Origin of the sequence: Pedobacter ginsengisoli (assembly GCF_002736205.1) — a bacterium.
GTDB classification, from domain to species: Bacteria; Bacteroidota; Bacteroidia; order Sphingobacteriales; family Sphingobacteriaceae; genus Pedobacter; species Pedobacter ginsengisoli_A.
Genome location: NZ_CP024091.1, coordinates 576,715 through 1,038,087, shown reverse-complemented (window position 1 = coordinate 1,038,087; position 461,373 = coordinate 576,715). Strand labels below are relative to the sequence as shown.

Sequence of the window (461,373 nt, the reverse complement as noted above, 5' to 3'; positions counted from 1 at the left end):
TCTTGCGATCCATATTAACATAAATACCGGGAATTTCCAAAGCCATCAACATTCCGTTTGTTTCTGTCCATGAGTTGCGCGTATTTATAAAATTACCAATACTTCCCTTTCCTTCGGCATCACTAAGCTGAATTCGTTCCATAGAAGAGCCGATCAGGTTATTGGTAGTTAAATGTCCTGGCATATTTACGGCTTCGGCATGTGCATGCTGAATATCTCTTATCAAATCTGCATAAAGCAGGTTACCTGTAGCCCTAAATAGCTTAAAAACATAATCGCCGGAAGCGGTACAAATACCAGGAGCAGCATGCTTATTTTGGATACTTGCCCAAATGGCACCGGCCATATTGCTTTTCAGCTTTCCAATTTCACTATTTGCAGGAAATATCGGGTCGTAAGAAAATGTCCATGTAGCACCTAATGCAGCCTGAACTTCTGCCCTATTTAACCATTCTTTTTGCCCGGTATAGTAATACAAAGCCATTAATGATTCTAAAAATCCATAAGTCGATTCGGCATCTGCATCTTGAGAGATATCACCACAATGGCCACCTGTTAATCCCTGCTTTTCAACATCGCGATGGTAATAAAATTTAGCCGCATCCTGAGCAACTTTCATCCATTCCTTATTGTGGAAATAATCAGAAGCCATAGCTAAACCTGCCGGAACAATAGCACCTGCAGTTGAATTGTATACGGCTATTTCGCCCGTTTCTGGAACAATATACTGACCAAACTCACCATCCTTATTCCAGGTACGTGCAAAAGCAGCAGCAAGCTTTTTAGCTGCATTTTCCCATTCCGGCTTAACACTTTTGCCATAACCCTGAGCTTTTATTAGCTTTATATGTTTCATGAGCCATAGCAATGCATCGGCATTTTTCCTCACCATTGCCTGAACCGGCTTAAAATCAGGCGACATCTTTTCAGGGATAATTTCGCCACTGGCTCTAATTCCTCCATAAAAATACCCACTTTTTCCCTGCAATTTGTTTACCACAAAATCCAATTCGGCAAAAACCCTATCACGCTCCTTTTTATCATTAAGGGCTAACATTGGATAGGTATTCATCATACCGCTAACCCATCCAAGCTGAAAATCCTTATTATTTTCAGGTCTGTAAAAAGACCCTGCCGGAACCTCAACAAAGTTTCCCCTGCATATATCTGTAGCTACCTCAAACAGTTTACTCATGGGTAATATGTTACGAGGATTGTTTAGACCAGAAAGGTCCTTGCGAACCTGCATAAATTTCTTTAAAAGATCGGGAATGCTTGATGCATTAAAAACGTAAACCTTAAAACCAAGTGCGACCTCATCACCAAACTTCCAGTCGGGGGCTTTATCACCACTCAAATGAAAATCACCAAAGCCTGTTGCCAATTTACGAACTGCAGGGGCCGAAATACTGAAAGAACAGCTGTCTTTTGCTGCATTCTCAACAATGGTTAATCCACTGCTTCCCAATTTGGTCATTTGCTCAGTAAGTACAATAAACCCTTTTTGTTCCTTTTTTGAGAAAAAACACATAGCTGGTGTTGCCGCATTTCCAGTTTGCAGCTCAATAAGAGAGGCTTTCCCCTCTTCAATAGAAAGTCGGGGATTATTAGATATAGTAAGTGGCACCGAAGGATTGTAATACATATCCTTTGGATATTGCGGACTATAACTGTTTCCGATTGCCCTGTACCGATTTCCATTATAAACTGAAGCAGGTACCAGCACATAATTTTCTGAATTCCATTTACTAAAATCAAAGGAAACTGAAACGGCTGAAGCTTTTGCAATACCACTGTTCAGGCGAAATGATGTAGAAACATCCATAACTTCAGGATGCCCCAAAACCGAAGAGGCTTTAAACTGCATGCTCCAATTGCCTGTTTTTGTTTGCAATGATTCTTTGTTAAATATTTGTTCAGATAATAAAGTTGTTCCATTAAATTCCTTTACCGACAACCTTAATGAACCGTTTATATCTTTTAATAATTTATTAAGGGATTCGACCGGTTGCTGTGCTAATGACACCATCCCGTTGCTTAAGCAAAGAAAGCCAATCAAAGTCACTTTTAAATTCTTCATTCCCATAGTTTATCTTCCAAGTTTAATGTAAAGATTAAATTATAGGTGGCTTAATACCACCCATAATTTGACTATTAGTAATGTTTTTTTTGCATACACTAGCTTTTTAAAAGAAATAAAAAAGCCTTTAAACATTATGTTTTAAAGGCTTTCCAAACTAAATAAAGATAAGCCATTCAGAAACCTTTACTATTATCAATTGTTTTTATATACCATCTAAGTTCGCCCGAAATTCGTTTAATTAAACCTTTAACAAAATGAAAACGTTTAAAATGATTTCAATTTCGCTCTTAGGATTATTTCTAGCTCTAAGTGCAAATGTGCGTGCACAAGACCCGATAACAGCAGCTCCAAATGTTTACAAAAAGGTTATCCTAGACAATGACAAAGTGCGGGTTATGCAGGTTGAATTCGCTCCGGGGGATGTCGCCCCATGGCATAGCCATCCTGATCATTTCGCTTATGCCTTAACAGATGGAAAACTGGAGATCACAGACAAAGACAAATCGCCTGTAGTTGCAGAAATTAAAGCAGGAGAAGCCCTTTTTCTGAATGCAACAACTCACATGGCTAAAAATATCGGAGAGACTACACTTAAGATGATTGTAACTGAATTAAAAGCAACCAAAAAGAATTAATTTATAAAGAAAAGTAAGATATTAATGCCCCTTTTGGGGCATTAATATCTTATCCGATACGATTTTGACTAGCCCACCAATTCAATCAAGATCCCTTCCTTGCAAAATAATTCTGAATTAACGAGCCAATAAATCCAAATATTAATCCATTCAACACAGATGCAATCACTACCACTCCTGGTGCCAATTCATCTGATGGGGAAATATTTTTAAGGAAAACAATTTTAAACACCAAAAGGAAAACTACTGCCCCGAAAACAAATCCAAAAAATCTACCCATTTTATTTTTCATAGCTAACAATGATTAAAACTTCTTAAATTAAAGATAATCACATTACTTTGAAATTCAAAGTGCTTTTAAAATAATATAGCAGAATTTATTTTCTACCTCTTAATGCCCACTATGCTCTTCACTGTTTTTTAATTTCGACAACAGATCATAAGTACCCGTTAAAACAACCTTTACTTTTGGATTCATTCCTTCTGGCAATTCTATCTGTATATATCCACCATCACTAATGCCAGTAATAACTTCTACGATTTCGAAATGATAAGACGGTACTTCCTCTTTTCCCGCAGCTTTGGCAATAAAAATGTACTTCTTATTCTGAAAATCCACAACTGCGCTGACCGGTAAGGCCAACGTCTGAGTAGTACCAGTTTCGATCAATGCTTTTAAATAGGTACCTGGAATAAAGCTTTTACTTTCTTTCGCTATAGCATGAACGGTAACTGTCTTGTCAGGTTTGATTTCTCCTCCAACCAGCTGTACTACAGCAAGCTGTTCGTTTGAATCATTTGTCATGGTAAAACGGACACGCTGACCGGCTTTCACTTTAGCCGCATCCTTTTCAAATACATTCAATTCCACATGAAGATTCGCACTATTAACGATTTCAAACATTACATCATTTGGATTGACAAACTTGCCTGTATTTACGTTCACCTTAGTTACATACCCACTAATTGGGGCATAGATATTTATTTGACTGCGGATAGTACCAGCCGTTAAGGTACCCGGACTGATATTGATTAGTTGCAGACGTTGTTTAAGCGCATTTTCTCTGGCAAGAATGATCTGGTACTGAGATTTAGCCTGCTGCAACGTTTTTTGGGAGTTCACATTCTGACTTGCCAAAGTCTGCTGTCTTTTGTATTCCGTCTCGGTTAATTCCAGTTGACTTTTACTTTCCAGGTAATCCTGCTGTAACTGTACATACTCCTGATTCTGAAGCACTGCAATAATCTGCCCCTTACTTACTTTACTCCCCTGTAAAAGTGGTGTTGATTTAACAATACCACCCATTTGGGTGGTAATGCTAACCAAGTTTTGCGGTGGAACATCAATATAGCCGTTAACTTTTAATAAACCACTAAGTCCTTTCATTTCAGGGGAACCCAAAGTCACCCCTATTGCGTTGTATTGAGACTGGGTGATCTCAACAGAATTCTCATTTTCTTCATGAGCTTCTTCTGTAGATACTGCCCCCTTTATTTCTGCTTCTTTTTTACCTCCGCCACAGGACATAATCAAGGTGGCCAGTATTAGTACTAAGGTGATACGCATAATATTTTGAATTGTTGTTTTCATTTCTGTGTTGATTATAAACCCATTAGGTATTGAAGAGTGTAAACTGATTGATTATATTGGTTTATCGCCTGTAAGTAGTTAAAGCGGATCTCCGAATAAGTACGTAAACCTTGCAAGTATTCTACATAACCAATTTCACCGTTTTTAAAAGCGATCTGCGACTGCTTCAAAATCAGGTTTACATTGGGTAAAGCACTCTTTTTATAGTATTCTATACTTCTTGCATTTTTTTGCAAATCCTGATATGCCTGTTTATACTGTCCCTCAAGATTGGTTTCAAACAAGCTAAATTGGCTTTTAGCCACTTGCTTCTCTATTTTTGCAGCTTTTATGCGTGATGAAAAAGCTTTAAAGAAAATTGGCAAAGAGATCCCGGCCTGAACGCCTTGAAATCTTTTACTTCCGCTAAAATACTGATCAGTGCCATTCACACTTTGTGTCCCAATAATCGACTGGTTAAAATAGCCAACCGTAAAATCAGGTCCTGAACGGGCCTTTTCTAATCCCAGTGCTTTATCCGCTATAACAATTTGCTGTCTTTGCAAAGCCAGCAATGGATTTGCTGAAATTGCGCTGTCCGTAACGAGGTTTTTATATTCCTCCTGTTTGAATTGATCTTTCGCTATCTCAATAGTCTGCTGAGAGTTGAGTAGTCTTTGCAACTCCGCGGTATAGGCCAAAATGTCTGAGCGGTTCTTGCTCATCTGGTTCAACACCTCATTGTATTGTGTTTCAGCGGTGGTACTTTCCAGCAGGTTAGTCTCACCTGCTTTGTAGCGTAATGATGCGGCCTTTACGAAATTACTGTATACCGAATCCTGGCTTTTATACAGATCCTCTAAGGCCACATAATAAGCCAATTGAGTATACGCACTTTTCACCTGATAAGTCAATTCCTTTTCGGTTATAGCTAAATTTATTTCAGCACTTTTAATCTTTGCATCGTAAAGCCCTCGCTGATTTTTAAATACACCAGGATTGGGAATACTCTGAGAAACACTAAAATTATTATCCTTTCGTATACTGTTAAACTGGCCATACTGGACATCAAAATTAGTTTTCCCCAAATCGGTTGAACTCCCTTTTAAGGCCTGTTGCTGGCTAATTTGTAATTCCGACGATTTTATAGCCTGATTATTCTTTATTGCCAGATCAATAGCCTGATTCATTGTTAAAGGTTCGCCTGGTGTTTGTGCTTTAGCAACAGGGCTAAAAAATATCATACTGGCGATGATAATCGTTGCGGCAGTTGCAGGAACCGGCTTTGTTTTGCCTTTCCAGCTTTCAAAATAAGTATATAACACGGGCAACACAATTAGTGTAAGAATGGTTGAAGTAAGTAGTCCACCAATTACTACTGTGGCAAGTGGTTTTTGTACCTCTGCCCCTGCTGCTGTTGATATAGCCATTGGCAAAAAGCCAAGAGATGCTACGGTTGCCGTCATTAGTACTGGTCTCAATCTAATTTCAGTACCTTTAAGCACAATCTCATTCAGGGTGTACTTCCCCAGCTTTTTAAGCCTGTTAAATTCAGTAATCAACACAATCCCATTCAATACTGCTACCCCAAATAGGGCTATAAATCCGACCCCGGCAGAGATACTAAAAGGCATACCCCTAAGCAGCAATGCAAAAATACCACCGATGGCAGCCATAGGAATAGCCGAAAAAATAAGTAACGATTGTTTAACTGATCCAAAAGAAAAATACAGTAATAACAAAATCAGCAGCAATGCCACCGGAACTGCAACAGATAGTCTTTTTGTTGCCTCTTTCAGGTTTTCAAACTGCCCGCCATAGGTAATAAAATACCCGGCAGGCAATTTGATCTTTTGATTGATTTTTTGCTCGATCTCCGTAACCACACTCTGGATATCCCTTCCGCGTACGTTTAACCCAACTATAATCCTTCGTTTGGTATCCTCACGCTGGATCTGGTTGGGTCCGATCTTAAATTCCACGTCGGCTAGTTGATCTAAGGGAACCTGAATTCCGTTAGGAGCTGTCACATATACATTTTTCACATCATCGATACCCTGACGGTTTTGCTGCGACAAACGCACCACCATATCATATCTCTGCTCCCCTTCATAAACCATTCCGGCCGATTGACCTGCAAAAGCTGTATTTAAAGCCTGGTTAACAGTTCCTACACTTAAACCATATTGGGCAATTCGATCTCGATTGATCTTAACTACAATCTGAGGCAGTCCTTCGGCCTGCTCTAAGTATAAATCTTTCGCACCTTCAACCCCAGAAACTATTTTCCCTATTTGCTGAGAGATAGAAGTAAGTGTTTCCAGATCATCGCCAAAAATCTTAATCCCGATATCCTGCCTTACGCCAGATATCAGCTCGTTAGAGCGCAATTGGATAGGCTGAGAGAAACCAAAGCTTACTCCTGGCACTTCTTTCAATGCATTACTCATTAGCTCTGTTAATTCTTCCCGGGTATTAGCACTGGTCCATTCTTTCTTGTCCTTTAATATGATGGTAAGGTCACATGCCTCCATCGGCATTGGGTCTGTTGGAATTTCAGCAGCGCCTATCTTTCCGATTACCTCTTTTACTTCAGGAAACTTCTTTACCAGAATAGAAGATGCCTGGTTTACTTTATCAATAGTTTGAGACAAGGAACTTCCTGTCAGCAACCTGGTTTCTACTGCAAAATCGCCTTCCTCTAAGTTTGGAATAAATTCTCCACCCATACGTGTAAATACAAATACACTGATCACCAATAATACTATTGCAGAGGCAACAACAATAATTCTTCTGTTAAGTGCTGCTTTGATCATTGGATAATATTTTCGTTGGAAAAAATCCATCATACGATCAGAAAAATTCTTTTTGTGGACCACTTTTTTACTCAACAACAGGGAGGATACCATCGGTACGTAGGTTAGCGACAGAATAAATGCACCAAGAATAGCGAAAGAAACTGTCTGCGCCATTGGCACGAACATTTTACCTTCAACACCTACCAGCGCAAGAATTGGGAGATAAACTATCAGAATAATAATTTGTCCAAAGGCAGCAGCACTCATCATTCTTACCGCAGATTTCTCAACCTGCTCATCCATTTCTACCTGGGTATAAGCCCTCCCAAGTTTGTTGCCCGCCAAAATATGCATAGTGGCTTCCACAATGATTACGGCTCCATCCACAATCAAACCAAAGTCAATTGCACCCAGACTCATCAGGTTTCCCGATACCCCAAAAAGGTTCATTAGCGAAATTGCAAAAAGCATTGCCAGTGGAATCACTGATGCAACGACTAGCCCGGCACGGAAATTACCCAAGAAAAGCACTAACACGAAAATAACAATCAGCGCCCCCTCAATCAGGTTTTTAGCAACAGTTCCCATTGCCCGGTCAACCAATCCACTTCGGTCCAGGAAGGGTTCTATTGTGACACCCTCAGGCAGTGTCTTGCTTATACGCTCAATTTTTGATTTAACTTGTTGAACAACATTCTTCGCATTAGCTCCTTTAAGCATCATTACAATTCCACCAACAGCCTCTCCTTGTGCCGTAGATGTTGCTCGTGTTAATGCGCCATAACGGATAGAGCTGCCAATCTGCACAGTTGCAATGTCTCTTATGGATACAGGGATCCCATTATCATTATTTTTAACAACAATCTTGTTGATGTCATCCAAATTCCCAACCAAGCCTTCACTTCTGATAAAATAGGCATTTGGCTTTTTATCAATATAGGCACCACCTGTATTCTGGTTATTCTGTTCCAGAGCCTCAAAAACATCACTGATGCTTAAGTTAAAGCTTCTTAATTTATCTGGATCTAAGGCAATCTCATATTGCTTTAACAATCCTCCAAAACTGTTAACCTCGGCAATGCCAGGAGTACCCAACAATTGCTTACGAACAATCCAGTCTTGAATAGTCCTCAGTTCACGAGCATTATATTTTTTCTCAAAACCCGGCTTGGCATGTATCACATACTGGTAAATCTCTCCCAAACCCGTCGATATCGGCGATATTTCGGAATTTCCCAGGTTACCTGGGATATTATTCCGGGCCTCTGCAAGTTTCTCATTTACCTGTTGACGGGCCCAGTAAATATCCACTTTATCGTGAAAAACAATGGTAACTACTGATAAACCGAATCTTGAAATGGACCTAACCTGTTCAATTTCGGGTATTGTAGACATGGTCTGTTCAACCGGATAGGATATTAAACGTTCTACCTCCTGGGTGGCAAGAGAAGGACTTAGCGTGATAACCTGAACCTGATTATTAGTGATATCTGGAACGGCATCTATTGGTAATTGTCTGAGGGAATAAACTCCCCAGGCTATCAGTGCCAACGTAAACAAGCCAACAACCAGCTTATTATTGATGGAAAACTGAATAATTTTCTTCAGCATTGAATTAAAATTATGTTAGAAAAAAAACTGATTAAAGCATAGCAAATCCATTCCAGAAGAAACGGACTAAGCCTGATGCATCGGAATTTTAACTAACTAACTTTGGGGGTTGCCAAACAGCGATAGAAGCAGAAGCCACACTCCCGGAATAAAGGTCGGTGTATTTCTTTTCCAGGATGATAGAAATGGTGTGCTGAACTAATTGGTGTTTTACAACGGTTGGGCTGCTGCAACAAGCACAAGCACAGAATGGAGAGCAAGAATCTTTAACGCCGGAGTGTTCATTATTAGAATGGGCCTCAACAGAAATAACCGGATCTGCACCTTCTTTACTGGCATGCACATCTTTACATGGCGTAAAACTCACGACAAGAATGACTAAAGATATGATCCAGCTTGTTATTTTCACAAAAACATTTTTGGCAAATGTATAAAAAATTGTTTCAGGTTTATGGATAAAATGTAACTCTTCCCGTTGTAATATCGTGATTAGCTCCAACTATACTGATCTGATTGTTTTCAAGCATTTCTTTAAGAATCGGACTGCGTTCAGTAATCGATTTAACTGAACGGTTAACATTTATTGCAGATACCTTTTCAACAAACTCTCCATTCTGAGAATTGCGGTTCTCCTTTGTTGTATGCTCATCATCAACTGCGGGTCTAATTTTTGTAAGTAAAGAAGTCAGGTTGCCCATCTCAACATGATCACATGCACCTTTAATTGCCCCGCATCTGGTATGGCCTAACACGACAATAATTTTTGCTCCGGCAAGCTTACAACCAAACTCCATACTTCCTAAAATGTCTTCATTTATAATATTTCCGGCAATTCTGACACTGAAAATATCACCCAAACCTTGGTCAAAAATTAATTCTGCAGATGTGCGACTATCAATACAGCTCAAAATTATGGCAAAAGGATGTTGACCATCTGAAGTTTCATTCGCTTGCTGCAGAAGATTACGGTTAATTTTTAAGTTACTAACAAATCGTTTATTCCCTTCTTCCAATAAATTTAGGGCCATTGCCGGAGTTATGGCTTCCTGATCTTCTTTCGTTAATGTCTTCATACCAATGTTTTTTCGTGGTGCAATGTAAGGAAAAAACAAAAAAATATCGATTATTCACTGTTAAACTGATTTTATTGGCTCAAAGGATCGTCTTTATATTTTTATTTAGATTTATTACAATTAAATGCTTTTACTTACTTTCGGCAAAAAATAAATACAATGATTAAAAATTTACTAGTGCCGCTCTCTTTTCTGCTGATTTTCTTTTCTCAAACCCACGGGCAGAACATTAAAATTCACGGCTTAGTTACCGATAAAAACTCTGGAATCCCATTTGTAACCATCGAAGCAAATAAATCGTTAAAAACCCAAACCGATACTAAGGGGCATTTTACATTATTTGTAGACGCCGGAAAACCTGTAGTATTAAAAACATTAGCAGTAGGATATAAAAGTTTAAATATAGAACTAGGGGCTTTACAACGTGATACAACCTTAAACTGGGTTTTGGAACAAGAAAATAACACATTGGAAAATGTAATAATATCTGCAACCCGTAAACCAGAAAATATACGTAACATAGCTGCATCAGTAAGCATTGTTTCAAAAAAGAAGCTCGAATCTGAAATGACTATTAACCCTGATTTAAGTACAATACTCGCAAATCAGGTTCCTGGATTTGCCCCAACCGCGCAAACAGGAAATAACGTAGGGCAAAACCTTCGTGGACGGCCTATGCTGGTTATGGTAGATGGGGTAAGCCAATCTTCGCCATTAAGAAATGCAGAGGTAGACCTCCGCTCTATCGATCCTTCTGTTTTGCAACGAATAGAAGTTGTAAAAGGTGCCACAGCAATTTATGGAAACGGAGCAGCAGGCGGATTAATTAACTATATTACACTTATACCAGATACTGCTGCAAAATTTGCCGGAAAAACATCTGTAAACTTAAATGGATCACTAATTAACCCAAAAAACTCTGGCGGCGGGCGCATCAATCAAATGTTTTACGGCAAGGTCGGAAAAATAGATTACGTTGCTAGTGGAACTTATGAACAAACCGGTGAATATAAAGATGCTAAAGGCGATGTAGTTGGACCAAACTATAGTTTAGGAGAGACTGACAGCTACAATGCATTTTTCAAAATTGGCTACCAGCCAACTAAAAACCAACGTTTACAACTTATGTATAATATGTACAGCAGTCTGCAAAACAGTAATTTCACCTTAGTAAATGGTAATCTTGCTACTGGCCAAAAGGCTACAGGAATTTTAGGTAAGCCATTAGGTATACCAACCGGAGTTGATTACAATCACAACATTCACCTATCTTATAAAATAGATAGTATATTATTGAACACCAGTTTAACTTTTGATACTTACTTTGAAAAACGCAAAGATGTATTTTATGTTTCATTAGGCCGCTTTGATGGTGGCGATGGACAATCACTAGCTACAAATGATAAAAAAGGTGCCCGCATATTTTTAGAAACCCCTGTTCTGCAAACTTCAGCTTTAAAGGCAACATTAGCTTATGGTGCAGATTTTTTAAAGGATAAAACGGCACAGCCTTTAGTTGATGGCCGAACCTGGGTACCCGAAATGGATATGACCAACCTTGCTCCGTTCGCACAAGCAAGTATAACAACATTAAAAGACCTGATATTTACCACCGGATTACGTTTGGAACACGTAAATATTAATGTAAATGACTACAAAACCTTGCGCACCACAAATGCTACAGGAGGAACATTAACTCCGTCATTTGATGTTACCGGAGGTAAATTAAAGTACAAGACTTATCTATATAATGCCGCATTAAAGTACAATCATTTTGAATTGTTCAGCCCCTTTATCAGCTTCTCACAAGGTTTTTCAGTAATGGACATTGGCCTTGCATTGCGTGAAGCTAAAGTGAACAGCATTGACAAGATTAACACTGATGCAGTAAAAGTAAATAATTATGAGGCAGGCTTTCAAAGCACTTATCAGAACCTAACTTTTCTTGCCTCTGTATACAAAAGCACATCTAAACTCGGTATTGAAGTTGTGTACGATGCAGCCACAGGATTATTTAACACCGCTAGAAGCCCGGAAGAGATATACGGATTTGAACTCGCCGCCAATTATAAAATGATGCCTTCATTAGAATTTGGTGCCAGCTATAGTTATACTGAAGGTAAACGTGACATTGATAACAATGGCAAATTTGATGACGGTGTAGATAAATATATGAATGGCCGCCGAATTTCAGCTCCCAAAATTACCGGAACCGTTACTTATAGCCCTTTATCCGTATTAGACCTGACTCTTAATTACACTGGAATAGGATCGCGCAATCGCTTTGAAAAAAACTCGGCCGGTGTTTACAACGGTAATGAAGGAGCAGTTAAGGCCTACAACCTTTTCAGTTTTGCAGGTAGCTACAGAGCTAATAAAAACACCAACATTACATTAGGTGTGGAAAATCTATTTAATCAGGACTATTTTCCAGCCAGGGCACAATGGTTTATGCAGCCAGGTTTTTATTCGAAAGGCAGAGGAACATCAATTAATCTGGGATTATCTGTAAGCTACTAGGTAAATACCAGAATTTAAGATATAAGAAACAATTGGGGGGCATCTAGCAAATAGATGGCCCCTAATTGTTCTTCCTCAATTCTCGTCCTTCTCTAAAAGCATTTTAAATCCACCAGCAAATTGCGCCAACTTCTGAATTATACCTGGATCCAATAATTGGCCCTGACTGTCAAATTTGCTTTTAATTCCATTTATTAATAATTGGGCATCTTCATTCATCTTTGCTCCAAGGGTATTTAAGATCAACTTTAGTTGCTCATGCCCCTGCACCCCATTAGCCGAAGCAGTTATAATACCCACTGGCTTATCCATAAATATGGTGGTTGCCACACACCACTCCAGTAAATTTTTAAGCCTTGCTGGTATACTAAAGATGTATTCAGGAGTGCAGAATACCACTCCTTTTGCTATTTCTATTTTAGAAAGAATGTCAGCAATCTCAACCGGAACAGGATCAATCATTGCAGGATCAAAATGTGGCAGGGTATGCAAATCCTCTAGAATCATGAAATCATAATCTTCAGCAGTTTGCCTGCAAAAAACATCCATCAGGTTTTTATTAGACGACCCAATACTTGCACTCCCGATTATCACTAGTACCATTACTTTATTTTCTCTTATAACCGATAAGATCAAAGCTAATTAAAAGCTGGTACTTTCCTTTCAGTTTTCATTTGATATAATAACCAATCATATTTTTAAGTTAATCTGGCAAAACAAAATTGCTAAATTTGGCCTGGCATGAGTATCAATGCTTATAAAAGCAGAACATTTAATAACATACAAATAAAAAATTAAAACAAATGGAAGAGAACGATTTTGTTTCGATATGGTTAGAAGAAAGTGGGAACCCGGCAATTGAGGAATTAACTAAGGTGAACGGAGAGGTTGCCGATAAAACAGCAAAGTTCTTATTAGAAAAAGGACTCACTTCAGTTGATCTTTCCGCTATACTTGACATCAATCACGACGAAATTGCCAGATGGATGAATGGCAGGCATGCATTTAGTATAAAAAAACTAAAAGAGATGACAAATATGATGGCAGATCATAATATGAAACAACAAGACATCTTCTAAAATTGTTGGCACTTTTATAAGTAAAAAAGAGAATATCTGATTCATTAATGAATCAGATATTATTTGTAAATTTAAGTACTTAATTTTAACTGCCGATTTCATAAATTTCTGCCAATCAACCACCTTAAATCCTAGAAGGTATTTGAACCATCAACACTACATTACTATCATTAAAATTGGAGACCAGAGACCATTATAAACGGGGCGCTACCGAAAAGCCAAACGAGTAGGAATAATACAGTTAAATATTTCAATATGCCTAAATATGTAATTGAACGGGAAATTCCCGGGGCTGGAAAATTAACCACAGACCAATTGAAAGCCATTTCGCAAACCTCTTGTGGAGTACTAAACAAGATGGGACCGCAAATACAATGGGTAAACAGTTATGTAACCGATGATAAAATCTATTGTATTTACAATGCACCAAATGAAGAAATGATTAAAGAACACGCTGAGAAGGGTGGATTCCCGGCAAACTCTATAAACAAAGTTTCTACAGTTATAGATCCAATAACTGCTGAATAACAAAAAAAACAAAAAGGCTGTAATTTATACAGCCTTTTTGTTAATAAATCCCCCAAAATCCAAAATTATTACCGAGGTTAAACGCTTTACTATGAAACTATTAATAAAAACAACATGCTATTTACTAATTCTAACTTTCCATTTCGGATGTAAAAAAAATACACCGAAAGAAAATTACGATAAAAATACAACTGCATGTGGGGTTAAAGACCCTATCCAGAACCTTCCATGGCTTAACGCTGAATTCAAATTGTTAGCAGGTGGACCTACTGTTAATGGAATTATTTTATACAAATATGAGGGTAATGAAGTTATTGAAATACAAAATTCTTTATTTAGCTCCACTAATCAACATCAATATCTTTGTGATGGGACTAAACTCAATATAGGTGAAACACCAGCCTTTACTAAATTTAAAGAGGAACGTAAATTAATTGTCGTTTTGTACGGAACAAATATTTGGAAGTAAATAAACCATAACTTTTCCTTTGCATTCGCACTTTTATTCTCATGACACCCAATACATCAAAATACCTATCCGAAGTCATAAACAGACTAATCGAGAAAAAACCTTATGATAAAGTATCCGGGCATAAAAATCTTAAAAGCTATATCGGCACAAAATATGAAATTATTGGACTGACAGTACCCATGCAACGTTCAATATTTAAAACTGGCTATACCTTTAGTACATTATCGGTTCAGGATCAGCTTCCGCTTTGGGATGCTATTTGGAAAAGCACTGATCTTTATGAAGTTCTAAGTCAATGCATCTACTTTATTGAAAAAAATTGGCAGAAGCTAGACGTGAAAGAAGTTTGGATAACCATAAAATCTTGGGTAAAAAAGATAGACAACTGGGCCCATTCCGATGGATTATCTGACATCTATGCACATTTAATGGAAAAGATGCCAGAGGAAATATACAGCCAGTATCAAAGTTGGAACAAATCAGACAACCCTTGGGAACGGAGACAATCATTGGTAGGGATGCTCCTTTACAGTAAAAAGCGTAAGACCCTCCTACCTGCGATTAAGTTATTGAATATGGTTGAGCCCCTGATTCAAGATAAAGATTACTTTGTTCAAAAAGGTCTGGGATGGGCACTTAGAGAAATTGGAAATATTTATCCTGAAGAAACTATGGCTTTTTTGCATAAAAACTGCATAAATCTTCATCCCGTGGCATTTACTACTGCAATAGAAAAAATTAACCCTGAACTTAAAAACACCTTAAAACTTCAACGAAAAGAAAAAAGAAGTTTGCCTAAAATTTAAGGGCTTTTCTCTCCATTTATTGTAAACTATTTACAAAAGCCTGTCATCATTTTTATGAGACAGGCTTTCCAAATTTTTTATGTTATTATACTAATCAATTTCCGGCACCAACTGTGGGAAATAGTTTAGTTACGTCTCTAAAATCACTACCTGTATTACTATACCAATCAGTATAGAGTGATCCACCACTAGTTGCCCAATTGGAAAACTTCAAATACGAGTCTAAAATGCCGATTTTCTCATATGGATACCGGAACGTTGCAACGGGGATTTCAATACCCCAAGGCAGTTTGCTTTTAGTACTATAATAAGCTCCCTTTAAGGAATTATCAGCACTTGTACCAAACAAAGATTTGTTGACAAGTTTCGTTGGATTCTTTCCATATAAGTGGGTTTCATAACCTCTAATTGCATCCTTTGTACCGTTAAAAATAAAGGGGTTAAATGCACTTACACCCAAGGCTGGGAAATTTGGCCCATTGGTTAAGTCAAAACTAAAAGTAAAGGTTTTAATTGGCGAAAGTGACTGATTAGGCATAGTATTCCATAATACTTGCTGATCCCGCGCATTATTAAACAAAATTACAACTAAGCTATCTTGACCATCTTCTGGACTTACCCCATCTGATGCCTTGAAGTTCGTTGCCATGCCTTTTGGCAAGGGAAACTGCACACCTGCTCCGTTTTTATAACTAGCCCCACTTGCAATTAAATTCCATTTTCCCTCAATCCGTACGGCAACATTTTTTGCGTTCGTAACAACCAAATGCTTATAGGTTAAAACAACATCATTCAAATCATAATCTCCAAGCAATGGCCAGCTATCTTCGAAAGCAATAGTTGATCCTCCATTATGATAATTAACAGAAAAATTATTGAATGCCTTCGTTTTGTCGTTTGGATAATCATCCTCTTCATCAATGATACCGTCTCCGTCTGTGTCAGGCTTTAGCTCCACGGGTGCAACGCCATTGCCAATTGTATTGCAATCATCTTTAACGATATATGCACCACAACCTTTAATAGCACCATCACTAAAGTGCTTTTTATTATTTTGATTTACTTCCAGATCTCTTGTACCGCAATATTGTAAAGCACCTTTGAAATAACCACTATTATTTACAACATTATCACCAACAGTGCCTGTCGTTTTAAATAAAGACACTGCCGGGCCCCGACCATAAACCACACCATTCATATTAGACATATTAAGCGTTTGATGCATTGCACCATCAATCAGGTTAATCGTGCCCCCGCTATTTACATAAGTGTCGCCTTTAACAAGAACAAGCTTATAGTTATTGAACGTACTAGTGTTAACTGTTAGAACGTTATTCACAGTAAAACTGCAATAATTGTCAAGTTTACTGCCACTATTAAATGTAGCACTATTAAAAGTGATGTTGCCTGTATTGGTTATTACACCATTGATACCAGGATTCTGGGCTTGAATAACCATCGCGGAACGATTTGTAAGTTCTGAACCAGAATTTAAGTTAAAGTTGCTCCCCGAAAACGTTGCCTCTCCGTTATTAATCAAGCTTCCATTGCTGGAAAGATTCCCTGCAAGAAGCTTACCGCTGTTGGAGAAAATTTCGCCACTTTTAATATTTAAATCCCTATTGAATTTAACTGTAGTTTCTTTGGAAATAAATACCTTTATACCTGTGTGATTAAAGTTATCACCAAAAGTTATCGTTTTTCCAGGTGCATTTATCTTTAGCGTACCTCCGTTATTCGCTTCAACATTAATAGTAAGGTCAACCGTTGAAGTAAAACAATAGACATCTGTGCTGGTGTTGAGTTTGATGGTTGAAGCAGATGTTTTAATTCCGCATTCAGGTTCAACTTCCGTACTCATCAAAGACTTGTCTGCCGTCAGCAAACTTAAATTATTATACTTGTTCACGGAACTTAGGGCAGCAGATACTTTTGTTGAGGTTAAAGTTAGCTTTTCCATAACAGAAGACCCATCTGGTGAAGTCTTCACAACATAGGCTTCATTAATTGTTGAGGGAATAGACAGGGTCGCAATGAACGGATCAGCATATGTTGCAGATCCTTTTGCGATTGCAATCGGATTGGTTGCCGGATCGGCAAGGTAAATTGCTACAATATGACTTTTGTTTTGAAACCGCGTGTCGGTAATACTAATGTTGAAATTAACATCTCTGGTGCTCTGCCAAGTGAAACCGGCAGGTATCACCAAATCGGTTAATTTTGTAATGACAGGTTCCTTTTTAGTGTTGTCTTTCGAACATGATGCGGCTAAAATGGTAAGTCCTAAGCTAAGGATGAGTAGTTTTTTATTCATAGAATCTATTAAATAGTTCAGCAAAAAAATTGACTTTGAGTTACTTAAACGCAAAAATAAGTTAAAATTGTGATTGTTTATTAAAGTTGAGAAAAAATGAGATGGTCTCATTTTGGTTTCCCCTTTTATTGATATTATTTGATATGCCCTTGAACAAAAAAGGCCTTAAATCATAGATTTAAGGCCTTTCAACTAGAACTGTTAGTTCTAGTTGTCGTCCTGTCGGGACAATTTTCGAACTATTTTCTGGAAGATCTAAGGAAATTGGTCTCCGAAAATGATGATTATTTACTTTTTTAAAACTTCATTTTTGAATGAAATATAATACATTAAAGCTTAAAATAGATACTAATGAATGATTTTTCATTCATAACGAAAGCAGGTTACAGTAATATACTCAAATCTCACTAACAATTTCCTTCATTTAGCCCATTTAAGCATTTGTCAAATTAAATAGTCATACTATCGTTTTACTTTTTAAGCTCCAAAGTAAGGCTATAGTATGACATAATTTCTTAGTTTATGCCTTATCTAATTTTAGATATCATAAAACTTCAACTGAATACCTTCAGCTGTTTTCCATTCCAAAGGACCGCTTGCTGATCTGGCAAGTGTCGCAGCGGCAGCCCGAGATGGTGATGTGAATACATAATCTTTTGTAAGCAGATAAAATGCTCCTTCAGTTTTCAAAGTTCCATCACTTAGCATTTTTTGCCTTTCAACATGAATACCATCAGCTAAAGAAGGTTGTTCTTGGATCATAAACAAGGAATCTTTATAAACAATAAAGCCTTCTGTAGATGGGCTTCCTTTGCTATCAGCTCCTGCTCCATTTCGACAATAAAATAGTTGATTTTGTACTTCTTTATCTTCAATAGTTTCATCCAAAGCTTCAAACAACTTGTGTCCTAAAGTGGCTGTAAGGACTTTTATATGTGCCAAAAATTCTTCTAACTCTGCCTGCTCCGCTTCTGATAATTCAGATCGGGTTGGGATATTTTGATTGATGGAATATCTGCTGGCTTTTATGGCCAATTCATGTAACCTATTCTCCAAATATTTCACACTGGCTTTGTTCAAGTATTTGTCTTTACTGCCAAAAAAGATAACTTCATTCCAAAAATCTTTTTCGGAAATTTGTTGAAACAAACGATTGGCAATCACCTCGGCTTCACCAATATAAGCAGCATCTTCGTTATTTTCTCCCTTACCTATCAGAATATAAACACCAGGCTTTTGAAACTCGGGACGGTTACTATATTCTTTGATTTTGATACGAGGTACTTTAACGCCTATTCCCGTCCAGTTACTGAGTTCTGCAGTTGTAAGGCCATTAGTGGTTCCGTCTACTAAAAATAATCGTATGGTTTTTCCGAAGATGTTCATCATGTTAGCAAGTATATTATAATTGTATTATTCCTAATTCTTTTAAGATATCATATTTAAACTTGCTAAAAGGGCGCTTATGAAAATCAGAAGAATCTAATTCTACACCGAATACTAGTCTATATATTTCATTATCTGTAAGATTTGCGTCAGGAAAGGACTCTTTAAGGTTTTTAAGATAATTTTCTGAATAAGTTTGTTTAATAGTCAATAAATCTTTAAGCTCAGGTTGATGCGAATTATACATTTCCTCTATATAAAAATCTTTAAGTGTCCTATTTATTCTACCTTCCAAATCAGGATCATTATTGACTCCCGTTAATTCTACTTTTAATGAATCAATAGAAGCTATATGCGTATAACTAAACATTACTGAATCAAGAATGTCATCTTCATATGGATGAATATACTCTGACAAACTAAATTGCTTCCTTCCCTTTACTGAGCTGTTGCAAATAGAACAACTAGGAATTAAATTATAAAACGATAAAGCTAACAATGGGTATTTCTCTTGTGGGAACCAGTGGTCAAATTGAGGACGAATAAGCTTCCCTATTTTCCCATTAACTTCTGTCTTAAATTGAGAAACAATGAAGCTTCTATTGCAATAGACACAAGAACGGATATTTAAATAAGTTGCAAGGTGGTATGCGCTATAATAGCTTGTTGGTTCATTGGCAACAAACCATCCTTTATATGCAATAATGTTATTCAAAGTTAAAATCGTACCCTTTATTAAAGACTTAAAAGTCTTTTCATCTTCTTTTAACTTTTTATCATCTTTATTAATAATATCAAACCAATCTTGGTATTGAAAACCAGGATAAATGTGGTTCCAAAATTCTTCATCAATAGATTGTATATCAGCAGGAGAACCACAAATTAACATTTCCAGAAAGATATCATCATTTAAAAATGAAAGAACTTTTTCAGGAATATTTTTTATGGATTCAATTTTCCCACTACAAATACTACACTTAGAATTTCCACAAGATCTACTTACTCCCAAATGATCTTTAGCATCTATTTTTTTCCATATCAAACATTTTACATTTTTAAAATGTTCTTCCATAGCGAATCTAATATCAGGCTTTGTTTTATCTAAATACAGCATACTCCTATCCCTTTATTACAGTATAATTAAGCTTTTTAGCGAGTTCTAAGAATTCCTGTTCTTTAACTTTTTCATCAGATACTGGAAAAGCCTCATTGTACATTGCTAATAATTTATGCCTTAATATCGGTTCCCCGATTACTTTTATAGTAGAGATACAATCATTCAGGTTTAGATGAAATTTTCTGGAAATAAGTTTTTCTAAACTTTCGACTGTCAATTCTTCATGGCTTATGTAATCACTATCGTTATTCTCATTAGGCAGCTCGGGAAGAAAGATATGAATTTCAGATTCTAACTTTTTTCTTTGGTCTCTCAATTGATTGTTTGCTTGCTCTGAATCACCAGCTTTCTGATTTAGCTGCTTCAACTTAGAAACAAGTTTGTGTATAGTAAGAAACCGTATTATCTCGTTAATTTTATTTTTTGAAAACTCTCCCATAAAACCATTCTCAAGGAAGAAATCATTTGCCAGTAAGTCGTGAATATTAGCTCCAAAAGTTTGCTCTCCACTATCGATTGGAATGGCTCTTTTTGTTTCACTATCAATGTCCAATCTTAGGATATTGGAAGATGGAATATCTGATAGAATAAAAGGTGAGTGGGTAATAAATAGAATGTTGATATTGTGAATATTATCATCTAACTGAAGAGTTGAAATTCTGTACAACAAATTACTTATATATGTTCTTTGCATTTCGGGATGAAAGTACAATTCAACCTCGTCGAATACTATGTTAATGTTATTATATTTGAACGTATCCTTTTCATACATAACTGAGGCAATATTGTATATATGATAGGCAATGGTATTAATGGAAAACACCTGTTGTTTTTCGCCCGAGCTCAGTTCGTTAAAAGTGCCACCGTGATTAAAAACTATATTAGTTTTAAAGAATGCAGGTGGTACAAGTTCTATCGTACGTAAATTTGTTTCTTCCTTAATTTCTCTGATTTTTCTCGATAAAAACAAAATTTCATCATCTTTTCCCGGGTTATAAATACCATATTTCAAATAATTAACGGCCTGTCTTAATTTAAACGTAATGTGGCTGGTTTCTTCAGATAGTTTACTAAGATATAATTGAAGTTGAGTTTTGTCGGAAGAAATCCAATGAGGCAAATTTTTGAATTTCTTGAATTTAGGATATTTATTCGCTATCTCTACTATTTTAAGATAAACATACTCCTTAGCTTGTTTTAAAAAATCTGATTCTAAATTTATCTCAAAGCCTATATTATTAATTACCTTATTAATATGTTTTTGATGCAATTGCTTATATAACTGTCTATATTTCTTTTTTTTACGACTTATTTTTTCTTCATCATACTCAAGTATAAATCTAACAGGGACTGAATCTGAAACTAGCTCAGGTATTTTATTAAGTTCAAAATTAATTAGGTCGGGTTCCAAGATATTGGATAACATTCTTGATTTTGCCAATCCTTCTTCATTATTTACATCGATATTACCATTATTCCTGAGGGGGTTTAAAACAATAGGTGTCTGATAACTATCATTTTTGTGAAATAGGGGATATATCCAATTGCCTAAAACATTTGTGTTAAGTGCATAGAGAGAATAATTCACTACAATAGAATAGCAGAAACTTTCAATATCAAATGTTTCAAAAATGCCTTTTCCTTCGTTCTTTTTAGTCGTTATATTGTAGGTGTTATCATCATCCCTAAGCTCATATTCGAAAACTTCTATAGAGTCTCCAACAGAAATTTTATACAGTTTATCTAATCTGACAAAAAGATCAGCAAAAACCTCTTCGTTGATAAGCTTTTCTGTAGACTTTATCTTTTTTAAAAAGGCAATTTTATTGATTACTAGATACAAAAAATCTGCTATTGTGCTTTTACCCGATCCATTTTTCCCAACTATTGCAGAAACTGAAATATTTAAATCTCCAATACTATATAGATTTAGATCTTCATCTGGTTTATATACAATTTCATCGTCACTTTCTTTATTAAATCGATACGAATGGTAAAATTGATAAAGCTCTCCTTCGGTAAGATTTTTTAAATGTTTTTGTTTCGAATTTTCTCCTTGAATATTTTTTCTCGGACGCAAAGCAATAATCTGAAATCCTTTTATACGCTCTCTTTGTTTACGTTTTGCAATTGTTTCTAAAGCTTCAACTGCGGAAGCTGGTTCTATTTTCGAAATAATTGATATTGTACTACCACTTAAAATTTCTCCCGTATACGAACTATTAGAATATAGATAGGCATCTCTAACGATATTTCTAAAAGCATCCTCATTATTATATTGTTCCCCATTAAAAGTTAGCTTTTGCGTACACAATTCAAAATATTCTTTATATGTACGCGGCCTACTATCTATAATATTAAAAGATTTAAGAAAATCAACAGTGTTTCGATCCAGTGGCAGGAACTCATACGAATTGATCCAATACAAAAACATGGTAAAAGATGCGATATCAATCCCCCTCAAATCTTTCAATGATAAAAAATGTTTTTGCTTTAATCCCTTTATACCATTTTCCATGATCTCGTCGAACATGGTCCATATTTGATTCTGAGCTTGCCAACCCCTATATTGAATGATCTGGGTAATGATTGGAGAAGGACAGCCATCAAATGAAGTACTATCGTCTACACGTTTGTCAGATTGAAACTCTTCTAAAAGTGAATTAATAACATTAATTCGTCTATCTCCAATTTTGGGATAATTAAATGTAGCAAATATCTGTATAGGATCTAAACCCCATTCAGATATTCTGGATAGTCGATCACGAAATAAGCGTCCTTCATTTATCTCCGAAAATCTTGTTTCTTTGAGTCTGTTATAAAGCTCTTTTGCAGGATTCTCTTGACTTTCTTTATATGTCTTAAATAATAACTCAGCGATTAACCTATAAGCCTCGTACCAGTTGTTTAAAATGGGGCTATCTACCATAATTTCTAATTAAGATTACTTTTCCCTTTAGCCTTCTTAATCAACTGTCCAAAACCTTTTGGTTCCATTTCGTTTTCTTTTAACCATTGTAGACCTGCAAAAAGTTGTTCTTCTTTGTACTGTAATTTTCGATCACTCCATTGATAAAAATCTTCGATCAGTTCAATTTCTGTTACCGGCTTGCCTTCGATAATACGATTGTTCCATACAGCGTATAGTGTCGCAATGATTTCTGCTTCCGCTTCTGAGGTGTGATACAATAGTTCAAATAACTTATTCAACCGCTCTTGCGCAGGAGCAAAATATCCCTGGTAATAACCTTCGATTTTTTCTTGCTTTTCTAAGGCTACAAACTTCTTATCCTGATAATCAAACCATTTTTGTTTATTGAAATCCGTATAAATAGTATGCATAAACTTATTATCGTATGGACCTGCCGCTTGGTAATAATAGTTTAGGTTTAGATCAGCTTCAATAATATGCTCTGCAAGAAACTGTATCTTTTGAAACTTGATATCTGTAAAATTTGGATCGTACTTAAATTCAGATACAATTTTGCCAGCCAGTACCTGCTTGGCAAATCCTTTTTTGTTTACAGGAATGTTTAGCTGCGTGTCGTTTATATAAGCAACTATTGGCTCCGCTGCTACCGATAAATTTTCTTCCTTTGGCTTATATTCACTGTTAACCTTTACCTGCCCATTCATTAACATTGGTAAAAGCCAATCACGGAGCTGAGTGAGTTCATGATTTTCACGTTCATTAATAGATGTTTTTTCAATTATTGGTATATAAAACTCACAAAATTTATTTTGAAAATTTTCTGGTGGTACCAATAAGTTCACATCTGATAGTTGGCTACGATTTAATTCTACTTGTCCTGTTGAGCCATTTGCAAAGCTTTCTATTTCTGCTTGTTTAGTTAAAAGAGAATAACCAAAAAACACAGTATTGATCTTTTCTGCTATAGCCCTTACTATCGTAACATGTGAATCGACAGTGACATCTTCCTCATTAAGCCAACGAACTAATGCTACTCTTCCTAAAGTACCTACACCTGTAGAATTAACTAAAACATCATATTTTTCAACTAATCTACTAGAAGAGCGTTTAGCTTCACTATCATGTCTTCGCTGAAATTCGTATAACACGCGATGTCCTCTAATACACTTTTGATTAAGAACTGGTATTCCACCTTTTCCTTCTATATATTTTGGCGATATTCCTCTTGACAGAAATGATGTCAATGCTCCTAACTTATTCACTTCCCATCCCTCAGGAATTTCCCTTTTCAACACTTCATTATAGATCATTTTACCACCTGAAGATTTATATGGGTTGCCTTCTTCATTAGGAAAATCAAATTGCACAAACCAATAATCATATAGGGTTTTGGCCATTTGTTCCAGTTCGGTATTGATTTTATTATTGAGTTCTATTTTATCATCTAATGAGGACAAAATGGTTGCTATTTTTTGCTGGTCTGAAATGTTGTGTATAAACATTTCAAGATTTTTAAAATTTGTTGTTGCTTGGGCTAACGCTGGAACTCCAACATGATTTTTAAAAGATAATAATTTCCCTTGACCATATTCACTTTTCATTAAATACGAAAAGTAAATAGCATTTATTTTTTCATTAAATCTAACTCTAAATTGACTTTGTGATATGACATATCTTTCGAATTTTGAGTTCTTTGGAATAAAAGATACCTGTCCTAATGTACCACGGTGCGTTATAACAATATCCCCTCTTTTGGCATTTGCTTTCCCTAAGGAATCTGCCTTTTCTCTACTAACAAAATTGAAAGAGTCCTCAACTAGCTTATGATTACTTAAATTAGATCCATTTAATACAGGTATTCCACTTGATTTGAAATTATCTACTTTAATATTAGAACCAAAAGGTCCCATTGAAATTTCATCAATAAAATTAGTAAGCTTAATCTCTTTCATATCTAACCCCCTTTAACTGTTTCTGAATTTCATTATCCAAGCGATTTCCTTCAACAAATAAACTACTTAATCGTTCTTCAAAACCTTTCATTTTTTCTTGGAATTCATCAGCTGTAATGTCTATATATTCGATTTTCACTTCAAAATACTGTCCGGCAGAAAAAGAGTAGTTCTTTTCTTTGATCTGCTTTTTGGTTACAATTACTGAGAGATCCTCTATTGCTTTTTTGTTGTTAAAAGTTTCTACAATGCGAGCTTCTTCTTCACGCGTTAATACGGTGCGCTGGTTTTTACCTTCTTTTACTGTTTCGCCCAATTTACTAGCATCCATTAGCACAATATGTTCACCATCGGCTTTTTTATCTATAAATATTACCGACACATTGGTGCCTGTACTGGCGAAAATATTACTTGGCATGCTCACTACACCCCGCAGCCAACCTTTATCGATCAACCGTTCGCGTATTTTCTTTTCGATACCGCTTTGCGCAGTAATAAACCCAGTGGGTACAACAATAGCTGCTTTCCCATTATCATTTAGACTGTGCATAATATGCTGTATAAACAGCAAATAGATAGCCATAGACTCTTTTTTTGCTTTTGGCACATTGGGAATACCTGCAAAAAAACGTTCTTTAAAACTATCTTTCTCTAAATCATCTCTAAAATCTGAAAAATCGAGCTTAAAAGGCGGATTGGATACGATATAGTCGAATTTTTGCTTATCCAAGTAATAAGGCTGCGCAATGGTATTGGTTTTTATTACATTGGGAATGCTGTGCGTCAGATTGTTCAAAATCAAATTCAATCGCAACATGGTACTCGATTTTTGCGAAATATCTTCAGAATAAATGGTACACTTATCTTCCCCAATTTTATGAGCTAACGACATCAATAAGGAACCCGATCCCACACTAGGGTCATAACATTTTGCCTGCTTTACAGGCTCGGGAACCAGAATATTAGCAATAATCCGTGCTACCGCGTTAGGGGTATAATATTCGGCATATTTACCTCCAGAATCAGAGTTGTAGTCTTTAATCAGATATTCAAAAATATCTTTAAAGAAATCATATTTTTCTTCAAAATAATCTTCGAAACTTTCCTCAAAACTAAATTCAAATAATTTATTAATTAAAGCCTTACAGAAAGCATCCCGTTGTGAGGCATCTGAAATAAACTGACTTAACTCATCAAACAATTTATCCTTAGCACCCAAATAAGATTTGATAGAAAATATACCTGCATTTTGTGTACCGATATCTCTTAGCGTATCATCGAATGTTTTGGCAAAATCGTCACTGTTTTGAATGTTATGCAGATGGGATATTAATTGATCCTTCCTCAATTGCGGTACATTTTCATCCAGCAAATCCATCAATAGTTCGGGATCAGCATCTTTGCCCAGCTTTTGCTGTTGTTTTTTTACTTCGTAATGGAATTTATCATTTAAAAATTTATACAAAAATACTTGTGAAATAATCTTGAATTCGTTTCCGTCGTTACCCAAACCATAGTTGGCACAAACACTTTTTAGGTTATCTATGAGCTGTTTGGTTTTGGTGGTATATGTTATATCTAGTGTCATTTCTTATAATCTGTTATCATAAAGTTGAAAGTATTCTTTCCCGATAAGCGTACTGATATTTTGTCGCATTTCGGTATCTAAGCCTATTTTTTCGTCTACTACAAATTTTTGAGCAACCAGTCTAATTAAATAGCGTTCGAATAAGGCTTCATTGTTTAAATAATCTTCTTGTCCTTCAAGTCGATCATCTACTTCGTTTTTTACCAGCATCAATGCCCGATGCAATTGCATTTCTTTGGCATTAAGCTTCCCTTTTTCTGTCAGGCGCTTGTGAATGCGGACATATTTTTCATCGTTGCTGTATTTGGCTTTGAGCAACGCATTTTTGCGATTTAGCTCTTTAGCCTCATCATATATTTTACGCAGCAAAGGTAAGTTTTCTACCATTTCGGCCTGCGTAGTTTCGGTTAGATTTTTTTTCTTGAAAATACGTTCCAACTCTTCCCTTAGGTTTACAAAAACGGGATCGTTCTGGTCAAAATTACTTTGTAGGGCTTCACGTGTTTTACGAAGCTGGTCTTTCAATTCGTCTGCCAGTTTCAATTCTTCTTCGCCTACTTTAATAAATTGAAAGATGATGTCTTCCAATGCTGCATTCAATAGGTTGTGTGATGTTTCGGCATGGCCGATATTTTCAATAAAATTGAGATTGTCCAGTCGGTTTTGCGCTTCTATTAATAAACGGTTCAGCACTTCGAAATCTACCAACTCACCAAGTTCATCTAAGCCTTGTAATGCAATCAGATTTTTTAATTCTTTGGCAGTTCTTAAGGCTTTTACCAATTGCAACAATTCCTTTTTATCAGAGAGCTGGCTGATTTGCTGCGAAAATAGTTCGCGGTTCTCGGTATCGTAATGAAAAAGTGTTTCTTTGATATTTTCTATCTCGGCTCTGATTTCTGTTTCCGACTTGAACAGATTGGAGTACATGTCCATTTCATCACCAAGCTGATCCTGCAACTCTTTAAAATACAATTGATTTGTTCGGTCAAAAGCTTTGGAAATATCGGCAAAATCTACTACGTAGCCATATTGATAGGTTTTATACGGTCGATTCACCCGTGTCAGCGTCTGCAATAAATTGTGATCTTGAATAACACGAGCCAGATAGAGTTTTTTCAAACGTTTGGCATCAAAGCCAGTCAATAGCATGTTGTATACAAAAAGGATATCTACTTTTCCGCCTTTATATGCTTTAATAAGATTCTTGCGAATTGCTTTATCATTTTCGTCATGTAAAATCAAAGCTGCCGTCAGTTCCCTCTTTTTACGTTTACCATAAGGAGCAGATGGCTCTGCCGCCATAGGTAGTTTATCTGCGTTTGTTTCTTGTTCTCCATATTGTTCTTCAAACAACTGGAACAACATTTTTGCCTGTTTGGATGAATCACACACCACCATTCCTCCTAAAGATTCATCCTGCCAATAATCTCTGAATTCATTTAGGTCTTTGGTTATATAATCCAGTAAGCCCTGAGCAAATGGTTTTTCAGCATATACATCTGATGCTTTGATATCGCCTTTTAACAGCTTTATTTGTTCCATTACTTCCTTCATTTCCATCTTAAAGCTGCCTTCAATTTCTTCACGAATCAAACGCAAGGTGTAGCCATCTGCAATGGAGCGGTTGTAATAATATTTATGTATATAACTTCCGAAGAGCAATTTGGAATCATATTCTTTGGCAACTTCTCTTAATAACGGTGTACCGGTTAAAGCAATAATTACCGCATTTCTATCCGAATTAATAAGGTTGGCCAGGTAATTACCTTTTGGATTGTAACTTCTATGCGCCTCATCCAGAAAATAAACACGCTGGGTATTGATATCATAATCTGGCAGTTTAATAACGGTGGCATCTTCGCTGAATTTCTGAATATTAACTACTGTAATTTCAGGTTGTCCGCTATCATTATGAATAGCGCCAACTACTTGCAGATCGTTAATAAATTCTTGACGTGAATTTACTTGGTTTACTTTAAGTCCACGATTAGCAAACTCCGCAGAAGATTGAATTAATAAATCTATTCTATCTACAATAAAATAGAACTTCGGAATGATATTTTTCTTTTGGTAATAATCGGTAAGATGTTTGACATTGAAAAAAGCCAAAGCCGTTTTTCCAGAACCCTGTGTATGCCAAATGATCCCTTTGCGTTTGTTGTCATCCAGCTTGCTGGCAATGGCCTTAGTAGCAAAAAGCTGCGGATAGCGCATGATATGTTTTTGCAAACCGCTTTCTTCCTCTACATAAGCAATGGCATAACGTAGTATAAAAGCCAATCGTTCTTTGCTGAATAAAGAGGTGAGGATACGGTGCGTAGGTGTTTGCGGTACTTTATTGACCTTAAACTCGGGACTATGCTTGATTACCAATAAATTATTGTCTTTTAGAAGTGCATTCTCCTCAAGCTCTGAAACTGTGTCCAGTTTTTGTTTTACCGGAAAATCTTCGTCCTCACGGAAATAGTTAAAATGCAGATCTGCATAAGCAGCTGTGGCATAGAAAGCACCAAAAACCGGTTCCACTATACCATCTTCATATTCCATATTATTGGAAAACACCATCAATTGGGTAATATTCGCAAAGCGCCTAAAGTGTTTGTTTTTGAAGCGACTATTAATACGGCTTCTTTCTGCAAGTACACCTTCCTTGTTATGGGGTTTTTTAACTTCCACAAAAGCCAGAGGCATTCCGTTGATCAGAATTGTAATATCTGGTCTGAATTCTTCATCCCCATTTTTTGCCGTAAGTTCAGCCGTAACGTGAAAGCTATTATTATTGAAATTTTTAAAATCTATCAGTTTGATACCAGAAGAAGCGGTAAGTCTTTGGTAAAATCTTCTTCCCAAGTCTTCATAATCCAATTCCAGACTGATTTCATCTAATAAACGTAAGATCTCTTCTTGGGACACCTCCGAATTAATTCGCATGAGGCTTTCCACAAAAATATCTTCGAAGATATTGGTATCTTCTCTGCGATTTTGTAGGGAAATAGGAATATATTGATAGCCTAACTTCATTAAGTGAAGCAGCGCCGGGATTTTAACTCTTGAGTTTTCGTTGAATGCCATTATGTGATAGCAATATATTTATTAAAAATAATTTGGGTTTCTTCAATTTAAATTAGAATATCGATAGAAAGATCTGTTTCTATTTTTTAGCATTATTAATATTATCTATTAGAAATTTTCAGTAACTCTTGTTTGCTTATATTAAGACGTAATTTCCATTCCGATACAAACTCACCTTTTTCAGTACCCTGAGGATTCAGTAAATTGTATTTAGCATTCACTTCTTTTTTAGCGAAATCTATAAAAGATATTAAGTCAGTTCGACCGAAAAACGCGACTAAAAAGCCGATTCGCTTTGTTACAGCAATATTTTTCACAGCTTTACAATAAGTAATTAATTTATCTGCCTCCATATTGGCATTTTTAACAACCCTAATAAGTTCTGTGTAACCACTCGAATACTGTGGCTGATCAAAACAATCTACAATTGTCTTCTCTATATCAGTAACAGGAAATCGAAGGTTTCCGTAGCCATCCCAGGTTATCCCGGTCTTTTTATAATCTGCTACTTTTACAAACTTATAATCAGTCCCAAAGATATTTTTATCATTTTTTTTACGAGTGGTTTGGACAAACACAGTATTAGAAACTTGTTCTGTTAATCCATGAACGTTAAGTGCAGACCAATAAGCAATAGTTCCTTCTTCGGTTATAAATGTTCCGATTACCAATACATTCCGAAAATTAGGACGACAAAACTTACCTTTCTCCACCCTCGTCAACAATTGCTTATGAACCAAATTTTCTAATACCTCATTCAGGTTTTCAAATTTCTGATTGATTTGATTTTCGATCTCGGAAAACTTAAATCGCTGAATTTCACTCTCATCCAACAGCTTTAGAAACTCAATTTGAGTCTTACCTAGATTTTCAGAAATGTATACACTGTCTGCCATTTTTACCTTTCATGGAATGTAAAGCCTCAAATAATAGGTCTTATTGTTCTTTGATTGGTAAAGATAGCTCTTTTTTTGAATTTTAGAGCTGGTGTTTTATTTCATACCCGTAAATTAATCAACTGCACCTTTTACTAGTAGTAGTATCTTTTCTTGCAGGTAATCCCCATGCGACATTGCATTCTCCAGCTATCGAAAGTCAAGGTTTTATTTGTTCTTAATAAGATAAAAACGGGCTTCCAATCTTACCGAGATTGATTTTAAAAACAATTATGTTTCTAAGGCACCCTTTTCCTTCGATGATTATAAGGGCATTTATATAGAAATAAGTCGTTTTAATTAAAAATGTAAATTATTTTAATATGTTACACGCTATCATCTACATCAGAGTCAGCACAGACGAACAAGCACAAAAAGGGTACTCTCAGCGTAGCCAAGAAGAAAAATTAAATAAATATTGTAAAGACAATCATGTTGAAATTGTCCAGACCGTATTTGAAGACCATTCAGCAAAAAACTTCGAACGGCCGGCATGGACTACCATGATGAAACAATTAAATATCAATAAATCTAATAGACCGCAACTTATTCTATTTACTCGTTGGGATCGATTTAGCAGGAATACAGCAAATGCTTATTACATGATCACGCAGCTACAAAAGCTCGGTATTGAACCTCAGGCTACAGATCAACCTTTGGATATGTCAGTACCTGGAAACAAAGTATTACTGGCGATGTATATCGTCACAGCAGAAGTTGAGAATGACCGAAGATCTTTAAATATTAAGCAAGGTATAAACAAAGCCAAAAAGGAAGGACGATATATGGGGCGAGCACCTATAGGTTATCTCAATATATCGTTACCAGACGGAACAAAAACAATCATTCCCCGTGAGCCAGAGGCAACATTAATCAAAAAGGTATTTGAAGGATTCGATGAAAATGTGTCCGTTCGCTCTTACTATAAAACAGCTCTCAATACAGGGTTAAAATGTAGTCTAAATGCTTTCTTCAATATACTTCAAAATCCAGTTTACTGCGGTAAAATAAGAGTTCCTTCTTTAGATGGAAAAACTATAGTAGAAGTTCCTGGTATCCATAATCCTTTAATTTCGACAGAACTTTTTGATGAAGTACAATCAAGAATTAAACGACGCGACAAAAAGTACATTAAACAAAGTGCGAATAGTGAGCTTATGTTTAGAGGAATACTAAGTTGTCCTCTTTGTTCAAAAAAAATGACTGGAAGTGGTTCAAAAGGAAGGGCTAAAAAGTACTTTTATTATCATTGTTCTTCTTCTTGTGGTTATCGAGTAAGGGCAGATCAAGTAAATGAAAACTTATTATCAGGGATTTGTTTGCTAAAACCAAATGTGGAATATACTCCAATTTTTGAAGATCTTATCAGAAAGATTTACGGCAAATTGTACGAACAAAAATCTATTGACAAAACCAATATCAATAGAGCATTACATAAAATGATGGAACGAGTTGCTAATGCAAGGGAGCTTTTAGTAAAAGGTACAATTGACGAAGAAGATTACCATTCAATAAAATCAGACTGCGAAAATAGAATTGGCATCTTAGGCACACAACTCAATGATGCTTATAAACTTGATGTAAAGCAGAAGCAGAGTTTAAAAAAGATTACGAAATGTTTCTTAAAGCCCGCTTTTATTTTTCGTGGCACAGACAATTCCATAGAATTAAAAGTTGCTTCGTTGTTCTTAAATAAAGATTTTGTATATAGCGATCCCGACTTTACAAGTCACTTGAAAGATGAGGTTAGGATCGTTTATGGATCTCAGTGCTCAAATACGAAAGAGAATTTTGAAGAAGCAGACATTATCAAAAATATTAGCAAAGAACAACAAGAGTTAATCTCGAATATTATAAAAATTGAATTGAACAAAGGGAATAAAATATCAACTCAAAATGCCACCAAGGTTTTATCCTTCCTGTTAAAACTTGCAGAAATTTGTATTTCTATCAAAATCAAGATCGGTTAAAAAAAGAAAATATTTAAAAGCGTGAACCTGGTTCGAATCCTGTCAACATATTTCAATATTCTCAACTTTTAATTCAAAAATAGTTAAAACATACATTTGCAACTAAAGAAAATCTCAACAGGAATCCTCCCTATGGTAATAAAAAGGCACTTAAATAAAAAATGGCACCACTTGTCTTTAAGTGGCGCCATTTGGCTTTTTTGTCGGGATGGCAGGATTCGAACCTACGACCTCCACATCCCAAATGTGGCGCGATACCGGGCTACGCTACATCCCGAACTTTGGTATCTTCTTTTTTAATGGTCATTATTAAACTACTCTTCCAAGTAGCTTTGTCGGGGTGGCAGGATTCGAACCTACGACCTCCACATCCCAAATGTGGCGCGATACCGGGCTACGCTACACCCCGAACTGGTATCTTCTTTTCCCTTTTTCGAAGGGATTGCAAAGTAACAACTTTATTTTTATAAAAGCCAACTTTACGTTGTTTATTTTCAGCCTTATCAACCGAGGCTGCAAAGATAGAAATAATTCAATTGCATGCAAATAATTAAGCGCTATTTAAAATTAAAAAATATGCTTTCATAGCCTAAGAACAGCGTTTTAACTCTATATCAACTACTTAAAAATATAAAATATTTATTTTTTTTGAGGCCACCTAAATGCATCCTACCCTCAAAGCCACCAAGAACAACAAAATTACATCTCAAAAAACATCGGTTCTTCACAAGATTAGTGTTTCTTCACACCTTCTTCACACATCCTTCACACCAAATACACAAACAGGTACCTTTTTGTGAAGGATGTGTGTAGAATGTGCGAACTATGTGTGGAAATGGTATAGTGAATTACTACTTTATAACTATAGTTAGATAAAGGAAAATGACTACAAAAAGAAAGCGGGAATAAACCAGATTGGCCACTCCCGCTTAAATTAACGCTCTCACGCCAAATATACGACTGTAAATTGAATTATCTAATTATTTTTTAAAAAAAATACACCTTAACCCTCTTGCTATAAGGTTTTGTTCGAGTTTTCAACAGATACGTTATACAATTCATACCAGTCCTGATGATCAAGCTCTATAGTAAAGGCATTTACTGCATTCCTTATTCTTTGTTCGTTTGTAGTACCAATTAGCGGCAAGGCGCCCAATTTAACCAGCCACGCTACTGCTAATGATTCTATATGAACGTTATATTTTACACTCAGCTCTTCCAGCTTTTCGCGTACTTTAATAGCCTGTTTATCTGTCCCCACAGCAATTCTGCCTTCTGCAAGAGGTGCATATGCCAACGGACGCATATAACGTTGCTTTATATAATCAATCTGTCCGTTATCCAATGCCTGCATATTCAAAAGATTCAGCTCAATATGATTGGTTACTATTGGCTTTGTTAAATAAGAAGCCAATAACTGGTGCTGAAAAACAGAGAAATTTGCCACACCAATATTCTTGATCTTACCTGATTCCTTTAGTCGTTCCAGAGTCAATGCAGTCTCTTCAAGATTAGATATAGGATCAAGTTTATCTAATAAAAAAATATCGATATAATCGGTTCTTAAATTTTTTAGTGACTGCTCTACACTTGCAATGATATGGGCTGCTGAGGTGTTATAATGCCTAACCCTTACATCAGGATTCTGTGAGCTTGGAAGTCTTAATCCACACTTACTAAATAAAACAACCTCTTCTCTTTTAAAAGCACCTTCACTTAGTAGCTCTCCAAATAATTGCTCACATTTTTCTGAACCCTGGCTATCACCGTGCTCAAATGTGTTAATACCAAGCTCCATACACAAATGAAAAATCTTCTTTAAAGTTGCATCAGCATCTTTAACATCATCCCATCTGTAAAAACCGTAAACCGCAGGCGACACTTTCGGCCCTGCATCTCCCATATAAATCTTTTGCATATTATCTTTCTATAATTCAAATCTAAGCATTACTGCAATCTATATAAATTTTAGTCAAAAAATACTTACATTTTTTATTCTATAAACAAAGGAACGTAGCCCGCACTAAATGTATTAACTACAGATTTCGGAGTAAGCACTGATAACTTTTCTTTTGGAAATGGCTTGGCGGCCTCGTAGCCTTCTGCTGACCACCGATACATCATTCCATTCTTTATTAAATAAGGCTCACTTTTAAATATAACAAACGTACCAATAGGTAACACTTCAGGAAATTCCATGAAAGTTATCTTTTTACAATCCTGATCAATCCTCTCCCTTTGAAGAACATCATCTATAAATTTTATTGGTGTTTTTGCATTAAATCCATATTCATGATTCCCCTTTAACCAGAATCTTTTAAATGCACTTGCTTCAGGCCTGCGACACTCAAAGCATGGCCTATGCCCTGCTGCGAAAGAAGTTGCCTCATCAAGAAAAAACAACTCAGTGTACTGTCCCACAGCCATAACCGGTCTTCTTCTACCTTTAAATTCAAGCACACAGGTTATCCAGGCAGTAAGTTTAAAAGGGCGGCGGATTTCCTGTTTTTCGTTATGCAGTAAACCCCTGTTCCCCATTAATGTACCCCGTGCCGAAGTTCTGATAATATTACCAAATGGATCAACTCTGTTCTGTAACATTCTGCCAGTTTTTAATACCCCTGTAATTTAATAAATATCATTTCAAAATCGGTTTATAAAGTTCACAACAGTTTACTAAATTGTGCCGGCAATAAACTATTGCATCTATAGAATGGAAACAAAAATCTTGATTATTCCCGGTCTTGGAGGATCCGGAGAGAACCATTGGCAAACCTATTGGTCAAAGAATTTTAACAAAGCCATCAGGATTGAACAGGAAAATTGGGATGAGCCTGAATTAAAAAAATGGTTAAAAAAACTAAATGAAGCTATAGAGAAGCTACGGGAACCGGTTATTTTGGTTGCTCATAGCTTGGCGGTTTCGTTGGTGCTCCATTGGGCAGTTAAGTATAATAACCACAACATTAAAGGAGCATTACTTGTAGCACCTGCTGATGTTGATTCTGCAGAATATACACCAGATGTTGTAAGGGGGTTCGCACCTATTCCATTATCCAAACTCACCTTCCCGTCTATAGTAGTAACAAGCATTAACGACCCTTATATAAGTTTAAATAGGGCCAAATATTTTGCAGAGCAATGGGGTAGTGAATTTATAAATATCGGTGAAAAAGGGCACATAAATTCCGACTCAAATCTGGGAATGTGGGAAGAAGGACAGATGATTTTGCAGAAATTGAATGGCTCTAATGAATAAGTAACACAATTAGGATTCAGCCGGAATTGAGGATAACTGGCGGGCATGAAAAAACTACAACAGATTATATTAACTCTTGGTTTCTTAATAGTACTAACGGGTAGCGCCAGAGCCACCTGGTGAACATTAAGAAAAAGGTTTGACAGTTGGAAAATTAAACAGAAAAACTAACTTATTATTCCTGAATTGCCATTTGTTTTGGATCTGCATTAAAGTCAGGTGCCAATGCATTTTCTGTTAACTGGCGCTGACTTTCTTTAAATTCATTTCTGGCTTTACTTGCTGTTTTATGGTCGCCAGTATGGTTCCAACCCGGTGGCATAAATATGTATAGAATTTTATTTTTAAGCCCGGGAGCTTTGTAAACATCCTTTATTAAACAGGCAAACTCTCCAAAATAGCTATCCAAAAAACTATTGGGTTTCATTTCTCTTGTAATACCATATTCAATGTGAAGGTTCTTTTCTTCGGGTTGATATGTGCCAAAAACACGATCCCAGATATTCAACAGATTACAAAAGTTTGTATCCATATATAATGGATTTTTAGCATGGTGTACCCTGTGGTGTGAAGGGGTTAAAATGTATTTATACAAAAAGCCCAATTTGCCATCCTTCATCAATTGCTCACCTATATGTATAAAACCTCCATAAAAGCCATCAATAAACATAATTACGAACAACATAGGTGGATTAACGCCTAGTAAAATACATACTGTAGTCCTGATTACATCAGCATATGGGCCTTCCAGAAAAAAGTGAGCATAGGACACTGATAGGTTCATTGCCTGCGGTGCATGATGGGTTGAATGTAAACACCAAAACAAGCGAACCTTATGCCCCAGATAATGATAAATAAAATGCCCAAATTCCCAGACAATATAACCGTAAATAAACCAGTACCAGGTAAAAGTTGTTTTAAAGATGGCGTATTTCTCGAACAGTCCTATACAAAATACAATTGCTGCTATTGAGATAAATCGGCCAACAAAGGCATTAAAGACATACGAAAAGAATGAGATTTTATAATCAATAGCCTTAAATTTCCTTAGTATTAAGGCTGCCAGTATCTCTATTACTAAAACTATTGGAAAAAGGGGGCCAATAATGGAGATAAAACCATCGTAGGTTAAAAACGAGCTATAATCACCAGAGTTAACAATCCTGATAAAATTCCCCAGGCCGAAAAAGCCAATAACCCAATCATAAATTGTTTGAAAAAAATCCATCATAATATTTTGAGCTTTTTGTGGTTTAATTTGGTTTAAGCTTTCTTATATTGTACATACATATATACGGACATTTTTTAAAACCACCATACAAAAACACAAAAAACTCAAAAATATTACTGAAAGTCAAATAAACATACGGTAACTCATTTAACTATGTTTATACATTATAAGCTATTTTAAAAGGTTGCACTTATTTTTTCTCCTTTTGCCAGGTTTACCTCATAAATATCACCTGTTTTATTTACATTTTTAACACTCCATTTCGGTTCTCTGCCATTAAAGTTATCCTTAATTCTAACCTTACCCTTTTTAGCTGCTGTAATGCTAAAACTAACCGTCTGATTGTTTTTACGAATTGCAGAAACCTTGTAGCCTCCCTCAGCTCTTAAATCATTAAAAGAAGCATTGGCCCATTTCTGTGGTACAGCAGGGAAAATACGGATAACTCCGGTATTTATTTTACCGGGATCAGCACTCCAGCTCTGCAGCAACATTTCATGAACAGCTTGCGAAGCCAGAAAGTTACCCTCCAAAGTAAATGGCCTGTAGGTAAAACTAGAAAAACCACTTTTCGTTTGATCACCGTTAACATGAAATCCATTGCGCAACACAAATGCTTTAACAAAAATATCGAGGTTCTTAACCGCTTCTTCCGCATCGCCTACTCTTGCTCTTAAACAGCTCATCCACGAAAAACTATACCCACACCACTGGCTTGTACCCAATTTATCCCAGCTTTGTAAACTCGCATCTATTACTTTTGTTGCTTTTTCGCCATTCTCTGGGGTAATTAAGTTGAAAGGATACAGCCCTATGATATTAGATAAGTGACGGTGGCTGCTCTTCAACTCATTGTTGGCATCCAATAATAATGTACCGTCATCTTTAGTATGAAATTCGCCTAATGCAGCAGCGGCATCAGCCCATTTATTTATTTCATAGTTTTTATCGCAAGCCTCGGCCATTTCCTTTAAAGAAAGAAATAACATTTTTAAACTCATCAGGTCATAATTACTATTGGGTTCAAGCCATGCTTTAGGGCTATTATCAAAAATCTCGGGCGAAGAAGAAAGTGGTAATCTTAAAATTCCTTTATCATCTTTTTTCAACAAACCCAACATGCACTCTCCTACTTCAGAGCTCCATGGATAAGCCTTTTCCCTTAAAAATTTATCGTCGGCACTATACATCCAATGAAGGTAAAATAAGTGTGCACTCCAGGCGCTCATAGCCGGCGACATGCTATATTGCCCCCAACCTCCTAGTGGCTGTCCGCTATACGACATTACGCCCGGGCAGGCCAAACCTTTAGTACCATAAAAATCTTTGGCAAATGCACGAAAAGAGTCGCGACGATCCCAGAGGTAATTGATATAAGATGCGCCCTCATCAAAACGACCAGATTCCTGATAAGCCATATAAGTCATCTGGGTATTCAGGTCATTATGATAGTCGCCTTTCCATGGTGGTAGTGAGCCATTATCTGCGGTCCAAACTCCTTGCAACGGCATTGGTGGTGCATTTAAGCGAGATGCGGCACCATAAAAATATTGAACCAGGTTATATTGTTTTTGAACAGCTGTATCCGGTACGCTTACGCTAGATTTTTGCCAAAATGCGTTCCACCATTGTTTATGAGGCTTCAGCACAGCATCATATCCTTTTGCTAAAGCAGCAGAACAACGTTTCTCGGCCAGGGCCAGTAAATCTCCAGAATCTGTTGTCGAAGTAATGGTGATAGCTAATAAAGTTTCCTTTCCGGTTGCTTTGGTTTCTACATACACGCAATACTTTAACCCTTCTGCAGCCTCCTGTATATACCATTGTGCATTGCCTTTTTTACCTTTAACAGCATCAGGGTAACCAAGCTTACTTACAGAGCCTCCACTGCTTGGCCCACCTTGTCCGTCAGTATTTTTACGATACACATCCGACGTACTTAACAGATCAACAGCATCCGGTATAGCCCCTTTTACAGAAAGCACAGCTACAGGTTCGCTTGCACTGTACAAAGCTTTCACTACAGCTCCCGATTTAAAATAAGCCAAGCCTTCGGCAGTAGCCAGCTTCAGCTCAAATCCCTGAACCAACTGCCCCTGTGGCAATTTAATTTCAACACGACCTGCCGGTAACTTTGTTGGGCTTACACCATTGTAAGGACCATCCCACCAGCCATTTACTATAGCATACTTCTTCTGAGCTACCATTTCCGCTCCTTTCTGATAAGTATACTTTTTCCACCACTCCTTTTCTCCATGAGTACGTTCATCCCACAAATCACCCCTATCAAGCGACAATCTAAGCGTATTATTTTCTCCCCACAGTAAGCCACCCATCAAGCCATTTCCTAATGGAATTGCCTCATCCCAGGTGGTTATGGGTGCTTTTAATGATAGATTGAAATGGGCATCGGGTAAACCAGATGTTTGCGCCAATGCCATAGCAGCACAACCAAGATTTAATACCAGTAAGATAATTTTGAAAGGTTTCATTTGTATGTGGGTTACTGTTTATACTAAAACCTCTAAACTATTAACTAACAACTCAAAATACAATGGATAATTCAGTGAATTAAATGAATTATTACATTTTTACTACCTTTGTACATACATATATTTAAAACCATAAACTCATGAAATTTTATCTGGCTTATCTATTGGCCATTACCTTTCTTGTTAGCTCCTGTTCATCAAGAAAACAGACCGAAGAGCATCAACTTGCCAAGACCATCCTGGCCGATACTTCCTTAAAAAAAGTAGACAGCATGGCCAGAGCCGCAATAAAAGAAGGATTTAATGCAGGAAGCGGTTACTCACAAATTTGGGCCCGCGATATGAACACGTTTATTGAAACTGCCCTTGAAGAGACCTCTAAAGAAGAAGTAAAAGGAGCTATACTGATCTTTTTTGCCCTTCAGCAAAAAAATGACGAAATGATAGATGGTTATGTTTTAAAAAAGGACTTTACGTGGAATGATGATACCCCATACTATTCAGATAATGACACTAAACATGTGGGCTTCAAAAATACTGTAGAAACAGATCAGGAAACCTCACTAATACAACTTGTAGGAAAGTATGTAAAGAAAACAGGCGACACCAGTATTTTGGCCGAAAAAATTGGCGGTATAACTGTACTAACCCGAATGGAGCGCATGATTCAGTACTTACTTAAGGAGAAATACAACAGAAGCTATGGCTTGCTTTATGGAGCAATGACTGCCGATTGGGGTGATGTACAACCTAACGATGATTTTGGCTGCGACTGGAATAACCTATCTAACGAGGCTATTGATGTTTACGATAATGCCATGCTCATTATTGCACTGAATTATCTGCAGGAAATGACCACTGATAAGAATCAGAAAGCCAATTGGGCAGAATTACAGAAATCTGTTAAGGCCAACATAAGAAAGCATCTGTGGGATGAAAAAAGAAAAAAATTCATTCCTCATATTTATCCGGGAAAATCTCCAATTCCTGCAGGATTTGATGAGAATAGCATCCATTATCATGGTGGCACTGCGGTAGCTATTGAAGCAGGCTTGCTATCAAAAGATGAAATTGCAATAGTTAATAAACAAATGGTCGAAAACGTAAAACTTTCGGGTATGCCAAGCATTGGCCTTACTATTTACCCTACTTATCCCGACGGTCTTTTCCGTGGAGGTATGTCTAAACCATACATCTATCAAAACGGCGGAGACTGGACCTGGTTTGGCGGAAGGATGATTCAGCAGCTAATTGCTAATGGCTTTGTTAAAGAAGCTTATGAGGAGGTTCGCCCTATGATTGATCTTGTTATTAAACATCATGGTTTCTATGAATGGTATGGAAAGGGCGGGGTGCCGAGTGGGTCAGGCAAATTCAAGGGCTCAGCAGGTGTGCTAAGTAAATCTATTTCCGAATTTAATAACTGGGCAAAAGAGCAACAATAAATGAGGCCGTATCATTAATCAAACGATGATACGGCTTCCTTTTTTGTTTATTGTGAGATCCGTTCTGAGTATTTCCTTAGTATACCTTTTTTCTTTGAATATTTCTTGATGCGTACAAAAAACAGCTCTCTTAAGCTGCTTTTTTCCTTATGTTTTGTGCAATTGCCAATAATCCCCATTCTATTTCTACTTTTTGCTTACCTCTGAGCATGAATCGGCGGAACCCGTGGTTCTGTTTGATATTGGCAAAAACAGGTTCTACATCATGACATCGTTTCTTTCTGTGACTGATGCCTCGCTCTGTATTGAGTAGCTGATGTGCTTTTTGCTTATGTCTCTGCAGATTTTCATTGATTTCTATCAAGCGGTCGTCTTTGGATTTGTGGCAAGCACCGTTTAGTGGGTAATTGTTGCAATTTTTGGCTTGATATCGCCTGACTTGCTGCTGGAACCCGCTTGTGGTACGTTTTTTAACTATTCCCACAAATTCCATGCTTTGTCCCATTGGGCAGATGTAAGCATCTTTTTGTTCATGATAAAAAAGCTGATTTGCAGCAAAAGGATATTTTTGATTATAGTGTACATTTTGTTGTTTATCAAACATGTTAAACTTAACGAAAGACTCCACCTGTTTTTGCTCCAACAGGGCATAATTCTCTTCTGATCCATAACCGGCGTCAGCAGTAAGGGTCTTTGGGGGACGATTGAAACTATTTTCATGTTGCTCCAGGTGTGATTTTAAAGTTAAGGTGTCTGTAGGATTGGAGTGAATGGTGTAGTTGACAATAAACTGGTTTGAAGTGGATATCTGCACATTATAAGCGGGTTTGAGCTGTCCGTTACGCATATGATCTTCTTTCATTCTCATAAAAGTAGCATCCGGATCGCTCTTGCTGTAGCTATTGCGCTGGGCGAGTATTTCTTCCTGATGCTTATACTTGGCGATAGCTTCGGGATAGTTTTTAGTGAGGTAATGGAGCTTTGCTTTGGTCTTTTTATCAACCTGATCATTGTTAGCCAGTACTTCATTGAGTTTATCAACCGCTGCCTGGATGCTTTCCGGACTTACTATTTTGGCTGTAGGCGGTTCAGGTAATAAATCTTCTACCGTAGCCACACTCTGGGCGTAGTTCCAGATTTCATCCAACTGCTTTTGCATCTTCGCTTTATTGGTCTGAATGGATTTTTTCCAGACAAAAGTGTACTTGTTGGCATTGGCCTCAATTTTGGTTCCATCGGTATAAACTTCATCAATACTTAGTAGTCCTTCTTCGGCCAGATATTTAACCACTTCCTCAAATACACTGCGCAGGGCATGTTTTAAGCGGACACCCCGAAATCGGTTGATCGTATTGTGATCCGGTTTACTCATGCCGCTCAACCACATGAAAGGAACATTTTCCCGGCAAGCTATGGCCAGCTTTCTACTGGAATACGTATTGGTCACATAGCCGTAGACCAAAACTTTTAAAAGTAATATCGGATGATAATTGGACGCACCTCTGATGTGGTAAGCATTCAACAAAGGTTCTACATTGATCACATTAATAATCTTGTCGACAAGTCTTACAGTATGATCTGCTGGAATCAACTCATCGAAAGTAGGCGGAAACGCCATGAGCTAATGTTGATAATAGGGCTTAAAAACGGGTTTCTTATTGGCCATATTCACTACTGATTTATATCATAAATATATGAAAATCAATAAGTTAAACCAAATTTAATACTAAAAAAAAACTTAAATTATTAATAATCAAGACTATAGAAATACTGGTAAACGTAAAAGAGCCCGTATCACGATTTATGATACGGGCTCATTTAATTCATAAAGCTAGTTTACGGAGAATTTAATATCAGATTTTATATCTGCCTTTTGCATATCCTGTAACTTAACTATCGGCAATTCTTCAGTTCCAAAATCGTTATTATTGATAATTACTTTTGTATCTGCCGTCAATAAGATTGCAGGTCTTTTTTCGCCCGCCTTTAGAAAGTTAGTTTTAATAATTTTATTATTCACAAATGTTAATCCGCTTGTACTTCTGGCAGATAAAATTGGATAGTCATAAACCTTAAACGTATTATTTTCTATCCGGATGTTTTTATGAACATAGTATTTGGGTGCCGGCTTGTGGTTTTGCGGATTAATATTGATCACATAATTATTGGGTGATGAATTGTATCCGCATTCTATAAACTGATTGTTTCTGATTGTAACATCAGTAACCGGACCCGATTCGAACCAACCTTCAGCATCATTTTCAATTAAAATTGCATGCATGCCTGTGCGGTAATAAACATTGTTTTCTATTAAAACTTTACGACGTGTTGTGATTAATGTACCGCGAGAAATGGTACCTTCGAACCTCGAGTTCTTTATAGTTACCGATGGCGTCCATGTTACATTTTCAAGTGCGTCGCCAACCTTTAGTTCTGCAGAAAAAGGCTTTTCCATTTCAACCAGCATCTCTCTTTCAGCTATCAGTTTAGCTGTTTTAACTACACCTTGCTCAAAAATCTGCAACGAAGCAGAATGAAGATAAGCTACTGAATCTTTAGCGTTAAATGCTTCAAAACCATATGTCTGATGATGTTTAAATTTCAATTTTAAAGATGTTGGCGATACAATTTCACTTACAATTAAGTGTGTACCGTGAACATTTACCGGGTCATCATGCATACCGTTGAATCTGCAATTATTGATAGTAATCTGTCCCTTGCATCCCGAAAAGTGCATCCCATCTGCAGAGGAAGCTATAACCCTTCCACTACCTTTTTCAGGTTCCACATAAACACTATCATACGTCAGGTTCTCAGAAAATTGAGAAACGACACCAAGACCATGCATTGAATTCATATGAACATTTTGCAACCTGATATTTTTAGATCGATAGTTGAATGCCCCAACATAATCACGGTAACGGTCTCTAATGGTTAAAACCTCTCCAGGCTTAGCTTTAAACTTTGAAAAATCACCAGAAAACTTTACCTGAAGTGGCCCAAGTATTTCTGCTTTGCTTTTCATAAATGGATCCCAAGAGCTATAGAGTAAAATTCCCTGATCAGGGCGCACCAATACAGCATGGTAGTTTTTTGTAATCCACTTTTCACCATACCATTCCAATTGTCCATTTATGATGGCAAACTTAGAATCAGGATGAATATTAGCCACCACCGAAGTCTCATTTATTTCCTTGATGGTCATTTCTGACATACCGGGGCGTTCATAATTGACAGACAGGTTGCGGATAGCAATGTTATTACTACCATCCAGCACCCAGGTAATCATTTTACCATGAAATATAAAAACCGAACCGTTACCTTCAACGGTAACATTACTCATTCCTTTCAAAAATAGTCCTACTTTTTGCTTCTTTACAGGAACTTCTACTTCAGATGATGTATTCGAGATGTAATAATTGGTTTCGCTTGCCTGATCTGGCCAGAAATCATACCTACCTTTAGGAAAGTTCAATACAGATTCAGATTGACCTTTGGCAGCTTCAATAGCTTTTTTAACTCCCTCAGTTGCATCAGCAAAACTATTTGGTACTACGCCAAACCTGGTAACCTCAATAGTTTGTGCATTTAAATTCAAACTGCCACATAAAAGCAGGCTTACTAAAATTCTTTTCATTTGGTTATAGTTAAAATCGCTTGATATTGAGCTACTGCATTAATTGCTTTAAACATAGTACCTTTTTCGTTTATTTCCTTTACCAATTCCGGTGCAACACCTGTAATACTGATATTCCAGTCCTGAAGTTTAAGTTCAATATCCCCTCCTTCCATAAATCTGTGAAGCCCAATATGCCACGTAGTTCCATTATAAAGATTATCTGTGATATGTTTTCCGTTTTGAAACAACAGCGCACTTCCGCCAAGATAATCAACCTTTAAGATCAAACTAGCTACATTAGACGGCAAAGTTTTTGGCAACTGGATTATTGCATTTTGTTTTTCAGGATAAGTAATTATTAGTTTAGGTGTGTAAGGAGTAGTTTTAGTGGCATAACTATCAAAAACAGTAGCCTGTTCGTTGTTAGATTTAAGACCAGCAATAGCATTCAAACCTTTTGGATATACCTGAACATTGAAGTTTTCATTCCCTGCTTGCTGAAGTATAATTCTATTTTTTTCTATCATTAAATCTGCATCAGAAATTATTAATGCTTCCTGCCCTTTTAGCTTTAAACGCCATGAGTTTTCTGCTTGTTTTCGATTAAGAAACACAAGTAATATTGTATTTCCTTCTTTGTCTTTTATTTCAAGATTTTTGCTATTTCCTGCACTCAGCTGTACATTATCACCTAATTTCTCGGCTTTCCATCCTTCAAAGGTTTTAGTAGTAATACTTGAAACATCAAAGGCCAATTGTGGGTTAACTCCTGGTAGCTCCTGAAAGAATATTGTTGTTTTTTTCCCATTTACCAATCTGGCCAAAGGCTGCGCAGTAACATATTTAATTAATGCAGTACCAGCTTTCAAATTAAAAGGCAGGATTGCTGTAGTTTGCCCTTTTAATAATACCGATGGAAATGTGATGGTTTCCTGATCAAGCTTTACTTTTACTGTTGCATTTTTATCTGGCATATTTACACGTACCTGAGTATTTCCCATAAAAAGGAAACCACTTCCGTTATTTGCGCGGACAATATATCTCAGATTAGTAGTATCTAATTCATTACGAACCGGGTTCTCAGATTCAAACACCTGCATAGCAGCAAGGTCAGTACCGAAGTCGTTAATAAACAAGTGCTGCACTTTCAAATACCTATACGAAGGCCTTAACAATCCAAATTCATCCAAAGGAGCCTGAAAATCGTAACTATAAGGGTGGCCAGGTTCTTCTAAACCTGGGGTTTGTGTTCCTCCATGAAACATGTAGTAGCCCATAAGGTTCATTCCACGTCCAACCTGATTTTGCACATGAGACTCTATTACTTCTGGCTGTGCTATAAAACGGTTATTAAAGGTCATCTGGCTTCCAGCGCCCTGTTCGCACATCCCTTTCGGATACATGTTCACATCATAAAACACTTTACCCAAAGCATCATTCATGATCCATTGGTCATTTCCATATAAAAAGTCTTTCGTTGGTTTGCCACCTGCTCTCTCCCAACCACGGTAGGCATAGGCACCTTGCAAAGGAATTACTTCCATTTTCTTATCGTCGAACACAGTATTGGCTGTGATACTCCAAAATACAGGTGTAATATTGGCTTCTAGAGCCATTTCTTTCAATTTAGAGATATGTCCGTTTTGTCCGGAGGCATACTCATTTTCAAGTTGAGTCCCAATAATTGGACCACCATCTTTAAAATATAATCCTTTGGTCTGCATTCCTATTTGATGATATAGTTTAGCTGATTCTGCAAGGTATTCAGGATCATTACTTCTATGTCCTTTCATTTTTTGTATCCAGTCGGGAAAACCACCATTTAGTTGCTCTCCATGACTCCAGGGACCAATACGTAGCCAGACCAACATATTATGACGGGCACACAGTTCTATAAATTTCCTGATGTCGCGGTTATTCTTCCAGTCCCATACACCTTTAGAAATCTCATGTTCATTCCAAAAAACATAAGTGGCTACAATAGAAAGTCCGCCACTTTTCATTTTAAGGATCTCATTCTCCCATTCCTGCTCAGGCACACGGTTGTAATGAAGTTCTCCCATTACCGGAAACCACGGTTTACCATTTTTTTCAAAATATTTGTTATTTGCAGATAAGGTGATCCCAGCAGGACTTTTACCTTTCATGGGCAATGCAGTTCTTTGCGGAGTAGTCTTTACTCTGGCATCAATCTCATAAACCTGAGCTTTTGCCAGGTAAGTAAAGCACATACAAAGTGTAATTAATTTTAATTTAAACATGTTTGTGTGGTTTATTTCTTCTTATTAATAATCAGCAGATATCCTTTAATCGGATCTACTTTAATAGTATCATTTAATCCTAAATTCTTTGCCGGTTGAAAATTCTCGATTGCAGGACATAAGATCCTATCTTCAGGTTTCCAACCTATTTTTTTCCAGTCTATATTCAACTTAATTTCGGTAATATCTTTATTCCAGCTGGCTATCGCAATCAGGATTTTGTCTTCCTTTAGGTATGCCGTTGCCAATACACCAGGATCAGAGGTATGAACTGGCGTTTCTTTTTGCCAATAGCCTATCATTTTAGCATCGGCAATTCCAAAAGCATCCCATACTTTCCAGATCTCTCGTGGATCGCAATTTACCCCTTCGGTAAACCATGGGTAACGGACGGTCATTCCATATACCATTCCTCTCCACGGATTTCCACCGGCATGCAACATATCACCCATCAATCCATAAGGAATTCCGGAAACTTCAACAAGCCAGTTTTCCGGAAGCATCTTATCATACTGAAAACTCTCCCCAAACCATAGTTTATTTATATAAGGGAAAAATTCCATATACTGCGTTGCAGGTCCCTTAGAAAAGCCTGTATTCGAATGAAGGTCAATAACACAACCTGGCTTTACCATATCCATTACCTTTCTTACCCGCTTTAATAAGTCGCGGTCAAAAGAAACATCATCAAGATAAAGTCCATCCATATCTGTTTTTTTGATCATCCACTTTAAACCCTCTACATAGTAATTGTACCATCTGGATTCGCCACTGGTTAAAATAGCTGCGTCACAGGCTTCAGTTCCGTTAATTGGTGTAAACCATTGGGCATTATAGTTAGATCCTAAATGCTCCCTAAGCCATGTATATCCACCTCCATTTCCATCTGCCAGTATCTCATTACTTAAACTCCTCAAAGCCCATAGCTCAGTTGCCTGATTACTTAACTCACGTATAGTATAGTAGATTTTGGTTTTTACCCCTCTTTTATGCCAGGTAGAAACAAATCGTTTAATGCTATCCACACTCCCGAAAGGATAGTTTATATAAGGATTTATTTGATTTGCATGATGTACATTAATGATTTTAACTCCTGATTCTAAAATATCTTTAGGAGGTTCTGGGTGACTCCCATCATGGTAGTAACGGTTTGCAAACTGTCCTTTGGTGTCCAATGGTTTTACCGGCGTAATAAGCATAGCAAATTCAAATTCCAGCGCCTCGCCTTTCTTTATAGATCTAGGACCGCAATAGGTACGTGTATTCAATACATTACCATCTGCCGCAATATTAAATCCACCAAGATTGTTGTTATACCATGCTTTAGGTGGTGCCGGATGGTATAGATTTAATAGTGGCCCGCTGTATGAAGATCCCCTAAGCTCACAAAATAATCCGGCTTCTACATCTCCAAGCCAAAAAGAGTCCTGAGGGCCTTTCCACTTCCAATCATAATCACCCGGACATTTGGATCCTGGCAATCCCATCCCCATAAAATATTTTGCAAGCTCCTGCTTTACAGGAATCTGCAAATTGATGTCGTCTAACTTTGTATCCTGCAAAGGATTTACACTAATTTTATAACGCAGATAACCATCAGCTTCCATGCTGGCCTTACATACCAGTTTCAATTTATCATTGAAAGATATACTTTCCCATGAAACCTTACCTGCTTCTCTTGTTGCGTACTTAAAATCATGGCTACTAAAAGCCAGCAGCTGATTATTGACCAAAATATTAAATGCCAATGGTGCTGCAAGTAATGGATTGCCATTTGCAACAATGGAAGCTGGTAATCCATCCTTTTTTAAGACTACCTCTGCACTTGAAGCAGTGATTTTCTGATCTTGAACTTTAAGGTTTTGATAAGGTTTAACCACATCATCATTAATTCCAAGCTTAGAATTTAACCACCTTAATCTTGAATGCCGCCAGGTTTCATCGTCGCCGCGGTTTGCTAAAACATCTTTTGTTACGTTTATTTTTACTCTGATTATTGAGGCAGATGCATTTTCGGGTTTAACCCTGACCTGGAATTCTTTTAAACCAGGCTTTGCATCCAGTGGTATATCCAATCCGATCCAAAAAGGCTGTACTTTTCCTTTTTTTACATCGACGATTTTAGTAAAGAAATCACCCTTTGTACTATATCCCTCTGTATTAAAACATGTAGCAGGAAAAGGTGAATTAATATATTCTATTTTAACATTTTTTAAATTCTGCTTGCCAGCAAAAACACCTAATTGAAACACATAATATTCATTACGCTGTGCAGTTCCGGCAAACAATGCCGAGGTACCTTTACTAATCCATTTATAAGGGATATCATCAAACATTTTAATTGGAAATTTCCGGTCTTCCGGAAACACCAGATAGCTCGCAGCTGACTTTTTAATCAGCCTTTCTACCTCCACTTGTTTTGCCACAACCTCCATTGGAAAGAAACTATCGAAAGCGGTACGAGCCTGGATTTCCAAAACTTTCGCCTGAACTAGCTTAGTTTTATCAGAAGTTAACTCGTTTTTAGTCAACCACTCATTATTTGGCGCTTTTTCTCTTTTTAAATAATCACCAGAAAACCCACCTATATTCTTACTCCCGCTCCAGGCATAATAGTAAACATAATATTTACCTGCACCATTTAAGGGCTGAAAAACAAACTGCCCCTCTTCGCGGGTAATATTGATTCTGTAAATGTTGTCTATTTTATTACCTTTTTCATCTGTAATAACAATGGCTTTCTGATCGGCATCCCAATCCTTTCTTCGCCATTCAATTTTAACTTCAGCGGCATCAACATTTTGTCCCACTAGAATTACTGCCCTGTGGTTACCTAATACATCGGGCCATAATTGTTTTGAAACAGAATGGGAGATTTCCTGGGCATATAGCGAAATACTAAAAAAAATGTTTAAAAAAAATATAGATATAAGTTTCATTTGTGTGTGTGGTTCTAGAAACCATATATTGTTTTAAAAGAAACGGCATTGCTATAGCAATGCCGTTATTTATTAGAAAGCGTAACTTAGGGATTAAATGCTGTTACATTAATTGTCCACGTTCTAGCAGCACCATTTGCCGCCGTGACAATGTATTTCAAAGGCTTTGTTGCATCAGTAGGGTCTCCCAATTTTGGTGTTCCGGGTACCGGTGTAATGGAGGCTGCAGTAGAGATATTCAGATAGAGCCAAAGTTTACTCTGACTTACTTTTGCTTTTTCGGCATCGGTAAATTGACCATTTGCTGCTGGTACTGTTATCTGCACATTGATCGTACTATTTACCTTATCAATCTGTTGAGCTATGGTTAATTTCTGATAGGCAACCAGTGGTTGATCATATTGTGTTGAGGTACCGTTAAAGCGGTGCTCAACATTTACAAGTGTAATTTCATTGGTATCAAATAGTGGATAATCAGTCAGCCCCTTTTTTAAACAAGAGGAAAATAAACCCAATGATAAGACCATCATCAGGAAGGCTATGTGTTTTATTTTTAGTTTCATGATTTATTTTTTAAGGTTACCATCCTGGGTTTTGTGGACCAAATTTGGTATTGTTATCAATCTGGTCTTGGTCTATTGGGAAAAGATATCTTCTGGATGGATCAAACTTTCTATTGTTATACTGGTTGTTAAATGGTCCGGTCACAATCGAGAAAGATTTACCATCTTTCGATAAGTCCATTACGCGGATTGGCTCGGTTAACTCTCTTATCGTACCATTTGATGCCAGCCCATCGTTGGCGCTACCACCAAACCTACCCCAGCGTAATAAACTGAAATAGCGATCATTTTCTTCAGCTAGCTCTACCCTTCTTTCTATCTTATAGTCTTTCCAGGCATCGGCTGTTGTTCCCGCCATAGATGCCGGAAGTTTACCATGCGTAGTTCTGGTCTTATTCAAATTTAAAACGGCATTGGCTACATCTCCTTTTAGCAAATAGGCCTCTGCTAAATTCAAGTATACCCTTCCTAATCGCATGCCAATCCAATGGTAATCTGTATTAACACTGTTTAAAAAGCTTGGTGTGATATTGGTATAGAGACCCTTGCGCCAATACATATTACTTAAGCTAGTTTCATATCCTCCGCCATTAATGGTACCCAAAAACCTACCCGAATTACCTTTTAAACTTGTTCTAAATAATTCACCATAAAATGTACTATTATCGCTAATAATTGAAGCTTTCCAGCGGGCATCTCTGTTCTCGTTGGTCAATGTCAACATTGTTTCAGTACTACCTGGTTTAATACGCCCCATTTTCACCACTATATCATTATTCAGCTTGGCAGTTTTATCATCAGGGAAACCTGATTTAGCAAAAGGTGCTATTACATTTACGGTCTCGTCTATAGCATTAAGGTATTGTGAAGTTTGATTCCATGGCACTACCTTACTTGGATCAGCTTTATCAACCGTCAGGTAATCGTCCGTAAAGTTTTGAGTAGGAAAATTCTCTGGCCAAACCTCAAAAGGAACTGGTTTATTAAACAGAGGTGAGCCACCAAATTGTGTAATGGTTTCGGGTTTGATGTTAGGTAACTGATGCTGCATTGGCGTGCTTGATAGAGAAGTATTAATGGCTTTTCTATAAATAGCAAAAATGATCTCGTTAGATGTGTTTTTGGTTTCATTAAACATCCCCTCATAGTCAGTTTCTAATGCATATCCACTATTGATTACCAATTGCGCATTGGTAATAATTTTATCGAGCAATGGATCATTTGATGCAACGTTCGGTGCTGCCGGATAGTTTTTGTAAGCTAACGCTTGTAGGCAAACTTCTGTTAAAAAAGCTGCTGCTACATATTTGTTGGTTCTACCTGCCACCTTGGTGGTTGGTAAATCAGCAACGGCATCTTCCAAATCTTTAATAATGTAGTTATAGCTTTCTGTAGGATTTGCAGTACTAGGTAATTTCAGGTCGTCATTTTCTGTTAATACTTTATCTATCCAAACAATACGACCGGTTTTTCTGGCAATATTAAAGTAAGACATGGCCCTTAAAAACTTAGCTTCAGCAACCAATGCTTTTTTATCCGGATCTGAAATACCTGCAGATTCAGTTACGTTTTTGATGATTACATTGCAACGACGTACAGATCCCCAATTGTTAAAGCCATAATCGTCTCTATTAGTTAAAGTCTCTGTAAAAACCGGCAAAGCGCTACTTGCACCGCCATAAGCCCCTACAATATTAGCGGTATAGGTATCTTCTGCACCTTTTAAGCCACACGTGTAGGCGCCCATAATACCATCGTAGGTACCGAAAACAAAGGTTTCTGCATTGGCTTTGGAACTCCAAACCACCTCCGGACTAATTAAACTTAAAGGATCTGCATCCAAAACTTTTTTACATGAGCCTAATACCAGCAAACCAGCAAAAACTCCTATTATTAATATATTTTTCTTCATGATTTTAATAATTTAATTAGAAACCAACATTTAAACCCAGTGCAAAAGTTCGCTGAATTGGGTAATTGTAATTATTGGTATCTGACTCCGGATCAATAAAATATTTCTGGCTTTTTGCCGACGTCAACAAGTTGGTGCCCGATACAAATAATCTCAAGCTTTGAAATGGTAATTTTTTAAATGCGCCTTCTTTAAAATCATAACCTAGTTGCACATATTTTAAACGCACATATTTGGATTTTACCAGCCAGAAGTCACTTCCTCTGGAATTATTACCTCCATTAACCGCATCTGAGCTAATTGCTCTTGGGAAAATCGCGTCCCTATTATCTGGTCGCCAATAATCAGATTGAAAATCATAAACGAGCATATTTTGTCCGCTTACCCCCTGAATTACATCTCCAATATAGCGATCTCTATTACCGGAACCTTGCACTACCGCACTAAAAGAGAGACCTTTGTATGCCATATCAAGCGTAACACCATAGTTAGTTCGTGGAATTGTATTAGTACCTATTCTTCTAAAATCGTCTCCGTTAATTTGTCCATCACCATTTAAATCCTGGTACCTTAAATCTCCAGCACCAACATTTAATGAAGTGATGCGACGAGCTCCTGTTAACAAGTCACTATTGTCGGTGTAAAATCCAGAATTCAAATAACCAGTTTGCAAAAAGCTACCATCGGTATTTGTTGCTCTGGTGTAAGGGTTTTTCAGTGTAGCATCATCATCTGAGGCAGAACGTTCTGTTAACGAATTAAATCGAGTAAAATTAATGCCAACTTTATAAGTCAAATCGCCAATATTACTAGCCCAGTTTATGTTAAAATCGAAACCTTCAGTACGTGTCGCTCCTTCAACAAAATTAATTTGAGGCAACCCTATACCTAAGGTTTGGGAGAAACGAGGATCGCCTGTTACAAATCCCGTTCTACGAGTATAAAAGTAATCGAAAACGGCGTTTAACCTATTGTTTAAAGTTCCAATTTCCAACGCTAAATCTCTATTGCCAATAGTTTGCCATGAGTAAGTATTACTAGGTAAACTTCCAGGCTCTGATGTACCTTGAACCACGTTTCCGTCAATTACGTAAGCCTGGGCATTAATACCATAAGAAGGTACATATCCAAATGCACCAACTCCTGTTTTGTCACCCAATACACCATAAGATCCTCTTAGTTTTAGAAAATCTACAATGTGCTTTTCTTTTAGCGATTTCATAAATGGCTCATCAGAAATGATATAATTTCCAGAAACAGCATAAAAAGTACCCCATTGCTTACCTGGTACAAAAAGATAGTCACCATCTCTTCTGATAGACCCTTCTACGCTATATCTGGATTTGTAGGTATAAGTTAGCCTACCCAACAATGCAGCCCTGGCGGCTTCACTTTCGCCACCACCCACTGTTTGGTTTAAAGATGGACCAGCTACCAATTGATCAAAAATAATCTGGTAACCTACCCTACTTCCATTTACTGAAGATGCTTCATCTTGCTGGCGTTCTGCAACTCCGGTAAAATCAATACTGTGGTCTCCAAAAGTCTTATTGTAAAGCACATAGCCCTGTAACGTTGTTGTACTTCCTTGCCCTTGAGACACACTTAAACTAGGCGGATTGCCAAATATTGGAACGGTACTGTTTAAGTTATAAGCTGGTGCCAGATAATTCCAACTTTTACCTACGTTATTGTAGGTAGTGTAAGTTCCATTGAATTTAAATCTCAAACCATCTAAAAAGTGTGCGGCATATTCTAAACCCAAATTGGTATTTAAAATCTTAGCATAACCTTTATTATATCCAGATTTCGGGTCTAACTCCCTTACCGGATTATCTGACTGGGTAGTTGGTAAACCAAATTCGTTAACAGCCAATTGCTCTGGTGTTCTATTTTGAATATGGCTATATATATTACCATAACTTGAACTAGGCTGAGCGTTGCTTTCTATGAAACCATCTAACCCTGCAGTTACCTTTAGGTTTATTTTTTCAAATTCACTAGTAGTATTTAAACGATAGGTAGTTCGTTTGTTGTAGTTATTATCGGTTCTTAAAATACTTCCTTGGTCATAGTATGATAAACCGGCATAGTAAGTTAACTTTTTAGTACCTGAAGTTACCGATAGGTCGTGCCTCATTTCAGGTGCGTAGTTTTTCATTGTTAAGGCTTGCCAATCCGTATTTGGAAAATTGAAAGGATCTGAACCAGTACGTAACTTCTCTAATTCAGCATCAGATCTAAACGGATTTCGGCCTTCGAATGCATATAACTTATTTTTTGCAAGCGCTTGCTCATAAGAATTTATTTTATCGGGAAATAAGGTGGGCTGAGAAAATATTTGATTGTAGGCGTAATTTATTTTGGTCACCCCTTCTTTACCCCTTTTGGTAGTAACCAAAACGACCCCATTTGCTCCCTGATTACCATATAATGCCGTAGCACCGGCATCTTTTAAAATCGAGTAGCTTTCAATATCATTCGGGTTCAGATTTGAAAAGTCATTAGCTGAACGTACAATGTTATCAATTACAAAAATTGGACTTTGACCACGAATTAAGATACTACTTTTAGTACCTGGTGCACCGTTACTTGCGGTAACAATTACCCCAGGTAGCCGACCGGCAACGGCATCATTAATAGACTGCACAGGCAAGGGTGCTACATTGGTCATATCCAGCGTACTGATCGCATTGGTCGTTTTCCTACGGGTAGTGGTACCATAGGCCTGTACTACCACTTCATCCAAACTATTGTCACTTTGTTTCAGAACTACATCAATTGTTTTATTGCTTCCAGAATTAGTTCCCAATGGTATTTCTGTGCTGCCATAACCAACTAAAGAAAACACAAGAACTGCATTTTCTGGTACGTTTAGAGCATATTTTCCATTTGAATCTGTAGAGGTACCCTTCCTTGTACCCTTTGCAATTACTGTAACACCTGGTAAAGCTACCCCTGCTGTGTCTTTTACAACCCCAGTTACCGTAATGTCATTTGTTATACTTCCTTGATTTGAAATAGCAATTAAACCACTATTCAAAATACTAAAACTAAGTTTTGTATCCTTTAAAATTAATCTTAAAACATCGGTTACAAGCAGATTTTTAGCCTCAACTGTTACATTTCTTGTTACAGGTGAAAAAGTTGAGCTATACACAAAACGATACTTACTTTGTTTCTCTATCGTTTTTAATACTTTTTCAATACTCATGTTTTTCACATCAAGTGAAATCTTTTCCTGAGAAAAAACGCTTGCTGATACATGGAGGCAAGTCAGCAACACCAGCAGAAAGGTGAGTTTCATTATTCTAATGAATTTGGAAAACGGCCTTATTCTCAGCCATTTTTGGTGGAAGTAATAATTAATCATATTTTTGTTTTTTGGTTTAGCGATTTTTTGACAGCACATTGTTTGCGCAGTAACTGTCATTAATAATTAATCAAAAAATTTAGGGCGGTGGCTTCAACACCGTCCTTTTTATTTTGATATAGTGATGGTCTTTTCTTTTATCTCATAGTTAAATTCTCCCGTTCTTTTAAATGCATTTAATACTTCTATTATACTTTCATTTGTAAATGTGCCTGTAAATTTATAGTCCTTAATTTTCTCAGATTTAAATATGATTTGTATATCAAACCATCTTTCCAGCATAGTCTTTATATCACTAAATTTCTGATCATATATTTCGAGATCATTTTTAGTCCATGCAGTTTCAACTATAGCAGTATCGCGGACTTCCTGATATTTTTTAATAACAATATCCTGAACACCTGATACATCAATTTTAGATCCCAGCATATCATTTTTTATGATTACAACTTTTTGACTAGGCCTAACAGTAATCGTTTTATTATGATATTTTTTGGGCTGCATGCTAATTATACCCCGTATCAGCGTGGTTTCGGCGGTCTTATCATCAGGATAAACTTTTACATTAAATGCTGTACCTAATACATTAATATCAAACTGATCTGTGTGAACTTTAAATGGCTTGTCGGCTTTATGAGCTACATCAAAATAAGCCTCACCAGTAAGCTCTACTTCTCTAGTTTTATCATTAAAGCCATTTTTTAATGACAGAGAACTGAGTGAGTTTAACCAAACTATAGTTCCATCACCTAAAGTAATTTGTTTTTTCTGGCCTTTTCTAGTTTCAAACTTAACCAGGGGTAGCACATCGTTATTTACCTGACCACTGTGATTGTAAAATAAAACTATTGATGCACTTACTATGATCAGAACAGCTGCCACTGATAACCAACGAATAATTGGGTTAAGCTTACGGATGTTACTCTCTGCTGGCTCGGCCTCCTCTTTCAGTCGGGCATATAAAACATCGTGGATTTCGGTTTTATTGCCCATTTCAGGAGTCCACTCATAATCATCAAGAACATAGTCATCCTTAAAATTCTCTAAGAATTCTCTTTCTTCTTGTGAGCAATTTCCTGCCTTATACTTTTCGTAGAGTGCTATAAACTCATGTTTGGACATACATTAATATTTGGTATCACTTATATAGAGCCAAATATTGCGCAGTACACACATAAAAAAAATTTATTTTATTTTGCAAAACTATTAGCTAACTATGCAAAGGCTATTTAGCAAAAAATAACCTAATTTTACACGGGATATTCTGTATGACAAAAGATCAACCTTCCGATTCTGAATTATGGAAGCAGATACAACTAGATAACAACCGGGCATTTGAGTTGTTATTTAGCAGGTATTGGTCTGCTGTTTATACTACATCCTTTACTTATTTAAAAGATGAGGAAGCCTGTACGGAACTTGTACACGATATATTCTTAAACATATGGCGTAACAGGCATGGCTTAGAAATATCTTCTTTTAAAAACTACCTTACCATGGCATCCAGGTACCAAGTTTATAAACTGGTAAAAAAAGGAAAAGCAAGCCCCATTACATTTGTTGAGGAATATGATGCACTTCCCAACTCAGGCTATGCAATGAACCTGGGAGAAGAAAAAATCACTTATCAGGAAATGGAAAGTAGCATTGAAGGGGTTTTAGAGAAATTGCCAAAAAAATGCCGTGAAATATTTATGCTCAGTAGGTTCGACAACCTATCAAATCAGGAAATTGCCGAAAAATTGGGTATTTCAAAACGCACAGTAGAGAATCAAATTACTATAGCGCTAAAACTACTTAGACTTTCTATCAGGGTAGTTATCTATTCCATTATATTTTTCAATATCTGACTGACTAAGCATTTTTATATGCGGCCCTGCGTGCAGCGCTATTACACGAGGCACGAAAAGCAAGCATCTCCTGTGCAGCTTTAACGTTCTGATCTTGCCCTTTCCAGATATCCAGAGCCGGTTGTTGAATCGCTCTCGAAAAAGAGAATGTTAAAGGCCACGGCATTAATTGCCCAAATCGCAGATGCATCATATTTAAGCGTTTTGAAGCCAGTTCATATGGTTGGCCACCAGATAAAAATGCAACACCTCCAACCGCAGCAGGCACCACCCTCAGGAAACAGGAAATTGTTGCCTCAGCAACTGCCTCCACATCATTTTGCACCTTACATTCCAAACTAGGCACAACCATATTTGGCTTTAAAATCATCCCTTCCAGGCAAACACGTTGCTCATATAGTTCATTAAAAACCTCTTTCAAAACAAGCGATGTTACTTCTTCACATTTCCCTAATGTATGTTCACCATCCATTAGCACTTCTGGCTCAATAATAGGTACCAATCCTACTTCCTGACAAAGTGCTGCATAACGTGCCAAGGTAACCGCATTAACCTTAATGCAAGCCTTTGTAGGAATCCCCTCATCTATTTTAATTACTGCCCGCCACTTTGCAAAACGGATACCGAGTGAATAATAAACCTCTAAACGGTTACGTAAACCATCAAGTCCTTCTGTAATCTTCTCGCCCAGAAAACCAGCCAGGGCTACTGCACCCTCATCTACTTTTATACCGGCAATAATTCCCTTATGTTCCAGTAATGACAAAAACGACACCCCATCTTCCGTTTTTTGATAAACAGTTTCATCAAATAATATGGCACCGCTAATGCTTTCCTCCAAAAGTGGTGTTGTTACAATCAATTGCCTGTATTTTCTTCTAAATTCTTCCGTCTCTGGTATTCCAAGAGCTTTAAATCTTTTGTTACAAGTAGCCAGACTTTCATCCATTGCCAATAAACCTTTATCATCGGCCATCAGTCTCTGCGCGATATTTTTTAGTCCGTGTATGTCCATAATGTTTAACAAAAGATATATCCTCAATAACAATTGTACTCTCTCTATAGTTTCGGCTAACAATAGAAATTTAATATATGAAGTTGTATACGGTTTAAAAGGATAATGCTACCTAAAAGAAAGGTATAGTAAGGAAACACCTTGTCGCGGTAAAAGCACTTCCAAATTAGCAGTTCCATTTTTAGTTTTAAGTATCAAAGGCTTTTCCAGCAGGGCCAGTTGCCCAGCCTTTTCAAGCTGTTTGATTTGTGCAGCTGTAGGACTTACAGGGGAACCCATTTTTTTCCAGACTTCGTACGAATTGCTATGCTCATCATCAATACGATAATGCTTCAGTTCAATTGTCCTTGAAGGCAGCCCCTTAAGCTGAATGTTAACTTTTTCAGCCTTACCCTTTTCGTCAGCATCATGATAGTTCCACACCATCACCGCGGCAGATTTATTATCTTTTGATGCCAATGCGCCAACATCTGTCTGCACACCTCTAATACCTGTGGCTAAAATACTATCAAGCGCATACATCCTGTTTGCATTAACCTCAACTAAATTCCCTCCCATCATTCCAAACATTCTGAACACATTCAACACTGGCTTGTCCACACCATTAGTCGCCAAGTCTCTGAAACCATAAAACCATGGCTGGTTTTCAAATTCAAATGCCCAGGTAACCGCACCAATCAGGTTAGATTTTAGCAAACGGGCCAATTCATATTTACGGGCAAAAGATGCTGCGGTATAGCTGGAATACATGGTTCCGTTACGATAAGCATTTTGAGGATCTGTAGCCATACCACACGCTGCACATCCTTCCGGGTCTGATTCTCCGATCACTATCGGGAGATGCTTTAACTGTGGATAGGCTGCGATGACTTTTAAATTATCATTAATGTTGCGAAGCTGGCTTCTGATTCCCATAACCACCCTTCCGTCTTCTAACTTAGGCGATCCCTTGGCATGAAATAAAAGAATATCAAGCGGAGATCCTGTTTTTCCGGTTACATAATTGGTTCCGAACAGACAATGTTTTATAAAAGCATCCTGAAATTTCATTGCTCCTCCGGTAATATCAGTACCTCCTATCCTGGCCGTAGGCAAAGCTCTTTTTACTGCATCAGCAGAATAATCATATAGTTTAAAAAATTCTTGCTGCGTTCCTCTCCAGTATTGTGAGTCTGGTTCATTCCAAAGCTCCCAGTACCAGCTTTCTACTTCTTCTTTCCCATAACGCTCAACACTGTGTTTTACCCATTGATAAATAAGCTCTGCCCATTTATTGTAATCTTTAGGAGGATATGCCCAGCCAGTGAAAATATCACTATACTTATCTCCTGGTTTCCAGTTATGCTTATAAGGTACGGGCTTACTGGATAGTGCCTCGGGCATAAAGCCAATCTGTGCCAGCGGCTTCATACCTCTTTTAATATAAGTATCAAAAATACTGTCAATAATAGACCAGTTGTAAATCGGATTTCCCTCAGCATCTTCAGTATAAGCATTGGTCGATCCCCATTTTAATGCCGCTACTCCATCGCCAGTTACCAATAAACTATGTGCCCTTACAAACACTGGTACCCGACTTGCCGATGCAATTTCGGTTAGCAATTTCTTACCATCCTTCATGTAGGTATAATTAGGCTCATCATATCCAAACCAGGCCCACAATGGTTTCATTGGTTCTATTGATTCTGAGAAATTAACGGTAATACTTGCCGATTCATTTTTATTGGTTTGCGCATAAATAAGGCTGTTTAACCCAAGTAGCAGGATAAAGGCTTTAATACATTTTTTTAATAGCATATGCTTTTGTTTATACGATATTATCTTTTAAACAATTATTGGGATTGCCCAAATTAAATATATAGCTTTTTTCTCTTTAGAGGCAAGTATAAGACACACGCCCTTCTTTCTATAACAAAGCTTACTTATCCGGTAAACTTTCTTTAAGTGAGAAAAACAAAGTTCCAAAACCTGCATTATCTGCACCAAAACCTGCTCCCTCGGGCCTTAATTTATCTGCCGCTGCCTTTGTATATTTATACTGTTCTGGCCCTATTCCTTTTACACGAAAGGCATAGTGATTATATATCTGTTCAAAGATTGAGCGGAGATTGCCCCTGCCATTGGTAGAGATTGTGGATGCCGGGAACCTGCCGCTAATATCAACATAAGGCTCAAAAGAGACTTCTTCTCCTAAGTTATATTGGGCGGTATATTCAAACCCCTTTAACAACCGATTCTCCGAAAATTTATACATATCTAATCCCTGGTTCCATCCAATTTCACACATCTCAGCAAGGTGACCAATTCCTAACATACTGTGGGGTTGATCGCGGCCACTTTCCTGTCCCTGCCCTGCCTCATTAACAATGTAATGCAAAAGGCTCCCATTTCCAGGGCCTTTATAATAGAAATCTACAGCCTTATCAAACATCGCATGGTCATCGTTAAAAACTGCAATTGACATCATGCCTTTCATACAGGCTAAATCCCAGTTTCCATGGGCCCAAAGCGCAAAGTATTGGATAGGAGGATAAAATACATTACGGAACATATCCTGACACTTCTTAATTTCGGCTGACGACCATTTAGGATATGTAGAACGCATAATTTCGGCAGCACTGGCCATCTTAAAAACATTCAAACCTGCTCCAAGCTCTACATCGGTTCCATCGAATATTTTAAAGGTATCAGACCAGGCGTTTATAATCCCCACAGTAGCTTCTGCATGAGCTTCATCTCCGGTAATCGTCCACATTATTGCATTTTGATATGCAGCACATACATCTTTTTCAAGATTAGTTATATTTTTCCCCGCCCCGGTCAAAAGGCTTCTTTCTACATGGGCCGATGCGTTAGGCTTCCAGGTGACGCTGGAATAAGGACTTTGTTTAAATTTTTCGTAACCACTCTTCCAGGGTTCAATCCCTTTGGCCACCATATCCTTCATTCTTTGCAAGTCGGCAGAGGAATGCAGCAGGCCCGGATGCGTAAAAGGTGCCGGATGATAAGCTTTCGGTTTTTCCAATTTTAGTACCTGTCCATTACTCATTAATGAAAGCATCACTAAAAAAGTGCAAATAAAAATTCTGGCAAATAAAAATCTGATCATTGTATGTTGTTATTTTTTTAGTAATGAAAATGAATTAGGCAATTGTGGATTTCCGTTTGGATACTCGAGGTACTGCTTGCTTAAAGTAAAAAAGCCAATGAATTCTGCATTGAATTCCGGATGTGTTTTACCATGAACCTTCAGGTTAGTTTTAATATTTGCACCATTGGCAGTGTGTGTTAAATGGAAACCGGCATCTTCAACAAACGTGTTGTAGTCTACCTTGCAACCGGTACAGCTTTGAATATCCAGCTTTTGTTTTACAAAAGTATTTCCAAACCAACGGTGGTCTATATCAAGCGAAGGGATAGTTTGTTTGATGACTAAAGTATGTGGCAGGTAATTACTTGTAGCAACCGATTTACCAGGCCTGCGTTCATTGGTAAAACTACAGTTATAAAACAGGTTTTTGATAAAAACATTTGCCTCGCTGGCAAGCATTTTAACTCCTGATTTTCCGGCCTCGTCCCCCGAAGCAAGCACATTATTATCAACCAGCGCCGGCCCATGACTATCAAATAGATATATCACATCAGCCTGGACATCAGAAATTATATTTTCGCTTATCCGCGCTGCCTGAAACAATGGCCCCAGATAAATACCATAACTCTGGTTACCCTTAACTTGTCTGATTAAGTTTCCTTTTATTACTGCATCTATGGCTATGGCCAGTCTGATACCGGCAGATTCTGCACCTGTATATGACCCTTCTGTATTGATCTTTTCGATAAGGTTTCCTTTTATCAAACTGGAAGTACCTCCTGCTAAACCAAAAATCCCGGCCTGACCGCAGTTTAAAATATGGTTATTACGAATAATATGATGACCAACTTTTTCGATTTCTTTATAATCGCTAAACTCTGGATTTCTTGGGCTGGCTTCGGGATAAGTTTTACCGATAGTACCAATTGAAATGCCCACCCCAGTGCAATTATCAATAGTGCAATTTTGGATGGTCCAATGTGTTCCGCTTCCCGTTTCAATTGCTCCTCCCTGTTTCCCATAGATGCTTGCAATGGGGCTCAACACTTGATTAACATTAATTCCATCAATAGTAATGTAATTCACATTTCCAGAAGCTGAAATTCCGAATGGTCTTACAGGGATTTCTGCAAGCACTTGGTTAGGATTATGTTTACCAAAATTTGCTTTGATCAGAATCTTCCCCGCATCCTTTTCTGATATCCAGCTTAATACTGTTTCATTTACTTGTTTGGGGCTATCTTTCTGCTGCATTTTTACATTATTGTAAAAGATAATGCCTTTAAATGATGAAGTATCTATGTGCAGTTCCCAAATGCCATCTTTTTTCTTGATCCAGTTTTTAACCTGTTCAGACCCTCTAATACTTACTGTTTCGCCTTTGGCTGCTTTTATAGTGATCCTTTGATGCTCAGATGCGCCACCGCTATTTAAAATCACAAGTTCTCTGTAAATGCCTTTGCGGACAATCACCTGATCTCCCGGTTTTGCTTTCAGGACAGCATTGTTTATGGTCAATAGAGGTTGTGTAATGGAACCATTGGCAGCATCATTTCCAGATTTAGAAACATAGATGATATTCCCGGGTGCTGATTCCGTTTGAAAATAAGCATTCACCAAAAAAGATTGGACAAAACAAAGACTAAAAAACAAGACAATTTTTTTCATTTAAACTTTAATTATAATGGTATGACAGCATAAAGCAATTTTTATACTCACTAGCTCACTCGCAATGCTGAAATGTGCCCTTATGTTACTCCGACCCTGGCAGACTTAAAGCTAACAAACAACAATTTACCTACAAAACATACTGATGAAATCTGGTAGTAAAGAGTATTGAATTGAAAGTGCTGCGTCTATAAATAAACCAATATAAACCGAGCATATGAAAAGGATTCCTTAGTACAGAAAATACTATCTGTTAATTAATCACACCGCAGCTATTTAGAATAGTAGAGCGGTCTTTTTATTTTTTCAATTAAAGAACCAAATAAATTTATGAAACTTCACTTACAAAATTCAATTCAATGGAGTAAGATTGCGAAAGTTGGATTTGGTCAGATGATTTTGTTTTCGTCACTGATCAATCTAGCCTATTCTAAATCCTCCAACACTCATAACATTCCTGATCGCTTTTCGGATCTCCATTATGCTGATATACATAGCGTATTGGTTAATTCCGCAAAGTTTGACCAGGTAATATCGGGTACTGTAACCGATGCTAAAGGAGAGCCGCTGCCAGGGGTGTCTGTTAAAGTTAAAGGTACCAACCTGGGGGCTGTAACAGATAAAAGCGGAAAGTATAAGCTTACCGTGCCAAATAACACAAGTATTCTGGTTTTTAGCTTCATTGGCTTTGAAACGCGGGAACTGGCAGTTAATAACAAAGAGGTTATTAATGTTACGTTAAAAGATTCGAATGATGTACTGGAGGAGTTAGTAGTTGTTGGCTATGGCAAGCAAAAGAAAGCAACTCTTACAGGTGCGGTGGAAACTATTGACCGTAAAGTTTTTGAAGACCGTGCAGTAACTAATGTGGGCCTGGCATTGCAAGGGCAATCGCCAGGACTGTTGGTTACCCGTAGTTCGCCACGACCGGGTAACGAAGGCTTAGCATTCAGGATTCGTGGAAACTCTTCTGTGAATGGTAGCGACCCATTGATTATTGTGGATGGTGTACCTGTTCTCAATTCCTATTCTTTTCAGAATATGAATAGCGATGATATTGAGAGCATTTCTGTTTTGAAAGATGGGGCCGCGGCAATTTATGGTTCTCGGGCTTCAAATGGTGTGATCCTGGTAACCACCAAGAAAGGAAAGGGCAAATTAAAAGTAGACTACAATGGCAATGCCCGTTTTAATACCAACGGTATTACCAGCTATTCGCCATCTATGCAGCAATATGCTTCAATCTGGTTAGCCGCAAATGAACAAGAAACCACACCTAATTACTGGGTTTGGGGAAATAAAGACAACTTACTGAAAATGCAGCAAGGAGTTGAGGGCAGATATGATCTTTTTGGAACAGATTATTACATTTTTAATGCTAACCGATTGGATGAGATGTTTGCCAGGCGCTATTCGCAGCAGCATAATTTAAGTATTTCTAAAGGTACAGACACATCAGGATATCGCCTTTCTGTAGGTTATGCGAACAATAAAGGGAATTTAGCTACTGCTTATGACGGGCAGAAACAATACAACCTTCGCTTTAGCAACAATTATAAGCTATCTGAAAAATTTAAGATTGAATCTAATGTTAGTTTAATCAATGCAAATACCAGTACCCCCTCTGTTGGGCTAGATAATACACTTTATGCTTTTGACATGCCGTTTTATCCGGCTAAAAATCCCTATGGGCAATGGTTTGCCACATTTAATGGAATTGATGGCGGTGCTAACAGAAATGCGGCAGCCATGACTGCTGCAGGTGGGCGGGAAAATAGAAATTCACTTACCGGACGGGTAGATCTGACTGCCACCTATCAGATTTTTAAGGATCTTGCTTTAGAGGGTCTGGCATCTTTACAGAATGAAAGATTTAATTCAGAAAGATATGTATTACCAGTACAGCTGTACAACTGGTATGGTACGCCTACCGGAATCGGTTTAAATACCGGGGGTACAAATAATACTTACAATACCAATGCCTGGCAAGGACTTTATCAATATTACTCGGCATTGTTACGTTACGAAAAAACAATCAATGGCGTCCACAATATATCGGCAATGGCAGGCCTCAATGCAGAGAAGAACAGTTCGCAGTTTTTGTCTGGTACCCGTGTGGGTTTTGCAGACCAGGGCGTTTATGATATCAGTTTGGCCGGTTTAGAAACTCAAACAAACAACGGGGACAAAACACAAATTGGCAGGTACTCTTACCTGACAAGATTGAACTATAATTATGGAGAAAAATATTTATTGGAACTAGTAGGCAGAAGAGATGGTAACTCCAGATTTGCCTCAGGATATAAGTTTAAAAATTTCGGATCTGCCCAACTTGGCTGGATATTTACTAAAGAAAATTTTCTGACAGGCATTACTCCTGTTCTTAACTTCGGTAAAATAAGAGCTTCTTACGGGGTTACAGGAAATGAAGCATCTGGCCTGGGTGCTTTTGATTACCTATCTACCATCAATATTGGATCTACTGTTTTGGGCTCGCCAGCTTCACCACAGTCATCAAGCAGTTTAAACAACAATGGTTTAATTAGCTATACGCGTACATGGGAAAAAGTTGAGCAAAAAAACCTGGGTATTGACCTGGAATTTTTTGATAGTCGCTTAACTACCAGCTTTGATGTTTTCGAGAAAAACAATATTGGAATGTTAATCAATGTAAACTATCCTTCTGTACTGGGTGGCACTGCTCCTAAAACCAATAGTGGTAAATTCAATACTAAAGGCTGGGAGTTTATTATAGGCTGGAAAGATACAAAAGGTGACTTTAGCTATAATATGGCCTTTAACATCGGTGATACAAAAACTATGGTATCCGGAGTAGAGGGTGCTGATAGTTACGGGGCAGGGAGAAATGGAATTGTAAACGGGCGTCCATGGCAATCCTGGTTTGTATACAAAACAGATGGTTACTTTAAAAACCAGGCAGAAGTTGATGCCTATTATGCGGCCTATGGAACCAGTACCAATCTGGCCAATATGCCAAAAAACAATCAGGCTGTTGCTTTGCGTCCTGGCGATACAAAGCGAGTTGATGTTGCAGGAACAGGCAATATTACCAATATAGGCGACGCAAAAAGTTCTTTAGTATATGCCGGTGATGGCACTCCACATTTTAATTTTGGTTTCAATTTGGGCGGTTCATGGAAAGGTTTCGACTTGAATACCTTTTTCCAAGGTCAGCTAAAACAGAACATCATGCGGGGTGGTTATATGGCTTATCCGTTTGCTGCACTATTTACAAATCAAAACCCCTCATACCTTGGACAAACATGGACAGAAGGCCATCAGGATGCTTTATTTCCCCGTTTAACTGTTAATCCAACCAGAGCGTCATGGAACTATTCCAATAACGATTTTATGTTACAAAATAACCGCTACATCCGCTTAAAAACACTGGTTGTAGGGTATACTTTACCTCAAAGAATGACAGAGAAGATAAAATTAGCGAAAGTAAGGTTCTACTTCTCAGGAAATGACTTGTGGGAAAAAACCTCTATAAAAGATGGTTTTGACCCGGAAATGGGCGAGGCATCGATAAACAGTGGCTATCCGTTTGCAAGGACGTGGTCGTTCGGATTAAACGTTGGATTTTAATAACCAGTAATGATTAAAACAATGAAAAAGATATTCAATTATATAACTATAGGGGTGCTTGGTTTAAGTGTTTCTGCATGCCAGAAAGATTTTATAGACCTTACTCCCACTGCACAATTTACAGATGCAGTTTATTTTAAAAAGGCCGCCGATTTTAAAGCATATGCGACCGCCTTTTATGGGCGGCTTCAGGGATGGAGTTTTAGCAATATGGACAACAGCTCAGACCTGTCTGCAAATAGCAATGGGAACGGTTTTGACATAGGTTATGGTACCATCGCAGTTGGAAGTACTAACTGGGATTATTCAGGGATTAGAAGCTGTAATACTTTGCTTGAAAAAGCAAGTACCTATACAAATCCAGGAGAAATAAGTCAGTATGTAGGCGAAGCTTACTTCTTTAGGGCTTATACTTATTTTGGTTTGCTAAAAACTTTCGGCGGCGTACCTATTGTAACAACTGTAATGGATGTGAACTCACCAGACCTATTTGCCAAGCGCAATAGCCGATACCAGGTGGTGGCACAAATTTTAACAGATTTAGATGAGGCCATTGCAAAATTGCCTATTGAACAAAACTTAACTGCCACAGATAAAGGAAGGGCAAGCAAATGGGCAGCAAAGGCTTTAAAGGCCCAGGTATTATTGCATGAAGCTACATGGGAAAAATATGTAGGTCAAACTCCTGACGGGGATGGCACAAGTAAAGGAGCCGGCACCGCCGGATACGAAGCCGCTAATGTAAATAAGTATTTAACAGATGCTGTTGCACAATGCCAAGATATCATGAATAATGGAGGCTATGAGTTGTGGAACAAAAATGCCGATTCAAAAATGGCAAACCTAAGTTCATGGTATTTATTTAACCTTGAGGATGCGGGATCTAATCCGGGTGGATATGATAAAACTAGTAATAAAGAGTTTATACTATATCAAACCTATGATTATACTTACAAGCAGTCAAGAATAAACATTAGCTGGACATCCTGGCAGTTATATCCAAGCCGCAAATTTTTGGACATGGCAGTGTGTACAGACGGATTACCTCCAACTAAATCGCCTTTGTTTCTGGGCTACCATACTGCAGATTCTGAATTTCAAAATAGAGACAGGCGTTTATTGAATTACTTATATGGTTCTATGACAGCACCTACCTCTGTTACGCTCGATTTTGGAAGTCTGGGTTCAAGTGGTTATGGCAACAGCAAATATGCAGTTTACGGCTACGGTTCAAGAAGGATTGACCTTACCGAATCAGCCAATTGGCCAATTATTCGTTTAGCAGAAATTTACCTGATTTACGCAGAAGCATTAATTGAATTAAATGGCAACATTACCGATGCACAACTGGATGCTTCTATTAATAAATTAAGAGATCGCGGAGGAGTAGCACGTTTAACAAATGCATTGGCTGGAACAAACGGGCTGGATATGAAAGAAGAAATAAGAAGAGAAAGAGCTGTTGAGTTATATCGTGAAGGCAAGCGTTTTGATGATTTAAAACGCTGGGGCATTCTGGAAGCATCTTTAAACACTTCTCGTTTAGGGAGAGTTGTAGGTGATGCAAGTTATGCTACACCATTTAAGGATGCTTCTGGTCAGCCAACTTCGCTTTATAAAGCTACGACGTATGTGTGGGGAGAAGAGGTAGTGCAAACACCAAAAGGTATGCTAAAAAGTGTAGTTGTTTCTAGCTCAGTAAACCACTCTGTTGCAGCAAAACATTATTTATATCCAATACCATTAAGCCAAATCATTTTAAATAAGAATTTGCTTCAAAACCCTGGCTATAACTAGTTATAGAACAGACAACCTAATTGGATTATCATCAGATATTTAGAAATTATGAAAACATTACAAGTTTATAATATATTGAGTTGGTTAGGCATTCTCTCCTTCTTTGCGATTTTGTTCACCTCCTGTGAAAAAGGTCCTAGCTTCAGAGAATTTAATTACCCTGAACTAACTGTAAATGATTTTTCTCCGAGCGCGGGACGCCCGGGATATCAAATCACCATTAACGGGACTAATTTTGGAGATGTTAAAAGAGCTGTTACTGTTTATTTTAATGGTGTGGCAGCTACCCAGGACGACATTGTTAGTGTTACTGATAAGCAGATTGTAGTGACTGTTCCTAAAAATGCTACCAGTGGAAAGATAAAGGTTAAGGTGTGGCAATTTACCAAAGAAATATCGGGGGATTTTGCCTTTATACCCGGAGGTGAAATCAGTAATATCTCTCCTGGATTTGGCCTGGAAGGTTCTGTAGTTACCATATTAGGCAAGAACTTTGGGATTATCCCGAGCGACATCAAAGTTACTTTCGGTGGAGTTAATGCTGAGGTAACCTCAGTAACAGATACAAAGATAGAAGTAAAAGTACCTAAGGATGGTGTTACGGGCTTAATTAAACTTTACGTAGGCCTACAGGAAATTGAAGGTATTTATTTCTTAGTAGGTGAAGAAAAATTAGCTGGTACCATAATAGGAACTCCAGGGTCATGGAGCAACAATCCGGCTACAACAGTTGCAGCTGCTTTTGATGGAAATATAGCAACCTTTGTTGATGGTGCTGTTGCATCAGGATATGTTGGTCTGGATTTAGGATTAGCTAAAGCGAAACTGAACAGGATGCGTTATTATCCAAGAACCGGAAATGCGGCCAGAATGAATGGCGCCCGGGTGTATGGAACAAATGATCCGGATAAAGTTGGAACTACAAACGGCGACCTTTTATTTACCATCACAACAGCCCCTATTTATGATTGGAATGTAGCAACCATAAACAGTACAACCAGTTACCGCTACTTATACGTGTATTTTGCTACCGGAAACCTGAATGTAAGTGAGCTAGAGTTTTATGGCGTAAAAGACAACTAAAATTTAAAATGATGTGCTCTGGCTTGTCTATATCAAATCAGAGCACATCTTCATATCCGATCAGCTATTAAGCCTGCAATTATTCCTATTAATTTAAAATCGTAATTATGAAACTATTTAGTACTGTTCTTCTGCTTTTTGCGGGATCGATCTTCCTTTTAAATTGTAGTAAGAAAAACTCCGTTCTTAAAACACCAGATCCAATAACTCCTCCGAATGGGAATGTTTTATCTATCGATACATTGGCACCCGGCATGGCTATGAAACATGTGGGGGGATTACACACCGCGGCCGATTTTACAAGAATAAAAACAAAGCTGAATGACAATGCGCAGCCATGGGTTTCAGGATATAATAAACTTCTTGCAAACTCACATGCACAGTTAACTTACACACCAAATCCCCCAGCAAAGCTGGTTCGTGGTGGCGGAAGTGCAGAGGAGCCAGATCCTGATAATTATTCAAGAGCATTTAATGACGTTGCGGCGGCTTATCAACTGGCATTAAGGTGGAAAATTTCAGGTGATAATGCATATGCCCAAAAATCTATTCAAATATTGAATGCCTGGTCAAGTACCTGCAAACGCATAAGCGGCGATTCAAACGCTCAATTGGCAGCTGGTATTTATGGTTATCAATTTGCAGTAGTGGGCGAATTAATGAGGGATTATAGCAATTGGCAACCTCAGGATTTTAAAGCATATCAAAAATGGATGGTTGATGTTTTTTATCCTATAAACAAAGATTTCCTGAATAGACATAACGGTACCTGCGATTCCCACTATTGGGCAAACTGGGATTTGTGTAACCTTGCCTCTATTATGGCTATAGGTATACTAACAGATAACCGGCCAATGTATAATTATACCATTAACTATCTGCAAAGAGGCAATGGTAATGGCAATTGGTTTAAAGCAATTAATTATGTGTTTGATGGAGAGAATGCAGGTTTGGCACAGTTGCAGGAAAGTGGACGCGATCAGGGACATGCTACATTAGTAATTGCATTGATGAGTACCATCAGTCAACTGGCATGGAACCAGGGCGATGATTTTTATGGTCTGGATAATAATCGTTTCCTTAAAGCCTGTGAATACACTGCTAAATACAATGTAGCCAGATTAGAAGTTCCTTTTCACGAATACACCCGTTTGTGGGCAGCAAATTGTGCCCAGTCGGAGATACATAAGGTAGTAAGCGACAATAGCCGGGGCACTACCCGCCCTATGTGGTCTGCTCCTTATTTTCATTATACAAAAATAAAACAAGTTGCTGAGCCTGCAACCCGTTATATTGCTATGGGTGTACAAACAACTTTATCTGAAGGAGGTGGAGGTGATTATGGACCAAACAGCGGAGGCTTTGATCAGCTAGGGTTCGGAACATTAATGTACACTTTACCATGATACATTTTTAGTTAAAATAAAATAGGGGCCGTATTTATGATACAGCCCCTATTTTATTTTAACGCCTAATCCAGAACGTATTTATAACAGGATTTGCAGTTTGTAATTTAGGTTCATTACTGTTCCCATACTGCCAGGCCACAACAGTAACTTTTACAGGAAAACGACTCCCGGGAGGAACTTTAAGAAGATTCAGACGATCACCCACAATTTCAGCAGGTCCATCTTGCACGTAGAAAGAAACAGGCACGTTAGCATCTGAACTGGCGTTAAGCTTAATGCCTTTTTCATTTTCACGCTGATCCGGAATAGCTGAAAAGGTAAGCTGCTGTACCCTACCCGCAGTATTTAAAGGAGGAACAAGCATTTGGGCCTGCTGCACGGCTGGTTTATACCGTTCATCGCCTGGATGAATGGCAGCAAACCACAGCTCGTAACTGTGTGGATTTTGCCAGAATCCGGATTGAGGCTGAATACGAAAAGTAGAATCATTAAGTTTGATCATAGGACCGGTAATGTGCTGGATTGTTATCGAACCAGCATTTTTCACATGGCCAATGTGCTCACCTGCAGGGGCTTCAGCCCAAATAGCTGGCCGGGGGCTTCCTCCTGGTATGGTATCATAAAAAGCTGCTCCCAACTTAAAGGTTATCCCATCGGCTAAAGGTTCAAATTTAAGGTTAACCTGCTGATGTGTATTTCTTTGTCCTACCATTTTTCCATTTTGCACATAGCCAATTAGCTGAACTTTTTTATTTCGGTGCCTGGCCTGATAGTTCAAAGTTGCCTTTGCCAATTCCTCATCAAAATACCAGAAAGCTTGTGCCGGATCCCCGTTGTAACGGCCCACTGGTGCCGCCTCTGCCCTGGGAACCTCATCTTTCCTCCACTTATATACCAGCCAACCAGTATTAGTTGGATCTATTGGTCTTAGCCCCAACTGGTTTGCACCTTTAGGTAAGCGGTATTGCATTACTTTCTTTATATAGAGGGCAATATATTTACCCTTTTCAGTGCTACCTGCAAAATGTCCTTCAGCAGGACTTGCCAGCATGCTTAAGGGCATTAGCGGATGTGCCGTTTTTTGTTTTAACCCTTCTATTGCCACATTTTCTGCGTCCTCATACTCTCCCATAGTTTCAAGACAAGGAATAAAATCGATATTTCTGGTTCCCCAAATATCCGGGGCAAAAACCGGATGGCGGAAGTAAGGCCATTGGCCACTCACTGAAATTGCTGCAAGTGCCCTTTCAGGATTCCAAGCTGCCATATAGTATGGAGCACTTGCTGCTGCTGAATGTCCCATGCCAATAAATGGTGCATCCCGTAATTCTTTATAACCAGATACCTCTGCAAGATCATTCATAACGCCACTAAAGATGGTTCCGGCACCCTGATTAAAATTAAAAAAAAGATCATATGCAGGGCTAATCCAAACCTGGGCAATTCCGAGTTTGCCCATAGCCTTTCTGAACTCAGGATCCTCCAGGATCGAATGTTCTTCCATATTATTCTGTGCAAAAATAAAGGCTTTTACCCTTTTGCAATCTGGCGGAATCCATAAATAGGCCCTACACGGTTTATCATTCTTAATGGTTTTTACCGCTACCGACCATTGCCACACTGCCCCTTTTACTGAAATTGAAAGCGCACCAAAAAAAAGGATAAGCAGTAGTATGAACTTAGTTTTCATCATTTATATTTCTAAAAAATATCGACAAGAAGGGGAAATTACGAAATAGCATTGCTAAATACTATTTCGTAATTTCTCTGATCCAAATGGCCTGCCCTCCCGAAGGAATTAAATCTGTTTCAATTATTGTTTTATGATCCACCGATTTCCTGGTTACCCTTACTTTGGTAGATGTGGCAACCGAAGGATCATCTGAATAAATACTGGCGATGTACTTTTTATCCTTTGATAAAAAGTTTAAAGGTATTTTAAGCTTACGTGCATCATTATTGGTAAGGGTTCCAATAAACCAATCCTTTGCTTTTCGTCTGGCAGTGGTAATATATTTACCCGGTGTTCCATCCAATACCCTGGTTTCATCCCACGTTGTCGGAATTTTATCCCAGAACTCCAGCTCAGGTTCATCTTTAGAATAAGCTGGCAGATCATACCAGTATAAAGTTTGTAACGGGCTGTAATATACCGCTGCCATAGCCAGCTGATGAGCATGACTTGTTTTGATCCGTGGGTCATAATAGCAGATGGTATAATCTGCTGCTCCGGCTATATATCTGGTAAAAGGCATAATGGTATTGCTGGTGGCATCAGGCATTTCCTCATTACCTCTAATTCCCTCCGAAGTTAACAGATTTGGCCAGGTACGCTGTTCTCCTGTAGGTCGCCAATCATCATGGATGTTCACCATAATTTGCGACTCCGCAGCCTGTTGAATGGCTTTTTGCACCCAGGTAGTCCAGCGGTGAGACCCAACTTGTACAAAACCAAATTTTACACCTTTTACACCCCATTTCTTATAAACCTTAAATAAACTATCTGATTGGCTGTACAAGGCCTGTAAATTTACATACAGCCAAACCCCAACTCCCCGTTCCTTTCCGTATTTGATGATATCGGGAAGATCAAAATCCGGGATGGCCACCTTTGTGGCATCAGATTTAAAAGTAAATGAGGGGCCATACCATTTCCAATCGAAAAGGATATACTGAAGATTATGTTTTACTGCAAAATCAATATTAGCCTTTGCATCAGCAGTGGTCTGGGTCATCACCCTAATAATCTTACCCGGTTTTACCCAGCTTTCATCCTTAATCATGGATGGAGTATTCAGGTTGAGCACCAAATGGTTGTTCTGGATCAGGTCTCCCGCTTTTTCTGCTACCATTATAACCCTCCATGGGGTACCAAAAGGTGAGATCAGATCGGCAGGCGTGTACATAGAGGTTAGAATGGTATTGGATTTTACAGCACTCAATTTAAACTTTGTACGGGCATAATCAACCATCTGTGCCTCTGCAAGGCAGGCATATAACCCACCTGGCAACTCCAGGGTCAAAGGTCGTTCTCCTTCATCCTTCCAATTCTTTAAAGGCAACAACTTATATGGTGCCTGTGCCCACGAGGCATGCCAGGCATTAGTGCCTTCGGGCAATGAAAACTCTGTATTTTCAGACACGATCCGATAATAAGTTCCCTTCTCATTTTCCGGGAAGAAATACCTGAATGCAGCACCCTCATTATAAGCCCGTATCTCAATATTCATCGGGTAAATAGGATTATCCTCCTTTACCGCCTGTATAGTAATAGCTTGATAATGATCTCTGATCTGGGAACTTTCTCCGGTTATGGGCGCCCACACGGTATCTTTAGTACTGCGAACAATCCCAGTTATCTTCAGGTTTTCAAACCATTTCTCATGGCGATCTACCTTTAAAGCCATTGCCTGCTCACTCAAATGATTATCTAGCTGTAAATCTAATAGAGATTCCAGCACAACAGGTCTCCCTTTAAAATTTACCGTGTAATACATACCACAGGTACTGTCGGTTAACTGCTTCTGATAAAACGTTATTAAGATATTTCTATCAGGAGAATACAATTGTTGAAGGGAGCCTGAAACCAATTGCTGCGCCCTGGCGGAACTAAAGAAACCAAACAGAGCAACAGTAATGGTTAAGAGCGGTTTTAATTTTCTAAGCTGCATAAATATTGGATAGTACACACGTTTCACGTAAAATCTGAACTGCTCGGTAAACCTGGTTAACTACAGATTGGTACCTTATTCCTGTAATTGCTGCAATCTGGTTATAATTGAGATCCTGATAGAAACGCATATGAATTACCTCACGCTGTTTTAGTGGCAGATTATTAATTGCCCCTATCATCGCCTCCTTTAATTCCACATCCTGCTCCCTTGAAATAATAGCATCTTCATTTGAAAATTCGAATTCTGCAATTGGCATCGCATCAAGCTTTGCTGCTTTCAACTGAGATCTTCTGATATGGTCTAATAAAATACAGCGTGTTGAACGGTAAAAGTAAGCCCTTACATTCGTGATCTCTCCTATCTTCACTCTATTTTCCCAGAACTTAATAAAGAGTTCCTGCAGCAGATCATCAACCACATCCGTATCCTGAATCATTGTAATCGCATACCTGAATAGGTCTGGATAAAGTGCTTTATGTAGTAAGGCAAAAGATTTTTGCTCGCCATTTCTGGTACGATCCCATAGCACCTTCAAATTGTGAACTTTGTTCATAAGAATTAAATATTTGGTTACTGCAATGTTTAGTTTGAAGCAAGCCTGCGAAGAAATATTTTCAGCTCAAAACTTGCCGTAAATTGCAGTTACGAAGATGGTTTGGGATAAAAAAAAGGAAGGGTACAAAATCGTAATTAAGGAGTGTATTTTCGCCAGATGACGTTTTTAAGCCTCTAATCTTTGAATTTATAACGTTTATTAAAGGATTTGCGATGCTTTTTTATAAAGTCTGACGGATTGGAATGAAACAATTTATAAAATTGTTTACTGAAATATTTGGCATCATTAAACCCGGTCTGAAAAGCTGCCTCATTTACATTACAATCTGTATTGATCATAATTCTGGCAGCAGTGCGCAAACGGATGAAACGGATAAAGGCGCTTACTGATTGTCCGGAAATAGATTTTACGCGCTTGTATAAATTGGAATGGCTCATTCCAATCTCGTCTGCAAGAGCCTTAATTCCGAAGTCGGCATCATTTAAATGTTGCTCAACAATGATGATGCACCTTTCTAAAAATTCCTTATAGGCTTCTGATATGATCAGGTTATTTGACTGAAGTGTTATCTCGTTATAAAAATAACGTTGCAGGTTATTTCTGTTTTTTAAAAGATTGGCCACACGGGCCACCAGGTATTCTTTTTCAAATGGCTTACTAATATAATCATCAGCACCGCCCTCCATACTTTTTAATTTTATATCTGCAGAAGCACTTGCAGTAAGCAATATGACTGGAATATAAGATAACGCAGAATCATTTTTTATCTTTTCACATAACTCAATTCCATCAATACCCTGCATTCTGAAATCGGTAATAATCAGGTCCGGCAATTTCTCAGTAGCCAGCTTCAGTCCCTCAGTTCCATTTTCTGCTTCATAAAGCAGGTAATCTGATTTAAAAATACTTTTAATATAGGTTCTGATATCTGCTTCATCATCAACAATTAAAATGCTTTTTCTATCGCTGATCAACTCCTCATCTATCTCTTTGCCAGCATTCAGTTCATCAGAAAATGGCGGTACTTCGTCCAGCATCTCATTAAATAAAAGGGATTTATCCTGAGTATCCGGATTAACAATGGCTTCTGAAAAATGAGACTGCCCCTTTAATAAGGTAAGATAAAACGATGTTCCAACACCCAATTTACTGGTGTAACTTAGTTGTCCATTGTGCAAGTCAGTGAATTGTTTGGCTAAAAACAGGCCAATTCCAAACCCCGGTTTACCGGAATCATCTTTTCTAACGGCCTGATAAAACCGATCAAACAGCTGGTCTCCTGCATCAGCAGGAACACCAGAACCAGTATCTTCAACTTTAACCAGCACATCATTGACAGTTTCAGTAACCTCTATAGACACCTTTCCACCAGAAGGGGTATATTTTAGCGCATTTGATATCAGGTTAAACAAAACAATCTCAAGTTTCCCCCGATCTGCGTAAATCTCCAGTGCTTCATTTTTAAAGACCAGTTCATACAGAATCTGCCTTGAAGCTGCCTGCTGGGTAAAGCACAGGTATACTTCCCTGCATAGATCATAAAAGTTCAATTTCGAAATCCGGATATGATCAAATCCTGCATCGGCCTTTCTAAAAAGCAAAAGCTGATCAATCAGACTCAACATCCTTCTGGCATTCCTGTGAATAAAACCAAGTTCTTCAATATCTTCAGAGGATCGATTTCCTGATTTCTCTATAAGATCTTTAACCGGATTGATAATCAGGCTTAACGGAGTCCTGAACTCATGAGAAATATTTGTAAAAAAAGACAGCCTTTTTTCATTCAGTTCTTTTTCCTTTTCATTAATAACACGTTCTTTTTCATGTTCAAGGCGTTCTTTTTCATATTCAGCCTTTTTTTGCTGGGCGCTCAAATTAGCAATTTTAACCTCATAGGTAAGTTTGGTTTGTCTGGCCTGGTAAAGGAAATACAAGTAAACCAGTGCAGCAACCAGGCTAAAGTAAATAAGATACGCCCACCAGGTTCTGTACCATGGTGGCAGTACAATAATTTTTAAACTGATTTGCTTACTGTTCCAAATTCCCTCTACATTGGTATTCTTTACCCTAAAAACATAGCTCCCCTCATTCATATGGGTATAAGTAGCAGTACGCGAATTCCCTGCTTTATTCCAGTCCCTGTCCCATCCATCCATGTAGTAAGCATAAGAAACTTTATTAGCGGCTGAGTATTCCAGTGCTGTAAATTCAAAAGAAAACACAGCCTTATCATAAGGAACCTTCAGCTCTACAATCTGACCATCCTTATTTCCTTTTATAAAAGAAGGATACTGCTCTACCGGTACATTATCAATATCTAAGCCTGTTAACAACAGATTAGGCGAATTATTTACCGGTATTATACTTGCCGGCCGAAAAATATTAAACCCTTTTATACCTCCAAAAACCATTTCGCCTGATTTCAGTTTAAGACTTGAATTGATCTGAAACTGATTGCTCTGAAGGCCATCGCTCTGGTAAAAGTTTGTAAACTCCTTTTGTGCTATATTGAATTTAGAAATCCCATTATAAGTACTCATCCACAAATTACCTTTCTCATCATCCAGCAGGGTTAGTACTGAATTGTTGCATAGTCCGTTTTCTGTAGTATAACGGGCCTTAATTTTACCGGCTTTGCGATCAAAGAGCAAAAGCCCCCCTCCTTCAGTACCAATCCAGAAATTACTTTTAGCATCCTCATAAATTACCCGAACAGTATAACCGATGTTAAAGAATTGATGCTTTTTACCAGCTTTATCAATTTTTACCAGTTGGCTCAGATTCCCTCCCCAAAAAGTTCCTTTTACATCTTCCTGTAGCACAAACAGATCGGTAAGGCGGGTATCAAAAAGCTCAAATTTATTTTCTGCACGATTGAGTCTGTACAACGCACCTAATAAACTACCGCGACGTAAAGTAGATGCCCATAAGGTATGGGCGCCATCTTCATACAAATTGAATACAACTTTACTTTCTATTCCGGTTTGAGGATTAATGCACTTATAGCGTTCAAAAGTTTGGGTTGATCTGTTATATCGGTTTAATCCGTCAGCAAAAGTCCCTATCCATATTTCTCCTTTATAATCAGAAACAATGGTTGTAATAAAATTTCCGGATATTGATTTTGGATTTCCCGGGATATTTCTATGCTGAACAAATGAATTTGTTTTTCTGTTCCAGATATTCAGTCCTGAGTTTTCTGTACCAATCCATAATTGATTGCCTCCATCATCATAAAAGGCCGTTACGCCATCTTTTGTTAGCGAATTTTGGTTTCCTGGTTCATTGGCAACTGTCTGGAATTTCTTTTTATTAGGATCAATGATGCTCACCCCAATAAAGGAAGTACCAATCCATTTCCTCGAATCCTTATCGATATAAATGGAATAAATCATCCCTCCATCAAGACCATCTTTATGATCAGCCGTTTTCAAAAATTCTATTTGAGAACTGGAATTATTATAGAGGTATATCCTGCCAGATCCGCTTCCAATCCAAAGGTTTTTTGAAGGATCAAGCTTAAGTGCAGATATGGTACTAGTTAATGATACACTCCCCGCAGCAAACATTTGCTCTGCACTATTGTCCAATATATTATACCTAAATAGCCCTGAATTTGTTCCAATCCAGATGGAGTTACCATCAACTTCCATACAAACTGCCATGCTGAGCGCAGCATAAACCATTTTCAGTTTTCCAGAATGCTCATCAAGCATACACAACCCAAGGTTTTGAACAAATACCCAAAGCCTGCCTTTCTGATCGGTTTTTAAAGTTTGAACCCCATACTCCCTGGTTTCTTTCCCATTTACAACCAAAGGAATCTGGTCGGCAATAAATTTTCCGGCTTTACAAGAAAGCAAACCAAGACCTTCAGATCCAATAAAAACATTTCCATCCGGGGTTGTCTTAATATCCTTAATCACCTCCCGTATGGTATCTGTACCTTTGGCAGAGTGATAAGCTACAGTATTGAATTTTCCTGATAGCTCATCGTAAACACTAATTCCCTGACGTGTTCCAATCCACAAATAATTCCTAGAATCGCCGGTAACTACATGAATGATGTTATGTACCAAAGAATGTGGATCATTCAGTTTGTTTCTGAATACTTTAAACCCATATCCGTCATACCTGTTCAAGCCATCTCTGGTGCCAAACCACATAAAACCCTTGTGGTCCTGATAAATCGTACGCACCAGATTATTGGACAAGCCATTCTCTATTCCCAAATAACCTGCAGGAGGAAAATCGGTTGCCTTTAGCCTTGTTAGGCTAAAAATAAAAAGCAATAAAATAAGCGATATCCTCACCCCCTATACAGTTTACTTAAAAATCTTTTATTCCAAGGCTTCCGCAAGGCCTAAACCTTTTTGAAGTCTTTGCAGCCTCAGCAAGGCTTCAAGATAATAATAATCTGCATAAATAATAGAAGCATCTACTTCAGATCCTTTGGGTTTATGTCCAGTTGAATGCAAGAGAAAAGCACTATTCTTTTCACCGCTCCGGTACGCCGAAGAAGATAAAGACCGGATCATCTTTCCGGCCTTTTCGCGATAATTTAGTGCCTTTTTTTTATCCTTTACTAAGGTAGAGAGCTCCAGCAATGCAGAAGAAACAACAGCCGCAGCTGATGCATCTCTAGGCGCTTTTGGAATTGCAGGATCATTAAAATCCCAATAAGGAACCAGATCAACCGGTAACCGCTGCAGGTAAACATCAGTTACCTTTTGGGCGAAATCCAGAAATTCAGTATCGCCCGTTTCGCGGTAGCACATAGTATATCCATAAATAGCCCAGGCCTGTCCGCGTGCCCACATAGAATCATCCGCATAACCCTGATGGGTTACCCCTTTTATTTTCATGCCCGTTTCACGATCATAAACTACTGCATGATAAGAAGTATAATCCGGCCGAAAATGATTCTTAAGGGTTACTTTGGCATGGGAAACAGCAATTTCATATAAGTTTTTACTTCCGCCATTTTTCGATGCCCAAAACAGCAACTCCAGGTTAATCATGTTGTCGATAATGGTATTGTGCTGAGGCCATTCCATATTGGGTACCGACCGTGGCCATGAAAGTATGGTTCCTACTTTGGGGTTAAACAAAGTAGCCAGCGTATCTGCCGCGGCCAGTAACACTTCCTTATATTCAGGATTACCGGTTAGCCGGTAACCGTTGCCATAGCTATTAAAAATCTGAAAACCCAGATCATGATCCTCTGCCTTATGCAAGGATAAAGGTTTTAGTGCTCTGCTGGCCTCATCAGCAAGTGCTTTAAATTTCGCGTCCTTAGTACCTTCATAAGCATACCAGAGTATTCCAGGCCAAAAACCACTGCACCAATCCTGATAACTAATAAACTGCCATTGCTGCTGACCGGAAAGAATGCTTCTTGGTATATTTTTTACACCATCAGCAGGAAGCTGACCGAGGGTTTTATTGATTTGTGAAGCGCAATACGCAATTGATTTGCGACTGTTTACCTGCCCATAGCCAATCTTGCAACCAAGAACAACTACTGCTGTAAAAAAAAGAGTCCTGAAAGTATTTATTGTCGCCATATATTAATGACACTTAAATTTATCAGTTATACTCAAAAAAAAATAAATTTTGTTTATTGCGTGGTCACTTGCTCTTACCATAATGCCCAGTAATTGTCCGTCCGAATTAAATTATCGTCATTATTTTTATTAGCTGAACCAACGGAATCGGAAACCACATTGGGTATTCCATTAATCCTGTTCGATATTTTTTGCCAGTGTTCCTTTATTTTTTGTGAAGAAGCTACTTCCACACTAAGAGAAATGCCCTCTTCTTTCTCACAATCATCTTTTTTTGGTTTCCTTTTCTTCATACAATTAAGACAGAAAGAAACTGACCCTATACTCTTAAAATCACAATTAAATTTAATAAATGTTAAAACAAGCCCTACAGTACTATTGGAAATCAAACCAAAGCTTTCCTGATACCTTCGAACTCACAGAAATGTTTTTTTGACTTTGAGGACCCATTGAATCCGCCTGCTTAAATTTATTCCCTATTGGAGCTATTGCATTTAAAAACCCTAAGTTCCCTTCAGGAAACGGTGGATTTACATGAGAGATAAATGTTGTATGTGCCTTATCTGGTTTAAGCATTTGCAGAAACAGTTCTGATTTATCAGTAAATACTTTAAATGTAGAATTTCCGGCTTCTACCTCTGCCCAATACAAATTCGCATGATAGCCCTTAAATTCAGGATAAATAAAAGTTTCGCCCGTTATTGTGTTATTGTAACTCTTTTCCCAAACACTTGTGCTCACTCCTTTTAACCTGTTTTTCCAGGTCCTGTAAGGACCATCACCCAGCCAGCGCATGCCAGTTACCTTAGATTCATCAATATTAAACGTTATCCCATAAAAATTGGCAGCTCCGGTCTGCGTATAATCATATTCCAGACATACCGGTTTTCCTAAAACAAATACCCATCTGGCATTTAAAGTTGATTCACCTGTATATGAGCTTTCCACAATAATTCCTCCATCGGCTGTTTTTGTATGCTTAAAGCTCTGCAACGATTGGTTTACACCGGCAAGCACAGGGCCGTTACCAAAAGAAACTATGCCTTTACTATTCTCAACCGTTTTTAAATAACCTGTTTGAGTATCAAAAGTATAAGTTACGCCGTTTTGCGTTACAACATATGCATTCTCTTTTTCCGAATCACTGATTTTACTTTTCTCTTTATCAATAGCCATCAGATTCTGCTGTGCGATCTGAGTAGTAGTTTTAATTGGCCACATCCAACTATAAATTTCCCTTCCCTGCTTGTTTGTGGCAGTAAAACGCAAGGCATCTGCATCCTTCCAATTTGAAGTGAGCTCTAGTTTAAAACTACCAGTCTTGCCAGGAGCAAGAGCTACTGACAGCTTACCTGATGAGATTTGAGTAAATCCATCTTTCTTTTCGGTTGCCAATGGGAACTTAACCAACTGCCAGCTAAACTTACAATCAGACAAATTGGTATACAAATAGGTATTTTCTAACTCAACAACCACATTTTGTGAACCGAAATCAGGCTTTTTTACCTGCACCGGACTCCAAACTTCTTTGATGGTATAAAAACTCCCCTCTTTTTCTCGATGGGGGCCAACAATGCCATCGGCTCCGTGGTTTCCATCCGTATCTATACTGTCCCTTTTATCCTTTCTAACCACCCCCTCATCTGTCAAAGCCCACAGAAAACCACCTGCATGCCTTGGATTTTGGCGGATAAGTTTCCAGTTATCATCTAAACTTGCACCATGGCCTCCATCGTACAAACCATGGATCATTTCGGTATGCAACAGGATATCCTGTTTTTTTGCCGCATTTTCAATGTAGCTGTATTCAGGATAGTGTTTGGTATCTATGTTGTTAAAATTACTCCAGGGATGAATTACTACCCTTTTTTGAGGATCATAAAACGCATAATCATTATCCAGGTCAAAATTAAATCCTCCCTCATTTCCATTTGCCCAAAACACAACGCTCGGATGGTTTACATCGCGAATAATCAATTCTTTAACCAGCTTTCGGCCAACAGGGGTGCCATAATGTTGTTGCCAACCAGTTAGCTCGTCAACTACAAATAACCCTAAGGAATCGCAAAGATCTAAAAACTCAGCATCAGGAGGGTAATGCGACATACGAACACCGTTCATGTTCATATCTTTCATTAGCATAATATCCTCAAGATGAATTTTTCTACTCAGTGTTCTGCCGCTTTCAGGCCAGAAACTGTGACGATCTACTCCTTTTATTAGAATCTTTGTTCCGTTTACGTAAATCCCATCCGACTTCCTCACCTCTACAGTTCTAAATCCAAAACGTTGATTTAACACGTTTACAGTGCGGCCATTTCTTAGAATACTTATCTCAGCATTGTAAAGATTCGGGAATTCAGGGTTCCAAAGTGCAGGCTTACTAAACTTACCTGTTAATCTAACAGAATCAGCAGGTTTGGCTATGTTGTAATTTATTGGCGTGCCAAATACAACTCCCTTTAATGTTTTTAAGCGTACCGACACCTTATCGCCCGACTTTATATTCCCAGTAAACACATCAACGCCAAAATCCCCATTAGCCCTGGCATCAATTGCAACACGGTCTATAAATGTTTTAGGCATTATTCTAAGATAAACGGGTCTAAAAACACCTCCAAACACCCAGAAATCACCTTCTCTTTCAGCATCGTTTACAGTTGGGTCAGCACTTTGCTTGCTTACTGTTATTTCCAGTAAATTTTCAGCATCAAATTTTAACAGCTTACTTACCGAATAATTGAACCGATAAAAGCTACCCTGATGTATGGCACCAGCTAGCTGACCATTAATTTTGACTTCAGCATCAGTCATTACCCCTTCAAATACAAGCTGAATCTCTTTATCAGACCAGCTTTTATCTGCTTTAAAATTATAGCGATACAACCCCTGCTCCTCCCACTTTTTCTTATCATGGCCATAATTATAGCCGCCAAATCCTTGAAGTTCCCACTGCGATGGAACGGGTATTTTTGTCCATTTCCCACTATTCATTCCCTGGGTACAAAAAAAGTCCCAGTTAATGGTATGATCTTTATCAGTTCCAGATAAGTAAACAAGCTTGGTCTGCTGAGCTATAGCTTCGGTAGAGACAAGGCCTAAAAAACACAAAGCGGAGAAAATAATTCGTTTCATACTGGTAAGATAATAGAGGATGGCGTTAAATAAAGAAATGTAATGCCCTTTTTACTCAATTAACTAATAATTTTTCATATAATTACCAACATAACACACTGATAATATAACAGTTAAACAAACCACAGTCAATACCTAATTTGTTCTTTATTTTGAACAAACCTTGCTATTCTTTTGCTTGAGCAAAAGAATAGCAAAACAATAGCAAAAGGAAAGCAAAAGAATAGCAAAAGAAATTATAGACTTAAGCCCCACTTTTTATTGGGCCTGTCACTTAAAGTAATTTCAATAAGCCCTCCCTCTTTTAGCTTTTCATAGCTAAGAAAATTTTTAGCATACGCTTTCTTGTTCCACCGTATAGCTGAAATATAGCCTGAGTCTTTAGACTGTTTATGCGTGGTGATGGTTAGTTTTTTTGAATTTGGAAGAGTAATGGTAATCTTATCAAATAAGGGAGCAGTTAGCAAATAATTATTTGAAACGGGATCTACCGGATAAAAGCCAAGGGATGCAAATACATACCATGCCGACATTTGGCCGGCATCGTCATTACCGCTCAACCCTCCAGGCCCGTCGCTATATTCATTTGCCAGAATTTCTTTTACCCTAAGCTGGGTTTTCCACGGAGCAGCGGTATAATTATATAGAAAGGGAATCTGGTGACCCGGTTCATTTCCATGCCAATACTCCCCACCATTAAAAAGTGTATCTAAAGATTGTTCAAGTTTGGCCCTGCCTCCCATTAATGCTGCTAGTCCCGGAACATCATGTGGCACATAAAAAGTATACTGCCCCGGTGTACCTTCGGTAATGTATGGTTCTTTGGCATTTCCTTTAAAAGGTTCATACCAGCTTTTATTAATATACCTGCCCCGCACCATGTTCACCTTTGGATCAAAAACATTGCGGTAATTTTTACTTCTCTTTATTAATTCGGTATAATCTGCGGTTTTATTCAATCCTTTTGCCACCATAGCCAAAGCATAATCATCATAAGCATATTCTAAAGTTCTGCTTACCTGCTCCTTTTTATGAAAGGCATCAGGAACACCATCTTCCATTGGGATGTAACCATATTTCAGGTAGGTATCTAATGCTCTTCGTCCTTTTCCCTTTATATAATCTGCTTTTGATGGGCTCTCGAAGGCATTTTGGCGCATCAGTCGGTAAGCTTCATTCACATCATAGTTACGGATCCCTTTTGTATATGCAGAGGCAATAAAGGCTGTTCCATGATCACCAATCATTGCTGCTGTATAGCTGTTCCAGCATGGAAAAATAGGCAGCCAGCCTCCCTGGCTCCCTTTCAGGATCATAGATTGAACTGCATCATTAATCAGTTCAGGTTTCAGGAGTTCAAATAAGGGCAATTGGGCACGGTAAATATCCCACATTGAAAAATCATCATAGTAATTGCCTTTTGATAGTTTTTCTAACTGATAGTTTCCTGAAAATCGAGGGTAAGTACCATCAACGTCATTAAATAATCGTGGGTGCTGCATGCTGTGATAAAATGCAGTATAAAATATACGTTTATCTTTAAGGATCGGCGTTTCTACTTTTATCTGGCTCAAGGCCTGTTGCCAAATTTGTTTGTTTTTGGCTGTCAGAGCTGAAAAATCCCAATTTGTGATCTCATGCTCCAGATTTTTCCGGGCTCCTTCTAAATTACTGAAAGAAGTACCTACCCTAATTCTTAGTATGTCTCCTTTGTTTACCTTAAAACCCAGGTAGGTCCCAATATCTTTTTGGTTAGCAATAGAATCCGTATTAAATATTCCGGTTGAGCTGAATGTTCCATGATTGGTTATGGCCTTTTCAACTTTCAGATAAAAGAAACCATTAAAGCCCGCAGGTTCGCCCCAGCCCTGATAAATGCGGTGAACTGGGTTGTAACCCCATACTATACCGTTTTCTTTATCAACCTTAACAAACCCTTTTCCCTGATCACTATTTGGCATAATCAGCAGATAGAGGCTATCTGCGCGATGCGCTGTAAACTGCATCATCGATGAACGAAGTGTTGCAGTAAACTCTACATCAAGTTGGTAGCCCGGCAAGTTCACTTTATAGTAATTTGGGGCCGTGATCTCGTCTTTATGTGAGAAAGAAGCTCCGTATGCTTCTGGCTTTGTCTTTAAACCACCCATAATGGGCATAACGGTAAAACTACCATAATCCTGTGTACAGGAGCCACTTAGCCAGTGGGTAGCCCTGATGCCTGTAAGCACACTGTCTTTATAAAGATATGGAGGAAGACATTTTGTTTCTGATTTGCGTGTTTCGGGACTGAACTGTGTCATCCCAAAAGGTAGGCCCACAGCCGGAATAGTATTGGCATTGAGCTCGGTTCCGCTACCGTGCTTTAAAGCAGCACTGGTTGTGCTGGCAGCAGTACCTGCCAGGGGCTGTACATATTGCACAACATCCTGTGCTTTTGTGGATAAACCAAGGCCAAGTAGAAAAATAAGGGAGATGTTTCTCATTGCTTTTTTATTGCTTCGACTTTTGAAGGAAATGCAGATTCTCCGCCCAAGTTAATTGTTTTTAAATCAACAACGCTATTACTTTCCAATATATGGGCAAAATAAGCTGGTCTGTTTTTACCCCATGTTGCACTGCAATTCCTTATGGTAACCTTACCGGCCTTATCAAGATAAAAGGCTGATGTTTTGGCTTTTAAAAGACCTTCAACATTGCTTGGGCGACGATCGTAAACCCCTCCAGGGAGTTCAGTTGTTTTGTTAATGAATACATCAACTCCATCAAAAACAACTCCTGATACTTTATCTGGTGATTCGGCCCCTACATAAATACCATTCTCGCTTACACACTTAATGTTATTAAAATAAATATCTGTTACTGCTCCCACTTTCCCTTCAGTTTGCCCTTTAGGAAAACGCCAGCCGGCATCTTTATTATTTCCTTTTGCCCTTGGATAGGCTGTTACATAAATGGGCTCGGCCTTGCCCCACCAAACATCAGAAAACAAGTGCGAATCAATAATTATATTCGAAAACACTACATTAGAAACTGTTCCTTCATCACGGTTCTGTATGCCAATTCCTCTGTTACTTTTACTGATGATACAGTTACTTATTAGCACATTATTTATACTATCCATGTTTTCTGAACCTATTTTAATTGCGCATGAACGAGAGCTCATGGTACAATTGCTAACGGTAATATTTTCGCAAGCACCAAACTCTTCATATTCGCGTCTGTTTTTTAAACAGATACAATCGTCTCCAGATTCTATATAACAATTGCTAATCCGCACATTTTTACTGTGATCAAGATCAATCCCATCGCTGTTTCTAACTTTTAAACTGTTCAAGAGGGTAATATTGTCTATTACAACGTCGTCACAGCCAATTAAATGAACTGTCCAATATGCAGAGTTTTGAATGGTAACGTTAGTTATACGGATATTTTTGCCACCAATAATGGTTAGAATATGAGGCCTTGGGTCAATGATATTAAAGGGCTTTAATACATACGAATCTTCAAGTTCGGCTCCCATAAAAGAGATTCCGTTACCATCAATTGTTCCGGTTCCACTAATAGATACATTTACGAGCTTTTCGCCGCCAATCCATATGGTTCCTTCGCCTTTATTTTCACGAAAAGCACTTTCAGTATAGACTTTCTCATCGGGGTTGGCCAATATTTTAGCATTGCTTTCGATATAAAATTCTACAAAGGATTTAAGTTTAAATGGACCCGCCAGATAGATTTTCCCTGAAGGTATAACTACCCTTCCGCCACCAGCAGCAGAACAGGCATCAATTGCTTTTTGAATTGCGAAGGCATCGTCTGTTTGGCCATCGCCAACTGCGCCGTAGATAGTAATATCGTATTCTTTAACAATATTATTTGGGTTAATGGCCATTGAAATTAACGGCACAAAACATATCAAAAGGATAGTTAAAATAAGTTTACAGGGGATTATTTTACTCATAGTTTTCCAGGTATATGATTGTAAGTAATAAGCAGAATCGTCATCCTGAAATAAATTCAGGATGACGAAAAGCTTTAATTATATCCCGGATTTTGTACCAGTTTGGGATTGAGTACTCTTGCACTAGCTGGTATTGGCATCAAACGTCTTCGTACATCATTGTCTGTTTTAAAGCCCCATGCTCCTTCATACTTTCCAAAGCGGATCATGTCATTACGGTGCCAGCACTCCCAGGCAAACTCCCTGCAACGTTCTTTATATAGGTCTTCCAGCGTAACTGAGGTCCAGGCAGCAGTGGTAGTACGTACTGCACGCAGCTGATTTACCAGTGATAAAGCGGTCTGGCCCTGTGTAGGAGTTGCTCCGCGCAATATGGCTTCTGCTTTCATCAATAAAATATCAGAATACCTGAACATTGGAAAATCATTATTTTGATTCCTGTTTGATGAAGTACTGTCGCAATAGAATTTATTGTTACGATAGCCCATGTTCCAGGCGATTTCATCATTACCTGCATCGAATGGTCTTGAGGCATCACGTAAAGTTACATTTGGTGTAATGTCTACCTGATAAGTGATTGGAGTTGCACCATCAGATCCTGAATAGAATTGATCGTATCCTTTCTTTGTGGTAGATACATTTACAGGTGCTCCAGAAAACAAGAATTGTGGTCCTTTAATCCATTGCGAATTTCGCTTGTCATTAGGGTCATTAAAATTTGCATAGTATTCAGGTAGCGTACTCATAGGTGCACTTGGCGTATGTTTCAAGCTGAACTTTGCTTGTAACGAACGAGGCAACGAATACCTTGCAAAGAAGAGATAGCCATTTGAGAAGCCCGGATCAAAGGGTAAAGCGAAAATAAACTCTTTAATTTGAGGTCCATTATCTATAAAGAACATCTTTTTATAGTCTGATTCTAAAGCGAATGGACTTCCCGTTGCTGTAATAATGGCATCGCACTGTGCTACAGCATCATTATAGCGTTGTGTTCCGGTGTATACTTCAGCATTCAGGTACATCTTAGCCAATATTGCATTAGCAGTGTATTTAGTAGGGCGACCATAAGTTGCAGCTCCTACAACTGAACTCAGATTAGGTAAAACTTCCTTAAGCTCGGCCTCAATGAAGTTAAAAACCTCTGTTCTGGATTTTGTTTCCGGAGGTGTAGTTTCACCAAAAGTTGTAACGATGGGGATATTGCCCCATAGATCCATCATCATGAAAAAGGCCAATGCACGTGTGGCTCTAACTTCTGCTAAAGCTGTAGTTTTAGCGGCAGATTCCGGTGCATCTTTAAGTAAGAACAAACTTTGGTTGGCCTTGCTGATTACACTTGACAACCATCCCCAGCCACTGCTCACGTGGCCATTATCAGGATCCCAGGTATGTTTATGGTGTTGTTCATACCGGCCACCATCATACCAGTTACCTCCTCTTGCAGGCATAATAGATTCATCGGTACTTAACGATTGCATGAAAAAATAATCGGTGGTAATGCCCTGACGTAACTGTACATACACCTGTCCGGTTAATTGTATAAAATGTTGATCTGTTTGAGGAAAGGTTTCAGGAGTTAACTGGGTTTTTACCTCCAGATCCAGTTTATGGCACGACGTTAGTATTGTTAGAGATAAAATTACTCCGGTTGCTATGTTTATAAGGTTTTTCATCTTCTTCTTTTTAATTAAATGATACATTTAAACCGAACAGGAATGTTCTTGTTTTTGGATAAAAGTTATTGGTGTCTACACCTGGCGCAAGGCCACCCTGATTAATCTCTGGGTCAATACCTTTATATCCGGTAATCACAAATAAATTGTTGGCAGTAGTGTATAGGCGCAACGAACTAACCCCGGGAATAATGTTTTTCTTAAAGGTGTAGCCTAAAGTTGCATTGTCCAATCGCAGGTAGCTGCCATTCTCCAAAAAGCGAGAAGAATACTTATAAGAGTTGAAATCTGCGGTCGACTCATTTTCTACTTCAACAGGTATGTTGGTAAATTGAGCTGTGTTTGGACGGAAGAGATCGGCCCTGGTTACATTCATGATCTTGTTACCTAATACCGCTCTTACGAAAACACTCAGGTCAAAGTTTTTATAGTTTACCGAGTTTGTCCATCCAATTAAAGCCTTAGGTTGTGCATTACCAATTACGTAATAATCAGTTTTATTTAGCAAGCCCTGTGTTTTGATATTTCCGGCTGCATCATAATATTGAGAAACTCCGTTGGCATCTTTACCTGCATATTTAAAGGTAAAGAATGTTCCAATTGGCTGCCCTGGAGATAGAATCTGTAATGTTGCACCGCTTTGTCCACCACCGTCAGGTTGAAAAATCAGCCTATCGTCGATTTTAAACTGGCTGTCTGAAAGTGTAAGTACTTTGTTAACGTTGTGGGCAAGGTTAATTCCTGTAGTCCATGTGAAATTGTCATTACTTACCGGTGTACCATTCAGCACAATCTCGACCCCTCTATTGCTTAATTTACCTACGTTAGCTGTTAGCTGACCTGAAGGATAAAGGTTCTGATCAACATCAAAACCAATGATCAGGTCTGTAGTTCTTTTATCATAAAAATCTACTGAACCGCCCAATCTTCCTTTAAAGATGCTGAAGTCCATACCAATGTTTGCGGTAGCTGTTTTTTCCCAACGCAAATTTGGGTTCTCATTTTGAATAGCACCATAAGCACCTTCTCTAGGAGATCCGTTGTAATAAAACTGTCCAACTGCGCCATAGATCAATTTTGTAGTCAATGGTGCAAAGCCCAACGAGTTTCCGGCAATACCATAACTTCCACGTAGTTTCAACGTGCTGATCAGGCTTTGATTTTTCAAGAAATTTTCCTGGTCAATATTCCAGCCGGCACCTACAGAAGGAAAGTAACCCCATTTCTGATTGTTACCAAAAACATTTGAACCATCTCTACGAATAGATCCCTGCAACAGGTATTTATTTTTATAGTTATAGTTTACCCTTGCAAAGTCAGAAATTAATAGAATTTCCTGATAAAGGTATTCAGGACCGTAGTTTACACGAAAATCGGTAATTGCATAAGGGTTACCCAAGCTCAGGTTGTAATAACCTACCTGATTGATAGGAAAGTTTGTTGAGGAAGTTTGTAACCCATCGTTGTTCAGCGATTGCTGATAAGAATATCCAACTACTGCATTGATATCGTGATCACCAAACTTTTTGTTCCAGGTTAGGTAAGTTTCTACGATCTTATTGGTATTCTGGTAAGCGTTTCTTAAGGCTAAACCATCTTTACCCACCAGTGAAACAAAGGAAGGATTTGCCGGAGGATCGGGCGTGTTCCTTACGTTATTATATCTGGATGTATAAATGCTATTGTAAAAGGCGCCATATACAGTTTGGGTGTTCTGATAGGAAGCAGCAACATCATATGAGAAACCAAAAGGCAATTTAAGGTTTGCAGTAAAGGTTCCTAATATATTTTTAGTTTTCAGGTTCTCTGTTGCGTTCTCCAGCATAGATACCGGATTGTAATAACTGGTCTGAATCAGGTTATCAAAATAAGATCCATCAGGATTTTTTACCGGCGATGTAGGCAGGTAAGTAAGCATCTGAGAAAGTACTGTATTACGATAAGGTACCAGATCGGCATCGCTAATTGAATTGCTCAGGTTCAATCCGATTTTTAATTTGTCATTCAGGGCTTTTTGTTCAAGACCTATACGACCAATAAAACGGCCCAAATCACTTGTTCTTACAATACCTTGTTGCTTGAAATAGTTAATACTAGCATTATAAGTAGTTTTATCCGTACCACCGCTAAGCGAAAGGTTATGGTTTTGAGATATTGCATCCTTACGTTGTACTTCATTTTGCCAGTTGGTGTTGGCACCCTGATCATTGGCTGGTGTTAGTGCGGAGTTGTTTCTGGCCAGAAAAGCTTTCAGTTGCTCAGAGTTCATCATCTCGTACTGGTTGGATACATTCTCGAGACCAAAATAAGTACTGTAAGCCAATTGGGTTTGCCCTGCACTACCTCGTTTTGTAGTTACCATGATTACTCCGTTTGCAGCTCTGTTACCGTAAATGGCAGCAGCAGCAGCATCCTTCAAAACGTCTATCGAGGCAATGTCATCCGGTGCAAGCAATGAAATATCTGCTCCCGGAACGCCGTCTATAACGAATAATGGCGACTGTGCACCTTCGCGTAAGGTAGAAGCTCCACGCATTACAATAGCGGCATTACGGTTTGGATCGCCACTGCGGCTGATGTTCAGTCCCGGTACCTTACCTTGCAACATTTGTCCCACATCACTAATTGCTCCTTTATTCAGCTCATCACCTTTAACGGAAGATATGGAGCTGATTAAAGCTTTTCTGGAACTTTTACCATAACCAACTACAACAACTTCGCTTAATGACTTATCTTCTGGCTTAAGCTGAACATTTATAGGCTGGGTACCGTTAACAGGTGTTTCGTAAGTAATGTAGCCAATGTATTTAAAAACTAAAATGTCGTTTGCATTATCAACTGATAATTTAAACTTTCCATCTATATCTGTAATGGTTCCATTTTTTGTTCCTTTAACAGTAACACTGACACCAATTAATGGCAAATTGGTCTCATCTACAACCTTACCTGTTACCGTAATGGCTTTTGAACTGGCCCCTTGTGGTTTTGTATCCAATCGTTCGCCATCGATCAGAATAATTTTGTTTTTGTATACCTGATAGTGTATAGCGTACTTGCTTAAAAGCTTATCTAACACAGTTTTAAGTTCAGTATTATCAAACTGCATGGATATTTTATTGCTGGAATGAATAACATCCTGGTTATAAATAAACTGAACCTTATTGGCCGCTGCCAGAGTCCTCAAAACTTCTGTCAGTGTTTTATCCACTACGGTTAAACTTATTTTCTTATTCAATGCCTCCTGGGCCAGAGTAGGCTTTGAATAAGTGATACCGGTGAACAGTATCAGTACCAATATTTGACTAAGTGTAATTCTCATGATTTTGCACCAGAAAAGCTTATGATGTAAATAAAATTTCATAATTTTAGAAGGTTGTATTTGAAAAAATATAATTAATTGAAGCCCCTTCACCAATTTTATTGATGTCACAAAAGGGGTCTTAAAAGCAAGGTACAGGAGTGTTCGAGCACTCTTGTACTTACTAAAAAAGCTTATGGGATCATGTTTGTAAAATCTTTTTCATACAGGTTGGTTTGAAGGTTTATTTATTGGTTATTTGGTTAATTCTTTTTGGTTAAAACAATGGTATCATCATTAATGTGATATTCCAGATTTAATGAAGTTTTAAGCACTTCCAATACATCCGGCAAATTCAGATCGGTCAAATCTGCATTCATCACTACTTTGTTTAACTCCTCATCCTTTACTTTTATGGTGGCCTTAAATTCTGAGCTGAGTACTTGCACTATTTCTGACAGTTTTTTATCATTAAATGACAGATCAACGTGGTTCCAGATAGTAAGGGACGACATATCTGTTTGTTTGTTTTTATAAAGTGCATCTTTTTTCTTCTTAAAAACAATGCTTTCTTTAGGCAGCAGAAACACTTCATCGGCTGTTTTAACATCGTTTTTGCCAACAATTTTTTTACTTACAGAAACTTTACCTGTTACTACTATTACACTTGCCGAAGCACTATTTATATGATCTGAAATTCTAAAACTAGTGCCCCACACCTTGGTAATAATGTGATTGCTATTGATTATAAATGGCCTGTCAGGATTTTTAGTGATCTCAAAGAAGCACTCCCCTTCCATAACCACATCTCTTGAATTCTTTTTAAACTCCAATGGATAAGTTAAACTAGCCTGAGGACTTAAATAAACAACACTTTGATCTGGTAGTACTCTTTTAACAATAAAATCGGTCCTGTTTACCAAATGAATTTGCTGGCTGGCCACCTGATCTTGTTTATTCCACAATTGTTCTCTGTTAAAAAAAAGAACGGCAACAGACAACACCAAAATTACTGCCGCAGCATATTTAAGCCACTTTGCAGCAATTTTTGGTGTTGATTTTAATGGTACAACAGGGATGTTTGCTTCATCAGAAGATGCTATTATATTTAAAAAGATCTTGTCTTTTAGTAGTTTTTGATTTTCTTCGGATAAACCCTGAACAAGGTTAGGACTGTCCTGATATTGATCATACCAATGATTTACCATTGAAACCTCTTCGGGCGTGCAATTGCCATTGATATAATTTTCCAATAATTTGGAAAGCTGTAAATTGTCCATACTTCGTTAAACTCTATTGGTTATTTATAGCATGTCGTATAACAACAGCATAACCCTTGCTAGAAATTTAACTTATTTTAAAAAAAATAATAAAATGGGCATAAGGTCGGCAATCGTTGTTCTTAAGCTATGTAGTGCTTTTGTTAGATGGCCTTCTACAGTCTTTTCAGAGATATTCAGCTCAGTTGCAATTTCTTTATTTGTTTTAAACTCGATTCTGCTTAATTGATAAACAGAGCGGCATTTATCAGGCAGTTTAGCAATCATCATATCAATGTGCTTTTTCAAATCGTTAAGAAAAACATATTCTTCTGTAGAATTATCAAGTTTTATATGAGCGTGTTCGGAGCTGATAAAACTCTCCCTTACGGCGTGTTTTCTATAATGATCTATCACATTGTACCTAACAGCGGTATACAGATAATTACCCAGCCCGGTTGTAAATACAAGCGAAGCCCTGTTTGTCCAGAGTTTTGTAAAAACATCCTGTACAATTTCTTCGCAAGTTTCGGTGTTTCTAACCCTTTTATAGGCTGCATTAAGTAATCTATCCCAATACCGATCGTAAATTTCTTTAAAAATCTCGGGGCCAGCTTGTTTTAACAACAAGGCTAGTTCTTCATCAGTATGTTTTGAATAGTTCCCCATTATTAAATCGGCCTGTAAGGCATTAGGTGGCCTGAACAGCTGCTAAAAGTAACTAAAAAAATACAATTATTGCCGAGTAAAATTTATGGTCTTTTCTGTAAAAAACTTAAAGCACGTATTCATTATTAATTGGCTTTACAGGCTCGGGTATATTGGTTTCGCCAAGCATTTCTAAAAGATTGATCTCTATAGTACGGGTAATTTGATTTAATGGAACTGCTGCCGAATTATTATCGAAAGGGTTCATGAGGCTCATCCCATTGATCTGAGTTGATACGTACACAAAACCTACCAGCCATCCTAAAAATATAGACCATACACCTGCAAAGGCACTTATAACCAGTGTAAGCGACACCACAAAAAGCCATATAAAGGCTTTAGTAAAATAAATATAGGCGGTTGGATATATAGTGTTTTTAATACGCTCAGTCATGCCCATCGCATCGCAAAGTTTAACCAGTAATTGGTTCATTTCAATAAAGCGAAAACTATCAATCATCCCCTCTTTTTCCAATTGTTGCAGTGCCTTGGACTGTTGCATCAGAATGGCATTGGCTATATTACCCTGCAATTTGATTTCCTCCTTTTCATGAGGTTCAAGATATTGGCTGTAGGTTTCATCAACAGCGTCTCTTAATCTGGCTTTCAGTGCATATAAAAATGCAATTTGGCGGTACACCAGTCTCTTTTTTACAATAGCATATTGCAGATCATCGGCTTTGCCCTGCGAAACATAGCTGATTATACTCCTTGCCCATGATCGGGAATCGTTTACAAGTGATCCCCATATTTTTCGGGCTTCCCACCAGCGGTCGTAAGCCTGATTGTTATTAAAACCCACAAAAAAAGCAATGGCTGTACCTAAAACTGTAGGAATTATAGAGGGAATTTCAAAGTGATGCCTGATTAAAACCGTCCGCACCAGGTAGGCTGCTATACAGGAGATAATCATAATGATATCTACCTGCCATGTATTTCTAAGAATCCGGCTTAATCTAATGTTTGGTTCTATCAGCATTTTATTCTTTTTTAGTTTTTTACAATGGTAGTATTCTTAACATTTCTGTCTTAGAAATAAGAACCAAATTAGTAAAAAGATGAGGGTTTATACAATGTTTAAACAATGCAAATACAATTATTATACATTGCTTATTCAATTGAGAATTGCCTAAATGATGCTAAAAAACGGCATTGCCAACTTCCGGATCATTTTTATTTCACTTTTCGTAAAAAATAAAACCAAATGAGTATCAAACAAATAAGTGCTTTTCATGATAAATGGCCATAAAAAACAAATAATTCATCACTGAATAAAATGAACAAGTTGCTAAACTTTAGTAGATTTAATACGAAAACAGCAATTAACCTTACAAAAGGGGAAACAATATCTGGGCCTATGATACCTAAAGCCAATAACCAATTCCGAATTTCTTTAGATCATTTTGATAGCGAACCCTTTTTTGAAGTTTCTCAGGATCTAATGTGTATTGCGGGGTTTGATGGCTATTTTAAAAGAATCAATCCGGCGGTTTCTAAACTTTTAGGATATACCAACGAGGAGTTGTTTTCGAGACCGATTAATAGTTTTGTTTATGAGGAGGACAAGAATATTACAGAAGAACTTAGAAAAAACCTCAGAAAAAACCTTCCGCTCTTAAATTTCGAAAACCGCTATCAGACTAAAAAGGGTGAAATTGTTTGGTTATCATGGACTTCAATTCCTGTTCCAGAATCGGAACTTGTTTATGCAATTGCCAAGAATGTAACCCACAAAAAGAAACTTGAGGAGGAACGGAACAAACTTTTAATTAGCCTTTCGAAGATTAATGAAGAACTGCAGCACTTAACTCATATGGCCTCGCACGATTTAAGAGCTCCTGTAAACAATTTGCTTGCTATATTTAGCCTTTTAGATACTTCGACCATTCAGGATAAAGAGACCAAAAACCTGGTAAATATATTACACTCTACAACAGAAGGGCTTAAGGTTACTTTAAACTATTATCTGGACGCAGCCAGCGAGAAAAAAAGCGTACATGTACCTACTGAGGATCTGAATCTTCATCAGTCTCTGAAAGGAGTATTTCAATCGATAAATTCGCTGATACTTGGCTCCAGAGCTATTATTAATATTGATTTTTCGGAGTTTGAAACCATAAACTTTAACAGGGTTTACATGGATAGTATATTCCTTAACCTGATCACAAACTCAATAAAATATGCAAAGCCAGACTCGCACCCTGATATTTCTATCGCTACCAGAAAAACAAATGGTGTACATCAATTGATTTTTACTGATCAGGGCCAGGGCTTTGATATGGAAAAGGTTAAACACAAAATATTTGGTTTGCACCAAACATTTCACAATCATACAGAAAGTAAAGGTATTGGCCTTTATCTGGTGTACAATCATATTAATAGCTTGGGTGGGCATATTGATGTAGAAAGCAAGGTTAATGAGGGTGTAAAATTTGTGCTAACATTTAAGGATTAATTAGGGTATAAAAAAATCAACCCAATTGATCAGGATAGCTCGAGTAACGCTTTTCCTGATCAATTGGGTGAGTGTACAAATTGTATGGTCTAAGATCGCAACAACTTATTTTCCCTGGTTTTTCTTTTCAGTAATCTCCGTTCTGATTTCCTGGGCAAGGCCTTTAATTTCCTGTAAAGCTTTGCGCACTCTTGTACCCGCAGCACTGTTACCCGCATTATAAAATTTTTCTACATCTGTTTCTACTGAGGCCACTACCTCTTTTAATTTCGCGAACTTGCTCATAGTGTTTTAAGTTAATTATTGTTATTTATTTAGTTTCTGGCATTGGATAGCTATTATTATTCTTCCAATAATGTAAACATAGAAGAATAATAATAAAGTCAGTACGGTAAAGCAACGTTCCATGCTGTGAAGCACAAACATTAATACTCATTTTAATTTATATTTGGTTTTTAAGGCTATCCTTTCAGATAGCCTTAATTTTTGCCCTATAAAAAAACCCGCCATTAATGACGGGTTTTCTAATAAGCTTAATTTATTGCTGTTTATTACCTGGTGCAATCAGCTGTCCAGGTAGCTCCATTATTTGAAACTAACACTTTTAAGGTACTGGCATTAATTGAAATACCAGTTACTCCACTTCCCACGCTGACATAGTTATTGTCGCTGGATTTTTCAAACTTCACTCCCTTTATATCAGGAATATTATTGCCAAAGAAAAAATTGTAAGTCTCTCCGACTTTACTCACTGTAACCTTCCCTTCCGAACTGGTTATTGTGTTGTCATCTTTTTGATAAGAAATAGATCCTCTATAGGTCCCCACAAAGAAGTCTTTGTCTGCCGGATCTGTGTCTTTCTTACAGGCGATCATAACCGTCGTAGCAATTAAAAGTAGACTGAAAATTCTCATTGTCTTTTTCATAATTTGATGTTTTGATGTAACATAGCTATTACAAAGGCCATGCCAACAGGTGCATTATAGCTTAAGAAAAAGGTATGGAACGATCATAAAATGGCAAAAATTCAAATAAAAAATAATGGCTTTAAGCTATAGAAAAAGGGCTATTCCAATGAGAATAGCCCTTTTTCTATAGCTTACTAAATAACAATCTTAGAAAGAATAGCGTAATGTAGCGCCATAAGTTCTTGGATCGCCAAGTACACCGGCATATAAGCCAGAGTTACCAGCAGCAGCCTGCAATTGTTCAAAGTAGTGGGTGTTTCCTATGTTTCTGCTCCAGCCAAAAATGGATATTTTATCTGATTTGAATCCAATTCTTGCATTTATAAGTGTGTATCCTTCAACATTTAACACTTTTGATGGAGTTGGATTTGAAGAGTATTCTGAACGGTAGCTCACATCACCGGCAATAAAGAACCTGCCATCTCTTGAGCCTACTCTACCGGGGGCACTAAATTCAGCACCTCCTGAGGTATTCCATTTAGAAATACCAGGCAATCTGCCTCCTGAAGCATCTTTAAATGCAACCTGCGTAGCTGTACCATTAACAAGCTCAGTATGACCAGTTTCTTCTAAAGGAAGTGGAGCATTGGTAAATTTTTTATATTTACCATCCAGATAGGCTACAGCGGCATTTATGCTTAAGAAACGTTCTAATTGATAGCTTCCGTCAATTTCAATACCTTTTACATTTACTTTTTCTGCATTTGCAAGGTAACCTCTGTTTACTCCTAGCTGTGGAGATTGTACATTGGTTTGATAATCTTTAATATCTGTATTAAAAGCTGTAACGTTTACAATTGAACCTTTAACAGGCTTTGTTTTTAAGCCAAATTCATAATGCTGAACATATTCTGGTTTTACTACCGCAAGAGACAAATCGGCTGTTCCGTTACTTGTAGTTGGCAAACCTCCTACGTTTACACCAACAGGTTTATAGGCGGTAGAGAAAGTTCCGTACACATTTAACTTAGTGGTTGGACGGTATGATAAGGTAATGTTACCAGATAAGTTATTGTTATCGGTACTGGTATTGAATTGTTGATTGGCATAAACAGCAGCTTTAAGGGCAAGTAAGGCAGCATCAGTAGTTTGAAGGCCTCCGTAGGTTGTTCTGTCGTAATCAACATCTTTTTTATCGTAAGTGAACCTTAAACCAGGTAAAACATGCAAATGTTCAACAAACTCCCAATCGGCCTGCGCAAAAATTGCAGTACTTAATGATTTGATGGTTGAATTGGTTTTGATGCCAAAACCATCTAACAAACCAGGTGTGGTATAACCTGCCTGAGCACCAGTTGCAGATGTTTGTACAAATCTCCATTGATCTTTACCTACCTCTTCGGTCTGAGATAAACCTTTCAAATTTTGAGCAAGTGCAAATACACCGATCACGCCACTTACTTTCTCAGAGATATTACCGGCATATCTAACTTCTTGCGAATATTGATCATGACGTGAGTTACCTTGTGATTTGGTTAATGCAGACACTTCAGAGAAGTCCCTGTCGTTTGTAGGATCCCAGTTCCAGAACCTCCATGCAGTAGTAGATGTAAGTGTTCCGTTTCCTATTTTATAATCTACGTTTAAAGAGATACCTCCAATTGACTGGTCTTGTTTCCAAGGTGTATTAGTATTGATCTTTCTTGAAAAAGGATCTATTTTAGGTTGTTCGTATCCTAAATCGGAGATAATTTTGGCGTACTGACGGTATGCACTTCTCTCTGTAGTAGTTACACCTGCAATTACCAATGGATAACCTGCCGGATGCTGAATGCTCACATCGCTGCTTAACAATATCTGTAGTTTATCTGAAGGAGTAAAATATAGCTGACCTTTAAACCCAAGGTTATTTTGACCGCTGTATCTGCGCTCTTCGCTGGTATTCCAGATCGTACCATCTCTCTGAGTACCCGAGATGGCTAATTTTGCGGCAAGGTTTTTAGCTACTGCTCCCGAAACCGATGTTTTTGCCTGCATGAAGTTATAGTTTCCAACATTAAGTTCAACTTTTGCAGTTGGAACCTGCGTAGGTTTTGTAGTAGTGATGTTAAAGGCACCTGCGGTTGTGTTTTTACCAAACAAGGTACCTTGAGGGCCACGAAGGATTTCTATCTGTTCAATATCAAGAAAATCTGTAGAAGTTGCAGCCGGACGAGCCTGATAAACCCCATCAACATAAAAACCTACTCCGGGATCAATACCATCGTTGGTTAACCCAAATGTAGAGCCTAAGCCTCTGATGTTAAGTGTAGTGTTCCTTGCATTTGAGGCATATAACTGAACAGATGGAACCAGCTCTTTTAAACGGTTAACGTTAAAAGCTCCTGCATTTTCTGCGGCCTGGCCACCAATAACTGAAATTGCAATAGGCACGTCCTGTAAAACCTCAGAGCGTCTTCTTGAAGTTACTACAATTTCGTCTAGCTGAGCATTTTCAACAAGGGTTAATTCTAAAGGAGTATCCTGAAATTTCAAAACCTGAAAATCCTGAGCTTTATAGCCAACTGAGCTAACTTGAATATAGAATGGTGGCTCTTGCTCTGTAGTAATGCTGAATTCGCCTTTATCATTAGCAAATGTGGTAATCTTAGTACCCCTGATAAGCACAGTTGCATTTGGTACCGGAGTGCCACTTGCACTCTTTATAATTCCCGTTACTTTGTTTTGGGCAAAAGCAACTCCTGCCGAAAGTATTAATGAAAAGAGAATAAGTAAACTTTTTTTCATGATTTTATTATTAAATGATTGTTTGGTTATGAGGATTAACATATTGGTATTGCCAGCTAAAAAAATTGCAAAGCAATGCCAGCTGGATGTTTTTTTGACATCCCTAATTATTATTATTTAAAATTTACAGGTGTTAGTTTTAGCTGTGATTACAGCACACTGAATCAGCAACAACAACAACAGTCTAAAAGGAAATGCATTCCTTTTGCAGATGTTTTTCTTTTCATTTTTATAAAATGTAAATCTGTTTTCATTTGATTGCAGGGTATAAAACCGTTATTTAATTCTGCAAATATAATACTATTTCTAAAAGAAACAATTAAATCTATGGAATTAGTAGTTTATTTTTTAAATGCAACCATTTGCTCTAAATATTGTTGTATTTACATACCTCCTATTTACAGTTATGAAGCCAGTACAACAAAAACAACTTAGACCTAAACAACGCCAGCGCAATCAGCCGGGAAGGGAAACTGCTATGAAACCTAATCCTTTGTTTGAGCCAAAGGAGCCTACCTATAAACTAAAGGGTAAAGTTGCATTAATTTCTGGCATCTGACGATGCAAGCTACATGACAGGCCAAATCCTCCACCCTAATGGAGGTGAAATTATCAACGGCTGATATTACCTCTATTTCTTAACCATTTTGCTGTTTAGAAATTCCCAATCGTTGATGTGGGAATTTTGATGTTCTTTAATTTGTATAAGTTTAAACTTTGCTATTATTTCGGGATGTTGTGCTGAAACATCGGTAGTTTCTGCGAAATCATCTTTAAGATTGAACAGCATCCAAGGGCTGTCAATATTTTTGCGCACATTTAATCTCAGGCCTTTCCAGTTCCCCATGCGTATTGCTACCTGCCCTCCGTTTTCTGGATATTCGAAATAAATATATTCTCTTGGTTTCTGAGCTTTTATGTTACCAAGCAAAGTTGGCAATAAGGAAATACCGTCTGTATTATTAGCCTTTCCTCCTGAAATTTCGGCAAAAGTTGCCATCATATCAAATTGAACAGAAATAAGATCACTAACGCTATTGGCCTTAATTTTTCCTGGCCAGCGGGCGATAAAAGGTTCACGAATCCCCCCTTCAAACAGATCCATTTTAAATCCTCGTAAGCCGGCCAAACTATTAAAATATTTTGCCTGAACCCCGCCATTAAAAGTTGCACCGTTATCGCTCGAAAACATAATAATGGTATTATTATCAAGCCCCAAAGCTTTAACTTTATCTATAATAACCCCAATCTGATGATCCAGGTAAGTAATCATTGCCGCGTAGGTTGATAAGGGGTATTTTGAGGGGTTGTAGCCCTGTTGTCCGTAATAAGGATGTTCACCTGGGAACTTACCTATATACTGGTTTACATATTCGGTTGGTGCCTGTAATCCTACATGTGGAATAGTAAAGGGTATATACAGAAAGAATGGTTTATTTTTGTGATCGTCAATAAACTTCAGACTCTTTTCCGTAAATTTTGCTCCTGCATAGTCTTTTCCTATAAAATTATCATAATCTGCATCTTTAGCCTTAGCTGAATCAATGTTCTTATGCATAAAGACATATGGGTTATTCAGCATATCTTTTTTCCCATTTTCCCAAAGATGTGTAGGATAATGGTTATGAGCCTGTTTCTGGTCCAAAAAGCCATACACATAATCAAATCCCTGCTTATTAGGGTCGCCGGTATTAAAAGGCATCCCTAAGCCCCATTTACCAATAATACCGGTACTATAGCCAACTGATTTAAGCATTTTTGGAAGGGTAAATATACCTTCAGGCAATGGCATCTGGCCCCCTTCGTTCTCATCGGTAAAATCGCCCATCTCATAATTCCCACGGATATAAGAATGGCCACCATGCTTTCCGGTCATAAGCATACAGCGAGCCGGGGCGCATACAGGGGTTGAGGTATAATGCTGGGTAAATTTTATCCCTTCTTTAGCCATCCTATCTAAATTAGGTGTTTTAATTTGCTTTTGCCCATAGGGGCCTATCTCTCCATACCCCATATCATCGGCATAAATGTAAATGATATTAGGCTTTTTTGGATTCTGTTGAGCTACAGCTGTAAGATTTGTAAATAGCAGAAAAGCAATTATTTTAATAAGATTGTGGTTCGACATCTGAAAGGTGTTTATATACCAGGTTTGGTCAACGCAAATTAAGGAATTATAGATAAATTTTGTTTCAAAAAAACACTGACTTAGCAAACTAAGTCAGTGTTTTTTTGTGGGAGGAGGTTATTGCCACCCGGGATTTTGTTTAATATCAGGATTAATTACCATCTGATCTGTCGGTATTGGCGACAGGTAATCTCTTAATACATTAAACTTATATCCAGTGCTTAATGATGCCTGGTTTTTAAACAATTCGATATAACCATTTTCGTCTACGGGATAAGAAGAAAGATTTGCAGCCGGAACTACACCAATCCACTGGCTTAGCATTGCGCCTTTTGGTTTCCAACCTACAATTAATTCATCTGCAGCAGCCCAACGATAGATGTCATCTCTGCGATAGCCCTCGCAAGCCAGCTCTATTCTACGCTCTCTTCTAACTTCGTTAATAACTGGCCCCAGTGCAGGAAATTCCCATTTAGGATCGCTCGTAATTGCACCGATGTTTAAATTAGGCATTCCTACTCTACTTCTTAACTTGTTAATTGTAATATCAACATCGGTTTGTGTTAGTGTTCCTAATTCCGCTTTTGCTTCAGCATTAATTAATAATGCTTCAGCAAAACGAAAGATAATATATCCTGTTGTACCTCTATCCTGTTGCTGATTAAAATCAGGATTATGACCTTTATATACCTGGTATCCTGTGGCTGGTTTTGTTTCATTTGCCGCAGTAAATGAAGGAACTTCAAAAAGTGTGGTAGCAGCTCCATTAGGTCTGTTATTAGTTAGTATGTGGTTACCATCATTAACGTAAATGGTTTGTACCATTCTCGGATCACGGTTCTTAACTACATTTTGAAGTGTAGCATCTCCCTGGTATAAAGCATTTCCGGTAATAGGTTTTCCATCAGTACACAAATAATAGTCGACCAGATTTTTGGTAAGTCCACGTCCTGCGCCCGAGCCTGTATATCTATGCCAATAATGACCTCCATTGGTATTTAAATCATATTGTCTCCACAGCATGACTTCAGTATTTGCGCTATAATTTGTCTGATTAAAGAGTTTCCAATAGCCATCGGTTCCTGGTGTTGCCACAAGTGCATACCCACCTGAATTTGCGATCAAATCACCCGATACTGAGGCTGCTTTCTGAAGGAACTTACTTCCGTCAGACCCTGTAACTCCAAACGAAGTATTAGCATGGTATTTTTCCCAGGTACCTTCAAAAAGGGCAATTCTGGCCTGAAGCAATTGTGCTATCTGCTTATTTACCCTTGAAGCCTGAGCTGCACCCTTTGAAGGTAAATATTGAACAGCTTTATCCAGGTCGTTCATAATGGAATCAACTATTACCGCTCTTGATAATCTTGGTGCCTTAAGTTCTCCAGATGTAATATCTAATGGCTTATTAACCCAAGGCACATCACCAAACTGCTTTATCTTACTAAAGTAAAACCAGGCCCGAAAGAACAAAGCTTCTCCTACGTAAGTTTTCTTATTATCCCAGCTTGCATTTACTTTATTATAATTTATCATAAAGTAATTAATGTTCCTTAGGGTATTCCAATCTCCATATGCCCAGCCTCCACCAGAACTTGGCACTATTCGCGTACCGTTCATTGTACCATTAACAGACATGGTGATCATATTGTCGCTACCATCATCTGCATCTAATCCATATGGGCCTATAGTTCCAAATGATCCAATTGTAGATGGAAATGCGGTATAAAAATTATTAACATAAAGTTGCAGATCATTTGATGTTTTCCAGAACTCCGCTTCACTGATACTTGTTTCGGGGGTTCTGTCTAAAAAATCCTTTTTACAGGCAGATAAAAATATCATTGCTGTAAGGACCAATAAATATATTCTATTTTGCATAATCGTATATTTTAACAAAGCTGAATTTCTAAAATGTAACATTTACTCCTGCTGAGTAGCTTCTTTGTAAAGGGTAAACTTTTCCACCCGACATGGTAAGCTCAGGATCCAGGGCTTCAGTGAATTTGGTAATTGTAGCCAAATTGTCTACACTGAAATAAAAGCGAACCTTATTTAACTTAATTCTCTCTACAAGATTCTTTTTAAGTGTATAACCCAACTGAACGTTTTTAACTCTTAGGTATGCTGCATTTTGTAGATAACGGGTCTGAACTTGTGTATTTTTACCATTCTCTCCACTCATATAATACTTAGGATAATAGCCATTAGGTGTTGATGGTGTCCAACGGTCTAAATGAGTGGTAAATAATGAGCTTTGCCACTCATCTCCTACAATTCCCCAAAAATAATTACTTGTTATTGATGCATCACGTTTACCAACACCCTGCACAAAAACCTGCATATCAAAACCTTTCCAGCTAGCATCTGCATTGATACCATAGCTGTATCTTGGAGTACTGTTTCCAATAACTTTACGATCACCGGGATCAGCTAGAGTAGATGCCCCTGGTCCGATTTTGCCATCACCGTTAAGATCAGCGTAACGTACATCACCAGGTGTCCATTGGGCAGTAGATATCAAAGATTGAGAAGGAGCCGCTGCTATTTCCTCGGCAGTTTGGAACAAACCAACAGTTGAATAACCCCAGATTTCGCCCATATCTAAGCCTTGATAGTAAGTACTTAAAAGGCCTGTTGGATTTGGATAACGAGTTACTTTTGCCCCGTAGTCACTTAACATTGTTCTTAAACCGTAACTAACTTCCCCGATCCTGTCTCTCCAGGTTAGTGATAATTCCCAGCCTTTTGTTTTAATGGCTGAATTATTTACAGTTGGAGGATTTGTTCCCAAAAGAGCTGGCAGAGCAGCCGATGGACCCGCAAAATCTGTAGCTTTTCTAATGTACCAATCAAATGAAGCATTTAACTTATTATTAAAGAAAGCTGCATCCACGCCAAAATTTAAGGTTGAACTGGTAATCCAGGTTAATTGATCATTTACCAAACCCGGTAAGCTTACTGATGCCTGCTGGGTTCCTCCAAATAGCCAGCTTGTACTGGTTGCTCGTGCCGTACCTAAACTTGGATAAAATGGATAATAATTAAGATCAAGAAAAACCTGATCGCCAAGTTCACCGTAAGATCCACGGAACTTTAAACTGTTAACATACTTTTTAACCGGTTCAAAAAATGACTCTTTATCTACGTTCCACCCCACAGATACTCCTGGATAAAGTTTCCAGCGGACATCTTCTAAAAACCTTGAGGTTCCATCATATCGTGCATTAAATTCCAGTAAATACTTTTCCTTATAGTTGTAATTGATTCTTCCGAAGGCACCTTGCGAGCTTAATTTACGCACAAGATCAGATAATGATGGTGTTGTTCCGTAGGCCGTAGAAAGTGAAGGAATATTATCTGAATAAAGATTACTGTTACTTGCAGAATAAGCCTGAAATCCGGTATAGTCACTTACATAACCTCCTAGTATACTAAAATAATGGTCATCAAATTGTTTCTCGTATTGGGAGAAAACGTTGACTACTTCGTGTTGATTTCTTTCATTATATCTAGAGAACGAATTTGGTGTTGTACCACCAACAGTTGTCTGGGAACCATCAGGTAAGAAGGCATATAGCGTTTTTAAATGAGATGTTTGATCATAGTACTGAGCATCAAATGTATAATTTGCTGTTGCTGTCCAACCTTTGGCTAATTTAAAATTAAACTCGCCACTAAGTAAACCCTGATCAGTGATTTGATTATTCCTGCCACCTTCTTCATGAAGTAAAATATTGCTGGCATTAGAAAAGCGCCCATTGGGATCACGAACTGGAACTGTTGGAAACTTGCGTGCAATCTGATGCATGTAGGCCTGATCTCCTCCTCCGGTTTGTCCGGCATAAAGATTTGGAGAATTAAACAGTTGTCGTGAGAATGTACCTCTTAAATTGAAAGTAAGCCAATTGGTTACATCAGAACTTATATTAGCTCTTAAATTATAACGTTTATACTTATCGTCGCCATAGTTATACATACCACCACGGCTATTGTATCCAGCTCCAATAAAATAAGTTGAAGAGGTTGAACCTCCATTTACACTTACGTTATGTTGCTGACTATAAGCGCGATCTTTATAATAAACCTTAAACCAGTCGTTATTTGCATTGCCTGAATTCCAGGTAAAGTATTCGTTTCTAGTTGGATCTGGATTTTGAATAGTTTCTGTAGTTAATATCCCAGCCTGATAATCCTTAATTCTTTGGATAGTAGGTGCATCAAAAAATGCCGCTCTCTGTGCATTTGCAAAAGCCTCATTATAAATGTTTGCAAAATCCAGAGAATTTACCATTTTAGGTAAGTTAATTACCTCAGCCATAGAAACATTGTTATTATAAGAAATGGTTGGAGCTTTATCTTTACTGCCTTTTTTTGTTACTATTAAAATTACTCCATAAGGCGCACTTGATCCATAGATTGCTGCTGAGGCAGCATCTTTTAAAACACTTATACTTTCTACATCGTCAGGATTGATACTATTAATATCTCCTCCTTGAATCCCATCAACAACAATTAATGGACTACCTGCATTATTAAAGCCGGTATACCCCCTGATATTTAAATTCTGGGTAGAATTAGGAGCACCTCCCATTGTATTCTGTGTGATGTTAAGGTTGGCTACCTGACCCTGAAGTGCCTGACTTAGCCTGGCAACTGGTCTGTCCTGTAAATCCTTGCCACTAATTTGGGCAATAGCTCCGGTTAATCTTGTTTTTTTCTGACTTCCATAAGCTACTACTACTACATCATCCAGGTTAGTAGTGATGGCAACAAGTTTGATTACCATATTACTAGAATTAACTGAAACTTCTTGAGTATTATATCCCAAAAAAGAAACCAGGATTATACTTCCCTGATTAACGCCTGTTAACGTAAATGAGCCGTCAGCGCTTGTAACAACTCCACTTGTTCCGCCTTTTACTTTTACAGTTGCCCCCGGTAATGGGGCACCATTTTCATCAACTACTTTTCCTTTGAGATCGATTAAATTTTTGAAGCTTAGTGGAGTATTCCATAAAGGTTTTTCTTTTGCAAGAATAACGAGCATTTTATCTTCAATTGCGTACGTTAAATCCTGGTTTTTCAGGCACTCGTCTAGCACATCATTAAGGCTTGCATTCCTGAAATCTACATCTAATGTAGGAAGATTTTTGACTTTTTTGGCCGACCAGACAATACTATAGCCTGTCTGTTTGTTAATTTCATTTAACACCTGCTTTAATGAAGCATTCTTTTTTTGATAGGTAATTCTTTGCGCAAACCCTACCGCACTAACCTGCATAATGGTAGCGATAAGTAGGACAACTGTTAACTTCATGACTACAAGGAATTTATTGACGTAGCCCGGAGGCATACAAAAATTTTTAGTATAATTTTTATACATTTGATTGTTCTGTTAATTCGAAAAGTACCAGCGGTCGAAGGCTTTGAGCACTTTAAGAAACATGTAAGAAAATAATTGATTTCAATTGTTTTGTGAATATCGGAACACTGATCAGGGGCAGTAGGATGCTCCTGATCTTATTCTAATACCCGATGGTTCATGGGTCTCTTTCTTTCATACTTTAGGTTTGTTTAGTTTGTTTGTATTTGGTTAATTAATAGGAAGGTTTCTGGTTCTGGTGTTATCTTTTGACACCTGATTTCTGTTTTTTTATGACTATGATTTTCTTGTCTTTCACAACGAAATCAACCTCATGAGTAAGTTCAAGAATTCTCAATACTTTAGAAACATTAGCAAAGCGATTGGCTACAACTCCAAATTCTAGTGTTTTAAGATCTGGGTCTTCAAATTCTACTTCTACATCGTACCATCTGGCTACCTTTTTCATAATGGCATCCAACGGCTCTTCATCAAATCTAAAGTAGCCGTTCTTCCAGGCCATTACATTTTCTATGTCAGCTGAAACGACACTTATTTTATTATTAACGTTAATTGCCTGCTGACTTGGTTTTAGCAAAGTCCCATTAACATCAACACTTCCTTCAATTAGGGTAGTTACCGGAGTATTGTCATCATTGTAAGCATTAATGTTAAAATGAGTTCCGTAAACTGTTACAGTTTGCTGATCGGAAACTACTTTAAACACCTTATTTTTATCTTTGGCTACCTCGAAATATCCTTCGCCACTAAGTACTACTCTTCTCTCTGACTTACTGAAAGTTGTAGGAAATTTTAGTGAAGAAGCGGCATTTAACCAAACTTTTGTTCCATCGGGCAAATTGATCTCGTATTGCCCACCCCGCGGGGTGCTGATAGTATTGTACTCTACTTGATGCCCTTCCTTATTATTTGAAATTGCTTTATAAACCAATTGACCATCTTTACTTTTAGTTATAACCACCCCCATTTGCTGGGCCAATTGTCCATTCTTTAAATCAGATAAAGATAATACTTTTCCATTAGCCAAAGTGAGCACAGCTTTATTTCCTCCGGGAAGAACATCGTCATTTACGAATGCATTTACTACCTGTTGCGGATGTTTATTTTGGTTCTGCCAATAAAACAGGAAGCCGGTTAGGCATGCACCAATTAACAAACTGGCTGCGACTAATCTTGGCCAAATACTAACCGTCTTTTTTATATGAATCTGATTTTGAATCTTGTTGAATATTCTTGATTTATGGGTTTCCTCATCACTTGCAAATGTATCTGGGATTTCAAGTTCCGCCTCCTGACCTTCATTATACCATTTGGCAAACTTAACCTCTTCATCAGCATTGATTGTTCCATCAATCCATTTAGCTGCCAATTCCTGATATTCGAGTTGCTCTTTAGAATTATTCATCTAGGGTAAGGGTTTATAATAGGATGTCCCTTATGAAAGATAAATCCCTCAAAAAAAATAAAATATTTTTAGGAGTTAGAGTAAACTGATCAGAAAATGGCTTAATCCTGCCCTAAGTGTTTTCATAGCCCTGCCCAAACGAGCCTCTACAGTTTTTTCTGAGATATTTAGAGCAGTTGCGATCTGCTTTTGAGACATCCCCTTATCACGACTCATTTTATAAACTATCTGACACTTATCTGGTAAATCGGCCACCAGTTTTTCAAGGCGTTTCTTTAGTTCCAGAAAGTTAAGCCAATCAGCTGTAGAATCGTCTACCAACATCTGACTGTCCAAACTATTTACATACTTTTGTTGATTATACTGCTTATCCAGCATTTTAATTACCCTGTATTTTACAGAAACGGCTAAGTACGCACTGAGTGTAGAAGTGACATAAAGATTTGTCCTCCGATTCCAAAGGGCCACAAAAATATTTTGCACCACCTCTTCCGCATCCTCTAATGCTTTAAGCTTATGACTTGCGATAGTAAATAACCTCTTCCAATAACGATTATAAATTTCCGTAAATGCCAAATGATCCTCTTCACGTAGCAATGATAATAGTTGAGAGTCGCTAAAACTAGAATAATCTTTCATGAATCGCCCCCTCTTTATTTGCGTTACTTCCTTAACAAAGCTATTTTAAGTATGTAAAATATCCATTACAATTATACACAAAAATATCAAAATCAAAAAAATCACAAATTGTTGCAAACAATTTAAAGGCTATAAAGAATTTCGCATTAAAACCCTTCTATAAAGGGTTTTGATTTACTAAATGGTACAAATTCTACCCGGTAAGGTGTATTGGCACACATCATACTCCATAGTACATCACCATTTTTATTAGTAAGTAACACCTGATTTTGCTTAGAAACACATGTTAATACAGCATTTTTATTAATCATGTAGGCACTCCCCATTCTATCCGTAAAGATTCCTTCGGGTAATGGCACACACAATTTTAATGATACTTGTTTGGTTAATCCATTTAGTTCAAAGGCCAGTATCTGCGAACGTTTTTTACTGGTTCCATTATCAAATAGCATGAGGTTATTTTGATAATTTATATGTACGGCATGTCCCTGATCAAACTCAGCACCTTTAGGTAATATAAAATCACCTCCTTTTCCGAACTTCCACATTACTTTTTTATTCAGAGCGTTAACTTTCCAAATCTGGCCATTGTTATAAAAGGAGATAATGTAATTCCCATCGGTATCAATAAACAAGCTATTGGCATGCATCCAGTCTTTTGCTTCTTTAATTATATTCTTTTCTTTTAATGGATCTAGTGCATCAAATACACTCCAGCTCCATATTCTTTTCCCATACTTATCCAGCACTAAAATCCCATCTCCTTTTACTGTATCTGCCTTATTTCCCCCAACTGCACTTAAATCGATAATTCTTTCAGCGGCACTTAATGTTACGTATTGTTTTTTCGAATTAATTAATATTTCGTGATGGATTGTCTGTTTAAAGTCTTTCTCTCCCTTTTTTAAATGAAAAATTGTATCGCCTGCTAAAGATAATTCCAGAATTTCGTTCCCATAACTTGTAGGATAATTCATCGGAGCTAGAATTGAAAGAATAGTCTTGTTTTGTGTAAAATGAGCCACTTTAACTCCTGTATTTTTAAATCTTTGATACCACCTTAGGTCGCCTTGATAATCTAACATACCTATAAACCCAGGCGTTTCTCTATTATAAACCAGCATAGTACCCTTTTTAAATTCAATTGGCAGCTCCTGTTGGATTTTAGCACCTGCATGATACAGGCCTAGTAATTGATCGGGAATATCTTTTGTTTTAAAAGAATATTCATCAGATTGAAACCTTACGCCTGCACTTCCTGATACAATACGATATTGATAAATCGAATTAAATTTCAAATTGGTAAGTACTATTTTGAACTTGGTTTTTTGAATTGAAACAGGCGTTGTAAATATTTTATCTTTCTGGCCATTTATCCAGTACTCTATGTAGACATCTTCAGGTTTAGCACAAGAAAATTGAACTCCAACTCTCAATGAATTCCCATCTACTGTTTCGTCTAACGAAATGTTATTGAAAGTGCTAAATGCATCTTCAGAACATGCATTAACACACAGTGCAGTTATCACTATTCCAATAGCAAATATTCTTAAGCGGTTTATTTTTGAAAACATTTATAAAAATTATAGATATGCTTGTTTAGGAGTAACCCATTTTAAGGGTATCTAGAAAAGAAGATGACCTTACCTTTCCAGATACCTCCTTATTTTATAACAACTACCTCCACAAAGGATTTTGTTCAATTTTGTTATTAGTTTGCAATTCAGCTGTTGGAATAGGAAAAATATAATTCCTTGGCTGTAAATATTGCGCACCTTGCTTGTTTGTTTCTGTAAAGTGAACCTTTAGCTGAGCAGGTGTGTACCAACGTTTTAAATCTTGCCATCTGTTTTGTTCAAAAAACATTTCTAACAATTTTTGATGGCTAAGTTCACTCATTACACTGGTTAAGTCCGGTAGATTTGACCCTGTTTTTTCTGGCAATCCGGCTCTTACTCTAATACGGTTAATGTCGGCAATAGCTTTTGCTAAATCTCCATTTTGGGCAGCAGCTTCAGCATGCATAAGTAATACTTCTGCATAACGCATAATCACATTGTTGGCAGTTGAAGGGGTTGCTGACCAATAATTATCAGCGCTCTCTTTCCCGCTCCAGCCATTTGTAAATTTATTTATTAAGAACTGGTTATTGCCCGATACATCTAATAACGATTTAGGATCGATTTTGGAGATATTAGCTTGTGCAGATGCCCAAAGATCTTCAAAAGTTTTTGATCCGCCGTACCATTTCACATCTGGTTCGCCAAAGTTTGAGTGTTTCCATGATAATGTATAGTACATTCTTTTATCAAATTTAGTGTCCGAACCGGCAGGTCTTTTTTCTAACATAAATTGATCTATAAGGTAATTGGTTGGCACATATTTAAACCATCCACCTCCTGCAGGAGGACCAATTAGCTGAGGCAAATAATTATACATAGGGGAGTTTGCACCTTCTACACCCCAAGGCCCATACGGGTCGCCAAATGGACCATACACCCATTGAAAAACAGCTTCCTTGTTAAACTCATTTTTATCAGTGAAATTTTCAGAGAAATCTGTTATTAAATCATAAGCGTATGGGGCAGAATTTAGCAATTCAAAAGTTGCCTGTGCTTTTTGATAATCTTTGATGTACAGATAAGCTTTACCTAAATAAGCAATAGCAGCACCACTTGTTGCTCTCCCTAAATCAGCAGAAGGCCTTGTAGGAGGCAACCCACTTTTAGCATCAGTAAAATCTGAAATTGCCTGTGCGTAAACTTCCGTTACAGGTTTGCTCGGCATGAATTGATCATCGGCAGTTTTTGCCGGCGCAATAATAAGTGGCACATCTCCGAAATTAGATGCTAATGTAAAGTAACAAAGTCCACGCAGAAATTTCGTTTCGGCGATATATGACTTTTTTAAGTCGTCACTAACCTCTACCTTTTCTGCATTAGCCAACACCAGGTTAGCGCGATATATAGATTTGTAAAGTGCCGAAAAGGTAGAAGATGCATCTGAATTTGTAGCTTCATTTGTAAATAAAGCTATATTAGTAGTAGCAGCTTCTCCGCCCGGAAATGTAAGCACATCATCTCCCAATGAATTTATATTCTGAATGCCAGTAAATGCCCCCCAATAGCCATATAGAGGCTGCCTTAATAAACTATAAACAGAAGCTACTGCCGACTTCAAATCAGCCTCAGTTTTCCAGAATTGTTCTTCAGTAATTTTATTCGGATTTGTTGTTTTAAGAAAATCCTTTTTACAACCATATATCATTAACAAAGCGAGCGGAAGCGCCACTGCTATTGTTTTAATTATATTTTTATTCATAATTTCTTTAATTATTCAGTTAAAAAGATACGTTTAAGCCCAGAGAGACAATTCGTTGCAATGGATATGCTCCGCTATCGAAACCCCTTCTAAGTGGATTACCATCGTTTCCTAAATCCGGATTATATCCTTTGTATTTTGAAAAAGTGAATAAATTTTGACCTGAAAGATATGCCCTTATCTTACCAACATTTAAATGTTTCGCAATATCTTCAGCTACTGTATATCCTAGCTCAAGCCTCTTTACCCTAACATAAGCGCCATTTTCTAACCAACGATCACTATTTCCACGGGAATTTAAATTTACATCTGCCAATGTGAATCTTGGAAAACTTGAACTGCTGTTTTCTGGAGTCCAGGCATTTAAAACAGACGTAGATAAATTGGTATAAGCTGTCATTTGCTCTGTCCAGATTCTACCACCATTATAAATTTTATTTCCAAAAACACCTTGCACCAATAAATTTAAATCAAAGTTTCTCCATGCAAGTGTACCCGCTAATCCTGTTTCAAATGTTGGGATTGGACTTCCGCTATATTGCTGATCATTGTTATCAATTTTACCATTATTGTCGAAATCAACAAATTTTATGTCACCAGGTGAAGCATTAGGCTGTATTTTTTGGCCGTTTGAACCTTTATATCCGTCAATCTCTGCCTGTGTTTTAAATATGCCGTCTGTCTTAATTAAAAAGAAACTTCCTATTGGATTTCCAACCTTAGCGCGTTCCAGATCACCAAATTCCTGATTGCCACTTCCTATAGTAATGGCGGTCATTCTATTTCGCATAGTTGTCATATTCCAGCCTATTTTATAAGAAAAGTCACCTGCCGCATCTGAATAATCCAAAGCTAGCTCTATACCTTTGTTATTAATTGTACCGGCATTAACTGTTGGTGTACCGCTAATCCCAGTACTAAGAGGTATTGGAACTGCAAGTAATACGCCTCGAGCTGTTTTATTAAACCAGTCGAATACGAGTGACATTTTTCCGTTAAGAAATGTGGCATCAAGACCTGCATCAACCGATTTTGATTCTTCCCATCTTAAATTTCGTGGAGAAGCAGTTCCACTAGGAATAGACCCCACTATCACACCTCCATTTGTAGCAAAGTTTAAGTTATTACTAATTCCATTAATTGTAGAGTAGTTTGGTATCTGATCATTTCCCAGCAAACCAACGCTACCTCTGATTTTTAATGAATTCATGAAGGCCGAAATTCCTGAATTACCATAAAACTTTTCATTGCTGATATTCCAACCTGCGGATACGGCTGGAAATACACCATAATAATAACCTTCACCAAACTTAGAAGATCCGTCTCTACGGATTGATCCGCTGATCATGTACCTAGAGTCGTAAGAATAAGAAACCCTTCCAATAAGAGACTCTCTTCTGACATCTCCTAAATCTCCTCCAACTGATTGGTTGGATTTTTCAGAACCAAAAGAATAAATTCCATTTGGGAGGTTATTTCCATTTGCATTAAAAGAGTTACTCGTATCCTTTTGGGCGGTAAAACCGGCAAGCACTGAGATATTATGTAATCCAAGCTTTTTATCATAGCTAAGGGTATGCTCTAGTAACCATGAACTAGAAACTCCGCTGCTCTGACTTAGTCTTGGTTTGGCAAGTATTACGTTGCCATCATTATATGCATAGTCATAATTGTTACCAAAGCCTCTATTTTCTGATATCGCACCATTAATTTTATACTTCAATTGATCAATCAATCTAACTTCCGCAAACACATCAGCAGTTACCGAACTATTGTTATTTCTATAATCGCTAGAATTCAAAATAGCCACGGGATTTGAAAGATTTTTCATACCTGAGTTTACTCCTCCCCAACCGCCTGGCAGGTTTGCAGGATTATAAACAGGAACAGTTGGAGGTACAATTAATGCACTTAATATATTACTATGAGATTGATCTCCTCCCGGAGGCAATGTGCGTTCACGAGTTTTATTGTAAATGAACGTTTGTCCAATTCTAACCCTGCCTTTTTCATATAATGATTTCGCTCTAAAATTAGCGCTGTTGAAATCGGTTTTTATGATTGTACCTTTTTGATTCAAATAGCTTCCCGACAAGCTATATTGAAAATGTTCTGATCCTCCAGTAACATCTGCATTCGCTTTGTAGATTGGGGCATTCCTAAAAATCTCATCCTGCCAGTTGGTATTTGTTCCATTATAAGCAGGAAAATTTCCTCCTACAGAATTTAATAATTTGGTCCATTGCTCACCATTGAGCACGTCCATTCGCTTAGCAATAGACTGACTACTGTAAACTGCATTAAATTGAACTTTAGGCTCTGTATTCTTTCTGCCCAATTTTGTAGTCACTAAGATTACTCCGCCTGCAGCCCTGGATCCGTAAATACTGGCTGCCGCAGCATCTTTTAACACCTCAATATTCTGGATATCAGCAGGATTAAGTCCATCCATACTACCAAAAGGCATTCCATCAATAACAACCAAAGGGCCATTTGCACCTAGAGTTCCGGTGCCACGAATTGTAATGTTTGATTTTGAACCCGGAGCACCTGTACTTGATTCAATTGATACACCGGCAACACGGCCCTGAAGCGCATCTGTTACATTGTTAGAAGCATTTGCACTCAGTTCATTTACATTTACTGATGCGATTGAACTTGTAATTTCTGTTTTACGTTTGGTTCCATAGCCAATTACAACTACTTCAGTTAAATCGCGCAATTGAGGTTTAAGGCGGATATTCATAAGGGTACCTTCCTGAACCTTTATGCGGATAACTTCGTACCCTACATAGGAAATCAATAAAATAGCATCTTTATCAGGAACTTCCAATTGAAATTCGCCATTGGTATTGGTGGTAGCAGCTACCTCTGTACCTTCTACTTTTACAGAAGCTCCCGTAAGAGACATTCCATTTTCGTCAGTTACTTTACCTTTTATGGATATTTTTTGTCCAATTTGCTGAGATAATGAAAGCAAAGTTCTTGTTTTAATTACTACGGTTTTTTCCACAATAGAATAAACAAGTGGCTGGTTTACAAAACACTGATTAAGAGCATCTTCAATAGATACATCCTTAACATTAATATTTACAAGATTTGCCTTTCTGATTAAATCGCTATTACCAATAAAGTAATAATTGGTTTGGCTTCTGATTTTCCTGATAACGGTTTCCAACGAAGCGTTTTTTTCGCTCAAGGATATCTTCTGTGCTTTGGTAGTAGCACTAACCTGGAGTAAGCATGTTACTAATATGAGAATGGTTAGCCTCATTATACGTAGTATTTGTCCAGAATTTGAAGCAATGAGCTTACATCTGAATTGATCGTAAAATTTCATACATTTGGTTTGTTTTGGTTGCACAACGCAATTCTTTACTCTTTTAACAGAGAAAAGTCTACGTCGATAAATTGATTAGTTGTTTAGCTGAATTTTATCATGGCATATCCAAACATTGGTCAGGGGTGTTCCAGCATCCCTGACTTTGTTTAAACTACCGTTAGTTCTGTAACTATTATGGCATAACGATAATTTTCCTCCCTTCTATTTTAAAGTGAACATTTCCAGTTGATTCTAACACTTTTAATAAGGATGATATATTTTTTGATCGTTCTACGACACCTAAAAAGGATAGATTTCCTTGCTGACCTTGAAATTCGTAATCAATGTCGTACCATCTGGATACCCTTTGCATAATGCTTTCCAGCTTTTCATCATTAAATACGAAATAACCATTTTTCCATGCAATAGCTTCTTCTATACTAACCGGTAATACTTTAATGGCAGCAACATTCCTATTAATCTGAGCCTGTTCGCCGGGTTTAATTACTTTTTGATTGGCCTGAGCTATCACCTTAACTGATCCTTCCAGTAAAGTTGTTTTAGTAACTTTTTCATCATCATAGCTACTGATATTAAAATGTGTACCCAATACCTCTACTTCCTGATTTTGAGTATGCACTATAAATGGCATTTGCTTGTTTTTGGCTACTTCAAAATAGGCCTCGCCAGTAAGCTCAACCAATCGTGTTTTTCCTTTAAAAGAAGCAGGGAATTTGAGTGAAGATGCAGCATTTAACCAAACATGGGTGCCATCGGCTAGTATTACCTGATACTGCCCCCCTCTAGGCGTGCTTATGGTATTAAATATTTCTTTGCCCGTTATGGCACCTGCATTTCCAGCCAATGAAGTCATGTTATAAACAAGGATTCCATTTCCGGCTTTTGTTATTGAACCACCGGCCTGGTTTGCCAGTTGTTTAATTGTTGAATCGGTTAGTACTACGCGTTTTCCATCTGGTAATGTAAGAACAGCCTTATTACCTCCCGGCAAAATATCAGCCTCTATCCTAGCTGTATTTGTTTTAAGAGAAGATGATAAATGCTCGGCTTTAAAGAAAAGCAATCCTGCAGTTAGCATCACCAGAAGAACTGCCGCGGCAGCTATCCATATTCGGTAGTTAGTATTTTTTGATTGGCCTTGTATTTTTGTTTGAATACCTAACCACATTTCCCGTTCAATATCTTCAGTCCACTTATTTTTCTTCCCTATGCTGTCTAACGAAATTAAAAGATCATCTTCCAACTGGTCGTCATAACGACCGGTTTTTACCATTCCTAGTAATTCTCGCCATTCTTCCTCAGAAATAACATCTTCCTTGAAGTATTGTAAAAGGATATGGAAACGGGTTCTATTCATTCTTGTAATCGGATTTTAACTAAAGACGATTACTAAAACAAAATGGCCCAATGAAAAGAAAAAAATAATTACATAAATAAAACAGCTTTAACTCAATACTTTGGATTTGCCTTTATCATAAAAGACAGCCAGAAAGGTTAGAACTCCCAGAAGAATCACATATTTGAACCGGATATTAACCTCGTAAAATTCGCGTCCTGAATTTGGATTAATCAGGGTAAGAACCAGGTATGCGGCACCAAAAGTGACTCCAAATATTAAAATAATGGTTAGCGCAAACCACATGTCTTGTTTTCGATAGGTTTCCCTTTGCACTTTATTTGTCACCTTGGCGGCAAAGTTTTGGGGCAATCCTGATTCCTGCCCGGAATTTAAGGCTTGAAACAATTGTTTATAAATTAGAAGGTCATTATTTTCAAATGACTGAGGAGAATCATTATTTATGCCTTTTTCAAACATCTCCTGTATTCTATGATCATCTGATTCTTTCATATTTCTTCTTTTTTAAGATCTTTTTCAATTTTGTTTTTTAATAGCTTCCTTGCCCTAAACAGATAGCTTTTAACTGTTCCTTCCGGGATTCCTGTAATCTCTTCAATTTCAGCACAGGAGAATTCATTTAAATGATATAATGTTAGCACAGTGCGGTATTGAAGTGGCATTTTCTGAATGAGATCATTAAGATAATTCACAGTATCTTTTTTAATCATGGTATGCTCAGGATTTTCATCAGTAAAATAATATTGATCAATATCTTCAGTATACTCTGACAACCGTTCCTGTTTACTAAACTTAATGTGATTGATGGCAGTGAGATAAGCAATTCGTGCTATCCAGGTAGATAGCTTTGATTTAAACTCAAATCTGTAAAGGTTCTTATGGATTTTAATAAATACTTCCTGGCAAATATCTTCTTTATCCTGCTGGTCATGCACCAGTCTATTGATCACAAAGAAGACCAACCTTTCATATTGTCTTACAAGTAATTCAAAAGCCTTAAAGTCTTTATTTAATATCCTGGTTATAATATCCTTTTCATTAAACATACTTAATAGTCAATCAATACGGGTTGTCGGTTGCAAAAAAATCAAAGTATATCCAGATTATTTTTTATGTGTTAGATAATAATACAAAAATCCAAAGATTAATAAGCACTAAAAAAAGATTCAATAAATTAATTTAAAATAACTGCAACCAGTTGTCTTTTTTTGTTGACTACTGGGTAAATCATTTAAATTAGAGATCATGAAACAGTTAATGCCATTTATAATCATCATCATATTTTTTGTAATAATTGGAATTTTTATCATTACACTTTACAAGTATAGATTAAAAAGAAGAATCATTGATTCGGGTCCTTTAGACGAAACCGGTTTGAAATTTTTAACGCAGTTATCCAAAGATAATGAACTGCTTAAATGGGCAATTATTCTAATGTCGGCGGGGATTGGTTTAATTGCTTTGGAATTTATACCATACAATGCAGAAGAGTCGCCATTACCATATGGAGTAGAAATGATCTTTATTGCCGGAGGGTTTTTAGTTTATCACCTAATAATTCGCAATCAAAAAGATAAATAAGCCACTCTCCTAGAAATTTAATCCAGTCGTTTAAAAGTAATTGATTTTAAAGTGCAAAAGCCTTTAAACGACTCACTATGCCCAAAAATTTGAAATTCCTAAAATTCATTACCAATAGAATCATGAAATTAACCATCAAAATAACGTTATTACTTATTATTTCAATAGTTCAAACCAACTTATTACTTGCACAGAATACACCAGACGAATACCAGATTAAAGGATTGATCGTCGATTCTGCAAGTCATGGTTATTTGCCCTTTGCAACTGTTAGGATCAAAACCAAAACGGGGACCGTCATTAAAGCTATAGCCTCTGACAAAGACGGAAAATTTACCATTAATGCGTCTGGCCCTCTAAACTATCAGCTTTCCTTTCTTGTTCTGGGTTATTACTCAAAAACAATTTCATTGGATTTGTCTAAAAAAGAAACGAAAGAGATTGATCTTGGTACTATTTATCTAGCAGAACAGCTTAAAACACTAAATAATGTGGTCATCACCGGGGAAAGACCAATGATCAGCCAAAAGGCCGACCGGATCATTTACGATTTGAAAGCCGATCCTGAAAGCAAGGTGAATAGTGTGTTAGATATGGCACCTAAAATCCCATATATTACTCTGGATGGGCAGAATAACATTCTTCTCAAAGGGAATTCAAGCTTTAAAGTTTTGATTAATGGCAGGCCTTCTGCAAGCTTAGAAGGTAATCTGACTGCAATACTGAAAAGTATGCCTGCATCTACTATAGAAAAAATAGAGGTGATTACAATTCCTCCCTCAAAATATGATGGAGAGGGATTGGCTGGAATCATCAACATCATTGTTAGTAAAAAGATTAGTGATGGATATAATGGTTCTCTTAATATAAATGAGAGCCTTCCGGCTGGAGGGCCAGGTGCCGGTGGATCGGTTACTGTAAAAAATGGAAACTTTGCAATTTCGGCTTTTGGAGGTGCAAACCTGAACAACAACCCGCAAACCACTTATAAAGGTAACAGGCTAAGTTATGGCAATGCAATAAACAGACTTTTACAAAAGGGCCTTCAAAAATCTGACAACAAAACAGGATATTTTGGTACTGAATTAAGTTACAGTATTGATTCATTAAATTTACTATCCGGTCAGTTCAACCTCAATGGAGGGAGATCTTCAGGCTTCATATCTCAGTCTTCAGAACTAAGTAGTGGAGCTGAACTTTTGCAAGGGTATGACCTGTTAAATTACAATAAAGGAAAAAATTATGGGGTTGATGCTGCAATTAACTACCAGATCGGTTCTAAAAAAATAAAGGATCAACTTTTAACCTTTTCTTATCAATATTCAAACAATGCGGCTAAACGTAATGGAGATATTGACCTATCAAATTTAATTAATTATGATCAAAAGGATTACAAGCAGTATGATCATCAGCAATTCCATGAAAATACTTTTCAATTGGATTTTACAACTACTGTGAAGAGAGTTAATATTGAAGCCGGGCTTAAATCCATATTACGATCCAGCAGTAGTGATTTTGATTACAATACTTTTAATGATTTGAATGGTCAATTTGAATCGGATCCCGAATTTTCTAACAGATATACCAATTCTCAGAACGTTTTTAGTGCATATAATTCATATCGGTATGCTTTAAAAGCATGGAGTATTATTGCCGGAATACGCGTTGAGCAAACGGTAATAAGAGGAGATTTTGTAAATGATGCTACAGTAGCTAATCAGAATTATTTTAATGCATTTCCCTCAATAGCAATTAATAAGAATTTTAAAGATCAGAGTAGTTTGAGCTTTGGCTTCTCCCAGCGCATCAGAAGGCCAAGTATAAAGAGATTAAACCCTTATATAGACCGTTCCAATCCACTTTTTGAATCGACAGGTAATCCTAATCTCCGACCAGTACTGCTAAATGATATTCAGGCTAACTATGGTAATAACAAAAAGCTTTCGATAAATGTAGGATTGAACTACTCATTCATGAATAATCTGGATTTACAGGTGGTGAATTTTGATCCGATTACCCAAATCACAAGAACTACTTATGAAAATACTGGTGAGTCTAGTAGTCTTGGAGCTAATCTGTCCATTTCATATCCGATCAGCAATACTTATAAGGTTGGACTGAATGGAAATGCGATGTATTTATGGCTGGCAGGAAATCCTGATGGGATTAGTGTAACTAACGATTTGTTGATGTATTCTCTTTCTATTTCGAATTCATTTGACTTGAATCAGGGCTGGCGTTTAAATGCTACTTTGAATGGAATGAGTAATAGCCCTACCGGTTTACAAGGTACAACTAATGGCTACGTTAGTACAAGTTTTAGCATAAGTAAGGAGTTAATTACTAATAAACTATCATTAGGTGCGCGTTTTAATAATCCATTTGTTAAGTATAGGAATAACAATTCTACAAGTTTCGGCAAGGAATTTAGCCAGTCCTATACCTCAAGAGATTATTTTCAAAACTGTGCTTTTAGTTTAAACTATAATTTTGGAAGACTAAAAGGAGGTGTAAATAAAACCAGAAGAAACATAACGAACAATGATATTGCGAACTAATAATTTACCGCACCTGCATCCTTTAAAAACAATGATGAAATTAGCGAAAAAAAATAGTTGAAATAACAACAAAAGGAACTGTTACTATGGTATAAATATGTGATTTGAGATAACCGCGCACACTTTTGCGGCCCAACTCCAAATGCCTTTTTACTGTTAATTTAGAGATGTTCATTTTTACAGCAACTTCAGCATAGCTAAGTTCATGTTCATTAACTAAAAGCCATGCCTCCCTCTGTTGAGGGGGCAATTGCTGAAGTGCATTCATTAGCAATTTATCGTATTCAATTTGCTCTATCCTTTCATCTATGCTATTTACAGGATAATTTTCTCTCGATGTTAACTCCGCAAAAAAAGCCGTTTCTATAGTTACCTTTTTAAAATGATCAAGGGTTAAATTCCTGGCAATAATAAAAAGGTAATCTTTCAAACTTCTTACATCCTTTAGTTTTTTACGATTGTTCCAAAATTTGATATAAACCTGTTGCACCAGCTCAATAGCAGTGTGTTCATTTTTTACATAAGCCATTACAGCATTATAAATATTCTTATTGGTTTTATGGTATATTTGGTTAAAAGCTTGCTCATTACCAACTGCTACTTGCGCTAACAATAAATTGTCTTCATCAGCATTTTGCTTACCCGGTTGGAACATATACAATTAAGCCCTAAGTTTATTTGGAGAAATAATATTTCAATATAATTATTTTAATCTACTGTTCAATTGCACATCTTGAAATACAAAATATATAATTTCAAAAAAAAATTATTTCCGCATACTTATATTTTTTTACAAGTGGCTCATCATATTTCTACATCCCTTTAATACCTGTCTTCGATGAATGAGTATTCAAGAGATTTGACATCTGACTTATTTAACAATATTTACATAGCCAGGAAATAGATAAAGATTAAACAATAGGCAATTCCAAACTACTCCTAATTTGACTATTATCAATGCTTTTTTTGCAATAACAATCTTTTCTCTAAACCTTTAACAATGGAGTATTATGAAGATTTGATCATTTATTATTTATAACTTTAATATAAAATGGAAACAAAAGGTCTGCTTTTTATCCCTGACATTAGCGGTTTCACTCGATTTGTAACTGAATCAGAGATTAACCACAGCCGCATGATTATACAGGAATTACTTGAATTGCTTATTAATGCAAATCAAATAGGGCTTGAAGTTTCTGAAATAGAGGGTGATGCAATTCTTTTTTACAAATTCGGAGAACCTCCGGAACTTGAAGTATTGTATAAACAGGTAGAAAAAATGTTTTGCTTGTTTCATAAAAGTCTAATGTCTTACGACCGAAGGAAGTATTGTCAATGTAATGCCTGTACTTCTGCCGCGAATCTTTCATTGAAGGTAATTACCCATTATGGTGAATTTACAGGATATAACGTAAAGAATTTTAGCAAACTGATTGGCAAAGATGTTATTGTTGCTCATCAGCTTTTAAAGAACGATATAAAGCAGCATGAATATTGGTTGGTTACCAATGGTCTTTTGCAGGATAATGCTCCGGCTGATTTTAAAGAATGGATGAACTGGAATGACAGCATGAAGCAAACGGAAACCGGAGAGATTTACTTTCATTATACACAACTAAGCCAATTAAAAAATGAAATAGCAGATGACCCTTTACCTCCTTTAAACCTTTCAGGAAAAAAGAAAATATGCACTGTTTCAAAAACATATGAAACTGACATTATCACACTATTTCATGCCTCTGGTGCGTTTGAGTATCGCCACCTCTGGTGGGACGGTGTAAAAAAGGTGGAAGGACTTCAGCACTTTTTACCGCGGGTAGGTATGAAAAGTACATGGACATTAAACAATGGAGAGACCCTTTACTATTCAAATAGCTACTCTTATACTGATGATAGAATTGAATTTAGTGAGATGAATGATAAAGGTGATCAGATCATATACTTTACCCTGATAAAGGTAGCTCCTAACGAAACAAATCTTACCATAGACATTTATAAAACCAGTAACTGGATAACAAATCTTATTTCAAAATTATCAAATCAAAAGGAACAGGGGCCTATTCTTCAAAAATCACTTGAAAAAATAGTTCCCCTGTTAAAAGATATTCATCTATAATATTGCGAATACCCAAGAAGGCAGACTAAAATTTATGGTTATTTAACCTGATCCAAAATTGGCTTATCAAGACTGGTAAGGGATCGCTGATCAGTTTTGATCAAATCGAGTACAACTATTTGATTCTTCCCTTTTTTCAGCCATTCTGCTGGCAGATAAATTGTTTGCTGAGGGCCAATACTCCAATACTTTCCAAGATTATGGCCATTTACCCATACCACACCTTTGCCCCATTTTCGCATATCCAGGTAGGTATCCTGCACATTATTAAGTTCAAATTCTGCATACTTCAACATAGGGCCTTCCTGTCTGAAAACATTAGTATCAGTCTTTTTAACCGGTTGTTTATCAAAAGGCAACGAAAACATTTCCCATGACTTTAAGACTGTACCTGCTAAACTAACCTTGCCAGTAATCCCTTTTTTGTTTTGAAGTAAAAATGGCCCGAAATTAATTCTCCCCATATTTTCTACTAATATATCAAGGGTAACTTTACCCTTAGGCAAATCTATCATAAGGCTATCCTGATTCAACCTTCTGTCCAGAATGCCATGTCTTTTACCATTAATATAGACCAACCCATAATCCCTTAAGCCATCTATTTTAAGTATCCCTGACTTTCCTTCATTTATAACTGTGCGATAAAGTACATATCCGTAAGCCTGATTCAGATCTTCGAATGTTAGGGGCTGAATACTTTGCTTCGATTTTTCCAGGTAATCATAAATACTACTTTCGGCAGAAAAATGAATAGTCTCTAGTGCTACAGCTGGCTTTGAGGCAGGAACAGCCGGTAACTTGGTACCTACAGGCAGGTGCTTTTCAATAACTGCCCTGAATTTCATAAATTTATCGGTTGCATTACCTGCTTCGTCAAGTGGTGCATCGTAATCATAACTACTGATCTGAGGCTCATAAGGTACACTATCACGATAATTAGCGCCATTCATAAATGCGCGTGTACTGCCTCCATGAAACATGTACATATTGATGGAAATACCTGCACCTAACACTGAATCGAGTTTACCGGTATACTGTTCAGCCGGAACTTTGTGGTGCGGTGTGCCCCACCAATCAAACCATGCCGGATACCATTCAGCTATAAAAAACGGACCTTTACCATTATTTAATTCCCTGATTACCTTTTTAACTATTGCCGGATTGTCTTGTCCATTAATAGCCGGAAGTGTTCCGGGAAGGAAACCGTTTTTGATATCTTTTTGTGGATCACATGTATACAGTAATCCATCAAACCCAGCATCAATAAACATCTCGCGATTAATCTTCAGATATTCCTTATCTGCGCCATAAGAGCCGTATTCATTTTCAATCTGTACCATGAGCACATTACCTCCATGGTTAACCTGCAATGGAGCAAGTTGCTTACCCACCTCGTGAATGTATTTCCTGTACTCTTCCAGGTATTGTTTTTCCTGGCTCCTCACTTTCATACCCTGTTCATTTTGAAGCCAATATGGATACCCTCCAAATTCCCATTCTGCACATACATATGGGCTAGGTCGTAATATTACCCACAGCCCTTCTTGCTGTGCGATCTTTACAAATTCAGCGATATCATTGTTCCCTGAGAAATCAAAAACATTCTTTTCGGGTTCGTGGACATTCCAGAACACATAAGTTCCAATGGTATTAAGTCCCATGGCCCTTGCCATTTTCATCCGATCCCTCCATGCCTCTCTGGGTACACGAGGATAATGTATTTCACCAGATACAATCTGAAAAGGTTTTCCATCGAGTAAGAAGTCGTTATCAGCAAGTTCAAAAGTATGTGCTATCTTATTTTTACTGCAACCGCATAGTAGTATCAATACTGCTGACAAGCAGATTAAATTCAATATTTTCATGTAGAATATTTTATAAAAATGGGTGATTTGCAAAATGCCGGAAAACACTATTTGTTTCCCGGCGTTTGCAAATTCTGCTAGTAGTTCGGATTTTGTTGCAATTGATTACCTGAGGCAAGAATTTCGGCCCGCGGAATTGGTAACCAGTAATGTTTGGTTTCAAATTTACGTCCATCAAGTGCTATTTTAGGTGTAAAAGTGAAAGTTCCATCGCTATTTTTAGTGATGATCACACCACGTGAAGGTTGATTTTCGGTTACATCTGCTATTTTCCACCTTCTAACATCATAGAAACGATGTTCTTCAAACGCAAGTTCTATCTGACGTTCATGTCTGATGGCGGTACGCATATCAGTCTGGTTCATTCCGGTTGCAAGATCCGGCATGTTTACACTAGCCCTTGACCTTATCATATTGATAGCCTGGCGAGCCGAGAAGGTTGATCCGGCAGGTACAACATCAGGGCCATACGCTTCATTTGCAGCTTCGGCAAAATTGAGCAGAACTTCTGCATATCTGATATAAATCCATGGCTGGAAACCTGCATTACCCCATGGATTTTGCAAAGGATAGGCATCATTCATGAATTTTTTAAGATAATAACCGGTTTTTGTAGTATTCCAGTTGTCATTACCATCTCTACTATCCTTTCCACCAGGAATAAATGTTTCTATGTTACGCTCTCGGTATGCTGCACCATTATATAAAATGGTTGCTTTAAAACGCGGATCGCGGTTCTCATAAGGTTTAGCAGAATTGTACAATGGGTTACTGTCATTTGCAGGTTGCCCATTGGTTAGGTAATAAGCATCTACCAGGTTCTGTGTTGGCGTATTTCCTGCCCAACCGCCATAGCCATTTGGTCCGTTAGCGATTTCCAGGTGAGTGTGATTGGCATTTTTGGTATAAACACGTTCAAATATGGCTTCATTACTTTCGTTAATAAGGAACATATTACCATAACCTCCCTGATAGATTCCATACTTGTTCAGGCTAATCACCTGCTGTGCAGCAGTTACAGCAGTTTGCCAGGTACCTGCAGCTTCATACAAAGGACTGGCAGCATATAGTAATAATCTAGATTTAAGTGCCAATGCAGCGCCTTTTGTAGCCCTACCCAACAGCCAATTATTGTCATTGTTTAATGGCAGTTTGGCCGCAGCATCATCAAGCTGTGCTGCTACATAATCAATCCCCTCTTTAATGGTTGCACGTTTAAACAGTGCAGGATCCTGAAGGTTATCTGTTAAACCGAGTACCTGATCTCCTACAAGCACTACCTTTCCATAGTTACGGATCAGATCCTGATAACGAAATGCCCTGATAAACTTTAACTCGCCTTCGAGTCTGGTTTTACGTGCTACACTCATTTGTATGGTAGTAAGCACCTTGAGGGCATAATTACACTCACGAATACCACGATAACTTCTGCCCCATAATACGCCCAGAGCTCCCAGGTTTTCAGGAGCTAACTGACCCCTTTGTACCAACCAGGTATTGTCATCATTATTATATATGGACTCGTCAGTTAATGAACTCCACATGCTATATTCAAAGCCACGTCCAAATCCAGGATTTGTTCCGTCTGCTTCTTTATCTTGTAGCCTTGTTCCAATGTAGCTATTGGTTACAAAAGCCTCAAATACTGCGGTATCTGTTTCCAAAGTATTTGTTGGGATCCGGTCTGTTGCTGTAACATCCAGAAAATCCTTTTTACATGAACTCAGTGCCAGTACACCGCTTACTAAAATAAAAACTGGTATGCTATATTTGTACTTCATTTTTACAAGATTTAAAATTTAACGTTTGCACCTAAGTTGATGATCCTTTGTTGCGGATAAAACTGTCCACTTTCACTACTTCCTTCAGGATCATAATCTTTTACTTTAGTGATCGTGAATAAGTTAAAAGCACTTGCAAATATCCTCACTCCCGAGACCTTGATCTTTGATAAAAAATCTCCTTTCAGGTTGTAAGCAAGCTCTACATTTTTAAGACGCAGGAATGAAGAATTATTCAACCAGAAATTATTTTTATAGGCACCTCCACTAATTGCATTACCTGCACGTTCGGTCACTCTTGGAAAAGATCCATTTGGATTAGAAGGGCTAAATCTATTGTCGGCCCAACTACTATAAAAATTACCTATACTACCTGATTCAGGCAATACATATTGGCTTACCCTTGCCTGTCCGGCAAACAATACCGACAAATCGAAATTTTTATAAGAGGCATTAAAGTTAAAGCCATAAGTAATCTGAGGAATGTTACCATATTTTGCCATGCTCATATCATCTGCGTTTAGCACACCATCACGATTATAATCTTCATAGATCAGGTCACCTATTTTTGCTCCTGAAACATGAGGATTGTTATCCAGATCAGCCTGCGTGCGGAAAATACCTATGGCATTATACAACAGATAGCTGTTCAATGGTCTGCCAGTCTTCTTTTGATAATCCAGGGTTCCAGATGCTTCATCAATAAAGATGACCTCGCTTTTAGCATAAGTCATATTACCTGAAACACCCCAATTAAATTCATTCCCTCGGTGTGTATAACCCAATGTACCCTCAAAACCTTCACTGTTTACTTTACCGATATTTTCGGAAGGAACCAGAGGATTATAATTTGAACTACCATCATTAAAAGGATTCACTATACCTGACGATCCAGGAAGAGATGCATTACGCGCTGCAAGGATATCAGACCTTTTTTGCTTAAAATAGATCGCCTCGAATGTGAAATTCTTCAGGAATGTTGCATTAATTCCTATATCCAGTTTTTTTGACACTTCCCAGGTAATATTCGGATTAGCAAGTTTTGATAAACCAACTCCTGGTTGAATAGTTGCAGCCCCACCAGGTGCTTGCGCCACGAAGCCATTACCTACTAAAGTGTAATTGTCGTAATACTGGAATGCATTTACATTATCATTACCCAATGAGCCATAAGAAGCTCTTAACTTCAGTTCGTCGAAAAATTTCACATTATCACCGAACCATTTTTCTTTATTGATGCGCCATCCCGCAGAAACTGATGGAAAAGTACCCCATTGTTTGCCAGGTGCAAAGATGGATGACCCATCACGACGCAGCTGACCTTCAAATAGATATTTACTGTCATAAGTGTATGCCAATTTACTGATTATACTCTGACGGGTATAATTTGAACTGTAACCAGAGTTAAGAAAATCTGTTGATGCAGTTCCTCCCTGAGAAAGCTCAGGCAATTGGTTTGACAGATAATTAAAACGATCAGCATCAAAAAATTCAAGGTTATTTTTACTTTGTTCATACCCCACAAAGGCATTAATTTCATGTAAACCAAAGCTACGCTCAAAATTTAGTTTAATGTTAGAAGTAATCAATGACTCACGTTTCTGAGACTCCTTTAGAGTAGCCTTATTGTTGTTTCCTCCATAGGTTCCTGAAGTGTACGTATTGTTCGATGCTTGATATTCATACAATAAATAAGGTTTATTAAAGGTTTTGACAAACACATTTGATTTGTCTACCGAGAAAAATCCATCAGCCGAAAGACCTTCAATACCAGGTATCTGATAACTACCTCTTAAAATGGCGTTAATCACCTGTGTAGGATTATTGCTGGTACCACCCAGATCTGTTACCAATACCGCAGGGTTTGAACCTTCTATTCCTCTTGTTGGCAATCCATTTGGATAAAATGCAGCTACAATAGGTTTAGAGCGGTAAAGTGATCTAAAAAGATCATTGGCTCCGGTTATCGGAAATTTACGGTTCTCTTCTCGGCCGGCAATTGATAATCCTACTTTTAAACGCTTACTTACATTTGCATCAATGTTTGACCTGAAATTGTATTGTTTATAGTTGGTAACTCCATTTTTATAAATCCCGTCCTGATCGATCATACCAAGAGACATGTAATATTTTACATCATCGGTTCCCCCGTTTACAGACAAGCTGTGCTGATTTTGCAAAGCTGATTTCTTAAGCACAGTTTTGGCCCAGTCTGTATTTGGGTAAAGAATCGGATCAGAACCATCTCTGAATTTCTGAATTTGCTCTTCTGAATAGGATTGGTTTAAACCACCGGATTCGCTTGCGTAATAATTAATCTCATTCATAATCTGTGCATACGTTGCTGCATCAGCAAGTTTTGGCAAACGAGTTGGCGAACTGAAACCCTGATTAAAGCTATAGCTTATTGTAGGCTTACCTGTTTTACCTTTTTTTGTAGTTACCAGGATAACTCCATTGGCAGCGCGGTTACCATAGATGGCTGCCGAAGCATCCTTCAGCACCGACACACTTTCAATGTCATTAGGATCGAGACGTTCTAACCCTCCAATTTGTCCGGGAACACCATCTACTACTACAAGCACTGCATTGCTGCCAGTTGTAGCCTGTCCACGGATGGTGATGCTAGAGCCATCATATCCCGGTTCTCCTCCTCTGTTATTGATTACCACACCAGAAAATCTTCCTGCCAGGGCATTGGATAGGTTGGGTTGCGGACTTTTAACCAAATCAGTTCCTTTTACCTGCGAGATAGATCCGGTTACCGTTTCTTTCTTTTGAGTACCATAGCCAACAACAATCAGTTCATTCAAAGAAGTCTGATCGGGAGTTAAATTAATATCTAATACAGTTTTTCCGCCAACAGGCAATTCTACTTTTGTATAGCCAATATAAGTGAATACTAAAGTAGCATTATCGGGAGCATTTATACTGTACTTACCTTGTTCATCTGTTATAGATCCCGTGGTTGTACCTTTCACAATTACACTTACTCCAGGTAAAGGTTTGCCCGTTTCATCGTGCACCGTTCCTGTAATCACAGCTTGCTTAACATTAAATACTGAGGATTTTACTATCAGCGCTGATGCTGGTGTCGACTGCGCCGAAAGCAGTACTGTGTTTATTACTGTTGCAACAAGCACTTTTTTTGTCATCGGCCAAAACGGAGAATATACGTTTCGTATAGTTTTTCTCATATCGATTTATATTTGGTTTTGAAATAATCCTGTTGCCCGTTCCGTTAAACCAAAGGATTTATGTTGTGCGCACAGCATGAATGCCTTTGTCATCAGTTAAGTCAACAGGGCTAAATTCGACGGATTTAAAGAGAATTAAAGGGGGTAAACAGCCAATATTAGAGGGGTAAAAATTCAATTCGCTGTAAAACCAACTACTTTTTTACCACATCTTTGTTCAGGGTAATATTATTTGAAAAATTTTTGCGGTATTTCTTAATGTAGTCGGAAGGATTCATATTGAACAATTTATTAAACTGCTCCCTGAAATATTTAATATCATTCATCCCAACCATAAACATGGTCTCTGAAATGGTATTATCTGTATTAATAAATATTTCAGCTGCTTTCCGCAAGCGTATAAAGCGAATAAAACTGTTAGATGATCTTCCGGAAATAGATTTGATTTTGTTAAACAGGTTAGAACGAGACATACCAATCTCATCAGCCAGAATCTGGATACTAAAGTTTGGATCAGTGATGTGTTTCTCTACAATCCTAATGCAATCTTGAAGAAAATCTCTGTATTCTGCAGAGATCCTGAAATTATTTGGGTTCAATGTAACCTCATTATAGAAATATTGCTGAAGACTGCTCTTGCTCTTTAGAATGCCCGCAACTCTGGCAACCAGTAAATCCTTATCAAAAGGTTTACTTATGTAGTCATCGGCACCGATCTCGATGCCCTTCAATTTAATTTCAGGCGATGAACTGGCAGTAAGTAACACTATTGGAATATGGCACAGGGATGCATCCTCCTTAACCAGACTACAAATTTCAATTCCACTAATTCCTTGCATCATAACATCACTGATGATGAAATCAGGAAGAAATTCCCTAATCATTCTCATCCCTTCCTCCCCACTTGCAGCAACATACAAGTGATACTGGACTTTGAAAACCTCAACCAGATAATCCCTTATCGATTTATTGTCGTCTATAATAATAAGCGATTTCTTTTCTAAAGCAAGGGCCCGGTCATATTCCTCAACAGTAGTCTTTTCGTTCCGATTAACCAAACTTTCTTCATCTTCAGCAAGCTCCATCAGTAGCAGAGAACTTGCATCAGAACCAGGCAAAATCTGATCTGTATCAAGATGACTTTTTCCCTTCAATAAGGTAATAAAAAAGCTCGTACCCTTATTTTGGGAACTTTTATAACTAATCGTACCACCATGAATCTCTACAAAATTTTTCACAAGGTATAATCCAATGCCAAAACCTGTTCTTAAAGAATTGTTGTGATCAGGCTCCTGATAAAACCTACTGTAAATTTTCTGACCCGAATTTTCGGGAATACCAGAGCCACTATCTTTAACCTGAATATTTACTGTTCCTAATGTTTCAGATACCTCCAGAGAAACATATCCTTCATCTGGTGTAAATTTTATCGCATTTGAAAGCAGGTTAAATATGGCAATTTCTAACTTTTCGCGGTCTGCGTAAATTTGTATATGGTCCTGCGAAGAGAGAAATTCATAGTTTATCTTTCTTGAGCGGGCCTGATGGGAAAAACAGAGGTATACTTCCTTACACAAGTTAACAATATCCAAATCTGCAGCTTTCAGCTTGTCTGCCTGGGTATCAGCTTTCCTGAAAAGCAATAACTGATCAACAAGGCTAAGCAATCTTTTTGCATTCCGATACACGATGTTAAGATTACTGGTATCTACATTTTTATCATCATGATAAAGCAATTCTTTAATTGGATTGATAATTAAAGTAAGCGGTGTCCTGAATTCATGAGAAATATTGGTAAAAAAAGAAAGTTTTTTCTCGTTTAGTTCTTTCTCTTTTTCACTTTCTATATTGGCTACCTTTATCTTATATTTCAAATCCTCCTGTTTATTCCTATACAAGATATATCCATAAATGGCCAAACAAAATACCAATGCATAAAGAAGATACGCCCACCAGGTCCAGTACCAGGGCGGATTAATATGAATTACCAGGACTCGCCCTTTGTTGTTCCATACACCATCATTATTTGATGCCCTTATCCAAAGTTTATAAGTTCCCGGGTTTAAATTTGTATAAGTTGCCTTGCGTTGTGTACCTACATAATTCCATTTCTTATCAAACCCTATTAATATATAGGCATATTTATTTTTTTCGGGATATATATAATTTAAGCCAACAAATTCAAAAGAGAAAACACTTTGCTCATAGTTCAGGGTTAACTCCTTTAAAACATTCAGATTTTCTTTTAATGGCCCATTGGCACTTGGAAAAACAGATTTATTGAACAACTGAAAATCAGTAAAATATACTGCCGGAATAGTTTTATTCGAATAAATAGCCAAAGGATCGAATTTGATTATCCCCTTATTTCCGGTAAGAAATATGTTTTGACCATTGTTCAGCATAACTGTATTCACAGAAACCCCATCTGCCTCATCAAAATTCCTAACCGATATATGCTTAGGATCAAACGTTGATATTCCACTTTCAGTGGTTACCCAAATATTTCCTTTAATATCTTCAGTAATGTCTTTAAATACATTATTGAAAAAACCATCCTTTTTCGAATAAACTACAAAGCGCTGATCTTTAGCTATGTATTTATTTAGCCCGTCTGGGGTTGTAATCCAGATGTTATCATTGGAATCCTGATAGAGATTTCTGATGATGTTACTGCTGATTCCGGCACCTGAGTGTTCTGCAGATCTGATAACCCGGAAACGCTCCGACTTTCTGTCGAAAATATTCACACCCCCACCATATGTTCCTATCCAAATATTGCCTTTTTTATCCTTTAACAACGAATACAAATGGTTATTACTTAAGGAATACTTATCATTCTTTTTGTTAAAATAGTGCTTAAAAGTATTACTGTGACTATTATAAACTTTCAGTCCGGCATCTGTTGCCAGGTAATAAATGCCTGGATCAACTTCAAGGATGTCCCGAAAAACATCTTCGTTAAAAAGGCTCCCTAAAGATGAGCGATGATTATGGTGAACAAATAGATTACGTTCCTTATCATAACTATCAAATCCATTTTCGGTCAAAATCCATAAAATCCCCTTGCTGTCAAAATAAAGTTTACTAATATCATTGCTCTTTAAACCATTTGTTTGCGCACTTTTTTTAATTCCAGATAGCTTTCCTGATTTATAATTTAGCGTAAACAGGCCCTTATTAGTTCCAATCCAGAGTATGGAATCTTTACTTACCACGCTATTGACCTCGTAATTCTCCAGTTCAAGTTCTGTCAAATCAAACTTATATTGCTGTCGATCAATCTTCAAAACACCATTTCTGGCATTAATCCAAATTATCCCGTTATGATCCATATAACAATTCCCGAAAGGGTAATTTGCTACATCTTTAATGGGTTCCCAACTATAATTCTCAGTATTCAACCAATAGAAGCCATTATTCCCTCCAACAATAAGTCTATTCTTTTGTACAGGCAAAATGCTGTAGACACCTGTATTAGTTTTATCTGGTACTTGAACTGGTGTAAAATTGCTTTTTCCCGGATCAAACTTAAACAGCCCATTCCAATAAGTACCAACCCAGATTACCCCATTCTCATCATATGCAAGTGACCAAATGTCATTTGGGTTCTTAAGTCCGGGTAATTGTGTCTGTTGAAAATTAATAAAACGCGCTGTCCTCTTATCAAACCTATTTAATCCGCCACTCCAGTTTCCAAGCCACAGGCTTCCATGTTTGTCTTCAACAATGGCATTAACAGATTTCCCAACCATGGCACCTGGTACACCTTGATTTGGCTGATAGGTAGTAAAGGATTTGGTTTGTTCCAGAAATCTATTAAAACCATCATCTGTTCCAATCCATACAGTTCCCTCACGATCACAAAGCAATGACCATATTTTATTATTGCTTATAGATGAGACAACCTTTTCATCATGATAAAAGTTCTGAAACTTTTCAGTAAGTGGATCCAGTAAATTTAAGCCATCCATTGTCCCAACCCATAATTTACCCTGATGGTCCTCTACAATTGTGTTTACGTAATTGTTGCTAATGGAAGTATCGTCTCCCTCTTTATGATAAAACACCTTAAAGGTGTATCCATCAAAACGGCACAAACCATTTTCAGTACCTATCCAAATAAAACCTCTTCGGTCTTTAAGAGTAGCCGTTGTATTCTTAGAGGGCAACCCATCAGCAATAGTATATGTTTTAAGTGCATAACTTCCATATAAAGACTGTTCATTACTTCCCCCTGAACTTAACTGAGCCTGAACAGGTAGAAACTGAACTTCCATCCATATCAAAACAATAAAAAAATGAAGTAAACGCATGGTCAGCCTATGGATAGTGGGGTACAGTCGAGAGGAAAAATATTCCCGAAGGTAACATTTAGCCATCATATTTAAAACCATTACAAATTTAAACACTAAAATGTTATGCCTTCATTTGTGGTTACTGCTACCCCAGGCAGCAAAAGAGATTTTGTTACAGGCAATACTATGATGCCTTATCTTTCCAATAAAGGTTTCCTTCTTGTACAAAAGCAATAGTTGCAGACATTCTGGAAACAGCCTCTGCAGAACAACTTGCATCTACTAACACCAGTTCGGCTTTATCCCCTGCTTTAGGCCATTGCATTTTTCCTTCATCAGATAAAGGAAGTACGTTTTTTGTAGCAAAACGTAAGGTTCTTGACAGATCAAATTCGGTTCCCCAACCGTACAGACTAGCCATCAGATTTGCCTTCTGTAGCATATTGCCAGAACCGAATGTACTCCAATAATCTTGTACATTATCATTACCAACCAAAACCTCTACCCCGTGTTTTATCAATGTTGGTATAGGCATAACCCTCCCTCTAAATGGAATTGAAGAAACAATACCTACTTTAGCATTAGCCAATTTTTTTGAAATTTCGCTTGCTTCCTGTGGCTGAAGTGCAGCCAGCGCAAAAGCATGACTCACATAGGTTTTACCCTGTAATTGTGGGTTTTCAATGGCTTTTTCAATAAGATATTCAATCGTACGTACCCCTTCTTTTCCAGAGTCGTGAAGGTGGATATCAATACCTTTATTATTATCTATAGCTAGCTGAACTGTAAAATCAATAGCCTTTTCAATATTTTTATCAATACTGAATGGATCTAGACCTCCAATAAAAGCTACATTCTCCAACCGTGCCGCTTCCTTCATCAGCGGAGCTGAATTTGTATAATAAAGTCCGTGCTGAGGAAAAGCCACCAGTTCAGCATTAAAGCATTCCTTTTTGTTATCAAGTGCTTTTTGCAGGTTTTCTAATGAACGAAGACCGGATGTGGTATCCACATTAAAATGGGTTCGGGCAAAAGTAGTTCCATAGTGTTGCAAAAGATTGATCAGCAACCCGGCTCTGTGTGTAGATGTTTTTAATAATTCAGGAATAATCTGTTGCTCATAAGCAATCATATCCTGAACTGTTTTTCGTTTAGGAGAAAGCGCCTGCCAAGGCAAACCATACAAGGTTTTGTCCAGATGAATATGCATATCTTTAAACCCTGGCAACATTAGCAGGCCTCCAGCGTCAACGGCATTTGCCAATTGTTGCACATTAGGAAGTATTTTGAAGATTTTTCCGTCTTTTATTTCAACACAGAACAGTTCAGTATGTGTCCCGGAGATTTCGTTTTCTTCAGTGATAAATCCAGTTTCTAAACGGACATTTTTTAAGATATAATGGCCTTTTGCAAGTGCTGAATAGTTGTTTTCCATATGCAGTTTACATAGATTAAAAAACAATATTTCCTTTATAGATTAGAGATTTTACCGGAGATATCCGCGAAACGGCTTCGGCAGAGCAGCTTGCATCAATAAGAACCAAATCAGCATCATCGCCCGCTTTTGGCCACTGCTGCATTCCTTTATCATCCAAAGGCAATGGGCCTGTAGTTGCAAGCTTTAAAATTCTTGACAACAAAAATTCAGTAGAATAGCCATACAGTTGTGCCGCCAGGTTAGCTTTTTGTAGTACGCTGCCAGTTCCAAAAGTATTCCAATGATCTACAATACTGTCATTTCCGGTCATTACTTTTACACCGTGTTTCATCAATGTAGGAATTGGCATAATTAGTCCGCCAAAAGGTATAGTAGAGTTGATACCTATTTGGGCATTGGCTAATTTCACAGCCATTTCTTCCTCTTTTATTTTATCTAATCTTGCTAAAGCAAAACAATGGCTCAGATATGTTTTACCTTTTAGTGTTGGGTTTTCGTTTACTTTATCAATTAAGTAATCTATAGTTTTTAATCCCGACTCACCAGATTCGTGCAAGTGAATATCTATCCCCTTATTATTATCTAATGCCAGTTGTACTGTAAAATCCATTGTTTTCTCTATAGCACCATCAACGCTATAAGGATCCACACCTCCTATAAAATCAATGTCCATCTTGGCCGCCTCTTTCAGATAAGGAACAGAATCTGTATAGAATACACCATGTTGTGGAAAGGCAACTAATTCGGCTCCGAAACCCTTCTTTTTATTTTCTAATGCTTTTTGCAGATTTTTAAGTGAATCCAGTTTAGAGGTTGGCTCAATATTCACATGACTGCGCGCAAAGGATGTTCCCTTCGATTGCAGTAGTTCAATCATCTTTTCAGCTTTAAAGATCGAAGTTTTCAGCAGCTCAGGCAATATTTGCTGTTCCAGCTCAATCATGCCTTTTACACCTCCACTTCGTCTTTTTACTGCCTGCCATTTACCTCCATAGAAGGTTTTATCCAAATGGATATGCATATCCTTAAACGAAGGAAGCATTAACATCCCTTTGGCATCAATAGCATTTGCACCTGGCTTATTAGGGCTTATTCTTTTTATTTTGCCATTATCAATTTCAATTAAAAAAAGGTCGGTTTTTGTGGCAATAACTTCGTCACCCTCATATTCAAAACCTATTTCCAGGCGAACGTTTTTCAAAGTATAAGCATTCGTTGGTTTTATTGTTTTATCCTCAGCATTTTTACCAGACTGTGCGTACAGTAGTCCGGGGGTAAGAGCTAATCCTGCCAGCCCTATTGCCGAATCCCTAATAAAATCTTTGCGCGATATACTGAAATGTTTCATAATTATACAAATGTAGACGACTTATTGGCTGAAACAGTTGAAAGATTTCTATCATTACTTGTAAAATTTATCTTTTCTCGCGAAATCCGGTGGGCGTAATACCTGTCTGGCCTTTAAAAAAGTTTGAGAAATATGCATGATCTACAAATCCCAATTCAAAAGCGACTTCTTTAATTGAAAGGCTAGTGGCTTGAAGCAGCCTTTTGGCCTCAGTACATACCCTTTGCTGTATAAGTTGACCCGCAGATATTTTTAGGTTTTTTTTGCAAAGGATATTCAGGTAATTTGCAGAAATATTCAGTTTTTCGGCATAAAAGGCTACTAATTTCTGCTCCTTAAAAAATTCATCTATTAACATATTGAATTCTGCCAGCCTTGTATTTGATTGATAAACCTTAAATTCAGTAAATGTATTTTCTGCTTCCCTGCTTACTATAGCTGCTATAACAGCCGCACGGGCACTAATCAAATGCTTAAGTGAATTATCTCTTTTCAACTCATTTTTAATGGCATCAAATTCATAATATAACAAATCAAAAGCTTCATCTGTTAATTGTATAACCGGATGGTTTTGATAATTGGTAAACGAAAACCTGAAATACGGGGCAAACTGTTCAAAAAAAGCACTTTCTATCATAAGCTGATAGCCTACAGTACCAGCTTTAATATCCCATTTATGCATCTGCCCAGGAAACAATACATGTACCTGGTAGTTCCCAATCAGATAATCAACCGAGTCAATATTGTGTACCCCTTGAGCCAGGCCAAAGAGGTTAATGATAAAAAAATCGTGGGTATGGGGCTTTTCTATAATTCTTTGGCCATGAAGCTCATTAAATAAAATCTCTTCACGGCCAGCCAACTGCCCATCACGAAATCCCTGAATACTTATAACCGATATCGAATTATCTTCTTCGTATTTACGCATAATAACAGCTCTTTTGCCAGCTTGTGAAATTTATAAAAAAAACTGGATTAATCAGTCAACTCACCGATTAATCCAGCTAACTTATCATATTGCTCCTAGCTTTTGCAAATATTCCTGTTCCTGAATTAACAGGCTCTTGTCATCAATCAGGTAAGATTTCACATCCGAAATGCTCATTTCATCCAATAAGTCTACAAAATTCTTATAGGTTGAACTTTCTGTTGGTTTAATAATAACAATCATAAACTTGCTGGGATCATTGTTATACAACCTGGCTATTTCCTTTTTATTTTGGGCCAAAACAGTACTTATCTGCTTAAAACTAGCCCTTTGTGGAGTTGCTTTTTCCCTTTCCCCTTTATACCAAACGATGCCGTTATCTTTACCTAAAAGAACTGTTACTGTTCTGGAAGCGGGATAAGGTTGATCTGGTATCTCGGTAATAGGCTTAGCTACATCCATGGCTCCAAACTTAGATAAGGACGTAGTAAGCATAAAAAAGGTTATTAAAAGAAATGCGAGATCTACCATTGCGGTAAGGTCTACCGAAGGGAGTGTTCTTTGTGTTCTGTTTTTTCCTTTTAAGGCCTTGCCATTTTGAGGAATGCTTAAGGTTGCCATAGTTATATATTTTAATTATGATGGCAATAAGTTTCAATTTTCATAAGGAAATTGAAACTTATTCATAAATATTTTTTTGTACCCGTTTTGGGAGGTTCAGATCCTTCGGAACTGGCGCCTCCTTGGTTCGCTACATATTCGACTCTGGCCGAACGAGGGCCGTACAAGGTCCGAGTGAGCATGGTGCACAAGGCGACTATATTATAGGCCGAAAAATATTTTGTTCCCGTATCTGAGACCAAGCCAAATTCCATTTAATTTTTTTAATAATTAATTCTACAATTAAATATAAAAGAAATTTAGATACGCTTTTGCGTACCACGCGGTTTACAACAATTATTAACGGATTATGCGCAATAAGACATATTATGCACTTTTTATGATTTTAAAATGAAGTAGAACGGAAGCTTACTGCATTACTTCTGATGATGAGGTAAGCGCAAAATCTGCGTGTTGCCATGCTTTATTCAGATCTGTTTTTATTTTCCCTGCCTCATCGTTTTTATTTTGGTTTAGCAGAGCCTGGTATAAGCCTACAAGTGCCCAGCCATTCTTTTTCCAGGTCTGTAAATCCTGTAAATATATTTTTTCGGCCTCTTTGTACTTGCCTCCGCTTAGCAATACTGCCCCCAAATGGTGCCTAATAGAAAAGAACCAATCTGGTGGTTCGTTGTAATTGAGATTGTCTTCAATAATAATAGCCTCTTTAAGTGAGGTGATAGCGCGGTCTGTTTGTCTTTGCTTTACTGCAATGCCTGCCTGTAATACTTTAGAAGCAATTTGTACCAGATCTGCCATTGTATTGATATTCCAAACGGTTAAGTCTTTCAAAGTTGTGTCAGCAGCCAAAGCAGAGAGTGCCTTCATTTCTTTTTGGGCACGGGTTATGTCCTTTTTACCCAGATAGGCCATGCCCCTTGCGTAGTGCCAGATAGCCTGAGGATATACCAGGTCTTTAGGTGGAAGAGGCAAGGAAAGTATAGTATCCCATTTGGCTAGTTTCACCCCCACGTAGTACGGAATTGTATAATAATGCTGTAGCGTACCCCAACCAGGTTCTCGCATAATCTCTTTGGCTGTGTGTTTTTGAACCTCCAATGCAGCTTGCCATGCCAAGGCTGAATTTCCCTCTAAAGTGGCAGTAGCAGCCAGAAAATGATAGTTATGGGGATAATACGCCAGCGGATATGCACCCTGTGCATGGCAGGTTGTGGTATAAATACTGTCTGACTTTACAGCGTTGATGTTCGATAAAGAACCCAAGTGATAATCGCCCGTATTGATATAAATATGAGAAGGCATATGCACCAGATGACCAGAACCGGGAACAAGTGTATCAAGCAATCGGGCACTTGATAATGCTTTTTCAGGTTTAAGGGATGTTTCAATCGCGTGGATATAAAAGTGATGTGCTCCCGGATGACGAGGGTTAATTTTTATGAGGTGTTCCAATACGGCTACGAGTTCCGGTGTCCAGGGTTGAGGTATTTTTGTTTTCTTGTGATACAAATCCCATGGATGCAGATTCATTAATGATTCTGCATATAACGCTCCAATATCCGGATCAGATGGATACTGTTTGTATACTTTTTTCATCGCAGCAGCATAGGCAATATCAAGCGGTTTCCGATCGGCAGGTGGTTGTTTTGCATAGCGGGTAGTTATTGCTGCTATCAACGCTTTTTCTTTGGGTGTACATTTACCGGTAAATTGTTGCGCCTTAAGCACAGCATCGTAAGCCCGTTGAAAATTATCTTCTTCCATACCTGCATTATAATTTGGCCCCAACACATAGGCAAACCCCCAATAAGCCATTGCACATGTAGAATCTAACCTTATAGCTTCATAGAATGACCTTGCAGCTTCTGCATGATTAAACCCATAGGCTAACATCATTCCATGATTAAAATAGTCCTGTACTTTCTTGTTCTTTGTCGAAATTTTAAAATCAATTCCCCCAAGCCCTTTAAACATTGGAGCCTTACGACCAGAACTATACCATTCTTTATCATCAGTAGCAGGGCTATAGCAAACGGCCACCTGCGCTTTATTTGCAGACGATTCTTTTTGTTTTGACGAGTTATTGTTATTACATGATAAAAGAGAAAGAAAAACCAGAAGATGCAAGATAAGTTTCATAAGCAAAACAGGTTTTATTGAACAGAAACAGCTATTAAATATAAGAAAAAATGATAAATATATTTTGATTTAGATAAATCAAATAAGAAATTAGTAATTCAAGATACAATGATTATTAAACGTTTTTTTGCTGATGCTGATAGTTATACTGATTTTAAGCTTAATCTTTTTTGGAATAGGATTTATAGTTACTGAGAATAATGCTCAGTACATACTTTCTGGCTATAATACAATGGCTGAAGAAGATAGACAAAAATTCAACATTAAATTATACGTCCCTTATTTCAGAAACTTCCACATAGTTCTTGGAATTTCGATGCTCATTATCTCTCTGGTTCTTTTTTACTTTGTGAGTTCAGATTGGGCTGGTCTTTTTATAGTGGCCTACCCTATTGCTGCCTATATTTATTTTATTTGGAAAGGAAGTCAATTTCTAAAAGATGGCAACAAAAAGCAACAGATGGCATCATATGTTGTTATGGGAGTTCTTTTTATTATACTCCTATTCATCATTTTTATGTTCACTTATAGCTTAAAGGATAATAAAATTGAAATCAAAAATGAGACTTTAGAAATAAATGGAGATTATGGAACCAAAATAAACTTAGCTGATATAAAGTCAATTCACTTAATAAGTGAATTACCGAAGATTACCTCTAAAATAAATGGTTTCGCAGTTGAGACTACAAAAAAAGGTTCATTTAAAACAAAAGATGGCGAAAAGGTAACATTACTGATTAACTCAAAAAATAATTCTTACATATTAATTATTACTAAGGATAACAAAAAAATATACTACTCGTCTAAAGAAGAATCAAACCAGGAAATATATACCAGGCTTAGAAAACAACTGAACTTATCCAAGTTTAGAATGTAGATTGTTACTAGCATTGGCCACTCTATCTTCGTATAAGTGGAGTCTGGAAACTGCATACTACCGAAAGCTATTGCGCTTTTAAGGCTGCAAGCGCATCTCGAACTACCTGCTCTTTATTCTCTTTAAGAAGCAGGCCATCCTCTAATAACTGATTGAAAAAGATTGAAAATTTCCTCGCTCCTTTGCTATTTAAATGCCAGGGATCTCTAAACTCATCTAACTTAGCCGGATAATCATTAAAGTCAAGATAATCTAAATCTTTATTTTTTTCGCCAAGATATCCAATTAACGTTTCGCGGTTAAACTGTACCCCGTTAGTAAAATGAAGTGGACTTCTTATCAAATACACTTTTATATTGTTATCTCTGAATAAATCTAACAACCTTAATAACTGCTCTTTATGAAATGACGAAACATTTTTAAGGTGAAACTTTTGATTTACATAAATCTTTTTTGATGTACTGTCCATAATACTACTGCCATCAAAAAAATAACCACCATAAAATTTCCTAAGTGCCGTGCTATCCAAAACCGTTAAATTCTTTAATTGTCTTAAAAAGGCTCGGCCAAAACATATTGCAAGCAGGTCGCCAGGGTTTTTCTTCAACAAAACTTCATTATTGTAAGTTCGCATCGCGTACGAATATTTGATATAATTACTCTGCATCAGATCTTTCCCCCAAGTCCAGTTATCCCTTTTATGTCCTATATCTTCTATGTTATATTCTAAAAATACACCTTTAAGATTTTTGTTGGCTTTTATAAGTTGTTCTGCTTTAAGGTAGGTATAAAAATAGGATTCAGCAAAGCTCGAAAAGTTATAAGCACTACGAATTAAACTATCGTTAAAATCAAGAGAAGGCCTTGAATTGCCAATAATAATATAATTTTTATGTGGTGGCAGGGAATGGATCTCTTTATTTCTTTTTTGAATAAGAAATGTGGTAATATAGGTTGATCCAGCTAGTATAAATACTGTTGCCATAACAAAAATAAAGGTCTGAGAGAGAAATCTTTGCATAGTTTAAAACTGAAAATAAATGAATTCGTGTTGATTTCCACTGAAAAACAAGATCAGCCATACATTTACAAAATAGAAAGACCACCTGACAGGCCTGGCCCATTTAAATCCGAATTTCTGTAATGCATATTGATCTTCCCTGCCAAGCCATTCAATAATTATAAATGCTGCAATTAAAAATAATGTTACATAAGGTATTTCTGATGGTACTGTAAACAAAGATTTCGAAAACATTCTTAACAAATAATCAAAAGCAGCGCCCACGCTTGTTGATCTGAAGAATATCCACGCAATAACAGTAAGCCCAAAAGTAACACCTATTAAGCCAAGCTCCTTAATTGTTGGCAAAAGCCTTCCTTTTGCAACTACATCAAGATTTACCCTGTTGGTTTTTATTAAAACTGAGGGTAAAATATATAGTGCATTCAATAACCCCCATATAATAAATGTCCAGTTCGCACCATGCCAAAAACCACTTACAACAAATACAATAAGTATATTTCTTATCTTTTTCCATGTACTACCCCTGCTGCCACCTAAAGGGATATACAAATAATCTTTAAACCAGGAGGAAAGTGAAATATGCCATCTCCGCCAAAATTCGGCTATATCTCTGGAGAAATATGGAAAGGCAAAATTTCTGAGTAATTCTATCCCAAAAAGCCTGGCCGTACCCAAAGCAATATCAGAATATCCAGAGAAATCGCCATAGATTTGAAAGGCAAAGAGAACAGCTCCTAAAGCAAGGGTGCTTCCAGACTGTTCAGATGAATTGTTAAAAATCTGATTAACTACATCAGCACAACTATCAGCGATAACTATCTTTTTGAATAAACCCCACAAAATTTGCCTCAATCCATCTATTGCCCGGGTATAATTAAAAGTTCTTTCTTTAATGATTTGAGGCAAGAGGTGAGTTGCTCTTTCTATTGGGCCAGCAACCAGTAAAGGAAAGAAGCTTACAAAAACGGAATAATTGATAAAGTCGCGCTCTGATTTAATCCTGTTTTTGTAAATGTCTATTACATACGACAATCCGTGAAAAGTATAAAAAGAAATACCAACGGGAAGGATTATTTTTAAAGTCCATAAATCCACTTTAAAACCAAAGCCTCCTATCATTTCGGCAAAAGATCCTGCAAAAAAATTAAAGTATTTAAATACACCCAGAAAACCTACATTAATTCCTATGCTTAGCCACAACCAAAACGTTTTTGCTCTATTAGTTCTTGCTTCTTCAATTTTGATTCCACTAAAAAAATCCAATAATGTTGAGAAGATCAGTAGAAACAGGAACCGATAATCCCAACAAGCATAAAAAAAATAGCTTGATACCAATAGTAATATGTTCTGAAATCTTAAGTTTCCCTTTGTAACAAACCAATATAAAAAGAAAACAATGGGCAGGAAAATCGCGAAAGTGAAAGAATTAAATAACATAAGCCTCTTGATATACCCTAAGTTAATAACAGTAACAAATTTCAGCACTACACATTTTCGATGCAAAACACCCATTTATTGTGGCAAAGTGAGCAATTTTTCACATTAAGTGTGTAATGTGTGTATTACTTGTGAGAATTTTAACCAGCCTTTGGTAGTGGATTTTGATTTTCGTAAAGGTTATAAATAGTATATAGTAAGATACTACAAGATTTCCAAACTCTGGCACATTGTTGGTTATGCTTGTGTATTAGTTGTATAAGTTAATCTCTATAATTATCAATAATCTATGCCACAAAATAATTATCCCGTACCTGAAAACGAAATGGACAGGCTAGTTCATTTAGCTGAACTTGATATTGATTATAGCAGCATCTCTGAAAACTTTAAAGACCTAACACAGCTAGCAGCCAAAGTTGCAGACACGGAAATCTCGCTGATAAACCTCATCGATTCCTATACGCAGTGGACTGTAGGAAAACATGGAATTGACCTGAACCAGATGACAAGAGAGGAATCTGTTTGCCAGCATACTATAATGAGCGATGAGCAGTTTGAAGTGGCTGACCTTTCCAGAGATGAGAGGTTTAATAAAAATTATTACGTAGATGATCCTTTTTCTCTTCGATATTATTTTGGGGTGCCCCTTAAGAATCAGCAGGGTTTAAATATAGGTGCACTATGTGTTCTTGACACCAAGCTTAAAACACTAAACCCTGAAAAAATTGAGTTGCTGAAGATCATTGCAGCTGAAATAGTCAACAGATTGAAGACATATAAGGCTATGGATGTATTAAGGAATCAGATTAAACAGGCTAATGAATCTAAGAAAAAGGTTGCTCACGATATAAGGGGGCCTCTTGCAGGTATAATTGGTTTATCCGAAATAATCTCTGAACAAGGTAAAAGTGCTGATATTGATGAGGTAATGGATTTTATTAACCTGATCCATAGTGGTAGTAAGTCAATTCTGGATCTTGCGGATGAAATTCTAAGCGACGAGAATGAGACAAAGGACAGTAATAGTCAGGAGTTTAATCTCAGCAGCTTTCGAGATAAGTTAAAACAACTCTACAATCCGCAGGCTATCTCTAAACAAATACAGTTGCAAATCAATATCAATCAAACTACTCAGGATATACTTTTTTCTAAAAACAAGCTTTTACAAATCGCAGGTAACCTGATCTCCAATGCAATAAAATTTACACCAAATAAAGGGAGTATAGTAATAGAGCTTGACCTGATCGTAAAATCAGATCAAAACATTTTAAGCATTTCGGTTTCTGATACCGGAGTAGGTATTACTAAAGGTGAAATAGTCCAAATCCTTGATGGGAATAGCCATACAACTAATGGAACAGATGGAGAAAAAGGATATGGATTTGGTCTTTCTCTGGTAAAACACCTGATAGAAAAACTTAGAGGGCAATTGGAAATTGACTCTCAGATTGGCCTGGGAACTACTTTTAAAGTTGCACTCCCTATGAGTAATTTATAATTTTATTATCTTTAGGCATCATCCTAAAGTAATGAATCATGCGCTTAAAGTTCCATTTACCGTTTATATTTCTATTTTTTTCTTTCCAGTTCTTACAAGCCCAGGATTCTGACGAATTGTTTACTAAGGCTCGCAGTGCCGCTTTTGATAAAAAGGATTATCCTACTGCAATTTCGCTAAGCAAGCAGGCTTTGGTAAAAAGCCCGGATTATGCAGATATCAGGATATTTCTTGGCAGGCTATATACCTGGACAAAACAGCCCGATAGTGCCCGACAAGCTTTTAATCAAGTTTTAAATAAACAGCCCGATAATGCCGATGCTTCACTGGCATTTGCCAGTCTGGAATTTTGGGAGGATAATTCTGAAAAGGCACTTGAATATGTGAACTCGGGGCTAAAATACCATAGTGATGCCAAGGATTTATTACTCTTAAAGGCAAAAATTTTAAATGATTTAAAAAGATGGCCTGAAGCGAACATAGAGCTGAATAAAGTTATAAAGGCTGATCCAAACATGACTGAAGCAAGAAACCTCGCCGCAAGGGTAAGAGAAAACTCTTCGAAAAACAAAGTTGGAGTAAACTACGACTTCATCTATTTCGACAAACAATTTAATGATCCCTGGCATCTGGTAAGTGTAGATTATAGTCGTCAGACCAGTTTAGGTTCTATAATTGGACGTGTTAATTATGCCAACCGTTTCAAGACCAATGGTCTTCAATTTGAAGTTGATGCTTACCCCCGCATTTCAAGCATTTTTCAGGCATACATTAGTGGGGGATATTCCAATAATGTTGGTGTATTTCCGCACTATAGAGCAGGATTTTCACTCTATGCAAATTTACCTGCCAGTTTTGAAGCAGAAGCCGGATTCAGGTATCTTACTTTTGGTGAATCTACCTGGATTTATACCGCATCAATTGGTAAATATTACAAGAGCTTCTGGTTTAATTTCCGAACTTTTATTACCCCATCAAATAATCAGATTTCCCAATCTTTTGCCTTAACAACGCGCTATTATTATGGAGGTGCCGACGATTATTTCAGTTTACGATTGGGTACGGGTCTTTCTCCTGATGATCCGCAAAACAATGTATTGATTGGTAGCACAAATTATAAGCTCAGATCAAACAACATCACCTTGGGTTATAGAAAAGCGTTTAAATCTCTGAACATTCTTATTGTTAATTTGGGACTTGACAATCAGGAATATAAATTAGATACAAGAGGTACTCAGGTTGATCTGGGAATAGGATACATCAGACGCTTCTAGCAATGTTAAAAAGGAGAAAAATACTGATCATATTGGCTGTTATTGTTGCCATTCCGTTATTCATGTGGCTAACTTGGCTCTGCACTCCTAAAACGAAAATGGTAGCAGCAATAATTGACAAAACAGTTCTGACAAACCAAGGCCAGGAACATATTTCGTTAACGTGGATACTTAACCATCAAAAATTTACCAAAACGAGCACTAAACCTTATCAAATTGCAAATGACTATTTCGGTTTTTTTCCACTCGGTAATGAGACCTTTAGGCTAAAAGGGCTTGAGCGATTTAGCCCTGATCAATTAAAACAGCTAAGTGAAGATGCAGACATGGTTTATTTTACGGATACCTATGGCATTTACAAAAATGAATGGTATACTCAAACGAACAATACTGAACGATCTGGCATGATTTACGGAGGTATGAGTACACAGGACATTGAACTGCTGAAGTTGATGAAATCAAAAGGTAAACTAATTATTACTGAATTCAATAGCATTGGTAGTCCTACTCATTTAGATACACGTCGCAAATTCGAAGACCTATTTGCTATGCGCTGGACTGGTTGGACCGGACGTTTTTTTGAGAACCTAGATAGTGCGAAGAATAAAGAATTGCCAAGATGGTTAATCCGCAATTATAAAAGAGACAACAACAACAAGTGGCCATTTACAAAAGCCGGAATTGCTTTTGTAAACGACAAAGATCAGGTAATTATTCTCCAGGACAGTACTGAATTGAAAAGCCCCATGCCTCATATTACCAGTAGTGCTTATGGGCAGGAAAATTTTGAACTTCCTGCAAAAATTAAGTATGCATTTTGGTTTGATGTGATCCAACCAGATCTTAAAACCAATACCCAGGTGGCAAGCTTTACCATTGATGTAAATACAACTGGTCATAAACTATTAGCGGCTCATAACCTACCTAGCATTTTTCCGGCTGTGATTATGCACAAGGCAAAAGATTACCGGTTTTACTACTTTTCTGGTGATTTTTGCGACAACCCCATCTCTATGGGAACCTCCTATTTTAAGGGTATTGATTTGTTTAAGTGGATGTTTTATGACACAAGCGATCCAATGGAACGCACTAGTTTTTTCTGGAATTTTTATAAACCTATGGTCACCAAAATTCTAAAAGAAGAAAAAAAACTCAAAAAAAGCCGTTAATTGGATGGCTGTGTATATTTTCTCAAAACAGAATCTGGCAAAATACCTGCGCCATTTCCAATACTTGCATTTCGTCGTTTAAAATTATCAAATTCATTCTTAAGTTTATTATACATTGAACGATCCTCTACAGGTTCTTCTTGCATATCCGGAGTCATCTTGTAAAGTGAGGTTCCGTTGAGATGATACTCACCCATAATGAAATCGATAATATCTGTTTTAGTCTGGATAAGGGGATACTGATGAATGTTTCGAAAGTTTCTAGCAGTATCCAGACCCTCTCCCATCCAACTCGCCTGATTAGGCACCTTAAGCTTGTGAGAGTTCTTAAGAAAGCTAAGTATACTTGGTGCAATATCAAAATGCGTAGAAATTGAAGCAAATTGGGTATTACGCTTTAGTAATGGCGAATATATGATCAGTGGGACATGATACCTGTCAATTTTGCTACTCATTGGAATTTCAGGCATTCTGTGATCTCCGGTAATAACAAAAATCGTATTCGCAAAATCTTTACGCTTTTTATATGAGTTTATGAACCCTCGCAGTGCATCATCAGTATACAAAATTGAAGAATACTGCAACTTATAATTTCTGTAAATTTCTTTTTTGGATTCATCGAAACCTAACTCATCCATACGTTGCTCAAACTTTTTAATGTATTTATCCTGATCATTGATCAGAAATGGATTATGACTTGATACCGTAAGAATAATGTTAAGCTCTGGAGATTTTGATTCTTTTTCAGCTCTGTTTGCGAGATAATGTCTAAACAGTTCCTTGTCATTATAGCCCCAGCTAAATCCATTTGATGTGGGAAGTTTTACATACCCTTGGGGAAATGATTTAATATCATTTATTTCATCAACATGATTCCTTTTTAAAAATAGTGACATGTTATCGAAAGCCGCATCGCCCCCATAATAAAAGGACGTAGTATACCCGTTAAATTTAAGCAAACTATATAACGAGGCATGCGGTGGCATTTGATTTCCAAGTTCAAGAAAACCATTTTTTGAGAAAGGCAGTGATCCCACTAAAGATGGCAACACAGCAAAGGTACGGCCACCTTCACTTAAAAAGTTCTTCCAGTATAAGCTTTTGCCCGACAATGAATCCAGAAAGGGAGTGAAATTACCAAGGTAGCCTCCCTCGTTAGTAAAAGCCCTGCCAAGCCCTTCTACCAAGACTATAACAATATTTGGTTTGGTTTCAGAGTGATTAAAAAATGGGGTCAGTACATCCTGATCATCTATTTCCCGGAAGAAAGGATATTCAGAACCACCAATATATTTAAAAGATGTGGTTGTAGTTTTGGTATCACCGTAGTCTCCGATGTATGCGTCTGAATAAATATCTTCTTCCTCATCCGGGGGATAAAAATGAGTGTAGGAGCTTTCAAAGAAATAATCAGTTTTATTGAGCATCAGGTTGTTCGCAAAATCCGATCGAAATGGTTTGCCATGTATTTGCTGTAAAGCTCCACTAACTAAAAAGAACAAGGATAAAGCAGGGAGCATTATCCCAAGCCATAAAGGAACCTTTATTTTACCAGGCAAGAATTTCAAACCAGCGAGAACTAATGCAATAAGCAGTATGAAACTTGCTACAAGCTGAAAACTTATACCTCCTGATGCGCCAACAGTTTGCTTAATATCTGCTATTGAGTATCCATAAAGATCTGCACCTAAGGGCACTAATGAGGTATTAAAGTATTGAACCAACCCAATCTGAATGATAATTACGATAAGGATAAAAATTTTGAGTAATATTTTTGATAACCTTGGATAAATCAGTGCAAGCATTGTGAAAACGAGGTATTCAAAAAAAAGCCATTTAAACCAAAATACCACATCTGCCACTACCGCCCAGAAAAGAAACACAGACAATCCTTGTGGGAATTCATGGCTAAAGCCATTTAACAAAACCTCAAAAATCCGTATGAAGACAAGGGCAGCAAGCCAAACCAGAGTAATCTGGATAAAAACAAGTGTGGCTGATTTAAGGCGATTTATCATTCTTTAATTTGTCTTCTTTGTAAAACCCTGTCTGGTCATTTCACCCCAGGAATTCTTTTTCCTAAGTAGGTCAATATTGCCCTTAATAGCAGACCATACTACAAACGGATGAAAAATAAATGGCTCTAAAAATGCAGTAACTATTAACATCAGCAAATCTTTATTGCTTTTATATTGGTTGTAGGTCAGTACCTCCATAAGGATGGCAAATACTGAATAAAGAAACCCAAAACTAAATATAAAAAGAAGCAGACCAATAAAAAAGGACCAATGAATTAGGCCTAGCAATACGAAGATCACAAAGCTCAGTAACCCTAAAAATTCAACAATTGGTGCTAAAAACTCAAAAAAGAACCAGTAAGGATAGCTAATCATTCCTAATCTCCCGTATTTAGGATTAAAGAACATTACTTTGTGAATTTGCAAAGTCTCTATAGTTCCTCTTGTCCAACGATTTCTCTGACGTCCAAGAATTTTAAAAGATGCAGGAGCCTCCGTCCAACAAAGTGGGTCAGGAATAAAACTCACCTTGTAAGGCACTTTTTGCTCTTCCATGTACCTGCGCATCCTTACCACAAGTTCCATATCCTCGCCAACAGTATTGTGGTTATAGCCACCGCATTTAATTACGATATCTCTATCAAATGCACCAAAGGCACCTGAAATGAGCAGTAATCCGTTTAAACGGCTCCAAGCCATCCTGCCTAGAAGAAATGCCCTTATGTACTCTAGTGTTTGTACCCTTGGAAGAAACTGCTTGGGTAGGTTGACTTTTACCAATCTCCCATTTTCCACAATACAGCTATTGGCTATGCGGATTACTCCACCAGTTGCAATGACTTTGGTTTGTGTGTCTTCAAGGAAAGGTTTGGCAAGTTTCAATAAGGCATCTTGTTCAAGGATGCAGTCGACATCAATACAAACAATATAATTATTTTGGGAGATATTAACTCCAACATTCAAAGCATCTGCCTTTCCCCCATTTTGTTTATCAACAACGATGAGTTTCTTATAAACGGCCTTTCTACTTTTATAAACTCCTAAGACATCCTTTGTAGCAATCCTTTTATTGACAAAAAAATCTGACTTATAAAGGTCGTAAGCACTGATCAGCTTTGCCAAAGAATCATCTTTACTTCCATCGTTAATAATGATTACCTCTAAATTGTTGTAATTAATAGACAACAGAGAACGTACATTTTCGATGATATTTGCACCTTCATTATATGCAGGAGCGAGAATGCTGATGCTTGGGGCCTGCGTTGAACTGGCAAGCACCCGGTAATCGGTAAAACTGTTTTTACGAAGGTAATTACGGATTTCACCGATTGAGTACGCACCAATAAACATATAGCAGGACAGCAACAATATTGAATAGATCAATAGCCCATAGGTAAAAACATCACGTACAATCTCTTGCCAACTCATGCTTTAATTTCACTTTTTATTTGAGTAAGCATTTCGTTTAATGGATACGAATCTGACTTCGCATCGTTCATCAATAATTCTACGCCAGCTTCACTAACATTGGCTATTGCCCGGACTACAGATAATTTCATTTCAAAATCATCTGTAGTTAAATAGCTTTGCAATCTTGGCAGGTCGGCATCATCACCAACTTTTTTTACTGCTTTTAAAATAGCCAACTGGTTATTGTATTCTTCCAATTCGAACCTGTCTAATAACTTCTCTGATGTTCCCTCGGTATAGATTTCTGTTAGTGTGGAAATGGCTTGCGCCCTAACAGTTGATTCGGGATGTTCGAGACAATTGACAATATCTCCATAAAGTTCAAAATGATGATAATTACGGGCAAGTTTTAGTGCGAATATAACAACACTGGGGTTATCCGATTTAAGCCATTTATCTATCCCAGTTAAATTTACATGTCGAATAACGGATAGCTCTTTAAGCAATTTCATCTGTTGCCATTCGGAAAGCTGGTAAGAAATCACATCCAAAAAACGAAGACCCTCAAACCCGAAAAGGTTAAGCACTGCCAGCTGTGCCTCTGCTCTGACCAGCTCATTTTTATTATTTGTAAACCTGTATATTTTAGTAAGATGCTCCTTGAGTTCCATTGTACCAATCTGCTGAATCCCAATCGCCATTAGGTGCCACTTACCGCTATCAATAAGATTAATAGCATTCTCGTCCAAGTGCAGTTGGAGAAACAGTTTCTTTATATTTTGCCCGGCCTGACCCGACATATTCTTTTTTGCTGCCGTAATCTTCTTAGTTAGTTGTGCTCTAAACCTACTGTTCTTTAAATTAGCTTTTAAACGTGAGGTAACAGGTATCACTTGATCATCGTCATTCCCATTTTCCTCGAAAAAAATGGCCTTTCTCAGCAACAAATCAATCATACTGTTCCATTTGGTATATTTTCTTCTCCATTTTTTCCTGATTAGCAAGTAAATTGTCATGAAAAGGATTAAAAAAATAGCTGCACCGAAAAAGAATATTAAAAGCGCTTCAAAAAATATCATCTCAAGGGGACAAGCGTAAATCTTTTTATTCTGACTGAAAGCTCATTAGGGCTAAAAGGTTTGGTAATAAAATCGTCGGCTCCCAATCGAAATGCTTCAAGTACAATATCCTCCTGCCCCATGGCAGAAAGCACAATAATAGGTGTCTGATATTTTTCTCTGAGTGCGGCTACCACCTCCAGCCCGGAAAGATATGGCATCATTATATCTGAAATCACCAGGTCAGGTAAAAACTGATCTATTTTTTCTACAGCTTCCCTACCGTCTCTCGCAAGGATAAGCTGATGGCCATCTTTTTTTAAACGGAATTCTAAAGTCCTGAGCATAAGCTCATCATCTTCAGCAATTAAAATTTTCATAGATTAGCAGTTAGGGATAATTAACTAATAATTTTGGAATCGTATTGTAATGACTCTAAGTTAACTTTTTTCAATAAAATAACGGTAAAAATATTTTGTGAAAATGATTAATCCATGCTAGATATTTCTTTTTATGATTGCCATGTCATTTTCAATTTTCTAAAAATCTGACACATAGATTGTAAAATAAATTACACACATCAATGTGGTGTTTGCACAACTTGATGCACAATTCACTACACAATCATAAAACCAGCATTTTTTTTCTTATAACGTTAAGTAATTTCATCGTAAAAAAGCCATGAAAAAATTAACGTTTATCTTATCAATTACTTGCATCCTTTTGTTATCAGCATGCAATAAAAAAAACGAGGAGAAAGCTCCTGAATCCAATAAAAAAAAATATAGCATAGGTGTTTCCCTTAAGAAGGAATCCAGTTCGAATGAAACAGAATCCATTCCATTGGTTACTCCGATAGAGAATTTAGTAAATCAGATAACCTACGTCATTTTTAATGCTGAAACGGGTAACGAATATTACAGGGCAACACAAACCAGCGAATTACCGGGCATGGGCGAAATATACTTCGATTTGCCTATTGGTGAATACATATTCATAGCGGTTGCTTCTAAAACACTTTTTGGGATTAATAAGTATTATAGGGACAATGAGGTTCCTATCCTTTTACCTCTTTCTGAGGCGAACATGCAGTACTGGCAACCAAACTCTACTATGGCAGATAAACATTATAAAACTGATGATACTTTTTACGCAAGGTCAAGAGTTAGTGTAAGTGGCAATCAGGTAGTAAGTTTAACCTTACAGAGAGTTGTAGGGAAACTTGAAGTTATTGTTGAAGATGTTGAAGACTTTATTGTTGATGTTAATTTAGAAGCAACAGGATTTACTTTAGATACGCAAAAAACATTCGGCACTATAGATAACAATGCAGGCTATGAAGTAAGCAATGCGAATGGCCCAATCAGTATATACATTTTGAGAACAGAGAAACCAATTCTAATTGAAATAAGAGGCGGTGGAGTAAGAAAAATGATGAATGTACCGATTTACAGAAATAAGCGAACAATAGTTAAAGGAAAATTACTTGTTCCATCTGCCTCAACAAGTTTTAGTGTAACAATTAATGATAAATGGTTGATTGATACTGCCGTGGTTCACTTTTAAAGGTTGCTATATATATCCTGAACAAATTGCGCTTACTTACAATGGAGAATCATGAATTTGCGAATGATTTTTAAATAGTGAAAAGTGTCAATTTGTTCAGGGTTCTTCAGTCTGGAAGACCTTATTTAATAGTTGGCTACTATTATTTTTCTCTAAAATTCTTAATAAGAAAGTAAACAGACACTAAAAAGGTTAATGTATATAAAATGGCTAGTGCTGGCTTTTCAAATTTCAAATTTTCAAAATCGAATTGCTTATATAGAGTCCATCCTAAAATGATTGCTATAATTGCAAACAGAAATGTTGGTCCTTTTTTATTGTTCATAGGTCTAATGTTTAATTACGATATCTACTATTATTCCAATTATTATTGCTGTCAATGCAAAAGTGATCATACCTAAAATGTAAGCAAAAAATGCTTTAACATAATTGATAACTTTTTCCTTTTCGTAAAATTGTCCAATTGCCCAAGTCGTATAAACAAACCCAACAATGCCTGCAATTTGCATTACTTTAAAATGTGTTAAACCTTGAATAATTGCAAAAACGGAATAAATTAACATTCCCATTCCAATCACAAAGCAAAGAAGTATGAGAATTTCAAAGATGTTTAATTTATATTTTCTAAAAAATAGCTTTGTCCATAATGCAATAAAAATACCCATGATGATATTCGCATAGCCATAGTGTCCCTGTACCCATTCAAAAATTGTACTTGTTGTAGATTTATTGCTATCAAAATACCTTATATAACCATCTTCGAGATGGAAAAAATTGCTGCATGTTGAATAGACAAGAGAAGTAACAATGATGAAAATTATTGGTTTGACAAGTCGGCTTCTGTTTTCTGAAAGATAATTTCTTACGTTTTGTCCTGGATTTACTATGAGTTCTTTTATAGTGTATAAAATCCCACGTTCAAAATGCAAAACGTGTTCAATCTCATGAATGATGTAATGCCCATCAATTCTTTTAAGCTGGCTGGATTGTCCACAGTTTGGACAATATTTTGAAGTTAATTCGATGTTGCAAGCTTTACAATTCGTCATCTGTTTTTTCTTTCTGTATTTTGGTTGTTATTGCGTTTCCGGTATAATTGCCACCAATCCATAATCTTAGGAAGCCCTTCTACTAGCTGTGTAAAAACTACTATATACAAAAATGAACACAAAAGAATTCTCAAAAACTACACTAAAGTGTAGTTTTGTTATTAGCCACTAATCACTAATGAAAAACAACATTAATTCAAGCCTACTTACAAAGAATAAAGTCAGAGAAGTAACAAAAGAGGATCATCTTCAACAGCAGCATTATTTGGATGTTGTAAAATCTTTTGCAAGGTTAACCTATGAAAGTATATATGTTATTGATTATGAAAAGATGGGGTTTGAATACGTTTCAGAAAATCCACTATTTTTATGTGGGCATTCTTCTAAGGAAGTATTGAATATGGGCTATGACTTCTATTTTAGAAATGTTCCTGAGGGTGATTTGGAACTATTGGATCTGATTAATAACGCCGGTTTTGACTTTTATAAAAAATTGCCGGGCAATGCAAAAAAATTGTACAGTATAACTTACGATTTCCATTTGATTAATAAGGATGGTAAACATGTTCTGATCAATCATAAGCTTACTCCTTTGTTTTTAACAACCGATGAGCAGTTGTGGAAAGCGATGTGCATAGTTTCGATTTCTCACCATAAAAATGCGGGGAATGTTTATATTCATAAACAGGGAACTGATGAAACCTGGGAACTAAATGTAAAAAATAGTATTTGGTACAAAAAAGAGAAACCAAAACTTACAAAAAGAGAGATAGAGATATTGCGTTTGCATGCACAAGGATTAACAATTAGCGAAATTGCAGAAAGAATCTTTGTTTCTCCTGATACTGTAAAATATTACCGAAGACGAATTTTTGAACGTTTAGGTGTAAATAATATCGTAGAAGCGCTTTCTTATACGGTTAGTAACAAGATTATTTAAATTTCCCATCAGGTATTGTATTTTAAAGGAAGAATTACTGTAAAAAACATGTTGTATTCAAACATAAAGCTAGAAAGATTGTAACTTACATGATATTTATCCAAATCGAATTATGTTTTCAAAAATTTATAAACCGGTAGCCCTAAGCATCACACTTTTATCATTAACCGTATGCAGTATGGCACAAACCGGCAAACCGGTTGAAAAAAATAAGGCTAATACCGACTATAAGCCTGCGTTTGCCGGACAAACCCGTATTGGTAGCGTTAAAACCAAAACTCCATATACTATTAAAGTTATCAGCACCGAACTAAATGGCCCTTGGGGTATGCACGCTTTACCCGACGGCCGTTTACTAATCAGCAGTAAGCCTGGAGCTATGCAAATATTAACAACTGCAGGTAAAATTGACAAAACCATCACTGGTTTCCCGGAAGTACAATTTCAGGGACAGGGAGGTTTACTAGATATAAACATTGACCCTGATTTTGCCAAAAATCGCATGGTTTACTGGACCTACGCACAACCAGGTGAAGGAGCAACATTAGCGGTAGCTAAAGGCAAATTATCAGCCGATGAAACAAAGCTGGAAAACGTAAGTGTAATATTCGAAGCCAGTCCGCGCTTTAAAGGTGCTGGTCAGTTTGGTTCACGCTTGGTATTTGATAAACAGGGCAATATCTTCATCAGTTCGGGTGATCGTCAATCAAATGACATTCGCGAGAAAGCACAGGATTTAAATGCAACCACTGGTAAAATTATCCATATTACCAAAGACGGTAAACCGGTTGCAGGTAACCCATTTATAGGCCGTGCAGATGCAAAGCCTGAGATTTATGCATATGGCTTTCGTAACCCGGATGGACTTTCAATTAACCCAATAAATGGTGACCTTTGGGAGACAGAGTTTGGTCCTCGCGGTGGCGATGAAATCAATTTGATTAAACCAGGAGCCAACTATGGCTGGCCTTATGTGACTTATGGTATTGAATACGGCGGCCAAAAGGTTTATGATGGTATACAACAAAAAGAAGGTACTGTGCAGCCTGTTTACTATTGGGATCCAGTTATCTCGCCAGGTTGCATGATGTTTTACACAGGCAACATAGCTGAATGGAAAAACAATCTTTTTGTAGGTGGATTAAGTGGACAGCATATTATTCGTTTGGTTATAAAAAACAACAAAGTTGTAGGCGAAGAACGTTTGCTTTCCGATAAAAACGAACGCTGGCGCTGTATGGCTAACGGTAAAGATGGTGCTATTTACGCAGCAACAGATAGCGGTAAATTATATAAGATATCTAAACAATAACCGACAATACCCCTTAGGGGTTGCTAGAGTGCCTTTAATGGTCATAGACACCCCACAAAATCTCGCTTTTCCACTCCGAGCATAGCAGATAGTTAAGGATTTTTGATGGTAAAAACCTGGATTACACTGATGGATAAATCATAAAGCGAGCTAACAGTCACCAAATAAACCTTTTCTTAAAGCTGAAAAACAGCAAAAAAGATCTCCAAAAATGGTATATTTAATTGAGCTTTAATTAATTGTAGCTGATTAATCTTAATGCCAATCTTATGAAAACGATAATTCTGCTTTTTATTTGCGGCCTCTTCTTTTCTGGCAGTGATAAATATACCCAAAAGCCTTCATATCTATTGGATTACAGCAAAACAACTGTAGCGACTTGTGGTTCCTTGTCTCCCACAGAAAGTATTAGGACAACAGAAAACGGCAAGTTTATTATGCATTTGCCCGATTGGGGAAATTATTCCTACCAAATATCCACGACGAATGATAGTGCGCAGATTTATTTTAATCAGGGATTAACTATGTATTATAGTTACCATATGAAGGAAGCCTTAGCTTCCTTTAAAGAGGCAGCTAGATTTGATCAGAATTGTGCTATGGCTTATTGGGGACAAGCATTGGCAATGGGGCCCTACTATAATTCTGCCCACAATTACACTATCCCTAAGAATATACAGGAGGTACTAAAATTAATGAATCAATCAGCTGGCAGCGCATCTGTAAAAGAGCGCAACCTGCTTAAAGTTATGAACCTGAGGTATCCGTCATCAGAAACGGATACCATAAAAACAAAACTGAACGAGTTATATGCACAGGGCATGAGAACGCTTATTTCCTCATATCCACAGGATGCAGACATAAAGGCACTATTTATAGACGCAGTGATGCTAATTCATCCCTGGAACTTTTGGAATAACGATGGGTCAGCAAAGGGATGGACACCTGAAGTGGTCAGTTTGTGTGAAAATATACTGCAGAAAAACCCAAAGCATCCTGCTGCTTTACACTATTATATACATCTAATGGAAGCTTCGCGTAAGCCGGAGCAAACACTTCCCAATGCGCAGCTACTGAAAGATCTATTTCCGGGCGTGGCTCATATGGTTCACATGTCTAGCCATGTGTATCAAAGAAACGGCTTATACGCATTAGGTGTAACCGCCAATGACAGTGCTGACGCGAGCCTAATGCGTTATGATTCGCTTGCCAGACATCTTTCACTTAACAAACATTCTTCACACTATTTTGCAGTACAGACTTTTTGCGCCTTGACAGGTGGAATGTACACCAAGGGAATACAATACGCCTTTAGGTGTAGAAAAAGTGTGGGGCCAACTTATGAAGATACCTATGCTCAATATTTATATATGATGCCGGTTTTTACAATGGTAAGACTTGGTAAATGGGATGAGCTATTAAAGGATACTGTTCAGCTAAATGACCGTTGGGTATACGCGGGGATATTGGACAATTTTGCGAAAGGACTGGCATATGTGTATACGGGAAAACGGGATTTAGCATACGGGCAGCTTATTCTGTTACGCAATAAAATAACAGATCCAATTTTAAAAATAAAACACATTCCTTTCAATACTCCATTGCAAGCAGCACAAATTGCGGAAGGCATTTTAAATGCCGCTATTTTATTTGATCAGAAAAGGAATACTGCAGGGATTAACAGCCTCAATAAGGCTATAAAAATAGAGGACGAAATGGTTTACAGCGAACCAATGGATTGGCCGATTCCTGCAAGGCAATTTTTAGGAGCTTACCTTTTAAGTTTAAAAAAGCCAACAACTGCAATAAAGGTTTACAAAATGGATCTGGAACTAAATCCGGGAAATGGCTGGTCATTACTGGGGTTATATCAAAGTTTAAGTGTTCTCCATGAGGATAAGAAGAGAACTAAATATAAAACTGCTTATCTTAAGGCATTCTCTAACTCAGAAGAGATTCCTCCAGCCTCAGTTTATTTTGCATTTGGGAATAAGTAGTCAATTTAACTGAATATCCAAAATATCATATTTATGCTAAAGCTGCTTAACTTTAACATTTTCATATAAATATTATTTACTACAAGATTAATAAGTAAGAATATACACGATTTATTGCAACAAGTAGCATTTATCAAAGAGCTTGACAAGCTAAAATATATTCAGCGCAGAACTAAATTATTTAATAGCAACAGACATGAAAATGATGCAGAACATAGTTGGCATTTAGCATTGATGACACTTGTTTTGGCAGAACATTCTGACGCTCCAATAGACATACTAAAGGTATTGAAGATGGTACTATAATCCACGACCTTGTAGAAATAGATGCTGGTGACACTTTTATCTATTATATGCTGATTTATTTATCTTGCTATTTTTTGATTTGCTCGTTGTAACTCATCATCCAGTTTATCCCGAACTGATCTGTTAGCATCCCAAAATAATCTCCCCAAAATGTATTTGCCAGTGGCATTGTTATTTTTCCATCGACTGCCAAAGCATTGAAAATTTGATCTGCTTCTTCTTTACTATCTGCAGATACAGAAACAGAAAAATTATTTCCCAGCACAAATGTTGGTGCCCAGTCCCCTCCACAATCACTACCCATCAGGATAGAAGCACCTATTGGCAATGATACATGCATGATTTTACCTCTATCGGCTTCCGGCACTTTGTATTCTTCGGTTTCGGGCATTTCGCCAAAACGTCCGATGTAGGTAAATTCCCCACCGAAGACAGATTTGTAAAAGTTAAATGCTGACTCGCAATTCCCATTGAAGTTCAGGTAGGTGTTTGTTGTTGCCATAGTTTTCTTATTTAGCGGTTAATATCTTATTTTCAAAATTACTAATATTTTTACATTAAAAACAATGTATTGCTAAAATATTTAGTCTTAAAATTTATAATATTAATCATATAGCCTAGTTCTAAAAATGGGATTATTTAGAACATCTAGAGCTGATATTTTTGTACGCTTTTTACTGTTTTACCAAATTTCTTTTTAAATGAGCGCGAAAAGTGTGGAAGGCTTTCAAATCCAAGATCAAGATAAATAGCCGATGGCTTTTGATGCTTATGCTCTATCAAATGTCGTGCTGCTGTTAAACGTTTATCTAACAGCCATTGCCGGGGCGGCATGGCAAATATTTTTGTGAAGTCGCGTTTAAACGCAGCCAAGCTACGCCCAGTAAGGTGGGCAAATCTTTCAACCGAAACATTAAAATGAAAGTTGGACATCATAAAATGCTCCAGGTCAATTTTATGGGGTTCGGCAAAGTTAAACAGGAAAGACTTTAATTGTGGCAAGCTATGTAATAATAATTTAACACCTTCTTTTACTTTGAGGATGCCCATCTCTTCAGGCAGCGTCTCGACCGTGGCACGGGCGTAAGGAATAATAGACTGGAAATAACCCAGCAAAAAAGGATCAGGAGGAATTGGCACATTAGATGGACCGGAGTATTTAGGCTCAACACCTATCTGTTCCTCCAGGGCAATTTTGCGTAACAAATCATCCTGCAAACAAATAACAATGCTCTCGTAACTTTGGCCAGGAAGCGGTGTTTTAGTAAGTGTACCTAATTGATTTTTACCCACAAGCAACATTTCACCAGCTTTTACTTCCGTTCGCTGGCTGGCAGTTTCTAAATGAAGCTGCCCCGAAACCATCAATACCAGGGTATGATGGTTCCAGAAGCATACTTTATCTTTCCGTTCTGCTGAAAGATAAGAATAGAAGATTACGCCTGGAAGTATTTCAGCAGGATTGGTCATTTATCTCTGTAAGTAAGTACCGCCTGCAATGGCGCCATGTGCAAAAATAGTATTTAATAATTCCATTTCTGCATGTGTAAATACGATATCCATAGCAACTGCATTTTCAGTCAATCTTGCACGGCGGCTCATGCTTACCAGGGGCATAATATGGTCGCCCTGTACATTTACCCAAGCAATGGCCACTTGGGTAGGTGTAACCTGTTTATCGTTCGCTAAAGCTTTCAATGCGTCTACTTTCTCTAAATTTTTAACAAGATTGTCGCCTTGGAAACGGGAAAAATGTAGGTGATGGTCGTCTGCCGCAAGGGGTGCCTTCATATCCCCGGTTAATAACCCTTCGGCGGTGTTGGCAAAAGCGGCTACCGCTATGTTCAGTTCTTTTGCGACTGGCAACAGTTCGTTTTCGATCTGCCTATCGGCTAAAGAATAGCCTATCTCCAACGCGCTTATCGGATAAACTTGATTAGCATGGCGCAATTGTTCAGGCGTAATCTCAGAAACACCAACGTAACGCACTTTACCCTCTTTTATTAGATCTGCAACTGTACCAATGATATCCTCAACCGGTACACTACCATCCATACGGCATGGTTGGTATAGATCAATTGTTTCAATACCCAAACGGGTAAGTGAATAATTAATGAAGTTTTTGATAGCCACTGGACGCAGATCAAGACCCAACCACTGGCCATTATGAAAAAAAGCGCCGAATTTAACGCTTATAAAAGCATCATCTCTGCGACCTTTAATAGCCTTACCTACTAACAATTCATTGTGTCCTGCTCCATAAAAGTCGCCGGTATTTAAAAAGTTGATACCACTGTCTAGCGCGGCATTTATTGTTGCTATACTCTCTGTTTCGTCAGGTGTAGGGCCGCCCCATACAGAAGACATGCGCATGCAGCCCAAACCCAGTTTGGACACGAGCGGGCCGTTTTGGCCCAATTGGATTTTTTTGATCGTTGTCATGATACAAAGATCGGTACGCTAATTTGACTTGACTTATCTGTACGGCTCAAAGTTATTACCTACAAGGCTCAACTTGTTAACACATCTGCATAGTTCGTCCATACCATCTGTTTTCAATACCTGATTTTACAAGGCAAATGGATAGGAGATATTTTCATCTTACCTTGGATTTATTTCGCCAATAAGGTAGCCAGGTAATCCAATGTCATGGTAAATCCTTCCTTGAAGCCCATATTGATAATATTCTCCAGATCGGCAAGTGTTTTATGCTTGATAGTAATGTTTACCGTTGTTGTTTCTTCTGTTTCGTTAAATTCCAAATTCCACTCTGAACCAGGCATTTCTGGATTGATCTTTTCATCCTTGTCAGTAAAAGCATCTAAGAATTTGAAATTTGTTTTGGGAGTTATAGCTGTAAAATCCTGAATGGACCAATGTTCCTCTCCTTCAGGGCCTACCATTGCATAAAACCTACGTCCTCCCTCCTTAAAGTTCATATATTTTGTCCTTGAAATCCAGGGCTTAGGTGCCCACCACTTGTCAAGGATTTCCTGTTTTGTGAATGCATCCCAAACTGAAGATTGATTTGCCGCAAATTCTCTGTTTACAAATACTGTATTTGTAGACTTGTTGACTGTAAAGTCGAATAATAGATTACTTTTCATTTTTTTATATTTTTCATTGTTAATAGTAAGTCATCAAGTTGGCTAAATCTTGTTTCCCAAATTTTACGGAACTGCTCCAGCCATTTGTCTATTTCCTTCATTTTGTCTATTTCAAGTAGGTAATAGATTTCTCTACCCTTATGTTCTGATTTTATCAATTCACACTCTGTTAAAATGCGCAAGTGTTTGGAAATAGCCTGCCGAGAGGTATCAAAATGCTCAGCAAGAGCATTAGGCGTCATTCCTTGTATAGCTATAAGTACAATGATAGCCCGCCTTGTGGGGTCTGCAATAGCTTGAAAAATATCTCTTCTCATTTCAACAATCAATTATTATGAAACCAATCAGTTGCAAATATATAAGCAACCAATTGGTTTCGCAAATGTTTTTATGTTTTTTTTTATTGAGAAGTTAATATTTTTAAGTTGGACAAACCAAAGAGTGATTTGGTTTACAAACAAATGGCAATAGGTTAAAATGAATATCATCTCCTGCCTAGAAAAATGTATTTCAATCCCGCTTGGTTTATAATATTTATATTTTCATTATTTATTTAGATCAAAATTCCATATAATGCTTAGCTTTGGGCAAAATAATAAGCAGTGTCTAGTATTAGAACGTTGCTTATAAAGCATAGCACCAACAGAAATTTATTCATATTTTGTTCTACAATTCGATTAATGAAAGCCGCAAATTCCTAAATTAAAATGAACTTACAATGCGTGCCTAAGTCGAGATTTACATACTCATCATCAAATAATCATTTTGAAAGCGGTTTGAACAAATTGCAGCAAAATCTTTCAACTTTCTTTAAGTAAACCGTCTAATTATGTTCCCGACGCATGGTTTTCAGTCTAAAATTTTAATAAAAAGTACTGTCTTAAATCTATACTAATTTACCAAAAATAGAGTAGTCTTTGTTCACAATATTTGTGATGGCATGTAAAACAAATTCACCATTATTCAATGTCAATACAGTCCAGCTTCGTCTATCACGAGCATTCCGGAACACTCATTACACCTCAGCAAGAAGATTAATGAACAATATAGATTCCTAGCATACTTTAGGCTGAAGCTATTAGTGCTTATTTTGCCCAGGTGCATAAGGCTTTGCCGACTTTGAACCAGTTGCTTTCTTAACCTGACCTGGTGGAACTTTCCCACTATTCCCTGCAGTTCGCGTTGTGTAACAAGAACTAACCAATAAAATTAGAGCCCCAGCTATTAAAACATTTACAGTTTTCATAATTCTCTTTATTTAGTTTTCTGCTAAATTCATGCCATCTGCAAATCAACATCCCTAATCGACGATTGAGGTTTTATTTATTTTGGAGATTTATCTGTTGAATTACTCCATCAAGCATAACAGATAGCTTTTTTGCACCTAATTTATTTAAATGATCAGCATCATGAAAATCTGAAATATCGAATGAGTTATCTTTTAGTAAGTTTACATAAGTTACATTTTTATAATGAGCGGCTAAATCTGCCATCAGATGAACTGTTTGGTTAAGTTGCTTCACATCCAAGTGCTCAAAATATGTTTTATAAGCAGGCGGAGTATAAAATAGCACCTTTATGTTCCTTTGTTTTGCGAAACTAATGATGCGTTCCAAAACAACTTTATTCTTTGCAAAATATTCCTCATTTATTCCGGTATGCCTTTTTGCAGCGATTGTTCCACTATTAAGGAAAGCTACTTTATCCATCATCGTTTTGTGTTCTCCCCAGCCCAGATAAGAGGAAGTAAGAAGACTATTCTTTTTAATATAATATAGATACAGTTTGTCCATATTCTGTTCAAACTGGCCAAATATTTCAAAGTGACTAAAAACATCATCTGTTGCCTCAATTCCGCAATAGATTGCATAATTTTTTAATCTCCAGCTTTCATCATTATGCCTCAAAGAGCTATATAAACTAAAATAAGAAATAGGCACAACAATGAATTTTAAACTTTTCCAGTTTGTGTCGTATTTTTCGAGGATGTCATCATCTAAATCAAGTGATTGCGAAACATAAGCCGCGTTGAAGGATTTCTCCTTAACAACGGCCGGGTTAATTCCATAAAAAGCATGTGAACTTCCCAGAAATAAAACAGCTATCTCACTTGTGTGCACTTTTAAATAGTTACTCTTAAGTTCATAATCATTAGGAATATGACGAAGGAGAAATTCTTCTAGAATTCCAAGAACCAGTATTGGAAGCAGAAATAGAAAGGTGGATTTCAGAAACTGTCTCATATTAAAACTGGAAATAAATAAATTGTTGTTTTTCGCCGGCGAACCAAACAATTGCCAGCACCAAAGTATAATAAAAGGCCCATCTAACCGGCTTAGGAAAGTTAAACCCGAAATTAGCAATAGCGTACTCCTGCGTTCTACCCCTCCATTCTATCAATATAAACACGGCGATTAGTAATAAGATAGATCGCGGAAATATTTGTGGCTTGCTGAACCCCGAAGTGGAGAACATGCCTCCAAGATATTCAAAAGCATGATGAAGATCTTTTGCTCTAAAAAACACCCAGGCAATTACAGTTAATCCAAAAGTTACCCCCATGGATAAGATTTCCCTTAAATTAGGAAAGACTCTCCCCTGAGCTACCACATCGAGATTTCTCCTATTTGTTTCAAAAAATATTGAGGGCATTATGTATAGGGCATTTAACAGTCCCCAGACAATAAAAGTCCAGTTAGCTCCATGCCAGAAACCACTTACCAAGAATATGATAAATGTATTTCTTACCTTTTTCCAGATGCTCCCCTTACTTCCACCTAAAGGAATATACAGATAGTCTCTAAACCAGCTCGACAAGGAAATATGCCATCTTCTCCAGAACTCTGCAATGTCTCTTGAAAAATAAGGGAATGCAAAGTTTTTCAACAGGTCAATACCAAAAAGACGGGCTGTTCCTAAGGCAATGTCAGAATAACCTGAAAAGTCGCAATAAATCTGGAAAGTAAAAAATAATGCCCCCAATATTAAAGTGCTTCCATTGTATTGGGATGAATTGTTGAATATCATATTGGCATATTCTGCACAGCTATCTGCAATAACAATCTTTTTAAACAATCCCCATAAAATTTGCCTTAATCCGTCTACTGCTTTTGAAGTATCAAAAGTCCTTTCTCTTTTTATTTGCGGTAAAAGATGGGTTGCCCTTTCAATAGGTCCGGCGACAAGCAATGGGAAGAAACTTACAAAGAGTGAATAATCTATAAAATTACGTTCTTCCTTTATTCTGTTTTTATAAATATCTATAATGTAAGACAAACCATGAAAAGTATAGAAAGAAATCCCCACGGGTAGTAATACATTTAAAGTGAGAAAACTTGGTTTAAAGCCCAATAAAGAAATCCCCTCAGCGAAAGAAGTTATAAAAAAATTGAAATATTTAAAGACGGCTAAAAAGCCTAAGTTTATACCGATGCTTAGCCAGAGCCAAAAAAGCCTTACCTTTTTACTACTGGCTTCACTTATTTTTATTCCAGAAAAATAATCCAACAAGGTCGAAAAAATCAATAGAAAGAGGAACCTGTAGTCCCAACATCCGTAAAAGAAATAACTGGATACTAACAACAATCTATTTTGAAACTTGAGGTTACCTTTTGTTGCAAACCAGTACAGCAGAAAAACTACCGGTAAAAAAAGAGCAAAACTTAAAGAGTTAAATAACATTTTACTCAGGAAGCATTAGAGCTATGAATAAATATAATATTTTTTTTTGAATCTCAAGCTCCTTAAAACACTTTTAATTAGACCTTTAAGTTACGGAATCGCTCCCATCCTATTATCTATAAAAAAAGATGAATCTACTTTTATGCATTTCATGAAATTGTGATAACTACACACTTTAAAGATAAAATTATAGACTTTGACTTTTCTAATTTTCCGGAGCCAAGACATGATGGATTAATCAGCGTTGCCGATCAGCACAAAGATGCATTTGTTAAGTTTGTTGGAAAATAGATTTGAAAACTAAAACAACACTTTAAGTATAAGAAAAATGGCGAATATTTTGCCTGTAAGTTTTGATGAAAATTGCTTGGTTTCGTTTTATCCAGTACTTTTTATTTCTGCAAGGTTGGGATCTTTTGAGCAGAAATTTCAAAGCACAGAGACTCAGCCGGTCACTTGTCAACAACGTAATTCAACGCCGTAACACCAGAAGACAATTCCTTAGTTGATAACCGTTTTAATTTGATCTTTTGTTCCAGGTTAGTAAATAAAGGGATCCCAGCTCCCAAAATTACAGGATTGACAAACAACCAGTATTCGTCAATCAGATTTTCCTTTATCAGTGCATGCACAGCCGTTGGGCTGCCAAATATCAGAATATTCTTTCCAGACTGTTGCTTGATACTATTTATTTTCTCGGCAATATCATCGCTAATTAATATCAGTTTATCTGCTTGTTTCTGTAACGTTCTGGACAACACAATTTTACCTACCTCTTTATACCATCTGGAATGTTCAATATCATGTTTTGAAGCATTGGGTTGATCTGCCGCATTTGGCCAGTATCCCTCCATCATTTGGTAAGTAACCCTTCCATACAATGCGGTGTCAGCTTCATCTGTCAACTGTCCAACATGATCAAACAGCTCATTATCAACTTTAATCCAGTCCATTTCTCCATTGGATCCGGCAACAAACCCATCAAGGCTTGTGTGCATGGATAAGATAATTCTTCTGCTCATAACTTTTATTGTCTGTTTAACAATTGAACAATTGCCGGGCCTATTTGTGACCCTATTCTATAGCAAACATACGGATAGAAAAACAAAAAATCATGAAGGAATCGTTTCGACCAGAACCTCTTCGCCTAAATAGTCATAATAGGTGCAGGTCATTTTTTCCGTGCAGACGATCCATTTCTCAATCCCAGTTTCTGCACATTGCATGCAAAAGGTGAAATAGTCAGATCCACCTTTCTGATGATCCTTTAGATAAGATTTAAATCTTTCACTGTCACTTTTTCCGGCAATTCGGAGAGAAGTGTATTGAGGATCAGAAGTAACAAGATAGCCATTATCACCATAATAATCGGTATGACTATCAATCACAAAGGTTTCAAAAGATTTAACTCCCAAAGCGATGATTTCCCTAATGTAAGCTGGAAAATCTGCTCCGCTTTTTACTTTTTGGTGAGCAGTTTCAATTTGCTTAACAGTAAAACGGTTTGCTGAATCGTATTCCGACATCTGTATAATGGTTTTGATCTTCCTAAAATTACTAAAAAATTGGATATATGAAGCGGGGTGAACACAGAAGCAGCAATGATTTTAATAAGCTATTCAGAAATGCCGGGTAAAGGATAATATTCTGGAACTATATAATTTAAAAAACAATACATATCTGTTATCCACCAATCATTGACAGCAAACATTACCTCATCTGCTTTCCCTGATTATCCAAATAAAAGGCCGTCAATACCCCGCTATGGACAAAACTAATGTACTTACAGACCTCGCCGGAATTGAGTATTAAGGTTTTTCTTTTTACCGGCTTCCATTTCAGCATAGACAAAAAATTGTTATTTCTTCTGCATCCAGATCAATATGTTTAGCTACATTCCTGAGGATTAGCTCATCATTCATGAGATACTTCAGCTTATTTTGGCAAGTGGATGCTGCAGGTAAATGATGATCAGGGATAGCAAAAGGAAAGGTACCTCGATCATTACCCCTTTAAAATCTCTATCCAGCAAATGAAAACAGATAATCAATAAAATACCAGCGGCCATCAGAAAATTTCCCCAGACAAAAGTTTTAGGAATGAGGATCAGGGCAACACTCAACAACGTAAAGAAGCCTAAAACCATTACTCCCTGCCTGCCAATGTTCCATTTACCAAACAGCTCCAGCATTTCGCTTTTACCGGAAAACATTGCCCAACCCTGCTTGGTCCCCATATAAGCGGCAAACAGTATAAGTAAGGTATTTATAATTTTCACTATCATCATTTTAAGTTAAGGATTTATCCAGGGAAATGAAAATGTAACCGCAAAAATGGTTTGCCCGGTAATCCACCAGCCATCGGTTACCAAGAATTCAACCAGCGGGCAATGTCCTCAATCCTGGTAAGTGGCTCGTCATGAATTTACTTATCAAACAATTCCTCGTTTATTTATCCACTTTCAGCCAAAGTTCATCACTATCCTTCCTTATAAAATACCAGGTTAAGTGAAATGTGAATCATGTCAGAGATCAGCTCATCCTTCAAATCGGAAAAAAAATTGCCCGACTTATAAGTGATCCCCCATTTTGTTCGGTCGATATCCATTTCGGCCAAAGCTTTTAACCCATTCGCACGGGGACTGATCGTTGCCAGAAAAATCAAGGGCTTAGTCACACCTTTTATGGTTAGCTCACCGGCCACTTTGTACTGGTTTATCCGACCGGTAGCCACAATAGACTTCACACTGATGGTTGAGGTTGGATTTTGGGCAGTGGCAAATAAATTACCCGCCTTGATCACCTGTTCAGATTCCCGGTTCTCATTCAGCAGCAATTTGTCCACCGCGGTGATGGAAGTCATATTCATCACGAAATTGCCATTCAGCAATTTGCCTTTCCCATCCGCATTCAACACACCCAAATTAAACAGTAAAAAGCCATTATGCCCCCCATTGACCTTCGTGGCCTTCCACAATAGCCGGCTCGCATTCAAATCCAATTTGTAAACAATCGGCTTGCCAGCTGGCTGCTGCCTTGCCATAGTCACATTTGCCAGACAGAACAGTACCGCCAATAGCATTAAATAGTTATTTTTCATTTCTTAAGGTTTGGCATTTAATTTTTCCAATGCGGCATAAGCCTCGTTTTGCTTATCACCGTTTGATTTTACAGATTGCCGATAGGCCATTATCGCCCCAGCCGTATTTCCGGCCGCTAGCTCAGCCTTAGCCAGCAGGTTGTAATTCTCATGAAATTTGAGATTCACTTTGAGGTTAAACTTCAGGATCGTCACTGCCTCTCCAATGCGACCCTCGGCCAAAAGCCTTTCTCCTGTTTCCCTCAGACCACTCCGGTTCGGACTGCGCAGGTTGTAAACGTAATAATTCTTGGGATCCTTAACCAAATCCTGATACCGCCTGATCGCTGCCCCAACACCCTCATGAATTACCGCATGGTAAATCAGCTCACCATAGTCCTTCTTCGGTTCATTAAGACCCGGCTTTTTGTCCAGCACATTCCTGAGGTATTCATTGGAGATTGCCACTGATACATTACCCACCTCAGCACCCGCGCTACCAGTAATGATCCCGATCAGATAGCCATTGGAATCAATCACCGGTGAACCACTGCTGCCGCCCTTATGCGTCTTCATATCACGTTCGATCAGGATGTCCATTCCATATTTCTGATAAACCCTGCCCTGATGAACCGTACTGAGGCTATCCTCATAGGCGCAACTTAAAATATATACCTTCTCTCCCGGCTTCACCTGCGTATAGCGGGGCTTTAAAGGATATAAATTAGGCGAGCTCTTTTTTACCGTAAACACAATCCAGTCCCGTTCCTGTACCGTGGATTCCTTGCCCTCCAGCACTTCGTCAGGGTCTTCATTTAGTAACTCGTCCATCACGGCTGAATCCCGCATATCACCCTTTGGCCGCATCAACCATTCTTTAAGCGCGGCATTGACTTCAGTCCCCTTGCTCTGCTTGTTTTTAGCAATCCAGAGAATGTGCTTAGCGGTTGCCGCCAGTGTGTCCTTACCGTTATCAATTAAAAACCCTGTACCCGCGTACTTAAAAGAAGAATGAACATAGCGGTCACCGTTTTTAAACTGAACCTCATTGATCATTGCAATCTTGGGCCACTCAACAATCGGCTTGTCTACCCAGCTTTCCTTTTGCCGGGCAAAAGCCGCCAGCGAAAAGTACATCAGCATCTGAAATAATAAATGAATTTTCATACCAACATTGTTATTTACCCAAACCTAGCTTGGCGGATTCATTCAGGCACCAATAACATTGTAAAAAGAAATGTAAAAAATGTAAATTAAATAAATCTTCTGTATCCAAGTTGCTGATCAATACACGATAAGCTTCTCCCGAGCTACCCGCTCTTGGACATTCAGAAGCTTTAAACTTTGGCTGGTAAGACACCTGAATCTCACAAACCTGGAACAATGGGTTTACATTTTTTGCTTTCCTTATCTTTAAATCATCTGGAAAGAATTTAAAGGATGCAGCTCAAAGATTAATACACTGATTTGGGCAATATTCATGTGTTTCGTATTGGGAATAGGTATGATAATTATCGGTGGAAATGTTTAATTTTAAGGATCAATATGAAAAAATATATCACTAACTTTTATGCAATTCTTTTTGTTGCACTTATTATCCCTTCAATAAGTGCTACCAGTGTTGATAAAAACATCAAAGTTTTAAAACTAAGTACTAAAGTTTTAAAGGATAAGATTAAGGGCGGCTGGGCAGGACAAACTATAGGTGTGAGTTTTGGCAGCTATACTGAATTCAGATACAACGGAACTTATATCCAGGACAATCAAATTATACCTTATCAGGAAGGCTATGTGAAAAGGCTGATGGAAGAATGGCCGGATCTTTTTGACGACATTTATATGGATCTCACATTCGTGGAAGTAATGGAAAAACAGGGTCTGGATGCTCCAGTTGATGCCTTTGCTGATGCGTTTGCAACTGCTTCTTACAGTTTATGGCATGCAAACCAGGCGGCCAGGTATAACATACTGAACGGGATCAAGGCACCTGAGAGTGGTCATTGGTTAAACAATCCTCATTCAGACGACATTGACTATCAAATCGAAGCGGATTTTGCAGGACTTATGACGCCGGGTATGCCCAATACCGCGAGCCAAATCAGCGATAAGGTAGGCCATATCATGAATTATGGTGACGGCTGGTACGGAGGTGTTTTTATGGGCGCAATGTATAGTATGGCTTTTACCAGTAACGATGTCAATGTTGTAGTAAATGAGGCATTAAAAACCATTCCTCAAAACACGCTTTTCTACCGATGCATAGCAGATGTCATTCGCTGGCATAAGCAGTTTCCCAGAGACTGGAAACAAACTTGGTTTGAAGTGCAAAAGAAATATGCTGCAGAAAATGGTTGTCCGGAAGGCATATTTACTCCTTTCAATATTGACGCTAAAGTGAATTCTGCATACGTAGTTATGGGGCTTTTATACGGCAAAGGTGATTTTGCAAAAACACTGGAAATAGCCACCAGAACCGGACAGGACTCAGACTGCAATCCTTCTTCAGCAGCAGGTATATTGGGTACCATGTTAGGTTACGACAAAATACCGGACTATTGGAAAAAAGGGTTAAAGGGCAGTGAAGATCTGGACTTCAAATACACCTCCATGTCATTGAACAAGGTTTACGAAATTAGCTATAAACATGCGCTGCAAACCATCATTAACAATGGTGGCAAGGTAAACTCCGATGAGATTGAAATCGCCGTACAAAAGCCGAAACCGGTGAAATACGAACAGGGTTTTGAAGGTGTACATCCCATCCTTAAGACCATTTTAAATAAGAATATGGGTTTAACCTATGACTTTGACTTCGAGGGAACCGGATTTGTCTTGCGCGGAAGTAACGATAAGCATGATGCAAAGGCAGCAGATTACAGTTTTAAAGTTAAGGTCTACATTGATGGAATACTTCATGAAACTGCCGTTCTTTCCTCTTCGTTTAAAACACGCAGGCATGAGCTAACCTGGAAATACCAATTACCAGAAGGTAAACATCATATTAAGCTGGAAGTCACAAATCCTGATTCTGGTTATCATATCAGACTCTGGGACTGCATTATTTATGGGAACAAAGCAGTAAATGGATTAAATGCACATACCCACAATTAGCTCTCAGATGAAGCTGCAACTTTTTCAAATATCACATATAGGGTAAGAACGGGGCTTATCATTCACTGTTCAGCTTTTTTAAAGCATTAACACCGCTGCTGAGATTTGGGTTAAGCGCTAAAGCTTTTTTATACATCAGCATTGCATTTTTTTTATCTCCCGAATCCGCCTGTGCCATTGCCAGGCTGTCGGAGAAGGTAATTTAGGCTATTTCGTCAAAATGGTAAATAAAAAGGAGCAAAAGAATAACTGGTATTATGCCAAGGGCAAATGCGGAGTAGGGAAAGGCGTACCCCTAACCGTTCCGAATCCTTATAAAATAAAAAACAAAAACACAAAGATTGCGGTATTAATAGGCCCCAGGACCAGCAGCAGTGGCGAAATGACAGCAATCTCTTTCATCGGAAAGAAAACCACAAGACTCTTTGGAGAATAAAGCCACTTTCTTGTTCCCTTTTGTATCGCAAGCTTCAAATCTTCTTTGGAATCCACTTACCATTATCGGATTTGTTCCACAGGCGCCAGAAGCGTTTTGAAAACTTGAAAGGCAGGGTTTCCTGGATGCCTTCAATATATTTTAAGTTGTCATCTGTCAAATGATCGAATGGAAAGGCAAACCAGACAGATGCAGTCGATTTCGTTGCTGAGAGCCATAGGTATACCCGTGAGTTTTCTAGTCGGGCATCAAGGACCGGCAGTTCTGATTGTCCTGGCAAAACCCTCCTGGTACGAGGATCTATGAAATTAAACCTCCAGTAGACAGAAAGGCCCAATTCCCGATGGCTGACTATCTGATCGACATAATATTCAATTTTTCTCAAATACACGTTCCAGTAAGTATCTTTAATTCCATTCGCCAAATAATTGTTCCAGTCGAAAGAAGGAAAGCCAAACCTTAAAGAATATTTTATGATATTTCTAAAGCTGAAATCCACCAATTGTACTCTTACCCGGTCAGCTCCCTGAGTATCCGTATACAATTGCAGAAAATTAAGCATCGAGGCACATACCTCTGTAAGTGGTTTTGCAGGCAGTTGATGCGCTCCCCCAGAATTAAGCGGCAGACCTTCGTACGTAATAAATGCTTTCATTCTATTGGTTTTTTTTATCAAATATAAAAAATCACCTAACTACCCCAGAGTAAACAACGTCCTATAATTTCATATACCGGTAATTGCCGAACTGATCTCCCTGAACAAAACTTGTACACCTCATTAGGATTTTCAATCGTTTTTTCAACACAGCCTGACAAAAAAAGAATAAACAAGAATACTGCTGTTAGTTTAGAAACCACCATAGCATGACCATAAGGTTTATCAGATAGACAAAAGACAAGCAAATAAGTTACAACATTAGCATAACAGCTACCTAATTGTAAGGCGCATTTGCAGATCCCCCGGTAATTTCCGATGCAGTTATATTTTTAAGCGCATTGAAAATTCCTTCAAACCTAAACGTCGAAAAAGCTTAAGAAGCTTTGGTGTGCTCCGTTTTGTTCATAATAGTAACAGAATAAGATCAGTCGGGCAGGCTTACCTAAGGGTCTTCCCCTTTTTCCAGCGAGCGTTAGCTTCGTTTTCATACTGTTAAAAACCAACCTGTTCAGTTTCCCGTTCTGGAACTTCTTAAGCTGTTTAATAGCGGCAATCGAGAAGTCGGAATTCACATCCACTTGAAAAATTGCGAAGCTATTCTCATTTTTATAACCTTTGAATGTACCGATCTCACTATTGTATGCACGGATCAAAGAAGGGTTGGGGTTAAAAATCTTATGGTTGCTAAGAAATGTAATCGCGCCTTCTCTTAGTTTAACGGTATTGCCCCAATTCTTTCCTGCATTTGGATACTCAACAGGGTCGAAGTATTCGTCAACTTGCATGCTGCCAGAGCAGAGCCCAAAACTCAACACTCCCTGCCATGTACTTGCAAATATGATCCATGTTGAATTTTCATCCGGCAAAAAACCGCAGGAAGTATTCAGTGAACTCATGATTTTGATCTTATTCTCCCGCTCACCCTTATATAAATTGATGATTTCTATTACCGCATCATGGTATTCCGAATTTGCTGAATCCGGTGTTATTTTGATGATTTTAGCTTTTGCCACAAATTCGGATTGCTGAAAGTTATTGACCACACCCTCATTGGCACATGAACAGGCAAATAAACCACCAGGAAGAAGAAACATAATCAGAAAGCATAAGCGTTTGAATTTTATCATGATTTTTAATGTGTATGACCGTTAATATATGCTACAGGTTGTTAAAACAATGATGCTTTTTCAAGATCATTTTCCATAAAATTAGTCATTTTAGAAATACATTTTTTATGTGCATAGAATCGAAATGCCCAACATATAAAATAGATTTTTTGGATTGAATATTTAGTCCCCTGACTTGCACCAATGATTGGAAAGGTACACGTTGCCTATATTCCCGACAAGCAGGTAATTGGATTGTCAAAAATCAATCGTTTGGTACAGTATTACGCAAAACGTCCACAAGTGCAGGAGCGCTTGACAATTCAAATTTCAGAAGCTTTAAAAGAAGTTTTGCAACATGATGATGTGGTGGTGGTGATTGAAGCAGACCATTTATGTGCCGCTTCAAGGGGAATTAAAGATACCAATAGTGCAACGCAGACTGCTCACTATTCGGGTCAGTTTGAGAACAAAGCTGTAAAGCAGGAATTTCTAGTTCACATTTACAACAAAAGATAAATTACAATGGAACGAATTAAAATAATTTTTAAAAAACTGATTAAAAAGGGTTATATTTTTTAATCAGATAAATCACAAATTGTCTAATTCGAATATTTACCCGATCCAACATGAGCTGGTCATCATATTGAACCAAAGTATTAACCAATATAGTTTTAGCTTTTAAGGTTTTAGAAGATATGGCCGCTACCAACAGGTTTTGGCCATTCTCTTCTTCATCTTTAACCATATAAAGCGAATCAATCTTGAAGTCTTGGGGCATGGGCATATCATTAAATGAGGCTTCATAAACACACTTAAAATCAATCAGATATCCTTGACCTAATAGAATTTCAACTACCTCATTAAGTGTGTGATAAACTTCCATATGCTAAATCTATTAAAAAGGTGCCGGCTGATCGGATCTTAGATAAATCACTGTCCGGTTAATGTAAGGGAATAGCGCAACCAATGTAATCGTAAAAACCAGCATCCAGCTAATCATTTCATAATAATCCATAGCATACCGTATTTGACCTTGAACATCAATTGATTTAACAAGCAGCTTTTGAGCAACCTTTATTGCCTTATCAGCATTGGCCCCATGATGTACCAAAGCCTGCGTTTGTTTAGAAAGTGCCACTGAAGTAACCGGATTAAGCTGTGTTAATTGTTCCTGAAATGTATTGTAGTGTTTGCTTTTAGAAAACAATTCATAAAAATTCATCAAAGCGATGCTGGCATAAAACCCAAAACACCGAACAAATAAGCAAATTCCAGCTGCGGTGGCTCCAAAACGTACCGGTGCTGAAGAAATCATAAAGATGATGGTCGGCGTCATCAACATGCCTACCCCCAGCCCTTGAATAATCAACGGTAAATAGAAGATGTTTTCATTGGCTTGAATATTTAGAAAGAAAAACATACCTACATGATACAGCAATAGCAAACAAAAACCATAGATCCATATTAACCTTACCGGTCTCTTTTGAAGTACCATCACACAGGAGGTAATTACGCCTATTATAATTCCAAGAATATTAAAGAGGTTGATGTAGGAAATATGTATGGGGTCTAGTCCTAAAACATTACTAAAATAGGCAGAGGTCAGACCTGAAGCAAACCTGCAAATGTAGAGTATAAACAGAATAAGTGCCCCTATTTTAAAGTTCCTGTATTTAAATACTTCCAAATCAAAATAAGGCCGTTTCAATACAAATTGCCGCAGTAGAAAAAGTAACAGAGATGAAGCAGAACCCAACGTATTGTATAAAATTCTATTGTCCTGGAACCAGTAGTATTCCTGCCCGTATACCAAAACGTAACCTAAAAGAGATAGGAATATGGCGTATAGAATAAAACTGGCCCAGTCCAATAAGTATAATGGAAATTTTATATCCAGCCTGATGTTGTTCATGATTACTGAAAGCAATATCAAGCTGGGAACATAAGAAAACATGGCACCTTTATATAAAACATTGAAATTAAAGCTGTCAATCAGATCAGCAGTGATGAAATTGTTAAAAGGAAGCATACAAATCAACATCCCGAAGTACACAGAGTAGCCAATTTCTCTAGCCCTTTCAGTTTTTAGTCGATTGTAAATTAAGGCTAGCGCCAGATTTGCTGTACTGGTTAAACACATTCCCTGGATGAACCTTAGCAAGAGTAAGAGTGGTAAGCTTTGCACCTGATAACAGCCAAAAGAGGTTAGTATCTGTATTAAAGTGAAGATGAAAAAATATTCTTTAGCAGCCAGATAACGAAAGAAGCGTCTTTCAAGCGAGAAAAAAGAAGTATAACCAGCGTAAAATACAACTACGGAATATTGTACATCAGCCGGCTCAATCCCGTAATAGCCTGCCGCGGCATTTATGTTAGCCAACGGCAGAAAAAAAAGCACTAAACTAGGCAACAAAACAATGAACAAAGTTACCTTGATGAGCCACTGAGGTACCCATAATTTAAATAGCGGGATCAATTTACTCATGAACTTTTTTTGCTGATGGTCACATTAACGTTCATTCCAGCTTTTAACAAGTCGATTTCTTCCGGTTTACCAACCAGCCTAATCCTGACCGGAACACGCTGTACAATTTTCACATAATTTCCTGTAGAATTATCGGGAGGAAGCAAAGAAAAACTGGATCCTGTGGCTGGTGATAATGAAATAATCTCTCCTTTAAACTTTTTGCCGGGGAAAGCATCTGCCTCAACTTCCGCAAACTCGCCAACATGCATGTTCCGAACCTGTGTTTCTTTATAATTTGCAATGATCCATTTGTCGGTTTCTTTATTTACGATATAGGCCAACACCTGCCCGGCATCAATCATTTGCCCCTTCTCTACCGTCCGCCTGCCAACTCTGCAGTTATAGGGAGCTGTAATTATGGTATAGGTAAGATCAAGTTGATGACGATCTAGCAGCGCATCCAACCGTTCTACCTCAGCTATGGCAACTGTTTGCTGAGATTTAAAATCGTTTACTTTTGACAAGGCAGCCTGATAATTTTGCTGTGCTGCCTGAAACTCGGCGTCAGCCATATCCATTGAGGCTTTTATATTTTCCAATTGTTGCGCTGTGGCTGACTCTACTTCAAACAACTTTTGGTAACGATCGTAATCCAGTTTCTGCTTCCATAACTTAGCTTTTGAGGCTGCAATTTGCGCTTTTGATACCTCTGCTGTTTTTTCAAGTGTCAACACATTACTTTGAAGTACCTGAATTTGTGCCTTAGCGGTTTGCAGCGCTGCTTCTGTTTGTTTTTCCTGTATCTTATATTCTCGTTCATCTATCACGAGTAAAGTATCCCCCTTTTTTACCTCCTGATTTTCATCATATCTTATTTCTGTAATAAAACCACCTGCTCTGGAGATCAATGGATTTATATATTCCTGTACCTGAGCATCGTTGGTTTGTTCATATTTATACAAACCCCAAAGTGACATTATCCCCCAGACTGTTAAAACAACTGCGGTTATACCTGCAATCCATGCAGTAATTTTTGTGATAATCTGATCCGTTACTGTGTATTTATTTCTTTTGCGCATCTTAAAGTATTCCTATTACATTTTGAAGTTTAAAATATTGGTATTGTGCCGTGATTTGAGCGGTTGCGAGTTCAAATTTGGTTTCCAGGAGCTGTACATCTGCATCCAATAAATCGGTAATTAATGAAGTTTGGTTGAAATAGGTATTCTTTATGATCCTATAGTTTTCCATTGCCTGACTAATATTTGCTTTTGCTACCGCTATCCTCACTATGCTCTCTTTGAATCGTAAATAAGCCTCATTTACTTCTTTTCTCAACTGATCTTCACTATCCGAATGTGCTATTTCCTGTTGATGCAGTTCCAGCTCCGCCGCCTTTGTTTTATGCTTATTATGGTAAAACGAGGATATAGGAAATGATGCTTTTAGTCCAAATATACCCAGGGAGTATAAATGGGGATTATAGGGGTAAAGAAAAATCTGAGGGTTTGCAAAATAGAAATCGCCATATAAACCAATTTTGGGCGTAACATTGGCTTTCACATTTTTAAGCTCTATTTTACGCAACGAGGTTTCCTTTTCTGAAATCCGATAAGGATAGGATTTGTCCATAGACTCTAAAAGATATTCCTGATAAGGTTTTAGTACAATCTGATCAGGTGCAATGGCTTCAGTGGGACTTACCTTATTATCGTCAGGCTCACCAATCAGGATATTTAATTTTTGATTAGAAAGCAGGATGTCGTTTTCAATCTGAACAAGCGATAGCTTTTGTCTGGACAGTTTTAATTCCGCTCTTAACACGTCACTTTTTAAGACTACTCCATGTTTTTGAAATGCTATAATCTCTTTTAATTGTATCTCCTGCTCATCTATATCCTTCATTATCAACTCTTTAAACATCAGACTCTTTTTAAGTTCCAGATAATAGGCAGCGCACATGAGCCTTACCTCTGAAATGGTCAGATTCTGTTGTTCGGTAGCGATTTCGTGTAATACCTCCTCTTTGTTGATATTTATATTTGTTTTACCTCCGTTGTAAATATTAAAATATCCTTCGGCATTAATTTTATAGAGTGTATGGATAACTTCATGTTGCGTTGGTTTATGAAAAAGACCGTTTTCATAGATAGGGATATTGGTTGCTTTCTCAATGTTTCCTCCTACTGACAATTCTGGTAATCGCTCAGCATAGGCGTCTTTTACCTTATGATGACTGGCCTCGAGACCTGTTTTTTTAATTTGAATCGCTTTACTAAAGGCATCGGCCTTTTGCCACACTTCTGATAAGGATAATGGTACTGCTGTTCTTGTTTCAATTTGTTTTTGGGCACACAAAAAAGTGGTTTTTAAACCCATTAGCACACAAATAATTGCTGTATTGGTATAAAATCGCATCTGATAATTTTGATGCAAAAGTAGGTTCAGCCTGATAATTAAATTTTATGTAATAAGCCATATATTTGATGATTCCAGCCAAATTTATAGTTCTTGTAATTAAAGTACATAGATTTAGTCTGCTAATCCTAAAGCCCCCAATGAGTTTAATAGCCTCTTTACCCGAAATCGATAAATCTTCAAGTGCAGTTTATGTCATGCACGAAAGATCTGAAAAGCATATTCCTATGCATAAACATACCAAAGGACAACTTTCTTATGTAGAAGGCGGGCTCGCTTATGTTCATATTAAAAACCAGATACTGGTGATCCCGGCCAGACATTATTTCTGGATTCCTCAGGGAATGGAACACATATTAAGAGTCGGAAATTCGGCAACAGTACTTAGGTCTTTGTTCTTTTATGCCTTTGATGATGATAAGGATCCTTTTTACACAAGAGTAGGAATTTATCCCATTAATGATCTTTTACTTCAAATGCTTAAGTACACCGAAAAATGGGAAGGCCCGGTAAATGTAGGTGATCCAAGATACCAGTTCCTGGAAACCATTAAGAACATTTTACCTGCAAACAGCACCAGAGCATTGCCCATAGCCCTACCCTTTACAGAGAACGAGCGCATGCAGATGATTTTGAAATATATGGATGCCAATATAGCAGACACACATACGATGCTGAGCATTGGCAATAAATTCGGGCTTAGCGCGCGCTCCTTATCAAGGCTTTTCCAGACTACTTTAGGCATCTCCTTTCTTCAGTATCTGAAGCTTTTAAGAATTGTAAAAAGCTTAGAAATGATCCTGCAAACTGATAAATCGCTGAGCGAAATTGCTTACGCTATTGGCTACCAAAGTCTTTCAGCTTTCAGCAATTCCTTTTATCAATTTACCAGAGTTCGCCCATCTGACTTTAAATCTTATTAGAAATCATCAGCCCATTACATTTACGATTTATCGGCCTCCTGAGATTGAATTAACAGACAAATGCTATCCGCTATTGCTTCTACACTATGAAGAACCTTCTTTGGTATTTCCAAATCATCAAACTGATCAAGCACAACTAAACGTCCCGCTTCCTTATAGCTTACTTTCCCTTCAATAACGACTAATTTAGTCTTTAAAGGTGTTTGATGGGCTCTTAATACCATTTCCTTTTTAAAAGCAAGTACGATCACTTTAAACTGATCTCCCCTTTCTAATACTTTAATTATCGGTCCCGTTTGCGACTCTGCTAACTGTGCTAAAACTTCTTTTATAATCATGATTTTGATATTTATACATTTTCCTATAAAAATTGTCACCAATTTCTATAGGACCATAGTAATGTGGTTCTTTAAAATCGTCAGTACTTCTTGTTGAAGCCATTTGTTTTTTGCCTGCCAGATCATTTCTTGGTGGGAGATCACCCGATTTCCCCTTTACGGAGAAGCAAAATTCCATGGGCATTAAGGCAAAAATATCTTCATTATAAAAGGTTGCCTTATCCACACCTAACCAGCTTCTTAAATTATCTCCACTTTTATCGTTCCAGGGAATACCTGTCTGATGGACAATTCGACCCAGCGCTTGGCCAATGATCACAATTTTGCTTTTCGAACTTGCCGAAATTATTGGATTAGCTCCTAATTCAAGATAACGTTCACATACTTTACAATTTCTGATATCTCTTAAAAGTTTGTCCATGAGGTGTTTTTTAGACTATTTTAACAATCATTCCATTACACTGTTCATCTATCAATAACTGACACGCCATGCGTATGTTAAGGTTATTGACACCGTGTTTAGCAAGTGTCGTATTTTCATTTCTATCGAAATCAGTTAAAGTATGACCTTGAATAACTTCGACCAGACAAGTACCGCATTTTCCCATCCCCAGACATACCCCAAATTCCTCAGGGCCTATCCGGTCAAAAATCAGCATCATTAAACTACGGTATTCATTGGGAAAGGTTTGTAGCTCATAACTTATTCCATCCCAAATAACAGTTAAGCTAATGTTGTTTAAACCATGACTATTTCCAAAATTCATCCGGATAATTGTCTATGAATTCATGATGTTGTTTTTCCAGAAAATATCCAATACCATTTAAGGTCGACTCAGATAACACGTTTTCCAAATATGGAAAAACTATTCTTTCTTCAAAGCGGATATGGTCATTAAGAAAAGTGATCAGTCTTTCGTATACCATATAGTCTCCATGGTCAGCGGAATTCACAGCATCTATGAAGTTAATGATCTGTTGATGATCCTTTTTTGCCTGTACACATAGTTGTTCCGGGTCGAACCGATTAAATAACAAAACTTCCTCATCCAGAAAATGATCTTTCAAATGCTGATGCCAGAAAAAATTAAGGTAACTCTTCATCCTAATGGTAGCTACCTTTTTTGCCATTCCCTGTTTTATCTTCCAGGAAAACAGTAAACCAAAATGGTGGTCTCTGGACAGCAGCTTCATATCTTCACTGCGTTTTATAGGTTGATTTTTCATAAATATCTCCTGTTGTATCCAATGCCAGGTTGCACGGTCAAACCAAACCATCCAATTATAAATAAAGAAAGCATTTTAATCACTTCTACCGCTACATATCCCCAATGCAACGCGCTGGGTGCTAATTCATCCCCTTTCTTAATAATCATTACAGCCCTCATATCCAGTCGGGGTAAAAACCATAATGTTTGTAATAACAATAGCACACAGACTATAATTACCATCAATCCTATAAACCTCGATATTGGCCCCAACAATAGCGTAATCCCTATTAGCGCCATAAAACCCCATTCACATAGATTTAGGGTACTAAACACCAACCTGCCTAAAGACAAACCTTCAGTCAGACTCAGGATTGAAAATTTTAAGGGCGCCTCCATAAAACTAATTGACATGACAAAGCCAAGCCAAAAAATGGCCGTTAGGCATCTTACCTTATCAACTCTGGTTATCGACTTCAACATCTGAAATTCCTTTAACTGCTTTCATGATTCTTGCGATACTTAAGGCTCTCTTTTTTGCATTTTCAGCAATTTCACCTACAAACGACTCATCAACTGTTTCATTAAATAAGTGAATCCACCTGTCAAAATGAGCTATAGAGAGTTCAAGTGGCAGATGTTTAGATAATGGGTCTGCATTATACTTTCTGGTATACAACAATAATGTCGACCAAAAATCCACCATAAGTTTCAGGTGGGTATCCCAATTCCCCTTAATAACCGGTGCAAAAACAGCATCTAAAAGGGCATCGTTTCTGACTTTGGTATAAAACCTATTTACCAGCAATTCCACATCAGTTTCGTTCTCTATATCTTTTCGTTTTTCTTCCATCATATCTGATTATACAATTACCGTATCTGTTCCACCTTTCATATTTTGTATCCTGTTCAAGAACATCTCAGCCATCAGTTCAGCTTTCTTTTTAGCTAAAGCAGCCATTGCTCCGGCATACTTTTCGTCAATAGTTTTATGGAATAGAACCAACCAACGGTCAAAATGTGCTTTACCAAGTGATAATGGTTCATGCCTGGCAAACGGATTGCCCTTAAAACCAGCAATGCCAAAGAGCGCTGCATTCCAGAATTTATACATCTTTTCCAGATGGGGTTCCCAATCATCAATTACCGCATCAAACACGGGCCCTATCAGGTCATCTGACTGTACCTTGCTGTAAAATGAATCTACAAGCCATACGATATCTTCAAAATTATTAATGTCCGTTTTCATATAAATAATTTTACAGATGAAGAAGTAACCAGGTAATAAATGGCCCACCCCACAAAAAGAATTAATAAAATAAATATCCAAAATGGAATACTTTGTGGCGTTTCACTTCCAACAATTAAAAAGTTTTTTTGATTGCCTTTGCCATAGGCATTGATCATGATGGGTACAATGCCATCAACAACCGCATTTTCCTGGATTCCTTCTATCGCAATGGCTGGCCCATTCCTCACTTCAAAAGGAATCAGCCTGATTCCTTCCTTGCCTGTTGGATCCTTACTTACAATTCTAAGGACATGTTTACCGTCAACCAATTTTGAGGTATCCAGTTCAAAGTTGACCGGAGAAATTAACTCCGCTATCGGCTTAAGCTCGTGGTCAATAAATATGAACACTTTGCTTTTCTCTTCCATATTAGTCCAGATTTAAGATTGAAAATTTGATGTGTGTTGCAGATTTTTCTCCTGGTCTTAGCAGCCATTTAACAGAGAAAAAAAGACAAAACAAAACGATGATGGCCGTAATACTGACAATCACATAATCCCAGTTACTATCCGGCCCTGCCCCATGGGTTATTACCTTCAATAGTTTAGGTTGCTGCTGCTCACAGGCTGGACAAGCCATAGCTGTTGCCGACAAAAACAAAATAATGCTCGTTAAAAATATTTTTTTCATGAGATCCATGCTTCACAACAATACTTTATAGACACTTTTTAAATGCTGAACAATTTTCCTTGCCTGCTCATCTGCATATACATCATAAGCATTTACCAATAAGCCTGCTACCGAAAGCGCTTTGGAGGATATTGCAAAAACGGCCATTTCATCCCCCGGATCTGTTTCTCCTTCAAAACAGAACACCTCATCAAGTTTCATAACTTTTCATCATTTGGCAGCTTTAACTTTTACCACATCCATTAATTTTTTCACCTGTTCGGTTGTCACCTTTTTAGCTGAATTCCCCCAACTCGTTTTTTCATGATTCATAATCGCAGCAATCTCCTCAGGCTTCAACCTGTTATTGGTTCCAACTGCTGGCATTGAACCAAAACCTTCACTTTCCCTTGCACTATAACCATTCATTATGATGTTCACCATCAGTTCTGCATTCTCGTCAAGTACAACTTTACTCCCTTTCAATGCAGGGAAAGCCCCTTTTAACCCCTCTCCATTGGCCTGATGACAACTCTGACAATTATTGGTGTACAACATGGCTCCATTAAGTTCTTTAGATGTCTCCATTTGTGTTGAGCCTGAGCCAAGTTCTCCAACTTTCTTATATAGAAAATCAGGTTCAGGTGTGCCATCGGGCAATTTTGTTTGTTTTAATGCCTTTAAATAAGCGACCAGCTGCAATACTTCGGCACTAGCAATGACTTTCCCCTTGCGCCCATTTCTAAATTCTTCAGGAATATTTACCGCCACATCGCCTTTTTCCAGCTTATTTTTGATCTTAAATAAAAAAGGATAGGCAGGCATTATAGATTCCTTTACGACAATACGGGGGTTGTACAAATGAACCAGGTGCCAGTCTGCGCTGGGCTGACGTTTCCCGATATTGGTTAAATCAGGTCCTGTTCTTTCTGTACCCATCAGGGTAGCGGTATTGCGCCAGAAATCCGTTCTATGGTTATCTGCATAATCCGCTGCAATACTGGGACGTGATCCCCAGACCTTATCCATATCTACATTGCGTACCTGCTGGGTATGACAAGCGACACAGCCGTTCGCAACAAATACTGCCTTACCTAAAATTGCCTGTTCATCCAAAGGAATTGAATTAGGTAAAGGGGCATTATTTTGCTCATTATTTAAAGCCGGAATGATGCATACAAACAGCGTAAGCACTACGAATAACAAAAATGCGCCTATAAAAAGTTGTCTGTGATTGTTAAAAAAATCCATATCAATTAGTTTTAAAACTTTTTTTCTGTTGAGGCATCCGATTGATTCAACTTTTTTATAGCCGCTTCTGCAACATCAATGGTTTGATTACTTCCTTTTAGCATTTTGTAGAAATTATAGGCAAAGAACAAATGTGACAACCACATCAGGCTTCCGCCTATGGCCCGCCATAACCAATACGGAGCCATAAACACCACACTGTCTATAAATGGTTTACCATCCATCCACATTAATCCTTTCAATGTGCTTCCGTACATCAATGGAATGGTATAAAACATCAAACCGATTAAAGCCAGCCAAAAATGTGCACCAACGGTAATCTGGGGTGCTTCTTTTCCAGTTAACCTTGGAACAAGCGCGTAAATACCTGCCCAAAGGAAGAAACAGATGATCCCATACATGGTTAAGTGCGAATGGGCTACAGTAAAGTCAGTGAAATGCCAAATCAGGTTTGTGGAACGAAAAGCTTCTGCAGTACCCTGTAAGGAACCGGTAAAGTAAAAGATAATCCCAACGATAAAAAAAGGAAGCGTATAGCTCGAAGGCACCTTGTGCCATGCTCCCTTAAAGGTCATGATAAAATTGGTTGTACCAGCCGCCACTGGGATAACCATGCCCATACTTCCTAAAATGGCTACTGTCTGTAATGACCAAGGGATAGAACTAAATACAAAGTGATGTGTCCCAATCACCGTGTAAAACAAGATCTGCGTCCAAAACGCGAGAATACCGAGGCTGTAAGAATAAATGGGTTTGTTTAATTGCTGAGGCAGGAAATAATAAACAATGCCCAGGGTAAAGAGCATAAACCACATCCCTACACCCTGGTGCATATAATAGCCTTGTATAATGGTCTCGCCCAATCCATCCTGCCAGAAGGGGACATAAGCTACAAAAGCAATGACGATGACAAAAATGACAGCTGCAATGATGTACCAGTTGGAAATATAAATTTCTTTAGTAGTCCTTCTGGCAACAGTCTGCATAAAGTTGATTAAGGTAAAAATGACACCCAAACCAAAAAAGAGCATTACCGGCCAGGTGTACTCTCTGTATTCGCCCCCTCCATTGTTAATTCCGGCCATAAGACATAAACTCCCGATAATTACTGCTGTATTAATAAGCCAAAAGCTATACCAGCCTAGTTTGAGACTCGCAAGTGGCGCATTGCCAACCCTTGGAACCACATACAAGCCGAGTCCGATCATACCCAAAGATGCCCAGCCCCAGAATACGGCATTGGTGTGTACCGGGCGCAAGCGGCCGAAACTCAACCAACTTAACTGATCTGCATCCGGCGCAACAAATTTTATCCCCAGGTATTCTCCAACAGTAGTTCCGAACAAAAGCCAGCATGTAGCGGCACCCAGATACCATAAGATGAGTTTTGACAACCGGGGGTCAACACCGGGCCTTTTTAAGGCTCTTTTCTTCAGAGATACAACAGGTAATCCCGGATCACTTTGTATTTGATGCAGCAACCCTTTATCATCTTCAGCAGCTATTTCTCCAGATAATTCATTATGCTTTAAAGTATAATCGAGCGCCTTTTTGCGTTTACTCAGTAGCTCTTGCAAGTCCTGGGAGTCTGCCTCATCAATCCATCTGGCCAATTCAGAGGCTTCCTGTAAACGCTGTTTATCCTGATACTGGCGGAATATGTTATTCACTTTAACCATCATCAGCCATATTCCAGCCAGTATTGGTATTAATATCAAAATCACGGTAATGATCACCCCTCCATCAGCCCAAAAAGAACCAGTAGCTTTTGTGCTTTGAGAAAATCCAGGTTTACTACAAAACATTAAAAAAATAATCATACAAAGACTTAATAATCCTGAGTTGGTCATTTTAACTGAAGCTTTCAGTTTTCTTCTCAAATATTTCTGAAAGGCTTCAATCTGACTACTATTAAATGTATATAGATGTTGTTGTAGCAAAGACGCTTTCTCCGCTGAGTTTCTCTTTTTATAGAGTTCACTTGTCGCATTAATCCGGTTGTAGATAAAAACTGCAGCCACCAAAGTGATCAATAGAACAAAAAAGGAGACACACAGCAATACTGAAGTAAAACTTACGCGTGTAGAGGCCAACACTAAGCCGACATTTATCAAGAGGCACGCCTTAATCATAATGTGTTATTTTTTATCATTTTATCTAAAAAGAGAAATCATTGATGGTAATCGATACTTTTTAGCTAACAAATTAATTCAATTGAAGCAGGGCTGGTCCGAATTCTTCGAATAGAATTGACTCCTTTTCAATTCCTTTGGCAACAAGGTCCTTGAATTGCTTTTGAATAAATGCTGAGGGCCCGCACACATAGTATCTTGTTCCAGGAAACTGAGGTAGGGAAGCTATTTTATTGATATCCAGAAATCCTTCCAATACGCCTTCCTGTTCATCCACTGCCGTTAAAAGATCATAAAAAATATATTGGCTTACCTGCTCATTTACCTTTGTAATTTCGTCTAACTCTGCTTTAAAAGCATGAACCTTACGGCTTCTGCATCCATGCAACCAGGTAATAGAATGGCTATATTCTTTTTCAACTAAATTCTGCAACATACTCATCATAGGTGTTAAACCTACACCTCCGCTAATCAATACTACAGGAGCGTCTAAATCCTCGGTTAATGTGAAGTTACCAGCCGGAGCAGTAAGGTCAACTTTATTCCCTTCCTGAATAAAATTATGGAGGTAATTACTGATCTTTCCATCGGTATCCAGCTGAAGTCCTTTTTCCATTTTTACCGAGATGCGGTAATAATCATGAGTTGGCGTACTTGAAACACTGTATTGACGTGATTGATACAAACTCAATTCTGGCAAAAACACACGGATACTGATGTATTGACCAGGTATATGAGGCATTACCTTTCCTCCATCAGCCGGATAAAGGTAAAAAGAGGTTATTTCTGCCGACTCTACTGTTTTTTTTCCAACAAAAAACGGTCTCCAACCTGTCCAGCCATCCTTCTGTGTTGCTTTTTGTTCATATAATTTTGTTTCATGTCCTGACATCAGTGTTGCCAGCTGTTGATAAGCTACTGTCCAGGCCTCTAAAATATCTGGGGTTGCGGCCGCTCCTAAAACCTCCTGTATCGAAGCAATTAAGTGGCGTCCAACAATTTGATAATGCTCAGGTCTGATATCTAAACTCACATGTTTATGCCCAATCCTGTCTACAACAGGCATTAATACGCCTGGATTTGCAATGTTCTCCGCATAAGCCAGCACAGCCATAGCTAAAGCCGTTTGTTGTTTCCCACTCTCCTGATTACCCATATTAAACATGTTTTTAAGTTCAGGATTGTGTGTAAACATTCTGTTGTAGAAGTGTGTGGTTAATAATACTCCATTCTCTCTCAGTACCGGTACTGTAGCGCTAATCAATTGTTCTTGTTTGATGTTCATAATAAATATATTAATACCTTTTTATCTTTTATTATAGTAATTTTTTTTATTTCTTATTTCTTCAGTTTAGTAATACCCAGATTCAGACTTTCACTAAAATCAGCAATGGTTGTTTGCTCCAATAAATCTTTCAATTGGTTACGAATGGCTTTAAATTCATTGTGCAATGGGCAAGGGCTTGTTTCAGAACAATAAGCAAGACCTAAACCACATCCGGTAAAAATACTCTTTCCATCAACTGCTTCCACTACCTCTGATAAAGGTCGTTTAAGTCCACGTTCATCTATGTAAAAACCACCATTAGGACCTTTAGCCGATTGCACTATACCTCTTCTACTCAGATCCTGTAGGATTTTGGCCAGAAAATGTTCAGGAGAATCAATGCCATTAGCAATTTCTTTTATCCCAACCCTATTGCCCAAAGTCGTACGGTGCGCGATAAAAAAAACCGAGCGTATAGCATATTCACATGTTTTTGAAAAGACTCCCATAAGCATTACAAAACTACATATATTTATTAAAAATAAAAGACATTTTCATCTTTTATTTAAAAAGTATTGATCAGCACAGGAAGTGTTAGCATCTTGTACAAAAGGCATTCACATAATTAACTACCTTAGAATAGAATTGCTTTTAAAAAAACAACAATATTCGTATACCATTTGGCGAACCTAAAAAAGAATTTAAAAGAATGTCCCAACCTGAATTTACTTGTCGTGTAAGCAAATCTGGTAAATATAGAGATAAAGGAAAAATAGGGTGATCGTGTCCAGGAAAAAGAATGATGCTATTTTCCCTATTTATAACGGCGCATCAAACGCAGGAGTTGAAAACGGAAATAGTCATAAAGTAACACCATCACTAAAAGTAGTACAGGAAATAGAAAAGCATTAAACTGAACCCGAAGGAATAAAAATGTGCCCATTACTCCGCCAAAGAGAAAGGTAGAAATGACGACTATCCTGAGTAAGATAAGCCGTTTTAATCTTACAGTTGATTGCTCTCGCCGGATCACCACTGTAGAGAGATCTGTCCCCAAATCAGTAAACATCCCCGTAAGATGGGTGGTTCTGACCACAGAACCTGAGATTACCGAGACCAGTGCATTCTGCATTCCCATGGCAAACAGTAAACTACCTGCTAAGTATTCCGTCTGGTGCAGGGAGCCATTATAGCCATGGCCGTAAATGATGACAATGGTTAGTATCAATAGGATGACACCTATTGGAAGGACATAGGCTGATGGTTTTTCTCTGCCCACTATTTCGATGCAGATTCCCGAAACAAATGCCCCGGTTAAAAATAACAATAACCAAAGTGCAACGATACCAGCTTCTCTGAAATGTGTTTCAGCCAGATTTACGGCAAATAATGCAGCATGTCCTGTTACATTTGTTGTTAATATACGGAAGGCCATAAAGCCTGCACCGTTAATAAACCCTGCATTGAGCCCTAGAAGGATAGCCAGCCTGAGGTTGTGACTAAAGCTTCTTTTTTGTCCTGTATGTCTAAGCATCGGTTCTTGTGTATTCAGTAGGTTTTATCACTATCATCAGCATCAAGGAAACCTTAATTTCTATTGGAGCGTTTTACGAGTTTCTCAATATCCTGTATCCATATTTTTCTGCCTTGCGTGCTGATGATGCCCTCAGATTTAAATTCTTTCAAAAGCCTGATTACATTTTCCTTAGCTATTCCGGCGATTCCAGCGAGATCACTTCTTGAAATATTGATTACAATAGGCACTCCCTGAGAGAGGCCTGCCTTTGATTTTTCTCTGAATACAATAAGGGCAATTGCAAGTCTTTCCACTGCTGAAGCATCCGAAAATGCGGAAATGTTATTGGCGAATACTGTAAATTCGTGACTCAGGGCCTTTAACAGACTGATTGCAAATTGAGGAGAGCGCTGAAGAACTTCAAGAAAATCTTCTTTCGGGATAAAGCTGATCGAACTATCTTCAAGGACAGCTGCTGAGTCCTGATACCGTTCTTCAGATAACACCGCATGGTATCCGATCAGTTCCCCCCTATTGGCAACATAAATGATCTGCTCCTTTTCAGTAGCTCCCTTTTTATATTTTTTTACTTTACCGGAATGGATATAATATATTCCTGAAGGAACCATTCCTTCCTTGAATACCGTTTCCCCTTTCCTGTATTCCTGAATATCCTGTCTCCCGATTAAAAAAGCATAATCCCGCTCATTGAGCATATTGAGGACAGAGCGGGTCGAGAACAACCATTTCTCTATTGGGAACAGACCATCTAAGCTCATGAATGCAAAGTTAGCATAAATAAAGACGTTTTTAATGCCGTCTGTATTTTCTTAAAATACTCGCTTTTTCACGCAGGCATATCAGCGCATAGCGAAAACAGCTCCATTGGGTACTGTTTAAATCAATTGGAGAAAGCCCCTCAATGGCAATTTCGAGTTTGCTAAAACATTGGGATACCGGCAAGACCCTGACTGTCGCTATTCTGGAAATATCCAGTATCAAAGCTTCCACCTGTTCATAGTTTTGCAGGCCTGCAATCTGGTAAACCAGAGAATCTACCAGCTCATCAATTGTTATTTTCTTAGGAATGGGATGGGTCACTCTTGATGTACATTTTAAGGTAATTGTTAAAGCTGGAGTCAATTAACTGATAGCTTGAGGGAAGATCCCCATCATTTCCGTGATAAGTGACCAGCCGCGTCCCATTTTCCTTATTCTCCAGGATCTTGTAAAAGTAGTTGGCGTAATAGTTATATAAGCTTGGAGAATACTGCACGGAGTTATCAATCCGGCCAAAGGTACAGAGGTTTTCGGCAAAGGAATTGAAAAAGTAAATTCCATCATAATTGTTGTAGTCGAGCTCAGTGAAATCGCCATGTATGAAATGCGTATTGGATACTACCGAGCTATTCTGCCTGGATAACAATGCAATTCCATGAAGATCTTTACGCTGCTCAATACCATAGAAATCGCAGTCAGGATAATGCTGTGCAGCAGTAATACAAAATTTCCCGATACCGCTGCCAATATCGATGACCTTACTGCCCGGTTTGTCACATAAAAAACCGGCAGCAGCCCTGATTACTTCCAGCGGGCTCCAATGTAGCTGGGAAAGCCTTCTCATTCTTGGGGAGAGCTGACTGTCATAGTGTTCGTCGTCAAGGTAAGATGTGATGGAAAGGCGCACTGTATCCATTGTTTAAAAGTTTGTAGCCACGAATTTAGTTGATAGATTCACTTAATTCTATCACAAAATATCATTGAAAAAAATGATATTTATCATTTTTTGAAGCAGAACCAAGTACACATCCCCCCGAACAAAGTAGCTTAACACCTTTGCTTTCATCACCATTATACAGTAAGACCTGAAAGGCTATATCCAAAAGGTCAATGGATACACAAAAAAAATTGTACCCCAAGACATTAAATTAATGACTGGTTAACCAGTTAATGGGTTATTGATCTTTAAATTCTGTTGGAGTGACCTGTTGGAAAAACCAAAATGATTGACCCTGCTCCACCAATTTCAAAAAAGCACCTAATATATTGATCATCAAGACTAATCGGAGACAATTCAAAATTGGCGTAGGGGGATCGGTTTCACGTGTTTTATCCTGTAAGGGATCAAAGGCATAAAATTTTAGCGACAAAACTTGCGGCTATTGAAACAAAAATTGAAAATAAACTTTTCGATGGGGTGATCAATGATACGACATATAAGAAAGGAATGAAAAAATTTGCGGCTGAAAAAGCGCAATTGAAAGATGGGTTTAATTTCCTGGAAACCATGGAAGGATATTTACATCAGGAATTGCTTGTTTTACCCTATATGTTGAATTTACCTCCGATTTTTGAGGATTCTACAATCGGACAGCAACATGCTATTATTAAACAGGTGTTCAAACAGGGTCTCACGTTCAAATAGGGGTCATTTAGAACACCCTGGATCAATCCAGAATTCGAATCTAACTTATGATACTAAAAGAAAAAGGGCTACTCTTTTTGGAGCAACCCTCTGATAAAATTTGTGGAATCCCACTTGGCGGGGTAGCCGGGAGTCCCTTGCAACACCTAGAAGTTATTTTGTCGATCATAATGGAAGTTTATAACAAAAAATGAGAGATCAGTCTGACAGACACACCAAACGCATAAAGCGATTACATTCTAATACCGCGCCAAGTTAGGCTTCCAACATATCTACAGTACTAAAAACAAATTAGTGTGCTAAAAAATAGAGTTAGCTCTAAATTTAAGACTAACTCCAACCAAGTGCTCTCTGATATATTTCGAACACACCAATTTCTGCAAGATTTGAAGGTCGTTGCAGACATGAAACAGTATATTGAAGACATGAGAAGTACCCGTTTTACATTCTCTAAACGCTGATTACGGAACTTGCATCTATCATGAAAATCGTCATCCCATGTGGGAAATCGGTAAAGATCCATTTTCCCACATGGGATTTTAACCACAACACATGGATTAACTTGTAGTGAAAATCGTGAACAGGGTAGCCGTGAGTCCCTCGCAACACCTAGAGGTTATTTTGTAGATCATAATGGAAGTTTATAACAAAAAATGAGAGGATTATTTTCCAGGCTACTAGCCGTTGAGTACATCAGAATGTACATTACTATGAAAGAAAATACTGCCATAATGAGCAGCTTTTTGTAATGGTCGCCCTGATTTTGTAGCATTTCCATTTGGTTGTGATCTTTATCTTCCATAATTAATGTGATTAAATGTATTTAATTAAAAATTAGTCAATTCTTGCACTCTTAAGGCGCAGTGAGTTCAGAATAACGGATACTGAACTGAAGCTCATGGCAAGCGCAGCTATCATCGGTGACAGTAAAATTCCAAAAAACGGATATAAAAGCCCCGCAGCCACGGGTATTCCCAATACATTATATCCAAGGGCAAAGAATAAGTTACCTTTAATATTGCCCATTACCTTGTGGCTTAACAAACGGGCTTTTGCAATACCATTCAAATCGCCCTTTACAAGGGTAATTGCTGCACTTTCAATAGCAACATCTGTCCCAGTACCCATCGCAATGCCAATATCAGCCTGTGATAATGCCGGGGCATCATTAATACCATCGCCTGCCATCGCCACTTTTTTTCCTTCAGCTTGCAATTTTTTCACTTCGTTCAATTTATCTTCCGGTAACATCCCGGCTTTGAAGCCATCTAAATTTAAGGTTTGACTAACTGCCCTTGCTGTATCCTCATTGTCTCCTGTAAACATGATTACCTGTAAACCCTCTTCCTGAAGTTTTTTGATAGCAGCAGCACTAGATGGCTTGATTTTATCAGAAATAACCACAAAGCCAACAGCTTTATTCCCAACAGCTAAATAAGAAACTGTTTTACCTCCTTTTTGTGCGGCCTTAACCTGCTCTTCTAATTCAGGATCAATTTCAGCTTTAACGTGTTTCATTAATTTCTGGTTGCCTAAAGCAAGTTTTTCCTGTTTTAATGTACCCGTTACACCTTTACCGGTTACAGCTTCAAAATGTGAGATAGGCTGAATACTGATCTTTTTCTCTTCCCCGTAACGAAGCGTTGCCTGCGCTAAAGGATGTTCACTGCTGCTATTTAATGCAACTATTCTTTCTAGGACTTTCTTTTCATCAAAATCAGGATTTATACCAACGATCTTTTCAACTGATGGTTTCCCTTCGGTTACTGTTCCGGTTTTATCAATAATCACTACATCAATAGCATTCATTTTTTCCAACGATTCTGCATTCTTAATCAACACGCCAGACTGTGCCCCTTTTCCTACGCCTACCATTACAGACATCGGGGTGGCCAAACCAAGCGCACATGGACAGGCTATAATCAATACAGCGATGGCATTTACAAAAGCGTAGACATACGCAGGGTCAGGCCCATACATTGCCCATACGACGAATGTAGCTATGGCAATCAATACCACTACAGGCACAAAATAACCTGAAATCTTATCGGCCATTTTCTGGATAGGCGCTTTTGAACGACTTGCAGAATTAACCATTTCAATGATCTGGGAAAGCAGCGTTTCAGAACCTACCTTTTCGGCAAGCATGACAAATGTTTTATTACCATTGATTGTTCCAGAACTAACTTTGTCCCCAGGTTTCTTTTCCACCGGAATAGGTTCACCTGAAATCATAGATTCGTCAATCGTTACTTCCCCAACTTTAATACTGCCGTCAACAGGTATCTTTTCGCCCGGTTTCACCCGTAACATGTCCCCTTTCTGAATGTCATCTATGGAAACTGTCGTTTCTTTTTCGCCTACAATCCTAGTAGCGGTATTGGGTGCCAGTTTCAACAGCTCTTTAATAGCGCTATTTGTTTTTCCGTGTGCTCTGGCCTCTAAAAGCTGACCAAGCAAGACTAAAGTCAGGATAACAGTTGCTGCTTCAAAATAAACATAGACCGTACCATGATGGGTTTTAAACTGATCAGGAAAAACATCGGGAAAAAGAAGGGCGACAAGGCTGAAAAGCCAAGCTACCCCCGCACCAATTCCAATCAAAGTAAACATATTTAATTTCCATGTAATTATGGATTGCCATGCGCGCTGAAAGAACATCCATGTTGCATAAAACACCACAGGGATAGAAAATGCAAACTGAACCCAGTTCCAATATTTCAATTCCATCAATTTGAAAATCGGATTACCTGGTATCATCTCAGACATTGCAATCAAAAAGACAGGTATGGTAAAAACCGTTGCGACCTTAAACTTACGCAAAAGCGTTTCATAAATTTTATCCTCCTCTTCCAAATTTACACCCAATGGAACCAAATCCATTCCACATATCGGACATGAACCAGGCTGATCTCTGATAATTTCGGGGTGCATAGGACAAGTAAATTGAGTGGCTTGCTTTAATACCGGCTGCTTCAGCAAGTCCATTCCACAAACCGGACAATGACCTGGTTTACCATAAGTTTTATCTCCTTCACAATGCATCGGACAATAGTATACCCCTCCGGTTTCTTCCTTATTAACCTTAACCGGAGTAGCGCCATGACCCTGAGGGGCTGAAACATGATGTTGGTGACCGGAATGATCTGGACTGTGTTTATCTGCGGCAATCTTTTGAAAGCCGGACATTTCAATCCTGTAATTTCCAGCAGCAGAAAGCGTTTCCTGCAATTTTTCAGTAGTAATATGCTTATCCATCCTAATCGTTGCCTCAGCTGGTTCCAAGGTAACCTTAGCAGAAATCCCGTCAATACTATTCAAGGCATCTTCAACTTTACTACGACAGCCCTGACAGGTCATTCCGATTATTTTATAGGTATGCTTCATGATGTAAAGATTAATTGGTTAATAATTTAATGTTAGTCCGGCGCCATAACCCATATCACTGTCATAGTGGGTGGACAGGCCAAAATATTTGGTAACGATGTATCTAAACCCCGCCATATACTCTTTATCGGTATTGACCATAAATTGAAAGCGCAATCTTTTGGATATAGGTACATCTTCTCTCATCAATTGAAATCTCACGTTTCCTTTATGATCGACAGAAGCATCTGCAACAATTAACATTGGTAAAGTGTATTGTACCCCCAAATGAAATACCTGTCTAAAGTTTTTGGTATTGCCCTGTCCGAAGAGATTATCCCCGGGTGCTGGAGATTGCCCAAAAATATTCTTTTCCATCGGATCAACCGTTCGTTTACGGAAATCCCAACCAACATAGGGAAAGAGCCATTGATTTCTTCCAAGGTATCTCCCAAAATGACTTTCGCTTTCATAACCATGATGGGATTTAAAGCCCACTCTCCATTCGGTAGTAAAACGGTATCGGGTATTGGCCAGCATGATTTCACCGTCACTTCCATTGCTTTCAATTCCAACTCTCGCCATGGGATGAAATTCCCTGTCATCACTAAACAACTTACGCTGCGCTAATTTTGGGTTAGGAATTTCTGGATTAGGCGGAGAGTTTTCATAACTGAACACTCTGCCCATTCCGCTCATCATGTGGTACAGAATATGGCAATGGAAAAACCAATCACCACCTGGTTCTGATGCTGCAAATTCAAGAGTATCCCTTTCCATGGGCATAATGTCGATGATGTTCTTCATGGGAGCATATTCGCCTTGTCCATTGACAACCCTGAAATCATGACCATGCAGATGCATAGGGTGGCGCATCATACTGTTGTTAAACAAAATGACCCGAACGTTTTCTCCTTTCTTAATCAGGATTTTATCACTTTCTGAAACCGTTTTATTATCTAAAGTCCAGACATATCGGTTCATATTCCCTGTTAGATCAAACTTTAGCTCTTTCCACGGGCCATTAGGTAAAGTCGTTTTCTTTGGATCACGAAGCATATTATAGTTCAACGTAACGATGTCAGGACTTTCCGCTGTCATATCCATACCTGCCATGTTTTTTTCGTTAGACATTTGCATCCCCGGCATAGCTGCTTTTTTGTTTTCTTTTTTCGGGGTCTCTTCACCCGTTACTTCGGGATACATTACCGTGTTCATGTCCATAACCTGGTTCTGCATTTTCATGCCCTCCATTTCGATCATGTTGCCGTTCATATCCATCATGTCATTCATCATCTTCATTCCGGCAAAATATTTCAGCTTAGGCAGTTTTTGAGCAGGAACTTTTTCTCCCTTACCCAACCAAAGGGAAGCAGATTTGGTGCGGTCTTCGGGCGTAACCAAAAATTCGTAGCTTTTATTTTCGGGAATGGTGACCACCACATCATACGTTTCGGATACAGCTATAATTAGCCTGTCAACTTCTACAGGCTCGACATCATTTCCATCGGTAGCTACCACGGTTATTTTACCACCGGAATAAGTTAACCAGAAATAATCAGATGCCCCGCCATTGGCAATACGAAGTCTTACCTTATCTCCGGCTTTAAATTGTGGCTGCTCATTTTGGTTCTTACCATTGATCAGAAAAGTATCATAGTACACATCACTTACATCCATTGCATTCATACGCTTCCACTCATTGGCCACTTTGGTTTTAAAATGACCTGTTCTAATGGCTTCGGCATAACTTTGGGTCGTTCCTTTTTTAATGGCAAACCAATCGTTGGCATTTTTCAGGCTTCGGTGTACTTCTTCTGGTTTCATATCTGTCCATTCACTAAGTACCACCGGAACGGTTGGAATGTCCCATTCTTTTCTTTTGTTCATGATAAAAGCACCATACATACCAATCTGCTCTTGCAGTTCGCTATGGCTATGGTACCAATGAGTGCCATGCTGAACAATTGGAAATTTATAGATGTACGTAGAATGCGGCTTAATGGGCATTTGGGTTAGAAATGGCACACCATCCATTTTATTCGGCAAAAACAGGCCATGCCAATGCAGAGATGTTTCTTCATCGAGTTTATTATGTACATATATCAATGCTGTATCGCCTTGGGTAAAAGTGAGTGTTGGCATTGGTATCTGTCCGTTTACAGCTATTGCCCTTTTTGTTTTTTTTCCAAAGGTTACTGTAGTATCGGCAATATAAAGGTCATAGCGAACAGTACGGGGTGGTTGGGTAAAAGCAATGGTTTTGATGGGGCCCAAATTTGATTTGGCTTTTTTAATGTTTTCCATTGTAGCACTATTGTCTCCCATCTGCATACCTTCCATGTTCTCCATTCCATCCTTTGGAGCATCTTTCATAGGCATCTGCATTTCGTCATGTTTGGTGGGAGCTGCTTTAGCTTTTTCAGGTACCAATTTCATTCCACACTTAGGACAATTGCCTGGCTTGGGTGCATGAATTTCGGGATGCATTGGACAGGTGTAAGTTACCTTCTGCGCTGGCTCATCGCTGTCTTGCTTTTTATCAGGTATTTTCATATTTTCCATACCTTCTTTTTTTGATGGATCCGTCTTTTTCTCTTTTGCCCCAGGTTTCGGTTTAGCAGCCTTTACCTTTTGAACAACGAGTTTCATTCCACATTTAGGACAATTACCGGGCTTGTTGGATTGTATTTCCGGGTGCATTGGGCAAGTGTAAATAACCCGCGACTGCTTCGTACTTTCATTGTCAGGCATTTTCATTTTCTTCATATCCTGGGCAGAAACCGCAGAATAGAAGATCAATAAGAAAACCGTTAGTATATTTTTCATTTCTTTGATGATTAATGGTTAGTTAAAATTCTTTTTGTTTAAACTATCCTTTGAATTTTGCACCCAGTTCATTAGCAACAATTTTTCCGTTTTAGTCAAAATGGCATTTCTATGGATTAGGGTATAGGAGTTCAGGGGCATACTGCCATCCTTTAAACTATTTTCTATTGAGCGCAGTTTACTTTGCTGTCTTCTTGAGGTATAAGAACCAAATTCGCTAAAATTTAATTCAGCTTTCCCGGATTGAATATGATTGTTCATAAACCAGTGCATGGGCTGCATATTAACATACCAGGGATACTCAGTATTATTACTATGGCAGTCATAACAGGCTTTTTTTAGAATACCCTGTACATCTGAGGGTACAGAAACTATTTTAGAAATATCATTTGGCATAACCTGCCTGCTTTTATTGCGGGCAGGTTGTACAAATTGAATAAGTATAAAGATCACCAATAGTCCAAGAAGTATTTTCTTTATGCCTTTCATGGCCTATTATTTTAATTCTTCTTTAACAGTACCGCAAGTTGGCATGGCTTTTCCCAGATAAGGGTTTTTAATATCCTTTACTTCGCTCAACCAGATTGCTCCCTTATTGTTATTGTACATCGGGCAGTGATCCACATACAGCGATTGATTAGCGCCAAGTAGTTTAACGAGGTCGTACATATCCTTACTCAACATATCAAAATGTTCACGCTGGTGTGCAATATTTCCAACATTAGCTCCAATATGCTCGGCATGTTCTTTAGCATCATCGTATATATCGGTATAAGCTTTATCCTGTTCTGGAGTTAAAGATTTTTTGTCGAAACTGGCAAAGGCAGTTACCATTTCATTTCCTGCTGCTGCCGCGTCTTTATCATTGTCATTTGTAAAGGCATTTTTTAATTTGAGGTATGAGGCTAATACTGCGGCAGTAGAAGTACCTTTTTCTGAAGATCCAGATGCAACGGCCGTTGTTACTTTAGCATCTGCAGAAGTGGTTGATTTAGTTTTATTACTGCCATTAGAGCAGGCTGCTAAAAATAATAAGGAAAAAACTGAACTATAAATTAATGTTTTCATCGTGTTTAAATTAAAATCGTTTTAAATGTTTGATTACCTGCTTAGCGGAACAAAGTGTATTTATGTGATCCTATGGCAGAATTGTTCAGTAAAATCCGCATGTCAATTGTATACCAGAACACCCAATAAAGGTGAAGCTGTGGAATTAACAAACAGAATTACTTTAGAGTTTCTTTAACTGCCCCGCAGGTTAGCATTTGTTTACCGAAGTAGGGATTTTTGATCGCCTCATTCTCAGAAAGCCAATAACTCTTTTTCATTGGGCAATAGTCATAATAAACCGGGTCTTTAGTAAGTTTTACTGCCTTAGCCAGTTTAAAAAGATTTGTTGAAAAATTAGCGAAATGCTCCCTTTGGTGGGCAATGTCTTTTGTTTCTGAGATATGTTTGGCATCAAATGCAAGTTTATCCTGAAACCCCATGAAGGCTGTCATTTCTGCTTTGGGCATAGACTTCATGTCAACACTTGCCAATGCTTTAGAAAATTCGCTTGCTTTTGATGCTGCCACTGCCGCATCAGAGTTTACTAAGGCATTTTTGATGTCATAGTAAGAAGTTAACAATGATTGTGTCTGAGTACTTTGAGCGAAACTCGGGTTGATCCATGCAGTTGCAATTACAGCAACTACTAAAAATATCTTTTTCATGATGTAATAATTTAATGTTTATACTAATTCTTGGCCATAGCAATAGCTATGCGAAGTGTATCATATGCCGATACCCTATTTTACCGGGTCCAACATCTCACATTAAATCTTATATCTGAAAACTTTGAATGTCTATGCGAATGTCCCTGTTAGGCGGTCTTTCTCTGTGATCTGCATAGGCGCCCCGACCAAGTTCAACATCGGTTACGGGAATTAATAAAGAGTAAGAATGATCAGTAAGCCACAATACAGGTAAAACTACCTGCACTTTGCTCATTTCAGGAACTAATTTGCTTTGAGTAGCCAAATCATTCACTAAAGTTTTACAGCAAGGATCTTCTTTTGTAAAATTCTGCCCAGATATTGGGGTAGTTTTGTGTTCATGTCCACCTGCATGATGGTGATCATGATCTTTGTGTCCATGATGAGCAGGTTTAGCATGGTAATGATTTTCATCATGATGATCCACCTCCATTGCTAAAGCACAGCCAAAACCCACAACGGTATTGAGCAAAAATATCACTAACAGAAAGATAGCTTTACTTTTCATGATTAAACAAACCTATATAATTATGCAAATATAAATTTACATAATTCCGCATTTTTTTTACATCTAAATAGCGCCTATACGCTAACAACCCACCGTATGTAGCATAGATTCTTCCAAAATTTGCTGTCTGCCAATGTAAAACGAAACCATAAGCATCTAGTACTAAATGCTCCAATTAAAAAATTTATGCATTTTTCCCACGGAATATCTACCTTTTGCAATACTCTATTTTTAAACCTTCTATCGAAAATTTCGGCATAAATCTCTAACTAAGGAAGCTCAAACATAATTTAATAAAAAACCTGATAATCGTTCAACTAAAGATACATTGCGCTCAAGCATTCTGTTCTAGTTTTAGCATTGATCTAAATCAAATATAGTTCAGTATGAATGGCTCACAGTTAATTGAAACATTTCGCACAACTTTTTGTAATTTCATTAGATTCGTGTTACTAAAATCCAGTAAATAACGCATGGTGATGACCTTGGATTCTCGATTAGGCAGTTCATCTGCATATTTAGTGAATTAGTAATTTTGCAAAACAATAACACTCCATGAAAAATGAAAACTGAAACCATACAAAGCTATATAGACTCCCATTTTTCTTTTTTTGAGCCTGACTTAAAAAAAGTTTTAATTGAAAACGGCACACTAAAAACATTTGTTGCAGACGAAATGCTCATGCAAACGGGGCAAAATATGCGGTCCACGACGCTAATTGTTGAGGGATTGGTGAAGCTGTATCGTGAGGGAGACGACGGCAATGAGTTTTTTATGTACTATCTGCAACCGGGCAATGCCTGTGCCTTGTCTATGATCTGTGCAACCAAGCAAGAAACCAGCGAGGTGATGGCTAAGGCTGTTGAGCCAACAATTGGCTTGATGATTCCAATATCGCTAATGGATACCTTAATGAAGGAATACAAGACCTGGTATTACTTTGTACTGGAAACCTACAGAAATCGTTTTGAAGAATTATTGACCGTTATCGACAACATTGCTTTTAAGAGTATGGATGAACGATTAGCATTTTATCTGGAAAAACAATTCAAGGATTTAAAAACCAGATCAATATCCGTCACACACGGGGATATCGCCAACGACCTGAATTCTTCACGAGAGGTGATCTCCAGATTATTAAAAAAAATGGAGCAGCGTGGCGAAGTCGCCTTACATAGAAATTACATTCAATACCTCAAATAACTCATCGGTGACCTAAGTCACCTTTATTGACTGTCAGAACTTCCAACTTTGTCTTAAATAGATTAGAAATGGAAGTAATTGCATATTTAGCGTCGGCATTTATCGGCATCTCATTAGGTCTGATTGGCGGAGGCGGCTCTATCCTAACCGTACCAGTATTGGTTTATCTTTTTGGGATCGCTCCTCTTCTGGCCACTTCTTACTCACTTTTTATAGTTGGCTCAACAAGCCTGATTGGGGCAGTCAATAACTATCGCGAAGGTCAGGTGAACCTTAAAGCAGCCCTCTTCTTTGGCGCAGCATCAATTGTCACTGTCTTTGCGACCAGAAAACTCATTATACCAGCTATTCCAGAGAAGTTATTCACTATAGCTGGTCATACCATTACCAGCGCGTTAGCCACCATGGTGTTTTTCGGAGTACTGATGTTAACGGCCTCGATAAGCATGATTCGAAGTAAACATGATGATGCACAGGAACAGGAGTGCAAAGACTGCATTAAATTCTTCAAACTTCTAGGCTATGGGATTGCTATTGGACTGGTAACCGGACTGTTAGGAGCAGGAGGAGGTTTCTTACTAATCCCTGCCCTGGTCTTGTTATTAAAATTACCCATGAAAAAAGCAGTCGGAACCTCTTTACTTATCATTGCACTGAATTCCCTGATCGGTTTTGCGGGAGACCTGGGGCATTTTCAAATCCACTGGAAATTCTTACTCAGCGTCAGCGCAATTGCCATAACCGGCCTGCTTGCTGGAAACCTCATCAGTAAAAGAATTCCCGGATCAGGACTCAAAAAAGCGTTCGGCTGGTTTGTCCTGTTCATGGGCATTTATATCATTTTAAAAGAATTTTTAAAATAACAAGAGTTGGGTGATTTTAGTCACCGTTTGGCGCTCACTTTCTGCCGAAATTTGATGTATACAAAAGAATTAAAAAAAAGAACATGATTATTGAACAGATTTATACCGGATGTTTGGCACAAGGCGCCTATTACATTCAATCAGGTAATGAGGCTGCCATTATCGATCCTTTAAGAGAAGTCGCTCCTTATATCGAAAAAGCCGCAGGTAATAATGCCACCATTAAATATGTATTTGAAACACATTTTCACGCTGATTTTGTTTCGGGCCATGTAGATCTGTCTAAACAAACCGGGGCACTGATTATTTATGGCCCGAATGCCAATCCGACTTTCGAGGCGCATATTGCAAAAGACGGCGAGCTTTTTAAGCTGGGAAAACTCACGATTAAGGTTTTGCATACTCCAGGCCATACCATGGAGTCCACCTCCTACCTGCTTATAGATGAACACGGAAAGGAAATCGCATTATTTTCAGGCGATACGCTATTTATAGGCGATGTCGGCCGTCCTGACCTTGCACAAAAAGCAGCACACATGACCCAGGAAGAGCTTGCAGGGGTATTATTTGATTCACTGCGTCAAAAGGTAATGACTTTGAGCGATGATCTTATTGTTTATCCTGCCCATGGTGCCGGCTCTGCCTGTGGTAAAAATATGAGCAAAGAAACTACTGATACCTTAGGACACCAGAAATTGACTAATTATGCACTCAGGGTCGATATGACAAGAGAAGAATTCATTAAAGAGGTGACTGAAGGGCTTACCGCACCTCCAGCTTATTTCCCGTTGAATGTGAAAATGAACAGGGAAGGATACGACAGCTTTACTGCAGTACTGGAAAAAGGCACGCATGCATTAACACCCGATGCTTTCGAATTGATGGCAAATGAAACCAGCTCATTACTGCTGGATACCAGAGATGCCCAATTGTTCGCAAAAGCATTTATCCCCAATTCAATTAACATTGGTATCGATGGTAGTTTTGCACCATGGGTGGGTGCATTGATACCGGATATACAGCAACCGATTCTGTTAATTGCGGATGAGGGACGAGAAGAAGAAGTGGTGACCAGGTTGTCAAGAGTGGGCTATGATCATGCCATCGGTTTCCTTAAAGGTGGAATTGATGCCTGGATTAAAAGTGGCAGAGAAACAGACGAAATCATCTCCATAACAGCAGAGCAATTGGCCGACCGAAGAGAAAAATCGGGGAATTTAAATATCCTGGATGTCCGCAAGGAATCGGAATACTTTTCTGAGCATTTACTGAATGCTAAAAATGTACCATTAGACTACATCAATGAGCACATGCCAAAAATTGACAAGGATAGAATCTATTACGTGCATTGTGCCGGTGGATACCGATCAATGATTTTCAACTCCATTCTGCGTGCCCGTGGTTTTGAGAACCTTATCGATATCAAAGGTGGCTTTAAGGCCTTGAAAGAATCGGGCAAGCTTCAACTATCCGATTATGTTTGTCCAAGTAAAATGACCAATCCATAAACTGTTATGCTGGAACTATTAAGACAACCCTGGCCTTGGTATACCTCAGGGGCTGCCATTGCCTTTATTATGGTTTTGCTGCTTATTTTCGGAAAATCCTTCGGCTTTTCATCTAATTTAAGAACCCTGTGCACCCTTGCCGGTGCGGGCAAAAGACACCAGTTTTTTGACTTTGACTGGAAGACTCAAAAATGGAACCTGCTGTTTCTCCTTGGCGCTGTTCTTGGCGGTGTTATTGCAGCGACCTTACTCAAGAGCGAGATCCCCATGGCTTTATCGCAATCCACAATTGATGATCTGGCAAAGCTGAACATTATTTTTGATGGACAATTGAATCCATCACAGCTGTTCGGATATCAGCTCATTAGTTCCCCTAAGGGAATAGTGATCTTGCTGGCCGGTGGAGCTTTAGTCGGCTTTGGGTCCCGCTATGCCGGCGGTTGTACCTCCGGACATGCAATCAGCGGTTTATCAAACTTACAACTTCCCTCCTTACTTGCCGTAATTGGCTTCTTTACCGGGGGCTTAGCGATGACACATTTTTTATTACCATTAATATTTTAAAAACATGAAAGGAGTAAAGTTTATACTGACAGGAATACTATTTGGTATTGTAATGGCAAAATCTGAGGCCATTTCCTGGTACAGAATTCAGGAGATGTTCCGTTTTCAGTCCTTCCATATGTACGGAATTATTGGGACAGCAGTAATTCTCGGTATGCTTGCCGTATACCTCATCAAAAAAACTAAACTCAGGAATATTCAGGGCCAACCGATCGTCTTGCATGACAAGGACAAAAGCTGGTCGCGTTACCTGATCGGAGGTTCAATTTTTGGGCTGGGCTGGGCGTTAACCGGTGCCTGCCCGGGACCAATGTTTGTAAATATCGGGTACGGATACTGGGCTATGATCATTGTCGTATTGGGCGCTCTAAGTGGAACTTACCTCTACGGTACTATTAAAAATAAGTTACCGCATTAAGATAATAGGAAAATGGCTAAAACCTTAAGGTTAGCCATTTAAAAATGCTAGACTTGCATTGAGAAATGTTTGCCAGTAAAACGGCAATCTCGCCAAGAATCATTTTAAAAAATCACAATACCTACGCTGATGACCGATAGAAAATTACATTGGGAGAACGTATACAACACCAAAGCTTCCCAGCAGGTGAGCTGGGCACAGGATGTGCCGCAAACTCCCCTGCATTTCATAGATAGTTTTGACCTATCGGAAGCAGCCAGCATTATTGATATTGGTGGTGGCGACAGTAAATTGGTTGATCATCTATTGGACCGGGGTTATCGGAATATTACTGTACTTGACATTTCCGCAGTCGCACTGGAAAAAGCTAAAAAGCGTTTAGGCAATAGGGCCAATCTGGTAAAATGGATCGTTTCGGACATCGCCGAATTTAAGCCCGACCAGTGTTATGATCTTTGGCATGACAGAGCAACCTTTCACTTCCTAACCACACCCGAAGAAATTGAAAGCTACCTAAAAATTGCACAGCAAGCCGTAAAAGAGTACCTCGTCATAGGCACCTTTTCAGAAAATGGACCAAAAAAATGCAGTGGCTTAGAAATTAAGCAATATTCTGAGAACCAGTTAAGCCGGCAATTATCCGGAGGCTTCCAGAAATTGCATTGCATTACCGAAGATCATATTACACCATTTAATACCATCCAAAACTTTTTATTCTGCAGCTTTAAAAGAAGCAATTAGCCTGTTGAGTGTCTCTTTCCTGCATAACAATTTTCCGGTTCACAGAAAAAAGGCAGACATTAAATTTATGTATCACATTTAACATGCAAATACCTTCTTTTAGAAAATAGTTGCTTTCATTTAGTGGTACACCATCATAAAAAGAGGTGATTTTGGTCACGCCGTTAAAAACCAACAACAAGTACTTTTATCGCATAATTCTGAACTAAGACTACTACGTGGAGGTAATTAGCGAATCGTATATGGATAGAAAAAGATTAAAAAAAAGATGGAAATGGCTCAGCGTTCTTGGCCCCGGATTAACTACCGGAGCAGCGGATGATGACCCTTCTGGCATTGCTACATATGCGCAGACAGGGGCGCAATTTGGTTATGGTCAGCTCTGGACAGCATTGTATATGCTGCCATTCATGACCGCTGTGCAGGAATCATGTGCCCGTATCGGACTGGTTACGGGTAAGGGAATAGCAGCTGTTGTCAGACAGCACTACAGCCGCCCGGTGCTTTATTTTGTGGTGGGCCTGGTGGTGGTAGCCAATACCATTAACATCGGGGCGGATATCGGTGCAATGGCAGCCGCAGCGCAACTGCTTATCCCCTTACCATTTGTCGTGCTCACCTTCACCTTTACAGGAACCATTCTACTACTTGAAATCTATACCAGTTACCATGTCTATTCCAGGATATTAAAATGGCTTGCGCTCACCCTGCTGGCCTACCCTGTTACCGTTTTTATCATCGATCAGCCATGGCAGACGGTACTCTGGGCCACGGTAATTCCACACTTTGAATTCAACTTTTCATTCCTGTTCATCATTACCGGCGTATTTGGTACAACAATTACCCCCTATATGTTCTTTTGGGAGGCTTCACAGGAAGTTGAGGAAGCGCATGAAAATGGAAGGATAAGAAATGAAAAACACAAAATAAGCTGGAACCTGATTCATGCGATGCGAAAGGACAATACCATAGGAATGATCATTTCTGAATTTACGACCTGGTGCATACTGCTGGTGGCTGCAACAGTTTTACACAACAGTGGTGTGAGAGACATTAAAAACGCCGCTGATGCTGCCAGGGCATTAGAACCACTGGTTGACTCCTTTCCAAATGCCGGTTATTTATCTAAATTAATATTTTCAGTGGGGATCATTGGCCTGGGATTATTGGCAGTTCCGGTGTTATCAGGTTCAGCTGCCTATGCAGTATCAGAAGCATTCAACTGGAAGGCCAGCCTGAATCTAAAACTAAACAAAGCTCCCGGATTCTATGGCATTATCATCATCTCTACCCTGATCGGATTAACCATGAATTTCATCGGCATTGATCCTGTAAAAGCGCTTATTTACACTGCAGTTATAAACGGGATTGCTGCCGTTCCCCTGCTTTTTTTAATTATAAAAATTGCAGCCAGCGATACAATCATGGGGGAATATAAAAGTGGCTGGTTGTCTAAAATCCTTTTATGGATGACCTTTATCATCATGGGAGCTGCGGCACTGGGGTTGATCATACTGATCTAAGCAAGTGATTACTGACAACACTGACAAAGAGAAAAAATATCGTGCTTAATATCATCCTGCTTGATGACCATGATCACCTCCCGGGTGTTCCTTTTCCCTGAAATTTGCTTAACAGAATTGTCTTTGCTTATCAATATACCGATTATGAAAACATTATTATTGCTGACTGATTTTTCCGCTACGGCCAACCATGCGGTAGCATTTGGATATGACTTTGCAAAAATGCTGGAAGCGGAAGTGATCCTTTGCAATGTGGTTAACGTACCTGCCGAAATCCCTCAGTACGAATCTATACTACTTCCTATCGAACAATACAGCCGGATTGAAGAAGAAAGCATTGAGGGGCTCAAAAGATTAAAAAAGCAACTGGAGCACCAGGATCACAGTAAAGGATTCCATCCTCCTGTCAGTTACTTGTGTCAAACAGGTGTGCTTACCGAAGAGATTGACGATGTGATCTCCAAAAGACAGATAGACCTGATCATCATGGGAACCCATGCCAGCAGCGGCCTGAGGCACTTGTTGCTAGGTAATCACACCAGATACATGGTGGATGCTTGCTCAGTACCGCTGTTATTGGTATCACCCGAAGAAAATGTAGGTAAGATCAAATGGATCGCCTTTGCCACCGATTTAAATATTGCGGAAATTCCTGCACTTAACCGACTGGCAGAATTTGCGGCGCGTTTGCAGGCGGAAATCATTCTGATGAATGTTCGTGACGAAAGCCCATGTCTGGAAAAAGATCTTAAAAAGGAACAGTTCCGCACTGAACTTGTAAAAGAATGTCATTATCCCAAGATCTCCTTCCAATCGGTGGTTGACCATTCGATTGTAAAAGGTTTAGAAAAGCTTTGCAGGGAAAATGGCAAAAACGGACTGCTGAGTATTGTGCACCGGGACCGCAATTTCATTAATGAAATTCTAACCGGTAGTCAAACGCAAAAGTTAGCTAAAAAATTGGTTTTACCCTTAATGGTGATGCCTTCAAAAATCAAATGAATCACAAACTATACCGCCATGAATTACCGTCAAATCACTGATCTGGTTGGAACCGATGAAAATCTTTTTACTTACCAGTGCCAGGCCGTTACCAAGCAAACCCTAAATCTTCCCGGGCCAGATTATATAGATCGGATTCTTCTCGCCTCGGCAAGGAGCAATCAGACACTACGAAGCCTTGAAACCATTTATAATTCAGGGAGGCTTTCCGGCACAGGGTACCTGTCTATATTACCTGTAGACCAGGGTATAGAGCACAGTGCTGGCGCCTCATTCAGTGCAAACCGGATGTATTTTGATCCGGAAAACATTGTCAGGCTGGCCATTGAAGGTGGCTGCAATGCAGTGGCAACTACCGTGGGTAACCTTGCCATTATAGGAAGGAAATACGCCCACAAAATCCCGCTGATCGCAAAGATCAATCACAACGAATTGCTGAGCTGTCCCAATAAGCATGACCAGATCATGTATGCCTCAGTAAAAAACGCATGGAATACCGGGGCTGTTGGCATCGGAGCCACCATCTATTTTGGATCCAAAGAATTTTCCCGGCAGCTTATCGCAGTGTCCAATGCTTTTGAGCAGGCTCATGAACTGGGTATGGCAACCATATTATGGTGTTACTTGCGAAACGAGAACTTCGTGGAGGATGAGGTGGATTACCATACTTCGGCTGATCTGACCGGACAGGCCAACTATCTTGGGGTCAGCCTGCAGGCTGATCTGATCAAACAGAAGCTGCCTGAAAACAACGGTGGCTATGAAGCCCTTAACCGTTATGGTAAGGCTTTCGGTAAATATACCAAAGAAATGTATAGCCAGCTGTGTACAGCCCACCCGATTGATCTTTGCCGCTATCAGGTTTTGAATTGTTACTCAGGAAGAATCGGATTGATCAACTCTGGAGGCCCCTCAAATGGCAAAGACGATTTCAAAGACGCACTTCGAACCGCAGTGATCAACAAGCGGGCAGGCGGGACCGGGGTCATCGCTGGCAGAAAAGCCTTTCAAAGACCATTCCCAGAAGGTGTTGAACTGCTGAACGCCATACAGGATGTCTACCTGGAAAAACAGATTGATATCGCCTGAGGAATTGCAAAAAACGATCCCAGTTATTCCAATAAGATATCGGCAAATACTCCTTGAGCAATGTATAAATCTTTAATTTTTGGAATCATGGGCAGCTGTAACCACAAAATGGTCACAGCTAAAGAGCAATACATCTTCATTCGGGGTCATAACTTTCACCGGAATACTCAGTTCGGTCTGGATTTTGACCCTCAAGGCTTCCTGAGCACAAGGCTCCCCATGAACCAGCATAATCTGTGCAGGTGCTTTTTTGAATTTTCTGATCCAGGCCATCAGTTCGGATTGATCTGCGTGCGCGGATAATCCCTCCAGCTCCTGCACCCTGGCCTTAACAGGATAATACTTTCCATGAATTTTAACTTCATGGGTATGGTTCAACAAAGCACGCCCGCGTGTTCCTTCGGCCTGAAAACCAATGATCAGAATGGTATTTCTGTTGTCTTCAAGGTAATGTTCCAGATATTGCAGGACCCTTCCACCGGTTAACATGCCACTGGCAGCAATCACTATTTTACTGCTTTTATCCTTAATGAAGCCTACAGTATTGCTGTAATCCTGATTGATGGTGATGTGGTTGTTCATCTGTTGAAATTCTGCTCTGCCAATCTTCATGTAATCCTCTGCATAAGTTAATGAAATACCTGTGGCAGCTGCAGCCATCGGGCTATCCATGATTATGGGCAGGTTTAAAGGAATTTTTCCCTGTTTCTTTAAACTATTCAACAGGTAGATCAGTTCCTGTGCCCGGCCGACTGCAAAACTTGGGATCAGCACATTGCCTTTGCGGGCAATGGTATCGTTGATTATTGCCGCGAGCTCCTGGTAAGGGTCATTCGTTCCGTGAAGCCGGTCTCCGTATGTGGATTCCATAACAATATAGTCTGCATCGGTAAAATAATCCGGTGGATTGAGGATCGCGCTTTGCGGGCGTCCGATATCACCCGAAAAGATGATTTTCTTTCCAAAGCAGTTCAATTCGACCGAACAGGCACCCAGAATATGACCGCAGGTTTTAAACTGAAAATGGATGTGGTCGCTTAAACGGACAAAAATATTGGGATCCCGAACCGTAAAAAATCTGAATGATGCTTTTGCATCTTCAACCGTATAAAGCGGTTTGGCCGGATGATGTTTTGTATAATGGTGCTTATTGGCATTTTCTGCATCCTCCTGCTGTATTTTGGCACTATCAAGGAGAATGAGCTGTGTCAGCTCGCTGGTAGGCGCTGTCATATAAATTTCTCCCTTAAAGCCCTGTCTTACCAGCAGTGGGATATATCCGCAATGATCAAGGTGCGCGTGGGTCAGAATGATCAGATCAATTTCCCAGGCTTCGATACCCAAGGCAGTCCAGTTTTGTTCACGTAATGATTTGACACCCTGGAACAGTCCGCAATCTACAAGTATTGTCAGCTCTGGAGTTTTCAGTAAATGTTTTGAGCCGGTGACTGTCTGGGCAGCCCCAAGCGATTGAAGGATTATTTCATTCATGACCATATCAATTAGACAAGGTAAAGATGGGTTGATTTTTTGTCAACACCCATGACTGCGGGCACCTGATCGGATGATTTAAATCACGATTTAATGTGCGTCAACTCATGGGATATAAAATTCCGGAACCTGAAATTTACATTCATTAAACCCAATCATACCATGCAGCCAATAGCCATTCAAAGCAGTTCAGCATTCAGCGGGCAACTGACTAAAGAAATTTCTTCACTACGGAAATTTGCCCGGCAGTTTACTTCAGACCACCAAACCATCAACGATCTGGTTCAGGATACTTTGATTAAAGCCCTGCGATATTATCAGCAATTTCAGAACGGGACCAGTCTGAAGGCATGGCTATTTGTAATCATGAGAAATACCTATCGTAACAACTACAAAAAAAACCTCCTGAAACAGGCAACATTCAATTTTATTGAAGAGATCAGCGGATCTGCTCTCCAGCGGGCGTCCTCCCAAAATATGGGTGAGAGTAGATTCATCCAGCAGGACATTAGTCAGGCGATGAAAAAACTTTCGCAAAAACTCTATCTTCCAATTAAGCTCTTCAGCCTTGGCTACAAGTATTGTGAAATTGCCAGTCAGACAGGGGTTCCGATAGGAACCGTAAAAACACGGATTCATCTGGGACGGATCCAGCTAAAGCAATTACTTAGCGATTACAATTATGCCTGATAATAAGATCATCACTCTGACCTTCTCTCCTGCTATTGATAAGAGCGCATCGGTAGCCACATTGATTCCGGAAAAGAAATTGAGCTGTTCTACTCCCGTCTATGAGCCAGGGGGAGGTGGAATAAATGTTGCCAGGGCAATCAAAAGACTTGGCGGAAATGCAACAGCCATCTATTTGGCAGGCGGTTATCCCGGGAGATTTTTCACCCAGATGCTGTGCAAGGAAAACATAACAACCGTTCCTATCCAAACGATCAGCCTGACGAGGGAAAATCTGGTGATCAAAGAAGAAAGCACCCAAAAGCAATACCGTTTTGGGATGCCAGGAGCCATGGTCAGCGCTGCCGAATGCAATCGTTGCCTGAAAGCAATTGAGCAATCAGCAGACTTACAGTACCTGATTGTCAGTGGAAGCCTCCCTGCCGGCGTTCCGGCAACCATCTTCGGCAAACTCGCTGAAATCACCAGGGCAAAAAAAGCAAAACTTATTGTGGACACTTCCGGTCAGGCACTCAGGTATGCACTGCAGGCCGGTGTTTTTCTGATCAAGCCAAATCTGAAGGAACTGGCCTCATTGGTAAACGAAGAAACACTTAGTATAACGCAGGTGGAACAGGCATCTAAAACACTTATCAGCAAATATAAATGTGAAGTGATCATTACCTCCCTTGGCCCTGATGGCGCAATGCTGGTCACCGGTGATACCAGGGTTAGAATTTTTCCTCCGCAAGTTAAGGTGCAAAGCACCGTTGGTGCTGGTGACAGTATGCTGGCGGGAGTCATCATGGGACTTTATAAACAGAAAAACATGGTTGAATCCGCGCAATACGGTGTCGCCTGCGGGACGGCTGCGACATTAAACCCTGGAACTGAACTATGTCATTTGACAGACGTAGAACGTCTATATTGCATGATCAAGGATGCCGACTGCAAGGCTGGCGTGTCTTAAATATGTTGAACCGGCACTTGCAAATCAGCTAGAAATCCTCTTCCGGCAGCCGGACTCAGCCTATCGGCAAATGAACATGCAGAACCCACCTACCAGGGCATCATGAAGGTGAAGGACTGAGCTGCGGGGAAAGTACTCCATTTATATTGGCTATCCCGGCGATGAGTGCATCGGCATTAAACGAAATGCTGTCAATACCATGGCTGACCAGCAAACGCGCAAAAGACGCAGAATCACTGGGCGCCTGACCACAAATTCCTACTTTCCTGCCGCATATTTTACCCTGGTTAATCATCTGGGTAATTAGCAACTGAACTGCAGCATTTTGTTCATCGAACAGGTCAGCTACCAGAGCAGAATCCCTATCAATCCCTAAAGTCAATTGGGTTAAATCATTTGACCCAATGGAGAAACCATCAAATATTGCAGCAAATTGCTCGGCCAGCAGCACATTGGCCGGTATCTCTGCCATTACAAAGACTTCAAGACCATGGTCTCCTTGTATCAGGCCAAATTCTTTCATCAGGTCGATCACTTTTCTCCCTTCTTCCACAGTACGGCAAAAAGGAATCATTAATTTCACATTGGTAAAACCCATTTCATTTCGTACCATCCGCATGGCTTCACATTCCAGTTGAAATCCTTCACGGTAACGCTCATGGTAATACCTGGAAGCACCGCGGAAGCCAATCATCGGATTCTCTTCAACCGGTTCAAAGTCCTGGCCGGCAATAAGACCTGCGTACTCATTGGACTTAAAGTCACTCATCCTCACAATGACTTCCTTCGGAAAAAAAGCAGCGGCAATTGTAGCCACTCCTTTGGAAAGCTTATCCACAAAAAATACTTTTTTATCAGGGTGCTGCAACGTAATCTGTTCCATATCTGCCCTATCCTTTTCATTGCTTATCTTTTCAGGATGCACAAGAGCCATCGGATGAATCTTTATCAGATTGCTGATGATAAACTCCATTCTAAGCAAACCCACACCATCATTGGGGTAAAAAGACAGCTCGAACGCCCGTTCCGGATCTGCGACAATCAACTGTACCTTTGGTGTTTGCGGAATTCGGATATCCTCAAGGTCAGTTACAGATTCGGTCCATTCTGCTTTACCCTGATAAACAAATCCTGTCTTGCCATCAGCACAATTCAGGGTAATGATCTCCCCGTCAGTAATCGTAGTAGTGGCATTTGTAGTGCCCACTATTGCAGCTGCTCCCAACTCCCTAGCAATAATTGCCGCATGACTGGTCCTTCCGCCCCTGTTGGTTACCATTCCTGCTACTTTCTTCAGGATCGGATCCCAGTCAGGACTAGTGGTATCTGTCACTAAAATATCTCCCGGATTAAGTTTTGCTGCCTGCAGGGGAGAACTCAGAATTCTCGCCGGACCGGACACAATACGGCTACCAATTGCCTCTCCGGTGCACACAAGGGTCCCCTTTTGAGCTAAATGGTAAGAGGTCAGCTGCATTCTCTTTTTCTGTGAATGTACGGTCTCCGGGCGTGCCTGAATGATGTAAAGTTGCTGGCCGATACCATCTTTTGCCCATTCAAAATCCACAGCCTTCTGATAATGTCTTTCAATAATGATGGCCCATTTCGCTAACTTTTCGATTTCCTGATCCTCCAGGACAAACTTATTTTGCAGCTCCAGGGGAGTCAGCTTATTGATCGTTGCATTTACTTCATCCTCCTGATCCGCGTAAACCATCATCTGGTTCTTACTGCCCATGTTTTTTTGAATAATTGCCTTAAAACCCTGCTCAAGAGTAGGTTTAAAAACCAGAAACTCATCAGGTGTAACTGTTCCCTGAACGATATTTTCACCCAGCCCCCAAACGCCTGCAATATGTACCACATCTTTAAATCCGGATTCCGGCTCCAAAGTGAAACCAACACCTGAACACGCCATATCTGAGCGGATCATCTCCTGTATCCCAACAGAAAGAAATACTTTATGATGATCAAAGCCTTTATCCTCCCTGTATTTTATTGCCCTGTCGGTGTATAAAGATGCAAAACATTGCTTGACCGCATAAAGCAGGGCATAGCTTCCACGAACGTTTAAATAGGACTCATGGAGACCTGCAAAGCTTGCCTGGGGTAAGTCTTCTGCCGTCGCGCTGCTGCGCACGGCAACCTCCTGTACACCATCCTCAAACATCGCATCGTAAGCTCCGATTATCGACATTCCAAGGTCATTGGTCATTCTGCCGGACATCAACAGGTTCCTGGCCTGCTTTCCAATTTCTGCCAGGTTGGTATACCCCTGTCTGTCCAGTTCTTTCATCAGCGCAGCAAGTGGGAGTTCAAAACCATTGCAGCTGACAAAATATTTATAGGCAGCAGCAGTAACGGCAAACCCCTTAGGTATTAATATACCTTTTGGTGTTAAATGACTGAACATTTCTCCCAGAGAAGCGTTCTTTCCGCCAACCTCGGCAATATCATTAATGCCGATCTCACTAAATTTTTTGATGTAGTTCATCTTGATAGAATTTAATTATGAATTCACTCACCGGGTGATTTTCCAGTAAACACTTTAATAAATTATTACAATTCAAATAATTCATCATTTTTAACGGCTTCTTCGACAAGCGCGAAAAGCGCTCTTTTGGTATGGCGGAATTTATGGGTCAACCCGGTTATCAGCCGTCCCAGCCGGATGTGCGTTGCTTCCAGGTCTTGAGGGTTTTCCAGGATCAAATCCTCTGTGACCAGTTCCTTATGACTGAGGTGTTCACTAAGCAGCATGTCCAGTTCATGTCTTTTGCTTTCTATTTCCGCAAGCTCAGTTTCTAATGCACTGAGTTGTTGAGTAAATCGGGCTGCAGACAAGCGTACAAAATACGCAGCTAGTAGACGGCGGAAGAAAATACCTTCAACCTTAAAAAACTGAAGGTCTTGGGTCCAGCTGTTAGCTGAAGAATCATATTTAATCACACCAGAGGATAGTTTTACAGAGGTTTGCATAACTGAAATATTTGATTATCAAATTTAAGCAGCTGGGATTGGAGCACATGATGGCCATCGGCCAATGCATGGATGCTGATCACATACGGGCTCAGTGGTGAGCAATAAACAAGGGCAGATCCAGCTCCTGCATTAAAGTGTCGGCCAGACTATGCTTAAACCATCTGGAAAGTGCCGTTCGTCTGTAGGCGCCCAATACAACTAGCTTATTTTCGCTGCCAGCTGTTAAATAGGCTAATATTTGCTCCGCTGCTTTTCCGTTTAATAAGGTAAAGCTTGACCTTGGAAAATGTATGTCTGTAAAATCTTTCATCAACCCCTCTCCAGGAATTACCGCTGCATCATTAGCCGTCTCATTTACACTCAAAACCTCCACAGTCAGGGCAGCCCAGTTTTCAAAAAGATAGCTGAACAACTTGATGGCATAAAGCGAAGAAGGACTGCCATCATAAAGCAGCACAATCTGTTCAAAGTCCTTAAAATGATCCGGAATCACAAGAACAGGACATTGAACCTCGGCCAGTAGTTCTTTAAGAAACCCGCTGGGCCGTTCATCCTCACTCCTGGAAAATTTTTCCCATTCGTTAATAATTATCAGATCAGCAAACATGCTTTCATATTGAAGTTCAAGCAAGGCCAGACTGGTATCACGATGGATAGTGTAGCTTACACCGGCATATTCACACGCACTTTGAAATTCATAAACAGCTCCATCCCTTTGCAACTGTTCTCTTTCATTCAGTTCCTTCAGTACTGTGTCCGGATCAGAGACTGTTTTCAACACCCTGGACAGGTTGTAATTGTGATAGAAAAAGGCATCTAAAAAAACTCCGGTCAAATGACCATTACATTTTTCTGTGATCAGCAAAGCATATTCAAGTGTGCTTTTACTCAGCTGATAACCGTCAAAAACCGCAAGAAAATTTTTCATAATATCTCAACTAAATGCTATTTCTGTGAAAATACCAACAGTGGAATTTTAGTGTGTCTGGAGAGCTTCTGTGTATGGCTCCCCCTGAAGATTCGTCCAAGGAGACCATGACGGCGATGACATAGGGCGACCATATCCATATGCTCCTGTTCGGCAAGCCATTCCAGTCCATTGTCAATGTCTATGTTCCAGACATATTCAAACTTAATATGAGGATAATTTATAGTCAGGGCCGCACGATCCAGGAAGGCGTCTATCTTATTTTGCAGTTTACCATCGGGAGCCACCTCCTTATCGGTAATATGAACAATGGTGATCTGCGCTTCAAATGCCTGTGCAAGTTCTGCGATAAATTGCAGTGAAACGATATCCTGTTCCCCGAAATCCGTCGCAAAAGCGATTTTGCGAAGCTTTTTAAAACTCGCCTCAAAAGGCACAAACAACACGGGGCTTTCCGCCTTTTCAATCATCTCCTTACTATTGCTCCCCAGCAGGAACTGGGTCAGCCCACCCGCACCAGCTATCCCCATCACTACCAAGTCTATTTTTCTGTGCTTAACCAGAGATGAGACCACTTCACAAACCGTTCCTGCACTTGCCTCAAAGCTCAAGTCAGGGCAATGCTCCGCTTCAGGGGAGCAGGACAAATCGGTCAGCATTTTAACCATTTCATCCAGATCGCCGGTAACTTCCCTTTTTAAATCGGCATAGTCCATTAAAGGCCATGCGACCTGCGCGGCCATAGGTGCGTCCGCAGGTACTTTAATCGCATTGCAAAGCAATACATCTGCTTTGAGGCCTTTGGCAAGTTCCAGGCCGTAGCGCGCAGCATTTTCGGCCGGAACCGAGAAATCTGTTGGAATTAAGATCTTTTTCATATTACAAAAAATAAATAGATACTGAATAGAAAAATGCTATAACGGTTTGTTTCCGCAATCAGGGGGAAATACCATTAAGGGGATAAAGATTCTTTTTTTGAGTCTTTGGGTATAGCTGCCCCTGAACAATTTATGAAGCACATTGTGTTGACGATGGACCATGGCCAGCACCTGCATCTGGCCATATTCGGCCAGCCAGTCTAAACCATTGTCCACCTCCGTATCCAGCACGTGCTGATAATAAATCTTATGATAATTTACTTTGTTGGTCACCTCATTTAAGAATTCATTTATTTTATTCCGCTGCTGAATACCCTCATCAGGAACTTTCCCGCTGATATGGACAATCAGGATTTCAGCATTAAACATCCGTGCAAAGCCGGCTAACGTGTGGATAATGCCGATATCGGTTTTACTCAGGTCTGTTGCAAAGGCAATCTTGCGGATACCCAAAAATCTAGCCTCGTCGGGAATCAGCAGAAGAGGTGTTTTAGTGGCCTCAACCATTGCCCTGCTACTGCTTCCTATTAGAAATTTCCCTATTCCTCCTGCCCCGGACATCCCCATGACCGTTAGACTTACTTCACGGTTGGCTGCAAAATTTGTTACCGTATCTGCCACGCTGCCTATGCCCACGGCATATTCAATCAAAGGGTGGAAGCTGTCGGGAGCTGTTTCCAGCTCATCTCTTTCCTTTAGTTTTTTGACATAGCGTTTCAACTCCTGCTCAACTTCATACTCCAGACTCTCAAATGTGATTAACGGGGCTGAAACATGTGCAGCCAAGGGAACTTCCAGGGGAACCATGACCACGTTACACAATTTGACATTGGCTTTCATCTGTTTTGCAAGATGCATTGCATAATTGGCCGCATTTTTAGCTGAGCTGGAAAAATCAGTTGGGATTAAGATCTTTTTCATGGGATTACAATTTTGTGTTCAAATACCCGATTACGTTTCAAAGATGCTAAGTAACAGCAGTTTAAATAGTGACAATCATCATCTTTAAGCATGATTATCGGCACTGGAATGCCGCCTGCTAGCTATGCTCAAAAAGCCATTGAAAAGGATGTGGTTTCTGTCTGGGTTTTAACCCATATTGTTTGATGCTTTTTTCCCGAATTAAATCAACAGCTTCCTCAATACTGTCGGTAACCAGAAACAGTTCTGTATCCTGTCTTGCCACCGTTCCCTCCTTTTGCAAACGCAATATATAAGCGATCAGTTCCTGGTGAAATTCCTTGCCAAAGATGATGATCGGGAAATTACTGATCTTACGGGTCTGGATCAGGGTCAGCGCTTCAAAGAATTCATCCAGAGTGCCAAAGCCTCCCGGCATAACCACAAAGGCAAAGGAATATTTCACCAACAAAACCTTTCTGATAAAAAAATGATTGATGTAAACCCATTTATCCAGATATGGATTTGGTTTCTGCTCGGAAGGAAGTTCGATATTGCAGCCCACTGAACGTCCGTTAACATCCTTAGCTCCTCTGTTTGCTGCCTCCATCAAACCCGGGCCGCCACCTGTAAGGATCGTAAAACCAAGTGACGCAAATGCTGCCCCGGCCTTTCTGGTCAGCTCATAATAAGGATGTCCTTCTTTGAAACGGGCAGATCCAAAAACGGTAATGCAGGGTCCCAGAAAATGAAGCTTCCTGAATCCGCGAATAAACTCCCTCATGGTTTTTAAGGTGAAGATAAACTCTTTCCACCTGGATTGCGGTCCGTCAAGAAAGACGATCTCGGATTTGCTCATGTCAGCTGTATTTTAATATTTACCGGTTGTTAATAATTCCCGGAACAAAGAAGATTCAAGAAAGATTTCTGGCCAGGCTCCTGAGTTGCAGGGATAACAGTATTCTGAATATTCCCGACAATAAGAACGCGAAAGCGGTCCAAACGACAATGTTGATGGCGCCAAAAAGAGGATCTGCGATAATCAATACCGACAAAATAACAATCAGTATACCTGTCAGCAAAAGCCAGGCCCAGTCCAGTACTCCATAGGCACGAAGTTCAATAGAACTGCTTATGGCCATAAATCCCCTGAAGAGCATCCATAAGCCAATGATTACCGGCATGATCACCATGGTCAGTAACGGAAGATTTAAAAGATAGCCTCCAAGGAAAATGTCAATCAGCCCACCGCTCAAAGTCCAGCCCCAGCCATGAAGCCTTTTGCGGTTACTTACCGAAAAGGTCACTTCAAAAATCCCGGCAAAAATCATCCCGAAGGCAAACAACAGACTTAGGGAAAGATAAGACGAGACTGGAGCGGCAAGCATCCAGATTCCCAGTCCTATAAATAATACTCCGGAACAAAACATCAGCCACCAGTATTGTGCAGCGTCATTATTGAGGTAGGTTGTTTTCATGATATTTTATATTAAGATGAGGCTTATTTCCAGCTCAAAGTTTCATAATCCCTAAAAAAAAATACATGACAAAGATCACCGGAACCGCTGATGGTGATCACCAGCTGATCCAGAAAATCAAGTTAGGTTTGAACTGCTTACCAAATTATTACAGATGATGAAAAAGATTCTTGTGACAACAGATTTCTCCACAAACTCAAAGGGGGCATTGCGTTTTGCCATGCAACTTGCCATGCAAAGTGACTGCCAGATCACATTTTTCCATTCCTACCAGGTCCCAAGACCAAGCAGATGGAGTGAGAGGGTTTTCAATTCCTTTGAAAACAGCGAATCTGCGAAAATCAACAAGAAACTGCGCAGGTTTGTAGCCGGTGCATATAAATCGCTTAGTCTATCCTTCACAGAACCTTTGCATTGCGTTGCAAAACAGGGAGCAAATCCTGACCACAATATCATGACGTTCGCGAAGGAAAACAGTTTCGATTACATTTGCATCAGCAGGAATGGAAATGGCAAAACCAGTCGATTGCTTGGATCCAATACAGCCACCCTGATCAAAAAATCTGAAGTTCCAGTCATCGCTGTTCCTCCATTCTACAAAAGAACCGAAATCCTCAGTATCTGCTACGCATCAGATTTGTTTGATCTTGACGATGAGCTAAAGAAAGTAACAAGCTTCAGCACCTCGATCGATGCAAAAGTGACCCTGTTGCACCTTAAAACCCCACTGGATTACCTTGCCGACAACCGGACCTTCAACACTTTAACCCAAAAACTCAATAAACACCACATTAGTGCAGTTTTTGACACCCTCGACTATGAAAAAACACTGATCACAAACATCAACAAAAATATAAAAAGCATCAAACCGTCAATATTAGTTATGTTCAGCAATCAAAGGAGAACAATTTTTGAAAAACTCTTTTTATCCAGTATTTCTGCTGAATTTTCTTCCGTTTCCAAACTTCCATTACTGGTTTTCAGGAAGAAATAGCGATACAATTCATTCGCCTGAATTATCAAACTCAATACATTTAATTTTTCCAATCATGAAAGCAATTTTTTACAGCACAAAATCCGTTGAGAAATCCCTGATGCTACATGCCAATAACCAAAGGCATGACCTTGTTTTTACCACACGGACATTGAGTACGGAAACCACCTCATTTGCCGAGGGGGCAGATGCAGTGGTCGTCTTCACCAATGATAACGTCACCGCACCTGTTATTCACAAGCTGGCAGCTTTAGGGATAAGGTACATTGCCACCAGATCTGTTGGAATAGATCATATTGACAGGGTCACCGCAGAAAAATATGAAATAAAGATCGCAAACATACCGGCCTACTCACCCCAGGCGATTGCTGAACATGCTGCCGCCCTTGCCCTTGCATTAAGCCGTCATCTGGTGCAGGCAAGCCAACAATGTCAACATTTTAACTTTAGCCTGAATAACTTAATTGGCTTTAATTTCTACGGAAAAACAGTAGGCTTGATTGGCCTGGGACACATCGGCAAGGCGGCAATACCAATTTTCAAGGGACTTGGGTGCAAAATTATCGGATATGATATCCTCCCCGGGCAGAATTTACCCGACATTGAGATGGTTGACCTGGATGCTCTGTATAAAAATGCTGACGTCATTTCCCTCCATATCCCGTTAAATGAACAGACCGAACACATTATTGACCGCACAAGTATCGAAAAAATGAAAACAGGCGTGATGATCATCAATACCGCACGTGGAAGTTTGATCAAAACAACAGATGTACTGGATGCCCTGAGAACTGGTAAAATCGGCTATTTAGGCCTTGACGTGTATGAAAATGAGCATGGCTTATTTTTTGAAGATCATGAAGCAGACCAGGTCAGGGATCCGCTATTGTCGGAACTGATGAGGATGCCTAATGTACTGATTACACCACATCAGGCATTTCTAACCACCGAAGCTTTGGAAGAAATAGCCCACCAAACGATAAATACCCTTAACAGCTGGGAAAATTGATTTTATTAATGCCCCGGATTGATGAAGATAAAATGGGTGCGGTTTTAAGGTGTATTACTCTTTTTTTTCTATTTGCGTCTCAACAGCAGGAAAAACCAGGAAATTTTTCGCACCTAAGATTCAATCAGAACATGACATAAATAACATAAGATATTGATAAACATTATTATAAACTCAAATAAATACAGTACTTACTTTATATCAATATATCCATTTAAGTGAAGTAGATTTCGGAACAAATTTTAATTTTTATCCGTGTTAATGGAAAATAATTGTCTAACTTCACTTACTGTCAGACTTTAAGTTAACTACCTTCATCCCGAATCATGAAAACTGTGCTAATCATCGAAGACGACAACGATATCAGGGAAGGCTGTGCGGAGATACTGGAACTATCCGGATACAAAGCACTTAAGGCTAATAACGGAAAAGCAGGAATCGAGCTTGCCAGCCAGCATAAGCCTGATATTATTTTGTGCGACATTATGATGCCCGAACTGGATGGATATGGAGTGTTGTATTTACTCGGCAAAAACAGTGCTACCTCTGAAATACCATTTATTTTCCTGACCGCCAAGACCGAACGGATTGATTTCAGAAAGGCCATGGAAATGGGTGCTGATGATTACCTGACCAAGCCTTTTGATGATATGGAATTAATCACTGCAATAGAAACCAGAATCAACAAATGGCAAAAACAGAAAGATGCCTACCGCAGTACATTAAATCACCTGGAGAGACTATCGCTGAACCCTGGAGATGGGATGAACGAGCTTAAAGCGCTTATTGCCGGCCGTAAAATCAAACGCATAAAAAAAAAACAGGTGCTGTTTTATGAAGGAGACAGCCCCCAGGGATTATACCTACTTATGGAGGGCAGCATCAAAATGATCAAACGAGCCCTTGACGGTCGGCAATTGATCACCAGTTTATATAAACCAGACGACTACATTGGCCTGGACTCGCTATTGCTTGAAGAAGCGTACACTGAGACTGCTGAGGCAACGGAACATACTTCAGTTTGTTTATTGCCAAAGGAACTTATTGTAAACTTATTGAACAAATATCCGGAAGTAAGCCGCCAGTTTATCAAAATATTGTCCAAAGACATCCACCAAAAAGAAGAACAACTATTAGAACTGGCCTACCTTTCGGTACGAAAACGCATCGCTCAGGTGCTATTGCGTTTAAGTAAAACCTCAGCCTCTCCAACCCTGTTAAACATATCAAGAGACGAGCTGGCTGAACTGGCCGGAGTTGCCCTGGAAACAGTAAGCAGAACGCTTTCAGATTTTAAGGAAGAGGGCCTGATAGAAAAGAATGGCAATCAGCTATGCCTGATTGACATTAGTCGCATCACCAAGCTGAAGAACTAATCTGCTGTAAAAGGGTCCTGCTGATGACAAGCGCATTTTCATCATTTCGCCAGGCAGTTCGTTTAATTGGCTGCATAAACTAATAATATAAAAACGAGAATTCTGATAAAATGAACCAGCCCAGTTCCAAACTTCTAGCTGAACCACAGACTGGACTGAGGGATGAAGGATCGGTTTGACGCTAAAGTTCAATTTTATCGGTGAGCTGATTATATTCCTCGAGTAAAACAATGTACTTCCGCATCCAGTAATGCACATGCTCTTCTGGAAGAGAGGGGTCTGACAATTTAAGATGCGTTTTATCTACCTTACCAGGTTGATCATCACTGAAACTCAAATCCTCACCAAGCTCTTTGCTGAAATCATGGTTGATGATCCTTCCTACAGCTGATAATAGACTTTTATCTAATGTACGCTGTTCAAACCAGTTATACAAAGTCCTTCGAGAGACCTTCATTCTTCTGGATACCTCACTAATGCTTATTTCCTGGCGCCGAACTGCACGTTCCAGGATTTCCCCAACATATACTTCCATAATAATTCTTAAGAAAAGTCATCATCGTAAATTATCGGCGATCCTACTCTCATCCATTCCATACAACTGGTTTTCCAGGGTTTCATCCAAATGATAAATATCCTTGTAAAAAACCGGCAGTCCATCCTGGATCTCACAAGTGAGGTATGTGACCTTAACCGGGACCGGGCTACTCAGTATAAAGTTCCTTTTCTGATAGGCATTTACCGACTTCTGCATCAAGGGAATTTTACTTTCTGAACCATCGTACTTTAGTAGCAATTCAGCCAGTCTCTCCGCCTGCTGAACCCGGATGCATCCATGACTTAGCGCCCTTAGATCTCGCTCAAAAAGTGCTTGATTGGGGCTGTCGTGTAAATAAATATTGAATTTATTTGAGAATTGAAATACCAGCGCGCCTAAAGAGTTGTCGCAAGCATTGGACTGCCGGGCAAAATACTGCGCCGGATTACTATTTATCTGTCTTATCCTGTAACTATTTATTGCAATATGCTTTCCCTTGATATCGTATATTTCATAGTGATTGCGCTCAAAAAAATCCGAGTTTTTAATTGCCTGCGGCAACAGCGTTTTAGTAAAAACACTTTGTGAAACCTTGCGGTCTGGCCCAGTAGTAAAATGAGTCACAATACTACTCAACACAGGTGTTTGCGATTCAGCTTTGCCCACGATTGCCTTAAAGTCATAAGTGGTATCTTTTTCGTGTAGCTTTACTGAATAGGACGGAATATTGATGTGGATATAATTAAATCCATTAATATTCGCCCATCTTAGTCTCTCCATATTAATGGCAATTTTTCTTGCCTCAGTCTCGGGCACTTCATAACAGTCGTCGACATATTGTCCCTTTATCAGTCTCATATAACTTTGTAGTTGCTCATATTCCTTAGTCTTTGGTTGTACGCTGAGCAGGGTCAACATGAAGTCCTTTCCTTTTAGCGCACCGATGAGCTCAGATTCGGCACTAAATCCCTTTAACCCTCCACCATCTATCTTTGCTGAGCTAACTTCAGGGTTGAGCTTTCCGTAATGCAAATGGTTCATAAAAGTAATCAGCGCATCAGTCAGCAACAGATCATACTGAACTTTGGCTACCTCACTGACCTTTTCAGGCTCATTGATCATGGTTCTTAAGCTGTCATAGGACAGCTTTTCCGGATGGTAATCGTTATGATTAAGTCCAAACTGAAGCACACAGTCCAGCAAAAGCATCCCCGTCCAGGTTTGGCCCGCCTTGTCTTTAGGTTTGATCCATGCATAATTAAAGCCGTTTGCCTTATAAAACCTTTTGACCGAGTTTGGATAACACAATTCAATACCGAAGGTTGACTTTTTCATTTCAGCTAAGATTGCCTGCTGAGATTTGGCTTCCTGGCATTTTACAGATGAAATAGCACATAACAAAAACACCAAATTCACTAAGATCTTCATATCCATTAAATTAAACCCTAAATTTCCAGGTTATTACGCGACTATTTAATGATCCGCGTCACGGATTAACTTGATTTAACACAGCTTTTTAAACCAGGAAGATCTGTTAAAAGACTCCTTATCGATTAAATTCCATGAAAGCTGTTCAGTGGTCTTGTCATTAATAAATAAGCAAAACGATCTTTTCTGAAGACCCCAGTCTGAAACCAAGCCATTTTCCGCTCAAAACGTGATGAATATCATGTATAAAACTGAGCTCCATCAATTGAAAAACAGTGAATTAAGGGAACATTTACACATTATTAAACCTTATGTTATGACACCTGCAACAACAATTGAAAACAATGAACTCGAAACAGAGTTACAGGAACTATTCCTCATTGGCAAGCAATGGACCACTGACCTGTCGTTTATCGAATGCGAATTGACCACGCTTAATAAGCTCTTTAAAAAAGCTTCCTTTATGCTGGTCAAAAGTGATTTTGACAGACTTTCAGGTCTAAACCGTATTTGCGCAGATTTGAAAAATAGACTACGCGAATATTTCGGGCAACTTAAACCACTGATTACAGATCCAAAACAAACTATTGACTTCAGTTTAATAGATCAATATACGTTGCTGGAACGGGAATTGGAAGAGGCTCTGCAGCGCCTGCAGATATTCAAAAACAAAATCTTTCAAACCAATAAGCATCAGCTAAAAAATCCCAGTTCAACTACATCGTAAATCTGCTGAAGCGGATTGCGATCGGGAAATATGGGGGCCAACTTCAAAGAGTCTTCAGATTTTAATATCATATTTACGTATGAAATTTCTAATTGTTGAAGACGAAGAAGGCTTAAGAAAAAGTATTGACCAGTATTTGACAGCTGAAGGAAACATTTGTGACTGTGCGTCAAATTATGAACAGGGGTATCAAAAACTGTCTATTTACGACTATGACTGCGTTTTACTGGATTTAACCCTTCCTGATGGAGAAGGGCTTCAGCTCTTAAAGTATCTTAAAAAGATCAATAAGGCAGATGGCGTACTAATCATTTCAGCGCGCAATTCCCTGGATCAGAAAATTGAAGGATTAAGCCTCGGTGCTGACGACTACCTGATCAAACCTTTCCATTTATCCGAACTTTACGCCAGAGCGCTGGCGATTATAAGACGACGTAATTTCAATGGAAACAGCCTTTTGAGTTTCAATGAACTGGAAATTGACACCGCCTCAAAGGAAGTCAAAGTAAACGGACAGCTTGTGTACCTAACCAGAAAAGAATTTGACCTTCTTTTATATTTCCTGGTCAACAAAAACAAGGTGATTTCCAAATCTGCAGCAGTGGTGCACATATGGGGTGATGAAGCGGACATGGCAGATAGTTTTGATTTCATTTATACACATATTAAAAATGTAAGGAAAAAACTGACAGATTCCGGCTGCAAAGACTATTTTCAATCGGTTTATGGAGTAGGTTATAAATTCACCGATGCATGAAATTATTTACCAGTTACAACAGCATTTTATCTGTCATTACCCTTACAGGCCTCTTGATTATAGGATTCTTATTTTATCAAACATTAGGTCAATATATCAACAGGCAGATTGAGGACCACTTATATGAGGAGCTCCTGGAAGTAAAGGACTTTGCTCATGTTAAAAATATTCTGCCATCTCCCGAAGGTTTCGATGATGTAATCGTGGAGTATAAAAAAATACACAGGCTCACCAATAGCCACAGATCATTTGCCGACACGAATTTCTACAATCCTAAAAAAAAACACAATGAGTCTGCAAGGTACCTGAAAACACAATTGGTGCTGAACGGGCAACCTTACGAAATACTCATCATCTCCTCAAAATTTGAACGTCAGGAACAGATCAAAAGCATCATCCTGGTCATTTTATTACCTGTCATAGCGTTGTTATTGATTTTGTGGCTGGTCAACAAAATCCTGATCAGAAGAATGTGGTCGCCATTCAGACAATTATTAACAAACATCAAGGCATTTAACATTAATCAGGAGAAGGTTTTTGAGCCAATCCAAACCAATATTGAAGAATTTAAAGAACTGAACAAAGCTGTTCTTGAAGTATCCTTAAAGGTAAAATCGGACTATAAAGAGATCAAGCTGTTTACTGAAAATGCATCCCACGAAATGATGACGCCTCTTGCAGTGATCAACTCCAAACTTGACACCCTGCTGCAGTCCAATTCACTGGGGAAAGAAGAAAGTGAAATCCTGTCAGATCTGTATAAAGCCACCTCGAAACTAACAAAATTGAATCAGTCTCTTTTACTCCTGGTGAAAATTGACAACAATCAGCTCCAGGCCAGGGAAGAAATTAACCTTAAGACTTTAATTGAAGAGAAACTCGGTTACTTCCAGGAACTCATTCAAAAAAGGAATTTGAACATACAATCAGAACTCGCTGAATTTATCATTTATGCCAACCGCTCCTTAGTAGAGATTTTGGTGAATAATCTTTTCAGTAATGCCATAAGACATAATTACGACGGAGGGTCCATTCGGATTACATTGACCGAAGATAACCTTGAATTTTCCAACACCAGCACACAGATGGGCCTGGATCCTTTAAAAATCTTTGAACGATTTTATAAAGACAACGCCTCTGATGGTACAGGACTGGGACTGGCCATTTTGAAACAAGTATGTATAAGAAAGAATTATCAGTTGAGTTACTGCTATCAGCGGGAACAACACCACTTTAAGATTGTCTTTAAGCATTCCGAAAATAAAAATTAGATGACAAAACCTTAACATATTTTAACACACAACTTCACAATGTCTTCAGAATTCCCATAGATATTAGATTCATCAAAAGGCATACTGATGAAAATATTACTAATTACACTATTATCATTTGTTCCAGCTTCCTTAATCTGGAATGGCAATTTCAATGAGGCACAGCAGCAGGCTAAAGCCGGTCATCAACAGATCTTAATCAATTTTTCAGGATCTGACTGGTGTGGTCCATGCATTCGTTTAAGAAAAGAGATCTTCGAATCCGAAACCTTTGAGAATTATGCCAAACCACATTTGGTACTGGTGCGCGCAGATTTCCCCCGTCAAAAAAAGAATCAGTTGTCTGCAGCACAAATTGAACAAAATGAGGCACTGGCAGAAAAATATAACCCGGACGGTAAATTTCCTTATACCCTGCTGGTGAACGAAGATGGAAAAGTCTTAAAATCCTGGGATGGCTATCCAAATGAAAGTCCTGAAAAGTTTGTTCAGGAAATCAAAACCACAGTATCCGGTAATTAACAAACAATGAGAATCAAAGAATCCTGTCAGCGCATATTGAAGCTAATGGGCAATCGGTTTGAGTTCACGGTGATTGCTGAGGATGAAGCTGCCGGCCAAAAGGCAATTGATGCAGCTATAGCAGAGGTGAGACGGATTGAAGCGCTGTTCAGCACTTTCAGAGACAGCAGTCAGACCAGCCTGATCAATCAGCATGCGGGTATAAAACCCATAAAGGTAGATAAAGAGGTGGTTTCCCTTATTCAGCGAGCCATAAAAATATCGGATATTACCCAGGGCGCTTTTGACATTACTTATGGTTCTATTGATAAAAGCCTGTGGAATTTTGACATCAACATGACCTCGCTTCCGGAGGTTGAAACTGCGCTTCAATCGGTAAGTCTGATCAACTATCAAAACGTAATAATAGACACAGAAAATTCGACAATAATGTTGAAAAACAAGGGTATGCGCATTGGATTTGGCGGTATTGGCAAAGGGTATGCCGCAGACCGGGCCAAGCTTGTTTTGCAAAATATGGGTATCAAAGCTGGAATTGTTAATGCCGCGGGTGACCTGGTGACCTGGGGCATGCAGTTAAACGATAGGCCCTGGACCATAGGCATCGCTGACCCGAACCAAAGCAACCTTCCCTTCTCTTCATTAAACATCAGCAACATGGCCATTGCAACATCTGGCAATTATGAAAAATATGCTACCATTAATGGCAAAAAATATTCGCATACCATTGATCCTAAGACCGGTCTTCCGGTTAGCGGAATCAAAAGTGTAAGTATCCTTTGTCCGAGCGCTGAATTGGCTGATGCCCTGGCCACACCAGTAGTGGTAATGGGCGTTGAGGTAGGTCTTGATCTGATCAACCAGTTGCAACATGTCGCATGCATCATTATAGATGATTTTGACCGTTTGTATACTTCCAAAAATATTAATGTAAAACAATGATATGAAAACGTCAATTCCAATATCAGTACTTCTAGGTACGAGCCTTTTTGCCCTCAGTTTGCTGAGTGCGTGCGCAACAGTGAAACCCTATCAAAAAAACAAGCTCAACGACGCCGAAATGACCTTATCGTCAAGACCAGCTCAGAAATTTGAACAAAGTTTCCAGCTCTACCGGGAAGGCGGATCGGGTGCCAATGGCGGAAAAAGTGGTGGTGGTTGTGGTTGTAATTAGCGGAAATAATGAGAAAAATTTATCTGCATGTACTCATGCTGTTCCTCGGTGTATTAGGTGCCAACGGACAAATTAAAATTAAAGCCACTCCTTCCGACACGAGCAATTACCAAAGCAGAAAACTCAAAATTGATGAAATTAACCTGGTATCAGCATATTACCATCAGGATGGGAACAATTCGGCTGTAACGGGTGGTATAGGAACTGAAAAACTAACAGATTTTGCAAACACCTTCGATTTGCAGCTGTCTAAATTCAACAAAGCAGGGAATAAAAACACTTTTCTGTTTGAACTCGGTGTAGACCATTACACTTCTGCTTCATCGGATAAAATAGATCCAGGCACCATCTCTTCTGCCTCCAGGGCAGACACGCGTGTCTACCCTTCGCTAAACTGGACACACAATAATGAAAAAACAGGGAATGCTATTGGCTTTACAGGATCCTTTTCAACAGAATATGACTACCAATCCTTAGGTGCAGGATTTAACCTTACTCGTTTATCAAAAGATAAAAATACGCAGTTTGATTTCAAACTGCAGGCATTTTTGGATACCTGGAAAGTCATCCTACCCGTTGAACTGAGATCTGAAACCAATCCAGGCAATGGCAGGGAATCAAAAAGTGAGGGATCAAGTCCAAGAAATTCATTCAGTGCCGCTTTCTCTCTTTCCCAGGTCATCAACCAAAAGCTGCAGGCACTGATCATGGTCGAGCCAGCTTACCAGAAAGGTTTACTGGCCACCAAATACCAGCGCGACTATTTTACGGATGGCTCTTTAAGCGCAGAAACCTTGCCCGACAAGCGTTATAAGCTACCTATTGCAGCCCGGTTAAATTACTTTGCGAGTGATCAGGTCATCATCCGAACTTATTACAGATATTTCATGGATAACTGGGGCATCAGGGCCCATACTGCCGAAATAGAAGTTCCTGTAAAACTAACCTCATTTATCTCTTTAAGTCCTTTTTATCGTTATAACAAGCAAACCGGATCACGCTATTTCGCTCCCTATGGCCAACATGATCCTTCCGCTGCCTATTTTACCAGTGATTATGACCTATCTACTCTGGACAGTGATTTCTATGGCGCAGGGATACGCCTGGCCCCACCCCATGGAGTATTTGGCTGGCAACATCTTAACATGCTAGAACTGAGATACGGACATTACAGCAGATCTACAGGACTGGTTTCTAACATTATTACCTTAAATTTAAAAGTAAAATAAGATTGACACAATCGCCATGGCTATTATCGAACCGCTAAGAAAAGATATTGACGACCCATCTGATATCAAAAAACATAGTGCCTCTGTTAGGGTATGGCATTGGCTGAACCTGCTAATCGTTAGCGGATCATTATTAACAGTCTTGTTAAATTCAACCTTGTTAGATGTAAAAGGCAATACAAGCTATGTACAACAACAATTGCAGGAATCCGGTGTTTCTGTAACCCCCGGGCAAGCTAAAAGCGTAGCCCATGGCCTTGAAGACAAGGTTTGGGGCATCCATATCTATTTTGGTTACGCCCTGGTCGCAATATTGTTGTTCAGGTTAATTGCTGAAATTTTTCAACCTCGTAAACAAAAATTTTTCAGCAGCTTGAACAGTGCATATCAGACTTATCGCAGGCACAGTAAAAAATCCAATCTGGCTTTGCACGATCTTACCGTTAAAGCACTATACCTTATTTTCTACCTGCTGTTAATTATTATGGGCGTTACAGGACTGTCTATGGCATTTGATCAGGAACTGGGTATCAGCAAGGGGACAAGCCACAGCATCAAAGAATTTCATGGTTTCTGTATGTATTTGATCCTGATCTTTATTGGAGTACACATTGCAGGGGTATTACTGGCTGAAAGAAAAGAAAACAAGGGCGTCGTATCAGACATGATCAATGGAGGTAAAACATCGTATGGAAATTGAGGAACATTATACCAACAGAAGCGGCTGGTTAAGGGCTGCAGTTTTAGGGGCAAACGACGGCATCCTTTCTACTACAAGTCTGGCAATAGGGATTGCAGCAGCAAGTACCACACGGGAACCGATTGTTCTTGCTGCACTGGCAGGACTGGTAGCAGGAGCATTATCCATGGCTGCAGGGGAATATGTTTCAGTAAGCTCACAATCGGACATCGAGGTCGCTGACCTGACGAGAGAAAAAGGAGAGCTGGAGAATACACCGGATGCGGAACTACAGGAGCTGGCCAATATTTATCGCCAAAGAGGCCTGGATGAAAACCTGGCCAAGCAAGTGGCAGTCCAACTCACTGCCCATGATGCCCTGGGGGCGCATGCTAAGGATGAACTGGGTATTAACGAGATCACCCAGGCGAAACCGATGCAGGCAGCATTAGCCTCAGCAGCTTCCTTCATCATTGGTGGCTTGCTCCCGTTGCTGGTTTCGATATTTGCACCAATAAAACTGATGCTCATTTACCAATATGGCTTTTCTATAGTATTCCTGGGCTTGTCAGCATTGGTTGCGGCAAAAGCAGGTGGTTCTAGCCGGGGAAAGGCCGTCCTGAGAATTTGCTTTTGGGGAACGGCAGCCATGGTCATGACCGCATTGGTTGGCTATCTTTTTGGGGTAAAAACCACCTGAGCAGGAATCAAGCAAAACAATGATCTGAATCACTCCTATGCTCGGGAATATAACCGATTTTTAAAGTATCAATCTTAAACAGATGCCTGCAAACAACTTTAATATCCCCGGATTATCGAAGCAAGAAGTGATTGCCTCAAGATCAAAAAATGGCGATAACCGTTTAACCTCTAAAAAGGAGTATGCGCTTATAGATGCCATTAAAAACCTGGCAAAAGAACCAATGGTTATTTTACTGATGGCGGCCGCGGTTATTTACCTCATTAGCGGTCAATCGTCAGATGCCATTTTTCTGGCATCAGCAGTTATTTTAGTAGCGGCTATTTCACTTTATCAGGACTCCAGAAGCAGAAATGCTTTGGATAAACTGAAAACCTACAGTCAGCCACATTGCAAGGTCATCAGGGATGGTCAGACCACCGAGATTAAAAGTGAAGAAATTGTAATCGGTGATTATCTGATCATTGAAGAAGGTACCTCTGTTACCGCCGATGGCAGTATTGTTCATTCTAATGACTTCTCTGTAAACGAGTCTATACTTACCGGGGAATCCTTTGTGGTATATAAAGACAAAGACAGTACCGATCACGAGGTTTTCCAGGGCACCACTGTAGCCAGCGGGCTGGCCATAGCAGTGGTCACAGCGATTGGAAATGGTACCAAATTGGGAAAAATTGGTAAAAGTCTGGAAGATATCAAAGAAGAAAAGACACCACTAGAAATTCAAATCAACAATTTTATCAAAAAAATGGTGGTTGCCGGAGCAGCCGTTTTTTGCATCGTATGGGGCATTAATTACTTTAATTCCCTCGATGTACTGGATAGCCTGTTAAAGGCACTTACCCTTGCCATGAGTATATTGCCAGAGGAAATACCGGTGGCCTTCGCTACTTTTATGGCACTGGGGGCATGGCGCATGATGCAAATGGGGGTCGTGGTCAAACAGATGAAAACCGTAGAAACGCTGGGCAGTGCGACGGTAATCTGCACAGACAAAACCGGAACAATCACCGAAAACAAAATGAGTCTTGCCAGACTATATCTGTTAGCATCCGATAAAATAGCAGCTCCTGACCAGGACCTTAATGATGCAGAAAAAGCCCTGATCCGAATGGGGATGTGGGCCAGTGAACCTATTCCATTCGATCCAATGGAAGTCGCCTTACACCATGGTTATGCTGAAACTACATTCTCCGATGAACGCCCGGACTATAAAATGGTTCATGAATATCCTTTAGGTGGAAAACCGCCCATGATGACCCACATATTTGAAAATAAAAGCGGGATACGGATCATCGCAGCTAAGGGCGCCCCTGAAGCCCTGATTGCGGTATCGGAACTTGAGGCTTTTGAAAAAGAAAAGATTACAATGGCTGTTAACTCACTTGCCTCACAGGGATACCGCGTCCTGGCAGTAGGCCAATCGGATTATACGGGATCTCAGTTTCCGGATCAGCAGCAAAAATTTAAGTTTAAATTCATCGGTATGCTGGCCTTTTATGATCCGCCCAAACAACACATTGAGCAAGTATTAAAGGATTTCTACCAGGCTGGAATTGCCGTTAAAATCATCACCGGGGATAATGCGGCAACCACCACCGCTATTGCCAGACAAATCGGGTTCAAAGGGTACGAAAAAAGCATCAGCGGTGATGAGCTTATGAAAATGCCGGAAAAAGAACTTCAGCGCACTGTAATGCAAATGAACATATTTTCCAGGATGTTTCCGGATGCGAAGCTCAAAATCATTAACGCCTTAAAATCAAACAATGAAATCGTTGCCATGACCGGTGATGGAGTAAATGACGGTCCTGCCCTGAAAGCCGCACATATTGGGATTGCAATGGGAAAAAGAGGCACAGAAATCGCCAGGCAAGCCGCTTCATTGATCCTGCTGGAAGATGACCTGGCCAAAATGGTAACTGCTATAGCAATGGGCAGAAGAATCTACACCAACCTGAAGAAAGCAATTCAATATATCATCTCTATTCATATCCCTATTATACTCACAGTATTCATCCCATTAGCCCTGGGCTGGGTTTATCCAAATATCTTCTCCCCCATTCACATTATATTCCTGGAACTGGTAATGGGACCAACCTGTTCCATTATTTATGAACATGAACCGATAGAGCAAAACACCATGCTTCAGAAACCGCGTCCTTTTTCTACCACATTTTTCAGCAGCAAAGAGTTGACTACAAGCATCTTGCAGGGATCAATGATCACCGCAGGAACCCTTTTCATCTATCAATTTGCTGTTGAACATGGTTATAGCGAAGGCCTCACAAGATCCATGGTATTTACCTGTTTAATCGCGGCAAATGTATTACTCACTCTGGTTAACAGATCTTTCTATTATTCTCTACTTACTACCATAAATTACAAAAACAACCTGGTATTTCTCATAATTATGATCACTATACTTATTTCAGGTGCTATTCTCTACATCAAACCATTAACAGTATTCTTTGGATTTCAGTCACTTAGCTTAATCCAGCTGTCCCTTAGTATCGGCATCGGATTCTTATCCGTAATCTGGTATGAATTTGTTAAGTGGAAAAAGAGGCTTCAGTCGGTAACATAATGTTGAGTCATCGTAAATGCCAATTTTCCTACTGAAGTTTATAAAGATTTTCCAAAAAAATATTCATTCTAGAATTGCTTGTCAATCTATTATTAAGTTATTAAATAATATTTCATTGTGGGAACAACAATCAATTTTCATCCTTTTAGAAGAAATTGAGTAGCATACAAACTGTATATTTATATATCCGGGTAAAGACATATGAACAGGCTACAAAAGGATACTCAAAACCAAAGAACTTATACAAAATGGAGAAATTGAAAATGAAGATTTCCTGATTATTAAGAAAGACTGTGAGCAGAGTATCATGAGTATCTACAAAGCAGTAGGAATACCATGTTTATCAAAGAAATGGTAGTTTTAGCATTAACAAGAGAAAGACGTAAAACCCTAAAAAACAAAATGTTAAATCACAAGAAACACTAAGTTTTCTAGTAAACTTTGCTAGGTTGACTATAGAAAATACGAACTGTCGTTAATAGTACATACAAAAACCTTAGTATTTGGATCTATGAAGGTGTTCGAATCCCATGTCCCTCTTACAATTTTCAGAATTTCAATGTTGCGTCCTCATTCTTTCGTATCAGACAAAAAAAAGCAACATATTGAAATACAGAAAATTAACTTAAAAAATATTTCTAGACGCTTAAATGAGATTGCTGAGTAATTTTATCTCTTCTATTTTTAGAAACTCAAAAACAAACACAATTCATTCGTTTTCAAATAGATATAAAAAAACCGGAAAAGTGTTCTAAAAACAGACACTTTTCCGGTTTTGCGGGGTAGCCGGGAGTCCCTTGCAACACCTAGAGGTTATTTTGTCGATCATAATGGAAGTTTATAACAAAAAATGAGAGATCAGTCTGACAGACACACCAAATGCATAAAGCGATTACATTCTAATACCGCGCCAAGTTAGGCTTCCAACATATCTACAGTACTAAAAAACAAATTAGAGTGCTAAAAAATAGAGTTAGCTCTAAATTTAAGACTAACTCCAACCAAGTGCTCCCAGATATATTTCGAACACACCAATTCCTTAACGATTTGAAGGTAGTTACAGACATGGGAAAATACATCGATGAAATGAAAAATAGGCGGTTAACATATTTTCAAGGTGATTCTTAGGGGAGCAATTACCGTAAAAATCGTCATCCCACATGGGAAATTTATAAAGACTTGATTTCCCACATGGGATAATCACTGAATCCTCTGAAGTGCTCCACTTTCGAACTGAACTCAAAAAAACTATAGATGATTTGAAGAGCTAATTTTATTGACTAATTCAGGTGCTTTAGAAACATATCCCTTTTCATAATACCTATCATGTCTGACGCAGGCGAATACCCGGCAGATTAACTTGAACTTGATGGCGTTTATGATGGACATCTTATTCTTTTTATCCACTTCCACACGCCTTTTATAATAGGCTCTGATTTCTGGATCAAATCCAATACAAGTTCTAACTGCATTATGCAGCAAGGATTTAATTTTTTTGTTAGCAACAGGTGATACACGAGCAGTTTTCTTTACGCTCGTTCCCGAATCATATGTAAATGGAGCTACTCCGCAGTAGGACGCAAAAGTTCTTGCTGTTGTTATCGATTTAAACTCATTGGTGTGAATGAGCATCTGTAAAGCGATTACATCACCTATCCCCATTACAGAAAGCATTACTTTCATCAACCGATTGCAACTATCATCCTCTGTCCAGAGTGCTTTAATCTTTTGTTCAATGTTTTTCACCAATTCATTGACATCTTTTATGGATTGGTTACAGAGTCGAATGTTTGTCAGGGAGATTTTTTCATCTATAAATCCATCATCCTCATTCAAAGGCGTGGTCATCATTCCGCTGATCCTTACCATCCTCTCCCGTAATGTTGACAGGCTGCTCAACTCATCTATTATTTTCCGTCGCGGCAACCACAATTTTAGTTCAGGAAGGTTTTTGATGAGATAGCGAGCAATCCTGGCTGCATCTAGTTTATCATTTTTACCCCGTATGATACCAAGGGAGTTTTTTATCCGCATCGCGGGTTCAACGACAACTTTACCCCTTAATTTTATTAACGTGTTCATCAGTACTAAACCATATACTCCGGTAACCTCCATGCCGAAAACAGCACTGCCCATTTTAAATCCGGAAATCTCCTTAAGGCTTGACACAAATTCTTTAATAGATTCAATATTATTGGAAACCTTTCCGTTTATAATACTTCCTCCTCCATAACGTATACAGTAATTAAATGTCGCCTTAGAGACGTCTATGCCTATGAAATATTTGATAAGGCTAAGCTTCTTTTCTCTCATACAGTAATTTGAAACAACAAATCACTCGAAAGTCCTTGATTCTGCTCTAGGCTTAAATCTTTACATGATCAATAGGTCGCTTCTTCCATGATATAATAATCATCTTTGAGCTTAAAATCGTCCATAGTTTTGCCTATCATGATGGATAAGTCTTTCTCCAAAATGTTTATATCAGTGGTTGAGTGATTTGTTGATACAATTTAAAGAAAATTTATTTGATATATTAATTTGGTCAATTGGAAAACCGTTAGTCAAATAAGCACACCCTTAGTCTCCCAAATCCCATGTTCAAAATAACAAGAGTAATTATGGAAGAGATACCTACAGTAAATAATACTGCAAATACACCAATAAAAATTTCAGAATACCTGCCCTATTTGAGTTCAGTAATCACTTTCCTACGTGTTTTTAGATTAACGATAGCTTGGGGATTTTAAGTAAATGTGATCAACTAAACCTACCTTTATTTTAATCAGACTGCTATTTTGTAGAAGCTTAATTTGCACATGTAAATAATAATACCTATCATCAATTGTAATGAACCTAAAAAACCGAAAATGCGATTGAATGATGTAAACCCCCTAGATCAGATTCCTGTACCGGCAGTTCCCATCATACTTATTCATACCGATTCTTTTATTGAAGAAATAAAAAATGGAGCTGAAAGTTTCAAACGGTTATTTAAAATATCATCTTTAGATACTACTTCCATCGTCTTTACGCCAACAAACGACCCTCGTGTCAACCAAATCCTCCAGGAACAGGAAGTGGATCTCGCAAGCTATTATCTTCAAGGCAATCAATACATCGTAAAAAGCAATTATATCCATGCGTTGTTCTCTTACGAAACCGAAGAGGAGGATGCAAAGAATTTTCTGCGTGAAAACGGATATACTTTAAACGATAGTATGCTTATCGGCAATCGGTATTTTCATTATTATGTATCTACCCTTATCAAAAATGCCACTCCGATTGACAAAATATTAGATGTATTACAGGTATTCCATGTTAAAAACGGGATTTTCAAATCTGACCGAAATGCCAGCATCGGCCAATTTTTCTATGATTTGATTGCCGTTAACAAACAGCTCCCCTCCTATAAAAACTTGTTTATACACTTCAACCATCTAAAAACCGGATACCCGGATGACTTTGACACTATAGAAAATTTGCTGCAAAGTCTAAATGACAGGATGATACTTATGAACAAGGCCGTGATTGAGCTAAAATACCAATCATTGCGCACAGTAACTAACAATGCCTCCACTGAGGTCATGTATCACCTGAGCTACTTTGTGGTACTAGTGACTGGTGTCTATGATAACCTTGCCTGGATAATCAATTACCTATATGGATTGGGTTATTCTTTGGAGCATATCAATAGAACTAAAGTCAAACTACAAAATGTACACAATCCAACTAATAAGCCAACTGAAGCATACTATAAAAATCTCTTGCATAAAGCACCTGGCATCTGCAAATATTTACTCAGTGACAAAATATCTTGTCTGATAGATTTCATCTATCCATTACGCGATGCGATACAGCACCGAAGTTTCATTAAGCCTTTGACCGTTAGCAAGGTCTCATCAAGCAAAAAGAGCCCTGTTAAATTATTAATTCAGTTTCCCAAAGATGTGAGAAAGATCTTGCATCGTCACTTTTCTCCAATAGCATTCGGTTTTGAAGAAGATACCTCCCGTTCTATGAGGCGGGACTACTATGACATTCATATTTTTAGCAAGACCCTGCATTCGGAAATCATCGACCTTGTAAATATCATATGTGCGAGAATTGATTTGAGTGAGCTTATAATGCTTAGCCCGGAACAGCAGAACAATATCGAAAATGCTATAAAGAATTATGAAAAAAATCCTTTCGTTGGATTAAGTGTCCAGCAGGACATGGCTTATTGAAAAGACAAACAATTTTTAAGGATCACTTTATATCCATCCGCAGCATGCATATTGGCCGACCATAAATATTTTTGAATTAACGCATCAAGGTGAAGTTTGAAGCCTCCTGCATCAACATAATGTAGCTGATGTAGACTGGAAGCATGAAGAATTCAATCCCTACATTTTAAGTATTCAGAATTTTAAAACTGAGTTTTATACATTTCCAGATAAGAAATTCTCTACAATGATCAAATGCTGGCTTCAAAGCGTTATTGGTCGACAATGGTATGTCTTTTATAGATACGAAGCCATTTGAAGCAATGACGATCACCGAATTTGGCAATAAATTCATCCATTTTATCATGCGTTATCCACAGAGTCCAAAATGTCAATTGATATTGGAAGTACCAAGTAAAGTATACTTTAGGTAATCTTGAACTGTCATTAGACCGGCTTATTAAACTTCGAAATGGTTAACATTATAGTCACAAACTAATTGGTAGTGGCTCCTCTGTAAAATCTAAATTTCAGAGGTAATAGTTTGAATAAAAAGAACTTTCGATATAATATTCAAATCGTTTGACTAATGCCGATTCAGGAACCTCTAGATCTTTAAGAAGCAAATAATTGATCAATACTCTACAAGATTCTGTTAAATGCATGAGTTCATCTCCAAAAGCTACATTTTTTTTGCGCTTTGAATTATAGTGTGTATAATAATTCCTTGAATTCTTTACTTTAATGATAAACTGCGAATCATATTTATAGTCAAAACTGATATGGAAATTCATGGTCCTGGCTACCAACCTTTTCAATCTATGATCTAAGGTAAATTCGTTTTTGTATTGCAGATATTCTTTCACCTCCTTTTTATAGATCTCGGGGACACCGGCTATAATTTCATCAAGTTTGTTTTTGAAATCCTTTTCCGGCATAACTGTGCCTGGAGACTTAAACGCATCATAAATTTCTAGAACACGGATCAGATTTAAAAAATTATTTTCTGTAAAAGCGCCTCTATGAAAGTAATCATGAAAAACAAGATTAAGAATGTGCTGAGCATTATTGGCTAATTCAAACCATTTTTTAAAAAACGAAGATAAATTAGTTCCAATATCATTTTTAGTGATCAGAAACTTGTGCAGATGATCACTCGAAGAATACTCAAACTTGTTAAAAGGAATTGCCCCATAAACCATCGTACCCAAGAACTTATTTTGTTGGAATCCCTTTTCATCCGTATAAACACGCACAGCTGAAACATTGGCTCCATCCCTAGACAAAAAAGAAACGAGTTGCTGGAAATGCAGAATATACTTGAAAAATTGAGCCAATGCTAACCCCTCCTTATTCAGGCAGACAAAATGTACAAGCGAAAATTCATGCAGATTAATTTTGTTCTTGTTTTCTGTTGTGGGGAGGAAACACTCAAATTGGATATGTATTTTGACCTCTTCGTTAAGGATACACTCAATCTCTTCGGGCGCGTTATAGGTGATGGAAAATCCTGTATTAATTATATCCCTTTTGAAGCTTTCAGCACTAATCCATTTGTCAAAGAGTGGAACATGAACTCCCAGAATTTGAAATTTCTGCTCATCAAATGGTTTGTAGAACTGATCACCATAAAGCATAATTTTCACATCAAAGGAACCTGAAAAACCACTGCATTGGTATAATGTTATCCTTTCATTATAGCTACCTATGCCATGGATAATCGGGTAATTCTCCATATCGATACTATCGTGCCGCTTATTGGTTAGTTGCCTACCATCTGGATCAGTGAGGTGCAATTCAATTATGAAGTTAGTTACACGAACATATCCTTGCACTTTTTTTTGCTCCTCAGGCAGGAACCATACGCCATAATAGGTGTGATCTGGTGTTTCAGTCATAATAACTAATCTATTAGCATAAATCTGAGTAAAAATATCTTTAAATCTGAGATTATGTTCTGATTTGTTTAAATACAACAAGATAGGGATAAATTTCATGTTGCGATTGACCTAATTTATTGTTTAAACAATAATAAGGGAGTAAATTTATGATGTCCACTCTACAACATTAACCAAGAAAATACTTGAAATATATTTTAGCCAACGTAGGCTCGAATTCAATCTGTAACTGCTTTTCTAATGATATCCTGATCTCATTTTTTCCTGCTAGTTTCTCTAGTATAAAATCCTGATCAACAGCAATCAACCAATCTACTTCGAAACTATTGTAATCAAAACCCATCGGGTTAACTGCCCAGGCTTCAAATGGGCAAAGATTCTCAAGTATTGATAATTGCTCTTCGTTTAGACAAATATTATAGGCATAAAGTTGGTAAATTAGATTAATCATAATCACATTTTTAAAATCAGCTTTTCCGTTTGCTATTCCACCAAAACCTTGACCCTTTGATTGGTTGACAGATCTAAGGTAAATAGGAAGATAGGTCTCATCAAGCGTTACAATGTCAAGTGCCAGCATTTCGATAAGAAGAAAGTCATTAAAGTTGTTAGTCAGATAAGCATTTAATTCCCTAAGTAGCCGAACCTTACCATCATCATCAACAATGTGGTAAAGGAAGATTAGGTGTTTTGGATCTGCCTTACCATTGCTATCCATAGAATTTGCTATCGCCCTATGAACTAGACTTTTATCCTCAAGCACTCGATCCGGATAAAATTTTCTATAGGCCTTACACAAAGACCGGATCAGGCTATGGTATTTATGCTCACCATAGGAGCTGTTGTTAATTGCATGATTAAATAGTTCCAATACCTGAAACGGTTTAAATATCGCTCCATGCTTTTCAATAAAAAGGCCCAATTCTTTGAGATCCGTCCAGCTCAAGATGTTCTCGGTTTTAACAAAACTCAAGATCGGCCTAGCGAGGATAGCCACATGATCTGTATGTAAATCTATTTTCGAAAGTACAGTAAACATATTACTGAAAATGCTCGTAAAGTTATCCTGAAACCGATAGTTAGACAATTGGGCAACAAGAAGTGGTTCGGTCATATCAAAGCCCATAAACCCTTCTCTGGCGAATGAGTTTAATAACTTCTCAGCTTTACTTACAAGCTCTCCCTGCGCAGAAGAATCGACTGTAAGATCAATGTTTCTCAGAATATTTTGAAGTTCTTGGGAACTAACATAAATGATCGCTTCAGCAAGGTAAAATTCGGGAAAATTAGGAAGTATTTTTTCCGACGACGTGTAGCATAGGACAAATGATTTAAAGATCTTGGTCACAAGTTGAGTGAATTCAGAAAAAGCATCGTAGACAATCCTGTTATTGTGAAAGTGTGAATAAAGGAAACGGTATTTTGTATCGATTTCATGAATGTTGCCGTTAGTCCCTTGGGATTTCTCTAATTTATCCAGTTCAGCAGTTACAAACTCCTTAATTTTGATGAATATTTTGTTCTCTTTAACTTCGATCAGGTAATTGCGTACATCCCCGTCCACATAAATATCCAGCTCATTGTGTATGCTTCTATCAAGATCTATGCTTTTAATGTCGCTCAGGATTTCTTTCTCCTGCGGATCATCACTATCGGTTGAAATCAGATTGTAAAGATAAATCTGATTAATTTTTGAAATAAAGTACTGTATTTTTTTATCCTCTTTTCCTTTAGTATTGATGTCTGTGTTTTTGTACTGGAAATAAGCTTTTCTATAATTATCTGTTGAAATAAGATAGTTTCCATATGCAAGTTCTAATGAGTCCATTGTTTGCCTTTGTTCTGCATCCTTCAGTTTTTTTATGAAGTGGATAAAATCAAAGCTTCTTAAAAGACAGTTCACACACTCGCATTTGTCTATTTCAGCACCTTTTGTTGGCAGAATGATCAGTTCTTTGTCCTGTATATGGTGGAAATGCCGTAAGCTAAACCCTATGGATTTTAGGGCTCTTTTTTTTAGGCTATTAAGATCTAACGGAGCACAAACGTACTTTATCATGCAGTTGTGAAGCCTTCTAAAGATATAGTGAATCTTCTCTTTGGCCTCGACAACTTTCAGTCTTTTGGTTTCACGAATAAGATTGTCACTGAGAATAATGTCGTCATTAGTTAAACTAAGTTGCTCAAAAAGAGAGGTGACAAGTGGATTTAGAATTAGTAGTCGACCTTTTTCGAAGTGCCAAACATGATCTTCAATAGTTTTGAATGGAGTAACATTGCACAAAAAGTTGGGATCCACGAAACCTAGCCCTTCAAATTTGTAGATGGCATCGTAAAGTTGATCAATGATATGTTTCTCGGATTGTTTCCGCTGAATTCTCTTTTTTCTCAGATCAAACAATTTTTCTGTGGCAGATTTATCGCTGTGCGTCAACCGATCTTTATGAAAAAGAAATAAAAACTCTTTAAGAATATCTTCTTTATTTAGGTCAGCTAGGTTAAAAACCTGATATTCCCCTGGCTGGAGTAATGATAAAATCTGATCTCGGTAAAATTGGAGACAACGACCCATTTACAGTTCCCCCCCATTTTAGAAGCGTACAAGAAGGCCTGACTAACAGGTGAGATGTTAAACGCCTTTCTATTTTGGGGTGTATCCAGGGAAGTATTTGCATCCTTAATCTCAATCACTACTTGAACATCATTATCTATCCCACTTTCATTGATATGGAATATTCCCAGCGCAGCATCTGGTTTAGTAGCATCAACCTTAGATTTGAGTTCTTCCCTGATCAACCAGTTACTTGGATTCTTATAATTGAAGCCAAGAACGTCACCAAAGATTTCGAGAATAAATCTGGATTTGGTTTCTTCCTCCTTGACAGCATTAAGTCGTTTCGATCTCAGCATAGCTATCCAGGTGTCAATAATTTCCTTTTTTCTGTAAATATCTGTTTCAGACTGAAGCCGGAAGTCTTTTAAATATTGTGATAAGAATGTTTGTGAAAATATCGCGTTCCCCATTTGAGTAATATTACAAATAAATATAGTTTTTTCTAATTAGGTAAGCGACTGTAGTTAAAGTCATAGGAAATAAGGATAAATGAATGACGGAATTTATTATTTTTATGTTTTAGTTAATTGACATGGGTAAAAATGAACGTCTTTTCAGCGTGTTCTCGGAGAATTTAAAAAATAACTTTAAGCGGTTTGGGTTGAAGGTTCAACATCTGGAAAGTGATGTCCTGGATGCATTGTACATATGTCCAATTTCACTTCGTTGTTATACTATTGAAGGTTCTAAGAACCGTGATCTGACAATAGAACATGTTCCGCCTGAGAGTTTAGGAGGGAAAGGCATTGTTCTTACAAGTAAGGAAGCAAATAATATGGACGGACAAACTATGGACAAAAAATTGTTGAATTATTTTAAAAGCGAAAATTTTAAAACTGGTGCGGGCGAAATTGATGTAGTGATTTCCTCAGATCAGCTCGAATTCAATGGTGTTAAAGCAAAGTTCACTGTAGGGGAAAAGAACGGAAAGCCTCTGGTTAAATTATCTTCATCCATGCAAAACATTAAGGTTCTTGATTTTAAGGGCCTTTTTGAGAATTGGGATGGTGGTAAATTCAATTTAAAATGGCAACAGCAGGTAAATATAGATAAGAAAGCCTTGTTGAAATGCGCCTATTTGACTGTATTTTCAAAAATTGGATATGAATTAATTTTTGATTCAGCAGGGCTGAAAAAAGGCACCTACGGTATGCTAATTGATTATTTACGTTCTTCTGTATTAGAGATTGACTTTCCCATTGTATACATAAATCAACACGCGCCATTGAATAACTCGACAGTCGGTGTGATTACAGCTCCTTCAGAATTTGCAACTTTCGTAGTAAACCTTACGTTTAAACTGAATGGAAATGAATTTAAATATGCTGTTTTCTTGCCGCATCCAGACTGCACTAATCTTTCTAACCTCAAAAAGCTGGAGGAACTGATAACGACGGGAGACCATACATTTAATTTTAAGATTGCTGAAGTAATGCTAGATATCTGTTCTTAAAACCACAAACTCAGCATTTAAGAAAGTATAATCTGGACAAGCCAGCGAATAAATAATGGCTCCTCGCTCATGCTTAAATTTAAGCCTCTGCACCAATGATCGAGTAATTTATAGCCTAATGTATGCATCAGACTGAACACCTTGTCATCTCATTGAAATCATAATTTCCACTGACACCTAAAAAGCTAAAACTCCAACATGACAATAGACAAAAAGGAAGCCGGCATATCAGCGTTGAAAATGCTATTTTCTACAATACCCTACGCAGGGCAATTGCTCAACGAAATAATTTTTGACTATCGCGGACGAATAAAACAAAACCGCCTTAACAATTTCACAGAACTTTTGTCCGATTTTTTTAATATCCATCCTGATATAGACCTTGAAAACCTAAAATCTGAGGATTTCAGTGATGTTTTTGAATTGGTGATCATCAAAGTCGCAAATACAAAATCACTGGCTAAGCAAAAAAGATTCAGGGACATCTTAACCCATCACATTCTTTATCCAAGATCCAGTACCGACAATGCAGAAATTTACCTTCAGCTAGTGGCTGAGCTGAATGAGACTGCCATTAATATTTTAAGCCAGTATCAAAGATTCAGTATCGAAAGTCAAAAAATCAGCCAACAACTGCAAGAACTTGACAAACGTAGGCAATGCCTGGCCAGCTATCACACCAACATCACCAGCGATCAACTTGACGAACAGAATCAGCGACAGATTGAAGAACAAATTGTAGACATCGACAAACAGATCGAGGCATTAAATACATATAATGAAAGTATCCAGGACTTTAAGAAAGCTGAATTCTACCAAATCACAGAAGGGGAATTTTTATACAATAAGCAAATGCTCTCAGCAAAAGCACTGCTGGTAGATAATGGCATGTCCTACTTTGACATCAAGCCCTTTCAGGCAATGTCCATTACTGAATTTGGAGACCTGTTTATCAGATTTATATTGAATTGATCTAATCGATCGCCACTAAAACATAAATTAATATCAGTATAATCTAAAAACACTTGATGCCCATTAGGGCCGCTCCAAAAAATTGATAGCGACTCCCTAATGGGACTTAAGTTGTAATTAAACTCTAGCTTTAAATTAATGGTATAACTCCTCTCTACTAAATAGACTAGATTGTTAAATGTGATCAGTATTAAAGGGTTCTGTTTTCAAAATCTCCGTTTCCAGTATTTTCACATTTTCAGTACTGCCAATCCGGTAATTGGTCTGCTGTTCCATTTCCTGTATAGCATCTGACAAGCTATCCAGCTAACTCTCTCCCTCTACACGAATGCTAAGTATTAAATGAATTGTTCTCATGCTGATGATTGATATTTTTTACATTTCTGACTCTTGAAACCAGTATTTCCGTTTCAAGGATATTGATATTGGCCGTATCCGACAAACTCATTTTGGAATGATTTTCTACCTCCCGAACGACTTCTGAAATCTGAGTATGGCTCGTATACACCTGCACACGCACCATAATAAACAAGGTTTCATACTTCATAATGGTAATCCGTGGTTGTTTCTAAATTCCCTGAACTGATTATAAAAAGCAGTGGGATTGTCCCGCTCAAACTCCTCTGCATAGCCCTCCCAGTACATCTTATCCAAAAATTCTACAAATGCGTCTAACATGATCTTTCTTTTTTAAATGAATAAATAAAGCACCTCCCGAACACATCGGGAGGTAGCCCGCATTTACAGGTTTAAGGAAATTTGCGCTTCCACCTCTGTTAGTTTTTCAGTACAAAGACCTTTGATGTTTTTGGATACCTGATCAATAATGAAAGGATTTTTAGTACTGAATACATTTCCGTTGTCATCCGTGATTTTCAGTTCACAACGCTGAAAATGATTCAGATTTGTTTCTTCGGCTTCATCCTCCTGTAAAATCTCAAAACCCTCTAAATTGTCAATCGTCACGATCAGCTTTTCCCTTTGGTTAGAAAGCCTGTTCAGGTCTTTAATCTTCTTTAAAGTCTGCTCCAAATTCAAAGCAGGTTTCTGCTCTGCCAAAGCAGCCTTAATTTCCAGTTTGCTGGGCTCGGTCGTGGTTACTTCCTGCGAAGCCACCACAGGATTTTCTGATTCTTCCTCTTTACCCACTACCTTCTCTTGAGCTTTCGCCACCACGTTAACCGGATTACCGGCCACGAATTTTGGGGTTTTGTCTGCCTGAACTGTGTTGACTACTTTAGCCGGTCCGTTGTTTTTTACATTAGTTTCCATTTTAAAAATGATTAAGTGTTTAAACCCTGCTTACTACCTTTCGGCGGGAGCCATTCCTGGCTTTTTGTTAAACACCCTCTCCTGATTTAGCAGGGAAGACAGACAAGGCTTTTGGAACAAAAAATACTACCCAAGCGCAGCGCAGGTGTGGAGATTATTTTTCCAAAACCAGCGGAGCAAAGCGAAGCCGCCTTGACTGACGAAACTGCGGATCAGAAATTTGTTGCACAAACAGCCTAATCCTTCCCATAACAAAAACCTAATCCACATTTCATTCGGGAAAAAGCAAAAAACAACTCAGTTCCCCAAATCAAAGAAACCTGAAGGGCGGCCCGGCTTTTTATAGAGATATACCGTTTTGTACCGTACCGGTGTTGCTGCCGACAACCGCAAGGCCAGTTCCATCGCCGCCATTACCGTACTGGATTTAGCTATTCCCATCCCCTTAAACTGGCACAGCTCAGCAACGGACATAACAGAAAGATTTTTAAGGCTCCCCCCTGCGCCATTCAATATTCTTTCCGCTAACTTAAGCGCAGACTCATTTGGAGAACCGGAACCAATCAGCATCGCCAACAGTTCACTATTCTCCATTTCCGATCGGCCACTGGTCGCCATCTTTTCCCGCGGCCTTAACTCAGGTGGCATCGCTTTGATACAACCTTCCCCCTTAAACTCTTCATGCAGCTGCTTTACCGTCACAAATCCCTTCCCCTGATAAGCCGCAGAACGAAACAAAGAAGCAAATGCAGAGATAAAATCTTCGAACTGGTTCTCAAAAATCACAAATGACCAGCGCTTATAACTGCCATTCCCCTGCTGCTCACTCCTAGTAAACTGCACATAGTTACTATTGTTACCGGCTAACTTAAAGTCCAAAAAATAATGACGCCTGCCGCGTGAGAAAGATTCTGATGCTAAGATTCCATTTTTATTCATGATGCTATTGATTTGATCAGCCCAAAGCTCTGCACCTGAATTGCAAACAATAGGTACAAAATCACATTACCCGATCCCTATCAACCAAACCCGATCTGAATTTCCTTTACCCGATCTTAAACAGGTTTACGAGATAATTCCGATATTGTATGAATCATCCTAACCAGCATGAACATATCATCAACTGTTAAAACCTGCGAACTGTGCAAAAAACCACTCCATGGTAGACTTGACCAGCGATTTTGCAACGACACCTGCCGGAACCAATACAACCGTTCAAAGCGGCAGTTTGAAAAGGTAACACCACATCCCAACGCAACCGCGATCTTCAAAATCATTAAAACCAACTATGAAATTTTAAAGAAAGGCATTCCAGGTCAAATCCCCGAATACAATGCTTTCACCTGTGACACAAAAGACTTCATCGCAAGTGGGATAAACACAAAGTTTTATACCAGCTCATTTAAAAGTGGCAAAGAAGAATGGTTTTGTGTGTTTGACTATTGTTATTCCTTCCAAAGCGAAGAAACCACTCAAATTCTCCAATTACGCAACCAGGCAGACTTATAAATCTGTTTGACATCTACCTTCACATCTGTAAAAACCATGCAACTGTATATATGACCCGGATAGAAGCATTTAATAAGATCAATAGATACAATTACCTGGTAGGTCGAAAAGTTGGTCAGGATTCTATTGCTGCAATTATGCCAATACCAATCGACCCAAATATAACAGTAGAACAGATTTTCACCTCCATTTTTAATGACCTTCCGATCGACAAAACATTCAGCAAGTTCTCAAAATTCAAAATAGCAGTGATTTTTAACTACCAGAAATTTCTCGACCATGGAGAAGTGATTTGGAAGGACCTTGATCAGGTCTTAACGATGCTGGACATAAGGGAATGACCTTCAATTACTGATCAATTGAATGGATTACCAACATCATAAACTTAGACAAAGCCAAGCCAGATAGGAAGGTGAACATATGCAAAGACCTACCTATCCGGTATAGATATCGTATTTAGTCATCGGTAATACTACTACCTCGTTCACAAGTTTAGCATGCTGAAAAAACATATAAGTTACACTGCTCATCAACAGGCCTGTTTCCACAACATGGAAATCGGATTCAACGATAATTTCCATAAGTTCATCGACAGTGTACTCGAAAACCTGATCAGCCGGAATATAAAAAAGAATGCAATTATTTTTTCCCTCAAAGACATACCAATTCCTTGAAGCAAAATACTTCGCCAGCAATACCGCTCTTGCCTTTACATAGGGACTGGATTCTTTGGGTTCCATCCTATGAAGTTAATTAAAAAACAAACCATCCTAAAACTCAGCGAATACCCTCCCCATTTACAGACCTGCCTAGACCAGAATAATGATTATACAGATTTCAATCCGGATTTTTTATTCCTAAACCAAGCATCCACTTTAATAGGGACCAAAGAGAAAAATACTTATTCCATAAAAGCTTTTCTGCCAACAAAAAAATAAGCAATAAGCCCAAACAACGGACAGAACAATACAATGTTCGTCCATTTACGTTTATTGCGATGAAATCTAATTGGAAACTTTGAAATCTTGGTCACCACCCATAGATCGAGAATGACTATGACAGCAAAAAAGAAGAAGATTGTCAGGTTATTTTCCATTAATTTAGTTTGTATAAATATACAATTCGGATTAAAAGAAGAAATCGACAGCGGTCACTTTATGGCTCCTGGCCAGCCCCCCCCAGCATTACCAAGTCTCTTTTAGTCCAAAACAACAAACGGGAAGGATCATTCCGACCTTTCCCCCCATCTAAATTAACGTTCTAATATGTAAATAGGGCAGAACAGTTGAAATATCTACATCTGGGGAATTCAATACGACCCTTAAACCGACCGAACCTAGCTCATTTTACAACAAGTATTCCGGAACAATTCTGGCATATTTCTTACTGAAATATCCTTTGATGGCTATTTTCGGAAATTTTAATTAACCGACTTTGGTTTTTATGTTTTTTCCCATTATTCGATTTAATAACTTCAAAAATCTCATCTTTTAAAAAATCGCTTAGGATATTCTGTTTATACCGTTTTATTGTTCTAAGCAAACTGAAAATTTTGACAACTTCTGACGAGGTATTTATTTTAAGTGTTGATTTCCAAGTAAACACCACAATAGGGATATATTTAATAGAGGGATAGTTTGATAAAGTGCTTTTTAAAGCCTTAATGTGACCGTAATTTTGTAAGATAGGGTTGTATAGCTTTTTCTTACTTTTATAAATCACCTGCGTCCAATATTGTGCACGTTCGCTACCTAAAATCCAGCCTTTATAATTCTTTGTTTCGATAACAAAAACACCAAATTTTGAAACGACAATATGATCAATTTGGGATTTGTAGCCATCACCATATAATGTAACATCATGTATTACTCTATAATTTTTCTTACTAAGGAATTTTAAAACGAAGGCAACAGCTATTTCGCCAATTATACCCTTAATTAGCGGACGAATAATTTTGATTACTAATGTCAGAAACAATAACAACCAAAGCGGCCAAAATTCTATTACCTTGTCAACCATCTGCTAATATCTAAGCGTTCAGTGTATTCACAAAATTAGTTTATTTATGGTCTATGTTGTAACATCAAATGCTCACTCTGTTAATTCCATGCGGTTTACTTTGGAAAAAGTAGTTTACAAGGGAAGTATCAGGTGGTTGAGCAAACTAATGCTTATCTTTGAGTAATAGTTAATTTGATTAACACTCTCATGAATAGATTAATAGTTGTAGGCAATGGGTTCGATTTAGCCCATGGAATGAAAACAGGTTATAATGACTTTATACTATGGTATTTAAAGAAGGCTTTCTCTGCTTATAACAAAACCGGTAGTTATATTGATGATTTAATAGAGATCAAGAGTGGTAATCTGACTTTATTTAAACGCGAATTAGGAAATCTTACTGTTTCAGAATATGTGGATAGTTTCTACCTAAGGAATGAGCTTGATATTTTGCTAAATACTCATACACGGAGTATAACTTTTGGCTGGACTAGTGACCGCAGAGAAAGGAAGCCTGAAGTGCCATTCGTCGTTAATGTCAAATCCGAGTTACTTTCTAGCATTATAAAATGCTGCTCTACTATAAACTGGGTCGAGATTGAAAATCTTTATTATGATGAATTAAAGAAAGTATTAATTGAAAAGAATCAATCAAAACAAGAAGATGTCAGGGAATTAAACCTTACAATAGAATACATAGTTGATCAGTTGAAGATTTATTTAAAAGAACTTGTTATCGGTGACAAAATAGGTTATAGAAAGATATTTACCGACAAGGTTGATATATCCGAGATTGTAGGCCAATCTGAGAACACCCTGAAGCTTAATGATTCAACTAACGAAACTTTAATTCTGAACTTCAACTATACCAAAACTGCTGAACAGTATATAGATAGAAAAGAGATGATCTATATACATGGTGAACTAGATAATTCATCTAACCCTGTCATATTTGGATTTGGAGATGAATTAGATGCTGATTATATTGCCTTAGAACTTAATAAGACCAAAGAAATATTTAATTACATCAAATCATTTTGGTATTTCAAGACATCAAACTACCATAATTTAATGCGATTTATTGAAAGCAATAAATTCCAGGCCCGAATACTTGGACATTCCTGCGGACTTTCAGATAGAACACTGCTCAATATGATATTTGAACATAAGAATTGTGTTTCTATAAAAATTTTCTATCACCAAACCCCAAATGGCGGCAATAATTATACAGAACTTACACAAGAAATATCGAGACATTTCAGAAATAAGCAACAGATGAGGATGAAAATTGTACCTTTTGATAAGTCTAGTCCTATGCCTCAGCACGAAAAAATGATCTCAAGCCAAAACCCACTAAGCATAGGAACCACAGAATAACAAGGATAATCTACCGCTCAAGTTTAGCTGACAAATACGAATTATCCCCCTGCTTTCTTTGAGAAAGCTCTGCAGAAAATAAAATTAGTTTAATAAAGAATCCACTAAAAATTTTCCTGTGGTTTAAGTGACCCAAGTTTGGTTTCCATAAACTCCTGAAAAATGTATATTTAATCCGAAAACGCTTTTACAGACTCATGAACATATCCGCTGACGCCATTACCAACAACGATACATTAGGACGTGAAAATTTCGCCCGTCAAATGGTAAACAGCCTGATCACCGCCTTTACTGGTGAACAGGAAAGTCTGGTAGTAGGTATAGCTGGCAGTTGGGGTTCCGGAAAGTCTACCTTATTGGGTTTTATTAAAGCGCACCTGGAAGCCGAGTACAAGGACAAGCCCGAAGACTTGAAAGTGGTAGAATTCAACAGTTGGGGAAATACCGCAGAAGACGATCTGGAGCGTAACTTTTTAAAAACGATCCTCAATTCCCTTCAAGATCCAACATGGGCTAAACCTGCAGAAGAAGCCGACAAAAAGCTAAAAGGATACCTGAAACACCTTCAGCGTGTGCAATTCCTGCGATACATCCACCCCATCGCAAATAATTTATTCGAGGGGCTAGATGACTATCTTAACCAACATGAGATGAGCTCGGTTGAAGAGATCAAATCTGCAGCAAATGAGCTACTCCTAAAGAATGCCGGAAAGCTTTACATCTTAATTGATGACATAGACCGGCTGACTCCAAAGGAGATCACGCAGCTCTTCAAAGTACTCAAGGTAAATCTTAACCTGAAAAACACAGTCTTCATTATCGCCTACGACAAAGAAGTGGTCATCAAAGCACTGGAAAATGAATATGGCTTTAATGGAGAGAAATATCTGGAAAAAATTATACAAGTTGATTTCACAATGCCAACGGTAGAAAGCAGCCAACTCGAGCTGCTGTTTTTCAAGCGTTTAGATGATTTACTTAAACGACTGAATTTAAGCATTGATATGAGTGACCTGAAATCCATCTGGAACCTTCATGGACTCAAGGAATTTTTCTCCTCCATACGGGACCTCAACAGGTATTTTAACAATTTGATCTTTACACTCCCCAATATCGCACAAAATGTGTACCTGCCAGATTTTTTATTATTGGAAGCTATCCGAACTTTTGATCATAAGGGCTACACGCATCTCTACAGTGGATTTTTACTCACAGCACGTAAGGGGATTTGGGAAAGCACAAACTTCAGCAATTTCATAAAAGGGTCGCAATTCAACGAAACAACAGCAGCTATGCTGAACGTACTATTTGATCGCACCTATGGACAAGACCATATCCCTGATAATCGGCGGCTAAAGGATCCGAAATATTTTGAGCGGTATTTTTCGTTATCCCTACCTGTTACTGATGTTGACGAGGCACATATTCACCAGTATTTCGCAGCCGGATCCAATAAAAAAGCCATATTGAATACCATCAACAAAAATGGAAAAATGAAATCCTTCCTGAGCAGAATTTCCAATCCAAAACTACCAATTAACCTAACAGAAAGCAGCGATAAGTACCTGGAACCCATAATACACTTCTGGAACACCACTACCACACCGATCGACAAAGATATCTATAAGGGAATTACCTCTGCATTTTATCAGATACTTAATCACTCTGAGGACAAGTTCGCAGCTGCACGTACAGCGGTCAAGCTATTAGAGATGGATCCTAAGCATACCAATCAAAATGGCACCTTCCTATTAAATGTTGCGATCAGAGATGATGCTGACAGATACCCAACCTCAAAAATGATTAATGATCAACTAACCCTAAATCCGGAATTTGAGGCTAATTTTAGCAGTTATCTCGAATCTGGTTTAGATATGGCAACCTTACTGATAAAAGAGGAAAATGGCAACTGGATAAGCAATTTCCATTTCTATGCTGCAAACCGTTACAACAAAAGCAAGTACCAATCCATTTTATCAAAAAACATAACCAAGGGTTGGTTTCTCAACTTCTTTGTAGACAGGAATTTTCTTGGAAAAGATGAAAAAGGTAATGCCGGCTTTGTAAGCCCGGATTCAGTGGCGCAATTCCTTCCGGGCGAATGGTTACAACAAGCAGTAGCTGCTATTGATGGATTACCAGATGGCTCTTTTAGCGAACAAGCACTGAGAAATCTAAGATTTTTCGCAGCTAACTGCCGACTAAAGAATACCAATAATACCATTCATGTTGAAAAAACAGAACCCACAATATTATCAGGACGCTGATTTAATTGAGGGACTAGCAAGGGAATCAGGAAAACCTTTTGATGGCCTAGAGGTTTTTTTGTACATTATTTATAATTATTTTTAGCTATGGAGAAACAGATACTTGAAGAACTGAAGGAGTTAAGGGTGGCGATTGTAAAGTTGGCTGGCACAACAGATCTTCCAAAAAATAAACAGCTTTCACCCGCTGTACTAGAAAAGGCAGCTAAAGAATTCCAAAAACTGAATCTGGAAAACGACGCATGGGTAACTGAACATGATCTTTATAAATATTTTAAGAACGCTCATTATGGGGTGGGTAAATTCATAAGGAAAGAATTCAAATTTACCAATTTTTTCATCAAAGGGAAATCACACTACTATAACAAGGCCGATATCCAAGCCTTAGCTAAAGAACTGAAAGCGAGAAACGTTAACCTAAAAAGGTATATGGAACTCAAGGCGGATAAGGAAAACTTTAACAAAAAGATAGCCTCCGCCCTATCGAATAAAAAGCAATCTAAGAACAGTCCTTATCTACTAGAAGAAGGTCTATCTGACATAAACACTTCCAATCCACCTAGACCTTCAGCTGAGATCATCAAAGAAGATTTAAAACGATTGGAAGAAGAGTTCTTTGAATATAAGCTGGAAGAGTACATCGATATCTACAAGGGCAATTATGCTATGGTCAAATTTGAATATCACTTTTCCAAATACTTAAAAAGCGAAATAAAATCACGAACTAAAAGATGGTGCGAAAATTTCAATTACGCTAATAATGCTCTTGAACTATTGATCAGCAAAAAATCCAATTTCATACCCATTAAGGAAGAAGAAAGATATCAGCTTTAATATTCGGCCCTTCTTCGGCGAACTGGTATCTTCAGTACTTCTGACTCCAAGTACATAGCCTTTTTTCTGCCCTTGACCAATTGGGGCTTGACCACCCCGTCATTGATCGCCTTTAAAAAGACGGCATTGCTAGCCCCCGTTATTTTCAATGCACCTTCTTTAGTCAATAACTGATCCTGTTGTAGCGCACTTTTGAGTTCCTCTTTAATAATCGACCTCATTTTTTCGAAAAATTCATCCACCGTAAAGGATTGTAGCAGAATAGTTTCCATTTAATTAATGATTAAAAGCTGAAGATATAAATTTCCAATAACACAATAAATCTAAACACCTATGTTCTTTGTTTGCAAATTGCGAACGAAGAACAATTAAACAATATTTTGAAGAGCTGACTTAAAACTGAGTTTAAGGCTAAACTGGTTAATCTTTTGGAGATAAAAGATTAATCAGTTCCCTAGTGGAACTACTGCAACACTAAGATACTTCAGATAGCAATAAACAAATTACCATACCCCTGAAATACGGTTAAATAGCTTCAGAATTTTCCTCCAGTCCTTGCCTCTTTCCAAAGTGATCATCCTTCCGGTTGGCGACACCATAACTTTATAAGGATATCCATCTATATTGTACTTGAACTGTATTTTGTTATCAGACATCAGTACAGGGATTTCGTAGTTATTTTTAGTCAGAAACGCTTTAACAGTTTGTTCATAATCTTTACAGGCAATACTTAAGAACGTAGCGCCTGGGTACTTACCTTCATCCAACTCTTTATTAAAAGTATTAATTTCAGGAAGTTCTGCGACACAGGGACCACACCAGGTGCCCCAGAAGTCTATGACCATCCACTTTCCCGAATAATCCTTCAGCGTCCTTTCGTTATCATTAAGGTCTTTCAATTTAAAATCCGGTGCCTTCTCCCATGAAACAATCACCTCATCACTCATTAAGGCTTTAAAGTCATTCTGAGGAAAATGTCTCAGGTACAATGATTTCATCTCTTCAAGACTTTCCGGTTCTGCACTGATATGTGCAGCAAAGGTTTTGAGTGCCTGTTTTTCATTACCGGAGCTGAACAGCATTTCCACAAAATCCTGCCGGTAGGTTTCTTTCGACTTCAGGAAATGCTTGTCATATCTTGACATCCTGCTTTTATCTGCAGGCCCGGTGGGCGAATATTGTGCCGCTAAAGACAAGTACTTGATCGCATTTACATCACCCGAGCCTTTCCTGGCCAGGTATTTCAACTGGTATGCATGGGCCAAAATACTCCTATCATCCTTTCTACCACCATATAATGTATCTACCACTACCACATGCAGTTTATCTAAGATTGCGTCCAGCAAGTGGTTTGCTTCTGCTTGCTTACCTTCATTTACCAACAGTTGATAAACCAACACTCCATACCTCCCACCCTTACCAAGCTGCATAGTCTTATTATCCATTTTCGACAATGCGTTGGCTGAGCTCAACAATTTATTCAAATCCTTTGGATTTTTATTTGCCTGAGACCAGTAGAACAAGGGATCAGCAGTTTGACGCATAGCAAGGTTCTTATCTGTATGCATCAATCGAACTACTTCCAGTCCATTGTCCCAGCTTTCTTTATTTGAGCTATAAGAACTAAGAAAATTCTGCGCCGATGTTTCATGCAGCCAACTATTGAAATCTTTAGTTTGATAAAAATAACCCGCAACTTCATAGGCAAGACGCGCATCTTTCTCGAAAAGCTGGTGGAATTTATTTATGAGGTGATGGTAGAGACCTGGCACTGAAAGATAAGCATTCGGGATAGACATCAGCAAATCACTGTACAAGGCCTCTGCCTTTGGATTCTTGCGCAGTTTCTGGAGAAGGGAGAGCTTATTTACCTGGTAAAGGGGAGTTTTTTCAAACTGAGCATCTTTTGTCTTGAAATATCGCTGCATCTTCTCCAGATTGTAGTCCTGACCACTTCCAAATGCAGCAGACCATAAGCCCGTTTTTATCGCCATGTTAAGCCAGGCCGTATCCAGATTGCTTTCTTTAGGATTCGTTTCCATTACTATTGCCAATTCCGATACCTCACGATCGTTTACAGAGCTATAGCTATATTCAAAAGACTTGTTTTTGCTAAAATCCCGTACCAAACCAGTTTTAGGATCTAAAATATAAATCCCTTTTTCTTCCACATCGCCCTCACGAACAAAACTAATTTGCAGTAGTGATTCGTTAGAAAATGAAGCTTTATTAAATTCAGGAACTTCTTTATTTACTTTCACCGCCCCACGGGGATGTCCATACAATCTTTCCATTTTATAACTGACTCCACGTTTATCCTTCCATTCTCCCGAACTACCGATTGGCTGGTCTGGAAATTGGAAAAACATATCCTGAATATAGTAACCCAGTGATTCTTTACGGCTTTCGATCTGACTCCTTATGCCCTTTTGAAGTTCCCAGTCCCTGTCCACACGTGATAAAACAGCATCGTAGCCATCAATATCCAAAAGCTTTCCTTTCGCGCTAACTGTTACTGTAAGGGGTTGCTGCAATAGCGCCAGAGGTGTTAACACACCCGAATTATTAAAGACTGTCGCTTTAGGATTATCGGTATCCAAGTCTGGACTTGCACCAGGATCGTCTTTTTCAACCGCTCTCACTAATTGACATTCGAACACATTATCACCTTTGTCATTTCTGCCCAGTGAGCGAAAAATATAGGTACGCAACTGATCATATTTGTGTCCGCCCTTTCCCACTACATGCCAAGTGTAGGCGAACTGCTGGCCGTTTGGCACATTCAACTCCTGACAAAGAGCGGAATAAGGAAAACTAAAAACAAAGAGAAGCGTTAATAATCTAGACATAAACAAGAGCATAATTACCCTAATATACAAAGATTTAGCAATATAATTATAGGATTGTTGCAAAACACACAGATCATATGTCAAGTCCCTTTAGAACCATATAAAACTACCGAGATTACTTGTTTTTCATAACCAGAAAAACTATCTTACTAATATAACTCGCGCTCATGAAAAATCTTCTTTGTATACTCAGCCTTTTGTTCCTCTTATCATGTAAACAATCTGCTGTCAGCTCAATAGGTACACCCGCGATAAAAGCAGGTACAGCCAAGCTAACGGGAAGAATAATCAATCCGGACGGTGCTCATCAGGATAGCGTACTTTTAACCATCGGCGTCCCCCATCCAATTTTGGGCGAGTATGTTAAGCAGGAAGCGCTTACCGACCGGTCAGGAAAGTTCGCTATCGATGTAGCTGTCGAAACAGACATCACGCTGATTAGCTTGTACACCAGTTTAAGGCGAAAACCCCTTTATGTTAAATTGACGAGTGCTGGTACAACCAACATTGACATTACTTACAATTCAAATTTTGAGATCAAAAATTTGGACGTCAGGCCAGCTGGCCTGTCTCAAGCAGACATGATCAACAGTATAGCGATCATAGATGAAATGTTGGATTATCATGGAGCACCTACATCTTTATACGACAAAAGCACGGATGTATTTCTGACCCATGCTAAAACTGCGGTATCGAAAAGACTGGAAATTTTAAATAATAGCCAACTCTTGTCAAAAGAAATAAAAGGCTTTCTTTCTAAGGATTTTCGGTTATTCCAATATAGCAGCTTTGTCTTTGACTACGAAAAATACATGACCATGAATTATCGAAACATCACCCGGGACACGGTTAACAAACCTGCGATCCAAAAGATTGACAAATCTTATTATCGCTTTTTAAAAGATTTTAAGCTCAATGACCCGCAATATCTGAATTGTTATTCCTTCCTTGAAGCTCAAAAAAAAATTCTTCAAAATGAAATATTAGACCTCCCTCAGATCGGAGAAACTGACATTCCCTCCTGGCTGGCAAAGGTGAAAGTTATTTTAGCGGATCTGGTCGGCTTCAGTGATGGTCCATATTATGATATTTTAGTCGCTAATGCCTATGGCAGACAGCTAAACGAAGAAATAAGACCACTATCCGAAAAGCAAAAAGAGAATATCATAAGTTATTGGAAAAAAGGAGAAATTGCGAAAATCCTGCTTAGAAAGAACAGACAGGTGGTCGAATTGGATAAATTCAAATCACCGGTCGTTGTAAATGATATTTCGTCAGTTCCAAAAGAACAGGTTATGGAAGCAATTCTTGCTAAACACAAAGGAAAAGTTGTTTTTATCGACCTCTGGGCGACCTGGTGCGGGCCTTGCCTGGATGCCATGACACAATTCAGAAGCACTAAAAACGAATTTCACGATAAGAATATTGCCTTCGTGTATTTAACCAACGGGTCGTCACCCCGAAAGCTATGGGAAGAAAAAATTAAAGGAATAGGAAGTGAGCATTATTATCTGACAGGCGATCAGTGGGAACACGTGATGAGCAAATTTGAATTCGAATATATTCCGTCCTATCTGATCTATAACAAGCAGGGCGTATTCGTCAATAAGTTTACCGCTTTCCCTGGAAATGACAAATTGAAAACGATAATTAAAGGCTTGTTGTAAAATGAAAGATATGCTGCGCTAAAGGGCGAACAAGGAATTGGCTCAAAAATGGCATTTACCTAGGAAAATGTAATCCCCAAAAATCCCATAATCTGAATATTAAGGCAACATTTAATTCCAGATGTTGTTTAATGAACCGTAATAAAGTTTGGGCACGTCTCATAAATCTTTATCACTTACTGGAACCAGTTTAAATACATATAATAACGCATTTAAAACAAAATTTATATGCAATAAAATATAAAATATTATCTAAACAATTACGATCCAAATCTTTGGAAGTTTAAAAAACCGACTATAAAGTTATCGCACGACGAGACAGAGACTTCCTTTCCCGACATTCAATGGTCATCTCCAAAGCCGCTATACAGCCATTTATGGAAAATAGCGATTTGTTACCTTTTGAAATTAAAATACGATTCGAATAATTCGTCGATTTTTAAAATAGATATCCGATCAGGTCTTCCTAGACAGACTCCTTCTTTCTCGAAATATCCTGGGGTCTTACTTGATATTCCCTGGAAGGATTAATCGCGAATGCATGAATTGAAAGAGTAAAGAGAACCAAAAGGATAGCAAGTTTTTTCATTTAGGACGGTTTTTATTTAACGCTAAATAACCTCTCCTTCCACGATGCAATTTCTCTAGTGAAACGAACATACTGACACAGCAGGAACTATCCTGTCGGGTATCACGATAATAATCGAAGTGTGCTTTCTAACTGGTGGCATATTTCGAAATCAATATCGTTTTGTTAGATGTTCAGATTCCGATCAATCTAAGTGCTCCCCGGAGCGATAATATCAAGAAGATAAGCGAGTAAAGATTTTGCTTCCATATATAGACAATAAGAATGAAAATCAAAGACCATTGACAAGGCATGAAAATATTTTTACGTTTTTTTCTGACGCATGATTTTTTCCACTTCGATCGCAAAATCATTCCAGTAATTATTTTCTGCTTCGGGCATCTTGTCAAATGCAGCATCAATAATGTTATCGTCCATGAAAAGAGCGAAATTATCCGACCAAATCCGGTCCTCCACAATAATGTCTACATCACGCTCAATACAATCTTTCAGCTGTTCGTAAGTGTATGTGCTTTCTAACCTATTCTTGTAAAACTTCTCAAACGATATTTCGTATTCTTCAAGCCTGTCGCTAATCTCATCCCAGGATTCTGGATATTCCCGGTACGATTCAATGATCATTATCTGATTTCTGGATCCGATCCAGTTTTTTATAACTGATTTATTAATAGGAAGTGGAAACTCGTGATCTCTCAGTTTCGTATCAAACTTATATTTCCGGTTAAAGATAAAACCCGGATAGTATGATAATTCATCATAATCCCCTACGTCATGTGTAAAACAATCACCGATCACAATCTTGTTTTTATAACTATTGTACTGGGCTTTACTGAAAGAAAAATAGGTGGAAAGCAGTTTCTGTGCAAACAATGGGTAATCCAGAAGCAATTGCATATTTTCATCGAAGTAACTTTCATCGGTCATCCTTCTGAAAACACGAAAATGCACTTGAGCAAAATTAACGTCAATCGTCTCGTTTAAATTCTCAGCATTGAACTTAGCCTTCCTTGTATAATTATAAGAACCGGTCAATGTAGTAAGATCATCGATCACCATAAACTTGCGATGCAGGAAGTCTGCCTTCCAGTTACGATGAATGAGGATACCGGCGTTCAAAAAATCACTCTGTGTATTTAAAAAATATTTTTTATTCACGTCATTGTCATCAACAACAACCTCTATGGTGATTTCCGGTCGCTTATTCTTTACTTGCAGCAAAGCATCCTTGATCGGAGAACTGGTAAACCAGGCGACAGCTATATATATACTGGATTGGGCTGATCGAATCCGTTCAATAATCAATGATTCTATGTTCTCAAAATACGACCGCTGTTTAGTTTCCATTGTCTGAAGATTTTGTAGCCTGGTGCGCCAGCTTATTGTCCAGATGATAATTAAAAGTGTACGCAGTGTATGCGGGAAGAATATGTTCGTAGAATATTTTTCCAACTAAACCTAGACCAACGGTGAGTACAGTCTCCGCACCTTCTCTTGATACCTTAAGTCCGCGCCCTTTATGGGTGAACATTTCGCTTCCTTTATGCGCTTGATTTAACTTCATAGTTTCCTTGGTTGTCATCCATTCAGCCTTTAATCCTTGTTCGGGGAAGAGCTCAAGGTATTTATCGATCTCCAGCATCATGTAAAAACTTACCCGTCCGAATAGTATATCGAAGATCAGCGTCTTATCGACGGGCAAAAAGAATAAAGGTTGATGAAGTGAAGTCAGGACACTCAAATAATCACATACGATGTACTGCTGGTTATGCTTTTTGGCAAGCTCCTCAAGCATCTTCGGTCCACCATTACGCATGATCCCTTTATACATCGCCAGGTGTAAACAGTCATCCACCACATCGTAAGCCCAAAAATTCCTTTTCTCCAATTGCTTCTCCAGACCATTGATCTGGTCGGTGAATCTGGGTGTACCCTCATTTGGTGAGATGATGTTTACCGTCCGGCCCTGTTTATCCTTCCCTTTGTCCGTGGACAAGATTTCCATTACTCCCGCAGCTTGCTTATATTGCGCCAAGTTGCGGTCTAACTGGGCTAATGAATGTTTATCCAGCGCTACTTCCTTAAAAACATCTTCCGGCGAATTATTCAGGTCGAGCAGTTTATTCATCACCTCCAAAATTTGCCTGCTCTTTTCTCCCTGCTTTAATTCTACAAACAGCATCTCACCGCTCTCTTTGATATGAATCAGGTCTGCTGTTTGGATAAATGCGGACAGATCGGTGATCAACGCAAAGTCATAAGGGTCACTGTTAATTTTTGCAGCAGCATTGATGGCAGATTCAATATTTGAATTTTTCAGTTTTTTCTTTCCCTTCACTCCTTGATAAAGCCTTCTATTAATATACAATTGTCCTTTAAACAATTGCCAGGCAATACAATCTATTAGGTTTCTTAAAACCGCTTCCTTAAAATCTACTCGTTTGATTTTGAGCCTTAGCCTGAAAACAAGCTCACGTTGTTTGTTGACATTTGCACTTTTCAACTCCTTTTCCAGTTGCTCTTGGTGATCTTCCAGATCGAGCATCAAGGCAACAATTTTACTTTGTGCAGTTTTAAAACCATTATGGCAACATTGCATAAAAACCTTCCTGTGCTTGATTGCCAGCTCTCTGGGGTCATCGCCTGTAAACTCGGTTTTCTGGATCGTAGTTTTAAGCCCATAATTACAGATCAGTTCGGCCAGTTCAGCAACCTGTAACTCAAACTCGTCCAGATCCAGTTTTCTTTCCAGGTGAATGGGTCGCAGCTGATCCAATTGTTCTATGGCCTCTTCAAGTGAACGGGTATTTGTTTGCCTGAGAATTTCCGCTTCATATTCAGCACTAACCCCGGTAACAATGCCATTATTTTTTGCTTTTAGTAAATACCTGATGCCATCTTTTTTATCTTCACCGGCTTCGGCCAGAATCGATTCGACAGCATGCCCCGCAAGTATGTTTGGGTGGACGTTTCCAATGTTAGATGCGATTGAAGTGTAAACTACTTCCCTAACCCCATGAAATTCAATTAGCACTTTCACGACTACCGTATTTGGTCCCGGCTTTTTAGGTTCTTTGTATTTTCTAGCAAGATCGGTGGACCTGATCTCCCTTCTCCATAACATAGATTTCGCCAGGTCTATGTTTACGTCATTGTTTAAAACCAGTATAACAGCGTTAACGGCAGCCCCGCCTTTTTCCACAGGAATAAGTGTTGGCGCGTTATCCCTAGTACTACTGATCCTACCGAACTCCACATTAAATGGAGTAACACAGGGAATTCTGTCGACAATCATTTTTTTAAGTTCGTTACCGGGATCGTCAATTAACGACCCATAGGCGAGTATACCGAGGTTCATGGAGTAGGTTTGAGTGCATTTGATTAGATTTATGAATATAGCTTAATAATTCCGTTCTACAAATTTCACCCCCCATCATACATCGTTCGGGCAGATTCGGCCGCATCAGTAATGTCTTCCATACTATCCGGCTCTAAAGGATTTGACCGGTGATAGATCTCATCCAGACAGATCACAAAGAATTTGGGTTTCACTTTGTAATTCCTGTAGTACTTCAGCAATTTGTTATATGTGAGTTTAGATAGGTCATCGAACTTGAAATCATACAAAAACATACTGAAGCCCTTACGCAAGTGCTGTTCAATAATGTGCCGTATCACAAAATAAGATTTACCTGCACCCGGCGTACCCGCAATCAGCATCCCCCGGAACGGATTAATGACATTGATCCAGCTGTCCCTGACTTTACCTTTATAGTTGTACTTTGCGGGCAGGTTGACGGAATACTCATTTTCCAGCAGCCGTTCTTCCTGCGGAAAAGTTTCGTTGTTGCGGTTAAAAATATCTTTGTTTAAGTTTAACCGGATTAACCTAGACAATCGTGTTCCCCCAGCAAGCATCAGCAGGTAACCGGTAGCAGTTAACCCAATATAGAGACCAGCCACCATGCTGATCGCTACATGCAGGTAAAACACCAAAAAAGATAACCCATAAACCATTAGCCCACATAACAGGTAAGCGACGATGCTTTTCCATTTTGACTTTTCATCCTTTTTGCCGCTGGCACCGATTAGGGAAATGAGCAGGCAAACTAGTGCCGCTAGTTTAGGTTTAAACAGCCCGACAAATATTTCCAGTCTTGCAAGGTTTTTGCATAAACGTTCCATGAGCTGACTCGTGAGTCCCCATTCCACAAATGCCTGGTAGCAGCTCAGGTATAGGTGTATTGTCAGTATCGCCATACTGATCATTCTGGTAAGATCCAGTATTTTTCTTAGTCCCTGTTTGTCTTCTCCGGTCTCCATAGTCTATATTTATAAATTGAGTTCCTGGGTAATGCGTTGTTTTTTCTTGCGTTTTTTTCTGCGTTTAGGGATTTTGATACCACTTTCCGCTGAAGTTTTGGCCAGTACCAGTTCAATTAGCTTTGGTGTTTTGGGGAGGATGAATACAGATTCACCCCGTTGGTATTTAATCATTCTAGTTGACTTACCAGTCTTCAGTTCGGTTTTGTGCTCCGGTTTTAGACCAATGTCTTTTGCCGTAAACCTACCGGTAATTGCCTTCGCACTATGCGCTTTACCTAGGTCGCTACCATTAAATACCACCTTGTTTATGTGGTCTACGAAAGTGATCCCGAAGATTGGACCTGCTGCATTCTCCCTGTAACTAACTTCTATGCCCAGTTCCTTAGCCCCTTCTTCGAATGCTTTCTTGCTGATGCCAGCCCTATTTCCTATTATTTTATCGATTCGCACTTTCAAGTCATCCTTAAAGCCTTTACGCTTTTCAACATTGGCTTCAAATTTCTTTTCCAAGTTTCGCAAAGTTGGTTTGCTGTAAAAGGCACTGGACTTGATCGGTACACCAACCTGGTTACCCTTTTTATCCAGCATAGAAAACATCAGCCCTTTCTTTTCAAACATGGCAGTATGTTCCGCTCCGCGAAAAGCCACTACATTAAAGCATTTCAGAATGGCATTGTATTCGGCCAGTGAAGTAAACTTATAATCCCTGGTTACAGCGGTTACTACATTACTGATTGCCCTTTTGGTTGGTAACGTTCCATAGTAGGCCTTCTCCAGATCGGCAGGTTTAATCCCGGCTTCCTGTTTGGCTTGTTTACTTTCTGCTTTTACCAGTCCGTATTCGATTTCAATCTCTTTCCTGGCCAGTTCAGATAACCGCTTTCCGATATCATGAAGATCTATCCGTACCCCATTTGCGGTAATATTGGTCGTGGTGATGTGCAGGTGCTGATGCGCTGCATCATCATGACGGTAAACCAAAAAGGGCTGATCACCAAAACCGATACTTTCCATATAGCGATTAGCAATCTGCTGCAACTTTAAATTATCCAGTTTTTCACTGCTGTGAAAGTTCAAGGAAATATGAACCGCATTGGTTTTCACGTTCGGTTTCAATTCGGTCAGGTGCTGGAACCTTTGCAGTTTCTGGTTAAAATTCAGTTGGTCAATGTCAACCGCAAAACCACTGGACAGGATCAAACAGGCCTCTCCTGCAGTCACCTTATTTTCATTATAATGCAGCATTCCCCTGATGCTTTTGCCCGTTGTTATTTTTGCAACCATCGTTCAGCGAGCTGGGAAATCAGTATGAGCAAACGATCGACTTTTTCCTCCACTTTTTTATAGCGATCTGCAACTTTCAATACGTAAAATGCCCGATGGCTTTCAACCTTGTCCTGATTGAAAGAACGCGTGATCTGGTTGATGTTAATCCCGATCGCTTTAAGTTCTTTCCTGATCTGGGCCAACTCTTCCATCACCGGATTCAGCGTTACATCTTTGTAAAAACACTTGATAGATTTATTTGACAGGATCTTACGGGCGACTTCTCCGATAGTGCCACAGTCGCTTTCCTTTCGCTTGTTTTCCAAACGGTCAAATACCGTCTTCGTCACCCTGATAATGATCGGATGGGTCAGTACCTGCTCCTGGTTTTTCGCTTTTTTCCTCGGCATTTAAGTGATATTTACCCACGTTCAGGATTTGCGAGTTCCGAAGCAAAACCCCTGGCCTTAAGGACAGCAAAGAGGTTTTCGTATACGAAAATACATCTTTGCTTTGCACACGCGTGCAACAACGAAGCTTCTTCAGAAAGTGCTTTTCTGAACGTAATTGTTGATTGAAGAAGGTTTGTGAAAAGTTTAATGATTAGTCAACATGCCGTCCCCCAAGTACCGAGTCACCGAAATATTAATTCTCAGTGGTCGACGGATTTTAATTCGAAGTGCTAGTTTTACTCTTTTAAACTTCAAGTGCGGCACAAAATTGTAGCACTTCTCTTTGCCTTTGAGGTATTGATTACTATACTTGCTCATAGTCACCATATTTTGTTTCAGCCAAAAATGAACAGTATGACTTAGGAGAAATCCCACATGGGAAAAGTTTGGGCTGGCAGCTCCCAACACCAACAGAAGCGGTTTTTCATGAGAATCTAGTATATTTACCTAAACCTCTTAAAAAACCAAATATCTAAATGGCCCAAAAAATCTATTTATCGACATACAAATTAAGTGTATTTGAAGAAAAAGCTGAAGTTCTATTGAGCAAATTCAATGCGAATGAAGATTTTTTTGATTTTTTCAATGACTTCATGACTGATATTTATACAAATATCAAAAAGACACATTCTTTTAAGGATCGAACTGTCTTACATCTTACCCTAGACGAACCAGTAACATCTGACAAATCCAAAAGAGTTTTTTATGGGTATATTTCAAGTGGTATCGGCGGTGACAAATTCAAAGTGCGAGCTGAAGGGGAGACAACAACCGCATTTGAAGCTGATCCCAACAAACATGTCACTTTCCGGAATCTTTTCTTCTATCTCCAATTGCCTAGAGACAAGAACTATGGATACCTGATCATACAGAAAAAACGAGATTTAGGGGCAAAGGGGCTCATAGAAAAAGCATTGAACTTATATCTGAAGGAAAGAGGCTACCTCAAATACTCAGCTACAATCAATAATTTGTTGAACGGGAGAGTCTTTGACCGCATGATGACCGAGGGTAGCCTCAAAAATATTGATTTTATTAGAAAGACCATTCCCAGTACGATTGAGGACTTGTACTCAAAAGGATTAAAAAAGGAAAGAGGAACATTAACGACTTCAGTCCGAGCGCCTTCCTTGGGGAAATACTGGAAAGATCTGGTAAAGGAACTCTATCATAAAAACTACAAAAAGGATAGCCTAATTGAACTAGAAGGGCTTGACAAGCTAGATGAAGTAGAATTTGAGTTAGAACTAAATGGCAAGAAAAAAACGTTTCATGTTTTTGCCAAGAGCCGCACGCAACCGGATGTGGAAATTTCAGACGACTTAGATATCGTCAACAATGAACCAACAGTAGAGTCATTAGTGAGAGTATCGGAAAGTTTAATCACAGATATGCTAACTTTGAAGCCAAATGTTTCAGCGCATTAATTTCATTAAAATCATCTGTGATCACCTCGATACTTTAAAGAGGATAGACACCACACCCCGGCGGAGATCCATTGGGGACTTACTCCTATTTTTCATTATTCCACTGGGAGCTAGTGTTGCACTTGCTTATTTTAAGATCAGTGTAGACGATCACATCACCGATTTAATTACGGCTGTATCTATTATTGGTGGCTTCCTGTTCAATTTGCTGGCTATTATTTATGGCTTAATGGACAAATTAACGTTAGATGTCGAGAATCAACTTCCTGAATCTGATTCAGGAGAGCTAAAGAAAATATTCATCAAAGAAGTGCACGTCAATATTTCCTTCAATATCCTGATCTCTCTATTTCTACTCATCTGTTTGTTGGGCTACTCATACATGCCGAAAGTTTATTGCCATCAATTTATGATCTACTTGAATCAGGCGGTAACTGCACTAATTTATTTTCTATTATTCATTTTCTTTTTGACGATGCTTATGATATTAAATAGAATCTATATTCTACTGAAAAAAAACGACGCTCCCACTTAAATCAAACTATGGAACTACTATCAAATGTATGGCAGAAACTGGTGAATACATGGTGCATCGTTGATGGAAAATATGGTTTAACAATACCATATCTCATTGAGGCAGAACGCAGGTTCGCTAATCGGGATGAATTTGACATCAGCGAGCTTCTTAAAGAGGCAAGTGAATCTGACCATATATATATTATAAGTTATTGTTCGGATCTTGAAGAATATATTATTGGCCTTCACAAAACAGAATATCCCGAAGTTCATTCACTTAAAAAATTTGGTACATTAGCCATGAATGACAATAGGCTGGAAAAATTAGATACTCTATCTGACCTTCACGATATTTTAGATAACATGTATCGGAAAAAAATCGACAGAAAATTGGTATCTAAAAATTACTACACCAAACTATGGTCAGATTTCGACGAGGACGATAAGAATGATATCAAAAGAGCATTAAATTAAAGTTCAACTTTCAGAACTATATCAATCCCTCATCACCAAATGAATAAAAACCATCTCTGGTAATTATCAAATGATCAATCACCATTAAGTCCAGAAACTTACCCGCCTCAACCATCCTTTTGGTTAAATTCGCATCAGCCTGACTTGGCTTCAAGTTTTCTGAAGGATGGTTGTGCGCCAAAATTATAGACACAGCCTGCGCTTTCAAAGCAATGCTGAAAATAATCTTGGGATCTGCTATTGTCGCAACCTTACCACCAGTTGATATCAGTGATATTCCTATCACCCTTCCGGCAGAGTTAAGCATTAACACATAAAACTGTTCCTGGAAATGAATCTTCTGCATATCCCAATTGTTTATCAGTACCTTATAAGCTTCCCGCGAACTGGTGACTCTCGGGCGTTCTGATGCCTTAAACTTTGGTTGGTAAGAAACACTAATCTCTGAAACCTGGAACAATGGATTTAAATGTTGCGCTTTCATCATCTTTAATTTTTAATGGAAAATTTGATTAATTGCGCGCACCCTAGCCGATGACTGAGCAAGCAAAAAATGCAGCGGAATAAATGGGATGGAGCGGAAGCCGGTGGGTTTATGCCGAACAATTTTTGCGCCCCGAAAGTCAGGTGGCTACCTTGGTGCAGGATTAATAAAACCCCAACTAAGAAGAACCTGATCAACAATCAGAAAAGTACCCCCAATTTTTAAAATCCCATATGGGATTTAGAATAATCCGGCAACCAATCCATTTTTCCCACATGGGAAAACGCGAAACAGCCTTTCAGGATATTTGTGAGTTACTCCAAATGCCCATGTATCGAATCCCCGGAAAAAGCGAAAAATCAGCCCAAAAGAATGCCATTCGAATACTTAATGAACATGAACTCACCATCAATAACGAAAAAGCCGGGCTCATCATGGAGACAATACCAATGACACCTATTCTCCCATATGACCCTCTATTGGTTCAAAATGCTAACTATTGCAGATAAAAAGAAGCATGAAATCAAATAAGATCAAAACACAAGCCGAACAAAAAGAAAGCAACCACACAACTGAAAGCACTCCATCACGGCATGCGGAGGTGACAGAAAAAGCTTCGAAATGCAGTGAAAGTTTACTAAATTTATTAGCCGAAATCATTACGGAGAACATCGTTAGAAAGATCAGAAATGGATGCAATAGGATATATAAGGATCAGTAAAAAAGACCAATCAACACATTCACTCGAATATCAGGAAAAAAATATACGTGATTATGCCGACCGGAACCAGATTACTCTCGGTCCGTTATTCATTGATGATGGAGAAAGCAGTTACACTTTTGACCGTCCCGACTACAAAGCACTCGAAAACTTCATTAAAAACCACAAGGGAAAAAGTAAGATCAAATACCTAGTTGTTTTTGACCATGACCGATTCAGTCGTAACTTGCCCGAGGCACTACAAAAAATAGAGTCCCTGGAAAAGAAATACAGCATTAAGGTAATCGCGACAAGTGAGCCACTGGACATTGACACAGCCGACCCCTCCGTCTTCCTATTAAGAGCATTTAAATACCTTATCGCGAACCAAGAATTATTAACCATACGTCGGAGGGCAAAAGAAGGTGCAAGACACGCACAGGAGTCAGGAAGGTACTTAAGCAGAGCTCCTTTTGGTTATACAAATGGGACGCAAGCCGGAGGAAAGAGAATTATAGAAATTGATGAATCGACGGCATTTGTGATCAGGAAGATCTTTAGGGATTACCTTTCTGGAATCCAGCCTTTCCTCATTCATTCTGAAGTTAAAAAACTTGGATTTCCGCTCAGCGGAAATAGTGCAATTTTCCGGGTTTTGAATAATCCGTTGTACGCAGGCCTGGTAAGAGTATGCGCCAATGGCAAATACCCTGAAAAACTTGTTCCAGGCATGCATAAGCCAATTGTATCAGAATCACAGTATTTCCGTGCGTTAGAAATGATAGAGAACGGTAAAAGATCCATGAATTCTAAACCTAAGGAGGAATTTCCTTTGAAGGGCATTTTACAAAGTCCTTGTTGCAATACCAATATGACAGCTGGTTGGAGCAAGGGTAAAAATAAATATTATATGTACTACCGCTGCATTAAGCATACTAACATCAATATTTCAGGAACATTGGTTCATCAAAAATTCCAGGAATTACTGAAATACATCAGCTTCAGTCCAGAATTTCTTGACAAGCTCATAGAAAGGATTACCAGCTTAGCAAAGACTACCCTCGAGGTAAGGGATCAAAGGCATAAAATTTTAGCGACAAAACTTGCGGCTATTGAAACAAAAATTGAAAATATTGAAAATAAACTTTTCGATGGAGTGATCAATGATACGACATATAAGAAAGGAATGAAAAAATTTGCGGCTGAAAAAGCGCAATTGAAAGATGAGTTTAATTTCCTGGAAACCATGGAAGGACATTTACATCAGGAATTGCTTGTTTTACCCTATATGTTGAATTTACCTCAGATTTTTGAGGATTCTACAATCGGACAGCAACATGCTATTATTAAGCAGGTGTTCAAACAGGGTCTCACATTCAAAGAGGGGTCATTTAGAACACCCTGGATCAATCCAGAATTCGAATCTAACTTATTGATACTCAAAGAAAAAGGGCTGCTCTTTTTGGAGCAACCCTCTGATAAAATTTGTGGAATCCCACTTGGCGGAGGAAGAGGGATTCGAACCCTCGGTACCGTTGCCAGTACGACAGTTTAGCAAACTGTTCCTTTCGGCCACTCAGGCATCCCTCCGTATCTCGAAATCTCCCTTTCGAGGTTGCAAATATAGCAATTCATTAATATTTGCAAAAGAAATTTTATAGAGTTTGTTGATAATCTATGCGAACATGATAGATACTCATAAGCATTGTCTTGAATATCAGCTTTATAGTTTCCAGATCTTTTAATGTAATATCGCAATTATCCAGTTGATTTTGTTCAAGCTTATAGTCTATTATGCGTTCAACAAGGTCATTTATGCTCTGAGCATCCGGATTTTTCAAACTTCTTGAAGCAGCTTCAACAGAATCTGCCAACATTAACACGCCCGTTTCTTTAGAAAAAGGTATAGGCCCGGGGTAACGGAAAATGTTCTCATCAACAAACTTTTCAGGAGAATTCTTTAAAAACGACTGATAAAAATAATCTACCCTGGTATTCCCATGGTGAGTTCTTATAAAGTCTATTACACTTTCCGGTAATTGATGCCTGCGTGTAATCTCAATACCCTTATGCACATGTTTAATAATGATCTGAGCACTTTGCTCATATGGTAGCTTATCATGCGGACTAACTCCCGTATTCTGGTTCTCAATAAAATACTGGGGGTTCTCAATCTTACCAATATCATGGTACAATGCCCCTGCACGGACAAGCAGCGAGTTCCCTCCTATTTTAAATATTGCAGCTTCGGCAAGGTTTGCTACCTGCAAAGAATGCTGAAATGTACCCGGCGCTTTAAAAGCCAACTCTCTTAATAACTTATTGTTGGTATTAGTGAGCTCTATCAACGCAACATCAGATGTAATTCCAAATACCCGTTCAAAGGCATAAATCAAAGGATAAGCAAGCAGAGATAATAAAACACTAACAATAAATGGAACAAAATTGATCCACTCAATCTGGCCAATAGCACCCTCTCTTAGCAGGGCAATACCTACAAAAGAGATAAAATATGCCGACAGAATAAATAAAGCCGATAATAGCAACTGCTCCCTTTTTACCAGATTCCTAATACTGTAAATCGCCACCATACCTGCAGTAGTTTGATAAAAAACAAACTCAAAACTATTTGGCACAAAGAAACCAGCTATCAGAATCACTAATAAGTGCAAGTATAAAGCCAACCTGGTATCAAATAATATCCTTATAATTATTGGAACGATACAAAATGGGATGTAATACAAACTAGGCAGATTAAGCTTAATAGCCCATGATAAAGCCAAAAGCATACTTGTTGTTACAAGTAATATTAATGAAAGCTGGCGATTATCAGCAAAAATATCCTTCCGAAACAAATGCAAAAAAACCATTAATAAGCAAACATTAAAGCCAACAAGCAGGATCTGGCCAAAGTAAACCAAGCTGCTATCTCCAATGGTTTTAGATTGGGCTTCATATATTTCCTTAAACGACTGTAATTTTTGATAAATTTCATCATCAATCACATTATTCTTAGCTATAATCAACTCGCCCTTCTGAACCATGCCTCTTGTTGTAGAGAGACTATTTATTGCATTGTCTTGTACAATAGCCGTTAATTTCTCATTAAAAATAATATTAGGCTGTAAATGATCCTCAACAAGATTAACAACCATTTCCTTTTCTTTCAGATTTACTGACTGAAATTTATCTCTGAAATAATCAAGAGCACTTTGTACAGTATATACATCCTGACTACTAATCGCCTTACTTATGTTATTGTCCAGCAAAGACAAATCATAATTCTTGCTACCTTTCTGGTGTTTTGCATTAATTGCAATAATCCCTTTCTCGTAAATCGATTTCAACAACTTAAATGAAGCTTGTTTGTACTGTTCCTTATCATTTTCAGGAAGTGCGTTACTTCTCCATTTTACATCAAACTCATTTAAATAAGCCTCCTCTACATCATTAATCAGATACTTGTTAATTGTATAAATGGGCAATACATTATTTAAAGCATCTTTTTTATCAGTATCTACTTGCGGGTTTGTCTTTAATATCGCAAAATTAAAAGGAGATATCAGATCCTTGTTTTTCCAGATCTCACCCTTTTCAAATTCGTACCTGAAACGTGGCTGTTTTGGTAAAAAAGCAGTTATTATCAATACAGAAAGTACCATCATAATATACTTGATGTTTGATGAATACTTACGGTAAAGCACCCTGTGAGAATTCTTTTTGATTTTTGCCAAAGCTGTGTATGTTGAATTTTATTCAAAAATAACATTAATTTTCATTTGAATGCGTGTTTTATTGGCTTTAAAGCAGCAACAGGTTTTGAGTGACAGCCGCTTATCTTCAAAAATCAAACCTGTTGTGGATACTTAAGCTATTGTTTTAATCAAATATTATTGCGTAATTTATGATATCAAATTAATATCATTATGTATCAGGAAAAAATTATTACACCGCCATCAGGCATTCGAATGATTGCCGTATTTTTTGCGCTTATATTATTGTGCGGATTATTAGCTATGGCAACTCAAAGCTTCTTAGTTCTGGAAATTATTTTAATTGCTTGTGGTATTTTAATTTTACCCGGCTTTATTATCAACAACCCTAATGAGGCAAAAGTACTCACCCTTTTTGGCCAGTATGTAGGCACGGTTAAAACCGATGGTTTTTTTTGGGTTAATCCATTAACAATTAAAAGAAAGGTATCCCTAAAAGCAAGAAATCTGAACGGGCACCAGATTAAGGTAAACGATAAGCTGGGTAACCCAATTGAAATTGCAGCTGTTGTAGTTTGGCAAATAAAAGAAACCGCAAAAGCAACATTTGCGGTCGAAGATTACCTGCAATATGTAAGCATTCAAAGTGAAGCTGCCGTTAGGCATTTGGCTAACATTTTTCCGTACGACAATTTTGAGGATGAAGAAGCAACAATTACCTTAAAAGATGGCGCAGAAAAAGTAAGTTCACTACTTGAAGCTGAATTAAGCGAAAGATTATCACGTGCAGGGATAGAAGTGGTAGAAGCGCGAATTTCCCACCTTGCCTATGCACAGGAAATTGCCAGCGCAATGTTACAGCGCCAACAAGCCACAGCAGTAATTGCCGCCAGAAAGCTCATTGTTGAGGGTGCTGTAGGAATGGTTGAAATGGCATTAGATAGGCTTTCTGAAAAAAATATCGTAGAATTGGATGAAGAACGCAAAGCAGCCATGGTTAGTAATCTACTGGTAGTGCTATGTGGCGATCGTAATGTTCAACCCGTTGTAAATACAGGAACATTATATAATTAACATTAACTATGTCTGAAAAAGATAAAAAAGCTTTTGTTCTCAGAATAAATACTGATTTGCTTAAAGAGATTGAGAAATGGGCTGCAGATGAATTTAGGAGCACCAACGGACAAATAGAATTTTTGCTCAATCAGGCCGTAAAATCTAGTAGAAGAAAACGGTTAAACAAAAATAATACAGACCTATAATGTTAAAAACGATCAGTTTTAACCTCTTAATGACAGTAATTATATAACTTTGCTATCAACTAACTTAAAATACAGTAAATGAGAGAAGTAGTAATTGTATCTGCTGTCAGAACTCCAATTGGTAGCTTTGGAGGTGCATTATCAACCCTTTCTGCTACCCAATTAGGCGCTGTAGCCATTAAAGCAGCAGTGGAAAAAGCAGGACTTAAGCCTTCAGATATCCAGGAAGTTTACATGGGTAACGTTTTATCTGCCAATATCGGGCAGGCACCTGCAACACAGGCCGCTAAATTTGCTGGTTTACCGGATCTTCCTGCAACCACAATAAATAAGGTGTGTGCCTCAGGTACAAAGGCAATTATGCTCGCTGCTCAAAGTATCTCACAAGGTGATATTGATATTATTGTTGCTGGTGGTATGGAAAGTATGAGTAATGTACCATATTACCTGGATAAAGCCCGTACCGGTTACAGGTTGGGTCATGGCCAAATTACCGACGGATTACTTAAAGATGGTCTATGGGATGTTTATAACGATTACCATATGGGTTCCGCAGCCGAACTATGCGCCTCTGAATGTGGAATTAGCAGAGAGGACCAGGATGCTTTTGCCATTTCCTCCTATAAAAGAGCTCAATCAGCACAAACGGAAGGTAAATTCGACTCAGAAATAGTCCCCGTTGAAATAAAAGACCGTAAAGGAGAAATAACATTAATTTCAAAAGATGAGGAACCCTTTGCAGTTAAGTTTGATAAAATACCAGGCCTAAAACCAGTTTTCAAAAAGGATGGAACCGTTACAGCTGCTAATGCTTCTACACTTAATGATGGCGCTGCAGCTCTTGTATTAATGAGTGCAGATAAGGCAAAAGAACTCAAATTAAAACCATTGGCTAAAATCCTGGCCTATGCTGATGCACAACAGGCACCAGAATGGTTTACTACTGCTCCATCCAAAGCCATCCCATTAGCATTAAAAAGAGCGGGTAAAAGCCTTGCCGATGTCGACTATTTCGAAATTAACGAAGCCTTTTCTGTAGTTTCCCTCGCAAATAATAAGGAACTTGGGTTAACCGAAGATAAAGTAAATACAAATGGCGGTGCCGTTTCCCTGGGTCATCCCCTGGGTGCCTCCGGAGCAAGAATTGTAGTCACACTGCTTTCTGTTCTTGCACAAAATAATGGAAAAATTGGTGTTGCCGGAATATGTAATGGCGGTGGTGGTGCCAGCGCAATAGTTATAGAAAACATTAATTAAATGCGAAAGCGGTTAAAATCCTTAATACTGATAATCATACTATGCACCGTCTCGGCAAAGCTTAAGGCACAGCATAGCTTTCCTTTTAATAGTGGTCCTGTTATGAATAAATTCCAGGATTCATTAATTAAACTTAGTGAAGTCACCTTCAATGCCACCACTAATTCTGAACGGTACACTCAAAATGCTGCCTTTATAAAAACATTAGTGAATTCACTAAAAACGCAAGGCTCATTTCTTTTCCCCTTCGATTCTCTAAAGAAAATTACAATCCTTAAATCTCCTGATAATTCATTCAGAATATTCTCCTGGTATTTACCTCTTGATGATGGCTCATATCGCTTTTTTGGAACCATCCAAATGGCTACAAAAGATGGAAAATTAAAAATGTTCCCGCTTATTGACGATACCAGCAACATTAAAGACACTAACCTCATTACTGGAAATAAAAACTGGTACGGTGCCAGGTATTATGAAATTATCCCTGTTATCATGAACGGCAGGCCACCTTATTATGTCCTAATTGGCTGGAAGGGCAACAGTCTAAAAACTTCTAAAAAAGTAATTGATGTGCTCTCCTTTAACAAAGAGCAACAACCCGTTTTTGGCAAACCTGTATTCGAAGAAGCTAAAAGTACGGCTACTAAAAACAGGATAGTTTTTGAATACAACAAACAAAATACAATGACATTAACACTTGATAAAAATGTTAACATGATTGTATTTGATCATCTTGCCCCCATCTCAGAAGAAATGACAGGAAATTTTGAATACTACGCATCCGATTTAAGTTTTGATGCGTATAAACTATTAAACGGAAGGTTAAAACTAGTAGAGAATATTGAATTGAAGAACGAACCTAATGAAATGGATGATCTTTTTTCAGATCCAAAAGACAAGAAAATAAAGACTATAAAGAAGCTTTAAGTGTATTTAATACACCTAAAATGGAAATTAAAAATTTGGGAGTTTGCCATCATGTACCTATCTTGCGCGATGCTTATTTTTACAAAAAGAGGGAAAAGCACTTTCTACCTACATCAAAACTCCTGCATTAATATAGAATCCTGATATCAAAAACACATATCAGATCAATATAGCTTTAGATTAATAAATTTGAACTAACTAAACTTACTATAAATAACACACTAAAAAACTAAAATGGATACAAAAAATTTGGATACGCCAAATAACTTTTTTGAAAGTAAAGTACTAGGGCATCCCGCCGGACTGTTTGTTCTATTCTTTACAGAAATGTGGGAAAGATTTTCATACTATGGTATGCGGGCCCTATTGGTCATGTTCTTTACAGCATCTGTTTTAGGTGATCATCCGGGCTGGGGTTGGCCACGTGAGCATGCAATGTCGCTTTTCGGATCCTATACCGCTCTGGTATATCTATCTACAATGCTTGGCGGTTACTTTGCCGATAAATTAATCGGATTTAGATGGGCAGTAATTGTTGGAGCTTTATTAATGACCTTAGGGCATGGTTGCATGGCGGTAGAAACGCCATTTTTCATTTACCTTGGTCTGGGTCTTTTGGTTTTCGGAACCGGATTTTTCAAACCAAACATGACCTCCATAGTATCTTTAATGTACAAAGATCATCCTGAAAAGAAAGACGGTGCTTATACCATTTTCTACATGGGTGTAAATGCCGGAGCATTTTTTGGAATATTACTATGTGGTTACCTGGGCGAAAAAGTTGGCTGGAGCATTGGGTTTGGTCTGGCTGGAGTATTCATGCTTTTTGGTTTATTACAATTCTATTTTACCCAAAATATTTTTGGGAACATTGGTTTAAAACCACTTAAAACAAGAGATATCGTAGTTGATGAAAATGATTCAGATAAAAGAGTACCATTTTCATTATGGCAGCTTATCATTGTTGCCCTTTGTTCTGGTTTAGGCTTAATCTGGGTTATCAATGATCCTGTTTCCAAGATATCTCATGGAGCAAGCAACCTGCTAAATTTCAATGTTTTTGGAATGGAAGGAACCAATTTCACCATATTATTAGCATTAGGTTTATTCTTATTCTTACTATTTTACAGGCTAACAAAATATTCACAGGTAACCAAAGAAAAATTATACGCGGTTACCTTTTTTGCATTCTTAACCTTTTCTTTCTTTGCTGTTTTTGAACAAGCACCAGGTACATTAACCATCTTTGCCAGAGATTATACAGATAGAATCCTGGTTGGCAATTCCAGCTTAATTTTTCTGATAGCAAATTCACTAATTGCTGTAGTCCCTTTAGCTATCATTACCTGGGTTTTATTTTTATTATTTAAGCAAACCTTTAAAAAATACAGCTTAGCAAATATCATTCTAAGCATAAGCTTCGTGATCATTTGGATTATCACAATCTGGATGCTTGTCCGTGATTTTTATGGTGCAGGGTTTTTAAACCTTTCCGACGCCACTTTAACTTCTCTTAAAATCGAAAAGGTTAAAGAAAGCCTTACCCAAATCCCGGCATCCTGGTTTAGCGTACTTAATTCTTTATTTATCATCACTTTGGCACCATTATTCTCCAAATGGTGGGAAAGCAAGTACAACCCCGGTGCAAACGTTAAGTTTGGTATAGGAATGATCTTGTTAGGATTAGGAATGGCATTTCTAGTTTTTGGAGCAAGCGATATCGCTCCGGGTGCAAAAACTGCTTCAGTAAGTATTTTCTGGTTAATTATGGTTTACCTTTTCCATACAATGGCTGAGCTTTGTATCTCACCTGTGGGGCTTTCTTACGTAAGTAAATTAGTACCTGCCCGTATGATTGCCTTTATGTTTGGCGTATGGTATCTGGCCATTGCTATTGCAAATAAAGTTGCAGGTATACTTGGAGAAAATGCTGATAGAATTGCAGCCGAAAAAGGAATTAGCTATTTCTTCCTGATTATAACCGGTGTTGCCGTTGCTATTGGAGTAATGTCAATCCTGTTGGCCCCTGTTATCAAAAAATTAATGCACGAAGTAAGATAAGCAAACTGAAATAACAATGCAGGATAACAACATTACACTAAGCGAAATTCAAGATTTCAAAGGGAGGTACCCTAAGCAGCTTTGGGCACTCTTTTTTTCAGAAATGTGGGAACGTTTCTGCTTCTACGGAATGCGGGGAATGCTCACCTATTTCATGGTTACCCAATTGTTCATGAAAGATGTAGATGCAAATCTGCAATATGGTGCAACCCAAGCCTTTGTTTACGCTTTTACATTTATAGGTGGTTTATTTGCCGATAAAATACTCGGCTTCAGAAAATCCCTCTTCTGGGGAGGGATTCTAATGATTGTAGGCAGTGGAATTTTATCCTACGATCCTCATCAATTCTTTTTTCTGGGAATAAGTTTCACAGTTGTAGGAACAGGCTTTTTCAAACCCAATATTTCTACAATGGTTGGAAAATTGTATAAAGCTAATGATGCCCGTAGGGATGCCGGATTCTCTGTATTTTATGCAGGTATAAATATTGGAGCACTTCTGGGTGGTTACGCTTGTATCACCATTGGTAAACAATATTCATGGCACCTGGCATTCGGACTTGCCGCAATTGTAATGACCATTAGTTTAATCACTTTTTTATTCACTCAAAAAAAACTGGGTCCTATCGGACTTCCTCCTGGAAAAGGAGAAGATGCAGCAGGTGATGCAGCAACACCAGGTAAATCTGTAAATAAAAAATGGTATGATTATGCCGTTTATGCAGGTTCTCTTGCAATTATCCCGGTTATTATGATCATGGTGGCAAAAACACAATATACAGATTGGTTTATGTACATTATTGGTCCGGCAACCCTGCTTTACCTCCTTTATGAAATGACAAGATATGGATGGGCTGAACGTAAGAAATTAATTGCAGCATTAATCTTTATATTGTTCTCAATATTATTCTGGGCATTCTTTGAACAAAGTGGAGGCTCCTTAAGCTTATTTGCAGCCAGGAATTTAGACAATAACCTGTTAGGAATTATAAACCTGGATCCAAACGGAGTTAACAATTCTGCAAACTCTTTCTTCGTAATCGTCTTTGCATTCCTGTTTAGTTTGATATGGATTGCAATGGCCAAAAAGAAAATCGAACCTAATACAGTTATTAAATTTGGTCTGGGCTTTTTATTTTTATCAGGTTCTTTCTTTACCTTTTACGTAACCAGATTTTTCGCTAACGCACAAGGCATTGCATCGCTCGACATATTTACAGCTGCATATCTGGTAATGACTTTTGGTGAGCTTTGTTTATCGCCAATAGGCCTATCTATCATGACAAAATTATCTCCTGTAAAATTACAGGGTGTAATGATGGGAATGTGGTTTCTGGCCAGCGCATATGGTCAATACGTAGCTGGTCTTTTGGGTGCCGGTTTGGCCAAAGCAAGCGAAAATGACACTCCGGTACAGAAACTGATAAGTTATACTGAGGGATACAAACAATTAGCTATTTATGCCTTAATTGCCGGTATTGCACTTCTCATAATTTCTCCGCTTGTAAAAAAACTGATGCAGGAAGTAAATTAACTGAAAAACTCCCACTTTTAACAAAATTTAACCCTTAGTATAGTCTATATTAAGGGTTTTTTCATTTAGAATCCATAATTTCGCTACTTAATTTATTTTACGTGTCAGACAGTCTAGTAATTATACCTACCTACAACGAGAAAGAAAATATTGAGAGAATCATTAGGAAGGTTTTTTCTTTGAGTTACTTTTTCGAAATATTAATTATTGATGATGGTTCTCCAGATGGCACAGCCGAAATAGTTAAAAATCTTCAGCAAGAATACCCTGCGCTTCATTTAGAGCAAAGAACTGGCAAATTAGGCCTTGGAACAGCTTATATCCATGGTTTCAGGTGGGCATTGGCCAGACCCCAATTCCAGTATATTTTTGAGATGGATGCAGATTTCTCACACAATCCTGATGATCTGATTCGCTTACGTGAAGCTTGTGTTAACGGTGCAGATGTTGCCGTGGGTTCTCGCTATGTCAGAGGTGTAAATGTTGTAAACTGGCCTATGAGCAGAGTATTAATGTCATACTTTGCATCTATGTATGTTCGTCTCATTACCCGTATAAACATACAGGATGCAACTGCAGGCTTTAAATGCTACCGTCGAGAAGTACTTGCTACAATCCCGCTGGACAAGATTAAATTTGTTGGCTATGCCTTTCAGATCGAGATGAAGTTTACCGCCATCAAGTATGGATTTAATGTCGAAGAAGTGCCCATTATATTTACAGACAGAACAGAAGGCACTTCAAAAATGAGTACCAGAATTTTCAGGGAAGCATTTATTGGCGTAATACAAATGAAGATCTGGAGCTGGTTCCGAAAATACGATAGGGTCTAAATTACTCCACTTCTCTAGGCTTACCATCACGCATCATCGTTCCAAAGTCCCAATCTTTATCCATTGCATTAACTATTTTTACAATTCTTTTGGTACGGGTGGCTTCAGTTTTGGCCGAATTTAGCCAATTGATATACCAATTTTGATGCGATTTAGGTTGTTTAAAGAAATTCTTAAGCAAATGTGGCTCATCAGAAAGGCACAGTTCCAAATCTTCAGGCATTTCAATTTTAAAAGTGGTATCCTCCTCTAATGACAACTCCAAAACTCCACCAAGATCTTTTTTGAGCTGTTTACGAATACCTGCATTCAAAGCCATTATAAAATTCCCCTCTCCCATTGGCACAAATGATACTCCTTCAATTTTAACCTGATCTAAATGTCCCTTAACACGATAGCTCTTTCTGCAACCAGGTTTAATCATATCGGCAATAGCGAGCGGAATAAAAACATAGGTCCAACCCGTTTTTTCGCCCATTTCGGCAAAACGTTCTATTTCCGCTTTAAAAGTAACCATGCTGAATAAAGACAAAGAAGCATAAAATTATGATTTTTCTGCATAATATTTCTGCATCAGAAAAAAGGATTGTTAATATGACTAAAACTTCTCTTCAACTCCAAGTCCAAACAATGCAAAGTCATATTTAACAGGATCCATAGGATCAAATTTCAGCAGCTCATTAGTAAGCTCCACTGCCGTGCGCCAATCCGTTTGCTTTCTTTCAATCAAACCAAGCTTACGAGCCACTCTGTCTACATGTACATCACAAGGACATATCAAATCCGAAGGCTTAATTGTGTTCCAGATTCCAAAATCAACTCCCTTATTATCCTTTCTCACCATCCATCTTAAAAACATATTTAAACGCTTGCAGGTAGATTTTTGCAAAGGCGAAGAAACATGCTTAATAGTTCTTCTTGGATAATCTGGAAGAGAAAAGAAATAAGATCTAAAATAATTAAGTGATCTTTCAGCTTTTGGCTCATGCTGTGTTAATTCCGAAAGCATACAGCTTGAAGAAGCATACTGCGTATATCCATGCTGAAGTTCATCTGTTAAAAAGTCGCTTCTAAATACATCCGAAGGAGATAAAAAAGCCGTCTCAAAACTATCAAACTCGTGGTAGTGCTGATTAAAAAACGCCACAAAATACAGTAAATCTGTATCATTAAATGTTCTATGTTTAAAGCCAAGCAGTCGTTTTAAATCCGCGTCGCTATGATGCAGCATAAAATTATGCGGATCATTATCCATCCGTTCAAACAGCTCATTACACTTATTAATAATGGTTTTTCGCTGTCCCCAAGCTAAAATTGCCGCAAAAAATGCGGCAATTTCAATGTCTTGTTTTTTAGTATACTGATGTGGAATACAGATCGGATCGTTTTGAATAAAATCTGGCCGATTATACTGATCAACCTTCACATCCAAAAACTCTTTAAGTGCTAAAAATTCCAATTTTCGCCCATTTAAATACTTTAAACATTTTATTATTTAAGTGCCTGTTCTAAATCGGCAAGTAAATCATCAATATCTTCAACCCCAACACTCAGGCGCAACAAGTTGTCAGTAACCCCTACTTTCTCACGCTCTTCTTTAGGAATAGAACCATGAGTCATAGTAGTTGGATGATTAATTAATGATTCAACCCCACCTAAAGATTCAGCCAGTGTAAAAACCTTAAAAGAAGAAGCAACACGGAAAGTTTCCTTAAGGTCTGCACCCTTTAAAGTTATAGATACCATCCCACCAAAACCACGCATTTGCTTTTTAGCAATATCATGATTAGGATGATCTTCAAAGCCCGGCCAGTAGATCTTATCAATCTTTGGATGATTTTTAAGATAACGCGCCACCTTCTCTCCATTCTCACAATGTGCCTTCATTCTTAAATGAAGCGTCTTAATTCCTCTTAAAACTAAAAATGAATCCTGAGGTCCCGGAGTTGCTCCGCAGGCATTATATATAAACCAAAGATCCTTATAAAGCTGATCGTCATTTACAAGCAAAGCGCCCATCACCACATCAGAGTGGCCACCAATGTATTTGGTTACAGAATGCATCACAATATCGGCACCAAAATCCATTGGATTCTGCAGATATGGAGACGCAAATGTATTATCAACAGTAAGAATTAATTTGTGTTGCTTCGTAATTTTGGCAACCCCTTCAATATCAATAATCCTCATAGTTGGGTTGGTAGGTGTTTCAATCCAAACCAGCTTGGTGTTTTCATTTATGTGAGGCAATATATTCTCCGGTTTCGATAAATCAAGGAAATGAAATTTAATGCCATATTTTTCATAAACCTTAGTAAATATGCGGTAAGAACCACCATACAGGTCATTCCCTGTAATCACCTCATCACCTGGCTTCAATAACCTTAAAACAGTATCAGTAGCGCCCATTCCGCTCGAAAAAGCCAGCCCGTACTTTGCATTTTCCAATGCCGCCAAACAATCTTCAAGTGCTTTACGTGTGGGGTTAGTACCTCTCGAATACTCATAACCCTTGTGGTCTCCCGGCGATTTTTGCCAATAAGTAGAGGTTTGATAAATCGGTGTCATCACTGCTCCTGTAGTAGGATCAGGCTCTTGCCCGGCATGGATTGCTTTAGTTGCAAATTTCATATATTATCGTTCTGCTCAATTTCTGATTTAAACTGGTAACCCAAATTTTTACTGGTTGGATAACCACTTGAAGCCAGCATTGATTGTTTTTGATTTAAAGTTACTTCTTTTATCTCTGCAAATGGAGGCAATAAAAGGTCAGATGCTAAACAATGAAGAATAGATCGCTCCACAATATCCGTTAGTTTTTCTTCCGTTACAACGTTATCAGCCATGCTTTGGTATAAGAAATCAAGCGCGCCCTCTCCCTCAACCATAAAATGCTTTTCCTTGTTAACCAGTATACGTGCAATCAGTGATCCCTCGTCAGCCAATCTGTTATATTTCACAGAATCGGCAAGAAAATTATGGATGTAAATAGTTCCGCAATAGCTTAACGTCTCATCTTCCTTAATGTACTTTGTTTGGTATATGGAATGAGTTTTATCAAAAGCAAACACATTGGTATGCATAGAAACCATCAGCATATCGCCCGAAAACTTAAGCTGCCCTTCAAATTTACCACTTTCTTTAAAATGCACTTCAACTGAAGGATCTTTAGCTACATAATCAGTTTGCAGCTTAACCGCAATTTTAGAAAGCTGGGTTTTCAGCAAGCCGAAAACCTCAGTAGTATTTCTAAATATCTTTTGTTTTAATGAAGCTTTATTTTCAAATTCACTCAGTATTTTATCGTAGTTCTCACTTTCCATTCCATTAAAGTTTAGTATGCCCGTGCAAATAATACCCTTTGGGTTGATGGCTTACCTGAGTAAATACAAACACCAGCTTCCTGTTTATTGTTTAACGGAATACACCTGATTGTAGCCTTTGTTTCTTCCTTAATTTTTTGCTCTGTCTCGGGCGTTCCATCCCAGTGTGCAGCAATAAAACCCGCTTTACCATCAAGCAATTCTTTAAACTCTTCGTAAGAATTAGCATCAGTAGTATGTTCAGTTCTATAGTCAAAAGCTTTTTTATAGATATTTTGCTGAATCTCTTCTAAAAGCTGAGCAATATGAATTTCAAGCCCATCCTGAATAACAGTTTGTTTTTCTCTTGTGTCTCTCCTGGCAAGTTCAACAGTACCATTTTCCATATCTCTGCCACCAATAGCTAAACGAATTGGCACTCCTTTAAGCTCATATTCCGCAAACTTAAAGCCCGGGCGCTGCGTATCACGATCATCATATTTTACTGAGATTCCTAAGCGCTTCAGCTTTGGCATTAATTCATCAACAAAAGTCGAGATTTTATTTAGCTCCTCCTGCCCTTTGTAAATCGGTACAATAACTACCTGTATTGGAGCCAATTTTGGAGGCAGCACTAAACCGGCATCATCACTATGTGCCATTATCAATGCACCAATTAAGCGTGTCGAAACACCCCATGAAGTTGCCCAAACATGCTCTATTTTACCTTCTTTGTTGGTAAACTTCACATCAAAAGCCTTTGCAAAATTCTGTCCCAGGAAGTGAGAAGTTCCTGCCTGCAAAGCTTTTCCATCTTGCATTAATGCTTCAATACAATAAGTATCCAAAGCTCCTGCAAAACGCTCATTTGGAGTTTTAACTCCTTTTACAACAGGTAATCCCATCCAGTTTTCTGCAAAATCTGCATAAACGTCAAGCATCTTTCTTGTTTCTTCAATGGCCTCATCAGAAGTTGAGTGCGCAGTATGCCCTTCCTGCCATAAAAACTCAGTAGTACGCAAAAATAAGCGGGTACGCATTTCCCATCTTACAACATTTGCCCATTGATTTATTAATAGAGGTAAATCTCTGTACGATTGAATCCAACCCCTGTATGTATTCCAAATAATGGTTTCAGAAGTTGGTCTAACAATCAGTTCTTCTTCCAATTTGGCTGTTTCGTCAACAATAATGTTTCCATTTCCATCATTTTTCAGACGATAATGTGTCACAACGGCACATTCTGTCGCAAAGCCCTCAACGTGCGATGCTTCCTTTGAAAAATATGACTTTGGTATGAATAACGGAAAATAAGCATTACTGTGTCCTGTATCTTTAAATTTCTGGTCTAAAATAGACTGCATCTTCTCCCAAATGGAGTATCCGTAAGGTTTAACCACCATACAACCCTTAACAGATGAGTGCTCTGCCAGGTCAGCTTTTATAACAATGTCGTTATACCACTGGGAATAATCTTCGTTTTTACTTGTAATGCCTTTGCTCATAGCTGAATGGAACGTTTTTTGTGTTAAATGACTTGTAATGTAGTCTACAAATTTATAAATTTATACCTACAAAAAAATTGCAACACACAAAGAACATATATAGTTATGAAACCTAACCAATTATTCACAGGAATGCTCGTCTTAGCAGCCATAGCTGTTACGTCGTGCTCTGCGCCCAGGCTTGCGCAGCAAAGTGCCAATGGTGATGATGATGTTTATAGCAGCACGGTAAAGGCAAAGGTTTATACTCCTGCCCCAAGACAAGTGCAGCAATCTCAGTATGACGACCAGCAATACGCTGACCAGCAATATGATGAGAGCGATTATTATGGAACAAGCGATCCTTATTACGATCAGGATTACTCATCACGTATAAACAGATTTTATTATTCAAGTCCTTTCAGAACATATTACGATCCGTATTATTATTCTGGCTGGTATTCTGGTGGTTCACTGGATTTTGGATATAGCCCATTCTATAACAGCTATTGGAACTCACCTTATTCAGGCTGGGGATATGCATATTCTCCGTTCTGGGGCTACAACAATTTCGGCTGGAATAACTACTATTACGGTGGCGGTTATTATGGCGGTGGCTTTTTAGGAGGCGGCTTATGGGGTGGTGGTTTATGGGGCGGTGGCTATTACACCGGCAGAACCACTAACGTACCCGACTATAGGGCAAGACCAGGCATGGGCAGAGAAAACGGCGTTGGAATGAACCGCAGATATTCAAGACCTGCAACTACAAGGGTAGATGCCGATGGCAACTTTATACCTAACAGAGGCAGACCATCAAGGGTTAATCCTAACGGAAATGCATCAAGCCGACCAAGCAGAGTACCTGCTGATGGTCAGACAACAAGACCATCTCGTCCTGAAACAATAAGGCCAACAAGAGAAAGTGCACCAGCACGTCAGCCAGAAAGACCTAGCTACAGTCCTCCTGCAAGAGAAAGTAGCGGTGGTTCTGGAAGAAGCAGCAGCGGAAGTAGTGGCGGCGGCGGTGGCGGCGGCAGATCTTCAAGATCAGGAAGAGGATAATTTAAAGTACCCTGCATTATGCAGGGTACACCTAAAATCTATTATTACGGATACATGAAAAAACTGATACTATCTCTGGTGGCTACAGTAGCCATCTCAGGAACAACATACGCCCAGATTTACGCGCCTGATGCTTTAAAATTCTCGCAAACCAATTATGGCAGTACCTCCAGGTTTAAAAGCATGGGCGGAGCACAAATTGGCGTTGGCGGAGACATGAGTTCAATTGGCGGCAACCCTGCCGGATTGGGATTATTTACCAAATCCGAATTCAGTGTAACTCCAGAATTCAACAACTTCTCAGGAAATGCAAACTTTTTAAACCAAAACACAAAATCAACAAAAGACAATGTAAACCTTAATCATATTGGAATTGTACTTTTTAGCCCTGCCTACAGATTTAAAGGACAAGACACCCAAACCGGAGTAGTAAGCAGTGTATTTGGAATTGCATACAACAGAAACAATGATTTTAGCGCCAATTTCAATTACGGAGGAACAAATCCAAATAATTCAGTTGTAGATTTTTTTGCTGATGAAGCGAATGCAAAAGGTATCCCTAATGGATCTTTACAAAAAGACGCTTATGATGGATATTTATTAGACCAGGATGTAACCAATGAATTTTTTGCAGCTACCAATGTACCTAACTCACAAAGAAAAAGTGAGATTAGGTCCGGTTCAACATCTGAACTTACAGCATCGGGTGCTATAAACATCTCTAACCAGGTATATATTGGAGCAAGTGTATCCTTAGTAAATGTTCGTTACATCAACGACGGTGAGTTTATTGAATCGGGAACAATAACCGACAATTCTAAGTACAACTTATCTTACAGACAATATCAGGAATCAAAAGGATCGGGATATAATGCCCGCTTGGGAGTAATTGTAAGACCGGTTGAAAACTTCAGAATCGGTGCAACCTTGCAGTCACCTTCATGGATGCTTATTGAAGACAATACTTCAATTGTTCTTGATTCCAGAATTATTGGAGGTGCCAATGCCGGAAGTCTTAATGGTGTTACTCAAAATTACCCATTCAATTACCGTGTTAGAACACCTTTAAAAGGATCGTTAGGTGCAAGTTATGTAGTTGCAGGAAAAGCATTAATTTCTGCCGATGTAGATTATGTAGATTACAGCACCATCCGTTTCTCTACTGATCAGGGACTTGATCCAACAACTATTGTAAATGAAAACAACTCTGTAAGAGACAATTATAAACATGCGGTTAACTACAGAGTTGGTGCAGAATTCAAAATTGACAATGCATTTAGCTTAAGAGGTGGTTACGGCGTTAATGGTAGCGCAATACAAGGTGATGATAAAGGACATTTTGCTACTCAGTTTTATTCTGGCGGATTAGGCTATCGCATCAACAACTACTATGTTGATGTTGCTTACCAACGTACTGAAACAAATACTGAGTTGTCTCCTTATTTACTTGGAACAAATGACAATCCTTTAGAACCAGTTGCTGACATTAAAACATCAAGAAACAATGTGTTTTTAACCTTAGGATTAAGGTTTTAGAAGTTAACAGGGCATGTCATAATACATTTGATTTATGACATGCTAACCTGATAGCCCACGCTCTCGTCATCCTGAAATAAATTCAAGATGACGAGACTATGCTACAAACAAAACAACCCAATACACGAAATTGCTCTATAAAATAAACGACTTTCAAACGACTCTTTAACGACTTAGTAACGACTCTGAACGACTATTCTCTTTAAAAACGCTGTTTTAACTCTAAATAAAGTAGTTTTTTAATCTTTTTTCTAGTACACTAAATCACTCCAAATAACGAGGCTCCCTGCTGCCCCAGTTTATTAACTTTTTCTTCTATTTCGGGTACCTTTATTAACTCAGGCGCATGGTGTGGTTTTTTACGCGCATCAATTATCACCGGTCCATTACAAGCCCAGTGCTTATCGTCAATAAATTCCGAAATACCATGAATATCAGTTGCCGGGTTACTACGGGTAAAGGTTACCCATACCAGATTGTTTATATTCTCAGCTGTAAATTCAGCATCATCACAAAGCACAATTAAAGGTACAGCATTTAAGTCTTTACCTTTTAAAGCAGCCTCTAATAACGCTACCTCAGCCTTTGCTGCTTTTGCACTGGTATAAGCAGGAAGCTGCACTGCAATTACCCCCGGTATAGCAAGCTTAACAGAACCAAAATCAGACGGCAATATCAAATCATCAGGAAGCTGTGTAGCAAGTATTCTCTTTTTTTCTCCTGCCGCGGCAAATACTACTTTCGAGCCACTGTTTAATCCTTCGCCACTATAATCTAAAGTATCGATAGTTGTTTTGGTGTAGAAGTGCAAATCCCTTGTCAAATCAATACGTTCCAATACGTGCTGTATAAAGCCAGAAAGGTTATGGGTATCTAGCTGTTCATTGTCTTCTCTTGCAGCTATAAACAAGTATTTAGCTAAGCTTAGCTGATTTTTACCAAGAATGTGATTTGCAATAGTTAAAATTTCCTGAGGTCTCCTTTCCTTTAAATAAGGAGTATAACGCTCGCTTCCAATGGCAAACAATAAAGGATGCACTCCTGCCGCATCTACAGCGTTTACTTCCTTTAATCCATGTATTTCTTTGGGTAAAGCAGATCCTGCAATTTCATGGATCAGGGCACCAAAACTGGTATCTTCCTGTGGCGGTCGGCCTACCACCGTGAATGACCATATTGCATCATTTCTATGATACACGTTATGCACTTTCATTAAAGGAAACGGATGGATAAGGCTATAATAGCCCAAATGATCGCCAAATGGCCCTTCGGGTTTATTGTCCTGCGGATAAACGGTACCGGTTATCACAAAATCGGCATCAGCTGATATGCAAAATCCTTCATCATCATAAAAATACCTGAATCTTCTGTTACCTAAGGCTCCAGCAAAAGTCATTTCAGAAAGCCCTTCCGGCAATGGCATTACCGCAGCCAGCGGATGAGAAGGGGGGCCGCCTACAAAAATACTCACCTTTAAAGGCTGCCCTTTTGCATTGGCTTTTGATTGATGAACGCCTATACCCCTATGTATCTGATAGTGTAATCCTATTTCTTTGTTGGTTTCGTAATCGTTACCTGCCAGCTGTATCCTATACATGCCCAAATTGGCATTTAATACTCCCGGCTTATCAATATCCTCAGTATAAACCTGAGGCATGGTAATAAAAGGACCACCATCCATTGGCCAGTTCACAATTTGAGGCAATTCGCTAATGGTAGTTTTACTAAAAGTTGCCTTAAACAAGCTCTGTTTTAGAGGAAGTGCGGTTAATGCCGTAAAAGCAATACCAGGCAATTTAAAAGGATTTTTTAGTGCTTTAACAGGATCTGATCTAAGGTTTACAAGTTGTTCAACCTTAGGCAGGCTATCACGAAACATGAATTTTGAACGTTCAAGTGTTCCAAACAAATTTGATACGGCGGGGAATTTGCTTCCTTTAACTTTCTCGAAATATAAGGCCGGCCCTTGCTGTTCATACACCCTTAAGTGTATTGCAGCCATTTCAAGGTAAGGATCAACCTCTTCTTTTATCCTGATCAAATGCCCATGCTTTTCCAGATCGGCAACGCAGTCTGCTAAACTTTTATATCCCATTACAGGCCAAATATATTAAACATAAGGTTACCTGACAAAAGAGATATGGAACTTAAAACAGGCCCTAAAAAATAAGACAAGCCCGAGGGCTTGTCTTATCAACATATATAAGAGCTATACTTACTTTTTGCCCGCAAACGAACGGAGCATCCAGGTATTTTTCTCTTTAAATTGCATAAATCTGTTAACCATATCGTTAGAACCATCATCGCCAGCTTTATCGGTAGCATCAAGCAGTTCACGTTCCATTTCAATTAGCTTAGCCATATCGTCCAGAACGGCATCAACCATATCCAGGTCTTTTAAACCAATTGTGTTTATTTCTTTAATTGCAGATTCTTTAATATAATCAGCAAAACGACTATGAGGGGCTTTGCCAAGGGTTAAAACGCGCTCTGCAATCTCATCAATTGTGAGCTGCGCATTCGTATATAGTTCTTCGAACTTAATGTGTAGTGTAAAAAAATTCTGCCCTTTAATATTCCAGTGGCATCCTCTTAATTTTTGATAATGAACGTGGTAGTTTGCCAAATAGTCATTAAGCATATCTACAACGGGTTTTACTTTCTTTTCATTTAAACTGATTTCTTTTGCGTCCATAATATTTATTTTTTTTATTTTGTCGCCCTCTCGGGAATTGAAAATATAACAATATCTAACAAAAATGGTTTGAAAAATGTTCTTAAACATACAATAGTAAGTTGTAAGAAACGTTTATATTATCAATTCGGGGGTTATTTTTATTATTCGTATAATTGCGAAATTACTTTATTAGAAAATTAATGTATAAATATTATATAGTATCAATCTTTGCCATTTTTCTTAGTTTAACATCAGCCAAAGCAAACACCAGAGATTCAATAGGGGTTGAGAATTACAACGGTAAAAAATTGATCGTCCATAAAGTTGTCGCAAAAGACACTTACTACTCAATAGGTAGAAGATACAATGTTGTTCCTAAATACGTTATGACATTTAACGACAATAAGTATCTTCAAATTGGGGTTATTATTAAAGTACCAACAGACATACCTTTTTCAGCTAATCAAAACACTACAGCAAGTACAAAAGAAACATTAGCGCCAACTGCTACTGACACTCCTGCCGAAGGCAACCTTATAGAACATGCCGTGCAGAAAAAAGAGAACCTTAACATGCTGGCCGAAAAATATGGCACTACCGTTAATGAAATTAAAAGGGTTAATAACCTTAGATCTATAAATTTACAAATTGGACAGTTATTAAAAATACCTGCTACCAAATCTCCTGACGGGACACCTTTGGAAACTGTTGATCCTGAAAAAATCAACACTCCACCTGTTGAAAACACAGCAAAAGATCCAGTTGCTATTGTGGTAAAAAAAGACAGTATTAAGCCCGCACAGCCAATTCAAAAGCCTGCTCCTGTTAAGCCAGACACTACAAAACCTGATTCGGCCAAACAAGATAACGAACCGTTATTGATCCATACTGTTGCATCAAACGAGACGATGTACTCTATTGCAACGCGCTACAAATTAACAATGGATCAGCTAAAAGCTAAAAATAACCTGACAGACAATTCATTATCTGTTGGTCAGAAATTATGGATCAGAGGCCAGTATCCTGTGGCTCCACCAGAGCCAGAACACCCGGTAGATACTTTAAACTCTATCAAAGACCCATCGCTAAAATATGCTGCAAGCAGATATGGATTAAACCAGATCGACGAAAAGGGAACTGCTGTATGGATTTCGGACAATGACCTTGATCCGAGCAAAATGTTGGTTTTGCACAGAACTGCTCCAATTGGTACAGTAATGAAAATTACCAACCCAATGAGTAACAGATCAACCTTTGCAAAGGTTGTTGGTAAATTTACTGAAAATGAGTCCACAAAAGATGTTATAATTGTAATGACTAAAGCGGTTGCTGATGCACTAGGCGCTTTAGACAAAAGATTTTATTGCAATTTAACATACGGCGGACAAGAGAATGAACAATAATAAGCCCTTTATTATCGGTATTGCGGGTGGTAGCGGATCCGGCAAAACCTTCTTTCTGAACTGTTTTCTTCATCATTTTAAAAATGATGAGATAACATTGATTTCACAGGATGATTATTACATTCCGGCAGGTGAAATGACTCAGGAAGAAAATAAACTATACAACTTTGATTTACCTTCAACTATTGACGATCAGCAATTTCTGTTTGATATTAAGAAGCTTTTGAAGGGTGAAGTTGTTTATAAAAAAGAATACAATTTCAACAATCCACTGGCAGTAACTAAAATACTGGAGATAAATCCCGCCCCTATTATTATTGTAGAGGGTCTTTTTATTTTGCATTTTAAGGAAATTGCTGCGCTTCTTGATTACACAATTTTTATTGAGGCAGAAGAATCTGTAGCATTAGATCGCAGAATTAAACGCGACGGTATAGAGCGTGGCTACCCTGAAGAAGATGTGCTTTATAAATGGCACAATCATGTTGTTCCTGCTTACAAAGAGTTCTTATTGCCTTATAAGGGCCAATGTGATCAGGTTGTTGTAAATAATAATGACATCCCTGATGACATCATCAAAATAACTGAAGAAATTTCAGTGGATTTGAAGGAAAAATATTGTAAATATAAACAGGCCGAATAAGCCTGTTTATGTTTGCATGATTAATATTAATCAAATATCATCTCAGCTATATTGTCATCAGCAAAAAGTTTACCTGCTGTAACTTGCTTAATGTAATCAACACTAACTCCCGGTGCCCTTTCAATTAACCTAAAGCCACCTTCGGGCAATATATCCAATACGGCCAATTCAGTAACTACTTTTTTTATGCAATTTACTCCGGTAAGCGGCAAAGTACATTTTGGCAACAGCTTACTTTCGCCAGCTTTATTTACATGCTGCATGGCAACTATTATGTTCTTTGCAGAGGCTACCAGGTCCATCGCGCCTCCCATTCCCTTTACCATTTTACCGGGTATTTTCCAGTTGGCTATATCGCCGTTTTCTGATACTTCCATGGCACCTAGTATGGTCAGATCAATTTTCTGACTTCTGATCATACCAAAACTCATTGCCGAGTCGAATATAGATGATCCCGGCAAAGTTGTAATGGTCTGTTTACCGGCATTGATTAAATCGGCATCTTCTTCTCCTTCAAATGGGAAAGGCCCCATACCCAACAAACCGTTTTCTGATTGGAGCACTACATTAATTCCCTCGGGTATAAAATTAGCTACCAGTGTAGGGATACCAATTCCCAGATTTACGTAGTAACCATCCTTTATTTCTTTTGCGATACGTTTCGCAATACCATTCTTATCCAGCATATATATAGAATTAATTTCTTGGTCTGACTGTGCGTTGTTCTATCCTTTTTTCATAGCTGGCACCCTGAAAAATACGGTGTACATAAACACCCGGTGTATGAATATGATCCGGATCAAATACTCCAGGCTCCACAAGTTCTTCTACCTCGGCTATGGTAATTTTTCCGGCCATAGCCATAACAGGATTAAAATTTCGGCTTGTAGCTCTAAAGATCAAATTACCCGTAGTATCACCTTTCCAGGCCTTTACCAAGGCAAAATCAGCGTCAAAAGCATATTCCATCAGGTAATCTTTGCCATTAAAATTTCTGGTTTCTTTACCCTCTGCAACCTCAGTACCTACACCTGCCGGGGTAAAAATAGCGGGCATCCCATAACCTGCAGCCATACATCTGGTGGCTAAAGTACCCTGAGGGATCAGCTCCACCTCCAATTCACCGCTTAATAGCTGACGTTCAAATTCAGCATTTTCACCTACATAGGATGAGATCATCTTTTTAACCTGGCGATGCTGCAACATCAGGCCAATGCCAAAATCATCAACTCCTGCGTTGTTTGATATGCAGGTTAAATCTTTAACCCCTTTTCTTACCAGGGCAGCAATACAATTTTCAGGTATCCCACACAAGCCAAAGCCTCCAAGCATTAAAGTACTACCATTTTTTATGTCACTGATGGCTTCGTCGGCCCCAGCTACGACTTTGTTTATCATACTAAAAGTTTTGTTACTAAATTATACTATAAATTGCGTTAGAACCAAACTATTTCGCTATTTCTATAATTTTATCATCACTGCCATTGCTGCTTCCAACATACACTTTCCCATCAGGGCTTACACATATCGCCCTTAATCTTCCAAACTCATTTATCAGATAATCTTTACTGGTTTCTACCTTATCGCCCGCAGCATCAAGTTTTAGCTGCGTTAGTTTAGAAGCTTTTAAACTAACCAGTAATAAAGAATTTTTCCATTCAGAAATAAGATCAGCATTGTAGTAAGTTAAGCCGCTGGTGGCTATTGTAGGAGTCCACGCCTGAATAGGCTCTACTACATTGTGAGTAGTACAAAATGCTTTTTCAGAATCCTTATTACAGTACCCCTCAACCTCTGGCCAGCCATAATTTCGTCCTTTCTGAATAATGTTTACCTCATCGTCGTTATTAGGACCATGTTCAGATTCATACAATTTTCCATTGGCCAAAACCAAACCCTGCGGGTTTCTATGTCCTAAACTCCATACCCTGCTACCGGCAACCGGATTATCGGCAGGAATAGTTCCATCTAGATTTACCCTAAGTATTTTGCCCGACAAAGAATTCATGTTCTGTGCATTATCAGCCTCACTTGCATCACCTGTGGTAATCAAAAGTTTATTATCTGCAGTAATCAGCAATCTCGAACCATTGTGGATAGATGCAGCCGGAATTTGATCAAGAATAACCAAAGGCGAATTTAAGGTGCCATTTGAATAAGTAAACCGAACTACTTTACCCTTGTAATTTGAACCATAATCGTACACAACATACACCCAAGGATTTGCTCCAAAATCCGGATTTAAGGCCATTCCCAACAAACCGCCCTCTCCTTTTGATACCACTTCAGTAATGGTATGAAGTGCGGCAACAACACCTGTTTCAGGGTTTACTCTGCTAATTTTACCAGAACGTTCGGTAATCCACAATTGTTTATCCGGTCCATAAACGATCTCCCACACATGCGATAATCCGGTTGACAAAACTTTGGTTTTTATAGCTACATCACCAGGGTTCTGCGTGTCTCCGGATTTGTTTTTCTTACACGAAGACACACTCATAAAGAGGGCTAGTAAAGTTACAACTAATAGCTTCATAGGATGTCTTTTTCTCATACAACATCCTAAATGTAAATAAGTTTACCTAATTGAAATAAACATAAGTGATGCCATCGCCACCTCTGTCGGCATGCTCATCTTCTACCCTGTTTACCTGACTATATTTCTTCAAATATTCACGAATCAGTTTCCTTAAAATACCATCGCCCTTACCATGGATAATCTTAATAAACGGGAAGCCAAGCATGATAGATTTGTCAAGATATTTTTCTAATTCATGTAAAGCATTTTCGCCACGCATGCCACGCAGATCCAGTTCAGCTGTAAAGCTTGATATTGCTTCTGAAATACTACCTGTAAATGAATTGTTCTGAACTGCCTTTTTAGCTTGTTTGTTGCTAATTTTCTGAACGCGATTTTTCTTTAGTACTGAACGAAGATCACCCAGGGCAACAACCAGATTATCACGATTTATTTCAAGAACCTGCCCCATAGTTTCACTATTGTGTAGCTGTACCCAATCGCCAACTTCAATTGGGGTGTTAACAAGTATCGGTGGCTCGGGCTTTTTCTCTTCCTTCACATGATTCTGAACCAATACTTTTTGCAGATTTTGCCTCAGTTCTTTAGTTACTACCTTATCAGCCTTACTTTCTTTAATTTCAGCTATGGTATTCTCAACCAATTTATTGGCATTTTTAATAATCGCCTGGGCTTCAAGTTTTGCTTCTTTAATCAGTACTTTTTTATTCTCATCTAAAAACAACTTCAGCTTCTCATTTTCTGCAACAAGGTTCTTAACTTTATTTTGCTGATTGGAGAGGTTTATTTTTGTATCGTAGATTTGTTTCTTTTCACGTTCCAGATCAACCAGTAAACTATCTATCCTGTTTTGGTTAGTTCCGGTTTTAGCCCTTGCAAGTTCCAGCACTTCCTTTTGCAAACCAATGTTCTGGGCAATTTCAAAAGCATAAGAACTTCCGGGCTTGCCAATTTCAAGCACATACATGGGTTTCATCTTGTCGTTATCAAACAACATAGAGGCATTTTCCAGTCCCGGCGTATTACCCGCAAAAAGTTTCAGGTTAGAGTAGTGAGTGGTAATTACTCCCCTTACTTTTTTATTATTCAGCACTTCCAATACAGCTTCGGCCATAGGTCCTCCAAATTGCGGATCGGTACCTGTTCCAAACTCATCAATTAAAACAAGCGATTTGGGAGTTGCATGTGCAACAAAGTACTTCATTTTAGTAAGGTGAGCACTGTAGGTACTTAAATCACTTTCAATAGACTGATCATCGCCGATGTCGGCAAAAATGTTATCAAAAATCCCAACCTCACTTGATTCGTGTACGGGAATCAATAAGCCTGATTGTACCATTAGCTGCAACAAACCAACAGTTTTCATACAAACTGATTTACCCCCTGCATTGGGCCCTGAAACCAGCACAATCCGCATGTTCTCATTCATATGAAAATTCAGCGGAACTACAGATTTCTTATCTTCTTTAAATGAAAGGTATAGTAGTGGATGGCGTGCATTAATCAATTTAGTTTTTGCTTCCTTTATTAATACGGGCATGTCAGCCTCAACATCAATAGCAAACAGCGCCTTAGCGCGCACAAAATCTAACTTGGTAAGAAAACCATGGTACGACAGTAAAAGTGGTGTATATGGTCGCAGATCATTTGTAAGCGCAATCAAAATTTTTATAATCTCTCTGCGTTTATCAAATTCTAAATCTCTAAGCTTATTATTTAATGAAAAAACCTCCTCGGGCTCTATGTATACAGTTTGTCCGCTTGCCGACTCATCATGTATAAACCCCTTAAGTTTTCTTTTATTTTCGGCAAGCACCGGAATACACATTCTGCCATCGCGTATGGTTAAACTACCATCAGCAACCCAATTATTACTAATTGCCTGCTTGTAAATAGCATCCATTCTTTTTCTTACATCCTGTTCTGCCTTTGCTATTTCTCCAATTATATTTTGAAGTTCCGCAGAGGCATTTGGTTTTATTTTACCTTTTGGATCTAATACAGATTCTATACGCTTAAGGATATTCTTCTCGACAGGAAGATGTTCAAACAATGCTTCCAGATTGGGATAAATTTCCTTTCTTTCATCAAAAAACCTTAGCACCGAAAATACAGTTTGCAATGAGGCATACATTTGATGTAACTCATCTTCAATAAGGTAGGTACCTTCAACCCTGATCTTATCGGCCAAAGATTTTATGTCGAAAAATGTACTAATTTGCAGTGGTTCCTGGTTTTCAAGAATACTCTTAAACTCATTTGTTTGCCTCAAAAACTTATTGATCTGATCAAACTTGGTCATCACCTGCATTTTGCCTACCATCTGCTGCCCCATAGTGCTCAGGCAGTGTGCGTAAATAAGTTGTTTTACCTCATTAAACCCCAAACGCTCTAAACAATTCTCCGGATATAACATTCCTATTTTTATCTTATTTTTTCTTAATAGTTTTCTTTAATAACGCACTGGCTTTAATAGAGTCAGCCCGTTTTTTCCTAAGGGCTTTTCTTAAAACCGCCTTAGCTTTTTTGGTCGAATCTACTTTCTTAATAGAATCGGCCTTTTTCACTGCAAGAACCTTTTTTAAAGAATCGGCCTTAAATTTAGCTCTTTGCGGTGCGGTAACCTTTTTCAAAGAGTCGGCCCGTTTCGCTGAATCAACCTTCATCTTAGCTTTAAGGATCTTAGCAGCCTTAGCATTTACCAATGAATCGGCTTTTACCAACACGCCCTTTTGCTTGTTTAATCCCTTTGTTACTTTTGTGTAGATCTCGTCTAATATTTTAGGATGCTGACTATAGTAAGCCATGCTCTTGCCATACAACGCTGAGTCTATTTCATATCTCTTATAAATGCCATTATAAAAGGCCGCAGCCGTCTTTTTTGAGGAATCCAGGTAAGGTATAGTAGTAATATAGGCATCTACAATATGGATATCATTTAATACTAAAGCCATTTTATCGGGCTGAATAATATCGGAAGGAATACCTGGCTTACAGCCTGCAACAAATAAAAACAGGAAGGCTGTGTATATAAAGTTCTTCATTATGGGCTAAAACATCATTATTTCTTAGACAAAGTTCGCTAAGGTTCTTATTTTTACCAAAAATACTGATAAATGAGTATAGCAGATAACTTATTAGAATATAAAAAAGAATTAGATAGTACGCAGACAGAATTAATTGCGGTTTCGAAATACCAGGAGCCTGCGGCAATTATGGAAGCATACAATGCAGGGCAACGGGTTTTTGGAGAAAACATTGTTCAGGAACTGGCTGATAAAGAAGCACAACTGCCTAAAGATATTGAATGGCACTTGATTGGTCATCTGCAAACCAATAAAGTAAAGTACATTGCTCCTTTTGTTAAATTGATCCAGTCTGTTGATAGTTTGAAACTGTTAACCGAGATAAATAAGCAAGCTGCTAAAAATAAGCGTGTAATTGATTGTTTACTGCAAATTTATATTGCCGATGAGGATACCAAATTCGGCCTTGGATTTGACGAAGCGATTGAACTGCTTAGATCAGATGAATTTACGGCCCTTAAAAACGTGCGGATTGTAGGTTTAATGGGTATTGCAAGTAACAACGCTTCTGAAAAGCAAACGCTTGATGAATTTACCGAGTTAAAAGTGCTTTTTGACGGCATTAAAGTAAGCTTTTTTAGAAAAGATGATTACTTTAAGGAAATCTCGATGGGCATGTCTGGCGATTACAAACTAGCAATTGAAGCAGGCAGCACAATGGTAAGGGTTGGCAGCAGTATTTTTGGTAAAAGGAAGATTAAACATTATAAAACAGAATGAGCATTACGTTAAGAGTAGCAGAACGGGAAGATTGTACGCGATTGTTGGAATTAATTAATGAACTGGCTATTTATGAGAGAGCACCTGAAGAAGTAACTGTAACACTGGATGAATTTACAGAAGCAGGTTTTGGTGAAAACAAAGTATGGAAAGCTTTTGTTGCTGAAGATAATGATAAAATTGTTGGCTTTGCATTATATTATGTAAGGTATTCGACCTGGAAAGGTTCCCGACTATATCTTGAAGATTTTATTGTAACAGAGGAATGTAGAGGAAAAGGGGTTGGAAAACTACTTTTTGAAACTGTTGTTAAAGAAGCAAAAGAGAAGAACTACAATGGTATGGTGTGGCAGGTGTTGGATTGGAACGAACCGGCAATTAATTTTTATAAAAAGTATGCTGCCGACCTGGAGGCAGGATGGTTAAACGGATCCTTAACAAAGGAACAAATTTCAAAGTAACATGAAAAAATTAGGACTATTTGTTATCGCCATAGGGTTTATGGCTTGCCAGAGCGAAAATAAAAGCAGCAATACTGCTGATACGGCAAACCTGGCAACAAGTACAGATTCATTAACTTTTAAATATGATTCTGTAAAAGTTTACAGCAAAACGCCTGTGTCAATAAACAAGACGGTTACAGATACTTCTAAAGCTGTTATTTCTTACCCTTTGTTTAATGACGAAAAAATAAACCAGTTTATTGAAAGCAAAATAAAACTTACTGCAGATTCTGGTAAAAATTACAAAACTTACAATGACTATGCGTCTGATTTTATTAAAGGCTATGATGATTTTAAAAAATCGGAAAAAGACTATCCACAAACCTGGTTTTTAGACATTAAAGCCAAGGTTGTTACGCAAAAACCGGGCTACCTGTCGTTATTAAACACCTATGTTAATTATGCAGGCGGTGCACATCCAAACAGCATATTCACTTACATTAATTACAACCCGGTAACGCATCAGGAAATTCTTTTAGATTCATTAATTCAGCCAGGCTCAATGATAAAGCTTACTGCAATAGCCGAAAAGATATTCAGAAAAAATGAAAAGCTTAGCGCAACAGCTAGCTTAAAGGATGGCTATTTCTTTGAAAAAGACACATTTAAACTGAATGATAATTTTACCATAACTGATCAGGGTTTAATGTTCCTTTACAATCCTTACGAAATTAAGGCTTATGTTTATGGTACAACAGAATTGGTTATTCCTTTCAGCGAATTAAAAGAAATTGCTAAACCTAACTCACTACTAAGTCACACAAATTAATGGAGGTATACAAATTTGGAGGAGCATCTGTTAAAGATGCCGAAGGGGTAAGAAATCTGGCCAACATCATTATAGAACGCAATCAAAAAAATAACCTGTTAATCGTTATTTCAGCAATGGGTAAGGTTACCAATAAGCTAGAGGAATTAACAAAAGCTTACTTAACCGGCCTTAATGATGTGCATCAGATATTTGAAGATGTAAAACAATTCCATTTCAGCATCATTGGTGAATTATTCCCTGATGAAAGTAACCCGGTGTATAACGATGTTGCCAATTCATTTGTAGAAATAGACTGGTTGCTTGAAGAAGAACCCGACGATGCGGCAGATTATATTTACGATCAGATAGTTTCAATAGGCGAAATAGTTTCTACTAAAATAGCCGCAGCCTATTTAAATGAAACGGGTTGTAATGTACAATGGGTTGACGCACGAAATTTTATTCATACAGATAACAGCTACCGCGAGGCACAGGTAAACTGGGAAAAAACAGAACAGGAAATACAGAAAAAACTTAACCCTGTTTTAGAACAGTGTATTGCCGTTACCCAGGGTTTTATTGGAAGTACAAGCGAAAACTTTACCACTACTCTGGGCAGAGATGGCTCTGATTATTCAGCTGCAATATTTGCTTCCTGCCTGAATGCAAGCTCACTAACCATCTGGAAAGATGTGCCTGGTGTTTTAAACGCAGACCCTAAGTGGTTTGATGAAACGGAAAGGATTCCACGCTTATCCTATCATGATGCAATTGAACTTGCTTACTATGGGGCAACCATTATCCACCCTAAAACTATTAAGCCAATTCAGAATAAGAACATTCCTTTATATGTACGTTCTTTTCTTGATCATAAAGCAGAAGGCACAGACATTACCGGTGCTGATAATCACTTACCTGTTCCATCTTTTATATTTAAGGTGAACCAGGCATTGATCTCTATTTTCCCTAAAGATTTCTCTTTCATTATAGAAGAAAACTTAAGTGATATTTTTAGCCTGTTCCATAAGCATAAGGTAAAAATTACCACCATGCTAAACTCTGCCATCAGTTTTTCGGTAAGTTTTGATCATGATCCTAAAAAACTGGAAGCACTGATAGCCGATCTGTCACAACACTATAAGGTTAAATATAATACAGGTCTGGAATTAGTTACCATAAGGTACTACAACCAGCAAACCATAGATAGGGTAACTGTTAACAAGAACATTCTTTTAGAGGTTAAAAGCAGATATACTTGTCAGATTGTAATGAGGGACAAGACAACAGTTGAATAGGCATGTTTTAGATAGCGAGGTTCAGGAGTACATTAAAAATCATTTAAATGATGATGTACATAAACTCGCTATGTCTAAAAGTCCGTTTAAAGATGTTAGTTCCAAGGAGCTGGCTAATCAGATTGCTGCAAAAAACAAATCGGTAAAAAAGCTACCCAGCTGGTATAAAACGTATTCTATTTATTACCCAGCCTTACTTTCTATCGAACAATGTTCATCTGAAACAACAGCTTCCTACAAAGCAGGCCTGGCTATTGGCGACAGTTTAATAGATCTTACCGGGGGTTTTGGAGTAGACAGTTATTATTTTGCAAAAACAGTTAAAAACTTAATGCATTGCGAAATCAATAAAGACCTTTCGGAAATAGCTGCTCATAATGCCCTTGCGTTGGGACAAACAAATATTAAATGCTTAGCGGAAGATGGCATTGCAGTACTTGAAAAATCTGGTGAAACCTTTGATACGATCTATCTGGATCCGGCAAGAAGAAGTTCGGCAGGCAAAGTTTTTATGTTAAAGGACTGCACTCCGAATGTTGTTGAGCATTTGGATTTATTATTGTCCAAATCAAAACGCATTATTATTAAAACTGCCCCATTATTAGATATTACCGCTGGTTTAAAGGAACTTGGCAATGTTTCTGAAGTTCATATTGTTAGCTTAAAAAACGAGTGCAAGGAATTGCTATGGGTTATTGATAGCAACAAACCAACGCAACAGCCAATAATAAAAGCGGTTACCATAAATGAATTGCAAAAGGAATTCTCATTTATTAAAGGTGAGGAAGAAACGGAAGTTGAATTGCTCGGCGAAAATCCTTCTGGCTACCTTTATGAACCAGATGCAGCGCTGCTTAAAAGTGGAGCTTTTAACCTGATAGCTAAAAGGTTTAAATTAAAAAAACTCCACCATCAAACTCAACTGTATGTTTCAGAGCACTTGGATCCCTCCTTTCCGGGCAGAATTTTTAAGATCAACAGCCTTTTATCAGCCGGCGATCTTAAAAAGGAAAAGTTACTTAGGAGAAATCTAATTGCCAGAAACTATCCAGATAAGGCAGAAAACCTGGTAAAAAAATATAAAATAAAACCTGATCACAATAAATTCCTGGTATTTACACAGGGTGCAGGCAATAATTATTTAATAATAGATGCCGAAATACTGCAACACTATTAAATAACCAGCAAAAAATTGATCAATTTAATTTAGCTTTATGATAACCAAACTATCATAACCATTTCTCTGATCATGAAACAATTATCGCTCTTTCTCCTATCATTATTTATTTCAACTGCTGTTTTAAGCCAGGATAAAAACCAGATTAATGGCTTAATATCTGAAGGGGTTAAACTTCATGACGCCGGTAAATTTGAAGAGGCTCTTGGAAAATATAAAGAAGCATTAAAGCTAGACCCTGATAATTCAACAGCGAATTATGAAATTGCCTACACGCTTTTCAGTTCTAAATCTGACAAAGATGCCATTCCATATCTGAATAAGATAATTGAAGGGAATGCTACTAACAAAGGTGGAGCTTATGATATGTTGGGTAGTATTTACGATAACCAGGGAAAAACTGATAAAGCTATCGAGTATTATAAGCTTGGTATAAAGGCACAACCTGAATATCAGGGTTTATATTTTAACCTTGCAATAACATATAGCCGACAGGGTAAAAATGAAGAGGCGTTACAATGTTTAACTAAATCATTGCAGTTAAACCCAAAGCATGCCAGCAGCCACAGATTATACGGCTTAATTAACATGGCTGATTCTGGTAACAAAATTTGTGCATTACTTGGCTATTGCAACTTTCTGATACTGGAACCAAATAGCCAGCGCTCTGTTAAAGCTTATCAGGATGTTACATCAATTCTCAGTTCCGGAACCACTAAAAAAGATGGTGTAACCAACATTACGATTAACCATAATGCCGCTGAAAAGGACCCTGATTTAGGTGCGGCAAGTCTGGCCTTATCAATATCTTCACTTTCGCCCGAAATGGCTGGTTTAACCGGGGCTGATCAACTAGAGCTACAACTTAAAACCATCTTTGGAATTGTTGGAGAACTTTCTGAAAAGAAAAAGGAAAAGGATTTTTTCTGGTCTTTTTATGCAGATTATTTTTATAAATTATCTAAATCGGAATTTATGCCATTAATAGCGCGCATTATAAGCTTTAGCTCGAATCAGGAAGAAAAGAAAAAATGGATAACAGAACATGAACAGCTTTTAACTGACTACTCTGTTTGGGAAGCTGCAAACTCACATAATTGATATCTTCAATAGTATAATAAAAAAAGAAAGCCCCGGAATACTTGTATTCCGGGACCTCATCGCCCTCACCTATCACCTTTAATCGTGATAGATTCAACTCCCTTAAAAAAGAATATCAACTATTCCTTTTAATCATTTACGTAATTGAGCAACAAAGGGTTGCCACAAATACACGGAATTACTTTATGATGACTAAAGTTTATTCTCCTGCCCATTTTAACATTCTTTAACATACTTTAACATTCCTGAATCAGCTAACCTTCAATGTTTTAGTTATTTTTACTATTAAGAAATTACCCTCAAACTATGAACCGATATCAAAAAATTAACAATCTTGTAGGCTTCCTCCTTTTCCTTTTTGCCGGAGTGGTCTACTGGCTGACTATGGAACCAACTGTAAGTTTTTGGGACTGCGGAGAATTCATTACCGCAGCCGATAAATTACAGGTGGGCCATCAGCCTGGCGCTCCCTTGTTTCTTATGATAGGAAAACTATTTTCCTTATTAGCTGGCGGCGATACTACAAAAATTGCTTACTGGATAAACTTTAGCTCTGTAATTTTTAGTGCAGCTACTGTAATGTTCCTGTACTGGACTATTACCCTGATCGCAAATAAACTTTACACAAAGGAAAAAACAATCGCAGATACACTTACCGTTATTGCTACAGGTGTAGTTGGTGCATTGGCATTTACCTTTTCCGATACCTTTTGGTTCTCAGCCGTTGAATCGGAAGTATATTCACTTTCTATATTATTTACCGCAATTGTATTCTGGGCAATTTTAAAATGGGAACAGCATACCGATGATCGCTGGTTAGTGCTTATAGCATTTGTAATTGGTTTATCTATAGGGGTTCACTTATTAAGTTTATTGGCCATTCCGGCTGTGGTACTGGTTTATTACTTTAAAAAAACAGCAAAACCAACAACCTTTGGCATTATTAAAGCAATAGCTGCTGCAGGTGTTATATGGGTAATAGTTCAGTTTGTAATTATTCAATATTTTGTATTGTTTGCTGCCAAGTTCGACTTGTTCTTTGTAAACACACTGGGTTTTGGTTTCGGATACGGTGCTATGGCATTTATACTACTTTTGGCTGGCAGTATCAGCTTTGCCATTTACTACTCCATTAAACATAAAAAGTACAACCTTAACCTGGGTATGATATGCCTTACGTTTGTGTTGTTCGGCTTCAGCTCTTACTTTTTAATCATTATAAGGGCAGACGCAAAACCAAGTTTAAACCTTTCAAATCCTGATAATGCATTTGCACTATATGGATATTTAGGCCGTACAAATTATGAGAAAACACCTCTTTTATATGGGCAAACTTTTGATGCCAGACAAATTAGTGGAAATGAAACATTCACTAAGTACAGAAAAGGAAAAGAAAAATATGAGGTTTCGGGAAAAGGTGTAGATATTGAATATGATAAAAATCTATTGTTTCCGAGAACATATAGTGACAAACCAGGTCATATAAATTTTTACAAGCAATGGCTAAACCTTGCCGATGGACAAACACCTTCCTTTGCCCAAAACCTAAAGTTTTTTGCATCTTATCAGGTAGGTTTTATGTACTGGCGCTATTTCTTCTGGAACTTTGTTGGTCGGCAAAATGACAATCAAGGTCAGGGTGGCTATAGCGAGGGAAACTGGATAACCGGCATTAAATCACTGGATGCTGTAAGGCTCGGAAACCAAACTAATCTGCCTCCAAGTATAGTTGACAATGAAGGATTCAACAGATTTTATGGTTTACCATTAATACTAGGTATTGCTGGCTTGTTCTTTTTGTACCGCAGAAACAGGAATGACACTCTGGTAATTACCACACTATTCTTATTTACAGGTTTAGCCATCATAATTTATTTAAACCAGGATCCCCTACAGGTAAGAGAAAGGGATTATGCTTACGTGGGTTCTTTTTATGCCTACGCCATCTTTATTGGGTTTGGGGTATTTGCTATCAGGGAGTGGTTATCGCGCTTTAATGCACCTAAATTGAGTCTGGTAGTAGCTTCTTTGGTTGGCTTGTTGGCTGCACCGGCAATTATGGGCGTTCAGGGCTGGGGAGATCATGACCGCTCTGGCAAAACAACTGCTCTTGAATGGGCCAAAAACTACCTTAACTCATGCGCTCCAAATGCCATATTATTTGTTACGGCTGATAATGATACGTTCCCACTATGGTATGCCCAGGAAGTTGAGAGAATCCGTACAGATATCAGGGTGGTAAACATTCAATATCTTTCTGATGATTCTTATATCAATCAGATGAAATTAAAATTGAATAATTCGGCACCCCTGCCGGTTAAAATGCCAACAGAAAAATATGTAAATGGAGTTAGGGATTATATTCAATATGATGATTTTGGGATTAAGGATAGTGTGGAACTTAAAGACCTGTTATCGGTACTAACCTCTGATGAAAAAAGCGATATGTTACCATTAACCGATGGTAGCTTCGTGAATTTCCTTCCTACTAAAAACTTTAAACTCACTGTTGATCCCGATCAACTGATAAAAACACATACCATTTCTGCTAAGGACAAAGATAAAGTAGCCAAACAAATGGAATGGAATTACAATAAGAACATCATGTTCAAATCAGACCTGGCGTTATTGGATATCATTGCCAACAACAATTGGGAAAGACCAATATATTTTGAATCAAATGTATCTGAAGATACTTATGTTGGCTTGGGCAAATACCTTTACCTTGAAGGATATGCGCTGCGTTTACTTCCTTTTAAAGTTGACCCTAATGATACGCGAGACAAACTGGAGAAAACCAATAGCGATTTGATGTACGATAATCTGATGCATAAATTTGATTTTAAAGGCTTTAAAACGGCTAAATACATGGATCCGGAAAGCAGAAGAGTTGCGCAAAGCTCCTGGACCGCTTATAACTCCCTTACAACTAACCTTGTAATGGAAGGAAAAATGGATAAGGCACGTAACATTCTGGTGAAAAGTGTTAAAGATATCCCTCTTAAAAGTTATTCGATTGATGATTCAATAAACAGATTTCAGACCATTCAAAATATGTATGCTTTAAATGAGATTAAAGCAGCCAATTCACTAACAAATGAAACCTTTGAATTTTTAAATAAAGAGCTAACCTATATCGCTTCGTTAGAACCTGAACGATTTAATGCCTATATAAGAGACATTAAGTTGGGCATGTATGTATTAAGTAACCTTCATAGAGTTACTGAAGGTTATAAGCAAACTGAACTGAGCAATAAAATTGGTAAGAAGTACGAAGAACTGTTGGCCAGATTTAGTTAATAAAAACAGAAAAGGGGCCTATAGGCCCCTTTTCTGTTTTATGTTTATTTATTACTTATTAGGTTGTGGTGTAGTTCTTAAATAAGGTTTAATCACTTTATGCCCTTTAGGGAACCTTGCAGGAATATCTTCTGTTTTAATACTGTTCATTACAACAACATCTTCGCCGTCTTCCCAATCAGCAGGAGTTGCAACACTATAATTTGCAGTAAGCTGCAATGAATCAATCACTCTTAATACCTCGTTAAAATTACGTCCTGTAGAAGCAGGATACGTTAGCATCAATTTAACTTTTTTATCAGGAGAAATGATGAACAACGAGCGTACAGTTAAGGTTTCCGAAGCATTCGGGTGAATCATGTCATATAAATCTGCAATTTTCTTGTCCTCATCTGCAATAATAGGAAACTCAACATTTGTGTTTTGAGTTTCGTTAATGTCTTTAATCCAGCCTTTATGAGACTCTGCAGAATCAACACTAAGTGCCAATACTTTAACATTTCTTTTTTCAAACTCTCCCTTTAAAGATGCAGTACGTCCAAGTTCTGTTGTACATACCGGGGTATAGTCTGCAGGGTGAGAAAATAAAACTCCCCAGCTATCACCCAGAAAATCATAAAAATCGATGTTACCTATAGAAGTTTCTGCCTTAAAATTGGGAGCTGCGTCCCCTATTCTTAAACTCATAATTATATTTTTTAGTTAAAATAAAAGTAAATATTAATGTCTACAAGTTAGGTATACTATTTAAAATAATTCTCCTGTTTTTGTAATAAAATTAATATCAGGAATTTTGCTGCCTAAGTGTTTGTTAAACTGTTTAATAGTATAATCGGCCAGAATTGGAGTATCCTTTTCATCGTGCTGATGCAAAAAGAAGTATACTTTTTCCAGCCCTTTATCTAACCATTCTTTAATTCTAACTACCCAATCGTCAATTCTTGCAAAGTCAGAATCCTGATGAGCTGATCCATTTCCAACAAAACGGATAAATATTTCAGGTATTGTTAATTCCATATGCACACAATCTCTCCTTCCGCTCGCATCAGTTATTACCGCTCCCTTATTTAGCTTTGCCAACATATCAAATACCTGGCTTCTATTTGCTTCTTCTAAAAACCATCCTTCGTGCCTTAACTCTACAAAAACAGCCAGATCGATAGGTAGGTATTTCAAATACTCTTCCAAAACAGGCAAACTTTTAGGCGTAAAGTTATCGCCAAGCTGCAAAAAGCATGGCCCTAAATACTGCCCAAACTCTGAAATGCTTGCCAAGAAAAGGTCTGTTGGTACTTCCGCATCTTTAAGCCTTTTAATATGGCTGATTGTTCTTGAAAATTTAGGACAAAAAATAAAGCTATTGCTTGAGTTATCTTCGGCTTTGGCTTTCCATTTCTTAATTAGCTCTGCATTAGGGATACTATAAAAAACTGCATTCAACTCTATAGAATTGAAATGTTTTACATACTGATCCAAAAAATCGGCTTCTTTGGTTTTTGGCGGATAAATCATATTTAACCATTCCTTTCTGCCCCACTTAGCGCAACCAATATAAAACTCGGGTTTTTTAGCAGGCTTACCTTTCAACAGCGTTTTCGAAGTCTGTAAACCATCTTGTGGTAGTGTAAAATCTACATCTTTTATCTGGCTATCTGCTACCTTTCCAAAATCCATATTAATGTATTGTTTTTTGCAATTTATAATGAACCTTAAAAGTAGCTTAATTACCTTAGTTAAAAAAAGTAAAACGCTATGAAATATTTTTATACGATAGGTCTTCTAGTTCTATCAAATAGTTTTATGACCCTTGCGTGGTATGGGCATTTAAAATTCTTTCCAAAAAACTCTGCCTATTCTCCCTCTTTATGGACAATTATTCTGCTAAGCTGGGCAATCGCTTTTTTTGAATATTGTTTTCAGGTACCTGCAAACCGCATTGGTTCATCTGAATTAAGCGGACCCTTTTCGTTAATGCAATTAAAGGTACTGCAAGAGGTAATTACACTTATTGTGTTTGTTATTTTCTCGAGCCTGGCATTTAAAAACTTTCACTTCAATTACAATCACCTTATCGGATTTAGCTTACTTATTGGAGCTGTTTATTTTATTTTCAGGGCTTAATTCATGAAAATCTCTAAATAAAAAAGCCTGCATCAAATTATGATACAGGCTTTTTTATTTTAAGTGTTAGTTACTAGTTATAACCTTTAATCATGAACACGTAGTCTTGAATTTTAGACACTTGTTTTGATGGTTCTAATTTCGATAATTTACTCTTTCTAACAGAAGATATTCTTCCTACAATAGAGTCCTGAGGGATAGAGCTTAATGCTTCCTGAAGGAACTTTGCTTTTACAGCAAAAGTTGCTCCATCGGTATAGCTTTCTTTAGCATTGATTATGCCTATTACATTTCCACTATTGTCTAACAATGGTCCACCACTATTACCAGGGTTAACATCAAGAGATAACTGATAAGCTAAAGTATCGCCGTTAAAACCGCTTTGTGAACTTAAATAACCTATTCCTAACACTACCTCATCTTTAGGATAACCAAGTGTGTAAACAGACTCCCCAAGCCCAACTTTTCCCTTTTTCAATGAATAAGGTAAAGAACCTAATGAGAATTTTTTATCTCTGATTTTTAGAATAGCAATATCGTTAGTAGGGTCTTTGTAGGTAATGTCAACTTTATAAAGGTCACCTTTATTGTTCTGAACATAAACTGTATCAGATTTTTCGATTACATGATAACTTGTTAAAATGTATCCGTTAGAAGAAATTGCAAAACCGGTACCTCCAAATTTCACAGGTTTAACAGGAACTTTTGAGTTCTGACTGGATTTTACATCTCGGATCAGGTTATTTGTAGAACTTTTAAGCTTGCTTAGCTCAGCACTCATTTGTTTATAGCTACCTGTTTGCTCTGTAGTTTGCTGTATAGAATAGATGGTAACAATTGTTAATAATATAAAAGAGGCTGCCACAGCAATTGCTGATTTATTTTTACGCCACATATTAACAATAAACGAAGGATGCGGCCCAAGCTTTCTGCTCAATGCATCAACATCGATCTGATCATGCGCATAATCCATCTTGTTTTTCAAATCAAGATTTGATGCATAATCTTTTAATGAATCCAGAAAAACCTTGTGCGCAACAACTTTATGATCAACAGTTGGATCATTTAAACGTAGTTGCTCAAAAGCGGCTGCTTCAGCTTCAGTAAGCTTACCATTAAGGTAATCTTCAATTATGCCCTCTAACTCTATTTCGTTCCTCATATCACGATTGAAAAAATAATTTCTTTAACCTTTGCAAGCACTTATATTTTTGTGTTTTTGCGTTATCGGTATTTGTATACCCAAACTTTTCACAAATCTCCTGCATGGAAAGGTTGTTAATATAAAAGTCCTGAATAATGGTTTTGCAGGGTTCACCTAAATGGAGGAGTGCTTCTTGCATTTTATCAAATTGCTTATCCTTCTCTTCATGCTGTTCAACATCCTCTTCTATCGCTATCACATCCTCAAAGTCAGAAACGTTATTGGTTTTCTTGCTTTGCTGTGCCAGCTTCTTTAACCAAATTCGTCTGCAAACTGAGTATATATATGTTTTTAGTTTACTGCTTAACTCAAAATCTCCGCTTCTAATTTTATTATATAAAACAATTATGCCTTCCTGATACACATCTTTTGCATCATCCTCATCACCGTTATTATTTAATATAAACTGTAAAACCATCGGAAAATACCCCGTATACAATTTATTTAGCGCTTCTTCTGAGTTATTTAAGACCCCTAAAACTACCTCTCTATCTGTTGGAACTGAACTGCTTAACTTATTACTCACCAATTAATACATTTAAACGTGAATGGTAACCCAATGATAACAAAAAAAAATACTTTTTTTATTTCTTCATTAATACGGCAATATTATAAAGAGTAACCCAGTAACCACGATTAAAATATTTTTTATTTTTTTTCAATTAGGTGGGTTACCTTTTAAACTTTGCTGTATTAAGTGTAAAATTAATTAATTATTTAAAATAGAATTAGAATGAAAAACGCATTTAAATTTGGCTTTTTAGCTTTAGCAATCTCTTTATCAGTAGCAGCTTGTAACTCTGAGAAAAAAGGTGAATCTACAGATACTACTGTAACTGATTCTTCTACTGTTGTTACTCAAGTTGACACTAACGTAACTGATTCAGCTGTAAAAGATACAACTGTAACTACTACTACTACTGCTACTGACTCAGTTAAACACTAGTCATTATTTAAAAAATAAAAAAGGCTTTGGAATCTCCAAGGCCTTTTTTGTTACCCAAAGTTTTGCTTTTCAGCAACCTTACTTCATTAAAAGGCTAATAAATGCTACATTTGCGCTTGTAAAAACAAGTCAAATTCATGAATTTATCTCCTCTTCAAGCCATTTCACCTGTTGATGGTCGTTATAGAAACACTACGCAAAGCCTTTCTAAATATTTTTCAGAGTCAGCATTAATAAAATACAGAGTATTTGTAGAAATTGAATACTTTATTGCACTTTGTGAAACCGGCTTGCCAGGTTTAAAAGAATTCGACAAATCTATTTACGGGAAATTACGCTTAATTCATGAGCAGTTTAACGATAGCGATGCTCAGGAAATTAAAGACACTGAAAAAATCACCAACCACGACGTTAAAGCGGTTGAATATTTTATAAAAAAACAATTTGATCAATTAGGTCTCGAAGCTTATAAAGAATTTATCCATTTTGGCCTAACATCTCAGGACATTAACAATACTGCTATACCTTTTACCATTAAATTAGCTTTAAATGAGGTTTACTATCCTCAAATAACTGAGCTGATTGCTAAAATAAAAGACTTAGCTGCTGAATGGAACGACGTACCTTTACTTGCCCACACCCATGGGCAGCCTGCATCACCTACTAAACTTGGTAAAGAGTTTATGGTATTTGCAGAGCGTTTAGAGGTTCAGCTAAACGGCTTAAAAAGCATCCCTAACAGCGCAAAATTTGGTGGCGCAACGGGTAACTTTAATGCACACCATATTGCCTATCCTGGTGTAAACTGGGTAGATTTCTCTAATAATTTTGTAAATGAGATATTGGGCCTTTCGCGTGCTCAATATACTACTCAAATTGAGCATTACGATCAGTTTGCTGCGCAATGCGATGCTTTAAAGAGAATAAACAACATTATTATTGACCTGGACAGAGACATCTGGACTTACATTTCTAAAAATTACTTTAAACAAAAAATTAAGGAAGGCGAAGTTGGCTCATCGGCAATGCCTCATAAAGTAAACCCTATTGATTTTGAAAATGCAGAGGGTAATGCAGGTATAGCAAATGCTTTATTCGAATTTTTTGCTGCTAAATTGCCAATTTCACGTTTACAAAGAGACCTTACAGATTCTACAGTGCTTAGAAATGTAGGTGTGCCTATTGCCCACACTTCAATAGCTATTGCATCAACATTAAGAGGCTTAAACAAATTATTATTAAATAGTGAGGCTATTGAGGCAGATCTTGAAAACAACTGGGCGGTAGTTGCTGAAGCAATTCAAACAGTTCTTAGAAGAGAGGCCTATCCTAATCCATACGAAGCGCTTAAAGACCTTACCCGCACCAATCAGAAGATTACTGCTGATACTATGGCAACTTTTATTGATGGCTTAAATGTGGATGATCAGATTAAACAGGAATTAAAGAAAATAACTCCTTTTAACTATACAGGCGTATTTTAGATTTAATGACCTAAAACAGACACCAATACCTTAATTAGCACCGGTGAATTATTTATTTTTGTAGAAAAAATAAGACAATGACTATTAACGTATATACTGAACAAACTCCTAACCCTGCTACAATGAAATTCATGGTCAATAAATTATTGATCAATGGCAGTGAGGATTTCGCAACTAAAGAAAGTGCTGAGCACTCTCCTTTCGCAAAGGAACTGTTTAAGTTCAACTTTGTTAATGGCGTTTTTTTTGCAAGTAACTTTGTAACCATTACAAAAACAGAGGGTGTTGAATGGCCGGATATCGAACCAATTCTTAAAGAATTTGTTAAAGGTGCTGTTGAATCTGAATATAAAATTAAAGAAGAAACTGACGAGACCCCTACTTTTGAAGGAACGGATCTTGAGATCAAGATACAACAAATTCTACACGATTATGTTCGCCCTGCGGTTGAACAAGATGGTGGTGCCATTAGCTACAAATCATTTGATGATGGAATAGTAACTGTTGAACTTAGAGGTTCATGCAGCGGATGTCCTTCTTCTACCATTACTTTAAAATCAGGAATCCAGAACTTATTACAGCGCATGGTTCCCGAAGTAAAAGAGGTTGTATCTGAAGCTTTGTAAGCTCGGTTCAAACAAAAAAGAAATGGCCTGTTTCAATATGAAACAGGCCATTTCTTTTTTGTTTTCTTTTTAACTATTAAAACTCCGCTTAATAGCCTCCAATATTTCACCATCAACCAAACCATTTGTAGCCAGAATTTCCCTTGCTTCAATAAATTCATTGCCTCCGGTAAAGTTTAATATATTTCCTCCGGCTTGCTGTACCAGATAAGCTCCGGCCGCAACATCCCAGGCGTTAAGGTTATACTCAAAGAAAGCATCAAACCTACCGCAAGCAACATAAGCCAAATCAACCGCAGCTGAACCTATACGTCTTAAACCATGGGTTTTCTGCATCATTTCTCCAAGCAGCTGCATGTATTGCGCCTGCTTTTCAAACTGATAATAAGGAAATCCGGTAGCCAGCAGACAATCCGACAAGGCTGTTCTTGGAGAAACCCTGATCACTTTATTATTTAAATACGCTTCTCCACCCTTATATGAATAAAACATCTCTCCACGGTTTATCTCGTAAACCACACCAATAACAGGCTTATCCTCTTCGTACAAGGCTATACTTATAGAATAAGTAGGAACCCCGTGAATAAAATTAGTAGTACCATCTAACGGATCTATGATCCAGTTATACACAGCACCTTTACTGTTTATCGTTTCTTCTTCTGTAGTAAAACCAGCTTCGGGAATCAGTTTGGCTAAATTTCTAACCAATAATTTCTCCGCATTCTTATCTACATAAGAAACCATATCATTTAAGCCTTTAAACTCGACAGCACCTGCATCGAAGTTCATCGACTCTTTTCTTATAAAATTGCCTGTTAAACGGGTAACAGCAATTACCTTAGAACATATTAATTCGTAATTCAACTCAGAAACAGATTTTAATAATTAGCCAGTTTTTCTTTGTTCTTATATGAATACAGAACAAGAGCCAAACCAGACAAAAACAGGATACTTGAAATTAACTCTGCCTGTGTAAAATGTATACCGGCAACATTATATTTAGTGTTTACTCTGATCAATTCAACAAAGAAGCGCTCAAGGCCATTTAACATTAAATATATACCAAACATCATTCCCGGAGATTTAATGCGGTCACGGATCTTCCATAAGATCAGGAACAATATAAAACATACAATTACCTCGTATATAGGTGTTGGGTATACTGGCTGAGGCAATTCGTTACAGAACCTGCCAACACAACCCGCTATAGGATTTCCTTCGTTAGCAACGTTATTTGGATAGGTATAAGCCCATAACCAATCCGGAAGCCATGAAACTGGCTTGGCATTTAAATTAGGAATTCCCCAATCGCCATCGCCAGACATGTGGCAGCCAATTCTACCTACGCTGTACGCCAACATCATCCCAGGCCCACCAATATCAAGCATATGCAATACTTTAACATTATTTTTCCTGGCTATATATAGTACTGCGGCACCGCCACAAATTAAACCACCGTAAAACGTAAGGCCACTAAATGACAACAAACTGCCAATAGGATCTTTCACAAACGAATCCCAATGCTCCAGATTGTCGAATATCTTTGCTCCTAAAAAGCCCCATACTGCAGCCCAAACTATAAGGGTGCCCATTAATTCGTATGGATGTTGTGTTACTTCAACAGTTTTTGGCTTCGGTAATTTATGTGCATTTTTCTCTTTGTAATCCCAGTAAGCAAATAAACCTGCAAAAAACAAACCTCCAAGTATATTACCTTTTAATGAAAGCAGAACCGTTTGGGCATCACTAACAAATAGCTGATAGTTTACCAGTGCGTAAACCAATTTATATCCAATAAGGAAACCAAATATCCCATTATAAACAAGCTCTGTGGTAGAAGCAGGTTTACCAACAGTAACAGTTTTTTTAATTGAATGAAGAATACCCAGAGCCTCTTTACGTTTAAATTCCTGAGTAAAAGCCCAATAACCTGCAATAAAAGCTAAAGCAACAAAAACACCAAATGTATTAAACGGCAACGGGACCTGAATACCGAAAAGGTATTCTAAAAAATGAGATACAGTAGGAAACATACGTACAAAAAAGTTTTATGCGAATATAGTATTAATGCGCTAAAACTTCTTCTGTTTCGGCAACTTCTACTTCGCCATCGGCGGTAAGCTCAATAAGTTTTACGGTTTTGATTTCATTTACCATTACCGGATCATATTTAGCTTTAACTTTTACATAGTTTTTAGTAAAGCCATGCATAAAACCGTTCTTTTGATCGTCTTCAAAAAGCACTTCGCCAACTGAACCAATCTGAGATTGATAAAAGGCCCTCCTCTTTTTATCAGAAAGGATATGAAGCATTTTACTCCTGTCGGCCCTGGCACTTCCTGCAACAACACCTTTCATCTCAGCAGCAGCTGTCTGCTCGCGTTCAGAATAGGTAAATACATGCAGGTAAGAAACATCAAGCTCATTTAAGAACTGATAAGTATCCAGAAAATCTTCATGGGTTTCGCCAGGAAATCCAACAATCACATCAACCCCGATACAGCAATTAGGTATTAATGCCTTAATTTTAGCTACACGTTCTGTATAAAGTTCTCTTTGATAACGTCTGCGCATCAAACCTAATATTTTATTAGATCCTGATTGCAGAGGGATATGAAAATGAGGTACAAATCTTTTAGAAGTAGCCACAAATTCAATAATTTCATTGCTTAACAGGTTCGGTTCGATAGACGATATTCTTATTCTTTCTATTCCTTCAACCTCATCAAGCGCTTTTACCAGGTCAAAGAATTTATCTTCTCTTTGTCCGTTTCTTATTCCAAAATCGCCAAGGTTTACCCCTGTAAGTACAATTTCTTTAACACCACTTTCTGCAATTTGCTTAGCACGATTTACCACATTTTCAATGGTATCACTTCTGCTGCCACCACGTGCCAATGGTATAGTGCAATAGGTGCATGGGTAATCACAACCGTCCTGTACTTTTAAAAATGTACGTGTTCTATCACCTATTGAATAGGCAGCAATAAAATTATGATTAACTTTTTCTATGTTTTGCTGATGAATAACGGCTTTAGGTTGTTTGGTAAGATCAGAAATATACTCAACAATCCTAAATTTCTCTGCAGCACCAAGCACCATATCAACACCTTCAATTTCGGCAATCTCAACAGGCTTTAACTGAGCATAGCAGCCCACTATTGTTACATAGGCATTAGGCGAGTACTTTAGTGCCTCTTTTACAACCTTACGGCATTTTTTATCAGCATGTTCAGTAACAGAACAGGTATTTATTACATATACATCTGCCCCATCAGTAAAATCAACAACGCTATATCCGGCATCAGTAAACAGCCTGCCTATTGTTGAAGTTTCAGAGAAATTCAACTTACAACCTAGTGTATAAAATGCAACCTTCTTCATTCAGTGTTCCTAACAGCCTGCAAAGATAGGAAAAAACTATTCATTCCAGCGATAACTATCCTGCTCCAGCCCAGCAAGATCTATTACACGGCTTACCACTGTTTGGGCAACCTCTTCTATAGTTTTAGGCAGGGAGTAAAAAGACGGGCTTGCCGGACATATAATCCCCCCTGCCTCTGTTACCGTTTTCATATTATTGATGTGAATAAGGCTAAAAGGAGTATCTCTAACCACTGCTATTAATTTTCTTCGCTCTTTTAATACAACATCTGCAGCTCTTGAAATTAAATCGTTAGAAATTCCTTGTGCAATCCGGCCCAGAGTGCCCATTGAACATGGAATAATAATCATAGTGTCAAACTTTGCCGATCCTGATGCAAATGGTGCATTAAAATCCATTTTAGGATAAAAAGTAAAAGGATAATTCTCGTAATCCTGATTCTGAAGTTCAAAGCGCCACACTTCTTTGGCATTGTCAGACATCACTACTCCTACCTTCTCAATCTGACCCGACAATTGCAACAAACTATCTAACAGTAATTTAGCATAAACAGATCCGCTGGCACCAGTAATTGCGACAATAATTTTCTTCTTCCTCATAACGCAGATAAAGATACGGGAACCTTAGAAAACAAAAAAGGGCCGAAAAATTAATTTCGACCCTACATCTACCTATGAAAAACATACCCCCGAAAGGGTAAGCCCAAATGTAATTATCTTTTTGAATAAATGAAAGTTTAAACATACTTTTTTCTCATCTTAATTAGAATATTATTCCGAACTCCGAAAATCCGGTTAATAAATTATTTAACAGAGAAAAAATCTGTTCCTTTAAGTGGTTTCCAGTCGCCATCTTTATATCTCATTTTTAAAGAAAGTATGCGTTCCTTACCTGCTTCTCTCAAATAATAAATCTTTACCGGATGGTTGCCTGCTTTTAAATAGACACGCTCAGTTTCCTGACTTACAGATTGGTAACCAAAATCTGCATCAATTAGCTCTGCCTCATGAATTCTCATGTAGGCTTTTCCGCTGGCCTGTAATGAAAAGCTATACTCACCATCATTAGGCACCTTAATAAAACCTTCTAACAAAGTCATACCCCCGCTTGATTTTGGCACCTCGTTTCCTAAATGTTTGCTCACCCCTTTCGAAACTTCAGTTAATCCTGTTTCTAAAACTACGTATGGAAAATTGCCCTTAAAAAACTTCCATGATAGCCCTGTGTATGTTTTATCTAAAATTTCTACTGCCGGAATTTCAGCCTTATCATATGGTCTTGGGGCTTCAAGATCAGCTTTTCTTACCTGCAGCGATTTTGCTTTCATTTGCGCCTGCAGTTCATTACATGAAGGTATTGAGGCCAGATTAGTAGTTTGCTTCGGATCGCTTACAATATCATATATTTCAAAATCATCATCTGCTGATTTTACATCATAACGTACACCAACAAAATCTCCGAGACGGATCATTTGCATCTGTCCTCTTTTCCTACCTCTTCTGCTGGCCTCAAACTCTTTAAAATCGGGTGTTTTACCACCTTCAGAATACTCGGAATAAATTAAACTTTCTGCCTGGCTCCCTTTACCGGTTAAAGATGGAACCAATGATACTCCATTTGTTCGGGCCGGTGCGTTTATGCCTGCAACATCTGCAAAAGTCGCCATCCAGTCTGATAGCATACTTGGCGATACTACTACTTTGCCAGCAGGAATGTGCTGCGCCCAGGCAACCAGTGTAGGCATCCTTAAACCTCCTTCCCACACGTCCCTTTTTATCCCATCAAACGGACCATAACTCGAAAAAAACTGTGGACTGTTGGGTACATACCCGACAGGTAAATACGATTCTATAGATGGACCATTATCAGAAGTAAAAACAACAATTGTATTATCTGAAATTTTCAGGTCCTCTAAAAGCTGCAGGATATCCCCTACTGCGTCATCAATTCTTCGGGTAGCAGTAGCGTATCGTTTATAGGTATCAGGCCATTTCGTATTTTTATAATCAGGGTGCACATAAGAATCTACTTTACCAGATGCAGTGTTTATCATATTACCTGGGTTTCCAAGCCACTGTAAACCTCCTTTCAAGCCTTTGCCTTCAGGATAAGCCTGTGTAGGTAGCTCTAAAACGGCATGAGGAGAATCGTAAGCCAGAAACATAAAGAAAGGTTTTTCGGGTCCTTTAGCCGTTTCATGATCAACTATCCATTTCTTAGCCTTTGCAGTCCATAAATCGGTAGTGTAGCATTTACTTAAATCGGGAGCTACATTTTTATAATTATCCCACACTTCTTTTTTGCCCCTATAAACTCCTTCAAAAGGATAGTGCTCATGCCCATCAGCATGGCGCATATAGCCATAGAAATCATCGAACCCCCTTTTTTGAGGATGCGCAGGCCAGTTAGGTTCATCTTTTGTTTCGCCTTGCAAGCCCCATTTTCCAATCGCAGCGGTAGCATATCCTGCAGTTTTCAAAACAGTGGCAAGGGTGTGGTTATTTTCTATTTGTTTATCGAACTGGTTGTCGCGTACCTTGGCATTGCCTTGATTAACCCCTGTTAACAGCGATGCCCTTGATGGTGCACAAACAGGCGCATTACAGTACTGATTGGTTAATTGGGCTCCGCCTGCGGCCATTTTATCCAGATTGGGTGTTAATTGAAACGGCAGTTTCGGATCTGCCTTATCCCTTCTTTGATTCTGAAAAAATACACCCAGATCACCATATCCCAGATCATCTGTTAAGATAAAAATGATATTGGGTTTTGCAGCATTGCTCTTTTTTGATTGCGCGTTAACAAAAGCAGGTATTAGAATAATCAAACCACAGCTTGCTAATAAAAACAATTTCGTAATTCCTTTTACCATTATCTTAAAATGAATATTAATATGCATCAAATATAAGCAACTTAAAAATTTTGGTAATGTATCTTTTATGCTGTTTAATTTACAGTTCTTCACAAGATTAGCTTTTCTTCACACATTCTTCACACCTCCTTCACACCAAATACACAAACAGGTACCTTTTTGTGAAGGATGTGTGTAGAATGTGTGAACTATGTGAGGACCTGGTATAGTGAATTACAAAAAAATACCAGATCAGTTCAGGAACATTGCTTAAACTTTAGCACTAAATAATTGTTATATAAGTTGCAAAACTTAAATTATAGAATCATGGAAGCATCTGAAGACATAAAGTTCACTGTTATGCTTCATAACAACGAACAAGAAAAAATTAAGGTAGAGGTTAAGCATGCAGAAACTACCGATGGGATACCTTACTACGTATGCAATGTAGACGGGAAGGAGTCACAGATCAGAAAAGACGAAAAATGGGAGCAAATATGGGGTTCACTAACTCATAAACAGGTTGATGAGCTGGGTCTTGCCATAAGCGAACATCTGGGCGAATTATAGAACTGCCACCAGCATCACTCCGTATCGCTGCTTAAAGTGATCTTGAATCTGGTCTATCATTTTATTGAACCGTGTTATTTTTGCAGGCAATAAGAATAGCAAAAAATCAACATTGCTTTCATTGTATTTCACATACTCTTCCAGGGCAAGCCAACTCTCGCGCTCCATATCCTCATTGTACTCACCTGTATCTTTAAATACTATTAGCAGGTTTAATCCCTTTTGCCGGCAAAACTCCTTAATCGCGGTTTCCTGAGCTATTACAGGCTCCAGATATGGTGATACCCTTATGTAACCAATTGCATTCATGGCTAAAACTATATTGGCACCTAATTAAGTTCAATTATTTACTAATACCCGCAGATGCCGAAGCTTTTTTATCTAACCCCTTTGTGGTAAAAACCTTTAAAGGATTTTCTAAACATTTATTAATTTGGTTTAACAATGATGCTAGTTCAAAAGGTTTCGCAATAAATGCATTACAACCATAACTGCCAAGAGATAGCAGTACTTGTGAATATGCCGAAAATATAACTACCGGAATGTGGGCAGTTGAAGGTTCCTTTTTTAACTGGGCACATAATTCTCCTCCATTAATTCCTGGAAGTAAATAATCTAACAACACAATATCTGGCACAAAATCTTCCATCAATGAAAAAATATTGCTGGCCTCTTTATAACACCTAACCTTATATCCTTCGTAATTAAATAGTTCCTCTAGTAATTCTATTAATCCGTCGTCATTTTCAATGATCAGGATCTTTTTTGGTACACGTTCTTGCTCTTCGGATAATTCAGTCATACCTTTTAATTAGATAGCTTATAATAACAAACGAAAAAACATCCTGTTTTATTTTTCTTTACTTATGTTTTTGAAATTTAATGCCCATTGCATTGCTTATAAATTAACGCCTTTTAAAGCCAGTATCAAACGTTTGCGTAATTTTGTTTTAGCAGAAAAAACATCAAATAGTAAGCGATTTTTACAAAAAAAGATCAGTTATTTAACAAATTAGGTAATTTTAAAAGATTTTTCTACATTTAGAAATTAATATCTAACCAAATCAAATGAACCGGATCTTGGCCTCAACTTTTAATTAAAGGTTGGGTTAAGTGACCTACATCTGACAACTAAAATTAGACGACGATGAAACCTCAATTGCTTAAAGTAGCTAACAATTCTGTAAACTCATTTAGCGTTCGAAGAGACAGGGTACCTTACATTAATAACCGCTGGCATTACCATGCCGAGGTTGAGCTGATTTACTTTAAAAAAGGGAACGGAACTCAGTTTATTGGCGATAGCATTAAGCGTTTCAGATCTGGCGATGTGGTGCTTGTTGGCGCTCATCTACCCCACTACTGGCGATTTGACGACAATTATTTTAATGACGAAAAAAGCAACGCAGATGTAGTTGTAGTTCATTTTTGCGAGAACTTTTGGGGCAGTTCTTTTTTAAACCTACCCGAAAATAAATCGCTTAAGCTGTTATTGGAACGTGCCCAAAGGGGCGTGCAGGTTCAGGATAAAAGCAAAAAATTAATTGGAGAACTGATAGAATCTATTCTATCAGCAGAAGGCCCCAAACGGATTACTTTACTTATAGAGGCTCTATTGGCTATAGAAAACTACTCGCACAGTAGTTTGTTATCATCTATAGGTTTCCGCCATGATTTTGAAGAAACAGAGAATGACAGGATCAATGCCATTTATAACTACTCGCTAGCTAATTTTAAAAGGAAGATTCAGATGGAGGAAATGGCTGCCGTGGCCAATATTAGCCCTAATTCATTTTGCAGGTATTTTAAATCGAGAACCAGAAAAACATATACTCAGTTTATAAGTGAAATAAGAGTTGGCCATGCCTGCAAATTACTGATAGAGGATAGCATGAACGTTAAACAGATTTGTTATGAAAGCGGCTTTCACAATTTTGCGAGCTTCCACAAACACTTTAAAATTATTACCGGAAAAAGTCCGCTTTCCTATCAGAAATCGTATTTACAAAAATAACACACACATAAAAAAATGAAAAAACTAATAACCCCATTACTATTTGCGGTAATGTTTTTTGGCAAATTAAGCGCTCAGCAACCAGGCGCTAAAGATACCGACGCGAAAAAGCAAAAAATGGAATGGTTTGCTAATGCAAAACTTGGAATATTTATACATTGGGGCATATATTCTGTAAACGGCATCTCTGAATCGTGGTCGTTTTTTAACAACTACATCAATCATGATAATTATATGAAGCAGCTGAATGGCTTTACCGCGGCTAACTATCATCCAGAAGAATGGGTTAAACTGATTAAGGAAAGTGGCGCAAAATATACTGTTATTACTACTAAGCATCATGATGGTGTATCGCTATGGGACACCAAAGGCATTGATGCAACTACAACTTTAAAAAACAGTGCTGCTAAAAAAGATGTGATTACACCTTTTGTTAAGGAAGTTAAAAAAGCAGGGCTTAAAACGGGTATCTACTTCTCTTTACCAGATTGGGGCTATCCTGATTACGATGGTTTTACGAGAGACAGAAAACGGTATAAACTTAATGAAGAGCCTAAACGCTGGGATAAATTCCAGACGTATTTACATACTCAGATGAATGAGATTTCATTAAACTTTAAACCTGATTTGCTATGGTTTGATGGCGATTGGGAACATTCAGCTGAGGAGTGGCAGGCAGGGAAAATTTCGTCGGATCTTAAAAAACATAATCCTAATATTATCATTAACTCCCGTCTGAATCATCATGGCGACTATGAAACGCCAGAACAGGGTATACCGGTATTGAGACCAAATAGCGAGTATTGGGAATTGTGTTATACTATGAATGATTCGTGGGGATATCAGCCATATGATTTTAAATATAAATCGCCAAATATGATTGTTCGCACACTGGTTGATTGTATTAGCATGGGTGGCAATTTATTGCTAGATATTGGCCCGAAAGCTGATGGTACCATTGCTGCTGAACAGGTAAATATTTTGAAAGGTTTAGGAAGGTGGACTAAAAAACATGCTGAAGCAATTTATGGAACACATGCTGGCTTACCGGCTGGTCATTTTAATGGAAAAACTGCATTATCGGCAGATAAAAAGACACTTTATTTATATGCAGACTGGATTCCGGACAATGGGGGCTTATTGTTAAGCGGAATTAAACCGGCTGTTCGCTCTGCAAAAATTGTGGGATCTGATTTGAAAGCGACTTTTGTAAATAACGGAGAGAACATTTCAGTTAAAATTCCTGCTGCCGCAGCTGATAAAGATGTTACGGTAATAGCGTTAAAATTTGACAGCCCGGTTGAGGTTACCAATGAACCTCTTGTTACTTTGAGTTTTAAAGATCTTGTCGATAAAAATGTAGATTATAAAGCACAAATTAACAGCATTGCGCGTTCAATAAGCAATGGCACTAATCCGTTTAAGGATTCTGATTTATCTGCCGATGGTATGGACTTTAAATCTGGCAAAAAAGAATTAAAACCTGAGGTATTTAATTGGGTTACTAAAAATGCAGAAAGTTTATATAAAACCGATAAAGGATTGCCTGAAGGACATTATCAGGGTTTGAGTGCTTTATCTGCTGACAAACAGACCGTATATCTTTTTGTAGAAGGAAAACCTACCGGGCCAATTGCTTTAAAAGGAATTAAGAATAAGATTAGCCGTATTAGAATTGTTGGCGAGGGAACTATGGTTGAGCCGGAAATTTACAACAAACTGTACTGGAGCTCGGTTCCTGGTATTGTTTACATACCACTTCCGACAGATCGACTTGATAAAGATTTAACAGTTGTAGCAGTACTGCTTGATGGCCCGCTTGATCTTTACAGAGAAAAAGTTGGTGCTATTGAAAGCAATTTATAAAGACTGGTTTTACAATAAAAAAGGGAGGGTATCATGATTTAGATACCCTCCCTTTTTTATTTAGCTTATTCTTATTTAACGCTTCTAACGGTAGTATTGCCACCGCCATCAAGTGTTAAACTTACGGGCGCATTGCTGGCCCATGATCCTCTGGTAAAGTCTGGAACATCAACACTACCTGATTTTTTAGACACTGATTTTTTACTTAATGGCACTATACAGCTCCATGATGCAGCATCGTAAACGTTCTGATCAAGAGGTAATCCATTGCGCAAGCAATCAATTAGGCGCCAGTCCATGATAAAGTCCATACCACCATGTCCACCTATTTTTTTACCTATTTCGCCAACATGTTTAATAATTGGAGGGCTATAGGTATCATATAATTTCTTTAATCCATCTTCAGTTACCCATTCTTCGCCAAATGAAATGCGTTCAGGTTCAGGCCATTTACTTGCAAAGCCTTTAGTACCACTAAGCAAGTGGATTCTAGAGTAAATTCTTGGCGATGTTACATCGTGTTGTAACATCATTGTTTTTCCTTTAGCTGTTCTGATGGTTGTGGTATTCATGTTACCACGATAGTTTTTACCTACAAATTGTTTGTAGAAGTCATCTTTTTTAGCTCTTTCTTCAGCCTCATGTGCCATATGAAAATCATTGGTAGACATAGATACCAGATAATCCATTTTATCGCCCCTGTTGATGTTTAAGCACTGTGCAATTGGACCTAAACCATGAGTTGGATATAAGTTACCATTGTAATTTATATTTTCTTTTAACCTCCACATATCGGCATATCCATTTTTATCGAAATTCAATCCCAATAAGTTATGGATATAAGCACCTTCGGCATGGATTAATTCACCAAACATCCCATTACGTGCCATATTAAGCGTTAGCATTTCGAAGAAATCATAACAGCAATTCTCCAGCATCATACAGTGCTTGCGGGTTTTCTCTGATGTTTCTACTAGCTTCCAGCAATCTTCAAGGGTAAGCGCCGCAGGTACTTCTGTTGCAGCATGTTTACCATGTTCCATTGCATAAACGGCCATTGGAGTGTGGTAATGCCAAGGTGTGCAAATATAAACTAAATCCAGATCTTCCTTTTCGATCATTTCCTTCCAGCCGTCTTCGCCAGAGTATTCTTTTGCCTTAGGCAAGCCTTTATCTGTTAAATATTTTTGTGCAGCTGTAGCTCTTGCTGGTAATTTATCGCAAAGTGCCTTGATCTCTACTCCTTCTATATACGACAATCTGGAAACCGCACCAGGGCCTCTCATTCCGAGACCTATTATCCCAACCCTTACTTTATCAATTTTTGGAGCGGCATATCCACTCATATTGAATCTTTGACTACTATTGCCCAGATTTAATGCTGCTTCCAGTTCCTGATCGCTGGGAGCATTTTCGTTGGCAAATGTAGGAAGGCCGATAGCCACAGCTCCGGAACCTATTGCCAGTTGTTGTAAAAACTTTCTACGGTTTGGTTTCATCTTGTGTTTAATATAAGGTTAATTAAGTTTATACTAGCAATATACACAGGTTAAACACAGACTTGAAATGTTTTTTTCACACAAACGGTTGCGTAAAATTTCAATTGGCAATCTGTTTATTAATAAAAGATCCAAGTTTTTCGTAACCCTGTGCATTTGGATGCAATCCATCTGTAAAAAGTTCTTCATTTACTTTTTTGTGGGTATTAAGCAGAAGGTTTCCGGCATCGGCATATTGAACTTTTAAATTGAGGGCCGTTTTAGCGTACAGTAAATTTAGTTTACTTATCCTGCTTTCCATTTCTCTGCGCGGCAATATGCCAAGTACAAGAATTTTTGCCTGGGGCTGTCTTGCCTTTATCGCTGTTATAAGGGTTTTTAATCCTTCAGCTATTTCGGCATCAGAGTTAAATTGCAAATTGTTTGTACCTATCATTAATACAATTTGCTTAGCCGCAAAGCCATCCAGTTCACCATGATAAACGCGCCAAAGCGCATTCTCAATCCTATCCCAGCCAAAACCCATATTTACAGGATTTTTAGCTTTAAAATATTTATCCCACGAGCTGGCACCTCTGGCAATATGAGCTGAAGGTTGTCCAGCCCAAAAATGTGTTATGGAGTTGCCTATAAAAACCAATTGAGGTTGATTTGTTTTATTGTAATTTAATACCTCATTATGTCTTTTTTCCCAATCGTACCCTGGTAATTCACGATACTGGGTAATTGGTTTAGCTGTACTTACATTACCTTGTGGTTGGTTAAATATTTCTTTTATGATTTTCTGGTATGCATTTGCATAGTTCATCATACCTACATCATTGGGATGTACCCCATCCACCATACTTTCTATATCCTGACCTATTTCGTTTTTAGTTAACAGGTATATGTTTTTTATCCCTTTTGCCTTTAATTGCTTAAATGCATCATTTAAGGTAATATTTGGATTATTGTAGTCTGCTTTTCTTTTGGGGCTTATAAGTTCGTCGGTATATCCATCGTGTTCTGTTAACAGAATTGGAACACCCGGCCTTTTGTTTTGCAACTGAAGCACTGAGGTTTCAATGCGTGCCATCAGATCGTCGCTGGTTATGCCAGTGAGATTAGGCAAACAATCTAGTATGTATAATTTAGCCTCAATTTCTGTAAGCAGGGCTATGAGTTCTTTTTCCAGTCGGCCATTTCCTGAAAAGCCAAGGTTAATTACCGGTTGATCCAATTTACGCTGCAATATAGAGGTCCATGCTAAACCAGGTCTGGTTGCACAGGCACCTTGTGCTATCGATGTACCATACACTACTATTGGTTTTTCCTGATGCAGTGGTAATGGTGTAAATGATTTTTCGCCTGGCACGCGAATCTCCATCCATTTTAGGGAATTGTATAATGGCAGGTACAGCGTGTACTCACGATCTGGATTGTTAACCTGCTCCAGATTCCTAAAACGATAAGTAATGGTATCACCAAAAGAAAAAGAACCAGCACTCCATAGCCAGTTGCCATCCCTATCTTTAGCATAAAGATCAACTCCGCTTACACCTGTTGCAGGCATGTGAGGCATCTGTAAACTGCCTTTAACAGCATATTTTACAATTATTTCATCTGAATTCGTACGGAAACGCAGGTTTAGGCCTGCATTATTCTTTGATAGGTTCCATACATCTGAACGAACAATACCTTCTGCTTTTGCCGGCAGACGATCATAATAATCTTTTACTTTTTTTGGCCATCCCTGTCCTTCCAGAACATTCAAAGTATCGTTGGCAGGGTTCCATATCTTGTATTTAGTTTTATCCTGGGCAAAACTTAATTGACTAATTAGAAGAAAAACGGATAGATATATTAGTTTATGGTTCATAATGTAAAGATATCCTACAAATAGATTAATTATCAAAAAAATAATATTCTATTTGTTCACCTTTCTTTTTCAGAATAATCTTATTATTGCCCAATAAATTATACGCTCATGAATGTGATAAAATCTATTCTATTCGGATTGCTTTTAGTAGCGAATCTGTATTCTAACGCACAAGAAAAAGAAGCCAAACCAAAGACATTTAAATATGGTAAAGTTGACCTTAAGGAATTTGAGACTAAGGTTAATGGTGCAGACTCTGCCGCCGCCGCAGTAGCTTTATTTGATGTTGGAAGGGGCTGGTTTGAATTTAGCCCCAAAACAGGCAATTTCATTTATGTTTTTGAACGTCATACCCGATACAAAATCATAAACAAAACCGGCTATGACTATGCAAACCTTGAAATTCAACTCTATAAACAGAATGGCGGAAAGGAAAATCTTGATTACGTTGATGGCGCAACTTATAACCTTGAAGCAGGGAAAATTGTTGCCAGCAAATTAAATAAAGTATCGAAATTTTCTGAAAAACAAGATAAGAACTATACGCTGGAAAAGTTTGCGTTGCCTAATGTAAAAGAAGGATCAATAGTTGAATTTAAATATAAAATCAAATCAGACTTTATATTTACCCTGAGATCATGGCGGTTTCAGAAAGAAATTCCAACGTTATATTCGGAGTACGAAATCAGGATTCCAGAATATTACAAATACAAAATTACAGGTGGAGGGTATCTGTTTATAAATCCAAAAGAGGAGATAGTTAATGAAACCTTTGTATCGTCGTCTGGTAATTTAAATACTAATTCTTTAAAACTACATTATCAGGTTGAAAATGTTCCGGGTTTAAAGAAAGAGAATTTTATTACAACCATGGAAGATTACGTAAGTAAAGTTGGTTTTGAATTGAGTTCAATAACAGTTCCTGGCCAAGTTTATCGTGATGTTACCTCTACATGGCCAAAAATTGTTAAAGCGCTTAAAGACGAGGAGAACTTTGGTTTATTTATAAATAGAAAAAGCTATAGTAAAACAATACTGCACGATATAATCAAAACCAATACCGATCAGGACACTATAGTTCAGTTAGTTTTTAACTATGTGAAAAATAACATCAAATTTAATGGTGAATCTAACCTGTATACTTCTGAAACAAACCCTAAAAACATATTTGAGAAGAAAAGCGGAAACTCTGCAGATATAAATTTGTGCTTACTTACTTTATTATCGGAGGCTAAAGTTAATGCCTTCCCTATTTTATTAAGTACAAGATCAAATGGTGCCCACCCTGGTTTTCCTATGCTAACCAAATTTAACAATGTGATTGTTGGTGTTCAGATTGGCGAAAAAGTGGTCATTTTAGATGCTACCGACAAAAATCATAAACCTGATATGATTGCTTTTGATAATCTGTGCCATGAGGGACTAAAGGTAAGTCTTACTGATGAAACAGCCGAGTGGGTTTCGCTTGAAGACCCAACAATTAGCAGAAAAAGTGTTAGCTACTTTATTACTCTTGACGGTGAGAATAAACTTACGGGTAAAATGTTTTTAAATACTACCAATTATGATGCGTATAACAGAAGAAATACCTATCAGTCTGCTTCGAATGAAGATGATTTCCTTAAAAGTTATAAAAGCGAAAAACCAGGTTTAGGTATCAAAAATTATAAAATCGAAAATCTCGCTAACCTCAATGAAGCTCTTATTGAAACTATGGATGTTAATATTGAGGACAATGTGGAAGAGGCAGGAAATTTGATTTATTTTACTCCACTTCTTTACGAAAGAACCAAGGAGAATCCATTTAAATTGGAAGAGAGAAACTTCCCCGTAGATTTTGGTTACCCAACAGAAGAGACAGTAAGGGTTACAATTGATTACCCTAAAGAATACCAGGTTGATAAAGCTCCGAAGAATGAAAAAATTGTATTGCCTGAGGAATCTGCATCTTTTACTTTTCTATATGCCTGTGAGCCTGGCAAAATGGTGATTAGCAGTAAGATATTATTTAAAAAATCCACCTATTCTCCTGAAGAATATCATTACATCAAAGAATTGTTTAAAAATATAGTAAGAAAGCAGTCTGAACAGATTGTACTTAAAAAGGGCTAAAGATGAGAACACTAATGTTTTTTATTATTAGCTTGTTTTTTATTAAAGAAGCTGAGGCGCAAGGTGCTTATGATGTAAGTAAAATTCCTGCTGATTTACTTAAGGATGCCTCGACTGTGGTTAGATATGAGAGTCAGACTTATGAGGTAAAGAATCCTGGGAATGCGGTTTACAATTATAAAATTGCCGTAACATTGTTAAATAAGAGTGCTGAAGGCGCATCGAACATGTATGAATTTTATGATAAATTTTCTAGTGTTTATAATTTAAAGGCCGCCTTATATGACAGTAAGGGCAACAAGGTTAAAGAATACAAAGGGAGTGATTTTAAAGACAGAAGTGCAGTTTCGAACGGTTCAATATATGAAGACAGTAGGGTTAAATTCCTTGAATTTTTATACACAAACTATCCTTACACCATTGAATACAGCTACAGTACTGATTATAGCGGAATACGTTTTTATCCCTCATGGAAACCTGTAAGTACCTGGGGATCTGCAATAGAGAAATCGGAATATACTTTTACAATTCCCGAAACTATGACTTTCAAATACCTGAAAAGTACAGGCCTTAAAACTGATTCTTTAAAGGTAAAAGATAAGATGCAATACAGATGGAGCTGTGAGCATGTTAAAGCCCTTGAATATGAGCCAATGAGTGCTGGCATTGCCAATGTAAGCCCCTGGGTAACTTTGGCGCCAAATCAGTTTGAATATGATAACTCTAAAGCAAATATTGAAAACTGGGTAAGTTTAGGAGCCTGGCTTTATGGCCTAAATAATGGAGCGCAGGTATTGCCTGAATCTGTAAAAGTAAAAGTTCAAAGCCTGATTAAAGGTATGGCTTCTCCTAAAGACAAAATAAGGGTGCTATATAATTATCTTCAATCTAACACCAGATATGTGGGCGTGCAACTAGGGATTGGTGGCTATAAGCCTATTGCCGCTGATAAAGTAGCAGCAGTAAACTATGGAGACTGTAAGGCTTTGTCTAATTACATGAAAGCACTATTACTGGAAGCCGGAATAAAATCGAACCTTGTGGTAATAGGAAATGATATGCCTTCGCTGAATAAAAAATTTGCAAGTCTAAACCAGGCAAATCATATGATACTTTGTGTTCCACTTGAAAAAGATACCACATGGCTGGAGTGTACAAGCCAATTTGTACCTGCCGGTTATATAGGTAATGACAATTCGGACAGAACGGTATTATTGGTTACTGAAGCTGGTGGAAAATTAGCTCAAACGCCATACTACAGTCCGGTCAATAATTATCAGAAACGTGTAACCAAGGTTAATCTTGATGAGGAGGGCGCTGCTAATATTAATATTGAAACTCAATATGGATTTGCTCAGTTTGAAGATAATTTGAGAATGACATTAATAGAGCCTACTGAGCAGCGAAAACGCTTAATGAACTCGCTAAGTATACCAAATATGCAGATCAGTTCATTTAGCTTTAATCAGCCGGATAAAGGGGCTGCAATACTTAATGAAAAAGTAGACCTCACAGCTTCTCAAATTTTAACTAAAGGAGGAGATAAGCTGTTTGTGACTTTAAATATGACCAACAGGCAAGAGAACACGGTTACCCCTATTGAAAACCGGAAGACGTATTTTAATGTTAAGTATGGTTATTCTGATGAAGATGAAATTATTTATAATATTCCAAAAGGCTATAAAGTTGAATTTATGCCTAAAGATATTGTGATTGAATCGGAATTTGGTAAGTATACTGCCAAGGTGGTACAAAAAGATAACAATCTTATTTATAGCCGTACAAAGACTATTAATAACAAAAAATACCCCCCAGAGAAATACAATGATTATGTAGCCTTTTCAAAAAAGATTTATCAGGCAGATAAGCAAAAAGGTATTCTTGCTAAAATTGAATAAGGCTGTATTAATACAGCCTTATTTTTATTTCTTACCCACAATAACTTTGGTAAAGTTATCGGTGTTTAAGTATTTACCAGCAAGGTCTTTCAATTCTTGCGAAGTTATGGTTTTTACAGTTTTGATGTAGTTTTCGTAATAGTTATGATCAAGTCCTGAGAAATAAACATTCTTAAACTTATCGGCATGAGAAAATGCATTTTCTAAACTACCTAACATTGAACCCAACATGTAATTGCGCACCAGATCTAATTCCTGATTGGCAACTAATTCTGTTTTTAATAGATCAATTTCTTTTTCGATCTCGGTAAGGGCATTATTGCATACCTCCGTACCTACTTCGGTTGCAATAAAGAAGTATCCTGCATCTCTTAACGAAACAACGGCTGAGCCGATACCGTAAGTATAGCCTTTATCTTCACGAATATTGGCCATTAATCTTGATCCAAAATAACCGCCTAGCAAACAGTTTAATACCTGAAATCCGGGGAAATCATGATGATTTCTGCTAATGCTCAAAGCACCCATTCTGATGGCAGATTGAATGGCTTCTGGTCTTTCAATTAAAATTTCGCCCTTAGGGCTTGCTTCGAAAGTAAATTTATTGATAACTGAAGCTTCGGTATTTTGCCACTGATTTCCAAAAACATTATTTAAAATAGCAAACTCATTTTCTTCGAATTTTCCGGCAACTATTACTGTACAATTCTCGGGTTTATATGCTGCTTTGAAATAGTTAATCAGATCATCTCTTTTTAGTGCATTATAATCTTCAGCTTCAATATTTGACCCATAAGGAGTATTGCCAAAAATTGAGTTTGCGAATTGTCTTCGGGCCAGGAAATCATTTTTTTGAAGATTTACCTGTAATGATTGCTTCTGGTTCTGAACAAAAATTGCAAGTTCCTGCTCTGGGAAAATACTTTCATTTAAGATTGATCTTAAAATAGGCAATACCAAAGACAAGTGTTTGTTGAGGGTATATAGTTTTACACTAGATTGGTCTGCACCATATTCAGTTTGTAAAAACGCACCGTAATAATCTACTTTGTCTGCAATTTCTTTAGCACTAAGTTTATCAGTACCATTGTTTATTAAGTGACTAACACCTACAGCCTGTAATGGTTTTGAGGCATCCCAGTTTACATTCTCGAAAATAAACTCTATCCTTACCAGTTCCTGTTTACCTGCATTAATGGTAAAAACAGGTATGCCATTGTCAAGATGTTGGGTTAATGGCTCTAAAAATTTGATCTCATTAACCTGTAATGATTCCGGGGCTAGTGTACGATTAAGCATCTTTGGCGTTTAAATAATATAAAGTTGAACATTGCTCTTTTACAAAGGTATTTTTGGCTGCTTTAAGAATGTGTTGAGGGGTAACGGCTAAATACTTATCTATTTCGGTATTGAGGCCCTCTGCATCACCCAACAACTCATAGTAGGCAAGATTCATAGCTTTATCTAAAAGACTCATTTCTGCAAATACCATAATAGATTCTGATTTGTTTTTCACCTTTGTAATTTCCTCTTCAGTTACTTCATGCTGAGTAAGTTTTGTCAGCTCGGCCCATATTGAAGCCTCTGCAGCTTCAATAGTTACACCCTGAACAAGCTTTCCTTCAATAACAAATAGCCCTTCGTCTATACTACTAGTAACATATGCATGTATATCACTAAATAATTGCTGTTCTTTTAACAAACTATTGTACAACCTTGATGATTGCCCTTGTGAAAGGATATCAGACATCAGGTCGAAACTCTGATACTCAGAATCTAGTCTTGCAGGCATTTTAAAAGCCATATAAATAGCATTTAAAGGAACATCGGCCTTAACCGTTTCTTTACGTTCTTCTGTTTGCAACGGCTCTTGAGGAAGGTTTCTGTTATATTTATCACCTGCAGGGATTGGCGCAAACCATTTCTCGGCAAGGATCTTAACATCTTCGGTTTTAACATTACCACCCACTACCATAATTGCATTTTGAGGGTTATAATGCTTTTTGAAAAACGCCTTAACATCTTCCATTTTTGCGTCTTCAATCTGTTTTAGGTCCTGTCCTATAGTTGCCCATTGGTAAGGGTGTTTTTTATAAGCCAATGGCCTTAATTTTAACCATACATCGCCGTATGGCTGATTCAGATAACGTTGTTTAAACTCTTCGCAAACTACATTTCGTTGTGTTTCTAAACTTTTTTCTGAAAAGGCAAGACTTAACATCCTATCACTTTCAAGCCAAAAAGCAGTTTCCAGGTTTACAGCCGGAAGAGTGATGTAATAGTTAGTAATATCGTTACTGGTGAAAGCATTATTTTCTCCCCCCACTCTTTGCAAAGGCTCATCGTAACTAGGGATATTTATAGAACCACCAAACATAAGGTGTTCAAATAAATGTGCAAAACCAGTTCTGTCTTGCTCCTCATCACGTGCGCCAACATCGTAAAGGATATTTAATACCGCCATTGGCGTTGTATCATCTTCGTGCACAAGCACGCGAAGTCCGTTTGGTAATGTAAAACGATTAAAGTCTACCATAGATTAAAAATAATTCTGGCAAACTTAGATAAAAGTGAGTTAGCATTTGTGAACCCTGTTAAAAATATTGCACTGTATTGAAAATATAAGCATCAATTTTATCTAAGTTTGTGGAATGAATACTGCCGAATTACTACAAAGGGCCTTACAGTTCGACTTTTTAACAAAGGAAGAGGGTGTTTTTTTATACAATAATGCTGCTACAGCTGAGTTAGCTTATGTTGCTAATGAATTGAGAAAGAAACAAGTACCTAGTGGTAAGGTTACCTGGCAGATAGACAGAAATGTAAATACTACTAACGTATGTATTGCAAATTGCAAGTTCTGTAACTTTTTTAGAAGACCAGGACATGATGAAAGCTACATAACTGATATAGAAACCTATAAAGTAAAGATTGAAGAAACTTTCAGGTTAGGTGGAGATCAGTTGTTATTACAGGGTGGACATCATCCGGATTTGGGCTTAAAATTTTATGCTGATCTGTTTAAACAATTAAAAGAGCTGTATCCCGATTTAAAACTGCATGCTTTAGGCCCACCAGAAATTGCCCATGTTGCAAAACTTGAAGGCATTTCTCATACAGAAGTTTTAAAAGCACTTAAAGAAGCCGGTATGGATTCGTTACCTGGCGCAGGTGCAGAAATATTAAATGACCGGGTTAGAAGGTTAATATCAAAAGGAAAGTGCGGTGGACAGGAATGGCTTGATGTAATGCGTGCTGCCCATCAGCTTGATATTACTACTTCTGCAACTATGATGTTTGGGCATGTTGAAACTATTGAAGAGCGCTTTGAACATTTAGTTTGGATAAGAGAAGTTCAAAGTGAAAAGCCTGCTGATGCTAAAGGGTTTCTGGCATTTATTCCATGGCCTTTTCAGGATGATGGTACATTGTTAAAACGCCTTAGGGGTATTAGTAATAATGTTTCTGGTGATGAGTATATAAGAATGCTTGCACTGAGCAGAATTATGTTGCCTAATGTGAAAAACATACAAGCTTCGTGGTTAACCGTTGGGAAAAGCGTTGCGGAACTATGTTTACACGCTGGCGCAAACGATTTTGGCTCTATTATGATTGAAGAAAACGTGGTTTCGGCAGCAGGCGCTCCTCATCGTTTTACAGCTAAAGGTATACAGGATGCGATTAGAGAAGCTGGTTTTGAACCTCAGTTACGAGGCCAGCAGTATAATTACCGTGATTTGCCAGAACATCTGGAAGAACAAGTGATTAACTACTAAGATCTTATTGTAAATAAAAAAGGAAGAAGACTTTCGTCTCCTTCCCTATCTTAAACTTAAACAACTCTTTTAAGTGTTAATTGGGATTTAAGCTATTTAATGAACAAACCTGCAATTGTTAGAACATCTGCTTTTGCTAGTGGTTCGTCGAATGATTCAACCGCTGCTGCTTTTGAAACTCCTGTTGCAATACCGGTAATGGTTACTCCAGCTTGAACATCGAGATCCTCGCCTTTATAAACAGGATCCACCTGAGGAACACCCGAATCGTTTGCACCACCACCTGCACCAAGACTAATCCATGGTTTAACTGCAACACCTCCACCAGCCGGTGCAGCACGCATAGAACGTATATGCGCAGCATGACGTGCCTCAACAGAATGGATCTGTAATGCGGTTGTTAATACAGCATTGCCCTTTAGTACAGTGGCCTGACCTTTGTAAGCCCTTACCCCAGTATCTTCAAATGCCTGTGCAACCGCCAAAAATGTTTTATAGTCTGAATATACTGTAGGGAAAGTACCTTTTGCTGTAAAGTCAAAATCAGCATAGGCCAATGCAGGTCTTGCCGCAGCGCCCAATGCTCCTTTAAGCAAATTTACGTGAGCCAATTCGTGATCGCGGATAGTAGTTATTGCACCATGCGCAGGTGTTCCCTCTGTAAGTAAACCGGGTGCGGCCAAAAGTGAATGGTTATAAAAGTGATACTCTAGGTATTCAAGTGTCAATGCGAAATTTAAAACTTCAACTACCGCAGTTGGTGTACTTTGTCCGTAAGCTTTTGTAAACATAGATCCTAAAGCTAAAGGCATTGCTGCCAAAGCCACTTTTTTACCCATGTTATAAAAATCCTTCATTGCAGATCTTCTCGGATTTAATCTCTCATAGATCTCACCGTCTACTTTTTCTATTTCTTCTAATATATTTACAATATTCATGTTTTCTAAAGTTTTAGGTTATAGGTTAGTTACAGTAATTTTAGTTTTAATGTATTTTCCTGCTGCTGCAAGAACTACATCAGGTGTTAAGGCTTTATCTAATCCATTTGCATCTACTTGCGGACTGGAAGCAAAAGTTCCATTTGAAATCAGATCGCGTACATATGCCGCATGACGTGCTTCAACAGAAACAATTTTACCTGCCGCAACCAAGTAAGCATCTGTTGTTAAACGCACACCTGCACCATTATAAGCACCAACACCTAAATCTTCAAAAGCCATTGCTGCACCTAAAACGCTTGCTCTATCTGTGAAATTTATACTTGAAAAGTCAACTTCTAAACTTCCTATTGCTGCTGCACCTAAAGCTTTCTTAAAAAACTCTCTATGTGCAATTTCATGATATTGTATATCCTGAAAATACTGCTTTTCGGCGGGGGAAAAACCTGATGGTGGGTTTGATGCAACCTGAATATAAAAAGCTGCTTCTAACTGCTCTAAAGCATAAGCATAATTCAATACACCAAAGTCATCTTTAAAATTTAGTGTTACACCACCAGGAACCATAGGATCATGTCTGTCTTTTTTACAGCCTGCAGCTATTAATGCTACAGTTGCTGCACCCGCTCCTGCAAATTGCAGAAAAGAACGGCGTTGCAATGGGGCTGTAAAAATACTCCTTTCTGCTGGGAGCAATTCTTGCTTTTCTTGTTCTTGTAAATTTTTCATAGTTCTTAAGTTTGAGTTCCTTTATTTAATGGTTCTATTGAAGCCGAAGGCTCCGGATTGATTACTGTTTTAGTTGTTGCTTATATTTGCACTTACGAAAGAAAAATGAGTTCGGTTTTCGGTGTTTGAAAGAAATATTCTTCAATCGTTCATTTTTTTAATAAATTCACCATACATAAAATATATTACTGTGCTGAATGCTATTATTGTAGACGATGAAGAGTTTGCCCGTTCCTCCTTATATTTTTTATTGCAGGAGAACTGTGAGAATATCCATATATCTGGCATAGCAAAATCTGTTGGGGAAGCCCGCAACCTGCTTGCTCACAATACAATTGATCTTATTTTCCTGGATATTGCCATGCCTGGTGAGAATGGTTTTGATTTAATACCTCAGATAGAATCTTCCAAAACGCATGTGATTTTTACTACTGCTTACGATCAATATGCATTAAAGGCAATTAAGGCAAATGCACTGGATTATTTGCTTAAGCCTATAGATATTGATGAACTTAAGGAGGCCGTTAATAAGGCGACCAAGTATATTGCCCTTAGCAAAACAGAACACAATAAAAATGAAGGATTGCAAAATCTGGCTGTGAATCTTTCTGAGAAAAATGAAACACGAAAAATTAGCTTACCTAACGGACAGGGATATAGTTTGGTAAGTATTGACGACATTGTTCATATCGAAGCTGATAGTAATTACTCTGTTTTCCATTTAGTAAACAAGGATAAAATCACTGTCTCGAAAGTTTTGAAGGAGTATGAAGAGATTCTTCCTGCCCATCAGTTTATTAGGGTTCATAAATCGAGCATAGTAAATCTGAATTACTTAAGAGAGTACAATTCTAAAAATGGATTGGAGCTGATACTAAAAACTGGCGATAAAATTGCGGTTTCCAGAAGGCGTGCAAGTGATTTTATGGAAAAGGTTAAATCATATACCAATTTTGATAGTGATAAATAAAATAAAGAATTGGCCAATAAGCAGCATTACACTAATTGTTTTATTACTTCTTAGCTTAAACGGCTATTCTCAAAGCACTTACCTTCAGCATTTTGGAACCAAAGATGGGCTTCCAAGCAATAACTGCTTTTATACACTCCAAGATTCAAAGGGATATATTTGGGTAGCTACCGATGCAGGGGTTAGCAGATTTGACGGAAAAGTATTTGAAAATTACTCTGTGGATGATGGCTTACCTGACAATCAAATTTTACAAATAAAAGAAGATAGAACTGGCAAAATATGGTTTTTAGCATTAAATGGACAATTAAGCTATTTTTTTAATGGCAAGTTCTTTAATGAAACTAACAATAAACTGCTTAAATTACTAAGATTTAATGCCGTTATTGTTTCCTTTTTTGAGGATAGCAAAGGCAAAATCTGGTTTGGTACCAACAAAAATGTTTTGGTGACCTGGGATGGAAAGTCTATAATGAAATATATCTCGGCCAATGGTAACCGCCAATTTATAAATAGCTTTGTTCATGAAGATAAATCGGGGAAGATCTGGGTATTCAGTAATCGTTCTGTTAGAACTTTTAATGGTTCGGAGTTTACTGTAATTCCTCATAAAACACTTCTAATAAACTATAAGTCGGGATTAAACATGCCTGATAGAACATTTGCTTTTCTTGATAAAAACGGACTTAATATTCAAAATGGAAGAGCTCAGCATTTCCAATTAAAAATAGATCCATCATTACTAAACAATGATCCCGGCTTTTTTTATTTAGATGAGAACAAAGATGTATGGATAAGCAACGCTTCAGGAATATATTTTATTGACCATTCCGGAAAAATAACTACCTATCTGAGTAATATATCATCGAGTCAGGTAATAAAGGATTTTAAAGGAAATATGTGGTTTACCACAAATAATGGAATTTACATGCTTCCTAAAAACGAAGAACGACTTTACATTGTAGATCAAAGTAACGGGCTAAGCAGTAACCTTATAAAAAGTGTTATCAAAGACAATAAAAATCGTTTCTGGCTTGGAGTAGATGAGGGTAACATTAACATTATTGATCCCTCTGATCTTTCTGTTAATAAGGTTTCATTGCCTGATAAAAAGACATACAATATTATTAAACAGCTTAGCTTAGACACTGCAAATGAAGCCATATACTTTGCTTCGGAATATGGGTTAGGCCGAATAAGCAATATTTATGCAATCAACAGAAAAATAGATTACCTGCGCGAGGCAACAAACTCGATGTTTGTAATTAAGAGTTTTAGTGTAGCAAAAGATAAAAGTTTGGCGCTAGCCTTATCATCTGGTGTGGTTATAGTGCCCTACAAAGATGACAAATATGAATTTAGCTCATTGTACTTTAAACAGGGAACTGATTTTTTCAATAATAGAGCATATTGTGTGTTTTTTGACAAGAGCCAAAACTTATGGTTCTCTAATATCAACGGTTTATCAGAACTTTCTAATGGTTCATTATATAGTTATTTTGAAAAAAGCAGTCTTTTAACAAGAAGGATTAATGATATAAAGGAATTGAGTAATGATACACTTGTTCTGGCAACTGATGGATATGGGCTTATTTTCATTAAGAATAGAAAAGTAATAAAGGTAATTACCCAGAGGGACGGACTTGCAGATAATATTTGTAAAAGACTTTTTGTAAAAGGTAATGATGTATGGGTAATTACCAACAATGGCATTAATAAGGTTTCTTTAAATGACCAAAAAACGCAGGTAGAAACCTTCGAATTTACAAATGCTTTGCTTAAGGATGATGTTAATTCATTATATATTGATGATGATTATGCCTATTTTGCTACTAACAATGGTTTGGTATATTTTTCGATAAACAAGATTAAGACCATTAATGAGCCACCTAAAGTATTTGTATCTTCTATTATTAATAATAAAATAAAGCTTGGGATAAACGCAGCAAATCATACGCTCGATCCATCCGACAATAATATTTCATTTTACTACAGTGCTATTGATTTTCAGAACAGAAATATTGTTTACCGATACCGTTTAAAATCGGATGCAAACTGGACGGAAACGAAAAACAGGCGTCTTGAATTTTCTTCGCTGGAACCCGGCGATTATGTATTTGAAATAAGTGCAAAAACTAATAATAGTGATTGGAGTAGCCCAACTAAGGTTAACTTTATTCTAAAAAGTCATTTCTGGCAAACACCATGGTTCCTTATAATTACATTTCTGCTTGCATGTTTTATTTTTTATAAAGTAGCGGTTTTTGTAACTAAAAGACGTAAAAATAAAGAGCAAGAGCAATTGCTATTGAAAAACAAGATCCTGATGCTGGAGCAGCGAGCCTTACAGGCAATGATGAATCCTCATTTTGTATTTAATGTAATGAATTCTATACAACATTATATAAATACAAAGGACACCACTTCAGCTAATAAAATATTAACCGGTTTTGCCAGACTTATTAGAAAGAATCTGGAGATTTGTACAAAAAGCTTCATAACGCTGGAAGAGGAAATTGAATATCTGGAGCTTTACCTTAGCCTGGAAAAGAAAAGATTTGGAGGTAAATTAAACTATACGATCACACTTAACAAAGCTATTGATAAGGAAGAAACCCTGATTCCTTCTATGTTGCTTCAGCCGTATATAGAAAATGCCATATGGCATGGGATAATGCCTAAGGAAGAAGGTGGCAAAATAGATATACATATAGATTTAAGAGGTAATGAGCACTTGCTGATTCAGATTATTGATGATGGTATTGGTATTGACAATTCTTTGAGAGATAAAAAAGGTCATCACGTAAGTAAGGGTATGGACTTAACACGTGAACGTATTAATCTATTAAATCGGGTTGAAGTAAATCCAATACAGATGGACATAAAACAGAACGGTAATTCGGGCACATTTGTATCAATTGCTATCCCCTTAAAGTGGTAAAATACCGTTTACTCAATTTTTTATACCACTTACTAATTAAAAATTAATCGTCTTAAAATTTGCTTTAAACTTGTTATAGATATTAAAACAAACAGAGTTTGTAAAAAGCGTTCTTATAGAATTGATCAAAGATATTTTACCTAACCTAAAACTATATCTCAATTCAGGTTTCATTTGTGTGTTAAAAAATGGTAAAGTTCATAGCTTTACCATTTTTTTTTTGCCCTAAACTTTTTTAAAAAAAATTCGTCGCAGAATTTCTAATTATATTACTTTTGAGATACAGAAAAACTTTAAAAAACATCGTTCTTTTGATTTAAAAAGATTTTTTGTAAATTTAACTCATAAATAAAAACCTTAGGGAATTATATTTTTTGTAATGAAAACTCCAAAGAAACCAATTAAGAAAAGTCCATTAGTGGATCCAGAAGATGAGATGGAAGATTCGCAAGACGAAACTACTACTAAGAAAAAGTATGATGATGATGATGATGATGACTTTGATATGCCATTAGATGATCTGGATACTTTTGATAATTTTGGTTCGGACGATGACGATGACGACTACTAGTATCTAAAAATATAATAGTTTATGAGCATCCCTTTGGGATGCTTTTTATTTTACCCCCAATCATCAAGCATGACAATTGTACCTGTATCTAACAAACAAACCAGTAAAGATTTTTTAGAAGTTGCCCGTTTTATTTATAAAAACGATAAAAATTGGATTTGTCCGCTAGACCAGGATATAAATACAATATTTAACCCTAACAAAAACCCTTTCTTTAAACACGGAAAATGCCAGAGATGGCTACTAAAGAATAATGAGGGGGAACCAATAGGAAGGGTAGCTGCTTTTATAAATGAGAAAAAAGCTTTTCAATACGATCAACCCACTGGTGGAATGGGTTTTTTTGAATGTATTAATGATAAAGAGGCCGCTTTTAAATTATTCGACACCGCAAAGTTATGGCTTGCAGAAAATGGCATGGAAGCCATGGATGGTCCTATAAACTTTGGCGAGAATGATTCGTTCTGGGGATTGTTGGTTGAGGGCTTTACACCACCTTCTTTTGGGATGAATTACAACCACCCCTATTATCATAATTTCTTTATGGAATATGGATTTGAGAAGGAATACGAGCAGATAACCAATCATCTTGCAGTAAGAAATCCATTTCCTGAACGCTTTACAAAAATTGCCAATTGGGTTGCGGGTAAACCAGGATATACATTTGAACATTTTTCTAAAAAGAATGCTGAAAAATATGTTCTTGATCTTATGGAAATCTATAATGACGGATGGAAAGACTTTGAAAATTTTGTCCCGATAAAAAAGGAAACATTATTGGAAAGCTTTAAAATGATGGAAACTATAATGGACGAAAAACTTATCTGGTTTGCTTACGTTAATGGGGAACCGGCTTCTTTTGTAGTTATCATACCAGATGCAAACCAGATGATTAAAGGCTTTAATGGTAAGCTGGGCTTAATTGAAAAGCTAAAGTTTGTTTACAAACGCTGGGTTGGCGTAAACAGAATGCGGGCTATTGTAATGGGTACAAAACAAGCCTATCAGAAACATGGATTAGAATCTGCTCTTTTTATAAAATTAAAGGAGTATGTGTTACCACTGAATCAGTATGATGAATTGGAATTATCGTGGGTGGGCGATTTTAACGATAAGATGTTGTCAATTCATCAGGCAACAGGTGCCACTTTTGGAAAGCGACACCTGACTATGCGTAAAATTTTCTCTTAGTATTTTATTTCTCGCGAATTTCTTCGTAGAGATCAATTACCTTTTTCTGAAGCTTAATTATCTCTTCTTCTCTCTGAGAAAGTTTATCTTTTAAGCTATTGATTTCTTCAAAATTAAGAGATTGAGGATTTTCACCCTCTTTCGAAATAATATCCATAGTAGAAACTTCGAATAGATTAGCGATTTGCGCTAATCTCGATATGTTTATATCAGTAATGCCAGTTTCGATTTTTGAAAATGCAGGGATGGAAATATTTAGACGTTTTGCTACTTCACCTTGACTCCAGCCATTTTTTTGGCGTAGCTGTCTAATGTTTTTACCAATGATATTCATATTTAAGATTTAGGTGTACTATTGTTGTTTGTTCTTTTTAGGATACGGTATTCAACTCACGTGCCAATTTCGTAAGATCTAGTCCACCAAAATTTCCTGAACTCATTAATAACAAGTTAGTACGGTAAAAATTTATGCTTTGCAGGTAACTTTCCAATAAAGCAAAATCATTAAAAAACTGCAAATTATCATCGTTAAACGCCATTTGGACTTGTTCTTTTGTAAAAGGTTGCATTTTCTTATGCTCAAATGTTTTTTCATCAATGTAAACAATTGCAACATCTGCATTACACATAGTATTTGCATATTGAGTAAGAAAATCTTTATTTAAACTGCTAAACGTATGCAACTCTATACAGGCAACTAATTTTCGTGTAGCAAACTGAGTTTTCACAGCATCGATTGTTGCTTTTAACTTTGACGGAGAATGAGCAAAGTCTTTATAAACATTTGTCTCGTTTGAACTATTTAAAAGCTCTAATCTTTTGGCTGCACCAGTAAAGGAAGCGATCGCTACATTAAACTCTTCTTCAGAGATAGCTAATTGCTGGCATACTAGTCTGGCTGCGTTAAGATTCATCAAATTATGATCGCCAAATATTTTTAATGCAGTTTCACCCGGCAATAAGTAAGTTACTCCGTCTCTGACCTCATGATCAGGAATTTCATATCCAATCTTTTCAACTGGGGCATTAGAATTTTCGACTATTGCATTAAGATCATTGTCTTTCTTACAGAATATTAATTTTCCATCTGGTTGAATTGTATCTATAAAAAGATCAAACTGTCTGGTATAGTCCTGGTAAGTAGGAAAGACATTAATATGATCCCATGCTATTCCACTAATTACGGCTATGTTTGCCTTATATAGGTGAAATTTCGGTCTCCGATCAATAGGTGATGCTAAATACTCATCTCCTTCAATAACAATAATAGGCGCTGAATCTGTTACTTTAACCATAGTATCAAAACCAGCTAACTGAGCTCCTACTAAATAATCAAAATCTTTCTTATAATAGTTAAGTACATGAAGTATCATTGAGGTAATGGTTGTTTTACCATGGCTACCTCCTATTACTACACGAAGTTTATCCTTAGTTTGCTCATAAATGTATTCAGGATAAGAATATATCCTTAATCCTAATTTCTGGGCTTTTAACAATTCAGGGTTATCAACAAGAGCGTGCATACCCAGGATAACTGCATCCAGGTTTTCGGTGATATTATCTTCATTCCAACCCATAGATTTCGGCAATATCCCATGCTTATCCAATCTGCTACTTGAGGGTTCAAAAATAACATCGTCAGACCCGGTAACCTGATACCCTTTTCTATGTAATGCAATGGCAAGGTTGTGCATAGCACTGCCGCCTATAGCAATAAAATGTATACGCATTATTTTTATTTTTTAAAATGAGCAGCCACCCATTCACCAATCTTTTTATGACTCACATAATTGATACCAAATTCTTTGCATGTTTCAGATATCATTTCAAGATCCGGAGATTCATAAAATCCACTAAAGAAAATACTCCCATTTTCTTTTAATACTTCAGCATATCTTGAAATCTGATCAATAAGGATATTCCTGTTTATGTTTGCAAGAATAATATCAAATGAGGTTTCCGGAATACTCTCTTTACCGCCGCAAAGCGCTGCTATGTTGGAAATATTATTTAGCGAAGAATTTTCTAGTGTGCTTTCGTAGCAAACATCATCGTTATCTATCGCAGTTAGCATTTTAGCTCCTCTTTTGGAAGCTAAAATGGCTAATATTCCTGTTCCACAGCCCATATCTAATATGATCTTGCCTTCAATATCTGCAGATAATATATATTGCATCATCATAGTTGTAGTTTGATGATGCCCGGTACCAAAGGCCATTTTTGGATCAATAACTATCTCATACTGATACTGAGGTTGTGGCTGATGAAAAGTAGCTCTTATATAGCATTGATCATCAATGATTAATGGTTCAAAATTCTTTTCCCATTCTTCATTCCAGTTTTCTGCTGCAATTTCGGAAACACTATAACTATACTTAAGTTCACCTTCAAACTGAATCATAACTTCTTTTAAAGCCTCTTCATTGTAATTATCAAGATCAACAAATGCGTCGAATCCATCAGCGGTATCCTCAAAAGTGTTATAGCCAATATTTGCCAATTCATCTATCAGCAAATCCTTTTGATATTCCTGAACCTCAGTGAAGCTAAAAGTAACCTGTATGTATTGCATTAAGAATTGAAAGTTTTAACGATATCTACAAAGTCTCTTGATTTTAATGAAGCACCACCTATTAAACCACCATCAATGTCATTTTGAGCAAACAATTCTGCGGCATTTTTAGGATTGCAGCTACCTCCGTAAAGAATAGTTGTATTATCGGCAATTGCGGCATCGTATTTTGCAGAAATCTCTTTACGGATAAAAGCATGAACTTCCTGAGCCTGCTCAGACGATGCTGTTAAGCCGGTTCCTATAGCCCAAACAGGCTCGTAAGCAATAACAACTTTAGAAAAATCCTGAGTACTTAATCCAAATATTCCGTTTTCTAACTGGGATTTCAAAACTTCGAAATAGCTGCCGTCATTTCTTTCGTCAAGAGTTTCACCGATACAGAAAATAGGAGTTAAATCATTTTGTAATACTGCAACTGTTTTTTGGGCAAGCAATTGATCAGTTTCACCAAAATATTGGCGTCTCTCTGAGTGACCAACTATTACATAGCCACAACCAACTGATTTTATCATTTTAGCAGAAATTTCACCTGTATAAGCACCACTTTCTTTCTCGTGGCAATTCTCGGCACCAATACCTACCACATCACCACCCAGTTTGGCTAAACTATTCAAATGAATATATGGAGCACAGATAACAGCTAACTGATTGCCCTTTTTTTCATCTTTAACCATGTTAACAATTTCTGAAAACAATGATATGCCTTCAGCATAATCCAAGTTCATTTTCCAGTTTCCGGCTACTATTTTTTTTCTCATAATCTCTAATTAAAAATGTCTGTAGGTCTTTGTATCTTCAAAAACCTGGGTTAAAATATCTTGTTCTATTGTATTAAATTCTAAGTTCCTACGTTCATAAACCTTAACGGCGGTTTCAAACATTTTATTTAAGCTATAAACTTCAAAGCCCTGTGCCCCGCCCCAGGCGAAATCAGGAATAAAATTTCTGGGGAAACCTGGTCCAAAAATATTAGCACTTACACCAGCCACAGTACCGGTATTAAACATAGTATTAATACCGCATTTAGCATGATCGGCCATAATTAAACCACAAAACTGCAAACCTGTTTTACGAAAGTTTTCTTTTTCATAATCCCATAACCTTACCTCAGCATAATTATTTTTGAGGTTAGAGTTGTTACTATCAGCACCGATATTGCACCACTGCCCCATAACTGCATTACCCAGGTACCCTTCGTGTCCTTTTGATGAATAACCCCAGATAACAGCATTGTTAATTTCCCCACCAACCCTGCTATAAGGTCCAATGGTAGTTTGCCCGTAGATTTTTGCTCCCATCTTAATTTGAGAATCATGGCATAAAGCAAAAGATCCTCTTATGTGACAGCCTTCCCAAACCGACGCATTATTTCCAAGATAAATGGGGCCATTTAAACTGTTAAATGATGAGCATTCGGCTGAAGCTCCTTCCTCTGCAAAAATATTATCGCCAATAAAAGTATTTGTATTACTTAAAGCAACGGAGCTCCTTCCTTTTGTAAGTAAGGTAAAATCTTTTCTAAGTTCAATATCATTGAACCTAAAGATATCTTCCGGAACAGAGACCCTGATAAAATCTCCGGGATATGGAATAGCCTGGAGCTTAGCGGTGATATGGATATCCAAATCACCAGTATTTGTTTTATATGCAATTATAAGGTCGTCCTTCTTTAAACACTGCCCGTCTTTTAGATTGGTTATGGCTTCCAACAACTGTTCATCAGGACATATTGATCCATTGATAAATAGTTCAGCACCGGATAACAGACGAAATTTTTGGGCCAGATAGGTTATTGTTAAGAATCCGGATTCGGCACCTAAATGCTTTTCCCACTTTTGAGCGATAGTTAAAATCCCTATTCGGAGATCAGCAACTGGCCGTGTGAAAGATAGTGGCCGGAGGGATGTCCATGCACTATCATCAAATAAGTTGATCATCATAAGCCACAAAAATAAAAAAAGTCCCGAAGCAACAGCATCGGGACTTTAAAATAATTTTTTATTTTGGTATAATTACTTTTTAGCGTAACGAGTTTTGAATTTATCGATACGACCAGCAGTATCAACCAATTTCATTTTACCAGTATAAAAAGGGTGAGAAGTATGAGAAATCTCCAATTTATATAGAGGATATTCGTTACCATCTTCCCATTGAATAGTCTCTTTAGTATCTACACAAGATTTGGTTAAAAAAGAATACTCGTTAGACATATCTTTAAATACTACAAATCTATAGTTTGATGGATGCAGATCTTTTTTCATATTGTTATATACTTATGTGTCGCTTATTTTTAAGGATGCAAATATCGTGATTTTATTTTTTAGAAACAAATAAGTGTTGAAAAATTATCTACTATACTTTTTACGTGTTTCTATTTTCTCCTTTTGCCTTGCAATATAGGCATCAGCGATCACCTCTGCAGATGGCAGTTCGGAGTTACTAATTAACAGCTTTTTTAATTTAACCTCATCAACGTCAGTACGGTATAGTATATTCATCATCTTTGAAATATCGTTATCAAGTAAATATGCAAATGCTTCTACCAACCGTTCCCTTATTAAAGCTTCAGTAGTTAATTCATCTATTTCAAAATCCTTACTTATAATACTATAAAGTGGAGCCAGCTGATCCATTACTATATTTTTTCCTGACATAACTCAACCAAAACTCCATTAGTACCCTTTGGATGCACAAAGCAGACCAATTTGTTATCAGCTCCCTGTTTAGGTAGCTCATTAAGTAACACAAAACCTTCGTGCTTTAATCTTTTCATTTCCAATTCAATATTATCTACCTCAAAGGCTATATGATGTATGCCCTCTCCCTTTCTTTCGAGAAATTTAGCTATTGGGCTATCTTGTGAGGTAGCAGCAAGTAACTCAATCTTATTTACTCCGGTTTTAAAAAAAGCGGTATTTACACCTTCAGATTTTACTTCTTCCTTTTTATAACACGAAGTTCCCAGTAACTTTTCGTACAGACTACAAGAGACATCAAGATCTTTTACGGCAACACCAATATGCTCAATCTGCTTCATAAACCATTTAATGAGTTAAATAAATGTAAAAATGCAAGTTTTAACTATACCATCATAGGTATTAATTATAATTGTTGGTAATCTTTTTTCGTATCTTTGCTTATTAATAAGAATAAACAAAAACGATGGAACTTCCTATTTACTTAGATAATAATGCCACTACCCCACTAGATCCCAGGGTTTTAGAAGCAATGCTACCTTATTTCACTAACAAGTTTGGTAACGCTGCCAGCCGTAATCATGCCTTTGGGTGGGTTGCTGAAGAAGCTGTTGATTACTCACGTGAACAAGTAGCCAAATTAATTGGCTGTACAGAAAAAGAAATCATTTTTACTTCGGGTGCTACAGAGGCCGACAATCTTGGAATAAAAGGTGTTTTTGAGATGTATCAGGATAAGGGTAATCATATCATTACTGCTACAACTGAACACAAAGCTGTATTAGATACTTGTAAACATCTGGAAAAATCTGGTGCAAAGGTTACTTATCTTAAGGTTAAAGAAGATGGCCTTATTGATCTTCAGGAACTTGAAGCAGCAATGACTGATCAAACGATTCTTGTAACCATTATGTATGGAAACAATGAAATAGGCGTTGTTCAACCAATAAAAGAAATATCTGCAATTGCTCATAAATATGGCGCATTATTTATGACAGATGCTACCCAGGCAGTTGGTAAAATCCCTGTTGATGTAAATGCTGATGGCATTGATCTTATGGCATTTTCTGCTCACAAAATGTATGGTCCTAAGGGAGTAGGTGTACTTTACGTACGTCGTAAAAATCCAAGGGTTAAGGTTACCGCACAAATGGATGGCGGCGGCCACGAACGTGGTATGCGTTCGGGTACATTGAACGTACCTGGTATTGTTGGTCTTGGTAAAGCTTGTGAACTTTGTCGTTTAGAGATGGATAGTGAAGCTAAACGCTTATCTGGTTTAAGAGATAAACTTGAATCCTCATTAGCTCAAATGGAAGAAAGTTATGTAAATGGTAACGTTGAACACCGCTTACCTCATGTTGCCAACATTTCATTCAAATATGTTGAAGGTGAGGGTTTAATGATGGCTATGAAAGACCTTGCCGTTTCATCTGGCTCTGCTTGTACTTCAGCGTCTTTAGAACCATCTTATGTTTTAAAAAGCCTGGGATTGTCGGATGATCTTGCTCACTCTTCTATCCGTTTTGGATTAGGTCGTTTTACAACAGAAGAAGAAATTGACTATGCAATAGAAAACACCAAAAAAGCAGTGAACCACCTTAGAGACCTTTCTCCACTTTGGGAAATGTTTAAAGATGGTATTGACTTAAGTAAAATTGAGTGGGCTGAACACTAATGATAAGTATGATTTTGGATTTACGAATTACGATTTCAATCTAAAGTCAAAATATAAAAGATAAAATTTAAAAGGTTTTGGAGATCGTAAATCTGAAATCATAAATCAAGAATAAGATGGCATATTCAGAAAAAGTAATGGAACACTATACCAACCCTAGAAATGTTGGTACTTTAGATAAAGATAGTAAATCGGTTGGAACAGGCCTTGTTGGTGCACCTGAGTGCGGCGACGTTATGCGTTTACAAATTGAGGTTGATGATAACAACGTAATCACAGATGCTAAATTCAAAACATTTGGATGTGGATCTGCAATTGCATCATCTTCACTTGCAACTGAATGGTTAAAAGGGAAAACTGTTGATGAGGCATTAGCAATTGACAATATGGATATTGTTGAAGAATTAGCGCTACCTCCGGTAAAAATCCACTGTTCAGTATTAGCTGAGGATGCTATTAAATCAGCAATTAACGATTATCGCGTTAAAAACGGGATGGAACCATTTGAGTTAGCTAAATCTCATCACTAAGTAGTGTATGGAGTACTGCAATCAGCAGAATTACTTTATACTAACTGCTAAATATTATTAAAATGATTACAATAACAGAGAAAGCAAAGAATAAAATTGATCACCTTATGCAAGATGGGCATATGGATAACAGCTATTTCTTGCGCGTTTCAGTTAAAGGTGGTGGCTGTTCAGGATTATCATATAATCTGGACTTTGATAACGAAGAACAAAAAGGAGATCAGTTTTTTGAGGACAAGGGTATTAAAATAGCCCTGGATATGAAGTCCTTCTTATATCTGGCTGGTACTGAACTTGATTTTTCTGATGGTTTAAATGGAAAAGGCTTTAATTTTAACAACCCAAATGCCAGTCGTTCTTGTGGTTGCGGAGAGAGTTTTTCTGTTTAACATACATTTCACTATATTTGTAGAGGGCGCTTTTAGCGCCCTTTTTTATTATCAAAATGTGCCTTGCAATGCTGGTTGCATTTTTAAAAGGAAAAGTTTATCATTGCTTTAACAAGCTAACCAATCATACAATATGGTATCATTCAACGAGTCTTCTACAGTTCCCAGTTTACTGCGAAATGTAGTTGAAAATATTCACAAACCGGAAGAGACCTTTCTTATAGACAAAAAGAGTTCAGAATGGGAAGAAATATCGTTCAAAGAAACTCTTGACAATGCAGATGCGGTTTCATTGTTCTTTTTAAATAAAGGAATAAAAAAAGGTGACAGAATGGGACTAATGATAGAGAACTCACCAGAATATGTTTATTATGATCAGGGAATACAACAGATTGGAGCTATCAATACATCAATATATCCTACCCTTTCTGAACATGAAGTAGAATATATCATTAATGATTCTGGTATCAAAGCTATCTTAGTTGGGAATACCTTCCTTTATAAAAAAATTCTTAAAATTTCTGGTAACTGCAGACAACTAAACTACATAATCCCTGCTTTTGCAGAATACACAAAAGTTACTGTTCCGGAAGATTTTAATGCGGAAATTATTAGCTTTGAAGAAGTACTTAATGCCAAAAAAAACCTTACAGCTGACAAACTAACGGAGATACAAGAGATAAGGAACTCGCTAACCCCTTCAGATATATCAGCATTGATTTACACCTCTGGAACTACCGGCACCCCTAAGGGAGTGATGCTTTCACACAGCAATTTTGTTGAGAATGTAAAAGTTTGCCTGCAACAGATTCCTGTTATTGATGAAACTGAAACCTTCTTATCTTTTTTGCCATTATCACATGTTTTTGAACGTACTGCAACTTACCATGTTTGCTGTGCTCAGGGATGCAAAATTGCCTTTGCTCAAAGTTTAGAGCTCCTGGCAAAAAATATGGGCGAAATAAAACCCACAGTAATGAATTGTGTTCCAAGGCTATTAGAAAGGATTCACGATAAAGCGATAAAAAGTGGGACAGCCGGCGACGGACTAAAGTCTAAAATTTTTCTTTGGGCACTTGAAACAGGGAAAAATTATCGTCACGAAAAAGAAAAAGGAAAAACTCCCGGTATATTTCTTTCTATGAAACGCTCAATCGCCGAGAAACTTGTTTTCAGCAAAATAAAAGAGAAAACAGGGGGCAGATTAAAATTTATGATTTCGGGCGGAGCAGCCTTACCTAAAAATGTTGGCGAATTCTTTGGAAACCTTGACATAAAAATACTTGAAGGATTTGGATTAACGGAGACTTCGCCAGTTATGTCGGTAACTGAATACCACCGACAGGTGTATGGAACAGTTGGACGCGTAATTCCAGGCATTGAAATTGGAATTCAGGATGTTGAAACCAAAGAAATGATTAATATCCAAACACATGAATCTTTTGATCCAAATTTTGAGTGTGCTGAAGGAGAAATTATAGTTAGAGGCCATTGTGTTATGCAGGGCTATTTTAACAAGCCAGCTGAAACCGCTGAAGCTATTGACAAACACAATTGGTTCCATACAGGTGATATTGGGAGATTTTACAAAGGGAATTTACAAATTACAGATCGATTAAAAAACATGATCGTAAATGCTTATGGGAAAAATGTTTATCCTACTCCTGTAGAGAATATATACCTTAAAAGCCTTAAAATAGATCAGCTATTTTTAATTGGGGACAAAAGAGAATACCTTACTGCTATCATTATTCCCAACAAAGAAAATCTTCAAGAAAGATTTAAACTTCCTGAATCATTTTTTCAAAAGCCTGAGCCATTTATTATAGAAAAAGAAATTATAGATTGGATAGGACAGGATATTAAAAAACTTTCTGGAGAACTTGCAAAATTCGAACGAATCAAGAATTTTAAAGTTAAGCGTAATCCTTTTAGTATTGAAGAGGGTGAAATAACACCAACTTTAAAAGCTAAAAGAAAAGTTCTTGAAAAAAAATATGCAGAAACTATTAACCAGATGTATAATGAGTCTGTTGATGCAGATTAATATACTTTCAACACCTAATTTGTTTTGCAGTGAATATTCCTATTTAATACAAGTAAAAAAATGCTGCAAATACCTATTTTTGCATAATTTCAAAATACAATACAAATAAAACTATACGGCTCAATGCCGGATATAAAAGATATATGAGTACAGGACTATCAGAATTAGAATTATTGCGCCGTAATTCACTAAATCAGTTACGTGAATTAGGGATAAACCCCTACCCTGCAGAAGCATTTGAGATAAATGCTTCTGCAGCCGATATTTTAGCAAACTACGAGCGAGACAAAACTGCATATAAGAACATTAGTATAGCTGGTAGGATAATGACACGTCGTATTATGGGAAGTGCTTCATTTGTTGAAATACAAGATTCTACAGGAAGAATACAGGTTTATATAAAGAGAGATGATATTTGTCCGGATGAAGACAAATCTCTTTACAATACTGTTTTCAAAAAACTACTTGATTTAGGAGATTTTATAGGTATTAAAGGTTACGTTTTTACCACTCAAACAGGTGAAATTTCTGTTCATGTTACAGAGTTTAAGCTACTTTCAAAAGCTTTAAAACCTTTGCCTATAGTTAAGCGCGATGAAGAGGGTAATATATATGATGGATTTACTGATCCTGAATTACGTTACAGACAACGCTATGTTGATTTAACGGTAAATCCGGGTTTTAAACAGATCTTTATCAATCGATCTAAAGTTATCAATACTATGAGAAATTATTTTGATAACCAAGGCTGGATGGAAGTAGAAACGCCAATACTACAACCTATTCATGGTGGTGCTGCTGCCCGTCCTTTCAATACGCATCATAATACTTTAGATATGCCGCTATACCTTCGTATAGCAAATGAGCTTTATTTAAAAAGACTTATTGTAGCAGGATTTGATGGAGTATATGAGTTTGGTAAGATGTTCAGAAATGAGGGTATGGACCGCACGCATAATCCAGAGTTCACCTCTATGGAAATCTATGTGGCTTATAAAGATTATATCTGGATGATGAGTATGGTAGAAGAATGCCTTGAAAAAGTAGCAGAAACTATTCATGGCTCTGCGGTTGTGAAGGTCGGCGAACATGAAATCAACTTTGAAGGACCATATGAGAAATTGACAATGTATGAGTCTATTCAAAAATATACTGGCATAGATGTTTCTAACATGACCGAAGAGGAACTGAAAGAAACTTGCAAAAGTTTAAATGTTGAAATAGATGATTCTATGGGCCGGGGAAAACTTATAGATGAACTATTTAGTGAGAAGGTTGAAGCTAACCTAATCCAACCTACTTATATTACTGACTATCCTTTAGAGATGACCCCGCTTGCTAAAAAACACAGAAGCAAAGAAGGCTTGGTAGAAAGGTTCGAATTGTTTGTAATGGGCAAAGAAATTGCAAATGCTTATTCAGAGCTTAATGACCCAATTGATCAAAGAGAACGTTTTGAAGATCAATTGAAATTAGCAGCCAGGGGTGATGATGAAGCAATGGCTATGGATGACGATTTTATCCGTGCTCTTGAGTATGGGATGCCTCCAACCTCAGGTTTAGGAATAGGAATAGACAGATTAGTAATGTTGATGACTAACCAATCTACTATCCAGGAGGTATTGTTCTTCCCTCAAATGAGGCCTGAGAAAAAAGCAAAGGTAACCACCGATGAAGATTTCGTAAGTGCAGGCGTTCCTGCTGAATGGGTTCAGGTGATTAGAAAAATGGGAATCAATACAATTGAAGAGTTAAAAGGAGCTAATCCAAACAAGGTTTTCAATGATCTTGGGGGATGCGTAAGAAACTTAAACTGGAATTAACCATGCCTTCAAAAGAAGACGTAACCGCTTGGTTTTCTTAACATAGAGATAACACAAACTTAAAGGCCTGCTACATAAAATCTTAGCAGGCCTTTTCTATTTTTAGGGCGTATTAAAATTGATAAATTATGAATAGCTCAAGCCTTGAAATAACAGAAAAAGAATACTGTATAAAGCTAAGTAAAGAAGCATTTGATTTGACTTTAATCCGTCAGCTAATTACAAGAATACAGTCAGAACAATTGTTCTTTAGCAGAAAGAAAGATTATCTTGAAGATGATATCATCAGCAGAACTTCGGAACACTATGAACCAAATGAGAACTTTGACAGATTAAGCGAAAAATAAAAAGCCACATTTGCATGTGGCTTTAAGTTTCTCTTATCTGTATCGTACCTGTTGTTGTCTATCCATCATTCCAAGCTGATCCTTCATTTGTTTTATCTGATCAGCAAGTAGCTTATTCTTATCTGCCTTCTTTGCTTCAGTCAGATACATTTGTGCTTCTCTCTTATTTCTTTTTGCCATAGATATTCCAGCTAAACTTAATTTAGCTAAGGCAATATTATGATCCATATGCAGACCTAAAGAAAGTGCTTTCTTAAAATATTTTTCTGACTGCATAGGAGCCTTTCTAGACTCAATAAGACCAATCAAAAGATTATAATAGCCCTGTTGAACCCGAATTAATTGCTTTTCATAATTGGTAATTCTTTTTAAGAAGGCTTCGGCCTTAACCATGTTGTCCTTTCTTAAAAACCACTGAGCAAGCAGCATATTCTCATTATAAAAATAGGTTACAAGAATTAGGATACCAATAAAAACACCAAGAATACCCCATCCCCAGAAACTGAAAAACATAAGTGCTATAGAAGCTCCCAACACAACAAAACCTAAAATAAGACGAACTATATTTGGCATATCCTTTTATATTTTTTTTGCAAATATCGTGTTTAAATACCAAAAAACAGATTTAAAATTATAATTTAAACAAAAAAGAAATCATGTTCCTTTCATGTTTTACCTAAAGATTTTCAAAATATGAATAGATTTACAAATCTTTAATTATGGAAACCACAGCGCCGCATATTAATAAGCAAGTAGAAGATTCCTCAACTGGCGAAATCATTCTATTAAATACCTGTACCCGTGATGCTATAACAACATTTCCATCTATGAGGAAAATGTATGACAATGGGTACTCAAAATATATTCCTGAATCTGGTGCTTTAAACGAAATAGAGCTTTTATTAAAAGGCAAAACTATTACCATTGTTTTAGGAACATGGTGCGGTGATAGCCGTGAACAATTACCCCATTTTCTAAAAACGACAGATGCATCGTCGCTTGATAAAAAAGACATAACTTTTATCTGTGTAGATAGAACAAAAAAAGCGGAAAATGGGTCATTAGAGAACTTAAATATAGATCGTGTACCAACCTTTATTATTTATGACGATGAAAAAGAGCTCGGTCGGATTATTGAAAAACCAATTATAAGTATTGAAGAAGATTTGGCACTTATATTATCAAAAAACTAAATATGTCGATTACTTTAGAGAAGAGCTGGCTTAAAGAACTAGATGCCGAATTTGAAAAGAGCTATATGAAAGATCTAAAAACTTTCTTACAGCAGGAAAAGCAAAAAGGCATCACAGTATACCCTAAGGGATCAGAGGTTTTTAATGCATTAGATCATACCCCATTTGATAAAGTTAAGGTAGTGATTTTAGGGCAAGACCCTTATCATGGACAAGGACAGGCTCATGGTTTATCTTTTTCAGTTCAAAAAGGTGTTACAGTTCCTCCTTCTTTAAAGAACATATATAAAGAACTTGTTACTGATATTGAGGGATTTTCGACTCCTTCCCATGGCAATTTAACCAAATGGGCTGATGAAGGAGTTTTGTTGCTTAATGCTACTTTAACGGTCAGAGCCCACGAAGCAGGATCTCATCAGGGTAAGGGTTGGGAAATATTTACCGACAAAATAATAAATCAACTATCTGAACATAGAAAGGGCCTAGTTTTCCTTTTATGGGGTAGATATGCCCAAAATAAATCGACATTAATTGATCAGACCAAACACACTATTTTGACGGCAGCCCATCCATCTCCTTTCTCGGCCTATAATGGATTTTTTGGGTGCAGGCATTTTTCTAAGGCCAATGCTATTTTAGAAAAACAAGGTCTTAGTGCAATTAACTGGCAAATTATCTAAAAGAAATTAGTATTCCAAAGGAACGATTGGCTCCTTTTTGGTAGTAGACATGATCATCATTGTCTGAAAAGTTTTAACTACAGATATTTTACTGATCTTATCCATAATTAAACGTTCATAAGCCTTAATGTCATTAACGTAAACCTTAAGTAAGAAATCGGCTTGTCCAGTAACGTGGTGACATTCTGTAATTTCTTTAATCTGATTTACCTCATCCAAAAAGATCTGTATGGTATTATTTTTATGAAAATCAAGTTGAACCTGAATAAAAGTTTTAATGCCTAAACCTAACTTCTCTTCGTCAACAAGGGCATGGTAGCTTTTGATAAAACCCGACATTTCTAATTTACGTACTCTTTCTAGTGTTGGCGCTGGTGAAAGGCCTATCTCCTGAGATAACAATAAGTTGGTTATCCTTCCATTTTCTTGTAGTAATTTAAGAATTTTAAAATCAGTTTTATCTAGTTCTGCTGCCATTAGTTTATCAATAATTTTCCAAAGGTAGAATAAGAATCCATTACCTACCAAATTTTATTCTAAAATTGTTACAATTATTTATAGTTTATTTTTTGATATTTTTTTTTAGATTTGCCTAAACTTATTGTTAGATAACTATAAATGCAATCGTTAACAGAGGAAAACTATCTTAAAATCATTTACCACCTTTCGCTTAATACTGAAGGTGCAATACAAACAAATGCCATAGCAGACAGAATACAGACCAAGGCTGCTTCAGTTACTGATATGATAAAGAAATTAGCTGACAAGCAATTAGTTGATTACAAAAAATATCAGGGAGTAAAACTTACAGAATCAGGAAAAACGGTTGCCATTAACATTGTAAGAAGACATAGGCTTTGGGAGGTATTTCTTGTTGAGAAGCTAAGTTTTAAGTGGGATGAGGTGCATGATATAGCAGAAGAACTTGAGCACATTAAATCTTCAGAGCTCATTGAACGATTAGATGAATTTCTGGCCTTTCCAAGAAACGATCCTCACGGCGATCCTATTCCCGATAAGAACGGGAATTTCGAAAACACAATTTTTATTAAACTAAGTAAGCTTAAAGCCGGAGATAAAGGACTAATTATGGGTGTTAGCGAGCACTCTTCTCTCTTTTTACAACATCTGGAAAAATTAGGTTTAACGCTAGGCAAACAAATAAAGATCACAGAAATCACGGATTTCGATGGCTCTGTAGAATTAAGTATCGAAAACAAACAAATTAACGTAAGCCGGGAAGTGGCAAAACACATCCTTATTAAATTGTAATATGAACAAACCTGAGACCACGACAAAGAATTCCGGCTCATTAAGTGAAGTACACCAAAGTGTTGACACCAGCAAAAGAACTGGCTGGCGGCGTATCCTTTCCTTTATAGGGCCAGCCTATCTGGTAAGCGTTGGATATATGGACCCGGGGAATTGGGCAACAGATATTGCTGGAGGTAGTAAATTCGGATATCAGCTTATCTGGATCCTGTTAATGTCGAACCTGATTGCACTACTCCTCCAATCTCTCAGCGCCCGTTTAGGAATAGTTCGAGGATTAGATCTTGCTCAAGCCTCAAGAAATGGCTATCCAAAATGGGTAAATATTCCTCTTTTTGGACTGGCACAAACTGCAATTATTGCTTGTGATCTGGCAGAAATCATAGGTATGGCAATTGGTTTAAACCTATTGTTTGGTTTACCATTAATATGGGGAATTAGCTTAACAATTTTTGACACCGTACTTCTTCTTTTTCTACTCAATAAAGGAATGCGAAAAATGGAGGCCTTTATTGTATCTATGGTATTTATTGTAGGCGTTTCATTTTTAATAGAAATGTTCATCGTAGAGCCTTCATTAAAAGAAATTGCAAAAGGTTTTGAGCCAACTATGCTGTCAGGCGAAGCTCTGTATATTGCAATTGGTATTATTGGTGCAACCGTGATGCCGCATAACTTATATCTACACTCATCACTGGTTCAAACCAGAAAATTTGAAAGAGACAATAAAGGAATCAAAGAAGCTATCAAGTTTAATTTCATTGACACTGCCATAGCTTTAAACCTTGCATTTTTTGTAAATGCTGCCATTTTAATTCTTGCAGCTGCTGCGTTCTATAAAAATGGTTTACATGAGGTTGCGGAAATTCAAGACGCACATAAACTTCTTCAAAATATTTTTGGAAATGTTGCTCCCGCTCTTTTTGCTATCGCGCTTATTGCTGCAGGACAAAGCTCTACTGTAACCGGTACCCTGGCAGGACAAATTGTAATGGAAGGCCACTTAAAGCTTCGTATAGAGCCATGGCTGCGCAGATTAATTACACGCTTACTGGCAATTATACCAGCTTTTTTTACTATATTATGGTTTGGCAATGATGCTTTAGGTGGTTTATTGATTTTAAGTCAAGTAGTATTAAGTCTTCAACTCGGCTTTGCAGTAATCCCACTAATCCACTTCACATCAGACAAGCGCACGATGAAAGGATTCGCCATCAAAACATGGGTAAAAATTCTAGCCTGGGGAAGCTCCATCGTTATTGTTTCCTTAAATGTTAAACTCGTTGTAGAAGAGATTAAAACCTGGGGTGCTGATGGTGGTTGGTACGTTTATGTTATAATAGTTCCACTAGCTATACTTATTGGATTGCTTTTATTATATGTTTTTATATATCCTTTGATCAGCAAAATTAAGCGCGAGCAAAATGTAACCCCACACGGCAGTGCTCTTAATATAGATGAGGTTGAGAAAATACACTACAAAAGAATCGGTATTACTGTCGACTTTTCTAAAAATGACAGGAACACAATAAGACATGCTTTAATCCAAGGTGGTAAACAGGCTAACTACCATCTAATTCACGTAGTTGAAACTGCTGTAGCTCGTTACCATGGAGATTCGGCCTTAGATTATGAGACGCAAAGTGACACTGAAAACCTGGAAAAATACCGAAACAATTTGGCCGAACTTGGCTACAAAGCAACTATACATATAGGTTATGGAGGTACTGTAAAAGCAATAGTAGATATTACAAATGAAAGTAATCTTGAACTGCTTGTTATGGGGGCTCATGGGCACAAAGGGTTAAAAGACCTAATACTTGGAACTACCGTGAATTCTGTACGTCATAAAGTAACCATCCCCGTGCTTATTGTAAGATAAATTTGAGATATTAGCGGATTCTTATGAAGAACGATATCCAGATTAAAAATAAAAGAGCCTATTTTGATTACCACATTATTGAAAAGTATAATGCAGGAATTGCTTTGTTAGGCACAGAAATAAAAGCCATCAGACAAGGTAAAGCTAATATGTCTGATGCATTTTGTATGTTCATAGGCAGTTCACTTTATGTAAGGAATCTGCACATCTCAGAATATAGTCACAGTTCGTTTCACCATCACGATATTAAACGAGACAGGGCACTCCTTTTACAGAAAAAAGAGCTCAAAAAACTTAGGGTTAAAGGAGAAGAAAAGGGTTACACAATTGTTCCACTTCGCATTTTCACCAACGAAAGAGGTTTTGCAAAGATTGAGATTGCATTGGCACAAGGTAAAAAAGAATTCGACAAGAGAGATAGTATTAAAGACAGAGAATCGAAAAGGGAAATGGACAGGGCTATGAAATTCTAACAGCCCTGCTAAATTACCAGGCTTGATCTCCAACCAAAGGGACAAATCTAAACGTATCTAATTCTATCCTTTCGTAGTCAGTTTCACTTACACGAATTACTGTTACCATTTTTTGAGAATGCTCATCACCCACGGGAATTACTAAAATACCACCTATTTTAAGTTGTTTAAGTAGTATCTCTGGCACAAAAGGAGCCCCCGCTGTTACAATTATCTTATGATATGGAGCATGATCAGCAATTCCCTTTGATCCATCTCCAAAAAAGAAATGTGCATTATAACCCATTCCAGGTAAAACCCTTATGGTATGCCTGTAAATACTTTCCTGACGTTCAATAGTATAAACGTTCGCTCCAAGCTCCATTAAAATACAGGTTTGATACCCAGAGCCAGTACCAATCTCAAGAACCTTATCGCCTTTTTTAATGTGAAGTAGTTCGCTTTGATAAGCAACCGTATAAGGTTGCGAAATAGTTTGTCCATCGCCAATTGGAAAAGCAATATCTTTATATGCCTGATTCCAGAAAGTTTCATCAAAAAAGAAATGGCGAGGTACTTTACCTATAGCTCTCAACACTTTTTTATCGGCAATACCCCTTGCTTCAAGGTGTTCAACCAACTTCTTTCTCGCTCCCTTTTCTCTGTAATTGTCAACAAACTTATACGCCATAGCACCCCAAAATTAGCCTTTTCAAATCTAATAAAGTTAATTATTTGGGCCAAAAAGTTAAAAAAAGGCTAATGTCCACAAAATCAATCCTAATAAAAACTAGTATGGATCCACATCCACCTGAATGTTTACTGCACGATAGTTCTTTTCTGATTGAAATTGAACAATAGTTTCTTTCAATATCGACTTTACCTTTTGAATTGAAGTATTTTTATCACTTTTAATAATTACCTGCTTAATGTAGTAATTTCTAACGCGCGAAACCATTGGTTGTTCAGGTCCAAGAACCCTACCACCAAGCTGTCCTTTAAGAATGCTTGCAAATTTCTGTGAGGCCACATTTAAAAGATCAGCATCCTTATGCCTTATATTAATAAAGATGAGCCTTGTAAATGGGGGGTAATTAAACTGTTTGCGTTCTGCTAGTTCCTCATTATACATTTCCAGGTACTTATTTTCTATAACCTGATTAATGATTCTATGGTTATCGTTATAAGCCTGAATAATTACCTTGCCCTGCTTACCTCTTCTGCCCGCCCTGCCTGCAACCTGTGCAAGTAACTGATAGCTTCTTTCAAAAGCCCTGAAATCCGGATAATTTAAAAGTGTATCGGCATTGATAACACCAATAAGAATCACGTTATCAAAGTCTAATCCTTTAGCCACCATTTGTGTACCAATCAGGATATCTGTTTTCTTCTCTTGAAAATCAGAAATGATCTGTTGCAATCCATTCTTAGTGCGAGTACTATCAACGTCCAGCCTTGAAATTTTTGCTTCAGGAAAAACCAAACTCAATTCTTCTTCAACCCTTTCGGTACCGAAACCCTTTTGCTCAATATGAACTGACCCACAGGCCGGACAAATATTAATGCTACTTTGGTGGTATCCACAATAATGGCAGTGCAACTTTCCGCTTGTTTTATGATAGGTTAAACTTACATCACAGTTCACACATTTTGGCGCATAACCACAGGTACCACAAATTAAAATAGTTGCATATCCCCTTCTATTCTGAAACAAAATCACCTGTTCCTTATTTTCCAATGCAAAAGCAATCTCATCAATCAATTTGCTAGAAAAATATGATACCATTTTCTTACGCTTTGTCTCTTCAGAAATACTGATTACCTCCTGCAAAGGCAAATCAACGCCTCCAAATCTTTCAGTAATTGTAACCAGACCATACTTACCACTAACTGCATTATAATAGCTTTCAATTGATGGCGTGGCAGAGCCAAGCATAACTTTAGCCTGATGCAAATGCCCAAGATAGACCGCAGCATCTCTTGCCTGATACCTTGGAGATGGATCATGCTGCTTATAAGAAGACTCATGTTCTTCATCAACAACAATCAATTTTAGTTCCTTAAAAGGCAGGAATACAGCAGAACGGGCACCCAAAACCACGCGATACTTGCCATTTAACACACTGTTCCAGATCTCTACTCTTTCATTATTATTAAATTTAGAATGATAAACGCCTATAGCATCTCCAAAATAGCGTTGTATGCGATCCACTATTTGTGTTGTTAATGCAATTTCGGGTAATAAGAATAGTACCTGACCTCCATTTTCAATCGCTTTTTCAATTAGCTTAATGTAGATCTGCGTTTTCCCCGAAGCAGTTACACCGTGCAACAACATAACATCCCTGGTCAAAAATCCATCTTCTATTTGTTGCAAAGCTCTATTTTGAGCCTCACTTAGTTCAAAATTCAAGACAAAATCTTCTGTATTTTCTAATAACCTGCTAACTGGTCGTTTGTACACTGCAAAAATCTCTTTATCAACAAGTGTTTTAAGGGCTCCAGTACCACAAGCACTTTCCTCGAGTAATTGTTGCTTCGAAATTGTAGTTTGTTGCTTAGATAGTTTTAAATAAGCCAAAAGCGCATTTAATTGCTTAGGCGCGCGCTCTAAAATAGAAAACAGCTGTTTTAAGTTCTCTCCCTCATTATAAAATGGCTGTAAAGCAACAAATGATTTTAACAAAGGTTTATATTTCTCTATTACCTCTTCAGCAATATAAACCATCCCTTTGCTAAGTAAGGAGTTAATTATTGGGTAAACAGTTTTCTGACCTAATAATGCCGATACATCATCAATAGTTAATCTCGGCCTACTTGTTAGGGCATTTAATATAATCTGCTCCTTATCAGTAAAAACAATTTCCTGAATAACACCGTCTTCATCAGAAAGAGGACTTTCTTCCTTTAATACAATAATTGTTTCACTTGCCAGCTTTAAGCCAGTTGGCAATGCTGCTGATAAAACATCTCCCTCATTACATAGGTAATAAGAAGTCATCCAATCCCACAATTTTAACTGTTCAGTGGTAATAATTGGATAAGCATCAACAACATCAATAATGTATTTAGCTTCGTAAGCTTCAGGGGCTTCGTTGCTTATAGTTTTTACTAAAGCTGTATAAATTTTATTTTTACCGAACTGAACTACTACACGCTTGCCAATCGCTACCTGATCGTTTAATTCAAAGGGAATGCGATACATGTAATTTTTAGATAGAGAAAGCGGCAAAATAACTTCCACAAAAAGTGTTTCCCTTTCCACAAATTCCCGATCAAGAAAATCCAGCATTATTTACTTTTTAAAGCTGCTAAAAGTAAAGACACCCAGCCAAGAATTAACAGCAAACCACCAATTGGAGTTACCGGGCCAATGTAATTTACAAATCCAATGTTTGTTATACTGCGTATTGCAAGTAAATATAGTGATCCTGAAAACAGCAATACACCGAAGGTAAAAAAGCTGTAAGTCATATTTATTAATTTGCCCTGCCCAGTTTCTTTACCTTTAAATTGAGAAAGGAAAAGTAACGCAAAGGCATGATAGAACTGATACTCCACTCCCTTTGCCCAGATCTCGATAGATCCGGCATCTACTAAATTCTTTAAACCGTGTGCACCAAAGGCCCCAAGCATTACTGCAATAGCTCCTAATAATGATGCAGTTATCAATATACGTCTATCCATTATATTCTAAACCGACAATTTTAGATAACAAACTTAACAAACTTGAAGCATTTATTATTAATCCCAACTATTAAAATTAAATTTGTAGTAACAGCAAATGAAAAAAATTCTTGTCATTATAATAACCCTATTTACAGCCATATTAACCTTGGCTTATGTCTATTTTTCTGGTTTAAACACTGATCAGAAAAGTAATGAAAGCAGTTTGTATGCAGCTACATCAAATTCAGCTTTCATCTTCTCATTCCAAAATGACAGGAGCATCTTTGAGATTCTTAAAGGTCAGGATATTTTAAAAGAGATTATTGGAGAGGACAATTTCAAACAACTGCAATCCATAAATGATTATATACTTTCAATTCCAGACATCAACCGCATTATTGGCAAACAAAATGTGTACGTTAGCTTAATTCCAGGAAAAGAAAAACATATTGATTTGCTGTATAGTACCCAGATTAATCCATCATCCAATATAAATCAATTGTTGATTTCACTAAAATCTGCCAGATTACAATTAGATACTTCAAAAAAAATAACTACTATAATTTTACCTGATAGTTCAGTTTTTTATCTCGGCACAAAAGATAATCTTCTGCTGTTATCCACCTCTGTTCAACAAGTTTTAAAAACCTTATCAACAAGTATTAACAACAATAGCTCATTTTCTCAGCATATCAAATCAACCAGCAGATTAACAAAAAGTAGCCTTGCAGAAGTATATATTAACTTTAAAGAGCTCCCTGCATTGTTGAAATCAACTATGCCCGGCAAACTTAGCGGTGAGCTATCTGTATTGGAAAATTGTGATGCATTTGCATCCCTGGTATACAATTTTAGCAAAGAGAAAATATTACTCACCGGAGTAACACAAAACAATGACCCAAATGACTACTTTGAGTTATTCTCCAATTCTAATGCTCAAAAAATTAACATAACCAATATGTTACCCGAAAATACGGCCAATTATACTGTTTTTGCCATTGAAAATTATCTTGATTGGAAAAAAAAGCTACAAAACTGGTTCACTGTTAAGAAGGAATCTAATAGAACAAGTAGTATCTTAAAAAATGTAAACCAAAAATATCATATAGATGCAAATCAGATATTTCCTAAATATTTCAAAGATCAACTCATTACCTTCCAATTAAGTACCACAGAAAAAATCGGAGCCATTAATCTTAGTAACGGCGAAAAAGTTGATCAGCTATTACTAGACCTCAGTACAGATTATGGTGATGGCATAAAATTACTTAAAGAGGATGACCTATTGTATGTTTATTTTGGAGAACCATTTAAGAAGTTTAAAAGGCCTTATTACATTATTATAGATAACTACATGGTTTTCGCTAATAATGCAAGTACAATACAATCTTTTCTAAACAATTATAAAAACAATAGGCTTTTCATTAACAAAGAGAGCTATGCCAATAGCGTTAATCAACTTCCAAATACTTCCAGTATTGGTTTCTTTATTGACTTTAATAATTCCTCTGACATATTTCTTAAAAATATATACCTGCCATACTTTAAACACATCACATCGCAAAAAGGGTTAAAAAATTATCAGTCATTTATATACCAACTTAGCGGAGATAATGGTAAATTTCAGACAAATGTTTTGATGAGCAGGAAACAACAACCTTTAACGCAAGATTCTGTAATATTAGAAAATGACTCATTATGAGAAAATATCTAATCATCATCTCCTTTCTCTTTCTTTTAAATCAGGTCAAAGCTCAGCAATATGGCCTTTTCAATACTAAAACCATGTTTGACGGATTTGAGAATCCAGCGCAAAAAACATTTGTTTTGGATTCTTCCCGTAAGTATGCCTCAAACTTCTTCCTACCCTATTTTGGATTAAATGCCATAAACAAAGGCAATGAAGATATAATGCATAACTTAATTAGCACCGGAAATCTTTCTGTAAGAGATATCCCAATAGGAACAAATAAACTAAATAACATTTATCAAAATACTAATATCTACCTGTTCAACTTCAAAATATTCAAATCTTATAAATACCACAAAGAGATTGGTTTTTCATGGCAACTTCGAACAGACCTTCATGCAAAATATACAAACGAATCACTTGCGGTACTGGACGACTACAATCGCTTTATTAACAACTCTCCCATAAATCCATTTAACAATAGCGGTTACGGTCAGTCTTATCACCAATTCAGTTTAGCTTATAGAGAAAATTATACAAAAAAACTTGCCTTTGGAATTAAACTTAGCTTGCTAAGTGGAATTTCATATAACAATTTAAAAATTACTAATTCTGCTATTCGAACAGAGCCAGGTAATGACAGAGTAGCTTTATCACTAAGAGGCACATATAAAGCAAGTTTCCTTGAAGCCAAAAACTTAGAAACAAACGACTTGATTCCAACATTTAAAAATCCAGGGGTCGCCCTTAGTTTTGGCACAACCTATACATCAAAAAATGGGATAATTATTATAGCGAACATAAAAGACCTGGGTGTAATAAGATGGAGCAAAAGCTCCTATACAAGCAATTTCGATAACATGCTTAACCCTGCTATAATTCCTGAATATAATAATCCCGATGCTCCTCCTCTTACTCCAAAACAACAAGATCAAAAGATAAAGAACCAAATCACTGATATTGTAAAAAATAATGTAGTAAATAAAAGCTTCTATACGCTAATTAACGCAAAAGCAGATTTCCTAATTTCTAAAACATACAGTTTCTACACACCTAGTATTATAGCATCAAAAAATTTGTTTTACAACGGGGGCGATGTAGCCATTGTAAATAAGTTCCATTATAGTGATTTCTCCATAAGTGCAATTCCAATATATAATTTCAACAATCTATTTCTTTTTGGAATGCAAGGAATGTATCAAACACCAAACTTTGAATTCTTTATGGGATCAGATAACCTGCTTAAAACAACCCGAACTGCTTACGCAGCAATTAAAACTGATTCATCTCCGAAATCAGGCTATAACGGGGCATCCTTTTACATGGGGCTAGGCATTAAGTTTGGCTATACAGTAGAACATCCTCAAAATAGTAGCTATATACCTGGATTAGACGATCAGGATAGCAGTTTCTTTAAACGCATTTTTAGCATATTCTCTAAAAAGAGATAGATTTTACTTTTTTTTAGGTGTGGTTAAAACAAAATCCTTCAGGTAAAAAGGCTCAAAATAAGCAACATCTTCAAACCTTGAAGACGAATAAGCTGTGTGGGCAAGTTTACTCATATACGAAGCTGAATTAAAATTCAGTTCAGAAAATCGGGCATTTTCATGTTGCAATACCGGCGCACATTTTGCAGCACCATTACCAATAAAAGTCACTATACCATTATCTAATTCCTTAGAAAAACTATATTCACTTATTATCTTGGCAGAAACTGGGGACAACATTTTAAGGTCACTATCGTAAAGAGAAGTAAAAACTTCCATTCTTCTGGCATCAATCATTGAACAAATCGAATCCGCGTACTCTGGATTTTGACGCATAAACCCTTCGGCCATCATTTGAAGTGTAGGAACTGCAATTAACGGCTTATCTAGCGCATAACATAATCCCTTTGCAGTAGAAACGCCAATGCGAAGCCCAGTATAAGAGCCTGGCCCCATACTAACTGCTATGGCGTCAAGATCTTCAAATTGGAACCCGGTTGAATCCATTGCCTCCTTAATAAACAAAGTTAAGCTACCTGCATGAATATTATTGGCCATCATCTCTTTTAGAGCGATTGTTTTACCATCATGTGCTATTGCAGCAGAGCAAACTTGTGTTGCTGTTTCAATTTGAAGTATAGTAGCCATCAGCTTAAATTAAAATATTATTATGGAACCGGATCATGACCATGCCCCCCCCAAGGATGGCATCTGCCAATACGTTTCAAAGTTAGCCATCCTCCTTTAAATGGACCATGTTTTTTAATTGCTTCGATCCCATATTGAGAACATGTGGGTGTATATCGGCAACTTGCACCCAATAAAGGAGATAATAGCCACTGATAAAGCTTTATGAGGCCTAAAAAAAAACAACCAACAATCTGCTTAATTATCCCCATTAGCTTCTTCTACTTGGCTGATTCCAATTAACGGAACTAATTTCTTAAAAACTCCGGTCATTCTTTTCTCAAAAAAAGAGTAATCATAAATCTGCTTGCCTATAAACTGAACTGAAAGCAGTAATAATTTACTAGAATCTGTAAGAGAGGAATAAAGCTGTAATTGCTTTTGTAGGCGATAGACTTCTCGGGTACGACGCTTAATCACATTTCTATCAACAGCTCTTTTAAAGCGTTTCTTAGAAACATTAATTACCACCTGCACAGGATATTTATGTTCTGTTTCTACAAATAAATAAGAAACACGGAAGGGGTATAATAAAAAAGAAGAACCGTCTTTAAATAGCAAGTCAATTAACCTCTTGCTACATAACCGTTCTTCTTTGTTAAATGTGTTCATGTTTTTTGATCGCAACTTTGCAGATGTTCTGATCTGCTAACACTTAAAGTGCTGCAATCAAAAATTATGCTTTATGACGACGCTCGTCAGAAACTGATAATCTTTTTCTTCCTTTTGCACGACGTGAAGCTAATACTCTTCTACCGTTTGCTGTAGCCATTCTTTCGCGGAAGCCATGCTTATTTCTTCTCTTTCTTTGCGAAGGTTGGAATGTTCTTTTCATAACTGTATATATCTTTGACTATTTTTTTTAATTAAGAGGTGCAAATATAGTGCGATTTTTTTCTAATTGCAAATAGAATTGGATTTTTCTATAAGCCCAGTGCTGCTTTCAGTTTAATGTATCCTGTTTTGCTTACTGGCAACCATATATCTGTTTTTAAAAGAACAATATAACTATCCTTTTCTTTCAGTTCAATTTTTGTAACCTGAGCCAAGTTTATGATATAAGAACGGTGTATTCTTATAAACTGTGCAGATTCCAGTGTTTGCTCAAAAAAACTCATTGTTTTATTCTTATGGAATATACCTTCTGCGGTACTCATCTTCACATAATCATCATCTGCTTCCAGATAATGAATATCAGAAACTGCAATAATCTTAATTACACCATTCTTTTTAACAACAACTCTGTTATTTTGTGTTGGACTAAGTGCGGCAGAATCCAACAATTCCTTGGTTGATTCATCTGAACTACTATTTAATCGGGCAGGCAATTTATTTATTGCTAGATCAAACCTGCTTTTTTCAATAGGTTTTAATAAATAATCAACGGCATTAACCTCAAAAGCTTTAATAGCGTATTCATCAAATGCCGTAGTAAATATCACAGCCGGTGGTTTTTCAACCAATTCTAGCATTTCAAAACCATTAATCTTTGGCATCTGTATATCTAGAAAAATGAAATCGGGCTGATGTTGTGTAATCGCTTTAATCCCTTCAAACCCATCGTTACACTCTGCTACTACCTCAATATATGGAAAGTCAGTCAAATAATGTTTTACTATATCTCTGGCCAGAGGTTCGTCATCAATTAATATTGTTCTTATCATTTACCTGAGGTATTTTAAGCGTGGTTATAAATATATTATCTTCTGTAGCCTTTGTTTTTAGCAACTTCTCGTCAGCGAACAACAAATATAGCCTTCTTTTAATAGCTGACAAGCCAAAACCAGTTCCACCTGTTGCCTTCATTTCAGGGTCATAAGGATTTTGCACTACAATTACCAGCACATTGTTTTGAACCCTCACTTGCATAGAAATTGTAATTGCAGCCGAGGTATTGTATAGGCCAAATTTTATAGCATTTTCTACTATAGGCTGCAACAAGGTACCCGGCAAACATAAATTCAATGTATTTTCGTCAATATTAATATCTATGTTTAATCTATGACTAAACCTCACCTTTTCAATATCCAGATAAAGCTGAATATATTCCATCTCTTCCCCTACACTAACCCAAACCTCATCATCGCGTTTTAAAGTCCCTCTTAAAAAGGAAGCAAGCTTGGTAATCATGGTGCCGGCTTCTTTCGGATTTACTATTGTAAGCGCATAAACAGAATTCAAACTATTAAACAAAAAATGTGGCTGCAACTGATGCCTTAATTTATTTAATTCAGCTTCCTTTGATAAATTTTGAGCAGTTAGCAGCCGTTCCTGAGTAGCAGACTGTTCTTCGAGTCTATACCATAATATATTAGCCAAAGCGCACCAAGCTAAAAATATAAAGACAATTATAAAACGAACTAACAGAGAAAGATTTAAAAAACTTTGGTACGTAGTATTATCAATAAACAAAAAGTTCAAAGCAAATTTACTGGCTATAGTAATAATCAGTGCCAGCATTAAGGTTAACACCAGTATAAACAATATCGTTTCATTTTTAGGCTGGTAATAGCCTAATAAATTACTCAAAATGATACAGGCAACAGCAAGCAAGGTATTAGTTACTAAACTATCAGCAACGGAAACTTGCAAACTAAAATTCAGTGTATAATAAAACAAGAATATAAAAATTGCAACCCATGCTAAAAATATAACAAGGGCAAATTTTTGGATCTGAGGAATTGATAGTGGTCTAGTTGTCAAAACAATCTAATTCTGAAGTTATAAATTGTATATGCTCTTTTAAAAAAGTCTGTCTCTTTTCTACCTGATCTAAAAAAGCAGGTACATCAATTGGCTCATGCATTATTGATGCAATTTCAGCTCCATCATCAGGTGTCTGAATTTCATGCAAATCGGCAATGCATATAAATTTCCAGGTTACCAGTTCTCCACTACAGTTCTTAAATGGTGGGTGGAAACTATCAGCAGATTCTTCTGCCTTTTCAAGTGCTTCAGCTGAATTTAATGCCAGCATCAATCTTAATTGTTCATCAAACTGCGATTTGTAATTACCATCGCCACAAACTATTTCATAAATATATCTTACTAAAAACCATTTCATAACATAGGGTTTTAAAAGTTCCTGATATCCACCCCACCAAATAATGCCACCCCTTTAATAATTATTATTTTTCTTGGCCCGTCTATCACTGGCCCCATTGCTCTCTTATCATCCATACCACCGAAAATAGCTGTAACTTCTGATTTCACTTCCCAGCTTGGTGGAATTACAATTTTTAATCCTCCAAATATTGCTACCACATCCAGAACTATCGTACCCTCAAAATCTGCTTGCGTTAAGTTAATGTCTGAGCCACCAAAAATCGCAATCACATCTCCACCTTTAAAATTCTTTGAGTATACATTTTGATGGCTTCCTCCAAATACATTTACTGAATCAAGAATATCATCTTTATTTATATCACTATATTCTGTTGGTTCATCTGCATTTATTGGCTCATTAAAGTTTCTGAAACGCGGATGTCTTTTGTTCCACCTTTTTTCCCATCTCTCTTTATCCCATTCACTTCTTTTTGGTTTAAAAATCATATACAATCCAAGAATAATAAATGCAATAGCAAAATAGTATTTAGACAGATCAAACTCTCCTATGTCTTCAAGCGTAAAGAATCCTCCTACCAATACCATAATCATCCATCCGCCACCGTTGAAATTCCGCTTATAGCCAACCAGCAAACCGATTACAATCAATAAGGTATGCCAGCTTATAACCCAATGGGGGATATCGATACCAAAATTCCTTAAAAAGAACACCAGACCAACACCTAATATTACCAATCCACTCCATAATCTACTGGAACTGTTGTTATTTGTAAATTTTTCCATTCCTTAACTTTTAATGTAATGTACTAAGTCAAATTTATACAGAACAATACCATTAGCCAAGATTAATGATTTATATCTATGCTAAAGATCGGTAAACGTGTATTTTTAATCGGTGAAAATATCCCTTACTTTTGAGTCATGAAACATCTCCTTATAATTATTTGTACATGTCTGCCCTTATTTATTGTCGCCCAAACTTCCCATCAGTATAAAATTTATGATGTTAAAAATCAAAAAGTAATATCTGTTAATGAATTAATTAAAGACTTAAACAAAACAGATGTATTATTTTTTGGAGAGGAACATAATGACTCTTTAGGCCATATACTGGAGTTGGAAATCTTTAAACAAATGCACATAGCATATCCCAAAACAGCTCTTTCCATGGAAATGTTTCATACTGATGTACAACCTGTTATAAACGAATACCTTGGCAACTATATTTCTGAAAAAAACTTCATAAAAGAAGCAAGGGCCTGGAATAACTACAATGACTACAAACCTCTTATTGAGTATGCAAAAGCCAATAAAATAGACGTAATTGGAGCCAATGGAGCTGCAAGATATAGCAATATGGTGAGTAAACAGGGGCTTAATGCATTAAACACCCTCCCTAAAGAATCAAAATCTTTTTTACCCCCGCTTCCAATAGATACAGCAACAGGAGCTTATTATAATAAATTCACAAAAGAACTTGGAAGCCATAATATGGGCACTATGAAAATATATCAGACTCAAAATTTCTGGGATGCTACTATGGCGTGGTCAATTGCCAGATATATAAAGAAACACAAACACACAAAAATAATTCAGCTTAATGGCCGCTTCCACAGTGATGAAAAACTAGGGACACTTGCAAAATTAAAAAGTATTTCAAAGAGACTTACCATTTCAAGCATTTCATGTTTCCCATCGGCAGACTATAATAATCCGGAGTGGGAAAAACACAAACACCTGGGTGATTATATAATAATAACCAACCCAGGTGTTAAAAAAAGTTTTTAGTTTACTTTTTAAGTAAATCTCTGATTTCTGTAAGTAGAACTTCCTCTTTAGTAGGACCCGCAGGGGCTGCAGCAGCCACCTCTTGCTTGCGTTTCATTGAATTAATTCCTTTCACAAGCATAAATACCGCTAAAGCAAGTAACAGGAAATTAATGGCTACAGTAATAAAATTACCGTAAGCAAAAACAACGGCTCCAGGTACTTTTCTGGCATCAACAAGAGCCATCCCCTCCGTTACACTTCCCTTTAGAACAACATACATATTACTAAAATCGACCGATCCAACTATTGCTGAAATTAATGGCATAATAAGATCATTTACAACGCTATCGATGATCTTGCCAAAAGCACCTCCAATAATTACACCGACAGCCAGATCCATTACACTGCCTTTAATGGCAAACTCTTTAAATTCTTTTACAAATCCCATAGTAGTTAAGTTTAGTTTTATCTAAAATTAGAAAATTAAACATTCATATCAAAGAATTGTTTCTGAGGAAATCTAAAAAAATGGCCGCCCATCCAAGCTAAGCCATTTTTAACCTAAATTTAACCTGTTATTGGCATCCCTATGACAGACATCTACCATGGGTCCGCTTGAACCAGGTGCAAAGTTGTTACTTACAAAATCACATATCAATACCATCATTTACCTTCAGTAAATATTATTGTACAAACACCGATTTACCATCTTTAATTTCGCGATGAATTAGAAAAAAAACAAAACACAAAATCTTATTTGAAAAAAAAACGCCAATTACATTCAATTCCCAGAAATCAGGATTTTAAAATTATTTTATTATGTTTGCCGCAACCTAATTCTGTTATTTAATCGTAAACAGTAAAAAAAGTATTGAATAAACTATGTTTAAAATACAAGGATTAGACCCAATTAATAATGAGATATTGAATGTTCTGCAAAGAAATGCAGAGATCTCCGTAAAACAAATTGCATATAAAATTCATAAGTCGGAATCGGCAACACACGAAAGAATTAAATTTTTAAAAAAAGGAGGCTTTGTAAAAAGATCAGTACTATTGCTTGATTATACAAAATTCCATAAAGTAGAAATGGCTTATGTCCTTGTTAGGCTCAATGATCATTCATCACTGGCAGCTGCCAATTTCTATCAGAAAGTAAAAACTTTTGATGAGGTAATGGAATGTTCTCAGATTACCGGCCATTTTGGTTTTCAGCTTAAAATCGTAACCACATGCTCCAGAGCATTTTATATTTTTTTTGAAACAAAACTGAAAGCAATAGATATTGTAGGCGAAACCTGTACCAATTATGTATTAGCAGAGCACAAGTATGAAACGGCGTTCAAACTTTCGTGATTTTCAGGTGTTATTTTAAAATCGTGTAAAGCGTGAAATACGTTTTATCGATTTTAAGGGCTAGTAAAAGTACAAACCTTATCTTTTATGTATGTATCGCGTGACAATAACAAGACGAATATCAGGCATTTTCTATAATATAATTGTGGCAATTGCTATTATATGAACGAAATGCGTATTTTTGAAGCAGGTATATAAATTACCGGGCCATTTACCCTATGCTTAAACAACATTTACAACAAAAACTCCTTCAAAAATTATCGCCTCAGCAAATTCAATTTATAAAGTTGCTGCAGGTACCAACAGTTGCTTTAGATACGCGCATTAAAGAGGAATTGGAAGAAAACCCTGCATTGGAAGACCCAAGTCTAATGATCGCAGAAGAACCTAAAAGCGAATATGATGATTTAAATGATGCCCCTGAGGATTTCGAGGGCGGCTCAAAGGAAGAGAGTGTTGATGAATTTAATGTTGATGATTACCTGCAGGATGACAGTGTAAATGATTATAGTACATCGTACAATAACAATGACGATGATGAAGAAAAAAAGGAAACTCCAATTGCCATTGAGAGTACCTTTTTTGAAAGTCTGCAAGAACAATTGGATCTTGTTCCACTGTCGGATCAGGATTTCATTATTGGAAAACAGATTATAGGTAGTTTAGACGACGATGGTTATTTACGAAGACCTATCACATCTATGATTGACGACCTTGCATTTTCTCAGAATGTAATGGTTGAAGAAGAAGACGTTTTTGAAATGCTCAAGGTTATTCAGGCATTTGACCCACCGGGTATTGCAGCCAGAGATTTGCAAGAATGCTTAACCTTACAATTGAGGCGGAAGGATCCTAATAATCCCATTATTTTAAAAGCTATTGAAATTGTTGAGAATTATCTTGACGAGTTTACTAAAAAACATTACGATAAACTTGAAAAATCTTTAGGCTTAAGCAGTGAAGATCTGAAAGAAATTATCGCTGAAATATTAAGACTCAATCCTAAGCCCGGAGATTCTAATCAAGTAACAACAAAACAGTTACAAGTTATCCCTGATTTTCATGTATCGAATAATGACGGTGTTTTAATACTTACTCTTAACTCTAAAAACGCGCCTGAATTAAGGGTGAGCCGTTCTTACATCGATATGTTTGATCATTATGACAAGGCTGCTCAGAAGGATAAAAAAATGAAGGAGGCAGTTCAGTTTGTAAAACAGAAACTGGATTCTGCAAAGTGGTTTATAGATGCTATTAAACAAAGGCAACAAACCTTACTTAAAACCATGAATGCCATTATGCAATATCAGTATGAGTATCTTCTTACAGGCGATGAACGTAAAATGCGTCCAATGATCTTAAAAGATATTGCAGACAAGATAGATATGGACATATCTACAGTTTCTAGAGTTGCAAACTCCAAATATGTTCAAACAGAATTTGGTACTTTTCTATTAAAATCATTCTTTTCCGAAGCTATACAAACCGAAAGTGGAGAAGAAGTTTCAAATAAAGAGGTTAAAAAAATCCTTGAAGATTGCATCGGTAATGAAGATAAACGCAAACCCCTTGCCGATGAAAAGTTAACAGAAATATTAAAAGACCGGGGATATAATATTGCCCGTAGAACAGTTGCAAAGTATAGGGAACAAATGAATATCCCAGTGGCCCGTCTTAGAAAAGAGCTTTAATATTTTACTAACTATTACCACATTTTTGTAGTGCTAAATACTTCGTATACGTTATTAAGTTGGAATCCTAAAACTATTTCATGGCTTCCATTCGTAACCCGGTTCAGATCTGAGGTAATAAAATCATAGGAATAAGTAAGATTAATTAATTTACTGATATTAACCCCTGCCAGTGCAGCAAATGAGTCATCCTTGCGATAACTCCCACCTAACCAAAACCGATCTTTAAAGCTCATTTTCATATTAATGTCTATAGATACCGGTGTAGGACTTACCTTTTTTAACATAATTGAAGGAGTTGCCGAGATTTCCTCTGAAACAAAAAACCTATAACCGGTTGTCACAAAATAATGAGGGACTTCCTTTCCAAGATTAAATCCCGGATCATTTATAAATTTTAATTTCTGAGATAAGATCTGTTGAACTGAGGCGCCAGCAAAAAATCTCGCTCCATACAACCATACCCCAAGCCCCAGATCTGGCTTTATCTGACTTTCGAAAGCATTCTTAGTTGCAGGTTCTGTTTCATTATCTTGAAATTGCAATGAACCAGAATCAAACCCTATCCTTGTTAATCCTGCTGCAACACCTACTGAAAGGTTTAACTGATTTGCCATCTGTAAGTGATAGGCATAAGTAATATTTGCATCCAATCTGGATATTGGCCCTACTTCATCTAATACCGCAATTACCCCCATACCATGATGTGAGGGAGAAGCAGTGTAATTCTGCATATAATTCCTGCTCATCGGGTTATCTCCCTTATCTGGCAACGATAGTGGATTTTTCCATAAATAATCATCACCAAGTTTCCAATTTGCAGAAATAAATGAAGTTTGGGGAGCATCATTTATACCCACCCATTGTTTTCTATACCCTACTTTTATATCGGTATAGTTTTCCATTCCACTTAAGGCAGGGTTTAACAGGTAATTATTAAAAATATATTGAGTGTATTGAGGCCTTTGCTGCGCATGTACTTCAATACCTATTAATACAAATACCAGAATAATATATGTATATATTTTCATGTTCTTTCAATAATGAAGATAACAAAGCATTTCCCTACTTAATTATTGAATATACATAAAATATACTTCTAAAGAGCATTAGAAGTATCTATGATAGCAAATTTTGCCTTAGCAAAAATTCCAATTGTTTATTAGCAAGCAATAACTGCTCAGTAAGTTCTCTATTTTCTTTTCTTAATGAATATATTTCGAAAGCCTTCTCAATATTAATCCTTAAATCTTCATCCATCCAGGGTTTTTGAATGTATTTATATACCTGACCTTTATTAATTGCATCAATAACGGCATTAATATCAGCATAGCCAGTAAGGAGTATTCTTATAGGATCAGGGAAATCTGGTATGATGGACTCCAGAAATTCAATCCCTGTCATTACCGGCATCCTTTGGTCGGTTATAATAATGTGAATATTTTCCGATTCCAGCACCTTTCTACCTTCTAAAGCAGATTCAGCTGTAAAAACGTTAAATAACCTCCTAAATCCAGCCTTAAAAGAGTTCAAGTTATGAACCTCATCATCTACATACAAAACGTTAATCATTACATCAGAACTCATCTTATTTAGATTTTTTTGATAAATATATTGCTTTTATAAATTCCAATGAACTATTAGAGTGAAAAAATTATTTAAACATTAAATCGTTAGTGTTAAAATAAAAAAAATAATTATAAGCTTTCATTGTAATGCTTAAAAGCATATTTTTAGTAGAAATTTAGTGAGGGCTAAATTTAACTCCCAAATGGAGGAATAATTTGATATTTCTAAAAAAATGCACCTGAATAACGAAATAAGTAAGTCTATAAAAGATTTTATCACACGAAGCCAGCAATACAGAGACAGCTATACTCCGGTATTTTACAGAATAAACAATCCTGAAGAAGAAACTAAATTAAAGAATTTACTTATTGAGAAACCATTTATTCAGGTTTTCGACACTATTAACAATCAACTTAAAGATTTAGTAAAAGGTTTAAACCCTTCAGTCATACATAATGAAACAACCATTAATGAGGCGATTAACAGGTACTTACAAAATAAAGAAATACTTAAATATGGGGTATGGGTTTATTACCCATGGCTAGAAAAATTAGTCCACATTTTGGATGAGGAAGAATATATCCTTGTTAGAACCAATAGAAATAAACATAAGATTACCCAGGAAGAACAAGATTTGCTTAGGCAGAAGAAAATTGGTGTAATAGGACTTTCAGTAGGACAATCTGTTTCATTGACGCTTGCAATTGAAAGAGGTTGTGGTGAGTTAAGAATTGCTGATTTTGATGTTCTTGATTTAACAAACCTTAACCGTATCCGCTCTGGCGTACAAAATGTTGACTTAAAGAAAACTGTAATCGTTGCCAGAGAAATAGCAGAGCTTGATCCTTTCTTAAAAGTTACATGTTTTGATGATGGGATAACAGAGGCTAATATTGATCGCTTTCTTTCAGAAAATGGTCAACTGGATTTATTGATTGATGAATGTGATAGTTTTGACATTAAGATAAGTGCAAGAAAAAAAGCTAAAGAGTTAAAAATTCCAGTACTAATGGAAGGAAGCGACAGATGCACAATTGACATTGAACGCTTTGATCTGGAACCCGACAGGCCTGTGCTTCATGGTTTTGTTGACCACATGGACATGAGTGTCTATAAGTCTCTAAAAACCATGGACGAAAGAATACCATACATAGCTCCGGTAACAGGTATTGAAACTTTATCGCCAAGGATGAAAGCTTCTGCAATAGAAATAATGACCACTATTAGCACATGGCCTCAACTTGCCAGTGCAGTTACTTATGGTGGTGGTATAACCGCTGATATCTCCAGAAAGATTCTTCTTGGAGAATTAAACATATCCGGAAGATTCTTTATTGATATGGATGAGCTTATTTCAGACAAAAAGAATGAATCAACTAAAATTGAGGAAGTTACGGAGCAAAAAATGACCGTAACAGAAATTGAAGCATACATACACAACAATAACCTTGGTGATGATAATGGAGAAATTATTGATGAAAGCATTATAGAAACCTTAATAAAAAGTGCCAGTAAAGCTCCTTCAGGAGGAAATAATCAACCATGGCATTGGCACTATCAAAATAACACACTCCACCTGTTAATGGATAGAAGTGCTGTAGGTGCTTACCTGGATCCTGATTATATTTCATCTTATATATCTTTAGGGGCTGCAATAGAAAACCTACTGCTAGAAGCATCTGCGAACGGTTTAGAAGTTAAATGGAAGTTCACCCCTGAACATCTTCCAAATCACGTTGCCTTGTTTAGATTTAAAACAGGATATAATGCCGATGAGCTTGATAAAAAACTTGCAGCGCAAATTAACTCTCGACATACCAACAGAAAACATGGCTTACCTGTTGAATTGAATAACGATGACCTTTTACAATTAAAAAATCTTGCAGAAACTATTGAGGGCGTAAACCTACAATGGCTTATTGATGATGAGCAAAAGAAAGCATTAGGTGATATCTCAGGAAGCACTGATCTTTTGAGAATATTTACACCTAAAGCACATCAGGATTTCATTTCCAGAGAAATGAGGTGGACTCAGGAAGAAATAGAAAATAGTGAAGACGGCATAGGAATTAATACGCTAGACATGAGCAATAATGACCAAATAGGTTTAAGGCTGATAAAAGACGAGCGTGCTGTAACTTTTTTAAATAAAATTAATGGTGGATCTGCATTTAGAAAAACAGCGATACGTCAATTTCAATCGTCAACCTCAATAGGCCTTATAACCTTACCAGATGCATCCTCATTGAATTATTTAAAAGGTGGAATGGCTGCTGAGAAACTATGGCTTGCTGCTGCAGATCTTGGTTACCAAATACATCCGGTAAATGTTCCCGTGATATTTTTTTACAAGCAAAATTTCCAAAAAGAAAATGACCTTTCATTAGCAAACAATCGTCATATTTCAGAATTACATGAAAAATTTAAGGAATTGTTCAATATTACTAATAATATTGCCGAGGTATTCCTTTTTAGATTATTCAAAGCAGATAAATCTGAGCGTCGTACCATTAGAAAACCTATTATAAAAACACTGTCCTTTGGAAACAAATAAGCAAATAGATAAATTATACTTCAAAGCTTTCAGAGCAATTGATAACCGCGCCGACTGTATGAAGTTTATAGAAGGCCATACACATGTTTTGGAGGTATTTGGTATTACGCAGATTACCTCCGCAAAAATAGATTGGGTACTTAACCCTGATGTTTATGTAGTATTAGTTAGTGAAACTCCCGATGGCCCTGCTCTGGGTGGTGGAAGAATTCATATAGCGAATGGAATAAATCCTTTACCAATTGAAGATGCCGTAGGACATATGGACGAAAGAATCTATAAAATGGTTGAGGAAAGAACAGAAGCTGGTACAGGTGAATTCTGTGCTTTATGGAACTCATGGGAAATTGCTGGCCTAGGTATTGGAAGTATATACCTGGGACGTACGTTTATAGCACTTGCTTACAGACTAAAGTTAAAAACCCTTTTTGGGTTATGTGCCCCTGCAACTTACAGAAACTCTGTAAAAATAGGATTCAGAATATTACGTGAGATTGGTATTGATGGGAAATTCTATTACCCTAAAGAACAGCTTACCGCTACTTCCCTTTTGGTTGAGGATATTGAAGGGCTACCATTAGCACCCGAAGATGAACGCAATGAAATTTTCCGATTGAGAAGTGAGAAAATAACTAAAACTGAAATTGTAACCAGTAAGGGTGCAAAGATTGAATTGACAACAGATTTTTATATTTAAGGCTTTGTTTAAGAATTTAATATTATTACTATTATTTACAGCTACCTTTTTAAACGCCAAGGCGTTTGAAACTCCAAATGCCCCTACCCTTTATACCCTTGACAATAGTATTACCAAAAAAAATATACAAGAGGTTATAGGTAGCCATGACTTTAAAAAATATACTTCTAATATATTGAATCTGGGCTTTGGGAACAAGAACTATTGGGTTAAGACCTCGATTCCTCAAAATCTTATAAATTATAATAATCTAATTTTATTTATAGATCAATCAAGGCTTTCATTTGTTAACATTTTTTATGTTAAGGACAGCAAAGTTTTGCTTAATCAGCATTTAAGGAATTTCAATCTGATATCACCCAGCAATTTAATCGGAAATGTGGCTTACAACAATATTCCCGATTCAATTATCAATACTGATCCGGACATTTATATAAATATTGTTTCCAAAGAGTTATTTGTTGCCCCTGTCATGATCCAGACCAAACAGGAAACAACTACACAATTAATTAGAAGAGACTTAATATTTGGCTTGTACTCAGGCGCTTTGCTGATCATGTTCTTGTACAATCTGTTCCTATTTTTTAGCGTAAGGGATAAGAGCTATGTTTTTTACGTTTTCTACATTCTATTTACCTGGCTTTCTCAAATATCAGTTCAGGGTTTTGCTACAAAATACTTTTGGTCAGATAATTTATGGTTGCACGAACATAGTGTTACCATTTTCTCATTAATTGCCCTAATATCCGGACTGAGTTTTTCTATTTCATTTTTAAACACTCAAAAATTAGTTCCAAGGTGTCATAAAATTCTGCAAACATTAGTTGGGCTTTCTGCTATAACCCTAATCCTGGCACTAACCAACTATGTCTCCTTTGCCTTTGCATTAATGCAACTGTTCACTGCACTTAGTTGCATTATTGCATTAATTATTGCTGCCTATGGCTATTTTAAAGAAAATGTAAAGCCGGCAGGCTATTATTTACTTGCATGGACCGTATTAACAATAGGCATATGTATGTTTATAGCCAAAGACTACAGGATAATCCCTTATAATATATTTACAATTTATATCCTACAAATTGCATCTGTTATAGAGGTAACCCTTTTATCTTTTGCCCTTGCAGATAAGATAAATCTCTTCAAAAAAGAAAAAGAACAATCTCAGGCAGAGGCATTAAGAGTTCTTATCGAAAATGAAAAATTAGTACGTGAACAAAACGTATTATTAGAAATAAAAGTTAAAGAGCGTACAGAAGCGTTAGAAAACACTAACCAAAATTTAAATGAGGTACTTGTCAATTTAAAAGAAGCCCAATCTCAACTTGTTGATGCCGAGAAGATGGCAGGACTTGGACAACTTACCGCCGGTATTGCCCACGAAATAAATAACCCAATTAACTTTGTTACTTCAAACATAAAGCCTCTTGAACTGGATATAAATGAGTTGGATGATGTAATTCATATGTATGAGAAGCTGGATCTAACCGGAAATGTTGAAGAACAACTTAGCGCGATTGAGAACTTTAAAAAACGGATTGACATTAATTTTGTTAGAAGTGAAATAAAGTCACTATTAACAGGAATTGGTGATGGAGCCAGAAGAACAGCAGAAATCATTAGAAGTTTAAAAAACTTTAGCCGTCTAGATGAAAATGATACCAAACCTGTCGACTTAAATGAAGGATTAGACTCTACACTGGTTTTAATTAGAAGCACTTTTCCTTCTAACTTAAAAATTATAAAAGACTATGAGGTTCTTCCTCTTGTTGAATGTATGCCAGGCAAGATCAACCAGGTATTTATGAATTTAATTACCAATGCTATCTACGCCATTAAGGCTAAATCAGAACAAAATGAAGAAGAGTCTGTAACTATAAAAACCTGGCAAGAAGAAAACCATGTAAAAATAAGCATAAAAGATAGTGGAACAGGGATGCCTGAAGAGGTAAAACAAAAAATATTTGAACCATTCTTTACTACCAAGGATGTCGGAGAAGGAACAGGATTAGGTTTATCAATAGTTTTTAGAATTATTGAAAATCATCATGGAACTATTGATGTTGTAACAAAAGTGAATCAAGGTACAGAATTTATTATTACCTTGCCTGTAAAGTGAAATTAACATTTATCTATGAATACGCCAACAGTACGGGTACTTTATATTGACGACGAAGAGAACAACTTACATGCTTTTAAAGCTGGCTTTAGAAGACAATATGAGATCTATACTGCTATTTCCGCAGCAGAGGGCTTAAAGATATTGGAGAATGTTCCGGTTCATGTAATTATTGCCGACCAAAAGATGCCACAAACTACAGGTGTGGAATTTTTTAAAAGCATAATTGAAACCTATCCCGATCCCATAAGAATCTTACTTACTGGTTATACTGATATCGAAGCATTGGCAGATGCTATTAATCATGGTGATATTTACAGATACATCACTAAGCCATGGAATGACTTAGAACTTCATAATTCAATAAAAAACGCCTACGATGCCTACAAATCTAAAATAGATTTAAGGAATAAAATTATTGAATTAGAGAAAACCAATGATGAACTAAACAGGTTCATCTATAGTATTTCTCATGAACTCAGGGCTCCACTTGTTTCAGCAATGGGGATAGTAAATCTGGTAAAAATGGAAGGGCTTTTTAACTCAAGCGGAGAATACTGGGGCTTAATAGAAACCTGCTCCAATAAACTGGACTACTACATTCAAAAGACATTACAATACTATAAAAACAACAAAACTGTTGCGAAGCACACACCCGTTGATTTCACAAAACTTATAAATGAACTGATTGAACTTTATTCTTATACTGATAGAGACACGCATTTCCATGTAAATATTAAACAAAACATTCCTTTTTATGGAGATGTTTTCAGGATAGAAGTGATATTAGGTAATCTGATATCCAATGCCATTAAATATCAGAAAGAAGACGAAAAGAATAAAAAAGTTGACATAAATGTAGACGTTAACCAAGCCTCTGTAGAAATTACCATTGCCGACAATGGAATGGGTATTTTAAATGAACATCTTGAAAAGATTTTCACACAGTTCTTTAAAAGTAAAATTAATCACGGTAGTGGTCTGGGTTTATTTATTGTTAAAGAAGCGCTCAACAAGATTAATGGAAAGATATCTGTAAGTTCAGATACTGCAGTTGGTACAACTTTTAAAATTACAATCCCTAATGTTAAGTAAGTACAAAAAAGTAATGTTGGTTGATGACAATGAGGTTGATCTTAAAATAAATTCTAAAATCATTTCAATCTCTAAATTGTTTGACGAGACCATTTTATGCCATTCTGGTGAGGAAGCCTTGTCTTATTTAAGCAAGCATATTAATGATGTAAATAACCTTCCTGATTTTATTCTTTTAGACATCCAAATGCCTGAGATGGATGGATTTGAATTTCTGGAAATCTATAAAAAGTTCCCGGCAGCAGTAAAGGATAAATGCCTAATTGCCATACTTTCATCAACCTTAGATTTTGGCGATATTAAAAAAGCAGAGGCCAATCCATATGTCATTAAGCTTTTAAAGAAGCCTCTCTTCCCTCAGGAGTTAGAAAAGTTATTACAAAAGTACTTCATTTAAATAGGTAACCATAAGGGCAAGTAACTAAGAAACATTTTCCGGCTGCCCTAAAAGAGCAATTGGAAAATGTTTCTTAATTATGCCCAATCCTATCTCCCCTGAACTATAGGGAATTGAGAAATTCGTAAACTGGTACACCCATAAGGCACCAAGGTAATTTCTTCTTCAGGAGAAGTTTCAATACCATAAACAAAACTGTAAGGAATCGGCCCTGCCATTTCATTATACAATTGCCACGAAGGGATTCTTTTACCCTTTGTTTTAATTGCAATTGGAGAACTCTGAAGATTCCATGGGTAATTAGAAACCACACCCGTTTTCTCTACCTTATATTGCTCACTAAGCTTGTTATCGGGCGTTTCAATTAAACCATAATTCCATGCCGAAGATGATCTGATCTCGTCATAATAATTTCCATATTCTATTGGATCTTTATCATTCTTAACCCTTGTTACTTCTTCCTTCATTTTTAAAGCATAAGTAATTGGGCCACGCTCAACAGACACTGAATTTTCATACCATCTGTTTTTATAAATATGCATTGGCAATTCCAGTTCAACCACATCACCAGATTTCCATTCACGCTCTATTATCACTATCTGATTACCTGCAGCTTCTTTAAACGTTTGTCCATTGATCTTTACAGAACCTTTTTTACACCATTCAGGTATTCGAAGATGAAAAGGGAAAGAAGCCGATTTAACCTTTTTCCCCATGCTAAGTGTAAACCTGATGTTCTCTTCAAAAGGGTAATTTGTTTCTTCTTTAAAGTTCACTTCAACCCCATTGGCAACAGTAGTTTTAACTTCACTAGCCGAATACACCAAAGCTGCCACCCCTTTATCTGCTGTCTTATACCAAAGATTTTGTGCAAACTTAGGCCATCCCTGATGCATATTTGAGGTACAGCAAGGGTAGCCGGTAAGTAAACCATAACAAATATCAGTGCCACCATGATCCTGATTAAAATTACGGGTATGCCTGGTAACCATTACCTGATTGGCTTGCTGATAATATTGACGATCCATGAAATCATCCGACACCTGAGCAGGTAAGGCATTAAATGCAATCCTTTCCAAATGATCAGCATAATTAATTTTGCCTGTAATTTCAAGCATGCTTTCCAGACTGAACATCATTTCAACGGCACTACAAAGTTCAGAACCCTGAGTTGGATTGTTACCATGCAAATCTTCATCCCCACCATATAATCCGTGCGCCATACCATTTTGTATCCGAATATCTTTAAAACCTTTATCTGTTGCTTCCAGATATTTATTATCACGATGGTGCTGATAATAAACAATAGGTTCCTTTATGCCCTGAGCCAGATTCACACAGTGAATGCTTCCAAAATCGGATAACATATCTGAGTTCAAAAAAGCATTAGTATAATCAAAAGTCTGTTTATGCACTAACTCGCCAAGATCTAGAAGAAATTTATCGCCAGTAATATCATATAACCAATATATTACCTGAAGGTTGTCGCCACCCCTATAGCGCGCCCAAAAAGACCAATGGTCAAGCGGTTTTGATGGGAGTTCTTTCAATTGATACTTAAAGTAATTGGTCATTAATTCAATTACTCTTTTGTCACCTGTGGCCGAATAATACTGCTTAAGTACTTTCAGCATTACCATTTTTGGCCACCAGTCTCTGCTATTGTCACGTTGCATACCACGTTCATAACTATAGTCCTTGGTTGGTCCAAAATAACCGTCGGGCTGCTGGCTTTTAATAGCCCACTCTACCCATGGTTTTGTTTTAGCAATAAGCGCCTTATCATCCAAAAGGTAAGCAAGTGGTAAAAGACCATCTATCCAATACGGGCCACGCTCCCATTGGTCGCCGTCTCCACCAAGCCATCCATTTCTCTCGTTCATCACAATAGGATAAAGCTTATCCAGATTTCCTGTAGCCCCATTCTTCTGCCGAATCAGCATCTCTCTTAACCAGCCTTGTGGCTTAATTGCACCTAAGGGTAATTCTTTATATGGGTTTTGATTAGAGTTTACTTGTGCATTGGTATGTAGTGCCAAGCCAGTTAGCATGGCTACTCCAAAAAAGCATACAGTAAAAAACAAATTGTTAATTCGCATACAAGGTTTATTTATTGTGCAACTTATAATCCAATAATTTTATAGCATAGCCACCAACAACACTGCGTGCCTGGAAGCCTACCTGTTTACCATTAGTAGTTTCATGCCAATCACTTAATGGCACCCTACTGGTTGTTTCAAGAGAGAATTTACCAATAGGCTTAATGAACTTCTCAAAATCAGCCTGATTATCAGCCAAAGTTGCAGTCCACATAATCCAATCAGATTTAGTATAAGTTTTACGACTATCTAATGGCAGGCCAAATGTGTTTTGCTTGTTCAGGTAAAAGTTGATTTCTTTTTTATACACCTCTTTAGGAAAAATCCCAAGATCCAATACTTTATCCCATACCAGGTTATACTTTTGGCTCCAGGTATTCTTCAAATCAAATGTTAAAGCAAAATGATCTCCAGCGTCAGCCATTTCCATCCATTTCTTTGCCATCTCCTTAGCCATTGGTGTATACTTTGCTGCCTCTTCCTTTTCTCCCAATTGTGCAGCAAGCATTCCATAGCCACCTAAAGCTACAATCGCCTTTACCGATAAATTCGTATTTCGCGCAAGGTGACCCGCAAAATCGTCAGTACATAACTGATTGGCAGGATCAAAACCATCCTTGCTTAAATAGTCAGCCCATACAGAAAGCGTTTTCCAATGCTTTTTCGCGTATTCGGCATTGCCCTCAGCTTTAGCAATTGCAGCAGTAAGAATTACCATATTACCAGCTTCCTCTACTGGCATATCTTCGCCATATGTTTGGCCATTAGCTAAGGGGTAAGTACCTAAGTCATGAGCGGGAAAAGGCTTTTTCCATTTTCCACTTTCACTATAATAAAATATTCCATTTAACATTCCTTTTAACAGATCAGGATTGTATACCAAAAACAATGGTGCCGACGGATAAGTAACATCAACAGTATTGATAGAACCATTACTAAAGTTTTCTTTTGAAAGGAATAAGATATCTCCCTGTGGGCTTTCTACTAATTTATGCGCAGAAATTGCCTGACGATAGGAAATATTAGAAAGATCAGCATATGCGGCTCCACCAGCTTTTAAGTTTGCTGCATAGTACTGTTTATTAAATGCAATACATTTTTGCAGAACAGCCGCATATTCATTATTTGCAAGGGTAAGCTGCTTATCTATGGTCTGATTATTTTTGCGGTTCCACCACGGCTTTAAATTCTCGCCGAAATACTGAACAGATTCAATATCATCATACCCAACCAAAACAGTTTTTTCAATTGCTGCATCACCAACGTTAAATGGCAATACAGTAACTAATGTTAAACTTTTTCCTTTAGCATCAGATGAACCCGCTTTTCCACTAATAAAAGATGAAACAGCATTTGCTGATGAAGCTATATATTGTTTACCGCTATTTTGAGGAACACCAACGTACATATATCCCCAATCTATCCTGATATCATCCCCTCTTTTTTTCAATACAGGTTGCTCAGTAGTACCAGCTTTAAGTACCGAAAGTGAACCATTTTTATAAACGGATGCCTCAATTTCTTGAGTAGGACTATTGGTAGCAATATCAGTTGATGCACCAAAGAATATCTGGGCATTGTGTTTTTGCCCATCGTTAGCTTTCAACTTAAATGAGACATAAGAAACTGGTCTGGCCAGCAGATCAAGATTATCCATAAGCAATGGCGATGTAAAGGCAACCTCCAGGTCTACTTTACCGGCACTAAACTTATAAATAGTCTGTGTAGCATTAATAGTTACACTGCTCTGTTTTGCAGTTATTACTGATTTTAACTCAGCTGCTGGTTTTTCAAATGATAAACCAACATCTAACCATTGGCCACCCGCGGTATTTTTAATATGTGCAGCGATAACATTTTTACCTTTTTTCAATACCCCTTTTATCTTCTCATCAATTGGGATATAAACATACTTTCCAGTCCAGCAATTGCAATTATAAATTTTAACACCGTTTAAAAACAGGTCTATATTATCATCATGATTAATTCTTAGGTTTAAACCTTTTACATCAACGCTTTCAATATTAAACTCACGGCGCATCCAAAGGTTGTCACTTTTCCATTGGGTTTTCGCATCTCCGTCACCAAATGGAGCATTTCCGCTTTTCCAATCAGCATCATTGTAAACAGTTTTTTCCCAACCTGCCGCAGGTGCTGTTTCGGTATATTTCGCCGTGTAGCTTTTCTCTTCGGCAGTCGGCACAAGCGTTTCGAAGCTTTTTGCAGGTTTGCCTAAAAAATTGTAAACTTTTCCATCAACCTTAATTAATCCCGTTAATGCGTGATTTGTACCTGTCCAGTGTTTTGTTGGTGCCACGTTGAGGTTATCAGAGAACGACCAGATACTAAAATAAGGATCGTGTGTAATAAGTGGATAGGCAGGTGCTTTCCGTTCCTGAGCGGATACGCTAAGTATGGTAACGGCCAAACCTAATGAAAGAAATAAACGTTTCATGTTTGTGTATAAGTGGTTAATTGTTTTCTATGTAGAAAGATTGACTAAAAGCTCCATTTGCAGCAATATCCCATGCCTCTACCCTTACCCATGTCCTATTACTGAGTTTAGTTTTAAGCTGCAATAACTTAGACCCAAAGGCTTGCGTTTTAGTAAGATCAACCTTTTCTCTGTATACCTTGTTGCCATCACCCGATATGATTTCTACAAAATTCATTGGAAAGGTCCAGTTTAGTTTAAGTTTTATATTTGCAAAACCAGATTTATCCAGCGTTATCGTTTCTCCAGAATGCTTTCCATTTATGGTCAGTTCAGGAATCAGTACCTCTCCTGTACTTGCAAAAAACTTACCCTGCTGCATTACATCCAAAACAGGTTGCCAGCCCTTATCAAATTCAGGCAAATCATCCATCATCAGGTAATTAACATTTAAGTGAGCATACATCTCATTTTCAGGAGTTATAGTAAAAAGATCAGCTTCTGTAATCACAGATTTTTTCAGCTTCCAATTGTTCATATCATCCATCAGATCTAACACCCTCTTCCCCAATCTTGGTTCCGATAAATCTGCAGGCATTGCTTTCCATGCTGCTCCCATAAAATGATCTGATTTAAAAAATGTTTCATCTTTGTATACATCAGGCGCATTTACAGATCCCTTTGTACGGGCATGGGCTGTCCAGGCCAATCCCTTTTCATCTTCAAGAAGCTTCAACATATCATCTTTATCACCAATATGATATATTTTACCATACTGAGGATGATTCTCTCTATAAGGAGCCTCTTTCTTGCGCGACATGATCCAATAAACCGGTTTAGGAAAAAGTGCTAACCAATGGCCACCAAAAAACTCATTAGGCTCTTCACCCGGTAACAAAAGAAGTTTGTTATCAGAAAGACGCTTGCATTGTTCAAAAAGCGCATGCAATTCTTTTAATCTTGTCTCATCCGGACCCTTAGGATGCGCCGTATAATGAAACTCTGCCAGGTGTACAATATCTATCCCCGTTTTCTTAAATACATTAACAAAATCAGGCACTTCAGGTATTGGTTTATTTGCCAGCACCACTTTCATAATAAACTCGTTATGAAAATGACTCGACATTGTTTTATAACCCGGTAACTTAACATAGCTGTCGTTATGTGTAAACTTCTTTATCTCAGTAAAGGCAGCATTTTCATCATCTGCGCTAAGCAGACAAAAGAAATTTAGGCGCTGCTTGGTATCAGGAGGTGAGTTAAACCACGGAACAAATCTTCTGTCGCCTTCCAAATCCTGACGAATCCCAATACCATATCCATTAGTCATTTTTCTGTAGTTCTTCCCATACCAGGTAAATTTCAGATTAAAGGCTTCATCTAAAGGATAAAAATATTGATGAGGCGCTGGGAATATCGCCAAAGTCCCCTCCTTTCCCTTTGCAGCTATGGTTCTATATTTTACGGCTATATTTTTCGAACTGTCAGTATCAATAGCCTTAACATTCTGCAAGGTATCTCCGGTATTTATCCATGATATGTTTTTCCAACTTGCCGATCTGTTAATTAAGCCCGCATCATATACAATCGCAGTCGAGTCGATTTTGGTAGCCATCACAGCCGCTATGTTAAACAACGGACTCCCATTGTAAAAAGTAATCTCCAGGTTACCCGAAAAACGATCTGCCTTTAAAGATGAAATGGTAACCACGGTCCTGCTTCCTATGGTCTTTACAGCCGCAGTTGATTTCTCTAACTCTACATTATAGGTCTTGTACTTCTTCTGAGGAACCTTATCAAAAAATATATTCCATCCGTTTTGCGATATCAAATCCCGTTTACCAATAGTCAGCAAAAAGGCAGGATCAAGATCTGTTGAAACCAGTTTTGCTTTTTTAGCTTCGCCAATAAGCAATCGGCTAAATAACGGTTTTCCCTTTTCCATATTCAGGTCAACCTGCCCATAGTTATTATTCCCGGCTGGCCATGTTATCTTTAAAATATTTTTGCTGTATGTTGCTGTAACTCCAGACTTACGATCAAATTTCTGAGTATTTACCTGAGAAACCTGAGCTAAACTAATGCCTGTGCTGCACCAAAAAATGAATACAACTGTTATTAATTGTTTACGCATCTTCTTAATTTATATTTGGTTATAAACAAAGAAAGAGAATATGAGCCTGATAAAGTAAAGAATCCGTCTCAAAGTTTCGCCAATGCGTATCAAAATTACCAAAGTATCTTGCTCAGCTCTTCAATAAATAAATTTGCAGCCTTCTTTTGATAGATTCCCTTTTGTCTTAATATAAATGCTCTCTTGTACTGTTCCTTTCCCGCTATTGGAATAGCAACTAACGTATCCCAGCTGATGATGGCTTTTTCATTTAAAATAGTTACCCACGAAGTACTTTCTACCAAAGTAAGCAATGAATTTACTTCATTCATTTCAATCTTGATCTTAGGTGTAATCTTACGCTTACGGAAAAGCTCATTTACATAATCTCTTGAGCTAAAACCCTTACCCGGTAAAATAAGCTCCAACTCGCCAAGTTCAGCTACTGTTATCTTTTTTAATGATGCCAACGAATGCTTTCGCGAAACTACCATCACAATTTTAGAATAAAACAAAGGCTGCATTTCCAGCCCCTGGTTATCAGACTCCTCGTGGAAACTAAGAATAATATCTAGTTCGGCAGCCTTCAACTTAATTTCCAACGATTCCGGAGTACCATATTCAATAAATATTTTAATCCCCGGATATTTTGATGAAAAAGGGGCCAATGCTGGCAATACCATAGAACTAAATGCATAAGTAACCCCAATCCTAAGATCACCAATCGCAAGATTGTTCAATTCAGATATCGCTGCTTTAGATTTTTGTACATCCAGCAATATCTGTTTTGCATGAACCAGAAATACACCACCCGCCTCTGTTAGCCGTACATGCTTACCAACCCTATCAAACAATAACATACCCAGTTCTTCTTCCAATTGCTTTATCTGTTGTGATAAAGTCGATTGTGTTACAAAAGATTCAGCTGCAGCTTCAGTAAAATGAAGATGTTCAGCAGCTTTTACAAAATAATTGAGTTGTCTAAGTTCCATAATCAATCGTTAAAACTAATCAATATCATTAAAACAATCAATTTTACAACTCAATAACTTATGCCGAAATTTGTAATGTCTTCAAGACATCTACTACACATGAATATATTTAGATCATTAAAATATCGCAATTTCAAACTTTTCTTTTATGGCCAAAGTATCTCTTTAATAGGAACATGGATGCAAAAAACTGCTGTAAGCTGGTTAGTTTACCGACTAACAGGATCAGCACTTTTATTAGGCCTCGTTGCTTTTGCCAGTCTAATCCCCTCACTCATACTATCCCCTTATGCAGGTAGCTTAATCGACAGGCACAACCGTTATAAAATCCTTGTCATTACCCAAATCATATCTATGATGCAGGCAGGCGCACTTGCAGCAATAATCTTTTTCAAGTTCTACAACATTCCAGCCATCATCTTCTTAAGTCTGGTACAGGGTATCATAAATGCTTTTGATGTAACCTGCCGACAATCGTTAATGGTAGAAATGGTAGACCAAAAAGAAGATCTGCCCAATGCAATAGCACTGAATTCTACTATGGCCAACCTTGCGCGAATTGTGGGACCCGCTATGGCAGGAGTAATACTGAGTACTTTTGGCGAAGACTTTTGTTTTGTCGGAAACTTTTTAAGTTACATCCCTGTGCTACTATGTCTGTTCTTAATGAAACTAAACCTTGGCGTTACACAAAGATCAGAAAAAAGCATTTGGATTGAGCTGGAAGAAGGCTTCAAATACGTATCAAGCGACAGAGAACTTAGCAGCATGATCCTTATGATAGGTATTAGCAGTTTATTCGTAATTCCATTTAATACATTAATGCCAATTTTTGCTAAAGATCTATTTCATGGCGATGCAGGAACGTTTAGTTGGTTCGAAAGTGCTGCCGGCCTGGGCTCGGTAATTAGCGCAATGTATTTAGCTAATTTAAGGTCTGCTAAACCATTAAAAAGAATTATAGTCTTGGCAAGCACCATATTTGGGGTAAGTTTAATAATGCTGGCTTATTCAGGCATACTATCTTTAGCCCTTGTATTTATGGCCTTTGGTGGTATAGGTATGATGGCCCAAACATCTGCCATAAACACTTACATTCAAACACATACTATTCCTGAAATGAGAGCCCGCGCCATCAGTTATTACATTATGGCTTATCAGGGAATGATCCCTATAGGCAGTCTGCTTATCGGCTGGACAGCTCAAGCCTTTGGTCCGCGATTAGCCGTTTGTTTAGCGGGGATAATTGGTTTATGTGCTACCGCGATGTTCGTTGTCTATCAAAACAAACGCTCCGGCCGACAACTTTCTTTCCAAACAATACTGCATTTAAGATAAAGTGAGAAATTGCCTTCACACAATATCATATTACTGTCATACCTCCAAAAAAACACAGAAACGATTAAACCATTTACTCATTTCTTCGTTTATATTTATGAGAGCGTTAATTTAGATGGCGGGGGTAAATCTTATGATTTATCTCCGCTTTTCTTTTTACGAACCACCAGGTAACAAACATAAAGTAATAAGATCCATCCAGGAATAAGCTCAACAGACATTTTTAATCCTGTTATCCACATAATAACTAAAATACCTACCAGAAATATCAGACATAGGTAATTCGACAAAGGATAAATAAAAGAAGGGAACTTAGTCTTAACCCGCTCAGCTTCTTTACTTCTTCTAAATTTCAAATGAGTAATGCTAATCATTAGCCAGTTGATAATTAGAGAAGACACCACCAGCGACATTAAAACTTCTAACGCCTTCTCGGGCATTAGCTTATTAACTATAATACATATTGCTGCAAATAGGCTCGATATTAAGATTGCGTTAATCGGTACCGAATTCTTATTCAACTTCGATAAAAAAGAAGGTGCATTCCCTTGTTCCGTCAGGCCAAATAGCATCCGGCTGTTACTGTAAACACAACTATTATAAACAGACAAAGCAGCAGTTAGTACAATAACATTAAGCACATTAGCAATTACACTGGTAAAATAAATAGTTTTACCTAAAAGCGTAAACTGAAAACCTTTTAAACTCTCAAACACCATTACAAATGGGCTACTATCAGTAGTAATATTTTTCCATGGAGATAAAGAGAATAAAATCACCAATGCCCCTACATAAAAAATCAGAATCCTGTAAATTACTTGATTCGTAGCTTTAGGAATGGTTTTTTCAGGTTGCTCTGCCTCCGCAGCCGTTATCCCAATTAGCTCCAGCCCACCAAAAGAAAACATAATCAATGCAATAGCGGCAAGCAAACCCTGGTAACCTCCTTTACCATCAGCGCTAAACAAACCTTTGGCAAAAAAACCACGATCGTTCCATAAATTTTCAATACCCGCTTGTTCGCCCCCACTACCGCTAAAAAGTAAATATCCGCCAAAAATGATCATTGCAATAATGGCTACTACCTTTATTATTGAAAACCAGAATTCCACCTCGCCATATACTTTTACAGAGGTAAGATTTAGGGCATTAATTACAATAAAAAAGAAAAGACTTGAGGACCACAGGGGAATTTCAGGCCACCAGAAGTGCACATATATACCTATGGCGGTCAACTCCGACATACTTACAAGTATATACAAAACCCAATAGTTCCAGCCAGAGGCAAAACCGGCAAAAGAGCCCCAGTACTTATATGCAAAATGGCTAAAGCTTCCCGAAACAGGTTCTTCAACTACCATTTCGCCCAACTGCCTCATAATAAAAAACGCAATAATACCGGCCAGCGCATAACCTAAAATTACAGAAGGCCCAGCTAATACAGCTGCCGGACCAATGCCTAAAAATAATCCTGTTCCTATGGCTCCGCCAAGGGCAATTAACTGAATATGCCTGTTTTGCAATCCTCTTTTAAGTTTTTGCTCAGCAGGCTTTTCGTTCGCTTGTTTCAATTTTTATGGTATTTATTCAATTACAGTATGAGTATCACTCAAAATTTCAACAAAAGTGGGAACTTATATTGATTTGAACGATTAAAAGAATAAATATTATCTAAACTGTTTTGGTTTCAGCTTTTGGGCCGCAAGCTCTGCTATTTCAGCAATTCTCTTTTGTCTGGTTTCTGGCCGTTTGGCAAGAGCAACCCATTGCAGTATCATCTTTTTAACAGACTTGCTCAAACTACCAAAATAATCACCAGTACCAGGCTGTAACCGGAATGCTTCCTGTAAATCTTTTGGAACAACCAACTCTTCTACATCATCCAGAATAGACCATGAACCATTTTTCTTTGCAACTTCAATACTGTGTAAACCTGCTTCTGTCATCAGCCCCTCTTCTATTAGACGTTCAACTTTAGCCTTGTTAATTTTCGACCAGTTACTTGTTGGCTTACGCTTAGTAAAAAACTGCACAAAACTTTCTTCATCAATCGTTTTCCTCGTACTGTCAATCCAGCCAAAACACAGCGCTTCGTCCACTGAATCGCTCCAGGGTATACTTGGCTTAGCCGATTTCTGTTTATATTGAACAAGCCAAACAGATTGGCGTGAGCTATGATTTTCTTTTAGCCATTGCCTCCATTCTTCCCTGCTTGCCGGACAAAAAGTTTCCATTTCCTTTTTCTGCATACTGCCAAAATACACAATTCAACTTACAACCAACCACATACAAATGATCATCCTAAAAAAATATCAAAAAAATTTGCGTAGCTATTTGACTACACATATATTTGTAGTCAAATAGCTACATAATGAATTTAAGAAGAGATGTATTTCAAGCCATTGCAGACCCAACAAGAAGGGCAATACTTCTGCTGGTGGCATCACAAGCTATGACAGCTGGTGCAATAGCCTCAAATTTCGACACAGCAAGGCCAACTGTCTCAAAGCACTTGCAAATCCTAACTGAGTGCGAATTACTTGAACAAAAACAAAACGGCAGAGAAATTCACTATTACATAAATGCAAAAGGAATGAAAGACGTAGCCGACTTTATAGAGCCGTTCCGCAAAATGTGGGATGATCGGTTCAACAAATTGGAAACCATAATGAAAAACTACCAATCAAAAAAATAAACCCTATGGAACAAAAAACAAAAATCCACGCCGAAAATGGCAAGCAGGAATTAATAATTACCAGAGAATTTGATTTACCACTAGAATTGCTCTTTACGGCATATACAGAAGCCGAAATTGTTGAGCAATGGATGGGAACAAAAGTGCTGAAACTAGAAAACAAAAACCATGGCAGTTATCAGTTCCAAACAAGTGATCCTAAAGGGAATATAGCATTTATAGCTAATGGTGTAATTCATGAGTTTATTCCAAACCAGAAAATTACCCGGACATTTGAAATGGACAATGCCCCTTTCGATGCCCAGCTTGAGTTCCTGCAATTTGAAAAACTTACTGATGGCACTAGCAAACTCACGATGCATATTATATACAAATCGGGCGAAATAAGAGATAAAGTACTACAGTTACCATTTGCACTGGGTATAAATATGGCACATAACAAACTGCAAAACATTGTAAGCAAACTAAAATAATACATCATGACAAAGAGAAATAAAATCATCTATTGGATAGCCACACTCTGGCTCGCATTAGGAATGTTATCAACCGGCATAGTACAATTAATTAAAATGGACAATGAGGTTACAATGATGAAAAACTTAGGTTACCCATTATACATCCTGACAATACTGGGGATTTGGAAAATACTGGGAGTCATAGCAACACTTCTTCCTAAACTCCCCCTATTAAAGGAATGGGCTTATGCAGGTTTTTTCTTTGCCATGTCAGGAGCTGTATTCTCTCACCTGGCTAATGGTGATGGAGGAAAAGATCTTTTTGGTCCAATATTATTACTAGTGCTGACTTTTGTATCTTGGTATTTCAGACCAGCAGACAGGAAGCTCATTTCAGTTAATCTATAAAAAGCTATGAAAACCACTAAAAAAGAATTGTCACCCGAACAACGCGAAGAATTAATCAAAACCTTGAAAGAGCGTTTTGAAAAAAACAGAAACCGCCATAAGGAGATTGAATGGGAAAAAGTAGAAACCAAACTCCAGGCTAATCCAGAAAAACTTTGGTCGCTTGATGATATGGAAATAACCGGCGGTGAACCAGATGTTGTTGCTTACGATAAAACAACCGATGAATACATTTTTTATGACTGTTCAGCAGAAAGTCCAAAAGGACGGAGAAGCTTTTGTTACGACCGCGCAGCTTTAGATGCAAGAAAAGAACATAAGCCACAAAACAGCGCTATTGATGCGGCTGCCAGCATGGGTATTGAAATACTAACAGAAGAACAATACCGCGAGCTACAGCAATTTGGTAAGTTCGATACTAAAACATCGAGCTGGCTAAAAACACCAGCAGACATTAGAAAACATGGCGGAGCCATTTTTGGGGATTACCGATACGAAACTATCTTCATATATCACAACGGTGCCGAATCTTACTATGCCGCCAGAGGCTTCAGAGGTGTGCTGAGGATCTAATTTCTCACAGATATTCAAGAAGGCTAACAACTAAAAAACTTTAATTGTTTGCCTTCTTGTTCCATTTGTAAGTGCCCATAACTTATCATTATCATCTTTTGCTACAGTTGCCTTCACTTTTCTTTCAGCAAGTATATGAGCCTCAAAACCTGATGATTTTCCATACTCAATACTTATGCGCTTGCCTGCATAAGGCAACAGATCATAAGTATACATCGTCCAGGGTCTGGCTTTTTCCAGAATCATACCTGACTTTGCATAGCTAGCAAAATTGTTCAAATCCGCTTTACTGCTACGTTTTGGACTCACAGCAACTCCATCAATCTTAATTACAGCTGCCTCTGGCCAGCCAATTATCATCAAATCACACCTTCCCTCAACATCTTCCGGAATCATTAAATTAGTTAATGGCAGTCCTTCTTTTTTTGTCAAAAACTCTAATTGTTGTGGTTTAGGCAATGCTACCCCCGGATTACCCTTCTCCAGTTCAAATGCCATGGTAGCGTACCCTGCAAGTTCAATTTCTATATTCTTACCCGATGTAAACTTTGCAGGCCAGGCATCCTGATACGGAAAAACAACATTAGCATGATATACCTGTCCGGGAGCCCCTTTAAAATTAACCGACTGATCAAATGGTATAATCAGCTTTTGTGTGTTTGCATTAGTATTTCGAACTACCAATACACCCTTTTCTCCGCTCCAGCCAACATAACCATAAGCATGGCCCTCATCTGGCCTACCACCTACATATACAGTATTGGTTAGTGCATCGCGATGACTTTTGGCCCAATTATCTTGTTTACATAACACCTTCCAATCTTCCGGCTTCATTACCGATGGCGAAATATACCACTCCTTTAATAACGTGCCACGGCCATAATGCATCAATACATACTCTGCCCAGTCCTGCAAATTATCCTCTTTGCTTTCCATTCTGCCGGTGGTACTTTTAATGATCCCATGAGTCATTAAACGTGATATAGGAACAAGTGGTCTGTCATTTGGATTTCCAAACATTCGCCATATATATGCATCTCTATCAGTAGAGCCCATTGCACGTGTCGAAATTTCGGGCCAGTTACCATTTGTCCCATCATCCCCGGCAAGCATCCATAAATAATCTGCATACATTAGCCACCATGGCGAAAACCATACCCAATTGGTCATATTCTGATGTATATCAGGGTTTAGTTTTCTTGTTGTCTCCAGAATTTCGATAGATGCATTCAATGTAGCTTCGTGACCATGCCTGTCGGTTGCAGGATGGTTATTACCCTCATCCATATCACTCAACACATTAAAATCATGTTTATAATAGTTTAGGTTCAGTAACTTGGCAATTTCTGGGATTTTTTTGAGTACCTCTTCTTTATATTTTGTTGCAGATAAACTGTAATTACGGCCATATTGACTAAAGTATGCATTACGCTTAGCTTCCCTATAACCATTCTCCTTTCCCCAATCAATATTATTGGTATACCCATTTAATGAAAGCCATAAACCAAAACCAACTCCTTCATTTTTCAGTTTATCACTCAAAATCCTTACATCATCATAACCATTCGGGAAGTAAGCTTTTGAAGGCTCCCAAATAGACTTTCTATCCTGCCACCCATCATCAGCTACCATTGCATCCATTTTTACGCCATACGGGCTGATAGCTGCCTTGTAATCACGCCAAATACTTACTAATCCATCTCCTTTTAAATCCTTGGCCTTTGGCTCAAACCAATTATTAAAATGAAGAAAAGAGCGTGGCGCTTTCCAAAGTGTTGCCAAATACTTCATAAAAGCAGTTTGCAAGGTTTCCTGCTTCAATACAACTCCTGCCACTGCCGTTTTGCTAATAATACTAAACCCTGCAGCACTTTGCTTTGCATATCCCGGAAAATGCATCAGCCTAATTAGTCCTTTTTCCGATTTAGGTTCAATATCCCTTCTATCAAGATTTATATTACTATAATTACCTACGCTATCATAGCTGCGTGTATAGTTTTGAGGTGTATTGCCATTAGTATGTCTTGTATAACCCCCCGGATACTCCAATCCAAAGAACCACTGACCATTTACAAAAATCGGTTCACCACGCCCCCCTCCTTTTGCGGGCTTAAGAGTAGTAAAACGCTCGGCTTCCAAACGATCAACAGTAGCAAACTTATTGTAGTTTAGCGTAACTACTTTACGGGTATAAGGCTCACCTTTTACCAGAAAGTATTTAATATTCATTGCATCAGGAACTGCATCTTTACCTTTTATTGCCGGCAACGGGCGGTAACTGATACTGATGAAACTAGTATCTCCATGACTGTACACAGATGGTTTTTCGTTTGCCACAAAGTCAGTAATCCCATAAGTTTTACCGGTATTCATAGGCAATATATTTACCTCCTCACTTTTTACAATCAGGCTCTTATCTCCCTTTAAATTTGAAAATCGCGTACTGCGCCAAACTTTCCCATCGAACTGTAGAACCCTTTGCACAAGATCATTTTTTAATACAATTTGCTGGGCATTCAGCGCCAATGGCGCAGTAAGAAAACAGGAGATTATAATTCTTTTCATATACATTACTTAAAAGGGAGCCAGACAGAACTTTTTCTCATCCTCTACTAACTCATATTTGGTAAATCAAAGGACGCGTTTTACAATCCTCTTTATTTTACATTTTCAACAAACTATTCAGCGTTTTTGGCATAATATGGACATATAGTTCACCTTTCTGATGCCAGACATACCCTCTTAATAACAAACCAGCTTCTTGAAATTAAGCAATCGCATATCACCCAAATTTGTTACATTAAAACAACTTACAAAAGGTTCTTTCTTATACTATTTTTACTAATTTAGAATGTTGCCAAATAAAGTAAGGGAAATAAAATAATGACATTTCACCGCACAATTATTAAAGGCAGCTAACGTTTAGACTGATAATTAATGGGGAAACCCTATTTAATAACTTACCAAAATCAGAATTCAATGAAAAAACTGAGATCAAAAGTAGTAAAAGCACTCAAAAGAGAATTTACCTTCGAATGCACAATTTCAGCAAGAATGAATCAGGTCATTTTAAATGTTAAAAACATTGATTTTGAACAACATCTTGGACAGTTAATACAACAGACTCAGCAAATCATTGATAAATATTTTCCTCAAAGAGAGGAACACCTTTGCCTTGTTATCAGGCAAATTGACGGGACCAATCAGAATACCTTTAAAATCTGGAAGTCAGTTTATTAAAAACCTTTATCCCCTTAAAATTTTCATCCGAAATTTCAGCTTTTATACATAGAAACTAAAATCTTGATGCGGAAGAAAGAGAACAAGAACGGACCACGGAAAGCACACTGCTTCGACAATGCTTCGGAAAAAGGTACCTTTTTTCCGAAGAAACCCTAACTCAGTCTGCTTCCAGTGTGCTCGTTGGTCATAATCAGCAGGCACTTAAAATACTCCAAAGCATTACCCATTTTGATTATTACCACATGACATTAATCAAATTCACACTCGTCTTATAACTTAACCTGAAGGGTTAAATAAAATGTTCTATTATCAGACGGCAAAATTCCTGGCCCAGGATAACCGGTTGCCCTACGCGTAAAGTAATAAGCATTTGCAAGATTATTTACACTTCCCTCCAATTTGTATCTTTTGTATTCATACGATATGCTTGCATCCATTATAGTATAAGCCGGAATTAAACCCACAACTGCAGATGCATCTCCTTTAATTGCATTAGTTGCATCAGAATATTGATCAGAGAGATGGGTAAATTGAAATGACCCCTTTAAGTTTTTATATCCAAGCCTTAAACCGCCTTTAAAATTTAATGCAGGAACAAACTCAACCTCATTTCCTTTAATAGCCGTAATTTCACTCTTTCTATATTCCGATTTAATAAATGCTGTATTTGCAAACAAAACCGTGCTCCAATCTTCTTCCTCTGGTTTTAACAAGCGTAGAAAATCAACTTCAGCATAAGATTCAACCCCAATAATTACTGCCTGGCCAATATTAGTCCGTAATCGAATGATGCGTTCCGAGGCATCGTAGGTCTGAACCTCTCCTATCCGATTATTGTAATTTAAATAGAATCCGCTTACATCATACGCGTAAAACTTAGTTTGCTGACTACGTATACCTACATCAAATGAGTACCCCTTTTCGTCCTGCAAATTAGGATCAATTTCTGCTGATGGATTTGCTATACGCATATCACTGAAAGTAATAGAGCGGTAATTTTGTGATAGGTTAGCATAAACATTTACACTTTCAATTGGCTTATAACTCAAGCCTAGTCCTGCAATAACAAATTGACGTTGATTACTTCTAGGTTCATAAGTTCTTTCACCCAATTCAATATCAGTAGGAATATTGCTTGGTATCTTTCCTGCATAGAAACCGTTTGCTTTGGTATTTATATATTCAAAACGAATCCCTGGTATGACTGAAAACTTCTCATTTATATGAAGTATATGCTCCGCAAAAACCGAAACATTCCTGTTTGGAAAACGATAATCGTTTAAAATTAATTTGTCTGGATCCAAGAAATTAAAATCGGCATCTTTGCCCAAACTACCAAAGCCTTGTACGCTATGGTTAAGACCATGATAATAACGCACCCCCACTAATAATACGGAAGGTTTATTAAACAAGTTATAACGCTTAAGGTACCTTCCTTCAGCTCCCCAGTTTTCAAAATCTCCCTTAATCAGATCTCTAGGCTCTGACCCATCATCAACCGTAGCCACACGATTTGGTCTGAACCCAACAGTATACCTGTTTGCCGACAAGCCAAACAACCGCAGGTTAAACTCGTTATTTGCATTAAATTTATGATCAAAATGTAGTGCAAATAAATTCCAGTTTACCTTAAACCAGTTCCTCTCCCTATTACTTTGTGTAGGGTTTTCAGCAAACATATCATCAGTTAAACCGCCCGGCTGATGAGCCAGATAGTTCATATGTGTAAAATCTAATCCTAATTTTGTTTTTTCATTAAATTGATAGTTTATATTGGCATATCCGGTGTAACTGTTAAAATCAGAATTACCTCTAAAACCATCCCCCTTTTTATATTGAAAAAATGTGTAGTAACTCACCTTTCCAACGGTTCCGCTGGCACTGGTAAAAGAATTATAAAATTTATACGATCCAACACTTTGGCGTACAGTAAGTTCAAAAGGCTTATCCTTTACTGGTTTCTTCATAATAAAGTTCAGAAGACCTCCAAACTGTGTTCCGTATTGTAAAGATGCTGCGCCTCTTACAATCTGAATTTGTTCAAGCGCTTCAGTAGGGGTTGTATAATAGCTTTCAGGATATCCGAGGGCATCAGCACTGATATCATATCCATTTTGTCTTGTATTAAAATTAGAAGTGCGATTCGGATCTAAGCCTCTGCCTCCAATACTTAGCTGAATTCCTCCACCATCACTTTCCCAAATATTCAAACCAGCTACCCTTGAGTAAACTTGCCTTGCATTATTGGTTGCTAAATTAGCTACCAGCTGATCTGGAATAATAACTTCCGATTTTTTCCCCTCATAAATACCAGAATTCTCCACTCCTTTTAAATGTGAAAATCCAAAATCTGTCTTTTTATTCTTAATCACCACCTCTTTTAATTTCTTTACTTTGGCAGTCGTATCGGGTGCTTTCGTCTTAGTGGTATCCTGAGCAAAAACAGCTGTTGAAATAAAACAGCAACATAATAAACTAAAAACCTTTAATCTCATCATTCATTGGTAAAATCCACTTCTTAGGGCTAAAAGAATCATTCTCTTTAGCAAGATCTACGTGTGGATTGATAAAAACTTTCCCGCTGCGACCATTTAAGGCCACATAGGAATCAACATAAACTTGTGGCGACTTAAAACCCTTTTTGGCATAGTAGTCGCGCAATATATGGGCGTACTGCAAAATCATGTCTGGCTGTGTGCTCATCATTTTTTCCTGCAATACGGTCAAAAACTCATTGTTATTTGCTATAGCAAACTTACCTGTAGCATCTTTTATTGTAAACTGTGCATAGCCAGCTTTTTCCATTAACATTACACGCCATGAAAATCTATAGCCCTGCTCCGTCCAAAACAATTCTCCCGGGTATAACATATACCTGAACGGAAACAATAACTGAAGCAGAAAGAACAGTCCAAATCCTGCCAACATTATTTTTTGTACCAGGGGTTTATAAGTAAACCTGATATTAGGTCTAATAAATTCGGGTGAACATTTAAATAGCCTGTTTAAAAAGTCTACCAACCGTAAATGAAAATCAGCAGAGAAAAAGATCAAAGCTGCCACAATCATTACATAAGGAAACATACCTATCGGGAATAATACAGCAGTAAGTCCATGAAATACAACCACTGTTGCATAAGCCAGTAAACGCGTTTTCTTATTCCAAAGGAAAAAAGCTATAGTTAAATCATACAAACACCCAAACCAGCTAAATAAAAATGCAGTAGCCGGATAGCTTAACAAAGCTCCAATTATAGGCAGGTCATTACGAGAAGGCAACCAGATCTTTAAAGGCAATGCACTTAACAGCCAATCACTATTAATCTTTGCAAGTCCGGCATAGAAATACAAAATAACCATCATGAACTTCAACACATCAATATTCCATTGCGGAATCTGATCTGATAATAGTGATGGCTTACGCTTTGCATCTATAGAAAAATACCGATTTGCTGGCAGAAACATGAGGATAAACAATACCAGGCTCATAAAATAATAATGATTCAGGTAGGTACTTCTATCCATTAGTTCTATGTAGGTAAAACTAAAAAACAGCACAACAATTGCCGCACGATAGAACAATCCAAACGCTACCATTAATGCTGCCATAGCACAAACAAAGAATAGCACATAGGTATAGTTACCCAATGGTTTTACAAACTCGAAACCATAAAAAGAGAAGAAGTGCAGGGGCTTTATATAAAGCTCGCTTATCCACCCTTTTGTCCAAAAACGCAGGATACTGATAAACAGCATTAGCCCCATAGCTATTCTATAAATGGCTATGGGGGCTGCATGTGTTGTTTTCAGGAAATAACCGTTCATTTAAAAAATGAAATTAATCTCCATCATTGTCTGTATAGGTAATGGTAATACTCATTGCAGATGTCATATCCACTTTGAGCATACGCACAGATTTTTGCATTTCAGTGTACACATCAATCATTTTCTGATTGTTTGTTTTCACTTCATTGTTAAGATTTTCTGTTAAAAGGCTCAGTTTTGTTAAGGTAACGGCAAACTGATCCTGAATAGCTTGTGTAAGCTTAACATTTGTCTTGCTGTCTTTTGCTCCTAAAGCATCAAGATAGGTCTTAAAAGAGCTCCCCTCCGTTCCGGTTTTTACACTTTTCCCGTTAAAAAAATCTAAAGAAGCCTGTTGGGCTGTTTTAGCCAATGTTAGGGAGATATCTTTTTTATAAAGTGCTTCTACTTTTTCTGCAGAAACTACTCCGTTCATCATTGCCCCAGAAGGGATACCGAATTTACCAGAGCGGATGTATCTTTCGTAGTTTAAAACATAGCCATTTACCAATGCAGCTAATGATGAGCTTGCATCTGTTCCCGATCTACTAATAAACTCTGCCCGGTACCCTCCCGTAGTCCATGGAGTATAAACCTTTGTAAAAATGGTATTCATTTCTGTAAGGATCTTTTTTACGTACGTAATCCGTTTTGAAGCATCAGGGGCAGTAGTGTAAAATGCAACAATATCAGCATCATTATTTGCAAGCCCGTTTATCAGATAGTCTAAAGCAGGAAAACCTTGCTGTGCAAAAGTAACAGGCAAATCAAAATTAGCATCGCCACTGGCAATACCTGAATTGATATTAGCAACATTGGTTGGGTAAACATTAAAATATGCCCTCAACACCTGGCCATTTGCCGGACCTACATCTATCAGCTCAACCTTCTGCCATTCTACATAAGCATTTACCCATGCCGTTCTGAACTCAATTAAAGATGCAGTTGTGGGAGCTGCTGTGAAGGCATCACTTTTTGCCTGCAAGGCATCCAGTTTTACCTTAAAGTTAGCATAAGATGGAATGATTATATCGTCAGCAAGGTAAGTTAATAGGGCCTTTCGGTCAATCCCAGGCTTACCAGTCTCATCAGGCTGGTCTGTACCTTTATTTTTTGAACAGGCAAATACTGTTAAAACCAGTAAGCAGGCAAGGCCAATTTGTTTAATTTTTAAGCGATTCATATCAAAATGTTATAAACGATAGAAGTGGATTACTCTTCGCGACCGGAAAAGTAATCCACTTTAATAAAAGTTATATTACAGTTACTACAAACCAAACTTGGCTTTAATAGCATCTTGTGCGGCAGTTACTTTTGCCGGAGTTAAATCCCAGGCACCGCCATCAGTATTTATTAGAGCGTTAAGAATATCATCAGAGAATTTAGCATCAGCTTTATGAACAGTTGCAAAACGTAACGAGTAAACGAATCCCAAACCCTCACCTAACGCATGGGCAGCAGCACCTGCATCTGTTAAACTATTGTCTTTCCATTTTTTAAGATAATTCCAGGCAGCATTAGCAATCGCATATTCCATTTGAGTTCTGATAAATAAAGCTTGTGCTTTTAATTCTGTTGCGTCATTATTAACAGCCGCAGCACGTCCTTTTAAAAATGCAGGGAAAATTTTAGCATAATTTGTTTTGTTGTATTCCCAAATGTACGAACCGATAAAAGATTCAGTAGTACCTCTTACAGCATCTGTTGAACCTGCAAGATAAATTGGGTTTAAAGTTAATGAACCATAAGCTTCATCCCAGTTTTGCTCTAATTTTGTGTAATTTTTACCAGATACTAAAGTCTTGTTATCAGCTTCCAGACCTTTGTTAAGTAAAACATTACCGATATAATCCAGATCAAAAGCACCAATTAAACCTTTTTGAATTAATTGACCGATTTCTAGTCCTTTAGCATCAAGCAGATATTTAGAGCCCCCATTATTAGCAATGTAGCCAGCGTTTCCTTTTGTAGCAACAACATTTCCAGAGGCACTTATAGTAGCAAGCAATGCAAGATCTGCTTCGATTTTCTTACGTACAACTTCTGCTGAAGCGGCATCCCAAGATGAGGCAGTAACATTACGCAACTGAACACCAGAAGCATTTATTGCTGCAAAATCAGCCGGAGCAGGATTAGATTCAGCAGTAAATGGATTACCAGTATTTGAATACATGTTTTTCAATACATTACCATCAACCAATTTAGTTTTCCATACTCCACCATAAGTGTTTATACCTTGAAATACTCTGTAACGGAAGTTACCTGTAGTTAAATCAATTGTAGTTTTACCAGCTGCATCTACAAAGATGGTATTTGATGCATCGTACTTAGTTCCATCTACCAATTTAGTATAGTCAATTGCAGGGCGCAAAGATTTGCTTCCTTCCTGATCAACTTTATCTTTCTTACATGAAGTAAGAGCCGCAACTGCAAGGGCAATAAATACTGAACTTTTAAAGTATTGAATTTTCATTTTTTTATTTTGATTATGTATTTTATTGTTATATTGTTTGTAATAAGTCTAAATAAGTGTTAATCTTGCTGCAAATATTAAAGCCAATTCTAAAGAATTTCTAAAGAGTCCAAAAAAATCGAAAATAATTTTAAAAATATTTATGAAGGTGTTGTTTGTAGAAGATGAGCCAGTACTACTGGAAGAAATGGAAACCTATTTCAACTCACATGATTGTATATGCGAACAAGCAGTAACTTTTGGCCAGGCGGAACAAAAACTGAGGGACTATATGTACGATGTTGTTGTTCTTGACATCACTCTACCTGATGGAAACGGGATAGATTTGATAGAAGACATTAGGAAAAGTCATCTGGAAACCGGAATCCTAATTCTTTCAGCAAAAGACTCCTTACAGGATAAACTGAATGGATTAAACCTGGGAGCGGACGACTATTTAACCAAGCCATTTTATCTGGAGGAGTTAAATGCACGCGTAAACGCAATATACCGGAGAAAGACGCTGAAAGGTGCCGAACAAATTATGTTTGATGATTTCACCATGCACCCTGCATCTAAATCGTTCTTCTTTAAAGGCAATGAAGTTAGTCTGACCAGAAAGGAATACGACATGCTTATTTATTTTGTAATTAATAAGAACCGTGTGGTGAGCAAGGCATCAATAGTGGAACATTTATGGGGCGACCATTTTGACCAGAGTGATAATTTTGACACGGTATATGTGCATATGAAGAACCTGCGAAAAAAACTATGCAATATCTCGGGAAAAGACTACATTAAAACAGTATATGGAATGGGCTATAAGTTTACCTATTAGTGAAACTCTTATCAAAAATTAGTTATTATCATTTTTGGCTTAGTGCCATAGTACTGGGTATTACAGGCTGTATGCTATTTCTTTTTTTAAGAAATGAGATATCCAAAGAAATAGAGGAGCAGTTGGAATTACAAACCAACATGGTTGCCGAGGAAATACATATGGGCAAAAATGTCGCTTTCCCATTGGTAAACATTACTAAGGGCGATGAAAGCCTGATGAAATTACCCAAAGTTTTTAAAGACACGCTTATTTATGATAAGGTACAGAAAGTAACAGAAGGCTATTACTACTTTTCTGAAAGCAGAAAAATTAATGGCACTCCTTACCGCATCATGGTCATGACCACTTATATTGGCTGGGACAACTACTCTAAAACCATCATTTACATTTTCTTATCCATAGCCGCCTTGCTAATCGTTCTTGGCACCCTGGTTAACTATTTTATCAGTCGCCGGATCTGGAAGCCATTCTTAATAAATCTGAAGCGTATGCAGGGCTATTCTGTTAGCTCTAAGGAAGAATTGGAACTAACCCTTACAGATGTTAAAGAATTCCAAGAAATGAACAAGGTGCTTATTGATTTAGCTGCCAGAGGCAAAAAGGAATATACAGCACTAAAGGAATTTACCGAAAATGCCTCGCACGAAATTCAAACACCACTAAGTATACTAAAAACCCGATTAGAAAGCATTAGCCAGCAGCCATTAACTGTAGATATGGCTCGTTTACTTAATGATGCAAAACAAGCAACCATACGCCTAAGCAAAGTAAATAAAGGCCTCCTACTATTGGCCAAACTAGAAAACAATGCATTTACCGATGTACAGTGGGTTTCGTTACAAGATGTGCTTAAACGCAACTTCGATTTAATGGAAGATCTGTTTGAACATAAAGGCCTGCATGTAGCGCAACTTATTCAAGGCAAAGAAGTATATACCAGCTCATTTCTGATGGAAATCCTGGTATCTAACTTATTAACCAATGCGCTTTCTTATACAACTGCAAATGCCAAAATAATTATTACCCTAGATGAACAGACCTTAGAGATCAGTAATGAAGGTGAGCCACTTTCATTCCCTGTATCTAAATTATTTACAAGGTTTGGCAAAGGGGCTGCCGGTAATAAGGGTAATGGACTTGGATTATCAATTGTAAAACAAATCTGTAAAATCAACAATTGGCAAGTTAATTATCATTACAACAACGGCATGCACCACTTCAGTATAACTTTTTAAAGTATATTATTTAAGGCTACTTAGATGGTGTAGCTTTAAATTCAAATAACGAAACTTTGGTATTATTTGCTAAAACTGTTACAGAAAACGCATATTCTTTTCCTTTTTCAAAGGCAAAATCAGCCGTCAGTTGAACCATTGTTTTGCCATATGGCTGAAGTACCGGAACCTCGGCAATACCCAAAATTCTTTTCTCATTATCAACAGTGCACGCTATTTCTAATTTACTCTTTTTAGATACTACCTGCCCAAAATTTTCTACTTCTACCTTAATATCAGTCTTGTTATTATTAGCACTAAATACAGGTTTACGAGCAGAAATAATGGCCTCGTTATAGCTTAACCATGGCACCCTGGTATATCCATAAAGTAATTTACCGGATAAATATTTACCGATCAGCTTAGGTGCAAATTCTTCTGACGTTATTCCGTTTCCTTTGGCATCAAAATTTACAATCAGGTCTTTACCCGATTTTTGAACACTCAATACTTTGCTGCCCATGCCAAAATTAACTTCAGTTGAAGCACCGAAACGTAATGATTTTATGTCAATATCCTTTTGTGGATCAAAACCTTTTTCGGCAGCAATTTTAACCTGGATAACCTTGGTTTTTGCAGTAGGCTGCACTTTGTTCAGCATGGTTAACAAAACACCCGGATTTAACGGAACGCTAATGTTCTTTGAGCTATGACGATCGCTGGCTTTATCATCGGCCTTTGAAGTATCAATTACTGCAAAATTGGCCTGAATAGCCCTGCCATATTTATCCTGAAAAATCTTAATACGCTCAAACTTATGCCAATCCTCTACTTGCCCGTCTTCATGCACTGCAACACCTGGTGTATAAGCCTCTCCAGGATCAGTAACCCAGTTAATTCCATCTTTAGAGCGTTCGTAAAAAGCAATCCTGCCAAGCCAGTCATTAACAATTAAGTGGTATTGGATATGATCACGCCAGATAACAGGGTCCTCAAATTCTCCTTTCACATTAGGATATACTCTTCTGTCGGTAATTTGGTTATACGAAGAAATCCCTGTTTTGCTAATCCACGCACCCCCTCCTCTACATACCATCAGGTAAGAACCATCTTCCCTTTGGGCAAATGTTAAATTAGAAAGACCTTCAATAATTGGACGGTCTCTTTTATCGAAGTCAAATTTCTTTCGCTCCCATGGACCATTTAAACTATTTGAAATATAGTAGTTATCAATAACATAGATTACGTATCTGCCGTCTTTAATACGAAAAGCTTCGGGATTATGTCCGGGGCCAATAGTATCCTTTATTTTAAAAGGCCCTATTGAGTTATTACTTACAGTATGATATACTATAGAATGAGGCCACTCTGCATGCCCTTTTTCAGAGCTTTCTAGCCAGCCGCATACATATAGATGGTAAAGCTTATCCGCTCCCAGAATTATATTTCCGCCCCAATAAGATCTGGTACGGTCTTCAATACCATTATCAACATAACGGGGCAGTACGCCTTTGGCACCCCAGGTATCACTACTCAACTTCCCTTTTGGCATGGGTAATAAACGATCCCTAAAGCGCGCGCCCTCTACAAGTTGTTTCCATTCAGCAGGGCGTGGCCTATCTGTGATCTGGGCTAATAGATAAGCGGGTGTTAAAAAGCAAACACAAAAGATCAGTTTAATAAACAGGTATTTTTTCATTCTACAAATTCAGATAAATTGGAAAACAAATAAACCGTATTTTAACAATGGTAATTTTAATTTCTTATCCATTCATTAAGTAATTTTAACATTTAACCCTGGGGCTCATCTATCCGTTTCAAAAATTCTTCAGATTGTATCAATTTGCGGATAAACATTAAAATAGTAAATATTTTATAATAAACTTGTTCTATAAACACACAAGCCATCTATAAACATGAATGTTAGGAAATCACTAATCTTAGCTTTTGCTTCGATCCCTTCATTACTCTTTGCTCAAAATAACCCGGCCAAACAATATGTATACAACCGTGCGCCACTAACAGCCAACACCTATATACAGCTCCCACTTGGTAGCATTAAGGCTAAAGGCTGGTTATTGAAACAACTTGAATTGCAAAAAGATGGTGCAACAGGCCATGCAGAGGAGCTTTATCCTGAAGCCTCTAACCTTGGTCCTGAATCTGATTGGCTTGGTGGTAGTGGCGAGGGCTGGGAACGTGTGCCATATTATGTGAAAGGATTAGTGGCCCTGGCATACACACTGGATAATCCTGATTTGAAGGCGAAATCGCAGAAATGGATAAACTGGACATTAGACCATCAGCAGCCTAATGGCTCATTTGGACCTGCAAAAATGAACGATTGGTGGCCAAGAATGCCTATGATGTATGCAATTCAAAGCTATTACGAAGCAACAGGCGATGAACGTGTTCTTGGTTTCTTCACAAAATATTTTAAGTACCAGCTTGATAATCTTGATAAAAAGCCATTAACTGAGTGGAGCAAATCCAGAACCGGGGATAATATAGAACTGGTATTATGGCTATATAACAGAACGGGCGAAAAATCCCTTTTAACCTTAGCCGAAAAACTAAAATCACAGGCTTATCCATGGGCTGATATTTACACAAACAATCAATTCTATTACTATGGCGATGATTTTCATACCAAGCATAGTGTTAGTGTTGGCCAGGCGCTTAAACTTCCTGCAATTTACGCTCAGCTAAATAATACGCCATACTACAGAGACGCTACCGAAAAGGGAATCAGTAACTTAATAAGAGACCACGGCCAATCATCAGGCATTGCATCCGGAACTGAATTTCTGGCTGGCAAAAGTTCATTTCAGGGAACCGAAACCTGTACCGTGGTAGAGTGGATGCAAAGTCTGGAAACTACCGCCAGGATTGTTCATGATGTGCAGATTGGCGACAGGCTTGAAAAAATTGCTTTTAACACCCTACCATCGCAGTTCAGCAGAGACATAAAATCTCATTTATATTATACACAACCCAATCAGGTGGTTTGTAAACATGGCAACTCTGGTTTTGATGAAGATTATGATGGCGGCATACTTTTAAGCCCTTATTCTGGCATGGGTTGCTGCAGATACAATATGCATATGGGATGGCCATATTTTGTAAAGAACAGCTGGGTTGCTACTCCTGATAAAGGTTTAGCTGTAATTGCTTACGCCCCGGTTGAACTAAATGCTTTTGTGGCCGATGCCATTCCGGTTAAACTGAATGTAGAAACCAATTATCCGTTCGAAGAACAGATCAAAATTAAAATAGACTTAGCTAAGCCAGCAACCTTTCCCTTAAAACTAAGGATTCCGGAATGGTGTAAAAACCCACAAATTACCGTTAATGGAAAGGCTTTATTGAATGTTAAAACAGGACAAGTCTATAACATTACCAGGCTATGGAATAGTAAAGATGAGGTAACCCTTAACTTTCCGATGGATATAAAAGTATCAGATCAGGTAAACAAATCGGTAACTGTTGAACGCGGACCTCTGGTATATGGATTACAAATGGATGCTCAATATAGTATCCGTAAAAAACACCCTGTAGCAGGCTTTTTTGACTACGAGGTATCATCTGCTTCGCCATGGAACTATGGTTTGGTTATAGACCGTAAAAATTTAGCTAAATCGATAAAAGTTGAGAACTCGGCAATGCCCGAAAATCCTTTTGTGCAGGCTACTACACCTGTAAAACTAAAGGTTTCTGCAAAAAAAATCCCTTCGTGGACTATGGCTTACAACAAGATGCATGCTTTTGAGGTTCCCAGAAGTCCTGTAGCTTCATCTGAACAGACTGAAGAGATAACACTTACCCCATTTGGCAGTGAAAACATAAGGATCAGTAATTTTCCGGTTATAGGTACCCCGGAATCTGCAGGCAAACCCTTTAAAGAGAACTTTGAAAATGCTACAGTTAAAGATTGGTTATTGTATGGAGGCAGTTGGTTTATTAAAGATGGTGCATTCCATGCCGCATCTAACAAAGGATCCTGGGGATACGGAATACATGGTTCAAAAGCTCTTGCAAGTGGCACTATGTTTAAAAACCTAAGTTACCAGGCAACGGTACAACTAAACTCAAAAGGCAATGCTGGCCTTATCTTTAGAGTTACAGATGCTGTGCTTGGGGCTGACATGTACAAAGGTTATTATTTAGGAATTGATGCCGAAACAGGCGTTATAGAATTAGGTAAATCATCTGATCTGAAATGGGTAGTACTTGCATCTCAAAAGCAAAAACTAGAAATCGGCAAGTCGTATCAAATTAAAATTGATGCAATAGATAACGAAATCAAGGTATACTTTAACGGATCGGCAAGTCCACTGATTTCAGTAAAAGATGATGAATTTAAATATGGAATGGTAGGTGTTAGGGCATACGACTCAATAGCAAGTATTGACAATTTGCTTGTTAAAGAAGAGGCAAAGTAAAATTACGAAATTGTTTCTCTGACTAGCTTAGCTTTAATTGGGGCATAGTAATATTTAAACCATAACCTGTCTCCCAAATAAAGGGTAAAACCAATTGGAAATGATGCCAGCACAATAATTTTACCCCATATAGATTCCAGATTTTTGTACTGGCGCATTAAGGATGCTGAATGAATTGCATAGCGTGACAGCTGTGCAGCTCTTTTAAAGAAAAAAATTGGAGCATTAAAAAACCAACGATGCAAATCCTTGTTCACTACATCTACTTCGCACATAATTAATCCTTTTGCATTTCTAATTCGATTTGCCTTACCGCTTAAATTGCCAATACCAAAACCTGTTGGCATATAATAGGTTAGCACTACTTTATTTATACAAACATATTTGTATTCGCGCCCTAGCCTATTCCAGATATAGCTTTCAGGTACAAATTTGTAATCCTCTGCTTCGGGATATGGATTACTTTTTAATAATGCAGTACGCATTAATCCAAACTTGTCGCCCTCTATTTTATATTTAAACTGAAACTCCCCTCCTGTAATTGTAATGTTGTCAGAAGGGAACAGATCGCCTACAATTTGCCTGGTAACTGAATCTTCAACCAAAGCACATACGCACCAATAAGTATCCCTTACATCAGGTGCCAGCGTTTGCCAGGTATCAGTTAAAGTTTTAAGGCCATCATTACAAAGGCTATCATCAGAATCCACTATAGCACACATTTCGCCATTTGCAATTTTCACTCCATGATTTACTGCTGAGGGTTTGCCACCGTTGGGCTTTTGAATATAAATAATATCCATATCACATTCACTTTGCCATGCCGATACCGTTTGTGCTGTTTCATCTGTTGATCCGTCATCAACAATAATCCATTCAAAACTCTTAAAAGACTGTTCTTTCAATGACTCATAACAGCGATGCAAAGTTTCGGCACGATTATACGCGGGAGTGATAATTGATATAAACATAGGCTAAGGAAATTACCAAAAAACTCAGTAAAAAACAAACTTATTGTTATATTGGCGTAGAAGATGCATTAGCTGCTATAGGATAATTTTTATTATCGGGAAAATTGAAACAGGTCTAAATTGAAAAATAAACACGTATATGTTAATAATTAATAGTTTTGAAGAATATCAGTCACATTTAGGCAATGATTTAGGGGTTTCCAATTGGCATAAAATAGATCAGGAACAAATTAACAAATTCGCTGATGCAACATTAGACCACCAATGGATACATGTAGATAAAGAAAAGGCTGAGAACGAAGGTCCATTTAAAGCTACCATAGCGCATGGTTATTTAACTTTATCGTTAATTCCGTATTTATGGAAACAGATTGCAGATGTCCGCAATATTAAAATGGAAATAAACTATGGAATTGAGTCGTTTAAATTTGGCCAACCTGTTTTAGTAAATAGCGAAGTACAACTAAAGGCTAAACTGAATTCAATAACAAACCTAAGAGGCGTTACCAAAGTTGTTATCGAGGCTACCCTTAACATTAAAGATCAGCCAAAACCGGCATATACCGGCAATGTTGTTTTCCTTTATCATTTTATATAAAATGATAAAGGAAAACATAATATAAAATTCTGTTAATTTCTCGATAAATGAATGGCTGTACTTGCAAATGATTTGGTGTATTGGCGGCCATATTAGGAATAAGTGAATAATACACCTCTCTTTCGGTAGCACGATTTCCGGACTGATAAGCAAGTGAGATTCTTCCTTTTTTATCAACCACCGCAGCATTTCCATACATTATTCTATACCAAGGTTCTTTGTGGGCGTAAAAAGCAACATCACTAATCCCGTTTCCGCCAAGCGTAAATACCTGTCCTTCGTGCAGGCTGCCTGGCAAAGGAAAACGTTTTGTATCAGGCGTATGAATATGAAACGGTGCCAATGGCATAGTTAACAGTAGCACTCGTATCTCTTGCAACCCCAATAATTTCTCCTAACAGATTGTTGATATTGGTATGAACGGGGCCCCATTCAACCACATCAATACCTTTGCGATTCGTAAGCGACAGAAGGGTTAATTTGAAGTACTTAGACTTTGGCTCAAGCTTTACAGTAGCTATTGAACCATTAGGGTAATACAATGAAATGTTTTATTACCCTTTGTATAAACGGCTTTTAAGGGCTCATAATACTTTTTTTTACTATCGCTGTATAAACTCAGCAACGGAGAGGGTTTATCGGCAGGACTAAATTCTCTGCCCGGCTTTTTGGTAATGTTTTTAAAGCTGGTAATATACCCTTTACTGTTAATACTTATTTTTAAGTAATCAGTATTAAATTCTGTCTGGCCGTAAACTTTACTTCCGCAAAAACTGACAATAGTAAGGAACAGAAAAATAACATTCTTTGTGTGTTTTGTTAAATTATTCTTTTATTTCTTACTTCTATTCAAGTACCTGGCGAACAGACATCATCAAGAAGAATAAAACTCCTGATATGAATCCTATAAAACCACAATTATTTTAGTTAAAACTGATGTTTTTTTGCACACTCCAACAACCATTTGCATTAAAATTTACGATAATTAAATTGAATTCAAGTAACTTTGAGTAAAAAACAGACCCCATGTTAAATCAATTCTGTAAATATAATAATTGGGCAAACTCACTTTTATTAGATACGTTGATCTCCCATTCCAGCTCACTTCCAGAATCATGTATCCAACTGTTCAGTCATATAGTAAATGCACAAACAATATGGCATTCAAGAATTAACAGCACCCCTAATTCTATTAGTGTTTGGCAATTGCACGATCTGGAAACCTGCAAAGAACTACTTGAAGAAAGCACAAAGGAATTAACACAAATTGAACAACAGCAATCAATCCATACACAAGTTATAAAATACACCACCTCTACAGGAATTCATTTTGAGACCTCTGTTCAGGATATATTACTACATGTTTTTAATCATGGAACTTATCATCGTGCACAGATAGCTAAAGAAATGAAACTGCATAATTTAACGCCTGTAAATACAGACTACATCATGTTTGTAAGATTACAATCTTAATGCACGCTACTATTAGCCTTTTTATTTAAACTATCCTTTGAGCTTTGAACCCAATCTATAATTAGTGATTTCTCGGCCTCGCTTAAAATTGCATTTCTATGGATCAAAGTGTAGGACCATAATGGCATAGTTCCTTCCTTTAAACTACTTTCTATAGCGCGCAATTTATTTTGCTGCCTTCTTGGCGTATAGATACCAAATTCATTAAAATTCAATTCATCTTTACCAGATTTTATATGGTAATTTATAAACCAATGAATGGGTTGCACATAAGTATACCATGGATAATCTGTATTGTTACTATGACAATCATAGCAGGCCTTTTTTAAAACTCCCTTTACTTCATCGGGCATTGACACGATTGTAGAAATGTCTTTTGGCATAACCTGACCACTTTTATTGTGGTCAGGTTGTATAAATTGGATAATTAGATCAACAAATCTAGGATACGGATGTAAAATTATTTTTATATAATTCCGTGTCTTTTTTATATCCAAAGCACCTAATTCAGTGGATACAATATATAAGTGCTTCCAGCCTTTGTAGCAAATGAATACCTATCTCCTATATTGTTAACTTTAATTGGGCGGCCATCCTCAGTAACCCTGATGCTATTTCCCTTCCAGGGATTGTTTACATAACACTTAGTACCTTTTTCACTAAATATTTTCAGGTTCGACACCATTGTTCCATTATAATCAGCAGAAACCAGAAAGGCCCCTTTTGCTCTCAACCGGGTAAATTTGGCTGCCGATTTTTTCCAATTAGGAAATAAATACAATGTGCTGTCAAGAGTCTGCAACATCATAGAGTTGATGGTTTCAATAAGTGTGGTTTTTTCAGCGGCATGGTGCCCATCGGTAATCAGAAAATTGGGCTTGGCACCAGCAACTAGTGTTCTAAGTTTCTGAACAATTATATTGGGATCAAACCCAACTCTTGCAGCCATTATAAATGAGCTTAATCCTAATGCATTCATAGAACCTAAGAAACCATTTTGAGAAACCTCATAATAATCTACAGTGTTTCTGGCAATCTGCAGTGTATCAGGATTCGAAAGCAAATTCAATACTTCGCAAGGATACACAGGATGCATTTGTATCATATGATTTGGATGATCCCAACCAGCTTCATTCTTAGCAAAAACAGGCAATCCTTTGTTTGGAGTTATTGTGGGCTGTATAACCTTATACTTAGGCAAATGCGTAAGAATATCTACCCACAAAGCCCTACGATCAGCATCCACATTAAGTACTTTACTGTATTTTAGTAGCAAACTAAAGGTTTGTTCCACAAATCCTAAATCAGAAGGAGGGTTCAAATCCCAGCTGCCCTCATGTGCACCAGTGGTTATAGAATAACGGTAAGAATTGCCATAAGGTTCTTTTTTCAGGTAATCCTCATAGAAATCGCCACATTCGCGTATAAAGGGATAAGCACGTTTTTTAAGGAAGTCCACATCACCTGTATATTCATAATACCAGCTAAAAAGAGGGACATTGAAAGGCGCATTCATGGTTTGCTGCCAATAGTAGTTGTATGGAACTCCAATACCCAACCCTCCTACCAGGAAAAGCACACCTCTGCATGATTTACCCGCTAACGAAGGATGCACACTGCCCATATCTGTTTGCGCCCGCCTTTTCCCATCTGGTACAATAGATTCGATGAAAGTATAGAACGGTTTGGCAATTTCAGGCCGATTAGCCGAGAACACGCTGTAAAAACCTGCCTGACTATTGTAATTTAAATGGATATCGCCATGGTACATCATGGCATCGTCCATGTTCCAAACCCCATACATCCCACCGCAGGCAGGCGAATGTTCATTGTAAGCTGAAGCAAGGAAATAAATAGATGATAAATAGTGTCGGTTAAGTAAATCATCATTAGTTTCTACATAAGATCTATTCCACATATCCATCCACCAGGCAGTTTTGGCATTTTTTAACAAGGTAATGCTGTTCTTGTTCATTGATTTTAGCCGCGTGTAAGCAGAGGATAGTTTGGCATCATTGTTTTTTCCGCCACCTGAAATGTAAGTCAAAACAAATACAGGCTGAGCACTTGTGAGTACAAATGAAGAATTAATCTTTGATTTTGAAACTGAACTCAATATTGAGGTTGCACCTATTATTCTGGTCGATATACCGGCTTTAGAAATCCACCTTATGCCGGTTGTTTTGGTTTGGCGTGTAACCTGGGCTACCTGATTATTAATTTCAGAATTGGTTGCATATAAAGTTCCTGCACTGTCTGCAAATGTTTCTACTGATATGTTTAACGGAGTTTTTGAATTTGTAGTAAGTTCCGTAACCATCACATTATCATTCACAGAGATCCAGCTTTTCATATTCACCGGTTTAGACGTACCCGTAGTCATGCGCAGTTCGTTTCCAAGCTGATCCATTTGATAATTAAAACCTGTATTAGCAGCAGGAGATTTTACGATAATTTGAACGCCTCCAACAGGTAATGCCGCAGGTCCACTTCCCGCCCAGTCAGTCCAACCATCGGTTACAAAGTCTACCTTCGAAATGTGAAAAGTTTGGCTATTGGCAGATGTATGACAAACTACTCCCACATCACCGTTCCCCATATATGGCCCCACAGGAGCATTATTTGTTTTGATGGTGGCGTAACTGAATGGTGCATCCCAGGTTGCAGTAAGCAGTTTCTTCTTGCTCGCAAAAAAAAGCGAGTCAGCTTTAGCTTGTTTTAAAACAGTGTTTTTTTTATTTGCCAGAACAGCTGCTTTACCTTTCGTTCCATTAGATTTCTGCGAATAGGCAAAAAAACAACTGTTACATAAAACAGCAATCATGGCCAGTTTTAAAACATGGTTCTTGTTCATTTTCAAAATATTAGACATCAGTTTGTGTGTGTTTTAATATACCATAAATCTTGTTTAGATTTATAGTTCCAAAGAACGGATTCATTTGATCTGATTGTTTAGCGATTTTGCCAAATCTTTAAATAATATTGGCAAAAACTATTAAGCCTAACTGTAAAAAGTGATTGCTAAGTGTGCAGAGAGTATAAATCCCATATCTTTTGATTAGAGATTCCCATAACTTTGTATTGTATTTTTTAGAGCCATTGTTTGCTATAACATCGTTATTCTTTTGCTACAGCAAAAGGATAGCAAAACAAAAGCAAAAGAATAGCAAAAGGATAGCAAAAGAAATGGTACTCAAAATAGCATCCCTGATGCTACCCTGGGCAGTACTGAAAATGTGAATTATCTAGTTGATTCCCCTCAACAGCCTGTTCCATCTGACTTTGTGAAAAAAAGAAGCGTCTTTATCCCAGCTCATCCAAATAAAAAGTGCTTTACCCACAATATGATCTTCGGGTACGAAACCCCAATATCTGGAATCGGTAGAATTGTGCCTGTTATCGCCCATCATCCAATAGTAGTTCATTTTAAAAGTATAAGTGGTTGCAGGTTTATCATTAATGTACCAGGCACCGCCTTTCTTTTCTACTTTATTACCTTCGTAAGTTCTTATTGCCCTATAATATAACGGCATCGTATTGCTATCTAATTGAACCGTCCAGCCCATGGATGGAATTTTTACAGGTCCGAAATTATCAACATTCCATTTTCTATTAGGATCAAGTGGGAAAAGATCACCATCAGCTACTGTTTCTGGCTTTACCACTAAGCTAACAGACTTAATGAAATCGAATGATTTCAATTCATCTATCATCTTTGGAGTAGCATTGGCCACATAGTTGTTAGCATCTATCTGTTCCATTTCATTCACTGTAAAACCTAAATCTTTAAATACATCAAAATTAACATCAGGTATTTTCAACTGAATTTTATAAGGCATTTGCCCGGTATTTTTTAGAGGTTCTATTTTACCATTTACACTAACTATCCCATCTTTCATACTCACTATATCGCCTGAAATCCCTATGCACCGCTTGATAATGTTCTCTCTTTTATCAACAGGTCTGCTGGTAATGGTATACTGGCTATTCACAGTTTTCCAACCCAATTCTCGTACTAAATTATAATAACTTGGCTCCTGGTTTTCTAATGCAACGGTATCTCCGACGGGTAAATTAAAAACCACCACATCATTTCTTTTAATGTCTGATAGGCCTGGTAAGCGCCGGTATTTCCACTGTACACCATCCCAATAGGCTTTTGTTCCTGTAATGGGCATGGTGTGATGCGCAAACGGGAAAGCAATAGGTGTCATTGGAATGCGGGCTCCGTAATTTACTTTACTTACAAATAGATAATCACCTATTAAAAGAGATTTTTCCATTGAACCACTGGGGATGGTATAGGCCTCAATAAAAAATACCCTAATTATGGTTGCCGCTATTACTGCAAAAACTATAGCATCAAACCATTCTCTTTTTTTTGTCTTTTTTTTCTTATTTACATCACTCTTGTTCGAAAAGAATTTCCAGTTCATGTGTGGCAATCGATTAGGTTTTAAATACAGAACAGTTGTTTTAGTCCTTTTTTAGAGAAAAAAGCTTCTGTATTGTTACAACAATCAATTTTACATGCTGGGAACAAAGTGATTATTACTAATGAAGATCATTCGGAAGCTGGATCAAACTCTACAATCCATTCAATACCATATTTATCTCTGAACATCCCGGCATAGGTACCCCATGGGCTATCGTCAATGGGGCCTTCCACTTCTCCTCCTAATGATAATCCGTTAAATATTTCCTCCGCTTCTTTGCGGCTTTCGGCGTTTACGTATATTTTAGAACGGTTTTCATTTTCGCTTACCCGCCCTAAAAATCCTGGGATATCGTTAGCTATAAGCATATTGTTTTTGCCAAGAGGCAAACCGATATACATTATTTTATTTGCTTCATCCTCTGCTACCTGAAACTCGGGGCCCGACAGGTCTTTAAAACGGATGACTTTTGTAAACTCACCACCAAAAACTGATCTATAAAAAGTGAATGCTTCTTCGGCATTGCCATTGAAGTTGATCCAGGGATTAATTGCTCTCATGATTTTTATTTTTTAGTTTATTTTGTTTCTAAGACAAATTGCATATGATTGTACATCCTCTGATGGCCTTTTCCTTAAAAAGGGGATCGTCTCCCTAAGGTCGTAATTTATTAATTGCAACCAAAATTACGGACGCGAGGAGCTAAGTTTTTGCGTCTTTTTGATTATTTATCTATCAGCTTATCATCACACAGTTAAATGTAAAATAAGTAACTGCAAACATCTCTTGCTTAATAAAAAAAATCCCCCCAGGTGCCTCGGCTCTTTAGTGTAAATCTGATATACCCGTTTGTAATACGGTGCTTGGCGCGATTCTTATCATAAAGGTTCAATTCAAATTTCGCCTCTAAGAAATAAGATTCTTTGTCAATCTGCTCAGTATTTATAATTTCAAATAAGGAATCGTCCTGGGGGTAATTGGCTATGGATTCTTCAAAAGCAAATTCAGGCTTAGCAGTTCCTCCATAATCAGAGAAAGAAATAGCTACTCCATTTTTAGAATTTGTACTTTCGTAATCATTAGCAAAACTTAGCTTGCCTTTCCTTAGCAAATCCCTGGTATCCACGGGAAAATAAAAACTCCCGCTTTTAGTCATATTTTTTTTATGGAAGCCCTGACTGAAAGCAATTTTAAAAAGCTTGTAATCATCTATCGAATACGCATTTGCCCCTGTAAAGTAGATTGAATCTGTAGGTGCGTACCAACCTTGTTTACTCATCCCGTATTCATAATAAATGGTCATTCCTTCTTTAGGAGCTGTAAGATACCTCATTCGATACCCACTATTCCTTATTTCATTCATACCCCCTAAATTGGGTTTACCAGAAAAAGACCTCCCTTCAATTTCAAAATAGACGCTGTCATATTTTACCTTTGGTTCTGGCTCCTTTATTTCCTGAATATCAACTGTTGTACTTTTTTTGCAGCTTGAAATAAAGAGCATAGCGCTGGCAACGATGGCCAGACACCGCATCAGTTGAAGCCGCTGTTTTGATAAAAAAATCATACTATTCCTATTTGTGTGTGCATACAATAATAATTAAAAGGAAGATAGTATCTCTACTTAATGTCAATATTTTATTTACAAAGTTTACAGTTTTATTTACAATCAAAAATCGTCGTTCCGAAAAATATCGAAGTAGATTCGCTGAATGGCAGTTACTTTTCTGGCCGAAATGTATTTTAAGGACGGAATGGACGGTACTGTCATAGTGAACGGCACACTGATCATTGATGGAACAGATTGGGGTATCGGTTACAGATCAGAAAAGGGCTTTGGTAAGTCTGCCGATCTGACTATTTCGGACGACGTTAAACTCTTTATGAAAATCGTAGCAAAAAAATAAGTTAAACTTCCATCGAATCCAACTTTTGGATAAAATCACTTAATGAATAGATAATTTTTGTGGATTTGGTTTTCAGAAACTCACTTTATTTGGGTTGTAAAACATTTATAAGGTATCTATTAACATATAAATAAATGAAGTTAAAGATGAAAATCAAAAAAAACAAACTATTTTCCTTTATTGTTGTACTCGGCCTGGTGGCAAGCTCATCAATTCATGCGCAACAAATACATATTAATCCGGGCCCTTTCAAGCCAACAAATGAATCCTTAAAGGAATATAAATACCCACAATGGTTTAGAGACGCTAAGTTTGGTATTTGGTCTCATTGGGGGCCGCAGGCGGTTCCCCGGCAAGGTGATTGGTATGCACGAAATATGTACATTCAAGGCAGCAGTCAAAACAAATACCATACTGCAACTTACGGACCTCCTTCAAAATTCGGATATAAGGATATCATCCGTTTATGGAAAGCAGAAAAATGGAATCCAGAAAAACTGATGGCACTCTATAAAAAAGCTGGAGCTAAATATTTTGTAAGTATGGGAAGCCACCACGACAACTTCTTTTTGTGGAATTCCAAAATCCATAAATGGAATTCTGTAAATATGGGTCCGCATAAAGATGTGGTAGGTTTGTGGCAAAAGGCTGCACGAAACCAGGGACTTAAATTTGGTGTATCTGAACATTTAGCTGCCAGCTATACCTGGTTCCAAACTGCACATAAAGCGGATACTTCGGGTGCATACAAAGGTATACCCTACGATGGTAATGATGCACAATACGCAGATCTTTATCATACCCTAGCGGCCCCAGGTGATGATGCATGGTTAACGACCAATGATCAATGGAAGAAAACCTGGTATAACAATATTGAGGAGCTGGTGAATACTTATCATCCGGATCTTCTTTATTCAGACAGTAAACTGCCATTTGATGAAACCGGGCGCAGCATGCTGGCCAACTTCTACAACGGAAATATGGCACACAATAGCGGTAAACTTACAGCTGTATATAACTGCAAGGAACCTTCTGAAGGTAAATGGGCTCAGGATGTGGAACGTGGAGTATTGGATTCCATTAGCCCCTATCCATGGCAAACAGACACCTCTATCGGAGATTGGTATTATAGAACAGGTCAAAAGTACCGAAGCGCTACTGAAATCATTCAAATGCTAATTGATATAGTGAGTAAAAATGGCAATTTACTCATCAATGTGGTACAAACACCCGAAGGTGATTTAGAGCAAGATGTAATTACAATTTTAGAGGAACTTGCGACATGGATGCCAGCCAATGGCGAAGGTATATACGGTACCCGGCCATGGAAGACATACGGTGAAGGTCCTTCAACCATAAAGGCCAATCAGACTCCCGGTCATTTTGGTGGCTTAAGCGACACCTATACCTATAAAGAAACAGATATCCGTTTTACAAGTAAAGATAACGACTTATATGCTTTTTGTATGGACGTACCAACTGGGAATATCCAAATAAAGTCTTTAGGAAAACAGTCAAAGCTAAACAATAAAAAAATACATGCGGTTAAGCTTCTAGGAAGCAATGAAAAACTGAAATGGGAACAACAAGATGATGCGCTGATTATTTATAAGCCTTTGAATAGTCCCGCATGGAGGGTCTTAACTTTTAAAATAGAACTAAAATAGGTTCCATCCCAACTGGGCTCGAACCAGCGACCAAAAGATTATGAGTCTTTAGTCCATCCATTTTATATGGGGCAAAATCGTCGTTTCTGACTTAAAGAAGCAACTTACGAACTAATTTTGGAACTGCAAAATTTTGCTCAGTTACGTATTTGTTACTTTTTTTTACGGAGAAACTGAAATAGCATCTACGCAGATTGAAATAGAATAAAAACAAAAATGACCACATACTATGATGAAAAGCGTTCCGAATATATCCAAAATAGATCACAGCAGGCAAATAACATAGATCAGCGTTATTTTTCCAAGCTGTGATCAGTAAGTTTTAAGGATAAGTGTAACCTGCCTACATACACTGCCAGCTGAACTTTATTACAACTTCCTTAACCAGATATTGCGATAACTGATCGGTTCACTTTTATCACCATGGCTCTGTAACTTAATTGGTGAGGCACCATGCTTTCTATATTCCGGCTGGCCAATGTAAGGGGTGTCTCCCTTGAGTATGGTTGCATTTTGCACAAGAATGCCGTTGTGAAATACAGTTGCTACTGCGGGCGATTTTACCGAACCATCCTCGTTGAAACGTGGAGCAGTCCAGGCAATATCATAGCTCTGCCATTCTCCTGGTTTCAAACAGGCATTTACCAGCGGTGGGGATTGTTTGTAAAAACTACCCGCCTGGCCATTCACGTAAGTTTTATTGGTATAATTGTCCAGCACTTGCAACTCATATCCTCCAGCGCCCCAGAGAAGAGCGGCCAGAAATATACCGCTGTTTCCCCGGCCCTGGCCACTTCCGCTTATATTTTCCGGAATCCTGTATTCGATGTGAAGCTGGAAATCCATAAACTTTTCCTTTGTCTGTAGATCACCCACCGACTTATCTACAGTCATGATTCCATCAGATAAATTCCATTTTTTCGTTGAACCAGAATCGCCCGAATTCACCCACTGATCCATGTCTTTCCCGTCAAAAAGAATCATAGCGTCTGAGGGGGCTGCACCAGGCAGCTTGGCCGGGCTTACCTTTACAGGAACAGGAGCCCATACTTCTGTGTCTTCCGGCTTAGCCGGTTGCTGTGCCTGAGCCACAAGTACAGTGGCCACAAGCATCATGGCAATTATTATTGATCGTTTCATGTTACCGATTGGTTTTGGTTAGCTATTGGTTTATTGTTTATTTAATGATTTAATCCAGGTGGCAATTTTGATCACCTCATCTTTTGGAACATTGGTCATCGGTGGCATCGGCGTAGAATAATCAGGCCAGTGTTCCGGCTTAGGCGTATAGATCAGGCTCACTAGTTCATCAACCGTATACTTTTTGCCTGAAATCTCTTTAAACGAAGGGCCAACTTGACGCTTATCGGGATTGTGACAGGCAAGACAGGTATTTTTAGCCAGCAATCCTTTCACTTGGTCATAGGTTGGAATCTTCGCTAATGATGATGTATTTTTTAATGAGGAATTCTTGCTTTGTCCTGCTGATTGAGCCCTGGCAGGAGCTGAATTCCTGGTGCTTATTTCCGAAAGGCTAAGCAGCTTTCCTTCTGGGATATTATTCAGCGTATAATATGCGGTTGGATGGACCAGACTGTAATAGTTTTCCTGCGAGCGGATTCCATTCAAGGTAATGTTGTGAATGTAGCCTTTACGCAGGTTGGCTACAACAATACGGGCCCTGAGTCCATCGGCTGAAACACGGACCCCTTTAACGCTACACTTCTGTTGATTTACCGGCGGACTTCCATACACGCTGTGGTATTTGTAAATGAAGCTCTCTACCGAATAGGAAGCAAGATCTAAAGCATATTTTTTATCGACAGGCTTGGTAAATGTGATTTCAAACCCATCAGGCATGGCCTGAATGCTCAGCATTTCAAAGGGGATTTTGTTGTTCCACACCAGTCGTTGGATGCCCTCTGTAGCCTCACCGGCAGAACCCCATCCCCTGTTGGTTTCGCCGGCAAACAAGGATCCGTCTGTTCCCCAGGCCAGGCGTACAATACCAGATTGGAACCCGCTTCTGAACGGCCAGGCTGCTCCCTGATATTCTCCGTTCACCTTTTCCATAAACACGCGGCTGATCATGCTCTGCCCCTGATCCCCTACCAGCAACTGGCCGGCAAAAGGGCCAAACACACCCGAAGGGATTTTTACGATCTCTGAATTTGAAATACCCAGGATTCCGTGAGGCAGCCAGACTGAGGGTAGCTGAAGTGCAGGAAAATTCTTTTTCATGTCAAACTCTGTTACCACTTTTTCGTTCACATCGTTCTCTGGCTTTACACTGTTTCCCTTGCTGTCATAAATCATCTTTGTCTGGTTCTTGGCAAAGAACTGCTGGGTTGAAAGTTTGACCGGAGACTGCGGCAGACCGGCCCAGACCAGACTGGCCGGATGGCCCATGAAAGCACCTTTTTTAACCGGCATGATGCTTCCGGAACCTACCCAATCACCCTGGTTATCAGTGTAGAACAACTGATCATCTATCATACTAATCCCGCAAGGTGATCGCATACCTGCAGCCCATGGTTCAACTTTTCCATCCTCAAAAATATGTAGTGCCCAGCCTCTCCAGGGAACCATACTTTCGGGATTCCACCAGGTTGGGGGGAAGCCAAGATTCAGGGTTACAAAGAAGGATCCGTCGGCAGCAAGCTTAGGGCCAAAGCTGTATTCATGGTAATTTCCGGACAATGGCCAGGCATAAATGGTTTCAAAGTCATCTGCCACTCCATCCTTATCCGTATCAGTCATCTTGGTAAGCTCTCCACGCTGGACACAATAAAGCGATCCGTTTTTATAGGCCAATCCAAGTACTTCATGAAGGCCCTCAGCAAACTTTTGAAATGTCGGTTTTAATGAAGATGGGTTTTTCACAATAAAAATATCCCCCCTCCTGGTGGTGACACCTAAGTCACCATTGGGCAGTGTGCAGAGTCCGCCAACTTCCAGTATCACACCCTCTGGAGCGGCAACTTTCATGATCTTAAAATAATCATCTTCCTTTGGAGATTCTGCCTGGGCCAGGCAGATGACTGACATCAGTACAAATGTCATCATCAACAGGCAGGAAATACCGTTTTTATAATTGAAATAAATATTCATCTGGTTATTGGTTAAAAAGAATGGAGTAAATGATCTTACTTTGGAATGGAACCAGGAGTTCCTGAGTTCCTTGTATTGTTCTAATGATAGGCTTCAATTTGGCTTCATCCACAATTGTAATGGAATAAGCTTTATCTTCAATAACATAATTACCATCTTTGTGTTCGATAACATTTGCTTTGGCGAGACACAGGTATAAATTATTGGCACTTCCCTCCGACTCAATTTCGCGCCTAATTCCCTGGCCATCATCAATCACTCTGGTCGCATCCTTAACATTCAGCCCATAGGCCTGGTACTTAAAGACCGGCAGACCAGAAGCGTCAAGTGTATACCCCTTTGGTTTGAAGCCTGACCCCACTGTATCTTTTTTAAGTTCAGTTTGTGGTGTGGCTAACCGCTGAATTTGTGGTGTGGCATCGCCAATACGGATCGCTTTTCCCAGTGGTCGCGAAGAACCGTCACCCCTGTCATGCCACATGGGAGTAGCATCCAGGAATCCTCCTTTCCACAACAGGACCAATTGACCGTTGTCTGCGTCGTAAGTATAATGGACTTGCAACGGACTACCCACACTGATGGCATGGGTCACGCGTTTACCTCCATTAAGGTCGATAAAGCTCCGAAGGATCCTATTCCGTTCTGCCTTAATAATAATTGGTTCGACTTTAATGTCCTGTGCAACAGCTGACCGGCCCGTCAGTAAACAAAAAGCCGATACACCTGCAACAAAAAAATAAGAATATAGATTCATGTTTATTTGTAATATTTGGTTATTCAAATGTGTATTATTTAACTGATATCATCAGCTTTTGGGAAATATTACCTGAAGAATTTCCCAGCTGCAGGATAAAGTCTCCAGCCTCAACATTCCAATCCTGTTTATCCACATCGTAGAAAGCAAGATCTGCCGCCTTTAGGGCCAGTTCAACGGTTTTCGTTTCTCCTGGTTGCAAGAACACCTTTTCAAAGGCTTTCAGTTCCTTAACCGGGCGGGGTACCGTGCATACCGGATCATGCACATACAATTGCGCGACTTCAGCGCCGTAGCGCGAACCGGTGTTCTTAACCATGAATTTTATCCTGATCACCTCATCTTTGCCGTAAGTTAATTTATCGGAAGAGAGTGCTCCTAAATCAAAGCTGGTATAAGAAAGTCCGAATCCAAAGGGAAATTGAGGTGATATTTTTTTGGTATCAAACCAGCGATACCCAACCATAATGTCTTCTTTATAATATTGGTTGACGCTATCTCCCGGATAGGAGATTTTACCATAAAAATGTGCGGCATTGTCTTCCAGTTTTTTGGGAAAAGAGAAAGGGAGCTTCCCAGAAGGGTTCACCTCACCGGAGATCACATCAGCCAGCACATTTCCGGCCTCAGAACCCAGATACCATCCCTGCACAATAGCGGGTACTTTGTTTATCCATGGCATAGATACAGCATTACCGCTAAGGAGCACTACAGCTGTATTTTTGTTTGCTTTCAATAAGGCATCAATTAGTTTGTCTTGACCAAAAGGAAGGCTTAACGACTGACGATCTCCACCTTCACAATCCTGAAAGTGATTTTTATTCAGCCCTCCGATAAACAAGACAATATCGGCCTGCTTAGCAAGTTCGACAGCCGCGGTAAGCAGCGAATCTGTATTCAGTTTTGACGGTTCTTCACGTCCGTATAGTGCTGGTCCGGATGCGTAGCCAAGACTGTAAACAATGTGGTCTTTTCCGTATTTGGCAATCAATCCATCTAATGGTGACTGCTCGTAGGCGACCTTCAGTGATGACGAGCCGCCGCCGACAACAAGACTGCGACTGGCATTTTCACCGATCACGGCAATTCTTTTGTGCTTACCTGCAATAACAGGAAAAAAATGCTGTTCATTCTTCAACAGCACGATTCCCTCCTGGGCAATCTTACGGGCTGCCTCACTGTGCTGTGATGAAACAAAACGGCCAAAGGGCCTGTTGGCACTCATGGTGGTCCGGAAAATTAAACGGAGGATGCGACGGGCCTTGTCATTAAGTAAAGCGATGTCATATTTTCTTTCTTTAATTCCTTTAAGGAAAGGATTGGCCAGGTAATAATCCGAATAAGGGAACTTGCCCTTGGTTGTTAAACCATCGGTATAGGTCCCCATTTCGAGGTCCAACCCGTTTCTCACAGCCTGATCAGTGTTATGGACGCCCCCCCAATCACTTACCACCATGCCGTCAAATTTCCAGTCATCTTTCAGGATTTTGTTCAACAGCAGGTCGTTATGACAACAATACTCTCCTCTGAACTGATTGTATGCGCCCATGACTGACCATACTTTTGCCTGCTGTACTGCTGCCTTGAAAGCCGGCAGATAAATCTCATGGAGTGCGCGATCACTGAGGTCAACATTGATGTGTCCGCGCCATTGTTCCTGATTGTTCAAGGCAAAATGCTTTACACAGGCTGCCACGCCCACAGACTGGACTCCTTGAATATAAGGCACCACCATACGAGAGCTCAGGTAAGGGTCTTCACCCAAGTATTCAAAATTACGACCATTTAATGGCGTGCGGTAAATGTTTACACCAGGTCCTAAAAGCACTGTTTTGTTGCGGTAACGTGCCTCTTCTCCAATTGATCTGCCATACAGCAGGGACAATTCTGGATTGAACGTGGCCGATAGGCAGGTAAGTGCCGGAAATGCGGTACAGGAATCGTTTGTCCAGCCGGCTCCTCCCCATTCATCCCACAACACTTCCTCCCTGATTCCGTGAGGTCCGTCATCGGTCCAGATCTCCGGAATTCCCAGCCGAGGGACACCTTTTGAACTGAACTTAGATTGGGCATAACAAAGGGATACTTTTTCCTCAGTGGTCATCGCCGAAAGCGCACTTTCAATCCGCTCTTCTATGGGTTTATTTACATCAAGGTAAATTGCTTGCTGTTGCGCATGAACCATTATCGAGGCACCTATTGCTGCAATAGCTAAAAATATTGATTTCATTCAATTTTTACGCTTTGGGTTTAATTTTGGTTTTTTCTAATAGGGGCTATTCCCTTCATTAGACAAGCCGGGATGTGGTTGCCTGGTTTTAGCCATGCAAAGCTAACTTCGGCCATATTAGTCCCAGAGCATTAATGTTAAAGAAACAGGAAGAAATGTTAACCTTTTGAGCTCGTTTCCCACAGACATGCAACTCAACACATAGGCTTTAATCTGCTAAAACAAAGATAATCTATCGGTTAAGAATCGGATTTTCGCTTTTCCGCTATATATTCTGAAGGGAGTACGTGGTATTTCGCTTTGAAAGATTTGGCAAAATAATTAGGGGTACTAAAGCCTACCATATAGCAGATTTCGGCAATTGTCTTATCACTTTTTTCCAATAAAACCGCCGCTTTCTCCAGCTTGACTGACCGGATAAAATCCACAGGGCTTTTGCCGGTCACCTTTAGGCATTTTTTATACAAAGATACCCTGCTCATGGCGGTATGCCTGCTTAGGTCTTCTACAGATAACTGCGGGTTGTGAAGATTTTCTTCAATATAAAGCATGGCTACATTAAGGAATTTCGCATCATCGGATTCTATTTCCATCTCCGGCAAGGCCATATTAATCTGCCTGGTATAGGTTTTTTTAAAGCTCTGTTGCAGGGCGAGCAGGTTTTTGATTTTAGAATGTAAAATCTCAAAGTTAAAAGGCTTTGTCATATAGTCGTTTGCACCTGTGTCTAACCCTTTAATCTGCTCCTCCTCGGCGGTCAATGCCGTTAATAAAATAATCGGGATATGCCTGGTCCTTTGGTCTGCTTTAATTTTCCCGCATAGTTGGTTTCCGTCCATTTCAGGCATACTGATGTCAGAAACGATTAGATCTGGATGCAGTGCGAGGGCTTTTTGCCAGCCTTCTTTGCCATTGGAGGCTTCTTCTATCTTATAAAATTCCTTAAGGTTATCTTTAAGATAAAACCTAAAATCCTCATTGTCTTCCACCAGCAGGACCACCGGTGCGTTTTTGATACGCATCCGTTTGACGGCTGCTCCTTTTTTCTCCGCATTTTCAGCGGATCCATCCCTACCAAGGTATAAACTTTGAGCAGCCTGCTGCTCTTGTTCCTCCTCTGCCGCATAGGCTACCTTCAGGTGAGCTGTGAAACAACTGCCCTCACCAGGTTCACTTTCTACTGTGATGTCTCCTCCATGCATTTTCACAAACTCTTTTGTAATGGAAAGGCCAATTCCTGAGCCTTGATTGAGAATGGAAGCAGAAGTCTCATGCTGGAAAAACCGCTCAAAAATAATTTCCTGTTTGTCTTTTGGAATACCAATCCCGGAGTCTGTCACTTTCAATTCCAGCAGTACCCAGCTATGGTCACTTCTGTTGGGCAATGTTCGCAATTCCACGCTCACCTGCCCTCCCGAAGGGGTAAATTTGAATGCATTTGAAATCAGATTGAATAGTATCCGTTCCACCTTGTCCGGATCAAATGATACCTGCAGGTTTTCCACAGCACTTTTAAAAGTCAATTTGATTTGTTTGCGCTCGGCCAGGTCATAAAATGAATCGGTTGCCTCTTTAATAAAGGATACAATCTCGCCGTCGCTTCTGTTTAGCTGCAATTCCTGCTCCTCCATTTTACGGAAATCCAGTAGCTGATTTACCAGGTTCAGTAAACGTCTTGCATTTCTTTTGATCATGGTCAGCTGCCCAAGCCTGCCTTTTTCATTTGCCTGGGCTAGCAGTTTGTCTACTGGGGCCAGGATTAAAGAGATCGGTGTTCTGAATTCGTGGCTCAGATTTGTTAAAAACTTAATTTTCAACAGATCAAGCTCACGCAACCTTTCGGCTTCCCTGCGGTCCTGCTCACGCAGTTGGCTGGCCTGGATCCTTTCCTGTACCAAAGCAAATTCACGTCTTAACTTATTGATCCCTCTGCGTCGGATAACCAGTAGCAGCAGCCCTATAGTCAAAGCATAGAGCACATATGCCCAGCCGGTACGCCAGAAGGGAGGTAAAATCGTTATTTTCAATTTAGACTCAGCCAGAGCTACGGTATCATTTTCATTAAAGGCCTTTACATGAAAAGTATATTCTCCTGGATCAAGGTTTGTAAAAGTAGCATTACGTATTTCTGAAGGAACGGTAAGCCAACGCGCGTCAAAACCGTCCAAATTGTATTTGTAGGTAATCTTATTGGGTGCAAAATAGTTGAGTAGGGCGAACTGAAGTGAAAAGATGTTTTCTTTATAGCTCAGAGTCAAATTCCTGAGCGATGTAATGGTTTCAGGCAGAATTATTCTTCCGTTTATTTTTTCACCCACATTCACTGGATGGTAAAACACCTCCAATCCGGTCAATGCCAAAACAGATGGAACCTGGGTACTTTGAATTTGCCTGGCATTGAAAATATTGAAACCATTTGGCCCTCCGAAAATCAACTCGCCTGCTTGGGTTTTATAAGCACTATTGAGGTTAAACTGGGCAACTTGCAAACCGTCGGACTTATTGTATTTATTGTATTGAAATGTGTAAGGTTTTGTTTCAGTAGCCTGGGAAATTTTGTACAGGCCTTTTCTGGAACCATACCAGATCTGATGCTGCTCATCTTCAAGAAGGGAAAAGACGGAATTTTCTGGCAAGCCCGTAGTCTCAGTTAAATTGTTAAACTTACCAGTTGCAGGGTTGTATATGCTTATACCTTCTCCTGTACCTATCCATATCCATCCTCTACTGTCTTCAATAATTGAACTCACATCATTTTGAACCAGACTATTTTTGTCTTTACGGTCACTTACCAATTGTGTAAACCTGCCAGTTTTATAATTCAATATGTTGACCCCAGCCGTGGTACCAACCCAGATATTTTTATTTTTGTCTTCATAGATGGAGGAAATGCCATAAGCATTTAAGGTATTTTTCACCGAGGGGTTAAAATGTTTAAATCTTTTGGTGTTGCGGTCAAACAAGTCTAATCCACCATTTAAAGTACCCACCCAGAGCCTGCCGGAGGAATCTTCCAGCAGCGCATAAATCCGGTTATCCGAAAGGCTGTAAGGGTCTGAACTATGCCTGAAGCTGGTAAATTTATGGCCATCAAAGGAATTAAGCCCCCCTAGATAGGTTCCGATCCATAACGTGCCTGAATGATCGATACACAGGCTTACCACAATGTCACTGCTTAAAGAATTGGGGTTGGCGGGGTCATTACGATAGTTCTTAACCTCCCCGGTGCGCCTGTTAAGATACATAAGGCCTGAACCATTTGTTCCAATCCACAAATTACCATTTTTGTCTTCTGCGAAGGCATTCACATCCTTTTGCAAGGACCTGTTTGCTGTCAAATATTCATTTCTGGGAAATTTATAGATGTTTTTATGGTAATAATAGAGGCCTTTCTTAGCGGTTCCGATCCAGATGATGCCAGTGTTATCCCTATACAAAGAAGCTACACTGTTGTCACTTAGACCCCTCGGATCTTCTTCTTTGCTTAAAATGTAAGTTAATTTATTCGTCCGTTTATCTAAAATATTAATTCCCCCGTGATCAGTCCCGATCCAGATGTCTCCATTTTCTCCCTCCAGTACATCGATGACGTTATTGGAGCTCAAACCCGAATGATCTTGCTTTTTTCCAAAATACAGACATTTGTCACTTGCCACATTGAGGTAATATAGCCCAAAAAGATTACCGGGACTGTATATAAAAATATTGCCTTGAGCATCAAGGCTAAGGTTGAAAGTATTTTCCTGTGTTCCCCAACGTTTGTTGACATCAAAGTATCTGCCGGTGACCTTTTGCGTCTTTAAACTAAATTTCTCCAGTAAGCCATTGGCATAGACCACCCATAAATTACCTTTTAAATCCTCAGCAAAATCACTTATCAGACCTAAGGACAGGGAACCGATCAGTCCATTTTTAGAGGTATATGCTGTGGTGGTCTTACTTTTGGTATCGTAACAAAAAATGCCCTGATTCTCGATATAAAAATAGAATTTCCCCCTACCATTGGATTTTATCTCACGCAGGTATCCCCCGGGAATCTTATATTCCTGAAAGTGCTTATCCTGAAACCGTTCAAACTGCTCTGTCAGAGGATGGTATATGATGAACCCACGATTGGATTTAATCCATAATTCTTCACCCGGTCCGCCAAATATTTTGACGATATAACCATCGGGTAAACTGGTGCTGTCCTTTGAATTGTGCTGGAATACCTTAAATTCATATCCGTCGTATCGGCTCAGACCAGCTGTGGTGCCAAACCACATAAAGCCTTTTTGATCTTTATATATTGCGTTTACCCGGTTGTCGGATAAGCCATTAGAAATATCTAAATGGGAAAACCGATATACGTTTTCCTGTGCAAGAAGAGAATTACACAGCAGCAGTGCGCTGAGCAGAACAAAAAACCGAAACATATATTCCTCTATTAAATACTTTAGTTATTCCCATCAACCCGGGAGCAATTAAAGTCAAACCCAAAACAGGTCATCATTGGTTACTTCATATTGGGATAGCTAAGCTACGTTTAAATCCGGATTTTTTTACTGCTTTCCCAGCAATCACCGGTAGATGGGCCAATAGTTTTTTTTATCGCTTGGGTTAAAATTCAAACGCCAGCCTGCACAATGACATAGCTGACGTTTGCGAGCGTATAATGCAGATTGGTTAAAATCTTATTTCCGGTTTTTTCCATTCGAATCTATTCTCCACCTGAAATACTGGTCCAGTACCTGCAGTGACTTTTCGTCTGGAACGGGTCCTACATGGGCCGTCTCACCGAAATGCATCACTGACGGCTGTCCCGCATGAAACTCAGGCCATTCCGGCAGTCCTTTACCGTTAGGGTTTCCGTACTTCACAAAGTTGATCCAGTAATTGCCCATTGCTTCCGAAATTTCCAAATCTGACTTGGAAGTTTTCGGATTCAAAGGATCCATATGCTGGAAAACATAGGAAACGTCCTGTGCATGGGGAGAGCCTTGTCCGTATTCAGGCGTACCCTCGGGATAATTCGGATGCTGGTCAAAAAAATAGTAATACACCTTTGATTTTCCTGTTTTTGACTGGAGCCTGGCCCAGGTCCAGTTGTGCCACCCAAATGCAGCATCCCTTGATAAATTCCTTGCCGAGCGGGGAACAGAATTCTCCTCTACCGGGTAGGCCTTAATCAGCTCATCGGCAAATTTCCCATAACGTGCTTTTACCCCATCGGTATATTCTTTAGGGCTCTTTCCCGGAGAGAAACTTAGTCCCTCATCGGAATTGTAGCCAATAAGTACCGGTACATCATTGTACCGGCCGGCCTGGTATAATTTATATTGAACATCCGGAATCACATATCCATCTATTACAGGCCAGGAGCTGCCAGCACCCCAGCCCATAGGGAGCTGAGCTGCTTCCAGTTTTCTAAGCTCTTCTATGGAGGTCGCTCCAGCTTTTGCTGCATAGCTCAGCCCATCACTTTCTGCATCGTTCAGCGCTTTCATGTTCTCACCGGGATAGGTTTTAACACTAGCAGGCCCAAAAGATCCTCCACTCTGCGAAATTGCCGCTCTAAAAAGACCTTTGGCTAGTGGAGAGGCAGACAGCATGCTCACAGAAATTCCACCGGCCGATTCTCCAAAAATGGTCACCTTTTTGGGATCGCCACCAAAAGCAGCAATATTTTTCTGCACCCATTTCAGTCCCGCAATCTGATCCAGTAAGCCATAATTACCCGAAGTGTGATGAGGTTCCTGTGCGCTTAAAGCCGGATGTGCCAAAAATCCAAGTGGACCTACCCGGTAGGCAATGCTCACAAAGATGACTCCCTTTTGCGCTAGTTGCTGTCCGTCATACCAGCCTTCGGCAGTTGATCCGGAGCTGAAGCCTCCTCCATAAATCCATACCATCACCGGCAAACGCTCTTTGTCTGACTTTGCCGGACTCCATACATTCAGGTAAAGACAGTCTTCACTTTTGCCACCTGCCGGACTGCCTCCCTGCATTGGCGCAGGTGCAAAATGGTCAGTTGACCTTACTCCATCCCAATTTACAACCGGCTGCGGCGCTTTCCATCTGAGTGGCCCGACCGGAGGAGCCGCAAAGGGGATTCCACGGAATATTGTCAAGTGATTTTCTACGTTTCCTTTTATCCTGCCTCCTTCCACATTAATCTGGGCAGGCAACTGGCTCTGACAGGTAAAGACTTTGAATGTCATCACTACAGCTATTACTGCAGTATTTCTAAGTATGTTCATCGTTTTTATTAATTTATAGGGGTAAATTTAAAATTCTTAAAGGTTACTTTTCCTTCTCCTATCGAGCACAGGCCTATCCTTAGGCTCAAAAAGCCACTCAGTACATTATGATGTATGGCAGAAACATCAAGCGAACTTTCAATTTTGTTCCACTTCATGCCGTCTGTACTATAATACATATGCACAATATTATCCATATTTTTAAGGCGAAGGAATACCCGGTTGTTTATCACGTTTTTTTCGGTTTCAAACTGCCAGCCACGTATGTTCGCCAATATATTTTTATTGTTGGCCAGGATCCCTGAAAATGCACTATTGTTGTAAAAAAGAACCAGCCCTCCTGTTGCCTTTCCTTCAATGGACAATTCTACATCCGCGGTATAGGAATGACCCGAGGGAATACACAATAAGGGCGCACTGTTGGCTACCTGACTCCCTTTGCCTTTAATGGATAAACCACTGTCAGATAACTGGAACCTGCCGGCATCCAGTTCTCCAAAAAACTCCCACTGCGATTTTAGCTTATTCCCCTTAAAATCATCATTCAATGTAAAGTTGGTCTTATCGGCAACTAAATTTGGTTTTTTGATCGGTTTGCTATCGTCCACTCCATGTGGCACTTTATACCAGCCATCTTTTGTCCATTCCAACGGAAGCAATAAAGTTTGCCGCCCCTTATTGTAAAAACCATCTTCGTATGCATGGAATACCATCCACCAGTTTCCTTTTGCATCCTCAAATGGGGTGCCGTGACCTTTCGATTTCCATTTTTCCAATGGTTTTGTGGTTCTGATAATCGGATTATAAGGGGAATTTTCCCATGGTCCGAATAATGATTTTGATCGTGCGGAAATGACCATATGCCCGGTTGCAGGACCTGCTGTTCCCCCCTGGGCTACAGTAAGGTAATAGTACTCACCTCTTTTGATGGGCTTGGGACCTTCCAGGCAAAAACATTCGATGGTCCAGTCTTTAGGTATCGGCCAGCCTTTGTATGAGTCTTTTAAATTTCCTGTAACAGAAAGACCATCATCAGACAAAGGCACAAACCCACCGTTGCTAAAAAACAAATACCTTTTCCCATGTTCGTCTGTGATGTGCCCCGGGTCAATGTTACCGATTTTCAGATCGATTGGTTCACTCCATTTGCCATCAATCGAATCCGATGTTACCACGTAATTGGTACCATTTGCAGGAAAATAGATGTAGAACTTATCTTTATATTTCACCAGATCTGGTGCATACACAGAACCTACATATTTATGCAAAGCATGGGCTACCGGCCGCCAGTTGATCAGGTCTTTTGAATGCCATACCAACAGGCCGGGATAATATTCAAAGGAGGAATGTACCATGTAATAGTTATCCCCATCACGTAATATACTAGGATCGGCATAATCTCCTGCAAATATGGGATTTAAATAAAAACCGGACCCTTTTTCATTAGACTGCGTTTGATACTGTGCTTTTGCCAAAACACTGAGCTGGATAAGCAAAATAATTGTTATTAATTTATTCATATGAATTGCTTAATCTCTTAAAGTATCACCAGGTTCAGCAGGAGCAGTAATCCCTCTCCAGTTATCTGTTCTGAAAGGAACAGCAGGCAATCCTTCTGAATTGATCAGGTTGCATTCAGGATTATCTGCCCAGCCATAACGTACTGATTCAGGATCAGTAACTTTATCGCTGTAAACCACTACTTCCTTTCCCTTAATAGCAGCCTTAGCCCAATAGAATTGTTTATTTTTACCTGCAATGGCAAAACCCGCCAATCCTTCCGCACCTTTGGTTAAAAGCGCGCTGGCAGTATTGGTAAAACTGATGTATATGCGGTTTCCTTCTTTTCTATAGCGTCTATACCTTGGGCCGGATGCAATGATATTTTGCCTATAGACCAGTTTATTTGCAGCCAGTGCCAAACGCCTGCCCACTTCCTGTTTGTTGGTAGGATGTATGTCATTGGCAGCCCCAATGTCGATGATACAAGCCATCGCCGTATTGGGCTGTGATAAGGTCAATGCCTGGGCTTCTCTTAATTCTGCCCATTCACTTTCAGCAGGATGCGGCTTTCGGTCCTTGAAATTTGCCAGCTGGGCATACAGAAAGGGCAGATTACCCTGTCCCCAACGTTCTCTCCAGTCACTGATCATCATGGGAAACAACTTCCGGTAGTGATAAGCTGCTGAGTCATTTGCTTCTCCTTGATACCAGAGAAACCCTTTGATACCATAAGCAATAACCGGGTTAATCATCGCATTAAAGAGCAATGATGGATAATACTGGTAATTGTTCATTTTAGGAAGTGCCGGTTCAGCTGTTGTCTCATACGACCATTTTCCCGCCAAAGAGACCTTATCAGAACCATCTGTGATATAAATTTCGTCTGCCGGAGCATTCAGACCTCCTCCACCCCATAACATAGCGATTCTCATGGTAATGACATTCTCTCCCTTTTTAAGTAATTCGGCAGGAATTGTATAAGACTGCCTTGCATTGCTATTCCATACCACCTTACAGATTTCCTTACCATTAAAATACATTGAATAGTTCGTTTCCGGACGTCCAATGCTTATCGTTAGCGTTTTTCCGGAAAATGATTCAGGTAAATTTATTGTTTTACGCAGCCAAACCATCCCTTCATAGGGTCCAATTCCGAAATCTTTAATCATTCCCGGCATCTGAACAACCGGCCAGTTAGAATCATCATATCCCGGCAAGGGTATTATTTTATCTGTATTATTTTGCGGGTGATACACCATATCCCAAAAATGAACCATCTTAAGACTATCTTTTATAAAGCTCTGTTCGCTTAAGGTATCATTTGCAAGTGTGCGCACTTTGGTAATCCCCGAGGTAAGCAGTTTGTCGCGGCTTGTCCAGGACTCGATTGGTGTCCCTCCCCATGTGCTTTGAATGATCCCGATCGGAACCTGCTGATCCCGATGTATTTTCCTGGCAAAATAGTAGGCAACCGCTGAAAACGTTGACACATTTCCAGGGCTACAGACCTTCCATTTTCCCTTGAGATCCTGCTGAGGACTTAATTTCTTATCCTGTGCCACCTGAAAGAAACGGATCTGGTCAAAATTTGCATTTGCAATTTCCTTATTTGCATCCTGAGCCTGCTGTACAGACCATTCCATATTAGACTGTCCTGAAGCAAGCCAGACATCTCCGACAAGGATACCTTTAAGTCTGATTTGAGAGTTCGGTTTTCCCAACTCAAAAATTTTGAGTTCGTAAGGCCCACCTGCCTGCACTTGATCAAACCGAACCTTCCATTTGCCATCCTGACCGGCCGTTGCCGTGGCGAGGAACTTTCCAATTTCGGCAACTATTGTCGCACCGGGCGTTGCGCTGCCCCACACAGGAATTTTAATATCCCGCTGTAGTACCATACTGTCACCGAATACTTTTGGCAAGGTAATCTGAGCATACCCCTGCCCCTGAAGGAAAAGAAACAGTATGAAAATTATTAAAGTAACCCGTCGGACAGATCCCACTGTTTTCTTCATATGGAGACCATTCTGTATTAAAGTGTTATTCATCTTTTTAATGCTGATCACAAAGGTTTATTTAATGAGCGCCGGTAATAAGTGCATTTATCGTCCCGGGATCCAGCACCGTATTATTTCTGCGGTCTAGCGCACCACCTGTATCCCAAAAGAAAGGCTTAAGGCCAAACTTGATGGCCTGTTTGGTCACATAGTTATTCCAATAATCTACAGAGGCGTTGTGTTTTTCGATATCTAATGGAACATTTCTTGAACCGCGTCTTTTGTAGGCACCATACTCACCCAATATTACCGGAATCCCCTTATCTATAAACTTAGATTTCATCAGGCTAAACTCTCTGGGATGCTCACTTTCTTCACCCCAGGTTGCGTTACGACCCGGTTCAATAGTGGAGTGGTACCCTGTTCCCCAATAGTAAAACATTTTACCCCAGGTTGCATCTCCATCTAGTATGGTAAATTGAGAAGGCGTATAATTGTGTATTTCAATCATCAAGCGGTCGGGAACCTGATCAATAGGTAGCTTATTCATTAACTCATTGGTTAAATCTCCATTAGTAGCAGGCCCCTGAATTACCAATACGCGGTAGCTATTCTTCCCACCTGTGGAGCGAACTGCATTGATAAATGTCTGGTGAAAACCATTGAGTATTGCCACCTCTTCAGCATTATGAGCAGCAGGCTCATTTGCACTGGCAAACATCAGGTGCTCATCAAAGTCCCTCATTGAGGTAGCGATTTGCTCCCATAGTGCTTTTTGCTTGGCATCAACGGAATCTTTCTTGGCATGATTGATATTGTTTTCCAGCCAGCCGCCATCCCAGTGGATATTGAGCAGCACATACATGTCATTGTCTACACAGTACTTAACTACCTCTTTCACTCTATTAATCCAGAGCGGGTCGATTTGCGCTTTCGAGCGATCGCTTAAATGATGCCAGTCCCATGAACATGGCAGCCTTACGGCATTAAATCCTGTCTGCTTTAAAAATTTGATATAGGATTCAGTAATTTGTGGATTGCCCCAGCCACTTTCGCCACCCGGCGATTCCATGGTATTGCCTATGTTCCATCCCAGATGCATTTTGGCTGCCAGCTGCACCGCTGTACTGCCCATACCTGTCTGGTCGGGCGCTTGAGGCGAGGTGTTATACGATGGAAACAGGTGGCCTTTTTGTGAAAGCTTCAGCCGCCTGGACTGACCATTTCCAGATGTTACAATCAAGGTTGCCGAGCGCGAAGCGCCTGTGCCATTGGCTATAACCGTTAATTGCAGATCTGTGCTGCCTGCACTTCCCAGTGTCTGATTTAACTGTACCCAAGAAGTAGCGGGATTGTTAATGGTCCAGTTACTGTTACTGGCAACTGTTATTGTGGAGGTACCTCCTTCCGGCTCAAAAGCGGCTTCTGACAGGGATATACTAAGTTCTGCCTGCGCTACCTCCTTTTTCTTACATGATGAGGCCAATACCATAACTAGGAGCAGGAGCAATAGGACCAGCTGTCCTTTAATTTGTATATTTTTTAGATGATTCATTTATTTTTTCTGTTCGCATTTGTAGGTTTGAGCCACAACTTTCATATGAGGGCCCGTAAAAATTACGGGCCTAAAATTTAGTTTATCTTATTTTTACGATCCTGATATTGTCAACAGCAGCTTCAAAATTACTCACTACGTCAGAGCCGTCGTTTACGAACATAAATTTAATCGCACCTTTCCCTTCCTGACCAAGTAGTTCTGTTAAAGTTGATGCAGGTAGGCTCGCTTTTAAAAAGTTTGTTAATGGAATGGTTACTGTTTGCCAGCCATCCGTTTTAAAAGCAGTGGCGGAGCCATTGGCGTTTCTCCATGGGCGGTAAAGGGCCATATAGTCCCAGTTTTGATCTCTTACAATCTGGATTGTTCCATTTAGCCAAGGTTTCTTCACCGCAACTTCGAACTTTAGCGCATAAGTACTCAAGGTATCCTGTAAATGGCTTACCGCTACCCATTGCGCATCATTAGTGTTAATTGATCGTCCACCTCCCCACCATTCTCCATTTCCGGCTGGTACGTTTGAGGCTTTCATTATGCCATAATTCCCATTGTTCCCCGGAAAATCCACTGAGCTGTTTGAAACATCAGAACCCCATGAAAAATTATTTACGGCATCATAATTATTCAGAACCCCGGTAACATAATCGTGTACATGATAAAAGGTAGTATCAGCACCTGACTTGGTACGGACAAGAACCGGACCGCTAGTTGACACAGTTGCCGGGACGGCCATACTGATAGAGGTGCCATCACTGGAAGCCTTAAAGTCGGTAACTTCAACTCCTGCATAACTGATGCGCTCAATAAAAAAGAAATTAAATCCATTTATTTTAACAGAGTCGCCCGGATTGGCACTTTCATTTGATATCCCAGAAATTGTTGGAGCAGGCGCTACAATGGGAAACGAGAAGGTGGTTTCTCCATGATTGGTTACATAACGTATAGTATTAAGTTGAGACTCCTCTACCAAAGGAAAGGCAATCACCTCAGGTATCAATACAATAGCACTTGTATCTGAAAACCATGCGTCATTGAAGGAACCTTTCACACCATTAAAATAAATTTGAAGCGCACCTCTTAAATTACTGCCCGAAATAACAATCCATTTTCCGGTACCTACACTGGTTAAAACTGAGTCTCCCGGACTCGCCACATAATTACGTATACTGTTAATCACCGGAAGACCTTTGGAAGTTGATGGTGATTGCTCTTTTTTACACCCCTGTTGAATAAAGAACAGTGTTGCGAGTAAAACAAGTAATAAATGGCTATTAGCTTTGTTTAGTAGCTTTTTCATATTTTATATTTAATAATAAATCATTCAGGTTAGTAATATGCTACAGGAGGTGCCAGTAATTTCGGATCAGCCGTAATCTCGGTTGCTGGTATTGGCAGGGTAAACGTAGCAATGGTTGGCGGTGAAATAATCATATCGCTGGTGTTTTTTGTTTTTACACCTGTAGAGGGATCATAAGTAAATTGTATCCTTGTCTGATGTAGAATTTGATTGTTTAACAAAGTAATAGCTCCCTGAGGATTATAATAAGACAAGCGAACCAGATCAAACCAGTACTGTCCCTCAAATGCCAATTCAATTCTCCTTTCGTTTCTGAGAGACGCTGTTGTAATGGTTGTGACCTTATCAACACCCGCTCTTTCTCTGACCAAATTAAAGACTCTTAATGCTTCTGCATCTGAAGTCGAATTACCAGTTCCTAATAAAGCCTCAACGTATACTAAATAAACATCCGCCAAACGCAATACCGTATTATGCTGCGGAGAGGACCAAATGTCCATCGTTGGCGAATTGTTATCAAGGGCAGTACCCACAATATGCTTTTTAACACTGCAGTTTGTTGCCGTATAACCACCACCTGCAGCATTTAATTCTGGGTAGTGATCGCCTGTAAGCATGAAAGTAGCTTTACGTCGTATAGAATCCTGCGGCGTATAAAGGCTATCCAGATCAAAGGTTGGTCCGATTGCACCGCCCCAACCACCACCAGGGGGAACCACAGCTCCGCTCGGCGCAAATTGTGTTTGAATGGCGTTGCCATTGCCATAACCTACGCCAGGAGCCCACTGAAAAGCAAAAAGCGATTCGGAATTATCATTAAATTGCGTTCTGAACAAATTATAATAGCTTGGCAATAGCGATAAGCCACTTGCATTGATCACATTTTTTGCAAAAAAAGCAGCACTGTCCAGATCTGCCTGGTTCCTGCTTCCGCCAACGCCTGCTTTGGTAAGGTATACCTTAGCCAGCATGCCTTGTGCAGACCAGGTGGTAACACGTCCGGGCTGGTCACGAATGGGTAAAGATGCTGCGGCAAATCTCAAATCGTTAACGATAAATTTGTAAACATCGCTAAGCAGGTGACGTGGTAACTGCGGATTTTTGATCAGCTCATCATTATCTTCTATAATAGGTACAGCACCCCATAGCTGGGCCAAATGAAAATATGCAGTGGCGCGTAAAAACTTTAGTTCCCCAAGGGCACCGTTTTTACTCTGTAATGGCACACTGTCAGGTAGTTTTGTATTAATCGCTTTTATGTTAGTGTTGCAATGACCTACAATTTTGTAAAAACAACGCCATGAAGTAGTTAGCTGTCCGTTATCGCTGGTTATCGAAAATGCAGTTAACTGTGCCAAATCGGCATTGTAAGGCTGCAACATATTGCCACTCAAAATATCTCCAAAGGCAAGCAAAGGAAAGCTATTCCAATCGTTCCATGGCTGGGCGTACAACGCCGCGGTAGCAAGTCTTAGATCAGAAGTACTCTTGTAAAAATTATCTGTTGTAATTTGCGACAAAGGTGGCCTCTCCAGAAAGGATTTTTTACAGCTGCTTGTTATAACAGCAGCAAAAAAGATAAATATGTATAGTTTAATATGTTTCATAATTTTAGTCTTATTTATTTAAAATAGAGATGTTTGCCCCAATTGTAAACACACGTGGCTGTGCATAGTATCCATTATCCACACCTGCTGCCAAAGGATTCCATGAACCAATTTCAGGGTCATATCCTTTATATTTTGTAATGGTAAACACATTGGTTACCTGACCATATAGGCGCAATGATTTTAAATGAATTTTAGATAAGAAATTTTCCGCAAAACTATAACCCAGAGTAATGCTTTTACATCTTAAAAAAGAGCCGTTTTCGATATATTTACTTGAAAAACGCTCGTTTCCATTACCACTGCTCTGGCTGATTCTGGTAATTGTGGTTTCCGGATTGGTAATGTATACATTATTAATATCGGAAGCTAAACCGGCAGGATCAATCAAACCGATTCGGGCATAATTAATTACATTCCTAAAATATCCAAAATTCTGGTTTGGATTTTCGGCATCTACCCTTACCTGGTTAAAAAGCTTATTGCCATAGTTACCAGACATGAAAATATTCAAATCAAAGTTTTTGTAATTAAAGCTATTATTTATCCCAAATTGGATCTTTGGATTTGGTGAGCCTAAAAAGACCTGGTCACTTTCATCTATGATTCCATCGCCATTCTGATCTTTAAAAATAACATCACCTACCCAAACCCCGCCTGAACCATTGGTAATTGGTATAGGAAGTCCGCCTTTTTGAGGTATTGCCGGGTATTTTGCAAAATCTTCGGCATTTTTATAAGTGCCCAGAGTTTCGTATCCATAATATTCACCTATAGATCTGCCAACAATTGATTTGGTAATTACCGTGCTACCGGCGTAACCATACAATGCGGCAGCATCAGTATTTAGGGCCAACACTTCATTCCTGTTATGGGATAAGGTAAGGTTACTTGTCCAATTAAAGTTTTTACCTCTCAGATTTTGGGTTGTTAATGAAAATTCTATTCCCTTATTGCTCACCGAACCAATATTAATATAAGGAGACTGGATAGACCCCGGCGCATAACCTGTGGCATCAACCATTCCTGAATATAATGGCAGTGTTAGACTTAATAACAAGTTCTCTGTTTTCTTGTAGTAAGCATCCACAGAAAATTGAATCCTTCTATCCAAAATACTTGCATCTAAACCTGTATTATAACTTTTTGTGGTTTCCCATTTTACATTTGGATTACCATTAGCTGATATGAGCTGTGAAGTACCTGATAGTGATGTTGCAACTGTGGTTAAAGTTGAGCCGTAGGCATAATCGCGGATGTTTTGGTTATTTTGTAAACCATATCCAATCCTAAGTTTCAAGTCATTAATTGCTTTGACCTCCTTCAGGAAGCTTTCCTGATTCAATCTCCAGCCAAATGCTCCTGAATAAGTGGTTACCCAGCGGTTCTCAGGCGCAAATTTAGACGAACCGTCGTTACGTATATTAAGGGTTAAATTATATTTGTCCTCATATTTAAAATCGATACGGCCAAAATAAGACTCGCCTGCAGTTTGTCCCTTTGTACCGGAGTTAGTTGCTGTGGTAGCATCTCCTCCACTTATTGCCTGCACGTTATTACTAGGGAAATTTTGTCTGCCTGCCGATACGTTTTCGTTTTCCCACACTTTAGACTCATGCCCGATCATTGCATTTAAGTTATATTTACCGAATGAGCGCCAATAGGTTAAATAGTTGGTAAGGGAATAAAAGCTATTTTTTCCGCTGGAATAATTGGCAGAGTTGGCAAGCTTAGAATAGGATCCCATGGTATATATAGGGTCGAACTGGTCTTCTGAAGCAGTTGAAAAATTTCCTGCTACCTCATTACGCAAGCTAAGCCCCTTTGCAAACTGAATTTCGGCATAAGCATTCCCAAATAGCTCGTATCTGTTCTTAAGGTCCTTTACAATGCTCGCTAAGGCAAATGGATTGGCACCGGTAGCACCATAAATATTGGGGTCATTCCCTCCCCAAGTGCCATCTGGATTTATGACGTTGACATCAGGTGTTTGATTTAATGCCTGTCTTATTACACCGGTTTGAGAAGTAGTTACGTTTTCCTTCACATTTGCCAATTGCAAACTTATACCGGTTTTTAACCAATCAGTTGCTTTGCTATCCAGGTTTAACCTTGTAGAAATTCTTTTAAAATCTGAACCCAGAGCAATCCCGTCCTGACTAAAGTAAGTGCCAGACAAATAGTATTTAGTTCTGGCATCACCACCGCTAAGAGATAAGTTATGATTTTGCATAAGTGCAGTTCTGAACAAAGCCTCCTGCCAATTCGTTCCTTCACCCAAATATTGTGGATTTGCAAAGTGAGGCCTTAAATCATACCCTATAATGGCTCCCTTTTCATTCATAAATGTTGCGTATTCCCTCAAATTCATTACATCATAATACTTAGGCAGTGCCTGGCCGCCGGCATATCCATCGTAACTAATTTGCGGAGGGCCCGAGTTTCCTCTTTTTGTGGTAATAATAACTACACCATTGGTTGCCTGTGCTCCATAAATAGCAGTAGCCGAGGCATCTTTTAGGATATCGATGGATGCTACTTCTGAGGGGTTGATACTGGATAAGGGATTGGTACCTTTATCACCAGTTGAAGGCAATATCTGTACACCATCAATTACATATAGTGGAGGGTTATTGCTAAAACCTGACAGCCCGCGAATTTGTACAGAAACGCCACCACCAGGCTGTCCGGAAATCTGCTGTACAACAACACCGGGTACTTTCCCCTGCAAGGCCTGATCGATAGTTGTGGGCTGTGTCCTAACAATATCAGCTCCGGAAACAGAAGATATGGATCCGGTAAGATCCCCTCTTTTCTTCTCCCCGTAACCAACGACAACAACTTCGTCCAGTTTTGTATGTTCCATCTTCAAACTCACATTGATGATACTGCCATCACCTACCATGATCTCTTGCTGTTGGAAGCCGATCATCTTAAAAATCAGAATATCACCTGTATTGGCTCCTATGGAAAACTGCCCTTTTTCATTCGCAGATACGAATGTTCTTTTTGATTTCACCTGTACGGTAGCCCCTGGCAATGGGCCGGAATCCTCCATCGCGACGATCTTTCCTGTAATTTTCCTCTCCTGAGTATATCCTTTTAAGTGCAGGAGCACCATTGAAGTTACCAACCATAAAAAAATTGGTAATTTCCTGATAGAAATTGTTTGGTTCATATTTGATTATTTTGGTTTATATTGGTTATTGCGGTTAATGCCAACCTAGGTTGGCTTTTTATTCAGCAGACGGATTCCTTACATCCCTCAGATGCAAGCCTTCGGTGGCTCCCTGAAAAGATTGCTTGAATTAGAAAGACATAAAGCTGATTTGTAAATAAAACTGTTGTCAACATTTGCGAAAAGTTCGTTTTTATCAAATCCTCCCTTGATTTGATCGGTTATTTATTGGTTAGATGAAGGTCAAATATAGCCTCCGAGCAAACCCGGGAATGCCTCAAATGATAAAGAGAATAGGACTAATGTTAACATGAAATATGCGTCTCAGGCACGTAATTATTCGTCTGTTACGCTGGTAAATCGATAGAGCATTAAATTGAGCTGCATTTATATAACCTGAGCATTCTCCTTTGTTTTAGCCAGACAAATTGTGATATTTTTCCAGGTGAATAAATTCCGGACTGCTATAACAAGATTTCAAGCGACCTAATGAGGTTACTTTACAACATTCGAGATTGATACTTATAGGACAGTGCGACAGACAATGTACTAAGATCGTCAACGGGGGCAGTTTTTTATCAAATCATACCTGATAAATTGCTAACTTGCCATTTCATTATAGTTTCTATGGTAGCTGGTAAGCCTTGCACACTCCAATCTATAGGAGTAATTATTCTCTTTTTATGGTCAATCACATTTTGCAAAGCACAGGACGCTAATCCAGTTAGTGTACATGGGGCTTTAAAAGTTCAAAGTGGTAAAATTTTAGATAGCCACAACAAACCACCGCAATTAAGAGGGATAAGTTTATCGTGGAGCGCATGGGGAGGAAGGAAATATTATAATCACGAAGTTGTAAGCTGGCTAAAAACAGATTTCAAGATCAATCTATTGCGTGTCGCTATGGCTGTTGAACCTGACGGTGGGTATTTGAAAGATCCTATTGGACAGGAAAGGCTCATTACAACAGTTATTGATGCGGCGATAAAGGAAGGTATATATGTTTTAATAGATTGGCACGATCATCATGCTAATCTGAACATAAAGGAAGCAAAAACCTTTTTTAAAAAGATATCAGCAAAATATTCAGGTGTTCCTAATATTATTTATGAAATATGGAATGAACCCGAGCGTGTAGAATGGAAAGTGGTAAAGGATTATGCAATGGAAGTTATAACCGAAATTCGCAAAAATGACAAGGAAAATATTATTGTGGTTGGTAGCCCTAATTGGGATCAGGATATTGATATAGCAGCGAAAGATCCCATTAAGGGTTTTAAAAACATTGCGTATTCCTTTCATTTCTATGCATCTGATCCTAATCACCAGGAAAAGCTGATGAACAAGGCAGATCATGCTATTGCAAGAGGGCTACCGATTATGGTTACTGAATGGGGCGTTGGAGAGGCAAATGGAAATGGGGTGTTCGATGTGCAAAAAAGTGACGGATGGATGAATTGGATGGAAAAGCATAAACTAAGTTCTGCCAATTGGAACCTAACTGATAAAAAAGAAACCACGGCATTGCTATTACCCGGTGCTTCGGCATCCGGACAATGGCCGTCCACAATGCTTACACCTGCCGGAATTTATATAAGACAGTGGCTCATTAAACTGAACAAAAATTAAAATACAGGAATTGAACTCTTTATTATATTTGAAAGGCCTGCCCGTTTTGTGCTTTGTCTTGATTTTGATTGCCAAACTGAAGTGGTTAAAGATATTGGAAAAATCACATGTTATTGACACAGATAAAAAAATCTACGTTTAGAAACAAAAAAAGCCGCTTTCCTTATCGAAAAGCGGCTTTTTAATTTTGTGGGCCCAGCTGGGCTCGAACCAGCGACCAAAAGATTATGAGTCTTCTACTCTAACCAACTGAGCTATAGGCCCTGAAAATCTTATTAGATTTTGCGAGTGCAATGTTACATATTTGTATCCAATTATGGAAACAGTTTTAGCACAAAAAATAAAAAATATTATTTTCGATTATGGCAACGTTATATTCGAAATAGACTTTGTAAGAACCCAAAATGCTCTTTTACAATTAGGTATAGCCAACGTTCAGCAGTTCTTTGCCCATAAAAGTCATAATGAAATTTTTAATGATTTCGAGACCGGTTCTATCTCTCCCGCTCAATTTCGTAGCAAAATACGTGAGGCAGCAAACAATATGGACTTAAGCGATGAGCAAATTGACAGCGCATGGAACAGTTTATTAGTCGGTGTTCCCTCTCCGGCAGTACATGAGACTCTACTTAAAGTAAAAGAAAAGTACCGCACCTTTTTACTTAGCAACAATAACGAAATTCACTATAACTGGATTGTTGATTATCTGCAACGCGAATATAATGTTAACGATAATAACCACCTTTTTGAAAAAGCTTACTACTCTCAACAGATGTTCCTTCGTAAACCTAACGTCGAAATATTTGAACAGGTCATTAAAGAAAACAACCTCATTCCTGAAGAAACTTTATTTATTGATGATAGCCCGCAACATCTTGTTGGAGCAAAGCAGGCGGGGCTTAACACACTTTTAATGGATAAGCATCCTAAAGATCTGGAACAGTTTTTAATTGATCATCACATCTTATAGTTAAATTTGCAGCATGACTGAAAAAAGATTTAAATCTCTTAAGGAATTTTATCCTTTCTACCTAAGCGAACATAGTAATCTTACTAGTAGAATATTGCATTTTATTGGGAGTCTGCTTGCCGTATTACTGTTATTTACAGCGGTATTGTTTCACGACTTACGCTTTATAATCGGTATACCAATTGTTGGATATGGCTTTGCCTGGGTAGGGCATTTCTTTTTTGAAAAAAATAAACCCGCAACTTTTCAATATCCTGCATATAGCCTGGCTTGCGACTTCATTTTATTCTGGGAATTGTTAACAGGAAGTCAACCCTTTAAAGTAAAGAAATAAAAAAAGGTAATATGCCTGGGGCATATTACCTTTTTCAAACAGTATTTCTGATATTACAATCTTCTTCTTTTCTTTTCTTTGATAATTAATCCAAGCTCACGGCTCGTTTGCCCGGCTATAGATGTATTTTCCTGAGCTCTTCTGAAAAGATACGGCATTACTGCTTTAACTGGCCCGTAAGGCACGTATTTCGCTACGTTATAACCGGCGTCCGATAAGTTAAAGCTTAAATTATCACTCATTCCTAATAATTGAGCGAAATAAACATGGGGATGATTATGAGCGATCTTATTTTGGTCAAGCAATTCAGCTAATAACCTGCTGCTTTCTTCATTATGAGTGCCGCAAACAAATGCAATCTCATCAATATGCGCTATGCAATATCTTAACGATTCATTATAATCAATATCAGAGGCCTCTTTGGTTGGCTGTATAGGTGAAGGGTAGCCCATTTCTTCAGCTCTTTTGCGCTCCTTTTCCATGTAAGCACCTCTCACCATTTTAACCCCTAAAATATAGCCGGCAGCCTTCGCAATAAGGTGGTCTGCTTTTAAATCGGCAAGTTTATCATGACGGTACATCTGATAAGTGTTGTAAACAATAATGGTTTCTTTATTAAACAAACGCATCATCTCTACGGCAAGCTCATCAATTGTTTTCTGGATCCAGGTTTCTTCGGCATCAATCATTACAGGCACCTTTTTATCAAAAGCGGTTCTGCAAATCCTTTCACAACGCTGTTTTACTTTTTCATATTCAGCTTCTTCAGCTGGTGTTAATGTTTGTTTTGCATCTAGCTTTTCAAGTAAAGCAAAACGGCCAATACCTGTAACTTTAAATACGGTAATTGGAATACGTTTGTCTTTAGCGGCCTGATCTATCGTTCTGATAATCTCATCGCAGGTAAAATCAAAAACAGCTTCTTCATCTTCACCCTCTACAGAATAATCCAGAATGGTACCTACTTTACCTGAATAAAGCTGCGTTATAGTTTCTGCACATTCGGCAATTGTTTCGCCACCACAAAAATGTTTAAAAATTGTAGCTTTAATAATCCCCTTAATTGGTAAGCCAATGTTCAAAAAGAAATTGGTAACCGGAGGGCCAACTTTAGTTAAAAAATTACTGCTTATTATTTTAAAAAGCCAATAGGCGGCGTTTAATTCAGAGTTAGATTTGTTGCGGAAAGCAACTTCAGTATCATCAAAATTCAATGATTTTTTGGGGAATGTCTCCATTAGTGAATGTCAGTTAGTCAAATCGTTTGCAAAAGTATAAATTCCATAGCTACCACTGGTAGAACACACTATAAATAATTGTAATTTCGGCAGTAAAAAATTTTATCTAAGTTTGTCTGATAATGATACAATTTAAATTAGAAGGCGAATTCATTCCCCTTATTCAGTTGTTAAAAGCAACTGCACTTGTACAAAGCGGTGGCGAAGCCCAAACTGTTGTTGAAGATGGTCTTGTAAAATATAACGGCAAGGTAGATTACCGCAAGAGGTTAAAAGTGCGGGTTGGAGATGTAATTGATTTTATGGGTCAGAAAATAACAATCATTTAATGAACAAATTAGACAGTGCCGGACATACCATCCACTTTGAAGCAAACCTTGCTCCTTTAGCAGAAATTTTAGAAAGCAACAAATACAGTAAGATTTTTGTATTTGTTGATCGCAATACCTCGGAATTGTGTTTACCTCAGTTTCAGGAAATGCTGGGAGATTTTACAGGTTTCGATCTGATAGAAACAGACCCGGGCGAAGAGAACAAAAGCATAGATTTTTGTATTGGCATCTGGAAAACACTTTTGGATTTTGGGGCAGACCGTAAATGCCTGATGATAAATTTAGGTGGGGGTGTAATTACTGACATGGGCGGATTTGTAGCTTCAACCTACAAACGTGGAATAGATTTTATTAATATTCCTACTACCCTGCTTTCGCAGGTTGATGCATCAGTAGGTGGTAAAACTGGTATTGATGTAGATAATGTAAAAAATATGGTAGGAACATTTACGCTTCCTCAAGCTGTATTTATTGAAACTTCTTTTCTTAATACATTACCTAAAAGAGAGTTACTTTCTGGCTTCGCTGAAATGATTAAACATGGTTTGATTGTAGATAAGGATTATTATACTGAACTACAAGGCGTTGATTACGAAAAAATTGAAGCCAAGGCGATTTATCGTTCCGTAGAAATAAAAAATGACGTTGTAACTGAAGATCCGCACGAAAAGGGATTAAGAAAGATATTAAATTATGGACACACGATAGGCCATGCTATTGAAACCTATTCATTAATAAATGATAATGCCCCGTTAACACATGGCGAGGCGATAGCGATAGGTATGATTTGCGAAGCCTTTTTATCGGCTAAAAATAACACACTTAGCAACGAGGAGCTTGACAACATTAGCAGTTACATTTTAAAACTTTACCCTAAATATCATATTAAGGAAAAAAGTTTTGACCAATTGCTAGAGTTTATGCAAAGCGATAAAAAGAATGAAAACGGAGAAATTATGTTCTCACTATTAAGCCGCATTGGAGCCTGTGATTTTAACTGCAGGGTATCAAAAACCGACATTTTAGATAGTTTTGCTTATCTGAATAACCTAACATCTAAAGCCAAAAATGCCTAATGTTTTGAACCTAACTAACAACCTTGCAACAAACAATAAATAATTTTTTTAAATTAACTATTGACAAATAAAATTTTGTTAGTACATTTGGCGAAACGAAAAAGAAAATTTTGAAAAACATCACTACATATTGGTTTGGTTACTTTTACTACTTTAGTAAGAGCCGGGACTAATATGCAATAGATCTAATAAGATAAATGTATACGAAGAGTCCCGGCCTAAACCCGGGACTTTTTTCGTTTAAAGAAAAAAACAGTTATGATAATTTCATAACCATTAAACAGGGATAATATTCTAATGAAAAAAGGAACAAGAGTAGCAATTCAAGGTATTAAAGCTTCATTTCACGAAGAGGCCGCATTCAAGTTTTTCGGCAAAGACATTCAAACTATTGAATGTAACTCCTTTAAACAAACGTGCGACGTTTTAGAAAACGGTGATGCTGATTTCGTAGTAATGGCAATTGAAAATTCAATTGCAGGTAGTTTATTACCAAACTACACTTTAATACGTGAGTACAATTTTGCAGTTGTAGGCGAAGTTTACCTGGCTATCCAACTTCACTTAATGGCTTTGCCTGGTGTAAAGTTTGAGGATATCAAATATGCTACATCACACCCTATTGCAATCCGCCAATGTGTTGATTTCTTTGAAGACTACCCTCAGATACAAATTATTGAAGGCAATGATACTGCCGCTTGCGCCAAACGTATTAAAGAAGAGCAGCTTACAGATACAGTTGCTATAGCAAATACACTTGCAGCTGAACTATATGAGCTAAATGTTATTGAAAGACGAATAGAATCTAACAAGAAAAATTTCACCCGATTTTTGATCCTTAAAAGAGATAGGACTGAGAATGAAAGCCCTATAAATAAAGCATCTATATGCTTCCAGGTAAGTAACCATGTTGGTGCACTTGTTAAGGTACTAAATATTTTTGCTGAGCAAAAAGTTAACTTAAGTAAAATACAAAGCATGCCTGTTCTCGGAAAAAGAAATGAATATTACTTCTATGTAGATATGGAATGGAAAAACATGGAAGACTATGATAAGGCTGTCCGTTTGGCCCTGAAATATACCGTAAACTTTAATATCATGGGCGAGTATCAGAAAAACGACAAAGTATAATTAGTATAAACACATCATTTTAAAATAAAAAATTAACACATATAACCCCACAACAATGAAATTACAATTAAACATTCAACCGCTTAACACCTGGCTTAACGTTAACAATGAGCCTTTGATTATCTCAGGGCCTTGTAGTGCTGAAACTGAAGAACAACTATTAACTACTGCTCATTTATTGGCAGCTACCGGAAAAGTTTCTGTTTTAAGAGCGGGTATCTGGAAACCACGTACTCGTCCGGGAGAATTCGAAGGAATTGGAAGCGTAGGTTTAGAGTGGTTAAAAAGAGCTAAACTAGAAACTGGTTTACCAACTGCAGTAGAAGTAGCAAATGCTAAACATGTTGAAGAAGCTTTAGCAGCTGGTGTAGACATCCTTTGGATTGGTGCACGTTCAACAGTAAACCCTTTTACAGTTCAGGAAATTGCTGATGCTTTAAAAGGTGTTGACATTCCTGTATTAGTTAAAAACCCGGTTAACCCTGATTTACAATTATGGATTGGTGCTTTAGAGCGCATCAATGGAGCTGGAATTACTAAATTAGGTGCAATTCACCGCGGTTTCTCTTCATTCGAGAAAAGCTCATTCCGTAACGAACCAATGTGGGAACTTGCTATTCAATTAAAAACTTTATGCCCTGAGTTGCCAATTATTAACGATCCAAGTCACATCTGTGGTAACAGAGAGTTAATTCCTTACATCTCGCAAAAAGCATTAGACTTGGATATGCAAGGCTTAATGATTGAATCGCACGTTGATCCTTCTGTAGCTTGGACTGATGCAAAACAACAAGTAACTCCTGCTGCTTTAGCTGAGCTTGTTGATCGCTTAACAGTTCGTGAACCAGAAACTAAAAACGAAGCAATCTCTGATCAATTAGCCGAATTCCGTAAGCAAATTGACAAAATTGATGACATCTTATTACAAAAATTAGGTGAGCGTATGTCTATAGTTGCTAAAATTGGTGAATACAAACGCGATAATCAGGTTACAATTTTACAAGTAAACCGTTGGGATGCCATCATTAAAAAAGGTGTTTCATTTGCAAAAGCATTAAAATTAGATTTAAACTTTACTGAGAAATTCTTAGAACTTGTTCACGGTGAATCTATCCGCAAACAAACTGAGATTATGAACGCAGGCAAAGCTGAAAAAGGAATTGCTGCAGAAGCACACACAGAAGTTAAATCTTAATAATGAGTAAACATGCGCTTGTTTCTTTTAAAGGAAACAAACAAATAGATACAGAAATTACACTAACTGGCTCTAAAAGTGAGTGTAACAGAGCATTAATTATCAGCTTTTTGAGTAAGGGGACTGTAAAGGTTGATAACATGTCGAATGCTGCTGATACTGTTACATTAAACAGTATACTAAGTAATATCTCGCAAAACAACCCGCATCAACAAACCGTTGATGTGGGCCCTGCGGGTACTGCAATGCGCTTTTTAACTGCAACGCTTTCTACCCTACCTGGTAATTTTTTATTAACAGGAACAGAAAGAATGAAGCAGCGTCCAATCGGTATTCTTGCAGAAGCATTAAAAAACATTGGTGCAAAAATCACTTATCTGGAACAAGACGGATTCCCTCCATTAAATATTAATGGCCCGTTAATGCAAAGTGCTGATACAGTTAAAATTAAAGGCGATATAAGTAGTCAGTATATTTCTGCTTTATTGATGATTGCTCCTACTTTGCCACAAGGCCTAACCTTACAAATTGAAGGCGAACTAACCTCCCTTCCGTATGTAAAAATGACCTTGAATATGCTCGAAGAGACTGGTATTTCTCATGAATGGTCTGGAAACAACATCACCGTTAAACCTCAGTCTTTTAAATCGGCAACTCTTGCGGTTGAACCTGACTGGAGCGCAGCTTCATATTGGTATAGCATAGCTGCTCTTGCTCAAAATTCACAGATCGGCCTACCTTATCTTAAAGATAAAAGCCTACAGGGCGATAGTCGTATCAGAGAAATAATGACAGCCTTTGGAGTAAAAACAGCTAAAACTGAGAAAGGAATTAACCTGACAACTACTGAAACAGATTTCAATGATGAAATTCTTGATTTAAAAGACTGTCCGGATTTAGCACAAACCATTATTGTGTGTGCTGCTGCTTTAAGAAAAAACCTTAAATTCACTGGTCTGGAAACCTTAAAAATCAAAGAAACCGACCGTGTTTTGGCTCTACAAAATGAACTTTCAAAAATTGGTGTAACATTAACTGAAGATAATTTTGTTTATACTTTAAACTGCGATAAGCTAAACTTTCCTGAAAGAGTATCATTTGCAACTTACGAAGACCATAGAATGGCAATGGCGTTTGCCCCGCTTAGTCTTGTAATAAATGAGGTTGTTCTGGAAGAAATGGATGTTGTAGAAAAATCTTATCCTGACTTCTGGAAAGATTTAGTAAAAGCAGGGTTTACAGTTACAGAGATTTAATTAATAACATAAAATAATTCAAAAATGGCAGGCAATACATTCGGGCAATTATTTCGCATCACTACCTTTGGTGAATCACATGGTACAGCCATTGGTGTCATTTTAGATGGATGTCCGGCGCAATTGCCCATCGATCTTGATTTTATACAATCAGAGTTAGATAAACGCAAACCAGGACAATCTAAGATTACTACCCAGCGCAAAGAAAGCGATACGGTACAAATCCTTTCTGGCACATTTGAAGGGAAAAGTACAGGTACTCCAATTGCAATGCTTATTCCAAACGAAGATCAGCGCAGCAAAGACTATAGTCATAACACTGATGTTTATCGCCCTTCGCATGCCGATTATACTTATGATGCTAAATATGGCATTCGTGATCATCGTGGTGGTGGACGTTCATCAGCTCGTGAAACAGCTGCCCGTGTTGCGGCAGGAGCTATTGCCAAGTTGTTGTTAAAACACCATGGCATTGAAATTTTCGCTCACGTATCTTCGGTAGGTAAAATAGAAGCGCCTAATCTTGAAAGTAAAAACATAGCTGATTTGTTGGCTGTGCGCGAAGAAAATATTGTTCGCTGTGCAGATCCGGCAATAGCAAATCAAATGATTGAATTTATTGATAGTGTACGTAAGGATGGCGATACGGTAGGTGGCAAGGTCAACTGCATTGTTAAAAACTGTCCTGTTGGTTTAGGCGAACCTGTATTTGATAAACTTCATGCAGATCTTGGTAAAGCCATGCTAAGCATTAATGCTGTTCATGGTTTTGAATATGGATCGGGATTTAGCGGAAGTGAAATGAGGGGATCTGAGCATAATGATATCTTTTTGGCAAATGAAGGTCAGCCTAAAACGCTTACCAACTTTTCTGGCGGAATCCAGGGAGGTATTTCTAACGGAATGGAGATCAATTTCACGGTAGCCTTTAAACCGGTTGCAACGATCATGCACAATCAGCAAACCATAAATGCTGCTGGTGAAGCTGCAGAAATTAAAGGAAAAGGCCGACACGATCCATGTGTTGTACCTCGTGCGGTTGTAATTGTTGAAGCAATGGCAGCATTAGTGCTTGCCGATCATTTACTTCGAAACAGATCAAGCAAATTAGCATAACAGAAAATCAACAAAGTTAATCTAGGCTCTCCTTAGATCATGGTCTAAAGAGAGTCTAAGTTGAGTCTGATCAGAG

The 461,373-nt window shown here is 38.0% G+C and carries 380 protein-coding genes, 4 tRNA genes and 3 pseudogenes (1 of these 387 only partly in view); 147 read left to right on the top strand and 240 right to left on the bottom strand.

The window, feature by feature from the left end; translation table 11 throughout:
• Positions 1-2,080: the 5' portion of a hypothetical protein gene (locus CPT03_RS04260; protein ID WP_157766351.1), read on the bottom strand. It extends 242 nt beyond the left edge of the window; the window shows 2,080 of its 2,322 coding nt (coding positions 1-2,080); the start codon lies at positions 2,078-2,080; its stop codon lies beyond the left edge, outside the window.
• Between the two features lie 257 nt (positions 2,081-2,337).
• Between CPT03_RS04260 and CPT03_RS04255 the strand changes: the two genes are divergently transcribed.
• The gene (locus CPT03_RS04255; protein WP_099437679.1) at positions 2,338-2,718 is read left to right on the top strand and encodes a cupin domain-containing protein; all 381 of its coding nucleotides are present in this window, start codon (positions 2,338-2,340) and stop codon (positions 2,716-2,718) included.
• Positions 2,719-2,803: 85 nt separating this feature from the next.
• On the opposite strand, the gene CPT03_RS04250 is transcribed toward CPT03_RS04255, so the two are convergent.
• From CPT03_RS04250 to CPT03_RS04235, 5 genes are all read right to left on the bottom strand, one after another.
• Entirely contained in the window at positions 2,804-3,010 is a 207-nt protein-coding gene (locus CPT03_RS04250; protein WP_099437678.1) for a hypothetical protein, read from the bottom strand.
• Between the two features lie 99 nt (positions 3,011-3,109).
• A complete protein-coding gene (locus CPT03_RS04245; protein WP_099437677.1) occupies positions 3,110-4,309 on the bottom strand; it encodes an efflux RND transporter periplasmic adaptor subunit in 1,200 nt (399 codons plus the stop codon).
• Between the two features lie 11 nt (positions 4,310-4,320).
• Positions 4,321-8,697 (bottom strand): CusA/CzcA family heavy metal efflux RND transporter, encoded by a 4,377-nt coding sequence (locus CPT03_RS04240; RefSeq protein WP_099437676.1) that lies wholly within the window; start codon positions 8,695-8,697, stop codon positions 4,321-4,323.
• Positions 8,698-8,785: 88 nt separating this feature from the next.
• Positions 8,786-9,064: a hypothetical protein gene (locus CPT03_RS22750; RefSeq protein WP_157766350.1), complete on the bottom strand. Its 279-nt coding sequence runs from the start codon at positions 9,062-9,064 to the stop codon at positions 8,786-8,788.
• Positions 9,065-9,146: 82 nt separating this feature from the next.
• Positions 9,147-9,770 (bottom strand): carbonic anhydrase family protein, encoded by a 624-nt coding sequence (locus CPT03_RS04235; protein WP_099437675.1) that lies wholly within the window; start codon positions 9,768-9,770, stop codon positions 9,147-9,149.
• A 159-nt stretch (positions 9,771-9,929) separates the two neighbouring features.
• On the opposite strand from CPT03_RS04235, the gene CPT03_RS04230 reads away from it, so the two are divergent.
• Positions 9,930-12,290, top strand: a complete 2,361-nt coding sequence (locus tag CPT03_RS04230) for a TonB-dependent receptor (protein WP_099437674.1) — start codon at positions 9,930-9,932, stop codon at positions 12,288-12,290.
• A 75-nt stretch (positions 12,291-12,365) separates the two neighbouring features.
• Here CPT03_RS04230 and CPT03_RS04225 read toward each other — a convergent pair whose 3' ends face one another.
• Entirely contained in the window at positions 12,366-12,893 is a 528-nt protein-coding gene (locus tag CPT03_RS04225) for an NADPH-dependent FMN reductase (protein WP_099437673.1), read from the bottom strand.
• Between the two features lie 200 nt (positions 12,894-13,093).
• On the opposite strand from CPT03_RS04225, the gene CPT03_RS04220 reads away from it, so the two are divergent.
• The 4 genes from CPT03_RS04220 (at position 13,094) to CPT03_RS04205 (ending at position 15,175) form a co-directional block, all read left to right on the top strand.
• A complete protein-coding gene (locus tag CPT03_RS04220) occupies positions 13,094-13,369 on the top strand; it encodes a helix-turn-helix domain-containing protein (RefSeq protein WP_099437672.1) in 276 nt (91 codons plus the stop codon).
• A gap of 255 nt (positions 13,370-13,624) precedes the next feature.
• Positions 13,625-13,897 carry a DUF4242 domain-containing protein gene (locus CPT03_RS04215; RefSeq protein ID WP_099437671.1) on the top strand — a complete coding sequence of 91 codons (273 nt, stop codon included), beginning with the start codon at positions 13,625-13,627 and terminating at the stop codon, positions 13,895-13,897.
• Positions 13,898-13,988: 91 nt separating this feature from the next.
• Positions 13,989-14,366, top strand: coding sequence for a hypothetical protein (locus CPT03_RS04210; RefSeq protein ID WP_099437670.1), 378 nt, complete (start codon positions 13,989-13,991; stop codon positions 14,364-14,366).
• 41 nt (positions 14,367-14,407) lie between these two features.
• Positions 14,408-15,175 (top strand): DNA alkylation repair protein, encoded by a 768-nt coding sequence (locus CPT03_RS04205; protein ID WP_099437669.1) that lies wholly within the window; start codon positions 14,408-14,410, stop codon positions 15,173-15,175.
• A gap of 94 nt (positions 15,176-15,269) precedes the next feature.
• Here the strand turns inward: CPT03_RS04205 and CPT03_RS04200 are convergent, their stop codons facing one another.
• The 8 genes from CPT03_RS04200 to CPT03_RS04165 form a co-directional block, all read right to left on the bottom strand.
• Positions 15,270-17,489, bottom strand: coding sequence for an LruC domain-containing protein (locus tag CPT03_RS04200; protein WP_157766349.1), 2,220 nt, complete (start codon positions 17,487-17,489; stop codon positions 15,270-15,272).
• A gap of 537 nt (positions 17,490-18,026) precedes the next feature.
• The gene (locus tag CPT03_RS04195; protein ID WP_245869969.1) at positions 18,027-18,878 is read right to left on the bottom strand and encodes a GIY-YIG nuclease family protein; all 852 of its coding nucleotides are present in this window, start codon (positions 18,876-18,878) and stop codon (positions 18,027-18,029) included.
• Positions 18,879-18,891: 13 nt separating this feature from the next.
• Positions 18,892-19,989 (bottom strand): hypothetical protein, encoded by a 1,098-nt coding sequence (locus CPT03_RS04190; protein WP_099437667.1) that lies wholly within the window; start codon positions 19,987-19,989, stop codon positions 18,892-18,894.
• A gap of 4 nt (positions 19,990-19,993) precedes the next feature.
• Entirely contained in the window at positions 19,994-22,921 is a 2,928-nt protein-coding gene (locus CPT03_RS04185; RefSeq protein WP_099437666.1) for an ATP-binding protein, read from the bottom strand.
• A gap of 5 nt (positions 22,922-22,926) precedes the next feature.
• Positions 22,927-24,876 (bottom strand): restriction endonuclease subunit S, encoded by a 1,950-nt coding sequence (locus CPT03_RS04180; RefSeq protein ID WP_099437665.1) that lies wholly within the window; start codon positions 24,874-24,876, stop codon positions 22,927-22,929.
• On the bottom strand, positions 24,863-26,464 hold the full coding sequence (locus CPT03_RS04175) for a class I SAM-dependent DNA methyltransferase (protein ID WP_099437664.1): 1,602 nt from the start codon (positions 26,462-26,464) through the stop codon (positions 24,863-24,865). Before CPT03_RS04175 ends, CPT03_RS04180 begins: the two co-directional genes overlap by 14 nt.
• Before the next feature lie 3 nt (positions 26,465-26,467).
• Complete coding sequence (locus CPT03_RS04170; protein WP_099437663.1) at positions 26,468-29,539, bottom strand: type I restriction endonuclease subunit R; 3,072 nt, start codon at positions 29,537-29,539, stop codon at positions 26,468-26,470.
• A 101-nt stretch (positions 29,540-29,640) separates the two neighbouring features.
• On the bottom strand, positions 29,641-30,435 hold the full coding sequence (locus tag CPT03_RS04165) for a hypothetical protein (RefSeq protein ID WP_099437662.1): 795 nt from the start codon (positions 30,433-30,435) through the stop codon (positions 29,641-29,643).
• Positions 30,436-30,797: 362 nt separating this feature from the next.
• On the opposite strand from CPT03_RS04165, the gene CPT03_RS04160 reads away from it, so the two are divergent.
• Positions 30,798-32,444, top strand: a complete 1,647-nt coding sequence (locus tag CPT03_RS04160; RefSeq protein ID WP_099437661.1) for a recombinase family protein — start codon at positions 30,798-30,800, stop codon at positions 32,442-32,444.
• Between the two features lie 203 nt (positions 32,445-32,647).
• Here CPT03_RS04160 and CPT03_RS04155 read toward each other — a convergent pair.
• The 4 genes from CPT03_RS04155 to CPT03_RS04140 form a co-directional block, all read right to left on the bottom strand.
• Positions 32,648-32,721: transfer RNA gene (locus CPT03_RS04155), tRNA-Pro, on the bottom strand.
• A 58-nt stretch (positions 32,722-32,779) separates the two neighbouring features.
• A tRNA-Pro gene (locus CPT03_RS04150) sits at positions 32,780-32,853 on the bottom strand.
• Positions 32,854-33,459: 606 nt separating this feature from the next.
• A complete protein-coding gene (locus tag CPT03_RS04145; RefSeq protein WP_099437660.1) occupies positions 33,460-34,362 on the bottom strand; it encodes an aldo/keto reductase family oxidoreductase in 903 nt (300 codons plus the stop codon).
• A 74-nt stretch (positions 34,363-34,436) separates the two neighbouring features.
• On the bottom strand, positions 34,437-35,045 hold the full coding sequence (locus CPT03_RS04140) for a hypothetical protein (RefSeq protein WP_099437659.1): 609 nt from the start codon (positions 35,043-35,045) through the stop codon (positions 34,437-34,439).
• 112 nt (positions 35,046-35,157) lie between these two features.
• Here CPT03_RS04140 and CPT03_RS04135 point away from each other — a divergent pair, with 112 nt between their 5' ends.
• Positions 35,158-35,703 (top strand): RBBP9/YdeN family alpha/beta hydrolase, encoded by a 546-nt coding sequence (locus tag CPT03_RS04135; RefSeq protein ID WP_099437658.1) that lies wholly within the window; start codon positions 35,158-35,160, stop codon positions 35,701-35,703.
• A 175-nt stretch (positions 35,704-35,878) separates the two neighbouring features.
• Here the strand turns inward: CPT03_RS04135 and CPT03_RS04130 are convergent, their stop codons facing one another.
• Both CPT03_RS04130 and CPT03_RS04125 read right to left on the bottom strand, forming a co-directional pair.
• Positions 35,879-36,934: a sterol desaturase family protein gene (locus CPT03_RS04130; protein WP_216641606.1), complete on the bottom strand. Its 1,056-nt coding sequence runs from the start codon at positions 36,932-36,934 to the stop codon at positions 35,879-35,881.
• A gap of 176 nt (positions 36,935-37,110) precedes the next feature.
• Positions 37,111-39,426 carry a glycosyl hydrolase family 95 catalytic domain-containing protein gene (locus tag CPT03_RS04125; protein WP_099437657.1) on the bottom strand — a complete coding sequence of 772 codons (2,316 nt, stop codon included), beginning with the start codon at positions 39,424-39,426 and terminating at the stop codon, positions 37,111-37,113.
• Positions 39,427-39,566: 140 nt separating this feature from the next.
• Here CPT03_RS04125 and CPT03_RS04120 point away from each other — a divergent pair, with 140 nt between their 5' ends.
• Positions 39,567-40,871 carry a GH36-type glycosyl hydrolase domain-containing protein gene (locus tag CPT03_RS04120; protein WP_099437656.1) on the top strand — a complete coding sequence of 435 codons (1,305 nt, stop codon included), beginning with the start codon at positions 39,567-39,569 and terminating at the stop codon, positions 40,869-40,871.
• Positions 40,872-41,001: 130 nt separating this feature from the next.
• Here the strand turns inward: CPT03_RS04120 and CPT03_RS04115 are convergent, their stop codons facing one another.
• The 8 genes from CPT03_RS04115 to CPT03_RS04080 form a co-directional block, all read right to left on the bottom strand.
• On the bottom strand, positions 41,002-42,489 hold the full coding sequence (locus CPT03_RS04115) for an IS1182 family transposase (RefSeq protein ID WP_099437655.1): 1,488 nt from the start codon (positions 42,487-42,489) through the stop codon (positions 41,002-41,004).
• A gap of 213 nt (positions 42,490-42,702) precedes the next feature.
• A complete protein-coding gene (locus CPT03_RS04110) occupies positions 42,703-44,508 on the bottom strand; it encodes a right-handed parallel beta-helix repeat-containing protein (RefSeq protein ID WP_099437654.1) in 1,806 nt (601 codons plus the stop codon).
• The gene (locus CPT03_RS04105) at positions 44,505-46,751 is read right to left on the bottom strand and encodes a beta-galactosidase (protein ID WP_099437653.1); all 2,247 of its coding nucleotides are present in this window, start codon (positions 46,749-46,751) and stop codon (positions 44,505-44,507) included. The genes CPT03_RS04110 and CPT03_RS04105 overlap by 4 nt, the downstream gene beginning before the upstream one ends.
• Positions 46,752-46,762: 11 nt before the next feature.
• Positions 46,763-49,690, bottom strand: a complete 2,928-nt coding sequence (locus CPT03_RS04100; RefSeq protein ID WP_099437652.1) for a glycoside hydrolase domain-containing protein — start codon at positions 49,688-49,690, stop codon at positions 46,763-46,765.
• An 86-nt stretch (positions 49,691-49,776) separates the two neighbouring features.
• On the bottom strand, positions 49,777-50,253 hold the full coding sequence (locus CPT03_RS04095; RefSeq protein ID WP_099437651.1) for a DUF5018-related domain-containing protein: 477 nt from the start codon (positions 50,251-50,253) through the stop codon (positions 49,777-49,779).
• Positions 50,254-50,269: 16 nt separating this feature from the next.
• Positions 50,270-52,165: a RagB/SusD family nutrient uptake outer membrane protein gene (locus CPT03_RS04090; protein ID WP_099437650.1), complete on the bottom strand. Its 1,896-nt coding sequence runs from the start codon at positions 52,163-52,165 to the stop codon at positions 50,270-50,272.
• A gap of 16 nt (positions 52,166-52,181) precedes the next feature.
• Complete coding sequence (locus CPT03_RS04085) at positions 52,182-55,472, bottom strand: SusC/RagA family TonB-linked outer membrane protein (RefSeq protein WP_157766348.1); 3,291 nt, start codon at positions 55,470-55,472, stop codon at positions 52,182-52,184.
• Positions 55,473-55,646: 174 nt separating this feature from the next.
• Positions 55,647-56,660 carry a FecR family protein gene (locus CPT03_RS04080; RefSeq protein ID WP_099437648.1) on the bottom strand — a complete coding sequence of 338 codons (1,014 nt, stop codon included), beginning with the start codon at positions 56,658-56,660 and terminating at the stop codon, positions 55,647-55,649.
• A 146-nt stretch (positions 56,661-56,806) separates the two neighbouring features.
• Between CPT03_RS04080 and CPT03_RS04075 the strand changes: the two genes are divergently transcribed.
• Complete coding sequence (locus CPT03_RS04075; protein WP_099437647.1) at positions 56,807-57,388, top strand: RNA polymerase sigma factor; 582 nt, start codon at positions 56,807-56,809, stop codon at positions 57,386-57,388.
• 4 nt (positions 57,389-57,392) lie between these two features.
• Here CPT03_RS04075 and CPT03_RS04070 read toward each other — a convergent pair whose 3' ends face one another.
• The 4 genes from CPT03_RS04070 to CPT03_RS04055 form a co-directional block, all read right to left on the bottom strand.
• Positions 57,393-58,403 (bottom strand): class I fructose-bisphosphate aldolase, encoded by a 1,011-nt coding sequence (locus tag CPT03_RS04070; protein ID WP_099437646.1) that lies wholly within the window; start codon positions 58,401-58,403, stop codon positions 57,393-57,395.
• 108 nt (positions 58,404-58,511) lie between these two features.
• Positions 58,512-60,200, bottom strand: a complete 1,689-nt coding sequence (locus tag CPT03_RS04065; RefSeq protein WP_099437645.1) for a GH39 family glycosyl hydrolase — start codon at positions 60,198-60,200, stop codon at positions 58,512-58,514.
• A gap of 121 nt (positions 60,201-60,321) precedes the next feature.
• The gene (locus tag CPT03_RS04060) at positions 60,322-61,512 is read right to left on the bottom strand and encodes an alginate lyase family protein (protein ID WP_099437644.1); all 1,191 of its coding nucleotides are present in this window, start codon (positions 61,510-61,512) and stop codon (positions 60,322-60,324) included.
• Between the two features lie 9 nt (positions 61,513-61,521).
• Complete coding sequence (locus CPT03_RS04055) at positions 61,522-63,162, bottom strand: right-handed parallel beta-helix repeat-containing protein (protein ID WP_099437643.1); 1,641 nt, start codon at positions 63,160-63,162, stop codon at positions 61,522-61,524.
• A 330-nt stretch (positions 63,163-63,492) separates the two neighbouring features.
• On the opposite strand from CPT03_RS04055, the gene CPT03_RS04050 reads away from it, so the two are divergent.
• The 4 genes from CPT03_RS04050 to CPT03_RS04035 all read left to right on the top strand — a co-directional run bounded on the left by CPT03_RS04050 (position 63,493) and on the right by CPT03_RS04035 (position 71,057).
• A complete protein-coding gene (locus tag CPT03_RS04050; RefSeq protein ID WP_216641605.1) occupies positions 63,493-66,771 on the top strand; it encodes a SusC/RagA family TonB-linked outer membrane protein in 3,279 nt (1,092 codons plus the stop codon).
• A 21-nt stretch (positions 66,772-66,792) separates the two neighbouring features.
• Entirely contained in the window at positions 66,793-68,568 is a 1,776-nt protein-coding gene (locus tag CPT03_RS04045; RefSeq protein WP_099441001.1) for a RagB/SusD family nutrient uptake outer membrane protein, read from the top strand.
• Between the two features lie 48 nt (positions 68,569-68,616).
• The gene (locus CPT03_RS04040) at positions 68,617-69,651 is read left to right on the top strand and encodes an IPT/TIG domain-containing protein (RefSeq protein ID WP_099437642.1); all 1,035 of its coding nucleotides are present in this window, start codon (positions 68,617-68,619) and stop codon (positions 69,649-69,651) included.
• Between the two features lie 107 nt (positions 69,652-69,758).
• The gene (locus tag CPT03_RS04035; RefSeq protein ID WP_099437641.1) at positions 69,759-71,057 is read left to right on the top strand and encodes an alginate lyase family protein; all 1,299 of its coding nucleotides are present in this window, start codon (positions 69,759-69,761) and stop codon (positions 71,055-71,057) included.
• Between the two features lie 58 nt (positions 71,058-71,115).
• Here CPT03_RS04035 and CPT03_RS04030 read toward each other — a convergent pair whose 3' ends face one another.
• From CPT03_RS04030 to CPT03_RS03965, 14 genes are all read right to left on the bottom strand, one after another.
• A complete protein-coding gene (locus CPT03_RS04030) occupies positions 71,116-72,753 on the bottom strand; it encodes a hypothetical protein (RefSeq protein WP_216641604.1) in 1,638 nt (545 codons plus the stop codon).
• Between the two features lie 58 nt (positions 72,754-72,811).
• Positions 72,812-74,731 (bottom strand): glycoside hydrolase family 97 protein, encoded by a 1,920-nt coding sequence (locus tag CPT03_RS04025; RefSeq protein ID WP_099437639.1) that lies wholly within the window; start codon positions 74,729-74,731, stop codon positions 72,812-72,814.
• Positions 74,721-75,287, bottom strand: coding sequence for an RNA polymerase sigma factor (locus CPT03_RS04020; RefSeq protein ID WP_099437638.1), 567 nt, complete (start codon positions 75,285-75,287; stop codon positions 74,721-74,723). Before CPT03_RS04020 ends, CPT03_RS04025 begins: the two co-directional genes overlap by 11 nt.
• A 176-nt stretch (positions 75,288-75,463) precedes the next feature.
• Positions 75,464-79,603 (bottom strand): two-component regulator propeller domain-containing protein, encoded by a 4,140-nt coding sequence (locus CPT03_RS04015; protein ID WP_099437637.1) that lies wholly within the window; start codon positions 79,601-79,603, stop codon positions 75,464-75,466.
• 27 nt (positions 79,604-79,630) lie between these two features.
• Positions 79,631-80,857, bottom strand: coding sequence for a glycoside hydrolase family 88 protein (locus CPT03_RS04010; protein ID WP_099437636.1), 1,227 nt, complete (start codon positions 80,855-80,857; stop codon positions 79,631-79,633).
• A gap of 74 nt (positions 80,858-80,931) precedes the next feature.
• Positions 80,932-81,150, bottom strand: a complete 219-nt coding sequence (locus tag CPT03_RS04005; RefSeq protein ID WP_099437635.1) for a hypothetical protein — start codon at positions 81,148-81,150, stop codon at positions 80,932-80,934.
• A gap of 82 nt (positions 81,151-81,232) precedes the next feature.
• Positions 81,233-83,992, bottom strand: a complete 2,760-nt coding sequence (locus CPT03_RS04000) for a glycoside hydrolase family 2 protein (protein WP_099437634.1) — start codon at positions 83,990-83,992, stop codon at positions 81,233-81,235.
• Between the two features lie 236 nt (positions 83,993-84,228).
• The gene (locus CPT03_RS03995) at positions 84,229-86,478 is read right to left on the bottom strand and encodes a GH92 family glycosyl hydrolase (RefSeq protein WP_099437633.1); all 2,250 of its coding nucleotides are present in this window, start codon (positions 86,476-86,478) and stop codon (positions 84,229-84,231) included.
• Positions 86,475-87,953 (bottom strand): glycoside hydrolase family 28 protein, encoded by a 1,479-nt coding sequence (locus CPT03_RS03990; RefSeq protein ID WP_099437632.1) that lies wholly within the window; start codon positions 87,951-87,953, stop codon positions 86,475-86,477. The genes CPT03_RS03995 and CPT03_RS03990 overlap by 4 nt, the downstream gene beginning before the upstream one ends.
• Positions 87,954-88,027: 74 nt before the next feature.
• A complete protein-coding gene (locus tag CPT03_RS03985; RefSeq protein ID WP_099441000.1) occupies positions 88,028-89,626 on the bottom strand; it encodes a RagB/SusD family nutrient uptake outer membrane protein in 1,599 nt (532 codons plus the stop codon).
• Between the two features lie 10 nt (positions 89,627-89,636).
• Entirely contained in the window at positions 89,637-92,945 is a 3,309-nt protein-coding gene (locus CPT03_RS03980) for a SusC/RagA family TonB-linked outer membrane protein (protein WP_157766347.1), read from the bottom strand.
• 242 nt (positions 92,946-93,187) lie between these two features.
• Complete coding sequence (locus CPT03_RS03975; protein WP_099437630.1) at positions 93,188-94,204, bottom strand: FecR family protein; 1,017 nt, start codon at positions 94,202-94,204, stop codon at positions 93,188-93,190.
• Positions 94,205-94,276: 72 nt separating this feature from the next.
• On the bottom strand, positions 94,277-94,852 hold the full coding sequence (locus CPT03_RS03970; protein WP_099437629.1) for an RNA polymerase sigma-70 factor: 576 nt from the start codon (positions 94,850-94,852) through the stop codon (positions 94,277-94,279).
• 106 nt (positions 94,853-94,958) lie between these two features.
• Positions 94,959-95,870, bottom strand: a complete 912-nt coding sequence (locus CPT03_RS03965) for a bestrophin family protein (protein WP_099437628.1) — start codon at positions 95,868-95,870, stop codon at positions 94,959-94,961.
• Positions 95,871-96,167: 297 nt separating this feature from the next.
• On the opposite strand from CPT03_RS03965, the gene CPT03_RS03960 reads away from it, so the two are divergent.
• The gene (locus tag CPT03_RS03960) at positions 96,168-97,346 is read left to right on the top strand and encodes a PAS domain-containing sensor histidine kinase (protein ID WP_216641603.1); all 1,179 of its coding nucleotides are present in this window, start codon (positions 96,168-96,170) and stop codon (positions 97,344-97,346) included.
• A 105-nt stretch (positions 97,347-97,451) separates the two neighbouring features.
• Here CPT03_RS03960 and CPT03_RS03955 read toward each other — a convergent pair whose 3' ends face one another.
• The 3 genes from CPT03_RS03955 to CPT03_RS03945 form a co-directional block, all read right to left on the bottom strand.
• Positions 97,452-97,631, bottom strand: coding sequence for a histone H1 (locus tag CPT03_RS03955; protein ID WP_068893411.1), 180 nt, complete (start codon positions 97,629-97,631; stop codon positions 97,452-97,454).
• 266 nt (positions 97,632-97,897) lie between these two features.
• Entirely contained in the window at positions 97,898-98,260 is a 363-nt protein-coding gene (locus tag CPT03_RS03950; protein WP_245869968.1) for a hypothetical protein, read from the bottom strand.
• A gap of 201 nt (positions 98,261-98,461) precedes the next feature.
• The gene (locus CPT03_RS03945) at positions 98,462-101,041 is read right to left on the bottom strand and encodes a TonB-dependent receptor (protein WP_172954136.1); all 2,580 of its coding nucleotides are present in this window, start codon (positions 101,039-101,041) and stop codon (positions 98,462-98,464) included.
• 406 nt (positions 101,042-101,447) lie between these two features.
• On the opposite strand from CPT03_RS03945, the gene CPT03_RS03935 reads away from it, so the two are divergent.
• On the top strand, positions 101,448-101,600 hold the full coding sequence (locus CPT03_RS03935; protein ID WP_157766346.1) for a hypothetical protein: 153 nt from the start codon (positions 101,448-101,450) through the stop codon (positions 101,598-101,600).
• Positions 101,601-101,672: 72 nt separating this feature from the next.
• On the opposite strand, the gene CPT03_RS03930 is transcribed toward CPT03_RS03935, so the two are convergent.
• From CPT03_RS03930 to CPT03_RS03880, 11 genes are all read right to left on the bottom strand, one after another.
• Complete coding sequence (locus tag CPT03_RS03930; protein WP_099437623.1) at positions 101,673-103,169, bottom strand: arylsulfatase; 1,497 nt, start codon at positions 103,167-103,169, stop codon at positions 101,673-101,675.
• Between the two features lie 117 nt (positions 103,170-103,286).
• Positions 103,287-105,050 (bottom strand): RagB/SusD family nutrient uptake outer membrane protein, encoded by a 1,764-nt coding sequence (locus CPT03_RS03925; protein WP_172954135.1) that lies wholly within the window; start codon positions 105,048-105,050, stop codon positions 103,287-103,289.
• Between the two features lie 28 nt (positions 105,051-105,078).
• Positions 105,079-108,489 (bottom strand): TonB-dependent receptor, encoded by a 3,411-nt coding sequence (locus tag CPT03_RS03920; protein WP_172954134.1) that lies wholly within the window; start codon positions 108,487-108,489, stop codon positions 105,079-105,081.
• Positions 108,490-108,796: 307 nt separating this feature from the next.
• A complete protein-coding gene (locus CPT03_RS03915) occupies positions 108,797-109,960 on the bottom strand; it encodes a FecR family protein (RefSeq protein WP_099437620.1) in 1,164 nt (387 codons plus the stop codon).
• Positions 109,961-110,035: 75 nt separating this feature from the next.
• Positions 110,036-110,599 (bottom strand): RNA polymerase sigma-70 factor, encoded by a 564-nt coding sequence (locus tag CPT03_RS03910; RefSeq protein ID WP_099437619.1) that lies wholly within the window; start codon positions 110,597-110,599, stop codon positions 110,036-110,038.
• A 146-nt stretch (positions 110,600-110,745) separates the two neighbouring features.
• Complete coding sequence (locus tag CPT03_RS03905; protein WP_099437618.1) at positions 110,746-112,173, bottom strand: aryl-sulfate sulfotransferase; 1,428 nt, start codon at positions 112,171-112,173, stop codon at positions 110,746-110,748.
• A gap of 103 nt (positions 112,174-112,276) precedes the next feature.
• Positions 112,277-113,920, bottom strand: a complete 1,644-nt coding sequence (locus CPT03_RS03900) for a RagB/SusD family nutrient uptake outer membrane protein (RefSeq protein WP_099437617.1) — start codon at positions 113,918-113,920, stop codon at positions 112,277-112,279.
• Between the two features lie 19 nt (positions 113,921-113,939).
• Entirely contained in the window at positions 113,940-117,260 is a 3,321-nt protein-coding gene (locus tag CPT03_RS03895) for a TonB-dependent receptor (RefSeq protein ID WP_099437616.1), read from the bottom strand.
• A 175-nt stretch (positions 117,261-117,435) separates the two neighbouring features.
• Positions 117,436-118,620 (bottom strand): FecR family protein, encoded by a 1,185-nt coding sequence (locus CPT03_RS03890; protein WP_099437615.1) that lies wholly within the window; start codon positions 118,618-118,620, stop codon positions 117,436-117,438.
• An 87-nt stretch (positions 118,621-118,707) separates the two neighbouring features.
• Positions 118,708-119,112, bottom strand: a complete 405-nt coding sequence (locus CPT03_RS03885) for a hypothetical protein (RefSeq protein ID WP_099437614.1) — start codon at positions 119,110-119,112, stop codon at positions 118,708-118,710.
• Positions 119,109-119,666: an RNA polymerase sigma factor gene (locus CPT03_RS03880; RefSeq protein ID WP_099437613.1), complete on the bottom strand. Its 558-nt coding sequence runs from the start codon at positions 119,664-119,666 to the stop codon at positions 119,109-119,111. Before CPT03_RS03880 ends, CPT03_RS03885 begins: the two co-directional genes overlap by 4 nt.
• A 199-nt stretch (positions 119,667-119,865) precedes the next feature.
• Here CPT03_RS03880 and CPT03_RS03875 point away from each other — a divergent pair, with 199 nt between their 5' ends.
• Positions 119,866-120,201: a hypothetical protein gene (locus tag CPT03_RS03875; protein WP_099437612.1), complete on the top strand. Its 336-nt coding sequence runs from the start codon at positions 119,866-119,868 to the stop codon at positions 120,199-120,201.
• Positions 120,202-120,323: 122 nt separating this feature from the next.
• Positions 120,324-122,759, top strand: coding sequence for an outer membrane beta-barrel family protein (locus CPT03_RS03870; protein ID WP_172954133.1), 2,436 nt, complete (start codon positions 120,324-120,326; stop codon positions 122,757-122,759).
• 40 nt (positions 122,760-122,799) lie between these two features.
• Here the strand turns inward: CPT03_RS03870 and CPT03_RS03865 are convergent, their stop codons facing one another.
• Positions 122,800-123,414, bottom strand: a complete 615-nt coding sequence (locus CPT03_RS03865; protein WP_099437610.1) for an RNA polymerase sigma factor — start codon at positions 123,412-123,414, stop codon at positions 122,800-122,802.
• Between the two features lie 396 nt (positions 123,415-123,810).
• Between CPT03_RS03865 and CPT03_RS03860 the strand changes: the two genes are divergently transcribed.
• Complete coding sequence (locus CPT03_RS03860) at positions 123,811-124,875, top strand: DUF2652 domain-containing protein (RefSeq protein WP_099437609.1); 1,065 nt, start codon at positions 123,811-123,813, stop codon at positions 124,873-124,875.
• Between the two features lie 38 nt (positions 124,876-124,913).
• Here the strand turns inward: CPT03_RS03860 and CPT03_RS03855 are convergent, their stop codons facing one another.
• From CPT03_RS03855 to CPT03_RS03815, 9 genes are all read right to left on the bottom strand, one after another.
• On the bottom strand, positions 124,914-126,740 hold the full coding sequence (locus tag CPT03_RS03855; RefSeq protein WP_099437608.1) for a glycoside hydrolase family 35 protein: 1,827 nt from the start codon (positions 126,738-126,740) through the stop codon (positions 124,914-124,916).
• A gap of 77 nt (positions 126,741-126,817) precedes the next feature.
• Positions 126,818-128,521, bottom strand: coding sequence for a RagB/SusD family nutrient uptake outer membrane protein (locus CPT03_RS03850; RefSeq protein ID WP_099437607.1), 1,704 nt, complete (start codon positions 128,519-128,521; stop codon positions 126,818-126,820).
• Positions 128,522-128,532: 11 nt separating this feature from the next.
• Entirely contained in the window at positions 128,533-131,718 is a 3,186-nt protein-coding gene (locus tag CPT03_RS03845) for a SusC/RagA family TonB-linked outer membrane protein (RefSeq protein WP_099437606.1), read from the bottom strand.
• Between the two features lie 194 nt (positions 131,719-131,912).
• Positions 131,913-136,034, bottom strand: coding sequence for a two-component regulator propeller domain-containing protein (locus CPT03_RS03840; protein ID WP_172954132.1), 4,122 nt, complete (start codon positions 136,032-136,034; stop codon positions 131,913-131,915).
• 166 nt (positions 136,035-136,200) lie between these two features.
• Positions 136,201-137,451: an amidohydrolase gene (locus CPT03_RS03835; RefSeq protein WP_099437604.1), complete on the bottom strand. Its 1,251-nt coding sequence runs from the start codon at positions 137,449-137,451 to the stop codon at positions 136,201-136,203.
• A gap of 16 nt (positions 137,452-137,467) precedes the next feature.
• On the bottom strand, positions 137,468-138,802 hold the full coding sequence (locus tag CPT03_RS03830) for an amidohydrolase (RefSeq protein ID WP_099437603.1): 1,335 nt from the start codon (positions 138,800-138,802) through the stop codon (positions 137,468-137,470).
• A 67-nt stretch (positions 138,803-138,869) separates the two neighbouring features.
• Positions 138,870-139,730, bottom strand: a complete 861-nt coding sequence (locus CPT03_RS03825) for an AraC family transcriptional regulator (RefSeq protein ID WP_099437602.1) — start codon at positions 139,728-139,730, stop codon at positions 138,870-138,872.
• Between the two features lie 84 nt (positions 139,731-139,814).
• Positions 139,815-140,351, bottom strand: coding sequence for an ExbD/TolR family protein (locus CPT03_RS03820; protein ID WP_099437601.1), 537 nt, complete (start codon positions 140,349-140,351; stop codon positions 139,815-139,817).
• Positions 140,352-140,759: 408 nt separating this feature from the next.
• The gene (locus tag CPT03_RS03815; protein WP_099437600.1) at positions 140,760-142,490 is read right to left on the bottom strand and encodes a tetratricopeptide repeat protein; all 1,731 of its coding nucleotides are present in this window, start codon (positions 142,488-142,490) and stop codon (positions 140,760-140,762) included.
• 133 nt (positions 142,491-142,623) lie between these two features.
• Here CPT03_RS03815 and CPT03_RS03810 point away from each other — a divergent pair, with 133 nt between their 5' ends.
• Positions 142,624-143,367, top strand: coding sequence for a DUF3784 domain-containing protein (locus CPT03_RS03810; RefSeq protein WP_099437599.1), 744 nt, complete (start codon positions 142,624-142,626; stop codon positions 143,365-143,367).
• Positions 143,368-143,434: 67 nt separating this feature from the next.
• Here CPT03_RS03810 and CPT03_RS03805 read toward each other — a convergent pair whose 3' ends face one another.
• Together CPT03_RS03805 and CPT03_RS03800 are read right to left on the bottom strand one after the other, a co-directional pair.
• Positions 143,435-144,388, bottom strand: coding sequence for a hypothetical protein (locus tag CPT03_RS03805; RefSeq protein WP_099437598.1), 954 nt, complete (start codon positions 144,386-144,388; stop codon positions 143,435-143,437).
• Between the two features lie 3 nt (positions 144,389-144,391).
• The gene (locus CPT03_RS03800) at positions 144,392-145,654 is read right to left on the bottom strand and encodes an MBOAT family O-acyltransferase (protein WP_245869967.1); all 1,263 of its coding nucleotides are present in this window, start codon (positions 145,652-145,654) and stop codon (positions 144,392-144,394) included.
• 463 nt (positions 145,655-146,117) lie between these two features.
• Between CPT03_RS03800 and CPT03_RS03795 the strand changes: the two genes are divergently transcribed.
• From CPT03_RS03795 to CPT03_RS03785, 3 genes are all read left to right on the top strand, one after another.
• Entirely contained in the window at positions 146,118-147,326 is a 1,209-nt protein-coding gene (locus CPT03_RS03795) for a GAF domain-containing sensor histidine kinase (protein ID WP_099437597.1), read from the top strand.
• Positions 147,327-147,364: 38 nt separating this feature from the next.
• Positions 147,365-148,600, top strand: coding sequence for a YaiO family outer membrane beta-barrel protein (locus CPT03_RS03790; protein ID WP_099437596.1), 1,236 nt, complete (start codon positions 147,365-147,367; stop codon positions 148,598-148,600).
• Positions 148,601-148,698: 98 nt separating this feature from the next.
• Complete coding sequence (locus tag CPT03_RS03785; protein ID WP_216641602.1) at positions 148,699-149,769, top strand: hypothetical protein; 1,071 nt, start codon at positions 148,699-148,701, stop codon at positions 149,767-149,769.
• Here the strand turns inward: CPT03_RS03785 and CPT03_RS03780 are convergent.
• From CPT03_RS03780 to CPT03_RS03765, 4 genes are read right to left on the bottom strand one after another with little or no spacing between them, the layout of a single operon-like run.
• Positions 149,766-151,787: an LTA synthase family protein gene (locus tag CPT03_RS03780; RefSeq protein WP_099437594.1), complete on the bottom strand. Its 2,022-nt coding sequence runs from the start codon at positions 151,785-151,787 to the stop codon at positions 149,766-149,768. The two genes, CPT03_RS03785 and CPT03_RS03780, sit on opposite strands and share 4 nt — an antisense overlap.
• A 3-nt stretch (positions 151,788-151,790) precedes the next feature.
• A complete protein-coding gene (locus tag CPT03_RS03775; protein WP_099437593.1) occupies positions 151,791-153,215 on the bottom strand; it encodes a glycosyltransferase family 2 protein in 1,425 nt (474 codons plus the stop codon).
• Positions 153,212-154,213, bottom strand: a complete 1,002-nt coding sequence (locus CPT03_RS03770) for a HEAT repeat domain-containing protein (RefSeq protein ID WP_157766344.1) — start codon at positions 154,211-154,213, stop codon at positions 153,212-153,214. Before CPT03_RS03770 ends, CPT03_RS03775 begins: the two co-directional genes overlap by 4 nt.
• Positions 154,214-154,272: 59 nt before the next feature.
• Complete coding sequence (locus CPT03_RS03765) at positions 154,273-154,635, bottom strand: response regulator transcription factor (protein ID WP_099437591.1); 363 nt, start codon at positions 154,633-154,635, stop codon at positions 154,273-154,275.
• A gap of 301 nt (positions 154,636-154,936) precedes the next feature.
• Between CPT03_RS03765 and CPT03_RS03760 the strand changes: the two genes are divergently transcribed.
• The gene (locus CPT03_RS03760; RefSeq protein WP_099437590.1) at positions 154,937-155,821 is read left to right on the top strand and encodes a FimB/Mfa2 family fimbrial subunit; all 885 of its coding nucleotides are present in this window, start codon (positions 154,937-154,939) and stop codon (positions 155,819-155,821) included.
• A 142-nt stretch (positions 155,822-155,963) separates the two neighbouring features.
• Here the strand turns inward: CPT03_RS03760 and CPT03_RS03755 are convergent, their stop codons facing one another.
• The gene (locus tag CPT03_RS03755) at positions 155,964-156,146 is read right to left on the bottom strand and encodes a hypothetical protein (protein WP_099437589.1); all 183 of its coding nucleotides are present in this window, start codon (positions 156,144-156,146) and stop codon (positions 155,964-155,966) included.
• A gap of 4 nt (positions 156,147-156,150) precedes the next feature.
• Positions 156,151-156,870, bottom strand: coding sequence for a DUF3667 domain-containing protein (locus CPT03_RS03750; protein ID WP_099437588.1), 720 nt, complete (start codon positions 156,868-156,870; stop codon positions 156,151-156,153).
• A gap of 178 nt (positions 156,871-157,048) precedes the next feature.
• Here CPT03_RS03750 and CPT03_RS03745 point away from each other — a divergent pair, with 178 nt between their 5' ends.
• From CPT03_RS03745 to CPT03_RS03730, 4 genes are all read left to right on the top strand, one after another.
• A complete protein-coding gene (locus CPT03_RS03745; protein WP_099437587.1) occupies positions 157,049-157,810 on the top strand; it encodes a response regulator transcription factor in 762 nt (253 codons plus the stop codon).
• A gap of 112 nt (positions 157,811-157,922) precedes the next feature.
• On the top strand, positions 157,923-159,122 hold the full coding sequence (locus CPT03_RS03740) for a PQQ-dependent sugar dehydrogenase (RefSeq protein WP_245869966.1): 1,200 nt from the start codon (positions 157,923-157,925) through the stop codon (positions 159,120-159,122).
• Between the two features lie 269 nt (positions 159,123-159,391).
• Complete coding sequence (locus CPT03_RS03735) at positions 159,392-161,119, top strand: hypothetical protein (protein WP_216641601.1); 1,728 nt, start codon at positions 159,392-159,394, stop codon at positions 161,117-161,119.
• Between the two features lie 114 nt (positions 161,120-161,233).
• Positions 161,234-161,425, top strand: coding sequence for an HD domain-containing protein (locus tag CPT03_RS03730; protein ID WP_245869965.1), 192 nt, complete (start codon positions 161,234-161,236; stop codon positions 161,423-161,425).
• A 67-nt stretch (positions 161,426-161,492) separates the two neighbouring features.
• On the opposite strand, the gene CPT03_RS03725 is transcribed toward CPT03_RS03730, so the two are convergent.
• The 12 genes from CPT03_RS03725 to CPT03_RS03670 form a co-directional block, all read right to left on the bottom strand.
• Positions 161,493-161,927 (bottom strand): VOC family protein, encoded by a 435-nt coding sequence (locus CPT03_RS03725; RefSeq protein WP_099437586.1) that lies wholly within the window; start codon positions 161,925-161,927, stop codon positions 161,493-161,495.
• Between the two features lie 146 nt (positions 161,928-162,073).
• Positions 162,074-162,895: a helix-turn-helix domain-containing protein gene (locus CPT03_RS03720; RefSeq protein ID WP_099437585.1), complete on the bottom strand. Its 822-nt coding sequence runs from the start codon at positions 162,893-162,895 to the stop codon at positions 162,074-162,076.
• Positions 162,896-163,822: an aldo/keto reductase gene (locus tag CPT03_RS03715; RefSeq protein WP_245869964.1), complete on the bottom strand. Its 927-nt coding sequence runs from the start codon at positions 163,820-163,822 to the stop codon at positions 162,896-162,898. It lies immediately after the preceding gene.
• Positions 163,823-164,037: 215 nt separating this feature from the next.
• Positions 164,038-164,532: an SRPBCC domain-containing protein gene (locus tag CPT03_RS03710; RefSeq protein WP_099437583.1), complete on the bottom strand. Its 495-nt coding sequence runs from the start codon at positions 164,530-164,532 to the stop codon at positions 164,038-164,040.
• Positions 164,529-164,849, bottom strand: coding sequence for an ArsR/SmtB family transcription factor (locus CPT03_RS03705; protein WP_099437582.1), 321 nt, complete (start codon positions 164,847-164,849; stop codon positions 164,529-164,531). The genes CPT03_RS03710 and CPT03_RS03705 overlap by 4 nt, the downstream gene beginning before the upstream one ends.
• A 1,002-nt stretch (positions 164,850-165,851) precedes the next feature.
• Complete coding sequence (locus CPT03_RS03700; protein WP_099437581.1) at positions 165,852-166,775, bottom strand: DUF1574 family protein; 924 nt, start codon at positions 166,773-166,775, stop codon at positions 165,852-165,854.
• A gap of 1 nt (position 166,776) precedes the next feature.
• Positions 166,777-167,808: an MBOAT family O-acyltransferase gene (locus CPT03_RS03695; RefSeq protein WP_245869963.1), complete on the bottom strand. Its 1,032-nt coding sequence runs from the start codon at positions 167,806-167,808 to the stop codon at positions 166,777-166,779.
• Positions 167,809-168,665: 857 nt separating this feature from the next.
• Positions 168,666-169,235: a dihydrofolate reductase family protein gene (locus CPT03_RS03690; RefSeq protein ID WP_099437579.1), complete on the bottom strand. Its 570-nt coding sequence runs from the start codon at positions 169,233-169,235 to the stop codon at positions 168,666-168,668.
• Positions 169,236-169,325: 90 nt separating this feature from the next.
• Positions 169,326-169,739, bottom strand: coding sequence for a DUF1398 domain-containing protein (locus CPT03_RS03685; protein WP_099437578.1), 414 nt, complete (start codon positions 169,737-169,739; stop codon positions 169,326-169,328).
• A 404-nt stretch (positions 169,740-170,143) separates the two neighbouring features.
• On the bottom strand, positions 170,144-170,500 hold the full coding sequence (locus CPT03_RS03680; protein WP_216641600.1) for a DoxX family protein: 357 nt from the start codon (positions 170,498-170,500) through the stop codon (positions 170,144-170,146).
• Positions 170,501-170,691: 191 nt separating this feature from the next.
• Complete coding sequence (locus CPT03_RS03675) at positions 170,692-171,312, bottom strand: YceI family protein (protein ID WP_099437577.1); 621 nt, start codon at positions 171,310-171,312, stop codon at positions 170,692-170,694.
• Between the two features lie 3 nt (positions 171,313-171,315).
• Positions 171,316-172,458, bottom strand: coding sequence for a serine protease (locus CPT03_RS03670; protein ID WP_099437576.1), 1,143 nt, complete (start codon positions 172,456-172,458; stop codon positions 171,316-171,318).
• Between the two features lie 378 nt (positions 172,459-172,836).
• Here CPT03_RS03670 and CPT03_RS03665 point away from each other — a divergent pair, with 378 nt between their 5' ends.
• Positions 172,837-174,402, top strand: coding sequence for an ADP-ribosylglycohydrolase family protein (locus tag CPT03_RS03665; protein ID WP_099437575.1), 1,566 nt, complete (start codon positions 172,837-172,839; stop codon positions 174,400-174,402).
• Between the two features lie 220 nt (positions 174,403-174,622).
• On the top strand, positions 174,623-174,838 hold the full coding sequence (locus tag CPT03_RS03660; RefSeq protein ID WP_099437574.1) for a hypothetical protein: 216 nt from the start codon (positions 174,623-174,625) through the stop codon (positions 174,836-174,838).
• Positions 174,839-174,872: 34 nt separating this feature from the next.
• On the opposite strand, the gene CPT03_RS03655 is transcribed toward CPT03_RS03660, so the two are convergent.
• Together CPT03_RS03655 and CPT03_RS03650 are read right to left on the bottom strand one after the other, a co-directional pair.
• Positions 174,873-175,514 carry a hypothetical protein gene (locus tag CPT03_RS03655; RefSeq protein WP_157766343.1) on the bottom strand — a complete coding sequence of 214 codons (642 nt, stop codon included), beginning with the start codon at positions 175,512-175,514 and terminating at the stop codon, positions 174,873-174,875.
• A 338-nt stretch (positions 175,515-175,852) separates the two neighbouring features.
• Positions 175,853-176,623, bottom strand: a complete 771-nt coding sequence (locus CPT03_RS03650) for a hypothetical protein (protein ID WP_099437572.1) — start codon at positions 176,621-176,623, stop codon at positions 175,853-175,855.
• Between the two features lie 183 nt (positions 176,624-176,806).
• Between CPT03_RS03650 and folE the strand changes: the two genes are divergently transcribed.
• The gene (folE, locus tag CPT03_RS03645; protein ID WP_099437571.1) at positions 176,807-177,121 is read left to right on the top strand and encodes a GTP cyclohydrolase I; all 315 of its coding nucleotides are present in this window, start codon (positions 176,807-176,809) and stop codon (positions 177,119-177,121) included.
• A gap of 40 nt (positions 177,122-177,161) precedes the next feature.
• On the opposite strand, the gene CPT03_RS03640 is transcribed toward folE, so the two are convergent.
• From CPT03_RS03640 to CPT03_RS03625, 4 genes are read right to left on the bottom strand one after another with little or no spacing between them, the layout of a single operon-like run.
• A complete protein-coding gene (locus CPT03_RS03640) occupies positions 177,162-177,488 on the bottom strand; it encodes a hypothetical protein (protein ID WP_099437570.1) in 327 nt (108 codons plus the stop codon).
• Between the two features lie 12 nt (positions 177,489-177,500).
• Positions 177,501-179,090 (bottom strand): MFS transporter, encoded by a 1,590-nt coding sequence (locus CPT03_RS03635; RefSeq protein WP_099437569.1) that lies wholly within the window; start codon positions 179,088-179,090, stop codon positions 177,501-177,503.
• The gene (locus tag CPT03_RS03630) at positions 179,087-180,151 is read right to left on the bottom strand and encodes an HlyD family secretion protein (protein ID WP_099437568.1); all 1,065 of its coding nucleotides are present in this window, start codon (positions 180,149-180,151) and stop codon (positions 179,087-179,089) included. The genes CPT03_RS03635 and CPT03_RS03630 overlap by 4 nt, the downstream gene beginning before the upstream one ends.
• A gap of 1 nt (position 180,152) precedes the next feature.
• The gene (locus CPT03_RS03625) at positions 180,153-181,490 is read right to left on the bottom strand and encodes a TolC family protein (protein WP_099437567.1); all 1,338 of its coding nucleotides are present in this window, start codon (positions 181,488-181,490) and stop codon (positions 180,153-180,155) included.
• Between the two features lie 140 nt (positions 181,491-181,630).
• On the opposite strand from CPT03_RS03625, the gene CPT03_RS03620 reads away from it, so the two are divergent.
• Positions 181,631-182,413 (top strand): helix-turn-helix domain-containing protein, encoded by a 783-nt coding sequence (locus tag CPT03_RS03620; protein WP_099440994.1) that lies wholly within the window; start codon positions 181,631-181,633, stop codon positions 182,411-182,413.
• A gap of 20 nt (positions 182,414-182,433) precedes the next feature.
• Here CPT03_RS03620 and CPT03_RS03615 read toward each other — a convergent pair whose 3' ends face one another.
• The 19 genes and pseudogenes from CPT03_RS03615 to CPT03_RS03540 form a co-directional block, all read right to left on the bottom strand.
• Positions 182,434-182,751, bottom strand: coding sequence for a hypothetical protein (locus CPT03_RS03615; RefSeq protein ID WP_099437566.1), 318 nt, complete (start codon positions 182,749-182,751; stop codon positions 182,434-182,436).
• Complete coding sequence (locus CPT03_RS03610; RefSeq protein ID WP_216641599.1) at positions 182,693-183,172, bottom strand: uracil-DNA glycosylase family protein; 480 nt, start codon at positions 183,170-183,172, stop codon at positions 182,693-182,695. Before CPT03_RS03610 ends, CPT03_RS03615 begins: the two co-directional genes overlap by 59 nt.
• Positions 183,173-183,182: 10 nt before the next feature.
• The gene (locus tag CPT03_RS03605) at positions 183,183-183,518 is read right to left on the bottom strand and encodes a 2Fe-2S iron-sulfur cluster-binding protein (RefSeq protein WP_099437565.1); all 336 of its coding nucleotides are present in this window, start codon (positions 183,516-183,518) and stop codon (positions 183,183-183,185) included.
• Positions 183,502-183,978, bottom strand: coding sequence for a hemerythrin domain-containing protein (locus CPT03_RS03600; RefSeq protein WP_157766342.1), 477 nt, complete (start codon positions 183,976-183,978; stop codon positions 183,502-183,504). The genes CPT03_RS03605 and CPT03_RS03600 overlap by 17 nt, the downstream gene beginning before the upstream one ends.
• Entirely contained in the window at positions 183,975-184,442 is a 468-nt protein-coding gene (locus CPT03_RS22745; RefSeq protein ID WP_157766341.1) for a hypothetical protein, read from the bottom strand. Before CPT03_RS22745 ends, CPT03_RS03600 begins: the two co-directional genes overlap by 4 nt.
• Positions 184,417-184,815, bottom strand: coding sequence for a group III truncated hemoglobin (locus CPT03_RS03595; RefSeq protein ID WP_245869962.1), 399 nt, complete (start codon positions 184,813-184,815; stop codon positions 184,417-184,419). The genes CPT03_RS22745 and CPT03_RS03595 overlap by 26 nt, the downstream gene beginning before the upstream one ends.
• A gap of 6 nt (positions 184,816-184,821) precedes the next feature.
• Entirely contained in the window at positions 184,822-185,208 is a 387-nt protein-coding gene (locus CPT03_RS03590; RefSeq protein WP_099437562.1) for a group III truncated hemoglobin, read from the bottom strand.
• Positions 185,205-185,618, bottom strand: a complete 414-nt coding sequence (locus tag CPT03_RS03585) for a cytochrome C (RefSeq protein ID WP_099437561.1) — start codon at positions 185,616-185,618, stop codon at positions 185,205-185,207. The genes CPT03_RS03590 and CPT03_RS03585 overlap by 4 nt, the downstream gene beginning before the upstream one ends.
• 1 nt (position 185,619) lies before the next feature.
• Positions 185,620-185,880 (bottom strand): hypothetical protein, encoded by a 261-nt coding sequence (locus tag CPT03_RS03580; protein WP_216641598.1) that lies wholly within the window; start codon positions 185,878-185,880, stop codon positions 185,620-185,622.
• Between the two features lie 12 nt (positions 185,881-185,892).
• A complete protein-coding gene (locus CPT03_RS03575) occupies positions 185,893-186,081 on the bottom strand; it encodes a hypothetical protein (protein WP_099437559.1) in 189 nt (62 codons plus the stop codon).
• A 9-nt stretch (positions 186,082-186,090) separates the two neighbouring features.
• A complete protein-coding gene (locus CPT03_RS23340) occupies positions 186,091-186,417 on the bottom strand; it encodes a c-type cytochrome (protein ID WP_410522627.1) in 327 nt (108 codons plus the stop codon).
• A gap of 231 nt (positions 186,418-186,648) precedes the next feature.
• A pseudogene (locus tag CPT03_RS23335) lies at positions 186,649-187,110 on the bottom strand (cbb3-type cytochrome c oxidase subunit II); the annotation flags it as partial.
• Between the two features lie 11 nt (positions 187,111-187,121).
• Positions 187,122-189,242, bottom strand: coding sequence for a cbb3-type cytochrome c oxidase subunit I (locus tag CPT03_RS03565; protein WP_099437557.1), 2,121 nt, complete (start codon positions 189,240-189,242; stop codon positions 187,122-187,124).
• A 73-nt stretch (positions 189,243-189,315) separates the two neighbouring features.
• A complete protein-coding gene (gene hmpA, locus CPT03_RS03560) occupies positions 189,316-190,527 on the bottom strand; it encodes an NO-inducible flavohemoprotein (protein ID WP_099437556.1) in 1,212 nt (403 codons plus the stop codon).
• A 53-nt stretch (positions 190,528-190,580) separates the two neighbouring features.
• Positions 190,581-191,024, bottom strand: a complete 444-nt coding sequence (locus CPT03_RS03555) for an RrF2 family transcriptional regulator (protein WP_245869961.1) — start codon at positions 191,022-191,024, stop codon at positions 190,581-190,583.
• Between the two features lie 299 nt (positions 191,025-191,323).
• Positions 191,324-192,043, bottom strand: a complete 720-nt coding sequence (locus tag CPT03_RS03550; RefSeq protein WP_099437554.1) for a YoaK family protein — start codon at positions 192,041-192,043, stop codon at positions 191,324-191,326.
• A 53-nt stretch (positions 192,044-192,096) separates the two neighbouring features.
• Positions 192,097-192,804: a Crp/Fnr family transcriptional regulator gene (locus CPT03_RS03545; protein WP_099437553.1), complete on the bottom strand. Its 708-nt coding sequence runs from the start codon at positions 192,802-192,804 to the stop codon at positions 192,097-192,099.
• Positions 192,805-192,835: 31 nt separating this feature from the next.
• Entirely contained in the window at positions 192,836-193,126 is a 291-nt protein-coding gene (locus CPT03_RS22740) for a hypothetical protein (protein ID WP_157766340.1), read from the bottom strand.
• Complete coding sequence (locus CPT03_RS03540) at positions 193,107-193,721, bottom strand: SAM-dependent methyltransferase (protein ID WP_099437552.1); 615 nt, start codon at positions 193,719-193,721, stop codon at positions 193,107-193,109. Before CPT03_RS03540 ends, CPT03_RS22740 begins: the two co-directional genes overlap by 20 nt.
• A 408-nt stretch (positions 193,722-194,129) precedes the next feature.
• Between CPT03_RS03540 and CPT03_RS03535 the strand changes: the two genes are divergently transcribed.
• Complete coding sequence (locus CPT03_RS03535) at positions 194,130-194,450, top strand: hypothetical protein (RefSeq protein WP_099437551.1); 321 nt, start codon at positions 194,130-194,132, stop codon at positions 194,448-194,450.
• A gap of 834 nt (positions 194,451-195,284) precedes the next feature.
• On the opposite strand, the gene CPT03_RS03530 is transcribed toward CPT03_RS03535, so the two are convergent.
• The 7 genes from CPT03_RS03530 to CPT03_RS23330 form a co-directional block, all read right to left on the bottom strand.
• Entirely contained in the window at positions 195,285-197,837 is a 2,553-nt protein-coding gene (locus CPT03_RS03530; RefSeq protein ID WP_099437550.1) for a heavy metal translocating P-type ATPase, read from the bottom strand.
• Between the two features lie 18 nt (positions 197,838-197,855).
• Entirely contained in the window at positions 197,856-200,585 is a 2,730-nt protein-coding gene (locus tag CPT03_RS03525; RefSeq protein ID WP_410522626.1) for a multicopper oxidase domain-containing protein, read from the bottom strand.
• A 78-nt stretch (positions 200,586-200,663) separates the two neighbouring features.
• The gene (locus CPT03_RS03520) at positions 200,664-201,134 is read right to left on the bottom strand and encodes a heme-binding domain-containing protein (protein ID WP_099437549.1); all 471 of its coding nucleotides are present in this window, start codon (positions 201,132-201,134) and stop codon (positions 200,664-200,666) included.
• Between the two features lie 6 nt (positions 201,135-201,140).
• Positions 201,141-201,713, bottom strand: coding sequence for a DUF3347 domain-containing protein (locus CPT03_RS03515; RefSeq protein WP_099437548.1), 573 nt, complete (start codon positions 201,711-201,713; stop codon positions 201,141-201,143).
• Positions 201,714-201,871: 158 nt separating this feature from the next.
• Positions 201,872-202,360 (bottom strand): DUF3347 domain-containing protein, encoded by a 489-nt coding sequence (locus tag CPT03_RS03510; RefSeq protein ID WP_099437547.1) that lies wholly within the window; start codon positions 202,358-202,360, stop codon positions 201,872-201,874.
• A 109-nt stretch (positions 202,361-202,469) separates the two neighbouring features.
• Complete coding sequence (locus CPT03_RS03505) at positions 202,470-202,910, bottom strand: hypothetical protein (protein WP_099437546.1); 441 nt, start codon at positions 202,908-202,910, stop codon at positions 202,470-202,472.
• Positions 202,900-203,085, bottom strand: a complete 186-nt coding sequence (locus CPT03_RS23330) for a hypothetical protein (protein ID WP_099437545.1) — start codon at positions 203,083-203,085, stop codon at positions 202,900-202,902. Before CPT03_RS23330 ends, CPT03_RS03505 begins: the two co-directional genes overlap by 11 nt.
• 387 nt (positions 203,086-203,472) lie before the next feature.
• On the opposite strand from CPT03_RS23330, the gene CPT03_RS03495 reads away from it, so the two are divergent.
• From CPT03_RS03495 to CPT03_RS03455, 9 genes are all read left to right on the top strand, one after another.
• Positions 203,473-204,114 (top strand): Crp/Fnr family transcriptional regulator, encoded by a 642-nt coding sequence (locus CPT03_RS03495; protein ID WP_099437544.1) that lies wholly within the window; start codon positions 203,473-203,475, stop codon positions 204,112-204,114.
• Positions 204,115-204,182: 68 nt separating this feature from the next.
• The gene (locus tag CPT03_RS03490; protein ID WP_099437543.1) at positions 204,183-204,977 is read left to right on the top strand and encodes a sulfite exporter TauE/SafE family protein; all 795 of its coding nucleotides are present in this window, start codon (positions 204,183-204,185) and stop codon (positions 204,975-204,977) included.
• An 83-nt stretch (positions 204,978-205,060) separates the two neighbouring features.
• Positions 205,061-206,485, top strand: coding sequence for an MBL fold metallo-hydrolase (locus CPT03_RS03485; RefSeq protein ID WP_099437542.1), 1,425 nt, complete (start codon positions 205,061-205,063; stop codon positions 206,483-206,485).
• A 6-nt stretch (positions 206,486-206,491) separates the two neighbouring features.
• The gene (locus CPT03_RS03480) at positions 206,492-207,049 is read left to right on the top strand and encodes a YeeE/YedE family protein (protein ID WP_099437541.1); all 558 of its coding nucleotides are present in this window, start codon (positions 206,492-206,494) and stop codon (positions 207,047-207,049) included.
• Between the two features lie 4 nt (positions 207,050-207,053).
• Positions 207,054-207,467, top strand: coding sequence for a DUF6691 family protein (locus CPT03_RS03475; protein ID WP_099437540.1), 414 nt, complete (start codon positions 207,054-207,056; stop codon positions 207,465-207,467).
• 129 nt (positions 207,468-207,596) lie between these two features.
• A complete protein-coding gene (locus CPT03_RS03470; protein WP_099437539.1) occupies positions 207,597-208,208 on the top strand; it encodes a class I SAM-dependent methyltransferase in 612 nt (203 codons plus the stop codon).
• Between the two features lie 218 nt (positions 208,209-208,426).
• Positions 208,427-209,731 (top strand): NRAMP family divalent metal transporter, encoded by a 1,305-nt coding sequence (locus tag CPT03_RS03465; RefSeq protein ID WP_245869960.1) that lies wholly within the window; start codon positions 208,427-208,429, stop codon positions 209,729-209,731.
• Between the two features lie 144 nt (positions 209,732-209,875).
• Complete coding sequence (locus tag CPT03_RS03460) at positions 209,876-210,733, top strand: universal stress protein (RefSeq protein WP_157766339.1); 858 nt, start codon at positions 209,876-209,878, stop codon at positions 210,731-210,733.
• Between the two features lie 18 nt (positions 210,734-210,751).
• On the top strand, positions 210,752-211,822 hold the full coding sequence (locus tag CPT03_RS03455) for a class I fructose-bisphosphate aldolase (RefSeq protein ID WP_099437536.1): 1,071 nt from the start codon (positions 210,752-210,754) through the stop codon (positions 211,820-211,822).
• Positions 211,823-211,894: 72 nt separating this feature from the next.
• Here CPT03_RS03455 and CPT03_RS03450 read toward each other — a convergent pair whose 3' ends face one another.
• Complete coding sequence (locus CPT03_RS03450) at positions 211,895-213,313, bottom strand: MBL fold metallo-hydrolase RNA specificity domain-containing protein (protein WP_099437535.1); 1,419 nt, start codon at positions 213,311-213,313, stop codon at positions 211,895-211,897.
• Positions 213,314-213,475: 162 nt separating this feature from the next.
• Between CPT03_RS03450 and CPT03_RS03445 the strand changes: the two genes are divergently transcribed.
• Positions 213,476-214,003 carry an RNA polymerase sigma factor gene (locus CPT03_RS03445; protein ID WP_157766338.1) on the top strand — a complete coding sequence of 176 codons (528 nt, stop codon included), beginning with the start codon at positions 213,476-213,478 and terminating at the stop codon, positions 214,001-214,003.
• On the top strand, positions 213,996-214,952 hold the full coding sequence (locus tag CPT03_RS03440) for a 1-phosphofructokinase family hexose kinase (RefSeq protein WP_099437533.1): 957 nt from the start codon (positions 213,996-213,998) through the stop codon (positions 214,950-214,952). The genes CPT03_RS03445 and CPT03_RS03440 overlap by 8 nt, the downstream gene beginning before the upstream one ends.
• Before the next feature lie 100 nt (positions 214,953-215,052).
• On the opposite strand, the gene ppsA is transcribed toward CPT03_RS03440, so the two are convergent.
• The 7 genes from ppsA to CPT03_RS03405 form a co-directional block, all read right to left on the bottom strand.
• Complete coding sequence (gene ppsA / locus CPT03_RS03435) at positions 215,053-217,446, bottom strand: phosphoenolpyruvate synthase (RefSeq protein WP_099437532.1); 2,394 nt, start codon at positions 217,444-217,446, stop codon at positions 215,053-215,055.
• Positions 217,447-217,511: 65 nt separating this feature from the next.
• Complete coding sequence (locus CPT03_RS03430) at positions 217,512-217,931, bottom strand: hypothetical protein (RefSeq protein ID WP_099437531.1); 420 nt, start codon at positions 217,929-217,931, stop codon at positions 217,512-217,514.
• Between the two features lie 91 nt (positions 217,932-218,022).
• Positions 218,023-218,862, bottom strand: a complete 840-nt coding sequence (locus CPT03_RS03425; RefSeq protein ID WP_099437530.1) for a universal stress protein — start codon at positions 218,860-218,862, stop codon at positions 218,023-218,025.
• Between the two features lie 17 nt (positions 218,863-218,879).
• Positions 218,880-219,740 carry a universal stress protein gene (locus CPT03_RS03420; RefSeq protein ID WP_099437529.1) on the bottom strand — a complete coding sequence of 287 codons (861 nt, stop codon included), beginning with the start codon at positions 219,738-219,740 and terminating at the stop codon, positions 218,880-218,882.
• A 36-nt stretch (positions 219,741-219,776) separates the two neighbouring features.
• Positions 219,777-220,661: a universal stress protein gene (locus CPT03_RS03415; RefSeq protein ID WP_099437528.1), complete on the bottom strand. Its 885-nt coding sequence runs from the start codon at positions 220,659-220,661 to the stop codon at positions 219,777-219,779.
• 118 nt (positions 220,662-220,779) lie between these two features.
• Positions 220,780-221,499, bottom strand: coding sequence for a TIGR00730 family Rossman fold protein (locus CPT03_RS03410; protein ID WP_099437527.1), 720 nt, complete (start codon positions 221,497-221,499; stop codon positions 220,780-220,782).
• A gap of 55 nt (positions 221,500-221,554) precedes the next feature.
• Positions 221,555-222,070 carry an HdeD family acid-resistance protein gene (locus CPT03_RS03405; RefSeq protein ID WP_157766337.1) on the bottom strand — a complete coding sequence of 172 codons (516 nt, stop codon included), beginning with the start codon at positions 222,068-222,070 and terminating at the stop codon, positions 221,555-221,557.
• A 202-nt stretch (positions 222,071-222,272) separates the two neighbouring features.
• On the opposite strand from CPT03_RS03405, the gene CPT03_RS03400 reads away from it, so the two are divergent.
• The 3 genes from CPT03_RS03400 (at position 222,273) to CPT03_RS03390 (ending at position 225,497) form a co-directional block, all read left to right on the top strand.
• Positions 222,273-223,112: a universal stress protein gene (locus tag CPT03_RS03400; protein WP_099437525.1), complete on the top strand. Its 840-nt coding sequence runs from the start codon at positions 222,273-222,275 to the stop codon at positions 223,110-223,112.
• 55 nt (positions 223,113-223,167) lie between these two features.
• Entirely contained in the window at positions 223,168-224,121 is a 954-nt protein-coding gene (locus CPT03_RS03395; protein WP_099437524.1) for an NAD(P)-dependent oxidoreductase, read from the top strand.
• Positions 224,122-224,447: 326 nt separating this feature from the next.
• Positions 224,448-225,497 carry a response regulator gene (locus CPT03_RS03390; protein WP_099437523.1) on the top strand — a complete coding sequence of 350 codons (1,050 nt, stop codon included), beginning with the start codon at positions 224,448-224,450 and terminating at the stop codon, positions 225,495-225,497.
• A gap of 181 nt (positions 225,498-225,678) precedes the next feature.
• On the opposite strand, the gene CPT03_RS03385 is transcribed toward CPT03_RS03390, so the two are convergent.
• Together CPT03_RS03385 and CPT03_RS03380 are read right to left on the bottom strand one after the other, a co-directional pair.
• Positions 225,679-226,032, bottom strand: coding sequence for a hypothetical protein (locus tag CPT03_RS03385; protein ID WP_099437522.1), 354 nt, complete (start codon positions 226,030-226,032; stop codon positions 225,679-225,681).
• Positions 226,033-226,053: 21 nt separating this feature from the next.
• Positions 226,054-227,463, bottom strand: coding sequence for a L,D-transpeptidase family protein (locus tag CPT03_RS03380; protein ID WP_157766336.1), 1,410 nt, complete (start codon positions 227,461-227,463; stop codon positions 226,054-226,056).
• Between the two features lie 316 nt (positions 227,464-227,779).
• Here CPT03_RS03380 and CPT03_RS03375 point away from each other — a divergent pair, with 316 nt between their 5' ends.
• The 10 genes from CPT03_RS03375 to CPT03_RS03330 all read left to right on the top strand — a co-directional run bounded on the left by CPT03_RS03375 (position 227,780) and on the right by CPT03_RS03330 (position 237,109).
• Positions 227,780-228,190 (top strand): hypothetical protein, encoded by a 411-nt coding sequence (locus CPT03_RS03375; RefSeq protein WP_157766335.1) that lies wholly within the window; start codon positions 227,780-227,782, stop codon positions 228,188-228,190.
• A gap of 79 nt (positions 228,191-228,269) precedes the next feature.
• Positions 228,270-228,947: a response regulator transcription factor gene (locus tag CPT03_RS03370; protein ID WP_099437519.1), complete on the top strand. Its 678-nt coding sequence runs from the start codon at positions 228,270-228,272 to the stop codon at positions 228,945-228,947.
• On the top strand, positions 228,944-230,218 hold the full coding sequence (locus tag CPT03_RS03365) for a sensor histidine kinase (protein ID WP_216641596.1): 1,275 nt from the start codon (positions 228,944-228,946) through the stop codon (positions 230,216-230,218). Before CPT03_RS03370 ends, CPT03_RS03365 begins: the two co-directional genes overlap by 4 nt.
• A gap of 87 nt (positions 230,219-230,305) precedes the next feature.
• Complete coding sequence (locus tag CPT03_RS03360; RefSeq protein ID WP_099437518.1) at positions 230,306-230,740, top strand: thioredoxin family protein; 435 nt, start codon at positions 230,306-230,308, stop codon at positions 230,738-230,740.
• A gap of 6 nt (positions 230,741-230,746) precedes the next feature.
• On the top strand, positions 230,747-231,682 hold the full coding sequence (locus CPT03_RS03355; protein WP_099437517.1) for an FAD:protein FMN transferase: 936 nt from the start codon (positions 230,747-230,749) through the stop codon (positions 231,680-231,682).
• 118 nt (positions 231,683-231,800) lie between these two features.
• On the top strand, positions 231,801-231,914 hold the full coding sequence (locus CPT03_RS23030; RefSeq protein ID WP_245869959.1) for a DUF4266 domain-containing protein: 114 nt from the start codon (positions 231,801-231,803) through the stop codon (positions 231,912-231,914).
• 8 nt (positions 231,915-231,922) lie between these two features.
• Positions 231,923-233,143, top strand: a complete 1,221-nt coding sequence (locus CPT03_RS03345) for a DUF3570 domain-containing protein (protein ID WP_099437515.1) — start codon at positions 231,923-231,925, stop codon at positions 233,141-233,143.
• A 16-nt stretch (positions 233,144-233,159) separates the two neighbouring features.
• A complete protein-coding gene (locus CPT03_RS03340; protein WP_099437514.1) occupies positions 233,160-233,843 on the top strand; it encodes a cytochrome b/b6 domain-containing protein in 684 nt (227 codons plus the stop codon).
• Positions 233,815-234,522 (top strand): VIT family protein, encoded by a 708-nt coding sequence (locus CPT03_RS03335; RefSeq protein ID WP_245869958.1) that lies wholly within the window; start codon positions 233,815-233,817, stop codon positions 234,520-234,522. The genes CPT03_RS03340 and CPT03_RS03335 overlap by 29 nt, the downstream gene beginning before the upstream one ends.
• Before the next feature lie 82 nt (positions 234,523-234,604).
• Entirely contained in the window at positions 234,605-237,109 is a 2,505-nt protein-coding gene (locus CPT03_RS03330) for a cation-translocating P-type ATPase (RefSeq protein WP_099437512.1), read from the top strand.
• Positions 237,110-238,357: 1,248 nt separating this feature from the next.
• On the opposite strand, the gene CPT03_RS03325 is transcribed toward CPT03_RS03330, so the two are convergent.
• Positions 238,358-239,422 carry a transposase gene (locus CPT03_RS03325; protein WP_099437511.1) on the bottom strand — a complete coding sequence of 355 codons (1,065 nt, stop codon included), beginning with the start codon at positions 239,420-239,422 and terminating at the stop codon, positions 238,358-238,360.
• 557 nt (positions 239,423-239,979) lie between these two features.
• Here CPT03_RS03325 and CPT03_RS03320 point away from each other — a divergent pair.
• A complete protein-coding gene (locus CPT03_RS03320; protein ID WP_099437510.1) occupies positions 239,980-241,338 on the top strand; it encodes a hypothetical protein in 1,359 nt (452 codons plus the stop codon).
• A gap of 509 nt (positions 241,339-241,847) precedes the next feature.
• Here the strand turns inward: CPT03_RS03320 and CPT03_RS03315 are convergent.
• The 3 genes from CPT03_RS03315 to CPT03_RS03305 all read right to left on the bottom strand — a co-directional run bounded on the left by CPT03_RS03315 (position 241,848) and on the right by CPT03_RS03305 (position 246,239).
• Entirely contained in the window at positions 241,848-243,215 is a 1,368-nt protein-coding gene (locus CPT03_RS03315; protein ID WP_157766334.1) for a HEPN domain-containing protein, read from the bottom strand.
• A gap of 169 nt (positions 243,216-243,384) precedes the next feature.
• On the bottom strand, positions 243,385-245,649 hold the full coding sequence (locus CPT03_RS03310; RefSeq protein WP_099437508.1) for a hypothetical protein: 2,265 nt from the start codon (positions 245,647-245,649) through the stop codon (positions 243,385-243,387).
• Between the two features lie 59 nt (positions 245,650-245,708).
• Positions 245,709-246,239 carry a hypothetical protein gene (locus CPT03_RS03305; protein ID WP_099437507.1) on the bottom strand — a complete coding sequence of 177 codons (531 nt, stop codon included), beginning with the start codon at positions 246,237-246,239 and terminating at the stop codon, positions 245,709-245,711.
• A gap of 122 nt (positions 246,240-246,361) precedes the next feature.
• Here CPT03_RS03305 and CPT03_RS03300 point away from each other — a divergent pair, with 122 nt between their 5' ends.
• Both CPT03_RS03300 and CPT03_RS03295 read left to right on the top strand, forming a co-directional pair.
• Positions 246,362-247,282, top strand: coding sequence for a hypothetical protein (locus CPT03_RS03300; RefSeq protein WP_099437506.1), 921 nt, complete (start codon positions 246,362-246,364; stop codon positions 247,280-247,282).
• 198 nt (positions 247,283-247,480) lie between these two features.
• Complete coding sequence (locus CPT03_RS03295; protein ID WP_099437505.1) at positions 247,481-248,254, top strand: hypothetical protein; 774 nt, start codon at positions 247,481-247,483, stop codon at positions 248,252-248,254.
• 331 nt (positions 248,255-248,585) lie between these two features.
• Here the strand turns inward: CPT03_RS03295 and CPT03_RS03290 are convergent, their stop codons facing one another.
• The 4 genes from CPT03_RS03290 to CPT03_RS03280 form a co-directional block, all read right to left on the bottom strand.
• Positions 248,586-248,801, bottom strand: coding sequence for a hypothetical protein (locus CPT03_RS03290; RefSeq protein WP_099437504.1), 216 nt, complete (start codon positions 248,799-248,801; stop codon positions 248,586-248,588).
• A complete protein-coding gene (locus CPT03_RS23230) occupies positions 248,798-248,932 on the bottom strand; it encodes a hypothetical protein (protein ID WP_262497713.1) in 135 nt (44 codons plus the stop codon). The genes CPT03_RS03290 and CPT03_RS23230 overlap by 4 nt, the downstream gene beginning before the upstream one ends.
• Before the next feature lie 63 nt (positions 248,933-248,995).
• Complete coding sequence (locus tag CPT03_RS03285; protein ID WP_099437503.1) at positions 248,996-249,526, bottom strand: hypothetical protein; 531 nt, start codon at positions 249,524-249,526, stop codon at positions 248,996-248,998.
• A 297-nt stretch (positions 249,527-249,823) separates the two neighbouring features.
• Positions 249,824-250,465, bottom strand: coding sequence for a UPF0758 domain-containing protein (locus CPT03_RS03280; protein WP_099437502.1), 642 nt, complete (start codon positions 250,463-250,465; stop codon positions 249,824-249,826).
• 168 nt (positions 250,466-250,633) lie between these two features.
• Between CPT03_RS03280 and CPT03_RS03275 the strand changes: the two genes are divergently transcribed.
• A complete protein-coding gene (locus CPT03_RS03275) occupies positions 250,634-251,035 on the top strand; it encodes a hypothetical protein (protein ID WP_099437501.1) in 402 nt (133 codons plus the stop codon).
• A 50-nt stretch (positions 251,036-251,085) separates the two neighbouring features.
• Positions 251,086-251,376, top strand: coding sequence for a hypothetical protein (locus CPT03_RS03270; RefSeq protein WP_099437500.1), 291 nt, complete (start codon positions 251,086-251,088; stop codon positions 251,374-251,376).
• Between the two features lie 93 nt (positions 251,377-251,469).
• Here the strand turns inward: CPT03_RS03270 and CPT03_RS03265 are convergent, their stop codons facing one another.
• Positions 251,470-251,775, bottom strand: a complete 306-nt coding sequence (locus CPT03_RS03265) for a hypothetical protein (protein ID WP_099437499.1) — start codon at positions 251,773-251,775, stop codon at positions 251,470-251,472.
• Between the two features lie 643 nt (positions 251,776-252,418).
• Entirely contained in the window at positions 252,419-253,054 is a 636-nt protein-coding gene (locus CPT03_RS03255; protein WP_099437497.1) for a nuclease-related domain-containing protein, read from the bottom strand.
• Between the two features lie 189 nt (positions 253,055-253,243).
• Between CPT03_RS03255 and CPT03_RS03250 the strand changes: the two genes are divergently transcribed.
• The 3 genes from CPT03_RS03250 (at position 253,244) to CPT03_RS03240 (ending at position 257,514) form a co-directional block, all read left to right on the top strand.
• On the top strand, positions 253,244-254,413 hold the full coding sequence (locus CPT03_RS03250) for an AbiH family protein (RefSeq protein ID WP_099437496.1): 1,170 nt from the start codon (positions 253,244-253,246) through the stop codon (positions 254,411-254,413).
• Positions 254,414-254,610: 197 nt separating this feature from the next.
• On the top strand, positions 254,611-256,680 hold the full coding sequence (locus tag CPT03_RS03245) for a P-loop NTPase fold protein (protein WP_099437495.1): 2,070 nt from the start codon (positions 254,611-254,613) through the stop codon (positions 256,678-256,680).
• Between the two features lie 87 nt (positions 256,681-256,767).
• Entirely contained in the window at positions 256,768-257,514 is a 747-nt protein-coding gene (locus CPT03_RS03240; RefSeq protein ID WP_099437494.1) for a hypothetical protein, read from the top strand.
• On the opposite strand, the gene CPT03_RS03235 is transcribed toward CPT03_RS03240, so the two are convergent.
• Positions 257,511-257,786, bottom strand: a complete 276-nt coding sequence (locus tag CPT03_RS03235) for a hypothetical protein (RefSeq protein WP_099437493.1) — start codon at positions 257,784-257,786, stop codon at positions 257,511-257,513. The two genes, CPT03_RS03240 and CPT03_RS03235, sit on opposite strands and share 4 nt — an antisense overlap.
• Positions 257,787-258,017: 231 nt before the next feature.
• A complete protein-coding gene (locus CPT03_RS03230; protein WP_157766333.1) occupies positions 258,018-260,363 on the bottom strand; it encodes a redoxin domain-containing protein in 2,346 nt (781 codons plus the stop codon).
• Positions 260,364-260,530: 167 nt separating this feature from the next.
• On the opposite strand from CPT03_RS03230, the gene CPT03_RS03225 reads away from it, so the two are divergent.
• Positions 260,531-262,030, top strand: a complete 1,500-nt coding sequence (locus CPT03_RS03225; RefSeq protein ID WP_099437491.1) for a TlpA family protein disulfide reductase — start codon at positions 260,531-260,533, stop codon at positions 262,028-262,030.
• Between the two features lie 892 nt (positions 262,031-262,922).
• Here the strand turns inward: CPT03_RS03225 and CPT03_RS03220 are convergent.
• From CPT03_RS03220 to mobC, 5 genes are all read right to left on the bottom strand, one after another.
• On the bottom strand, positions 262,923-263,963 hold the full coding sequence (locus CPT03_RS03220) for a phospholipase D-like domain-containing protein (RefSeq protein WP_099437490.1): 1,041 nt from the start codon (positions 263,961-263,963) through the stop codon (positions 262,923-262,925).
• Positions 263,953-265,974 carry a hypothetical protein gene (locus tag CPT03_RS03215; protein ID WP_099437489.1) on the bottom strand — a complete coding sequence of 674 codons (2,022 nt, stop codon included), beginning with the start codon at positions 265,972-265,974 and terminating at the stop codon, positions 263,953-263,955. The genes CPT03_RS03220 and CPT03_RS03215 overlap by 11 nt, the downstream gene beginning before the upstream one ends.
• A 65-nt stretch (positions 265,975-266,039) precedes the next feature.
• Positions 266,040-266,939, bottom strand: coding sequence for a YWFCY domain-containing protein (locus CPT03_RS03210; RefSeq protein WP_099437488.1), 900 nt, complete (start codon positions 266,937-266,939; stop codon positions 266,040-266,042).
• Positions 266,940-266,948: 9 nt separating this feature from the next.
• Positions 266,949-268,226: a relaxase/mobilization nuclease domain-containing protein gene (locus CPT03_RS03205; protein WP_099437487.1), complete on the bottom strand. Its 1,278-nt coding sequence runs from the start codon at positions 268,224-268,226 to the stop codon at positions 266,949-266,951.
• Positions 268,211-268,618 (bottom strand): plasmid mobilization relaxosome protein MobC, encoded by a 408-nt coding sequence (mobC, locus tag CPT03_RS03200; RefSeq protein WP_099437486.1) that lies wholly within the window; start codon positions 268,616-268,618, stop codon positions 268,211-268,213. The genes CPT03_RS03205 and mobC overlap by 16 nt, the downstream gene beginning before the upstream one ends.
• Before the next feature lie 518 nt (positions 268,619-269,136).
• Here mobC and CPT03_RS03195 point away from each other — a divergent pair.
• Genes CPT03_RS03195 through CPT03_RS03185 form a run of 3 tightly spaced genes read left to right on the top strand, consistent with a single transcriptional unit; the run spans position 269,137 to position 271,077 of the window.
• Positions 269,137-270,087, top strand: a complete 951-nt coding sequence (locus tag CPT03_RS03195; protein ID WP_099437485.1) for a hypothetical protein — start codon at positions 269,137-269,139, stop codon at positions 270,085-270,087.
• Positions 270,071-270,622 (top strand): hypothetical protein, encoded by a 552-nt coding sequence (locus tag CPT03_RS03190; RefSeq protein ID WP_099437484.1) that lies wholly within the window; start codon positions 270,071-270,073, stop codon positions 270,620-270,622. The genes CPT03_RS03195 and CPT03_RS03190 overlap by 17 nt, the downstream gene beginning before the upstream one ends.
• An 8-nt stretch (positions 270,623-270,630) precedes the next feature.
• Positions 270,631-271,077: a hypothetical protein gene (locus CPT03_RS03185; protein ID WP_099437483.1), complete on the top strand. Its 447-nt coding sequence runs from the start codon at positions 270,631-270,633 to the stop codon at positions 271,075-271,077.
• A 16-nt stretch (positions 271,078-271,093) separates the two neighbouring features.
• Here the strand turns inward: CPT03_RS03185 and CPT03_RS03180 are convergent, their stop codons facing one another.
• A complete protein-coding gene (locus CPT03_RS03180; RefSeq protein WP_216641595.1) occupies positions 271,094-271,564 on the bottom strand; it encodes a RadC family protein in 471 nt (156 codons plus the stop codon).
• 272 nt (positions 271,565-271,836) lie between these two features.
• Here CPT03_RS03180 and CPT03_RS03175 point away from each other — a divergent pair, with 272 nt between their 5' ends.
• The 3 genes and pseudogenes from CPT03_RS03175 to CPT03_RS23325 form a co-directional block, all read left to right on the top strand.
• On the top strand, positions 271,837-272,070 hold the full coding sequence (locus CPT03_RS03175; RefSeq protein ID WP_099437481.1) for a hypothetical protein: 234 nt from the start codon (positions 271,837-271,839) through the stop codon (positions 272,068-272,070).
• Between the two features lie 8 nt (positions 272,071-272,078).
• Positions 272,079-272,282: a hypothetical protein gene (locus CPT03_RS03170; RefSeq protein ID WP_099437480.1), complete on the top strand. Its 204-nt coding sequence runs from the start codon at positions 272,079-272,081 to the stop codon at positions 272,280-272,282.
• Positions 272,251-272,988: pseudogene (locus CPT03_RS23325) on the top strand (recombinase family protein); the annotation flags it as partial. The gene CPT03_RS03170 and the pseudogene CPT03_RS23325, both read left to right, overlap by 32 nt.
• Before the next feature lie 773 nt (positions 272,989-273,761).
• Here CPT03_RS23325 and CPT03_RS03155 read toward each other — a convergent pair.
• Positions 273,762-273,851: transfer RNA gene (locus CPT03_RS03155), tRNA-Ser, on the bottom strand.
• A 65-nt stretch (positions 273,852-273,916) separates the two neighbouring features.
• Complete coding sequence (locus CPT03_RS03150) at positions 273,917-275,995, bottom strand: HD family phosphohydrolase (RefSeq protein WP_172954129.1); 2,079 nt, start codon at positions 275,993-275,995, stop codon at positions 273,917-273,919.
• Positions 275,996-276,187: 192 nt separating this feature from the next.
• Here CPT03_RS03150 and CPT03_RS03145 point away from each other — a divergent pair, with 192 nt between their 5' ends.
• The 7 genes from CPT03_RS03145 (at position 276,188) to CPT03_RS03115 (ending at position 283,848) form a co-directional block, all read left to right on the top strand.
• Entirely contained in the window at positions 276,188-277,048 is an 861-nt protein-coding gene (locus CPT03_RS03145; protein WP_099437478.1) for an SPFH domain-containing protein, read from the top strand.
• An 8-nt stretch (positions 277,049-277,056) separates the two neighbouring features.
• Positions 277,057-277,236 carry a ribbon-helix-helix domain-containing protein gene (locus tag CPT03_RS03140; protein WP_099437477.1) on the top strand — a complete coding sequence of 60 codons (180 nt, stop codon included), beginning with the start codon at positions 277,057-277,059 and terminating at the stop codon, positions 277,234-277,236.
• Between the two features lie 78 nt (positions 277,237-277,314).
• Positions 277,315-278,493 carry an acetyl-CoA C-acyltransferase gene (locus CPT03_RS03135; RefSeq protein ID WP_099437476.1) on the top strand — a complete coding sequence of 393 codons (1,179 nt, stop codon included), beginning with the start codon at positions 277,315-277,317 and terminating at the stop codon, positions 278,491-278,493.
• 102 nt (positions 278,494-278,595) lie between these two features.
• Positions 278,596-279,420 (top strand): hypothetical protein, encoded by an 825-nt coding sequence (locus CPT03_RS03130; protein WP_245869957.1) that lies wholly within the window; start codon positions 278,596-278,598, stop codon positions 279,418-279,420.
• Positions 279,421-279,654: 234 nt separating this feature from the next.
• The gene (locus tag CPT03_RS03125; RefSeq protein WP_099437474.1) at positions 279,655-281,481 is read left to right on the top strand and encodes a peptide MFS transporter; all 1,827 of its coding nucleotides are present in this window, start codon (positions 279,655-279,657) and stop codon (positions 281,479-281,481) included.
• A gap of 16 nt (positions 281,482-281,497) precedes the next feature.
• Positions 281,498-283,015: a peptide MFS transporter gene (locus tag CPT03_RS03120; RefSeq protein WP_099437473.1), complete on the top strand. Its 1,518-nt coding sequence runs from the start codon at positions 281,498-281,500 to the stop codon at positions 283,013-283,015.
• Positions 283,016-283,116: 101 nt separating this feature from the next.
• Positions 283,117-283,848, top strand: coding sequence for a polyprenol monophosphomannose synthase (locus CPT03_RS03115; protein WP_099437472.1), 732 nt, complete (start codon positions 283,117-283,119; stop codon positions 283,846-283,848).
• Between the two features lies 1 nt (position 283,849).
• Here CPT03_RS03115 and CPT03_RS03110 read toward each other — a convergent pair whose 3' ends face one another.
• The 5 genes from CPT03_RS03110 to proS all read right to left on the bottom strand — a co-directional run bounded on the left by CPT03_RS03110 (position 283,850) and on the right by proS (position 288,655).
• On the bottom strand, positions 283,850-284,365 hold the full coding sequence (locus tag CPT03_RS03110) for a YdeI/OmpD-associated family protein (RefSeq protein WP_099437471.1): 516 nt from the start codon (positions 284,363-284,365) through the stop codon (positions 283,850-283,852).
• Positions 284,366-284,446: 81 nt separating this feature from the next.
• Complete coding sequence (locus CPT03_RS03105; RefSeq protein ID WP_099437470.1) at positions 284,447-285,307, bottom strand: TIGR02757 family protein; 861 nt, start codon at positions 285,305-285,307, stop codon at positions 284,447-284,449.
• A gap of 32 nt (positions 285,308-285,339) precedes the next feature.
• The gene (locus CPT03_RS03100) at positions 285,340-286,479 is read right to left on the bottom strand and encodes a cystathionine gamma-synthase (RefSeq protein WP_099437469.1); all 1,140 of its coding nucleotides are present in this window, start codon (positions 286,477-286,479) and stop codon (positions 285,340-285,342) included.
• On the bottom strand, positions 286,476-287,171 hold the full coding sequence (locus CPT03_RS03095; RefSeq protein ID WP_099437468.1) for a hypothetical protein: 696 nt from the start codon (positions 287,169-287,171) through the stop codon (positions 286,476-286,478). The genes CPT03_RS03100 and CPT03_RS03095 overlap by 4 nt, the downstream gene beginning before the upstream one ends.
• Before the next feature lie 11 nt (positions 287,172-287,182).
• The gene (gene proS / locus CPT03_RS03090; RefSeq protein ID WP_099437467.1) at positions 287,183-288,655 is read right to left on the bottom strand and encodes a proline--tRNA ligase; all 1,473 of its coding nucleotides are present in this window, start codon (positions 288,653-288,655) and stop codon (positions 287,183-287,185) included.
• A gap of 105 nt (positions 288,656-288,760) precedes the next feature.
• On the opposite strand from proS, the gene CPT03_RS03085 reads away from it, so the two are divergent.
• Both CPT03_RS03085 and CPT03_RS03080 read left to right on the top strand, forming a co-directional pair.
• A complete protein-coding gene (locus tag CPT03_RS03085) occupies positions 288,761-289,699 on the top strand; it encodes a hypothetical protein (protein WP_099437466.1) in 939 nt (312 codons plus the stop codon).
• 54 nt (positions 289,700-289,753) lie between these two features.
• Complete coding sequence (locus tag CPT03_RS03080) at positions 289,754-291,235, top strand: OmpP1/FadL family transporter (protein ID WP_157766332.1); 1,482 nt, start codon at positions 289,754-289,756, stop codon at positions 291,233-291,235.
• Positions 291,236-291,494: 259 nt separating this feature from the next.
• Here the strand turns inward: CPT03_RS03080 and CPT03_RS03075 are convergent, their stop codons facing one another.
• Together CPT03_RS03075 and CPT03_RS03070 are read right to left on the bottom strand one after the other, a co-directional pair.
• Positions 291,495-293,330 carry a UbiD family decarboxylase gene (locus tag CPT03_RS03075; RefSeq protein WP_099437464.1) on the bottom strand — a complete coding sequence of 612 codons (1,836 nt, stop codon included), beginning with the start codon at positions 293,328-293,330 and terminating at the stop codon, positions 291,495-291,497.
• A gap of 120 nt (positions 293,331-293,450) precedes the next feature.
• Positions 293,451-293,930: a Dps family protein gene (locus CPT03_RS03070; protein ID WP_099440990.1), complete on the bottom strand. Its 480-nt coding sequence runs from the start codon at positions 293,928-293,930 to the stop codon at positions 293,451-293,453.
• Positions 293,931-294,112: 182 nt separating this feature from the next.
• Between CPT03_RS03070 and CPT03_RS03065 the strand changes: the two genes are divergently transcribed.
• Positions 294,113-295,315: a LysM peptidoglycan-binding domain-containing protein gene (locus tag CPT03_RS03065; protein WP_099437463.1), complete on the top strand. Its 1,203-nt coding sequence runs from the start codon at positions 294,113-294,115 to the stop codon at positions 295,313-295,315.
• Entirely contained in the window at positions 295,305-295,958 is a 654-nt protein-coding gene (locus CPT03_RS03060) for a uridine kinase (RefSeq protein ID WP_099437462.1), read from the top strand. The genes CPT03_RS03065 and CPT03_RS03060 overlap by 11 nt, the downstream gene beginning before the upstream one ends.
• Positions 295,959-295,984: 26 nt before the next feature.
• Here the strand turns inward: CPT03_RS03060 and CPT03_RS03055 are convergent, their stop codons facing one another.
• From CPT03_RS03055 to CPT03_RS03035, 5 genes are read right to left on the bottom strand one after another with little or no spacing between them, the layout of a single operon-like run.
• Positions 295,985-296,644, bottom strand: coding sequence for a CoA transferase subunit B (locus CPT03_RS03055; protein WP_099437461.1), 660 nt, complete (start codon positions 296,642-296,644; stop codon positions 295,985-295,987).
• 10 nt (positions 296,645-296,654) lie between these two features.
• Positions 296,655-297,356, bottom strand: a complete 702-nt coding sequence (locus tag CPT03_RS03050) for a CoA transferase subunit A (protein ID WP_099437460.1) — start codon at positions 297,354-297,356, stop codon at positions 296,655-296,657.
• A 49-nt stretch (positions 297,357-297,405) separates the two neighbouring features.
• On the bottom strand, positions 297,406-298,494 hold the full coding sequence (locus tag CPT03_RS03045; protein ID WP_099437459.1) for a PQQ-dependent sugar dehydrogenase: 1,089 nt from the start codon (positions 298,492-298,494) through the stop codon (positions 297,406-297,408).
• Positions 298,495-298,540: 46 nt separating this feature from the next.
• Positions 298,541-300,913: an endonuclease MutS2 gene (locus tag CPT03_RS03040; RefSeq protein WP_099437458.1), complete on the bottom strand. Its 2,373-nt coding sequence runs from the start codon at positions 300,911-300,913 to the stop codon at positions 298,541-298,543.
• 13 nt (positions 300,914-300,926) lie between these two features.
• The gene (locus CPT03_RS03035) at positions 300,927-301,541 is read right to left on the bottom strand and encodes a DUF4296 domain-containing protein (RefSeq protein WP_099437457.1); all 615 of its coding nucleotides are present in this window, start codon (positions 301,539-301,541) and stop codon (positions 300,927-300,929) included.
• Positions 301,542-301,613: 72 nt separating this feature from the next.
• Between CPT03_RS03035 and CPT03_RS03030 the strand changes: the two genes are divergently transcribed.
• From CPT03_RS03030 to CPT03_RS03000, 7 genes are all read left to right on the top strand, one after another.
• The gene (locus tag CPT03_RS03030; RefSeq protein WP_099437456.1) at positions 301,614-302,303 is read left to right on the top strand and encodes a YggS family pyridoxal phosphate-dependent enzyme; all 690 of its coding nucleotides are present in this window, start codon (positions 301,614-301,616) and stop codon (positions 302,301-302,303) included.
• The gene (locus CPT03_RS03025; protein ID WP_099437455.1) at positions 302,300-302,764 is read left to right on the top strand and encodes a GNAT family N-acetyltransferase; all 465 of its coding nucleotides are present in this window, start codon (positions 302,300-302,302) and stop codon (positions 302,762-302,764) included. Before CPT03_RS03030 ends, CPT03_RS03025 begins: the two co-directional genes overlap by 4 nt.
• Position 302,765: 1 nt before the next feature.
• Positions 302,766-303,575: a DUF3298 and DUF4163 domain-containing protein gene (locus CPT03_RS03020; RefSeq protein ID WP_099437454.1), complete on the top strand. Its 810-nt coding sequence runs from the start codon at positions 302,766-302,768 to the stop codon at positions 303,573-303,575.
• Positions 303,575-304,852: an aspartate kinase gene (locus tag CPT03_RS03015; RefSeq protein WP_099437453.1), complete on the top strand. Its 1,278-nt coding sequence runs from the start codon at positions 303,575-303,577 to the stop codon at positions 304,850-304,852. Before CPT03_RS03020 ends, CPT03_RS03015 begins: the two co-directional genes overlap by 1 nt.
• Complete coding sequence (locus tag CPT03_RS03010; protein WP_099437452.1) at positions 304,845-306,029, top strand: class I SAM-dependent methyltransferase; 1,185 nt, start codon at positions 304,845-304,847, stop codon at positions 306,027-306,029. Before CPT03_RS03015 ends, CPT03_RS03010 begins: the two co-directional genes overlap by 8 nt.
• 72 nt (positions 306,030-306,101) lie before the next feature.
• Positions 306,102-307,130, top strand: coding sequence for a tetratricopeptide repeat protein (locus CPT03_RS03005; RefSeq protein ID WP_099437451.1), 1,029 nt, complete (start codon positions 306,102-306,104; stop codon positions 307,128-307,130).
• A 306-nt stretch (positions 307,131-307,436) separates the two neighbouring features.
• Complete coding sequence (locus CPT03_RS03000; RefSeq protein WP_099437450.1) at positions 307,437-310,430, top strand: DUF2723 domain-containing protein; 2,994 nt, start codon at positions 307,437-307,439, stop codon at positions 310,428-310,430.
• A 51-nt stretch (positions 310,431-310,481) separates the two neighbouring features.
• Here CPT03_RS03000 and CPT03_RS02995 read toward each other — a convergent pair whose 3' ends face one another.
• Complete coding sequence (locus tag CPT03_RS02995) at positions 310,482-311,117, bottom strand: peroxiredoxin (protein WP_099437449.1); 636 nt, start codon at positions 311,115-311,117, stop codon at positions 310,482-310,484.
• A gap of 60 nt (positions 311,118-311,177) precedes the next feature.
• Positions 311,178-312,104 carry a DUF72 domain-containing protein gene (locus CPT03_RS02990; protein ID WP_099437448.1) on the bottom strand — a complete coding sequence of 309 codons (927 nt, stop codon included), beginning with the start codon at positions 312,102-312,104 and terminating at the stop codon, positions 311,178-311,180.
• A 78-nt stretch (positions 312,105-312,182) separates the two neighbouring features.
• On the opposite strand from CPT03_RS02990, the gene CPT03_RS02985 reads away from it, so the two are divergent.
• Entirely contained in the window at positions 312,183-312,551 is a 369-nt protein-coding gene (locus CPT03_RS02985) for a DMT family protein (RefSeq protein ID WP_099437447.1), read from the top strand.
• A 73-nt stretch (positions 312,552-312,624) separates the two neighbouring features.
• Here CPT03_RS02985 and CPT03_RS02980 read toward each other — a convergent pair whose 3' ends face one another.
• Together CPT03_RS02980 and CPT03_RS02975 are read right to left on the bottom strand one after the other, a co-directional pair.
• Entirely contained in the window at positions 312,625-313,713 is a 1,089-nt protein-coding gene (locus tag CPT03_RS02980; RefSeq protein WP_099437446.1) for a S1C family serine protease, read from the bottom strand.
• 1 nt (position 313,714) lies between these two features.
• Positions 313,715-314,281 (bottom strand): RNA polymerase sigma factor, encoded by a 567-nt coding sequence (locus CPT03_RS02975; protein WP_099437445.1) that lies wholly within the window; start codon positions 314,279-314,281, stop codon positions 313,715-313,717.
• A gap of 207 nt (positions 314,282-314,488) precedes the next feature.
• On the opposite strand from CPT03_RS02975, the gene CPT03_RS02970 reads away from it, so the two are divergent.
• From CPT03_RS02970 to CPT03_RS02960, 3 genes are all read left to right on the top strand, one after another.
• Positions 314,489-314,701, top strand: coding sequence for a hypothetical protein (locus CPT03_RS02970; RefSeq protein WP_099437444.1), 213 nt, complete (start codon positions 314,489-314,491; stop codon positions 314,699-314,701).
• Positions 314,702-314,838: 137 nt separating this feature from the next.
• Positions 314,839-316,185, top strand: a complete 1,347-nt coding sequence (gene purB / locus CPT03_RS02965) for an adenylosuccinate lyase (RefSeq protein WP_099437443.1) — start codon at positions 314,839-314,841, stop codon at positions 316,183-316,185.
• Between the two features lie 77 nt (positions 316,186-316,262).
• Positions 316,263-316,811 (top strand): NifU family protein, encoded by a 549-nt coding sequence (locus CPT03_RS02960; protein ID WP_099437442.1) that lies wholly within the window; start codon positions 316,263-316,265, stop codon positions 316,809-316,811.
• A gap of 69 nt (positions 316,812-316,880) precedes the next feature.
• Here CPT03_RS02960 and CPT03_RS02955 read toward each other — a convergent pair whose 3' ends face one another.
• The 5 genes from CPT03_RS02955 to CPT03_RS02935 all read right to left on the bottom strand — a co-directional run bounded on the left by CPT03_RS02955 (position 316,881) and on the right by CPT03_RS02935 (position 323,068).
• Positions 316,881-317,675 carry an inositol monophosphatase family protein gene (locus CPT03_RS02955; RefSeq protein WP_099437441.1) on the bottom strand — a complete coding sequence of 265 codons (795 nt, stop codon included), beginning with the start codon at positions 317,673-317,675 and terminating at the stop codon, positions 316,881-316,883.
• Between the two features lie 14 nt (positions 317,676-317,689).
• Positions 317,690-318,844, bottom strand: a complete 1,155-nt coding sequence (locus CPT03_RS02950; RefSeq protein WP_099437440.1) for a prolipoprotein diacylglyceryl transferase — start codon at positions 318,842-318,844, stop codon at positions 317,690-317,692.
• Positions 318,845-318,875: 31 nt separating this feature from the next.
• Positions 318,876-320,195, bottom strand: a complete 1,320-nt coding sequence (mtaB, locus tag CPT03_RS02945) for a tRNA (N(6)-L-threonylcarbamoyladenosine(37)-C(2))-methylthiotransferase MtaB (RefSeq protein ID WP_099437439.1) — start codon at positions 320,193-320,195, stop codon at positions 318,876-318,878.
• A 36-nt stretch (positions 320,196-320,231) separates the two neighbouring features.
• Entirely contained in the window at positions 320,232-320,795 is a 564-nt protein-coding gene (locus tag CPT03_RS02940; RefSeq protein WP_099437438.1) for a UbiX family flavin prenyltransferase, read from the bottom strand.
• A gap of 203 nt (positions 320,796-320,998) precedes the next feature.
• Positions 320,999-323,068 (bottom strand): sulfatase-like hydrolase/transferase, encoded by a 2,070-nt coding sequence (locus CPT03_RS02935; protein WP_172954128.1) that lies wholly within the window; start codon positions 323,066-323,068, stop codon positions 320,999-321,001.
• Positions 323,069-323,407: 339 nt separating this feature from the next.
• Here CPT03_RS02935 and CPT03_RS02930 point away from each other — a divergent pair, with 339 nt between their 5' ends.
• Positions 323,408-323,617 carry a hypothetical protein gene (locus CPT03_RS02930; RefSeq protein ID WP_157766331.1) on the top strand — a complete coding sequence of 70 codons (210 nt, stop codon included), beginning with the start codon at positions 323,408-323,410 and terminating at the stop codon, positions 323,615-323,617.
• Here the strand turns inward: CPT03_RS02930 and CPT03_RS02925 are convergent.
• Positions 323,612-323,926 (bottom strand): recombinase family protein, encoded by a 315-nt coding sequence (locus CPT03_RS02925; RefSeq protein WP_099437435.1) that lies wholly within the window; start codon positions 323,924-323,926, stop codon positions 323,612-323,614. The genes CPT03_RS02930 and CPT03_RS02925 overlap by 6 nt on opposite strands.
• 34 nt (positions 323,927-323,960) lie before the next feature.
• Complete coding sequence (locus tag CPT03_RS02920) at positions 323,961-324,419, bottom strand: two-component system response regulator (RefSeq protein ID WP_099437434.1); 459 nt, start codon at positions 324,417-324,419, stop codon at positions 323,961-323,963.
• 345 nt (positions 324,420-324,764) lie between these two features.
• On the opposite strand from CPT03_RS02920, the gene CPT03_RS02915 reads away from it, so the two are divergent.
• Entirely contained in the window at positions 324,765-325,631 is an 867-nt protein-coding gene (locus tag CPT03_RS02915) for an AraC family transcriptional regulator (RefSeq protein WP_099437433.1), read from the top strand.
• 15 nt (positions 325,632-325,646) lie between these two features.
• Positions 325,647-327,497, top strand: a complete 1,851-nt coding sequence (locus CPT03_RS02910) for an alpha-L-fucosidase (protein ID WP_099437432.1) — start codon at positions 325,647-325,649, stop codon at positions 327,495-327,497.
• A 71-nt stretch (positions 327,498-327,568) separates the two neighbouring features.
• Here CPT03_RS02910 and CPT03_RS02905 read toward each other — a convergent pair whose 3' ends face one another.
• A complete protein-coding gene (locus CPT03_RS02905) occupies positions 327,569-328,996 on the bottom strand; it encodes a Gfo/Idh/MocA family protein (protein ID WP_099437431.1) in 1,428 nt (475 codons plus the stop codon).
• A 100-nt stretch (positions 328,997-329,096) separates the two neighbouring features.
• Positions 329,097-330,854: an SGNH/GDSL hydrolase family protein gene (locus CPT03_RS02900; RefSeq protein ID WP_099437430.1), complete on the bottom strand. Its 1,758-nt coding sequence runs from the start codon at positions 330,852-330,854 to the stop codon at positions 329,097-329,099.
• A gap of 108 nt (positions 330,855-330,962) precedes the next feature.
• Here CPT03_RS02900 and CPT03_RS02895 point away from each other — a divergent pair, with 108 nt between their 5' ends.
• Both CPT03_RS02895 and CPT03_RS02890 read left to right on the top strand, forming a co-directional pair.
• Complete coding sequence (locus tag CPT03_RS02895) at positions 330,963-332,966, top strand: DUF3857 domain-containing protein (protein ID WP_099437429.1); 2,004 nt, start codon at positions 330,963-330,965, stop codon at positions 332,964-332,966.
• A 2-nt stretch (positions 332,967-332,968) separates the two neighbouring features.
• Complete coding sequence (locus CPT03_RS02890) at positions 332,969-334,864, top strand: DUF3857 domain-containing protein (protein WP_099437428.1); 1,896 nt, start codon at positions 332,969-332,971, stop codon at positions 334,862-334,864.
• A 24-nt stretch (positions 334,865-334,888) separates the two neighbouring features.
• On the opposite strand, the gene CPT03_RS02885 is transcribed toward CPT03_RS02890, so the two are convergent.
• Both CPT03_RS02885 and CPT03_RS02880 read right to left on the bottom strand, forming a co-directional pair.
• Positions 334,889-336,163, bottom strand: coding sequence for a M16 family metallopeptidase (locus tag CPT03_RS02885; RefSeq protein ID WP_099437427.1), 1,275 nt, complete (start codon positions 336,161-336,163; stop codon positions 334,889-334,891).
• On the bottom strand, positions 336,156-337,400 hold the full coding sequence (locus tag CPT03_RS02880; RefSeq protein ID WP_099437426.1) for a M16 family metallopeptidase: 1,245 nt from the start codon (positions 337,398-337,400) through the stop codon (positions 336,156-336,158). Before CPT03_RS02880 ends, CPT03_RS02885 begins: the two co-directional genes overlap by 8 nt.
• A gap of 115 nt (positions 337,401-337,515) precedes the next feature.
• Here CPT03_RS02880 and mqnC point away from each other — a divergent pair, with 115 nt between their 5' ends.
• Positions 337,516-338,640, top strand: a complete 1,125-nt coding sequence (gene mqnC, locus CPT03_RS02875) for a cyclic dehypoxanthinyl futalosine synthase (protein ID WP_068889664.1) — start codon at positions 337,516-337,518, stop codon at positions 338,638-338,640.
• A gap of 92 nt (positions 338,641-338,732) precedes the next feature.
• Here mqnC and CPT03_RS02870 read toward each other — a convergent pair whose 3' ends face one another.
• Both CPT03_RS02870 and CPT03_RS02865 read right to left on the bottom strand, forming a co-directional pair.
• Positions 338,733-339,578: a ferritin-like domain-containing protein gene (locus tag CPT03_RS02870; RefSeq protein ID WP_099437425.1), complete on the bottom strand. Its 846-nt coding sequence runs from the start codon at positions 339,576-339,578 to the stop codon at positions 338,733-338,735.
• An 18-nt stretch (positions 339,579-339,596) separates the two neighbouring features.
• Positions 339,597-340,307 (bottom strand): ferritin-like domain-containing protein, encoded by a 711-nt coding sequence (locus CPT03_RS02865; RefSeq protein ID WP_099437424.1) that lies wholly within the window; start codon positions 340,305-340,307, stop codon positions 339,597-339,599.
• Between the two features lie 190 nt (positions 340,308-340,497).
• On the opposite strand from CPT03_RS02865, the gene CPT03_RS02860 reads away from it, so the two are divergent.
• The 4 genes from CPT03_RS02860 (at position 340,498) to CPT03_RS02845 (ending at position 345,980) form a co-directional block, all read left to right on the top strand.
• The gene (locus CPT03_RS02860; RefSeq protein WP_099440989.1) at positions 340,498-341,277 is read left to right on the top strand and encodes a LytR/AlgR family response regulator transcription factor; all 780 of its coding nucleotides are present in this window, start codon (positions 340,498-340,500) and stop codon (positions 341,275-341,277) included.
• Complete coding sequence (locus CPT03_RS02855) at positions 341,267-344,218, top strand: two-component regulator propeller domain-containing protein (protein WP_245869956.1); 2,952 nt, start codon at positions 341,267-341,269, stop codon at positions 344,216-344,218. Before CPT03_RS02860 ends, CPT03_RS02855 begins: the two co-directional genes overlap by 11 nt.
• A gap of 436 nt (positions 344,219-344,654) precedes the next feature.
• Positions 344,655-344,789 (top strand): hypothetical protein, encoded by a 135-nt coding sequence (locus CPT03_RS23225; protein WP_262497712.1) that lies wholly within the window; start codon positions 344,655-344,657, stop codon positions 344,787-344,789.
• Between the two features lie 69 nt (positions 344,790-344,858).
• The gene (locus CPT03_RS02845; RefSeq protein WP_099437422.1) at positions 344,859-345,980 is read left to right on the top strand and encodes an N-acetyltransferase; all 1,122 of its coding nucleotides are present in this window, start codon (positions 344,859-344,861) and stop codon (positions 345,978-345,980) included.
• Positions 345,981-345,984: 4 nt separating this feature from the next.
• On the opposite strand, the gene CPT03_RS02840 is transcribed toward CPT03_RS02845, so the two are convergent.
• The 8 genes from CPT03_RS02840 to mce form a co-directional block, all read right to left on the bottom strand.
• Positions 345,985-346,314: a helix-turn-helix domain-containing protein gene (locus tag CPT03_RS02840; protein WP_048906616.1), complete on the bottom strand. Its 330-nt coding sequence runs from the start codon at positions 346,312-346,314 to the stop codon at positions 345,985-345,987.
• A gap of 37 nt (positions 346,315-346,351) precedes the next feature.
• Positions 346,352-347,710, bottom strand: coding sequence for a UDP-N-acetylmuramate--L-alanine ligase (locus CPT03_RS02835; protein WP_099437421.1), 1,359 nt, complete (start codon positions 347,708-347,710; stop codon positions 346,352-346,354).
• A 5-nt stretch (positions 347,711-347,715) separates the two neighbouring features.
• Entirely contained in the window at positions 347,716-348,552 is an 837-nt protein-coding gene (prmA, locus tag CPT03_RS02830; RefSeq protein WP_099437420.1) for a 50S ribosomal protein L11 methyltransferase, read from the bottom strand.
• A complete protein-coding gene (gene tpiA, locus CPT03_RS02825; RefSeq protein WP_099437419.1) occupies positions 348,552-349,313 on the bottom strand; it encodes a triose-phosphate isomerase in 762 nt (253 codons plus the stop codon). The genes prmA and tpiA overlap by 1 nt, the downstream gene beginning before the upstream one ends.
• Before the next feature lie 9 nt (positions 349,314-349,322).
• Positions 349,323-350,495 carry a putative sugar nucleotidyl transferase gene (locus CPT03_RS02820; protein ID WP_099437418.1) on the bottom strand — a complete coding sequence of 391 codons (1,173 nt, stop codon included), beginning with the start codon at positions 350,493-350,495 and terminating at the stop codon, positions 349,323-349,325.
• Positions 350,496-350,567: 72 nt separating this feature from the next.
• A complete protein-coding gene (locus CPT03_RS02815) occupies positions 350,568-350,816 on the bottom strand; it encodes a type B 50S ribosomal protein L31 (RefSeq protein WP_099437417.1) in 249 nt (82 codons plus the stop codon).
• A gap of 84 nt (positions 350,817-350,900) precedes the next feature.
• Positions 350,901-351,209 carry a hypothetical protein gene (locus CPT03_RS02810; protein WP_245869955.1) on the bottom strand — a complete coding sequence of 103 codons (309 nt, stop codon included), beginning with the start codon at positions 351,207-351,209 and terminating at the stop codon, positions 350,901-350,903.
• A complete protein-coding gene (gene mce / locus CPT03_RS02805; RefSeq protein ID WP_099437416.1) occupies positions 351,191-351,592 on the bottom strand; it encodes a methylmalonyl-CoA epimerase in 402 nt (133 codons plus the stop codon). Before mce ends, CPT03_RS02810 begins: the two co-directional genes overlap by 19 nt.
• Positions 351,593-351,717: 125 nt before the next feature.
• Here mce and CPT03_RS02800 point away from each other — a divergent pair, with 125 nt between their 5' ends.
• The 6 genes and pseudogenes from CPT03_RS02800 (at position 351,718) to CPT03_RS02775 (ending at position 358,065) form a co-directional block, all read left to right on the top strand.
• A complete protein-coding gene (locus CPT03_RS02800; protein ID WP_099437415.1) occupies positions 351,718-352,929 on the top strand; it encodes an IscS subfamily cysteine desulfurase in 1,212 nt (403 codons plus the stop codon).
• Between the two features lie 116 nt (positions 352,930-353,045).
• Complete coding sequence (gene iscU / locus CPT03_RS02795) at positions 353,046-353,459, top strand: Fe-S cluster assembly scaffold IscU (protein ID WP_099437414.1); 414 nt, start codon at positions 353,046-353,048, stop codon at positions 353,457-353,459.
• 62 nt (positions 353,460-353,521) lie between these two features.
• A complete protein-coding gene (locus CPT03_RS02790; RefSeq protein WP_099437413.1) occupies positions 353,522-353,848 on the top strand; it encodes a HesB/IscA family protein in 327 nt (108 codons plus the stop codon).
• Between the two features lie 133 nt (positions 353,849-353,981).
• Positions 353,982-355,895, top strand: coding sequence for an AMP-dependent synthetase/ligase (locus CPT03_RS02785; RefSeq protein WP_099437412.1), 1,914 nt, complete (start codon positions 353,982-353,984; stop codon positions 355,893-355,895).
• A 143-nt stretch (positions 355,896-356,038) separates the two neighbouring features.
• Positions 356,039-357,759, top strand: a pseudogene (gene lysS / locus CPT03_RS02780) (lysine--tRNA ligase).
• Between the two features lie 87 nt (positions 357,760-357,846).
• The gene (locus CPT03_RS02775; RefSeq protein ID WP_099437411.1) at positions 357,847-358,065 is read left to right on the top strand and encodes a hypothetical protein; all 219 of its coding nucleotides are present in this window, start codon (positions 357,847-357,849) and stop codon (positions 358,063-358,065) included.
• A gap of 33 nt (positions 358,066-358,098) precedes the next feature.
• Here the strand turns inward: CPT03_RS02775 and CPT03_RS02770 are convergent, their stop codons facing one another.
• Positions 358,099-358,638 (bottom strand): hypothetical protein, encoded by a 540-nt coding sequence (locus CPT03_RS02770; RefSeq protein ID WP_099437410.1) that lies wholly within the window; start codon positions 358,636-358,638, stop codon positions 358,099-358,101.
• Positions 358,639-358,784: 146 nt separating this feature from the next.
• On the opposite strand from CPT03_RS02770, the gene CPT03_RS02765 reads away from it, so the two are divergent.
• Positions 358,785-359,258 carry a thioredoxin family protein gene (locus tag CPT03_RS02765; RefSeq protein WP_099437409.1) on the top strand — a complete coding sequence of 158 codons (474 nt, stop codon included), beginning with the start codon at positions 358,785-358,787 and terminating at the stop codon, positions 359,256-359,258.
• A gap of 2 nt (positions 359,259-359,260) precedes the next feature.
• Entirely contained in the window at positions 359,261-359,938 is a 678-nt protein-coding gene (gene ung, locus CPT03_RS02760) for a uracil-DNA glycosylase (protein WP_099437408.1), read from the top strand.
• Positions 359,939-359,944: 6 nt separating this feature from the next.
• On the opposite strand, the gene CPT03_RS02755 is transcribed toward ung, so the two are convergent.
• The gene (locus CPT03_RS02755) at positions 359,945-360,415 is read right to left on the bottom strand and encodes an Lrp/AsnC family transcriptional regulator (RefSeq protein WP_048906633.1); all 471 of its coding nucleotides are present in this window, start codon (positions 360,413-360,415) and stop codon (positions 359,945-359,947) included.
• A 141-nt stretch (positions 360,416-360,556) separates the two neighbouring features.
• Between CPT03_RS02755 and CPT03_RS02750 the strand changes: the two genes are divergently transcribed.
• The 3 genes from CPT03_RS02750 to smpB are packed head-to-tail and all read left to right on the top strand — an operon-like array spanning position 360,557 to position 363,565.
• Complete coding sequence (locus tag CPT03_RS02750; RefSeq protein ID WP_099437407.1) at positions 360,557-361,210, top strand: metal-dependent transcriptional regulator; 654 nt, start codon at positions 360,557-360,559, stop codon at positions 361,208-361,210.
• A 1-nt stretch (position 361,211) separates the two neighbouring features.
• On the top strand, positions 361,212-363,092 hold the full coding sequence (locus tag CPT03_RS02745) for an Nramp family divalent metal transporter (RefSeq protein WP_099437406.1): 1,881 nt from the start codon (positions 361,212-361,214) through the stop codon (positions 363,090-363,092).
• A 23-nt stretch (positions 363,093-363,115) separates the two neighbouring features.
• Positions 363,116-363,565, top strand: coding sequence for an SsrA-binding protein SmpB (gene smpB / locus CPT03_RS02740; protein WP_172954127.1), 450 nt, complete (start codon positions 363,116-363,118; stop codon positions 363,563-363,565).
• 13 nt (positions 363,566-363,578) lie between these two features.
• Here the strand turns inward: smpB and CPT03_RS02735 are convergent, their stop codons facing one another.
• From CPT03_RS02735 to CPT03_RS02725, 3 genes are all read right to left on the bottom strand, one after another.
• The gene (locus CPT03_RS02735; protein ID WP_099437404.1) at positions 363,579-364,235 is read right to left on the bottom strand and encodes a protein-L-isoaspartate(D-aspartate) O-methyltransferase; all 657 of its coding nucleotides are present in this window, start codon (positions 364,233-364,235) and stop codon (positions 363,579-363,581) included.
• Between the two features lie 99 nt (positions 364,236-364,334).
• Positions 364,335-366,836, bottom strand: coding sequence for a primosomal protein N' (priA, locus tag CPT03_RS02730; protein WP_099437403.1), 2,502 nt, complete (start codon positions 366,834-366,836; stop codon positions 364,335-364,337).
• Positions 366,836-367,231 (bottom strand): DUF423 domain-containing protein, encoded by a 396-nt coding sequence (locus CPT03_RS02725; RefSeq protein ID WP_099437402.1) that lies wholly within the window; start codon positions 367,229-367,231, stop codon positions 366,836-366,838. The genes priA and CPT03_RS02725 overlap by 1 nt, the downstream gene beginning before the upstream one ends.
• 97 nt (positions 367,232-367,328) lie before the next feature.
• On the opposite strand from CPT03_RS02725, the gene CPT03_RS02720 reads away from it, so the two are divergent.
• Positions 367,329-368,915 carry a hypothetical protein gene (locus CPT03_RS02720; protein WP_099437401.1) on the top strand — a complete coding sequence of 529 codons (1,587 nt, stop codon included), beginning with the start codon at positions 367,329-367,331 and terminating at the stop codon, positions 368,913-368,915.
• Positions 368,912-370,354 carry a DUF5723 family protein gene (locus tag CPT03_RS02715; protein WP_245869954.1) on the top strand — a complete coding sequence of 481 codons (1,443 nt, stop codon included), beginning with the start codon at positions 368,912-368,914 and terminating at the stop codon, positions 370,352-370,354. The genes CPT03_RS02720 and CPT03_RS02715 overlap by 4 nt, the downstream gene beginning before the upstream one ends.
• A 3-nt stretch (positions 370,355-370,357) precedes the next feature.
• Here the strand turns inward: CPT03_RS02715 and tsaB are convergent, their stop codons facing one another.
• The 8 genes from tsaB to CPT03_RS02675 all read right to left on the bottom strand — a co-directional run bounded on the left by tsaB (position 370,358) and on the right by CPT03_RS02675 (position 374,929).
• On the bottom strand, positions 370,358-371,041 hold the full coding sequence (tsaB, locus tag CPT03_RS02710) for a tRNA (adenosine(37)-N6)-threonylcarbamoyltransferase complex dimerization subunit type 1 TsaB (RefSeq protein WP_099437399.1): 684 nt from the start codon (positions 371,039-371,041) through the stop codon (positions 370,358-370,360).
• Positions 371,042-371,061: 20 nt separating this feature from the next.
• Positions 371,062-371,292: a membrane protein insertion efficiency factor YidD gene (gene yidD, locus CPT03_RS02705; protein ID WP_099437398.1), complete on the bottom strand. Its 231-nt coding sequence runs from the start codon at positions 371,290-371,292 to the stop codon at positions 371,062-371,064.
• On the bottom strand, positions 371,279-371,692 hold the full coding sequence (locus CPT03_RS02700) for a ribonuclease P protein component (RefSeq protein ID WP_099437397.1): 414 nt from the start codon (positions 371,690-371,692) through the stop codon (positions 371,279-371,281). Before CPT03_RS02700 ends, yidD begins: the two co-directional genes overlap by 14 nt.
• 64 nt (positions 371,693-371,756) lie before the next feature.
• A complete protein-coding gene (rpmH, locus tag CPT03_RS02695) occupies positions 371,757-371,915 on the bottom strand; it encodes a 50S ribosomal protein L34 (protein ID WP_055133745.1) in 159 nt (52 codons plus the stop codon).
• A gap of 88 nt (positions 371,916-372,003) precedes the next feature.
• Positions 372,004-372,744: a LytR/AlgR family response regulator transcription factor gene (locus CPT03_RS02690; protein WP_099437396.1), complete on the bottom strand. Its 741-nt coding sequence runs from the start codon at positions 372,742-372,744 to the stop codon at positions 372,004-372,006.
• Positions 372,722-373,399, bottom strand: a complete 678-nt coding sequence (locus CPT03_RS02685; protein WP_245869953.1) for a sensor histidine kinase — start codon at positions 373,397-373,399, stop codon at positions 372,722-372,724. The genes CPT03_RS02690 and CPT03_RS02685 overlap by 23 nt, the downstream gene beginning before the upstream one ends.
• Positions 373,400-373,772: 373 nt before the next feature.
• Positions 373,773-374,144, bottom strand: coding sequence for a DUF4288 domain-containing protein (locus CPT03_RS02680; protein WP_099437395.1), 372 nt, complete (start codon positions 374,142-374,144; stop codon positions 373,773-373,775).
• 11 nt (positions 374,145-374,155) lie between these two features.
• Positions 374,156-374,929, bottom strand: a complete 774-nt coding sequence (locus CPT03_RS02675; RefSeq protein ID WP_099437394.1) for a LiaF transmembrane domain-containing protein — start codon at positions 374,927-374,929, stop codon at positions 374,156-374,158.
• Positions 374,930-375,067: 138 nt separating this feature from the next.
• Between CPT03_RS02675 and CPT03_RS02670 the strand changes: the two genes are divergently transcribed.
• Complete coding sequence (locus tag CPT03_RS02670; RefSeq protein WP_099437393.1) at positions 375,068-375,934, top strand: ChaN family lipoprotein; 867 nt, start codon at positions 375,068-375,070, stop codon at positions 375,932-375,934.
• A 1-nt stretch (position 375,935) separates the two neighbouring features.
• Here the strand turns inward: CPT03_RS02670 and mscL are convergent, their stop codons facing one another.
• Positions 375,936-376,364 carry a large conductance mechanosensitive channel protein MscL gene (gene mscL, locus CPT03_RS02665; RefSeq protein WP_099437392.1) on the bottom strand — a complete coding sequence of 143 codons (429 nt, stop codon included), beginning with the start codon at positions 376,362-376,364 and terminating at the stop codon, positions 375,936-375,938.
• Between the two features lie 434 nt (positions 376,365-376,798).
• Between mscL and CPT03_RS02660 the strand changes: the two genes are divergently transcribed.
• Together CPT03_RS02660 and rpoN are read left to right on the top strand one after the other, a co-directional pair.
• Positions 376,799-377,272, top strand: a complete 474-nt coding sequence (locus CPT03_RS02660; protein ID WP_099437391.1) for an Lrp/AsnC family transcriptional regulator — start codon at positions 376,799-376,801, stop codon at positions 377,270-377,272.
• Between the two features lie 218 nt (positions 377,273-377,490).
• Entirely contained in the window at positions 377,491-378,963 is a 1,473-nt protein-coding gene (rpoN, locus tag CPT03_RS02655; protein ID WP_099437390.1) for an RNA polymerase factor sigma-54, read from the top strand.
• Between the two features lie 14 nt (positions 378,964-378,977).
• Here rpoN and CPT03_RS02650 read toward each other — a convergent pair whose 3' ends face one another.
• Positions 378,978-379,994 (bottom strand): type IX secretion system membrane protein PorP/SprF, encoded by a 1,017-nt coding sequence (locus CPT03_RS02650; protein WP_099437389.1) that lies wholly within the window; start codon positions 379,992-379,994, stop codon positions 378,978-378,980.
• 88 nt (positions 379,995-380,082) lie between these two features.
• On the bottom strand, positions 380,083-380,550 hold the full coding sequence (locus CPT03_RS02645; protein ID WP_099437388.1) for a response regulator: 468 nt from the start codon (positions 380,548-380,550) through the stop codon (positions 380,083-380,085).
• Positions 380,551-380,764: 214 nt separating this feature from the next.
• On the opposite strand from CPT03_RS02645, the gene CPT03_RS02640 reads away from it, so the two are divergent.
• Genes CPT03_RS02640 through CPT03_RS02620 form a run of 5 tightly spaced genes read left to right on the top strand, consistent with a single transcriptional unit; the run spans position 380,765 to position 387,394 of the window.
• The gene (locus CPT03_RS02640; RefSeq protein ID WP_099437387.1) at positions 380,765-383,086 is read left to right on the top strand and encodes an Rv1355c family protein; all 2,322 of its coding nucleotides are present in this window, start codon (positions 380,765-380,767) and stop codon (positions 383,084-383,086) included.
• 58 nt (positions 383,087-383,144) lie between these two features.
• Positions 383,145-383,783 carry a hypothetical protein gene (locus tag CPT03_RS02635; RefSeq protein WP_216641594.1) on the top strand — a complete coding sequence of 213 codons (639 nt, stop codon included), beginning with the start codon at positions 383,145-383,147 and terminating at the stop codon, positions 383,781-383,783.
• Between the two features lie 4 nt (positions 383,784-383,787).
• Positions 383,788-385,902, top strand: a complete 2,115-nt coding sequence (locus CPT03_RS02630) for a 7TM diverse intracellular signaling domain-containing protein (RefSeq protein ID WP_099437385.1) — start codon at positions 383,788-383,790, stop codon at positions 385,900-385,902.
• 15 nt (positions 385,903-385,917) lie between these two features.
• Positions 385,918-386,997, top strand: coding sequence for a hybrid sensor histidine kinase/response regulator (locus tag CPT03_RS02625; RefSeq protein ID WP_099437384.1), 1,080 nt, complete (start codon positions 385,918-385,920; stop codon positions 386,995-386,997).
• Entirely contained in the window at positions 386,987-387,394 is a 408-nt protein-coding gene (locus CPT03_RS02620) for a response regulator (protein WP_099437383.1), read from the top strand. Before CPT03_RS02625 ends, CPT03_RS02620 begins: the two co-directional genes overlap by 11 nt.
• Positions 387,395-387,483: 89 nt before the next feature.
• On the opposite strand, the gene CPT03_RS02615 is transcribed toward CPT03_RS02620, so the two are convergent.
• The 4 genes from CPT03_RS02615 to CPT03_RS02600 all read right to left on the bottom strand — a co-directional run bounded on the left by CPT03_RS02615 (position 387,484) and on the right by CPT03_RS02600 (position 395,032).
• Positions 387,484-389,493: a beta-L-arabinofuranosidase domain-containing protein gene (locus CPT03_RS02615; RefSeq protein WP_099437382.1), complete on the bottom strand. Its 2,010-nt coding sequence runs from the start codon at positions 389,491-389,493 to the stop codon at positions 387,484-387,486.
• Between the two features lie 7 nt (positions 389,494-389,500).
• Positions 389,501-391,948, bottom strand: coding sequence for a glutaminase family protein (locus CPT03_RS02610; RefSeq protein ID WP_099437381.1), 2,448 nt, complete (start codon positions 391,946-391,948; stop codon positions 389,501-389,503).
• Positions 391,949-391,964: 16 nt separating this feature from the next.
• Positions 391,965-394,061: a hypothetical protein gene (locus CPT03_RS02605; protein WP_099437380.1), complete on the bottom strand. Its 2,097-nt coding sequence runs from the start codon at positions 394,059-394,061 to the stop codon at positions 391,965-391,967.
• 95 nt (positions 394,062-394,156) lie between these two features.
• Positions 394,157-395,032 carry a LysR substrate-binding domain-containing protein gene (locus tag CPT03_RS02600; RefSeq protein ID WP_099437379.1) on the bottom strand — a complete coding sequence of 292 codons (876 nt, stop codon included), beginning with the start codon at positions 395,030-395,032 and terminating at the stop codon, positions 394,157-394,159.
• 99 nt (positions 395,033-395,131) lie between these two features.
• Between CPT03_RS02600 and CPT03_RS02595 the strand changes: the two genes are divergently transcribed.
• The gene (locus CPT03_RS02595) at positions 395,132-396,370 is read left to right on the top strand and encodes an MFS transporter (protein WP_172954126.1); all 1,239 of its coding nucleotides are present in this window, start codon (positions 395,132-395,134) and stop codon (positions 396,368-396,370) included.
• Positions 396,371-396,501: 131 nt separating this feature from the next.
• Here CPT03_RS02595 and CPT03_RS02590 read toward each other — a convergent pair whose 3' ends face one another.
• Both CPT03_RS02590 and CPT03_RS02585 read right to left on the bottom strand, forming a co-directional pair.
• The gene (locus CPT03_RS02590; protein ID WP_099437378.1) at positions 396,502-397,941 is read right to left on the bottom strand and encodes an amino acid permease; all 1,440 of its coding nucleotides are present in this window, start codon (positions 397,939-397,941) and stop codon (positions 396,502-396,504) included.
• Positions 397,942-398,037: 96 nt separating this feature from the next.
• On the bottom strand, positions 398,038-398,619 hold the full coding sequence (locus CPT03_RS02585; RefSeq protein ID WP_099437377.1) for a YdeI/OmpD-associated family protein: 582 nt from the start codon (positions 398,617-398,619) through the stop codon (positions 398,038-398,040).
• A gap of 122 nt (positions 398,620-398,741) precedes the next feature.
• Here CPT03_RS02585 and CPT03_RS02580 point away from each other — a divergent pair, with 122 nt between their 5' ends.
• From CPT03_RS02580 to CPT03_RS02565, 4 genes are read left to right on the top strand one after another with little or no spacing between them, the layout of a single operon-like run.
• Positions 398,742-399,065 (top strand): ArsR/SmtB family transcription factor, encoded by a 324-nt coding sequence (locus CPT03_RS02580; protein ID WP_099437376.1) that lies wholly within the window; start codon positions 398,742-398,744, stop codon positions 399,063-399,065.
• Positions 399,066-399,070: 5 nt separating this feature from the next.
• Entirely contained in the window at positions 399,071-399,538 is a 468-nt protein-coding gene (locus CPT03_RS02575) for an SRPBCC domain-containing protein (RefSeq protein ID WP_099437375.1), read from the top strand.
• A 6-nt stretch (positions 399,539-399,544) separates the two neighbouring features.
• Complete coding sequence (locus CPT03_RS02570; protein WP_099437374.1) at positions 399,545-399,928, top strand: DoxX family protein; 384 nt, start codon at positions 399,545-399,547, stop codon at positions 399,926-399,928.
• 6 nt (positions 399,929-399,934) lie between these two features.
• On the top strand, positions 399,935-400,501 hold the full coding sequence (locus tag CPT03_RS02565; RefSeq protein ID WP_099437373.1) for a DUF4256 domain-containing protein: 567 nt from the start codon (positions 399,935-399,937) through the stop codon (positions 400,499-400,501).
• Positions 400,502-400,531: 30 nt separating this feature from the next.
• Here the strand turns inward: CPT03_RS02565 and CPT03_RS02560 are convergent, their stop codons facing one another.
• Complete coding sequence (locus CPT03_RS02560; RefSeq protein ID WP_099437372.1) at positions 400,532-403,066, bottom strand: hypothetical protein; 2,535 nt, start codon at positions 403,064-403,066, stop codon at positions 400,532-400,534.
• 414 nt (positions 403,067-403,480) lie between these two features.
• Here CPT03_RS02560 and CPT03_RS02555 point away from each other — a divergent pair, with 414 nt between their 5' ends.
• Positions 403,481-403,741: a hypothetical protein gene (locus CPT03_RS02555; RefSeq protein WP_157766330.1), complete on the top strand. Its 261-nt coding sequence runs from the start codon at positions 403,481-403,483 to the stop codon at positions 403,739-403,741.
• Positions 403,742-404,013: 272 nt separating this feature from the next.
• On the opposite strand, the gene CPT03_RS02550 is transcribed toward CPT03_RS02555, so the two are convergent.
• From CPT03_RS02550 to CPT03_RS02535, 4 genes are all read right to left on the bottom strand, one after another.
• Complete coding sequence (locus CPT03_RS02550; protein WP_216641593.1) at positions 404,014-406,242, bottom strand: TonB-dependent receptor family protein; 2,229 nt, start codon at positions 406,240-406,242, stop codon at positions 404,014-404,016.
• Complete coding sequence (locus tag CPT03_RS02545) at positions 406,220-407,569, bottom strand: HTTM domain-containing protein (RefSeq protein WP_099437369.1); 1,350 nt, start codon at positions 407,567-407,569, stop codon at positions 406,220-406,222. Before CPT03_RS02545 ends, CPT03_RS02550 begins: the two co-directional genes overlap by 23 nt.
• A gap of 13 nt (positions 407,570-407,582) precedes the next feature.
• A complete protein-coding gene (locus tag CPT03_RS02540) occupies positions 407,583-408,731 on the bottom strand; it encodes an imelysin family protein (protein ID WP_099437368.1) in 1,149 nt (382 codons plus the stop codon).
• 84 nt (positions 408,732-408,815) lie between these two features.
• A complete protein-coding gene (locus tag CPT03_RS02535; protein WP_099437367.1) occupies positions 408,816-410,021 on the bottom strand; it encodes a DUF4856 domain-containing protein in 1,206 nt (401 codons plus the stop codon).
• A gap of 142 nt (positions 410,022-410,163) precedes the next feature.
• Between CPT03_RS02535 and CPT03_RS02530 the strand changes: the two genes are divergently transcribed.
• Together CPT03_RS02530 and CPT03_RS02525 are read left to right on the top strand one after the other, a co-directional pair.
• The gene (locus CPT03_RS02530; RefSeq protein ID WP_099437366.1) at positions 410,164-410,838 is read left to right on the top strand and encodes a response regulator transcription factor; all 675 of its coding nucleotides are present in this window, start codon (positions 410,164-410,166) and stop codon (positions 410,836-410,838) included.
• Positions 410,838-412,076 (top strand): sensor histidine kinase, encoded by a 1,239-nt coding sequence (locus CPT03_RS02525; RefSeq protein WP_099437365.1) that lies wholly within the window; start codon positions 410,838-410,840, stop codon positions 412,074-412,076. Before CPT03_RS02530 ends, CPT03_RS02525 begins: the two co-directional genes overlap by 1 nt.
• Before the next feature lie 16 nt (positions 412,077-412,092).
• On the opposite strand, the gene CPT03_RS02520 is transcribed toward CPT03_RS02525, so the two are convergent.
• Positions 412,093-413,754: a glycoside hydrolase family protein gene (locus CPT03_RS02520; RefSeq protein ID WP_099437364.1), complete on the bottom strand. Its 1,662-nt coding sequence runs from the start codon at positions 413,752-413,754 to the stop codon at positions 412,093-412,095.
• 217 nt (positions 413,755-413,971) lie between these two features.
• Here CPT03_RS02520 and CPT03_RS02515 point away from each other — a divergent pair, with 217 nt between their 5' ends.
• Complete coding sequence (locus CPT03_RS02515; RefSeq protein WP_099437363.1) at positions 413,972-416,497, top strand: beta-L-arabinofuranosidase domain-containing protein; 2,526 nt, start codon at positions 413,972-413,974, stop codon at positions 416,495-416,497.
• A gap of 2 nt (positions 416,498-416,499) precedes the next feature.
• On the opposite strand, the gene CPT03_RS02510 is transcribed toward CPT03_RS02515, so the two are convergent.
• Positions 416,500-417,468: a glycosyltransferase family 2 protein gene (locus tag CPT03_RS02510; protein ID WP_099437362.1), complete on the bottom strand. Its 969-nt coding sequence runs from the start codon at positions 417,466-417,468 to the stop codon at positions 416,500-416,502.
• A 139-nt stretch (positions 417,469-417,607) separates the two neighbouring features.
• Between CPT03_RS02510 and CPT03_RS02505 the strand changes: the two genes are divergently transcribed.
• Positions 417,608-418,066, top strand: a complete 459-nt coding sequence (locus tag CPT03_RS02505) for a MaoC family dehydratase (protein WP_099437361.1) — start codon at positions 417,608-417,610, stop codon at positions 418,064-418,066.
• On the opposite strand, the gene CPT03_RS22930 is transcribed toward CPT03_RS02505, so the two are convergent.
• Both CPT03_RS22930 and CPT03_RS22925 read right to left on the bottom strand, forming a co-directional pair.
• Positions 418,059-418,415 carry a hypothetical protein gene (locus tag CPT03_RS22930; RefSeq protein WP_216641592.1) on the bottom strand — a complete coding sequence of 119 codons (357 nt, stop codon included), beginning with the start codon at positions 418,413-418,415 and terminating at the stop codon, positions 418,059-418,061. The genes CPT03_RS02505 and CPT03_RS22930 overlap by 8 nt on opposite strands.
• On the bottom strand, positions 418,381-418,608 hold the full coding sequence (locus CPT03_RS22925) for a hypothetical protein (protein WP_216641591.1): 228 nt from the start codon (positions 418,606-418,608) through the stop codon (positions 418,381-418,383). Before CPT03_RS22925 ends, CPT03_RS22930 begins: the two co-directional genes overlap by 35 nt.
• A 484-nt stretch (positions 418,609-419,092) precedes the next feature.
• On the opposite strand from CPT03_RS22925, the gene CPT03_RS02495 reads away from it, so the two are divergent.
• Entirely contained in the window at positions 419,093-419,539 is a 447-nt protein-coding gene (locus CPT03_RS02495) for a DinB family protein (protein WP_099437360.1), read from the top strand.
• On the opposite strand, the gene CPT03_RS02490 is transcribed toward CPT03_RS02495, so the two are convergent.
• The 5 genes from CPT03_RS02490 to CPT03_RS02470 form a co-directional block, all read right to left on the bottom strand.
• A complete protein-coding gene (locus tag CPT03_RS02490; RefSeq protein WP_410522625.1) occupies positions 419,536-419,964 on the bottom strand; it encodes a heme-binding domain-containing protein in 429 nt (142 codons plus the stop codon). The two genes, CPT03_RS02495 and CPT03_RS02490, sit on opposite strands and share 4 nt — an antisense overlap.
• A gap of 77 nt (positions 419,965-420,041) precedes the next feature.
• A complete protein-coding gene (locus tag CPT03_RS02485; protein WP_099437359.1) occupies positions 420,042-422,393 on the bottom strand; it encodes a glycosyl hydrolase family 95 catalytic domain-containing protein in 2,352 nt (783 codons plus the stop codon).
• A gap of 391 nt (positions 422,394-422,784) precedes the next feature.
• Positions 422,785-423,975, bottom strand: a complete 1,191-nt coding sequence (lepB, locus tag CPT03_RS02480; RefSeq protein ID WP_099437358.1) for a signal peptidase I — start codon at positions 423,973-423,975, stop codon at positions 422,785-422,787.
• 128 nt (positions 423,976-424,103) lie between these two features.
• Positions 424,104-424,535: a VOC family protein gene (locus CPT03_RS02475; RefSeq protein ID WP_099437357.1), complete on the bottom strand. Its 432-nt coding sequence runs from the start codon at positions 424,533-424,535 to the stop codon at positions 424,104-424,106.
• Positions 424,536-424,765: 230 nt separating this feature from the next.
• Entirely contained in the window at positions 424,766-425,542 is a 777-nt protein-coding gene (locus CPT03_RS02470; protein WP_099437356.1) for a hypothetical protein, read from the bottom strand.
• Positions 425,543-425,687: 145 nt separating this feature from the next.
• On the opposite strand from CPT03_RS02470, the gene CPT03_RS02465 reads away from it, so the two are divergent.
• Positions 425,688-425,882, top strand: a complete 195-nt coding sequence (locus CPT03_RS02465; RefSeq protein ID WP_216641590.1) for a hypothetical protein — start codon at positions 425,688-425,690, stop codon at positions 425,880-425,882.
• 146 nt (positions 425,883-426,028) lie between these two features.
• Positions 426,029-427,549, top strand: a complete 1,521-nt coding sequence (locus tag CPT03_RS02460; RefSeq protein WP_099440983.1) for an alpha-L-fucosidase — start codon at positions 426,029-426,031, stop codon at positions 427,547-427,549.
• 369 nt (positions 427,550-427,918) lie between these two features.
• Here CPT03_RS02460 and CPT03_RS02450 read toward each other — a convergent pair whose 3' ends face one another.
• The 12 genes from CPT03_RS02450 to CPT03_RS02395 all read right to left on the bottom strand — a co-directional run bounded on the left by CPT03_RS02450 (position 427,919) and on the right by CPT03_RS02395 (position 451,020).
• Complete coding sequence (locus CPT03_RS02450) at positions 427,919-428,689, bottom strand: DUF1080 domain-containing protein (protein ID WP_099437355.1); 771 nt, start codon at positions 428,687-428,689, stop codon at positions 427,919-427,921.
• A gap of 30 nt (positions 428,690-428,719) precedes the next feature.
• A complete protein-coding gene (locus CPT03_RS02445; protein WP_216641589.1) occupies positions 428,720-430,660 on the bottom strand; it encodes a c-type cytochrome in 1,941 nt (646 codons plus the stop codon).
• A gap of 4 nt (positions 430,661-430,664) precedes the next feature.
• A complete protein-coding gene (locus CPT03_RS02440) occupies positions 430,665-431,252 on the bottom strand; it encodes a hypothetical protein (protein WP_157766329.1) in 588 nt (195 codons plus the stop codon).
• Between the two features lie 196 nt (positions 431,253-431,448).
• Positions 431,449-433,644 (bottom strand): beta-glucosidase family protein, encoded by a 2,196-nt coding sequence (locus CPT03_RS02435; protein WP_099437353.1) that lies wholly within the window; start codon positions 433,642-433,644, stop codon positions 431,449-431,451.
• 239 nt (positions 433,645-433,883) lie between these two features.
• On the bottom strand, positions 433,884-438,059 hold the full coding sequence (locus CPT03_RS02430; RefSeq protein WP_099437352.1) for a hybrid sensor histidine kinase/response regulator transcription factor: 4,176 nt from the start codon (positions 438,057-438,059) through the stop codon (positions 433,884-433,886).
• Positions 438,060-438,317: 258 nt separating this feature from the next.
• Positions 438,318-439,883, bottom strand: coding sequence for a carboxylesterase/lipase family protein (locus CPT03_RS02425; RefSeq protein ID WP_099437351.1), 1,566 nt, complete (start codon positions 439,881-439,883; stop codon positions 438,318-438,320).
• 8 nt (positions 439,884-439,891) lie between these two features.
• Complete coding sequence (locus CPT03_RS02420) at positions 439,892-441,403, bottom strand: family 43 glycosylhydrolase (RefSeq protein ID WP_099437350.1); 1,512 nt, start codon at positions 441,401-441,403, stop codon at positions 439,892-439,894.
• Between the two features lie 9 nt (positions 441,404-441,412).
• Complete coding sequence (locus CPT03_RS02415; protein ID WP_099440981.1) at positions 441,413-443,401, bottom strand: sialate O-acetylesterase; 1,989 nt, start codon at positions 443,399-443,401, stop codon at positions 441,413-441,415.
• Between the two features lie 61 nt (positions 443,402-443,462).
• Positions 443,463-444,938 carry a cellulase family glycosylhydrolase gene (locus CPT03_RS02410; protein ID WP_099437349.1) on the bottom strand — a complete coding sequence of 492 codons (1,476 nt, stop codon included), beginning with the start codon at positions 444,936-444,938 and terminating at the stop codon, positions 443,463-443,465.
• Between the two features lie 82 nt (positions 444,939-445,020).
• On the bottom strand, positions 445,021-446,235 hold the full coding sequence (locus CPT03_RS02405; protein WP_099437348.1) for a glycan-binding surface protein: 1,215 nt from the start codon (positions 446,233-446,235) through the stop codon (positions 445,021-445,023).
• A 29-nt stretch (positions 446,236-446,264) separates the two neighbouring features.
• Positions 446,265-447,842: a RagB/SusD family nutrient uptake outer membrane protein gene (locus tag CPT03_RS02400; protein WP_099437347.1), complete on the bottom strand. Its 1,578-nt coding sequence runs from the start codon at positions 447,840-447,842 to the stop codon at positions 446,265-446,267.
• Positions 447,843-447,852: 10 nt separating this feature from the next.
• Complete coding sequence (locus CPT03_RS02395) at positions 447,853-451,020, bottom strand: SusC/RagA family TonB-linked outer membrane protein (protein WP_099437346.1); 3,168 nt, start codon at positions 451,018-451,020, stop codon at positions 447,853-447,855.
• Between the two features lie 627 nt (positions 451,021-451,647).
• Here CPT03_RS02395 and CPT03_RS02390 point away from each other — a divergent pair.
• Positions 451,648-452,649 (top strand): glycoside hydrolase family 5 protein, encoded by a 1,002-nt coding sequence (locus CPT03_RS02390; protein WP_099437345.1) that lies wholly within the window; start codon positions 451,648-451,650, stop codon positions 452,647-452,649.
• 190 nt (positions 452,650-452,839) lie between these two features.
• Here CPT03_RS02390 and CPT03_RS02385 read toward each other — a convergent pair.
• Positions 452,840-452,913 (bottom strand) — tRNA-Ile (locus tag CPT03_RS02385).
• A 52-nt stretch (positions 452,914-452,965) separates the two neighbouring features.
• Here CPT03_RS02385 and CPT03_RS02380 point away from each other — a divergent pair.
• Both CPT03_RS02380 and CPT03_RS02375 read left to right on the top strand, forming a co-directional pair.
• Positions 452,966-453,619 (top strand): HAD family hydrolase, encoded by a 654-nt coding sequence (locus CPT03_RS02380; RefSeq protein WP_099437344.1) that lies wholly within the window; start codon positions 452,966-452,968, stop codon positions 453,617-453,619.
• A 13-nt stretch (positions 453,620-453,632) separates the two neighbouring features.
• Positions 453,633-453,953, top strand: a complete 321-nt coding sequence (locus CPT03_RS02375; RefSeq protein ID WP_099437343.1) for a DUF962 domain-containing protein — start codon at positions 453,633-453,635, stop codon at positions 453,951-453,953.
• 53 nt (positions 453,954-454,006) lie between these two features.
• On the opposite strand, the gene CPT03_RS02370 is transcribed toward CPT03_RS02375, so the two are convergent.
• Positions 454,007-455,191: a proline dehydrogenase family protein gene (locus tag CPT03_RS02370; protein ID WP_099437342.1), complete on the bottom strand. Its 1,185-nt coding sequence runs from the start codon at positions 455,189-455,191 to the stop codon at positions 454,007-454,009.
• 122 nt (positions 455,192-455,313) lie between these two features.
• On the opposite strand from CPT03_RS02370, the gene CPT03_RS02365 reads away from it, so the two are divergent.
• The 6 genes from CPT03_RS02365 to aroC all read left to right on the top strand — a co-directional run bounded on the left by CPT03_RS02365 (position 455,314) and on the right by aroC (position 461,297).
• Complete coding sequence (locus tag CPT03_RS02365; protein WP_048906717.1) at positions 455,314-455,520, top strand: RNA-binding S4 domain-containing protein; 207 nt, start codon at positions 455,314-455,316, stop codon at positions 455,518-455,520.
• Positions 455,520-456,599 carry a 3-dehydroquinate synthase gene (gene aroB / locus CPT03_RS02360; RefSeq protein WP_099437341.1) on the top strand — a complete coding sequence of 360 codons (1,080 nt, stop codon included), beginning with the start codon at positions 455,520-455,522 and terminating at the stop codon, positions 456,597-456,599. The genes CPT03_RS02365 and aroB overlap by 1 nt, the downstream gene beginning before the upstream one ends.
• Positions 456,600-456,896: 297 nt before the next feature.
• Positions 456,897-457,730, top strand: coding sequence for a prephenate dehydratase (locus CPT03_RS02355; protein WP_099437340.1), 834 nt, complete (start codon positions 456,897-456,899; stop codon positions 457,728-457,730).
• A gap of 55 nt (positions 457,731-457,785) precedes the next feature.
• Positions 457,786-458,925, top strand: a complete 1,140-nt coding sequence (locus CPT03_RS02350; RefSeq protein ID WP_099437339.1) for a chorismate mutase — start codon at positions 457,786-457,788, stop codon at positions 458,923-458,925.
• A gap of 2 nt (positions 458,926-458,927) precedes the next feature.
• Positions 458,928-460,181: a 3-phosphoshikimate 1-carboxyvinyltransferase gene (gene aroA / locus CPT03_RS02345; RefSeq protein WP_099437338.1), complete on the top strand. Its 1,254-nt coding sequence runs from the start codon at positions 458,928-458,930 to the stop codon at positions 460,179-460,181.
• A 24-nt stretch (positions 460,182-460,205) separates the two neighbouring features.
• Positions 460,206-461,297 carry a chorismate synthase gene (gene aroC / locus CPT03_RS02340; RefSeq protein ID WP_099437337.1) on the top strand — a complete coding sequence of 364 codons (1,092 nt, stop codon included), beginning with the start codon at positions 460,206-460,208 and terminating at the stop codon, positions 461,295-461,297.
• The last annotated feature ends 76 nt before the right edge of the window (positions 461,298-461,373 follow it).

Bases quoted from the DNA above. Each gene is read 5' to 3' on its own strand.
- CPT03_RS03555 (WP_245869961.1), bottom strand. From the start codon at position 191,024: ATGCTTATGGGAGTCTTTTCAAAAACATGTGAATATGCTATACGCTCG.
- yidD (WP_099437398.1), bottom strand. From the start codon at position 371,292: ATGGGGATAATTAAGCAGATTGTTGGTTGTTTTTTTTTAGGCCTCATA.
- CPT03_RS04235 (WP_099437675.1), bottom strand. From the start codon at position 9,770: ATGAAGACATTAACGAAAGAAGATCAGGAAGCCATAACTCCGGCAATG.
- CPT03_RS03415 (WP_099437528.1), bottom strand. From the start codon at position 220,661: ATGAAAAAGATCTTAATCCCAACTGATTTTTCCAGCTCAGCTAAAAAT.
- CPT03_RS03000 (WP_099437450.1), top strand. From the start codon at position 307,437: ATGAACCGATATCAAAAAATTAACAATCTTGTAGGCTTCCTCCTTTTC.
- CPT03_RS04180 (WP_099437665.1), bottom strand. From the start codon at position 24,876: ATGAAAGAGATTAAGCTTACTAATTTTATTGATGAAATTTCAATGGGA.
- CPT03_RS03945 (WP_172954136.1), bottom strand. From the start codon at position 101,041: ATGAAAAAAAGTTTACTTATTCTCTTTTCATTAATACTTTCGGCAGGA.
- CPT03_RS03610 (WP_216641599.1), bottom strand. From the start codon at position 183,172: ATGGACAAACTTTTAAGAGATATCAGAAATTGTAAAGTATGTGAACGT.
- CPT03_RS03185 (WP_099437483.1), top strand. From the start codon at position 270,631: ATGGAACTACTATCAAATGTATGGCAGAAACTGGTGAATACATGGTGC.
- CPT03_RS03295 (WP_099437505.1), top strand. From the start codon at position 247,481: ATGACAATAGACAAAAAGGAAGCCGGCATATCAGCGTTGAAAATGCTA.
- CPT03_RS03230 (WP_157766333.1), bottom strand. From the start codon at position 260,363: ATGTCTAGATTATTAACGCTTCTCTTTGTTTTTAGTTTTCCTTATTCC.
- CPT03_RS02515 (WP_099437363.1), top strand. From the start codon at position 413,972: ATGAATGTTAGGAAATCACTAATCTTAGCTTTTGCTTCGATCCCTTCA.
- CPT03_RS03275 (WP_099437501.1), top strand. From the start codon at position 250,634: ATGAACATATCATCAACTGTTAAAACCTGCGAACTGTGCAAAAAACCA.
- CPT03_RS02980 (WP_099437446.1), bottom strand. From the start codon at position 313,713: ATGAGGAACGAAATAGAGTTAGAGGGCATAATTGAAGATTACCTTAAT.
- CPT03_RS03215 (WP_099437489.1), bottom strand. From the start codon at position 265,974: ATGAACCTCGGTATACTCGCCTATGGGTCGTTAATTGACGATCCCGGT.
- CPT03_RS03505 (WP_099437546.1), bottom strand. From the start codon at position 202,910: ATGAAAAGTAAAGCTATCTTTCTGTTAGTGATATTTTTGCTCAATACC.
- CPT03_RS02835 (WP_099437421.1), bottom strand. From the start codon at position 347,710: ATGCGTATACATTTTATTGCTATAGGCGGCAGTGCTATGCACAACCTT.
- CPT03_RS03315 (WP_157766334.1), bottom strand. From the start codon at position 243,215: ATGACTGAAACACCAGATCACACCTATTATGGCGTATGGTTCCTGCCT.
- CPT03_RS03425 (WP_099437530.1), bottom strand. From the start codon at position 218,862: ATGAAAAATTTTCTTGCGGTTTTTGACGGTTATCAGCTGAGTAAAAGC.
- CPT03_RS03625 (WP_099437567.1), bottom strand. From the start codon at position 181,490: ATGCGATTTTATACCAATACAGCAATTATTTGTGTGCTAATGGGTTTA.
- CPT03_RS03270 (WP_099437500.1), top strand. From the start codon at position 251,086: ATGACCCGGATAGAAGCATTTAATAAGATCAATAGATACAATTACCTG.
- CPT03_RS03890 (WP_099437615.1), bottom strand. From the start codon at position 118,620: ATGAATAGAACCCGTTTCCATATCCTTTTACAATACTTCAAGGAAGAT.
- CPT03_RS03925 (WP_172954135.1), bottom strand. From the start codon at position 105,050: ATGCAAAATAGAATATATTTATTGGTCCTTACAGCAATGATATTTTTA.
- CPT03_RS03440 (WP_099437533.1), top strand. From the start codon at position 213,996: ATGCCTGATAATAAGATCATCACTCTGACCTTCTCTCCTGCTATTGAT.
- CPT03_RS04160 (WP_099437661.1), top strand. From the start codon at position 30,798: ATGTTACACGCTATCATCTACATCAGAGTCAGCACAGACGAACAAGCA.
- CPT03_RS02420 (WP_099437350.1), bottom strand. From the start codon at position 441,403: ATGAATAAATTAATAACAATTATTTTGCTTATCCAGCTCAGTGTTTTG.
- CPT03_RS03820 (WP_099437601.1), bottom strand. From the start codon at position 140,351: ATGGCAACCTTAAGCATTCCTCAAAATGGCAAGGCCTTAAAAGGAAAA.
- CPT03_RS03060 (WP_099437462.1), top strand. From the start codon at position 295,305: ATGAACAATAATAAGCCCTTTATTATCGGTATTGCGGGTGGTAGCGGA.
- CPT03_RS02675 (WP_099437394.1), bottom strand. From the start codon at position 374,929: ATGGAAAAATTTACAAATAACAACAGTTCCAGTAGATTATGGAGTGGA.
- CPT03_RS03595 (WP_245869962.1), bottom strand. From the start codon at position 184,815: ATGATGGAAGAAAAACGAAAAGATATAGAGAACGAAACTGATGTGGAA.
- ppsA (WP_099437532.1), bottom strand. From the start codon at position 217,446: ATGAACTACATCAAAAAATTTAGTGAGATCGGCATTAATGATATTGCC.
- CPT03_RS04050 (WP_216641605.1), top strand. From the start codon at position 63,493: ATGAAACTTCACTTACAAAATTCAATTCAATGGAGTAAGATTGCGAAA.
- CPT03_RS03995 (WP_099437633.1), bottom strand. From the start codon at position 86,478: ATGAGAAACATCTCCCTTATTTTTCTACTTGGCCTTGGTTTATCCACA.
- CPT03_RS02580 (WP_099437376.1), top strand. From the start codon at position 398,742: ATGAATTTAAGAAGAGATGTATTTCAAGCCATTGCAGACCCAACAAGA.
- CPT03_RS03475 (WP_099437540.1), top strand. From the start codon at position 207,054: ATGAAAGGAGTAAAGTTTATACTGACAGGAATACTATTTGGTATTGTA.
- CPT03_RS03705 (WP_099437582.1), bottom strand. From the start codon at position 164,849: ATGAGAAGAGATATTTTTCAAGCTATTGCAGACCCCACAAGGCGGGCT.
- CPT03_RS03675 (WP_099437577.1), bottom strand. From the start codon at position 171,312: ATGAAAAATAACTATTTAATGCTATTGGCGGTACTGTTCTGTCTGGCA.
- CPT03_RS03650 (WP_099437572.1), bottom strand. From the start codon at position 176,623: ATGATAAAATTCAAACGCTTATGCTTTCTGATTATGTTTCTTCTTCCT.
- CPT03_RS02505 (WP_099437361.1), top strand. From the start codon at position 417,608: ATGTTAATAATTAATAGTTTTGAAGAATATCAGTCACATTTAGGCAAT.
- CPT03_RS03605 (WP_099437565.1), bottom strand. From the start codon at position 183,518: ATGAATTTTGGAAATAGTCATGGTTTAAACAACATTAGCTTAACTGTT.
- smpB (WP_172954127.1), top strand. From the start codon at position 363,116: ATGAAGAACGATATCCAGATTAAAAATAAAAGAGCCTATTTTGATTAC.
- CPT03_RS03755 (WP_099437589.1), bottom strand. From the start codon at position 156,146: ATGAACAATAAAAAAGGACCAACATTTCTGTTTGCAATTATAGCAATC.
- CPT03_RS03370 (WP_099437519.1), top strand. From the start codon at position 228,270: ATGAAATTTCTAATTGTTGAAGACGAAGAAGGCTTAAGAAAAAGTATT.
- CPT03_RS03110 (WP_099437471.1), bottom strand. From the start codon at position 284,365: ATGGTTACTTTTAAAGCGGAAATAGAACGTTTTGCCGAAATGGGCGAA.
- CPT03_RS04130 (WP_216641606.1), bottom strand. From the start codon at position 36,934: ATGATGGATTTTTTTCAAACAATTTATGATTGGGTTATTGGCTTTTTC.
- CPT03_RS03470 (WP_099437539.1), top strand. From the start codon at position 207,597: ATGACCGATAGAAAATTACATTGGGAGAACGTATACAACACCAAAGCT.
- CPT03_RS02915 (WP_099437433.1), top strand. From the start codon at position 324,765: ATGAAACCTCAATTGCTTAAAGTAGCTAACAATTCTGTAAACTCATTT.
- CPT03_RS04085 (WP_157766348.1), bottom strand. From the start codon at position 55,472: ATGAAACTCACCTTTCTGCTGGTGTTGCTGACTTGCCTCCATGTATCA.
- CPT03_RS03580 (WP_216641598.1), bottom strand. From the start codon at position 185,880: ATGAAAAAAATATTTTTAACGAGCATTATTTTGTTTTTGTCGGCAACA.
- CPT03_RS02535 (WP_099437367.1), bottom strand. From the start codon at position 410,021: ATGAAAATTCAATACTTTAAAAGTTCAGTATTTATTGCCCTTGCAGTT.
- iscU (WP_099437414.1), top strand. From the start codon at position 353,046: ATGGCATATTCAGAAAAAGTAATGGAACACTATACCAACCCTAGAAAT.
- CPT03_RS04120 (WP_099437656.1), top strand. From the start codon at position 39,567: ATGAAATTTTATCTGGCTTATCTATTGGCCATTACCTTTCTTGTTAGC.
- CPT03_RS03725 (WP_099437586.1), bottom strand. From the start codon at position 161,927: ATGGCAACAACAAACACCTACCTGAACTTCAATGGGAATTGCGAGTCA.
- CPT03_RS23030 (WP_245869959.1), top strand. From the start codon at position 231,801: ATGACCTTATCGTCAAGACCAGCTCAGAAATTTGAACAAAGTTTCCAG.
- CPT03_RS03815 (WP_099437600.1), bottom strand. From the start codon at position 142,490: ATGAAACTTATCTTGCATCTTCTGGTTTTTCTTTCTCTTTTATCATGT.
- CPT03_RS03410 (WP_099437527.1), bottom strand. From the start codon at position 221,499: ATGAGCAAATCCGAGATCGTCTTTCTTGACGGACCGCAATCCAGGTGG.
- CPT03_RS03760 (WP_099437590.1), top strand. From the start codon at position 154,937: ATGAAAAAATTAACGTTTATCTTATCAATTACTTGCATCCTTTTGTTA.
- CPT03_RS03100 (WP_099437469.1), bottom strand. From the start codon at position 286,479: ATGAAATTTGCAACTAAAGCAATCCATGCCGGGCAAGAGCCTGATCCT.
- CPT03_RS02885 (WP_099437427.1), bottom strand. From the start codon at position 336,163: ATGCTTAATCGTACACTAGCCCCGGAATCATTACAGGTTAATGAGATC.
- CPT03_RS03480 (WP_099437541.1), top strand. From the start codon at position 206,492: ATGCTGGAACTATTAAGACAACCCTGGCCTTGGTATACCTCAGGGGCT.
- CPT03_RS04110 (WP_099437654.1), bottom strand. From the start codon at position 44,508: ATGAAAAGAATTTTAGTAAGCCTGCTTTTATGTGGCAGTTTGAATTTA.
- CPT03_RS02845 (WP_099437422.1), top strand. From the start codon at position 344,859: ATGACAATTGTACCTGTATCTAACAAACAAACCAGTAAAGATTTTTTA.
- CPT03_RS02520 (WP_099437364.1), bottom strand. From the start codon at position 413,754: ATGAAAAAATACCTGTTTATTAAACTGATCTTTTGTGTTTGCTTTTTA.
- CPT03_RS04000 (WP_099437634.1), bottom strand. From the start codon at position 83,992: ATGAAACGAATTATTTTCTCCGCTTTGTGTTTTTTAGGCCTTGTCTCT.
- CPT03_RS02390 (WP_099437345.1), top strand. From the start codon at position 451,648: ATGGTAGCTGGTAAGCCTTGCACACTCCAATCTATAGGAGTAATTATT.
- CPT03_RS04175 (WP_099437664.1), bottom strand. From the start codon at position 26,464: ATGACACTAGATATAACATATACCACCAAAACCAAACAGCTCATAGAT.
- CPT03_RS03780 (WP_099437594.1), bottom strand. From the start codon at position 151,787: ATGATAAATCGCCTTAAATCAGCCACACTTGTTTTTATCCAGATTACT.
- CPT03_RS03710 (WP_099437583.1), bottom strand. From the start codon at position 164,532: ATGAAAAGTAATCTATTATTCGACTTTACAGTCAACAAGTCTACAAAT.
- CPT03_RS02985 (WP_099437447.1), top strand. From the start codon at position 312,183: ATGAAATATTTTTATACGATAGGTCTTCTAGTTCTATCAAATAGTTTT.
- CPT03_RS03265 (WP_099437499.1), bottom strand. From the start codon at position 251,775: ATGGAACCCAAAGAATCCAGTCCCTATGTAAAGGCAAGAGCGGTATTG.
- CPT03_RS03950 (WP_245869968.1), bottom strand. From the start codon at position 98,260: ATGAGAATTTTCAGTCTACTTTTAATTGCTACGACGGTTATGATCGCC.
- CPT03_RS02725 (WP_099437402.1), bottom strand. From the start codon at position 367,231: ATGGATAGACGTATATTGATAACTGCATCATTATTAGGAGCTATTGCA.
- CPT03_RS02550 (WP_216641593.1), bottom strand. From the start codon at position 406,242: ATGATGAGATTAAAGGTTTTTAGTTTATTATGTTGCTGTTTTATTTCA.
- CPT03_RS02375 (WP_099437343.1), top strand. From the start codon at position 453,633: ATGACTGAAAAAAGATTTAAATCTCTTAAGGAATTTTATCCTTTCTAC.
- CPT03_RS04205 (WP_099437669.1), top strand. From the start codon at position 14,408: ATGACACCCAATACATCAAAATACCTATCCGAAGTCATAAACAGACTA.
- CPT03_RS04140 (WP_099437659.1), bottom strand. From the start codon at position 35,045: ATGTTACAGAACAGAGTTGATCCATTTGGTAATATTATCAGAACTTCG.
- CPT03_RS03030 (WP_099437456.1), top strand. From the start codon at position 301,614: ATGAGTATAGCAGATAACTTATTAGAATATAAAAAAGAATTAGATAGT.
- CPT03_RS03455 (WP_099437536.1), top strand. From the start codon at position 210,752: ATGAATTACCGTCAAATCACTGATCTGGTTGGAACCGATGAAAATCTT.
- CPT03_RS04020 (WP_099437638.1), bottom strand. From the start codon at position 75,287: ATGAACAAAGTTCACAATTTGAAGGTGCTATGGGATCGTACCAGAAAT.
- CPT03_RS04065 (WP_099437645.1), bottom strand. From the start codon at position 60,200: ATGCTATTAAAAAAATGTATTAAAGCCTTTATCCTGCTACTTGGGTTA.
- CPT03_RS04115 (WP_099437655.1), bottom strand. From the start codon at position 42,489: ATGGCGTTTCCGCCTACTTTCGATGAGTTGATTCCAGCAGATCATACT.
- CPT03_RS02415 (WP_099440981.1), bottom strand. From the start codon at position 443,401: ATGAAGAAAACAGTGGGATCTGTCCGACGGGTTACTTTAATAATTTTC.
- CPT03_RS02370 (WP_099437342.1), bottom strand. From the start codon at position 455,191: ATGGAGACATTCCCCAAAAAATCATTGAATTTTGATGATACTGAAGTT.
- CPT03_RS04145 (WP_099437660.1), bottom strand. From the start codon at position 34,362: ATGCAAAAGATTTATATGGGAGATGCAGGGCCGAAAGTGTCGCCTGCG.
- hmpA (WP_099437556.1), bottom strand. From the start codon at position 190,527: ATGAACATCAAACAAGAACAATTGATTAGCGCTACAGTACCGGTACTG.
- proS (WP_099437467.1), bottom strand. From the start codon at position 288,655: ATGAGCAAAGGCATTACAAGTAAAAACGAAGATTATTCCCAGTGGTAT.
- mce (WP_099437416.1), bottom strand. From the start codon at position 351,592: ATGAAGCAGATTGAGCATATTGGTGTTGCCGTAAAAGATCTTGATGTC.
- CPT03_RS02895 (WP_099437429.1), top strand. From the start codon at position 330,963: ATGAATGTGATAAAATCTATTCTATTCGGATTGCTTTTAGTAGCGAAT.
- CPT03_RS04200 (WP_157766349.1), bottom strand. From the start codon at position 17,489: ATGAATAAAAAACTACTCATCCTTAGCTTAGGACTTACCATTTTAGCC.
- CPT03_RS04105 (WP_099437653.1), bottom strand. From the start codon at position 46,751: ATGTTTAAATTAAAATTAATTACACTTTGTATGTGCTTTACTTACCTG.
- CPT03_RS03405 (WP_157766337.1), bottom strand. From the start codon at position 222,070: ATGTTTTGTTCCGGAGTATTATTTATAGGACTGGGAATCTGGATGCTT.
- CPT03_RS02450 (WP_099437355.1), bottom strand. From the start codon at position 428,689: ATGAAACGATCAATAATAATTGCCATGATGCTTGTGGCCACTGTACTT.
- CPT03_RS03095 (WP_099437468.1), bottom strand. From the start codon at position 287,171: ATGGAAAGTGAGAACTACGATAAAATACTGAGTGAATTTGAAAATAAA.
- CPT03_RS04075 (WP_099437647.1), top strand. From the start codon at position 56,807: ATGACAAAAGATCAACCTTCCGATTCTGAATTATGGAAGCAGATACAA.
- CPT03_RS02925 (WP_099437435.1), bottom strand. From the start codon at position 323,926: ATGAATGCAATTGGTTACATAAGGGTATCACCATATCTGGAGCCTGTA.
- CPT03_RS03365 (WP_216641596.1), top strand. From the start codon at position 228,944: ATGAAATTATTTACCAGTTACAACAGCATTTTATCTGTCATTACCCTT.
- lepB (WP_099437358.1), bottom strand. From the start codon at position 423,975: ATGAACTGGAAATTCTTTTCGAACAAGAGTGATGTAAATAAGAAAAAA.
- CPT03_RS02690 (WP_099437396.1), bottom strand. From the start codon at position 372,744: ATGATAAGAACAATATTAATTGATGACGAACCTCTGGCCAGAGATATA.
- CPT03_RS02650 (WP_099437389.1), bottom strand. From the start codon at position 379,994: ATGAAAATATATACATATATTATTCTGGTATTTGTATTAATAGGTATT.
- CPT03_RS03585 (WP_099437561.1), bottom strand. From the start codon at position 185,618: ATGGAAGAGAAAAGCAAAGTGTTCATATTTATTGACCACGAGCTTAAG.
- CPT03_RS04100 (WP_099437652.1), bottom strand. From the start codon at position 49,690: ATGAAACTTATATCTATATTTTTTTTAAACATTTTTTTTAGTATTTCG.
- CPT03_RS03700 (WP_099437581.1), bottom strand. From the start codon at position 166,775: ATGAGACAGTTTCTGAAATCCACCTTTCTATTTCTGCTTCCAATACTG.
- CPT03_RS02935 (WP_172954128.1), bottom strand. From the start codon at position 323,068: ATGGTAAAAGGAATTACGAAATTGTTTTTATTAGCAAGCTGTGGTTTG.
- CPT03_RS03495 (WP_099437544.1), top strand. From the start codon at position 203,473: ATGAAAACTGAAACCATACAAAGCTATATAGACTCCCATTTTTCTTTT.
- CPT03_RS02995 (WP_099437449.1), bottom strand. From the start codon at position 311,117: ATGAGTTTAAGAATAGGGGACGCAGCTCCCAATTTTAAGGCAGAAACT.
- CPT03_RS03825 (WP_099437602.1), bottom strand. From the start codon at position 139,730: ATGCGTAAATACGAAGAAGATAATTCGATATCGGTTATAAGTATTCAG.
- CPT03_RS03130 (WP_245869957.1), top strand. From the start codon at position 278,596: ATGAATAAATTCCAGGATTCATTAATTAAACTTAGTGAAGTCACCTTC.
- CPT03_RS22930 (WP_216641592.1), bottom strand. From the start codon at position 418,415: ATGCCATTGGCACCGTTTCATATTCATACGCCTGATACAAAACGTTTT.
- CPT03_RS02395 (WP_099437346.1), bottom strand. From the start codon at position 451,020: ATGAACCAAACAATTTCTATCAGGAAATTACCAATTTTTTTATGGTTG.
- CPT03_RS02735 (WP_099437404.1), bottom strand. From the start codon at position 364,235: ATGGCGTATAAGTTTGTTGACAATTACAGAGAAAAGGGAGCGAGAAAG.
- CPT03_RS23225 (WP_262497712.1), top strand. From the start codon at position 344,655: ATGGAAGATTCGCAAGACGAAACTACTACTAAGAAAAAGTATGATGAT.
- CPT03_RS03300 (WP_099437506.1), top strand. From the start codon at position 246,362: ATGGGTAAAAATGAACGTCTTTTCAGCGTGTTCTCGGAGAATTTAAAA.
- CPT03_RS02570 (WP_099437374.1), top strand. From the start codon at position 399,545: ATGACAAAGAGAAATAAAATCATCTATTGGATAGCCACACTCTGGCTC.
- CPT03_RS02775 (WP_099437411.1), top strand. From the start codon at position 357,847: ATGAATAGCTCAAGCCTTGAAATAACAGAAAAAGAATACTGTATAAAG.
- CPT03_RS03330 (WP_099437512.1), top strand. From the start codon at position 234,605: ATGCCTGCAAACAACTTTAATATCCCCGGATTATCGAAGCAAGAAGTG.
- CPT03_RS03540 (WP_099437552.1), bottom strand. From the start codon at position 193,721: ATGGATACAGTGCGCCTTTCCATCACATCTTACCTTGACGACGAACAC.
- CPT03_RS03395 (WP_099437524.1), top strand. From the start codon at position 223,168: ATGAAAGCAATTTTTTACAGCACAAAATCCGTTGAGAAATCCCTGATG.
- CPT03_RS03005 (WP_099437451.1), top strand. From the start codon at position 306,102: ATGAAACAATTATCGCTCTTTCTCCTATCATTATTTATTTCAACTGCT.
- CPT03_RS03770 (WP_157766344.1), bottom strand. From the start codon at position 154,213: ATGACAATTTACTTGCTAATCAGGAAAAAATGGAGAAGAAAATATACC.
- CPT03_RS02670 (WP_099437393.1), top strand. From the start codon at position 375,068: ATGAAACATCTCCTTATAATTATTTGTACATGTCTGCCCTTATTTATT.
- CPT03_RS03575 (WP_099437559.1), bottom strand. From the start codon at position 186,081: ATGAAACTTGATGAGGTGTTCTGTTTTGAAGGAGAAACAGATCCGGGG.
- CPT03_RS03915 (WP_099437620.1), bottom strand. From the start codon at position 109,960: ATGAATAATTCTAAAGAGCAACTCGAATATCAGGAATTGGCAGCTAAA.
- CPT03_RS03975 (WP_099437630.1), bottom strand. From the start codon at position 94,204: ATGGACAATTTACAGCTTTCCAAATTATTGGAAAATTATATCAATGGC.
- CPT03_RS04170 (WP_099437663.1), bottom strand. From the start codon at position 29,539: ATGGCATTCAACGAAAACTCAAGAGTTAAAATCCCGGCGCTGCTTCAC.
- CPT03_RS02380 (WP_099437344.1), top strand. From the start codon at position 452,966: ATGGAAACAGTTTTAGCACAAAAAATAAAAAATATTATTTTCGATTAT.
- CPT03_RS04090 (WP_099437650.1), bottom strand. From the start codon at position 52,165: ATGAAGAAAAATATATTAATAATAGGAGTTTTTGCTGGTTTGCTGGTA.
- CPT03_RS02475 (WP_099437357.1), bottom strand. From the start codon at position 424,535: ATGAGAGCAATTAATCCCTGGATCAACTTCAATGGCAATGCCGAAGAA.
- CPT03_RS03615 (WP_099437566.1), bottom strand. From the start codon at position 182,751: ATGATTATAAAAGAAGTTTTAGCACAGTTAGCAGAGTCGCAAACGGGA.
- mqnC (WP_068889664.1), top strand. From the start codon at position 337,516: ATGAATACTGCCGAATTACTACAAAGGGCCTTACAGTTCGACTTTTTA.
- CPT03_RS03345 (WP_099437515.1), top strand. From the start codon at position 231,923: ATGAGAAAAATTTATCTGCATGTACTCATGCTGTTCCTCGGTGTATTA.
- CPT03_RS03875 (WP_099437612.1), top strand. From the start codon at position 119,866: ATGAAACAGTTAATGCCATTTATAATCATCATCATATTTTTTGTAATA.
- CPT03_RS03445 (WP_157766338.1), top strand. From the start codon at position 213,476: ATGCAGCCAATAGCCATTCAAAGCAGTTCAGCATTCAGCGGGCAACTG.
- CPT03_RS03620 (WP_099440994.1), top strand. From the start codon at position 181,631: ATGAGTTTAATAGCCTCTTTACCCGAAATCGATAAATCTTCAAGTGCA.
- CPT03_RS03190 (WP_099437484.1), top strand. From the start codon at position 270,071: ATGTTTCAGCGCATTAATTTCATTAAAATCATCTGTGATCACCTCGAT.
- CPT03_RS03600 (WP_157766342.1), bottom strand. From the start codon at position 183,978: ATGAAAAATCAACCTATAAAACGCAGTGAAGATATGAAGCTGCTGTCC.
- CPT03_RS03135 (WP_099437476.1), top strand. From the start codon at position 277,315: ATGAGAGAAGTAGTAATTGTATCTGCTGTCAGAACTCCAATTGGTAGC.
- CPT03_RS02810 (WP_245869955.1), bottom strand. From the start codon at position 351,209: ATGTCAGGAAAAAATATAGTAATGGATCAGCTGGCTCCACTTTATAGT.
- CPT03_RS04185 (WP_099437666.1), bottom strand. From the start codon at position 22,921: ATGGTAGATAGCCCCATTTTAAACAACTGGTACGAGGCTTATAGGTTA.
- CPT03_RS03305 (WP_099437507.1), bottom strand. From the start codon at position 246,239: ATGGGGAACGCGATATTTTCACAAACATTCTTATCACAATATTTAAAA.
- CPT03_RS02400 (WP_099437347.1), bottom strand. From the start codon at position 447,842: ATGAAACATATTAAACTATACATATTTATCTTTTTTGCTGCTGTTATA.
- CPT03_RS03670 (WP_099437576.1), bottom strand. From the start codon at position 172,458: ATGAAAATTCATTTATTATTTCAGATGCTGATGTACTTTTCGCTGGCG.
- CPT03_RS02970 (WP_099437444.1), top strand. From the start codon at position 314,489: ATGAAAAACGCATTTAAATTTGGCTTTTTAGCTTTAGCAATCTCTTTA.
- CPT03_RS02660 (WP_099437391.1), top strand. From the start codon at position 376,799: ATGTTTAAAATACAAGGATTAGACCCAATTAATAATGAGATATTGAAT.
- CPT03_RS03170 (WP_099437480.1), top strand. From the start codon at position 272,079: ATGAAATCAAATAAGATCAAAACACAAGCCGAACAAAAAGAAAGCAAC.
- CPT03_RS03720 (WP_099437585.1), bottom strand. From the start codon at position 162,895: ATGACCAATCCTGCTGAAATACTTCCAGGCGTAATCTTCTATTCTTAT.
- CPT03_RS02615 (WP_099437382.1), bottom strand. From the start codon at position 389,493: ATGCGAATTAACAATTTGTTTTTTACTGTATGCTTTTTTGGAGTAGCC.
- CPT03_RS04095 (WP_099437651.1), bottom strand. From the start codon at position 50,253: ATGAAACTAAAAATAAAACACATAGCCTTCCTGATGATGGTCTTATCA.
- CPT03_RS03900 (WP_099437617.1), bottom strand. From the start codon at position 113,920: ATGAATAAAAATATAATTAAAACAATAGCAGTGGCGCTTCCGCTCGCT.
- CPT03_RS02715 (WP_245869954.1), top strand. From the start codon at position 368,912: ATGAGAAAATATCTAATCATCATCTCCTTTCTCTTTCTTTTAAATCAG.
- purB (WP_099437443.1), top strand. From the start codon at position 314,839: ATGAATTTATCTCCTCTTCAAGCCATTTCACCTGTTGATGGTCGTTAT.
- CPT03_RS04165 (WP_099437662.1), bottom strand. From the start codon at position 30,435: ATGGCAGACAGTGTATACATTTCTGAAAATCTAGGTAAGACTCAAATT.
- CPT03_RS03545 (WP_099437553.1), bottom strand. From the start codon at position 192,804: ATGAGCTTAGATGGTCTGTTCCCAATAGAGAAATGGTTGTTCTCGACC.
- CPT03_RS03280 (WP_099437502.1), bottom strand. From the start codon at position 250,465: ATGAATAAAAATGGAATCTTAGCATCAGAATCTTTCTCACGCGGCAGG.
- CPT03_RS02640 (WP_099437387.1), top strand. From the start codon at position 380,765: ATGCACCTGAATAACGAAATAAGTAAGTCTATAAAAGATTTTATCACA.
- CPT03_RS03985 (WP_099441000.1), bottom strand. From the start codon at position 89,626: ATGAAAAACCTTATAAACATAGCAACCGGAGTAATTTTATCTCTAACA.
- CPT03_RS03860 (WP_099437609.1), top strand. From the start codon at position 123,811: ATGGAAACAAAAGGTCTGCTTTTTATCCCTGACATTAGCGGTTTCACT.
- CPT03_RS04225 (WP_099437673.1), bottom strand. From the start codon at position 12,893: ATGGTACTAGTGATAATCGGGAGTGCAAGTATTGGGTCGTCTAATAAA.
- CPT03_RS03745 (WP_099437587.1), top strand. From the start codon at position 157,049: ATGAAAAACAACATTAATTCAAGCCTACTTACAAAGAATAAAGTCAGA.
- CPT03_RS03805 (WP_099437598.1), bottom strand. From the start codon at position 144,388: ATGCAAAGATTTCTCTCTCAGACCTTTATTTTTGTTATGGCAACAGTA.
- CPT03_RS02575 (WP_099437375.1), top strand. From the start codon at position 399,071: ATGGAACAAAAAACAAAAATCCACGCCGAAAATGGCAAGCAGGAATTA.
- CPT03_RS03905 (WP_099437618.1), bottom strand. From the start codon at position 112,173: ATGTTTTCAAAAATAAACCGCTTAAGAATATTTGCTATTGGAATAGTG.
- CPT03_RS03380 (WP_157766336.1), bottom strand. From the start codon at position 227,463: ATGAAGATCTTAGTGAATTTGGTGTTTTTGTTATGTGCTATTTCATCT.
- CPT03_RS03990 (WP_099437632.1), bottom strand. From the start codon at position 87,953: ATGAGTAAAATAATCCCCTGTAAACTTATTTTAACTATCCTTTTGATA.
- CPT03_RS04055 (WP_099437643.1), bottom strand. From the start codon at position 63,162: ATGAAAAAAATTGTCTTGTTTTTTAGTCTTTGTTTTGTCCAATCTTTT.
- CPT03_RS02700 (WP_099437397.1), bottom strand. From the start codon at position 371,692: ATGAACACATTTAACAAAGAAGAACGGTTATGTAGCAAGAGGTTAATT.
- CPT03_RS02950 (WP_099437440.1), bottom strand. From the start codon at position 318,844: ATGTTTCCTACTGTATCTCATTTTTTAGAATACCTTTTCGGTATTCAG.
- CPT03_RS03140 (WP_099437477.1), top strand. From the start codon at position 277,057: ATGTCTGAAAAAGATAAAAAAGCTTTTGTTCTCAGAATAAATACTGAT.
- CPT03_RS03680 (WP_216641600.1), bottom strand. From the start codon at position 170,500: ATGATGATAGTGAAAATTATAAATACCTTACTTATACTGTTTGCCGCT.
- CPT03_RS03735 (WP_216641601.1), top strand. From the start codon at position 159,392: ATGAAAACGATAATTCTGCTTTTTATTTGCGGCCTCTTCTTTTCTGGC.
- CPT03_RS03075 (WP_099437464.1), bottom strand. From the start codon at position 293,330: ATGGGATATAAAAGTTTAGCAGACTGCGTTGCCGATCTGGAAAAGCAT.
- CPT03_RS02960 (WP_099437442.1), top strand. From the start codon at position 316,263: ATGACTATTAACGTATATACTGAACAAACTCCTAACCCTGCTACAATG.
- CPT03_RS03255 (WP_099437497.1), bottom strand. From the start codon at position 253,054: ATGGTTGACAAGGTAATAGAATTTTGGCCGCTTTGGTTGTTATTGTTT.
- CPT03_RS03225 (WP_099437491.1), top strand. From the start codon at position 260,531: ATGAAAAATCTTCTTTGTATACTCAGCCTTTTGTTCCTCTTATCATGT.
- CPT03_RS02410 (WP_099437349.1), bottom strand. From the start codon at position 444,938: ATGAATCATCTAAAAAATATACAAATTAAAGGACAGCTGGTCCTATTG.
- CPT03_RS02815 (WP_099437417.1), bottom strand. From the start codon at position 350,816: ATGAAAAAAGATCTGCATCCATCAAACTATAGATTTGTAGTATTTAAA.
- CPT03_RS03430 (WP_099437531.1), bottom strand. From the start codon at position 217,931: ATGCAAACCTCTGTAAAACTATCCTCTGGTGTGATTAAATATGATTCT.
- CPT03_RS03205 (WP_099437487.1), bottom strand. From the start codon at position 268,226: ATGGTTGCAAAAATAACAACGGGCAAAAGCATCAGGGGAATGCTGCAT.
- aroB (WP_099437341.1), top strand. From the start codon at position 455,520: ATGAACAAATTAGACAGTGCCGGACATACCATCCACTTTGAAGCAAAC.
- CPT03_RS03045 (WP_099437459.1), bottom strand. From the start codon at position 298,494: ATGAAGCTATTAGTTGTAACTTTACTAGCCCTCTTTATGAGTGTGTCT.
- CPT03_RS03775 (WP_099437593.1), bottom strand. From the start codon at position 153,215: ATGAGTTGGCAAGAGATTGTACGTGATGTTTTTACCTATGGGCTATTG.
- CPT03_RS03960 (WP_216641603.1), top strand. From the start codon at position 96,168: ATGAACAAGTTGCTAAACTTTAGTAGATTTAATACGAAAACAGCAATT.
- CPT03_RS03635 (WP_099437569.1), bottom strand. From the start codon at position 179,090: ATGAGTAAATTGATCCCGCTATTTAAATTATGGGTACCTCAGTGGCTC.
- CPT03_RS04250 (WP_099437678.1), bottom strand. From the start codon at position 3,010: ATGAAAAATAAAATGGGTAGATTTTTTGGATTTGTTTTCGGGGCAGTA.
- CPT03_RS03930 (WP_099437623.1), bottom strand. From the start codon at position 103,169: ATGTCGAACCACAATCTTATTAAAATAATTGCTTTTCTGCTATTTACA.
- CPT03_RS04240 (WP_099437676.1), bottom strand. From the start codon at position 8,697: ATGCTGAAGAAAATTATTCAGTTTTCCATCAATAATAAGCTGGTTGTT.
- CPT03_RS03375 (WP_157766335.1), top strand. From the start codon at position 227,780: ATGACACCTGCAACAACAATTGAAAACAATGAACTCGAAACAGAGTTA.
- CPT03_RS03660 (WP_099437574.1), top strand. From the start codon at position 174,623: ATGGTAAATAAAAAGGAGCAAAAGAATAACTGGTATTATGCCAAGGGC.
- CPT03_RS03630 (WP_099437568.1), bottom strand. From the start codon at position 180,151: ATGCGCAAAAGAAATAAATACACAGTAACGGATCAGATTATCACAAAA.
- CPT03_RS04030 (WP_216641604.1), bottom strand. From the start codon at position 72,753: ATGATGAAAACTAAGTTCATACTACTGCTTATCCTTTTTTTTGGTGCG.
- CPT03_RS03145 (WP_099437478.1), top strand. From the start codon at position 276,188: ATGTATCAGGAAAAAATTATTACACCGCCATCAGGCATTCGAATGATT.
- CPT03_RS03245 (WP_099437495.1), top strand. From the start codon at position 254,611: ATGAACATATCCGCTGACGCCATTACCAACAACGATACATTAGGACGT.
- CPT03_RS03080 (WP_157766332.1), top strand. From the start codon at position 289,754: ATGAAAAAACTGATACTATCTCTGGTGGCTACAGTAGCCATCTCAGGA.
- CPT03_RS23230 (WP_262497713.1), bottom strand. From the start codon at position 248,932: ATGTTAGACGCATTTGTAGAATTTTTGGATAAGATGTACTGGGAGGGC.
- CPT03_RS03210 (WP_099437488.1), bottom strand. From the start codon at position 266,939: ATGGAGACCGGAGAAGACAAACAGGGACTAAGAAAAATACTGGATCTT.
- CPT03_RS03385 (WP_099437522.1), bottom strand. From the start codon at position 226,032: ATGGAAGTATATGTTGGGGAAATCCTGGAACGTGCAGTTCGGCGCCAG.
- CPT03_RS02635 (WP_216641594.1), top strand. From the start codon at position 383,145: ATGAAGTTTATAGAAGGCCATACACATGTTTTGGAGGTATTTGGTATT.
- CPT03_RS04125 (WP_099437657.1), bottom strand. From the start codon at position 39,426: ATGAAACCTTTCAAAATTATCTTACTGGTATTAAATCTTGGTTGTGCT.
- ung (WP_099437408.1), top strand. From the start codon at position 359,261: ATGTCGATTACTTTAGAGAAGAGCTGGCTTAAAGAACTAGATGCCGAA.
- CPT03_RS03450 (WP_099437535.1), bottom strand. From the start codon at position 213,313: ATGAATGAAATAATCCTTCAATCGCTTGGGGCTGCCCAGACAGTCACC.
- CPT03_RS03040 (WP_099437458.1), bottom strand. From the start codon at position 300,913: ATGTTATATCCGGAGAATTGTTTAGAGCGTTTGGGGTTTAATGAGGTA.
- CPT03_RS02485 (WP_099437359.1), bottom strand. From the start codon at position 422,393: ATGAACAAGAACCATGTTTTAAAACTGGCCATGATTGCTGTTTTATGT.
- CPT03_RS02865 (WP_099437424.1), bottom strand. From the start codon at position 340,307: ATGAAAAATTTACAAGAACAAGAAAAGCAAGAATTGCTCCCAGCAGAA.
- CPT03_RS03790 (WP_099437596.1), top strand. From the start codon at position 147,365: ATGCGCTTAAAGTTCCATTTACCGTTTATATTTCTATTTTTTTCTTTC.
- CPT03_RS04135 (WP_099437658.1), top strand. From the start codon at position 35,158: ATGGAAACAAAAATCTTGATTATTCCCGGTCTTGGAGGATCCGGAGAG.
- CPT03_RS03765 (WP_099437591.1), bottom strand. From the start codon at position 154,635: ATGAAAATTTTAATTGCTGAAGATGATGAGCTTATGCTCAGGACTTTA.
- CPT03_RS03525 (WP_410522626.1), bottom strand. From the start codon at position 200,585: ATGAAGAAAATGAAAATGCCTGACAATGAAAGTACGAAGCAGTCGCGG.
- CPT03_RS03685 (WP_099437578.1), bottom strand. From the start codon at position 169,739: ATGTCGGAATACGATTCAGCAAACCGTTTTACTGTTAAGCAAATTGAA.
- CPT03_RS02905 (WP_099437431.1), bottom strand. From the start codon at position 328,996: ATGAAACCAAACCGTAGAAAGTTTTTACAACAACTGGCAATAGGTTCC.
- CPT03_RS02560 (WP_099437372.1), bottom strand. From the start codon at position 403,066: ATGAAAAGAATTATAATCTCCTGTTTTCTTACTGCGCCATTGGCGCTG.
- tsaB (WP_099437399.1), bottom strand. From the start codon at position 371,041: ATGGCTACTATACTTCAAATTGAAACAGCAACACAAGTTTGCTCTGCT.
- CPT03_RS04040 (WP_099437642.1), top strand. From the start codon at position 68,617: ATGAAAACATTACAAGTTTATAATATATTGAGTTGGTTAGGCATTCTC.
- CPT03_RS02785 (WP_099437412.1), top strand. From the start codon at position 353,982: ATGGTATCATTCAACGAGTCTTCTACAGTTCCCAGTTTACTGCGAAAT.
- CPT03_RS04035 (WP_099437641.1), top strand. From the start codon at position 69,759: ATGAAACTATTTAGTACTGTTCTTCTGCTTTTTGCGGGATCGATCTTC.
- rpoN (WP_099437390.1), top strand. From the start codon at position 377,491: ATGCTTAAACAACATTTACAACAAAAACTCCTTCAAAAATTATCGCCT.
- CPT03_RS03855 (WP_099437608.1), bottom strand. From the start codon at position 126,740: ATGAAAATATTGAATTTAATCTGCTTGTCAGCAGTATTGATACTACTA.
- CPT03_RS02870 (WP_099437425.1), bottom strand. From the start codon at position 339,578: ATGAATATTGTAAATATATTAGAAGAAATAGAAAAAGTAGACGGTGAG.
- CPT03_RS03850 (WP_099437607.1), bottom strand. From the start codon at position 128,521: ATGAAGTACAAATATAGCATACCAGTTTTTATTTTAGTAAGCGGTGTA.
- CPT03_RS02350 (WP_099437339.1), top strand. From the start codon at position 457,786: ATGAAATTACAATTAAACATTCAACCGCTTAACACCTGGCTTAACGTT.
- aroA (WP_099437338.1), top strand. From the start codon at position 458,928: ATGAGTAAACATGCGCTTGTTTCTTTTAAAGGAAACAAACAAATAGAT.
- CPT03_RS03895 (WP_099437616.1), bottom strand. From the start codon at position 117,260: ATGAAATTTTACGATCAATTCAGATGTAAGCTCATTGCTTCAAATTCT.
- CPT03_RS02755 (WP_048906633.1), bottom strand. From the start codon at position 360,415: ATGGCAGCAGAACTAGATAAAACTGATTTTAAAATTCTTAAATTACTA.
- CPT03_RS04045 (WP_099441001.1), top strand. From the start codon at position 66,793: ATGAAAAAGATATTCAATTATATAACTATAGGGGTGCTTGGTTTAAGT.
- CPT03_RS02600 (WP_099437379.1), bottom strand. From the start codon at position 395,032: ATGGAACTTAGACAACTCAATTATTTTGTAAAAGCTGCTGAACATCTT.
- CPT03_RS02585 (WP_099437377.1), bottom strand. From the start codon at position 398,619: ATGCAGAAAAAGGAAATGGAAACTTTTTGTCCGGCAAGCAGGGAAGAA.
- CPT03_RS02750 (WP_099437407.1), top strand. From the start codon at position 360,557: ATGCAATCGTTAACAGAGGAAAACTATCTTAAAATCATTTACCACCTT.
- CPT03_RS03180 (WP_216641595.1), bottom strand. From the start codon at position 271,564: ATGATGAAAGCGCAACATTTAAATCCATTGTTCCAGGTTTCAGAGATT.
- CPT03_RS03070 (WP_099440990.1), bottom strand. From the start codon at position 293,930: ATGGACGCAAAAGAAATCAGTTTAAATGAAAAGAAAGTAAAACCCGTT.
- CPT03_RS03955 (WP_068893411.1), bottom strand. From the start codon at position 97,631: ATGAGCAAGTTCGCGAAATTAAAAGAGGTAGTGGCCTCAGTAGAAACA.
- CPT03_RS03195 (WP_099437485.1), top strand. From the start codon at position 269,137: ATGGCCCAAAAAATCTATTTATCGACATACAAATTAAGTGTATTTGAA.
- CPT03_RS03015 (WP_099437453.1), top strand. From the start codon at position 303,575: ATGGAGGTATACAAATTTGGAGGAGCATCTGTTAAAGATGCCGAAGGG.
- CPT03_RS04010 (WP_099437636.1), bottom strand. From the start codon at position 80,857: ATGGCGACAATAAATACTTTCAGGACTCTTTTTTTTACAGCAGTAGTT.
- CPT03_RS02765 (WP_099437409.1), top strand. From the start codon at position 358,785: ATGGAAACCACAGCGCCGCATATTAATAAGCAAGTAGAAGATTCCTCA.
- CPT03_RS02465 (WP_216641590.1), top strand. From the start codon at position 425,688: ATGGCAGTTACTTTTCTGGCCGAAATGTATTTTAAGGACGGAATGGAC.
- CPT03_RS03065 (WP_099437463.1), top strand. From the start codon at position 294,113: ATGTATAAATATTATATAGTATCAATCTTTGCCATTTTTCTTAGTTTA.
- CPT03_RS03055 (WP_099437461.1), bottom strand. From the start codon at position 296,644: ATGCTGGATAAGAATGGTATTGCGAAACGTATCGCAAAAGAAATAAAG.
- CPT03_RS03490 (WP_099437543.1), top strand. From the start codon at position 204,183: ATGGAAGTAATTGCATATTTAGCGTCGGCATTTATCGGCATCTCATTA.
- CPT03_RS03965 (WP_099437628.1), bottom strand. From the start codon at position 95,870: ATGCTGATAGAACCAAACATTAGATTAAGCCGGATTCTTAGAAATACA.
- CPT03_RS03125 (WP_099437474.1), top strand. From the start codon at position 279,655: ATGGATACAAAAAATTTGGATACGCCAAATAACTTTTTTGAAAGTAAA.
- CPT03_RS03510 (WP_099437547.1), bottom strand. From the start codon at position 202,360: ATGAAAAAGATATTTTTAGTAGTTGCTGTAATTGCAACTGCATGGATC.
- CPT03_RS03550 (WP_099437554.1), bottom strand. From the start codon at position 192,043: ATGCTTAGACATACAGGACAAAAAAGAAGCTTTAGTCACAACCTCAGG.
- CPT03_RS02680 (WP_099437395.1), bottom strand. From the start codon at position 374,144: ATGAAATGGTTTTTAGTAAGATATATTTATGAAATAGTTTGTGGCGAT.
- CPT03_RS03035 (WP_099437457.1), bottom strand. From the start codon at position 301,541: ATGAAGAACTTTATATACACAGCCTTCCTGTTTTTATTTGTTGCAGGC.
- CPT03_RS04210 (WP_099437670.1), top strand. From the start codon at position 13,989: ATGAAACTATTAATAAAAACAACATGCTATTTACTAATTCTAACTTTC.
- CPT03_RS02840 (WP_048906616.1), bottom strand. From the start codon at position 346,314: ATGAATATCATTGGTAAAAACATTAGACAGCTACGCCAAAAAAATGGC.
- CPT03_RS03290 (WP_099437504.1), bottom strand. From the start codon at position 248,801: ATGAAGTATGAAACCTTGTTTATTATGGTGCGTGTGCAGGTGTATACG.
- CPT03_RS03485 (WP_099437542.1), top strand. From the start codon at position 205,061: ATGATTATTGAACAGATTTATACCGGATGTTTGGCACAAGGCGCCTAT.
- CPT03_RS03920 (WP_172954134.1), bottom strand. From the start codon at position 108,489: ATGAAGTTAACAGTTGTCCTACTTATCGCTACCATTATGCAGGTTAGT.
- CPT03_RS03795 (WP_099437597.1), top strand. From the start codon at position 146,118: ATGCCACAAAATAATTATCCCGTACCTGAAAACGAAATGGACAGGCTA.
- CPT03_RS22745 (WP_157766341.1), bottom strand. From the start codon at position 184,442: ATGTTGAAGTCGATAACCAGAGTTGATAAGGTAAGATGCCTAACGGCC.
- folE (WP_099437571.1), top strand. From the start codon at position 176,807: ATGATTGGAAAGGTACACGTTGCCTATATTCCCGACAAGCAGGTAATT.
- CPT03_RS03250 (WP_099437496.1), top strand. From the start codon at position 253,244: ATGAATAGATTAATAGTTGTAGGCAATGGGTTCGATTTAGCCCATGGA.
- CPT03_RS02820 (WP_099437418.1), bottom strand. From the start codon at position 350,495: ATGATGATCAACTTATTTGATGATAGTGCATGGACATCCCTCCGGCCA.
- CPT03_RS04070 (WP_099437646.1), bottom strand. From the start codon at position 58,403: ATGGACATACACGGACTAAAAAATATCGCGCAGAGACTGATGGCCGAT.
- CPT03_RS03340 (WP_099437514.1), top strand. From the start codon at position 233,160: ATGGCTATTATCGAACCGCTAAGAAAAGATATTGACGACCCATCTGAT.
- CPT03_RS03325 (WP_099437511.1), bottom strand. From the start codon at position 239,422: ATGAGAGAAAAGAAGCTTAGCCTTATCAAATATTTCATAGGCATAGAC.
- CPT03_RS03025 (WP_099437455.1), top strand. From the start codon at position 302,300: ATGAGCATTACGTTAAGAGTAGCAGAACGGGAAGATTGTACGCGATTG.
- CPT03_RS03980 (WP_157766347.1), bottom strand. From the start codon at position 92,945: ATGAGAATTACACTTAGTCAAATATTGGTACTGATACTGTTCACCGGT.
- CPT03_RS03910 (WP_099437619.1), bottom strand. From the start codon at position 110,599: ATGAAAGATTATTCTAGTTTTAGCGACTCTCAACTATTATCATTGCTA.
- CPT03_RS02900 (WP_099437430.1), bottom strand. From the start codon at position 330,854: ATGAACCATAAACTAATATATCTATCCGTTTTTCTTCTAATTAGTCAA.
- CPT03_RS02555 (WP_157766330.1), top strand. From the start codon at position 403,481: ATGAAAAAACTGAGATCAAAAGTAGTAAAAGCACTCAAAAGAGAATTT.
- mtaB (WP_099437439.1), bottom strand. From the start codon at position 320,195: ATGAAGAAGGTTGCATTTTATACACTAGGTTGTAAGTTGAATTTCTCT.
- CPT03_RS03865 (WP_099437610.1), bottom strand. From the start codon at position 123,414: ATGTTCCAACCGGGTAAGCAAAATGCTGATGAAGACAATTTATTGTTA.
- mscL (WP_099437392.1), bottom strand. From the start codon at position 376,364: ATGGGATTTGTAAAAGAATTTAAAGAGTTTGCCATTAAAGGCAGTGTA.
- CPT03_RS02425 (WP_099437351.1), bottom strand. From the start codon at position 439,883: ATGAACATACTTAGAAATACTGCAGTAATAGCTGTAGTGATGACATTC.
- CPT03_RS03885 (WP_099437614.1), bottom strand. From the start codon at position 119,112: ATGAAAGAATCAGATGATCATAGAATACAGGAGATGTTTGAAAAAGGC.
- CPT03_RS02510 (WP_099437362.1), bottom strand. From the start codon at position 417,468: ATGTTTATATCAATTATCACTCCCGCGTATAATCGTGCCGAAACTTTG.
- CPT03_RS04220 (WP_099437672.1), top strand. From the start codon at position 13,094: ATGGAAGAGAACGATTTTGTTTCGATATGGTTAGAAGAAAGTGGGAAC.
- CPT03_RS03360 (WP_099437518.1), top strand. From the start codon at position 230,306: ATGAAAATATTACTAATTACACTATTATCATTTGTTCCAGCTTCCTTA.
- CPT03_RS03835 (WP_099437604.1), bottom strand. From the start codon at position 137,451: ATGGAAAACAACTATTCAGCACTTGCAAAAGGCCATTATATCTTAAAA.
- CPT03_RS03810 (WP_099437599.1), top strand. From the start codon at position 142,624: ATGCTGATAGTTATACTGATTTTAAGCTTAATCTTTTTTGGAATAGGA.
- CPT03_RS04190 (WP_099437667.1), bottom strand. From the start codon at position 19,989: ATGCTGTATTTAGATAAAACAAAGCCTGATATTAGATTCGCTATGGAA.
- CPT03_RS04025 (WP_099437639.1), bottom strand. From the start codon at position 74,731: ATGCAGCTTAGAAAATTAAAACCGCTCTTAACCATTACTGTTGCTCTG.
- CPT03_RS03530 (WP_099437550.1), bottom strand. From the start codon at position 197,837: ATGAAGCATACCTATAAAATAATCGGAATGACCTGTCAGGGCTGTCGT.
- CPT03_RS04005 (WP_099437635.1), bottom strand. From the start codon at position 81,150: ATGAAGAAAAGGAAACCAAAAAAAGATGATTGTGAGAAAGAAGAGGGC.
- CPT03_RS04255 (WP_099437679.1), top strand. From the start codon at position 2,338: ATGAAAACGTTTAAAATGATTTCAATTTCGCTCTTAGGATTATTTCTA.
- CPT03_RS04215 (WP_099437671.1), top strand. From the start codon at position 13,625: ATGCCTAAATATGTAATTGAACGGGAAATTCCCGGGGCTGGAAAATTA.
- CPT03_RS02445 (WP_216641589.1), bottom strand. From the start codon at position 430,660: ATGAATATTTATTTCAATTATAAAAACGGTATTTCCTGCCTGTTGATG.
- CPT03_RS03085 (WP_099437466.1), top strand. From the start codon at position 288,761: ATGAAACCTAACCAATTATTCACAGGAATGCTCGTCTTAGCAGCCATA.
- CPT03_RS02645 (WP_099437388.1), bottom strand. From the start codon at position 380,550: ATGAGTTCTGATGTAATGATTAACGTTTTGTATGTAGATGATGAGGTT.
- CPT03_RS03355 (WP_099437517.1), top strand. From the start codon at position 230,747: ATGAGAATCAAAGAATCCTGTCAGCGCATATTGAAGCTAATGGGCAAT.
- CPT03_RS03520 (WP_099437549.1), bottom strand. From the start codon at position 201,134: ATGAAAGGCATAAAGAAAATACTTCTTGGACTATTGGTGATCTTTATA.
- CPT03_RS03690 (WP_099437579.1), bottom strand. From the start codon at position 169,235: ATGAGCAGAAGAATTATCTTATCCATGCACACAAGCCTTGATGGGTTT.
- CPT03_RS03020 (WP_099437454.1), top strand. From the start codon at position 302,766: ATGAAAAAATTAGGACTATTTGTTATCGCCATAGGGTTTATGGCTTGC.
- CPT03_RS03335 (WP_245869958.1), top strand. From the start codon at position 233,815: ATGGAGGTAAAACATCGTATGGAAATTGAGGAACATTATACCAACAGA.
- CPT03_RS04060 (WP_099437644.1), bottom strand. From the start codon at position 61,512: ATGATCAGATTTTTATTTGCCAGAATTTTTATTTGCACTTTTTTAGTG.
- CPT03_RS03240 (WP_099437494.1), top strand. From the start codon at position 256,768: ATGGAGAAACAGATACTTGAAGAACTGAAGGAGTTAAGGGTGGCGATT.
- CPT03_RS03460 (WP_157766339.1), top strand. From the start codon at position 209,876: ATGAAAACATTATTATTGCTGACTGATTTTTCCGCTACGGCCAACCAT.
- CPT03_RS03235 (WP_099437493.1), bottom strand. From the start codon at position 257,786: ATGGAAACTATTCTGCTACAATCCTTTACGGTGGATGAATTTTTCGAA.
- CPT03_RS03830 (WP_099437603.1), bottom strand. From the start codon at position 138,802: ATGAAACATTTCAGTATATCGCGCAAAGATTTTATTAGGGATTCGGCA.
- CPT03_RS02745 (WP_099437406.1), top strand. From the start codon at position 361,212: ATGAACAAACCTGAGACCACGACAAAGAATTCCGGCTCATTAAGTGAA.
- CPT03_RS03740 (WP_245869966.1), top strand. From the start codon at position 157,923: ATGTTTTCAAAAATTTATAAACCGGTAGCCCTAAGCATCACACTTTTA.
- CPT03_RS02405 (WP_099437348.1), bottom strand. From the start codon at position 446,235: ATGAAAAAGCTACTAAACAAAGCTAATAGCCATTTATTACTTGTTTTA.
- CPT03_RS03785 (WP_216641602.1), top strand. From the start codon at position 148,699: ATGGTAGCAGCAATAATTGACAAAACAGTTCTGACAAACCAAGGCCAG.
- CPT03_RS04230 (WP_099437674.1), top strand. From the start codon at position 9,930: ATGATTAAAAATTTACTAGTGCCGCTCTCTTTTCTGCTGATTTTCTTT.
- CPT03_RS02530 (WP_099437366.1), top strand. From the start codon at position 410,164: ATGAAGGTGTTGTTTGTAGAAGATGAGCCAGTACTACTGGAAGAAATG.
- CPT03_RS03285 (WP_099437503.1), bottom strand. From the start codon at position 249,526: ATGGAAACTAATGTAAAAAACAACGGACCGGCTAAAGTAGTCAACACA.
- mobC (WP_099437486.1), bottom strand. From the start codon at position 268,618: ATGCCGAGGAAAAAAGCGAAAAACCAGGAGCAGGTACTGACCCATCCG.
- CPT03_RS02605 (WP_099437380.1), bottom strand. From the start codon at position 394,061: ATGCGTAAACAATTAATAACAGTTGTATTCATTTTTTGGTGCAGCACA.
- CPT03_RS02770 (WP_099437410.1), bottom strand. From the start codon at position 358,638: ATGCCAAATATAGTTCGTCTTATTTTAGGTTTTGTTGTGTTGGGAGCT.
- CPT03_RS03640 (WP_099437570.1), bottom strand. From the start codon at position 177,488: ATGGAAGTTTATCACACACTTAATGAGGTAGTTGAAATTCTATTAGGT.
- CPT03_RS02790 (WP_099437413.1), top strand. From the start codon at position 353,522: ATGATTACAATAACAGAGAAAGCAAAGAATAAAATTGATCACCTTATG.
- CPT03_RS02430 (WP_099437352.1), bottom strand. From the start codon at position 438,059: ATGTTTCGGTTTTTTGTTCTGCTCAGCGCACTGCTGCTGTGTAATTCT.
- CPT03_RS02470 (WP_099437356.1), bottom strand. From the start codon at position 425,542: ATGATTTTTTTATCAAAACAGCGGCTTCAACTGATGCGGTGTCTGGCC.
- CPT03_RS02910 (WP_099437432.1), top strand. From the start codon at position 325,647: ATGAAAAAACTAATAACCCCATTACTATTTGCGGTAATGTTTTTTGGC.
- CPT03_RS03120 (WP_099437473.1), top strand. From the start codon at position 281,498: ATGCAGGATAACAACATTACACTAAGCGAAATTCAAGATTTCAAAGGG.
- CPT03_RS03515 (WP_099437548.1), bottom strand. From the start codon at position 201,713: ATGAAAACATTAATTTATAGTTCAGTTTTTTCCTTATTATTTTTAGCA.
- CPT03_RS02625 (WP_099437384.1), top strand. From the start codon at position 385,918: ATGAATACGCCAACAGTACGGGTACTTTATATTGACGACGAAGAGAAC.
- CPT03_RS03390 (WP_099437523.1), top strand. From the start codon at position 224,448: ATGAAAACTGTGCTAATCATCGAAGACGACAACGATATCAGGGAAGGC.
- CPT03_RS02920 (WP_099437434.1), bottom strand. From the start codon at position 324,419: ATGACTGAATTATCCGAAGAGCAAGAACGTGTACCAAAAAAGATCCTG.
- CPT03_RS02620 (WP_099437383.1), top strand. From the start codon at position 386,987: ATGTTAAGTAAGTACAAAAAAGTAATGTTGGTTGATGACAATGAGGTT.
- aroC (WP_099437337.1), top strand. From the start codon at position 460,206: ATGGCAGGCAATACATTCGGGCAATTATTTCGCATCACTACCTTTGGT.
- CPT03_RS03665 (WP_099437575.1), top strand. From the start codon at position 172,837: ATGAAAAAATATATCACTAACTTTTATGCAATTCTTTTTGTTGCACTT.
- CPT03_RS02930 (WP_157766331.1), top strand. From the start codon at position 323,408: ATGCTTCATAACAACGAACAAGAAAAAATTAAGGTAGAGGTTAAGCAT.
- CPT03_RS04245 (WP_099437677.1), bottom strand. From the start codon at position 4,309: ATGAAAACAACAATTCAAAATATTATGCGTATCACCTTAGTACTAATA.
- CPT03_RS04195 (WP_245869969.1), bottom strand. From the start codon at position 18,878: ATGATGAACATCTTCGGAAAAACCATACGATTATTTTTAGTAGACGGA.
- CPT03_RS03750 (WP_099437588.1), bottom strand. From the start codon at position 156,870: ATGACGAATTGTAAAGCTTGCAACATCGAATTAACTTCAAAATATTGT.
- CPT03_RS02880 (WP_099437426.1), bottom strand. From the start codon at position 337,400: ATGGTAGACTTTAATCGTTTTACATTACCAAACGGACTTCGCGTGCTT.
- CPT03_RS02435 (WP_099437353.1), bottom strand. From the start codon at position 433,644: ATGAAATCAATATTTTTAGCTATTGCAGCAATAGGTGCCTCGATAATG.
- CPT03_RS04080 (WP_099437648.1), bottom strand. From the start codon at position 56,660: ATGTCCAAACATGAGTTTATAGCACTCTACGAAAAGTATAAGGCAGGA.
- CPT03_RS02720 (WP_099437401.1), top strand. From the start codon at position 367,329: ATGAAAAAAATTCTTGTCATTATAATAACCCTATTTACAGCCATATTA.
- CPT03_RS02565 (WP_099437373.1), top strand. From the start codon at position 399,935: ATGAAAACCACTAAAAAAGAATTGTCACCCGAACAACGCGAAGAATTA.
- CPT03_RS03420 (WP_099437529.1), bottom strand. From the start codon at position 219,740: ATGAAAAAGATCTTAATTCCAACAGATTTCTCGGTTCCGGCCGAAAAT.
- CPT03_RS03870 (WP_172954133.1), top strand. From the start codon at position 120,324: ATGAAATTAACCATCAAAATAACGTTATTACTTATTATTTCAATAGTT.
- CPT03_RS03935 (WP_157766346.1), top strand. From the start codon at position 101,448: ATGAAGCCAGTACAACAAAAACAACTTAGACCTAAACAACGCCAGCGC.
- CPT03_RS02495 (WP_099437360.1), top strand. From the start codon at position 419,093: ATGTTAAATCAATTCTGTAAATATAATAATTGGGCAAACTCACTTTTA.
- CPT03_RS23340 (WP_410522627.1), bottom strand. From the start codon at position 186,417: ATGTTGTACACCAATAATTGTCAGAGTTGTCATCAGGCCAATGGAGAG.
- CPT03_RS03970 (WP_099437629.1), bottom strand. From the start codon at position 94,852: ATGGGGAACTATTCAAAACATACTGATGAAGAACTAGCCTTGTTGTTA.
- CPT03_RS02610 (WP_099437381.1), bottom strand. From the start codon at position 391,948: ATGAAACGTTTATTTCTTTCATTAGGTTTGGCCGTTACCATACTTAGC.
- CPT03_RS02800 (WP_099437415.1), top strand. From the start codon at position 351,718: ATGGAACTTCCTATTTACTTAGATAATAATGCCACTACCCCACTAGAT.
- CPT03_RS03845 (WP_099437606.1), bottom strand. From the start codon at position 131,718: ATGAGAAAAACTATACGAAACGTATATTCTCCGTTTTGGCCGATGACA.
- priA (WP_099437403.1), bottom strand. From the start codon at position 366,836: ATGCTGGATTTTCTTGATCGGGAATTTGTGGAAAGGGAAACACTTTTT.
- CPT03_RS03320 (WP_099437510.1), top strand. From the start codon at position 239,980: ATGCGATTGAATGATGTAAACCCCCTAGATCAGATTCCTGTACCGGCA.
- CPT03_RS03220 (WP_099437490.1), bottom strand. From the start codon at position 263,963: ATGGAAACTAAACAGCGGTCGTATTTTGAGAACATAGAATCATTGATT.
- CPT03_RS03050 (WP_099437460.1), bottom strand. From the start codon at position 297,356: ATGATAAACAAAGTCGTAGCTGGGGCCGACGAAGCCATCAGTGACATA.
- CPT03_RS03880 (WP_099437613.1), bottom strand. From the start codon at position 119,666: ATGTTTAATGAAAAGGATATTATAACCAGGATATTAAATAAAGACTTT.
- CPT03_RS03840 (WP_172954132.1), bottom strand. From the start codon at position 136,034: ATGCGTTTACTTCATTTTTTTATTGTTTTGATATGGATGGAAGTTCAG.
- CPT03_RS02540 (WP_099437368.1), bottom strand. From the start codon at position 408,731: ATGAATCGCTTAAAAATTAAACAAATTGGCCTTGCCTGCTTACTGGTT.
- prmA (WP_099437420.1), bottom strand. From the start codon at position 348,552: ATGCAATACATACAGGTTACTTTTAGCTTCACTGAGGTTCAGGAATAT.
- CPT03_RS02545 (WP_099437369.1), bottom strand. From the start codon at position 407,569: ATGAACGGTTATTTCCTGAAAACAACACATGCAGCCCCCATAGCCATT.
- CPT03_RS02355 (WP_099437340.1), top strand. From the start codon at position 456,897: ATGAAAAAAGGAACAAGAGTAGCAATTCAAGGTATTAAAGCTTCATTT.
- CPT03_RS02890 (WP_099437428.1), top strand. From the start codon at position 332,969: ATGAGAACACTAATGTTTTTTATTATTAGCTTGTTTTTTATTAAAGAA.
- CPT03_RS02990 (WP_099437448.1), bottom strand. From the start codon at position 312,104: ATGGATTTTGGAAAGGTAGCAGATAGCCAGATAAAAGATGTAGATTTT.
- CPT03_RS02940 (WP_099437438.1), bottom strand. From the start codon at position 320,795: ATGAGGAAGAAGAAAATTATTGTCGCAATTACTGGTGCCAGCGGATCT.
- tpiA (WP_099437419.1), bottom strand. From the start codon at position 349,313: ATGAGAAAAAAAATAGTAGCCGGAAACTGGAAAATGAACTTGGATTAT.
- CPT03_RS02460 (WP_099440983.1), top strand. From the start codon at position 426,029: ATGAAAATCAAAAAAAACAAACTATTTTCCTTTATTGTTGTACTCGGC.
- CPT03_RS03175 (WP_099437481.1), top strand. From the start codon at position 271,837: ATGGGAAAACGCGAAACAGCCTTTCAGGATATTTGTGAGTTACTCCAA.
- CPT03_RS02595 (WP_172954126.1), top strand. From the start codon at position 395,132: ATGAATATATTTAGATCATTAAAATATCGCAATTTCAAACTTTTCTTT.
- CPT03_RS03565 (WP_099437557.1), bottom strand. From the start codon at position 189,242: ATGATTAAGGCGTGCCTCTTGATAAATGTCGGCTTAGTGTTGGCCTCT.
- CPT03_RS03400 (WP_099437525.1), top strand. From the start codon at position 222,273: ATGATGAAAAAGATTCTTGTGACAACAGATTTCTCCACAAACTCAAAG.
- CPT03_RS02365 (WP_048906717.1), top strand. From the start codon at position 455,314: ATGATACAATTTAAATTAGAAGGCGAATTCATTCCCCTTATTCAGTTG.
- rpmH (WP_055133745.1), bottom strand. From the start codon at position 371,915: ATGAAAAGAACATTCCAACCTTCGCAAAGAAAGAGAAGAAATAAGCAT.
- CPT03_RS03590 (WP_099437562.1), bottom strand. From the start codon at position 185,208: ATGAAAACGGACATTAATAATTTTGAAGATATCGTATGGCTTGTAGAT.